General features: G+C 38.7%; 388 protein-coding genes, 8 tRNA genes, 3 pseudogenes and 1 riboswitch (1 of these 400 running past the window's edge). Of the genes and pseudogenes, 169 read left to right on the top strand and 230 right to left on the bottom strand.

The genetic code is table 11. From position 1 onward, the window contains the following. The 4 genes and pseudogenes from arsB to DHW03_RS02595 form a co-directional block, all read right to left on the bottom strand. Positions 1-224 carry the 5' portion of an ACR3 family arsenite efflux transporter gene (gene arsB, locus DHW03_RS02610; protein ID WP_109924181.1) on the bottom strand. It extends 835 nt beyond the left edge of the window, so only the first 224 of its 1,059 coding nucleotides appear in the window; its start codon is at positions 222-224; its stop codon lies off the left edge, out of view. Beyond that, positions 211-645: an arsenate reductase ArsC gene (locus DHW03_RS02605; RefSeq protein WP_109924180.1), complete on the bottom strand. Its 435-nt coding sequence runs from the start codon at positions 643-645 to the stop codon at positions 211-213. The genes arsB and DHW03_RS02605 overlap by 14 nt, the downstream gene beginning before the upstream one ends. A 16-nt stretch (positions 646-661) precedes the next feature. Next, positions 662-1,224, bottom strand: a pseudogene (locus tag DHW03_RS02600) (DUF6428 family protein). A 39-nt stretch (positions 1,225-1,263) separates the two neighbouring features. Next, positions 1,264-1,593, bottom strand: coding sequence for an ArsR/SmtB family transcription factor (locus tag DHW03_RS02595; RefSeq protein ID WP_109924179.1), 330 nt, complete (start codon positions 1,591-1,593; stop codon positions 1,264-1,266). A 186-nt stretch (positions 1,594-1,779) separates the two neighbouring features. Here DHW03_RS02595 and DHW03_RS02590 point away from each other — a divergent pair, with 186 nt between their 5' ends. Beyond that, positions 1,780-2,859, top strand: a complete 1,080-nt coding sequence (locus tag DHW03_RS02590) for an NAD(P)-dependent alcohol dehydrogenase (RefSeq protein WP_109924178.1) — start codon at positions 1,780-1,782, stop codon at positions 2,857-2,859. A gap of 141 nt (positions 2,860-3,000) precedes the next feature. Here DHW03_RS02590 and DHW03_RS02585 read toward each other — a convergent pair whose 3' ends face one another. Then, positions 3,001-3,846: a metallophosphoesterase family protein gene (locus DHW03_RS02585; RefSeq protein ID WP_109924177.1), complete on the bottom strand. Its 846-nt coding sequence runs from the start codon at positions 3,844-3,846 to the stop codon at positions 3,001-3,003. 161 nt (positions 3,847-4,007) lie between these two features. Further along, positions 4,008-6,293 carry a GH92 family glycosyl hydrolase gene (locus tag DHW03_RS02580; protein WP_109924176.1) on the bottom strand — a complete coding sequence of 762 codons (2,286 nt, stop codon included), beginning with the start codon at positions 6,291-6,293 and terminating at the stop codon, positions 4,008-4,010. 187 nt (positions 6,294-6,480) lie between these two features. Here DHW03_RS02580 and mnmA point away from each other — a divergent pair, with 187 nt between their 5' ends. Beyond that, entirely contained in the window at positions 6,481-7,572 is a 1,092-nt protein-coding gene (gene mnmA / locus DHW03_RS02575; protein WP_109924175.1) for a tRNA 2-thiouridine(34) synthase MnmA, read from the top strand. A 626-nt stretch (positions 7,573-8,198) separates the two neighbouring features. Here the strand turns inward: mnmA and DHW03_RS02570 are convergent. Continuing rightward, positions 8,199-8,714 carry a glutathione peroxidase gene (locus DHW03_RS02570; RefSeq protein ID WP_109924174.1) on the bottom strand — a complete coding sequence of 172 codons (516 nt, stop codon included), beginning with the start codon at positions 8,712-8,714 and terminating at the stop codon, positions 8,199-8,201. 154 nt (positions 8,715-8,868) lie between these two features. Between DHW03_RS02570 and DHW03_RS02565 the strand changes: the two genes are divergently transcribed. The 3 genes from DHW03_RS02565 to DHW03_RS02555 all read left to right on the top strand — a co-directional run bounded on the left by DHW03_RS02565 (position 8,869) and on the right by DHW03_RS02555 (position 13,280). Then, positions 8,869-9,942, top strand: coding sequence for a serine hydrolase domain-containing protein (locus tag DHW03_RS02565; RefSeq protein WP_109924173.1), 1,074 nt, complete (start codon positions 8,869-8,871; stop codon positions 9,940-9,942). Positions 9,943-10,072: 130 nt separating this feature from the next. Then, positions 10,073-12,646, top strand: a complete 2,574-nt coding sequence (topA, locus tag DHW03_RS02560) for a type I DNA topoisomerase (protein ID WP_109924172.1) — start codon at positions 10,073-10,075, stop codon at positions 12,644-12,646. Positions 12,647-12,875: 229 nt separating this feature from the next. After that, positions 12,876-13,280, top strand: a complete 405-nt coding sequence (locus DHW03_RS02555) for a hypothetical protein (protein ID WP_109924171.1) — start codon at positions 12,876-12,878, stop codon at positions 13,278-13,280. Between the two features lie 27 nt (positions 13,281-13,307). Here the strand turns inward: DHW03_RS02555 and DHW03_RS02550 are convergent, their stop codons facing one another. After that, positions 13,308-13,736, bottom strand: a complete 429-nt coding sequence (locus DHW03_RS02550) for a nuclear transport factor 2 family protein (protein WP_109924170.1) — start codon at positions 13,734-13,736, stop codon at positions 13,308-13,310. Positions 13,737-13,865: 129 nt separating this feature from the next. Here DHW03_RS02550 and DHW03_RS02545 point away from each other — a divergent pair, with 129 nt between their 5' ends. Further along, positions 13,866-19,457 (top strand): alpha-2-macroglobulin family protein, encoded by a 5,592-nt coding sequence (locus DHW03_RS02545; RefSeq protein ID WP_109924169.1) that lies wholly within the window; start codon positions 13,866-13,868, stop codon positions 19,455-19,457. A gap of 146 nt (positions 19,458-19,603) precedes the next feature. After that, entirely contained in the window at positions 19,604-21,982 is a 2,379-nt protein-coding gene (pbpC, locus tag DHW03_RS02540) for a penicillin-binding protein 1C (RefSeq protein ID WP_109924168.1), read from the top strand. Between the two features lie 25 nt (positions 21,983-22,007). Here pbpC and DHW03_RS02535 read toward each other — a convergent pair whose 3' ends face one another. Next, on the bottom strand, positions 22,008-22,700 hold the full coding sequence (locus tag DHW03_RS02535; protein ID WP_109924980.1) for a lysoplasmalogenase: 693 nt from the start codon (positions 22,698-22,700) through the stop codon (positions 22,008-22,010). 246 nt (positions 22,701-22,946) lie between these two features. Here DHW03_RS02535 and DHW03_RS02530 point away from each other — a divergent pair, with 246 nt between their 5' ends. Further along, positions 22,947-23,297 (top strand): single stranded DNA-binding domain-containing protein, encoded by a 351-nt coding sequence (locus DHW03_RS02530; RefSeq protein ID WP_109924167.1) that lies wholly within the window; start codon positions 22,947-22,949, stop codon positions 23,295-23,297. Between the two features lie 29 nt (positions 23,298-23,326). Here DHW03_RS02530 and DHW03_RS02525 read toward each other — a convergent pair whose 3' ends face one another. Beyond that, positions 23,327-23,827 (bottom strand): very short patch repair endonuclease, encoded by a 501-nt coding sequence (locus DHW03_RS02525; RefSeq protein WP_240618446.1) that lies wholly within the window; start codon positions 23,825-23,827, stop codon positions 23,327-23,329. Between the two features lie 359 nt (positions 23,828-24,186). Beyond that, positions 24,187-24,396, bottom strand: coding sequence for a cold-shock protein (locus DHW03_RS02520; RefSeq protein ID WP_109924166.1), 210 nt, complete (start codon positions 24,394-24,396; stop codon positions 24,187-24,189). Positions 24,397-24,611: 215 nt separating this feature from the next. On the opposite strand from DHW03_RS02520, the gene DHW03_RS02515 reads away from it, so the two are divergent. Beyond that, a complete protein-coding gene (locus tag DHW03_RS02515; protein WP_109924165.1) occupies positions 24,612-25,283 on the top strand; it encodes a phosphatase PAP2 family protein in 672 nt (223 codons plus the stop codon). Here the strand turns inward: DHW03_RS02515 and DHW03_RS02510 are convergent. Beyond that, on the bottom strand, positions 25,280-25,882 hold the full coding sequence (locus DHW03_RS02510) for a Crp/Fnr family transcriptional regulator (RefSeq protein ID WP_109924164.1): 603 nt from the start codon (positions 25,880-25,882) through the stop codon (positions 25,280-25,282). The two genes, DHW03_RS02515 and DHW03_RS02510, sit on opposite strands and share 4 nt — an antisense overlap. A 122-nt stretch (positions 25,883-26,004) precedes the next feature. Between DHW03_RS02510 and DHW03_RS02505 the strand changes: the two genes are divergently transcribed. Continuing rightward, positions 26,005-26,673: an HAD family hydrolase gene (locus DHW03_RS02505; RefSeq protein WP_109924163.1), complete on the top strand. Its 669-nt coding sequence runs from the start codon at positions 26,005-26,007 to the stop codon at positions 26,671-26,673. Between the two features lie 48 nt (positions 26,674-26,721). On the opposite strand, the gene DHW03_RS02500 is transcribed toward DHW03_RS02505, so the two are convergent. Continuing rightward, the gene (locus tag DHW03_RS02500; protein WP_109924162.1) at positions 26,722-27,894 is read right to left on the bottom strand and encodes an aldose epimerase family protein; all 1,173 of its coding nucleotides are present in this window, start codon (positions 27,892-27,894) and stop codon (positions 26,722-26,724) included. Positions 27,895-28,207: 313 nt separating this feature from the next. On the opposite strand from DHW03_RS02500, the gene mgrA reads away from it, so the two are divergent. Further along, positions 28,208-29,203, top strand: coding sequence for an L-glyceraldehyde 3-phosphate reductase (mgrA, locus tag DHW03_RS02495; protein WP_109924161.1), 996 nt, complete (start codon positions 28,208-28,210; stop codon positions 29,201-29,203). Between the two features lie 94 nt (positions 29,204-29,297). On the opposite strand, the gene DHW03_RS02490 is transcribed toward mgrA, so the two are convergent. Both DHW03_RS02490 and DHW03_RS02485 read right to left on the bottom strand, forming a co-directional pair. Next, on the bottom strand, positions 29,298-31,325 hold the full coding sequence (locus tag DHW03_RS02490) for a PAS domain-containing sensor histidine kinase (protein ID WP_109924160.1): 2,028 nt from the start codon (positions 31,323-31,325) through the stop codon (positions 29,298-29,300). Positions 31,326-31,414: 89 nt separating this feature from the next. Then, positions 31,415-32,581, bottom strand: coding sequence for a DUF3095 domain-containing protein (locus DHW03_RS02485; RefSeq protein WP_109924159.1), 1,167 nt, complete (start codon positions 32,579-32,581; stop codon positions 31,415-31,417). Between the two features lie 162 nt (positions 32,582-32,743). Here DHW03_RS02485 and DHW03_RS02480 point away from each other — a divergent pair, with 162 nt between their 5' ends. Beyond that, positions 32,744-35,242, top strand: a complete 2,499-nt coding sequence (locus tag DHW03_RS02480; RefSeq protein ID WP_109924158.1) for a TonB-dependent receptor — start codon at positions 32,744-32,746, stop codon at positions 35,240-35,242. A gap of 6 nt (positions 35,243-35,248) precedes the next feature. Here DHW03_RS02480 and DHW03_RS02475 read toward each other — a convergent pair whose 3' ends face one another. Genes DHW03_RS02475 through DHW03_RS02465 form a run of 3 tightly spaced genes read right to left on the bottom strand, consistent with a single transcriptional unit; the run spans position 35,249 to position 38,467 of the window. Beyond that, the gene (locus DHW03_RS02475) at positions 35,249-35,545 is read right to left on the bottom strand and encodes a Dabb family protein (RefSeq protein ID WP_109924157.1); all 297 of its coding nucleotides are present in this window, start codon (positions 35,543-35,545) and stop codon (positions 35,249-35,251) included. A 48-nt stretch (positions 35,546-35,593) separates the two neighbouring features. Next, positions 35,594-38,281: a DNA ligase D gene (ligD, locus tag DHW03_RS02470; protein WP_109924156.1), complete on the bottom strand. Its 2,688-nt coding sequence runs from the start codon at positions 38,279-38,281 to the stop codon at positions 35,594-35,596. A gap of 12 nt (positions 38,282-38,293) precedes the next feature. Next, positions 38,294-38,467, bottom strand: a complete 174-nt coding sequence (locus DHW03_RS02465) for a DUF3606 domain-containing protein (RefSeq protein WP_109924155.1) — start codon at positions 38,465-38,467, stop codon at positions 38,294-38,296. A 209-nt stretch (positions 38,468-38,676) separates the two neighbouring features. On the opposite strand from DHW03_RS02465, the gene DHW03_RS02460 reads away from it, so the two are divergent. Then, complete coding sequence (locus tag DHW03_RS02460; protein WP_109924154.1) at positions 38,677-38,874, top strand: DUF3606 domain-containing protein; 198 nt, start codon at positions 38,677-38,679, stop codon at positions 38,872-38,874. Between the two features lie 218 nt (positions 38,875-39,092). Here the strand turns inward: DHW03_RS02460 and DHW03_RS02455 are convergent, their stop codons facing one another. The 4 genes from DHW03_RS02455 to DHW03_RS02440 form a co-directional block, all read right to left on the bottom strand. Beyond that, positions 39,093-40,241, bottom strand: a complete 1,149-nt coding sequence (locus DHW03_RS02455) for a serine hydrolase domain-containing protein (RefSeq protein WP_109924153.1) — start codon at positions 40,239-40,241, stop codon at positions 39,093-39,095. 73 nt (positions 40,242-40,314) lie between these two features. Next, positions 40,315-40,773: a VOC family protein gene (locus DHW03_RS02450; protein WP_240618445.1), complete on the bottom strand. Its 459-nt coding sequence runs from the start codon at positions 40,771-40,773 to the stop codon at positions 40,315-40,317. 327 nt (positions 40,774-41,100) lie between these two features. Then, complete coding sequence (locus DHW03_RS02445; RefSeq protein ID WP_109924152.1) at positions 41,101-41,889, bottom strand: helix-turn-helix domain-containing protein; 789 nt, start codon at positions 41,887-41,889, stop codon at positions 41,101-41,103. Positions 41,890-42,080: 191 nt separating this feature from the next. Further along, positions 42,081-42,944, bottom strand: coding sequence for an OmpA family protein (locus DHW03_RS02440; RefSeq protein ID WP_109924151.1), 864 nt, complete (start codon positions 42,942-42,944; stop codon positions 42,081-42,083). Positions 42,945-43,264: 320 nt separating this feature from the next. Between DHW03_RS02440 and DHW03_RS02435 the strand changes: the two genes are divergently transcribed. Both DHW03_RS02435 and DHW03_RS02425 read left to right on the top strand, forming a co-directional pair. Next, the gene (locus tag DHW03_RS02435; RefSeq protein ID WP_109924150.1) at positions 43,265-43,651 is read left to right on the top strand and encodes a transmembrane 220 family protein; all 387 of its coding nucleotides are present in this window, start codon (positions 43,265-43,267) and stop codon (positions 43,649-43,651) included. A gap of 412 nt (positions 43,652-44,063) precedes the next feature. Continuing rightward, on the top strand, positions 44,064-44,312 hold the full coding sequence (locus DHW03_RS02425) for a hypothetical protein (protein ID WP_109924148.1): 249 nt from the start codon (positions 44,064-44,066) through the stop codon (positions 44,310-44,312). Between the two features lie 72 nt (positions 44,313-44,384). Here DHW03_RS02425 and DHW03_RS02420 read toward each other — a convergent pair whose 3' ends face one another. The 3 genes from DHW03_RS02420 to DHW03_RS02410 form a co-directional block, all read right to left on the bottom strand. After that, complete coding sequence (locus DHW03_RS02420) at positions 44,385-45,104, bottom strand: competence protein CoiA family protein (protein ID WP_240618444.1); 720 nt, start codon at positions 45,102-45,104, stop codon at positions 44,385-44,387. A 109-nt stretch (positions 45,105-45,213) separates the two neighbouring features. Further along, the gene (locus DHW03_RS02415) at positions 45,214-45,462 is read right to left on the bottom strand and encodes a hypothetical protein (RefSeq protein WP_109924147.1); all 249 of its coding nucleotides are present in this window, start codon (positions 45,460-45,462) and stop codon (positions 45,214-45,216) included. 193 nt (positions 45,463-45,655) lie between these two features. Beyond that, positions 45,656-46,243, bottom strand: a complete 588-nt coding sequence (locus tag DHW03_RS02410) for a DUF4142 domain-containing protein (protein ID WP_109924976.1) — start codon at positions 46,241-46,243, stop codon at positions 45,656-45,658. A 121-nt stretch (positions 46,244-46,364) separates the two neighbouring features. Between DHW03_RS02410 and DHW03_RS02405 the strand changes: the two genes are divergently transcribed. Together DHW03_RS02405 and DHW03_RS02400 are read left to right on the top strand one after the other, a co-directional pair. Then, positions 46,365-46,859 (top strand): DUF1810 domain-containing protein, encoded by a 495-nt coding sequence (locus tag DHW03_RS02405; protein ID WP_240618443.1) that lies wholly within the window; start codon positions 46,365-46,367, stop codon positions 46,857-46,859. A gap of 145 nt (positions 46,860-47,004) precedes the next feature. Continuing rightward, on the top strand, positions 47,005-48,102 hold the full coding sequence (locus DHW03_RS02400; protein ID WP_109924146.1) for an AI-2E family transporter: 1,098 nt from the start codon (positions 47,005-47,007) through the stop codon (positions 48,100-48,102). Between the two features lie 96 nt (positions 48,103-48,198). Here DHW03_RS02400 and cysM read toward each other — a convergent pair whose 3' ends face one another. Continuing rightward, on the bottom strand, positions 48,199-49,071 hold the full coding sequence (gene cysM, locus DHW03_RS02395; protein ID WP_109924145.1) for a cysteine synthase CysM: 873 nt from the start codon (positions 49,069-49,071) through the stop codon (positions 48,199-48,201). A gap of 10 nt (positions 49,072-49,081) precedes the next feature. After that, positions 49,082-49,894 (bottom strand): serine O-acetyltransferase EpsC, encoded by an 813-nt coding sequence (epsC, locus tag DHW03_RS02390; RefSeq protein ID WP_109924974.1) that lies wholly within the window; start codon positions 49,892-49,894, stop codon positions 49,082-49,084. Positions 49,895-50,349: 455 nt separating this feature from the next. On the opposite strand from epsC, the gene DHW03_RS02385 reads away from it, so the two are divergent. After that, positions 50,350-50,580: a hypothetical protein gene (locus DHW03_RS02385; protein ID WP_109924144.1), complete on the top strand. Its 231-nt coding sequence runs from the start codon at positions 50,350-50,352 to the stop codon at positions 50,578-50,580. A 63-nt stretch (positions 50,581-50,643) separates the two neighbouring features. On the opposite strand, the gene msrA is transcribed toward DHW03_RS02385, so the two are convergent. From msrA to DHW03_RS02355, 6 genes are all read right to left on the bottom strand, one after another. Next, positions 50,644-51,135, bottom strand: a complete 492-nt coding sequence (gene msrA / locus DHW03_RS02380; protein ID WP_109924143.1) for a peptide-methionine (S)-S-oxide reductase MsrA — start codon at positions 51,133-51,135, stop codon at positions 50,644-50,646. A 153-nt stretch (positions 51,136-51,288) separates the two neighbouring features. Continuing rightward, on the bottom strand, positions 51,289-51,750 hold the full coding sequence (locus DHW03_RS02375; RefSeq protein ID WP_109924142.1) for a PA2169 family four-helix-bundle protein: 462 nt from the start codon (positions 51,748-51,750) through the stop codon (positions 51,289-51,291). A 233-nt stretch (positions 51,751-51,983) separates the two neighbouring features. Then, complete coding sequence (locus DHW03_RS02370) at positions 51,984-52,163, bottom strand: hypothetical protein (RefSeq protein ID WP_109924141.1); 180 nt, start codon at positions 52,161-52,163, stop codon at positions 51,984-51,986. Between the two features lie 97 nt (positions 52,164-52,260). Beyond that, positions 52,261-53,133 carry a sugar phosphate isomerase/epimerase family protein gene (locus DHW03_RS02365; protein ID WP_109924140.1) on the bottom strand — a complete coding sequence of 291 codons (873 nt, stop codon included), beginning with the start codon at positions 53,131-53,133 and terminating at the stop codon, positions 52,261-52,263. A gap of 102 nt (positions 53,134-53,235) precedes the next feature. Continuing rightward, complete coding sequence (locus tag DHW03_RS02360) at positions 53,236-54,288, bottom strand: glycoside hydrolase family 2 TIM barrel-domain containing protein (protein WP_109924139.1); 1,053 nt, start codon at positions 54,286-54,288, stop codon at positions 53,236-53,238. Between the two features lie 293 nt (positions 54,289-54,581). Next, positions 54,582-55,649 (bottom strand): SDR family oxidoreductase, encoded by a 1,068-nt coding sequence (locus tag DHW03_RS02355; protein ID WP_109924138.1) that lies wholly within the window; start codon positions 55,647-55,649, stop codon positions 54,582-54,584. Between the two features lie 151 nt (positions 55,650-55,800). Here DHW03_RS02355 and DHW03_RS02350 point away from each other — a divergent pair, with 151 nt between their 5' ends. Next, positions 55,801-56,406, top strand: coding sequence for a Crp/Fnr family transcriptional regulator (locus tag DHW03_RS02350; RefSeq protein ID WP_240618442.1), 606 nt, complete (start codon positions 55,801-55,803; stop codon positions 56,404-56,406). Positions 56,407-56,436: 30 nt separating this feature from the next. On the opposite strand, the gene DHW03_RS02345 is transcribed toward DHW03_RS02350, so the two are convergent. The 3 genes from DHW03_RS02345 to DHW03_RS02335 form a co-directional block, all read right to left on the bottom strand. Then, positions 56,437-57,648: a DUF4932 domain-containing protein gene (locus tag DHW03_RS02345; RefSeq protein WP_109924136.1), complete on the bottom strand. Its 1,212-nt coding sequence runs from the start codon at positions 57,646-57,648 to the stop codon at positions 56,437-56,439. Between the two features lie 374 nt (positions 57,649-58,022). Beyond that, on the bottom strand, positions 58,023-58,574 hold the full coding sequence (locus DHW03_RS02340) for a hypothetical protein (protein ID WP_109924135.1): 552 nt from the start codon (positions 58,572-58,574) through the stop codon (positions 58,023-58,025). Continuing rightward, positions 58,571-58,777 (bottom strand): hypothetical protein, encoded by a 207-nt coding sequence (locus DHW03_RS02335; RefSeq protein ID WP_109924134.1) that lies wholly within the window; start codon positions 58,775-58,777, stop codon positions 58,571-58,573. Before DHW03_RS02335 ends, DHW03_RS02340 begins: the two co-directional genes overlap by 4 nt. An 847-nt stretch (positions 58,778-59,624) precedes the next feature. Here DHW03_RS02335 and DHW03_RS02330 point away from each other — a divergent pair. From DHW03_RS02330 to DHW03_RS02315, 4 genes are read left to right on the top strand one after another with little or no spacing between them, the layout of a single operon-like run. Then, entirely contained in the window at positions 59,625-60,689 is a 1,065-nt protein-coding gene (locus tag DHW03_RS02330) for a ComEC/Rec2 family competence protein (RefSeq protein ID WP_165825346.1), read from the top strand. 2 nt (positions 60,690-60,691) lie between these two features. After that, entirely contained in the window at positions 60,692-61,816 is a 1,125-nt protein-coding gene (locus DHW03_RS02325) for a hypothetical protein (protein ID WP_109924132.1), read from the top strand. 1 nt (position 61,817) lies between these two features. Beyond that, complete coding sequence (locus DHW03_RS02320; RefSeq protein WP_109924131.1) at positions 61,818-62,276, top strand: hypothetical protein; 459 nt, start codon at positions 61,818-61,820, stop codon at positions 62,274-62,276. A gap of 1 nt (position 62,277) precedes the next feature. Then, on the top strand, positions 62,278-64,416 hold the full coding sequence (locus tag DHW03_RS02315) for a hypothetical protein (protein ID WP_109924130.1): 2,139 nt from the start codon (positions 62,278-62,280) through the stop codon (positions 64,414-64,416). Positions 64,417-64,450: 34 nt separating this feature from the next. Here the strand turns inward: DHW03_RS02315 and DHW03_RS02310 are convergent, their stop codons facing one another. The 4 genes and pseudogenes from DHW03_RS02310 to DHW03_RS02290 form a co-directional block, all read right to left on the bottom strand. Next, entirely contained in the window at positions 64,451-65,170 is a 720-nt protein-coding gene (locus tag DHW03_RS02310) for a hypothetical protein (RefSeq protein WP_109924129.1), read from the bottom strand. A gap of 158 nt (positions 65,171-65,328) precedes the next feature. Beyond that, positions 65,329-66,359: pseudogene (locus DHW03_RS02305) on the bottom strand (DUF932 domain-containing protein). Positions 66,360-66,439: 80 nt separating this feature from the next. Continuing rightward, positions 66,440-66,670 carry a hypothetical protein gene (locus DHW03_RS02300; protein ID WP_109924128.1) on the bottom strand — a complete coding sequence of 77 codons (231 nt, stop codon included), beginning with the start codon at positions 66,668-66,670 and terminating at the stop codon, positions 66,440-66,442. Between the two features lie 482 nt (positions 66,671-67,152). After that, positions 67,153-67,226 (bottom strand) — tRNA-His (locus DHW03_RS02290). Positions 67,227-67,402: 176 nt separating this feature from the next. On the opposite strand from DHW03_RS02290, the gene rnhA reads away from it, so the two are divergent. Further along, positions 67,403-67,876, top strand: a complete 474-nt coding sequence (gene rnhA / locus DHW03_RS02285) for a ribonuclease HI (protein ID WP_109924126.1) — start codon at positions 67,403-67,405, stop codon at positions 67,874-67,876. 54 nt (positions 67,877-67,930) lie between these two features. Here the strand turns inward: rnhA and fbp are convergent, their stop codons facing one another. The 4 genes from fbp to gloA2 form a co-directional block, all read right to left on the bottom strand. Further along, positions 67,931-69,010, bottom strand: a complete 1,080-nt coding sequence (gene fbp / locus DHW03_RS02280) for a class 1 fructose-bisphosphatase (protein ID WP_109924125.1) — start codon at positions 69,008-69,010, stop codon at positions 67,931-67,933. 19 nt (positions 69,011-69,029) lie between these two features. After that, on the bottom strand, positions 69,030-69,521 hold the full coding sequence (locus DHW03_RS02275) for a metallophosphoesterase family protein (protein WP_109924124.1): 492 nt from the start codon (positions 69,519-69,521) through the stop codon (positions 69,030-69,032). Between the two features lie 103 nt (positions 69,522-69,624). After that, positions 69,625-70,326 carry a tRNA1(Val) (adenine(37)-N6)-methyltransferase gene (locus DHW03_RS02270; RefSeq protein ID WP_109924123.1) on the bottom strand — a complete coding sequence of 234 codons (702 nt, stop codon included), beginning with the start codon at positions 70,324-70,326 and terminating at the stop codon, positions 69,625-69,627. 50 nt (positions 70,327-70,376) lie between these two features. Then, positions 70,377-70,763, bottom strand: a complete 387-nt coding sequence (gene gloA2, locus DHW03_RS02265; protein WP_109924122.1) for an SMU1112c/YaeR family gloxylase I-like metalloprotein — start codon at positions 70,761-70,763, stop codon at positions 70,377-70,379. A gap of 276 nt (positions 70,764-71,039) precedes the next feature. On the opposite strand from gloA2, the gene purL reads away from it, so the two are divergent. Further along, entirely contained in the window at positions 71,040-74,777 is a 3,738-nt protein-coding gene (purL, locus tag DHW03_RS02260; RefSeq protein WP_109924121.1) for a phosphoribosylformylglycinamidine synthase, read from the top strand. A 221-nt stretch (positions 74,778-74,998) separates the two neighbouring features. Here purL and DHW03_RS02255 read toward each other — a convergent pair whose 3' ends face one another. Further along, on the bottom strand, positions 74,999-75,841 hold the full coding sequence (locus DHW03_RS02255) for an energy transducer TonB (protein WP_109924120.1): 843 nt from the start codon (positions 75,839-75,841) through the stop codon (positions 74,999-75,001). Between the two features lie 202 nt (positions 75,842-76,043). Here DHW03_RS02255 and DHW03_RS02250 point away from each other — a divergent pair, with 202 nt between their 5' ends. Both DHW03_RS02250 and DHW03_RS02245 read left to right on the top strand, forming a co-directional pair. Continuing rightward, on the top strand, positions 76,044-78,218 hold the full coding sequence (locus tag DHW03_RS02250) for a glutamine synthetase III family protein (RefSeq protein ID WP_109924119.1): 2,175 nt from the start codon (positions 76,044-76,046) through the stop codon (positions 78,216-78,218). Positions 78,219-78,455: 237 nt separating this feature from the next. Further along, positions 78,456-79,637, top strand: coding sequence for an AIR synthase related protein (locus DHW03_RS02245; protein WP_109924118.1), 1,182 nt, complete (start codon positions 78,456-78,458; stop codon positions 79,635-79,637). Positions 79,638-80,466: 829 nt separating this feature from the next. Here DHW03_RS02245 and DHW03_RS02240 read toward each other — a convergent pair. The 10 genes from DHW03_RS02240 to DHW03_RS02190 all read right to left on the bottom strand — a co-directional run bounded on the left by DHW03_RS02240 (position 80,467) and on the right by DHW03_RS02190 (position 106,189). Continuing rightward, on the bottom strand, positions 80,467-86,076 hold the full coding sequence (locus DHW03_RS02240) for a T9SS type A sorting domain-containing protein (protein WP_109924117.1): 5,610 nt from the start codon (positions 86,074-86,076) through the stop codon (positions 80,467-80,469). Between the two features lie 4 nt (positions 86,077-86,080). Continuing rightward, on the bottom strand, positions 86,081-88,228 hold the full coding sequence (locus DHW03_RS02235) for a fibronectin type III domain-containing protein (protein ID WP_109924116.1): 2,148 nt from the start codon (positions 88,226-88,228) through the stop codon (positions 86,081-86,083). Between the two features lies 1 nt (position 88,229). Continuing rightward, positions 88,230-92,654: a hypothetical protein gene (locus DHW03_RS02230; protein WP_133248488.1), complete on the bottom strand. Its 4,425-nt coding sequence runs from the start codon at positions 92,652-92,654 to the stop codon at positions 88,230-88,232. 311 nt (positions 92,655-92,965) lie between these two features. After that, entirely contained in the window at positions 92,966-93,343 is a 378-nt protein-coding gene (locus DHW03_RS02225) for a hypothetical protein (RefSeq protein ID WP_109924114.1), read from the bottom strand. A gap of 2 nt (positions 93,344-93,345) precedes the next feature. After that, positions 93,346-93,525, bottom strand: a complete 180-nt coding sequence (locus DHW03_RS02220; protein ID WP_133248487.1) for a hypothetical protein — start codon at positions 93,523-93,525, stop codon at positions 93,346-93,348. Positions 93,526-93,535: 10 nt separating this feature from the next. Beyond that, a complete protein-coding gene (locus DHW03_RS02215; RefSeq protein WP_109924112.1) occupies positions 93,536-93,751 on the bottom strand; it encodes a hypothetical protein in 216 nt (71 codons plus the stop codon). An 87-nt stretch (positions 93,752-93,838) separates the two neighbouring features. Continuing rightward, positions 93,839-94,327: a hypothetical protein gene (locus tag DHW03_RS02210; RefSeq protein ID WP_109924111.1), complete on the bottom strand. Its 489-nt coding sequence runs from the start codon at positions 94,325-94,327 to the stop codon at positions 93,839-93,841. Beyond that, positions 94,311-99,803, bottom strand: a complete 5,493-nt coding sequence (locus DHW03_RS02205; RefSeq protein ID WP_109924110.1) for a fibronectin type III domain-containing protein — start codon at positions 99,801-99,803, stop codon at positions 94,311-94,313. Before DHW03_RS02205 ends, DHW03_RS02210 begins: the two co-directional genes overlap by 17 nt. Continuing rightward, positions 99,804-101,549 carry a porin family protein gene (locus DHW03_RS02200; protein WP_133248486.1) on the bottom strand — a complete coding sequence of 582 codons (1,746 nt, stop codon included), beginning with the start codon at positions 101,547-101,549 and terminating at the stop codon, positions 99,804-99,806. It abuts the gene before it with no gap. Positions 101,550-102,259: 710 nt separating this feature from the next. Further along, positions 102,260-106,189 carry a fibronectin type III domain-containing protein gene (locus DHW03_RS02190; RefSeq protein WP_109924107.1) on the bottom strand — a complete coding sequence of 1,310 codons (3,930 nt, stop codon included), beginning with the start codon at positions 106,187-106,189 and terminating at the stop codon, positions 102,260-102,262. A gap of 487 nt (positions 106,190-106,676) precedes the next feature. Between DHW03_RS02190 and DHW03_RS02185 the strand changes: the two genes are divergently transcribed. Both DHW03_RS02185 and DHW03_RS02180 read left to right on the top strand, forming a co-directional pair. Next, entirely contained in the window at positions 106,677-106,910 is a 234-nt protein-coding gene (locus tag DHW03_RS02185) for a helix-turn-helix domain-containing protein (protein WP_165825345.1), read from the top strand. A 32-nt stretch (positions 106,911-106,942) separates the two neighbouring features. Beyond that, positions 106,943-108,019, top strand: coding sequence for an aminotransferase class V-fold PLP-dependent enzyme (locus DHW03_RS02180; protein WP_109924105.1), 1,077 nt, complete (start codon positions 106,943-106,945; stop codon positions 108,017-108,019). 86 nt (positions 108,020-108,105) lie between these two features. Here the strand turns inward: DHW03_RS02180 and DHW03_RS02175 are convergent, their stop codons facing one another. The 3 genes from DHW03_RS02175 to DHW03_RS02165 all read right to left on the bottom strand — a co-directional run bounded on the left by DHW03_RS02175 (position 108,106) and on the right by DHW03_RS02165 (position 112,570). Next, positions 108,106-108,420 carry a hypothetical protein gene (locus DHW03_RS02175; protein WP_109924104.1) on the bottom strand — a complete coding sequence of 105 codons (315 nt, stop codon included), beginning with the start codon at positions 108,418-108,420 and terminating at the stop codon, positions 108,106-108,108. 194 nt (positions 108,421-108,614) lie between these two features. Continuing rightward, positions 108,615-109,202, bottom strand: coding sequence for a hypothetical protein (locus tag DHW03_RS02170; RefSeq protein ID WP_109924103.1), 588 nt, complete (start codon positions 109,200-109,202; stop codon positions 108,615-108,617). A gap of 26 nt (positions 109,203-109,228) precedes the next feature. Next, positions 109,229-112,570, bottom strand: a complete 3,342-nt coding sequence (locus tag DHW03_RS02165) for a TonB-dependent receptor (protein WP_109924102.1) — start codon at positions 112,568-112,570, stop codon at positions 109,229-109,231. Positions 112,571-113,273: 703 nt separating this feature from the next. Here DHW03_RS02165 and lpdA point away from each other — a divergent pair. From lpdA to asnS, 7 genes are all read left to right on the top strand, one after another. After that, complete coding sequence (gene lpdA, locus DHW03_RS02160) at positions 113,274-114,662, top strand: dihydrolipoyl dehydrogenase (protein ID WP_109924101.1); 1,389 nt, start codon at positions 113,274-113,276, stop codon at positions 114,660-114,662. A 474-nt stretch (positions 114,663-115,136) separates the two neighbouring features. Beyond that, entirely contained in the window at positions 115,137-115,976 is an 840-nt protein-coding gene (locus tag DHW03_RS02155) for an MBL fold metallo-hydrolase (RefSeq protein WP_109924100.1), read from the top strand. Then, on the top strand, positions 115,976-116,533 hold the full coding sequence (locus DHW03_RS02150) for a GNAT family N-acetyltransferase (RefSeq protein ID WP_109924099.1): 558 nt from the start codon (positions 115,976-115,978) through the stop codon (positions 116,531-116,533). The genes DHW03_RS02155 and DHW03_RS02150 overlap by 1 nt, the downstream gene beginning before the upstream one ends. 76 nt (positions 116,534-116,609) lie before the next feature. Continuing rightward, positions 116,610-116,969: a hypothetical protein gene (locus DHW03_RS02145; protein ID WP_109924098.1), complete on the top strand. Its 360-nt coding sequence runs from the start codon at positions 116,610-116,612 to the stop codon at positions 116,967-116,969. A 162-nt stretch (positions 116,970-117,131) separates the two neighbouring features. Next, positions 117,132-117,659 carry a ferritin gene (locus DHW03_RS02140; protein ID WP_109924097.1) on the top strand — a complete coding sequence of 176 codons (528 nt, stop codon included), beginning with the start codon at positions 117,132-117,134 and terminating at the stop codon, positions 117,657-117,659. 731 nt (positions 117,660-118,390) lie between these two features. Further along, positions 118,391-120,037, top strand: coding sequence for a M28 family metallopeptidase (locus DHW03_RS02135; protein ID WP_109924096.1), 1,647 nt, complete (start codon positions 118,391-118,393; stop codon positions 120,035-120,037). Between the two features lie 162 nt (positions 120,038-120,199). Beyond that, positions 120,200-121,648: an asparagine--tRNA ligase gene (asnS, locus tag DHW03_RS02130; protein ID WP_109924095.1), complete on the top strand. Its 1,449-nt coding sequence runs from the start codon at positions 120,200-120,202 to the stop codon at positions 121,646-121,648. A gap of 215 nt (positions 121,649-121,863) precedes the next feature. Here the strand turns inward: asnS and DHW03_RS02125 are convergent, their stop codons facing one another. Beyond that, complete coding sequence (locus DHW03_RS02125; protein WP_109924094.1) at positions 121,864-123,525, bottom strand: FMN-binding glutamate synthase family protein; 1,662 nt, start codon at positions 123,523-123,525, stop codon at positions 121,864-121,866. Positions 123,526-123,786: 261 nt separating this feature from the next. Between DHW03_RS02125 and DHW03_RS02120 the strand changes: the two genes are divergently transcribed. The 3 genes from DHW03_RS02120 (at position 123,787) to DHW03_RS02110 (ending at position 130,917) form a co-directional block, all read left to right on the top strand. Continuing rightward, positions 123,787-124,407 carry an L-threonylcarbamoyladenylate synthase gene (locus tag DHW03_RS02120; RefSeq protein WP_109924093.1) on the top strand — a complete coding sequence of 207 codons (621 nt, stop codon included), beginning with the start codon at positions 123,787-123,789 and terminating at the stop codon, positions 124,405-124,407. Between the two features lie 652 nt (positions 124,408-125,059). Then, positions 125,060-129,988 (top strand): CehA/McbA family metallohydrolase, encoded by a 4,929-nt coding sequence (locus tag DHW03_RS02115; protein ID WP_109924092.1) that lies wholly within the window; start codon positions 125,060-125,062, stop codon positions 129,986-129,988. 8 nt (positions 129,989-129,996) lie between these two features. Further along, entirely contained in the window at positions 129,997-130,917 is a 921-nt protein-coding gene (locus DHW03_RS02110) for a PorP/SprF family type IX secretion system membrane protein (protein ID WP_109924091.1), read from the top strand. Between the two features lie 90 nt (positions 130,918-131,007). Here the strand turns inward: DHW03_RS02110 and DHW03_RS02105 are convergent, their stop codons facing one another. The 9 genes from DHW03_RS02105 to trpD all read right to left on the bottom strand — a co-directional run bounded on the left by DHW03_RS02105 (position 131,008) and on the right by trpD (position 141,652). Next, on the bottom strand, positions 131,008-132,414 hold the full coding sequence (locus DHW03_RS02105; protein ID WP_109924090.1) for a TolC family protein: 1,407 nt from the start codon (positions 132,412-132,414) through the stop codon (positions 131,008-131,010). After that, entirely contained in the window at positions 132,401-135,589 is a 3,189-nt protein-coding gene (locus DHW03_RS02100) for an efflux RND transporter permease subunit (RefSeq protein ID WP_109924089.1), read from the bottom strand. Before DHW03_RS02100 ends, DHW03_RS02105 begins: the two co-directional genes overlap by 14 nt. A 37-nt stretch (positions 135,590-135,626) precedes the next feature. Beyond that, positions 135,627-136,283: an efflux RND transporter periplasmic adaptor subunit gene (locus DHW03_RS19620; protein WP_317046787.1), complete on the bottom strand. Its 657-nt coding sequence runs from the start codon at positions 136,281-136,283 to the stop codon at positions 135,627-135,629. 1 nt (position 136,284) lies between these two features. Further along, the gene (locus DHW03_RS19615) at positions 136,285-136,830 is read right to left on the bottom strand and encodes an efflux RND transporter periplasmic adaptor subunit (protein ID WP_317046786.1); all 546 of its coding nucleotides are present in this window, start codon (positions 136,828-136,830) and stop codon (positions 136,285-136,287) included. A 72-nt stretch (positions 136,831-136,902) separates the two neighbouring features. Next, entirely contained in the window at positions 136,903-137,508 is a 606-nt protein-coding gene (locus tag DHW03_RS02090) for a TetR/AcrR family transcriptional regulator (RefSeq protein WP_109924973.1), read from the bottom strand. 301 nt (positions 137,509-137,809) lie between these two features. After that, positions 137,810-138,577, bottom strand: a complete 768-nt coding sequence (trpA, locus tag DHW03_RS02085) for a tryptophan synthase subunit alpha (RefSeq protein ID WP_109924088.1) — start codon at positions 138,575-138,577, stop codon at positions 137,810-137,812. Positions 138,578-138,708: 131 nt separating this feature from the next. Next, positions 138,709-139,890: a tryptophan synthase subunit beta gene (gene trpB, locus DHW03_RS02080; RefSeq protein ID WP_205940955.1), complete on the bottom strand. Its 1,182-nt coding sequence runs from the start codon at positions 139,888-139,890 to the stop codon at positions 138,709-138,711. A 131-nt stretch (positions 139,891-140,021) separates the two neighbouring features. Next, entirely contained in the window at positions 140,022-140,651 is a 630-nt protein-coding gene (locus tag DHW03_RS02075; RefSeq protein ID WP_109924972.1) for a phosphoribosylanthranilate isomerase, read from the bottom strand. Between the two features lie 14 nt (positions 140,652-140,665). Beyond that, positions 140,666-141,652: an anthranilate phosphoribosyltransferase gene (gene trpD, locus DHW03_RS02070; protein WP_109924086.1), complete on the bottom strand. Its 987-nt coding sequence runs from the start codon at positions 141,650-141,652 to the stop codon at positions 140,666-140,668. A gap of 285 nt (positions 141,653-141,937) precedes the next feature. Here trpD and DHW03_RS02060 point away from each other — a divergent pair, with 285 nt between their 5' ends. Beyond that, positions 141,938-142,909: an ion channel gene (locus DHW03_RS02060; RefSeq protein ID WP_109924084.1), complete on the top strand. Its 972-nt coding sequence runs from the start codon at positions 141,938-141,940 to the stop codon at positions 142,907-142,909. A 7-nt stretch (positions 142,910-142,916) separates the two neighbouring features. On the opposite strand, the gene DHW03_RS02055 is transcribed toward DHW03_RS02060, so the two are convergent. From DHW03_RS02055 to recR, 4 genes are all read right to left on the bottom strand, one after another. Continuing rightward, positions 142,917-143,759, bottom strand: a complete 843-nt coding sequence (locus DHW03_RS02055) for an alpha/beta hydrolase (protein ID WP_109924083.1) — start codon at positions 143,757-143,759, stop codon at positions 142,917-142,919. 109 nt (positions 143,760-143,868) lie between these two features. Beyond that, complete coding sequence (locus DHW03_RS02050) at positions 143,869-144,687, bottom strand: SDR family oxidoreductase (protein ID WP_109924971.1); 819 nt, start codon at positions 144,685-144,687, stop codon at positions 143,869-143,871. 47 nt (positions 144,688-144,734) lie between these two features. Continuing rightward, positions 144,735-145,439, bottom strand: a complete 705-nt coding sequence (locus DHW03_RS02045) for a PI-PLC domain-containing protein (RefSeq protein WP_109924082.1) — start codon at positions 145,437-145,439, stop codon at positions 144,735-144,737. A 33-nt stretch (positions 145,440-145,472) separates the two neighbouring features. Then, a complete protein-coding gene (gene recR / locus DHW03_RS02040) occupies positions 145,473-146,090 on the bottom strand; it encodes a recombination mediator RecR (RefSeq protein ID WP_109924081.1) in 618 nt (205 codons plus the stop codon). Between the two features lie 156 nt (positions 146,091-146,246). On the opposite strand from recR, the gene DHW03_RS02035 reads away from it, so the two are divergent. From DHW03_RS02035 to DHW03_RS02020, 4 genes are all read left to right on the top strand, one after another. Then, positions 146,247-147,755 carry a sodium:solute symporter gene (locus DHW03_RS02035; protein ID WP_109924080.1) on the top strand — a complete coding sequence of 503 codons (1,509 nt, stop codon included), beginning with the start codon at positions 146,247-146,249 and terminating at the stop codon, positions 147,753-147,755. Positions 147,756-147,772: 17 nt separating this feature from the next. Further along, positions 147,773-148,480 (top strand): LOG family protein, encoded by a 708-nt coding sequence (locus DHW03_RS02030; protein ID WP_109924079.1) that lies wholly within the window; start codon positions 147,773-147,775, stop codon positions 148,478-148,480. Positions 148,481-148,631: 151 nt separating this feature from the next. Next, positions 148,632-149,138: a hypothetical protein gene (locus DHW03_RS02025; RefSeq protein WP_109924078.1), complete on the top strand. Its 507-nt coding sequence runs from the start codon at positions 148,632-148,634 to the stop codon at positions 149,136-149,138. Between the two features lie 12 nt (positions 149,139-149,150). Further along, a complete protein-coding gene (locus DHW03_RS02020; RefSeq protein WP_133248485.1) occupies positions 149,151-149,645 on the top strand; it encodes a hypothetical protein in 495 nt (164 codons plus the stop codon). Positions 149,646-149,659: 14 nt separating this feature from the next. Here DHW03_RS02020 and DHW03_RS02015 read toward each other — a convergent pair whose 3' ends face one another. Both DHW03_RS02015 and DHW03_RS02005 read right to left on the bottom strand, forming a co-directional pair. Next, complete coding sequence (locus DHW03_RS02015) at positions 149,660-150,250, bottom strand: DUF502 domain-containing protein (protein WP_109924076.1); 591 nt, start codon at positions 150,248-150,250, stop codon at positions 149,660-149,662. A 1,730-nt stretch (positions 150,251-151,980) separates the two neighbouring features. After that, positions 151,981-154,437, bottom strand: a complete 2,457-nt coding sequence (locus DHW03_RS02005; RefSeq protein WP_109924074.1) for a bifunctional UDP-N-acetylmuramoyl-tripeptide:D-alanyl-D-alanine ligase/alanine racemase — start codon at positions 154,435-154,437, stop codon at positions 151,981-151,983. A 61-nt stretch (positions 154,438-154,498) separates the two neighbouring features. On the opposite strand from DHW03_RS02005, the gene DHW03_RS02000 reads away from it, so the two are divergent. From DHW03_RS02000 to DHW03_RS01990, 3 genes are all read left to right on the top strand, one after another. Next, positions 154,499-154,987: a regulatory protein RecX gene (locus DHW03_RS02000; RefSeq protein ID WP_109924073.1), complete on the top strand. Its 489-nt coding sequence runs from the start codon at positions 154,499-154,501 to the stop codon at positions 154,985-154,987. Positions 154,988-155,081: 94 nt separating this feature from the next. Next, positions 155,082-155,157: transfer RNA gene (locus DHW03_RS01995), tRNA-Gly, on the top strand. Positions 155,158-155,207: 50 nt separating this feature from the next. Further along, positions 155,208-155,292 (top strand) — tRNA-Leu (locus tag DHW03_RS01990). Between the two features lie 234 nt (positions 155,293-155,526). On the opposite strand, the gene DHW03_RS01985 is transcribed toward DHW03_RS01990, so the two are convergent. Together DHW03_RS01985 and DHW03_RS01980 are read right to left on the bottom strand one after the other, a co-directional pair. Beyond that, the gene (locus tag DHW03_RS01985; RefSeq protein ID WP_109924072.1) at positions 155,527-156,738 is read right to left on the bottom strand and encodes a hypothetical protein; all 1,212 of its coding nucleotides are present in this window, start codon (positions 156,736-156,738) and stop codon (positions 155,527-155,529) included. A 279-nt stretch (positions 156,739-157,017) separates the two neighbouring features. Continuing rightward, positions 157,018-158,460, bottom strand: a complete 1,443-nt coding sequence (locus DHW03_RS01980) for a ligand-binding sensor domain-containing protein (protein ID WP_109924071.1) — start codon at positions 158,458-158,460, stop codon at positions 157,018-157,020. Positions 158,461-158,979: 519 nt separating this feature from the next. Between DHW03_RS01980 and DHW03_RS01975 the strand changes: the two genes are divergently transcribed. The 3 genes from DHW03_RS01975 to DHW03_RS01965 all read left to right on the top strand — a co-directional run bounded on the left by DHW03_RS01975 (position 158,980) and on the right by DHW03_RS01965 (position 159,862). Beyond that, a tRNA-Gly gene (locus DHW03_RS01975) sits at positions 158,980-159,055 on the top strand. Positions 159,056-159,106: 51 nt separating this feature from the next. Further along, positions 159,107-159,191 (top strand) — tRNA-Leu (locus tag DHW03_RS01970). Positions 159,192-159,460: 269 nt separating this feature from the next. Next, positions 159,461-159,862 carry a c-type cytochrome gene (locus DHW03_RS01965; protein ID WP_109924070.1) on the top strand — a complete coding sequence of 134 codons (402 nt, stop codon included), beginning with the start codon at positions 159,461-159,463 and terminating at the stop codon, positions 159,860-159,862. A 29-nt stretch (positions 159,863-159,891) separates the two neighbouring features. Here the strand turns inward: DHW03_RS01965 and DHW03_RS01960 are convergent, their stop codons facing one another. Continuing rightward, complete coding sequence (locus DHW03_RS01960; RefSeq protein ID WP_109924069.1) at positions 159,892-160,083, bottom strand: Sec-independent protein translocase subunit TatA/TatB; 192 nt, start codon at positions 160,081-160,083, stop codon at positions 159,892-159,894. 98 nt (positions 160,084-160,181) lie between these two features. Next, positions 160,182-161,192, bottom strand: a complete 1,011-nt coding sequence (locus DHW03_RS01955) for an LLM class flavin-dependent oxidoreductase (RefSeq protein WP_109924068.1) — start codon at positions 161,190-161,192, stop codon at positions 160,182-160,184. A gap of 240 nt (positions 161,193-161,432) precedes the next feature. On the opposite strand from DHW03_RS01955, the gene DHW03_RS01950 reads away from it, so the two are divergent. The 3 genes from DHW03_RS01950 to DHW03_RS01945 all read left to right on the top strand — a co-directional run bounded on the left by DHW03_RS01950 (position 161,433) and on the right by DHW03_RS01945 (position 162,944). Further along, complete coding sequence (locus DHW03_RS01950) at positions 161,433-161,951, top strand: protease (RefSeq protein ID WP_109924970.1); 519 nt, start codon at positions 161,433-161,435, stop codon at positions 161,949-161,951. Positions 161,952-162,209: 258 nt separating this feature from the next. Then, positions 162,210-162,371: a hypothetical protein gene (locus tag DHW03_RS19225; protein ID WP_165825344.1), complete on the top strand. Its 162-nt coding sequence runs from the start codon at positions 162,210-162,212 to the stop codon at positions 162,369-162,371. Positions 162,372-162,524: 153 nt separating this feature from the next. Next, a complete protein-coding gene (locus DHW03_RS01945) occupies positions 162,525-162,944 on the top strand; it encodes an SRPBCC family protein (protein WP_109924067.1) in 420 nt (139 codons plus the stop codon). A 255-nt stretch (positions 162,945-163,199) separates the two neighbouring features. Here the strand turns inward: DHW03_RS01945 and DHW03_RS01940 are convergent, their stop codons facing one another. Continuing rightward, positions 163,200-163,793, bottom strand: a complete 594-nt coding sequence (locus DHW03_RS01940; protein WP_109924066.1) for a 2OG-Fe(II) oxygenase — start codon at positions 163,791-163,793, stop codon at positions 163,200-163,202. 203 nt (positions 163,794-163,996) lie between these two features. On the opposite strand from DHW03_RS01940, the gene DHW03_RS01935 reads away from it, so the two are divergent. Next, positions 163,997-164,860 carry a dienelactone hydrolase family protein gene (locus DHW03_RS01935; protein WP_109924065.1) on the top strand — a complete coding sequence of 288 codons (864 nt, stop codon included), beginning with the start codon at positions 163,997-163,999 and terminating at the stop codon, positions 164,858-164,860. Between the two features lie 54 nt (positions 164,861-164,914). On the opposite strand, the gene DHW03_RS01930 is transcribed toward DHW03_RS01935, so the two are convergent. Next, on the bottom strand, positions 164,915-165,730 hold the full coding sequence (locus tag DHW03_RS01930; protein ID WP_109924064.1) for a TerC family protein: 816 nt from the start codon (positions 165,728-165,730) through the stop codon (positions 164,915-164,917). 252 nt (positions 165,731-165,982) lie between these two features. Here DHW03_RS01930 and DHW03_RS01925 point away from each other — a divergent pair, with 252 nt between their 5' ends. After that, positions 165,983-167,530 (top strand): hypothetical protein, encoded by a 1,548-nt coding sequence (locus tag DHW03_RS01925; protein ID WP_240618440.1) that lies wholly within the window; start codon positions 165,983-165,985, stop codon positions 167,528-167,530. A gap of 136 nt (positions 167,531-167,666) precedes the next feature. On the opposite strand, the gene DHW03_RS01920 is transcribed toward DHW03_RS01925, so the two are convergent. The 5 genes from DHW03_RS01920 to DHW03_RS01900 form a co-directional block, all read right to left on the bottom strand. Next, positions 167,667-168,686 carry a WD40/YVTN/BNR-like repeat-containing protein gene (locus DHW03_RS01920; RefSeq protein WP_165825343.1) on the bottom strand — a complete coding sequence of 340 codons (1,020 nt, stop codon included), beginning with the start codon at positions 168,684-168,686 and terminating at the stop codon, positions 167,667-167,669. A gap of 8 nt (positions 168,687-168,694) precedes the next feature. Next, positions 168,695-169,126, bottom strand: coding sequence for a DUF2147 domain-containing protein (locus tag DHW03_RS01915; protein ID WP_109924062.1), 432 nt, complete (start codon positions 169,124-169,126; stop codon positions 168,695-168,697). Positions 169,127-169,221: 95 nt separating this feature from the next. Next, positions 169,222-169,602, bottom strand: coding sequence for a DoxX family membrane protein (locus DHW03_RS01910; protein WP_109924061.1), 381 nt, complete (start codon positions 169,600-169,602; stop codon positions 169,222-169,224). A 190-nt stretch (positions 169,603-169,792) separates the two neighbouring features. Continuing rightward, positions 169,793-170,173, bottom strand: a complete 381-nt coding sequence (locus tag DHW03_RS01905) for a DUF1801 domain-containing protein (protein WP_109924060.1) — start codon at positions 170,171-170,173, stop codon at positions 169,793-169,795. A gap of 10 nt (positions 170,174-170,183) precedes the next feature. Beyond that, positions 170,184-170,678: a DinB family protein gene (locus DHW03_RS01900; RefSeq protein ID WP_109924059.1), complete on the bottom strand. Its 495-nt coding sequence runs from the start codon at positions 170,676-170,678 to the stop codon at positions 170,184-170,186. A 128-nt stretch (positions 170,679-170,806) separates the two neighbouring features. Between DHW03_RS01900 and DHW03_RS01895 the strand changes: the two genes are divergently transcribed. Together DHW03_RS01895 and DHW03_RS01885 are read left to right on the top strand one after the other, a co-directional pair. Then, the gene (locus DHW03_RS01895; RefSeq protein ID WP_109924058.1) at positions 170,807-171,769 is read left to right on the top strand and encodes a GlxA family transcriptional regulator; all 963 of its coding nucleotides are present in this window, start codon (positions 170,807-170,809) and stop codon (positions 171,767-171,769) included. A gap of 665 nt (positions 171,770-172,434) precedes the next feature. Further along, positions 172,435-172,986 carry a DNA-3-methyladenine glycosylase I gene (locus DHW03_RS01885; RefSeq protein ID WP_109924056.1) on the top strand — a complete coding sequence of 184 codons (552 nt, stop codon included), beginning with the start codon at positions 172,435-172,437 and terminating at the stop codon, positions 172,984-172,986. Positions 172,987-173,046: 60 nt separating this feature from the next. On the opposite strand, the gene DHW03_RS01880 is transcribed toward DHW03_RS01885, so the two are convergent. From DHW03_RS01880 to DHW03_RS01810, 14 genes are all read right to left on the bottom strand, one after another. Next, positions 173,047-173,409, bottom strand: coding sequence for a response regulator (locus DHW03_RS01880; protein ID WP_165825342.1), 363 nt, complete (start codon positions 173,407-173,409; stop codon positions 173,047-173,049). A gap of 430 nt (positions 173,410-173,839) precedes the next feature. Further along, positions 173,840-177,034 (bottom strand): glycoside hydrolase family 2 TIM barrel-domain containing protein, encoded by a 3,195-nt coding sequence (locus DHW03_RS01875; protein ID WP_205940954.1) that lies wholly within the window; start codon positions 177,032-177,034, stop codon positions 173,840-173,842. 588 nt (positions 177,035-177,622) lie between these two features. After that, on the bottom strand, positions 177,623-178,747 hold the full coding sequence (locus tag DHW03_RS01865; protein WP_109924052.1) for a TlpA disulfide reductase family protein: 1,125 nt from the start codon (positions 178,745-178,747) through the stop codon (positions 177,623-177,625). Positions 178,748-178,751: 4 nt separating this feature from the next. Beyond that, on the bottom strand, positions 178,752-179,879 hold the full coding sequence (locus tag DHW03_RS01860; protein WP_109924051.1) for a TlpA disulfide reductase family protein: 1,128 nt from the start codon (positions 179,877-179,879) through the stop codon (positions 178,752-178,754). Positions 179,880-179,960: 81 nt separating this feature from the next. After that, the gene (locus DHW03_RS01855; RefSeq protein WP_109924050.1) at positions 179,961-181,376 is read right to left on the bottom strand and encodes a RagB/SusD family nutrient uptake outer membrane protein; all 1,416 of its coding nucleotides are present in this window, start codon (positions 181,374-181,376) and stop codon (positions 179,961-179,963) included. Positions 181,377-181,392: 16 nt separating this feature from the next. After that, the gene (locus DHW03_RS01850) at positions 181,393-184,968 is read right to left on the bottom strand and encodes a SusC/RagA family TonB-linked outer membrane protein (protein ID WP_165825341.1); all 3,576 of its coding nucleotides are present in this window, start codon (positions 184,966-184,968) and stop codon (positions 181,393-181,395) included. Positions 184,969-185,280: 312 nt separating this feature from the next. After that, positions 185,281-186,399 (bottom strand): FecR family protein, encoded by a 1,119-nt coding sequence (locus DHW03_RS01845; protein WP_165825340.1) that lies wholly within the window; start codon positions 186,397-186,399, stop codon positions 185,281-185,283. Between the two features lie 137 nt (positions 186,400-186,536). Next, positions 186,537-187,106: an RNA polymerase sigma factor gene (locus DHW03_RS01840; RefSeq protein ID WP_109924047.1), complete on the bottom strand. Its 570-nt coding sequence runs from the start codon at positions 187,104-187,106 to the stop codon at positions 186,537-186,539. A 179-nt stretch (positions 187,107-187,285) separates the two neighbouring features. Continuing rightward, on the bottom strand, positions 187,286-188,611 hold the full coding sequence (locus DHW03_RS01835; RefSeq protein ID WP_109924046.1) for a paraquat-inducible protein A: 1,326 nt from the start codon (positions 188,609-188,611) through the stop codon (positions 187,286-187,288). A 46-nt stretch (positions 188,612-188,657) separates the two neighbouring features. Beyond that, positions 188,658-189,983 (bottom strand): paraquat-inducible protein A, encoded by a 1,326-nt coding sequence (locus DHW03_RS01830; protein ID WP_109924045.1) that lies wholly within the window; start codon positions 189,981-189,983, stop codon positions 188,658-188,660. A 202-nt stretch (positions 189,984-190,185) separates the two neighbouring features. Next, entirely contained in the window at positions 190,186-190,686 is a 501-nt protein-coding gene (locus DHW03_RS01825; protein WP_109924044.1) for a DUF4385 domain-containing protein, read from the bottom strand. A gap of 62 nt (positions 190,687-190,748) precedes the next feature. Further along, on the bottom strand, positions 190,749-190,958 hold the full coding sequence (locus DHW03_RS01820) for a hypothetical protein (protein ID WP_109924043.1): 210 nt from the start codon (positions 190,956-190,958) through the stop codon (positions 190,749-190,751). A gap of 131 nt (positions 190,959-191,089) precedes the next feature. Then, positions 191,090-191,881, bottom strand: coding sequence for a phosphatase PAP2 family protein (locus DHW03_RS01815; RefSeq protein ID WP_240618439.1), 792 nt, complete (start codon positions 191,879-191,881; stop codon positions 191,090-191,092). 22 nt (positions 191,882-191,903) lie between these two features. After that, positions 191,904-192,509, bottom strand: a complete 606-nt coding sequence (locus DHW03_RS01810) for an HD domain-containing protein (protein WP_109924041.1) — start codon at positions 192,507-192,509, stop codon at positions 191,904-191,906. Positions 192,510-192,685: 176 nt separating this feature from the next. Here DHW03_RS01810 and map point away from each other — a divergent pair, with 176 nt between their 5' ends. From map to DHW03_RS01795, 3 genes are all read left to right on the top strand, one after another. Continuing rightward, a complete protein-coding gene (gene map / locus DHW03_RS01805; RefSeq protein WP_109924040.1) occupies positions 192,686-193,483 on the top strand; it encodes a type I methionyl aminopeptidase in 798 nt (265 codons plus the stop codon). Between the two features lie 323 nt (positions 193,484-193,806). Next, the gene (locus DHW03_RS01800) at positions 193,807-194,646 is read left to right on the top strand and encodes a hypothetical protein (RefSeq protein WP_109924039.1); all 840 of its coding nucleotides are present in this window, start codon (positions 193,807-193,809) and stop codon (positions 194,644-194,646) included. A gap of 15 nt (positions 194,647-194,661) precedes the next feature. After that, the gene (locus tag DHW03_RS01795; RefSeq protein WP_109924038.1) at positions 194,662-197,100 is read left to right on the top strand and encodes a bifunctional YncE family protein/alkaline phosphatase family protein; all 2,439 of its coding nucleotides are present in this window, start codon (positions 194,662-194,664) and stop codon (positions 197,098-197,100) included. Positions 197,101-197,194: 94 nt separating this feature from the next. Here the strand turns inward: DHW03_RS01795 and DHW03_RS01790 are convergent, their stop codons facing one another. From DHW03_RS01790 to DHW03_RS01780, 3 genes are all read right to left on the bottom strand, one after another. Next, a complete protein-coding gene (locus tag DHW03_RS01790; RefSeq protein WP_109924037.1) occupies positions 197,195-198,796 on the bottom strand; it encodes a GxGYxYP domain-containing protein in 1,602 nt (533 codons plus the stop codon). Between the two features lie 244 nt (positions 198,797-199,040). Continuing rightward, the gene (locus tag DHW03_RS01785; protein WP_109924036.1) at positions 199,041-199,862 is read right to left on the bottom strand and encodes an alpha/beta fold hydrolase; all 822 of its coding nucleotides are present in this window, start codon (positions 199,860-199,862) and stop codon (positions 199,041-199,043) included. A gap of 402 nt (positions 199,863-200,264) precedes the next feature. Next, the gene (locus DHW03_RS01780; RefSeq protein ID WP_109924035.1) at positions 200,265-200,912 is read right to left on the bottom strand and encodes a DUF1349 domain-containing protein; all 648 of its coding nucleotides are present in this window, start codon (positions 200,910-200,912) and stop codon (positions 200,265-200,267) included. 109 nt (positions 200,913-201,021) lie between these two features. On the opposite strand from DHW03_RS01780, the gene DHW03_RS01775 reads away from it, so the two are divergent. After that, positions 201,022-201,783 (top strand): response regulator transcription factor, encoded by a 762-nt coding sequence (locus DHW03_RS01775; RefSeq protein WP_109924034.1) that lies wholly within the window; start codon positions 201,022-201,024, stop codon positions 201,781-201,783. A 330-nt stretch (positions 201,784-202,113) separates the two neighbouring features. Here DHW03_RS01775 and DHW03_RS01770 read toward each other — a convergent pair whose 3' ends face one another. Genes DHW03_RS01770 through DHW03_RS01745 form a run of 6 tightly spaced genes read right to left on the bottom strand, consistent with a single transcriptional unit; the run spans position 202,114 to position 212,897 of the window. Beyond that, entirely contained in the window at positions 202,114-203,502 is a 1,389-nt protein-coding gene (locus DHW03_RS01770) for a Gfo/Idh/MocA family protein (RefSeq protein ID WP_109924033.1), read from the bottom strand. A 25-nt stretch (positions 203,503-203,527) separates the two neighbouring features. Beyond that, positions 203,528-205,768, bottom strand: coding sequence for an alpha-N-acetylglucosaminidase (locus tag DHW03_RS01765; RefSeq protein WP_109924032.1), 2,241 nt, complete (start codon positions 205,766-205,768; stop codon positions 203,528-203,530). A 9-nt stretch (positions 205,769-205,777) separates the two neighbouring features. After that, on the bottom strand, positions 205,778-206,593 hold the full coding sequence (locus tag DHW03_RS01760) for an endonuclease/exonuclease/phosphatase family protein (RefSeq protein WP_205940953.1): 816 nt from the start codon (positions 206,591-206,593) through the stop codon (positions 205,778-205,780). Between the two features lie 54 nt (positions 206,594-206,647). Then, complete coding sequence (locus DHW03_RS01755; RefSeq protein ID WP_109924031.1) at positions 206,648-208,357, bottom strand: RagB/SusD family nutrient uptake outer membrane protein; 1,710 nt, start codon at positions 208,355-208,357, stop codon at positions 206,648-206,650. Between the two features lie 6 nt (positions 208,358-208,363). After that, positions 208,364-211,732 (bottom strand): TonB-dependent receptor, encoded by a 3,369-nt coding sequence (locus tag DHW03_RS01750; protein WP_109924030.1) that lies wholly within the window; start codon positions 211,730-211,732, stop codon positions 208,364-208,366. 49 nt (positions 211,733-211,781) lie between these two features. Beyond that, positions 211,782-212,897 carry a FecR family protein gene (locus DHW03_RS01745; RefSeq protein ID WP_109924029.1) on the bottom strand — a complete coding sequence of 372 codons (1,116 nt, stop codon included), beginning with the start codon at positions 212,895-212,897 and terminating at the stop codon, positions 211,782-211,784. A 147-nt stretch (positions 212,898-213,044) separates the two neighbouring features. On the opposite strand from DHW03_RS01745, the gene DHW03_RS01740 reads away from it, so the two are divergent. Continuing rightward, on the top strand, positions 213,045-213,659 hold the full coding sequence (locus DHW03_RS01740; protein WP_109924028.1) for a sigma-70 family RNA polymerase sigma factor: 615 nt from the start codon (positions 213,045-213,047) through the stop codon (positions 213,657-213,659). Between the two features lie 168 nt (positions 213,660-213,827). Here the strand turns inward: DHW03_RS01740 and DHW03_RS01735 are convergent, their stop codons facing one another. Genes DHW03_RS01735 through DHW03_RS01715 form a run of 5 tightly spaced genes read right to left on the bottom strand, consistent with a single transcriptional unit; the run spans position 213,828 to position 222,137 of the window. Continuing rightward, on the bottom strand, positions 213,828-215,000 hold the full coding sequence (locus DHW03_RS01735) for a CehA/McbA family metallohydrolase (protein ID WP_109924027.1): 1,173 nt from the start codon (positions 214,998-215,000) through the stop codon (positions 213,828-213,830). A 60-nt stretch (positions 215,001-215,060) separates the two neighbouring features. Beyond that, positions 215,061-216,464, bottom strand: a complete 1,404-nt coding sequence (locus tag DHW03_RS01730; protein WP_109924026.1) for an alkaline phosphatase — start codon at positions 216,462-216,464, stop codon at positions 215,061-215,063. A gap of 8 nt (positions 216,465-216,472) precedes the next feature. After that, a complete protein-coding gene (locus DHW03_RS01725) occupies positions 216,473-217,540 on the bottom strand; it encodes a phosphatidylinositol-specific phospholipase C1-like protein (protein ID WP_109924025.1) in 1,068 nt (355 codons plus the stop codon). An 8-nt stretch (positions 217,541-217,548) separates the two neighbouring features. Next, a complete protein-coding gene (locus DHW03_RS01720) occupies positions 217,549-219,138 on the bottom strand; it encodes a RagB/SusD family nutrient uptake outer membrane protein (protein WP_109924024.1) in 1,590 nt (529 codons plus the stop codon). Between the two features lie 11 nt (positions 219,139-219,149). Next, positions 219,150-222,137, bottom strand: a complete 2,988-nt coding sequence (locus DHW03_RS01715) for a SusC/RagA family TonB-linked outer membrane protein (RefSeq protein ID WP_109924967.1) — start codon at positions 222,135-222,137, stop codon at positions 219,150-219,152. Positions 222,138-223,095: 958 nt separating this feature from the next. Here DHW03_RS01715 and DHW03_RS01710 point away from each other — a divergent pair. After that, positions 223,096-223,410, top strand: coding sequence for a hypothetical protein (locus DHW03_RS01710; protein WP_109924023.1), 315 nt, complete (start codon positions 223,096-223,098; stop codon positions 223,408-223,410). A gap of 428 nt (positions 223,411-223,838) precedes the next feature. Next, a complete protein-coding gene (locus DHW03_RS01705) occupies positions 223,839-224,021 on the top strand; it encodes a hypothetical protein (protein WP_109924022.1) in 183 nt (60 codons plus the stop codon). Here the strand turns inward: DHW03_RS01705 and DHW03_RS01700 are convergent, their stop codons facing one another. The 6 genes from DHW03_RS01700 to DHW03_RS01665 form a co-directional block, all read right to left on the bottom strand. Next, on the bottom strand, positions 224,022-224,441 hold the full coding sequence (locus DHW03_RS01700) for a hypothetical protein (protein WP_109924021.1): 420 nt from the start codon (positions 224,439-224,441) through the stop codon (positions 224,022-224,024). 543 nt (positions 224,442-224,984) lie between these two features. Next, positions 224,985-226,019 (bottom strand): transposase, encoded by a 1,035-nt coding sequence (locus DHW03_RS01690; protein ID WP_109924020.1) that lies wholly within the window; start codon positions 226,017-226,019, stop codon positions 224,985-224,987. A gap of 2,043 nt (positions 226,020-228,062) precedes the next feature. Beyond that, on the bottom strand, positions 228,063-229,418 hold the full coding sequence (locus DHW03_RS01680) for a hypothetical protein (RefSeq protein WP_109924019.1): 1,356 nt from the start codon (positions 229,416-229,418) through the stop codon (positions 228,063-228,065). A 2-nt stretch (positions 229,419-229,420) separates the two neighbouring features. After that, a complete protein-coding gene (locus DHW03_RS01675; RefSeq protein WP_109924018.1) occupies positions 229,421-230,848 on the bottom strand; it encodes a hypothetical protein in 1,428 nt (475 codons plus the stop codon). Between the two features lies 1 nt (position 230,849). Then, on the bottom strand, positions 230,850-231,785 hold the full coding sequence (locus tag DHW03_RS01670) for a hypothetical protein (RefSeq protein WP_109924017.1): 936 nt from the start codon (positions 231,783-231,785) through the stop codon (positions 230,850-230,852). Positions 231,786-232,136: 351 nt separating this feature from the next. Next, positions 232,137-232,385 carry a hypothetical protein gene (locus DHW03_RS01665; protein ID WP_133248483.1) on the bottom strand — a complete coding sequence of 83 codons (249 nt, stop codon included), beginning with the start codon at positions 232,383-232,385 and terminating at the stop codon, positions 232,137-232,139. Between the two features lie 888 nt (positions 232,386-233,273). On the opposite strand from DHW03_RS01665, the gene DHW03_RS01655 reads away from it, so the two are divergent. Continuing rightward, positions 233,274-234,002, top strand: coding sequence for a Cthe_2314 family HEPN domain-containing protein (locus DHW03_RS01655; protein ID WP_109924014.1), 729 nt, complete (start codon positions 233,274-233,276; stop codon positions 234,000-234,002). A 174-nt stretch (positions 234,003-234,176) separates the two neighbouring features. Beyond that, entirely contained in the window at positions 234,177-234,527 is a 351-nt protein-coding gene (locus DHW03_RS01650) for a hypothetical protein (RefSeq protein ID WP_109924013.1), read from the top strand. Positions 234,528-234,931: 404 nt separating this feature from the next. Here DHW03_RS01650 and DHW03_RS01640 read toward each other — a convergent pair whose 3' ends face one another. From DHW03_RS01640 to DHW03_RS19220, 13 genes are all read right to left on the bottom strand, one after another. Further along, complete coding sequence (locus DHW03_RS01640; RefSeq protein ID WP_109924011.1) at positions 234,932-236,437, bottom strand: DNA translocase FtsK; 1,506 nt, start codon at positions 236,435-236,437, stop codon at positions 234,932-234,934. Positions 236,438-236,439: 2 nt separating this feature from the next. Next, positions 236,440-237,309, bottom strand: coding sequence for an endonuclease/exonuclease/phosphatase family protein (locus tag DHW03_RS01635; protein ID WP_205940951.1), 870 nt, complete (start codon positions 237,307-237,309; stop codon positions 236,440-236,442). A 43-nt stretch (positions 237,310-237,352) separates the two neighbouring features. Continuing rightward, complete coding sequence (locus DHW03_RS01630; protein WP_133248481.1) at positions 237,353-237,979, bottom strand: hypothetical protein; 627 nt, start codon at positions 237,977-237,979, stop codon at positions 237,353-237,355. A 2-nt stretch (positions 237,980-237,981) separates the two neighbouring features. After that, complete coding sequence (locus DHW03_RS01625) at positions 237,982-239,466, bottom strand: hypothetical protein (RefSeq protein ID WP_109924009.1); 1,485 nt, start codon at positions 239,464-239,466, stop codon at positions 237,982-237,984. 11 nt (positions 239,467-239,477) lie between these two features. Next, positions 239,478-241,421: a hypothetical protein gene (locus DHW03_RS01620; RefSeq protein WP_133248480.1), complete on the bottom strand. Its 1,944-nt coding sequence runs from the start codon at positions 241,419-241,421 to the stop codon at positions 239,478-239,480. A 381-nt stretch (positions 241,422-241,802) separates the two neighbouring features. Continuing rightward, positions 241,803-243,047, bottom strand: a complete 1,245-nt coding sequence (locus tag DHW03_RS01615; RefSeq protein ID WP_109924007.1) for a hypothetical protein — start codon at positions 243,045-243,047, stop codon at positions 241,803-241,805. 1 nt (position 243,048) lies between these two features. Further along, on the bottom strand, positions 243,049-244,503 hold the full coding sequence (locus DHW03_RS01610) for an FtsZ/tubulin family protein (RefSeq protein ID WP_109924006.1): 1,455 nt from the start codon (positions 244,501-244,503) through the stop codon (positions 243,049-243,051). A gap of 12 nt (positions 244,504-244,515) precedes the next feature. Then, a complete protein-coding gene (locus DHW03_RS01605; protein ID WP_109924005.1) occupies positions 244,516-244,965 on the bottom strand; it encodes a hypothetical protein in 450 nt (149 codons plus the stop codon). Positions 244,966-244,969: 4 nt separating this feature from the next. Continuing rightward, positions 244,970-246,235: a hypothetical protein gene (locus tag DHW03_RS01600; protein WP_109924004.1), complete on the bottom strand. Its 1,266-nt coding sequence runs from the start codon at positions 246,233-246,235 to the stop codon at positions 244,970-244,972. Positions 246,236-246,429: 194 nt separating this feature from the next. Beyond that, on the bottom strand, positions 246,430-247,494 hold the full coding sequence (locus tag DHW03_RS01595) for a type I restriction endonuclease (RefSeq protein ID WP_109924003.1): 1,065 nt from the start codon (positions 247,492-247,494) through the stop codon (positions 246,430-246,432). A gap of 298 nt (positions 247,495-247,792) precedes the next feature. After that, the gene (locus DHW03_RS01590) at positions 247,793-248,458 is read right to left on the bottom strand and encodes a response regulator (protein WP_109924002.1); all 666 of its coding nucleotides are present in this window, start codon (positions 248,456-248,458) and stop codon (positions 247,793-247,795) included. A gap of 11 nt (positions 248,459-248,469) precedes the next feature. Next, the gene (locus DHW03_RS01585; protein ID WP_240618438.1) at positions 248,470-250,128 is read right to left on the bottom strand and encodes a tetratricopeptide repeat-containing sensor histidine kinase; all 1,659 of its coding nucleotides are present in this window, start codon (positions 250,126-250,128) and stop codon (positions 248,470-248,472) included. Between the two features lie 88 nt (positions 250,129-250,216). Next, positions 250,217-250,375, bottom strand: coding sequence for a hypothetical protein (locus DHW03_RS19220; protein WP_165825339.1), 159 nt, complete (start codon positions 250,373-250,375; stop codon positions 250,217-250,219). Between the two features lie 449 nt (positions 250,376-250,824). Between DHW03_RS19220 and DHW03_RS01575 the strand changes: the two genes are divergently transcribed. Next, on the top strand, positions 250,825-251,679 hold the full coding sequence (locus DHW03_RS01575) for a hypothetical protein (protein WP_109924000.1): 855 nt from the start codon (positions 250,825-250,827) through the stop codon (positions 251,677-251,679). 786 nt (positions 251,680-252,465) lie between these two features. Here the strand turns inward: DHW03_RS01575 and DHW03_RS01570 are convergent. From DHW03_RS01570 to DHW03_RS01550, 5 genes are all read right to left on the bottom strand, one after another. Further along, a complete protein-coding gene (locus DHW03_RS01570; protein WP_205940950.1) occupies positions 252,466-254,187 on the bottom strand; it encodes a DEAD/DEAH box helicase in 1,722 nt (573 codons plus the stop codon). Continuing rightward, on the bottom strand, positions 254,188-255,108 hold the full coding sequence (locus DHW03_RS01565; protein ID WP_109923999.1) for a HamA C-terminal domain-containing protein: 921 nt from the start codon (positions 255,106-255,108) through the stop codon (positions 254,188-254,190). 124 nt (positions 255,109-255,232) lie between these two features. Then, entirely contained in the window at positions 255,233-255,538 is a 306-nt protein-coding gene (locus DHW03_RS01560) for a hypothetical protein (protein ID WP_109923998.1), read from the bottom strand. A gap of 515 nt (positions 255,539-256,053) precedes the next feature. After that, positions 256,054-257,421, bottom strand: a complete 1,368-nt coding sequence (locus DHW03_RS19215) for a DUF4236 domain-containing protein (RefSeq protein ID WP_109923997.1) — start codon at positions 257,419-257,421, stop codon at positions 256,054-256,056. A gap of 1,802 nt (positions 257,422-259,223) precedes the next feature. Continuing rightward, a complete protein-coding gene (locus DHW03_RS01550) occupies positions 259,224-259,586 on the bottom strand; it encodes a response regulator (protein ID WP_109923996.1) in 363 nt (120 codons plus the stop codon). A 183-nt stretch (positions 259,587-259,769) separates the two neighbouring features. On the opposite strand from DHW03_RS01550, the gene DHW03_RS01545 reads away from it, so the two are divergent. From DHW03_RS01545 to DHW03_RS19660, 3 genes and pseudogenes are all read left to right on the top strand, one after another. Continuing rightward, a complete protein-coding gene (locus DHW03_RS01545; protein ID WP_109923995.1) occupies positions 259,770-260,030 on the top strand; it encodes a hypothetical protein in 261 nt (86 codons plus the stop codon). Positions 260,031-260,389: 359 nt separating this feature from the next. Then, positions 260,390-260,587, top strand: coding sequence for a hypothetical protein (locus DHW03_RS01540; protein ID WP_109923994.1), 198 nt, complete (start codon positions 260,390-260,392; stop codon positions 260,585-260,587). Then, a pseudogene (locus DHW03_RS19660) lies at positions 260,584-261,363 on the top strand (recombinase family protein); the annotation flags it as partial. The gene DHW03_RS01540 and the pseudogene DHW03_RS19660, both read left to right, overlap by 4 nt. 722 nt (positions 261,364-262,085) lie before the next feature. Here the strand turns inward: DHW03_RS19660 and DHW03_RS01530 are convergent. The 5 genes from DHW03_RS01530 to DHW03_RS01510 all read right to left on the bottom strand — a co-directional run bounded on the left by DHW03_RS01530 (position 262,086) and on the right by DHW03_RS01510 (position 266,824). Beyond that, positions 262,086-262,169: transfer RNA gene (locus DHW03_RS01530), tRNA-Leu, on the bottom strand. Positions 262,170-262,223: 54 nt separating this feature from the next. Further along, a complete protein-coding gene (locus tag DHW03_RS01525; RefSeq protein WP_109923993.1) occupies positions 262,224-262,988 on the bottom strand; it encodes an MBL fold metallo-hydrolase in 765 nt (254 codons plus the stop codon). 49 nt (positions 262,989-263,037) lie between these two features. Continuing rightward, on the bottom strand, positions 263,038-263,310 hold the full coding sequence (locus DHW03_RS01520; protein ID WP_109923992.1) for a hypothetical protein: 273 nt from the start codon (positions 263,308-263,310) through the stop codon (positions 263,038-263,040). A gap of 204 nt (positions 263,311-263,514) precedes the next feature. Beyond that, entirely contained in the window at positions 263,515-264,165 is a 651-nt protein-coding gene (locus DHW03_RS01515) for a LolA family protein (RefSeq protein ID WP_109924964.1), read from the bottom strand. A gap of 61 nt (positions 264,166-264,226) precedes the next feature. Next, positions 264,227-266,824 carry an FtsK/SpoIIIE family DNA translocase gene (locus DHW03_RS01510; RefSeq protein WP_109923991.1) on the bottom strand — a complete coding sequence of 866 codons (2,598 nt, stop codon included), beginning with the start codon at positions 266,822-266,824 and terminating at the stop codon, positions 264,227-264,229. Between the two features lie 400 nt (positions 266,825-267,224). On the opposite strand from DHW03_RS01510, the gene DHW03_RS01505 reads away from it, so the two are divergent. Next, complete coding sequence (locus tag DHW03_RS01505) at positions 267,225-267,878, top strand: ankyrin repeat domain-containing protein (protein WP_109923990.1); 654 nt, start codon at positions 267,225-267,227, stop codon at positions 267,876-267,878. Between the two features lie 28 nt (positions 267,879-267,906). On the opposite strand, the gene DHW03_RS01500 is transcribed toward DHW03_RS01505, so the two are convergent. From DHW03_RS01500 to pyrF, 5 genes are all read right to left on the bottom strand, one after another. Further along, positions 267,907-268,125 carry a PspC family transcriptional regulator gene (locus DHW03_RS01500; RefSeq protein ID WP_109923989.1) on the bottom strand — a complete coding sequence of 73 codons (219 nt, stop codon included), beginning with the start codon at positions 268,123-268,125 and terminating at the stop codon, positions 267,907-267,909. A gap of 112 nt (positions 268,126-268,237) precedes the next feature. Beyond that, positions 268,238-268,453: a hypothetical protein gene (locus tag DHW03_RS01495; RefSeq protein WP_109923988.1), complete on the bottom strand. Its 216-nt coding sequence runs from the start codon at positions 268,451-268,453 to the stop codon at positions 268,238-268,240. Positions 268,454-268,510: 57 nt separating this feature from the next. Further along, positions 268,511-269,788: a DUF2851 family protein gene (locus DHW03_RS01490; RefSeq protein ID WP_109923987.1), complete on the bottom strand. Its 1,278-nt coding sequence runs from the start codon at positions 269,786-269,788 to the stop codon at positions 268,511-268,513. A 62-nt stretch (positions 269,789-269,850) separates the two neighbouring features. Next, positions 269,851-270,753, bottom strand: coding sequence for a DMT family transporter (locus DHW03_RS01485; protein WP_109923986.1), 903 nt, complete (start codon positions 270,751-270,753; stop codon positions 269,851-269,853). Positions 270,754-271,138: 385 nt separating this feature from the next. Beyond that, a complete protein-coding gene (gene pyrF, locus DHW03_RS01480; protein WP_109923985.1) occupies positions 271,139-271,969 on the bottom strand; it encodes an orotidine-5'-phosphate decarboxylase in 831 nt (276 codons plus the stop codon). A gap of 423 nt (positions 271,970-272,392) precedes the next feature. On the opposite strand from pyrF, the gene rho reads away from it, so the two are divergent. Together rho and pssA are read left to right on the top strand one after the other, a co-directional pair. Then, positions 272,393-274,108: a transcription termination factor Rho gene (gene rho, locus DHW03_RS01475; protein WP_109923984.1), complete on the top strand. Its 1,716-nt coding sequence runs from the start codon at positions 272,393-272,395 to the stop codon at positions 274,106-274,108. Positions 274,109-274,233: 125 nt separating this feature from the next. Beyond that, positions 274,234-274,920 (top strand): CDP-diacylglycerol--serine O-phosphatidyltransferase, encoded by a 687-nt coding sequence (gene pssA, locus DHW03_RS01470; protein WP_109923983.1) that lies wholly within the window; start codon positions 274,234-274,236, stop codon positions 274,918-274,920. Positions 274,921-274,935: 15 nt separating this feature from the next. Here pssA and DHW03_RS01465 read toward each other — a convergent pair whose 3' ends face one another. Next, the gene (locus tag DHW03_RS01465; RefSeq protein ID WP_109923982.1) at positions 274,936-275,307 is read right to left on the bottom strand and encodes an Hpt domain-containing protein; all 372 of its coding nucleotides are present in this window, start codon (positions 275,305-275,307) and stop codon (positions 274,936-274,938) included. Positions 275,308-275,324: 17 nt separating this feature from the next. Further along, positions 275,325-275,819 carry a 2-amino-4-hydroxy-6-hydroxymethyldihydropteridine diphosphokinase gene (gene folK, locus DHW03_RS01460; protein ID WP_109923981.1) on the bottom strand — a complete coding sequence of 165 codons (495 nt, stop codon included), beginning with the start codon at positions 275,817-275,819 and terminating at the stop codon, positions 275,325-275,327. Between the two features lie 52 nt (positions 275,820-275,871). Between folK and sppA the strand changes: the two genes are divergently transcribed. Next, positions 275,872-277,638, top strand: coding sequence for a signal peptide peptidase SppA (gene sppA / locus DHW03_RS01455; protein ID WP_109923980.1), 1,767 nt, complete (start codon positions 275,872-275,874; stop codon positions 277,636-277,638). A gap of 47 nt (positions 277,639-277,685) precedes the next feature. On the opposite strand, the gene DHW03_RS01450 is transcribed toward sppA, so the two are convergent. Then, positions 277,686-278,318 (bottom strand): hypothetical protein, encoded by a 633-nt coding sequence (locus tag DHW03_RS01450; RefSeq protein ID WP_109923979.1) that lies wholly within the window; start codon positions 278,316-278,318, stop codon positions 277,686-277,688. Positions 278,319-278,406: 88 nt separating this feature from the next. Here DHW03_RS01450 and DHW03_RS01445 point away from each other — a divergent pair, with 88 nt between their 5' ends. From DHW03_RS01445 to murA, 6 genes are all read left to right on the top strand, one after another. Continuing rightward, complete coding sequence (locus DHW03_RS01445; protein ID WP_109923978.1) at positions 278,407-280,092, top strand: helix-hairpin-helix domain-containing protein; 1,686 nt, start codon at positions 278,407-278,409, stop codon at positions 280,090-280,092. Between the two features lie 114 nt (positions 280,093-280,206). Further along, positions 280,207-280,809: a DUF4254 domain-containing protein gene (locus tag DHW03_RS01440; protein ID WP_109923977.1), complete on the top strand. Its 603-nt coding sequence runs from the start codon at positions 280,207-280,209 to the stop codon at positions 280,807-280,809. Between the two features lie 14 nt (positions 280,810-280,823). Beyond that, complete coding sequence (locus tag DHW03_RS01435; RefSeq protein ID WP_109924963.1) at positions 280,824-281,855, top strand: glycosyltransferase family 9 protein; 1,032 nt, start codon at positions 280,824-280,826, stop codon at positions 281,853-281,855. Next, positions 281,848-282,336 (top strand): SixA phosphatase family protein, encoded by a 489-nt coding sequence (locus DHW03_RS01430; RefSeq protein WP_109923976.1) that lies wholly within the window; start codon positions 281,848-281,850, stop codon positions 282,334-282,336. The genes DHW03_RS01435 and DHW03_RS01430 overlap by 8 nt, the downstream gene beginning before the upstream one ends. A gap of 314 nt (positions 282,337-282,650) precedes the next feature. Beyond that, the gene (locus tag DHW03_RS01425) at positions 282,651-283,331 is read left to right on the top strand and encodes a DUF4290 domain-containing protein (protein ID WP_109923975.1); all 681 of its coding nucleotides are present in this window, start codon (positions 282,651-282,653) and stop codon (positions 283,329-283,331) included. 92 nt (positions 283,332-283,423) lie between these two features. Then, positions 283,424-284,749 carry a UDP-N-acetylglucosamine 1-carboxyvinyltransferase gene (gene murA / locus DHW03_RS01420; protein ID WP_109923974.1) on the top strand — a complete coding sequence of 442 codons (1,326 nt, stop codon included), beginning with the start codon at positions 283,424-283,426 and terminating at the stop codon, positions 284,747-284,749. Positions 284,750-284,857: 108 nt separating this feature from the next. Here the strand turns inward: murA and DHW03_RS01415 are convergent, their stop codons facing one another. The 7 genes from DHW03_RS01415 to DHW03_RS01385 form a co-directional block, all read right to left on the bottom strand. Further along, complete coding sequence (locus DHW03_RS01415) at positions 284,858-286,219, bottom strand: pyridoxal-phosphate dependent enzyme (RefSeq protein WP_109923973.1); 1,362 nt, start codon at positions 286,217-286,219, stop codon at positions 284,858-284,860. A gap of 267 nt (positions 286,220-286,486) precedes the next feature. Continuing rightward, the gene (dprA, locus tag DHW03_RS01410) at positions 286,487-287,581 is read right to left on the bottom strand and encodes a DNA-processing protein DprA (protein ID WP_109923972.1); all 1,095 of its coding nucleotides are present in this window, start codon (positions 287,579-287,581) and stop codon (positions 286,487-286,489) included. A gap of 60 nt (positions 287,582-287,641) precedes the next feature. After that, entirely contained in the window at positions 287,642-287,908 is a 267-nt protein-coding gene (locus DHW03_RS01405; protein WP_109923971.1) for a hypothetical protein, read from the bottom strand. Positions 287,909-288,048: 140 nt separating this feature from the next. Beyond that, the gene (locus DHW03_RS01400) at positions 288,049-289,554 is read right to left on the bottom strand and encodes a S41 family peptidase (protein ID WP_109923970.1); all 1,506 of its coding nucleotides are present in this window, start codon (positions 289,552-289,554) and stop codon (positions 288,049-288,051) included. An 8-nt stretch (positions 289,555-289,562) separates the two neighbouring features. Next, a complete protein-coding gene (locus tag DHW03_RS01395) occupies positions 289,563-290,171 on the bottom strand; it encodes an HAD hydrolase-like protein (protein WP_109923969.1) in 609 nt (202 codons plus the stop codon). Between the two features lie 2 nt (positions 290,172-290,173). Continuing rightward, a complete protein-coding gene (locus tag DHW03_RS01390) occupies positions 290,174-290,647 on the bottom strand; it encodes an ATP-grasp domain-containing protein (RefSeq protein WP_109923968.1) in 474 nt (157 codons plus the stop codon). Positions 290,648-290,763: 116 nt separating this feature from the next. After that, positions 290,764-291,414 (bottom strand): ABC transporter ATP-binding protein, encoded by a 651-nt coding sequence (locus DHW03_RS01385; RefSeq protein WP_109923967.1) that lies wholly within the window; start codon positions 291,412-291,414, stop codon positions 290,764-290,766. A gap of 562 nt (positions 291,415-291,976) precedes the next feature. Between DHW03_RS01385 and DHW03_RS01370 the strand changes: the two genes are divergently transcribed. From DHW03_RS01370 to sucC, 7 genes are all read left to right on the top strand, one after another. Then, on the top strand, positions 291,977-292,612 hold the full coding sequence (locus tag DHW03_RS01370) for a hypothetical protein (protein ID WP_109923965.1): 636 nt from the start codon (positions 291,977-291,979) through the stop codon (positions 292,610-292,612). Between the two features lie 2 nt (positions 292,613-292,614). After that, complete coding sequence (locus tag DHW03_RS01365; protein WP_109923964.1) at positions 292,615-292,911, top strand: winged helix-turn-helix domain-containing protein; 297 nt, start codon at positions 292,615-292,617, stop codon at positions 292,909-292,911. A 47-nt stretch (positions 292,912-292,958) separates the two neighbouring features. Then, positions 292,959-293,270: a hypothetical protein gene (locus DHW03_RS01360; protein ID WP_109923963.1), complete on the top strand. Its 312-nt coding sequence runs from the start codon at positions 292,959-292,961 to the stop codon at positions 293,268-293,270. 4 nt (positions 293,271-293,274) lie between these two features. After that, on the top strand, positions 293,275-294,840 hold the full coding sequence (locus DHW03_RS01355; protein ID WP_109923962.1) for a DUF4153 domain-containing protein: 1,566 nt from the start codon (positions 293,275-293,277) through the stop codon (positions 294,838-294,840). 10 nt (positions 294,841-294,850) lie between these two features. After that, positions 294,851-295,468: a hypothetical protein gene (locus DHW03_RS01350; protein ID WP_109923961.1), complete on the top strand. Its 618-nt coding sequence runs from the start codon at positions 294,851-294,853 to the stop codon at positions 295,466-295,468. 128 nt (positions 295,469-295,596) lie between these two features. Then, a complete protein-coding gene (locus DHW03_RS01345) occupies positions 295,597-295,884 on the top strand; it encodes a hypothetical protein (protein ID WP_109923960.1) in 288 nt (95 codons plus the stop codon). Positions 295,885-296,160: 276 nt separating this feature from the next. Continuing rightward, positions 296,161-297,360: an ADP-forming succinate--CoA ligase subunit beta gene (gene sucC, locus DHW03_RS01340; protein ID WP_109923959.1), complete on the top strand. Its 1,200-nt coding sequence runs from the start codon at positions 296,161-296,163 to the stop codon at positions 297,358-297,360. A 310-nt stretch (positions 297,361-297,670) separates the two neighbouring features. Here sucC and DHW03_RS01335 read toward each other — a convergent pair whose 3' ends face one another. Next, the gene (locus DHW03_RS01335) at positions 297,671-297,877 is read right to left on the bottom strand and encodes a helix-turn-helix domain-containing protein (protein WP_109923958.1); all 207 of its coding nucleotides are present in this window, start codon (positions 297,875-297,877) and stop codon (positions 297,671-297,673) included. 502 nt (positions 297,878-298,379) lie between these two features. Between DHW03_RS01335 and DHW03_RS01330 the strand changes: the two genes are divergently transcribed. Beyond that, positions 298,380-299,240 (top strand): sigma-70 family RNA polymerase sigma factor, encoded by an 861-nt coding sequence (locus DHW03_RS01330; protein WP_010601359.1) that lies wholly within the window; start codon positions 298,380-298,382, stop codon positions 299,238-299,240. Positions 299,241-299,342: 102 nt separating this feature from the next. On the opposite strand, the gene DHW03_RS01325 is transcribed toward DHW03_RS01330, so the two are convergent. The 7 genes from DHW03_RS01325 to DHW03_RS01295 all read right to left on the bottom strand — a co-directional run bounded on the left by DHW03_RS01325 (position 299,343) and on the right by DHW03_RS01295 (position 305,617). Continuing rightward, the gene (locus DHW03_RS01325) at positions 299,343-300,206 is read right to left on the bottom strand and encodes an AMP nucleosidase (RefSeq protein ID WP_205940949.1); all 864 of its coding nucleotides are present in this window, start codon (positions 300,204-300,206) and stop codon (positions 299,343-299,345) included. 136 nt (positions 300,207-300,342) lie between these two features. Further along, positions 300,343-301,581 carry an ATP-dependent Clp protease ATP-binding subunit ClpX gene (clpX, locus tag DHW03_RS01320; RefSeq protein ID WP_109923957.1) on the bottom strand — a complete coding sequence of 413 codons (1,239 nt, stop codon included), beginning with the start codon at positions 301,579-301,581 and terminating at the stop codon, positions 300,343-300,345. Beyond that, the gene (clpP, locus tag DHW03_RS01315) at positions 301,565-302,272 is read right to left on the bottom strand and encodes an ATP-dependent Clp endopeptidase proteolytic subunit ClpP (RefSeq protein WP_109923956.1); all 708 of its coding nucleotides are present in this window, start codon (positions 302,270-302,272) and stop codon (positions 301,565-301,567) included. Before clpP ends, clpX begins: the two co-directional genes overlap by 17 nt. Before the next feature lie 420 nt (positions 302,273-302,692). Continuing rightward, positions 302,693-304,042 carry a trigger factor gene (gene tig / locus DHW03_RS01310; protein ID WP_109923955.1) on the bottom strand — a complete coding sequence of 450 codons (1,350 nt, stop codon included), beginning with the start codon at positions 304,040-304,042 and terminating at the stop codon, positions 302,693-302,695. 176 nt (positions 304,043-304,218) lie between these two features. Further along, positions 304,219-304,300, bottom strand: a tRNA-Leu gene (locus DHW03_RS01305). A gap of 151 nt (positions 304,301-304,451) precedes the next feature. Continuing rightward, a complete protein-coding gene (locus DHW03_RS01300; RefSeq protein ID WP_133248478.1) occupies positions 304,452-304,760 on the bottom strand; it encodes a hypothetical protein in 309 nt (102 codons plus the stop codon). 59 nt (positions 304,761-304,819) lie between these two features. Beyond that, positions 304,820-305,617 carry a helical backbone metal receptor gene (locus tag DHW03_RS01295; RefSeq protein WP_109923953.1) on the bottom strand — a complete coding sequence of 266 codons (798 nt, stop codon included), beginning with the start codon at positions 305,615-305,617 and terminating at the stop codon, positions 304,820-304,822. A gap of 250 nt (positions 305,618-305,867) precedes the next feature. Here DHW03_RS01295 and DHW03_RS01290 point away from each other — a divergent pair, with 250 nt between their 5' ends. Next, positions 305,868-308,057, top strand: coding sequence for a bifunctional alpha,alpha-trehalose-phosphate synthase (UDP-forming)/trehalose-phosphatase (locus DHW03_RS01290; protein WP_109924961.1), 2,190 nt, complete (start codon positions 305,868-305,870; stop codon positions 308,055-308,057). A 218-nt stretch (positions 308,058-308,275) separates the two neighbouring features. Here the strand turns inward: DHW03_RS01290 and DHW03_RS01285 are convergent, their stop codons facing one another. The 11 genes from DHW03_RS01285 to DHW03_RS01225 all read right to left on the bottom strand — a co-directional run bounded on the left by DHW03_RS01285 (position 308,276) and on the right by DHW03_RS01225 (position 323,741). Continuing rightward, positions 308,276-310,060 carry a glycoside hydrolase family 15 protein gene (locus tag DHW03_RS01285; protein ID WP_109923952.1) on the bottom strand — a complete coding sequence of 595 codons (1,785 nt, stop codon included), beginning with the start codon at positions 310,058-310,060 and terminating at the stop codon, positions 308,276-308,278. Positions 310,061-310,580: 520 nt separating this feature from the next. Next, entirely contained in the window at positions 310,581-311,849 is a 1,269-nt protein-coding gene (locus tag DHW03_RS01280) for a glucose-1-phosphate adenylyltransferase (RefSeq protein ID WP_109923951.1), read from the bottom strand. 10 nt (positions 311,850-311,859) lie between these two features. Further along, complete coding sequence (locus DHW03_RS01275; RefSeq protein ID WP_109923950.1) at positions 311,860-313,272, bottom strand: glycogen synthase; 1,413 nt, start codon at positions 313,270-313,272, stop codon at positions 311,860-311,862. A gap of 879 nt (positions 313,273-314,151) precedes the next feature. After that, the gene (gene cobA / locus DHW03_RS01260) at positions 314,152-314,946 is read right to left on the bottom strand and encodes a uroporphyrinogen-III C-methyltransferase (protein ID WP_109923947.1); all 795 of its coding nucleotides are present in this window, start codon (positions 314,944-314,946) and stop codon (positions 314,152-314,154) included. A gap of 262 nt (positions 314,947-315,208) precedes the next feature. Further along, entirely contained in the window at positions 315,209-316,459 is a 1,251-nt protein-coding gene (locus DHW03_RS01255) for a sulfate adenylyltransferase subunit 1 (RefSeq protein WP_109923946.1), read from the bottom strand. Between the two features lie 154 nt (positions 316,460-316,613). Beyond that, complete coding sequence (gene cysD / locus DHW03_RS01250) at positions 316,614-317,519, bottom strand: sulfate adenylyltransferase subunit CysD (protein ID WP_109923945.1); 906 nt, start codon at positions 317,517-317,519, stop codon at positions 316,614-316,616. Positions 317,520-317,647: 128 nt separating this feature from the next. Further along, on the bottom strand, positions 317,648-318,364 hold the full coding sequence (locus DHW03_RS01245; protein ID WP_109923944.1) for a phosphoadenylyl-sulfate reductase: 717 nt from the start codon (positions 318,362-318,364) through the stop codon (positions 317,648-317,650). Positions 318,365-318,367: 3 nt separating this feature from the next. Then, on the bottom strand, positions 318,368-319,879 hold the full coding sequence (locus DHW03_RS01240) for a TSUP family transporter (RefSeq protein ID WP_109923943.1): 1,512 nt from the start codon (positions 319,877-319,879) through the stop codon (positions 318,368-318,370). Next, positions 319,863-320,633 carry a uroporphyrinogen-III C-methyltransferase gene (gene cobA, locus DHW03_RS01235; RefSeq protein WP_109923942.1) on the bottom strand — a complete coding sequence of 257 codons (771 nt, stop codon included), beginning with the start codon at positions 320,631-320,633 and terminating at the stop codon, positions 319,863-319,865. The genes DHW03_RS01240 and cobA (DHW03_RS01235) overlap by 17 nt, the downstream gene beginning before the upstream one ends. Positions 320,634-320,866: 233 nt before the next feature. Further along, a complete protein-coding gene (locus DHW03_RS01230; RefSeq protein ID WP_109923941.1) occupies positions 320,867-322,954 on the bottom strand; it encodes a nitrite reductase in 2,088 nt (695 codons plus the stop codon). 340 nt (positions 322,955-323,294) lie between these two features. Beyond that, on the bottom strand, positions 323,295-323,741 hold the full coding sequence (locus DHW03_RS01225; RefSeq protein ID WP_109923940.1) for an RrF2 family transcriptional regulator: 447 nt from the start codon (positions 323,739-323,741) through the stop codon (positions 323,295-323,297). A gap of 133 nt (positions 323,742-323,874) precedes the next feature. On the opposite strand from DHW03_RS01225, the gene DHW03_RS01220 reads away from it, so the two are divergent. Together DHW03_RS01220 and DHW03_RS01215 are read left to right on the top strand one after the other, a co-directional pair. Next, positions 323,875-325,653 carry an ATP-binding protein gene (locus DHW03_RS01220; protein WP_109923939.1) on the top strand — a complete coding sequence of 593 codons (1,779 nt, stop codon included), beginning with the start codon at positions 323,875-323,877 and terminating at the stop codon, positions 325,651-325,653. 93 nt (positions 325,654-325,746) lie between these two features. Beyond that, positions 325,747-326,970 carry a metallophosphoesterase gene (locus DHW03_RS01215; protein WP_109923938.1) on the top strand — a complete coding sequence of 408 codons (1,224 nt, stop codon included), beginning with the start codon at positions 325,747-325,749 and terminating at the stop codon, positions 326,968-326,970. 95 nt (positions 326,971-327,065) lie between these two features. Here the strand turns inward: DHW03_RS01215 and DHW03_RS01210 are convergent, their stop codons facing one another. Both DHW03_RS01210 and DHW03_RS01205 read right to left on the bottom strand, forming a co-directional pair. Further along, on the bottom strand, positions 327,066-327,446 hold the full coding sequence (locus DHW03_RS01210; RefSeq protein ID WP_165825338.1) for a hypothetical protein: 381 nt from the start codon (positions 327,444-327,446) through the stop codon (positions 327,066-327,068). Between the two features lie 126 nt (positions 327,447-327,572). Next, complete coding sequence (locus DHW03_RS01205; protein WP_109923936.1) at positions 327,573-327,977, bottom strand: hypothetical protein; 405 nt, start codon at positions 327,975-327,977, stop codon at positions 327,573-327,575. A gap of 435 nt (positions 327,978-328,412) precedes the next feature. On the opposite strand from DHW03_RS01205, the gene DHW03_RS01200 reads away from it, so the two are divergent. Continuing rightward, complete coding sequence (locus tag DHW03_RS01200) at positions 328,413-328,739, top strand: hypothetical protein (RefSeq protein WP_109923935.1); 327 nt, start codon at positions 328,413-328,415, stop codon at positions 328,737-328,739. Between the two features lie 97 nt (positions 328,740-328,836). After that, entirely contained in the window at positions 328,837-330,945 is a 2,109-nt protein-coding gene (locus tag DHW03_RS01195; RefSeq protein ID WP_109923934.1) for an AAA family ATPase, read from the top strand. Here the strand turns inward: DHW03_RS01195 and DHW03_RS01190 are convergent. Next, positions 330,942-331,307 (bottom strand): response regulator transcription factor, encoded by a 366-nt coding sequence (locus DHW03_RS01190; RefSeq protein WP_109923933.1) that lies wholly within the window; start codon positions 331,305-331,307, stop codon positions 330,942-330,944. The two genes, DHW03_RS01195 and DHW03_RS01190, sit on opposite strands and share 4 nt — an antisense overlap. Before the next feature lie 198 nt (positions 331,308-331,505). Between DHW03_RS01190 and DHW03_RS01185 the strand changes: the two genes are divergently transcribed. Beyond that, entirely contained in the window at positions 331,506-331,817 is a 312-nt protein-coding gene (locus DHW03_RS01185) for a DUF3817 domain-containing protein (RefSeq protein WP_109923932.1), read from the top strand. A 91-nt stretch (positions 331,818-331,908) separates the two neighbouring features. Next, a tRNA-Leu gene (locus tag DHW03_RS01180) sits at positions 331,909-331,991 on the top strand. On the opposite strand, the gene DHW03_RS19655 is transcribed toward DHW03_RS01180, so the two are convergent. After that, a complete protein-coding gene (locus DHW03_RS19655; RefSeq protein WP_109924960.1) occupies positions 331,942-333,615 on the bottom strand; it encodes a recombinase family protein in 1,674 nt (557 codons plus the stop codon). The two genes, DHW03_RS01180 and DHW03_RS19655, sit on opposite strands and share 50 nt — an antisense overlap. Before the next feature lie 253 nt (positions 333,616-333,868). Beyond that, the gene (locus DHW03_RS01165; protein WP_109923930.1) at positions 333,869-334,132 is read right to left on the bottom strand and encodes a hypothetical protein; all 264 of its coding nucleotides are present in this window, start codon (positions 334,130-334,132) and stop codon (positions 333,869-333,871) included. A gap of 97 nt (positions 334,133-334,229) precedes the next feature. Between DHW03_RS01165 and DHW03_RS01160 the strand changes: the two genes are divergently transcribed. From DHW03_RS01160 to DHW03_RS01120, 10 genes are all read left to right on the top strand, one after another. Next, entirely contained in the window at positions 334,230-335,069 is an 840-nt protein-coding gene (locus DHW03_RS01160) for an RES domain-containing protein (protein ID WP_109923929.1), read from the top strand. A 226-nt stretch (positions 335,070-335,295) separates the two neighbouring features. Next, complete coding sequence (locus tag DHW03_RS01155) at positions 335,296-335,703, top strand: plasmid mobilization protein (RefSeq protein ID WP_109923928.1); 408 nt, start codon at positions 335,296-335,298, stop codon at positions 335,701-335,703. Next, entirely contained in the window at positions 335,688-336,938 is a 1,251-nt protein-coding gene (locus tag DHW03_RS01150; protein WP_109923927.1) for a relaxase/mobilization nuclease domain-containing protein, read from the top strand. The genes DHW03_RS01155 and DHW03_RS01150 overlap by 16 nt, the downstream gene beginning before the upstream one ends. Before the next feature lie 9 nt (positions 336,939-336,947). After that, the gene (mobC, locus tag DHW03_RS01145) at positions 336,948-338,954 is read left to right on the top strand and encodes a conjugal transfer protein MobC (RefSeq protein WP_109923926.1); all 2,007 of its coding nucleotides are present in this window, start codon (positions 336,948-336,950) and stop codon (positions 338,952-338,954) included. A 70-nt stretch (positions 338,955-339,024) separates the two neighbouring features. Next, on the top strand, positions 339,025-339,342 hold the full coding sequence (locus tag DHW03_RS19650) for a DUF6660 family protein (protein ID WP_370634396.1): 318 nt from the start codon (positions 339,025-339,027) through the stop codon (positions 339,340-339,342). 67 nt (positions 339,343-339,409) lie between these two features. After that, entirely contained in the window at positions 339,410-343,783 is a 4,374-nt protein-coding gene (locus DHW03_RS01140; RefSeq protein WP_109923925.1) for a CusA/CzcA family heavy metal efflux RND transporter, read from the top strand. Position 343,784: 1 nt separating this feature from the next. Continuing rightward, positions 343,785-344,972: an efflux RND transporter periplasmic adaptor subunit gene (locus DHW03_RS01135; RefSeq protein ID WP_109923924.1), complete on the top strand. Its 1,188-nt coding sequence runs from the start codon at positions 343,785-343,787 to the stop codon at positions 344,970-344,972. Beyond that, positions 344,972-345,385, top strand: coding sequence for a Fur family transcriptional regulator (locus DHW03_RS01130; RefSeq protein WP_109923923.1), 414 nt, complete (start codon positions 344,972-344,974; stop codon positions 345,383-345,385). The genes DHW03_RS01135 and DHW03_RS01130 overlap by 1 nt, the downstream gene beginning before the upstream one ends. 55 nt (positions 345,386-345,440) lie before the next feature. Next, the gene (locus DHW03_RS19210; protein WP_165825337.1) at positions 345,441-345,617 is read left to right on the top strand and encodes a hypothetical protein; all 177 of its coding nucleotides are present in this window, start codon (positions 345,441-345,443) and stop codon (positions 345,615-345,617) included. 16 nt (positions 345,618-345,633) lie between these two features. Further along, positions 345,634-347,637, top strand: coding sequence for a heavy metal translocating P-type ATPase (locus DHW03_RS01120; RefSeq protein WP_109923921.1), 2,004 nt, complete (start codon positions 345,634-345,636; stop codon positions 347,635-347,637). Between the two features lie 493 nt (positions 347,638-348,130). Here DHW03_RS01120 and DHW03_RS01115 read toward each other — a convergent pair whose 3' ends face one another. Next, the gene (locus DHW03_RS01115) at positions 348,131-348,421 is read right to left on the bottom strand and encodes a hypothetical protein (protein WP_109923920.1); all 291 of its coding nucleotides are present in this window, start codon (positions 348,419-348,421) and stop codon (positions 348,131-348,133) included. A gap of 261 nt (positions 348,422-348,682) precedes the next feature. Here DHW03_RS01115 and DHW03_RS01110 point away from each other — a divergent pair, with 261 nt between their 5' ends. The 10 genes from DHW03_RS01110 to DHW03_RS01065 all read left to right on the top strand — a co-directional run bounded on the left by DHW03_RS01110 (position 348,683) and on the right by DHW03_RS01065 (position 359,490). Then, the gene (locus tag DHW03_RS01110; RefSeq protein ID WP_109923919.1) at positions 348,683-350,917 is read left to right on the top strand and encodes a heavy metal translocating P-type ATPase; all 2,235 of its coding nucleotides are present in this window, start codon (positions 348,683-348,685) and stop codon (positions 350,915-350,917) included. A 12-nt stretch (positions 350,918-350,929) separates the two neighbouring features. Further along, positions 350,930-351,142, top strand: a complete 213-nt coding sequence (locus tag DHW03_RS01105; protein ID WP_109923918.1) for a heavy-metal-associated domain-containing protein — start codon at positions 350,930-350,932, stop codon at positions 351,140-351,142. A 113-nt stretch (positions 351,143-351,255) separates the two neighbouring features. Continuing rightward, positions 351,256-351,819: a helix-turn-helix domain-containing protein gene (locus DHW03_RS01100; RefSeq protein WP_109923917.1), complete on the top strand. Its 564-nt coding sequence runs from the start codon at positions 351,256-351,258 to the stop codon at positions 351,817-351,819. A gap of 101 nt (positions 351,820-351,920) precedes the next feature. Then, positions 351,921-352,406 (top strand): hypothetical protein, encoded by a 486-nt coding sequence (locus DHW03_RS01095; RefSeq protein ID WP_109923916.1) that lies wholly within the window; start codon positions 351,921-351,923, stop codon positions 352,404-352,406. 78 nt (positions 352,407-352,484) lie between these two features. Further along, entirely contained in the window at positions 352,485-352,964 is a 480-nt protein-coding gene (locus DHW03_RS01090; protein WP_231465623.1) for a DUF3347 domain-containing protein, read from the top strand. 67 nt (positions 352,965-353,031) lie between these two features. Then, a complete protein-coding gene (locus DHW03_RS01085; RefSeq protein WP_109923915.1) occupies positions 353,032-353,598 on the top strand; it encodes a DUF3347 domain-containing protein in 567 nt (188 codons plus the stop codon). Position 353,599: 1 nt separating this feature from the next. After that, positions 353,600-354,070, top strand: coding sequence for a heme-binding domain-containing protein (locus DHW03_RS01080; RefSeq protein WP_109923914.1), 471 nt, complete (start codon positions 353,600-353,602; stop codon positions 354,068-354,070). Continuing rightward, positions 354,067-356,799, top strand: coding sequence for a multicopper oxidase domain-containing protein (locus DHW03_RS01075; protein ID WP_109923913.1), 2,733 nt, complete (start codon positions 354,067-354,069; stop codon positions 356,797-356,799). Before DHW03_RS01080 ends, DHW03_RS01075 begins: the two co-directional genes overlap by 4 nt. A gap of 133 nt (positions 356,800-356,932) precedes the next feature. Then, positions 356,933-357,382, top strand: coding sequence for a DUF3659 domain-containing protein (locus DHW03_RS01070; RefSeq protein ID WP_165825336.1), 450 nt, complete (start codon positions 356,933-356,935; stop codon positions 357,380-357,382). Between the two features lie 53 nt (positions 357,383-357,435). Further along, on the top strand, positions 357,436-359,490 hold the full coding sequence (locus DHW03_RS01065) for a copper-translocating P-type ATPase (RefSeq protein ID WP_109923911.1): 2,055 nt from the start codon (positions 357,436-357,438) through the stop codon (positions 359,488-359,490). 107 nt (positions 359,491-359,597) lie between these two features. On the opposite strand, the gene DHW03_RS01060 is transcribed toward DHW03_RS01065, so the two are convergent. From DHW03_RS01060 to DHW03_RS01045, 4 genes are all read right to left on the bottom strand, one after another. Beyond that, positions 359,598-360,359, bottom strand: coding sequence for a hypothetical protein (locus tag DHW03_RS01060; protein ID WP_109923910.1), 762 nt, complete (start codon positions 360,357-360,359; stop codon positions 359,598-359,600). A 64-nt stretch (positions 360,360-360,423) separates the two neighbouring features. Continuing rightward, entirely contained in the window at positions 360,424-360,771 is a 348-nt protein-coding gene (locus DHW03_RS01055; protein ID WP_109923909.1) for a hypothetical protein, read from the bottom strand. A 23-nt stretch (positions 360,772-360,794) separates the two neighbouring features. Then, entirely contained in the window at positions 360,795-362,201 is a 1,407-nt protein-coding gene (locus DHW03_RS01050) for a hypothetical protein (protein WP_109923908.1), read from the bottom strand. Positions 362,202-362,226: 25 nt separating this feature from the next. Continuing rightward, complete coding sequence (locus tag DHW03_RS01045) at positions 362,227-362,835, bottom strand: Crp/Fnr family transcriptional regulator (protein ID WP_109923907.1); 609 nt, start codon at positions 362,833-362,835, stop codon at positions 362,227-362,229. A gap of 448 nt (positions 362,836-363,283) precedes the next feature. Between DHW03_RS01045 and DHW03_RS01040 the strand changes: the two genes are divergently transcribed. The 16 genes from DHW03_RS01040 (at position 363,284) to DHW03_RS19610 (ending at position 376,018) form a co-directional block, all read left to right on the top strand. Then, positions 363,284-364,141, top strand: coding sequence for an RteC domain-containing protein (locus DHW03_RS01040; protein ID WP_109923906.1), 858 nt, complete (start codon positions 363,284-363,286; stop codon positions 364,139-364,141). Between the two features lie 131 nt (positions 364,142-364,272). Further along, complete coding sequence (locus tag DHW03_RS01035; protein WP_109923905.1) at positions 364,273-364,794, top strand: hypothetical protein; 522 nt, start codon at positions 364,273-364,275, stop codon at positions 364,792-364,794. A 27-nt stretch (positions 364,795-364,821) separates the two neighbouring features. After that, positions 364,822-365,136 carry a DUF4134 domain-containing protein gene (locus DHW03_RS01030; protein ID WP_109923904.1) on the top strand — a complete coding sequence of 105 codons (315 nt, stop codon included), beginning with the start codon at positions 364,822-364,824 and terminating at the stop codon, positions 365,134-365,136. Positions 365,137-365,138: 2 nt separating this feature from the next. Beyond that, positions 365,139-365,459 (top strand): DUF4133 domain-containing protein, encoded by a 321-nt coding sequence (locus DHW03_RS01025; protein WP_109923903.1) that lies wholly within the window; start codon positions 365,139-365,141, stop codon positions 365,457-365,459. 2 nt (positions 365,460-365,461) lie between these two features. After that, complete coding sequence (locus DHW03_RS01020) at positions 365,462-367,927, top strand: TraG family conjugative transposon ATPase (protein WP_109923902.1); 2,466 nt, start codon at positions 365,462-365,464, stop codon at positions 367,925-367,927. A gap of 4 nt (positions 367,928-367,931) precedes the next feature. Then, complete coding sequence (locus DHW03_RS01015) at positions 367,932-368,300, top strand: hypothetical protein (protein ID WP_133248477.1); 369 nt, start codon at positions 367,932-367,934, stop codon at positions 368,298-368,300. Positions 368,301-368,315: 15 nt separating this feature from the next. Then, a complete protein-coding gene (locus tag DHW03_RS01010; protein ID WP_109923900.1) occupies positions 368,316-369,014 on the top strand; it encodes a conjugal transfer protein TraI in 699 nt (232 codons plus the stop codon). Continuing rightward, entirely contained in the window at positions 369,001-369,648 is a 648-nt protein-coding gene (locus DHW03_RS01005; RefSeq protein WP_109923899.1) for a hypothetical protein, read from the top strand. The genes DHW03_RS01010 and DHW03_RS01005 overlap by 14 nt, the downstream gene beginning before the upstream one ends. Further along, positions 369,632-370,279 (top strand): hypothetical protein, encoded by a 648-nt coding sequence (locus DHW03_RS01000; RefSeq protein ID WP_109923898.1) that lies wholly within the window; start codon positions 369,632-369,634, stop codon positions 370,277-370,279. The genes DHW03_RS01005 and DHW03_RS01000 overlap by 17 nt, the downstream gene beginning before the upstream one ends. 5 nt (positions 370,280-370,284) lie before the next feature. Further along, positions 370,285-371,490: a conjugative transposon protein TraJ gene (gene traJ, locus DHW03_RS00995; protein ID WP_109923897.1), complete on the top strand. Its 1,206-nt coding sequence runs from the start codon at positions 370,285-370,287 to the stop codon at positions 371,488-371,490. A gap of 18 nt (positions 371,491-371,508) precedes the next feature. Continuing rightward, entirely contained in the window at positions 371,509-372,123 is a 615-nt protein-coding gene (traK, locus tag DHW03_RS00990) for a conjugative transposon protein TraK (protein ID WP_109923896.1), read from the top strand. A 248-nt stretch (positions 372,124-372,371) separates the two neighbouring features. Continuing rightward, on the top strand, positions 372,372-373,403 hold the full coding sequence (traM, locus tag DHW03_RS00985; RefSeq protein ID WP_240618437.1) for a conjugative transposon protein TraM: 1,032 nt from the start codon (positions 372,372-372,374) through the stop codon (positions 373,401-373,403). 5 nt (positions 373,404-373,408) lie between these two features. Next, positions 373,409-374,689, top strand: coding sequence for a hypothetical protein (locus tag DHW03_RS00980; protein WP_109923895.1), 1,281 nt, complete (start codon positions 373,409-373,411; stop codon positions 374,687-374,689). Positions 374,690-374,831: 142 nt separating this feature from the next. Beyond that, positions 374,832-375,197 carry an ArsR/SmtB family transcription factor gene (locus tag DHW03_RS00975; protein ID WP_109923894.1) on the top strand — a complete coding sequence of 122 codons (366 nt, stop codon included), beginning with the start codon at positions 374,832-374,834 and terminating at the stop codon, positions 375,195-375,197. Further along, on the top strand, positions 375,194-375,802 hold the full coding sequence (gene merTP, locus DHW03_RS00970) for a mercuric transport protein MerTP (protein ID WP_109923893.1): 609 nt from the start codon (positions 375,194-375,196) through the stop codon (positions 375,800-375,802). Before DHW03_RS00975 ends, merTP begins: the two co-directional genes overlap by 4 nt. After that, positions 375,803-376,018 carry a GDCCVxC domain-containing (seleno)protein gene (locus tag DHW03_RS19610; RefSeq protein ID WP_109923892.1) on the top strand — a complete coding sequence of 72 codons (216 nt, stop codon included), beginning with the start codon at positions 375,803-375,805 and terminating at the stop codon, positions 376,016-376,018. On the opposite strand, the gene DHW03_RS00960 is transcribed toward DHW03_RS19610, so the two are convergent. Beyond that, complete coding sequence (locus DHW03_RS00960) at positions 376,015-376,431, bottom strand: VOC family protein (protein ID WP_109923891.1); 417 nt, start codon at positions 376,429-376,431, stop codon at positions 376,015-376,017. The two genes, DHW03_RS19610 and DHW03_RS00960, sit on opposite strands and share 4 nt — an antisense overlap. Before the next feature lie 530 nt (positions 376,432-376,961). Here DHW03_RS00960 and DHW03_RS00955 point away from each other — a divergent pair. From DHW03_RS00955 to DHW03_RS00910, 9 genes are all read left to right on the top strand, one after another. Further along, on the top strand, positions 376,962-377,537 hold the full coding sequence (locus DHW03_RS00955; protein ID WP_109923890.1) for a hypothetical protein: 576 nt from the start codon (positions 376,962-376,964) through the stop codon (positions 377,535-377,537). Positions 377,538-377,911: 374 nt separating this feature from the next. Beyond that, positions 377,912-378,976 (top strand): DUF932 domain-containing protein, encoded by a 1,065-nt coding sequence (locus DHW03_RS00945; RefSeq protein ID WP_109923888.1) that lies wholly within the window; start codon positions 377,912-377,914, stop codon positions 378,974-378,976. Between the two features lie 286 nt (positions 378,977-379,262). Next, positions 379,263-380,654 (top strand): class I SAM-dependent DNA methyltransferase, encoded by a 1,392-nt coding sequence (locus DHW03_RS00940; RefSeq protein ID WP_109923887.1) that lies wholly within the window; start codon positions 379,263-379,265, stop codon positions 380,652-380,654. Continuing rightward, entirely contained in the window at positions 380,654-382,192 is a 1,539-nt protein-coding gene (locus DHW03_RS00935) for a restriction endonuclease subunit S (RefSeq protein ID WP_109923886.1), read from the top strand. The genes DHW03_RS00940 and DHW03_RS00935 overlap by 1 nt, the downstream gene beginning before the upstream one ends. After that, positions 382,192-383,781 (top strand): restriction system-associated AAA family ATPase, encoded by a 1,590-nt coding sequence (locus DHW03_RS00930; RefSeq protein WP_109923885.1) that lies wholly within the window; start codon positions 382,192-382,194, stop codon positions 383,779-383,781. The genes DHW03_RS00935 and DHW03_RS00930 overlap by 1 nt, the downstream gene beginning before the upstream one ends. Before the next feature lies 1 nt (position 383,782). Beyond that, complete coding sequence (locus tag DHW03_RS00925; RefSeq protein ID WP_109923884.1) at positions 383,783-384,949, top strand: hypothetical protein; 1,167 nt, start codon at positions 383,783-383,785, stop codon at positions 384,947-384,949. 670 nt (positions 384,950-385,619) lie between these two features. Beyond that, positions 385,620-386,816, top strand: coding sequence for a sulfite oxidase (locus tag DHW03_RS00920; protein WP_008245487.1), 1,197 nt, complete (start codon positions 385,620-385,622; stop codon positions 386,814-386,816). A 92-nt stretch (positions 386,817-386,908) separates the two neighbouring features. After that, positions 386,909-387,505 (top strand): DUF305 domain-containing protein, encoded by a 597-nt coding sequence (locus DHW03_RS00915; protein WP_082489588.1) that lies wholly within the window; start codon positions 386,909-386,911, stop codon positions 387,503-387,505. 3 nt (positions 387,506-387,508) lie between these two features. Further along, a complete protein-coding gene (locus DHW03_RS00910) occupies positions 387,509-388,900 on the top strand; it encodes a beta-propeller fold lactonase family protein (RefSeq protein WP_056095402.1) in 1,392 nt (463 codons plus the stop codon). Between the two features lie 6 nt (positions 388,901-388,906). Here the strand turns inward: DHW03_RS00910 and DHW03_RS00905 are convergent, their stop codons facing one another. The 5 genes from DHW03_RS00905 to DHW03_RS00885 all read right to left on the bottom strand — a co-directional run bounded on the left by DHW03_RS00905 (position 388,907) and on the right by DHW03_RS00885 (position 393,272). Continuing rightward, positions 388,907-389,893, bottom strand: a complete 987-nt coding sequence (locus DHW03_RS00905) for a YeiH family protein (protein WP_008245480.1) — start codon at positions 389,891-389,893, stop codon at positions 388,907-388,909. Between the two features lie 117 nt (positions 389,894-390,010). Beyond that, positions 390,011-390,760, bottom strand: a complete 750-nt coding sequence (locus tag DHW03_RS00900; RefSeq protein WP_008245473.1) for a substrate-binding domain-containing protein — start codon at positions 390,758-390,760, stop codon at positions 390,011-390,013. An 11-nt stretch (positions 390,761-390,771) separates the two neighbouring features. After that, positions 390,772-391,692, bottom strand: coding sequence for a molybdate ABC transporter substrate-binding protein (locus DHW03_RS00895; RefSeq protein WP_056870676.1), 921 nt, complete (start codon positions 391,690-391,692; stop codon positions 390,772-390,774). Between the two features lie 19 nt (positions 391,693-391,711). Further along, positions 391,712-392,167: a DsrE family protein gene (locus DHW03_RS00890; RefSeq protein WP_008245470.1), complete on the bottom strand. Its 456-nt coding sequence runs from the start codon at positions 392,165-392,167 to the stop codon at positions 391,712-391,714. Positions 392,168-392,186: 19 nt separating this feature from the next. Continuing rightward, positions 392,187-393,272, bottom strand: coding sequence for a c-type cytochrome (locus DHW03_RS00885; RefSeq protein ID WP_082491480.1), 1,086 nt, complete (start codon positions 393,270-393,272; stop codon positions 392,187-392,189). Positions 393,273-393,416: 144 nt separating this feature from the next. On the opposite strand from DHW03_RS00885, the gene DHW03_RS00880 reads away from it, so the two are divergent. Genes DHW03_RS00880 through DHW03_RS00870 form a run of 3 tightly spaced genes read left to right on the top strand, consistent with a single transcriptional unit; the run spans position 393,417 to position 395,245 of the window. Then, the gene (locus DHW03_RS00880) at positions 393,417-394,316 is read left to right on the top strand and encodes a LysR family transcriptional regulator (RefSeq protein WP_056095397.1); all 900 of its coding nucleotides are present in this window, start codon (positions 393,417-393,419) and stop codon (positions 394,314-394,316) included. Continuing rightward, entirely contained in the window at positions 394,309-394,815 is a 507-nt protein-coding gene (locus DHW03_RS00875; protein WP_056095394.1) for a hypothetical protein, read from the top strand. Before DHW03_RS00880 ends, DHW03_RS00875 begins: the two co-directional genes overlap by 8 nt. 40 nt (positions 394,816-394,855) lie before the next feature. Next, complete coding sequence (locus DHW03_RS00870; protein WP_008245456.1) at positions 394,856-395,245, top strand: YidH family protein; 390 nt, start codon at positions 394,856-394,858, stop codon at positions 395,243-395,245. Positions 395,246-395,405: 160 nt separating this feature from the next. On the opposite strand, the gene DHW03_RS00865 is transcribed toward DHW03_RS00870, so the two are convergent. The 4 genes from DHW03_RS00865 to DHW03_RS00850 form a co-directional block, all read right to left on the bottom strand. Beyond that, positions 395,406-396,698, bottom strand: coding sequence for a voltage-gated chloride channel family protein (locus DHW03_RS00865; RefSeq protein WP_008245455.1), 1,293 nt, complete (start codon positions 396,696-396,698; stop codon positions 395,406-395,408). Between the two features lie 18 nt (positions 396,699-396,716). Next, positions 396,717-397,997, bottom strand: a complete 1,281-nt coding sequence (gene eno / locus DHW03_RS00860) for a phosphopyruvate hydratase (RefSeq protein WP_008245454.1) — start codon at positions 397,995-397,997, stop codon at positions 396,717-396,719. A 58-nt stretch (positions 397,998-398,055) separates the two neighbouring features. Further along, positions 398,056-398,469 carry an EamA family transporter gene (locus DHW03_RS00855; RefSeq protein ID WP_008245453.1) on the bottom strand — a complete coding sequence of 138 codons (414 nt, stop codon included), beginning with the start codon at positions 398,467-398,469 and terminating at the stop codon, positions 398,056-398,058. A 142-nt stretch (positions 398,470-398,611) separates the two neighbouring features. Next, entirely contained in the window at positions 398,612-399,028 is a 417-nt protein-coding gene (locus tag DHW03_RS00850) for a phosphatase PAP2 family protein (protein WP_133248476.1), read from the bottom strand. A gap of 42 nt (positions 399,029-399,070) precedes the next feature. Then, positions 399,071-399,139, bottom strand: a riboswitch (Fluoride riboswitch). A 227-nt stretch (positions 399,140-399,366) separates the two neighbouring features. Here DHW03_RS00850 and DHW03_RS00845 point away from each other — a divergent pair. Beyond that, positions 399,367-399,705: a four-helix bundle copper-binding protein gene (locus DHW03_RS00845; RefSeq protein ID WP_008245450.1), complete on the top strand. Its 339-nt coding sequence runs from the start codon at positions 399,367-399,369 to the stop codon at positions 399,703-399,705. Between the two features lie 20 nt (positions 399,706-399,725). Here the strand turns inward: DHW03_RS00845 and DHW03_RS00840 are convergent, their stop codons facing one another. The 19 genes from DHW03_RS00840 to DHW03_RS00755 all read right to left on the bottom strand — a co-directional run bounded on the left by DHW03_RS00840 (position 399,726) and on the right by DHW03_RS00755 (position 419,933). Continuing rightward, positions 399,726-399,929, bottom strand: a complete 204-nt coding sequence (locus DHW03_RS00840; RefSeq protein ID WP_109923882.1) for a hypothetical protein — start codon at positions 399,927-399,929, stop codon at positions 399,726-399,728. A gap of 654 nt (positions 399,930-400,583) precedes the next feature. Then, positions 400,584-400,718: a hypothetical protein gene (locus DHW03_RS19560; protein ID WP_262503158.1), complete on the bottom strand. Its 135-nt coding sequence runs from the start codon at positions 400,716-400,718 to the stop codon at positions 400,584-400,586. Between the two features lie 518 nt (positions 400,719-401,236). Next, the gene (locus DHW03_RS00835) at positions 401,237-401,779 is read right to left on the bottom strand and encodes an iron-sulfur cluster co-chaperone HscB C-terminal domain-containing protein (RefSeq protein ID WP_317046784.1); all 543 of its coding nucleotides are present in this window, start codon (positions 401,777-401,779) and stop codon (positions 401,237-401,239) included. 83 nt (positions 401,780-401,862) lie between these two features. Next, complete coding sequence (rseP, locus tag DHW03_RS00830) at positions 401,863-403,263, bottom strand: RIP metalloprotease RseP (protein WP_109923881.1); 1,401 nt, start codon at positions 403,261-403,263, stop codon at positions 401,863-401,865. A 31-nt stretch (positions 403,264-403,294) separates the two neighbouring features. Further along, positions 403,295-404,455 (bottom strand): 1-deoxy-D-xylulose-5-phosphate reductoisomerase, encoded by a 1,161-nt coding sequence (locus DHW03_RS00825; RefSeq protein WP_109924956.1) that lies wholly within the window; start codon positions 404,453-404,455, stop codon positions 403,295-403,297. A 42-nt stretch (positions 404,456-404,497) separates the two neighbouring features. Further along, positions 404,498-405,994 (bottom strand): GH3 auxin-responsive promoter family protein, encoded by a 1,497-nt coding sequence (locus DHW03_RS00820; protein WP_109923880.1) that lies wholly within the window; start codon positions 405,992-405,994, stop codon positions 404,498-404,500. Between the two features lie 96 nt (positions 405,995-406,090). Then, positions 406,091-406,879, bottom strand: coding sequence for a hypothetical protein (locus DHW03_RS00815; protein ID WP_109923879.1), 789 nt, complete (start codon positions 406,877-406,879; stop codon positions 406,091-406,093). Continuing rightward, positions 406,876-407,844: a glycosyltransferase gene (locus tag DHW03_RS00810; protein WP_109923878.1), complete on the bottom strand. Its 969-nt coding sequence runs from the start codon at positions 407,842-407,844 to the stop codon at positions 406,876-406,878. The genes DHW03_RS00815 and DHW03_RS00810 overlap by 4 nt, the downstream gene beginning before the upstream one ends. Positions 407,845-407,879: 35 nt before the next feature. After that, a complete protein-coding gene (locus DHW03_RS00805; protein WP_109923877.1) occupies positions 407,880-408,830 on the bottom strand; it encodes a glycosyltransferase family 2 protein in 951 nt (316 codons plus the stop codon). Between the two features lie 140 nt (positions 408,831-408,970). Next, positions 408,971-409,504, bottom strand: a complete 534-nt coding sequence (locus DHW03_RS00800) for a DUF4199 domain-containing protein (RefSeq protein ID WP_109923876.1) — start codon at positions 409,502-409,504, stop codon at positions 408,971-408,973. 12 nt (positions 409,505-409,516) lie between these two features. Then, positions 409,517-410,185, bottom strand: a complete 669-nt coding sequence (locus DHW03_RS00795) for a hypothetical protein (protein ID WP_109923875.1) — start codon at positions 410,183-410,185, stop codon at positions 409,517-409,519. Positions 410,186-410,257: 72 nt separating this feature from the next. After that, complete coding sequence (locus DHW03_RS00790) at positions 410,258-411,514, bottom strand: dihydroorotase (RefSeq protein ID WP_109923874.1); 1,257 nt, start codon at positions 411,512-411,514, stop codon at positions 410,258-410,260. Next, the gene (locus DHW03_RS00785; RefSeq protein ID WP_109923873.1) at positions 411,511-413,550 is read right to left on the bottom strand and encodes a vWA domain-containing protein; all 2,040 of its coding nucleotides are present in this window, start codon (positions 413,548-413,550) and stop codon (positions 411,511-411,513) included. Before DHW03_RS00785 ends, DHW03_RS00790 begins: the two co-directional genes overlap by 4 nt. Before the next feature lie 399 nt (positions 413,551-413,949). Next, the gene (locus DHW03_RS00780; RefSeq protein ID WP_109923872.1) at positions 413,950-414,354 is read right to left on the bottom strand and encodes a hypothetical protein; all 405 of its coding nucleotides are present in this window, start codon (positions 414,352-414,354) and stop codon (positions 413,950-413,952) included. A gap of 82 nt (positions 414,355-414,436) precedes the next feature. Then, positions 414,437-415,894: a nicotinate phosphoribosyltransferase gene (locus DHW03_RS00775; protein WP_109923871.1), complete on the bottom strand. Its 1,458-nt coding sequence runs from the start codon at positions 415,892-415,894 to the stop codon at positions 414,437-414,439. 20 nt (positions 415,895-415,914) lie between these two features. Further along, a complete protein-coding gene (locus tag DHW03_RS00770) occupies positions 415,915-416,643 on the bottom strand; it encodes a metallophosphoesterase family protein (RefSeq protein WP_109924955.1) in 729 nt (242 codons plus the stop codon). 60 nt (positions 416,644-416,703) lie between these two features. Next, a complete protein-coding gene (gene prs / locus DHW03_RS00765) occupies positions 416,704-417,537 on the bottom strand; it encodes a ribose-phosphate diphosphokinase (protein ID WP_109923870.1) in 834 nt (277 codons plus the stop codon). Positions 417,538-417,604: 67 nt separating this feature from the next. After that, entirely contained in the window at positions 417,605-418,297 is a 693-nt protein-coding gene (locus tag DHW03_RS00760; RefSeq protein ID WP_109923869.1) for an NUDIX hydrolase, read from the bottom strand. A 73-nt stretch (positions 418,298-418,370) separates the two neighbouring features. Beyond that, positions 418,371-419,933: a L,D-transpeptidase family protein gene (locus tag DHW03_RS00755; RefSeq protein ID WP_109923868.1), complete on the bottom strand. Its 1,563-nt coding sequence runs from the start codon at positions 419,931-419,933 to the stop codon at positions 418,371-418,373. Positions 419,934-420,211: 278 nt separating this feature from the next. Between DHW03_RS00755 and hisG the strand changes: the two genes are divergently transcribed. The 9 genes from hisG (at position 420,212) to DHW03_RS00710 (ending at position 428,575) form a co-directional block, all read left to right on the top strand. Continuing rightward, positions 420,212-421,063, top strand: a complete 852-nt coding sequence (gene hisG, locus DHW03_RS00750; protein ID WP_109923867.1) for an ATP phosphoribosyltransferase — start codon at positions 420,212-420,214, stop codon at positions 421,061-421,063. A gap of 48 nt (positions 421,064-421,111) precedes the next feature. Next, positions 421,112-422,392: a histidinol dehydrogenase gene (gene hisD, locus DHW03_RS00745; RefSeq protein WP_109923866.1), complete on the top strand. Its 1,281-nt coding sequence runs from the start codon at positions 421,112-421,114 to the stop codon at positions 422,390-422,392. Position 422,393: 1 nt separating this feature from the next. Continuing rightward, positions 422,394-423,434: a histidinol-phosphate transaminase gene (gene hisC, locus DHW03_RS00740; RefSeq protein ID WP_109923865.1), complete on the top strand. Its 1,041-nt coding sequence runs from the start codon at positions 422,394-422,396 to the stop codon at positions 423,432-423,434. Between the two features lie 3 nt (positions 423,435-423,437). After that, positions 423,438-424,571: a bifunctional histidinol-phosphatase/imidazoleglycerol-phosphate dehydratase HisB gene (gene hisB, locus DHW03_RS00735; protein ID WP_109923864.1), complete on the top strand. Its 1,134-nt coding sequence runs from the start codon at positions 423,438-423,440 to the stop codon at positions 424,569-424,571. Between the two features lie 149 nt (positions 424,572-424,720). Further along, positions 424,721-425,314, top strand: a complete 594-nt coding sequence (gene hisH / locus DHW03_RS00730) for an imidazole glycerol phosphate synthase subunit HisH (protein WP_109923863.1) — start codon at positions 424,721-424,723, stop codon at positions 425,312-425,314. Position 425,315: 1 nt separating this feature from the next. Continuing rightward, the gene (gene hisA, locus DHW03_RS00725; RefSeq protein WP_109923862.1) at positions 425,316-426,065 is read left to right on the top strand and encodes a 1-(5-phosphoribosyl)-5-[(5-phosphoribosylamino)methylideneamino]imidazole-4-carboxamide isomerase; all 750 of its coding nucleotides are present in this window, start codon (positions 425,316-425,318) and stop codon (positions 426,063-426,065) included. A 118-nt stretch (positions 426,066-426,183) separates the two neighbouring features. Next, on the top strand, positions 426,184-426,939 hold the full coding sequence (hisF, locus tag DHW03_RS00720) for an imidazole glycerol phosphate synthase subunit HisF (protein ID WP_109923861.1): 756 nt from the start codon (positions 426,184-426,186) through the stop codon (positions 426,937-426,939). Positions 426,940-426,989: 50 nt separating this feature from the next. Beyond that, positions 426,990-427,592: a bifunctional phosphoribosyl-AMP cyclohydrolase/phosphoribosyl-ATP diphosphatase HisIE gene (gene hisIE / locus DHW03_RS00715; RefSeq protein WP_109923860.1), complete on the top strand. Its 603-nt coding sequence runs from the start codon at positions 426,990-426,992 to the stop codon at positions 427,590-427,592. A gap of 83 nt (positions 427,593-427,675) precedes the next feature. Then, positions 427,676-428,575: a WD40 repeat domain-containing protein gene (locus tag DHW03_RS00710; RefSeq protein ID WP_109923859.1), complete on the top strand. Its 900-nt coding sequence runs from the start codon at positions 427,676-427,678 to the stop codon at positions 428,573-428,575. Between the two features lie 897 nt (positions 428,576-429,472). Here the strand turns inward: DHW03_RS00710 and DHW03_RS00705 are convergent. Next, the gene (locus tag DHW03_RS00705) at positions 429,473-430,255 is read right to left on the bottom strand and encodes a C40 family peptidase (protein WP_109923858.1); all 783 of its coding nucleotides are present in this window, start codon (positions 430,253-430,255) and stop codon (positions 429,473-429,475) included. A 108-nt stretch (positions 430,256-430,363) separates the two neighbouring features. Here DHW03_RS00705 and DHW03_RS00700 point away from each other — a divergent pair, with 108 nt between their 5' ends. Continuing rightward, positions 430,364-430,816, top strand: coding sequence for a universal stress protein (locus DHW03_RS00700; RefSeq protein WP_109923857.1), 453 nt, complete (start codon positions 430,364-430,366; stop codon positions 430,814-430,816). A 194-nt stretch (positions 430,817-431,010) separates the two neighbouring features. Here the strand turns inward: DHW03_RS00700 and DHW03_RS00695 are convergent, their stop codons facing one another. Further along, the gene (locus DHW03_RS00695; RefSeq protein ID WP_109923856.1) at positions 431,011-431,361 is read right to left on the bottom strand and encodes a 4Fe-4S dicluster domain-containing protein; all 351 of its coding nucleotides are present in this window, start codon (positions 431,359-431,361) and stop codon (positions 431,011-431,013) included. A gap of 79 nt (positions 431,362-431,440) precedes the next feature. On the opposite strand from DHW03_RS00695, the gene DHW03_RS00690 reads away from it, so the two are divergent. The 9 genes from DHW03_RS00690 to DHW03_RS00650 all read left to right on the top strand — a co-directional run bounded on the left by DHW03_RS00690 (position 431,441) and on the right by DHW03_RS00650 (position 444,904). Further along, the gene (locus tag DHW03_RS00690; RefSeq protein ID WP_109923855.1) at positions 431,441-432,457 is read left to right on the top strand and encodes an acyl-CoA reductase; all 1,017 of its coding nucleotides are present in this window, start codon (positions 431,441-431,443) and stop codon (positions 432,455-432,457) included. Between the two features lie 61 nt (positions 432,458-432,518). Further along, positions 432,519-434,423 carry a T9SS type B sorting domain-containing protein gene (locus DHW03_RS00685; protein WP_109923854.1) on the top strand — a complete coding sequence of 635 codons (1,905 nt, stop codon included), beginning with the start codon at positions 432,519-432,521 and terminating at the stop codon, positions 434,421-434,423. Positions 434,424-434,586: 163 nt separating this feature from the next. Then, the gene (locus tag DHW03_RS00680) at positions 434,587-438,090 is read left to right on the top strand and encodes a gliding motility-associated C-terminal domain-containing protein (RefSeq protein ID WP_133248475.1); all 3,504 of its coding nucleotides are present in this window, start codon (positions 434,587-434,589) and stop codon (positions 438,088-438,090) included. A 202-nt stretch (positions 438,091-438,292) separates the two neighbouring features. Beyond that, positions 438,293-440,818, top strand: coding sequence for a gliding motility-associated C-terminal domain-containing protein (locus DHW03_RS00675; RefSeq protein ID WP_165825335.1), 2,526 nt, complete (start codon positions 438,293-438,295; stop codon positions 440,816-440,818). 52 nt (positions 440,819-440,870) lie between these two features. Beyond that, positions 440,871-441,074 (top strand): fructose-6-phosphate aldolase, encoded by a 204-nt coding sequence (locus DHW03_RS00670; RefSeq protein ID WP_109923851.1) that lies wholly within the window; start codon positions 440,871-440,873, stop codon positions 441,072-441,074. A gap of 1 nt (position 441,075) precedes the next feature. After that, positions 441,076-441,759 (top strand): cell division ATP-binding protein FtsE, encoded by a 684-nt coding sequence (locus DHW03_RS00665; protein WP_109923850.1) that lies wholly within the window; start codon positions 441,076-441,078, stop codon positions 441,757-441,759. Between the two features lie 192 nt (positions 441,760-441,951). Further along, positions 441,952-442,539 (top strand): nucleotide exchange factor GrpE, encoded by a 588-nt coding sequence (locus tag DHW03_RS00660; protein ID WP_109923849.1) that lies wholly within the window; start codon positions 441,952-441,954, stop codon positions 442,537-442,539. 89 nt (positions 442,540-442,628) lie between these two features. Next, on the top strand, positions 442,629-443,792 hold the full coding sequence (dnaJ, locus tag DHW03_RS00655; protein WP_109923848.1) for a molecular chaperone DnaJ: 1,164 nt from the start codon (positions 442,629-442,631) through the stop codon (positions 443,790-443,792). 191 nt (positions 443,793-443,983) lie between these two features. Next, on the top strand, positions 443,984-444,904 hold the full coding sequence (locus DHW03_RS00650) for a Ppx/GppA phosphatase family protein (protein ID WP_109923847.1): 921 nt from the start codon (positions 443,984-443,986) through the stop codon (positions 444,902-444,904). On the opposite strand, the gene DHW03_RS00645 is transcribed toward DHW03_RS00650, so the two are convergent. From DHW03_RS00645 to DHW03_RS00605, 9 genes are all read right to left on the bottom strand, one after another. Continuing rightward, positions 444,901-445,572: a peptidase associated/transthyretin-like domain-containing protein gene (locus DHW03_RS00645; RefSeq protein WP_109923846.1), complete on the bottom strand. Its 672-nt coding sequence runs from the start codon at positions 445,570-445,572 to the stop codon at positions 444,901-444,903. The genes DHW03_RS00650 and DHW03_RS00645 overlap by 4 nt on opposite strands. 57 nt (positions 445,573-445,629) lie before the next feature. Continuing rightward, on the bottom strand, positions 445,630-446,193 hold the full coding sequence (locus tag DHW03_RS00640) for a Maf family protein (protein ID WP_109924954.1): 564 nt from the start codon (positions 446,191-446,193) through the stop codon (positions 445,630-445,632). A 317-nt stretch (positions 446,194-446,510) separates the two neighbouring features. After that, a complete protein-coding gene (locus tag DHW03_RS00635; protein ID WP_109923845.1) occupies positions 446,511-446,912 on the bottom strand; it encodes a hypothetical protein in 402 nt (133 codons plus the stop codon). 118 nt (positions 446,913-447,030) lie between these two features. Beyond that, complete coding sequence (locus DHW03_RS00630) at positions 447,031-447,558, bottom strand: KdsC family phosphatase (protein WP_109923844.1); 528 nt, start codon at positions 447,556-447,558, stop codon at positions 447,031-447,033. Positions 447,559-447,642: 84 nt separating this feature from the next. After that, complete coding sequence (iscX, locus tag DHW03_RS00625; RefSeq protein ID WP_109923843.1) at positions 447,643-447,888, bottom strand: Fe-S cluster assembly protein IscX; 246 nt, start codon at positions 447,886-447,888, stop codon at positions 447,643-447,645. Positions 447,889-447,932: 44 nt separating this feature from the next. After that, positions 447,933-448,265: a 2Fe-2S iron-sulfur cluster-binding protein gene (locus DHW03_RS00620; protein ID WP_109923842.1), complete on the bottom strand. Its 333-nt coding sequence runs from the start codon at positions 448,263-448,265 to the stop codon at positions 447,933-447,935. A 40-nt stretch (positions 448,266-448,305) separates the two neighbouring features. Continuing rightward, on the bottom strand, positions 448,306-449,070 hold the full coding sequence (locus tag DHW03_RS00615; RefSeq protein ID WP_109923841.1) for a Rossmann-like and DUF2520 domain-containing protein: 765 nt from the start codon (positions 449,068-449,070) through the stop codon (positions 448,306-448,308). Positions 449,071-449,104: 34 nt separating this feature from the next. Then, positions 449,105-451,570: a heme lyase CcmF/NrfE family subunit gene (locus tag DHW03_RS00610; protein ID WP_109923840.1), complete on the bottom strand. Its 2,466-nt coding sequence runs from the start codon at positions 451,568-451,570 to the stop codon at positions 449,105-449,107. A gap of 7 nt (positions 451,571-451,577) precedes the next feature. Next, entirely contained in the window at positions 451,578-452,009 is a 432-nt protein-coding gene (locus DHW03_RS00605; RefSeq protein ID WP_109923839.1) for a cytochrome c maturation protein CcmE domain-containing protein, read from the bottom strand. Between the two features lie 248 nt (positions 452,010-452,257). Here DHW03_RS00605 and DHW03_RS00600 point away from each other — a divergent pair, with 248 nt between their 5' ends. From DHW03_RS00600 to DHW03_RS00585, 4 genes are all read left to right on the top strand, one after another. Next, entirely contained in the window at positions 452,258-452,938 is a 681-nt protein-coding gene (locus tag DHW03_RS00600) for a hypothetical protein (protein WP_109923838.1), read from the top strand. A gap of 51 nt (positions 452,939-452,989) precedes the next feature. After that, entirely contained in the window at positions 452,990-455,065 is a 2,076-nt protein-coding gene (locus DHW03_RS00595) for a hypothetical protein (RefSeq protein WP_133248474.1), read from the top strand. A 68-nt stretch (positions 455,066-455,133) separates the two neighbouring features. Next, positions 455,134-456,540 (top strand): hypothetical protein, encoded by a 1,407-nt coding sequence (locus DHW03_RS00590; protein WP_109923836.1) that lies wholly within the window; start codon positions 455,134-455,136, stop codon positions 456,538-456,540. A 151-nt stretch (positions 456,541-456,691) separates the two neighbouring features. Continuing rightward, positions 456,692-456,943, top strand: coding sequence for a hypothetical protein (locus tag DHW03_RS00585; RefSeq protein WP_109923835.1), 252 nt, complete (start codon positions 456,692-456,694; stop codon positions 456,941-456,943). 25 nt (positions 456,944-456,968) lie between these two features. On the opposite strand, the gene DHW03_RS00580 is transcribed toward DHW03_RS00585, so the two are convergent. From DHW03_RS00580 to DHW03_RS00565, 4 genes are all read right to left on the bottom strand, one after another. Then, entirely contained in the window at positions 456,969-458,390 is a 1,422-nt protein-coding gene (locus tag DHW03_RS00580) for a Glu/Leu/Phe/Val family dehydrogenase (RefSeq protein ID WP_109923834.1), read from the bottom strand. A gap of 133 nt (positions 458,391-458,523) precedes the next feature. Next, positions 458,524-458,742 carry a CcmD family protein gene (locus DHW03_RS00575; protein ID WP_109923833.1) on the bottom strand — a complete coding sequence of 73 codons (219 nt, stop codon included), beginning with the start codon at positions 458,740-458,742 and terminating at the stop codon, positions 458,524-458,526. Between the two features lie 80 nt (positions 458,743-458,822). Beyond that, positions 458,823-459,485, bottom strand: coding sequence for a cytochrome c biogenesis protein CcsA (gene ccsA / locus DHW03_RS00570; protein ID WP_109923832.1), 663 nt, complete (start codon positions 459,483-459,485; stop codon positions 458,823-458,825). A 140-nt stretch (positions 459,486-459,625) separates the two neighbouring features. Beyond that, on the bottom strand, positions 459,626-460,297 hold the full coding sequence (locus DHW03_RS00565; RefSeq protein WP_109923831.1) for a heme exporter protein CcmB: 672 nt from the start codon (positions 460,295-460,297) through the stop codon (positions 459,626-459,628). Positions 460,298-460,478: 181 nt separating this feature from the next. On the opposite strand from DHW03_RS00565, the gene DHW03_RS00560 reads away from it, so the two are divergent. Together DHW03_RS00560 and DHW03_RS00555 are read left to right on the top strand one after the other, a co-directional pair. Then, on the top strand, positions 460,479-460,958 hold the full coding sequence (locus DHW03_RS00560; RefSeq protein WP_109923830.1) for a methylated-DNA--[protein]-cysteine S-methyltransferase: 480 nt from the start codon (positions 460,479-460,481) through the stop codon (positions 460,956-460,958). A gap of 25 nt (positions 460,959-460,983) precedes the next feature. After that, the gene (locus DHW03_RS00555) at positions 460,984-461,367 is read left to right on the top strand and encodes a cupin domain-containing protein (RefSeq protein WP_109923829.1); all 384 of its coding nucleotides are present in this window, start codon (positions 460,984-460,986) and stop codon (positions 461,365-461,367) included. The last annotated feature ends 6 nt before the right edge of the window (positions 461,368-461,373 follow it).

Below are 461,373 nucleotides of genomic sequence, written 5' to 3'. Positions count from 1 at the left end.
TTTACTTTAGCCAGTGGTGGGTACATCATGATAACTAAACCAATCGCCAAGGAGAAATTCGTTGTCCCATCAGAAAACGAGTTAATTAGATTAGATGAAGATGGGAAAAGGAAGCCAATCCCTAGGCCTAAAAACATGGCTAAGAAAATCCATAAGGTTAAATATCGATTTACAAAGCCTAACTTTTTTCTTCCAACAATTGGTGCACAATTACTTACTGACATTTGGATTGTCTAGATGTTTATGAACAAAATCTGATGTATATTGCTTAATCATCTCTCTAACCAAATCAAACTGAGCCATAATTTCTTCTTCTGTGCCGGTTGCTTTTGCAGGGTCGGGAAAATTATAGTGGAATTTTATTGCTTGGGTAGCAAAATATGGACAGTTTTCCTGCGCATGATCGCAAACGGTAATCATAAAATCAAAATCTACATCCGAGTATTCGCTAATGTTGTTGGACGTATGTTTTGAAATGTCTATTCCATCCCCTTTCATAGTCAAAATTGCTTTTGGATTTACGCCATGTGTTTCTATACCTGCGCTATAAATTTTAGCTCGATCGCCTGCAAAATGCCTTAAATAGCCTTCTGCAATTTGGCTTCTGCAACTATTGCCCGTGCAAAGCACTAATATATTTTTCATACCTTTCGTTCACAAATTAACAACAGCCGCCACCTGGCGTGCAACACGCACTTTCTGATGCGAGATTGACCAATTCAATCTTCTTCTTTTGTACCGGTTCAGTAGAGCAACAAGTTTCGCCTTCCAAATCAGGGCCACAACTCTCTCCTCTTCCTATAGCCTTGCATTGTGTAAAATCGGCCATAAGCTTTACAGTTAGGTTTTCATCCTCCAAATTAAATGCACTTGGATACATTTGGCGGGTATCGAAATCAGAATTGCCAAATTCGATTTTTACGATGGCATTTTCATCCAGGTTGATTTTAGACTCCCCAAGTTCATGATCGATAAGGCCTTACTCACTTCCATAGCTCTAACTTGGTTATCTTTCATCGGCTCCCAGAGTTGCACAATAATTTCTGTCCAACGGTTAACCTTTCCTCCACAATCAACTGAAGTGATTACCGATTCCTTAATTTCCGTAATGTGATAATTGGCGTTAACCCACTGATTTTCGGCGTATTGAAAATTAAGAATGTAATTAGGATGCTCCTGTAATTGTGCCTTGAAGCTATTCCATTTTAATGATTCTGTATTCATCATAATATTGCGATTTAACGATTGATTTGAGTAAAAATTTTAACAACAGTTATTTATTGGTTTGTAGGCATTAAACAAACCGCCGAGTTTATCTTGTATGGTTTTCCACGTGGTTGGATTAATGCAATAGCATACACTTACACCCTCTATTGTACCCTGGATAATCCCTGCATTTTTTAACTCTTTTAAATGCTGAGAAATAGTGGCTTGGGCTAAACCCAACTCATCAACCAAATCGCCACAAATGCAAGTATTGGCCACTAAAATGCGTTGTAAAATGGCAAGCCTAGCCGGATGCGCCATTGCCTTTAACCAAGCGGAAAGTTGGTTTTGTTCCTCTGAAAAAATTTCACTTCTTGTAACACCCATAATTATATCGCAATATTACGATTAACATTTTTAAAACTTCCAATTTTTCTGAATAAAATTTGCATTTCAGTACCTTTTAACTTGCCAACAGTAACTGAAGGTTCTATTACTCCCTAAAGTTTTATTTCCAAAATTTTAAACCTTTAGCATTTCCGGCCTGTTTAAAACTAAATTACAAAATTACCTATGGAAAAAATTAAAACAAAAGGTTACGGAGCAAGCGGATCCTTAATCGGAGGCAAAACCCTCGAGTTAATGGAATTCGATCGTAATGAACCTAAAGCAGATGAAATATTAATTGACGTATTATACTGTGGTGTTTGCCATTCAGATCTTCATCAAGTAAACAACGATTGGAAAAATACAGTTTATCCTTGTGTACCAGGGCATGAAATTATTGGTAAAGTTGTATCAACAGGTGCTGGTGTAAGTAAATTTAAAACAGGCGATTTGGTGGGTGTGGGCTGTATGATTGATTCTTGCAAGCATTGCGAACCTTGTTTAGACGGCGAAGAGCAGTTTTGTGAAGGACCAGTTGGCCAAACCATGACCTATAATGGGTATTGGAAACCTGATGGCTCTGGCTTCAATACTTTTGGGGGATACTCTACCAACATTGTTGCACAAGAGAAATTTGTGATGCGCATTCCAGAATCATTATCGCCATCGGCAGCAGCACCAATACTTTGTGCAGGCGTAACCACCTATTCACCTTTAAAACACTTTGGCGTTAAAGCTGGTCATAAAGTTGGTATTGTTGGCATAGGTGGTTTGGGCCACATGGGGGTTAAGATTGCCAAGGCAATGGGCGCAACCGTAACGGCGATCACAAGCAAAGTTTCAAAAAGAGAATCGGCATTGGCACTAGGGGCGGATGAAGTTTTAATATCAGAAGATCAGGATGCAATGAAAGCACATGCAGCAACATTCGATTTTCTACTGATTACCATACCTTATGCTTTTGATGTAAACGATTATATTCCGTTAATCAGAAGACGTGGTGCAATTGTTACGGTTGGATTACTCGGACCCTACAAAGCCCCAACCAACAATATGGAGGTGGCTAAATTCTGCTCTACCGTGGGCGGATCATTAATTGGTGGTACAGTTGAAACACAGGAAGTATTGGATTTCTGTGCAGAACATAACATCTCCCCTGATGTACAAATGATTGATATTAAAGATATTAACAAAGCATTAGATAAAATTAAGGATGAGGAAGTGAGGTTTAGATACGTCATCGATATGGCAACCTTGAAAAATTAAGCAAAATTATTTCTTAATTAAAAAAAGAAGCCTCGACATCCATCGAGGCTTCTTTGTACAATAAGTAAACCGCATAAGGATATAACTAAATATCTCAGTCTAAAGCTAGTGCCGTAATGTGAATTAGCGATTAACTTTCAATTAAAATTTAGTTTCGTTAAGCGTTGGATTTTGGCTTGCGTTTATCTGAAAAGTGGAAATTTTATCGTCATCGCCCACTTCAACAATTCTATAGCCTTTATAGGCCGTACCCCAATTGCCGCCAATGTGTGCATCAAAAAAATGAGGCAATTTGTTGGTGTAAAACACGGCATCTAAACTATGGTCATGTCCGTGAAAAACCGCTTTAACATTAGCATAACTATGCAGTAGGCTAATGGTATCTGCGCACTCCACAAACGGACTTTCGGGAACCCAAAAATGTGGGGGAATGTGCAAAACAACGAATACGGTTTGTAAAGATTTGAATTTCTCTAATTCGGTTTTTAAAAAGGCATTATCCGGGCAGAGGTATTTCCCGGTGGTATCAGAAGTATTTGCCAAAACAAAACCAACGCCATTTTTTTCAAAGGAGAAATTGTCTTCATACCCAAATACCGATTTCCAGATTTTAGCATCTGCATGATCGTGATTACCCGGAATAGCATAGAAAGGTACGTTTAACCGATCGTAGTATTCCTTTTTAACTTCTGATAATAATTCTGGTCGATCGTGAACCAAATCGCCGTTAATGATGACGAAATCTAGCGGATTTTTACTGTGCGATTCGTTTAACCACTTCACGATGTTTTCATGGTCTTTTTTAAAATCAGTGCCGGGTTGCCCGTAGTGTCCATCTGATGCAATTGCAAAACGCAGTTTGGGTTTTTGAGCGGAAATTTTGGTTTCATTCTGGACAGTTGATGCCAGCGCAGAAACCATCGGATTCAAACCTGCCAGAACTACCCCAGCCACACTGCTTTTAAGAAAAAATCGTCTGTTTGACATGTTTTTGTTTTGGGATTTATAAAATCAATACTAGGGGAACAATGTTAGCAGGTAGTTAACTTTAAATAACTTATCTGCTACATTTAAAGATAACTAAAAATGAATGGCATAAAAAAACCGCTGGCGATTAACCAGCGGCGTACAAAAATTGGGATGTGTAATTATTTTTTTGGGCTGGATGACATGTAAAATGTCAACTTACCACCATTTGTTAAATCAGAATGTTTTATGAAAGGGGTGTTAAGCACCTTTCCATTTAATAACACCTTAGCCACGTAAATGTTTTTATCACTTTGTTTTATGGCTTCAACGGTAAAGGTTTTTCCATTTTCCAAATTCAGAACGGCATTGTTTACAGATGGGCTACCCAAAGCATACACATCAGAACCTGGGGAAACTGGATAAAAGCCCAATGATGAAAACATATACCAGGCGCTCATTTGGCCACAATCATCATTCCCACCCAAACCATCAGGGGTTGGTTTATATTGCATATTTAAAATATGACGGATTTGCGCTTGTGTTTTCCAAGGCTGATCAGTCCAGTTATACAAGTAAGCAATGTGGTGTGCCGGCTCATTGCCATGCACGTAGCCGCCAATAATTCCTTCACGCGTAATGTCTTCCGTATGTGCGAAAAATTCGTCAGGCAAGTGCATAGTGAATAAAGTATCCAATCGCTTTGCGAATTTGGCTTTACCACCCATCATTTCAATTAATGCAGCAGGATCATGCGGAACGAAGAAACTGTAATTCCAGCTATTTCCCTCTATAAACCCTTGTCCTTCAGTATCTTTTGAATCAAATGCTTTTTTAAACGTTCCGTCGGCCAATTTCGGGCGCATAAAGCCTATTGATTTATCGTAATTGTTTTTCCAGTTTCCTGAACGTTTAATAAATTCATCATAAACATCCTTTCTGTTTAATTTCTTAGCCAATTGCGCTATCGCCCAATCATCATATGAATATTCCAGCGTGTTGGAAACCGAAACGCCACTTCTTTCGGCAGGAATGTAGCCCAAGTCCATGTAATAGCCAATCCCTTCATAATCTCGGTGCTTAGCCGTTGCCACACAAGCATCCAAAGCCTTATTAGGATCGCCATTGTAGGTGCCTTTGATAATGGCATCAGCAATTACCGAAACGCTATGATAACCACTCATACACCAATTATCATTTGCGTAATGTGACCAAATTGGAAGCATGTGTAAACTGCTTTGATCGTAATGCGCCATCATCGATTTAACCATATCGTTACTTCTGCTGGGCTGCATAATGTTGAAAAATGGATGCAGGGCACGGTATGTATCCCAAAGGGAAAAGGTGGTATAATTTGTAAATCCATCTGCCTTATGCACACCTTGGTCTAAACCTTTATACTCGCCATTCACATCAGTATAAGTAGTTGGATTGATGAATGCGTGATAAAGTGCTGTATAGAAGTTAATCTTATTATTGTTTGATGAACTGATTTGAATTTTATTCAGCTCCTTATTCCAAGTATCTTGTGCCTGTGCCTTTACTTTTTCAAAATCCCATCCCGAAATTTCAGTACGCATGTTTTGCAAAGCATTGTCTTGACTTACAGGAGATAAGGCAAATTTGATTTTAATTTTTTCACCCTTTTCAGTATCGAAATCGAAAAACATTTTCAACTTTTTACCCGCAATTTCTGGGAAGTTTTGATCTTGGTTAAACTTACCCCAGAAACCTCTGTACGCTTGTTTGGCATCGTAACTTTTTCGGCCATAACTTTTAAACGGCTTAGAAAAACTCATCGCAAAATAAACCGTACGGGTTCTGCCCCAGCCATTGGTTTGGCGATAACCAGTAAGTAAAGTATCATTTACCACGCGAACATAAGTCCAAACGGTTTTCTCATCATAGTTATAAATTCCAGCCATCAAGTCTAAAATGATGTGCGATTGATCTGATTTTTGGAAAGTGTATTGATGCATTCCAACTCGGGTGGTAGAAGTCAGTTCTGCCGTAATGTTTTCATCATCGAGCTTTACTTTGTAATAACCAGCCTCGGCCACTTCGTTTGCGTGCGAAAATGCAGAACGATAGCCCCCTTTAGGATTAGATGCGGTTCCTGGGTTTAATTGAAGCTTGCCTTGGGTGGGCATAATTAAAAAATCACCTAAGTCGGAGTGCCCTGTCCCACTAAAATGGGTATGACTAAAACCGGTGATTGTTTTGTCTTCATACTTATAACCTGCACAATATTTATAAACGTCGCCATTGTACTTGCCACCAACTTCATAAGATAAAGTATCGGTTTCGGGACTTAATTGCACGGCACCAAATGGAACGGTTGCACCGGGATAGGTATGTCCCATTTTTTCGGTACCAATGATTGGCTTAACATATTGCACCAAATTCTGCTGTGCTGATGCTGTGAGCGCAGAAAGCAACAAACATGGCAGGATAATTTTTTTAATCATATCAATCTAAAATTTAGCTTATTTTGTTTGAAATTCTAAGGTATTAATTTTTGTTCAAATCTGCGTATAAAGCAAAACTAAATCGTTTAATCAACAAAAAAAATACAAACAGCTTTTTACAAGTAACTGACTTGCTTTAAAAAATTTCAAGTAAATAAACCTTATTTTTGCAGCCATAAGTTTTAAAATGAGTAAACACGGAAGAATTCTGGTAGCCATGAGTGGCGGGGTTGATAGTTCAGTTGCAGCAGTGATGTTGCATGAGCAAGGTTATGAGGTTATTGGCTTAACCATGAAAACTTGGGATTATGCAACTTCCGGCGGAAGCAGTAAGGAAACGGGTTGTTGTTCTTTAGACAGCATCAACGATGCACGTACCCTAGCGGTGAATTACGGTTTCCCACATTACATTTTGGATATTCGCGATGAATTTGGAGATTATGTGATCGATAACTTCGTGGATGAATATTTAGCCGGTAGAACGCCAAATCCTTGTGTTTTATGCAATACTCACATCAAGTGGGAAGCCTTATTAAAACGTGCTAATAAATTGGATTGCGAATTTATAGCTACTGGACATTACGCAAATATTCGCCAACAAGATAGTGGCCGTTACGTAATTTCTAAAGGTAAAGACGAAAATAAAGATCAATCGTATGTACTGTGGGGTGTCTCGCAAGAAAACCTCTCGCGTACTAAATTTCCCTTAGGCAGTTTTGCCAAAGCTGATATTAGACAAATGGCGCTAGACATGGGGCAGGAAGAGTTGGCTAAAAAATCTGAGAGTTACGAAATTTGTTTCGTTCCTGATAACGATTACAGAGCTTTTTTAAAACACAAAGTAGAAGATTTAGAAGATCGAGTTGCTGGTGGAAATTTCATTCTAAGCAACGGGATGGTTGTGGGGCAACATAAAGGCTATCCGTTTTATACTATTGGCCAACGTAAAGGCTTAGGCATTGCCTTTGGCGAGCCGATGTTTGTTACGCAAATTTTACCAGAAAGCAATACCGTTGTTTTGGGCAAGGCTGATGAGCTTGAACGTAAAGAAGCCATGGTTAGAAACATCAACCTCGTTAAATATGCAAGCATAGAAGAGCCTATGAATGACGTGATTACGAAAATCCGTTATAAAGATGCCGGTATGTTGAGTACCATTGTACAAGAAAAAGATAGAATGCGTGTGGTGTTCGATCACAACGTATCTGCCATTGCCCCAGGGCAGTCGGCCGTTTTCTACGAAGGGAATGATTTACTTGGCGGTGGTTTCTTAGTTTAACAATGCACATTGCACTACCGTTTAATGGGTTACACAGAATAAAAATAAAAAATACCTTTATACATCTTGCCCTTAGGTGCCTTAGGTTTCTAAGGTGGTGGTAGATCATTTCAAGGCTAACCTCCCCTAAACATTTGCCACGGAAAGATACCTTTTTACACCTTTCCCTTAGGTGCCTTAGGTCTCTAAGGTGGTAAATCATTTCAAAGCTAACTTCGCTTAAACATTTGCCACGGAAAGATACCTTTTTACATTCTACGCTTAGTTGCCTGAGGTTTCTAAGGTGGTAAATCATTTCAAAGCTAACCTCGCTTAAACATTTGCCAGGGAAAGATTCCTTTCTACACTTGCCCTTAGGTGCCTTAGGTTTCTAAGGTGGTAAATCATTTCAAAGCAACCTCACTTAAACATTTGCCACGGAAAGATACCTTTCTACACTTGCCCTTAGGTTTCTAAGGTGGTAAATCATTTCAAAGCTAACTTCGCTTAAACATTTGCCACGGAAAGATACCTTTCTACACTTGCCCTTAGGTTTCTAAGGTGGTAGATATTTACAGAATTCTCCCACCAAACAAAAAAAGGGCTCAAGACTTAACGCCTTAAACCCTTCTATCTAAATATTTTAGTTAAAGATTTTTTACAATCGCTTCATCCAAAGGTTTTGTTTTTGAACGGAAACGGTGTACCAACTCTCCTTTTTCGTTGATTAAAAATTTCTCAAAGTTCCATTTAATATCACCTTGCTCCTCAGTACCCGGTTGGGTAGTTAAGTATTTAAACAATGGCGTAATATCGTCGCCTTTTACACTACTTTTCTCCGCCAATAAGAAGGTTACTTTATATTTACCTGTACAAAATTCTTTAATTTCAGTATTGGTAGAAAATTCTTGCCCACCGAAATTACCTTCAGGGAAACCGATTAAAACCACTTTATTTCCATACTGTTTGTGTAATTTCTCTAAATCTTCATATTGTGGAGTGTAACCACATTTAGAAGCGGTATTCACAATCAGAATTTTTTTACCCTTAAACTTTGATAGCTTTATTTCTTTACCATCAATTGTTTTAAAACTGAAATCGTAAACATTTTTTGGCGGGTTGCTTACCAAAAAATTTAATAGGATGAGGATAGTGTTTATCATTGCTGTTTTATTTTTATATACGAATATAGGTACAAATAGTTTTTCAGAATGTGGTTTGCATGTAAATTAATTGATAAGGACTGTGTAAATACTTATTTATCAGGATTAAACCTTACCTGTCAATCCTTGTCATAACAAAACCAAACGATAAATTATGAAAAATGCTCAACTCCTGCTGCTCCTCATTTCAATGTTATTTGTGGCTTGCAAAAAAAACAATACTGATCCTACACCTACCAATTCAGACGCCTTGTACTTCCCACCAAACAATGCTACCGAATGGGAAACAAAACCGATGTCAGCGCTCGGTTGGAAACAGGCTGCTGTTGACGACTTAAAGAAATTCCTGATTGATAAGAACACCAAATCCTTCATCATCTTGGTAAATGGTAGAATAGTGATGGAAGAATATTTCAACGGTCATACACAAGCTGATACATGGGCATGGAACAGTGCAGGCAAAACTTTGGTTTCGGCCGCTACGGGAATTGCCCAGCAAGAAGGCCTGTTGAACATCAATAATCCCGCATCCCAATATTTAGGGGCAGGCTGGACAAGTGAGCCAAGCGCCAAAGAAAATCTAATTACCGTTAGAAACTTACTAACCATGACATCTGGACTTGATGAAAGCAGCGAATTGGTGATTAAATCCAACCTCACGTATGTGGCTGATGCAGGAACCCGTTGGGCATATGCCAATGTTTTTCAAAAATTGATGGATGTGGTTGCAGCAGCGAGTAAGCAGCCTTACGAAACCTACTTTAATAGCAAAATAAAAAATAAATTAGGCATGGATGGCTTTTGGGATAACGGACTGATCTTCAAAATTTACAACAGCAACACGCGAAGCATGGCCAGATTCGGTTTATTGGCACTAAATAGTGGAAAATGGAATCAAGAGCAAATAATTAATGAATCTTTTTTTTCAGAAAGTATCAAATCCTCACAAAGTATCAATCCTTCATATGGTTACTTATGGTGGTTAAATGGCAAAAACAGTTATATGATTCCTGGGAGTCAAACCGTTTTTCAAGGCGCGCTGGTTCCGAGTGCACCAAGTGATATGTATGCGGCCATGGGTGCATCAGATCAAAGAATTTACGTTATACCAAGCAAGAAAATGGTGATTGTTAGGATGGGCAATGCTTCGGATCCGGCTAATCCATCGTTTGCAGTTTCAGGCTTTGATAATAGTTTGTGGCTAAAAATTAATGCCGTGATTAATTGAGGATAATTTAGAGATATTTCTTTATTTCCATTCCGAACCTTAGTATTTTTTAGTAAATAAATGGATAAAATTGCGATGATGTTTTGATTTATGCTTTAATTATAGCTTTATTTGCACAAAATCGTATTTCATGGCCAAAAATTTATTAATCGTCGAATCACCAGCTAAAGCTAAAACCATAGAAGGCTATTTAGGAAAAGATTTCCTTGTGAAATCTAGCTATGGCCATATTCGGGATTTAGTTAAGGGCGATATGGCAATTGATATTAACAATAATTTCGCCCAAACGTACGAGGTACCTGCCGATAAGAAAAGCATGGTTGCCGAACTTAAAAAACTCGCTAAGGAAGCCGAAATGGTATGGCTAGCATCCGATGAAGACCGCGAGGGGGAAGCCATTTCCTGGCATCTATTCGAAACGCTAGGCTTAAAAGTAGAGAAAACCAAACGAATTGTTTTCCACGAAATTACAAAGCCAGCCATTTTAAAAGCAATTGAAAGTCCGAGAGGCATAAATTATAATTTAGTAAACGCACAGCAGGCCCGCCGTGTATTAGACAGATTGGTGGGTTTCGAACTTTCGCCTGTATTGTGGAAAAAGGTAAAACCATCACTTTCTGCGGGTCGGGTTCAATCGGTAGCCGTACGCTTAATTGTAGATCGGGAACGGGAAGTTCAAAACTTCAATGCCTCTGCTGCCTATAAAATTACCGCACAGTTTTCTACTGGTAAAGGCAGAGAAATGGTGAAGGCAGAATTGCCACAGCGTTTTGAAAGTGAAGCGGATGCAGAAAAGTTTTTACAAGATTGTGCAAACGCTAAGTTTGACATTACCAGTTTAGAAACAAAACCTGCAAAAAGAAATCCAGCCGCACCTTTTACCACCTCTACATTGCAACAAGAAGCTTCCAGAAAATTAGGTTTCCCCGTGGCAAGAACCATGCAAGTGGCACAACGGTTATACGAAGCTGGAAAAATTACTTACATGAGAACGGATTCTGTAAACTTATCAGAAACGGCTCTTAATGCGGCTGCCGCAGAAATTAAATCTGCTTACGGCAATCAATATCATCAACAACGAGTTTACAGAACAAAATCGGCAGGTGCGCAAGAGGCTCACGAAGCCATCCGACCTACCTATTTCGATCGCCACACGGTGGATGGAGACATTTCTGAAAAACGTTTATACGATTTGATTTGGAAACGTTCCATCGCATCACAAATGAGCGAAGCCCTCTTTGAAAAAACAACCGCGCAAATCACAGCTTCTACCCGAAAAGAACATTTGGTTGCTGAAGGTGAAGTGTTGAAATTCGATGGTTTCTTGAAGGTATATTTGGAATCTACCGATGACGACGAAGGGGAAGAAAAAGAAGGTGGCTCTATTTTACCTCCATTGGCAAAAGGCCAAGCGTTATTTTTAAAAGAAATGCAGGGAACAGAACGTTTTTCTCGTCCACCTGCAAGATATACAGAGGCCAGTTTAGTTAAGAAATTAGAAGAACTCGGCATTGGTCGGCCATCAACTTACGCCCCAACCATATCTACTGTACAAAACCGTGGTTATGTGGTTAAGGAAGACAGAGATGGTAAGGCACGAAAATTCACCGCTATTGTTTTATCTGATGGTAAAGTGAATAAAGAGGTAAAATCAGAAATTACCGGAGCCGAAAAACAAAAATTATTTCCTACAGACATCGGTGAAGTGGTTAACGACTTTTTAGTTGAGCATTTTAAAGGGATTGTTGATTTTAACTTTACCGCCAAGGTAGAGAAGGAATTTGATGAGATTGCGCAGGGCCTGCAAGAGTGGACTAAAATGCTGCACGCTTTCTACAACCCCTTTCATACCGAAGTAGAAACTACTTTAGAGAATGCTGAACGGGCAACAGGCGAACGTTTATTGGGCTTAGACCCAGCCAGCGGTAAAAATGTGTACACCAAGGTGGGTAAATTTGGCCCATTGGTTCAAATTGGAGAGCTTGACGAGGAAGAAAAACCCCGTTACGCAAGTTTAATGCGCAATCAATCCGTAGCTACCATCAGTTTAGAGGAAGCATTGGAGTTGTTTAAATTACCTTTCCACTTACCTCATTTTGAGGGCAAAGAAGTAATGATTGGTGTAGGTCGTTTTGGTCCCTACGTTAAATGGGGCGAAGCTTTTATATCGCTTCCTAAAAATGAAGATCCTTTAGCCGTAACCTTTGATCGAGCAGTTGAAATCATCAAACAAAAAATGGATGATGACGCACCGATTGCACATTATCAGGGTTTAGGGGTAACAAAAGGTAAAGGACGTTTCGGTCCTTTCATAAAATGGAACGACCTCTTTATCAATATCCCTGCAAAGGGTTACGATTTTGACAATCTATCTCAAGAAGATATTGAAACCCTGATTGGAAAAAAAGTAGAAAAAGAGGCCAACCGCTTTATCAAAACATGGGATGAAGAAAAAATCTCGATCGAAAACGGACGTTGGGGACCATTCATTCGCTTCGGTAAATTGATGTTGAAACTCCGCTACAACGAAGCCACAAAACAAAAATATACACCAGAAGAATTAGCAGACGTTGATTTAGAGGTGATTAAAAAAATGATTGTGGAACAAGTACCAAAAGCATTTGAAACAAAAAAGAAGGCACCAGCCAAGAAAAAAGCACCTGCAAAAAAGGCGGTAGCTAAAAAAACAGTAGCTAAAAAATAACATCAAAAAGATTGATGAATTGAGGGCTGAGGGACTAAGGCTTTACTAAATTTAGTATCCATTAAGATGCTGAAATACATTCAGCATGACGGATTGCTCAGTCAGCATGAAGGATGAGCGAGCTATCGGGTATCATCACCCTAAATTTATTTCAGGGTCTTAGCATTAGGAAAATTTCAGTTATCCTAAACTAACGTTATTAAATTATAGAATAAAACTACGAAATACCTTGAAAGCAGATTTACCAGAAAATATAGTTGAAGATATCGCAATGGCCGTGGTATTAATGAGCGAAACACCAGAAGTTAAAAATTGGACAGTGTATCTCGTTAATCTAAAAAATGATCCCATTACCAATGTATTAATCAGCTCTAAAGGTTATGGAGAGAAAGACGGTAAGCCCGTAAAGACATCTGTTTTGAGACATTTTTTAGGCAATATGGAAGCCAACGACTTTAAAGGCGTCGAAGCCATTGATCCTGAGGTGTTTGGACTTACAAATGAGTATTGGTTAAGTTATTATATCGGTACTACCATTTACGACAAAAAATTTATTTTCCTACCTGAGAGCATAATCGATTCCAACCTCATTAAAATTCCTTTGGTAAACCGACCTGGGGTAATGATTAAGTAAAATGATTTCTTATCAATTCTTAACTTCTTAAGGCACTTTAACAGCTTGCCTGCCCAACAATTTCCAGCCTGTTTTTTCCTTACTCCAAATCAACAAAATATACAACTTCACATTTCCAGGTATATTCTTATCATTTGTTTTGGCATTTAGCGTGTGCCGAACCAAAGCCGTTTTATTTTGCACGATAATGGTTTGATCAGTTAGATTAATCTCAACAAAATCAGATTCACCAGAAAGCAATGAATGCAAAAAATCAAGTTTGGTTTGTATTTTACCACTGGAGTGCCCGTAACTTAAATTACTCAGAATCATTTTGTCCAAAGCTAGGCTATCTGGGGCAACCATCAATTTCGTGAGTTTAGACACTGCTTCTTCTACTCCATTATTCTGTGCAAAACAAAAACTTGCTGAAGAGAACAATATAAAAGCAGTTAAAATCAATAATTTCTTAATCATATCTGGTTAAAGGGTTGATGAATGTAAACTTATCCAAATGATTGCGAAGTAGCAAGTCAATTCTTCAATGTTTCAATAAAATTTAATTTAACGGTAATTTTAGTTAATTTTCATCATATTTAGTCAGACATGGAAAAACCTTCTACATACCAATCGTCCAATAAGAAAAAAATTATTTTTATCGCTGTCCTTGCGGTTTCAATAGCAGCAATCGTATTTATTTACTTCAACAGGAAGAAACAAACCAACGAAGTTAACCAAGCCTATGCAAAATACATTGAAGCCTACACCTCAGGAACGATTTCTAAAAAAAGTTTCATACGCGTGCATTTGGCCAATCCTGCACAGGGCATGCAAGATCTTGGCAAAGCCGATTCGAGAGAGTTATTCGACTTCTCCCCTTCCATTTCTGGCAAAACGTATTGGATAGATCCTCAAACCGTAGAATTCCGTCCAAATGAAAGTTTAAAGCCTGGTGAAGAATATGAGGCAACTTTTAATCTTGCTCAGGTTTCGGCAACAGAAAAAGGGTTGGAAGATTTTGATTTTGAGTTTAAGGTCATCACGCCGGGCCTTCTGCTTAGTCAGAATGGCTTAGTATCTCAAAATAATACCTCATTGGATTACATGAAGTTAACGGGCGAAGTTTCAACTTCTGATGTAGAAGAAACACAAGCACTTGAAAAAACCATTACCTTAGTTTTCGATCAAAAGCTAAACATTAAATGGCAACACGATCCCGCTAAGAACACTTCAAAATTCACCATCGATAGCATCAAAAAGAAAACCAGCGATCAAACCTTAAAGCTCACTTGGGATGGAGATATTATTGATGCAGAACAAAAAGGAGAAGAAGAAATTCGTATTCCTGCCCTAAATAAGTTTGAGATTTTGGATATGAAGGCCATTCAGGGCGAAGAAGATTATGCCCTCCTACAACTTTCTGAACCTGTAGGGGTTGGTCAAGATTTAACTGGCATGATTACCCTCGGAAATCTAAGCGATTTGCGTTATACCATTGATGCAAGTCAGGTTAAAATATATGCTCCAGAAGAATTGAAGGGCGATTATACCTTAACGGTAAACGCTGGGGTCGAAAACATTAACCAAAAAACATTACAGGTTGGAAAAACCGCAAACTTGGTTTTTGAAGATAAAATCCCCTCGGTAACCATCGCTGGCGCTGGTTCTATACTGCCAAATTCAGGAAAATTGGTTCTACCATTTGAAGCCGTTAATTTAAAGGCGGTAGATGTAACGGTCATCAAAATTTACGAGAATAATATTCCGCAGTTTTTCCAAGCCAATAGTTATAAAGATGGCAATGAATTGAGACGCGTGGCAAAACCCATACTTCAGAAAACCATTCGCTTAGATGAAGATAAAGCATTAAATCTGCACAAAAAGAATCGCTTTACGCTAGATTTAGACAAGATGATTCGCACTGAACCTGGTGCGATGTATCGGGTTACCATTGCTTTCAGACAAGATTATAACGTTTTCAACTGCAAAGCGAAAGCAGAAAATTCGGATGAGGGCGAAGAAGATGGATATTACGGAGGTGATGAAAGTTATGGAGAAAAGATTGATGAAGATGACGAATTTTGGCAGCATTACAATAACTACTATCCGCAAAATTACCGTTGGAACGATAAAGACAATCCATGTACGCCATCGTTTTACACCACAGAGCGCTGGGCAAGTAGAAATCTAATCGCATCAAATATTGGTTTAGTGGCCAAAAGAGGCAATGACAATAGTATGCTCATTGTTGCTACAGATTTGTTAACCGCAAAACCATTAAGCGGCGTGAGTTTAGATTTGATGGATTATCAAAAACAGATTATTTATTCCGCAAAAACCGACGGTGATGGCTTGGCTTCTTTCGATTTGAAAAAACAACCTTTCTTGCTAATTGCCAAAAATGGTTCGGAAAGAGGCTATTTAAAGTTAGATGATGCAAGCTCCTTGCCATTGAGCCGTTTTGATGTTGGTGGCGATGTGGTACAAAGCGGTTTGAAAGGATTTATTTACGGAGAACGTGGTGTTTGGCGTCCTGGAGATAGTATTTTCGTATCCTTTGTACTTGAAGATAAATTGAAGAAACTGCCTGCAAATTACCCAGTTACGATGGAATTTTACAATCCAAAAGGGCAATTATACAAAAGACTAATTAACGGAAAGCCACTCAACGGATTTTACACCTTTAAAACCGCTACAGAAACTACCGCTCCAACTGGCGATTGGCTGGCAAAAGTTAAGGCGGGTGGCGCAAGTTTCACGAAAACCATAAAGGTAGAAACAGTGATGCCAAACCGTTTAAAAATCGACTTCAATATTGGCGGAAAACCATACCTACGTGCTGGAACATCTGCTTCTACCCTATCCGCGAAATGGCTCTTTGGTGCTGTTGCCCAAAACCTAAAGGCAAAGGTAGATGTAAATTTGAACACCACAGAAACGAAGTTTAAAGGCTTTGAAGGTTTCAGTTTTGATAATCCGACGGTTAATTTTGAATCTCAAGTGAAAACCATTTTTGAAGGTACTCTAAATCAAAATGGAACAGCACTTGTAAACACCAATTTAAACCAAAACAACACCGCACCGGGTGTATTAAGGGCAAATTTTACCACTAAAGTTTTTGAACCTGGAGGCAATTTCAGTATTGATAACTTCAGTATTCCTTACCATGTTTACACCAATTATTTAGGCATTAAGCCAGAGCAAGGTGATAAATTGAGTGGCATGTTGGTTACCGGAAAAAACCACAAAATCGAAATTGTTAACGTAAATACGGATGGTAAGTTATTAAGCGGTAGTAAAACCGTACAGGTGGAACTCTATAAAACGCAATGGAGATGGTGGTGGGAACAAGATAATCAATATACTTACGCAAACTTCACCCAAAATCAATATAATAAGCTCATTTCTAACAATATGGTTAGCCTAAATAATGGAAAGGGAAGCTGGAATTTAAGAATTGACGAACCAGAATGGGGGCGTTATTTAATCTTGGTAAGGGATTTGAACGGCGGACACGTAACCGGAAAATCTGTCTATGTAGATTGGCCTGGATGGGCACAACGAGAACAAAGCAACAACCCAACTGAAGCTTCTATGCTATCCTTCACAGCAAACAAAGAGAAATTTACCGTTGGCGAAGACATAACTTTAACCATCCCTACAGGTAAAAATGGACGAGCTTTAATATCTATTGAAAACGGAAGCCGTGTGTTAAAAACCTTCTGGATTGATACCAAAGCCGGACAAACGCGATACAAATTCAAGGCAGAGAAGAACATGGCACCGAATGTGTTTGCAAACATCACCCTATTGCAACCGCATGCACAAACCCTTAATGATTTGCCTATTAGGATGTATGGAGCCATACCAATTTCAGTAGAGGATCCACAAACTATTTTGAAACCAAGCATAAAAATGGCCGATAAAATTAAGCCAGAAACGGAAAATACCATAACGGTTTCAGAGCAAAACGGCAAGGCCATGACTTACACCATTGCTTTGGTAGATGAAGGTTTGCTGGACTTAACAAGATTTAAAACGCCAGATCCACACGGTGCTTTTTATGCCAGAGAAGGTTTAGGCGTTAAAACCTGGGATCTATTTGATTATGTTATCGGAGCTTGGGGCGGAAATTTAGAACGTATTTTAAGCATTGGTGGCGATGGAAGCATTAACAAAAATTTAAATCCAGCAAAAGCGAACAGATTCAAAGCGGTAGTTAAATTTATGGGGCCATTCGCCATTGGCAAGGGAGAAAGTAAAACACACAAATTTAAACTTCCACAATACATTGGCGCAGTGCGGGCAATGGTTATTGGCGGACAAGATGCCGCCTATGGTTTCGCTGAGAAATCCGTTCAAGTGAAAAAACCCTTAATGGTGTTGGCCACCCTACCCCGAGTAATTGGACCAGGCGAAAGCTTTACCCTACCTGTCACAGTTTTTGCTACAGAAAGTAATTTGAAAAATGTTTCAGTTCAGTTACAGGCAAGCAATTTAATTGTTCAGGGTAACAATAAACAACAACTTCACTACAAACAAACCGGTGAGCAAATGGCTTACTTTGAAGTAAAAGCCCCAAATAGTGTAGGCATAGCCAAAGTGAAGGTAATTGCACAAAGTGGTTCAGAGAAAACCGAATATGATGTGGAAATGGACATTAGAAACCCAAACCCATACGTTACAAATGTGGTTTCAGCAAGCGTACAGCCACACCAAAAATGGGCCATTAATTATTCGCCAATAGGCATGGCAGGAACCAATTCAGGTACGCTAGAAGTCTCTTCAATTCCGGCAATAAACCTAAGTAAAAGATTAGGTTATTTAATTCAATATCCGCATGGGTGTATTGAGCAAACCACCTCAGCAATTTTCCCTCAATTGTATTTGGATAGATTAAGCGCCTTAACTGAACAGCAAAAGACAAGCGCAGAGCGAAACATCAAAGCAGGAATCAATCGAATAAAAGGATTCCAAGCGCCAGATGGGGGCTTATCTTATTGGCCGGGAGAAGGCAGTTCGGATGAATGGGGAAGCAATTATGGGGGCCATTTTTTAGTGGAGGCCCAAAATTCGGGTTATACCCTACCCGTGGGATTAATGGATGAATTATTACGCTTTGAAAAAACAAAGGCAACAAACTGGGCGCCAAATAGCAATAATTTTTACGGAGGAGATTTATCTCAAGCCTACCGCCTGTATGTTTTAGCCCTTGCTAAAAAACCTGAAATGGCAGCAATGAACAGATTAAGGGCATTCCAATACTTATCCGTTTCTGCAAAATGGCGTTTGGCAGCAGCTTATAAACTTGCTGGTCAGAATGATCTTGCCCAAAGTATGGTTAAGGGTTTGGATATTAATATTCAACCATACAATCAACTTGGGGGCACTTATGGTTCGGATGTGAGAGATCAGGCTATGATTTTAGAAACCTTGACTTTATTGGGGCAGAAAGCAAGAGCAGCATCATTATTGCAGCCTCTTGCATCAAAATTAGGAGAAAATACTTGGTACAGCACCCAAACAACGGCCTATAGCTTGTTGGCAATTGCGAAGTTCTGCGGTACTAATCAAGCCTCAAATAAATTGCAGTATCAGTATGTATTGGATGGTAAATCGGCAACAGTTAGTTCTAATCAATATTTCAATAGCACAGCCATTAATTTTAAAGGCAATACCAGTGCGGTAACCAATAATGGCAACAATGTACTTTTTGTTCGTTTGGTATTGCAAGGCCAACCGGTTGCAGGTCAGAATAATTTCTTGCCGAACAAACCAGATGTTCTGGGCATGAGTGTGGCTTACAAAAGATTAAATGGAACACCTTTAAATCCAGCAACACTAAAGCAAGGAACAGATTTTTATGCGGAAGTAACGATTAAAAATCCGGGAAAAATGGGCTATTACGAACAAATGGCTTTAACACAAATTTTCCCTTCAGGATGGGAAATCATCAATACCCGTGTGAACGATAACCAGAGCATCTTGGCCGCATCCCCTTTTACTTATCAGGATATAAGGGATGATCGAGTATTCACTTATTTTAACATCAAAGAAAATGAAAGTGTTGTGTACAAGGTTTTACTAAATGCTTCATATTTAGGTAGATACTATCTATCGGCGGTACAATGCGAAGCGATGTACAACAATAATATTTCAGCTACTACTGGAGGAATGTGGGTACAGGTTGTAAAATAGATTTCAATTTTGATGATGCCATGGTTCGCAGAATTATGAACCATGGCAATTGGATTAAAATCTAATTATAAAAAATGATACCGCCTCGGTTCATACCTCAACGAGCTGAAAAGTATATACAATACTCAATACACCATAAAAACAAAATGTCAAAAAAGCTAAGCTTATTTCTCGTTACAGATTTGATTTTTATGCTATTGCTTTTGGCATTCTTTTTCGCATTACCGTCCAAACTTTTCAAATCGCCAACGTCATTTGTGATTGAGGCCAGCAACGGAAATTTACTCAGCGCTGCTATCGCAAGCGATGGACAATGGCGATTTCCCGTTGCAGACAGCGTACCCATTAAGTTTATTGATTGTATTATCGCATTTGAGGATAAGCGATTTTACAATCATATTGGAGTAGATTTTTTGGCATTGAGCCGTGCCATGAAACAAAATTTCAAAGCAAAAGGTGTTGTAAGTGGTGGCAGTACGCTCAGCATGCAAGTGATTCGCTTATCTCGCAATAAAGAAAGAACCGTATGGCAAAAATTGCTGGAAATAGCACTGGCTTTCCGACTAGAGTTAAGATATTCAAAAACAGAAATCATTAATCTATATGCCTCAAACGCACCTTTCGGAAGTAATGTTGTCGGTTTAAACGCAGCTAGTTGGCGATATTATGGTAGAGATGCCAAAACACTTTCATGGGGAGAAATGGCCACTTTAGCGGTATTGCCCAACAGTCCTTCCCTAATTCATCCAGGCAAAAATGCCGATCGCTTAATTAGAAAACGCAACGATTTACTTGATAAATTGGTCAAACTGAACTACATCGATCAAACAACAGCAAACCTAGCTAAGCTCGAACCCATTCCCGGCAAACCCTTGCCCCTACCTCAAAACGCACCGCATTTGCTCAATCGGTTTAAAGCAGAACGATCTGCCTTAAAAATAGAAACCACCAAAATTACATCTACACTAAACGAAAGTCTCCAAATTAAGGTCAACGTCATTCTAAAACGATACAACAACCGATATAGAGCCAACGACATCAACAATATATCTGCATTAGTTTTAGATGCCAAAACAGGTACTGTTGTAAGTTATGTTGGAAACATCTATCAACCCGATCAAGCGTTTTTAGAAAGTCATGTGGATATGATCAGAGCACCCAGGAGCCCAGGTAGCACATTGAAGCCGTTGCTCTATTCCAGCATGTTGAATGATGGTTTCATACTGCCACATACTTTGATAGCCGATATTCCAACACAAATTGCTGGGTACTCACCCCAAAATTACGACCTTGGATATGACGGTGCCATCGCGGCTGATAAAGCTTTGAGCAGATCCCTAAACATTCCAGCAGTAAAAATGTTGCAGCAATATAAGTATGAACGCTTTTACGATAAACTTAAAAAAATTGGGATTAGCACATTATCACAACCCGCAGATCATTATGGCTTATCTTTAATACTAGGTGGCAGCGAAGTAACCATGTGGGATTTAGCCAACACCTATCTCGGCATGGTAAGAACCCTAAATCACTTTAATACTTATAAAGGATTATACAATGTTAACGACTATAATGCAGCAAGTTATATCAAAGATGATATAAAAGAATCTTCAGATTACCAAAGAAATTCCCATCTCGATCATGGCTCCATTTGGGCAACTTTTAATGCCATGGAAGAAGTGATGCGACCTGGTGACGAAGGACTTTGGGAACAATTCTCCTCCTCCCAACGGATTGCATGGAAAACGGGCACCAGTTTCGGTTTCCGAGACGCATGGGCAGTTGGGCTAACCCCTAATTATGTGGTGTGTGTTTGGGTGGGTAATGCCGATGGCGAAGGCAGACCAGGTTTAGTCGGCATTGAAGCCGCCGCCCCAGTGCTTTTTGATATATTCAGGCAATTGCCCAACGGGAAATGGTTTGAAACACCAACTACGAAACTCAAAAAAATTAAAGTATGCAAGCAAAGTGGTTATAAAGCAGGAGAAAACTGTACGGATGTACTAGAAGAACTCGTGCCTGTTGCAGGCGAAAAAACGGCCGTGTGCCCTTATCATAAAATGATTCATTTAGATCGAAGCGGAAGTTTTCGCGTAACCGATCAATGCGAAAGTGTAACCAATATGCAACATCAAAGTTGGTTCATCCTACCCCCCGCAATGGAATATTATTATAAAATTAAAAATAGCGACTATAAAACACTACCTCCGTTTATGGCGGGTTGTAATCAATCTGGAGGAAACAATGTAATGGAACTTATCTATCCAAAGAATGGCGCAACGGTATATATTCCACTTGAATTAGATGGCTCAAGAGGAAAAATTGTTTTGAATGTTGCACACCGAAACGCATCGTCAAAAATTTATTGGCATATCGATAATGAATTTGTAACCACCACAAGCAATTACCACCAATTGGCTGTAAGTCCTCCCCCAGGTAAACATACACTTACGCTGGTGGATGAAAACGGCGAACGCTTAGTACAGGTTTTTACGGTCTTGGACAAAGAAAAACAGAGAAATTAATACCATCAACAACTTGGCAAAATAGCTATACTTCCGTTCTGGTAACCACCAACTTCCTTTCAATAGTTCCATAAACGATGAGGTATTGAGCAATCATATAGCTTGCCATAATTACGGCGCCACTTTGCGGTATTGGGGTAGAAAATTTATTTATCGCCAAAGCACTATCCGACAGCAAGAAAAATAATGCCCCATATAAAATCACCTTAAAGCTAAAAACATTCACTTTTCCATAACGATTCACCGCCATCATCGCCATAATGCTAATGATGATGGCATACATTAAAACAGGAAATTGCAATGCACCAAGCTTTGGCTGCATGTAGAAAAACAAGCCAGCACAGAAAATTCCTAAAGCGCCAACAGACCATAAAAAGTATGGATTTTTTTGATTTGGATTAGACTTGTGATCCAACACGAACGCTCGAATATAAAAAATGTGGCACAGCAAAAAAGAAATTAAGCCGTACATAAAAAAGCTATTCTGCCCAGATTGAAAAAGTAAGAGCACATCTCCAATCAAGCCGAAAATTAAGCCTATCAAAATTCGTTTATGAAATCTTCCTTTCAAATTGGTACTCACTACAAGCCAAACCAAAAGCGTAAGCAGGATTAACGGTTTCGAAAAAATTCTTAAACTCGGCACATCGGCGTACTCTGCATAAAGTTGAATGGAAAAAATGATAAAAAATATAAATGAAAATATTTTAGTTTTCATTGGTTTTGGATTCGCTTTTTGAAGATTAAAGAACCAAATTACAGATATTAGCTGAATGTCTGCAAAAAATAATTTCACAGCGTACTACTTTTAAATAAAGGTTCATGTTAAGCTAAAATATCCCCGCCGTAATATTTGTGTTCATTTGAGTTCAAAATTGGTTTTACAACAAATGGTTTTTACTTTTGTGCTATAAGTTCACTAGATTTTACATTTATTGAATTTAAAACCCATCATCCCAATTCTATGAAAAAGTTAACCCTTCTATTTGTTTTGCTTACGGCAGGTTATTTGCTTAAAGCGCAAACCTTAATACTTGCAAAGGATGCAAAAGACTACATTGGTAAAACGGTAACCATTTGCGATTCTGTGTACAGCACAAAAGCCCTCGATAAGATAACGCTCATTAATCTTGGAGGTGCTTACCCTAAAGAACTCCTAACTTTGGTTGTAAACAAAGAAGACGTCGCTAAATTTTCTTCAGAACCTGCAAGCATGTATTTAGGAAATAAAATTTGTGTAACAGGTATAATTACTGAGTTTAAAGGAAAAACACAAATTGTTGTAACGGAGCCGAAACAAATTGTGGTGAAATAAGCATTACCGGAATCACCAAAACCTTCGCACTACAAACTAGAAATGGGAACCTTACCCATTTTCGCGGCTTCTAAATAAAGTAAAACCTGATTCACGCAAGCGGATAAATTGTCTTTAATCTCGTGTTCCCAAAAGCGCATAACAGTATAGCCCATTAAAGAAAGCGACTGATTTACATATTGGTCTCTCTGAATATTCCTTTCAATTTTGGGAATCCAAAAATCTGTATTCTTTTTTAAAGCTTGCCTACGCGTTGCCCAATTGTAGCCATGCCAAAAGTCGCCATCAACAAAAATAGCAAGTTTGTATTTTTTGATGATGAGGTCTGGTTTCCCTGGAAAGTTTTTGGGATGTAAACGGAATCGGATATGCCGCGCCCATAAAGCTCGGCGGAGTTTTAACTCGGGTATGCTATTCTTTGCACGGATTTTAGCCATGGTCTTACTCCGCTGTTCTGTAGTGTAAAAACCAGCACTTTCTTCAAACCGTGGAACCTTAATAATTTCCTTTTCCTTTATATATGGTTTCAAACCCATACCAATAAAACTCCAAGATTTTGAATTTGTTTTGGTTAGAAAAAAGAGACTAAAAGACATCAATCAACCTATCTGCACCTCTTTCTATACAAAAGAGGGCAGTTTTGGTTGGAGCGTTAACATTGTGGGTATGTTTTCTTAAATGTCTTATACTAGAACAATCTTTTGAAGAATTTGCCTTTTCGGTTGGTAAACATTTAAGCCTACCAACCGACTAAGCATAGATATCCTTATTATCTACATCGAATATTGGAAAAGGATTTTAAATCTCATAGCAAGTTATACAGAAGGGACGAAATCCGTTACAGAAATCTATTTTACCGTGATGAAATTTCTTTTCACAGACCATTGCCTTAATTCCTATTTAGCATTTTAATTTCCACAGCTTGCTTGCCGTTTTTAAGATTCAAGACCTGATAATCTACTTCAATCCCTTCTTTAAGTTCCTTTTGATGGCCAACCACTTTTTCGCAATCCGCAAAAACAAACTCTGTTCCATCTTCAGGACAAATAAATCCAAAACCTCGGCTTGGATTGTACCATTTAACAGTTCCTCTTGGCATACCTATTTCATTAAGTTTTTATCTGATACATCAAATTAAGCCAATACTTCGAGGATAAAAAAGTTTAGGACATACAACGGGAAAACCTTGATAAAATCCATTCACACCGTGATTAAATTTTCAAAGTTTGCGCTTAAATTAAGCAGCTACTGCTGATAATTTTGATACAGTTATTGTGTAAAAGCAAAAAATCAATAGATTTGAAAACTCGATTAATGAATTACCCCTTACCAATTATGCCTTTTAAACGAAATACGCTCCTTCTCCTGCTTACCTTTTTGATTATATGCTTTATAGGCTTGAGCGTATTTATTAGCTTCCATCCGCTGTTACCTTTTGATATCAAAACCTCAAATTTTATACAACAATATCATTCTGACTTTATGGATCAGTGCATGCTTGCCATTAGTTTCTTTGGCGAACTACCTTATTCATTATTATCGGTTGTGGTGGTTGCTTTGGTATTTTATTACCTGAAATATAAAAGAGAGGCTTATTTCATTTCGACTACGCTGCTTTCAGGATTAGTCATTTTAGGGGTCAAAAACATCATCAATCGGCAAAGGCCAACATCATTTTATGTTAGATTGGTGGAAGTAAACAGATTTCAAAGTTACCCCAGCGGACACGTACTTTCTTACGTATTATTTTTCGGTTTTCTAATTATTTTAATGAATACGCTGAAAACCATACCAAAGGCAACCAGAATTGTTGTAACGTATGTTTCGGCCTTTTTGATGATAATGGTTTCTTTTTCAAGAATTTACCTTGGTGCACATTGGTTTACAGATACCGTTGGAGGCTGTTTATTGGGCTTAATATGCTTGTTTCCATTAACTTACTATTATTTTAAGTTTAAGAAAGGAACGCCAGAAGAAAAAAATTAAGATGCTGATTTGGGCTTATTTCTGATCCTGCTCAACGTTTCAATCCGCATACCTAAATAGGTAGCCAGGTATTTAAGCGGTATTCTAAATTTTATTTTTGGATGATTGTCTTTAAACTGCTTATATCTGGCCTCAGCAGAAGGGATACGAGAAAGGATTGATCGCTCTTGAGACATATTGAAGTGAATCGCTAATAGTTTCCTTCCGAGTATATTGGTTTCCGGAAATTTATCATAGAGCTTATCAATGAAATTATAAGGAACCACAAGCAAAGTAGAGTTTTCTATGGCCTGCAAGTGTTCGAAATACGTTGGGCTGATATTTCCAGGATCTCTGATAGAGCCAATTAAAGTATTTTCAAGGGCCAAACAGGTGGTAATATCCTTTCCCTCATCGATGATAAAGCCCCTTACCAAACCATTGATTACAAAAAAAACACATTCCTTGTAGTTTTTCTGAACAGAATCTATCAAAGCGTTTTTCTTTACCGTTATGCTAAAAGTTTGTTCCATAGCATAATCTACAACTTCCTTGCTGAGTGGTTGCAATCCGTTTAAGAACCTAAAAAGTAACTCACTCTCGCTTCTAATTTCACTCATAACCTAAAAAATAATCTGCTACAGCTGCAATGTATTATTAGATTATTGCATTTGCAAATCAACAGGTTTTAAAATAAGCATAAATTACACTTAGATAAATTATTTCTGATATTTTTGCGCCTATGATAAAAGCACAACCCAAAGCATTTCTTTTTGATTTAAACGGAACTATGGTGAATGATATGGTTTTTCATAACCATGCCTGGCATTCAATATTAACAAAAGATTTAGGGGCAAATATTAGTTTTGAGGAAGTTAAGAAACAAATGTATGGGAAAAACCAAGATTTGCTTGAACGGGTTTTTGGTGTTGGCCATTTCTCTCCAGAACAAATCGATCAAATTTCTATAGAAAAAGAACATCGATACCAAGCGGCCTACAAAAAGCATTTGGAACTTATAGCTGGTTTGGATCAATTTCTTGAACAGGCAAAAAATGCTGGAATTTCTTTAGCTATTGGCTCAGCAGCAATCCCTTTCAACATTAATTTTGTTTTGGATAATTTAAAGCTTAGAAGTTACTTTAAGGCAATAGTTAGCGCAGAGGATGTTGTAAACAGCAAGCCAGATCCAGAACCTTTTACAAAGGGGGCCGATATTTTAGGCGTACCATATAACCAATGTATTGTTTTTGAAGATGCTCCGAAAGGTGTAGAAGCTGCCGAAAACGCCGGTATGCAATGCGTTGTACTTACAACCATGCACACTGCCGAAGAATTTAGTGCCTACAATAACATTGTCGCCTTTATAGAAGATTATACCGACCCAGTTTTGCAAAATTTATTTAAATAAAAAACGGCTGTAATTTTACAACCGTTTTCACTTTCTATTCTAGCGCATTTACTTACTGAATTTGTAAATGGAACTGGTTTTATAAACCTGTCCTGGCTTTAAAATGGTACTTGGAAAGTTGGGTTGGTTAGGCGAATCTGGGAAATGTTGCGTTTCCATTGCAAAGGCTGTTCTAAAATCATCTTTAGCACCCGTTTTAAAAGTATTCTTGCTTTGCATAAAGTTTCCACTATAAAATTGCAAGCCAGGTTCTTGGGTATAAATATCCATTACAATACCCGATTGATCGCCTTTTACCGTTGCAGCGTGATACATATTCATCGCTTTTGTTTTGTTTAAAACATAATTATGGTCATAGCCTTTCCCAAAGGTTAGTTGCTCATTTTTGTCGTTAACACGAGCCCCAATGGTAGTAGCCTTGGTAAAATCAAAGGGAGTTCCAGCAACTTTGTCAATTTTGCCTAAAGGAATAAGCGTAGAATCAACAGGGATGTATTCATCGGCATAAATTTGCACCTCATGTTTTAAAATTTCACCGCTCCCATCTCCATTTAAATTAAAAAAAGCATGATTGGTTAAATTCACTGGGGTGGCTTTATCCGTTGTCGCCAGGTAATCCATTTTCAATTCATTATCGTCAGTTAAAGTATAAGTGACCTTAACATCCAAATTGCCAGGAAAATTCTCATCTCCATCTTTCGACAGGTAATGAAGTTCTAAAGTATTGTCGTTCAGCTGTTTTGCATCCCAAACCACATACTGGTAGCCTTTTTTACCTCCATGCAAGGTATTTTGACCATTGTTTTTAAATAGTGTGTAGGTTTTGCCATCTAAGGTAAATTTTCCTTTGGCAATTCGATTTCCATATCTTCCAATGGTTGCACCGAAATAAGGTTCTGTTGATTTTTCATAATCGCCTACACTTTTAAAACCTACCACAACATCCACCAATTTTCCTGCTTTATCTGGAATTAACAAACTAACTAATCGACCACCATAATTGGTGAAGATAGCGGCTGCATTGTTTTTATTTTTTAGTGTATAAAGCGCAGTTTGCTTGCCGTCGATACTTGTTTTGAAGGAATCTGCCACTAATTTTACTACCGCTATAGAATCGTTGTTAAGGCTATCGCCTGATGAAGGCTGTTTCGTGTCAGACTGGCAAGATGCAAAACCAATTACAGCTAATGCTGCTACACTTGTTAATGATTTTAAATTCATATAAATTGATATTTGGGTTAGATTTTCGAATTACGTTTTAAATATAATTATAAAGATTAACAAAGCAAATAAATCGATTTAGTGAATTAGAATGGTTGTTTGTTTGGCATGAAAAGCAAACAAATTTTACTTCCCCTCCGAAAACAAAATGATTAACGGAAATAAAAGGCATACATGCTGATATAACCTTTCAAATCAAAATCTGCTAGATTATCGTTCTCAGCTGTTCCATTTTTTGTTGTGTATAAATTTCCAATGAATACTATAAAATCAATCAAATGTTCCTAATATTGTCACCGATCAGAACTATACAATGAATAAACAAATCTCAGAAAACCGATACGATAGCATGTCTTATCGCCGTTGCGGAAAAAGCGGATTAAAACTTCCGGCCATTTCCTTAGGCTTGTGGCATAATTTTGGGCATGTCAACATTTTTGACAACAGTAAGAATTTAATCTACACCGCCTTTAATAATGGAATTACCCATTTTGATTTGGCCAACAACTATGGCCCGCCCCCAGGTTCGGCAGAAGAAGTTTTCGGTAAAATACTGAAAGAAGATTTTAGAAACTATCGTGATGAAATGATCATCTCTACCAAAGCTGGTTATACCATGTGGGACGGCCCTTATGGAGATTGGGGCTCAAAAAAATACCTGGTTTCGAGCTTGGATCAAAGCTTAAAGAGAATGGAGCTCGATTATGTGGACATTTTTTATCACCATCGCCCAGATCCCGAAACACCTTTGGAAGAAACCATGAATGCATTGAGCTTAATTGTACAGCAGGGCAAAGCACTGTACGTTGGCATTTCTAATTATCAGGCACCAGAAGCAGAAAAAGCAATCCAAATTTTAAAAGATAACGGAACGCCATGCCTTATTCATCAGCCTAAATATTCCATGTTCGAAAGATGGGTAGAAAATGGCTTGATGGACGTTTTAGACGAAAACGGAGTTGGCTGTATTCCATACTCCCCATTAGCCCAAGGATTACTAACAGACAAGTATTTGCATGGAATTCCAGCCGATTCTAGAGTTGCCACAAGTGGTGTATTTTTAAATGAACGCCAAATTACACCCGATAAAATTGCAACAATCGCTAAGCTTAACGACATTGCAAAAGAACGCGGACAAAAATTGGCACACATGGCCTTGTCTTGGATTTTGAAAGATGATAGAGTTACCTCTGTGCTGATTGGGGCGAGTAAACCAGAGCAAATAACGGATTCCATCAAGGCTTTAAATCAAATTGAATTCAGCGAGCGTGAAATTAAATTGATAGATGAGATATTGAAATCTGAATAGATTTTAAGATTACGAAGATTTTTTCAGGCTGCCTCATGAATCAAAAATAGTTCTATCAAAGAACTGAAGCTTTTGCAAGAATTAATGCTTTTTTTTATTGAGCCAGGGGAATTGTAAAATGAAATTTTGAACCGCCACCATAGCTACTTTCAGCCCAAATTTCGCCGTGGTGCCTTCTTACAATTTCTGCACTCAGGTACAATCCAATACCAAAACCAGAAATGGTTTTGGTTTGGTTATTGTTTATTCGATAATATCGATCAAAGAGTTTATCAAGATGCTGTTCTTCAATGCCAATGCCTTCATCTTCAACAGTCACATGGGCTAAATTACCCACCACTTCTGATTTTACATTAATCATTTTACCCTTTTCCGAGTATTTTATGGCGTTGCTCATTAGGTTTGATATGACTGCTCCAATTTTATCCCGATCAGCATGGATAATTTTGGCTTCACAGCAATCAAAATTAATATTGTAAACAGAATCGGTGAGCCTACTTTCATCAACAACATCTTTTAGTAATTCCTCTAAATCAAAATCGGATTTAATCAAGTGGATTTTCCCAGATTCTAGCCTCGAAACATTTAAAAAGCTATTAATCATCGTGCTCATTTTACGAATCTGCTTTTGTATTTTATCCAAGGTTGTGGCTGTAAACGCATCCGACTCATTTCTACTTTTAGCCTGCAAAAGTTGTGTATAGGCACTCATTGAGGTAATTGGTGTTTTCAACTCATGACTTACCATACTGATAAAATCATTTTTACGCTGCTCGTCTTCTTTCTGTTGGGTAATATCAATAACAACCCCAGAAAGCGTATTTAAAATACCATTCTCGTCCTTAATCATCTTACCAAAAGATCTAATCCAAATGATTTGACCATCGTTTGCCCTCTTTAAAGTATGCGAGATATCACAATGTCCTAAACTATTAATGGCATGTTGTATTTTATCAAATACTTTTTCACGTTGGTCTTCCGTTACCAAATTCCAGATACCCTCATAATCAGGATTTTCATCCACGTTGATACCGTAAATTTGTTTTAGGAGAGGAGAAAGCACCACCTCATTTGTAATGGTATTAATTTTCCAAGTGCCGATATTTCCTGCCTCTAAAGCCAGCTGAAGCATTTCTTCCGCACGTTCTACCTTTTTTCGGGCATTTACCTGTTCGGTTACAACATTGGCAGATAGCATGATGCTCGTGATACTACCGAATTGATCTTTTAAAGGTTGGTAAATAAAATTTGAATACACTTCTTCTGTCTTGCCATTTTTTTGGATAAGTGCTTTCGTTTCATTCCCATAATAGGATTTGCCCGAAGCATAAACCTCATTCAAAATTCTTACAAAATCTTGTTCAGCAAACTCTGGGACTGCATCAACCAGTTTTTTTCCAACAATAGCATCTGTTTTACCCCATACCTCTAAAATTTTCTTATTAGCAGATTCTATAAATAAATCTTTTCCAGAGAATACAGCTATTGCAACTGGAGCATCGGCAAGCATGTGCCTAACTCTGGCTTCACTATTTACAAGTTCAAGGGTTCTTTTCTGAACTCTAGATTCGAGTTCGGTATTTAGTTGACTGAGCGATTCTTGTGATAAATTTAACTCTTGATTAAGATTTTCGAGCTCAAAATTCGCCTCCTGTAATTCTTCATTCAAAACCTGCTCTCTTTCCAGCGCTTCTTTTTGAATCAACGCAACCTCTAAAGCTTTTTGCCCCAAAACGCGTTCTGTAACATCTGCAGCGGTGTGTAAAATGCAATAGGGTTTACCCAGTTCGTCTTTAATCGCCCGATACTCATAACTATAATAACAAACTTGTAGCTTACCGTTAATTAATGTTTCTGCGGGTAGAGCATCACCTGAATCTGTTACCCCAGTCGTGATTACGTTCCTAAGCATGTTGATAAAAGGTTGCCCTTTAAGCTCGGGAACAGCCTCTTCCAATGGCTTGCCAATTATACTTCGGTCTTTACCCCAAAAATCAATCATCGCGTCGTTAGCCATTTCGATTACAATATTATCCGAAGAATAAATCGCAGTCGCATCTCTTGAAAGGGCAAGAACCTCCAGAAGTTGATCGTTACTAAGCTTACGCACCTCGTTATTCATGTGAAGTATAGGTTAACACTAAATGCGTATTATTACGCTACTGTAAACTACATACAAACCAATAAAATGTTTTGAATAGTTAAAATGAATTAACCAGACAATTTATTCTTGAGTTTTTGCTTTAAAACGGCAGCAGCTTTCGTGTAGCCCCCCTCCGATCCATCAACAAAATGGATATGATCATCTACCAAATCGCGAACATAACAAGACATTACCGATTGCCCACTTACAAACAAGCCATAATGAAGTTTATGTTCGTTTTCCAAATCGTTTAAAACATGCTGTAAAATCAACCGCTGTTTTTCGGTACCCGTAATAACCGTATTTATCCGTCCATCAATAACCAGTGTATCAGACATTTCGACCAGCTTTTGGAGGTAATTTTTTCCACTGTCCGTACGGAAGTAGATATAACCATATAGATTTATAAACCAAGTTTTTACAAGCTCAAAAACATTAATCTTCCCAATCCGGCTTCTCATTTCTTTACCCAAGTTGTTAAAGCTTGTTCTAAAAATAAGCTTAGGGATAGAAATTGGCTGTCTTTTTTCGGGGAGTCCATAAATTCTGTCAATCTCTTTAATCACTTTACTATAAACCTTTGCCTGCTGGTCGCAATCTTGTGCAATGACAATTAAGGTTACCACTTCTTCACTATGCTCAGGAGGCTCAATCTTGTCCCACCTACATTGCATTCCACTTAAATCAAGTTCTTCATCGGTATCATTGTGCACCGTGGCCAAATAATCGTCACCTTTAATCACCTTTTCTGCGTAATTTAAACCGTTACCCAGCACAATCGGGATGGAAAAATTACCAGTGCTGTTAAATTTGCAGATTTTTAATTCGTGCTTATGCTCGTAAATTTCCACAACCGACAGAATCCCTGTACGCAATTCGAGATTGAAATTGGTTAAAGTATTTGTTCTGTAAAGCGAGAGTGCCTTCATGGAAGCATCGACTATGGAGGGTGGAATCAGGAATGTAGCGCCATCACCGCCGAAAAAAAATGGAATTGAAATTCCCGCCTTAAAAGCAATGTTTAAAACCGTAACGATGCTCCCCGTAGCAATCAAATTTACATTTTCGTGCAGTCCAGAAAGAACAGCATCAGTAGAGTTCTTGATATCCGTAATGATTACAAACCAGTCAGCAGGAACATTTTTAAACTGTTTATTCTTCAACAAAAGCTCGCTTAGCGAAATCTTATTAACAGGCAGGTTAGAATAAAAATTTGCGCCCTTGCTTAATGCCATATTTGGATCTCTATTTCCTAGTAATATACGCAATTGGTAAGAAAGTGTTTTTACAATTTTAAAAAAGGTTTAACTATTATTATTTAGAATAATTAAAAATAACTTGCACGTATAAATGATAATTTGTTTCTTTGCCGCTAATAAGAATCAATCTAAATAAATATGAATATAAGATTTACTCAATTTTTGACGGCATTGGCGTTGTTGGTATTCTTGTTTGTAAATGTTCAAGGGCAAACCAAACATGGCTCAATTTCGGGCTTGGTAAAAACCAGTGATGGCAATCCCGCCGCTTATGTTAGTGTTGGATTAAAAAACACAAACAAAACAACTTTAACGGATGAAAATGGAAATTTCACCATTAAAAACATTCTTCCAGCCACCTATACAATTAAAATTTCTGCCATCGGAGTTTCTTCACAAGAAAAATCGGTTACCGTATTATCCGATCAAAATGTGGCGGTAAAGTTTTCTATTGTAGAGTCTTCATCTCAATTGGATGAGGTTGCCGTTAATGGCTACAAAACACCAAATAAGAAACCGATCAATTTAAGCAAGATTGCCATTGCCCCAATGGATTTGCCGCAGTCGGTACAAATTATTGGTAATCAAGTCATCACAGACCAACAAGCCAACAGGCTGAGTGACGTATTGAAAAATATAAACGGCGTGGCCTTTGGAGAAAATCGTGGTTCGGTGTCTGGTGAAACTTTTTTTGCACGTGGCTATAGTTTAGGTGCCAATAACGTTTTTAAAAATGGTGCCCGTGCAACAAGTGGCGGCATGCCAGAAACCAGCACCTTAGAATCGGTAGAAGTTTTAAAAGGAAGCGCAGCCTTACTTTACGGTGGAGTTACCGGTGGAGCTGTGGTAAACTTGGTAACCAAAAAACCTAAATTCGAATACGGTGGTGAAGTTTCTATGCGTGGAGGAAGCTATGATATGTATAAACCTACTGGGGATATATATGGTCCGATAACTAAAAATTTAGCATTTAGATTGATAGGTACTTTTGAAGATGCCGCTAGTTTTAGAAATAATGTAAACTCCGACCGCGTGTATGTTAACCCCTCTTTACTCTATAAAATTAGCGACAAAACCGACATATTGCTTCAAGGTGATTATTTGAAGAGTAACATGACTCCAGATTTTGGGATTGGTACTGTAAACAATACAATTGTTGATATTGGTCGCGGGGCTTTTGTAAATGCGCCATGGGCTTACAACAAAACCAATACCGTTACTGCTCAATTAAATATTAATCACAAGTTTAACGAGCAATGGAAACTGAACATATTAGGAAACCTACAATCGTATAACCGCAACTATTTCAGTGCAGAACGCCCCTTTGCAGATACACAGGCGGCCAATCCACTTCCTTATGGCATCTCTGCACGTAATGTAACGCGATCGAAAACCAAAGAATTTACTTATAATCAGCAAATTAACTTAAATGGTAACTTCAAAACCGGTAGTGTAGCACATAGCCTATTAGTAGGTGCAGATGCCGACCAGTCAAGAACAACCAGTGGTGGTTTTACGTATAACAATAACCTAACTACATTTAATTACGGAAACTTTAATTTACTTGATCCCAGTACCTATTACGGATCGGGGATAGAGCCAAACGTGAATGTAATATCAGAAACATTTGCTCCATTATATCGCATGGGTGCTTTTGTACAAGATTTGGTATCCATCACAGAACAATTCAAGGTGCTTGCAGGCATTCGTTACACTTTCCAAAAAACACCTAGAACAGTTAACACCAACTTGGCAACGGGGGTCCAAACGCTAAGTGTTAATAGCTTGGATAAATCGAAAGTAGAAAGTGCTTTTACCCCAAAGTTTGGTCTGATTTATCAGCCCATTAAAACAACCTCTATCTATGTGAGTTATGCGAGTAACTTTATTCAAAATACGGGTACTGATGTAAACCTGGCTCCTCTTGATCCATCCACAGTTGATCAGTATGAAGCCGGTATTAAAAACGATTTATTTAATGGGAGGCTTTCTGTAAACTTAACCGCCTACAGAATTTCAAATGATAAGTTTGCGCAACAAGCTTTGCTGAATGCTCAAGGTGCACCAAACGGAGATGCAAACATTAAAGAGCTTAATGGAAAAACATTGAGCGATGGACTGGAACTTGATATTACGGGCACTATTGTTAAGGGCCTAAACTTTATTGCAGGCTACAGTTATAATTTTATTCGCTATACCGAAACTCGTGATAAAACTGTTTACACGGTTCCATCACCAACTAACGCCAATCCGAATGCTACAAGAACAGTGACTCTGGGCGGGATAATTGAAGGACAGCGTTTGGTTGGTTCTACTAAAAATACAGCTAACGCCACTTTATTTTATACTTTACAAGAAGGAAAATTTAAAGGCCTGAAACTTGGCGCATCAGCCTATTACACAGGCGACCGAAATGGCGGCTATAATGACAGTAAAACACAGGCTTACAGCCGATTAATTCCACTATCTGGCTTTACAACTTTCGATTTCTCGGCGGGTTACAATTGGAAAAAAATATCGTTATTGGCCAAAGTAGCTAACCTCACCAATGAACTAAACTATTTTGTACACGAAAATTACAGTGTTAACCCAATTCCGCCACGCCAGTTTATGACTACCCTATCCTATAAATTTTAAAGACTTTTAATTGGCATCGTAAATAATCACTTTTTCAAAATACACTTTAAATTCATCTAAAAAAGCTTTATGCAAAGGGTGAACTTGATAAACATCGTGTGCAGCCATATCTTCAAAAAACAAAATTAGGCTGAAAGTATAAGTGGTATCCACAACTGCTCGTTCAATTGCGGCTGGTGTGCCAACGTGGAAGGTTTTAACCACTTCTATATTTTGGAGGGTTTCTAAACTTTTACGAAATGCAACTTTTTGATCTTCAGTTGTATCGGCTTTAAGCCAAAATAAAACGTGGTGGGCTATCATTTTTAATTTTTTTCAAATATAATAATTGATCCTAAAAGGCGAAGTTTATTAACCAAAAATGGTTTTCGCCTTACTAATTGCCTTTTTTAAATCGATGCCTTTGCCTAAAACCCCTTTAAACAAATCCCCTTCTACTTTCAAACGTTCTATCGCATTAAAGATGTTATAATCTTTCATTTTCAAACCTGCTTTTACTTCATCCCAGTGCAATGGCATCGAAACAGTAGCGCCAACTTTGGGTCTCAAAGAATATGGGCCGGCGATGGTTGCCCCCGGCCTATTTTGCAAAAAATCGAGATACATTTTTCCTTTCCTTGCAGAAATCATTCTTTCTAATGAGGTGTAATCTGGGATTTGGTCATGCACTAAACTCACAATAATCTTCGCAAACATTTGGCTTTGATCGTAAGTGTATTTTGCGTTCAATGGGATATAGATGTGCATTCCGGTTGATCCGGATGTTTTACAGAAGCACGGTACATCGATGGCATCCAAAATCTTTTTGACTTCAAGAGCAGCTTCAACCACTTGATCAAAAGTATTTTTATCAGGATCTAAATCGATTACGCAATAATCTGGGTTATCGGGGTTTTGAATGCGACTGAACCACGGGTTGATTTCAATGCACCCCAAACTCGCCATCCACATTAAAGTGGCCTCATCCGTGCCTACCAAATACTCTTTTTTCTCACCATCGCTGGTTTCATACGGAAAAGTTTTTACCCAATCTGGCGCTTTACCTTTTACATCTTTCTGATAGAAACTTGGTCCATGTATCCCATTTGGGAAACGGTTTAAGGATTGCGGTCGATCTTTTAAATAAGGTAAAATATATTCAGCAACTTGATAGTAATAATTAAACATATCACGTTTAGACACCTGATCTTCAGGCCAATATATTTTACTCAGATGCGTAAACTTTAAATCGTGGCCTTTTATTTTCCTAACCTGCGTTTCATCTTTCGGATTGAGCAGCGTTTTTACTGTGCCTCCTTTGGGCGCTTTGATTGCTTCCTTATGGCTATCCTCCTTTTGATCCGTTGCCGAAACAATTTCATCAATGGGTTTCTCCTCTTCGCGAACCACATCTTTGGCCTTTTTATCTTCCCGCATACCTTTGAAAGATGGGTGCCTAAATACACCATCATCAGTAACTTCTGTAAAAGCCACTTCACACACCAATTCTGGTTTAAGCCAAGTGGCTTTCGCTTTTGGCGGATTAGGGCGAAACCGGGAAGGCTTATTTACATCTGGCATTTCATCAAACGGACTTTCCTTCACGATGAGCGGCGCAAATTGTTTCATCATGTCTTTTTGAAGCTGATCTGAAAAGCCTGTGCCAACTTTGCCAACATAACTTAACTTACCCTTTTCATAAACGCCAAGCAACAACGAACTGAATGATTTCGAGGTATCTTCATTTTTGGTGAAACCTGCAATCACAACTTCTTGGCGTTTATGCACTTTTATTTTAAGCCAATCTTTCGATCTTCGATCTGGGGCATAAGTACTGCTTGATTTCTTGGCAATGATCCCTTCCAAGCCCATTTTCTCTGCGGCAGCAAAAAAGTCAATTCCACTCGCTTTGAAAACCTTGCCCAACCTTATGCGATCATCATCAGTAGGCAAAACATCATTTAAAATTGCTTGTCGATCTTCTAAAGGCAATTCCATCAAGTTTTTACCTTCGTACCAAAGCAAGTCGAAAACATAAAAAATCAATTCGCCATCGGCCTCACTCCTCCAATTTTGAAGAGCGCCGAAGTTTGAAACGCCCTTCTTATTCAACACCAATATCTCTCCATCTAAAACCGCGTTTAATTTCGATTTTTTGAGAATATCATGAATAGGATAAAATTTTTCGTTGAATGATTTATTGTTTCTAGAAAACAGATCAACTGTGTTTTTATTGATGAAAGCCAAAGCTCTATAACCATCCCATTTCACTTCATATTGCCAATCTGCATCATCAAAAGGTTCATCAACCAAGGTGGCCAACATCGGCTTGATGGCTTGTGGCATAGCAGATTTAGGTGCATTTTTTAACAGCACTTTCGGCTCAGCTTGGTTTTGTACTTCCGCTACTTTTGCCTTTTTAGCTGGCTTTTTTTTTTCTGGCTTAAGCTTTTCCTCATGCCCCTCTTTCCAAACTTTCTCCGATGTGGTTTCCATCTTTTCGATTGTTTTCCCGGAAAGCACAGATTTATCCTCTTTTGTAATGTCTTTGGTTGAAGCGAAGTCGTCCTTATGTTTAATCAGCAACCATCCATTTTCGCCCATTCCATGGGTTTTCACTAGAGCAAATTCGCCCTTAAGTTTTTTACCCTTCAATTTTATTTTTAAAGAGCCTTCTTTGAGCTGGTTGATAAGATGCTTCTCTTGAGCCTTTTTTCCCTTAATTTCTTCAATAGGCTCATAAGTTCCTTCATCCCAAACAATTACAGTTCCACCACCGTATTCACCCTTTGGAATTATGCCTTCAAAATTTCGGTAATCAAATGGATGATCTTCTACCATCATCGCCAAACGTTTGTTCTTAGGATTTAAGGATGGTCCTTTCGGAACCGCCCAACTTTTTAAAACACCACGCATTTCGAGTCTAAAATCATAATGTAAACGAGAGGCATCATGTTTTTGAATCACAAACATCAATTTTTCGCTGTCTTTGCTTTTACCCGATTTGGGTTCTGCTGTTTTGGAGAAATCTCTCTTGGATACATATTTTTCTAGACTCATAATTTAAAGATTTTATTTCGTGAGGTATTTTTCTACCTCCTTTGATGAGGTTCCTACAATTTGAACAGTGGCTTTAAGCTTATCTTTGCTTACACCAAACTTATTCGACCAATAATCTACTTCATAACTCTCATTGATGTTGATGTTTTCACGGTCTTCAACACCTTTTTTTGATTTGTTGTCCATAACACATTGATTAGATGGCAATAGAACAGTACGAATTCAAAAAAGGTTTTAATTCTCAATTGCAATCCTCTTTTTTAGAAGCTTCCGCTAAACACACTTAACTTTCGATATATAAGCGCAAAAGGCCTGTAAAAGTTTAGAATATTAGGTTTTATTTAAAAACCAAGTGTAGAAATATATTGTTATCTCTCTAACCAATATATAAACCTATGATACATCAAGAAACTTGGATTCGCTCTAATACGGAGCTGATTGATATTGCAGATGAGAAAGACCGCAATTACTGGGCGGCCAGACTTGGCGTAAGCAGCGAAAGATTAAAATCTGCGGTTAGAGCGATAAGGAATTTAGAGCTCACGAAAATTAAGGAATACCTAAACACTCTTAATGCAAGTTCAATTTCCTAAGCCCAATTTTAACATGAATAACAAAATCGAAGACCATATCCCTTACATCACAGCATACGCAAAGTCTATTTCTGATCGATGTCTTTTAATAGATTTGCCCGCGAGCAATCACCAATTCTTCCTAAATAAAAGTCAGAATAATTGTTCGATAAAAACGGAAATCAGAATTTTAACTGCTTTTCGTCCGAAGAATGGGCTATCTAAGCTGTTATAAATGACTACTTTATGAGGTTATTGTACAAACTGTTTACAGATGCTTGGATGAGATCGCAATATCCATTTGTGTAAATTGGATTGCAGCCATTTGTAATGACAACAATGCCGTACTTCTCTTTGGGATTAAAAAACATGGCACTGTATAACCCATATGCCGAGCCGGTATGGCCTTTAAGCGTTAGGCCCGGGATTAAATCTTCTACACTTCTCATCGCCATTGCGTAATCTTCCTCTTCAGATATTTTGGTTTGCATGAGTTTTGCATGCTTTTTCGACATGATTTTAATGCCATTGTAGTTTCCGTAGTTCATATGCATCGTCATGTACTTGGCCAAATCAGTTGCCGAAATTTTCATACCCCCCGTAGGCGAAAAGATGGGAGTTGAATAGCCCATTACGTAGTTTTTAATTTCCTCCCTTCTCGGTGCATAAGCAGTTGGTGCGGCTGTGAAGGTTTTAGTGTCATTGTGGTATTCGTATAAGGTTACAAACCTGTTAGCATCCAGCGAATCCACACAATAGCCTGCGTACAAACCCATTGGTTTTAATAAATGATTCTTCACATAATTATCAAAACGTTCGCCTGAAATTTTTTCAATCACCGTACCAATCAAATTAAAATTTAGATTGCAATATTCATAGCCCTTTCCGGGCTCGTAGTTGTTGTAACATTTTGCCCACTCGGGATTTTTATCCGGGTTAATAACGTCTAGTTTCAAATACCCTTGACTGTCGTTGAGGCTTGAACGATGCGAAAGCATCATTTTCAAGGTAATAACGGTTTCCGGAAATTTTGGGTTTCTAACTTTAAAGCCCACCAAATCGCTGAAATCAGTATCAAGCGATAGTTTACCAGCCTCTACCAATTGCATGATGGATGTGGCAGAAAATGATTTTGAAATGGAAGCAATCCTGAATATATCCTGATCGGTTAAGGGGATGTTATTTTCCACATTTTTCAATCCGAATGAATGTGTGTAGATGATTTTGTTTTGTTTAACAACCGCCACGGAGACTCCTATAGCGCTGTATTTCTTCATAATATCCTGTATTTCATTTTCTACTTCTGCATTTTGGGCAAAGCCATAAAATGATTGAGCAACAAGAAGAAAGGCACACAGTAAATATCTAGGAAAGGTAATTCGATTCATAAATTAGGGATATTGGCTAAATATATGGATTGAGAACAACTTGCAGCATTTAGCTTTAACGTTGTTACAATATTTATTTTGCATCGTTTACTTCTAGCCAATGTCCATCGGGGTCGGTAAAATAAACTTGTTTGACACCATCAACCCGAAGGGTAATTCCTCCAGCATCGCCCGCCCAATTTTCAAATTTTATGTTTTCAGATTTCAATTTTTTAACAAATGCATCCACAGATGGGACACTAAAGCATAAGTGTTCGTTCTTATCAAAACGCCTACTCGCTACCGCTCCTTGTATAATATGCAATTGGCCAGCAGCACCTAAGCTAAACCAAGTGTGCTTTCCATCATGGAAGGGTTCGGGAATCTTTTCCAGCTCAAAAACTTTTTCGTAAAAAGAAGTTGCTGTATTTAAATCGGTAACATAAAGGGCAATGTGGTTAAGGACAGATTTTGGTTTGCTCATCTTTTCTTGGGCTGCAATTTTGGTTAATGGAAAGAAAAATGTTAATAGTATAACTGAAAGGTATTTCATAATTAGAAGATTAAGATGATTTTATTAGCAATTTAACATATTTAGATAAAAAAGAATACTTTTCCACATAAAAAAGCCCAAAATATGGGCTAGCAAGCCATATTTGAATGAAAAACTGAAAATGTTTACAACATCGAAGAATAGGTATTTTCAGTTTTGGTTGGGTTTTATTAATTTAGCCTTGTAAAATTGATGCGACTGATTAAGAGAGACAGTAAGCGAATCCTCATGTGATTGAAGCAAAAGCAACAATTGCGTTGGGCCTGGAATACCTGCTAATAAAGAAGTGATTTATCGAAAGGATACAACATTTTTTTTGTAGTCGCATCAATTTTCTATTTTCGCTCCCTGCATAAATTCGGCCACCGATATTCCTTTATACTTTTTATATGTTGCGTTAAAGGCTGCAACTCTACCGTATCCCAAATTTTCTGATATTTCAGCTATTGAATATTCGCTATTGATGAGCAATTCTTCTGCTTCCCTAACCAGTCTTTCTCTAATAATGGTGAGTAAATTTTTACCAAGAATATTTTCGAGAAAGGTGTTTAACCTTTTTGCAGACATGCCCATTCCCTCTGCGTAAAAGCCTGTAGTTCTTTCGGTCCGGAAATATTGTTCTAAAATTGCCCTAAAACGAAGCAGTTGCTGCATTTCATCGGGTGTAAGCACTTTCATCATAACATCCAAGCCCGAAGCATAGCCCAGAAAGAGATAAATGTATTGTGCAAGGAAGTTCATATCCTTTTTCAACTTCAAATCTTTATTGAGTTGTTCAACCACACTAATGGTTCTGGCCAGTTTGTTTTGATCTAAATCTTTATAGGATAATGTTAAGAAAAGATTTTTCGCCTGAGGATCTGGATGTTGCTGCAAAAATTCAAGGAAAAGATAGCTTGTAAAACTTAGCCAGTAGGCAGATTGTATATTGGCTTCTAATCTGATGATGCCTTCTTCTGGAATAAAGAAAACCCTTCCCGGCCTTAACTCGTAGTCGCCAGAATTCATACACAAAAAGCCTGAAGCTTCTTTAACGATTAGGACCCGCATTGGATAGTAGGCCTCAACGCCCCTCTCCCTTTTATACAGCCCACTCATATTCTCAAGCTGTATCATATTTAATTTTTTTTACACATTACCCTTTGAAAATAGCAAATTTGTTACAAGTTAGATGATTTATAATTAAAATGGTTACAAAATATTAAAATCAATAATTATTTATTAAATATATTAAAATAAAAATCTAATAAAAGTGAAAAAGGCAAAACCGCTTGGATTTTGCCTTTTTATACATTTTAATCTGTAATTTATTTTGGAGCTTGTTCTGGCGCTTTACCAATCAATTCCATAAATTGATCTAATTTAGGTGTGATGATAATTTGTGTACGTCTGTTTTTTGCTTTGCCCGCTGGCGTACTGTTATCGGCAATTGGGTTAAACTCACCTCTACCGCCTGCCGTTAATCTTTTAGGATCAACTGCATATTTATTTTGAAGTGTTTGAACTACTGATGAGGCCCTCAAAGCACTTAAATCCCAGTTGTTTCGGATGTTGGTTTGCGCAATTGGAATGTTATCGGTATTACCCTCAATCAGTACATCATAATTTTCGTAATCTTTAATGATTTTAGCGATTTTACTTAACGTTTCTCCCGATTTATCTGAAATTTCGTAGCTACCTGATTTGTATAGCATGTTATCAGACAAGGAGATGTACACCACGCCTTTAAGCACTTGAACGTCAACATCACCTAATTCTTCTCGGCTTAAAGAGCGCGTTAGGTTATTGGTTAACACCATGTTAAGCGAATCACTTTTGTTTTTTGCATTTACCAACTGTTTAATGTATTTGTTTGAAGAATTGATTTCATCAACCAGTTTAGAAATGTTTACATTACCTTGGTTGCTAGAGCTTAAGCATTTGTTCAAAGCATCTTGAAGGGCAGTTACATTCGCCCGTTCTGAAGTAATTTGTTCTTCCAAACTTTTTACCCTGCTGTTTGCACCAGTTAATTCGCGTTGGCTATCTTGGTATTTATTGCTTAACTCTTGGTTTCGCTCTCGAAGCTGGGCGTATGTGGTTTGTAATTCAGCATACTTTTTGTTGCTTACACACCCCGCTATCAAAATGATAGAAAAGAATACTAATGGGATCAATTTGTACATTTTCATAATCTTATTTATTTAAAGACTATAGCGTAACAAACTTAGTGCCTTTAAGTTTTAAAACTTACAACTATTGGGCATAAACAAGTTCAAATTAAGAATAGGAACATCCCAAAAAAAGACGTATTCAACAGTAGTTAAACAACATAAATGCCGCCCCAACTAAAAATTCCAAATGTAGAAGCTGAAAATGAGATGCGGGTATTCATTTATTGATGGAGGGATTGGGCAGCCATTTTCGCATTGGATAAGCGCCCTTGCAGATTATCAAAATACATTTCAGTATCACATAAAAAATTATTTCCTTTATGCTTTTTAATACATCCATGAAAATATTCAATATCATCTTCTGTATTCTATTTGTAGTCAGTGCTGCCCTCCAATATAATGACCCTGACCCATATATTTGGGTGCCAATTTACCTATATGGTGCTTGGCTTTGCTTCAAGGCGGCACAACATAAATTCTATCCAAAAGCGTACTTAATTGGTATAGCCGTTTATGCGCTGTATGCTATTTATTTATTATTTGATAAAACCGGCGTTTTAAATTGGTATGAAAATCACCATGCTGAGAATATTGTACAAAGCATGAAGGCTACAAAACCTTGGATAGAGGAAACCAGAGAATTCGGCGGACTTGTGATTCTTATTATTGTTTTATTGGCTGATTATATTTATGCCAGAAAAGTATTAAAAATTCCCTTTAGCTAGCTTATTGCTTAAACATCGCTATTTTGCTCTGAATTTCTAAGAGATATGGATTCTTTGTTTTGACGAAGCTGATCACAAATGCAAAAAAAACAAATGCGCATAATGCAATCAGGAAAGTTGCCATTATTTTATTATTGGAGTCGATTTGAGCTTTAGATCTACCCTGTTCCATTACAATTTTCAATAGGTATGTTTTTCATTTGGAACATCAAAAATTGGGAAATGTTTCCTTTAAAAGGCCTTTTATTTACTAAAATCGATGAATGCATTAAATTGGTAGATATACCTAAACAAATAGTAGGTTCGTGTTCTGGGATGAATTTAATTCAACTAGAAGTTGTAAAATTTAATTAACCTGTAGAAACTTATCTGCGTTTCTGATGGTTGTATTACCAAACAAAAATCTACAATCATGGAAAATCACGAAGAAGAAGAGATCAAAAATATCGAGCAGTTTCAAATCTCCCGCTCAGAACATTCAGATGACGATACAAGCGAAGCTGAAGAAAATGAATACACCGAAGAAGAAGTACAATTTGCAGATGGAGAAGGCACACAATTAGATGAAAAAGTTGATGAATTAGAGGAAGATGATGAATTGACCGATAATCCTTTGGAAGATGAGGACGAAAGTCAAGACAAACTTGACCACGAAGAATAAACTACCCATCTAGGTTGAATATCTTAAATCGTTATTAAGCAGGCGCCCGTTAAAAAGAGGCGCTTGTTTTATTTATGAGCCTGATGTGAGATCAAAGGATACAAATTGATCGATAAAAGATTTTCGGGTTAGCATTTGTAGATAGGTATAATCGGCTGATAATTGTTCTCGTTTTTTGAGCTGATAGAGAAAATGGCCACCTAGATCAACCAAGATTGGACATTTTGCAGAAAACCAAACGCTGTGGGGTTGTTTCCAACAAAACGAATAATAATGAGAAGTTAGGGGAATCCCCTTGATTTCGGGATGATAAAAATTTAAGATTTTGGGTTTGGCTACGCCCGCCGAAACTTCTGATTTTCTGACCATGGATAAATGATCTGAAATGCAAAACTCATAATTTGCCAATCGCGGATGATGGACATCAGGCAAATTTTTAAGTACTCTAAAGCCCTTAAATTTCTTTCCATTCAAAATCCAAATTAAATTAGGATAAAAAGACTCTCTGCTTTCTAATTCTGCTAAGGATATTGGTGAATTTTGAAATTCTAATGTTGTGCCGCAGGGCGTATGTACGTCGGCACGATGCATTTCCCCACAAGATTCATCGTAAAAACACACTTCACGATAGTTTTTAGGAAAGGCTTTTTTCCAGTTTTTATGCCATGGGGTTTCTCCTGGAAAAGTTCTGGGTATTTTTTGAAGGATTGAGGTTACTGGAACTTGCAGATCATCCTTACACGCATCAGTTTCATTTGCAATGTGATGGGTATGCTGAAATTCAAGTTCCATTTTTAAGACGATTTGGAAGCAAATTTATACCAAAAATTTTAGCAAAACAAGTTCAAACTGCTAAATAATAGAAATGAATTTGATTTTTCGATCTGTTCAATATGGTTTACTAAATGGAAGATTTTCTGCTTAGCATTTCCGCTTTTACTTCACTATGTGTATTCTGAAGCAATTGCTTAAACTCTTCTACCTTCTGTTGAAATGTTTCAATAGCTCTCTCACAGTCAAACTCTACTTTGGCCTCCAAATCGGATTTGGCAAAGCTGATGTAATTTCTAAGCGAAAACATTAATGCTTCATTTCTTTCGTAAAGTCTCTTTCTTGTTTCCTGTTCTATCGCTTGTGCAAGGTGCTCCATATTTTATCCGGTTTTCCTTATAACATCTTTTATTGCTTCAATGTTTTATTTCCAAAAAAGAAGCGATTGCCCACAATCTATTTTTTGAGGTTTGCATCTTAAAATTTATGCAATTGGCCGCTAATGCACTTGATCAAAAAAAAATCCCGACTTTAAAAGTCAGGATTTTTAAAATGCATTCACTTAATGCGTATTATTTCATTGAATCATGTATTTTGTTGATCATATCTAAATGTGCCTGAACGACTGGCGCTGTTTTCGAAGCAAAAGCTTTCAATTCTGCATCCACTCCATCTTTAGCTTCATCTTGCATCAATTTCAATGTCGATTTATGACCGTCAACCATTGCATCTACGTAAGCCTTATCGAAATCTTTACCTGTTTTTTTCTCTAAATCGGCTAGTTTTTTCTGATGTTCTTCATCTACCATATCTGGTAGGGTAATATTTTTGGCTTGTGCAATTCCAATCAATTCAGTATTTGCCTTACCATGGTCGTTAACCATCATGGTTGCGAATTCTTTAACCTGTGCATTGGTACTTTTTTCTAATGCAAGTTTACCTAAAGCTACCTCAGCCATTCCACCGCCTGCCGCCGTAGTTGCAAATTTGGCGTCTTTTTGATCAACTGCTATCCCTCCGGTTGCAGCCATGTTGCTGGTGGTGTCTTTCGCCTTGTTCATACTATCAGCAGTTTCCTTAGCATCTTTGTTTCCGCTGTTACATGCTTGGAATGCAAATGCTGCTCCTGTGAGTGCAATTGCGTAAATTAATTTTTTCATATTATTGGTTTTGATGTTTCCTAAATAACAGCCCATCATTTAAAATGTTTAAACAAATTTATTAATGTGAATTTTTCATTGATTGCTATCCGAATTATTCAACTAATTCATATCAAGGCAATTGAAATTTAGAAAACACTTTGGTCCGCACGCTGTTATCGATTTAGATTTGCATATGGTTATGATGGAAAGCAATGCCTTGAAAAGGTTTCTCGACGCACAAAAATTAGACTACGAAAGGGCATTTTCTGAGATTGAAAAAGGCAGAAAACAAAGTCATTGGATGTGGTACATTTTTCCGCAAATTAGTGGTTTGGGCAAGAGTGAAACCGCTAGGTTTTTTGAAATAAATAATTTAGCGGAGGCTAAAGCCTTTTTAGAACACGCCGTTTTAGGCAGTAGATTAATTGAAATCAGTCGAGAACTCTTAAAGCTGGAGGGCAAGAGCGCCAATCAAATCTTTGGTAGCCCAGATGACCAAAAGTTAAAATCATCGATGACTTTATTTGCGCTCGTTGCACACGATGAGAAGGTTTTCAATCAGGTATTGGCAAAATATTTCGATGGGGAAAAAGATCAACAGACGATAAGAATTGTTGACCTAAATCAAAAATAAATTTAAGGTATTCATAGATTCCAATTCGGCGAAGGTTAATTGAACTTTCGATTAGGTCTTGCAAATGCAATGATGGCGGTAATATATTTTTCAATGTACAGAACATTGTAAGTTTATTTTTGTTAGCTTCTGAAATACTTTGAGCATGATCAAAAAATATCCTTTCTACATTAAAGCTCCTGTAATCTTATTGGGACTTGTGATTTCAGTTTTTATGCTGAGCGTACTTAGAGACATCTTAGTGCCTTTGGCGTTTGCTGCATTGATTGCCATTTTGCTTAACCCACTGTCTAACCGATTGGAGAGAAAGCTCCCAAAAATTGTGAGTATTATATTAAGTATGCTCATTGCTATTTTGGTGGTAATGGGCTTGATGTATTTTCTCTCATCACAAATTGCCCACTTTTTTGATAATGTTGAAGCGATGAAACAAAAGTTCTCAGAGCTGTTACAGATCATTCAACAATGGCTTGAAAAAACTTTTGGTATTAGTTCGAAAAAGCAGGTGCAAATGTTAAATGATGCCGCGAATGGAAGTAAGGCGATGATTGGACAAACGCTTAATGGTGTTCTTGGAATTTTGAGCGTGATATTTCTAATTCCAGTTTATACCTTCTTGATTATGTTGTATAAAACGCTGATTTTAAATTTCTTATACGAGGTTTTCTCAGAAGAAAATCAGAAAAAAGTTGGAGAAATCCTTTCAGAAACGAAGGCCGCAATACAGAGTTATATTGTTGGTTTGCTTATAGAAACATCCATTGTTGCTGTACTTAACTCTGCTGCTCTGTTGATTCTCGGAGTTCAAAACGCCATATTGATTGGTGTAATTGGCGCCATTCTGAATCTTTTACCCTACATCGGTGGAATTATCGCCATTGCGTTGCCGGTCTTAATGGCTACTCTTACTGAAGATGGTTTCACTACTCAATTGCTAATTATAGGTGCTTACGCATTGATTCAGTTTGTAGATAACAATATTTTGGTACCTAGAATTGTATCGTCTAAAGTGCAGATTAACGCACTCATATCTATTGTGATTGTTTTATTAGGTGCTGCACTTTGGGGTGTACCCGGTATGTTCTTGTCCATTCCATTTATTGCGGTACTGAAAATAATTTTCGATCGAATTGATGGTTTAAAACCTTGGGGTAAACTTTTAGGCGATAACATTCCAACGGAGCATATGGGCCAGTTAAAGCGATTCAGACGAAGAACACCGAAGCCAATAACAGATACCTAGATTATAGCTCCTGTTTAAATTTATCGGAATTCAAAATGGTGTCTTTTAAGGTTTTTTAGCCCTAAAAAGACATCATTTTTTTTGAGTAGAAATAACCTATCCGAAAAGGTCGCTACTGAGGTAACGATCTCCCCTATCGCAAGCGATGAAAACGATTGTACCTTCTTCTAGTTCTTGTGCTAATTTAATCGCGGCAGTACAGGCGCCTCCCGTGCTCATGCCTCCAAATATCCCTTCTGATTTTGCAAGTTTCCGAGCCATTTCAACCGCTTCGGGTTCGGTTACATCCATCACCCGATCTACTCTTTCCGGTTCAAATATCTTGGGTAAATATTCTTTTGGCCAACGCCTAATTCCGGGGATGGATGAACCTTCAGTGGGCTGGCAACCAACAATTTGAATTTCTTTATTCTGTTCTTTTAAAAAACGGGAACAACCCATAATGGTGCCAGTTGTGCCCATAGAACTTACAAAATGCGTAAGTTGATGCTCCGTATCTCTCCAAATTTCTGGACCTGTGGTTTTGTAATGGGCTAAGTAATTATCGGGGTTGGAAAATTGATTGAGCAAGAAATAGCCACTTTTATTTCCTTTTTCTTCGGCATAATCCCTACAAATTTCGATGCTATCTAGTAAGGTTACTTTTGCACCAAAGGCTTCCATGGTAACTTTTCGTTCTCTTGTCGAATTTGCAGGCATAACCAGCTCAATTTCCAATCCAAACAAACTGGCAATCATGGCTAGGGCGATGCCTGTATTTCCACTTGTGGCCTCTACCAATTTTGTTCCTGCTTGTATTTCACCACGTTCAAGCGCACTTCTAATCATATTTAGAGAGGCTCGATCTTTAACACTGCCCCCAGGGTTATTACCCTCCAACTTAGCGAAAATTTTAACTTTCGGGTTTGGATTGAGCTTGGTTAATTCGGCCATGGGTGTGTTCCCAATTAAATCTATAATTCTTGCCATTGCAGGGTATTTAGCTGGTTTGTTTTGTGTTACGAATATTAATGATAGGCGAATGGTACGCGGTGGAATAGGGTTCGATACTTTCGGTGAGCCAAACATTTCCGCCAATAATGCTGTCGTGTCCAATTACCGTTTCTCCGCCCAAGATGGTTGCTCCAGAATAAATTACCACCCTATCTTCAACAGTTGGGTGTCTTTTAATTCCGGCCAAAACCTTGCGTACGCTGAGCGCACCAAGTGTTACGCCTTGATACAATTTAACATACTCACCAATAATCGCAGTTTCGCCGATTACAATTCCTGTTCCATGATCGATGTAAAAATAGGCTCCTATTGTTGCCGCTGGATGAATATCTACACCTGTTCTTGAATGGGCATGTTCGGTTAATATGCGTGGGATGATTGGCACACCTAAGCTGTAAAGTACGTGAGCAATTCTGTAGAAACAAATTGCATAGAAACCTGGATAAGAGCGTACTACTTCAAATTTGCTTACCGCAGCGGGGTCTCCTTCAAATATAGCGGTGATATCTGTGTTTAAGATTTGGTAGAGTTCTGGCAATTGGCTAAAGAAACGCCTAGAGGTTTCTTTGCAATCGGTATGTTGTAAAGGGCAACTCTTCGAGATAATTTCATATAATTCTTGCTCCAGTTTAGAGGCATACTCCTTTAACTCAAACTGACTCGAAAAGAGTTTACCAGAACTTTCTGGAAAGAGAAAGTGTACTACCTTTTTAGCCCATTCTGATATGATTTCATTTGAGGGGATGCTAATTTTCCCATTAGGCTTGTTAAAAAGATAATTATAGAATTGATCCTCCATAAAATTTGTTTTGTTGCGCAACATCTTTTGAAAAGAAAGCTTTTAAAGTTAGCTTTTGTTTTTTAAATCAATTGCGGTCAGGTGGAAATAGGAAGGAAAATTGCGTCTGATTAACAATTGAATTTACGCTCTGGTTGGAATGGGGGATCAAAAAAGCTACGCTTCAGGTAAGAGGTGACTAACTCAACAATCATCCTTTCGACTGTATTAAAGGATCGTCCTTTCGACCGTAGTGGAGAAATCTTTTAACAAGATCTTGTTATTGGCTTCAAGGATCTCTCCGTTCCGCTGCGCTCCAGTCGAGATGACGGTTACAAAAGCGGCGGCACAATCGAGAAGGGAGGATTAATTTTAAAAAAATTTTTTACTTTTTTTAAAGTAATTTGAAGTTTCAAACGTCTTTAACTAAAAAGCAAGTTTTAACAATGATCCCCCATTCCTAAACCAGACAAAAAATGATTTCTATTTTTAAAACCAACATCCAATCTGAAAATGAGTTGCAAAAAATTGCTACTTATTTAGATGCCCGTATCTCTGAAGTGATTTGGAATATCGACTTATTAGACACGGATAGGATTTTAAGAATTGATTCTGCCACGAACAAAAATGAGGAGATCATTTCAATCTTTAATGAAGTTGGCTATGTGTGCACGAACCTCGAGACTTTTTATGTTGAACCGTTTTAATAAATGGTTCAAAAAAATAAAGGCCTCAATATGAGGCCTTAGTTATTATTTGAAGTTGAAAAATTAACTCATTTTCCACTCTGGTCTTTCGAAGTGGCAGGTATATCCGTAAGGATTTTTCTGCAAGTAATCTTGATGATCTTCTTCGGCATTCCAAAAATCAGTAGCTGGAACGACCTCAGTTACAATTTTACCTGGCCAAATACCCGATGCATCCATTTCTTCAATCAGTTGCTTAGCCGTTTCTTGCTGAGTTTCATCAAGATAAAAAATTGCCGATCGATATGATGTACCAACATCATTACCTTGTCTGTTTCTTGTTGTCGGATCGTGGATTTGAAAAAAATATTCTAATAATTTACGGTAAGACAGCACGGAAGGATCGAATGTGATTTCTATCCCTTCTGCATGGGTACCATGGTTGCGATACGTTGCGTTAGGAACATCGCCTCCAGTATATCCCACTACGGTTGAAGTAACTCCGGGATAGTGACGAAAGAGTTCTTCGACCCCCCAAAAGCAACCTCCTGCTAATATGGCTTTTTCAGTATTCATATGTGTTTAATTGATTAATAAAGGTACATTCCTATTGTGTTATTGGCAAGCTTTGCAAATAATTGGAAAGTCAAAATCCTGACCTCAAAAATAGAGGGCAATAAAAAAACCGCTTATGATTGAACATAAGCGGCTAAATGGTTATTGCAATGCCTAGATTGCTGCATGCGCATCTCTTAATGCTTTTATCGCATCGTGACTTGCATTTATTCCTTTTTGTTGCTCCAATAGAACTTGTCTGATGTTTTCACCCAATTCGTTCTCTTGAAGAGCTTCTCTGTATGCTTTTTTAATTGCATCTTCTCCACGCTCACATTCTGCTAAAATGCTATGGCGATCATCACCACCGAAGCTAGCTTTAATATCGATCCATGCTCTGTGTAAACTACCTAAAATGGTGTTACCAGTATCTGGGTTTTCGCCATTTCTGCCCACTAAACCAGCAAGTTCGGTTACATTGGTTCTGCTATCAGATGATAGTTTTTCGAAAATTGCTTTAAGATCAATGTTTTCTTCTTTGATATCTTTAGCAGCTTTGTCAAATCCATCTGCTCTGTCATTATTGATCTCAATTAGATCATTTAAAACTTCTACTGTTTTCTCTGTATTTTCCATAATGTTATTGATGTTTAGATTATGAACAACGATGTACAATAAAAGTTTAGAAAATTTTAAAGTATTGGATTTTTTTATATGGAGTTTAAAAAGGGTTTAAAATGAGAAAGCCCCATATTACTATGAGGCTATATTGAATGTTTTATAAGTATCCACCGATAAAACTAAACCAAACAAACTATATCTTAAACGGATCTGCAATCCAATTGTTTTAAAAATTTTAATTATTTTTTTTATCGCCACATTCTCCACAAAGGCAAATCATTCGATTGCATTTCTTGATTGATTTCATCCCAAAATGAGGAGCTAATTTCATTTATTCCATGTTCTAACTGGCTAAAGTTGATGTTTACACTTTGAGCGTTAGAACTTGTTTCAAAATTATTATTGTTCTTATCGTTTTGGAATTCCATTTCGTTGTGCTTTTTAAAACAACACGCCCAAAAAGAAAATGTTTAGAGAAAAATATATTAGCAAAGAAAAACCATTTGAGAGGTATCTAACTGCCAATTATTTTTTCATTCCGTACACCTCAGCAATTTGTTGCGTGAGATATTTGAAAGACAATGGCATTTCTACCGCAGCGTTGGTTGTGCTGCCTTCAATAAAAATAAACCCTGTATAATGTATATCTTTAAGGGCTTGCAAGTAAGGTTTCAAATCGTCACCCATAACGCCTGGGAAAGTTCGTTTTTCTTTCTCGGCCACTTCGCAAAATGCAATAATATCTCCAACAGTCCTAATTTCATCTGGCGATTCCTGCTCTCTTAGCATGTGGAATATATCTACATTGAGTTTGAAATTTGGATGGTTAACCAATCTAACCACTTCTGCGGCAGATTTTAATGATGTGATGAAATTGGTTTCTGTAGTTTCTAAATTTTCGAGCACGATGGTAACCTGATGCTTTTTTGCTAAGTCGCCCAGCTTGGCGCCTAATTTTACAAAGTTAAGCTTGGCCTGCTGCACATCGTAATGATCTGGAATTCTACGCGAGCCAGAACTTCCTAAAACCATAAACTTTACTCCTGCCTTCCTTGCTCTTGAAAGTATGATATCAGTATATTTTAAAACTTTTTCCTCATCTACATCGGGTCCGGCAATTTTAAGGCTACTGGGGAAAAAGAGGTTGCAGGTGATGACCTTACATCGTGCAGATTGAATCTTTTTTAAATTGCGCTGAAATTCTTGATCAGTAAGGGATGGAGAAAGCATTTTTTGTGCCGACTCGGTTATCATTTCAAAACCCGAGACATAGGCTAAACTATCTTGATCCAAACTTGCTGCAATGCCCATTTTTATAGCGGATTGACCATTTACAGCCAAACTCCATAAAGAATAAGCCAACAGGGAAAACACGAAGGCTATACATCTGCTTTTCATATAAAATCCTTAAAATCCGAAAATTGACTGCCATTTACCATAAAAATTAGAGGAAGCATTATTTCACTTCCTCTAAAGGTATGATGGCGTGAAAACGAAAAACTATTTCTTTCCGTTTAGTGCTTTGATGGTATTCACCTCATTTTGGCTAAAAGGCGTTTTATCTTGCCTGTAAATATCATGGAACCACAATTCTGGTTCTTCCCCTCCTGCCATTGGGGTATCCCAAGCGTAAATGGTATTGGTTTTACCCGAAACAAAACCCCAATTAATGGCGCCAACTTGTTCTGCTTTTAACATCGGTAAAACGGTTTGAAATAGGCTCCCATTTCTCCTCGCCATGTATTCCGTACAAACAAGGGGTCTTTTGTATGCTTTCAGCTCCGCAATTTTTGCTTCATGGCGATCTACGTATCCATAATGGTGATAAGTGATAATGTCTGAATTTTCCAGTTGAAATTTGTTTAGGTTATCGAAGTTATTTCCATAATTCCACACTCCTGATGTTAAGGGTTGACTCGGATTTACTTCTTTAGCCCAAGCAAAAACCTGTTTTAAAAGATTTAAGCTCTTATCTACATAACCGCTATTGCCTGGCTCGTTGTACAAATCCCACATTACGATTCTTTTATCATCTTTATGTGCGGTCATAATGTCCTTTACATAACTTTCCAGCATTTTCAAACTGTCTGGATTGTTTCGGATATCTGTACCCGGATCGCGAACCCAGCCGCTGTTATGGGTTCCAGTTTTAGGTTGTGGTTGTTTACCTGCGGCATATTTGTCGTTCCAGCAATCGTCAAAAAAAACGAAGATGGTTTTTACATTGTGTTTAGCAGAAATATCAAGATAATTATTTAATCTTTTTTTGAATCCATCTTTATCTGATGTCCAGGCCACATGATGAAGAAACACTCGCATGGTATTAAAACCAAGTTCCTGCGCCCAGCCGAGTTCTTTATCAATTTGTGAAGGATCAAATGTTGCAGCTTGAAACATTTCCAACTGATTGATGGCTGTTGCGGGTTGATAATTACAGCCTGTCATCCAGGGTTGCTTTTTGTACCAAGCATTCGCCTGATCGGTTGTCCATCTGCTTTGCGCATAGGAAGTGCTTATGCTGAAGCACGTAAACAAAATAAATAGGTATCTCATAATTATTATCTAATGTGCTAATTTAACTAAAACGTTTTAATACAATGCGCTATTTTTTTAAAGTTTATTTTAACATCGTTGTTTTAGATGGGAAATAATCAGCATGGAGTTTCAACTATCATCGTTGTCACCTGCGGATTAGCAATAATCTGTAAGAAAAGACCTTATTTCATTAATGAAAAATATGCTATCCCGAACTCACCACAATTATATTCTTGCGAAAAAATATTGAGCAAGTTCGGATGCAAAATGAATTATAGTGCATACTTTTTTTTACATCAAAACCGCAATGATTAGGGGATTAGCTTGGCTTCACGGAGCTGATCAAAAAGAGCATAGAAAGTGTCCTCAGTATCTTGAAATAGGTTGAATCCCATTTTTCTACTTTTGTTCATGCTTGTCATCACTTCAATTGGTCTTCCTAAATCCAGGTCGGTATGCCAGGGCGTGCTCAGTCTGCTAAGGGCTTTTTCCTGCAAATTGTATTTTTGGGCAATTTCTTCCCAAACGCTGGCATCATTTTGCATTTCTAGCTCAAGTGGTTGGATTTTGGAATCAAAACCAATTGCCTGTACGCCGAAATAATCAGCAATGCGATACCAAAGCCGGCTCCATCTGAAAACATCTCCATTTACAACGTTATAGGCTTGATTGCGTGCCAAATCCGTAGTAGATGCCCAGATTAAATGTTCTGCCAGCACTTTCGAGTCCGTAACATCAGATAAACCGTTCCATTGAGCAGACGACCCTGGCCAGATGAATGGCCTATTCGTTTCTTTGCATATGGATGCATATACCGCTAACGTTGTACCCATATTCATGGCATTGCCAACAGCCTTACCAATAACTGTATGCGGCCTGTGTATGCTCCAGGTAAAGCCATCGCGTGCTGCAGCTGCATAAACTTCATCTTCCTGAGCATAGTAAAAATTCTCTAGATCAAGTCTTGGGTGCTCTTCTCTCAAAGGTGTTTCTGGCAGAAACCCTTCTTTGGCATAGGCTTCAAAGGGACCCAAATAATGTTTTAATCCTGTTACCAGAGCAACATGCTGTACTGATTGTTTCGGCGAAAGGGCTTGTAAGATGTTGCGAACCATTAATCCGTTAACCCTAATATTTTCTGCCTCGGTATCGTTCCGCATCCATGTGGTGATGAAAACATGGGTGGGCTTTAGGTTGGTGAGGGCGGCATGTAATGTCTCTATATCCAGTAAATCGGCTGCCAAAGGCTTCAAGCCAGCTAAATTATCGGTCGGATTGCGCGAAAGTCCATACGTTTCCCACCCTTTTTTGATGAGTGTTTCGGCAAGATTGCTACCTGCGATGCCACTTGCGCCAATTACCAATGCTATATTTTTCATAGGATCTTTAACTTATTTGCCGTTCAATTCGGCCTGGGCAAATTTAGCCTTTGGGCTGCACCAAAAACTTGATTTGGATCAAGGAATGTATTTTTTAGTGTGATTATACTTCAACTTGCCACTCGTGCTATCCTCCTTTAAAACCTTATATTTGAAGCCAAAGCATTCCATCATGATCGATGTACTATTTAGCCACATAGCGCAAAAAGTTTCCCTAACCGAACAGGATAAGGATTTGGTGCAAGGTTTTTTTACTGAGCAGAGATTAACAAAAAGGCAATATTTATTAAGAGCGGGTGAGGTTTGCAATCACTTGGCTTTTGTTGCAAGCGGATTGCTCCGCACCTACAATATCGACGAAAAAGGCGATGAACACATGAGTTTGTTTGGCTTTGAGGGTTGGTGGCTTTCAGACTTCAGCAGTTTTCTTTCCGGTTCACCTGCTTTTTTCAATATTGATGCTATTGAGGATTCGGAGCTGATGCTCCTCTCCAAACACAATTACGAAAAACTTACTTTAACTGTTCCTATAATGGATCGCTATTTTCGAATCCTCTATCAAAACAGTTTGGTTACGAAAGAACGCAGACTTATGAGTTCGATCACACATACGGCTGAGGAAAAATATCTCCAACTATTAGAGTCGAGTCCCGAAATAAACAAGCGAATTCCGCAGCATTTAATCGCATCCTATCTCGGCATTGCACCAGAAACATTAAGTAGAATCAGAAAAAACTTGCTGTTTAGGAAGGATTAAATTTTGGCTATTTCCTTCAAATAACTTGGCTTATTTGGAATTGGGTTTGTAGTGATTATATCTGCGAAATTGTTCATCTATCTTTTGTGGCGTTAGCTGATGCAAAAAATCAATAAGCTTAGGTAGATAGACCTCAAAATTGGGGTATTTCTTTCTATTTTGCTCGTATTCATTAACTTTTTCTTCCAACATCGGAATCAGTACGCACTTATAATCTCCAATGTGAAGCGCCCTTAATCGATTGGCTTCTTTAGCATTCCCCATTGAAACGGCAATACGAATTTCTCCTACCCTAACCAAGTGTTCGGTTACACAGGTGTTCCAATCTCGGATGCCTCGTGAAGCCAAGGTATCTCGAAGTGTTGGCGTAAATAATGCTGAATCGGCCTTAAGTTTTTTAGCGTAAGTCTCCAGCGGTGGATTTACAAATGAATGGGAAATTTCGTGTACTGTTAAAAACTGGGTAACCGATTGATTATCAAAACCATATTCTTTATAGCCTTTTAAGCTTTTTTGGGGCTTCAACATTTTGCTCGTACTTACAATCATAGCAGGAATCTGCCCTTTTGGCGACCATATTGCTGGTCCATAGCCTCTATAGCTGTCTTCTCCTGGCGTTATGGGCATTGCCGATGATATGTATAATTCATAGGCTGGAAAGCGCTTTCCATACCATTTCTCAATTGCGGGATAGGTTGTGTTGCTGATGTCTTTTGAAATTTCTTTTAGCGCACCCTCATAAAAGCTACGGTTATCGGCGATAAATTTCGAAACAGCGGCCTTAACGTAAAATCTTCTTAAACTGTCTGTAAGCTCTGGCAACAGAGTTCCTAACTTGCCTGCTGGTTGTTTTCTTCCAGACCTGCTACTGTTTGTGAAGCGAAATCCTTTATCTGGGAAATCTTTTTGATTGAGCAAGTAGTCTAAGATTGGTCCATTATCACCAAGCGTATCTCTCACCTGTTTTAAAATTTCGGCTATCCTTATGATGATTGGATCATTTTTGAAAGGCTTGAAATGTTCGAAAGCGAAATGCACAATGGGTTGATGTGTATAATCTACCCCTTTGATATCAAATACATAGTTGTCAATGGTTTCTACTGCTAATTTCTCGGCAAAAAAATAGGTTTCGATATTGGTACTCACGCCTATCGTTGCTTTATTGGTTAGCTGCACTTTATACTGTGCATTCGCTGAAAAACTATAAATAAAAATGATGAATAGAAAATAAACTTTGTTCATGGTAAATAGGTTTGATGAATTTAATTTTAAGTAAAGACGCAATCAGGAAAAAAATGGCTGCATGCCGAAATAGATTTTTTCATCTTTTTAGGATTGATTCTGATTTTAAATCGCGAATTACCAAAATGAAATTGGAGTTCTCAACGCAGAGATGGAGATATTGAATGCACAGAAAACAAAAAAATCAGCTCTTTTCAGAACTGCTTTCAAAACTTGGGATCGGTGTTAATGCGTAATTAGAATTATTTTGCGAACGAATTGGAATAGATGGTTTTTCGAAAATTTTAGAATAACAACAACCGCTCATCGTATGCACATTGTTATTCCACCCCCCAAATCATAAAAAGCTACTCATGAATTAATGGCATTTCTCATCAAACGTCTAATAGGTTATTGTAGGTTTCGGCAAACATAGTTAAGATCGCTGCTTCTTTAGCCTTTAGATTTACTGCAGCTCTATTGAGGAGAAGATAACCGCTAAGCGATTGATAGTCTACGTGCTCAAAAGTTAATGAGCCAATTTTCTCTTTGACCAATTCTTTATAAATTCTATAACGCTGTGTGTTCTGATGACCTTCGACACGTTGTGAAGCCTTGTCCACAGTTCTGGAACCAATAAATCCAAAAGATGCCTGGGGATGATTGGCCAATAGAATTGGGACCACACTTAAACAGCTAACCAGGATATTCGGCACATCACCTCTATTAGTAATGTTAGAATACTTTAGATCACTGTGTTTATGTGGTTGTGCATAGAATTTAATTGCAAACACATCTTCTTGATGATAATCTGCACGAAGAATATAATTATAACCGGTTAATGGTGAATAGAATTTATAGATATATGTAAATTGATGTGCCGAGGCATCTCTACTGGGTTCTTTTTGAATGAATTTTAATGGATACCCAGGTACATTGAACCTCAAGGAATCAGGTATTTTTTGTCTGATTGACCTTTTCCTGAATATTTAACACCACTGGAAGGTTTTACTGGACAGTTGCCCTCAGATAACTTCAAGACCCAAGTTCCTTGTACAGAATCGCGAGAAAAGCTAACACTTCTCGCTTCTTTAAGCGGAGCCCATTTTAGCCTTACACCCTTTGGGGTCTGTTTGTGATTTACTGCCATTTTAATGTTAACATACAAATATAAATGTATTTATCGATCATCACAAAAACCTTTCCAATTTTTTCGCATGATAAGCACTTACAAGTTAGGTCCTATTATGTACCATCCTGGCATCATCAACAAATTTAAAGGTGATATTAGGATACCCTTCCCAAAAATTGACATTAGATTTTAGTAACTAATTTACCACTATTTCTCTTATCTGGCATAACAAAAATATTCTAATCATTTTTTATCATCTGCTAATCCTTCTTAGAGTTCTTTATATTTATAAATCAATCAAATAGTTAAACCTATAGCAATGCCTGTCAGCAACAAAATAAAAAACAAAAAAGAATTCTTATAAAAATTCCGATAGACAGGTAAGGGTGGTCAATGAAATGAAAATTGTATCCGTGTTTGGTTAACAACAAAAAAAGCAGCTCTTTTCAGAACTGCTTTAAAACTTCGGGGTGGAGCTCCTTGCTTCTGTCGACGGATTTTATGTACGATTTAGCTCGTCTAGCAAACCTAAAGGGGAAAATGATGGAGATCGATCCGCAACTTACCAATGAAAAATTAGTCGGTTAGCGTATTTTAGTCGCATGCGCATATTTCCAATCAATTTTATACCTAGTAGAGAAGTTTTGAAAGTTCTCTACTAGGTATCTTTTAATTAAATTTTACTCTACTAGTCAATTGCATTGTGTCACGTAACAATATTTGGTAAAACAATAAAACTTTGAAGTGCTTAATCAATTATTGTGAATAATATTTATTCTATAAATATTATCAAAGCATTTCAAATATTATTAATTCGAACAATATTTTCATAGATTAGTCGAACACTATTAATATTATTTCAAATTTGCAAACCAAATTACACATCTTAAAGGCTTATCATGGCGATTGTCTCTTAATCAGAACTTTTAACCTCGACGAACAGCCCTTTACCATACTCATTGATGGTGGGCCTAGTACTACCTTTAATTTTGCGCTTCGAAATGCACTCAAAGATGATTGTGTAATCGACCTAATGATACTAACGCACATCGATTCTGATCATATTGGAGGGTTAATTAGCTTTGCTGAAAACTCCCGCTTCGCTGAGATGGACATCAAAAAGATATGGGTTAATTGTGCCAATCTTGTACCCATAGGCCCTAATGGAGAACTAATCACCTATGGGCAAGGAGTAGTATTAGAAAAATGGCTGATTGATCGTAATGTACCTAAGCATATATTTAGTGAACGGGTGACTACAAATATGAGGAATGAATGTAGTAATGGCATTTGCTTTGAAATACTTTCACCAACACCTGCGATTTTAAATGCAGTAACGGAGAATTGGCCAGAGCTTTCTCAAGAATACAAAGATAAAATGGCGGCTTTACCCATTACAAATGATGCTCCATCGCAAATAAAGAAAGGCACGATGACGGACCTTGCGAAAATAGCGTTCCGAGCGTCAAGTTCAGTTTCTAGCGACCTTTTCAATGCAATGTCTATCGCATTCGTGCTCCGTACTCCTGATCTCAGCATATTACTACTCGCAGATTCTCGCCCAGAAGTTATCAAAGAAAGCCTTGTTGCACTCGGCTATAATGAAACCCACAATCGCCTGAAAGTTGACTATGTAAAGGTATCACATCATGGCAGCAAGAATAATACTTCAATCGAAGTATTAGATATGGTAGAGTCTTATAATTTTATTTTTTCAACCAATGGTGGCAGTGGCCGATCAAAACATCCAGACAGGGAAACTATTGCCCGATTACTATATCATCCCAAGCGAGACCTAAACAAGCGAATTAAATTATATTTTAATTATCCTTTGTCAGAAATCACAGCGACGAGCGGTTTATTATTTACCGCCGAAGAACTGAAAATGGCGAATGCCGAATATTTTGATGATATTTGTTTAGTACCCTAAAGATGCCTCACAATTTACTACATAAATCCTGCGTTAGGACTAAAATCCTGTTTGACGGTGAGCTGGTAAACCAGGGCAGTGGTGTGATTGTTTGTCACGAAGGTAAACACTTTCTATTGACTGCCGAGCATTGTATCAACGGAGAAAATGGCGAATATTCCGACCTGGACTGTGAGCAAATCATCGCCGAATATCAACATGACTATACTTCGGAATTTTTACCCATTAAAATACTAAGTAAAGTTCAATATGATAAATGTGGTGACTGGGCATTGCTAGAGATCGAAAAGCCCAATATCGACTGCGATTATATGACGATATTTTGCGGAGATGACTTCTTATCACACGAACCAGTTCATTTCAGGGGTTATCAAGGGGTCAACAGTAATGAGCCACGTACATGGGAAGCAACGGTCATTGATATTTCGCCCAACGAGTTTAAGATTTCGCTGAAAGGCAAAAGTTTTGAGCAATTTGGCGAAGCTGGAGCAAAGAAGGCGAAAGGCTTATCGGGCAGCGGCGTTTATATTATCCGTGCCGACAAGGTCTATCTACTTGGCCATCTGAAGCAGGTTATAGGTGAAATTGCACTTAATGATGATATTAAATGCTGTAAGCTCAAAAACCTCCAATCCTGTTTAGCCAAAGAATTGGTCGATTTAAGTGATATAAGCCAAATCTCATTATGGGAAAAAGCATCCGAGAAAAAAATTACAGACGAAGATGTTCAAATTTGGATCAGCCAGCACGATGAACACTTCAACAATCTTATAAGAAAAAGTAGAATACTGTCTTCGAACGAAGCTAAAGCAGACTCAAATGCACACAATCGGATTATAAATTTTCTAAATCAAGATTATAAAAACACACAAATTAGTGACCGAAGCACATTAATAACAGACTACGAAGCGACCGCAGAAACTTTCGAAGAATCAGTTAAAGAAGCTTATACTAGAACTGTTGCCGACTCTGGTGCAGCAAAAGATCTTTTACTCAAATTAGAGGCTGACTTTGCAACACATATCAAGGATTTAGTGGGCGACAAAAGCAACAAAATCACGCTGGAACTTGCGCGTCATAAGGTTACTTGGTGGTTAATGAATTGTTCATTTAACTTTACAGAATGACATGATCGACGTTAAATTGGATATTAAAGCTATACCTGTTCCACTCAGGTACCAGCCGATCTATAAGATCGTAATGCTGTTGGCCGTGTTGCGTTTCGGATGTTCCAAGCCTTACGCAGCTACTTTCTTAAAGCTCCACTTATTTATGTGGGCATTACGATCGATTGAGAATCAGAAAATTCTTACTGATATCAAAAACAAAACGCGCCATTCTATTGTGCCCTGGGTATTTGAGCCTGCTTTAGACCAAGTAATCACATTGTCTGTGATCAATGGTTTTTGTAGCCGTACAGTTCGGGGCGCCGATCTACAAATTGAAATAAAAGAAAAGGGGCAAGATTTTTTGACTAAACTCGAAGCATTAGGGCTCTTTGCCGATGATATTAGCAGGGTTAAAGAAATCGGAATTGTACCGCAAAACGTGATAGCAGCGGTAAATAAAAAATGGGAGTTATATTGAGATGATCAAATTAAGAAGATTACGACTGGTTATACTGCCTGGAGGCTCAACCGATAATACGGAAAAGTACGGATTTGACATACCCTTTTACTCAGGATTGAATATAATTGCCGGACAAAACTCAAGAGGAAAATCCACTATAGGCTCAAGCATTTACTACGCCCTGGGCATGGAAGAGTTGTTGGAACTTGGTGCTATGAACGAAAAAGCACTTGGTAAGGCACTGAAAACAGAATTTGAGACAAGTGATCCCAAAACGGGTGATATTATTACACATCGAGTATCGAGGTCGCGTATATTATTGGAAATCGAAAACGATCGCGGTGAGATAACAACAATCGCTCGAATGATCAATTCAGGGGAGTTTGATAAACATGGAGACTTAAGGACCAAAAAAGCTAGTGTCTTCAAATCATCTATTGCAGACCTTTCAAATGAAACAAATGTCCGGGTGCTTTTTATCCGAAACCATAATAATAATACAGATGAATATGGTTTTTACCATTGGTTGGCCGAATTCATCGGACTCGATCTTCCAGAGGTAATCAACAGTAAAGGGCGGAGTCCTCTTTACCTGCAATCTATATTTTCAGCATTATTTATCGAGCAAACCAAAGGTTGGTCAGAATTTTTTGCTACGATGCCTTTTTACGGAATCAATCGTGCAAAGGAAAAAGTAGTAGAGTTTTTATTAAATCTAAAAGAACTGGCCATCTCGACCGAAAGAGACGACATTGAACGGGAAGAAACACGATTGATAAAAAAGTGGGACCACACTGTTACACATCTTGATGGCCTAGCAGCTGAGTGGAACGGACACATTCGTGAACTTCCGGAAAGCATAACCCCTGATCAAGATAGTCTGAAAATCGTTGCCTTGATGGTGAGAGATGAGGAAGATCAACAGGAAAAAACTCTCAAATCCCTCAGCGAAAAGCAACAAAATAAGTTGGACGCACTGATGCAATTACCGGTAAAGAAGGTTGGTGAAAACAAGGAACACATCCGAGAAAGATTAGAAGTGTTATACGGACAGCAAATCGAATTCATGAAGAATTATGAAGAATTTGACACGAATCTCAACCTCCAGAAATCACAGTATGAGAATATATCTAAGCATCTAGGCAATGTCAGTAAAGAACTGATTGCTCAAAAGGGCATTAAAAATGTGATTGAAGAATCGAGGTTAATAACCGATGTGTTTGATCAATGCCCCACGTGCCATCAAACCGTTTCAGACGACCTGATGAAAGCAGAAGGCGTAACTATTGAAAAATATACTTTGGATCAAAACATTTCCTACCTCAGCGGACAGCAAGGGATGATGAAAAGTTCAATAAGCAGTTTACGAACCATTATCGAAGAAAAGGAGCTCATGCGTAAATACTATCTAAATAAACAGCGCAAATTAGAAGAAGAAATAAAAGTAATCTTGCGTGAACTTATTGAAGATGATCGAGATTACTCAGATTTAGATAGCTTAAACCGTGTCCGCCTAGAGAAGGAAGTTAATGATTTGCGATATGCGGAGATGCGTTTCAATCGTTATTTATTAAATTTAGGTGAGGTAGCAGCTGAATATCAACTTTTACTGATCAAGAAAGGTAAATTGGAAAACAGCGTAGCTGAAGATCGAAAAATCCTAATTAATTTCGAAAGCATTTTTAAAACCCAGTACCTTTTTCCCATGGGTTATGACAGCAACCAAGCCTACAACATCTTCATTCAGCTGAATGAGCCTTTTAAGTACTTTCCAGTTTTCAAATTTAATTCAGAAAGTGACTTACCACAATCGATAAAAACAAATTCTTCAGCTTCTGATTTTGTTCGGACGATGTGGGCGTATTCGCTGACCCTACTTGTAGCTGGCAAAAACCATCCCGGTTTATTGTTGCTAGATGAACCTGGACAACATTCGATACGGAGTCAAAATTTGCAGACTTTATTTGAAAAAGCTGCGGCGATTAAGGATCGGCAGGTTATCATTTTAACATCTGTGCAAAAAGTACTGATTACTGAGAATGACAAACCTGTAGACAAACTTGACCTAGATGCTTTATTATCGAAATTAAAAGTGAATGAAGATTATCATATATTTCGGTTACCAGATAATGGTAAAAGTATTGTGAGACTATCTTAAATCCAACCGGGCAGTAAGCACCATTTTGGTTATACTAAACATGTTGTAAAAGGTGCTTCATGAATGTCGTAGTGAGATCCAAAATAACATTTATCTCTTTGGGATTAATTTTATCATTATGTTTGACATGCTCGTTTTGATATTTAGAATACTGGTCAATCAACGTCCAAAGCATATTCGCAATTTGAGGTGAGATATTTTTAACCTTAAAAAATTCGCCAATTGAAGCTCTCTGATTTTCTAGCGATTTGCTATTGTTCAAGACACCTTTTAACAGCAATTCAAGGCTCAATCGGAGATCATCCAATGCATTTCGCTCATAAATGCCCTTTGTTATTTTATCCAGTCCCGAATTATATTGTTTATCAGCATCAGGGAAATCTTTCAATAAACTTTGGGTTTCTGCTACAAGTTCGGCGCTAGCAGCTATTGCAGTATTTTGTTTAACCCCCCCATACATTGCATATAGCTTGCCTTTTAACTCTGTAACCTCGGCAACTTCATTATAAATATCACAAAGCTCTTCCAATATTTCAAATTGCTGTTCAGGAGTAAAATGAACCAAGTTCTCATAAAAACCAGTTCTTTTGTTTGCTAAGCCTGTAGAAGGGAAAGTCAAGCTTGTATGAGGAATGTCGACATTATAGTCAACACTTTTTGCATTAAAATATTTGACTAATTTGCCCCAAGATAACGTGGAGTTGGTTGAAGCCAAAATATCAGAAGCGTATTGTAGAAAAGATGCCTTAATCATTTAATTTATAATTCAATAAGGCAAGTTATGAAAAGTTAACCACTAAAAATAAAATGTGATTCCAATACCTAATCAGACACTTTACAAACACTTGTGCCCCGCAAGGGGCCGCCCGAGATTTCGGTGACCACTCACAGAGTAAAAAAATTGCCGAAAGCTTAGTTTAAAGCGCTTGTGCCCAGTTTCACAAAATTCGTACAGAGATTGAATGCGGTCTGTGTCCTTGCCAATCCTGTACCCGACAAAATGGATTTGAACTTGCTTTCCTCGTCCCTGTAACTGCGCACGTTCTGAAAATAACCAGTAATAGCATTGTAAGCACCGAAAACCGTTCCCTTCGTCGTGGCTTCCTGTTGCGTTGGGCTGGTATGCGCATATTCCAATACGTTTTCAATTATGTTGCTGAAATGACTGGATAAATTTTCATCCTGCCCCATGCGTAATTTTTCCAGTACATCACGGTTTGGCACCATTGCCATCTGTACCAGTCTTTTTAGTTCGGGGTCGGAAATCCGCACCCTAGACCAGCGGTTATAAATCATTTCCATTTCTTCGGCTAAACGACTGGAAATGCCCAGCATTTGGTGTGCCTGTTTCAATTTGTCTGATGCGCTGGCGGTGTGGCGTATTTTAATACAGTTCGTATTATTTTTCAAAGCGGCATTTAGCGTGTTGCAGCACACCACACGCACAGGCGTAAAAGCAATGGTAATGCTGCCCGTACCATCATGCGAAGAAGTCAGCATTAAATACTGTTCAATCAGATCATCACGCCTCACACGGATATATTCGGGCAGTTTGGCGGTTACAAACACGATTTGACCATCATACAAACAGCCAGCTGTTTCATACTTTATATCTGTGGCATTTCCTAAAATGTCGTCAAAAAGCCGAAAACCTCGGTATTCTGTACCACCTGGTAATCAATCCCCACCTTATCGCCCAAAACCTGCTCGGTGTCGGTGCGAAAGGTAAAAAGGCTGTTTTCTGAAATCATGTTTACACCGCTGGACAGTTGGTGTACGTTCGAGCGTTTGGCAACTTCAAAATCTAGTCCTGCATATTGGATGGCTTCGCTACTGGTCGGATAATCGGTGATGATCTGACCCAAGCCGTGCCACGCTTTGTGTTTGACCGACATAAAACTGTGTTTGCCTGTCTGCTCGTTATAATTAAGATTGCGTGCCATTGTCTTTAGTTTTTAAAGTTGGTAATTCGGATTTTAATAACTCTGTTTCCAGGACTTCCACAGTTGGCCTACTGCTGACGCTAATTTGCGTTTGGTCTTCTAATTCCCTGACGGCTTCGATTAGCGGCAGGTCGGTCTTGGCTTCTACGCGAACCGTTAGATACATATGATGTGTCATTGTGTTTATCGCTATACTGGTTTTCAAATTCTGCTAATTGGCTATAATAGGCATCGGGGTTGTTTTCCTTGAAATCTTCCGCATATCCTCGTTGGTACAGCTGGTCTAAAAAATCTATAAATGCGCTTTCCATTACTTTAAACTTTAGTGAATAAATAGCCTCCCGAAATCCTCGGGAGGCATAAAAATTTAAAGGTTCAATGAAATTTGCGCTTCCACCTCTGACAGTTTACCCCACAAAGTGCCTTGATACTCATTGCCACCTCGTTAATGATAAAAGGGTTTTTAGTGCTGAACGTATTACCGTTATCATCAGTAATTTTCAACTCGCAACGCTGGAAATGGTTCAGATTGGTTTCCTCCGCATCGTCCAATTGCTTTACCTCGAAGCCGTCCAAATCCTCGCTGGCGCACGCGTGTCGTGTGCGCGTTTGTAAAATTGACCAATAACTTCTATACCACAAAATGTTCAAGACATTACCTTTGTTACAGAAATCCAAATTAAGAATTTACAAATGGCAGGCTTAGCATATTGATTGCTAAATAGGTTAATGTAAATAAAAACCATTTAAAACGAAAAAAGCAGCTCTTTTCAGAACTGCTTTAAAACTTCGGGGTGGCTGATGGGGCTCGAACCCACGACCCTCGGCACCACAAACCAATACTCTAACCAACTGAGCTACAACCACCGTGTTTTTTGGTATCGCAAAAGTACAACTTTTAATAATTCTTACAAATATTTTTGTACTCCTAAATAAAAAAAACCATTAAAACTCTATTATTCAATTATTTGAATTTAATCCAGAACATTAAAAAAACATAAAATACCTAGTTTTGGAGCTAAAAACTTAGATTTGCTACGTTTATGATTGAGATTTATACAGACGGAGCAGCTAGCGGCAACCCAGGTCCAGGTGGTTATGGAACCATTTTGAGAGCAGGCCAACACTACAAAGAGTTGAGTGGTGGCTTTAGAATGACCACCAATAACCGTATGGAATTACTTGCCGTTATAAAAGGCTTAGAGGCACTGAAAAGCTTAAATCAGCAAGTTACCGTTTATTCAGATTCTAAATATGTGGTAGATGCAGTCGAAAAAAAGTGGGTGTTTGGCTGGGTAAGCAAAAATTTCAAAGATAAAAAGAATAAAGATTTGTGGCTGCGCTTTCTTGAATTGTACAAATTGCACAAAGTGAAATTCGTCTGGATTAAGGGTCACAACGATCACCCCGAAAACGAACGTTGCGACCGCCTTGCCGTTGCGGCATCACAAAATAAAGCCGAATTGGCTATCGATACGTTTTTCGAAGTGGAAAGAAACAAAGCCACGCTGTTGTAACTTCCTTTACTTCAAATTCAATGGACGAAAATTCGTTTATTGAGGCGGAATACTTTAATCAATCCCGCCAATGATGCCTAAATCTTCCAGAGTAGCTTCCGCCTTATCGCTCAGCGCGTTTAATTTTGGGGTGTAAAGGCGCATCATTTCTTCTGCTTTTTCTACCATTAATTTTGATCCGATAAAAACAGGTACTCTTTGGTGCAATTCTGTAGGTACAATATCCAATACACGATCGAAACCTGTACTTGCCTTTCCTCCTGCTTGCTCAATGATAAATGCCATTGGATTGCACTCGTAAAGTAGCCTCAATTTTCCGTTAGGAGAACGAGAGGTGGTCGGATAAATGTAAATTCCACCCTTAATTAAATTGCGGTGAATATCTCCAACCATCGAACCGATGTATCTGGATGTGTAGGGCCTTTTTGTAGCAGCATCTTCTACCTGGCAATATTTGATGTATTTTTTCACACCATCAGGAAAATGCACATAGTTTCCTTCATTTACCGAATAGATATATCCAGTTTCAGGAATGCGCATTTGCGGATGTGACAAACAAAATTCGCCGATGGATGGATCTAGCGTAAAGCCATTTACACCCACGCCAGTTGTGTAAACCAACATGGTTGAAGATCCGTAGATGATGTATCCGGCGGCAACTTGTTGGGTACCCTTTTGTAAAACGTCTTCAAGCGTGGCTCTACCATCAACCGATTTGCGTCGATAAATTGAAAAAATGGTACCTACAGCAACATTCACATCCGTATTGGATGAGCCGTCTAAGGGATCGATGCAGACGATGTATTTGGCATTTTGAGAGACTGGCGATTCGATGTGAATGATCTCATCTTCTTCTTCCGTAGCTACGATACAACACTCGCCCCCACTAGTTAAGGCAGCAATAAATTGTTCATTAGCATAAACATCTAACTTCTTTTGCTCCTCACCCTGAATGTTTGTGGTGCCCATATCGCCCAATATATCAACTAAACCTGCCTTGTTAACCTCTCGATTTACAATTTTAGCGGCTATCCCCATATCTCTGAGCAACCTAGAAAGTTCGCCTTTTGCGTAGGGAAAATCTGCCTGTTTTTCGATGATAAATTGTCCTAGTGTTTTAACGCCACAAACCATACTTAGTGTATTTTTTACATTATCTACCTGATAACTCTATAACCTCTAAGGTATGAATATTTTCTTCAGAAATGCAAAACCGAACCAAAGTTCTAACTTTATGCCAGCCATGTTTTCCTGCTGCACCGGGGTTTATATGCAAACATTTTATCTTTTCATCAAACATAACCTTCAAAATATGTGAATGACCTGTGATGAATAATTTAGGCGGGTTAGTGTACAATTCTTCTTTTACCGATTTGACATATTTACCCGGATAACCACCTATATGCGTCATAAAGACGTTTATTTCTTCGCAGCTAAATCGATTTTGCTCCGGAAACTCCGATCTGATCTCCCCGTCATCAATATTCCCAAACACCCCACGTAATGGTTTAAAATCGGCCAGTGGCTTGGCTACATTCGGGCCGAAATCTCCGGCGTGCCAAATTTCATTGCAGCTTTCAAAATGCTTAAATACCGCATCATCCAAAAAACCGTGGGTATCAGAAATTAAACCAATTTTTTTCATTGAAGTGAAGTATTTTTAAAAGATTTTAAGATATTTTAACAAATATACTGATACGGAGTTTAGCAAAAGCTGCATTATAGCCTTTCAATTTGTCGAGTGGCAATTAAAAAGCTAAGAAGAAATCTTTTAATAAGTCCTTATATGCTGATGTATGCTGTTGCAAGGATTCGTAAATGTAAAAATCCCTTTCCAAGCTAGAGCCAGCTGTTTTGCTCAAACAAATCATTTGCCTAAAGGTTGGCTTGCTGTTATCGGAGTGGATATGAATGATTTCTTGGAGAAAAAGGCCATAGGTTGAAGATATTTTAATAACATAATCTACCTGCTTAAGGGGCAGAATTAACCATATTGTACCCTGTTCGCTCAGCATTGAAGCTGATTTGTCAATCAACATTTCGAAAAAAGCATCAGTTGTGTGCCTGGCAACTCCTTTTTTAACTTCTGCATTCTTTAAATCGTTCACAAAGAATGGTGGATTGGAAACAATTAAATCAAACCTTTCAACTGAATCATATTCCTCAAAAGCAGTGCAAGTAACCGATAATCGGTTTGAAAAGTTAGAGTTGCTGAAGTTTTTCTTCGCCGTTTCAGATGCTTCTTTATCAATTTCTACTGCATGAACAATTGCTCTAGGAAAACGCTGAGCCAACATTAAGGCAATTACACCCGTTCCTGTTCCTATATCTAATATCCGTTTAGGTTCATGCTGATGAGCAGAAGCTGCCAATAACACCCCATCGGTATTAATTTTCATGGCACAACCCGATTGATCGACCTCAAATTGTTTGAATTTGAAAATGCTCATTAAAACTATCTTTCTAAATTTTAGCCATTTGAACTTGCAAGCAACACTTATTACGATTTTTCATAAAGCTCTAACGGCAATCCATCTGGATCTGTAAAAAACGTAAATCGCTTTTCGGTAAATTCATCAATTCTTATCGCCTCACTAACAATGCCATGTCCTGCTAATCTTTCAATTTCTTGTTCAATATCATCTACCTCAAAAGCTAAATGACGCAAGCCTTGTGCTTCTGGTCGCGAAGGTCGGGCGGGTGGATTCTCAAAGGAGAAAAGCTCAATCTGATACAAGCCATTTACAGCCAGATCAAGTTTGTAAGATTTTCGCTCCGCCCGGTAAACCTCTGCCATTATGGTAAATCCGAGTTTGTTCACATAAAAATCTTTCGACTTTTCATAATCCGAACAAATAATTGCAATATGATGAATACGATTGAACATGGGAGGAGTTTTATTGAATGAGTGCCGAATTATTGAATGAATGCCAAATTATTGAATGAATGAATGAATGAGTGAGTGAATGCCGAATTATTGGATGAGTGAATGATTGAGTGCCGAATGAATGAATGAGTGAATGTGGCAAAGTTGCGCAAAAAGGCGTAGTTTTTTAGCTTAACACTTTACTTTCCATCAAAATTTTAGCAAATTCATTAAAATTTCAAGCTTCAACAAGGCTGGGGTTCAAATCAATTTCCACAATCATATCATTATTTCCACATTGTCTATTTCGAGTATCCTTTCCTTCACGCTTTAAAATTAAAAAAGCTATTTTTGCATCTTCAAAAAAAAAGCATGATTCATTTCTTCTTAAGTCAATCACAGGCGGTTTTTGTTCTTCAAACAGATAAATCGCTTAGTCCCAATGATATTACTAAACTTGAATGGTTATTTGGCGATGCCAAAATCTCGCAAGAAACAGCACTAAAAGGTTTTTTTGTTGGTCCTAGAGCGGCAATGATTACGCCTTGGAGCACCAACGCGGTGGAAATTACCCAAAATATGGATTTGCAAGGAATCATCCGAATAGAAGAATTTAAAAAAGTTGCGGAAGATTTTTCAGACTACGATCCAATGCTTTCGCAAAAGTACGATCAGCTTCACCAAGAGGTTTTCACCATCAATATAAAGCCAGAACCAATTCTTGAAATCACCGATATTGCTGCTTATAATAAACAGGAAGGTTTATCTTTAAGCGATGAGGAGGTTGATTATCTAAATGCTCTGGCAACAAAATTAGAAAGACCCTTAACCGACTCTGAAGTTTTCGGTTTTTCACAAGTTAACTCTGAACATTGTCGCCACAAAATTTTTAACGGTAAGTTTGTAATTGATGGTGTTGAACAACCAACCTCGCTTTTCAAGTTAATTCGTAAAACTTCTGAAGAAAACCCCAACGATATTGTATCGGCTTACAAAGATAATGTTGCTTTTATTAAGGGGCCTGTTGTACAGCAATTTGCACCTAAAAGAGCAGATGTACCAGATTACTACGCCGTTAGCAACTTCGAATCGGTCATTTCTTTAAAAGCAGAAACCCACAATTTCCCAACCACGGTAGAGCCTTTTAACGGTGCGGCTACGGGTTCTGGTGGCGAAATTAGAGATCGTTTGGCTGGCGGACAAGGCTCTTTGCCTTTGGCTGGTACAGCAGTTTACATGACTGCCCTTTCTCGTTTAGAGGAAAACAGACCTTGGGAATCTGGCGTAGCGGAAAGAAAGTGGCTGTATCAAACGCCAATGGATATTTTGATCAAAGCATCAAACGGTGCTACTGATTTTGGAAATAAATTTGGTCAGCCTTTAATTACAGGCTCAGTTTTAACTTTCGAGCACGAAGAAGATGCTCGTAAATTGGGTTACGATAAAGTAATTATGCTTGCTGGTGGTGTTGGGTACGGAAAGGCAAGTCAGGCACAAAAACAAAAACCACAAGAGGGCGATAATATCGTAATTCTTGGTGGTGAAAATTATAGAATTGGCATGGGCGGTGCAGCGGTTTCTTCTGCTGATACCGGGCAACATGGTTCTGGTATCGAATTAAATGCCATCCAGAGGTCCAATCCAGAAATGCAGAAAAGAGCGGCCAATGCCGTTCGAGGGATGGTAGAAAGTGAAGAAAACTTTATCGTTTCCATCCACGATCATGGTGCAGGCGGGCATTTAAACTGCTTATCAGAATTGGTGGAAGAAACTGGTGGATTAATCAACTTAGACAAACTACCTGTAGGCGATCCTACCCTATCTGCCAAAGAAATTATCGGAAATGAGTCTCAAGAACGAATGGGATTGGTTATCGGTAACGATCACATCGAAACTTTACAAAAAATTGCCGATCGCGAGCGTTCTCCAATGTACACCGTTGGTAAGGTTACCGGCAATCATCGCTTTACTTTTAAATCCGAAACCTCCGGCCTTAAACCAATGGATTTCGATTTGAATGACATGTTTGGAAGCTCACCTAAAATTGTGATGGAAGACCAAACCATCCAACGTAAATATGAGCCAATTGCATATGACGAAGCTAAGCTAAACACCTATTTAGAACAGGTTTTACAATTAGAAGCCGTAGCCTCTAAAGATTGGTTAACCAATAAGGTAGATCGTTGCGTGGGTGGCAGAGTGGCTAAACAGCAGTGTGTTGGTCCGCTTCAATTGCCTTTAAACAATTGTGGCGTAATGGCGCTAGATTTTCAAGGTAAGGAAGGTATCGCTACATCGGTTGGTCATGCACCACTTTCAGCCTTGATTGATCCGGCTGCAGGCAGTAGAAATGCCATTGCAGAGGCGCTTTCAAATATCGTTTGGGCACCCTTAAAAGATGGTTTAAAAAGCGTTTCCCTTTCTGCCAATTGGATGTGGGCCTGCAAAAACGAAGGTGAAGATGCCAGATTGTATGCAGCAGTTAAGGCCTGTTCAGATTTTGCCATCGACCTAGGAATTAACATCCCAACGGGAAAAGATTCTTTATCGATGAAACAAAAATATCAAGATGGTGATGTAATTGCGCCTGGTACGGTAATTATTTCTGCTGGCGCAAATTGCGATGACATTACGCAGGTGGTAGAACCTGTGCTTCAGAAAGATGGAGGGGCAATTTACTACATCAATTTATCTAGCGACAGCCATAAACTGGGTGGATCATCTTTCGCCCAAATTTTAAATAAAATTGGCACTGAAACACCTGATATTTTGGATGCAGGAAAACTAAAAACAGCATTCAACACCATCCAGCAATTAATTAAGAAAAACAAAATACAAGCAGGACATGACATCGGCAGCGGTGGTTTAATTACTACGTTGTTAGAAATGTGTTTCGCCGATCGCGATTTAGGAGCAAGCATTGATTTATCACCTCTGGGAGAACAAGACAGTGTAAAATTGCTTTTTGCAGAAAATATTGCTTTGGTTTTTCAAGGAGATGCTTCGGTAGAAGAAATTTTGAGCAAGGCGGGCGTAAATTTCCATAAAATTGGAGAAGTGAATGCATCTGCTAGGTTAGAAGTTAAAAATCAATCTGCACAGTTTAGTTTTGATATTGATCACCTCCGTGATGTTTGGTTTAAAACCTCTTATCTGTTGGATGCAAAACAAAGCGGGGCAGTGAAGGCAAAAGAGCGCTTTGAAAACTACAAAAATCATGTCTTAAAATACAGTTTCCCAAATCAATTTGATGGGAAAAAACCTGTGATTGACTCCAACAAACCCCGCCCGAAAGCGGCAATTATCCGCGAAAAAGGCAGCAACTCTGAGCGTGAATTGGCGAATGCCATGTACCTTGCGGGCTTTGATGTGAAGGATGTACACATGACGGACTTAATAAGTGGACGCGAAACCTTAGAAGACATCAAATTTATTGGTGCTGTAGGTGGGTTCTCCAATTCAGATGTTTTGGGTTCTGCAAAGGGCTGGGCTGGTGCTTTTATGTATAATGAAAAGGCTAAAATCGCTTTAGAAAAATTCTTCAATCGCCCTGATACGCTTTCTGTTGGTATTTGTAATGGCTGCCAATTGTTTGTAGAGCTGGGGCTGATCAATAAAGATCACGAGGAGAAACCAAAAATGCTGCATAACGAAAGTGGAAAGCATGAGAGTATTTTTACGTCGTTAACGGTGGCAGAAAACGATTCTATAATGCTCTCTACATTGGCAGGTAGCACTTTGGGCGTATGGGTATCACATGGTGAAGGAAAATTCTCATTACCTTATGCCGAAGAGCAATATAAAATTGTTGCTAAATATGCATACGATACCTACCCTGCAAGTCCAAATGGTTCTGACTACAACACCGCAATGATGTGTGACGAATCTGGCAGACACCTGGTTATGATGCCACACATTGAGCGTTCATTGTTTCAATGGCACTGGGCAAATTATCTAAAAGGTAGAAATGACGAGGTTTCCCCTTGGATGGAAGCATTTGTAAACGCCCGCAAATGGGTTGAAGAACAAGTGTAAGACGGCTTGATATAAATAAATTTAAATCCATAAAATAACAAAGGCTTGAGCAAAAACTCAAGCCTTTTATTCAACCTCACTTTTCCTCTTTTGATTACGGAGCGTTATCAAATACGGTTTTTATTGATTTGTGAATAAATTATTAATAGGTGTAAAACCCTTTGATCTGCGGGGCGAATTGTTCGATATTCCAGCCGACATTCAAAAATCACTCCCCCTCTTTACATCAAATTAAAATTAATTGGCATATTATATCTTACCCGAACCGGCACACCTCTGTTTTTACCAGGTTTCCACAAGGGAGATTTTTTGATTACTTTCATAGCTTCTTCATCGCAACCATAGCCAATTCCTTTAATCACTTTCACATCGGTTATTGATCCATCACGTTCTACTACAAAACTTACAAACACTTTGCCTTTAACCCCTTCCTCCATCGCCTGAGAAGGATAATGTAAATTGCGTTCCATATATTTTGTAAAGGCTTTCATTCCTCCCATAAACTCTGGGTATTCGTCAACCAGAAATACATCTGTAACGCCTGCATCAGCCCCAGTTCCTTCCTGAGTACCAGCGCCGGTGCCATTTCCGGTCTCGGACTTTGTTGGGATAACCAAATTTGGTTTAATCTCCCCGTCTTGTGTTTTGTTGCTCACCACAGCACTTTCAATCTCTTTTATTGTAGGTGGTTCTTCGATGTCTTTGCGATCTACAACAACAATATTCGATACCATTTTTACCGTTTTAACTTTTACAGGTTCTGCTTTTGCTGGCTCCAGTTTCTTTTCCGGCTCCGGCTTTTTCATTTCGTGAATGACATCAGGTGTGGAGACTTCGATAACTTTCGAAGTGTTATCTGCAAGCGGTTCTTTAGGGAAAACCTTTGCATAAATAATTGGAGAAAAACACAATAAGAGAAAAAGACTTCCAGATACGAAAAGTGCTCTGGTCATAATTGTTGACGACTTAGACCTAAGTTCGTAAGCGCCATAATTTTTGTTGCGGTCTGCAAATACAAGATCGAGCCACTCGGTTTTGTACACGTTGATTGAAGAATTGAACATAGCTTTTGTTTTTTAAAGCATGATGTTCAGAAATCTTCAATTCCATAAAACTTTAAAAAATCTATATTATTTGCGAAAAATGAAATTTTCCATCTCAAAAACATTTTTTTATTTCATTTTCAATAAATTTCACATATTTAATGCGATTGTTTTATAAAAATTAATAAAATATCCTATTTTTGACAAAAAACATAACAAATTAATGAAAAGCTTAAGAACCATCGCATTAAAAGAGGCTCAAAACAGAATTTCACCAGAAGTTAAATCACCATCAGCAAAAATTTCTGACTTTTTTGGCTCTAATGTATTTGATAAGAGAAAAATGAGAGATTTCTTATCTAAAGACGTGTATGAAAAATTAATATCATCTATCAACCAAGGTGAATTAATTAACACTGATGACGCTAACCAAATTGCAACAGCTATGAAAGCTTGGGCAATGAGTGCTGGCGCAACACATTACACGCATTGGTTCCAGCCGTTGACTGGCACAACTGCAGAGAAACACGATTCATTCTTTGAGCCAAGCGGTGACGGGGCAATTGAAAAATTTGCGGGTAGTGCATTGGTACAACAAGAGCCTGATGCATCTAGTTTCCCTAACGGTGGTATTAGAAATACCTTCGAAGCTCGTGGTTATACCGCTTGGGATCCATCTTCTCCAGCTTTCATCATGGAAAGTAAAGCCGGTAAAACACTTTGTATCCCTACAGTTTTTGTATCTTATACAGGTGAAGCCCTAGATTATAAAGCACCATTATTAAAAGCATTAGCAGCGCTTGATAAAGCAGCGGTTGATGTTTGCCAATATTTCGATAAAAGCATTACTAAAGTAAATGCATCATTAGGTATTGAACAAGAATATTTCTTGGTTGATGAGTCCTTGTATAACGCACGTCCTGATTTATTATTAACCGGACGTACTTTATTCGGACACATGTCTGCTAAAGGCCAACAATTAGAGGATCATTATTTTGGATCTATTCCTGAGCGTGTATTTAGCTACATGGTAGATTTCGAAAACGAGGCTTTAAAATTAGGTATTCCATTAAAAACTCGTCACAACGAGGTTGCACCATCTCAATTTGAATGTGCACCTATTTATGAAGAAATCAACTTAGCTATCGATCACAATCAATTGTTGATGGATTTGATGGAAAAAGTTGCTCGTCGTCATCATTTCCGTGTTTTATTGCACGAAAAACCATACGCAGGCATCAATGGATCTGGTAAACACAACAACTGGTCGTTAATTACCGATACAGGCAAAAACTTATTGGCACCAGGCAAAACGCCAAAAAACAACTTAATGTTCTTGGCTTTCTTTGTAAACACCATCAAAGCAGTTAGCGAGCATGCAGATTTATTACGTGCAAGTATTGCTTCGGTAAGCAACGACCACCGTTTGGGTGCCAACGAAGCACCACCAGCAATCATTTCAATCTTCTTAGGTTCTCAATTAAATGATGTATTGGATGAAATTGAGCACTCACGCATCAGCAAAAAAATCAAAGAAGATAATGCATTGTGGTTGGGTATTCCTAAAATTCCACAAATTTTATTGGATAATACCGATCGTAACCGTACATCTCCTTTCGCATTTACAGGTAACAAGTTCGAATTAAGAGCAGTTGGTTCATCAGCGAACTCATCTGCCCCAATGACGATCTTGAACGCAATTATGGCCGAGCAATTGGTTAAATTTAAAGCTGAAGTTGATAAATTGATCAAAAAAGGCGATAAAAAAGACATTGCTTTATTAACGGTGATCAAAAAATACATCAAAGAATCTAAATCAATTCGTTTTGAAGGTAATGGTTACAGCCAAGAATGGGAAGATGAAGCATTAGCTCGTGGTTTATCCAACATCAAAACTACCCCTAAAGCTTTAGATGCTTACTTGACTGAGAAATCAGCAGAATTGTTTGAATCGACTGGTATTTACAGCAAACGTGAGATTCATGCCCGTCATGAAATCATGTTAGAAAACTTCTATAAAAAACTACAAATTGAGGCACGTGTAATGGGTGAAGTTGCAAATACTGCAATTATTCCAGCTGCTATTGCTTACCAAAATGCTTTAATCGCAAACGTAAAGGGATTAAAAGAAATTGGTGTAGATAGTAAGGTTTCTATTGATATCGTTAAGAAAGTAAATGAGCACTTAGAAATTGTGAAAAGCAATATCGATGCCATGCTAGAAGAACGTAAAGTAACCAACAAAATTGAAGATACGCGTGAGAAAGCAATTGCTTACGATGAAAAAGTTAAATCGTATTTCGAGATTATCCGTTACCATGCAGATAAATTAGAGCAAATTGTTGACGATAGCGTTTGGCCTCTACCAAAATTCAGAGAATTATTATTCATGAAATAAGATTTTAATCTTGAATAATTAAAATCAAAAGGGCGTTAGGTGTAAACTTAACGCCCTTTTTGTTGCTCTCCCCGTAAATTTCGGCAAATGGAATGGTTTATTTAGCTTTTTGTTTTGTAGCAAATTATGTTTTTTCACTTCCTTTTGTAGCGATGTGAAGCTCCCCCCCTTATACACCAAAAACCTTTTACCTTTTACCTTCCACCTTTTAGCGCTAATCCTTATCTTTGCGCCAACATGAGTGATAACAGGTACAATCAGCGTGGCGTTTCTGCCTCAAAAGAAGATGTGCATAATGCCATCAAAAATATTGACAAAGGAATTTTCCCGAAGGCGTTTTGCAAAATTATTCCCGATATTTTAGGTGGAGACGATGCCTACTGCAATATTATGCACGCTGATGGCGCCGGAACGAAGTCATCTTTAGCTTATGTGTATTGGAAAGAAACTGGCGATCTTTCTGTCTGGAAAGGAATTGCCCAGGATGCCATTATCATGAATTTGGATGATTTGATTTGCGTTGGTGCAACAGATCATATTTTATTATCTTCTACGATTGGCCGCAACAAAAACCTGATACCTGGTGAAGTAATTGCAGAAGTGATTAACGGAACCGAAGAAATTTTGGCTGATTTACGCGATCAAGGCATCTCTATTTACTCTACAGGTGGTGAAACGGCCGATGTGGGCGATTTGGTAAGAACGATCATTGTAGATTCTACCGTTACCTGCCGCCTAGAAAGAAAAGACGTAATCAGTAATGACAACATTAAACCCGGTGATGTAATTGTAGCTTTAGCCTCTTTTGGTCAAGCCACTTACGAAACCGAATACAATGGCGGGATGGGATCAAATGGATTAACTTCTGCACGTCATGATGTTTTCGACAAATCTGTTGCAAACAGCTACCCAGAAAGTTTTGACCCCGCTGTTCCTTTCGATTTGGTGTTTTCTGGCCAGAAGAAACTAACAGATGAAATTGAAATTGAGGGATTTGGCAAAATTACCGCCGGAAAATTGGTCTTATCTCCCACGCGTACCTATGCCCCTGTTATTAAAAAAATTCTAGAAAAACATCGCAACAAAATTAATGGAATTGTACACTGTAGCGGTGGTGCGCAGACGAAAGTGCTGCATTTCATTAATGATGATATCCATGTAATAAAAGATAATTTATTCCCAATTGCACCATTGTTTAAGCTGATACAGGAAGAATCTGGCACCGATTGGAAAGAAATGTATAAAGTTTTTAACATGGGTCACCGTATGGAATTATACGTTCCTGAAGAAATTGCTCAAGAAATTATCGAGATTTCTAATGGCTTCAACATAGATGCACGAATTATTGGTCGTGTAGAGCGGGCTGAGCAAAAGCAGGTTACCATCGAAAGCGAAAAGGGAACTTTTGTTTACCATTAGAGCTTAAATAGCCTTAAAAAACCAGCTAAGAACCTGAACTAAATTCAGGCTGACGACACCTTAAAACGATCTTCCCTGGTCCGTCCACCTTGCTGATTCATTTCAGCATTTTAATGGATGGTAATTCGCCTTGTTGTTTCACCGTATGGGTTAAGGTCATAAAAAAATTTGGAGCGCAATTGCAGTGCCAGTCGGTTTCGGTAGTCCCGCTTTACTTTCGCCATGAAAAATGGCTTCAATACAATCGGGGCTATTTTACTCAGGTTTGAAGCATATGGGTAAACACAAAACTTGAATAATTGCCGTAATTGCACAAACCCCGGTTCCTAAACCGTATTGAAGCGGTATCCCCCGATTTTTTCAATCGGGGATTTAGCGGAAAGACGGACTACAGTCCGCCAAGAATTCCGTCCGTTCCTTTCCAAATGTTAAAATTAAATAATGGTCTTTATCAATCTTTTGGTCATTCAAAAAAAATTGGAGCGCAGTTGCAGTGCCAGTCGGTTTCGGTAGTTTCGCTTTAACTTCGCCATGAAAAATGGCTTCAATACCACTGGGGCTATTTTACCCAGGTTTGAAGCCTATGGATAAGCGCAAAATTTGATCAAAATTGCTTTATTTGCACAATCCGATGTTCCTAAACCGTATTGAAGCGGTATCCCCCGATTTTTTCAATCGGGGATTTAGCGGAAAGACGGACTACAGTCCGCCAAGAATTTATACCGTTCCTTTCCAAATGTAAAAATTAAATCATGGTCTTTATCAATCTTTTGGTCATTCAAAAAAAGCCTTTTAGCGTTGTAATTCTAAAAGGCTTTTGAATTTGAACTTAAATTTTAATAATCTTCAATGTTTTGACTTGGTTTCCGGCTTCGAGCGTTAGCACATAAATTCCCGGCGGTATGCCCCTTTCGTTAAAGTTGATTTCAAAACTGTCATCGTTGGCATAGGTTTGTGGCGCTACGACCAGATTGCCCCCAAAGCCATACATAGATAGCCTGATATCCGATTTCTGCGAAAGCTTGATGGTTGCCTTGAACTCTCCATTGGTTGGGTTGGGATAGATCTTGAATGAGGTGAACAGGTCTTCCTTATAGCCAAGTGCATCTGTAACTTCCTTCTTGCTTTCCCTTGGCAAAACGGTGATGCTTTTCTGAACGGCATCCGCACATTGGCCGAGGTTTACCATCATCATCATGTTGTAAACTCCGGGTGCATCAAACCGCACTTGCCTAATGGTATTTGATGCATTTGAAGCAATCATAGTGGTACCTGTATCAAAAATCCATGAGGTTTTTGATGGTGTTGGTTTTGAAACATCAACAACGATAACGGTATCGCCAACGTTGGCATAGGTGGATACCAGAAAATTTGCCTTCAACAATGTGGTTGAAGTTTGCACCGTAAACGTTTTGGTTATCGAGCAACCTACCGGATTGGTCACTTTCAAAGCATATTTTCCGCCTTCGCTGATCTGAACTTTTTGGGTCGTTTTTGAAAAGCCGTTGTCTGCCGTCCACTGGTAAGCAAGCCCAGGGCTGCCTGCATCGTAGCTTACCACTTGCCCTACGCATAAAACGGTATCGGGAAGGTTGGCAACCTTGATCTCTGCTGGTGTGACCATATTGCTGGCATCTTCTATGACACAGCCATTCGCATCGGTAACGGTTACCTTGTAAAATCCTCCACATAAGCCACTTATTGAGGATGTATTACCATAATTGCCTGACGACCAGCTGTAGGTGTATGGTGCCGTTCCACCGGAAACCGTTAGTTTGATCTCTCCATCGCACACATCAAAACAGTGTTGTTGCGTCACAGTTTTCGCCACCATCAGGGCCGAAGGCTCCGTTATCGTTTTTGATAGGATTGTTGTACAGCCCTTTCCATCCATAACCGAAAGGTTATAAATGCCTGCTACCAGATTGCTAAAAACCCCAGAGCTTTGATAGGTGCCGTTGTTGATGGCATATTGATAAATGCCATTTCCACCAGTGGCTGTTAATGATATTTCCCCTGTTCCAGCGCCATTACAGCTTGGGTTCTTGAAACTGCTTACGGTTAGGGCTAAGGGCGGGTTTTCGTTTATCGTTATGGTTAAACTGGCGATGCAACCATTGGCATCGGTGAGGCTGAGCAGATGGCTCCCCCCTGCCAGATTATCAAACCGGTTGGAGGTTTGTGGTGCCCCACCGTTTATGGCGTATCTATAGGGTTGGGTGCCTCCAATGGCGTTTAAGGTCAAACTGCCATTGTTCGACCCTGCACAGGTTACGTCGCTTTTGCTCGACAGGCTGAGTGCCAGTACAGCAGGTTCTGTAAGCGCAACATTGATGCTTTCTGTACAGTTGTGCGCATCCCTTACCCATAGCGTATAATTATTTGCGCTCAGTGCGGTAAACATTCCTGATGGGACATAGCTTGTACCTCCGTTGATACTGTATTGGTATGGCGCCGTACCTCCATTGGCCATCACCTCAATCTTTCCATCATTCTGTGCCTTGCAGGAAATATCCGTCCTGGCCTTGAGCTGGATCGTTAGCTTAGCAGGCGCCGTGAGGGTTGCGTTAAGGGTATATTGACAACTGTAAGGGTTGTCCTTCACCACGATGCTATAGTTTCCGGCTGTTAGGCCCGCAAAGCTGTTCGATGTTTGGAACGCTCCATTGTTTATGGAGTACAGGTAGTTTCCGTTTCCGCCCAGGGCATTGTTGACCGTGATCTTGCCGTCATTGCCAGAAAAACAGGATACATCGGTTTGGGACAGTTGTGCGGAAATGCCCGTGGTTACGCTGATGGTCTTCAGATCCGTTGCAATACAGCCGTTCGCATCTTTTACGAAAACGGTATATTGGCCTGCAACGAGACTGCCGAAATCTTGGTTCGACGAATAGTTGTTCCCATCTATACTATATACGTATGGCGTTGCTCCGCCACTTACGCTGCTGATGGAGATACTGCCCGTTCCATCGCAGGTTGAAGGTGATATCGCCGTGGCCTGCAAGGCCAGTGCTGGTGCAAGATTGGTTATGGTGGCCTGAAATGCCACCTGACAGTTGTTTTTGTCCCGTACAACGATGTTGTAATTGCCGGCAATCAAATTCGAGAAGGTATTGCCGAGTTGGAAGCTGGCTCCATTCAGTGCATATTGATAGGGTGCAAGGCCACCTGAAACGCTTATAACGATGGATCCGCTCGCATCTCCAAAACATTTAACGTTTTGTACCGTGGCCGATGCGTTGATGGCTGCCGGTTCTGTTAGGCTAACATTCAAGGTCTTTACACATAGGTTTGCATCTTTTACCTGTACGCTGTGATTACCTAATAACAGACTTGTAAATGTTGGGCTATTTTGGAAGGTACCTCCATTCAAAGCGTATTGATAAGGGGCTTGTCCGCCACTGGCCGATACGGAAATTTCGCCGGTACCTGCGCCTGAACAATTTACATCCACCTTGTTTACCAGGCTTAAGGTGAGGAGGCTTGGCTCGGCAATGGTTTCTGTTGTTTCTTTGGAACAGCCGTTTGCATCTGTTGCCCGCACCAGGTAATTTCCTGGCGCTAAATTGCTGAAGCTATTGTTCGTGCCCTGATTCGCACCGTTCAACGTATAGGTATAGCTTCCGCTACCACCTGTAGCGCTTACCGTAAGGCCTCCGTTGTTCGCGCCATTGCAGGATACGTTCTGTCTGCCTGAAACAACCAGCGCTACGGCATTGGGCTGGGTTAAATCGACCGTGAAATCGGCCGTGCAGCCGATTTGATCTTTTATCGAGAAAACGTACTGACCTGCTGATAGTCCGCTGAAAACGTTGTTGGACGAATAGGTTCCCGAGCTTTTGATCCCATAGGTGTAGGTACCCGTGCCTCCTGTGGCGGATAGGGTGATTTTTCCGTCTGCAGAACCAGAGCAGCTTACCGCGTTCACCACGGCAGATCCTACAATCTGAGCAGGTTGGTTGATGATTACGTTCTGGGTTCTTGTACAGCCGTTGTCATCGGTGGCCGTTATGGCGTATGTTCCTGCCAACGCGCCGCTGAATACGCCATTGCCGAAGGTAAGGGCGGGCATGCTGCTGTACACGATATTGCCCTGCCCTCCCGTTGAGGATACATCAATCGTTCCTGTTCCCCCAAAACAGATAGCATCGGTCTTGCCATCGATATTCAGCACAAGTTCTGCTGGTTGGTTAACTACAGCGGATACGCCAATTGAGCAATTGGTCTGGTCCTTGATCCTGACCTCGTAGGTGCCTGCCGCCAATGCAGAAAAAACACCTGTCGTGTTGCTGCTTGCCCAATTATCGATGGAGTACTGGTTTGCACCAGATCCGCCTGTTGCGGTAATGGTTATTGTTCCTGTTGAGGAGCCAAAACAACCTGCATCCTGTACGGTGGCGGTGGCCTGCAGACTGGCGGCCGGTTGATTGATGGTTACTGTTGTGGCTGCCGATACACATTGGTTTGCATCCTTGATTTTGATGGTATAGGTGCCTTGTGGCAAACTGAAGGCATTGCTGCTCTGGTAGCTTGCGCCCCCATCGCTTGAGTAACTGTATCCCGTGCCGGAACCACCTGTTGGGTTATCGATGGTGATGGTTCCCTCTGCGCCAAAACAACCGGCATCTGTTTTATTGATATTGGCCACAATGTCTGCATTCTGGGTAACGGTGGATGTTCTAGTGGCTATATTCCCATCTACATCTTTTACGTACAGGGTATAGCTACCAGCACTCAGGTTACCGAACGAACTGCTGGTTTGGTAGGAAATGCCGTTGATGGAATAGGTATAAGGGGGCTTCCCTCCATTGGCGGCTACATTTATGCTCCCGTCGCTCCCGCCATAACAGTCGTTGTTGGTTTGTGCGCTTATGGCAAGGGCTAAAGGTGTAGGCTCTGTCAAGGTTATGCTCAAGGGTGCAGACACACAGCCCTTGCTGTCCTTTGTGGTGGCGCTGTAAGTGCCTGCGGGCAAGCCAGCAAAGGTATCTGAAGTGGTGTAGCTTATCCCATCCAACGAATAGGTATAGCCTGTACCGGTCCCCCCAGTGGCGGATAGAATAATTTGTCCGTTGCTCAGTCCAGATCCTGTGGGATTGATGGCATTGTTGAGTACCGTATTTACTGCTGTTGGAATGGTTAAACTTACTGAATTGCTTGTTGCGGAACTGCATCCATTGGCATCGGTAATGATAAGGGTATAGCTTCCGGCCGATAGGCCCGTAAAGACATTGCTACCTTGGTTTGCACCGCCGTTTAGGGCATATTGATAGGGCGGTGTTCCCCCGCCTGCACTTGCGGTTACCGTGCCCGTTCCGGTTGAGCAATCTGGGCTTTGGCCTGTTATACTTACGGTTAGGGCCGGCGGTGCGTCGGGTATGGTGAAGGTAAACTCACTGGTACAGTTGGCACTTGCGTTGGTAACCTGCCCCTTGTAATTGCCTGGTTTCAGGTCGGTAACGCTTATCGAGGTACCCGTGAAGACCATCGTCTGGTCTGGAATGCCACCCGCAATGTAATTCAGGGTTAGGCTCAGGTTCTCCCCCCCGTTATAGACCGTGCCATCGTCGTATTTGAAATCGCTTAGGCTTATGGAACCCTTGCCGTTTGCGCAAAGCGGGGCAATGGGGATTTTGGTTTGAGGGATTGGGAAGCTGGGGTAGAAGGTAACTTGATATAATGTTTCCGAGGGTCCAAAGGAAGCAGAGTAAGTATTCCCTAACAGAATATACGTATATGTCCCAAATCTATTTAACCTAAAGTATATTGGAACACCGTAAGTATTATCAGTTAAGGTTAAGTAGAATGATTTCGAAATAATATAATCGCTTCCATCTTCATTTGGTAATGGTTTAAAATATGAAGTTATTAGTCCATTAATGACTTCATCTGCTTTAGTACTATATTCCCAATGATTTTGAGTATCAGAATTTCCAAACATTTCATTTTTGAATGAACAAGGAACTTTCAATGTCTCCTGTTCAGATGAGTTACAGCGACTCTTTACACTTAGTCCTGATGTTTTTCGAATGTTATAATAAACATCATAGTCATCATAAGATATCACATCTCCATTTACTCCATTAATTGGTACATAATAATATGCGCTAAATTGCAGTCTCCTAACATTCCAATCACAAGAATCGGTGAGGGAAGGAATTGCTAGGTTAGCAAATGATTCGATTCCTGTATTATCAGTAGTTCCCGTAGAAATCTCTATTGCTGCTGGGTAATTTGGTAAATCTACATAATTAGATGTAGTTGCAAGATTTATAATTTGACCATCTGGCATGGTGATTTTGATTACTCCAGGTAATGCAGGTAGAACAGACAGGGTGCTATTGACCTGTTTATATTGTACAGCAAATCGATACTGTTGCCCCATCGCTCCTCCACAAAGCCCCAAAAACAATATCAATAATAAATAAATCTTCTTCATACGCTTAATAATTAATTAGAATTTCCTTGCTGAAAGGACTTTCGGTGCCATCTTCAAACACGGCTTTTATGCGGTAGATGTAGATGGTATTGATGAACAACTGTGTATCGATAAATTGATGTGACCTATCTTTCTGCTTCGTTGCTGAAGGACTCAAGGTTTGCCACAGGCGCAATGGCTTGCCCTGCTCGGCCTTGTAGATGAGGTAGGCATCAACATTTGGCACGTTGTAGGCCCATTTGATCTGCACGGATAGGTTTTCGCGGTCTGCCGTGCCCTTGGTGTTGACGATTGCCGGCCTTAAGCCCAAATCCAGCCGTTTGGCACTAAAGGGCTTCGAATCTGAGTTGAGATTGCTATCGTCGAATGCCCTGATCTTATAAACATAGGTTTGCTTTAGGTTGACCGTTGTATCCATAAAGACATGTAGTGTATCCTTGAAGGTGGCTATGGGCTTCCAGTTCTCTTCGCCCTGCACCGTTCTATAAACTTCGTGCGCAACCACATCATCGCTGGCACTGTTGTTCCAGGCGAGATAGATCCCCTCTGCTCTATTTTCCACTTCATATAGCGATGGTGGTGCGGGTGGCACAATGTCCGGACGCTTCAATTTCAAGGGTTGCGAGAATTCTGAGGGGTTGTACCGCTTATCAACCGCTACGAGCTTGTAGAAAACAGATTTTGTCAGCGTCTTCAGTTCTACGGTATCGGTAAAGGCATTAATCTTTACAGCCTTTCGGGTCACTTGGGAGAACTCTCCATCAATGGAGTTGCCGCGATAGACGCGATAACCGGCCAGATCCTTTTCGGTGTTGGCCTTCCAGGATAACTTTACCAATCCAGCCTTATCTACCACGCCCTTCAGCTCAATTGGCGGTTCTGGTGGGATGCTATCGATCAGCTGGGCAAATACCGGGTAAGACAGGGTGCTTTTATCCTCCTTGCCATAGGCTCTGATTCGATAATAGTTGGAGTTTACCGCCAAGGGATCGACAAAGGTTCTGGTATCTGCACTCAACATTTTGGCATTGATCTTTTTGAATCCCTTTTCTGGGTTGCTGGCCTTCTCGATGTCGAAACCGATGATATCCGCTGGCTGATCGGGCATTTCCCACGTTACCTTTACCGTTTTCCCTATTACCTCGGCACTGCTTATACTGGCCGATGTTTCCAGATGGTGTATTGCGGTTACGCTCAGGGTATCCGATGCGGGGCCAATCTCTCCGAAGGGAGAAATCCCCTTCACTCTGTAAACGAGCTTTTTGTTGATGGCCGATACGGTATCGAGCTTGAATGCCCGCCTGCGGGTTTTGTCTTCTCCCTGTTCGGGGTTTACGATGCCTGCATCGGTAATGGCCTGGAAGGTCTTGCCCTCATCGTCTGATCGTTCTACGATATAGGTGGTATAGATCTGTGCCTGGGCTTCCTGGTTCCAGCTCAGCATCACGCCCTTTTTCTCTGCATTGATCCTGAGGTCGTATGGTTTTGGCAGTGGGGCATAATCTGATGGGCCTGTATAAACGAATCCGGTATCGATCCTTACCTGTTTGTCCGCTCCTGCCGGATAGATCCTGTAGAGATACTTTTCATTGCCTTTTACCGCGTGATCCACATAGGCCATTCCCATGGCCTTGGCAACCTCATAATCCTGATCTGCACTGAACAGGGCAAAGGAGAACCTCGATTCTGTTTCCTTGGCCTGGTTCATCATCTTGCCTATGGCATTCTCATCTGATTGGGAGACTTCGAACGATTCTCCGTAGAGGGCTTGGGCGGCAATCGAGAAGTATTTGTCGTCTGCCTCTACCTTTTTCTGCCAGGCTTCCATCGGCCAGGGCTTTATGGGCATTGGGCTCAAAAGTGACTGTTCGGGTTTGGCGAGGACTTTTCCGTCTCTCACGATGGTGAAACGGCGGAGCTGATAGCCGGTCTTGTTCAATGAATGCCATGCCTGGGCATTTGCTGGCCCCCATCTGAGCAGGATCGAATCTTTTAGCGGGCGTGCCAACATGGCAATCTTGATGGGCTTCTGCTGTGCATTGGCCTGTTGGTTCATGGCAAGGAGCAGAACGATGATGATGGAACGGATGTGGCCGTTAAGGTTTGTCGCCGTCCTGTTCCTTGGTGGTTTATGTCTTGATAAGGTGTTCATCTTATTGTCCGATTTTGTTGTTGATGACCAATTGCTTAACGGTGGTGGTCTTGTTTATGCCGGGCAGCACATAGCTTACCTTGAATGCATAAGGGCCTTTTCTTACGGGTGTAAATGGTGTGGTCACGATCGTCCGCATCATTTCTGATATATTGAGCGTTCTGCCCATTGCGTACGCGTTTACGATGTTGCTCTGGGTTTGGTAGTAATCGCCTGATATGTACAGCGGTAGGTTGTAGATTAGCGCTACCTTGCCTGGCGTTGCGCTTTGCCCGGCAACGTATTTCAAGCCTGTTATCAAATTCTCATTGCGCAGATACATCGCTTTCAATGGCGGTAGGCCAAGCTTCTCTGGGTTTCTCCAGGTGATGTCCAGGCTGTTGTCGTATAGGAGCGGCCGTATATGGGTATCGTACCATGAGTTGCCTGTTAAATCGGCCTCCATTTTGATCAGGTTGTTGGGCTGTTCATCGTTCATCTCATAATCGTCGAACTGCTCCTTGGTATTGAACACATAGCCCATTTCGTGCACGCCGTTCGACAATGCCCAGGTGAACGAATATACATTGGTTCCCCTGTCGATCTTCTCGCTGAAGGTATCGTAGATACTGGTGCGGAAATTCATGCTGTAGATGTTTCGCTCTTCTGCATTGCTCAGGGTACCCTCAATCTTCTTGGTGCTTACCGTAAGATCGCTCTCTCCTTCTGAGACCACGGACTGATCGTCGCTCTTCACGTTCCGATCGACCGAATTGTCGGTGTTCTTCGGTACGGCTACTATGCCAAATTCGTAGCCCTTGTTGTTGCTGAGCTTCGGCAGGGCATAGTTGATCTGCTTGTTGGCATAGTTTACTTCAAAATCGGCGGTCTTGCCTTCTTCGGGTATCACCCGACCGGTCTGCTGATAATCACCCGTATTATCAAACAGATACGATTGTCCCCTCAGCAACTTGATATATCCTTCCTTTGCTTCATTTTGGTAATAATTGAGCTGGTTGATGAGCGGATAACTATATGCCACGTTGCTCAAGGGGATATTATCTGGTGCGGTTCCGGTGGTAAAGGTGTTGTTCCTCACTTCCACGTAGGGCACGCCATCATTCAGGAAAGGTACCCATGCACCACCCTTGTTTTCTTCGAACGAGACCCTAACGCTTACCGTAACCTCCTTTAATGGTGGTAAAACTTCATCGGTGGTATAGGCGATAACGGTTCTGTCGTCGTTCCAGCTTTCCTTTCCGGCCAGTTCCGCTCCGCCACTGGTTACGGTAAATTTCTCCATTCTTGCCCTGAACAGTCCATTCCCTTCTATGTTGAAGGATTTGCCGATGGCCATATTGAAAACGGCCTGTGGTACGGCGAACACATCAACGTCCTTATCTGTATTCTTTGGGCTTACATCGGCTATCACCTGTATGTTGGCATCTGCAAATGGGCTTGCGCCTACGATCTTGCATTCTTTACCAACGGTGAACTCGAACTTGCAACGGCCTTTGATGAGTCCTCCCAAAAGGCGGTAGTATCCGCCCACTGCGCCATGGATCCAGGTTGGGTTGGGCAGTTTGGCCTGTAGTGCGGCGGCTACGCCGATATCTATGATGTCGAAGGTTCGCATCCTGCGAAACAGCCTGATCCTGATGCCTATCTTGCCCTGAACAAAGGCATAAACCTGCCCGTTCGCATACCAGCCTCCAATTCCGATAGGGCCGCTTTCCCCTTCACAGTGTGCGGACCGGCCGTAGTCTTTCAGCATCACATCGAAGCCTGCGCCTGCTGCGAAACGGGCATAGAAGATGAGGAACTGAAGATTGCCGGTGTCAAATCCAAGACTCGAGCCAAATGCGATCCCCAGTCCAGATTTCAGTGCGTTCAGATCTCGCATGTAGTCCATGTCCTTCCCGCCCAGAATCTCTGATACGTTGGCTGGTGGTGGGGGGCTTCCGGGCAGGTCCTTGCCCACCATAAAATAGGATTTCGTTTTGGCCAGCCAGAGTATTTCCAGTCCGATGGGCTGACTTGGCGTGCCCAGGTGCACGTACCAGGTGTGGGGCGCAAAATACAATGCGGCCTCTCCGGCCAGCCCACCGGCATTTACGCCCTTTATTGCCCCAGCATATAGGTTTACATATACCTTGAAGCTGGCGAAAAGGGAACTGTTGTCCACATCGTAATCAATGAAGATGCTGGCTGACAACTGCCCTCTCTTGTTGATCGCATCAAAGGCGGAGGTTTTGTTGGCGAGTTCCAATGGTCCGCCTACCGTTCCTGTCTTCGAGAACTCCATGCTGCCCACTTTCAGTGTTGCGGTTACTTCCAACGACATGGGCTGAAGGAAGTTGGCATTGCCCATCAGCATCGCCCTGCTCAAACCTCCGCCCCTGTTGAAGGCGATCTCGAAGCCGACGTTTCCGTTGAAGACATCCTTCTTTTTTACCAGGCCGAACATTACCGCGGCCCTTACGCCCAGCCCTGCGTTCTCATCGGGAAGATAGGCCAGTCCGGTCTGTGAGTTTACGATGGCCAGCGGCCCACCATCTCCGGGCTTCTGTTTTACGCCATAGTAAAGCCCTCCTGCAAATCCATAGATCTCCATCGGTGCGGCTATGGTAATGCCCGGCTGGAACTCTGCCACCGCATCTGCATACCAGTATTTGGTTTTACCCGTATTCCCGAACAGCGTGGTTGCGCTGAGATCTATCTTGAAACTGCCAACGGTTAAACCTGCAGTGAGCGATCCTCTAAAGCCTGAACCGAAAACGGGCTGTTCTTTGAAATAGTTCAGTTCTCCTTCCAAGTGGAATGTTCCCTGATCTACCTTGATGTGTACGCGGTTGAATTCTGTCTTCAGGTATTTATAACGCTGACGCTCATCTTCGCCCACCTCTACCTTGCCCAGTATCATCAGGCTGGCATCGGCCGAGAATCCGTTCTTTGAATCTTTTTCGTTCAATAGGCCTATCATCAAATCGAAACCTAGTCCACGGTTATCATTTTTTTTGATGATTTTGAGCTTGCTTATTGATGCTTTGAAGGTGCCTATGTTTACGGTTACATCCAAGCTGAAAGTACCTGAATGGATAAAGGGGGCTTTGGTAGAGATCACCAATTGTTCGAAGCCTATCGAACCGGTGCTGAATTTGTTGCCGTCTTTTTTATCGTCCTTATCTCCGCTTAAATTGACCCCAATGCTTAACGATCCACTTAAATTGGCCAATGCCTCAAATTTCTTCTCTCTTAGGGCTACTTCGATGAATGAACCTTTGCTTATCTTTACATTTGCGGCTTTGAAGATGTCAAAGCTCATATCCTCTGCGGTGGCCACGTTGAACAGATATTCCTCTCCCGGCTTGAAGATGGCCTTGTAGGCGAGTTTTTTGGTATCGCCACTGATCGGAATGTTCAGCCCACCAGCAAGCCCCGCTCCTATTAATTGGTTGGCCCGAAAGTTTACATAAACACTATCAATTGAATAATTCCATCCTCCCAGATCGCCATTTTCCAGGCTGATCAGGTTCTTGGCAATCACCTCTCCGCTAAACCCGTGGCTGTCTATGAGTACGTTTTTTGCCTGGAATTCTCGTCGCCCGCTCTTGCTTCTGTCCTTTATCTCCTCTGGGAGTTTTACCGAAAAATTGCGGATATAGAATCCACGCCACAGGGCAGGATCTACGCCATTGAGATAATCTTTCTCATAATCTTTGGGGAAGGCCATGTTGGCGGCGTTGTTGGTGTCGCTGAGATCAATGATGGCATCGGTAACGGTTATGGTTATTCCCTTGCTACCTCGAACCTGAAATGGATCGATGCTGATGCTCGCTAGTATATCGTTAAGATCGCTAAACTCTACTGCAAAATAGCCTTTTACCCTTTGATCAGGGAGCTGATTGCCGTTCGCATCTTCTGGAACAAGCTTTTTGGGCATGTTTACCGAAACGCCCAATCCTGCCCGCTTGAAGCCTTTGCAATCAAATTCCAAGTAGGATTTCCCCTTCAGGACGGTGAGTTCTGCCTCCTTACCCATCATGTTGACCTTTGTATCGCTCACCAGGTCTATTCGGGCTGTTCCCAAAATACCACCGCTATAACTCAGTTGCACGGGCTTTACCGTGGCGAAATAAAGGGGTTCTTTTGCGCCTGGCAGGAGAACGGCTGCATAAGCCCGAAACTCTGCATAGTTGGGATAGAGCACCACGTCATCGATCAGGATCGGGGGTTTGCCCTGCCCGCCACCCTTGCCCAAAATGCCAACGGGCGTCAGGTGTACCGCCCCAGCAGTCATTTCTGAGATATTCAAACGGCGGTTTTGCACCGTTGCCTGCAATTTCTTGATGTGCGTAACCAGTGTATCTACTGATTGACCCCTTGCTTTCGTATAACCGCCTATTAAAATCCCCAACAGAAAAATTAAGCGCAAAAATCTAGTCATGTATGGTTTGGTTTACCTGTTTCGTGTTTTCTTGTTTAGGATGTACAAATTTGTTAGGGATTGATTTTGGGGGTGGTTAATTTATGCTTTTGTTCTTTTTATTTTTCTTATGCGGTTCGTAAAACTTATTTGTTTGAGATATGGGTCAGGGTTCGCTATCCCCTCGTCGTGCAACGGGCGACAAAGTGGGGGCAGAACTTACAAAGTATAAGCCCGATGTATTATTGAAGTTATATTTACTACTCATTTGTTTGTTTTATCTCGGTTTATTGCTTTCAAAGGCGACACACGTGCGCTAGCGAGGGATCCTCCTAAATCTTAGGCTCAATGATTTGAATTTCGGAATGACCTTTTAAACTTTGTTTGAGCAAATGATATAGGTACATGTCTAAATTTATTCCTTCATTCTCTATTTTATTTGTATGTAAATATCGCCCAAAGTCTCCATATGGTTGAACTCTCAGAGTGTAACCACTTTCTCCTCCATATCCTCCAAATATGACAAGCATACCAAAAATATTTCTCTCTATATACATAGAGGGTATTTCTTCCCAAATACTATGTTCCCCATATATAAAAGGAGCATTTCCAAACAGTTTTGCAGATATAATTTCAGCTAAATTTTCGATTTTCCAGTTAGATTTTATTTCACAATCCCCCCAAAAATCATAGACTATTTTTTTTTCCATATTTAAAATAATTTATGTGCTGTTGCTTTTACAATAGTTTCATATTCTGGCTGTGTCCATACTCTAAATGTAAATTCTTTTCCGACACCAGTTCTGTATCCACTAATTTTTTTTAAATTTTCTTCTATGTCTTTACAGATTTGTTCAGTTTCCTCTCTGGCGCACGAGTGCCGCGTGTGCATTTTAAAACCATCATAAATATTGAATTTCAATTAGACCCGTGCCTCCACTATAATCTATTGCGCTACTATATTTCCAATGCCAAGCCTCATTTACCAAACCGGAAGCAACGGGATTATTGTGTAGATAATCTGCTTTCTGATCGATAACACTCGCATTCCATAATTCTATAGGCTTGTTGTTGTGCTGGCAAAACTGTTTGTTATTGAATTTATATTTACTACTCATTGTTGTTTTTAATTTTGGTTTATGTTTTCACACGCGACACGCGTGCGCCAGCGAGGGGGAGGAAAATAGAGTAAAAAAGTTAATTATTCAAATAGCCTTTAGTGATAGACTTCCAACTAACGCAGGGTCTCTGCCAATAGATATTTCTATCTTAACAGTATTGCTTACTGGATAGCTTATTGATTCTCTGGGTTTAAACCTATTGAAATAACCTTTAGGATCAACAATTATACTTGGAAAATATTGCTCGATATCATCAGATTTAAAAGGTAATTCTAATTTTTTATCAAAAATGTATATATCACCTTTGAAATACGGGCTACTTTGAAACTGGTAGGGGTAAATGGTTATTCTATCTAGAATACCATCAAAAATACAGAGTTCCAAACTGTCAATCTTAGAAAAATAATTATACCGCCGTCTAATATCATATTCTGACGGTTTTAGAATAAGTTCCAAGTTGCTATAGTTTTCGTACCATTTATCTATATCTGTCCCGATCTCTACAGGGACGCCATCAAAGTATAATTTATCGTCGTTGAAAGTGACACTATTGATATTATCTAATTTTTTCATAAGTCTTGGTAATATCGTTAAATTTATAGTTATATCTGGACTTGAGAGGCTGAATGAAGGTACCGTCCGGTTTGGTCCACCCTACGTTAATAACCTCAATCTCCCTTTGATAAAAACCTATGGAACTAAATAAGGTTTGAGGCTCGGACAATAGCCTAATATCATCGCCTCTCGCAAACGCTTGCTCCAAGAAAGGAAGATTATATTCACTCCAAAATATTTCATTTGCTTCTGTTATTATTTGATTGTTACTTGGATTGACAATACCTTTATTTTTCAATAAATCAGAAGCCCGGTCTTTCAATTTCAGAAAAGTTTCGTCATCTACATCTAAAATATTAATTCCTCCTTTGTTTAATTGCCCCCTGCCGAAGCTTCCTTCAGGTAAATCATATTTTATCCATTTAGAACCAGGAGCGTCTAATAAATCATCAAATTTAGCAATACAAGTTGTTGTTCTGTCTGAGTTTGTAATAATGTCTTTTCCCCAGCCTTGGTATTTAAAACGGATACTTTTCTCCGAAACCTCAGCGACTAATTTATTCTCTTTTGAAAATAACTTTATGACATCCCCAACTCTTTCTTGTCTATATCCAGCATTTATGAATACAGCATAAATTTTTCCTATGTCACCTTTAAAAACTAAACTCCCAGCCGCAATCAGCCCTTTTCTAGCACTACTTACTGCCTCATTCCAATCTATCTCACCATATGCTGCTTTTCCCTCTTTTTCAACCAACTGCCTTACAGCAGCAAGTTGATCAAGCTCACGTGCTACTTGAGCATCAAGATTGGCTTGTTGTCGTAATGCATAAAGCTTGGCCTCATTATCTATAATTGCCGCTACAAATCTAGCTAAAATCTGCTTTTTTATCAGGTTTTTTCCGCTCTGCAAGGCTTGTTTTGAGGCGTTATAAACTGATGATAGACCAGTAGCTGTTCCCTTAACAATATCTTTTGCATTTATGGCTAAGAGGAGATAGTTACTGGCATCTACTATTTCCTTAAAGGAGGCATCTTGCAGTGCTGGGCTAGTAAGGTTGAGGCCTATGTTGCCTACAGCGTTTCCCATTTCCAACACCTTATAAGCGTACCTTAATGCGGCTAACTCTTTTCTTATTTCGCCTGCTAATGTGGCTGTTCGAATTGCTGAGAAAGCCGGAACGCCCTTTACGAAAGTAAGAACGTCTAATGCAATGAAAGTAGTGGTTAGGATTCTGTTTTGAACAGCCTCGTTCGTCAGTTTTTTATCGGCAAACTTCAAGAAGCAGGCAGGTGCATAAACTACCATTCCACCCTCAGTCGGTTCCCTACCCATTTCAATGGCGTTCAATATTTCACTGTTGTTGGTGAAGTTGACGATGGCCACTAATGCAAAGGGATCTAGCTCTATCGCAGCCAGCTTGTTGGTATAGTTGAATGGCTCTGTGGTGTAGTACCCCCCAGCCATGCTTCCCATGGAGACGTATACCTGTTTTTCCCCCTTTATGGTTTCCTCTCTAACTATACTTAGCTTATCACCATCAGTCCAGCTAACATCGGCCAGGGTTATCTGCCCAACAAAGTTTTGTTGACCACCAACTCCTAAAACAAACATTCTTTCTTGAAGATTTGTGGTTACCTCTTTCAGTTTCGCTTCCATATCGGAGCTTTTCAACAGTAGATTTCTTAGAGCAGCGGCCAAGAGCTTATAGTTGTAGCCATCGATATTTTTATCAAGTGTGTACAGCAATATCCTATCGCTGTATTGGGCTCGGAGCTGTTTGTCGTTGAGGCTTAGAGGTTTTAGTTTTAGAACCGAAATAAGTTCATCTACTTCTGTTTCCTCTGTATTTTCGATAAGTTTAAGTGCGTAATCTTCCTTGTTATTTAACGAGGTGAGGTTGCCACATGCCAAATAGGATAGCAACCATTGTTTCTCGCTTGCAGTAAACCCAAGATAATTATTGGACTTTAGCTGCGAAAACTTTTCGTTTATTAGTGCTTTGTCAATCTTTTCTGATTTTACCAGCGCTATTATTTCTGTGTTTAACTTGACTGTTCCATTTAGGAAACGTTTAAGCGATTCTATCAGTGGGCCCCAGCACTTGCTATAGTCAACCCCCGGAATATTTAAATCAAGGTATCCACATTTGTTTGAACCAGAACCACCTTGGGCTTCAAAAACCTTGAATTGTTCGGGGCTCATGGCTTCGAGTAGAAGCGCAATTTGCTCAGCTTGTTCCTTGGTTATGTCTGTTCGTTGAGCAAGGAGCTTGAAGAAATCTTTGGTATGTTCCTTCTGATATTGATATATTACACTGTAAAGCCCCTTATCGAGATAATTTGCCTGGACAAGCTTACCATATATTTTTACGCCATTACTTATAGTAGAATCGGATAGCTTATCAATCGGATAAAACCCTAAAAATTCATTGGTAATGGAATTTTTGAACGCCTTATAGACAATTTCAGTGCCCTGATATGTTATGACATAATTGTTTCCACTTGACTTCTTCCAAATTACTCCATCTTTAAAGATTACTTTAGCGCCCGACGACAATGTTATGGTATCTGTAGATGCATATGGTAAAAATAAATCCTGTACGGCCATTGCACTACTCGCCCCCGCCCCCTCATCGTCCCCTTCAAAAGGCCTAAAAATCAAATCTGGGTTGCGCATGTACTTCCACTGGCTGTACCAAAGTTCGGTGCCGCCATTGTAGTCCATCAGGTTCTGGGTTTGGTCTTGCTTAAAACCGGGATTGTCCCAGGTGTGCTGGAGCATGAAGGCTCCGTGCCCCAGCTCATGCGCTATCGTACGTTCCAGGTCGCCCTTGCTGGTGGCTACAAAGCCCACCTGTCCGCCACGTACCATATATCCTGCGCTGCCGTCGCTCAGTCTCTTCACCAAAAAGATGTAATAGGTGCCGTTTTCCAGCTTGTGGCTTTGCCGATAGGCTTTGATCAGGGCCTTCTGTCCATTGGTGTAGGCGCTCATCACACTGCTGTTGGCCGTTTCCAAGTCATCGAAGGCGGTATTCTGGGCATCGAAATTATCGGCTAATTCTACCTGCCATTCTACCACCGCCTGACTGTATATCTTGTTCAGGCGCTGTTGTATGGATGAGGCGCTTAGCGAGCTTTCGTTGCCGTTTACCGGTATCAGAACCACCTTCTTGCTGATCTTGCCAAACGCACTGATGTTCAGCTTGCCGATGTTTGCCCCTCCCTTGGCGGCATCGGGGTGGTAGGCGTAAATCTCCTTATCGTTGTTCGGCAGGGCGCCTATGATGTTGATGGTATAGATACCGTCTTTCTGCGTTGCACTCAGTTTCTCGCCACTAGCGGTCTTGAACTCCAGTCTATCGGCCGATAGGTTTTTGTCGGTAATCGTGATCTTGGCCTGTATCTCTTCTGCCTGCTGACTCTCTACCGATTTTTGGGATACGTAATATTTGGGCTTGCCCTTGCCCTCATCGCTCAGGGTCTGGTAGCTGGAGGCGTAACTCGCATTCCCGCCCAGTTCTGGCTGATAGGCATCCAAGCCATACTTTTGGTTGGGCGCAAGGAAATCTACCCTGGCCTTGTCGGTGTTCACGGCATAGCTGGTGCTGCTGCCCCCGGCCAAAAGTTCTTTGGGAGGGATCTTGCCCAGATGCTTAACCACGCCGTCCTTGTCTACATTGAAGGTTTCGTTATTCTTGTCCTGGAATACCAAGGGCGGTTGCCCTTCCTTCAGTTTGATGGTGATCTCCTTTGGGGTACCCCCATCAACCGAGGCACTGAACTTCACCGTCTTGGCCTTGGCATCGTAAACGGGCAGTGGCCCTGGCCATACCATGGCGGCATCTACTATGGTGGGCAACCCCTTTGCCGAAACGGCATCCACGTTCCCATCGGCATCTGGCTTTACCGTGATGCTCGCAATCACCTGGTCGATCGATTCTTCCAGCGTTTGACGCGCAAAGACCACTTTTCCATCGGTAAGCTTAAGCTTGATGTTCACCCTGATGTCCTTGAACTCGACCTTGAAGCTCAGGGCGTTCAGAAAGGGTACGCCAACGGTTCCCTTTCCGCTGAACTTGCCGTTAGAGCCGCTGGCCTCGGTAACCACTACGGGAAACTTGCCGGCGAAGAAGATCATGTTCCTAAACAATGCAGGAAGGGCCTCGCCCTTTTCCTCTGCAGAAAGCGTTTCCACCTTGCCGCAAACAAAGTCGCCCTTCGAGAGGGTCTCATCCGGTACATCGAAGGTCTGAAGCTCCGAATAGTCGCCATAACCATAGGTACATTGCGCCTTTACCTGAAACTCATATTTGGTAGAGGAGCGCAGTCCTTGGATCAGGTAGCTTGGGGTAAACACCTCCTGCTCGAACCATTGTGCACCGGGCTTGTTCGATTCGCGGTAGCGGATGCTAAAGGCCTGCTGTAGGGGGTCGGCATTCCAGCTCACCTTGATTGAGGTCATCCCCGATAGTTCGGCGAGGATATTGGTGGGGCTGGCGCACTTGTCGCCATAGGTAAACTTCACTACCTCGCTGTTGCCATTGTTGATAAAGAGGTCCCTGCCCTCGGCCTCTACCGCCTGCACCTGTACGGCATAACTGTTGCCGGGCGTGAGGGCGGGCTCGGTCAGTCCATAAACCAGTACGGTCTGGTCGGTATAGGTTTCGTAAAGGGGCTTGGAGGTTCTTATGGCATCGTTCGGGTCGCGGTTGGCGGGAACGATTTCTACTAGCCTGAACCTGTAGGCGATGTTGTAGGCGGAGTTGATGGAGCCGGTACTTCTTGGTGTCCATTGAAAGACGACATTTTGGGGGTCCAAGGGGTTAACCTTGCCCTGGTTTAGGGGCTGGTTGATGATGGGCGGATAGGCCAAAAAGATGGAGACCACCGAAAGTGCGGAATTGGAGACCAGACTCTTCCGGTAGTAATCGATCACCTCTACCGTAAAACGATAGATGCCCTCGGGCAGCTTGCCCCCGTTACGGGCAAATTCGCTCTGGCTCAGTCCTTGGAACACGAGGTTCTGTGGATTGAGGTAGGGCTCCAGGTCTGCTCCGCTGATCACGCTCAGCTCGCCACCGTTCAACAGGATGGCGGCTACACTGAAATCGTTCTTGCTCTGTATGGTGATGCCGAAGCCTTCGATCTTGATGCGGAGGCGGCAGGCATAATTGGTCTTGGTTAAATCTTTCAGGAACAGGTTCACCTGCAACTTGGTAGAACCCGATGCTGCATAGTCGCTCAGGTAGGAACTGTATGGCGGGTTCACCTGGGTATTGGCGAGCACGGGCGAAACCTGTTGGGCCGTAGTTCTGCTGGCAAAGCCAAAGCTTATGGCAATCAGGCTGAAAAAACATAGCCAAGATCTGAAAGAACGAAGCGAGCTTTTTGAAGATTTACAACCAATCGTGTGGGATTGTTCATCAAGCCCAAATTCTTCAAGCTTCCATTCATGTCTTTCCATCATAATCCTTGTCATCTGCTCCATTTAAAAATTATAATTATAGCCTAGCGTGGTGGTAAACTCCGAGAAGCTTTTCGAACTGGCGCTCTGCGATGTAGCTACCGATGCGCGATTCAAGGCTACCATGCTTAAGTTTAGATTGTGCTTTTTCTTGACCACATAGCTGTTTGTGAGCCTGAAATTGATGATGCTGCTGTTTACTGCGCCATTTGCATAACTCCTGTTTAGGGAGGCGCTGAATGATGACCTCAGTTTTTTATCGAAAAAGGCTTTGTTTATACCGATTGTTGGTCCAAAAGTGCTGGTGCGGATGGCGCCGACGCTGTTCTTGTTTGCGTTGATGCCTGCGGTAAAAGAGATGTTCTTTGGTACAAGGCCCAGGCTGTAACTTGCGTTGATGTTGTAGAACTGACCGCCGCTTTGCTGTACATTACCACCCTGCTTGTCGGCAGAGGTCATGAACGAAACGTTTGTTGTGATCACCTGGTTTTTCTCTTTGCTCTGGCTCAATGAGTAGGTGCTGCTCACATTGATGTTCTGGGTAATCTGTGTGTAGTTGAGGGTATCCAGATTATCATAGGGCGTTAAGGCATTTACCTGGTTGAAGTTGGAGCGTATGTTTACAAAGGACTGGAAGTTGGAGTAACTGCCATTGAAATTGAGTTTCTTGCTGGCCTGGTAGGTTGCGTTCAGGGCACCCACGAACCGTTTCATGCTGCTCTGCTTGGATTTTCGCAAATCATCATGCTGCACACCGGCATTCACGGCCAAGCTCAGTTTTTCTTTGAGCAAGCGCGTGGTGACGTTCGCCGTGATGTTCTCAAAATCGTTTGCGGCGTAATAGGCACCCAGGGTTTTATACTCTGGGGCAATGCGCTCGTAGCCCAATCCTACCGTGTATTTTTTCTCTGTATAGGCCAAACCGAGCTTATAGGCGGTGTAGAAGGCCGTAGAACTGTTTGATCTTAGGAGAAAGCCCAGATTGGGCACCTTGTTGCTCCCCGTACTGTCCCTTGCCGCGGTCTGGTTTCTGGTGAGTGCACTGGCGGCGAATTCTGCGTTCAGCAATATCTTTTTGAACAGGGCCTTGGTGGTGTTCAAGCCGACTACGAGGTTGTCCTGTGGCGTTACCGATCCATTGACAGGCATGCTTGGGTTCGAGCCGATGTTATCTTTGGCCTTGAATATGATCAGGTCGAAATTGTCCTTGTTCTTGGCGTAAGAGGCCTTGATCCCATAGCCCATCCGCCTGTATGCGGGCTCGATGCCGGAGGTTAGATCGCCATCCACGATAACCTCTTTCTGCAAACGCCCGTACATCAGGCTCACCTTGAAAGGACCTGAGGGAGCGAGATCGGCGCCAACCCCCAAGAACAGATGGCCGCTCATGGTATAATTTGAGAAGGACATGCTGCTGTACCCAACATGACCGGTAATCCATTTATAAGTTGGGGTAAGACCATATTGGTTGAATGGCTGTTGAAAGGCACCCTTGCTCTGGTTGGAATAGGTAAAACCCAAAGGCACGCTCCATCCGTACAGATCGATGTTCAAATTACCGGAAACGAAAAAATTGTAAGGCGACCTCCGATCGGTTATACCCGATGCAAAATAAGCGATCTGATTGGTTGAAACCCCACCCGAAATGGTCAATGGCTTCGATTTGCCGATGGCATCGAATTTCTGGGCATACAGGCATAATGGTGCCTGGATCAAAAGGGCACAGTAAAGAATCGAGAAAAAAATAGGTTTGAGCAGCGTTTTCTTCAATTGTATTACGAAAGGGATTTAGCCTAACGACTACAGGTTAAAATAACAGTGCCAAGTAAATATAAATTATTAAAACATTGAATATTAGAAACTTAATAAAAAGAACATATCAAATAATTGCTTTATCGAGTAATTATTTACCCAACATGAAGACAAAATTCCCCGATGAGGAATTTCAATATTGGTTCTTTAGCATGGAAGATCTTAAACTGGAACTAATACAATTTTGGTAGTATTTTTTTTATTAGAAAAACAGTCAAAACCACACTAAAAACAAAATAGCCAATAATTATAAATTTATCGGAGATAGATATTCCTTTACAAGAATAAAAATTTGCACCCCACATTAAAAGAAAGAATATACTTAGACAATTGAATATCGACAATTTTAACAACCAATTATGAAAGGAGTGTCTATTTTGCCTCAAACTTATAAAGCTAACCACAGTAAGATTTAAACAAATCTCGACCATTGAAAAAACAATTCCAAACAAATGACCACATCCTGTATATCTCGGATACAGGGATACCAGATATATAAAATGTATTGAAAACAAAATACTTAATATAATCATCACTCTTAGCGAGGTCAATAAAATCTTTCTCAATAAGGTTTCTTTCCTCACAAAAAAAGTCAACAGGTAAATCAGAGAAACAATACCTAAACCCTTAAGATTGTCCTCCCAACTTAAAAAATCAACCATTACGCATTATTTAAATGAAATTTTAAATCCATTAGTTTTGAAAGAATCTGACCGATTATTTTTCATTTTAATCGAAACTTCTAATGATCCTACCACATCTTTTCTTCCGTCCATTAATATGTATTTTTGAGTTAGCGCAAGGGCTTTTTTTGCTATAGCACTATAATCTGTTAGCCATTTGGCATCAGCCATTGCAATCAACATATATGACTTTGCATAAAAAATAGGAATATAAACTTCTTGAGCACCGAGTTTCTTTGCTATTTCATAATCAATTATTCCTTTTAGTGAGGCCCTCTCTGATTTTGCAAAATCAATCATTTTATTGAAAACATTTAAATCTAACTTTGATTCGTCTAGATTATATTTTTTAGCAATTATCCAGGATAGATTTTTAACATAACTTAAGTACCAATCAGGGCGCATATAAATCAAATCTGGGTATCCTCCATCGGAAATAAAATGATTAAATGTAAAAAAGTCTCTACCATACATCCTAAATTTATCTGTTGGTTTTATTAAATAAACATCACGCATTACCTGCTCTATTGTTTTATTGTGTAAGTGTCGTTTCTGTAAACTTTCATCTGTTAGAAATTGTAGACCGTATTTCTTTGTGTAGTAATTGAAGTACTGAATCCACGGCTCAACTCTTTTTGCTATACCTAATGCTCCCTTACCTTTCCAACTATCAATAGCTAAATTAACAACAGTGGAGTCTGCATCTTTTAATTCATAACTATCAATATCATTAGGTTTGATATTATCGAATTTAGTATGTGCATACGTATCGCCATACCTATGCAAAAGCTCTCCTATTTCTTTGACATTGCCGTTGGGGGTATATAGAATTTTTAACGCTGTTATGAATTCCTCGACCCCATGAAAACCGCCTGTTAAAGAATGTGTTTGTTGTTGTACAATGGGATAAATCCAAGTCTGATTCAAGTCGTAATCCAATGAACTATGAACTCTTGTATCAGGAGCTTCGGTAGCTGTAGCTAATTCTTTGGCTTTATCTTTACTCATTCCCAACATTAGTGAAACCAAGTACACCGTAGAATAGTGTCCATCGGTTTCATAAGCCCCCTCATCATCCCCTTCAAACGGTCTAAAAATCAAATCTGGGTTGCGCATGTACTTCCACTGGCTGTACCAAAGCTCGGTGCCGCCATTGTAGTCCATCAGGTTCTGGGTTTGGCCCTGCTTAAAACCGGGATTGTCCCAGGTGTGCTGTAGCATGAAGGCTCCGTGCCCCAGCTCATGCGCTACCGTACGTTCCAAGTCGCCCTTGCTGGTGGCTACAAAGCCCACCTGTCCGCCACGTACCATATATCCTGCGCTGCCGTCGCTCAGGCTATTCACCAGAAAGATGTAATAGGTGCCATTTTCCAGCTTGTGGCTTTGGCGATAGGCTTTGATCAGGGCCTTCTGTCCGTCGGTGTAGGCGCTCATCACATTGCTGTTGGCCGTTTCCAAGTCATTGAAGGCGGTATTCTGGGCATCGAAACTTTCGGCAACCTCTACCTGCCATTCCACCACCGCCTGACTGTATATCCTGTTCAGGCGCTGTTGTGTGGATGAGGCACTCAGCAATCTTCCATTGCCGTTTACCGGTACCAGGACCACCTTCTTGCTGATCTTGCCAAATGCACTGATGTTCAGCTTGCCGATGTTTGCTCCTCCCTTGGCGGCATCGGGGTGGTAGGCGTAAATCTCCTTATCGTTGTTCGGCAGGGCGCCTATGATGTTGATGGTATAGATACCGTCTTTCTGCGTTGCACTCAGTTTCTCGCCACTAGCGGTCTTGAACTCCAGTCTATCGGCCGATAGGTTTTTGTCGGTAATCGTGATCTTGGCCTGTATCTCTTCTGCCTGCTGACTCTCTACCGATTTTTGGGATACGTAATATTTGGGCTTGCCCTTGCCCTCATCGCTCAGGGTCTGGTAGCTGGAGGCGTAACTCGCATTCCCGCCCAGTTCTGGCTGATAGGCATCCAAGCCATACTTTTGGTTGGGCGCAAGGAAATCTACCCTGGCCTTGTCGGTGTTCACGGCATAGCTGGTGCTGCTGCCCCCGGCCAAAAGTTCTTTGGGCGGGATCTTGCCCAGATGCTTGACCGCGCCGTCCTTGTCCACACTGAAGGTCTCGTCGTTCTTGTCCTGGAATACCAAGGGCGGTTGCCCTTCCTTAAGCTTGATGGTGATCTCCTTTGGGGTACCCCCATCAACCGAGGCACTGAACTTCACCGTCTTGGCCTTGGCATCGTAAACCGGCAGTGGCCCCGGCCAAACCATGGCCGCATCTACTATGGTGGGCAGGCCCTTTGCCGAAACGGCATCCACGTTCCCATCGGCATCTGGCTTTACCGTGATGCTCGCAATCACCTGGTCGATCGATTCTTCCAGCGTTTGACGCGCAAAGACCACTTTTCCATCGGTCAGCTTAAGATTGATGTTCACCCTGATGTCCCTGAACTCCACCTTGAAGCTCAGGGCGTTCAGAAAGGGTACGCCAACGGTTCCCGTTCCGCTGAACTTGCCGTTAGAGCCGCTGGCCTCGGTAACCACTACGGGAAACTTGCCAGCGAAGAAGATCATGTTCCTAGACAATGCGGGAAGGGGCTCGCCCTTTTCCTCTGCAGAAAGCGTTTCCACCTTGCCGCATACAAAGTCGCCCTTCGAGAGGGTCTCATCCGGTACATCGAAGGTCTGCAGCTCCGAATAGTCGCCATAACCATAGCTGCATTGCGCCTTTACCTGAAACTCATATTTGGTAGAGGAGCGCAGTCCTTGGATCAGGTAGCTTGGGGTAAGCACCTCCTGCTCGAACCATTGTGCACCGGGCTTGTTCAATTCGCGGTAGCGGATGCTAAAGGCCTGCTGTAGGGGATCGGCATTCCAGCTCACCCTGATCGAGGTCATCCCCGATAGTTCGGCGAGGATATTGGTGGGGCTGGCGCACTTGTCGCCATAGGTAAACTTCACTACCTCGCTGTTGCCATTGTTGATAAAGAGGTCCCTGCCCTCGGCCTCTACGGCCTGCACCTGTACGGCATAACTGTTGCCGGGCGTGAGGGGGGGCTCGGTCAGTCCATAAACCAGTACGGTCTGGTCCGTATAGGTTTCGTAGAGTGGCTTGGAGGTTCTTATGGCATCGTTCGGGTCGCGGTTGGCGGGAACGATCTCCACCAGCCTGAACTTATAGGCAATGTTGTAGGCGGAGTTGATGGAGCCGGTGCTTCTCGGTGTCCATTGAAAGACGACATTTTGGGGGTCCAAGGGGTTAACCTTGCTCTGGTTTAGGGGCTGGTTGATGATGGGCGGATAGGCCAGAAATATGGAGACCACCGAAAGTGCGGAATTGGACACCAGGCTCTTGCGGTAATAATCGATCACCTCTACCGTAAAACGATAGATGCCCTCGGGCAGCTTGCCCCCGCTACGGGCAAATTCGCTCTGGCTCAGTCCTTGGAACACGAGGTTCTGTGGATTGAGGTAGGGCTCAAGGTCTGCTCCGCTGATCACGCTCAGCTCGCCCCCGTTCAACAGGATGGCGGGTACACTGAAATCGTTCTTGCTCTGTATGGTGATGCCGAAGCCTTCGATCTTGATGCGGAGCCGGCAGGCATAATTGGTCTTGGTTAAATCTTTTAGGAACAGGTTCACCTGCAACTTGGTAGATCCCGATGCTGCATAGTCGCTCAGGTAGGAGCTGTAAGGCGGGTTCACTTGGGTATTGGCGAGCACGGGCGAAACCTGTTGGGCCGTAGTTCTGCTGGCAAAGCCAAAGGTTAAGGCAATCAGCAACAAAATTGCTGAAATACAATTGCAGCCAAATCGAGATGTGGAAACTTGCGTATCTGATATCTTTTCTAGCAAAAAAACACCAAATCGACTCCAGAAAAAGAAATGTTTGAGTGGCGTTTTTTTCAAATGATTTAAGCTAGCGTTTCAACCCAGCCGCTTCATTAAAAAATAATGCCAAATAGTTAAAAAACCTACTATGTATTGAATATCAAGCGCTTACAAATTACGACAGATGATTTTAAAATGAAGCTTAAGAAACCAATTCCCCACTATGCAGATAAAGTTTCCCAATCTAAAAAAAATTTCGCCATCGGTTTTTAGGATTATTTAAAAATAACCTTTTTAACAAATAGCCCCACACGCTTCGTACTGCAAAACGGGAAAGCAAATTCTAAAATTAGAAGATACTGTATTCCCATCTCACCCAAACTTGCTACTGCTGATTGGCAAATGCTTTATATCAAAACATGTAACATAATCATTTAGCCGCCGATGACGAATTTTTTCAGTTAAATTGTTGGATGTAATCAGGATGAGCACAAATGTAATAAAAAAAAATAAAACTAAACAAATACGTTTAGATATTTGTTCTCAATTCTCTCGAGTTTGCAATATGGATGATATCGATCTTTTTAAAAAAAACCTTGGGAAACGCATCGCACAACTACGCGAAGAAAGAGGCTTAACGCAACCCAATTTAGGCGCATTGATTAACAAAGATTTTCAAAGCATTAGCAGAATAGAAAATGGTCATGTAAATGCATCTGGCTACATTTTAAAACAGATTGCTGATGCATTGAAAGTATCCATGAATGATCTATTTGATTTTGATTCTACAATTGATTAAACATTCCAATCACTTTTCTATTACCTTTATATATGAACCATTCTGATCAATTCCCTGTGTTGGATAAATGCACCTATCTTAACACAGCATATTCAGGCTTGTTATCCGTAAACATTGCTGAATGGAGACGCAAACACGACGAAGAATTTATAAATCTGGGTAGTGAGTTCCGTCTAAATCCATCCCTATTTTTGCGAAATGTAAGGGAAAACTTAGCCAGTTTATTTAATGGCAAACCTGAAAACACCTTTCTCGTTCCGAATTTTTCTTTCGGTTTAAACACTTTTTTAAACGGTTTGGAAGGTCATCATAAATTCTTGCTACTTAGCGGGGATTACCCTTCAATTAATTACCCAATATTAAGCAGAGGCTTTGATTGTGAGCAAGTAGAAATCGGAACAGATCTGGAAGAAAGAATTTTAGAAAAGATTAAAATTTGGAAACCTACGGTATTTGCCTTCAGTTTAGTTCAATACATCAGCGGGATAAAGCTAAATGAGTTATTTCTAACAAAACTTAAACAAGAATTTCCAGATTTATTATTGATAGCAGATTGTACCCAGTTTTGTGGAACAGCTACATTCGATTTTGAACATTCGGCAATAGATGTAGCGATTTCTAGCGGGTATAAATGGATGCTTGCCGGTTATGGCAATGGCTTTGTCTTTTTAAAAGACCAAGCAAAAAATCTCATTTACAAGGATAGAAAAACAAAAAGTTTACCAAGCGAACCATTTTTGAATGGAAAAGATCATTTACTCATGTGCTTCGAGCCGGGCCATTTAGACACACTCAATTTTGGCACCTTAAATCAGGCGATCAATCATTTAAAGACCATTGGATTAGCCGTTATTGAGCAAGAAACTCAAAACTTAACAGAAAAGGCAAAAGATGCCTTCGCCGAACGCGGATTGTTAGGTAAGGATGTGTTGGAGAGAAAAGATCATTCCACCATATTGAGTTTATCTTTAAGTCCGGAACAGGTAAAGAAAATTCAAGAGGCAAATATTATTTGTTCTGCCAGAGGGGCAGGAACCCGTTTTTCTTTCCATTATTACAACACAGAAAACGACTTAAATACACTTCTTGAAGTGTTAGATCATAAGTAAATAATAATTACCCTTTAACTACAACACAGGACATTAAATAGAAAATTGGCTAGTAAGTTGACATGAGCCAATTCCAGTGTCATATCTTATTCATTGCCCTTAAAAACGTTAATTACGCTGGTTTTCCATTGTATGTAACCCAAATTGCCACAAACTGTAGCAACTTGTTCCTCTATTGCCTTCGGAACATCATTAACCACTCTCCATCTTATTTTATATTTGGAATTATAGCTAAGGTAAATTACCACATCGTCATCCCTCCTACCTTCAGTTTCTAAAAACTTTAACGATTTATCTTTTAGGTCCTGTGCGGCCTGTTTCAATCTTTCGTTCATAATCTTGCCCAAAGAAGATTCAGGGCGGAAATCGGTATCAAATATTGCTAAAACTGTAACTGTCATAAAAAAACGCGCTTTCGTCTTCAAAAAAAAGAAGTAAAATACTTCTTTATAAAGCACAAATTTATACTAATTATTTTAGCAAACAAATCCAAGATATAATATTTAGGTAAAATATAGCATTCTCAAATCCTGTGAGAAAAAAAAAAGCCCCGACTGAATAGTCGAGGCTTTTGCTGTTATGGAATAACGATCTGCTAAAGCGCAGCGCGTAATCCAAATTCGGAAAGGGCAAAAGTATATTCTGCTAGGGTAACATTAGCAGCGTCTTGTGCAACAATGATAATGCTTGTCCCTCTTGATTGAGAAACAACACCATTACTTGCCGTAAAAAGACCTTTACCAATTTGGCTTAAACTAAATGTATAGGTAAGTCCCCAAATTGTATTAGAAGAGTTTCCGTAAGCACCAATAGCACTCACAACTGGAGCACCTGCAACTGGTGTTGGCGTTGCCGCCAATGAAACATTAGTTGCTGTAAAAAGTGGTGTTCTTACAGAAGAAGAAACTGCAGTAGGACTAGTTTGTGTATTACTTAAATAATAAACAGTCAGTTTTGGGATAACTTTCGAAGGAAAAAGTTTTTCACCCACGATATAATTAAGTGTTACTGTACTGGTTGCCACTGTACCAGTAGTAGAAATGGCATTGCCTTTTGCTAATTCAATTGTTGTAGCACCTGTCCCAGCAACTTCTACTTCAGCATTAGGGTCTTTCTTACAAGCGCTCATCGAAATAATGATGACACTAGCAATAACCGTAATTTTTGATATGATATTTTTCATTTTTTTCAATTTATTATGATAAAGGACTAGTTGAAATTGTAACGAATGCCAAACTGCATAAAGTAAGTTGAACTAATCGTTTGAGAAGTACCAAATGTTTCTCTCACAATATCTCCCTGTGCATTCGCCAATCTAAAGGTTGGTTTTGTGAATGAATTGATTGAAGAAACATTCTGAGGAACTAGGATTGCTGAGTTATTTACAAAATTCACATTACCCCATTTACGATTCAATAAGTTACCTACGTTAAAGATATCAACGGTAAATTGGAAAGAGTTTTTAGTTTTACCATAGTTTCTGAAAACTTCCTGAGTTAACCTCAAATCAAATTGATTTCTCCAAGGGGAAGTAGCCGCATTACGTTCAGCATACTGACCCTTATGCTCGCTTAAATATTTATCATTGTTGATGTAATTCATGAAAATATCACTCTGTTCTTGAGCGGTGTAAGCTCTAGCATAACCATTTGTTCCTGTTGGGATGTTAACGAAATTAATTTCCGATGCATCACGTGGAATATATATCAGGTCATTAGTCTGTCCATCACGGTTGAAGTCTGCACTATAACTATAAGAGAATCTTCCTTGCTGTGAACCTGAATAAAATAATGAGAATGATGTAGCTAAGTTTTGAAGATATTCTTTTTTATAAGAAATATTTGCCACAACACGATCAGGGTTTAAGTTACTTGAATAACTTAATGTTGGATTGTTTGCATTTGTTGAAGTAAAAGGAAGAGACCACAAGTTCAGCAATTGGTCACCACTTCCGTCACCATAGTTGCGTTGATCTGAACGTGTATAGGCAATCATAGCAGATAAGCCATTTGAAAAGTTTTTGGTTAACTGCGCAGTTGCTTGCCAGTTATAACCACCTTTAGCGTTACTCATTTCGATTACGTTAAGGGCAGAAGTTCCTGTAGCACTTGGTAAACCTGCACTCGTAATGTTAACTACTTGTCTTGATGTTACCGAACTACCATAAAATGGTCTGTTGTCCGGATAGCCAGCGATGTTTAAATTTGTTGGATTTTGTAAGTTAACGTTCTTTGCAACAGCAACATACAAATCTTTACCATAAATACCCTCTAATGTTCCAATGATACCACCTGGTAATTTTACATCAACAGCAAAACTCGATTTCCAAGTTTGTGGGAATTTTAAATCTGGTGATAAAGCACTAATTGTTCCTGGAATACTTGATCCAGCCGCTGGAGCAGCAGTAGTTAAGTTCGGAGCAATACTTGGATTGAATAGCGGTGTTGAAGCGCCAGAATAAACTTGAGTATATTGTAACAAACCAGCATCTCCTGATTGAGCAACAATCCATACAAATGGAACACGACCTGTAAAAATACCTGTACCACCGCGTACTTGTAATGAACGATCTCCCAATACATCCCAGTTAAATCCGAAACGTGGAGAATAGGTAATTTTGTTTCCTGGTAAAACACCTGTATCAATTTTTCTGCCATCGGCAAAAGTTTGAGCTGCAACCAAAGGATGTGTTCTGATCTCAGAAACATCTGGATAAGTTGCTTGTTCTACACGTAAACCTGCGGTCAGTTTCAAACGATCTGTTACAGTAAATTCATCCTGTAAATAAGCAGAATATTGAGCGAATTTAAAGCTTGGGTAAGCTTGAGAACCATCAGCAGTTAGCGGATAAGTAACTGAATACTGGAGCGGTCTTGCATTGTTGTAAAAATCAGCATAAGAAGCAAAAGTATAAAAACCTGTACCAAAACGCTGGAAACCATTCTTAGTAGTACTATATTCTGCCTGAACGCCTAAAGTAATGTTGTGTTTACCCAAAGCTAAACTTAAATCATCACTATAGGTATAACCTTTAACGTCTCTTAAGTTACCGTAAGTAAATGGCTCATAACCAAAAGTAGTTAAAACATTCCCTGCTGATGATGCAGACTGTGTATTGTTTAAGATATCTACCAATGGGAATGGAGAACTGTCCGAAGTTCTAGGATCGTTCTGGTGAGAATACGTTGCACGTAAAACGTTTGTAAGTTTACTTCCAAAATTCGAGTTTAACTCAGCAACTGCAGAATATAAATTGGCTGCCTGATAATAATTTGAGTTCGAAAAGTTCAAACCAGCGTTTGTATTCGTTCCCGATCTGTTGTTACCATAACCTAAGTTACCCGTAACACCCGAACCCGAAACTGATGTAGATGCAGAACTAGGACTGGTACTTTCTACTTGGTTGTATCGAACGCTTAGGCGATGACTTTTAGTGATATTCCAATCTAAACGTGCAAAGAACTTCTCATTGTCGCTGATGTTTGAATAACCTTGGTAAACACCAGGATCATAGCCGTATTTAGAAATTAAATAAGACTTTAACGCATCCAAATCCGAAGCAGTTGCAGGTGCTACAGTAGTCAAGCTACCGAAAGGCTGACCTGGAGTAGCGGCAATTCTATTATTTCCTGGCTCAATCGTATGTTTCTTTTCGTAATTAGCGAAGAAGAATAATTTATCCTTTATAATTGGACCGCCTAAACTGAAACCATAGTTTTTCTCATCTAACTTTTGTAAAGACGGAATTCTGTAACTTTCGCCGATTCTTTTTCCTTGGTTTTCTTCACCACGCATAGTGTAGAAAGCATTTCCTTGAAAATTATTTGATCCTGAACGCGTAACTGCAGTAACTGAACCACCAGTGAAACCCGATTGACGAACATCGTAAGGGGTAACATTAATCGAAATCTGCTCCAACGCGTCAATTGAAATTGGAGAACCACCAGCAGGAATGTTCTGTCCAATACCGAACTGATTGTTAAAGTTAGCACCATCCACCGTAAAGTTGTTAGAACGGAAGTTACCACCACCAATTGAAGTACCATTTGCTTGTGGCGTTAAACGAGTTAAATCGTTAACACTCCGAGATATTGAAGGTAAATTCTGGATTTCAGCTCTAGTAATAACAGTATTTGCACCTGTTTTATTAGCGTTCATAATCGAACCAGCTCTTTGCCCTACAACCTTTACTTCAGTTAAAGTAGCGCTGTTATCAACCAAAATCAAATTTAATGTATATGGCTCACCTAATTTTAAATAAACCTCAGTCAATTTTTCAGGTCTGTAACCCACAAAACTTACTTCAATCGTGTAAGGCCCACCAACACGCATACCACCAATGGTAAAACGTCCGTCGTTGTTTGTAGATACACTATAAACTGTTCCTGTTGGAGTGTGTGTAGCCTTAACACTTGCACCAGGTAAGGTGCCTTTGGCATCCTTAATAGTTCCAGTCATTGATGATGTAGTTACCTGCGCATTTGCACTTAAGGTAATGCCCACAAAAGCCACAATAACAAGCACTAATCTTAAAAGTAAAGATTTCTTCATACTTTGTTTTTTAATTGTTTTTTGTTGTTAAATAAAATACTAGGTGATTTTATGCCGCAAATGTAATTAATAATCTTTAACACATTTAACATTCAATGTTAAATTATCGTTAACTCCTACAAAACTTTTCAACAATTAACATGCTAAATAGCCCATCTAAGTTTCAGTTTATCAATGCATTGTCATTTCAAATAAATAATTACTAAGAAATACCCCAAATCGCTAAAATTAATATACAGATAGGAGCCTAAAAATAGAATTTTAGTAAAACCAAGTGATAACGAATAACGATTCTATCAAATAAATAAATAAAAGGATTAACCTGATTAAACTTAACATTAAATTCATCTTAACAATCAATAATGTTCGCCTATCCGAAAGAAATTTTGAAAAAACTCGCGTTATCAAACTTTTGTTTTTCGTTTTATGCCCTATTCACCGCAAGAAATCATCTAAATATTTAAAGCCTAACATTTATATATGATTGCTTTGTAAATTTATAACCTATAAATAGCGAATCGAATAAGAACAATGCACCGTTTAACATTTTTTTTTTAGTTTTGGGGATTATAAGAACTGAAGTTTTCAAATGTAATGCTTCTTTGATTTACAAGAGTGAGGGAAATCTTTTCGATGAACCTTTTCCCAGCTGGTAGATTACAATAGATACAAAACAATTAAAAGAAATCTCTTTAAAATAGATATGAACTACGACGTTATTGTTTTAGGCAGCGGCCCAGGAGGTTATGTAGCTGCGATCAGAGCTTCTCAATTAGGACTAAAAGTTGCAATTGTGGAGCGAGAATCATTAGGCGGAATTTGTTTAAACTGGGGATGTATCCCTACAAAAGCACTTTTAAAAAGCGCTCAAGTTTTCGAATACATCAATCACGCAGCTGATTACGGCATCACAACAGCGGGAGCCACAGCTGATTTTGCAGCGGTAGTAAAACGTAGCCGCGGTGTTGCAGATGGAATGAGTAAAGGCGTTCAGTTTTTAATGAAGAAAAATAAAATTGACGTAATTATGGGAACTGGTAAGGTTAAACCAGGGAACAAATTGGACGTTAAAGGTGCAGACGGTTCTCAACAAGAACTATCCGCTAAAAATATCATTATTGCAACAGGCGCAAGATCGAGAGAATTGCCTAACCTAAAACAAGATGGTAAAAAAATCATAGGCTACCGCCAGGCCATGGTGCTTCCAGAATTACCAAAAAGCATGGTTGTTGTGGGCTCTGGCGCTATTGGGGTTGAGTTTGCGTATTTCTATGCCACAATGGGAACGAAAGTAACCATTGTAGAATTTATGGATAATGTAGTACCTGTAGAGGATGAAGATGTTTCTAAACAATTGTTGCGCAGCCTTAAAAAAGTAGGCATCGATGTAATGACCTCAGCAAGTGTAGAATCAGTTGATACAAGTGGCACAGGCTGTAAGGTATCCGTAAAAACTGCTTCAGGTATGCAAACCATCGAAGCAGACATCGTTCTTTCTGCGGCTGGTATTGTAGCCAACATCGAAAATATTGGTTTAGAAGAAACCGGAATCAAAACCGAAAAAGGTAAAATCGTTACTGATGAATTCTACAACACCTCAGTAAAAGGCTATTACGCTATTGGTGATGTGGTAAGCGGACAAGCTTTGGCTCACGTGGCATCTGCCGAAGGTATTATTTGCGTAGAGAAAATTGCTGGTCAACATGCTGAACCATTGGATTATAACAACATACCAGGATGTACTTATTGCACACCAGAAATTGCATCTGTGGGTTACACAGAAAAAGCAGCTAAAGCGGCAGGATATGAATTAAAAATTGGTAAGTTCCCTTTTTCTGCATCCGGTAAAGCTAGTGCAGCTGGTGCAAAAGATGGCTTTGTTAAGCTAATCTTTGATGCGAAATATGGCGAGTTATTAGGTGCTCACATGATTGGCGCGAACGTAACGGAAATGATTGCAGAAATTGTGGTTGCTCGTAAATTAGAAACCACAGGACATGAAATGATTAAGTCCGTTCACCCTCACCCAACCATGAGCGAGGCCATTATGGAAGCAGCAGCTGATGCTTACGGAGAAGTAATCCACTTATAAAAGGCCAAAGGATTTTGGCTGAAAATCAATAACAGCTTAAACACCCGAGCAAAGCAAATTTTTGAAAACCCTTCAGCAAATGCTAAAGGGTTTTCTTATTTTTAATCAGTTTGCAATCCACTTTCAAAAATAACGGCACATGAACACCCAAAACTAAATACGAAATAGCATACACTTAAATCCATGCTCAAACTTGATACTTATTACTTAATACTTGATATGCCTTACCTGATATTCAATACGTGATACCAAATACTTAATACCCGATACTCAATACCCGATACTTGATACCTGATACTCAATACTTGATACCTGATACTCAATACTTGATACCTGATACTCGATACTTAATACTTGATACCTGATACTCAATACTTGATACCTGATACTCGATACTCGATACTTGATACCCGATACTCAATACTTAATACTCTTTACTCAATACCTAATCCCAACCAATCCCCACCCAGCAAAATGAAACTCCACACCATAAATACAGGCCTATTTAAATTAGACGGCGGTGCCATGTTCGGCGTTGTACCCAAAACCATTTGGCAAAAAACTAACCCAGCAGATTCTAATAACCTCTGTACATGGGCAATGCGCTGTCTTCTAATCGAAGAAGGAGATCAGCTTACTTTGATAGATACCGGTATCGGCAATAAACAAGATGAAAAATTTTTCAGTCATTATTATTTGCATGGCGATGATACTATCGACAAATCTTTAGCCCAATTGGGATTCAGCAGGGCCGACATAACCGACGTTTTTTTAACCCACTTACACTTTGATCATGTGGGCGGAGCAGTAATTCGTGATGCGGAAAAGCTACTGCCAGCTTTTAAAAACGCAACCTATTGGAGCAACGAGAAACACTGGCAGTGGGCAGTAGAACCAAATGCCAGAGAAAAAGCCTCCTTTTTAAAAGAAAACATATTACCCATCCAAGAAAGTGGACAACTTAAGTTTGTAGAAGAAAAAGAAAATATCGAATGGCGTAAAAACATCAACATTTGCTTTGCCTATGGCCATACAGACGCTATGATGCTTCCGAAGATTAAATATAAAAACCATACAATTGTTTACATGGCTGATCTCCTACCCTCTGTTGGTCATTTGCCACTTCCATATGTAATGGCTTACGACATGTTTCCTTTAACCACTCTGACTGAAAAGCAAGCCTTTTTGGAAGAAGCAGTAAACCAAAACTACGTGCTTTATCTAGAACACGATCCTGTACATGAGTGTTGCACTTTGCAAAGAACTGAAAAAGGAATTCGTGTGGCGGAAACTTTTAACTTAAGCGACCTCTAATGATTCGCAGAGCGGAACCCAAAGATTATAAAACTGTTGTGCCACTTATAATCCAGGCGATGGGCGAATTGGCAAACAAATTTAGTAATACCAGCAATAGTGTTCAAACGATAGCACTTTTCGAATACTTTTTTAAGCAAAAAGATAATCAATACAGTTTTGAAAACACCTTAGTATATGAAGAAAACGGAAAGGTGCTGGGCTCGCTGAATGCTTATGACGGTGCAAAACTATTGAAACTACGCCAAAATTTTTTCGATTACCTGTTCATTCATAATGGAGTTGAAAATTTAACACCAGAAGCCGAAACTGAAAGTGGAGAATTTTATTTAGATACGATCAGTGTTCACCACAAGGCACAAGGCAAAGGTATTGGAAAACAATTGATAGATGCCGGAATAGATTGGGCCATTCAGCTTGGCCATAAGAAAGTCGGATTATTGGTAGAGACAAATAATAATCGGGCTTTGAAACTATACCAAGATAAAAACTTTGAAATTCAGCATACAAAAAAATTCTTTGGAGGCTTATATTACCACATGGTTTACAACTTATAAGATGATTACATCGCCTGTAGCAATTTATTTTCGCTTTTATTTGTATTTAATCTAAATAATAGCAATTTTTGCATCGATGGAAAAAGCCTGTATAGACATTAACGAACTGATTAACGTTTTCTCAACAGATCGGGGCTCAGTTTATCAATCTGATAAACTGAATTGTTTCTATGTTGATTTTGGCGGAAAGTTCGCGCGCTACAACTGCTTATCCTTACAAAAGTTAAAAAACATTGTAGAGGGAATTGATGTAGAAGCCTTGCTTTTAAACACCAATAAAGCTGATTTCGAGTTGATTACCTTCAACGGTTGCGATCACATCTATCTATTAAGTGCCCTAGAAATTGTTTCGCTAAAAGAATTGCTTCAAGGGGCATTTACCATGTTTAAACTTAATCATTTAATTAGCGACTGTCTTTACAGGTTAACAGTTTAAGAGGGAATAAATTAAATCAATTATCCCTAACGCTTTGCAATCTTATTTAAACTCATTACAAATACTTACATCACAGCAATTTAGACTAATTTCATATTGCAAATAGTTCACACAATCGAGGCATTTAGCTGTTAGATTTGTACGGTTACTAATTACAGAAATATGAAAGATCTAATGCGCATAAAATGTTTAATATCACAAGATATTGAGGCACTTTTAAATCAGCAAATCAAAAAAGAGGCACACTCCTCTTCACTATACTTAGCCATGTCGTCATGGTGCGATCAAAATGGTTTCGATTATTCAGCAGATTATTTTGCAAAACAATCTGAAGAAGAAAGAGCTCATCAACTAAAATTATTTAAGTATGTGTTAGATATGGGTGGTAATGCCATCTCTCCTGAAGTAACAGGTATCAAAACTGATTTTGCGGGGTTTAGAGAAGTTTTCGAAGATGCCCTTGAAGCCGAAATTGCAATCACACAAAGTTTTAAAAACATTGCTTCGAGATGCCATAAAGAACAGGATTTTGTAACGATGGAATTTTTGAACTGGTTCTTGAAAGAGCAACGTGAAGAAGAGTACAAAGCTCGCAGAGCCTTAGAATTATTTGAGGTAATTGGAGAAGAGGGAACTGGAAGATGGGAAATTGATAAACATGTGAATAAAATCACCTATTCAGAACAATAAATAACAAAACATATCTTCAGAAGCTATCTTAAATAAAATTAAGGTAGCTTTTTTTTTGTTTTAGGATTAATAGTAACAAAAAAGCTCCCTAAGTTACCTTCGGAAGCTTGATTTAGTTTAGTTTGTTTGGTTTATGTTGATTATGAATATCCTTTTTTGAGTGTTTTTATAAAAAAAGCGCCGTTACCAGCGCTTTTTTTAAACCAAATATATAATAATAATTAACGAGCATTACAAAAGTACAAATTTCTTCCATATTTACAAGAATTTTTATAAAAAAAATTAAAATAATTAATATAAATCTACAGAATACAACTAAAATACAACATAAAAACAGAATAAAACATAAATAACAACCATAAAATTGATTTACTTTAAAGTATAACGACCAAAAACCGACAAATAAAGAATAAAATTCATTTTTTAAACGGTATTTGTTGATATTAACCCGTAAAACCCAAATAATTTGCTTTTTTAACTATTTATTCAGTAAAAATTATAAAATATTTATGGATTATTTAATTAGTAAGTATTATAATCGTAAACTTCCTTACATAACAATGAATTGTAAAAGCTTGAATATTCCCAACGAAATTCTTTATTCAAAAATTATTTTGCAATTTAAACCCCATATTCCTCCCTACTCGTCACATCAACACCGGCAGCTTAAGTAGCTAATTTAAATGCCGGTTGACTTCTAATTATTTTTAAAGTAGAACTAGACAAATAAAATGAAATACTCAAACAGCATCTTATCTGTAGCCTTCCTTTTTGCAGGCTTAACAGGTTGCAAACGACAAGAACAACACGCTCCTCTAGGGGCTGTACTCCCTGAAACTGTGAAATCTCATCTAGCAGTTTTAGCCAATGATAGTTTGCAGGGACGAAGACCATTTACAGTTGGCGAAACAAAAACAGTGGATTACCTCTCAACACAATTTAAAAAAATGGGTATTGCCCCTGGCAACGGAGATAGTTATGTGCAGAAAGTACCCATGGTTGAAATCACTTCCACCCCATCTGCAACAATGGAAATTAGCGACGGAAAGCAAACAACCAGCTTAAAAGCCGTGGAAGACTTTGTAGCCTTTACAAGAAGGGAACAAGACACTCTTCAACTCAAAAATTCGCCGTTAGTGTTTGGAGGTTATGGCGTGGTTGCACCAGAATACAAATGGAACGACTATAAAAATTTGGATGTTAAGGGGAAAACAGTAATTGTCTTGGTAAACGACCCAGGCTTTAAATCAAATGAAAAAGGATTTTTTAGAGGTGATACCATGACCTACTATGGCCGTTGGACATACAAATTTGAAGAAGCAGCGAGGCAAGGTGCAGCAGGAGTGATTATAGTTCATCAAACAGAGCCAGCAAGTTACGATTGGTCTGTAATTAAAAACAGCAACACTGGCGCCAAACTGTATTTGCAAGAGAAAGATAAACACATGTCTCGATGTAAGATTGAAGGCTGGATGACTGAACAAGCAGCCACCAAATTATTAAATCAGGCCGGAATCAAAGGAGATATTCGTGCTTACGCCAGAAAAAAAGACTTCAAAGCCGTTCCACTAAACAGAAATGTCTCGGTAAGCCTTACAAACAAGCTCAAATATGCGACTTCGCAAAACGTAATTGCAAAAATTAAAGGTACTGAAAGACCAGATGAGTATGTGATTTATACCGCACATTGGGATCATTTTGGCATAGGTCCGAAAATTAATGGCGATTCTATTTATAATGGTGCGGTTGACAATGCTAGCGGTGTGGCTGCTATGCTGGGTGTTGCCCAAGCCTTTCAAAATGCCAAAGAAAAACCAGAACGTTCTATCATTTTTCTAGCCGTAACCGGTGAAGAACAGGGTTTACTTGGCTCAGAATATTACGGCTCCAACCCAGTTTATCCATTGAACAAAACCGTAGCCAACTTAAACATGGACGCCTTGGGTTTTTACGGCAAAACAAAAGACGTTTCCATTAAAGGATTAGGACAAAATGAAGTTGAAGACTACGTAGTTAAAGAACTTGAACAAAACCAAATGACTGCCGTTGGCGATCAAAGACCAGGCGCTGGAAGCTATTATCGTTCAGATCATTTTAATTTTGCGAAGGTAGGTGTGCCTGCAATCGACATTGTAAACGGTGTTGAAAGCATTGAAAAAGGGGCCGATTATGGTAAGGCACAAAAGAAGGATTACAATGAAAAACATTATCATCAGCCATCAGACGAATATAGTGAGAAAATGAATGTGGATGGATTTGTTCAGATTGCGAATATCCTGTTCAATGTTGGTTTTAAAATCAGCAACGAAACCACATTCCCACAATGGAAAAAAGGATCAGAATTTAAAGGTGTAAGAGAACAATCTATGAAGAAATAAGTATTTGTTAGAACTTTCTTTATCGGCATCTACCCGATCAAAATCAGTTACCAAAACTATACAAGGACAATTAATCACCAAGCTTTTTCAGTAATTTAACCATGGATCCGTTCAAACAATCTAACAATTTTTCCTAAATTTGCGGCTTTTACAAATAACAATATGATTAAGAGACAGCAAATTAAAGATTTATTAAAATCGACCGCATTTGACACAGAAGTAACGGTTATGGGATGGGTTAGAACTTTCCGTAATAATCAGTTTATCGCATTAAATGATGGATCTTGCATGGGCAATATCCAAGTTGTAGTTGATTTTAATAATTTACCAGAAGAGCTGTTAAAAAGAATAACCACTGGTGCAGCCATTTCTGCAACGGGTAAATTAATAGAATCTTTAGGTAAAGGTCAAAGTGTAGAAATTAAAGCAAGCCGTGTAGAAATATTAGGTGATAGTGATCCTGAAAAATTTCCATTGCAGCCTAAAAAGCACAGTTTGGAGTTTTTGCGTGAGATTGCCCATTTACGATTCCGCACCAATACTTTCAACGCTGTTTTTAAAGTACGCCATGCCCTGGCTTTCGCCATTCATCAATTTTATAACGAGCGTGGCTTTGTTTATATGCACACGCCTGTAATTACGGCTAGTGATGCTGAAGGCGCAGGAGAAATGTTTAAAGTAACCACTCTAGATTTTGACAACACGCCAAGAACTGAGGATGGTAAAGTAGATTTTTCAGAAGATTTCTTCGCCAGAGCGACTAACTTAACCGTATCTGGACAATTAGAAGGCGAATTGGCAGCAATGGCATTCGGTCAGATTTATACTTTCGGGCCAACTTTTAGAGCAGAAAATTCAAATACAACACGTCACTTAGCCGAGTTTTGGATGATTGAACCAGAGGTTGCCTTTGCCGATTTAGAAGACAACATGCAACTCGCTGAAGACATGATGAAGTATGTGATTAAATATGCTTTAGAAAACTGCAAGGATGAGCTTGAATTTTTAAATACCCGTTTGGCTGAAGAAGACAAGCAAAAACCTCAAAACGAACGAAGTGAGTTTGGATTGTTAGAGAAATTGGATTTCTGTTTAGCCAAGGATTTTGAACGATTAACCTATACGGAAGCGATTAGAATTTTAAAATCATCAAAGCCAAATCAGAAAAAACAATTTAAATATTTAATTGACGAATGGGGAGCGGATTTACAAAGTGAGCACGAGCGTTACCTCGTAGAAAAGCACTTTAAAAAACCAGTAATCTTAACTGATTATCCAGCTGATATTAAATCTTTCTACATGCGCCAGAACGAACCAGATGCAGAAGGCAGACAAACCGTTGCCGCTATGGATATATTGTTTCCGGGTATTGGAGAAATGATTGGTGGATCGCAACGCGAAGAACGTTTAGATCGCTTAACGAAACGTATGGAGGATATGAACATCCCTCAAGATGAACTTTGGTGGTATTTAGATACTCGTAGGTTTGGTTCGGCACCACACGCTGGTTTTGGCTTAGGTTTCGAACGCTTGGTGCTATTTGTAACTGGAATGACCAATATCCGTGATGTGATTGCTTTTCCAAGATTCCCTAAAAACGCAGAATTTTAATTAAAGCGACAATATTTATAACAATGAGCCATTCAGTTTTGAATGGCTCTTTTTATTTGTACAATGGTACGTGAAGACACGTACCATGGCGTTTAAATTGGTATTGAAAAGAGTTTTATAAGGTGGCGTCACCCGAAAATTATCTCAGGGTCTTAGCTTCTTTTAAAAGATATGTGTGTTGCCCAGAACTCACTCAGGGTTAAGTTTAAGTATTTTTAGCGTCCATCATCAGGCATGGTATCGCTATATGAATTGGCATGGGCATAATCAACTGCCGATACCTTATAATCTGTTGGAGCAAAACTTTTAGAACTGCTTAAGGCCATACCAAGCTCAAAACGAGTTGGATATGGGGTTTGCAACAAACTTCCTGCTGGTATGTACGGGAAACTTTCCAAATAACTCTGAATTACGCTTGGGCTAACTCTTCTGTTGATATACGCCCTACTCAATTGACTTGTTTCTCTCAATCCTGCCGCGCCTAAAAGTTCTACCGCACTCGCCACAGTTAAATTATGGAAGTTTTTAACGCGGACAGTTTTATCTTCTACAACTAAACCCTTCATTAAACTTTGATCTTGAGTAGCCACACCTGTTGGGCAAGTGTTGTTATTGCATTCCAGCGCTTGAATACAACCCAAGGCGAACATCATACCACGTGCCGCGTTACACATATCTGCGCCCAATGCAATGTTTTTAACCAAATCAAAGCCTGTGGCGACTTTTCCTGAAGCAATAATTTTGATGTGCTTTTTAAGATCAAAACCATTCAAAACATCATAAACAAAGGCAACTCCTTCTCGCAAAGGCATTCCAACCGAGTTCGAAAATTCCTGTGGTGCAGCTCCTGTTCCACCCTCTCCACCATCTACAGTTATAAAATCTGGATAAATCTTAGTCTCCACCATCGCCTTGCAAATGGCGTAGAATTCGCTTTTGCGGCCAATACAAAGTTTAAAACCTACCGGTTTTCCGCCAGATAAATCTCTCAATTTTTGAACAAATTCCAATAAACCAATAGGCGAATTGAATGCAGAATGCGAAGGTGGCGACAAAACATCTTTACCTTCTGGCACCAAACGAATGCGTGCCACCTCTGGTGTTACCTTCTTAGCTGGCAGCATACCACCATGACCTGGCTTTGCGCCTTGAGAAAGTTTGATTTCGATCATCTTTACTTGATCTGTCTTCGCCCTTTCAGCGTAGGCATCATAATTAAATGTTCCATCTTCATTTCGGCAACCAAAATATCCAGTACCAATTTGCCAAATTAAATCGCCCCCGGGCTGACGGTGATAATCGCTGATACCACCCTCACCTGTATTGTGCGCAAAGTTGCCCATTTTTGCGCCACCGTTTAAAGCTAGAATTGCATTCTGACTTAACGAGCCAAAACTCATGGCAGAAATGTTATAGATGCTGGCCGAATACGGCTTTTTGCAATCTGGCCCTCCAACTAAAACTCTAGGATCCAAGCTTAACTCGTGGTGTGAAATTGCTGCAATACTGTGACTTAACCACTCATATCCATTTTCGTACACATTAAGTTGGGTTCCAAACGGAATGGTATCGTTATCTTTTTTAGCGCGCTGATAAATCAAGGAGCGATTTAATCGATTATATGGCGTACCGTTGGTGTCGCTTTCTACAAAATATTGGTAAACCTTTGGACGAAGTTCTTCCATAAAATACCTCAATCGTCCGAAAACAGGATAATTTCTAACAATGCTGTGTTTCGGTTGATACAAATCGTGAACACCAAGAATCACAAATGGACCGGTAAAGAGAAATGTCCACCATAAAAATGGATGATAAAGGCCCAGCATAATGGTTAGGGCAACTAAAAAGGCGGCAATCGCAACGAAAGCTTTTCTCATATTTTTTAAATTACGTAATTAACTGCTTTTCAGATTGATATACATAATGAGCATATTGATAGATCAATCTTTATTACAAGTTTATTCTTCTGAACCCATCTTTTAAAAATTAATATTTTTGAGGCTCAGGTTATTTCTATTTTTATAATCATTCAAATCTAACGATAATACAGAGGCTGTACAATTATTCAACATATTTATAAACTTTATTATCGGGCTTCCTTTTAAACAACAGACACAATAAATTGTTATTTTTGTGCCATGCTAATCAAAATCTACCCAGAAAATCCTAACGAAAGAGCCATTGAACAAGTTGTTGAGGTACTAAAAAAAGGTGGAATCATTATCTATCCAACCGATACCGTTTATGGCTTGGGTTGCGACATTACCAATCCGAAAGCCATTGAGAAAATATGCCGTATTAGAGGTATCAAACCAGAAAAAGCGAATTTTTCATTTATATGCCATGACCTGAAGCATATTTCTGATTTCATTAAACCCATTGACAATACGACATTTCGCGTGCTGAAGAAAGCGCTTCCTGGCCCTTTTACATTTATTTTTAATGCCAACAATAATGTACCAAAACTATTAAGCTCAAATAAAAAAACGGTTGGTATCCGTGTTCCTGATAACAACATTGCCCGCTGTATTGTGGAAGAATTGGGTAATCCGATTTTATCTACATCGATTAAAGATGATGATGAGCTGATTGAGTATTCTACTGATCCTGAATTGATACATGAGAAATATGAAAATCTTGTGGATTTAGTCATCGATGGTGGTTATGGAGACAACGAAGCTTCAACGGTAATTGATTGCACAAACGGAGATTTTGATGTCATCCGCGAAGGAAAAGGAAATATTGAAGATTTTCTATAGCGCTCGAACCCACAATAGCCTTATTCTTATCATCCCATAAATTAATGTACCGGCTAGCTATTGTTTTATAGTTTTAGGCTCTTTGCGTGTTGCTGATGTGCCTTCGGGTTAAATATTTTTTGGTGATTACTGAAAATAAAACAATTTAGAAGTTAAGAAAGCTAAAATCATACCTATCCATTTCTAAGGACCTGGAAAATGGTTAAAGAGCATTATATTTTTCAACATTCAATTTAAATAGAGAGGAAATATCTAGATTTATATCACTGAAATAGTTGTTACGTAATCCATCCCACCAAGCCAGCTCCCATTTAATGTTATTTTAATATTAAATTAACAATATTCCCATATTTTCGTATCCTAATCATTCCATATGACGACACATTTACTCCAATAAGGCTGTAATCCAGCTACAATCGTTTGCCATGCAAATTGATTCCCAAAATATTCCAGTTTAAATATCTTCTAGCCCATTGGGTATAGGTTTACTGTGATTATTCATCCGTTTAATATTCATCCTTATTATCCATTATGCTGAAATTCTACTACACTCCTTTCAAAATCTAATTTATTTAGCCCGCAATGGTTTTTGTGCGCTAGTTCCTAAATCATTGATGATTATAAAACATATTATTTCACTTGTAAAATTTATATGAAAAAAATTCTACTATTATCTCTATTCTTAACCCTGTACTTCTCTGAAAAAACATTAGCACAAATTGCTACTTGGGATTTTACTGGGCAATCTACAGTGCCGACATCTACGGCCACAACCTCAGATCCTGGCTTGGCTAGTGTTCCTATTTTAACCCGAGGTGCAGGTGCTGCAGCAAGTGCAGGAAACAACTCCTTTCGAACGGTTGGCTTTCAAAACAATGGAATTTCTGTCGCCAATACCGATTATTTCCAAGTCACCATTACCGCATCTGCAGGAAACAAGGTATCACTTTCATCATTAGATGCACTTTTTGCTGGAACGGCTTCTTATTATGCCAATACCGGTGTAAGTTCACAATATGCATACAGCTTAGATGGCACTAATTTTACATTGATTGGTGCACCAACGGCCATTACAAGTGCCTCAGTTGCACCTAATGCATCGCCAACAGTGAGCTTATCGGGTATTTCTGCTTTGCAAAATGTTGCTGCAGGAACCACAATTACCATCAGATATTATGCAACTGGCCAAACCGCTACTGGTGGATGGGGATTCAACTCTCCTGCTCTTGGTCGATCGGGCTTTAGCATTGGCGGTACTGTAACGCCCTCTGGAACATTTGATACCACTGCACCTACAAATGCAAGTGGCTATCCTAAAACCGCTTCCATAACCAGCTCAAGCGTTAATTTAACCAGCAACATTAATGAAGCTGGAAATACTTATTATGTCTTAATTCCGGCTACAGGGACTGCGCCCACAACTGCTGCTCAAATTAAGGCAGGTCGAGATGGCAATAACGTAGCCGCACTAAAATTTGGAACGATTGCTAATTTAGCCAACGCAGATGCCACGGCTACAATTACAGGGCTTACTTTCTCAACCGCTTATCGTATTTACACTGTATCTGAGGATGTTGCGACAACACCGAATTTACAGACTAGCTTTAGCACATTAAATTTCTCTACGCTTGGGTCGGCAGATGTTACCCCTCCAGTTACGGCAACAGGCTATCCTAAAACAAGCAATCCTAGCCTGAGCTCTGTAGATTTTACAACAAATATCAACGAAGCTGGTACATCTTATTATGTATTATTGGCTTCTGGCTCAACTGTGCCTAGTCCTGCGCAGGTAAAAGCAGGCTTAGACGGAACAGGTGCAGCCGCTCCAAAATCAGGTTCTGTAATCAATATTGCAAATGTAGATGCAACTTCAACCATTAGTGGCTTAACATCGGGCACAACTTATACATTATATATTGTAGCACAAGACAATGCATCAAATTTGCAAACGACCGTTGCCAACGTAGATGCGACGACAGCAAATCCCCCTTTGGTTAGTGCACCAATCATCATCAGTCAATATTATGAAGGCACTTCCATTAACAAATGGATTGAGCTAACCAACTTAAGTAATGCGCCAATCAACACGGCTTCGCCACAGTTAAAACTGGCTTTATATAACATTTCTGGAGATGCCGGAAACATTAACATCACCGGAGCACCTTCTCAAATTGTAAATTTAAACTTTACAATTCCTGCAAGGGGAAGCGTTTTGCTCGGCAATACGGGCAATAGCAATACGGAAGTTCCTTACCTAAGCACAGCAAGTGCAATATTAAATAGCAATACGGTTATCAACTTCAATGGAAATGATGGCGTAGCTTTACTCGATGCCAATAACAATATTATTGATGCTTTTGGCCAAGGCGTAAACGCGAAAGATGTTTCTTACGTTAGAAGCTTAAACGTTACAGCACCTAGCCCTACTTACAATGATCTTGATTGGACTAGAACCCCAATTGCAACTGTACAAAATGCAATTGATGACGATGATGCAAATAGATTGGGTGTACACTTTCCTCCAAACTTACCGGTTTGCGCGGCACCATCAAATCCAGCAACTGCATTAGTTTTCAGCAGCGTAACCACAAATAGTATCTCTGCAAGTTTCAATAAATCTACCGATGCAAATGAGTATCTAATCATTAGGAGTTTAAATACCAGCCTTACTGCATTACCTTCTGATGGTACAGCATATAGTGTAGGGTCGGCTTTTGGAGGTGGCATTGTAGCCAATAGGATTGTAACCAATACTTTTAGCGATAATGCGCTTAGTGATGCAACCAACTACACCTATTTCATCATTCCATTAAACAATATTTCTTGTACTGGTGGTCCGAAATATTTAAGTACCAATATCTTAACTGCACGTCAGGCCACAAAAGCCCTACTACCTTGTGCTACACCAACAGCACAAGCGACTAACTTTACCATAACTTCATCAAACTATAATTTTGTTCAAGGTGCTTTTACCGCATCAAGCAATGCTGATGAGTATTTGGTTGTGATGAGCACCTCAAATACACTAACTTCTGCACCAATTAATCAAACAACCTATACTGTTGGCGACCAACTGGGTGGTGGTATTGTTGTGAAGAGAGGCACCGGTAATACCTTCATCAGAAATGGCTTAAGCCAAAATACAAATTACTATTTCTTTGTTTATTCCATTAATAGTGCTTGCAGCGGTGGGCCTTTATATTTAACCACCCAACCACTTTTAGGCAATTTTAAAACAGGAATACTGGATGTAAATAAACTTAATTTCTACTACGGAAACCTTCATAGCCATAGCAGTTATTCTGATGGAAACAAAGACGATTTAACTAAGAAACCAGAGGATGACTATGCCTTTGCAAAAAATTCGATGAACTTAGATTTCTTAGGTATTTCAGAACACAATCACACGCAGGCAGGTATGTCCTTAGCCAGCTGGCAACCCGGTATAGATGCCGCTAAAAAAGCAACAACATCAAACTTTGTGGCTATGCATGGTATGGAATGGGGCGTAATTAGTGGCGGTGGACACGTAATTGTTTATGGAATTGATTCTTTAATTGGATGGGAATCAGGAGAAAATCAAATCTATGTTCCTAAAAGTGTTTATACAGGCAACACAGGTTTATTCAGAATTATTAACAGACATGGATTAAACGCTGTGGCAACGTTAGCGCACCCGAACACAACAGATTACAACAACATCTCTGCAACCTATGATTTAAGTGCCGATAGTGCAATTGTAGGAACGGCATTAGAAAGTGGTCCGGCGTTTTCGACGAATGTAACCTATTCGGATCCTGCAAGTTCTATGAGTTACTTGAGCTATTACAATCGGATGTTGGCAAGAGGTTATCACCTTGGCGCAAGTATAGACCATGATAACCATAACCTAACCTTTGGTAGGCATACCCGAGCCAGAATGGTGGTACTTGCTCCTGCCCTAACCGAAAATGATTTGTTGGATGCCATTAAAAAAATGCGCTTTTATGCCTCGCAAGATTCTGCGGCAAAAATTGTTTTCACAATTAATAAACAACCCGTGGGGAGTATCTTTAAAACTGCTGGCGCACCACAAATTGAAGTGAATTCTATTACAACCAGTCCTGTTACAAGCATTAAAATACTTTACGGAACACCTGGAAGCGGTACGAACCCAGTTGAGCTTACAACGGTAGCTTCTACAACCTTAACCTACACCGATAATGCCTTGGCTAATTTAGCTACAGGATATTATTATGCAGACATTGTTGAAGCCGATGGCAGCAGAATTATTACCTCGCCAATTTGGTACACGCGTGATGATGCAGTAGTTAAAAAGGCACAAAACATTACTTTTGCAGCCACCAGAACCGCCACTTATGGAGATGCTGATTTACCTGCAGGTGCAACAAGTGATAACACAAGCATTAACATTACCTACACCAGTAGTGATACCAATATTGCCACCATCACAAATACTGATATTCACATCTTAAAAGCTGGAACAGTTACCATCACAGCAAACCAGCCAGGTGATACTTTTTACAATCCCGCTGTTGCCAAACAACAGGTTTTAACCATCAACCCTAAAACCATTAATGTTACGGCTGATGCCAAAACAAAAATTGAAGGAACCGTTGATCCGCCGTTAACGTATACCTCTACCCCTGCATTGCTTGGAACAGATGCTTTTAGTGGTGCATTGGTTCGTGTGGCAGGAGAAGCAGGTGGCGACTATGCCATTAATCAAGGTACATTGGCCATTAATAGCAATTACACCATTAATTATAAAAGCGCCAATTTCCACATCACGCCTAAACCCCTTGCCAGTATTTCTGGTAATTCGGCTGTTTGTATTAATGGCTCATCGCCAACCATAACGTTTACAGGCACCCGAGGTACTGCACCATACACATTTACCTATAACATTAATGGTGGCGCAAACAGAACTATTTCAACAACTTCAAGCAGTTCAATCGCTACCGTTTCGGCATCAACAAATGCAGTAGGCAATTTTGTTTACAATTTAGTAAGTGTGGCAGATGCCAATACGAATCAAGTGCAAACAGGTACAGCTACCGTGGTTATTAATCCACTTCCAGTCGTTTCCATTAACAGCGATAAAGGGGTGTCTATCTCGAAAGGTGATGCCATAATTTTAACTTCAACGGGAGGCAATCAATACAGCTGGACAGGTTCTGAAATCATCAGCGGCCAATCTACTGCTGCCGTAACCATCAGACCAAAACAAACTGGGAATTACAGCGTTACCGTTACCAATGCAAGTGGATGCAGTATCAGTCAAACCATCAACATTACTGTAATTGATGATTATAAGCTTGAAGCCAGTACCGTTGTAACACCCAATGGAGATGGTATAAATGATAAATTCATCATCAAAAACATCGATTATTACCCTAACAATACCCTTAGAATTTTTGATAAAGCCGGACGGGTTCTATATACCAAACAAACTTATACCAACGATTGGGAAGGAACGATTAACGGAACGCCACTTTCTGAAGGCACTTATTATTACATTCTGGATTTGGGTAGTAACCTAGGCAATTTTAAAGGTTTTATTAACATCATTAGAGACTAATTACAAAAATGAAAGCAATTACTAAAAACATAAAGCAAATTAGTCGCTTAACCTTCTTATTTGCGAGCAGCATCTTATTTTTTGATACCGCAAAAGCACAAATTTTGCCTCTGAACGCCCAATATTTTCAAAACAAGTATTTGGTAAACCCATCAATGGCAGGCGTAAACGAAGGCTTTAACATCAACGGAAGTTTTAGAAAGCAATGGTCGAACATTCCAGGTGCACCCATTACCCAAAGCGTAACTTTAGATCAGCAAGTGAATAAAGTTGGCTGGGGCCTAAACATTTACAACGAAAAATCGGGCGGCATTCAGCGTACCAAAGCCGTAGGAACTTTTGCTTACCACCTGCCTTTAAATGGTGAAGATCAGAAACTGAATTTTGGTGTATCTTTCGGGGCAAGCCAAGACAAACTAGACTTGAGCAGCGTTAGAAACATCGATTTCAACGACCCATCCATCGCCCGTTTTAACGACCGAGGCTATTATTTAGATGGGGATTTTGGAATTTCTTATACGTCTAACGGATTAAACGTTGAGGGGGCGGTTCCAAATATGCGTTCTGTATTTAGAAACGATAATTTAAGCTTTGCAGATAAACCTACATTTTATTCCGCCATCAGCTATAAATTTAATTTCGGAACAGGGATAAATGGAATTACCCTAGAACCCAAAGGCGTTTTTAGAGGGATTAAAAATTATGATAATTTATGGGATGCAGGTATTAATGCCAATTTCGCAAACGATAGATTATATGTAATGGCGATGTACCACAACACAGAGAATGCAACTGTTGGTTTTGGTATGAACTATAAATCGACACTTTATTTTATGGCTTACTACAATACCGCTACTTCTGCCATTAGTGGTTATACCGATGGTGATTTTGAAATCAACATCAGAGTGAATATTGGTAAGAAACCATAATTAGGGATACATCCAATTAATGCCGCAAATTCATAGCATCAATCTATGAATCTGCGGCATTTTTATTTATTCATCAAAGGAAAAAGGTTATTAATTCCAACCTCCACCCAATGATCTATACAGGTTTACAACTGCAGTTAATTGTTCAGTTTTGATGCTGGTTAACTCCAATTCGCTTTGCAACAAATTGCCCTGAGCGGTGATGACTTCCAAATAATTCGCCATCCCGCTTTTGAAAAGCAAACTTGCATTCCTTGAGGCCAATTGTAAAGTTTGGGCTCTTTTTTCAGCTATGCTGTATTGCGTTTTGAGTTTCTCTACTTTTGTCAATTCATCAGAAACCTCTCCAACCGCATTTAAAACCGATTGACGAAATTGAATAACCGTTTTTTCTCGGTCTATTTTAGCCAATTCGTAATTCGCTTTGAGTTGCCCGCGCTGAAAAATAGGTTGCGTAATCCCACCAGAAACCATTCCGAATAAAGATGCAGGTACGTTAAACCAATTACTTGCTTTAAATGAATTTACCCCACCGCTAGCCGTGATAACTAAGGAGGGATATAAACTTGCTTTAGCCACTCCAACTCTAGCATTTGCCACATTTAGAGCCAGCTCCGCCGTTCTAATATCGGGTCTTCTGCTGAGTAAAGACGATGGAAAACCTGCACTCAAATTTTCTGGAATGCTGATGTTATCCAATCTACTCTGCCTGTTTATTGATTTGGGTAAAGTACCAATCAAAACACTTAAAGCATTCTCTTGCAGCACTACGTTTTGCTCCAAACGTGGAATAAGCTGAGCTGCATTTAATTGCTGAGCCTCTGCCTGTTGTATGGCTAAAGAACTCACCTGCCCTGCACCAAACTGTAAATTTATGATGCGCAATGTGCTGTCATTCAATTTCAGGTTTTTCTTTGCAATCTCCAATTGGGCATCCATCATGAGTAAATTGTAATAGCCCTCAGCCACGTTGGCAACTAAACGAGTTTGAATGGCCTTTCTGGCTTCTTCGGTTTGCAAAAAACTGGCTAAAGCGCCAGCTTTTTGATTGCGAATTTTGCCCCAAATATCGGCCTCCCAAAACACAGCCAAATTAGCATTATAATCTTCGATGTGCTTAGAACCTGTAAATTGACTGATACTCAACCCATTTAAACTATTATCTGATGGCCGACTTGTACTTGCGGCAATCTGTAGTTTTAATTCAGGCAAATAACCCAATTTCGATTGTTTGAATAAAACTTCAGCAGCATCGATATTTTTCAAGGCAATTTGCATATCATAGTTTTTCTCCAGTGCCGTATCAATTAAATTTTGAACAGTTAAGTCTGAAATAAAACTTCTTAAAGGCAAATCGCCTATGCTTGTAGAATCCTTTTGATCTGTATTTCTAAATAAACCAGGTGCCACATTAGGCAAGGATAGATCTTTAGAAATTGAACATCCGCTCCAAATTAAAGCAAGGAGCAAAATGGTGAAAATATTAAACCGTTTCATAAACAACGTTATTAATAGGCTCTTCGTGATGAACAACCTCTTGTGATTTTTTTGAAATTTTTTCTTGGATGGATTGGAAGATGATGAAGAGTACAGGGATAATGAACAATCCCAAAATTACCCCAGAAACCATTCCCCCTGCTGCACCAATACTGATAGAGTGATTACCTTGAGCCGATGGTCCAGTGGCACCCATCATCGGAATTAAACCAACAACAAAAGCAAGTGAAGTCATGATAATTGGCCGTAACCTAAGTTTTGCTGCCTCCAAAGCAGATGCAACCAAAGGTTGGCCAGCCCGCCGTCTCTGTACTGCAAACTCCACAATTAATATGGCGTTTTTAGCCAGTAAGCCAATGAGCATAATCAGCGCCACCTGCACATAAATGTTATTCTCGATACCTGTTAATCCAATGGCAACAAATACGCCGAATATGCCAGCAGGAATGGAAAGAATAACCGCTAATGGCAAGATATAGCTTTCATATTGTGCTGATAATAAGAAATAAATGAAAACCAAACACAATAAGAAAATAACTGTCGATTGTCCACCGGAAGAAATCTCCTCCCTTGTTTGACCAGAGAATTCATAACCATAGCCTGCTGGTAGTTGTGTTTCTGCAACTTCTTGAATGGCCTTGATGGCATCACCCGAACTAAAACCGGGCTTTGGTATGGCATTAATCGAAATCGAATTAAACAAATTATATCTTGATGCCGTTTCAGAACCGTAAATACGACTCAGCTTAACCAAGGTGTTGATTGGAACCATTTCACCTCGGTTGCTTTTCACAAAAACGCGATCAATTGAAGATGGATCTGCCCGATCCTGAACATCTGCCTGAACAACCACTCGATAATACTTACCAAAACGATTGAAATCTGAAGCCTGTGCACTACCAAAATAGGTTTGCATGGTTTGCAGGATGTCTTTCACGTTTACACCCAATTGGTCTGCTTTTTCATCATTGATATCCAATTGTAGTTGAGGATAATCGGCCTTAAAACTGGTAAAGGCTACTGCAATTTCTGGCCGCTTCATCAACTCGCCAATAAACTGCTGGGAAATTCCGCTGAATTTATCAAGCTTACCGCCCGTTTTATCTTGCAATACCATATCCAAAGCTTCAACATTACTGAAACCCGGTACAGTTGGGAAACTGAATACGAAGAAACTACCACCAGAAATAGCGCCCAATTTGCCACGCACCTGATTCATAATTTCTTCAATATTTTTCACCGCACCACGCTCTGCATTTGGCTTTAACAACACAAAAACTACGGCTGATGATGGGCTGGTAGAATTGGTTAGCAGATTAAATCCTGATACTGCCGTTACATCTCTTGATGCATCCAATTGGCTCAAAACGGTTTCCGCTTGTGTCATTACTTTTTGTGTTCCATCTAGCGATGTACCCGACGGTGTGTTCACGGCAATGGCAATAAAACCTTGATCTTCAGTTGGAATAAAGCCAGCTGGCGTAGTTTTAACCATAAATATTGTCGCCAAAGTAATTAAGGCCAAGCCACCTAAACTTAACCATTTGTTGCGAACCAAAAATTTAAGTCCGCCAACATAGCGATTGGTTAACGAGTTGAAACTGTGGTTAAAACCATTAAAAAATCTTTGTTTAAAGTTTGTCTTGACCGCAGGCTTGCCGTTTTGTTGTGCGTGATTATCTTTTAAAAACAGTGCTGCCAAAGCAGGACTTAAGGTTAAAGCGTTAACGGCAGAAATCACAATCGCGATGGCCATGGTAAAAGCAAACTGACGATAGAAAACGCCTGTTGAACCCTCCATAAAACCAACTGGCAAAAATACCGCAGCCATAACCAACGTAATGGAGATAATTGCTCCTGTAATTTCATGCATGGCCTCGTGCGTTGCGGCTTTCGGGCCCAAATGCTTATGTTCCATCTTAGCATGCACTGCCTCTACGACAACAATAGCATCATCTACCACAATACCGATTGCCAGAATTAAGGCAAATAAGGTTAGCAAATTGATGGAAAAGCCAAAGAGCTGCATGAAGAAAAACGTTCCCAAGATGGCAACAGGAACTGCAATTGCTGGAATTAAAGTCGATCTGAAATCTTGAAGAAATAGGAATACAACAATAAAAACCAAAATAAAGGCTTCAATTAAAGTATGTTCTACCTGCTCGATAGATTGATCTAAAGAAACTTTCGTGCTGTAAAAAATATTTTTCTTTATTCCTACGGGGAAGGTTTTTTCCGATTTAGCCATCAGCTTATTAATCGCCACTTGAATATCGTTGGAGTTTGATCCAGCCAACTGAATAATTCCGATTACGATTGCTTTTTTACCGTTTATCCTGGTGATGCTGTTGTAGGAATAGGCACCAAGCTCAATTCTGGCTACATCCTTCAAATGTAGTATCGAACCATCCGCATTAGAGCGTATGGCAATATTTTCATATTCTTCCGGTTTGGTTAATTTACCTTTGTATTTGATTACGTATTCAAAAACCTCTTTACTTCTTTCGCCAAATTTACCCGGTGCAGCCTCTAAACTTTTATCCTGAATGGCTTTCATAATTTCGTTGGGCGTAACCTGATAAGTTGCCATTTGTGTTGGATTTAACCAAACACGCATTGAATAATCTTTTACACCTCCAAAAATAGCAGCAGATCCAACTCCAGGAATTCGTTTAATCTCTGGTATGATGTTGATTTGCGCATAATTGGCAATAAATGTTTGGTCGTATTTAGCTTCATCATCTGTATATAAACCAATTGCCATGATGAAACTATTTTGTTGCTTGGCCGTGGTTACCCCTTGTTGTACCACTTCGGCAGGAAGTTGGCTAGTGGCTTGTGCTACCCGATTTTGAACATTCACCGCAGCTTGATCGGCATTAGTACCTAATTTGAAGAAAACGGTAATGGCCAAAGAACCATCGTTACTGGCGGTAGAACTCATGTAAGTCATGTTCTCTACTCCATTTATAGATTCTTCTAACGATGGCGCAACCGAGCGAAGAACCGTTTCGGCATTCGCTCCAGGATAAACCGCCGTAACCAAAACCGATGGCGGAGCAATATCTGGAAACTGTTGTAAGGGCAGTTTTGTAAGACCAAGTACCCCCAATATCACCAACAAAATGGAGATAACAGTTGCCAGTACGGGCCTTTGTATAAATATCTTGAACATTGTTTTTATTTTTTTTCTGTGTAATGTGTGCTGGTTGTTAGTTGTTTAGCTTCAGCCCTGCTGCTTTATCGCCAGCTTTTTCTGGGGTAATTACTTGCCCTTCCTGTAAGCGGTCTAAGCCGCTCAATACGATTTGATCTCCAGATTTAACACCATCTTTGATGAGGTAATTATTACCGCTCTTGCCAATAACGGTGATGGGCATTTTAGAAACTTTATTCCCTTTATTCACCGCAAAAACGAACACTTTATCTTGCATTTCAACGGTAGCCGATTGAGGGATTAAAATCGCATCATCATGTTTTAAACCCAAGCGAAGTTTGCCGGTATTTCCTGAGCGTAATGTTCCGCTTGCATTTGGAAAGCTGGCTCTTAAAGTAATGGCGCCAGTATTTTTATCAAACTGACCATCAATCATATCAATCTTACCCTTAATTGGGTAGATAGAATTATCGGCCAAAACCAGTTCAACTGGCGGAAGGTGTTTAATTCGATCTGCTGGACTATTACCCGGATAGTTTGAATTGAAACTGTTGAAATCGTTTTCAGCCAAAGCAAAATATACGTGAACCTCGTGGATATCAGATAATTGTGTTAAGGCAGTTTGATCTGTTGGTGAAACTAAGCTTCCTTGTTTCTTTGGAATCCGACCGATATAACCGCTAACGGTAGCTTTAACATTGGTATAACCCAAATTAATCTGGTGCCGATGCTACACTCGCTTTAGCTTGCTCTGCATTTGCCTGCGCAATTTTGTAGGCCGTTTTAGCCGTTTTTAATTGGAATTCTGAAACAACTTTATTTTGAACCAATGGGGTCAATTTATCAACCTCTAGCTGCGCATTTAAAATTGCCGCTTCCGCAGCGTGCAGGCTTGCCTTTGCATTGTTTAAAGCTTCGCGATATGGATTTTCATTGATTTTAAAAAGTGTTTGTCCGGCCGATACATAAGCACCTTCGTTAACTAAAACGCTTTGAAGGTAACCACTCACTTGCGGACGAACATCAATATCCACCGCACCTTGTATGGATGCAGGGTATTCTATAAATGTGGTTTCTGAGCTTTCACTAACAAAACTAACGGGCAATACCGGTGGCGGCGGTGCCGCAGCGGCCTGCTCTGGCGATGATTTACAACTAATAAGCGTTACGGAAAGTAAAAAAATAATTAACAATGACTTAACATTGTTAGACTGTTTAACACTGTTAAGTAGCATAAACAAGTAGTGGATAGCATTCATATGATTAAAAATTATAGTGGATTTAAAGTATATAAATAATCTAACAGCGTTAGATTATGGATTAAAAAAAAACTAATTGTTAATAGACAATGTGATGCCTTTAATGGCATCTTTCAAAATTTGTTGGTTGATCTCATCTGTTGTTCTTCCATTGGGGCGAACCAAATTAATCGAAATTAAACCATGTATGATAGACCAATAAGTATAATACTTCATACAGATATCATCTTCTGATACGGGTTTTTTCTTAAATAAAGACTCAATCACTTCACCCAGCATGGCGCCTACATTCTCGGCCTCTGGCATCGAACTTTTTACGTTGCAACATACCATGTCAACACCGTACATCAATTGATAAAATTCTTTATTGGCAAAAGAAAAGTTCCAATAGGCAATCCACATGGCCTCCATTTTATCTTCAGCCAATTCATGTTTGTCTCTAGCTTCACGAATATCTTTGGCAAGAATCAAATACCCTCTTCTCGTGAGTTCAAGTAAAATGCCTTCTTTGTTTGAAAAGTATTCGTAAATGATTGGTGCAGTGTATTCAATTTGATCGGCAATTTTACGCATGCTCAATGCCTGCCAGCCTTCAGTTTGAACAATGTTCAAGGCAGCATCCAGAATGTTTGTTCTGGTTTCATCTTTCAAACGTAGAATTCTTTCTTTACTTCCCATCTCTGGATTTATTAAGTGTAAATAATCTAACACCGTTAAGCAAATGTATAACCAATTCAGAAATTGAGCATCATTCAATTGTCAAATGAAATTTCATGCTATTAAAAACCAGTTTAAACCCATTTCAGACCGTTTTTTTTGTGGAAAAATCAATAATTCAATCTAGCTAGAAATGTTCTGCTTTTAAAAAATTTGGAAAAATTGAGACAAAAACAAAAAAATTGATCATTTAAGAGGATGAATGCACCACATCGTCTTATCTAATGATTGCGGTTCATGCTGCTTAAATGATCAAAAAATGCTATGACTTAAACGCTTGCATGAATTGGCTTACGTTTTCTTCTATGTTGCCGTTTGCGATTGCCTTTACGAATGCTGTTCCAATAATCGCCCCATTTGCATAGGTGCATGCCTTATCAAAAGTTTTTCGATCGCTAATCCCGAAACCAATCATGGTTGGGTTTTTAAGATTCATATCTTTTATTCTGCTGAAGTAAGTTTCTGTAGTATCGCCAACTTCGAGATTTTTACCCGTTGTTGCCGATGATGACAACAAATAAATAAAGCCATTGGTTAAGCCGTCAATTTTGTGGATGCGTTCATCGGCAGTTTGAGGGGTAATCAAAAATACATTGCTTAGGTTATGTTCTTCGAAGCATCCTTTATAAAACTCTTCGTATTCAACCATTGGTAAGTCTGGCACAATACAGCCATCTACGCCTACTTCTGCACATGCTTTGCAAAAGTTTTCTACGCCAAACTGTAAAACAGGATTTACGTAACCCATGAGTAAAACAGGAATGGTTACGTTTTTGCGCAGGTCTTTAAGTTGCTCAAAAAGCACTTTAAGCGTCATGCCTTGATCTAAAGATCGCTTACTACTGGCTTGGATAACGGGTCCATCAGCTACAGGATCGGAATATGGAAATCCAATTTCGAGCATATCCGCTCCAGATTTTTCTAATGCCTCCGCTATTTGAACCGTATCGCCAATATTCGGATAACCTGCTGTATAGTAAATTGATAATATATTTTTCTTCTCTTGAAAGAGTTGTTTGATTCTGTTCATGGTGTTGAAATATGAGAGTTGAGATATGAGACTGGAGATATGAGATTGGAGACATAAGATTTGAGTAATAGACAAGGTGGCTGTTATTACCTATTTATCCCATCCTCCAATTACCATCGCTACATGTTCATCTACAAATTAAAATATTTGATGTAAGTATCTAAATCCTTATCGCCGCGGCCAGATAAACAAACCACAACATTTTCGCCTTTCTTAAATTCCATTTTTTCTAAATATGCCAATGCATGTGCGCTTTCAATTGCGGGTATAATTCCTTCCAATTGGGTGAGCAACAATCCAGCATCTAAACTTTCTTCATCGGTAATCGATACATACTGTCCACGCCCGGTTTTAAACAAATGCGCATGTTGTGGGCCAATACCAGGGTAGTCTAATCCCGCTGAGACCGAATGCGGCTCAACTACCTGTCCATCTGCTGTTTGCATTAAAATACTTCTGCTTCCGTGTAAAACACCTTCTTTACCTAAATAGGTTGTTGCGGCAGAAAATCCGCTAGAAACACCCTTACCGGCTGCTTCAACAGCAATAAGTTTCACATTTTCATCATCCATAAAATGATAGAACATACCCATCGCATTGCTTCCTCCACCTACGCAGGCCAATACATAATCGGGTTGATCGCTACCGGTTTGGGCTAACAATTGTTTTTTGGTTTCTTCAGAAATGATCGACTGAAAAATGGCCACCATATCTGGGTAAGGATGCGGTCCTACCACCGAACCGATGATGTAATGTGTATCAACAGGGTTATTAATCCAGTCTCGCATGGCTTCATTGGTTGCATCTTTTAATGTTTTACTTCCAGAACTGGCGGATACTACTTTTGCGCCTAGCATTTTCATACGCGCAACATTGGGCGCTTGGCGCTCAATATCCACCTCACCCATGTAAATAACGCATTCTAAATTTCTTAAGGCACAAACGGTTGCCGTTGCAACACCATGTTGCCCTGCTCCTGTTTCGGCAATAATTCGCTTTTTACCCAACTTTTCTGCCAAAAGAATTTGGCCGATGGTATTGTTGATTTTATGTGCACCAGTGTGGTTCAAATCTTCACGCTTCAAGAATATATTAGCGCCGTACCGCTCTGATAGTCGTTTGGCTAAATACAAGGGCGAAGGTCGACCAACATAATCTTTCATTAACTGATGAAACTCTTTTTGAAAATCTACATCAGCAATAATTTGCAAATAATTCTGACGCAATTCTTCAACGTTTGGATAAAGCATTTCAGGAATGTATGCCCCACCAAAATCTCCGTAATATCCTTTTTCGTTTACTTTGTATTTCATAATGTCGTTTTATCAAATCGTTCGGTAAGAACCGACTTATTATTTTTAGAGATTCATTCTCTGGTAATTCTTTTCAATGGTTAATCTACCGAGCTACAATGTCCAATTATACCCGTTGATTCCCTTAGGGCTTAAACCAAACTTATTTTATTTATAAATTCCGCAATCCTATCGGCATTCTTAAGTCCGGGTTCTAGTTCAAACCGGCTGTTCACATCTAACGCATAGAGCCTAGCATCGTTAATTTTTGTGATGGGCTCTGCATGCTCCAAATCAATACCTCCGCTTAAAAAATAGGCTTTGTTCAACGTATATCCATCCAAAATACTCCAATCGAACGTTTTGCCAGAACCGCCGTGCGCTTTTGTTTTGGTGTCAAATAGGAAATAATCCACTACGTCGGTATAGGGAACTAAAATAGAAAAATCAAAATCTTCATCAAGCCCAAAAGCTTTTATAATTTCTAAACCTGGAATAGAAGATTTCAAGTTGCTACAGTCTTCTACAGATTCGCCGCCATGTAATTGAACCGCATTTAGCTGATGTTGGTTTACTTTTTCTTTAATTTTTTCTACTTCTTCATCTACAAAAACCCCAACCGTTTTAATCTCCTGTGGAATGTACTTAATCAGCTCTGCCGATACCTCATTTATAAACCGTGGCGATTGCTCATAAAAAATAAAACCTAAATAATCGGGTTTTAATGCCGCTACACTGGCTATGTTGGCCGCGAACTTCATTCCACATACTTTAATTTTCATTGTTCTGCTGGGCATTATGCAACTAATTTTTTAAAACTGTTTAATGCCTTTTTGCTCGTTAACGATTCTTCTGCTTCATAGAAGCAATCGGCGAAGGTTGCTGTCGGTTTTATGGTTTTTATGGCTAGGGCAGAATTACAAAGCACCACATTGGTTTGAACATCTGTGGCTTCACCATTCAAAACATCCATAAATATTTTGGCAGAAGATTCTACCGTATCACCGCCTTTAATATCTGTGGTAGAAACCTTTTCAAAGCCCATATCGCTTAAAGTTAAAATGCTTTCGCCTTTATTGTTAAAGGTCTTCACATCGCATGTTAATGAAATCTCGTCGTAACCTTCTAGCGCATGCACAATGGTGTAGCTTTTGGTGGTATCTTGGTATAGGTAATTGTAAAGCCTAGCCAATTCTAAACTAAAAACACCCACCATTTGATATTTAGGCTGAGATGGATTAACCATCGGGCCCAGCATGTTAAAGAATGTTTTAATGCCCAAATCTTTACGAATTGGCGCTACAATTTTCATTGCGGGGTTAAACAATGGCGCGTGTAAAAAGCATATTCCGGCGGTATCTAAATTCCTTTTCAGCACATCCTGATCGTTGGTAAAATTGTAGCCCAAATATTCCATTACATTGGATGAACCACATCCTGAAGAAACGCCATAATTACCATGTTTTGCCACTTGATAGCCTGCTCCTGCCACTACAAAAGAGGATAGTGTAGAAATGTTGAAGGTGTCTTTTCCATCTCCACCTGTACCACAAAGATCGATAAGTTCGTAATTGGAGAAATCTGTTTTTAAAGCCAAATCGAGCATGGCATCACGAAAACCCTGCAATTCATCAACCGTTATATTACGCATGGCATAGGCGGTAATAAAGGCTGCAATTTGCGATGCGTTAAATTCGCCCTGTGTGATGGAAATTAGGATATTCTTGGCCTCTTCTCTGCTAAAGCTCTTATTCTCAAATAAATGGTTTAATATCTTTTTCATGTTTGTATGCGCTCAATCTTTGTTTCGTGTGCCCACGAACCAATAATAATTTTAATCCAATTCGTTTCGTGAGGATACGAACCGAAGCGATTTTTAATAAAAAAAGGATTGCTTTTTGGGCAATCCTTTTAATTGTGTTTAAATATTTTAAAATATATAACAATAAAATTTGCCTAACGAATTTCGTTATGCCACCACCAATTGTTATTTAAGTTTTTAATTATCATGTTTGTATTGAACAAATATTGACATTATTTTTAATATTCCAAAATCTTTCTAAAATATATGGCTTTCTTTAAAAGAAAAGTACAATTTAATGATGATCTGGGTTTCGGCTCTGCCCCAGTAATCAAAAATCAACGGGTATTGAATACCGATGGTACTCCAAATATAGAAAGAACAGGCTTACCTTGGTTTAAGTTTGACGATACCTACACCCGATTGGTTACCATGAGCTGGCCACGTTTCTTCGTGGTAATTTTAACGGTTTACCTCATTGTAAACACGCTCTTCGCAATTGCATACAACATTGTTGGAATAGAAAATTTAGATGGTGCTAAAGGATTAACATTAAGAGACCAGTTTTTCGATGCTTTTTTCTTTTCTGCCCAAACCATTTCTACAGTGGGCTACGGACACATCTCCCCTCAAGGTTTCATCACCAGTATTTTGGCCGCCTTTGAAAGTATGCTTGGGTTACTGGCTTTTGCGTTGGCCACTGGTTTACTCTATGGTCGCTTTAGTAGGCCAACCTCTAAAGTCACTTTCAGTAAGAAGATGGTAATTGCCCCCTATCAAAACAGAACGGGTTTAATGTTTAGGTTGGTGAATCTTCGCCGTAACTCTTTGATTGATGTTGAAGTGCAAATGTTTATGACTTTTAATGAAACCATTGACGGGCAGTTGAAAAGAAGTTTCTATCCTCTCGATTTAGAACGCAATAAAATTAGCGTGCTTTCATTAAACTGGACCGTAGTTCATCCCATTACAGAAGATAGCCCGCTGTTTGAAAAAACTTTAGCGGAGTTAAAGGTTGCGGAGGTTGAAATCTTCGTCATTTTAAAGGCTTTTGATGATACTTTCGCCGAAACCATCCACACCAGAACAAGCTATCAAGATGAAGATATTGAGATGAACGCAAAATTTGAAATTATGCATCACCACAACGAAGATGGCAAAACTGTTTTGGATTACAGCAAATTAAACCATACCATAAGCACCCTAGAAAACGCTAAAAACCCAAATTCAGTTTCTTAGAAATCAGCTACTTAGCCGAAACCCGAAGCATAAAAGCAACCATATCTTTATACAAGTCGTTACCGCCAAATATCATCTGGCTAATCATCGGTACATGGCTTTTGCCTTTAATTTCTTTGATTTCCACAGGTACTTGATTGGCCTTAAGCTTTTCGTACAGTCGTGGAGTTTGCAATTTGATGGCGCCGTAAGTTTTACTTCCATAAAAAAGTAGATGAGGATTTTTGATGTTGCCTACGTAATTTAAAGGAGAAGCTACTTGCCAAACCGAAGGTTGATCGGTAAATGTTCTGATGAAATCGAAATAAAAATCGTCTTTTTCTGCAGTTGTTAGATATTCTTTCATGTCCAGCCCAAAGGGATCGTTGAGAATCATTCCCTTTATCGGATTTTTTATGCCAACGTGTTTAAAATATTTTGGATCAGCGTTGATTAACTCACCAAGATGAGCACCGGCTGAATGCCCCATTACAAAGATCTTTTCTGGACTTGCCGAGTAGTTTGAAATGTTGGCCTGAACCCATTTCACGGCTGCAGCACAATCATCGCCCATTTTTTCATACTGAACGTTTGGAGCCAATGGGTAATTGATAATTACGGTTACGATACCTTTTCTAGCGAAGTTTCTCCCTAGCCACCAGTAGGTCTCCTTTTTGCCGCTACTCCAAGAACCACCATGAATAAAAATTAAAACAGGCTTATCTTTTACATCATCATTTTTATAAAAAACATTCAGCGTATTTGCTTCATTTGTATTTGATGCATAATTGATATTTTTTGCTGTTTTTACCTGTGCAGAACTTAGGATTGTTTGAAACAAAAGCATGATGAGAACTAATTTTTTAAGCATACAAAAAGGGTTTTCTCTTTCAACAGTAGATTAACGTAATTGTTGGTTTAATAGATTCTTTTATGATTTTATTGTTGATAGATCATCATCCACTCACCTACAGACTAATTTATGATTTTATCAAAGGGTTCTTTTCTTTTGCAAATAAATCAAATACCTTTTTATCTACAAAGGCGGGGAAAAGTTTGTTCATCCAAACGGCTAATTTACCTTGCCCCGTCATCACCAAGGTACGTTTCCGTTTCTCTACACCATCGGCAATAATGGAAGCTACTTCTTCGGATGTCATCATTTTACCTTCTTCCATGCTCGTTTCGCCATGGGCAACACCATCTTTAGCAAGCGCTGCTACGCGGATATTTGATGTGGTAAAACCTGGGCAAGCCACCAAAACATTTACGCCTGTTTTTAAAAGCTCTGTGCGTAATGATTCCATAAAGCCATTCATTGCGAATTTAGATGCAGAATAACCTGTTCTACCTGGCAACCCGCGATAACCTGCTATGGATGAGATGCCTACTACCGTACCTTTGGTTTTTAAAATCTCTGGTAAGGCATATTTGGTGCAATAAACTGTGCCCCAAAAGTTTACATCCATTAAATTTTTAAGTACAGATAGATCTAAATCGTTAAATAAGGCCCGCATAGATAAACCTGCATTGTTAACTAGAATATCAATTTTATTAAAAGACACCAACGTTTGCTTAACAATTAATTCGCAATCGGCTTCTTTACTTACATCGGCCTGAACAGCAACGGCTCTAATTCCATATCGCTTTTCCAAATCAGCCGTGATTTCGCATAGGGTTACGTATTGTCTTGCCGCCAAAACCAGATTTGCACCGCGTTTGGCAAATTCTTCTGCACAAGATTTCCCGATCCCGCTTGACGCGCCCGTGATGATGATTACTTTATCTTTCAAATTCATTTTTGTTGTATCGTATTTATCCATCAAATATTAGGATTTGAGGGTTCCTATTTTATTTTGAAATAATTTGTTGCTTGGCTAACCTGATCGGTGTTGATAATATCGGCGCCTAAACTATTTAGTAACTTCCAACCAGCCGCGTGATCTGGTGCGTTCCAAAACCGAAAAGGCTTGCCAATTTTATGTGCGTTATCAATCAATTCTTTTAGTTTGGCTCGATCGGTTTCAGAAATTTCACCGATGCCTTTCCACCGAGAATAGGTTGCAAAGTTATCGCTAATCATTACCACCTTCTCCAAATCTTCTGGTGCATAATTGTGGTTGGGCAAGCCATCAAACATTATGGCTGTGTAATTATGAAAATCAGCATCTTTGGGGCGGTTTCCACTAATTACAACCGAAACCTTTAGCCCATTTCTTGCAAAGCTGCTCTGATATTTTTTTAAAGTCTTGAGTAATACTGGGTAGGTTAAATTGAAACTATCTTTAACATCAATCATCAATTGAAAGGCATAGAACTGATTGGTTTTAGCGAATTGTTTAATGGGTTCCAGGTACATTTTATCCAAGGTGTGCGCTGCATTTATTTCTTTTCTGCTATGCGATACCACTAGGGAATTCCCAACTAAAAAAATATCAGCCTCAATTGAGAAAGCTTTATTTTCAACAGCTTCGAAAAATGGATTTTGATGGGTGTAATCGTTGTGCGAGTGAATTTTAACCTGTGCGTGGAGCGCAAAAGTTAAACTCATACAAGCCAATAAAACGAGCAAATGCTTCATCACTTATTTCATCATGGCGTTTTCATAAGGCACCCGAGTAATGATCGAACGGCCCAATGTAATTTCATCTGTATATTCCAATTCGCCACCAAAGGCAATTCCTCTGGCAATGGTGGTAATTGGCACGTTAAATTCCTTCAACTTTTTATAGAGGTAAAAAAGTGTGGTATCGCCTTCCATATTCGGACTAAGGGCTAAAATTACTTCCTTAATATCGCCTGTTCCAACTCTCGAAACTAGGCCGTCTATAAATAAATCTGCCGGACCAATTCCATCCATTGGGGAAATTAATCCACCCAAAACGTGATACACACCAAAATATTGGGAGGTGTTTTCAATGGCCATTACATCTCGGGTGTCTTCAACTACGCAGATGGTTTCTTTATCTCTCTTATGTGATGTACAGATTTCGCAAACGGTATAATCGGAAATATTATTGCAGATGCTGCAATTTTTTATCTGCTGTTTAAGTTTAATCAAGGTATTTCCAAACTGGTTAACTTCCTCTTGTTCTTTATTTAAAAGATGCAAAACCAATCGCAACGCTGTCTTCTGCCCAACCCCTGGTAATTTAGAGAATTCGTTTACCGCATCTTCGAGCAGTTTGGATGAAAAATTCATGTTACAAAAATATATAAAATGTTTATTAATCGGTTAGAAAGTTGATTGGTATCCCTTGTAATTTGGTTTAATGCATCTGTTAACATTTGATTATTGAAGAAATGAACTATTTATTTAAATTGCAAATTCTTACATTTAGCAGCTTAAAACAAAACTATGTCGCCAACCATCCTATTATGTTTCTTAATCGGTTATTTTCTACTACTGATTATCATCTCCTTTGCAACTTCAAAAAACTCTTCCGATAATGCTACTTTTTTTACCGCCAATAAGAACTCTAAATGGTATTTGGTGGCCTTTGGTATGATTGGTACCGCACTATCTGGGGTTACCTTTATTTCTGTTCCTGGCGAAGTGGGTGCTCCGGCGGGAAATCAATTTCAATATTTTCAGTTCGTATTGGGCAATGCAGTTGGCTTCATCATTATTGCCACCGTTTTATTGCCGCTTTACTATAGAATGAATTTGACTTCCATTTACAGTTATATTGAAAAGCGACTTGGGCATTACAGCTACAAAACAGCCGCATCTATCTTTCTATTGAGCAGAACTTTAGGCTCTGCCACCCGTTTATACTTGGTTGTTATTGTTTTACAACGTTTTATATTTGATAATTATGGTGTTCCGTTTTGGTTAACCGTACTGATTTCTTTAGCACTAATTTGGTCGTACACGTTTAAAGGTGGCTTAAAAACCATTATCATAACCGATACTTTACAAACTTTCTTTCTGGTTTTATCGGTTTTTCTAACCATTTATTTCATTTGCAACTCGTTAAACTTCAACATTCCAGAAGCCTTTGAAACGGTTAAAAACAGCAGTTATTCTAAAATATTTTTCTTGAATGATTTCCTTACAAACAAGTTCTACTTCAGTAAACAATTCATCGGCGGTATTTTCGTAACCATTGCCATGACGGGTCTGGATCAAGATTTAATGCAGAAAAACCTAAGCATGAAAACCATCAAAGAAGCGCAAAAAAACATGTTTACGTTTACAGGCGTATTTGTGATTTTAAATGTTTTTTTCTTGAGCGTGGGTGCACTTTTATACATTTTCGCTGCAAAAAACGGCATCGATATTCCATTGGATCACATTACCTCAAAACCTAGAACCGATTTATTGTTCCCAGAAATTGCACTTAACAATTTAGGTGCTTTGCCGGCCATTATCTTTATGTTGGGTTTAACGGCTGCAACCTTTGCCACGACAGATTCTGCATTAACCGCCCTTACAACCTCATTCTGTGTCGATTTTCTGGGTATGGATAAAGCAGAGAAATTAAATGAAGCCACTGCGGTTAGAAAACGCCATACGGTGCATGTTGCCTTTTCCCTCTTGATGTTTTTGGTGATTATTGTGATTAATGCACTAAACAGTTCTTCGGTGGTTAGTTTAATTTTTACCATTGCCTCCTATACTTATGGTCCGCTTTTGGGTTTGTATAGTTTTGGTTTATTTGTAAAAAAACGAGGTTTACATGATAAATTAGTACCAATAGTTTGCATTTTATCGCCTTTTTTATGTTACTTGCTTGCAACGTTTTCGACCACATTATTAGGCGGATATGTTTTTAGTGTTGAACTGATTTTAATTAACGGTTTAATTACATTTTTAGGTTTATTGATGATTAGTAAAAAAACAGATCAACAAACCAGATTTTAATATTAGAATAACAATATATGACGAGTGAAGAAAAAATTAGAAGTGCCTTTGAAAACAAAGATTGGCAAGAAATAAAGGTTACAGACTCTTGGCAAATTTTTAAAATTATGGCCGAATTTGTAGATGGTTTTGAGAAACTAGCTAAAATTGGCCCTTGTGTTACCATTTACGGCTCGGCTCGTACCGCGCAAACAAATAGATATTACCAATTGGCCGAGCAATGTGGCAAGCTGTTAACCGATCGTGGTTATGGCGTTATTACAGGTGGTGGACCTGGTATTATGGAGGCTGGTAATAAAGGTGCGCATACCAATGGCGGTAAATCAGTTGGTTTAAATATAGAATTACCCTTCGAGCAGTTTCACAATAAATACATCGATCATAACAAATTATTGCAGTTTGATTATTTCTTCGTGCGCAAGGTTATGTTTATGAAATACAGTCAAGGTTTTGTTGTACTTCCCGGTGGCTTTGGTACAATGGATGAACTTTTTGAAGCCCTAACCCTAATTCAAACGGGTAAAATCGCCCGCTTCCCTATCGTATTGGTGGGTATCGATTATTGGGGCGGATTGATTGATTGGATTAAAGGCACGATGTTGCAAAAAGAGCATAATATCCATGAGGAAGATTTAAACCTGTTCCGACTTGTGGATACCGCAGAAGAAGCTGCCGAACATATTTTCCGTTTCTACGACAAATACGTATTGAAACCGAATTTCTAAATTGTATGGATTTTAATTCGATTTTAAGATAATAAACTAATAGTAAGTTAGTTACAAAAGGCATTTGATTACACGAATGCCTTTTTTTTATACCTAAAATTTAGTCTGTAACAACTCGATACAACTATGCTCTAAAAGCAAAGTATTTAAGATGGCAAAATTAATTAATTGGAAGCGAAATTGGTTAAACTCAAAATTCGAACTTTTTGTTGATGGCATGCAGAAAGGTGCAATTATCTTCAATAGCTGGAAAAATGAGGCTGAATCTAACTTTGAGCATCAAGATTATACCTTTAAATGTGTTGGTTTTTGGCGCCCTAAAACAAATGTTTTTGATAAAAAAACCAATGAGCTTGTTGCGGTAATTAGCTATGACAACTGGAAAACACGAGCTGTAATTCACCTAAATTCTGGCGAGCAGTTTGAATGGAAACCAACAAACTTCTGGAAATCACAATTTAGTGTATCTAACCATATCGACACCAACATTGTTTATAGTCCTTTATCAAACACAGGCTCCATATCAAGTGATACCGATAACAGCCTTATCATTATTGCTGGATTATTTATTAAACAGGTTTACAACAAAAGGGGCATGACGCTTGTTGCTTGTTTCGTACCCATTATGATTGCCGCAACCTCAAGGCATAATCATTAAAAATAAATGATCATGGAGCAGACTTTAAATTGGAGAAAAGGAACATTTGATAGCAATTATCACGTATTTAAGGATGGCTTGCTCAGATTTTCTCTAAACTTTAGCTCATGGAAAAATTCTGCTATCGCCACTACTCAAAATGGAATTTATCTGCTAAAAAGTACAGGCTTTTCAAATCCAGAAACAACGCTTTTCAATAACAAGAATGAGGTTTTGGCTAAAATCAGCTACGATTTATTAAGTTTTAAAGCGAAAATCATCTTCCCATCTGGCGAGCAGTTCGATTGGAGTTTCCAAAACAGCTGGCTAAGTAGATGGTCGTTAAACAACAAGAACGACAAACAAATCCTTTTTAATGCCTCTAGCGGCAGCGGAATCGTCCACTCCAATGTAGATGATGATTTGTTGGTGTTCTGCGGTTTATTTATCAGAGAATATTACGCTAGAATCTTATTCCTCTTCATCCTAATGGTGTTTTTCCTATCTTTCTTTAGAAGTGTTTTTTAGGATGATTGCTGTTTTTAAAGACCGCTAACACCGCCACTTACCACCAATTTCATGGCTTCAGCAGCGCTCATATTCAAATCCTTAACCTGATCTCTTTTTACAATACAAAGCTGTCCAGCAAAAGAATAAGACAAAGGAAAATAAACGGCTACATCATCAGGTAGCTCTAATTTCTTTAAGTCGTTTTGAGTTAAGAAACCAATCTTTTTTAAGCCCCCTTCTACCTCTACCAATACAGGGTGATTAAATTTCTTTTCATCGCCCACAAAGGCTTCAGTTAAATCTTTAATTGAAGAATATATGAAATTGAACAAGGGCAAGCGGTGCATAATGCGCTGAAACCAATTGTACATCGGTTCTGTAACCAAATTGGTTACAAAAATTCCTGCCAATAAAATGATGGTTAAAACGGTGAGCAAGCCCAAGCCAGGAATGTTTCTACTTTCGCCGGTTCGGGGATTTACGCCTAAAATATTATTTACATTTAGCCAGCTATCTACTGTGGTAACCGCCCATACTACAATAAAAATACTCACAGCAATGGGCACAACAATTAATAAACCTTTAATTAAATAGTTTAAAATGGCTTTCCCGATCTTGTTCATGGTGCAAACTTATTCAAAAATGTTCAATAGTTCTTGTTTTTAAACTGTTTTCCTTTAGCATCAGAGTTTTGAGTATGGGGTTTAAACCGAAGGCTTGCACATAATCTGGAACCGAAATTTTCTTTCAATTTTTAATTGGATGACTAAACGGTAGATAAAGACGTTCATTTAAATTTTAACATTTGGAAAGGAACGGAAGGAGTTCTTGGCGGGCAGTGGTCCGTCTTTCCGCTAAATCCCCGATTGAAAAAATCGGGGGATACCGCTTCAATACGGTTTAGGAACAAGGGTTGGTGCACCATTTTAATCATTTTTGCCCTTACCCATGCGTCCCAAGCCCAACTAAAATAACCCCGATTGTATTGAAGCCATTTTTCATGGCGAAAGTAAAGCGGGACTGCCGAAACCGACCAGCACTGCAACTACGCTTCAAATTTTTAATTGGATGACTAAACGGTAGATAAAGACGTTCATTTAAATTTTAACATTTGGAAAGGAACGGAGGGAATTCTTGGCGGGCAGTGGTCCGTCTTTCCGCTAAATCCCCGATTGAAAAAATCGGGGATACCGCTTCAATACGGTTTAGGAACAATGGTTGGTATAAATACATCAATTACTCAACATCTGTGTTTACCCATCTGCCCCAAGCCCAACTAAAATAGCCCCGATTGAATTGAAGCCATTTTTCATGGCGAAAGTAAAGCGGGACTGCCGAAACCGACCTGCACTGCAACTGCGCTTCAAATTTTTAATTGGATGATCAAACGGAAGATAAAGACGTTCATTTAAATTTTAACATTTGGAAAGGAACGGAAGGAATTCTTGGCGGGCAGTGGTCCGTCTTTCCGCTAAATCCCCGATTGAAAAAATCGGGGGATACCGCTTCAATACGGTTTAGGAACAATGGTTGGTATAAATACAGCAATTACTCAACTTCTGTGTTTACCCATGCGACCCAAGCCCAACTCAAATAGCCCCGATTGTATTGAAACCATTTTTCATGGCGAAAGTAAAGCGGGACTGCCAAAACCGACCAGCACTGCAACTGCGCTCCTAATTTTTAATTGGATGGCTAAACGGTAGATAAAGACGTTCATTTAACTTTAACATTTGGAAAGGAACGGAGGGAATTCTTGGCGGGCGATCGTCCGTCTTTCCGCTAAATCCCCGATTGAAAAAATCGGGGGATACCGCTTCAATACGGTTTAGGAACAATGGTTGGTACATACAGCAATTACTCAACTTCTGTGTTTACCCATGCGACCCAAGCCCAACTAAAATAGCCCCGATTGTATTGAAGCCATTTTTCATGGCGAAAGTAAAGCGGGACTGCCAAAACCGACCAGCACTGCAACTGCGCTTCAAATTTTTAGTTGGATGGCTAAACGGTAGATAAAGACGTTCATTTAAATTTTAACATTTGGAAAGGAACGGAGGGAATTCTTGGCGGGCAGTGGTCCGTCTTTCCGCTAAATCCCCGATTGAAAAAATCGGGGGATACCGCTTCAATACGGTTTAGGAACAATGGTTGGTATAAATACATCAATTACTCAACATCTGTGTTTACCCATCTGCCCCAAGCCCAACTAAAATAGCCCCGATTGAATTGAAGCCATTTTTCATGGCGAAAGTAAAGCGGGACTGCCGAAACCGACCTGCACTGCAACTGCGCTCCTAATTTTTTAGAGAAATAGCTGATGTAAGATTAAATCTTCCTTTTAATTGAATTTTTATTCGTAGAAATATACTCGCTTTACCCTTTGAGAGATGTTTGTTAGAATTTCGTACGGAATGGTATTAATTTCTGCAGCTAAGTCGACTATACTGTGTTCTTGGTTGAAAACGATGGCTTCATCGCCTGGCTGTACATCCAAATTTGAAACGTCTAACATCGTCATATCCATACAGATAGATCCAATTGTGGGCACCAATTGACCATTAATGAGCATTTTCCCTACGCCGTTTCCAAAAGCACGATTGTAGCCATCTGCATAGCCGATTTTTACTGTAGCTATTTTTCCGCCATTTGGCATCACCCCTTTTCGGCTATACCCTACAGTTTCGCCAGCATTTAGGGTTTTAACTTGTGTAACGGTAGTTTTGAGTACCATTGTAGTTTGTAAACTAGGATTGTTCGATATTGCTGCATCGAAGCCATATAAGCCAATTCCTAATCTAACCATATCCATTTGAGCATCGGGCCAACGGCTTATGCCAGATGTATTGGAGATGTGGAGTAAAGGCTTATAGCCTAAAATTTCGATTAATCGATTGGCGATGATTTTGAAAGTACTAATTTGCTGCTGACTATACTCATCGTGCTGAGATTCTCCACTCGCCACCAAATGCGAAAAAATACTTTCAACTTTTATATTATCGTTTCCTTTTAGCAAATCGATCAACTGATCCAACTCTGCCTCATCAAAACCTAAACGATGCATTCCGCTATCAATTTTAATGTGTATTGGGTAGTTGGTTTGATTGGACAAGGCATTTACGAAAGCATTTAATATTTCGATGCTGTAAATTTCGGGTTCTAAATGATGTTTAATGATGGCTTCAAAAGCAGATTCTTCTGGGCTCATTACCATAATCGGCAGCGTAATCCCAGCTTTACGCAAAGCAATGCCTTCATCGGCATAGGCTACGGCCAAATAATCAACCTTATGAAATTGTAATAAATTGGCGATTTCAAAACTTCCGCTCCCATAAGAGAATGCTTTAACCATGGCCATAATTTTTACGCCAGATTTAATTTTAGAGCGATAAAACTGAAGATTATTCACCATCGCATTCAAATCAATCTCTAAAACGGTATCGTGAATTTTTTGGGTAAGCAACTTACTAATCCTCGCGAACTCAAATCGCCTTGCTCCTTTTACCAGAATAGTTTCGTGGCTAAATTGTATGCTGGGAAAAGCGGTAACGAAAGCATTTGTATCATCAAAAAACTGGGTCTCCAAATTAAATAAACTAGCATATTTTGACAGGTGAGCTCCAATTCCAATCAATCGATTTACCTTTTTTTGTTTTAATAAATCTGCTATTTCAGTATATAAATCTTGATCTGAACGCCCAGTTTCAAACAGTTCGGATAAAATGACCGTCTTTTTTGGGTGTTGGTTCTGTTGATTTAGAAAATCGAGTGCAATGGCTAATGAGGAAATATCTGCACTATAAGAATCATCAATTATGGAACATTGATTTATCCCGTTTTTGAGTTCCAAACGCATGCTTACGTGACTTAGTTTTTCCAGTCGTAGGTTAGACTGCGCTGGCGTATATCCTATTGCTAAAAGCGTAGCCCAGCAAATGATGCCATTTTCTATTGATGCTTTATCTTTAAAAGGAAGCGTACATTCTATTTCAACATCTTGATAAATCGCCCTCAAACTGCATTTGTCTTCAAGGGGTTCCACAGCAATAATCCTCAAATCGGCTCCCTGTTTACTGCTCCAGCTAAATTTCCTTTTACCCGGTAACTCATTCACAACAAGCTCATTCGTATATTCTGGTGAATAGATGAGTAAATCTGCATTTTTAAATAGTTTCAGCTTTTCTATTAGTTTTTCTTTCTTGGATGGAAAGCCTTCGGCATGGGCCTCGTTAATGTTGGTTAAAATGCCTATTTCTGGCTCAATAATTTCGGCCAAAGTTTGCATTTCATTTACCGAAGAAATTCCGGCCTCGAAAATACCCAAGTTGTTTTCTGCATCAATTTGCCAAACAGAAAGGGGTACTCCAACTTGCGAATTATAGCTTTTCGGGCTTCTAACAATGTTAAAATCTGTGGCCAACAGCTGATATAGCCATTCTTTAACAATGGTTTTACCATTACTACCTGTTATGCCGATGGTTTTTAAGGTAAACTGTTTTCTGTGATGTGCGGCAAGTGTTTGTAATGCAGTTAAGGCGTTTTCAACCAGAATAAAATTGCAATCAGGATATTGTTCAACATAGTCCGGTTTAGTAATTACAAAATTCCTGATTTGTTTAGCATAGGCATCTGTTATAAAATCATGCCCATCCCGATGGGATGACAAAGCAAAAAACAATGAATGCTCTGGCACTAAAACCGAACGGCTATCAATTGCCAAATATTTTATAACTACTTGTCCATCAATTAGTTTTGTTTGGGAATTTAATATCTGGGCAAGCTCGGTAACGGTATAATTTTGATGCTGCATGCTTTTAGTTTCAGAAAAATGTGGTATTGGTTTTTATTTTTACGAATTTCAGTAATTAATTATGAAAAGCGGTAAAGAAGAGCCAGTATATTTAGATAAAAAACAAGCCTTAGCTAAGGCAGAAAGTTTTTGTGTTTACCAAGAGCGTTCTCAAAAAGAAGTTCGATATAAACTGGTTGAATGGGGAATTCGAGGCGATGAGCTTGAAGAAATTCTATCTGACCTGATTATGAATAATTTTTTGAATGAAGAACGCTTTGCAAAAAGCTACGCTTCGGGGAAATTTAACATTAAAAAGTGGGGAAGAGTAAAAATAAAACAGGGTTTAAAGCTGAAAGGTGTGCCCGATAGGATATTACAAAAAGCTTTATACAGCTTGGATGATGATGATTATTTAAAAACGTTAACTGCACTTGCCATTAAGAAGTCGGAATTTATTGCCGAATCTAACCCGATCAAAAGAAAAATGAAGCTGATGAACTACCTTCAAGGAAGAGGTTTTGAAACGGATTTAATTTTACTTGCACTGAAAGCCAGCAATTTAAACTAAATATTAAATTTTTAATAAAAAAAATCTTGACAGAAATATAAATCTGTCTATATTTGCATCACCAAAACGAAACAGAATATCAGTTAAGTTTTATGCGAAAGTAGCTCAGTTGGTAGAGCACGACCTTGCCAAGGTCGGGGTCGCGAGTTCGAATCTCGTCTTTCGCTCCATAAATGCCTTCCTACCAGGAGGCATTTATTTTAAGACCTTATTGCTCGATGCTCAGATGGTGGAACTGGTAGACACGCAGGACTTAAAATCCTGTGCCCTTAACAGGCGTGCGGGTTCGATTCCCGCTCTGAGTACTAAACAAAAAATGCAAGCATGTAATAGTTTCACTATCAACAGCTTGCATTTTTTTATTTCTGAGAATTTTACATATCTGATTCGGCCTTATTTCTGAGAAAGATCTATACTGTCATTACGATCCAAGAGGAGATTGACAGAACTATTAATAATGAGAGTTTCATATTGAGATTTGAACTAGGTGTAAATGAAAACATAAAGGTTGCCAATCAAAATTACAAAACTGAGAACTTTTAGAAAGATACTTGTACCCTAACGTACAGATCTTTATAATCCATAAAGTCTTCATAGGCCAATCCTAAAGTAATTCGATGTAAGAAAGATTTAGAATTTAGGTTAATCGATTTGAGTATTTCTCCTTTATAATTTAGTTGATTATAAAATATTGACGAGGTTAATGTAGTGCTAATGTTCAGTTTGGGAAACCATTTAAAAGCATATAAATACGACCCAATTTTCTCATTATCAATAAATAAAACATCAATTCCAGCTCCGATTCCAAAATTGCTTTTCAGATTTAAACCGTATTTAATTTGATGATTTTCAAGTCTATTCCCACCGTTAACATTGGCAAGTTTTCTGTTTTGATAGTTATAAGCAATAAAGTCAGAAAAATTATTTTTTCTATAGAATATTTTCCATTTCGAGGCTTGGAAATTCAAATGTTGAAAACCGTTGTTGTCAAAGTTGTATTGTAAACCGATGCCCGAATTTACTTGCGTTTTTCCTATGAATGAAGCGCTATAAGACGTGAAAAACCCTAATGGAAGTCTGGTTGACCCACTATAACCTATTTCTAAAGAATTTGAAATATAACAAAGAGTATTCAATCCTCCTGAATTATAGCAGCCGATTTTTGGTAAATCATTATTAAAAGTTGTATATGTTTTTTGTAGGTTTAATGAATTTGTTAGTTTTTCCACAAAGTTACGTACGATTAGTGCTTCAGGGATAGAATCTTGCGAGGATGGTGTCCAATACTTTTTTAGCCAATAGGTTTTTTTATCCGTATGTTCGATGATGTAAGTTATTCCGTCTAAACCCTTGTTCCAATTTTTTATTTTATCGTCTGATTGTAGCGTTAAGATGCTGGAGTTTTGAATAATGTTGTAGATGTTTTTGGCCTGTTCCGGTGATAAAATTATTTTATCAAATAACACTTCCGTATTATCCCTATTTGCTTTTCTAGTGTGATATATGTAATTCGTTATAGTACCATTAACCCCACAACTATCTTGTGTAAGTTCTACTACTTGTCCAAGATTCCGAAATCTGAAATTAAATTCATTAGTAGATTTTTCAAAGTCCCTTAAATTTAAAGTTTTTTGAAATTCCTTGCTACTCGTAACAAAATAAGTAGTGTCGCCTTCTAATTTTTTTGTTTGAGAAAAAGCAATTTCAAGTGATAATAAGAATAGGACTAAGATTATTTGCAGTTTCTTCATGCGCTCGCAGTATCGTAGTTAATTCGCTTTTTTGTTATGGGGATGATGTTGATAACGTGATTATTCCATAATAAATTCATAGCCATGTCTTCTATTTGAATTTGCAGGTATGCTATGAAAGGTTGCACTCAGAATTGCATATAGCGTTCTGGGGTTTCCCTAAGATTTAATGTTCTTAGAAAAACAGATGGTTAAGATGAATTGCCACCAATTTTTGCCAAGCACCCCTTTAGCAGTATTTTCTTTTACATCGTAAAGGCGAGAGATCTTTGGATAATGTTATTTAATGTTTGTCTTTATTACTCCTGCATAGGTAGCTGCCCAAATTGCGCCATTTTTATCTTTTGTTATTTTTTCAATGTTAACACTTGGAACATTTGAATTTTCTGTAGTATAAATCTCTAGATTTTTGTTTGATAAGTTATATTTTAGTATTCCTACATTATTTTGGGAAATCCAAAGTGTCTTTTTTTCTTCATCTAACAAGAAATAGTTAATACTATTTTCTGCAAACATCTTCGGATTATCCCCCAAAATTCTTTCCCACGCTCCGTTAGTTTTTAGAATATACATTCCTGCCCCCGTTCCCTTCCCGTTGTATAAGCTAAGCCACAAATTTCCCGCTTTATCCTCATATGCCATAGAAATATAAGCTTTAGAAAGAGGTGAATTTTTGTCGTTTAATTGGATTGTTTTCCCATTTTCAATTCTTACGTTTCCTTCAAATGTGCCTATCCAAACTCTACTTTTACGATCTACATAAACGCCTAAGGTTTTATTTGTCGGCAATTTTGAATTTTCTTTAGTTAGCGTAATCCACTTGTTTCCATCAAATTTTGCCACCCCTTCCCAGGAAGTAAACCACGCATTATTTGATTGATCTATAAAAATCTTTCTTGCCCAATTTATAGGTGAATTTAAGGAGTCGTATTTTGTCCAGTTTTTATCATTGTACTTATAAACATCATAACCAATTACAAACCACTTATTGTTCTTCTTGTCAATTTCCAAGTCCCTAACAGACTCTAATTCATTTTTATTATATTCTTTAGGCCTAATCATCGTATTCGTACTATTGAAATGTTCCCATCTACCATCCTTAATTTTTACGATGCCGTTATCAGTACCTATCCAAACATTATTATCAACATCTACTGAAACCGATCTAGTCATATCCCATGGAAGCTCTGAATTTTGCTGGGTATAAACGGTCCAAGTTTCACTCAATTTGCTTTTGTCACTACCTTTAAGTTCTGGCGTGCCAACCACCTTCATATTTGATTGATTAGTAAAATTAAATACTCTTCTCTTTGCATTTAGTCTCCCATTTTCAAATTGAAGAATAATAGCCACCGAGCTGATCTCTTTTTTGGCTCCTGAAATCGCTGGGGTCCAGTTTGATGTATTATTTATTGCGGATTGAAGCTTCAACGCTGTAGAGGAGATATTTGTTTTATTTTCTGCACTAAGTAGACAGGGCTTTCCATTTTCGTCAATCAATAGTTGAATCTCTATAATTCCTCGTAAAGTTGTTGCACTGTTCTTGTCAAGATTTGACATGATTTCCTGTAGGATGGAGCGGGGAGGCTGTGCTTGCGTGTCACCACAATCTAAGCAAAAAATTGACGCCTTGCAGTCCTGGAATTTTTCTGGATATAGATTTTGGGCGTGTAGCGCTATCGACAAGAGATTTAATATTAAGGGAAAAAATATTTTTTTCATTTAGAGCGTTGTTAATGTTTCGTAGAATTGTAAATAAACCTAAAGATAAAAAAAGGCACAAATTTTTATATATAATAATAGTTAGGCTAAATATCGCCAATGCGCCCAAAATTACATCTAGTTCTGCAATACGAAACCACAACCTGTTATTATGTTTTAACCGTTCAGGCATGGTGTTCTTTCTAACACTAAAAAATGTAATTAACACCTGTAATATTGAAGTGTTATAAAAATCTCCCATTCACCTAAAACTAAACAATTCAAAGGGGGAATTTTCAATTTTTATTCTGGGGTATAAGGACAATCAAATTGTCTTTCTATGTAAAACCTTCCTTCAACCCTTAAGAAAAATGAACATGTTCAATAAATCTCTCATTCCAAAAACTTAAAAAAATCGAATAAAACCTTTCAGAAATGAAAGGTTTTTTGTTTTAAAATTTTATTTAATTATTTTTGATTTAGAAAGTAATATTTCTATATTTGCAACCCCAAAGGAATACATCGAATGTCTTCTTTTCTGCGAAAGTAGCTCAGTTGGTAGAGCACGACCTTGCCAAGGTCGGGGTCGCGAGTTCGAATCTCGTCTTTCGCTCCATAAATGCCTTCCTACCAGGAGGCATTTATTTTAAGAGCCTTATTGCTCGATGCTCAGATGGTGGAACTGGTAGACACGCAGGACTTAAAATCCTGTGCCCTTAACAGGCGTGCGGGTTCGATTCCCGCTCTGAGTACTAGACTAAAAACCTTTCAGAAATGGAAGGTTTTCCTGTTTTGCCGAAATAACAGCGATGTAATTTCTCTCGTACGTTTTATTTCCCCGATTGCTTTTTTTGAAGAGTCAATATGGATTGAAGTGGAGATTTCCTTTTCTGAGCTTCCTCAACCTATCAGCACAAGAATTCCGAAGGTGGATTTATCAGTCTAAAATTATTGATACAATGATACTTACGAAAATAAAATAATGCAATTGCTTATATTCGTTCACAACAACTCACATCCGATGTACTATAAAAAAACGATTGCAATGGCGCTAATTTCTGGATTGGCATTCTCGCTGAGCGCTTTTATGCCTCCGCCAGATCAAAAAGCAAAAAACTTAAAAGTTCTTCCCAAAAACATCAGTCACGAAGAATTAGACAAAGTGATGGACAACTTCAAAATGGCGCTGGGTGTAAAATGCGGATTTTGCCATGCGCCTATGAAAGACAATCCGAGAAAAATGGATTTTGCGAGTGATGAAAAACCTGAAAAGGAAAGGGCAAGAGAAATGATGAGAATGACTGCAAAAATCAACAAGAAATACTTTCATAACGAAATGAAGGATGGAAAGCCCTTTATGGCAGTCGCTTGCATCACCTGTCACAATGGAAAATCAGAACCGCAACGAAAAGCCCCCAATTAAAATTGGAGGCTTTTGCTTAAATATTTGTGCTATACTTTGGCTTCTTTTTGTACTACTACCGGTTCATCAGTACCCTCTTGGCCATTCTTAAATTCCTTAATGCCTTTACCAAGTCCTTTCATCAGTTCAGGAATTTTCTTTCCACCAAATAATAAAAGAATCCCTACGCCTATGATAATTAATTCTGGTCCGCCAAGAATGGCTGCTGTTGTATTTAACATGTTTTTTAGTTTAGAAGGTTTTGAAAATTAGGTTTCTATATTGTTTATTAAAGATACGTGGAATAGCGCCCTTCGGTTCTTATTTTTAAAAATAAAGTTTAGGCCTCAGTAAATACACTTGCAAATAACTTATTTGAATGAAGTTTTGCCTCGAAATCAAAAATATGAGAAGTTGCCATAACCTCATCTACCCCATAATACGCAACAAAAGCACTCAATTTTTCTTTCACCGTGCCGCTATCTCCAATAAAAGAATAGGTTAGCATTTGTTCAACTGCTTCTTTCTCGTACACGCTCCAAACCAAATCCATATTTTCTACTGGTGCTTTAAGCAAATTTCTCTTCCCAGTAATCACACCTAGAAACATTTGCTTAACCGAATTGGATAAGCGTTCTGCTTCCGCATCCGTATCTGCCATCACAACATTCACGCATGCAATTACATAGGGTTTTTGTAAATATGCTGAAGGTTTGAAATTGGTTTTATAGATTTGAATGGCCTGTTCGAAATAGGTTGGTGCAAAATGACTGGCAAATGCGTACGGCAATCCCTTTTCCGCGGCTAACCTCGCGCTATCTGTACTGGAACCTAAAATCCAAATTGGAATGTTTAGCCCCTCCCCTGGAATAGCCCTTACGTTACTGCTGTTATTCTCTTTAGAGAACAATCTTTGCAATTGTTCCACATCTCTTGGGAAATTGTGCGCTGCATTAAAATTCTCTCCTCTTATGGCTAATGCGGTTACTTGATCGGTTCCGGGCGCTCTGCCTAAGCCTAAGTCTATTCGATTTGGATAAAGTGATGCTAGCGTACCGAACTGCTCTGCAACAATAAGTGGAGCATGATTTGGCAACATGATCCCACCCGACCCAACTCGAATGGTTTTGGTGCCGTTGGCAATATATCCAATTAAAACTGAGGGTGCAGAACTGGCAACACCTGCCATATTATGATGCTCAGCAAACCAATATCGGGTATAACCTAGTTTTTCAGATTGACGAGCGAGTTCTAAACTCTTTGGAAAGGTGTCGGCCGGGGTTTCTCCATCCAATACTGTGGCAAGATCAAGAATGGAATATGGTATATTTTTTAAAAGATTTTCGTCCATGTTATTATAGGGAATTACAAATAAGAAGTACAAAAATATTGCTTATTCTGTCAATCTATTCATTTCGGGATAGTTATGACCCTAACTAAACATTCGATACGAATTTTGAAAAACAAGGTTATATTTTTGATACAAAATCGAGTTATTTTGACAGAATGCCATTTTATCAAACAATACGACTTGTTCTTTGCTTATATAAAAGATAATCTATCAAGCACTCCAGTTAAAAAACAGCTCAAAATGAAAAATCTTAAATTAATTGTACCCGCCCTACTTTTATTATTTTCGGCATGCAGTCAAGCAACCAGAACCTCAGGCAACGACCTGAGTGAAGGCGTTCAAAAAGACGCTCTAAACGTTGCTGATTCTCTAGAAACCAAAATCTCCGTTAACGGCAAAGTTATCCAGGGAGAACCCTTAGTTATGAGGTTTGTCGTTTACAACAACACAGACTCTACTAAAAGCTTTTGCATTTGGCATACGCCATTTGAACCCCTGATGAGTAAATATTTAGATATTACCAATGAGAAAGGTGAAGAAGTAGCTTACAAAGGTGCCATGGCTAAACGAATGATGCCGCCACCCGCCGACAGCTATACCAACGTTAAACCTGGTGACAGTTTGGTTGCCAATGCAGATTTACTGAAAGGTTATGATTTAAAAACTGGGTCGAGTTATAAACTGACTTACAACGGTAGTAACATGAGTGGATTAGTTTCGAAAGATACGGTCACTTTTGTTTACGAAGACATTCATTAACCTTTACACACCATTTATATCAATATATTTTGATTGGGGAGCTTTGCTGGGTATAGTATTGAATGAACATTTATAATATGTTTTCATTACACCAATTGGAAACCGATTTATCTCCTAACTTGTACTATATCGTGTATGACTTACGTTATATAAATAAGTTTTTCTAGCCAAGCGCAATACGATGTTGAATTAATTCGCTGTGTTTAAAACATTTACGCTATTAATTCGTTTAATAATTATAATCAAATATATTTCATCATGGACGTAACCTATTATAAATCGCAACCAGCGCTCATAAAATTTGGTCAAGATCAAAAAGATTCTGATGAAAATTCCATCACCGTACAAAAATTGGTAGATAACGATAAATACTACGTGGTTTTAGTGAATGGGAGAAGCATATCCATCATCAAGAAATAATACATCAAAAAATAATCCACAGCCATTCATAGCATATATGAATGGCTTTTTTTTATCTAAATTGTAAATTTACACCCTTAAATTGTCGCATATGCCCTTTTCAGCTGGCTAAAGTTGTGTTATTTTTACATTCATAAATTAAATAGTAGAAACATGGAAAACAGCGCATCAATCACAGTTAAAGTCATTGTCAATGCTCCGATAGAAAAAGTCTGGGAATTTTGGACCAATCCAGAACACATTACGCAATGGGCTTTTGCATCGCCAGATTGGCATGCACCAAAGGCTGAAAACGATTTGCGTAGTGGCGGCAAATTTTCAACCACAATGGCTGCAAGAGATGGCAGTATGAGTTTTGATTTTGGCGGGACATATACCAACGTAATAGAAAATAAAGTCATTGAATATACCATAGAAGATGGTAGAAAAGTAAAAATTGTGTTTGAAGGAAATGGAGATCAAACAAATGTTATAGAAACTTTTGATCCTGAACAAATGAATCCTAGGGAGATGCAACAAGACGGGTGGCAAGCTATTTTAGATGATTTCAAGAAATATACGGAAGAAAATTAATCTAAAGTTTTGGTGTGCAGACGGAGGTCTTCAAAAAAAACAATCTGGAATTCAATATATTAAATAAATTAATTTGAATTTGGATAAACAAATATCTTTCAAAAACAAAGACAATGAAATAAGTTCGGTGTGACGATACCTTGAACCCATCCGTCCTGCTGAAAAAACAATCCGTCATGCTGAATTTATTTCAGCATCTTAATGGGTATCAATCGCCTTTGATCTTTCACGCTTATACCTTCAACCGAACTTAGCTTAATTAATTTTTAACCAGCCAGTTATGCTCATTCTGGGAACACTTGTCATTAAAACTTCGTGTTCCAGTTCATCGCTTTTAAAAAATACACCCTTGCGGTTTTCCGGTGAAATATGCTGTTGTGTATTTTCGTGGTGTATGCAGAGTTCTCCCCCATCTGTAGCCATCCAATTTTCGTTTAAATACATAACCATAGAAAATTTCCTGCTCCCGTTGCTTTGAAACTGATCGATGTGCTTTTTGTAGTAGGCACCCTTTTCATAAAGTGTGTAATGAAACTCATAACCTGTGATGCCAGTGTAGCAGGTACTGTTTAAATACACTACGAATCTATCCATCACATCCAAGAATTCATTTTCATATTGATTCTCATGCTTTCTATCCAACCAATAAATCACATCACTTCTAATCTGATTATCTTCATGGCTCGTTTCATTGTTCCCGATTTTTGCAGGAAGAAGTTCTTCCTGCCGAATTAAGTGAACTAGATTTTCTTTTAGGTGGGCCGCCAAAGAGACACTTAGAAAGTGATTGGCGATACCAACCTCATGCTCAACAAAACTGTCGATGAGCACATCAAATATTTTCTCCAAATGAGATGTCGATTACCTTTTTAAAGCAAATGCCGATAACCTTGGTAAGGTAGATTAATTATGTTGTTAATACATTAAACTATCTGTTAAATCGACTGAGGAAAACTTGTTAAAGGGATTGAAATCGTTTGTAAATTTTAGAATACGATTATAAAATATCCCAAAGCATGTTTATATTGGGTAAATAATTCAAAATCAACCCCATGGACCAGAAAATTATTACGCTTTACGATCAATACACGCATAGCCAACTCAATCGCAAAGATTTCATGAAAAAGCTTGCCATACTTGCAGGCAGCACGGCTTTAGCGATGACCATTTTGCCCATGCTCGAAAATAATTATGCCGCAGCAGCAGAATTTAATAGTGATGATATCGACGTTGAAAATATCACCTATGCGGGTGTAGATGGAGAAATTAAAGCCGTACTAGCTAAACCAAAGGGAAAAAAGAATTTGGGTTCGGTAGTGGTTATTCACGAAAACAGAGGTTTGAACCCTCATATCATCGATGTAACTAAAAGAGTAGCTTCAGAAGGCTTTATTGCGCTCGGGATTGATGCTTTATCGCCACTTGGCGGCACACCAACTGACGAGGATAAAGGCAGAGAATTGATTGGCAAGCTGGATCCAAACAAAAACTTACAAAATTATTTGAAGGGACTCGATTATTTACGCAACAGAAAAGATGGAAATGGAAAAGTGGGCTGCATTGGTTTTTGTTGGGGTGGTGGAATGGCAAATAAACTGGCGGTAAACGATCCGAAATTGAATGCAGCAGTTGCCTATTATGGTGCCCAACCTGCTACAGCGGAAGTTGGCAAAATTAAATCAAGCATCATGCTTCACTATGGGGGTTTAGATGAACGTATTAATGCGGGCATTCCTGCCTATGAGCAAGCCTTGAAGGACAATAAAATAGATTATAAACTCTATATCTACGAAGGTGTAAATCATGCTTTTAACAACAACACCTCACCTACCAGATATAATGAAGCCGCAGCGAAATTGGCTTGGCAAAGAACAATGGATCTTTTTAAAAATAAGTTGGCAACCTTATCAAGATAGGCATTGAATTTTCGGTTGACTGAAGAGTTAAAATGGGCAATGCTTGATGCTTCATCAAGATTGCTCTAAAACCCCTTCAGCCTTATCGGCTATTTGGATATCGCTTTTATTTTTTTTGGGATAGTTAAAGAATAGGGAAGTTAATACTGGGATTACAAATATAGCAACTGTAAAGATAGATACAAAGAGATCTGTTTTTTCGCCCTCTATTGCATGAGAGATTGGCGAGCTAGGTTGAAAATGGGTGTATAGCGAGGATGTTAGCTTTATGCCTAAAACACCAATTACAATAAAAGCTACGGTTTCTAGAAACGTAAACTTCTCCATTAACTTCACAAATGCCTGTGCCACGAAGCGCATAGCTAAAATACCGATAAACACCCCGATGTAAATGAGCCAAATGTGATCCGTAAAAGCTACCGCAGCAAAAACATTATCAATGGAGAAAGCCAAATCCATTACTTCTACCAATGCAACGGTAGCCCAAAAAGTTCCAATCAAACCTACTGTAGATTTATAGATCCAGCTTTTACTTTTATCAACTTCTTCATCGGCATCATCATTTTTTGCACTCTTCTTTCTAAAATAATCAAAAGCTAGGTACAGCAAATACAAACCACCCAAAGGTTTTAGCCACCATATTTTAACCAACCAAGCGGCTAAAAATAAACAAATACCTCTAAAAACATAAGCTCCAATTATTCCGTATTTTAGCGCTTTATCTCGTTGATCTTTTGGTAAATCCATTACCATAGTGGCTAAAACTGCTGCATTATCAACTGAAAGCAAACTTTCGATAACAATTAAGTTTAAAACTATCAGTAATCCGGCTTGAATGTCGTCGCCTAAAATCGTGTGTAAGAAATCCATTGATTAAATCGTAAAGTCGTCAAATTAAACTTTGTAAAGCAAAGAAACAAATTATTCCCATTGCTGAAAGTTTTGGTTTTGGTACATTTAACCATTTGCTGGCCAATTCAACAAATCAAAAGCTTGCCATTCAGTTAATTATCCTATATTCGATTATTGTTACGATTTACAATAAACGCCCAATCATTCCACCTACACATGAAATATCTCACCCTTGCCATAATCCTCTTTTTCGTACTCCTTGCATGTAAAATGAAAACCAGAGGAGAAAATGCTGATGATTTTGTTAATTCTACAGTTGTGAGCACTGATTTAAAAAATTCGCCTGCATCTACTTCTCCCTTTAAAAATTACTTGCACGTTAATGCTTTTGAATGGGATGTTACACAACAAGATCGGCCAGATCTAATTGATGAAAAAAAGCTTAATCTATTGAAATCATTTTCTGGTATCAGGCATTATCTCGATTGGATGAGAATTGAACATAAGCAGGGCCAATACACCTTTAATCCCAACAGAAATGGCGGATGGAATTACGATTTAATCTATCAAAAGTTAAAGGAGGCCAATATTGATGTTTTGGTTGATTTAAAAGACTGCCCAGATTGGCTAATGAATACCTATCCTGAAAAGCAGCGAGCGAATGACAATGTCCCGGCGCCTTATGGCTTAGATCGAAATAAACCCGAATCATATGCAATTCAGGCCAAAGCGGGTTTTCAGTTTGCAGCTAGATACGGTTCTAATAAAAACATCGACTCCAGTTTGGTTACCGTCGATCAATCTTTGCGCTGGAATGGCGACAAAGCCAACGTGATCAAAATTGGATTGGGATTTATTAAATACATGGAATGTGATAACGAGCGGGATAAATGGTGGAAAGGTAAACAGGCGCAGCTCAGTCCGGAAGAGTACGCGGCTAACATGTCGGCCTTTTACGATGGGAATAAAGGCAAAATGGGCAAAAATGTAGGCGTTAAAACAGCTGACCCCAATATCGTTGTGGTAATGGGTGGTTTAGCCACGGCTGATCCTGATTTCGTAATCAAAATGATTAACTGGTGTAAGAAAAATAGAGGACTTAAGAAAGATGGCACTGTAGATTTATGCTTCGATGTAATTAACTACCACTTATATGCTAATAATGGCTTTTTAAATAACGGTCGGGCTACTGTGGGCGTTGCGCCGGAATTATCAAATATTGGTGACGTGGCCGATCAATTTATGCAGATGGCCGAGAAAAATACGCCTAATGTGCCTGTTTGGATTACAGAAACAGGATATGATATTGGCGAACACACCCCTCAACGTGCCATTGCCATTGGCAAGAAAACAGCATCCATCACCCAAGCCGATTGGAATTTAAGAACAGCGCTCCTGTATGCAAGAAAGAGTTTGCAAAAGTGCATGTTTTATATGTTGGATGATGTGGATTCAACAAGCCACATTCAATATTCTTCTTCAGGATTTGTAAATGGAAACCTAAGCAGAAGACCATCAGCAGATTATATGCTTCAGACCAAAAACCTGTTAGGCAATTACTTCTATCAAGCTACTTTGAGTGCCGATCCGATTGTGGATTTGTACAAACTTAAACAGCACGAAATCTATGTGTTGACCATTCCAGATCAAAAAGGTAGGACTGCAACGTATAATCTCGATCTAGGCTCTTCTAAGCAGGCAATCATTCATACCCTGCAGCCTGGTAAAGATGTAATGATGAGTAGAACAGTAAACACCATTAAAGGCAAATTAAAAGTGCAAGTTTCTGAAACCCCTATTTTTGTTGAGAAGCGCTAACAAAACTTCATCGCTTGCCTTTTATCCGTGCTTTTACACGAATATTTAACTTTTCAATTCTGCTAAAGGAGCCTGCAACATGGCCGTTGAATTCGGGATTTTACTAATTAGTAAATATTTGTTTTTACGGTTATGCTTATTTTATTTTCAGCTGATAAATAGCGCCCTTCTCTCCTGCAAGAATAACCAAATTACCTTTTGATGCCTTTTGCACGGCGTTGAAACTTTGGTCAGATATGTGCTTCCAAGTGTTCCCTCCATCTGTAGAAACATCCGTTCCAGAAGTGCCTGTTGCAATTAATGTTTTACTATTGATGTAAGTTACCCCAGACCGATAGCCATACACAGGGCTTTGCGGTTTGCGCCAGGTTTTACCGCCATCATTGGTGAGTAGTATGTTATTACTATTCTCTTTGTCTTTTACATAATTTCCGCCCACTACAACACCAATTTTATCCGTATAAAAATCCATTGAAAATGGCCCTGTACTGTTCTCGCCTTGTAAAATCGGACATTTGAATGCCTGCCAACTTTCACCATAATCAGCTGAATAATAGATATTTGATACCATACCGCCAGTAGCAATCCAAACCTTACCCCCTGCTGAGGTTTTAATTGTTGTTCCACTGGCCGCAAAGCCAGCCTCCCCATTTGCGAGTGAGATTTTTAATTTACTTGAAATATCTGTCCAGGTTTTCCCGGCATCTGTGGTTTTTAAAAGCTGCATTTTGTTCTGAATCGGATCGCCAAAAATGATTCCTTTATTCTTATCCCAGAAACTCATTCCATCTAAAAAAATAGCGGAATCTAAATTTTTATAACTTTCTGTCCATGTTTCACCACCATCTACCGTTTTAAGGATATATGCCGGAGAGCCTGCGTTTACAATTATAGCTTGCTGATTGTCAAAAGCTTGTATATCTCTAAAATCCAATTTTTCGTAGCCTTTGGGTTTTATCCACTGCCAGTTTAAACCTCCATCGGTAGTTTTACCAACCGAGCCGTTGCTGCCACTCACCCAAACCACTTCGTTTGACACCACATTTAGCCCACGCAAACTGGTTTTGGTATTTTGGTTGAGCGGTTTTAAAGAATAGTTCTGCGCAGCGCAAAAAAAAGGTGCTATTAAAAAGCACCAGATTATTTTTTTTATCATTTGTATGTTTATTTGACTCTTTTGAAGGTTTCCGATCGCCCTAGAAGCGATATGCCAACATACCCACGCACATTTAGAAGATCGTTACCTTTTAAAGTCATGTTACAACTGTAGGTTTTTCCGCTTTTTGGATCATAAATTGTTCCGTCAGTCCATTTTCCGTCTTCAAAAACAAAATCTTTCAATATTTCTAAATTAAGCAATGGTCTTTTTTGAAGATTTTCAGCCGGGTTTTTAGCGTCCATTTTTGGTTTACCGTTTAGATTCGGTTCTTTCATCCAAGCCAATTTGCCAAAGTATTTATCCCCTTTTTTATAAATTTCGATTTGCCCTTCTCCCGAAGGATTTAACCATCTGCCTACAATGGCGTCTTTACTTTGGGCAATTGCGTTGTAAGATATCGCAACAAATAGCAGCATTAAAAAAGGAAGCTTTCTCATAATTAATTTTTAGTTAGTGTTTTTAAAGATAGTAATTTGACCTTTATAACAATAAAAAACCTTAAAAATTATGAGAAAGCAAAAAAATTTCCAAATTACTTTGCCGCAAGTAGAGCCGTGTAATTTTTACGATAAGCATAAGCCAAAAATAAATTGGCAATTAAAATAACGATGGCCATTGGTAATTCTGCCGGACCTAAATAGACGTGATAAAGTAAAATGTTCAAACTCACTGGAAAAATAACCACCACTGCCAGCGGAACGAAACGACCAATGAGCAGTGCTAAACCACAGATTAATTCGGTAATTTTTATCAATGGGAATAAATAGACTGATGCCATAGCACCCGCCATAAAGGTTTTCTGATCGGCAGATAATTCGGGTTGTTTCATTGGAAGGTGGAAAAAGAAAGCAACGGCTCCGAACACGAAGAGCGCGCCCAAAAGTACTCTCACAATAATAACTGCAATTTTCATAAAATTTAGTTTTGGTTAAATATTTGTTTTGGTTGAATTAAATTTACAAAAAATGAAGTGAAAATAGATCTCGTTTTAAATTAGATTGTTTTATAATCATAATAACCATCCTTTGGATTCCGATTAATTAATTGGCATTTCTGCTGCCTTCTTCTTTGTTTTTTTGTTCAAAAAGCAATTACTTTTTTATTTAATCTATTGTTTTCATCCACTCTTGTACGAAAGCCGTAAGTTGCATGGTTTTATTTTGAATATCCTCTAAACTGTAAAATCTAGCCTCCCGCCTATCCCTCCAATTGCCTAGCAACAGTCCTTCACTCTCGATCATGTTTCCATCATAGAAAACAAAAATGATTTGCACATAGCCTTTTGCCCGTAGATTGAATGCCCCTAAATCTTTATTAAAATAGAAACTAGGCGCATTCCACTTTATTCTTTGCTTTAGTCTATCATCGGCACTCAATATTATCGATCGCAATAACTCCACCTCAGCCTTAAATGGATGCTGTAAATTAGAAAGGTACAGGTTTACTTCTTCCTGACCTGAAAGGGTGGTTCTGTTCGATTTCATCAATTTATGATTACATGTAATTCATACCTGCATAACCCAATAATCTGCGCCATAGGGCAATTTGACCAATGCAGTTTGCTTCACGATAGGTGCTAAAAGAAATCATATCGAATAGGGTAATGTCCATTCCGGGCATCTCAAAAGCTTCGTCTAATTTTTCGTCAGTAGCTTGTATTAGAGCCTCTTTGAGAAGTGGAGTAATTTTCTGCCAATCTTCCTTAAGTTGGCTTAAACTTGGATAACGAGCATCATCAACAATTCCTTTGTTATTTGAGAAAAGTTGATCGGTAACAGAACTCAGCGCTATTCCAAATGATTGCGCCAAAAAATATCGTCCTTGCACCACACTTCCAGTAATCCAAGCGATGTGATTGGCTTTGGTATCTAATCTTTTTTGTGCATCTTCTTCTTGTATTCCATCTAATGCTCGTATTAAAAAATCTGAGTGCATGTCGAATAAAACTAATATACCGTACAGGCGACTACTTTTTGGTTTGGTTTCCATACTCGTGTTTCGTTGGGTTTAGTAAAATTAGCAGATAAATATGGTACATGCCCTTGCCGTAAAAGTCAATATTAGGGGGTATTTAAGACAAATTTTTATATATTTAACACCATCTAATTACTAGCCAGATGATTAAAGTAGGTGTTTTACTCACTCAGCATTATAAGTTGTTAAGCGTTGCAGCCATTTTAGATGTTTTTGAAACGGCAAATAAACTGCACCAAGAAAAGGGCTTGGAACTCCCCTATGAAATTTTTCTTTTAAACGGGGACGTACAACCCGAAATGTTTTTAAATACCTACAAATCAAAGTGGATTGGCCAAAACGAGGTATACAACTTAATCGTTATTCCTGCTTTTACAACTGAAAACATGCAGGCATCTATTGCATTAAACAGCTCATTTATCCCTTGGTTAATTCAACAATATCATAAAGAAGCAGAAATAGCTACGGTTTGTACGGGTGTGTTTTTATTAGGCGCTACGGGTTTGTTGGATGGTAAAGTAGCTACAACGCATGTTGATGCATGCGCTGCTTTTGCTAAAGCTTTTCCGGCAGTAAAATTAAAACCTGATAAAACGGTAACACAAGATGGGCGGCTTTTTACCAGCGGTGGTGCAACATCATCATTCCACTTGCTTTTGCACATACTCCAAAATCAATGCGGAAAAGAAATTGCCATAAAGGCGGCTAAAATTTTTGCCATCGATATGGACAGGCAAAACCAATCGTATTTTAGCTCTTTTCAACCTTTCAGGCACCATAATGATGAAATCGTGGCGTCTGCACAAGAACAAATCGAGCTTAATTATCAGGATGTTTCCACAATTGAAGAAATGATTAAAGACATTCCATCCAGCAGGAGAAATATTGTGAGGCGATTTAAGCAAGTAATTGGCATTACACCTATTGAATATTTACAGCAAACCAGAATTGAGGCCGCTAAAAAACTTTTAGAACAAACGGCGCAGCAAATGACGGAAGTAATCTATAACTCTGGATATAATGACCCAAAGGCATTTAGGAAGGTTTTTCGCAAAGCTGTTGGCATGACACCATCTGAATATCGGGATAAGTTTCAGGCAAAATAGCGCCATTGTAATCAAAGCACTTTTATCAAGGTAAACGTTTTACTAATATTAGGGATATAAATGAACTTCGGCCTTGTATGCATAGCCTTACATCTATTTTCAACATGTGCAGTCTTACTTAAACGCGGATGCATATCCTTGAAAAAGTTTTAAAATAATGTTAGTAACATTTTGAAAATAAATGCGTTATTGGTTAAAATTTATAATAACTTAACATTTAAATAATCCCTAACCAAATTATATTTCTTATGAGCACATTACTATTAGCCGTTCTAGTATTTTACGCATTCTCATTTTTTTTAATTTCGTATTGCTATTACACTGCTGAACAAATTCCAAGATATTACGATGAATTTTAAATGATGGCGCTCTCTTTAAAACCATCATTCTCCTAAATAATACGTTTAACTGAGGTTTTAAACACAGTTGAAATTTATTCTTTCCAATTCGGGTATTTTCGTAAATCTGAATGTAGTGTACATGTGCTACTTGTATTAAAAGGCCTAAAATAGGTCCTCGCCTAAATATGGCATTTTTGTCCCCATTTTTGTTTCTTTGTTCCATGGCTACTTGCAAAATCATTTTAATAATGATGGCATTAGAATTTGAATAAAATTTAGAACTTAGCCTTTATTCACCAAACAATCTATCAACAAATTTTAACTATGGCTTATTGCGAGTATATCGAAACCATGCAACCTGAGGAGCGGAAGGCATTACATAAAAATTACCACGATCATCATTATGGTTTTCCGATACATGATGATAATGAGTTGTTTGGGCGCTTGATTCTCGAAATTAATCAGGCCGGATTAAGTTGGGAAACGATTTTGAAAAAGGAAGCAGCATTCAGACAGGCCTATGATCACTTTGATATCCAAAAAGTTGCCCATTATACTGAAGAAGATCGAGTTAGATTGCTAAATGATGCTGGAATTATCCGCAATCGTTTAAAAGTAAATGCTGCGATTGAGAATGCAAAATCTATTATTACGTTGCAGAAAGAATTTGGATCGTTTGAGAAGTGGCTCGAACATCATCATCCTAAAACCAAGGAAGAATGGGTTAAGCTGTTCAAAAAAACCTTCAAATTTACTGGTGGAGAGATTGTTAATGAATTTTTGATGAGTATTGGTTACTTAGGCGGGGCACATTCGCCAACCTGCTTAATCAATAAAAAAATTGAAAAACTGAAACCAATGTGGCTAAAGAAATAATGCCTTGATTTATGTATTGGCATTTGTGTATTTAACTTTAGTGAGATGAACACCAATGCATCAAGTAGATTGGGTTAATTCATCTATAAGGCCAATAATTTCTGCTATTTCGAAAGGTTTTTGAATAATGGCTTCTGGCCTGCAGTTAACGTCATCAATATCTATGAGCACACCAGATATGAGAATAATTGGAATGTGAGCGGTGGACTGATGACTTTTCAAATAATTGCAAACAACACGCCCATCCACCCTATCAATCCAAATATCCAAAAGAATGATGTCGGGTTTAAAATCAGCGATGATTTCTTCAATGTTTTCGATATGGAGTGCCGCCTTTATTTGATAATTCTGTCCTTCAAACATCAACGGAAAAACTTCCTGAAGATCCGAGTCATCATCAATAATGAGAATTTTTTTTATCATCATTTAGCATAACACATAAATTTTAAAAATGTTTAAAGACGATTTAAAATGACGGTTTTTTCTGCTAATCATCTTAATATTTCTTCAGCTATACTTCACATTCTCCTGCTTCGGCAACTATAAAAACGGCGCCCGAGAATTTAATTTCGATTTTATGCAACTTTTTGGGGTTTCTACAGTCTTATATAAAGTTTAGTTTAGTTAATAATATAACTATAAGGAGCCTCAATGGATGTTGTGGCTCCTTTAAATTTTTACACTTTTCGCATCCGTTTCAAATACATCTGATTAGTGAGAAATTCCTTCCTGCACTTGGTTATTTAACAAGTAGTAATTTTTAGTAATTATCAAACAATTTTAACCCTTGAATCTAAAATAATCAGAGGTTTTTGATTTACAGTATGGAGCGTTAGAACGATTGTGGTTTTTGCTATTTTTTGTCGGTTAGTAAAATTTGGTAACTGAACGTGGTGGGTTTTGCGTAAACCATGTAAGGTTCAAGTGGTTTCGGACCGCAGCCCCAAGACCCCACCCCTAGTGTTTTATGGCTGATGGATAAAACCGTTCCTTTGCTTTTAGGCAAATCGATTTTGTATTCTATATTTTCCATTTCTTCATCGCTATAAGGCAATGCGGCAACCTGAAACAAGTCTTCTCCCTGCTTTATGCTAAGGCCTAATCCACTCGTTGTTTTAATATTTGCCCAACGTACATCTTCATGGTTTCCGCTTTCCATTGGCTTTTCGTAAGGTGTCATTTGTTCGTTTACCGAGCTGAAAAAGTGGCCGATATCAAATCCACTTTTTCGATCTGCGTAATTTTCCATCGGCCCACGACCTAGGTAATCAAAATGATCCAAGTCTTGCTTTAGAAACAAGCGCACACCAATTTTCGCTAAAATGAGCTTTGGATCACTAAAATCAACATCGTTTACAGCATTAATTAGCCCCATACTGTTCACTGTATAAACAATATTGTGGTGGACGGTAAATTTGTCCTTACCCGTTCCAGTTAAGTTCACCTTAATTTCTACCAGTTGATTACTGAGTTGAGTGGCCTTAACACTATTTGTGACCCAACTAATTGATTTTAAACCCTTTTTCATCCAATCATCGTAGGCCCACATATCATCTTTGCGGTGTGGAGCACGCCATAGGTGAAGCATTGGGCCACCATTATTTTGAAGCAGATTCTTTCCATTCTTTTCCATTTTAGAAAAAGTACCTTTACTCTTATCAAATTCAAGCTGGAAATTACTCCCCTCCACAACAATTAAATCTTTTGAATCAGTCATGGATAAGATTCCCGAAAGAGCAGCTGTCTGTTGCGGAACCGAAATTGGGAGCTCAAATTGTTGTGATGCAACTTCAAAACCTTTTTTTGCCCAGTTTTGATCCGTTGATAAGTGAAAAGATATTCTCAAGAAATATTCAGCACCCGCTTTAGGTGTACATTGGTATGGAATTTTTATATCTTTTTCTTTTCCTGGAAGAATTGATCCAGAATTAAACAGGCCTGAAGATAGCGTTTCTCCATTTTCAGTAAGTTCCCATTTACCTGCCAGTTCGGCTGTATTGGTGAATTGATAACGGTTTTTAATGGTTACTATTCCGCTTTTTAGATCCTTTGCCTTGATGCTAATCCATTGATAGGCATGTTTCAACTCAGGATAATGCGGCTTTAAAGATCGGTCGGAAAATACAACACCCTTATGAATAAAGTATTGGTCGTTTGGATATTCGCCAAAGCCTCCCCCAAATGCGGTAATTGGATGTTTTGGATCTCTGTTGTTGTAAATCCCTTGATCTTGCCATTCCCAAATTGCACCGCCCAATAAGGAAGGATATTGATCGAAAAGATCGTTGTAAATATCAACAGAGCCCATAGAATTGAACATGGCATGCGCATATTCGCACAGATAAAAAGGTTTACTTAATTTTTCATCCTTGGCATGTCTTTCTAAGCTTGCAACGTCAGTGTACATCTGACTATCTATGTCGGCGGGGTTATTTTTTCCAATTCCGAATCCTTCGTAATGCGTTGGTCTTGTTGGGTCAATTTCTTTGATCGCCTTCAAAGCTGCTCTAAAATTTACGCCTCCACTGCCATTTTCATTTCCTAAAGACCAAATCACCACAGATGCGTGATTTTTGAAATTTTCAGTATTGGCAACATTTCGGTCGATGATGGCCGCTTTAATTCTTGGGTCGTCATTAAATTCGTTCATTGCACCATGACATTCAACGTTTGCTTCGGCAACAAGATAAAGCCCGTACTCATCACACAGCTCATACCAACGGGGGTCATCTGAATAATGGCAGGTACGAACATGGTTACAGTTGGCTTGCTTAATTAATAGAATATCTTGAATCATCTGTGCTTCTGTTACCGCATGGCCAACATCTGGCCAATTTTCGTGGCGGTTTACCCCTTTTAGCTTAATTGGAACTCCATTAACCAAGAAAAGCCTTCCTTTAATTTCAATTTGGCGGAATCCTGTTTTGGCCGAAAGAATTTCAACATCTTTGCTTCCTTCTTTAAGTTTAACAACTGTGGTATAAAGTTTTGGTGTTTCTGCCGTCCATTTTTCAGGTTTGGCAACTTTAAACTTAAGATCTACAGACACTTCTTCCCCTGGTTTTAAAGCGGGTATTGTTTTCTTATTTGATGATCCTGAAACGATTACTGTTCCATTGTATAGAAGTGCTTCTACGGTTTTTGGTTTCGTATTGGTGTTTCCATAATTTTTTATTTTAGTGGTAACGGTTACTTCTGCATTCGTAAATTGTGAATCGAAATTGGTTTTTACAAAGAAATCTCGAATGTGTTCTTGCGGTGTACTCCATAAGGTAACATTTCTAAAAATCCCGCTTAAACGCCACATATCCTGATCTTCCAGATAACTGCCAGAAGTGAAGCGGTAAACCTCAACGGCCAAAGTATTTTTACCGGATTGCAAATATTTTGTGAGCTCGAACTCTGCAACGTTCCTGCTGTTCACGCTATAGCCAACTTTGCGTCCATTCACCCAGATAAAAAAGCCGGCATCCACACCATCGAAACTGATAAATACTTTGCGCCCTTTCCATGCTACAGGTACGGTAAAATCTCGGCGGTAACTACCCACTGGATTCCTTTCTTTATAAGCTGTGAATCTTTCGGGAGGGGTACTCATTACTTTTGGAAAATCTTTCTGAAAGATGTAATTGTAATTGCTGTAATAAGGTGTGCCATAGCCTTCTACCTGAAAATTGGAAGGCACCTTTATCTCTTTCCAACCTGAAACATTGTAGGCTGGTTTATAAAAATCGACTGGGCGCTTTTGTGGCCAATCTACCCAATTAAATTTCCACATGCCGTTTAAGCTTTTACTGTAAGTAGATGCTTGTCTATTAGCTGCCAGTGCTTGTTTTAGGTTAGCATAAGGCATGAGGGTTGCATGCGCTGGCTCTTTATTAATCCCAATATTTTCTGGATCCTCTATTTCGGTAGGTACGAAAGCGGTGTCTTGTTTTGACAAGAAATTACTCTCCTTACTTTGTGCGTTAGCTTGGCCAGCGCAGTAAGTAGATAATACGATAAATGCATGTACGAAAATGTGCCTGAAATTGACTTTGCTCATCATGTGTGTTTACGTTTGGTTTAGATTTTATTGTTTTTACTGGTTACTAGTGAGCATTCTAGGAGACTTCAATTTTCGGAATTGCGAATGTAATAAACTGCTCAAACTAAACTAGTAAATCGTTTTAATAGATGGACCAAAAATACATTTTTTCCTCATAAATTGTACATACTCATCTTATCACACTAAAAAATTTACATAGCGTGTTTAGTCTTGTTTTTAGGACTATAATAGCAATAAAAAATGAGTGCCAATTTTAATATCTTAATCTAATACTCTTTAAAGGGGTATGATGAGGATTGGCTTGACGTTTGCAATACACTGAAAGTTAATCGCTTACATGGCTATTAATTAAACAATAGGGAGGAAAAGATATGAATGAGGAAAAACGAATTTGGGCAAATTTGAAAACGGAAATTCAAAAGTATAAAACACAAACAAGCCTAGCGATGGATAAGAAAAAGTTGTTTTCCAATTTGATCAACTCCTTCATTAGCGGCTATAAACTTAAATCAAGAAGTTCAGAACAATCGGAAAATAGAAATTTGCGAATGGTCAATACTGATGATTGAGCATTCGCAAATGGTATTGTTATTTGATGTAGGAAGCAATTAGTTTATTAACATTTTCTCCCCTCAAATCTTTGGCAATTACCTTACCTTGAGGATCTAAAAGCACATTTTGCGGAATTGCAGTAATGCCAAAACGGACAGCAACTTCAGTTTGGAAGCCTTTTACATCACTAACTTGTGTCCACGGTAATTTATCTGTTTCTACGGCTTTCATCCAATTGGCTCGCTTATCATCTAAGGAAACGCCTACTATTTCAAAGTTCTTATCTTTAAGCTCAGCGTAAGCTTTAAGTAAAAAAGGATTTTCTGCGCGACAAGGCACACACCAGCTGGCCCAAAAATCTACCAACACATATTTTCCTTTTAGCGACGAGAGTCGAAATTCATTCCCTTTTGCATCAGGAAGCGTAAAATCAATTACTTTACCTACGGCAAATTGCCTTGCCTTATTGTATTTATCTGTAATCTTTCTACCACTGAAGCCTGAGAGCACTCTTTTGCTCATGGCTTTGTAGTAAGGTTCAAATTTTACGACGTCAATCACCATCATTTTGTTAGCTAAAATTAAATCGGCAGTAACGTATGAATCGGGATGACTGAAAATAAAAGCATCTAAAGCCGCCTCTATTTTGGCATGTACTGGTCTGGCTTCTGCCTGAATGGTCTTGATGGCTATTGTATCTTTAACTTTTGCGTAATATACTTTTGCAAATCGTGCGCTGATCTCTTTAAACTGATTTAAAAGATCGGCCGTTTGGGCATTGTAGTCCATGTAATCTTGTTGCACCTTTGTGCCTACAATTTTTGCTCGCACAAGGCTATCATTAGTGGTTATATTGTAGGTACCCTTTTCTAAATAGAAATCTATGTAATCAAAACTTCTGCTTTTAGGTTCTCTTTTTACTGGAAACAAGGTTAAATAAGCTTTATTACCATAGGCGGTAGTTCCACTTATGGTAAACTCACCATTTTTAACAATTACACTGTCTTTGGCATTTTTTCCTTCGCTGTTGATGTAGTTTAGTAAAATCATCTTCTCGTTTCCGACTTGAGGTATTTTGCCAATAATTTTAAATTGATCTTGAGCGCTAACCGCGGTAGTGGTTAATGCCAATATTGAATAGAGAATGATTTTGTTTTTCATCGTGTTATTTTATGTAGGCTTGTATTTTGTTGAGCAAATCATCCCCTCTTAAATTTTTGGCAATGATTACACCTTCAGGATTAATTAAAATATTTTGTGGAACGGAGGAAATGCCATACATTTCTGCGACTGCATTTTTCCAGTATTTGAGATCGCTTACATGGATCCACGGCATACCATCTGCTTTTATAGCTGCTAGCCAAGCGGCTTTGCCTTGATCTAAAGAAACGCTAACAATTTCGAAGTTTTTATCTTTTAATGCATTGTAAGCTTTCACTACATAAGGGTTTTCTGCACGACATGGCACACACCAGCTCGCCCAGAAATCAACAAGCACATATTTTCCTCTTAAAGAAGACAGGGTAAAGGGTTTTCCGTTCATATCCATCTGAGTAAAATCCGTAGCTTTCACACCTGCCTGCTTGCGTTTGCCAATCTCTATTTTCTCTGCTGTTCTTGTACCTAATGGCGATGATTGTAGGGAGGCTGAAAACTTCTTAAACAAGGGTTCTACCTGTGCAGGATCAAATTTACTATCCAGCACATATAAATTATAGGTGTAAAGCCCCATGAATGAATTCAGATGTGTTTCTGCGAACTTTACATGGATGGCTTTAATGGCCGATACAAAGTTTTGGATACTGTCTCCAGCTTTTTTGCGCTCTTCTGCCGATTTCAGATAAACGCCTTCAATTGTTTTTTTTCCGTAGCGGTTTTGAAGACTGATAATGTTATTGATAAGTGGCCTAACCATTTCCTCTTGTTCACGATTTTCTTGATTAGAAACTGAGCCCTTTATAATGGCGTCTTTAATAGAATCTTTTCCAACAATGGTAATATTTGAGTTTTCAATAAAAAACGATTGATAATCATTTTGCGAGCCAGAATATTTTGCTCCATTTCTCCTGATGGCAATAATTGCAGATTGTGGTTCTGCTACAGTGCCTCTAAATAGAAAATTGCCATTCTTAATTTCTGTTGAATCAACATCCTTAAATCCGGCGGCTGTGTACATGGCTAGATAGGCCTTGGCAGGTTCTTTAATTTCCAGAACGCTGCCTGAAATGGTATATGCATTTTGTGCTTTAACCAACCCTGGCAAAAGCGCAAGCAGAAAGAGTATTCTTTTCATGGATATTTATTTTGAGTGATCAGAAGATTGCAGGCTCAGCTAAACTCATTTTGCCAAACCTGCAATCTTCTATATTTTTATTTATGGATTATTAACCAGACCTGGGTTTTCGCCTAAAACTTTCGGCGAGAAGCGAAACACAAAACGCTCAGGCTTTAAAGTAAAAGTTTCTGATACCACACCTGTTGTATTGTAAACTTTATGCTGATAGGTTGGAGTGGTAAATAAAGGATCAACTGAAAGTCTCCGCATATCATACCATCGGTGGCCTTGCAGGGCAAATTCGCGGATGCGTTCTTCGAGAATGAATTGAATAAGGGGCATCTTCGCCCCAGCAATACCTGCAGGCACTGCTTGTTTACCAGCTGGCAAACGATTTTGACGTAAAAACACTACATCATTCACCGCCCCTGTTAAATCATTTAGGCGGGCTTTCACTTCTGCTCGCATTAAATACAAATCAGATAATCGAACACCCAAGTTGCTCACACTTGTACCTATTCTTTTAAGCAGCTTTACGCCATTTGGTAAAGTGGTTGAGGTGTAATTTGAAGCTACCAAACGTAAATCGGCCGGATCAAAAAGCGCTGAGGCCTCTGCTGTGAGCCAAAATGTTCTGTTTGATGTAACCACTAAAAGGTTTGTTGTGTTTTTAGTGTACAGGCTTTCAAAATCGTTAACGGCTGTAGGAAAGCCTGGGAAAGCTGTGTTGTAATTATAAAGACTTACCGTAACCGCAGCACCCGGCCCAGTAACACCACTTATGGACTCATCCAGTAATGGCAACGCTTCCGTATATCTTCCCATGGTCATATAAACCTTTGCTAACAGGCCTTTTGCGGTGGCTTTACATACCCGACCACGCCAAACCACACCTGTGTTAATCAAATTTGGAATGGCTGTATTTAAATCATTTAAAATTAAGTTGTAAATTTCTTGAACGCTTACACGCTCGAAATCTTTCCTGGTAACATCAGCCTCTGTAATTAACGGAAAACCCGGGTCAGTAGCTGCAGTGGCTGCATTGTATGGTTTGCCAAAATAATTAATCAACAGAAAATAAGTCCAGGCTCTTCCCACTCGCGCTTCTGCTTCGACATTTTTTTTGCTTATGTCCGTGCCCCCGGTTGATTCTGGAACTTCATTAATGATTTTGTTATAAATGTACAGGGCCTTTAGTGGTACGAGGGTTTCTTTTGCATCTTCATCAGCTGTATAAAGATCGCCTTCATATTTAAACAATTGTTTTTCTCTAAAACTAGCTCCTGTCCAATTCGGTTCAAGCGCCGCCACCTCATCACCCAAATACAACTGCCCATCATGGCTGGAGTTGATTAGGTCTAGATTATTAAGCATCAAGTCGTAGTCGGTTGTTTTGGATGCTATGATCCTTCCTTTTGGCAAAATTTCTAAAAAAGATTTCTTGCATGATCCCAATACGGTTACCAAAAGTGCAACCAGCATGAATTTTATAGTGTATTGATATAAATTTTTCATTCTTTTCTTTTGATGTTTAAAGTGAAATATTGGCGCCAATAGTGAATGTATTTTGGTTGTATGGTGCAACTGCCCCTAAAAATTCAGGATCTACACCGTATTTGTTTTTTGTCCACAACATAACGTTGGAAACCTGCGCTCTAAAGGTTACGCCTTGTGCTTTAATTTTACTTGCCAAGAATTTAGGCAAATCATAAAATAAAGTAATGTCGCGAAGCTTGACGAAAGAGGCACTTATTACGTTTACATCGCCCAAAGTAAAATAGTTGGTTTCTACTGCTGGTGTGCTGGTTGTTCTGAAGGCTGGTATATCTGTAAATGCTTCATCACCAGGCACCTTCCATCTGCTAAGGAAATCAACGGAAACGTTTCTTCTAAATTGACCTCCATAAGAAAGATTGCGTGGCCTTCTCATTACATGGCCCAAGTTATAGACCATATTTGCAGATAAGGTGAAGTTTTTGTACTGGAAATTATTGGTTAAGCCACCATTATAAACTGGTTGTTGTGTACCCATGTACAATAAATCATCGGCTTTGGTTATGGTTGGATTTTTACTGACGCTACCATCTGCTAAAATTACTTGTGGGGCACCAGTATTATCGAGCCCACCATATTGGTAGGCAAACAACGCATATGCCGGATAGCCCAGCTTGATAGAGGCATTTACTTGTGCGGCACCTGTTGTGGCTTGCGTGAAATTAGAAATTTCGACCATTGTACTTTTGTTGTAGGCAAATGTCCATCTGGTTTGCCAGTTGAAGTTTTGACTTCTGATGTTTTCAGAACTTAGGTTTACTTCGATGCCTTTATTGGTAATGGTACCTTGATTACCTGTAATTCCTAATGGGAAGCCTGTAAAACTATTTGGGAAAATGATTCCCAACAAGTTTGTTGATTTTTTATCGTACACATCTATACTTGCTGATAATCGATTTCTTAAAATTGAAAAATCAAGACCTAAATTGGTGGTTGCTGTACGCTCCCAAGATAAATCAGGATTGCCAGGCGTTACGATTGAGGTACCCGTATTGCCCTGAAAAAATGGGCTGCTTGATCCTCTAATAATATCCTGTGAAGCAGCAATCCCGACTTCTGGGGAGTTACCTGTTATGCCATAGGTAGCACGTAGGGCCAAGGATTGAATCCAGGCTACAGGTTTCATAAATTCTTCATTACTGATGGTCCATTTTCCACCGAAGGCATAAATGGGTTTATTTTGCGCAGCTTTATCTTTGCCAAATAAATTACTTTGATCATTCCTCCAGCTGGCATTAAAAGTATATTTGCTGTTATAGGTATAGCCTAAGTTTGCATAGTAAGACGTATAACGAGAAGTTGTTTCATTGGTGGAGAAAGAATCGTTTGCCATTGTACTGCCAACGCTACTAAAATTTGGTAAAACTGTGTTGGGTAGTAACGCGCCAATGGTTACAAAATCAACGGTTTGTGATGTTAGTAGTATATCGTCAAAGCCTCTTACCCTTGTTGTTGTACTGCTCGAAAATTGTTCTTGTGCTTCTTGCCCCGCCAACACGGTGAGGGCATGTTTTCCCATGTTTAAATCGTAAATTAATTGATGCCTAATGTCCCATTTGGTTTGCTCGCCATTCAAATTGGTTAATCTTCCGCCTGAGAGCGGAGATGTAGTATTGGGTAAGTAATATTTAGGTACAACAGTCGGATCGGCTGCTACCGTGAAAGTGGCAACTTCTTTACGTACCGTATAGCTTTGCGGACTTTCATAATCTCTTACTTTATTTTTTCCTTTAATGTACCCATAGGTTCCTTCTGCACGCAAGCCTTTGATAATATTTAGTTTAAAGCCACCGTTAATTCGAGCCAGTAAACCATCTCTAAGGGTATTGCCATATTCGAACTCATTTAAAGGGTTATAATCGAGGTTAATTCTGCTCCTGGCTTGTGCATTTGTTAAAACATCGTTTGAATAACCCGTCATAAAAGGGATGGATAGATTGTTTCCACTCGCATCTTGAAAGAGTTGATATGGGGTAAAAAAATAATCTATATCTGAACTTCCCGATTGAGGATTTCTTTTAGATGAACTTCTTAAGTTCGTAAAGTCTGTTAATAAATGCAGACTTAAAGCTTTGTTTATCTTAAAGTCTTGATTTACATTAATTTTATAGGTATTATTTTTCTCTCCTGGAACACTGCTCACCGTATTGGTATAGGTTGCAGAGCCATAAAATGCATATTTGTCACTTCCACCTGTGAGCGAGATAGAATGGTTGCTTAACATCGCATCGCGATATAGTAAGTCTTTAATTTGCTGACGGTTATCGGTATTGGCTAAAGCATCTAGTTGCGTTTGACTTGGCGCAAAGCCATTGTTGTAGTACAGATACTCTAGAGGATAGATGCCACCTCCTATCACTGTATTTACAGTTGCATATGGATATTGAGCAAAATAAGCTGGGGTAAAAATTTCTTTTGCTGTTTCTACAAACTGACGTGAGTTTAATAAATTTGCGTAGTCTAAATCTGGTTTCCCTTGAAAGTTAACGAAGCCATTATAGTTAATCCTCAACTTGCTTCCAAACTTTCCTTTTTTGGTGGTGATGACAATTACACCATTTGCCGCTCTAGCACCCCAAATGGACGCCGCTGTTGCATCCTTTAACACAGTTATGCTTTCAACATCTTGTGGATTGATACTTAGCACAATATCAGGGATATTATCATTAGCGGTGATAATGGGCACAGCTAAGCCATCTACAACATAAAGTGGCTGCGCAGTGGTTCCTGTACCTGTTGTACCGCCCGTAGTAGAAATTCCACGAATAAGCAATTGACTTCGATTCGGTGCGTTATTTACAACCAAGCCTGGTACTAAACCATCTAAACTTTGCAAAACGTTCATTGATGTACTGCGGTTGGAAACTACATTCATATCTACAGATGTGAATGAACCTGCAGAACGTTCTTTACTTATGGTTTGATAGCCGTTGGAAACAATGGCCACCTCGGCAAGTTTATTGGTATCAAAAGCCATAACCACGCGCAAGTTGTTTGCATTTTCTGCCGTAACCGTTACTTCTCTTGTTAAATAGCCGATATATGTTATTACGATAATCGAACCAGGATCTACCCCAGTCATTGTAAATTCTCCATTGCTGTTGGAATATACACTGGCCTTTCCATTTTTAAGGCGAATATTGGCGCCTGGAAGAGGCATTCCCGTAGAATCGACCACCCTACCACGTACATCGGCCCTATTAAAATAATTGGTAATTTTTTCTAAAAATCCCGTTTCTTTATCACGCAATACGATGGTTTTATCGCTTATGGTATATGCCAAAGGATTGGTGCCAATGATTTTATTCATCACTGTTTCTAGTGTAGCATTGTCAAAATCGGCATTAATGAGCGTTGATGTTTTGAGTTTAGTATTCTCAAAAAACACATCATAGCCTGTTTGTTTTCGAATCTCTAAAAACACTTTTTCTAAAGAGATACTATTCTTTTTTAGGTTCAGTCGCTGCGCAAATCCCGCAGCACTTACTTGCATCATGGAGACAATCAGAATGAATGTAGTGAGCTTCATAATTCGAGTAAAATTTCTATACATATTCATCATTTTATGACAACCAGCTAAGCAACCGATGAATAAAAGGTCGATATTGTATTAACACACAATATTGCTTAGTTTTGATTATCTGTATGGTGTTGTGACTGTTTTAGTCGGCAAACACAACACCAGGGTTAAGAAATAATTTGTTTGATCAATGTTTCTGCAATGCAGATTTAAAGGGCTTTGATTGCTTAAGCGAGATCCTACTCTTGCTTGCGATTAAAGTCCTTTTTTTTAAAAATAGCTAGGGAATTTTTTCGGAGATGTTCATTTTTGGTTTGGTTTGGTTTAAGTTTATGGTTGATTTAGTTAATTCTTACTAATAATGATTTGGTTGTCCCTAATCTCAAAATGGGCTTTTCCTGTTCGCTCCATTACTTTAAGCACCTTTGAAATGTTCTCAAACTTACTCATCGAACCAAAGAAAGACGTTTTCTTAAGTTCTGGATCGAGGTACACAGGTTTAATGTTGTACCAAGTAGCTAGCTTAGACATGATATCTTCCAAGCTCTCATTATTAAACATAAAATAACCCTTACGCCAGGCGATTACATATTCTGTTTCTACCGCTGAAACTGATACGCTTTTGTTGGTTAAACTGGCTTGCTCACCAGGTTGCAATGTTTTTGAAATGCCCGCAGCATTAGAAATTTTAACAATACCCTCAAGTAACGTCGTTTTAATTTCAGGGTGGTAGGCATAACTATTGATGTTGAATTGTGTGCCCAAAACTTCTACATCCTGTAAAGCTGTTTTAACGAGAAATGGATGGGCCTTATCTTTGGCTACGACAAAAAAACCTTCACCCGAAAATTCCACTCGTCGTTTATCAAACTTGGCAAATGAGGATGGATATTTTAAGTAAGAGGCCGCATTTAGGTAAACCAAACTTCCATCTGGTAATTTAACCTGAGCTTGTTCACCGATAGAGGTTTCTAAGGTATTCATTTGGCCAGATCTGCCATCCTGATTCGCTAAAATATGGTAGGTAATCATACCATCCGCAGTTTTAGATATTTCTACGCCCGACTCTATCGCAACCTGCCCTACTTTAATGTCGGCAAGTTTGATTATTCTTCCGTTTGCTAACGTCAGTGTGGCTCCAGTCTTACCCGGCTTAATATCTTTGGTGTATTGAACGCTTGAAGGCTTATCCTGATAAATCCACAATATTGCAGAAAAAACAATCGCCAAGAGGGCAGCAACGGCAAAAATACGTGGCCATATTTTTTTTGTTGTGCTTTTATATGCAAGTGGCAGGGTTGATTTTAGCTTATCTACCGCAATCGCTTCTTGTTCGGCAGATAGATGGGCTGTGCTTTCAGATGCAAACTTTAAGTACCAAATATCCAACGCGAGTCTTTCATCAGGCGTTAAAGTCCCATCATTATATTTTCTGATCAATTCAGCAACTTGCTGTTGGTTCATGGGTAGTTTGAATAAGGTTAAGCGATAGGAACAATTGTAGCAATACACAGAGGCCGTTTCCCTGTATCTGCAAATCATCCAAATATATCGGTAAGACCCCTATCTAGGCCTACCGTCATACACGAATTGAAAAAAAATTATAAAAAAGGAAAAAAGGCTAAAAAGCCGTCAATTTTTGGCTTTAAAATTTTCATGGCTTTATAAACTTGCTGCTTGGCTGTTTGATCGGTAATATTCAGTCTTTCAGCAATTTCCTTGTAGGTAAGATGCTCTTTTTTGTTGAGTATAAAAACCTCACGCATTTTTGAAGGTAGTGCGTCTATTTCTTTAGAGATTAAGGCAGAAAGCTCTTTTTCCATCAGGCTATCCTCCACAATGTTGTAGCCCTCAATCATAAAAGCGCTTATTGAAGCAGCATACCTAAGCACCACTTTCTGATGGGCAAACAATTTGAAAATCCTATTTTTGACAGCTGTAAACAGGTAGCCCGATAATGAAGAATTAAACTCAATTTCGTTCCGCTTTTGCCATAATTGTAGAAATACATCCTGAATAACATCATGCGCCTTATCGTCGTTAGATAGCAATCGATATGCGTGACGAAGTAATAGTCGATTATACCGCTCAAAAATCTCAGTGTAAGAATAGGCATCACCTTGTTTAAGTAAGGCTGTTAGTTCTTCATCTTTAAGTTTAGGGTAATTCATTTATATCCTCAGCGCCTGCAAGTTCGCAAAATATATTGCAAATTCGAACAGGAAGATATAAAACCTTTTTATTTTAGTCGAGGAATTAAAAAAACACGAATATTTGATCGTTTTTATGCTTTTATTTCATCAAATACTTGATGTTGCACAGGGTTATGAATAGAAATAAATAATAAAATCTAAATTATTGTATCGTTTGGCGTAATACGTTTCAAAATAACAGATAAAATTATGGCATAAACAACATATCCAACAAAAACAAAGTATCCTGGTTGCAAAGCAGTGTTATTTTCTGTCATCGTATTTAATACATCATTATGAATTTCTAAGTTAGAAAGCTGGCTTTTCAAAATTCCATTCAAACCAATGTAGGTCATTAAAATTCCAACAACCATTACATCGGCCATATCCCATTTACCCGATTCGAAAGCTAAATACCTCAAAACTCCATTTTTACGGATTCTATCGTTAGCCAAAATATGAATACCTTTTGCCGTTAACCTTAAAATGGGCAAAATAATTACAAACAGCAGTAAAAGCGCACCAATTACAACTGAATCTGGTTTTGGTTGCTTAATCAAAACTTCAATAATACCGATGATACTTTTGCTTTGGTAAAACAATACTTGATTTTCAAAGGCTATTTTTTCTCCAAGGATGCTAAAATTTAAGGCATGGATACGTGCATCTACCTCAATGATGGGTGCCGTTGTACCCACCACCAAAAGAACAAATGCAAACAATAACGACATCACAAACAAGGTGGTGTGCAACCGAACGTGCTTGCGCATAATGAGCCACAGCCCAAGTGCCACAACCACACAAGCCAGCATGGCAAGGGATGAGTTGTAAGTGGCTTTATTTATGAAAGCCAATCGCGTATTGATTCGATCGTTAAACTCCACCGGATCTGCAACATGGTACTTCTTTGAAATGTATTTGATTACCGCATCATTCGCAACTTCTGTACTGTCATAAGTTTCCTGTTCCAATTGATTCAATTTGCTGGTGGCAATACTTTTGAGTCGCTTCGTACTTGCCGGACTGTTGATCTTGGTAATAATGGTTTTAGCAAAAGAAGGTACTTGTGCCTGAATTTTCTTTGGATCAACAAACTGCTTAACGGCAAATTTAGTCAGCTTTCCTTTTAGTGATTTTTGTGGTTTATTAATTTGAGCGAAAGTTTTAGAAACCAAGCCGTGAAGCTGATTTTCCACTTCTTTCTGCAATTCCTTTTTTTGCTTGGCGGTCATTTTAAAATCGGTTACTTGCCGATTAACCACTTCAGATATTTTATCTCGCCATTGGTTTACAGAGAAGAGCCCAAAAGTGATGTTGTTCACCATGCTATAATCTTCTTTAATCTGTTCTTTTTCAATGGAATTTTGGCGCAGGCGATAACCATAATAAGCCTCACCGCAAAGCAGGATACTTAATCCAATAATAAGGATGATGTTAGATAAACCGCTTTTTTTTGCTTGCGTATCTGGTTGCTGAGTTGTCAATGTTATAGCAGATTAAATGATTATTTGGATGATTTGTAGAGAATTTTTAATGAGAATCGTGTGGTGTGATAAACTTTAAAATGGTTGAAAGGATAAGACCATAAAGCACAAAACTTATAAAAATAATGTAGCCTGGTTGAAGCGCCGTGTTATTTGTGGTGATAATGGTTAGGAAATCGCTTTTGATATTTAAGTTGGCCAATTGTCCTTCTAACAAGCCGTTTAAACCAATGTAAACCATAAGTATAGCAATTACAATAACGTCTGCCATACTCCACTTTCCAGACTGAAAAGCGAAATATTTAATCACCTTATTTTCTGCAATTTTCTTTTTACTCAAAAGATGGATGCCGGTTGAACTCAACTTCATAATTGGAAAAAGAATACTGAAAACCAAGATCAAAATACCAACGGCAATCGAATCAATTGCTGGTTGCTTTACCAATACTTCTACAACATCCAAAATGCTTTTGCTTTGAAAAAACAACACCTGATTTTTAAATACAACGTGTTCGCCAAGCAGCACAAAGTCGAGTGATTTGATTCGGGCATCTACTTCAATCATCGATGCGGTTAACCCGATTGCAAGAAGAATAAACGCAAACATTAACGACATAATAAACAATGTGGCATGTAAGTCAACCCTTTTTCTTAAAATCCACCAAAGGGTTAGTACCACCAATACACAAAGCATCATAACAAAAGAATAATAGTATGTTGCCGTTCTAATTTGAGCTAATGAGGTGGTGAGTTTTTGATTAAATTCCTCTGAAGAACGCACCTGATATTTCTTATACATGCCCTTAACCATTGTATTTTTAACGGTTAATGTGCTATCAATATCCTTGGTTTGCTGTAAGGCCCTAAATTCCCCTAAGGCCATCGTGCTCAACTGCTTTTTATTTTTAGGATTATCTACCTGGGCAATGATCGTTTTTGCAAATCCAGGCACTTGAGCCTTAATGTCGTCTGTATCAACAAAGTTTCTAACTGCAAATTTTGTTATTTTGCCACCAAACGACTTTTGAGGTTTGTTAACAATGGCTTCAGCTTTGTTAATTAGTGCAAGTACAATCTGCTCTACTTCAATTTGAAGTTCTTTTTTTTGCTTGGGCGTCATTTTGAAATCGCGAACCTGATGTTTCACAATACCCGCAACTTCATCTCGCCATTGATCTACAGAAAATAGTCCGAATAAAATGTTATTCATTTCTGAATAGTCTGATTTCAGCATTTCTTGCTGTTTAGAAAGGTTGTGTAGTTTATAACCGAAATATCCTTCAACGCCCAATAACAGCGTTAAACCTAATATTAAAAAGATTTTAGGAAGAAAGGACTGTTGTTTCTTTCCAATATTTTCTGTTGCTGTCAAGTTTTGATTAGATTACGAGGATAAAACTAATTGTTAATCAATTTCATTAAACCAACATTTGAGAAAATAGTTTTAATATCGATAACAATTTCTTTTTCACCTCTTTGAACGGTAACATACCGACAAACCATTCAACTCACTTATCCTATAAAGGTTTTGTGGCCCGCCAATTGAGGGTTAAATCTAAGCGGCCATTTCAAACTTATCCGTATTTTGCTTTCCACTCTGTTTTTCTAGAATGATAATCAGGATTTTGTTCTGCTTTTTTCCAATAGGTATAAAATACGGATGCGGCGGGTGCTTTCTCAGAATCGCCTGTTCCACGTTCCAAAGGTTGATAGTCATTTTCTTTATCATACTTCTTGCCACCCTTATAATTGGCATACCTCCGGGCACGCGTGTAACCCATTTGAAGATATTTTCTGGCTAGGTCGGCACCGACAAAATCGCCTGACTTCAAAAAATTATTAAAAAGTTTAAAAATCTCCTTGGCGCTTTTTTCTGCAATCTCTACTGTTTTGAATCGCCAATGAGGGCCAATAACAGATTTATAAGGCTCACAAATCAGTACGCCTTGTTCACCTTTGCCAACCCGATACTCATGCGGATGGGTTTGATAATTGATATCTGCCTTCCAAACATATTTAGCTTCATCAAAGTTGAGGTAAGAGGGCGCAGAATTTAGCTTCTTTTTATCTTGCATAAAACAGTTGAATAACAGCAAACATCAACAGATATTACAACCTAACAATCAATAAAATACAACTACTTTTTTGTTTCAGGTAATCTTGGCGTATTAGAAATACTGTCTTGATATTTGTCTTTCCCAACGGTATCTTGAGGCATGTGCTTAGCGGTATCTGTGTATTGGTATGAAGTATCTTTTTGACCATCTTTTCCGTCTGCACGATTGCCAGAACATGATGCCATTAGAGTTGCTGTAAGCGTAAGCGCTACGAAGAAGTACTTTTTCATAAAGGTATTTTTTTATTAGAATTGATACCTTATACAACAGGTAGCTAGAGAAAAGGTTTAGAATTTATAAATCCTAAAGTTTTTGGTTCGCTAGTTTCCGCTCCTAGTTAGGCAAATAATCCATAAATAAATTAAAACCGGCCAGAAAGCATTAAACCATTTGCACCAGGTTGATGAAAGGGCATTAAAGTAAAGTTTTCGCTTTGCTTTGTACTAAAAAGGCTTTTGATGTATGGATAAACCAAGTAAGCGATTTTTGTGGAGGCAATACCAAAACCAGCACCAGCAACTACGTCGCTAAACCAATGCTTGTTATTGTACATTCTCAATGTTCCGGTAGCGGTAGCGACAAAATACCCAGCATAACCAATCCAGGGATTTTTATCTTTATATTCTTGATGCAGAAATTCTGCAGCCATAAATGCAGAAGCGGTATGACCTGAAGGAAATGAATTATAGCCACTATGATTCGGGCGTTCTCTACCAACACCTTGCTTTACAAAATGGGTAGATACCCCCATAATTGTTGCTGATGTTAGATACAACATAGATGCATCAAACAAATTGTGCTGACCTTTTATACCAGAGAGATTAAGTGCATAAACAGCTGCCGCAGGGGCAAATTGCAGATAATCATCTACATGTGCTGCAAATAATGGATGATCTTCTTGAAGTTCATCTTTGGTGCTTAAATCTAGCTCTCGCAGGGCACCATGATCATAAACGGCGGCAAAACCATAACCTATTAAAACGGCGGGAGCAATAAAAACTGCTGGTCTAAATTTACTTTTCGGAATCGAAACACCAGAATACCATCTACTGGTTGAATCGGCAGAAATGGATTGAGTTGAGTCCATAACCTGAGCGGAGCTAATCGAAATATGCCCACAAAACAGTAACAGTGCTAAAATATATTTGTACATAGATTTCATTAAATAGAGGGCACTAAACCTTGCGGGTTCTTTTTAGCAATATAGCAATGTTGTCGGCTTTTTTTTCTTGAAGAATCGTTTTACCATAATTGGTAAAATATTCATGTTGCTGAAGCATATTTAAGTTGAGCTGATCCCATGCGGCTTGGCTGTAATCCAAACCCAGATTCAATTTCCATTCTTTCTTCAAGCGGTGAGCATATTCTTGATAATTTTGTAGGGAAAAGTGATAGAAATCTGCATCGCAAATTACCCTTTCGAGTAAGGTATTTGGATACTGGGGATAACTGGTAGCCAAAATGCAGCTTTTAACCACCTTGGTAGCTTCAGGAGCTAATCCTTGTTTAATCAAAAACGCTGTCGCCATGTTTGCGCTCATTTCCTCATGGCCCAAATATTTTTCGGTATACCCAACATCATGTAAAAATGCAGCTAGAATAACCAATACTTTTTCCTGATTTGAAAGCCCCACGGCTTCAGCAATAATCTGTACGCCCTCTACAACGAGTAAAGTGTGTTCCAGATTGTGAAAAAACATATTCTCAGAAAGTCTATTCTTAAATACATCTGCAACAAAATGTTCTACCTGATTTAATAAAGCCCCAACTGATTGATCCATTTAGATTGATTTAATCCGATACAATGATAAAGTTCAATTCTGGAGAGAATCTGTAGAAGCTATTTCCAGATGAAAATTTAAGTCACCCCCCTATCTGGAGAAATATTTAAACATTAAAGGCATGGGAATCATCAATAAAAAAAGCCATTTAAAAACTTATTAGTAATTTTGCGGCCATGATTTTGTACAAAACTGATGAACAAGTAGAACTGATGCGAATCAGCGCACTTTTAGTAAGCGAAACCCTTTCAGAAATCGCTAAAATTTTACGCCCAGGCTTACAAACTATAGAAATAGATAAACTTGCCAATCAATTTATATTGGATCATGGTGCGGTGCCATCTTTCTACAACTATCATGGTTTCCCGCATCACATCATTACTTCAGTTAACGATGTGGTGGTACATGGTTTTCCAAGTAAAGAAACTTTAAAAGATGGTGATATTATCTCCGTTGATGTGGGGGTAATTAAAAATGAATATCACGGCGACCATGCTTATACGTTCGTTATAGGTGATGCCAGCGAAGAAATTTTAGACTTAGTTCGCACCACAAAGGAATCGCTTTTTGTCGGAATTAAAGAAGCCATTGTTGGCAAACGCTTAGGAGACATCGGCTTCGCCATTCAAAATCATAACGAAAAGAAAGGTTACGGCGTGGTTAGAGATTTTGTTGGACATGGATTGGGTAAGAGCATGCACGAAGATCCACAAGTACCCAATTATGGTAAAAGAGGAAGTGGTTTACTGCTTAAGGAAAATTTGGTAGTGGCAATAGAACCGATGATTAATCTTGGTAAAAAGGATGTGTTTATCGAGAAAGACGGTTGGACTGTAAGAACGAAAGATGGCAAGCCTTCGGTACATTTTGAACATGATGTATGCATTAAAAAGGGTGAAGCACTTATCTTATCTGACTACACACCAATAGAACTGGCAGAAAAAAACAACCCAAATCTAAAGTTTAGCGCTTAGCGTGGTGATTTAGATTTGCCTTATAAATATTGATTTTTAACCTTCCAGCCTGTATCATATTCAATTTTTGTTTAAGGTAGCCAAATAATATTCTGCAACAGAAATCAACAATGATTTTCAAAAGTCAAATTATGCTTGCAAAATATTGCATCGCTACTTTTATGCCCTTTTGTTTCTTTTGTGGTTCAAATAAAATTTTGTTTGCTATCATTATTGTGGTTTATGATACGGCCTCTTTCTGTAATATTTGTGTGCGAAACACTTTGTTAATATTAAATTAATGCGCCAAAGCTATTTTTGGATAAGCGTAAATTTAAACCAACATGAAAAAAATAGTACTTTTTGTAAGCCTTATTTCGGGGGCCTTAACCTTAAAGGCCCAAGACAAGACGGCATTCGCATCATCAAGTTTTTCTACAGCCATAACCGAACAGCCTTTTTTATTTTCTGTTAACACGCTTACATCCGCCAACCAGCGATGGAATATCCATTACTCTGGAAGCTATGCAGAAAGGGCCTCTGGTCAATTCGGTTACAATGGCCTTGGCCAACAGCTTGGTGTGAAAGGGTATTTAGGAAGTAGGTTTACTCTTTATGCCACAGCAGCACTGGGTTTTGCAAATGGTGGCGGTGTAAATTCTGCCCAACAGGCCGAGGTAATTAGAGATTTAATTGGAGGAAAACAAGCTTTTGGATTTAGGTTAGGCGCAGGCCTCGGGCTTAGCCGAGATTGGTCGAGCACTGCATCAGCAATCAGTAGGATAACAGCTTCTTACGATCAGCAAAAGTGGCGCTTGCTGGGTAATCTGCGTTTCGAAAAGGCTTTCGATAAGACACGCGACAAACTAGATTTTATTTCCGCAATAGGTTTTCAGCACCGCATTGCAGATGGTTTGTTTTTAGGATTTGAAGCACTTGGACAAGATTTGGAAGGCTTTTGGGAAGAAGATGAAGCCGAGGGTGGCGCGAAAGTTATGATTGGCCCATCCATCAATTTGTCGCCAAATCAGTCCAAACTATCCTTTACCTTAGCAGGGGGGCCTGTATTTTATGCTACAAGAAGCTCAGTAATTCCATCAGAAGCCATTCGCGAAATCGGAAATGTTGCATCTGGCAATGGCTATACCATAAGAGCTTTGGTAAACTTTAATCTCCACAAATAAACCGCATCATTTAAAATGAAAAAATATACAGCCTTAACTATCTTTCTCCTTGCTTGTAACATCGTTTACGCACAGTGGCCAGGAAAAATTGAAAGCACCAAACAAATCTTGTTGCCAAATGGCTGGAAGTTAAGCCCATCAGGTCGTTCAATTGCTTTGGGCGATTTACCCTTAAACATGCAGGCCAGCTCCTCAGGAAAGTTCATCGCCGTAACCAATAACGGTCAAAGTACACAATCGCTCCAATTGGTAGATGCAAAAACAGAAAAAATTCTAGATGAAAAGAAATTAAGCAAATCGTGGTACGGCCTCGCCTTCAGCAAAGATGAAAAACACATTTATGTATCGGGCGGTAATGACAATACCATCTTAAATTTCAGCATCCGCGACCATAAACTTGCAGAAAGCGACACCATAAAATTGGGCGATGCTTGGCCAAAAAACAAAATCAGCCCAGCAGGTATTTCCGTAAATAAGGCCAATACCCTTCTGTTTACCGTAACCAAAGAAGACAGTTCGCTATACATTATAGATCCATCCCTAAAAAAAATCAAGAAAAAAATTCAATTGCCAGCAGTGGCCTACAGCTGCGTGTTGTCTCCTGATGAAAGTAAGTTGTATGTTTCCTTGTGGGGAGGCCGTGCAGTAGTAGTGGTTGATACGCAGGAAGAAAAAATGACCAATTCCATTCCAGTTGGCGATCATCCTAATGAGCTGTTGCTGAATAAAAAAGGAAGTTATCTTTTTGTAGCCAATGCCAATGACAACTCAGTTTCGGTGATAAACACGGCAAGCAATAAGGTTATCGAAACGATAGCCACAACCTTATACGCAACCCAACTTACAGGTTCAACAACAAATGGTTTGGCATTAAGCAGCAATGAAAAAACGTTGTACATCGCTAATGCAGATAATAATTGCTTAGCCGTTTTTGATGTTAGCAAGCCAGGAACAAGCCAGAGTCAGGGTTTTATTCCCGTTGGCTGGTACCCAACAAGTGTGAAGGTAATTGGTTCCAAAATTTTGGTTACGAATGGCAAGGGAAATACCTCTATGGCAAACCCAGAAGGACCACAGCCCATTTCTAAATCAGATAACAGTGGCTATCAAATGGGCAGTACGGCCAATAATAAACTTCAATATATTGCTGGTTTATTTAAAGGTTCATTGTCTTTTATTGATGCCCCCAAGCCCGAAGAATTGAAAAGCTATACCAAACAGGTATATGCCAACACTCCATTTACAGATGCCAAAACAATTACCGCTGAAGGGGAAACTGGCAATCCAATTCCACGTAAGCAGGGCGAAAAATCGCCCATTAAACATGTTTTCTACATCATAAAGGAGAACCGTACATACGATCAGGTTTTAGGCGATATGCCGAAAGGCAATGGGGATTCCTCACTCACGCTTTTTGGAAAAAGAATTACACCCAATCAACACGCTTTCGCAGAAAACTATGTGCTTTTAGATAATTTTTATGTTGATGCAGAAGTGAGTGCCGATGGGCATAATTGGAGTATGGCAGCCTATGCAACTGATGTGGTAGAAAAAACTTGGCCAACCAGTTATGGAGCACGTGGAGGATCTACTACATTTGAAGGTGGCCGACCTTTAACCTATCCTAAAGATGGTTTTATTTGGGATTATTGTAAACGTACGGGTGTTAGCTATCGCAGTTACGGCGAGTTTGGCGATTATGGTAAAGCCAATATAAAATCGCTTGAAGGACACATGTGTCCAAACTCACCCGGTTTTGATATGGACATTACCGATCAGGTACGTGCCGATGCATGGATTCATGATTTTGATTCGCTTTTGGTAGCCAATGCTGTTCCACAATTTAATACATTAAGAATCTCCAATGATCATACCAGCGGACAGAAAAAAGGCAAAGTTTCTCCTCAATCTGCGGTGGCCGACAATGATTTAGCCGTTGGCAGAATATTAGAACACCTTTCTCACAGTCCAGTTTGGAAAGAATCTGTTGTGTTTATTTTGGAAGATGATGCGCAAAACGGTCCCGATCATGTTGATGCACACCGCTCCCCTGCTTTTGTAATCGGGCCTTACGTAAAACGAAACACAGCAGTACACACCATGTATTCCACATCAGGCTTCCTAAGAACGATGGAACTCATTTTAGGCTTACCACCTATGAGTCAATACGATGCGGCAGCTATACCCCTATTTGAGTGTTTTACAAGCAAACCAGATTTCACCCCATACGTTGCCGTAAAACCTCTAATCAATTTAGATAATAGAAATGTAGCTGTAAATGAAAGCAGTAAGAGATCAGAGCTTTTCAACTTTGCTAAAGAAGATTCGGCACCAGATTTAGACCTGAACGAAGTGATCTGGAAATCTGTTAAAGGAGAAAATGCAATTATGCCTGCTCCAAAAAGAAGCGCATTTGTAATATTGGAAAAGAAAAAGAAAGATGATGATGATTAATTGCAGCATCGCCTTAATGGTTTGACACGACATAGGGAGAGAATGGTTGAAGCTTCACGGTCGAGCAAATAGGCAATCTAGGTGCTCAAAATAACTATCTAGGATCGATTTTTAATCCCTTTGCCTCACGAATGAGCTGAAAAAGATGATCTGGCCGAACCACAATGTAATCGCCATTGAGGGAATCGGCTACATTTTTAAAGCTTGTGGGCGAAACGTTCGTCCACGGTTGGGCCTGTATAATTATAAATCGAGGAGATGTTTTATCCCATCCAGCAGAAGCGGAAGCGATATGATTTTTCATGGCAGTAACATTTGTACAGTAATTGCAGCTTAGTGCCATCCCAGGCAGGCTATTGTTATAAACAGTTAGGCCACCACCAGTATTTTGCGCGGTTAGTCCAAGTAAAGATGTTGCCTCACTCGCGTAAATCTTACCGACGTTTGCATTAATGCCCCCAACAATGGTATTCCAAACTGTAATTACCCTTAAACCAGCTCTTTTGTTATAATCTTCCGTTTTCGAAACAAAATTTTTAAGTAATTTTTCATCTACCCAAGTGTTGGGGTAGGTATAACCATAACCCGATGGGCCAGAAATTAAATTATCATTTATGGTTGATGTTTTCCAATAATAATTTAGTGCGCCGGGCATAGCATCGAGCATTGCAGGAGAAATGGTCCAGCCAATCGGCACATCACCTCGGTCTGGATTGTTCCAAAGTTTCCGCATCAAATGTTCTGTAAATTGCAGATTGTCTCCATCGCTCAATATAAAAGCAACATAAATTTTGTTGGTAAGCTCGGGCTTCGGAGGTATTGGTTTTACATCAACCTTTCTTGGTGTTCCACTATGTACCGTTAGGTTCGAACACCAATCACTTGCAATGGTAGCGATACCATATTTTGAGGCACGCTCTACGCCAGGCGCTTCTTGTGGCCACCAGCCCATAAAACTTGAACCAGGCGACATAGAAGATAAAAATTTGTTTAGCAGCTCACTTTCGCCTTCCACTTTCGGATCCAGCCAAATTACGGCGACACCAAGTGCCGAAGCATATTCTCTTAAAGCGGCTTTATGTGCATTTGGGTTCAAGCCGATGATTAAGCGATGATCTAGATTTGGCCAATAGTCATCATAAAGGGATTGATACACATCAAGCTTGCTTCTGTATTTGCCCTGCAAATCAAGTAAAACTGGAAGATTATAAGGTGCGGATGTAAGCTTGGATAATAGTAAAGGAGAAACAATCAAAGCACCTTTAGTTTTTGCTAGCATGGTGGCTAAATTAATGGTATGCACTTGAGCGGGATCATAAACAATTAAACCCGAAATCTCCTTTCGATATTTCAGAATTAACGCCCATTTATCCTTAGGCTCGGTCCAATTCAATCCTAAAGATTGCAACCAGGTATAGGGTCCTTCAGCAAATGCATCACCCTCATAAGAGAAAATTCTTGGTTTCGTTCGATTTACGATTCCCTTTAATGAGGCAAACAAATACATCTCTGCAGCGGTGTAAGGCGAATTTTGGCGAAGTATAATCAAATCTTGTACCTGTGCTGGACTTGGAAAGGATGGCAACAACTGCGCTTTCGGCCATTTAACCTGAGCCGCAGATGGATATGAAAGCAAAACCCAGAAACACAAAGTACCTACCAGATTAACAATCAGAAGTTTACACACGTTAATCATTTCTCTATTTTAAAAGGATGATAGTAAAAAGTTTAGAAAAACAATTATAGTAAAACCTTTTAGTTAAAATGGAAACGTTACGATTAAATTGTTTAGACAGGATTTGGTTCTGAAAAAAGACAATCGAAAAAAACCGCCTGGGAATTACCCAAAAGCGGTTTTCTATAATCAACTCGATTAAAAAAGCAATCGCAATTTCATTGAGGATTGAACCTGTAAAACCTCAACGATTTAGGATTAGGCTTTATGACTCAATAAATTCTAAAATGTCTTTATTAATCGTTGCAGCTTCGGTAGTTGGCATGCCATGAGGGAAACCTGGATAAGTAATTAGTTTTCCATTCTTCAATAATTTGGCCGATTTTACCCCTGCATTTTGATATGGAACGATTTGGTCGTCTTCGCCGTGAAGAACCAAGACAGGTATTTCAACAGCTTTCAAATCTTCGTTGAAATCAGTTTCAGAAAAAGCTTTTATACCGTCATAGTGTGCTACAATTCCACCCATCATACCTTGTCTCCACCAATTTCTTTGTACGCCTTCCTTAACGTCTGCCCCTTCCCTATTGTATCCATAAAATGGGATTGTCAAATCAATATAGAACTGCTGCCTATTGTTTAGTGTTTGTTCTCTGATTCCATCAAATACCGACATGGGTACACCATCTGGATTTTGGTCGCTTTGAACCATTATTGGTGGAACGGCACTTATTAAAACCGCTTTTTTTGCTCTGCCCTTGGCATATTTGTTCACGTAGCGAATCACTTCACCCCCGCCTGTAGAATGCCCAATGTGAACAACATCTTTCAAATCTAAAAATTCGACCAATTCAGCGGCATCGGCTGCATAGGTTTCAATGTTGTGCCCGTAAATGTTTTGACTTGAGCGTCCGTGACCTCTTCTATCGTGCGTAACGACACGATAACCTTTTTGTAAGAAGAAGATAACTTGCGCATCCCAATCGTCTGATGATAAAGGCCAGCCGTGGTGAAACATTAAGGTTGGTCCCTCGCCCTGATCTTTGTAAAAAATCTCGGTTCCGTCTTTTAGTTTTAGCGTACTCATGGTTTTTAGTTTTTGTGTTTGTGATGATTTAGTTTTTAGGCGTATTCTGAAATACTCTGTATCAAATATAATATGATCAAATTAAATCAATCTTAACCTATGTTAAAATCTTCGGTATCAAATTCTAAATGAGTTCATCCGCTAATGAGAACGTTAAAGCCGATTTTGAACAAAGCGATTCGCCAACATTACGCACCAGACGTTTGATAAAACTATCTTAAATTAGTTGCTAAGGGCTTAGAATTAACCGAAATTGGTACCTACCAAGAGTTCTAAGGGCAATGTAGAACAAATCTGTTTTGCAAACGTGTGTCTTTCTGCTCATTATTATGCACGAGTTTTTTTGCCTAACAAAAAAAATTGAATAATCTGGTGTAATTTGTATTATATCAATTGATTAAGCTATTGATGCTCTTTTAGCCATTCCAATCTTCGTTGATCGGGAAGGTGCTTCACAGAAAAGTGTTCGAACTTTGCTTCGAAGCCATCACCATCTGGGCATGCGGCCATAAGTCCTACCTGTACAGGAGCATTATCCTTTAATGGTGCGTTCCGTACCATCAAATAAGTTTTATCATCCAGCGAATAAAAAATTTCTAAAGCATCTAGCCTTCTAACAACTTTGATCCAGATAAAAGCAGGAACTTCTTTTAGTGTTGTCACGCTCCAATCGCTTTTGGTATGTGTAACCACAGTACTTACATTAAATTTACCATCTACAAACTCTACTCCCGTTTTAATGTAGTTTTCGTGGTCAGTGCGTATCATGAGGCCCATTTGATCAAAACGGGCTTTGTATGCCCCAGTAAGCTTAACCTTTGCCTCAAACTCTCCACCATAATTACTGTAGTAAAATGGTGCGTCATCAACGGTGAAACCGTAGTGTGAAATTCTCCAGTAGTCACTCTTTGGTGTTACCTGCATAACTAAACTGTTATTTTTAATGGCCCATTGTTCCGGTTCATTAAACCATGTCATTTTCTCAAGGCTCTGCGCTTTCAGCTGATTGATACTGAAAATAAAAACTAACGTATAAAGTATTTTTCTCATTGTTATAAAATTAAGCTAAATGGATAATTAGCCATCCATCGTTTGTATATTTGTAAAGCTAGTGATCATTTATAGCATGTTCAATGGCTAAAAATAGCCATTCCTTTCTATGGATAACATCCGCAAAATACTCGACATAAAACTTCTAGCCCAATCATTTGACATCGCCTCAACAGCGGTTTATCCACTAGCCAATGCTCAGAAGATTGCCCAGTTGTATGCAAATCTGGAGAACGGGATAAGTGTTTTAAGCGATTTGAAAACAAAAAAAAGTTATCTTTATTATGGTTCCATGGCGGAAAGATTAGGCTTGGAGTGCAAACAGCAAGAGATAAACTCCATTTGGGAAGACGAATTACTTAACCTTATCCATCGTGAAGATCGCCTAAAAAAGTATAATCTAGAACTTCGCTTTTTTAAACATCTTAAATCAATCGGTTTAACCCAACGGACTGACTACCAAATGATCAGCAAGCTTAGGATCCGTACAATCGAAGGAAAAGACATGCTGTTGAAACACCGCTTGTTATACCTTAGTAGCTCAGCAGATGGCAACATACGATTAGCATTGTGCTTGTACAACATTGTGTACGAACATCTGGGCTTTGATGCGCCAGAGGGCATAATCATCAATACACGAACAGGAGATATCGTTGAGGATGGTGATGATCAAACACAAAGAAAGCTGTCCTCACGCGAAAAGGAAATTATTTTGTTGATCAAGCAGGGAAAGAGAACCAAGGAGATTGCCAACAAGTTGTTACTGAGTATCCACACCATAAACAGGCACCGTCAGAACATCTTCAAAAAGCTAGAAGTTAATAATGCCATAGAAGCTTGCCGAATCGCAGAAGTAGCTGGACTGATTTAGTTAAAAAGATATTGTGTAATGAGAACTGTCAAATCCATTACACACTAAGAAATTTGAAGGGTGGATTAATGATACTGGTTTTTTGCTTAGCCTGAAAAAAGAAAAATATATTATCTGAAAACTAACTTAAAGATAAGAGCTGTTGCAGTAAAGTAAACAATCACTTAAGCCTCTATAAGTGATAAAAGCATCGCCAAAAATTCAGAATTTAAATAAATCGGTCATGCAGATTGCTTTCAGTTTTATGTTGGGATTCTTATTCATCAAGTTTGCAAATGAAACGACAAATGCATCATTGTGGGTGAAGAATCCCAACTAACATCTAAAGAATTATACCTTTACATTCATAACCTTGCCAGTTTTGCGACTTTTTTCGGCCATAAAACCCATCAGGTGGCTTTCTATAGATTCATCAATTGTGGAGGTGAGTAAGGTGGCATCTTGTTTTGCTACTGCTTGAACAAAATCGCGCACAAGCATCCAATCTCCCCCGCCGTGGCCACTGTTTTTATAGCCTTCAACGTCTTCAGCTTTGGGGATGAACTTGGTTTCCTTTCTAGATTTGAAGTCGTGTAGCACAAGTTCGGTCATATCTCCCACCATATCGCCCATGGACCCCATAATTCTGGTTCTGCGGTCATGGTATGAGGTGAAAGCTTCCATAGAAAAATTGGCAGTTACCTGATCGCTAAACTGTATGCTGGTGATGTAATGATCTGGTTGATCGTTATCCATGCGATACACACACCTTCCATAATTGCTGGTTTTGAGTTTTTCTATAATGGCTTCTTTTTTATTTGCAACATCATCTGGAATATCCAGTACAGCAATGCGGCTGCCCCGTTCTGCATATTCTTTTATCGCCGAATACGGGCAGCTCCGTTCAACTTTACATCCAGATGTGCATCTATCGGTACTTCCTTCAGGTGCATTTGCAGATTTAAACCACTTTAAATCGCCCATGGCAACAATTTTTTCGGCCTTTTTGTTGATTACCCATTTCATAATATCCAAATCATGGCAGGATTTGGCTAATATTATTGGCGTGGTTTGCTTAGAGTTGTGCCAGTTTCCGCGAACATAGGAATGTGCCATGTGCGTATGCTCGATAGGTTCAAAGTGTTGGATGCTGATTACCTCTCCAATGGCTCCTTTCTCGATGAGCTCTTTCATTTTAACAAAATATGGCGCATAGCGCAATACATGGCACACCGCTACAATTCTGCCTGTTTTTTTTGCCAGCGCTAAAATATCTCTGCATTCCTTTTCTGTTGGGGCAATGGGTTTCTCTAAAAGTATATCGTAGCCTTTAGCCAAAGCAGCCATACATGGAGCATAATGCAAGTTATCGGGCATGGAAATGATAATGGCGTCGGCCATCTTGGGTTTGCTGAGTACGTCTTCCCAGGTATTGAAACGATTTGCGTCAATAATTTTGTGTTTTTTGGCGTATTTATCATTTCTAAATGGAATGGGTTCCGCTACCCCTACAATCTTCATCAATTCTGGGAAGGTTGCTGCGAAGTTTCCATATACCGTGCCGCGGTTTCCTGCACCGAGCGTAATGGCGGTAATGGGTTTATGAATTGGCGTGTGCTTAGGGTTTGCAGGGATATCGAACACATAGGCATCATCACCAATTTTGGCAAATATGTCGGTGTTAATTACCCCTGCGCCAATGGTTAGGCTAATGGTTTTTAAAAGGTTTCTGCGGTTCATGGTTGAGTTGGTTAGTTGATTGTACCTATTTTACTGATTTAATGTTTGGCATGTTGCGCTCAAACTGCGAATAATACTTTTTATATACCTGCTGTGATTGTGATACTGGATCTCCAGTTGGGCGATCGGAATAGCTTTCATGCTGGTTTACCCATTTCCATTCCCACTTCTTCATCGTTTCATCAAAAAGCTTTTCATCAAACTTTACTTTCTTAGTCATGCAATCTTCTACGGTTTTAAAAAAGCTTTCCCACCTTGGTTTATAGAAACCGCTTAATAAACCCGACCATTGCTTACAAGCATATTCCCGCAAAGTACTGTTTTCATCTCCCCAAAGGGTAATTAAGTTTCGGGCATTGCGCTCGTAAAGATTTTTTTCTTCTTGATTTGTGCCCCATGCTTTTGCCGTATTAAGCCACTGCCCAAGCAAAAAATCTTTTCTTGTTTTTAGGAGGGCATCCATATCATCAATAAGTTGGATAAATTCTGCACTGTACTTTTTAAATGCAATCAGATTGTTGTCTTGGTAGGCTTTTGCTGTTTCTTGTTGCAAGTAACTGGCATAATTGGCCAATACCTGCCTGCTTACATCAACAAGGTCGTATTGAAAACCCTCCGCAGTGCCGAGTTCTGGTGCAGCTTGAATGAGTAATTTCCACGCCTGTGCTAAATCCTGATGATCATAAGGGAACCGTGTGGTTACGCCACGTGTAGAGCGTGCAAAGGTTGGCCGAGCACAAACGATCGATTCGGGCCCACCATTGGTGAGGGTATCACTATAAACCGATTTCCTGAGGTAATCCCAAGCTTGCTCGGCTTGGGGATTTGGCTTTCCATATCTTCGTTGGGCATAACCTTTCAACCAGCTATCAAGCTGAATGGGTTGTTCTTCCCAAACATTTTCCATCATCAGTTCATACATTACTGGGTTTTGCTCTATACCTTCGGGTGTAAGTCCAATGCCAACCATTTTACCTGATTGTGCATCTGAACGCACCCTTGCTGGTCCTTCTGCCACGGTTTTCATAATACCCTGCATAGAGATGTTGCCACCAAAATTACTCAGCATGTTCCAAATCCATGGTTTTCCATAATATGCATCTGTTTTTTTCCATAAGGGGTGCCTTTCCGACCATAAATCCAAAATAATCATTTTATCGTTGGGTACGGCATTTAGCAAAGCTTTCATTTGAGGTTCTTTCCAAAAACTTGCGGAGAAATGGAATAACCAACCTTGCATAATCCATACCGCCTTTGGGTCTGCAGAAGCCATAGAAGCATAAACTTTTTTGGAGATATTGGCTAGGAAAACGGAATCATTTGAGGGTGGTTTATTTTCGTTAAATGTATCTGCCGAATACAGGTGATCGGTTCCGTAAACCTTTTTTTGCTCATTGATAAACAGGCTTCCAATTTTGGTAAACATGGGATCATCTGGATTTAAGAGATATACGTCTGGAAACTTACCGTTCCAGCTGGTTTTATTTAGCTTAGCATTGGGAAATCGTGTTCTAAAAGCTGGCGGCACATGACCCGTAAAAGCAGGCAAAATCGGTTTCATGCCTAATTCCCTTTCTCTTGTAAGAATCTGCTTCTGAAGCTGCTCATGGCTCAGCATCCAACTCTGTGGCAGCGGACCACCCCACCCATCCAGATTGCCCATCCAAAACCAACTGAAGTAGGCCGGGCCACTGAAAAAACCCTCTAAATCCTTAGCGGTAAAACCCAAACTTTTATAAACCCTTGCATGGATAATGTTTTGACCGGTTAAGGCGAGTGGTGTATTGATGCCATTCATGGCCATCCAATCGATTTCCCATTGCCAGCGTTTCCAATCCCACCAGCTTATGGAATAATTGAATGTACAATAATTGAGGTAGTATCTGAAATTATGTGGACTCACTTTGCGAATGCTTCCAGCTGGTTTCGGTAAGGGTAGTGAGAGTTTCTTATTCGAACCATTCCAGCTAATTTGACAATGTGCGATATGTTTTAAATAGTAGTTGAATGCACTTGCAACCGATACGCCATTGTTTCCCTTCAGCACAATTTTATCGCCTTGCGCAGAAATTTCAAAGATATCCTTGCCTGCCTCTGCTGGGATTTCTTCTACTTCAAAATGGTTGTAGAATTCAGGGAGCATCCTTTTGATTAGTCCCTTTGCCGCAACTTTATTTAAACCTGCCTGGGCCGAGTCGATAGATGTGGCCTTGCTAAATAAAGGCAAACAGAAAAGGAGAATAGAAATAGCTCTTATCACGCGCATAATATGGTTCTATTTAGGATTATATTGCAATACAGATAGTATTGGAAGGTGATCGGATGCATAGCGTTCTGGAACTGCTTGATGGGAAAGTACCTTGAAGGCCTTGGCAGGCTTATATCCAATATGATCGATGGTTTTGTTTGGATTAATTACCGGAATGGTAAAATCGCAAGTTTGACAAGTACGGGTAAAACTTGCATCAAAAATTTTGATTGATTCTGCATCGGGAGTTGCATTCAAATCTCCTCCTAACACCACCGGAAGCACGTCATCTTTAAGCAGTTGGTTAATTTCCTTTGCCTGCAAAATGCGATTCTCAGTTGTTTTCTGTGCATCGAGGTGCGTAGAAGCGAAACGGATAAATGTATTTTTAGCAATCTCGATCTTGGCCGTAGCAAGCACCCGTTGCTCCGCTTTTGGATCGCTATTTTTAGGCAGCATGTATGTTTTGCCTTCCGACATTGGGAAGCGGGAAAGGATTGCCACGCCATAATCGCCTCCATCATGCGCGATGGCCTTTGCAAAATAAAAATTCATTTTAAGTTTCTGCGCCAAAAGCACCGCCTCGTTTATGCCGCCAGATCTTTTGGTATTTACATCTACCTCTTGAAGGGCAACCAAATCTGGGGACTGCTGTTTTATCGCTGCAGCAATAGCCTCAAGATCAATCACTCCTTCTTTTGATGGAGGATTGCCATGATGGATGTTATAAGCCATCACCCGTAAGGTATTCTGGGTGGCATTGTTAGTGGACGGAATGGTTTTTGGTGAGCAACTAAAGATGATTAGTGCAGGAAACCATAAAATTAGGTGTAGTTTTTTCATATAAGTGTTTTAAAAATCAGTGTTTCCTACAAGCAGGAAACACTGAAATACATTTTACCATCCTGGGTTTTGCCCCAATGCAGGATTTTTTTGAAGCTGGGTAATTGGGATAGGCCACAAGTAGTTTTTGGGTGCAACAAACCTTCTGCCTGTATTCACCACAAAATAGCCACTTGCATCGGTTGCAATGGTTGCAACATATTGTTGATTAAATGTCTCTACAAGGCTTTTTTTCATTCCTCTAACATCTTGGGCCAATAATTCACCTGCTTTCCAACGCATAATGTCGTAATAGCGTTGGCCTTCCAGAGCAAGTTCAACTCTACGTTCTCTCCTGATTTCTGTTCTCAAATCAAGTCCAGCAGCAGCAAGTTCTGTAATAACCATTCGTTTCATGCCCACGCGATCGCGCAGCAAGTTGATGGTTTTATCTAAATCTGCCTGCGTTAAGGTTCCCTTTTCTAGTTTTGCCTCTGCATGAATAAGCAATACTTCGGCATAACGAATATGGTGAATGTCATTAGAATCCTGACTCACTACACCCACCGCAGGAATTTCCACGTATTTTGTGAAGTAATATCCTGTTCCAGTAATACAACCTTTTTTATCGGCATTCCACTTTGGTGTGTTGAAAATGGAATTTGAGGTTGCATCTGCATCACCATCATCTTGTCCACCCCAGGCAGATCCCGGGCTTAAAATGGTTTGCGCCATTCTCGGATCGCGGTTTTTAAAGATGTTAGCATAGGTAGTTTCGCTGTACAGCGGCGATTTATCTATCGGTAAACCATCGGTACATAAATAGCTATCTACCAAGGATTTTGTTGGTGAGTATCTGCTGGTTTGATCGGGCACCTGTATTTCTCTACTGGTATTATGCACACTTACCCCAGCTACGTATGGTCGGGCCAAAATGGTTTCTTTATTGGCACCCGCCGATAGTTTTCCTTTGTAGGTAAACAAATCATTATAGGCTTTGGCCGTGCCACCCGCGGTATAAAGAGCATACACATTAAGGTCCATAACGGCCTTAGAGGCTGTTTCGGCAATGTCCCATTGCTCAAAGAATAAGGCAACTCTGGCTTTCCATGCTAAAGCGGCGCCCTTAGTAATCCGTCCCAAATCTGTTGCTGAGGCATAAGTTGTTGGTAAGGCGGCTGCCGCTGCATCTAAATCTGCCAGTACAAAATCGAGCACTTCGGTACGTTTATTTCTGGGTCCATAAACTTCTTCATCACCAATATCAAGCGTCTTGGTGATTAAAGGCACATCTCCAAAAAGAAAAATGAGGTAGGAATACATGAAGGCTCTAAGGAATTGAACCTGTCCGGCATATCCAGCTAAAACTGTTGCACTAATACCAGTTGCTTTGGTATAGTTTTCCATAAAGTGATTACACCTTCTAATGGCGGCATATAAATTTACCCATTCAGAATTTATTGTTCCGGTTGTGAAATCGTAATTACCAGCAGATATGGCCTGGTACTCTGAATTTGGCGGATAAATGGTATTGTCGCCCATATTCTCCATCGCTATGGTATTGTTTCCGCGAAGGTTGTTATAACAAGCGTTTACAGCGAGCTTCAATTGTTCTTCGGTTTTCCAGAAACTGATATCGGTTACTGAATCGAGCGGTTGGCGATCGAGAAAATCTTTTTTACAGGCCGACAGGAAGAATGAAGGAATCATTGCCGCCGCACCAAGCATGCCTGTTGATCTTAAAAAAGACCTGCGGCTGTTCATATATTGATTTTGATTTTTCATGGATGTTTATTTTAACTTAAGGGAAATACCGAAAATGAAGGTTTTAACTTGGGGATATAATCCACCGCTTGAGGCCTGCGTTTCCGGATCATAAGCATAAAAGAAATTGGTATCGGTAAAAATGTTGTCTGCAGAAGCATATATTCTAAGCCTATCTACATGGATTTTTTTCAAGAAGTTTCCAGGGATGGTATATCCCAATTGTAAATTTTTAACCCTTAGGTATGCTGCATCTTGCAACCAGTAATCAGCCAATCTGGCGGTATTTCTGGTATCTTTATACACGAAACGTGGATATGAACCCCCTGTATTTTGGGGTGTCCATCTATCTAGATGTACTTCTTGTGGAAAAGCGGCATCGGCATTATAAGCATGAATACCCGAACCTGTAATATAACCATTCGCTTCGCCCACACCTTGTAAAAATACGCTGACATCGAAATTATGATAGGCTGCGTCGAGTCTAAACGAATAATTATATCGTGGATAGGCATCTCCGATTACTTCTCGATCTAAGTCTGCACTGATCACACCATCTCCATTCAAATCGCGATATTTCAAATCACCTGGGGCAACTTTACCTGCATCAGCTGAAAAAATTGGAAACTTGGGTATGTACTTTCCGTTTGCATCTTTCGTAAAATCTGATTCTTGGGCAAGTCCATCTGTACGGTATCCGTAATAAGCATCTAGGGGATCTCCAACCTGTCTAATTCGGTCGCCAAAGGTTGGCGGAACGCCGCCTAAATCGGTAACCTTATTTTTGATGTCGAAAAATTGACCCGTGATGCCGTATTTGAACCCGCCGATGTTGTCGTTCCAGCCTAAGCTAATCTCATAACCTTTGTTAGAAATCGCTCCCGCATTCTGATCTGGAACGGTAAGACCGATTACATCGGGCTGGGGTACTTTAAGTTGGATATCTACGGTTTTTTTATTGAACCAATCGCCGGTAAAGGTTAGCCTGTTGTTGAAAAAGCCAAGATCCAATCCGATATTAAGCATTGTAGCTTTTTCCCATTGCAATAGTGGATTGGAAAGAATGGTTTGCGCAAATCCGGTAGTCAGGATGTTGCCAATTGGCATTGTGCCCACACTATTTAATAATTTAACGTAAGGATACCATTCTGAATAAGCTGGCCCATCCGCTCCATATTGATTACCTAAGCTACCGTAGGATGCCCTGATTTTACCATCGGTAAACCATTTTTGATCTTGAGATTTAATGAAAGATTCTTCACTAAACCTCCAACCTGCCGAAACAGATGGGAACAAGCCCCATTTATGTCCAGGCGCATATCTTGATGAACCATCGTACCTCAAGTTAAATTCGAACAGGTATTTTCCGTTAAAATCATAGTTAATTCTAGAAAATAACGACTGAAGTGCATATTGATAGGCATCGCCTGTTGCGGTAGGATTGAGCGATCCAATGTTTAATACCGGAACATCATCACTTACCAAATTGGTTTTGGATGCTGAAAAGGCATCAAAAAGGTAGGTTTCTTGTTGATACCCGCCCAAGAACTTAAAGTGATGATTATTCAAATTAAGCGTGTAATCTGCCTGAATAGAGAAATTTTGCAAGGTGGTGGTGGTTGCAATATCTCTTAAAGAGTTGTTTGGTGTGGTAGTGTAGATAATGGCGTTGCTCACGGGATTGTAGTAATCTATCCTGCGGTTAAAAGTTCTACGTTTTTGCGAACTTGCAATTAATCCATACTGACTCTTTAAATCGAGCCCTTTTAGCAGATGCAAAGTTCCGGTAATGTTTGATGTAAATTCCTTTGAGAAGAAATTGTTAAATCCGCCATCGGTTGCAATAGCCAGTGGGTTGCTCGATCCACCGCCGTAGCCCCAGGTACCGGATGTAAACCGAACGGGTGTAAGTGGCGAGCTGGTAAAGGCAGTATAAATTGCCCCGCCCCCACCTTCCGTATCAGATGCTGGTTGGTTTTGATTGCGATCGAGGTAGCCGAGATTAACATCAACGTCCAAAATATTTAACAGCTTAATGGCCGATAATTTAACACGGGCGTTGTTTTTTGCAAAGCGATATTGATCTCCGGCAATTAAACCATCCTGATTTTCTCTGGCGTAAGAAAAGTAATAATTAAAATCGCTGCTTCCGCCATTTACACTGATGGCATGATTCTGCTGTGGAGCGTAATCTTTAATAAGTGCATCCGTCCAGTTGATGTTGGCAAAATAGTTGGGATCTGAACCATTTCTGGCCACTTCAATTTGCGCATCGGTGTATGATTTTGGAAGACCAGCATTTACCTGTGCTTCGCCTAAAAGGGTCATGTATTCTACAGAGCCTAACATTTTAGGCAGGCGAGTAGGTTTTTGAAAACCATAGTAGCCATTGTATGAAATGATGGGTTTCTGATTAAATTTACCTTTTTTAGTTGTCACTAAAATAACGCCATTGGCCGCTCTAGAACCGTAAATCGAAGAAGATGCTGCATCTTTCAATACCGTTACACTTTCAATATCATCGGGATTAATCCAATTCATATCTCCAGGAACACCATCAATCAGAATAAAGGGATTTGGGTTATTGGTTGTGCCCGTTCCTCTTATCCTTAATGCCGAGTTTGTTGCTCCGGGCTGACCGCTTCCACCAATGGTAGTTAAACCGGTAACTGTACCCTGGAGGCCTGTTGAAATGGCATTAATTGGGCGGTTGTCTAAAACTTTAGCATCTACCTGAGAAATTGCGCCTGTTACATTCGCTTTCTTTTGGGTACCGTAACCCACTACTACCACGTCGTTTAATCCTAACGACATTGGTTTTAGCGACAGTGGATAGTTTGTTCTTGCATCTACTTTGAAGGTATATTCCTCATAGCCCACTACCCTAATCTTAATTACATCACCCGGCGTGGCAGTAATGCTAAAGCGGCCTGAATCATCAGTAGCAACCGTTCTCTTGGTCGTTTCGTTGATTACACTTGCACCCGGAATACCTTTTCCAGTTTCATCGGTAACCATTCCAGAAACGTCAGCTTTTTGCAAAGCTTTTCGCTTGATTACAATCGTGTTATTTTCAATTGAATAGCTTAATGGGAGGTTTTGCAGGCTTTTATCCAAAGCTTGTTCTACCGTTACATTTTTTACTGAAATGCTTAATGGAGCAATTTGGTTGAGCATTTCGTTGTTAAACAGGAAATCGTAACCACTTTGTTTTTTGATTTCTACAAATACCTGTTTAAGTTGGGCATTTTTTAAATTGAGCGTAATGTTTTGAGCAAAAAGCGAAGCTTTTACCTGTACGCAGAAAAGGAACAAAAGTAAAGCGGTTAGCTTTATGGCCTTACCGGCTTGTAGCTTTGCTGTACGGCTATGTTTATTAAGGTCGAAAAATTTCATTTTTAGTTTGTTTATGGGTGGTTAATCCCTTTGGTAAAAGAAAGATTGGTTAGTTGCTTACGATTACCCTCCTTTCTTCAATCTTAAATTTCACTGTTCCAGTTAAACTGAGTACTTTCAGTACCTCATCAATGTTTTTAAATTTAGATACCGAGCCTGTATAAGTTAATTTGTTGTTGGTTAACATCTCTATATCTACATTATACCATCTAGAAATTTTATGCATTATGGTGGCCAAACTTTCTTCGTTAAATACAAAATATCCATTTTTCCAAGCTAGGTCTCCTTCTATATCAGCATTCGATACCCTTAAACCATTTTTACTAAATAATCCTTGTTGACCAGGAATTAAGTAAACAGACTGCCCAGCGGCTGTTAGCATTACACTGCCCTCTACCAGCGTAGTGCGCACTAAGGGTTCATCTTTGTAGGCCATTACATTAAAATGCGTACCCAGCACTTTTACGCTAACACCGTTGGCTTTTACGAAAAATGGTTTTTGCTTATTCTTGGCGATTTCAAAGTAGCCTTCTCCATCTAGTTCTACCTCTCTTTTATCGCCTACAAACCTATTCGGAAATCTTAGTTTGGTTTCTGCATTCAGCCATACTTTTGATCCATCTGGCAGGATTAGACTATACTGACCGCCGCGAGGAATGGAAACAGTGTTGTAAACCAGTGCTTCGCTGACCGTTTCACCCACTTGGTAGGATAGCAGTCCGTCGGCATCTTTTCTAACTTGGGTTCCGTTTTCTGTAGCAATCTCTCCAGTACCAGCATTGTTTAGGATAATGGTTCTTCCATCACCCAGCGTTAAAACTGCCTTGTTCGATCCCGGAACAATAGTTTTCACCGCTTTGGATAATGACGGAGCTGGCGCTTGTTTTGTATCATGAAAGGCGTACATCAACCCAACAAATAGAATGAGAATTAATGAGGCTGCAATGGAAAGCTTCCAATACAGTGGGCGTGTTTTGATTTGCTCCTGATCTTGAATTGCTAATCTTAATTTTGAATAGAGTTGCTCTGCCTTTTCTGGCGATATCTCTTCTGGCTCAGCCAAAGTAAAATCGTCAGTATAATTTTGAAGGGCTTCCAGTTCTTCTGCTGTGCAATTCCCATTTAAGTATTTTTCGTAAAGCGAGCGGTATTCAGTTTTAGTCATGCTTGGTTGTTTTATGTATAGAGCAAAAAAACCAAGGTCACACACACATCTTTGAAAAAATATTTTTTTTATTGTATTTCTTGCGATTATTAATAAATTCACAATGAGTTAACAAAGCCTTTACTTCGGTAAGTGAAATTTGCAAAAATGAAACTAATCATTCCCGATGCCAACGACGAAGTACTTTGGACCGCCATCAAAAATGGCAGTGAACTGGCATTTAAGGAGGTTTTTGACCGCTATTTGCCCATACTTTTGGCTACTGCAAGGCGATATTTCAAAGATGAGGCAACCTGTGAAAATCTGGTTCAAGATATTTTTTTAAACATTTGGCTGCGCCGAGCACATTTAGATATTCGAGATTTTAAAAGTTATTTCACGGCTTCCATGCGCTATCAGGTATATAAGGAGTTGCAAGGAAAAAATGCTAAAAATCAGATTTTCTATACCGATGAAAGCCTAGAGAATAATATCGCTCATCAGAGCAACGAAGGGGAAGAAAACTTTAATGTTTCGGATCTGAAAAAACAAATCGACATTTATGTTTACGCCTTACCAAAAAGATGTCGCGAAATCTTTTTGCTAAGCCGCCACGAGCATTTAAGCAATAGTGAAATTGCTTCAAAGCTCAGTATTTCCAAACGAAGCGTAGAAAATCAAATCACAAGTGCGCTGAAGTATCTCAGATCAAACATCGGCAACTATGTACCCGCAAATGCAACCATTATCATTTCAATCATACTGCATCTAAGCAAAGATTAGTTTAAGTTAACTTTCGCGTTTCGACGCATCTGCTTAGAAACATGTTTTGAACTGAAATGCGAATTCCACTGCATGTTGCCTAGTAACGCTTTACCTGCAAGCAGAATCACAAATTATGGCTTCCGTTCGATCGGATTTGGGAAGATCGGGTAAAGCATTAAAACAGCATCAAAAATTAGGATCGAAATTGAAGTAAATCGGGTTTGATAAGGCAACCATTTTTTCACTCAAGGCTGCAGATTTTGGCACTTCCGGGTATTCGGTATTTTTACCTTCTACTGTAACGCGGTAATAGGTGCGACCTTGTAAAGCGGGCGCATCGGTAAACTGCAGGGCGGGCATTTCACCAGTTACTTGAAACGCGTTAAGCTTTGATCCATTTTTAATTACCGTTATCGTATATTGCTCTTTAGGTAATAGTTTGCCGATTAGCTGAACTTGGAATTGAATAGGTTTGCCTGTTGATATAGCCGTGTTACCCATCATCATTTCGAATTTGCCGTTTCCTTTAAAATCTGCATAAAACTCTACTCTTGGGGCAAAGGGATTCGAACTTACAGAAACGTTTCCATTATTCAGCGCATCTACAACAGCCTTTAGGCTCCGTTCTTTTGCAAATACCCAAGTGGTTGGCGTACCAATATAGTTGTATTCGGCCTGATAGGTATTGCTACTGGGTTTTTCAGTTGAAGTTGGCACGCCGTGATGAGCATCGCTTCCGCCCCGACCTGTAATCATTCTACCCGATGATAGCATATCGTCCCAAATCATAATTGCGTTGGCATTCTTGGGCCATACGGCAGAGTTCCAAACCTCGATAGATTGCACCAAATCGTAAGAGAATCCAAAATTATCTTTACCGCTTGGGTGATTGGCAGACAAATGTACGCCCAATGAATTTTTAACTTTGGCAATGTTTACGTCACGGGCATCTCTGATGTCGTAGAGTTGCTGGTGGTTGTATGGCTTATCAGAAAACACATTTCCATGTCCTCGGGTTGTTGTCCATTCGGCGCCATATAACAAAAGCAATGAATCTGATTTAAACTCGGGATCTGTCCAAGTATGGTGGGCAACATCACCTTTTACATGATTATCGTGATCGGTTATGGCCATATAATCCATCCCAACCGACTTTGAAAAATTAATGATTTTAGCAACCGAATTGTTCGATGATTCTGTGCTGTGCCTTGAATGCACGTGCAAATCGCCCTTCAGCCAAATGCCAGATGAATTTACAATTGCTGGAGGGTTTGTTGGTACCTGTGCTTTTACCTCAAAAGCATTCCACAATAAACAAAGACTAAAAAAAAACTGCAAATACTTTGAATGGATATTCATAAAGATTGAAAAATTTAGGACGAACAAGCACCTGCGAGGGCAGGCACCCATTTTTTTTATTTAAGCCTTTACTAAAAATACTTCGGGCATTTCTGCCGCTTTAAGCATAAAGTTGTGGAGCTCGTAATTTTTTACAAAGGGTTTTAAGTTTTCTGAGCCGGGGCCAAACATGGTTAATTCTACATAGTCTCCCGAATGGTTCATCCCCGCCCATTGTACATCCGTATATTTGCTTAGAATTTTACCGTATTCGTAAAAGGGCAAATTTGATTCGTTATAAAGCTGACCTGGAACAATATCTTTAAAATGTCCCAATAACGATTTTACATCTTCTGATTTCATTTCAAAGCCTTGGTTTTCTTTTATCAAGGCAATTATTTTCTGTTCGCTAAACGATTGGTTTATTTGCCCTAATAGCCAGGTATTACTGTGCTTAAAGTTTTGGAGACTATCAAATTTTTTATTGCCATCATTTGCATTAAATAAGCCTGGGTTAGAATTGCCATGATCCGTAGTGATGATGACCAAGGTTTCTCCATCTTTTTCGGCAAAGTCTATCACTTTGCCTACAGCTTCGTCGAAGGCAAGCTGATCGAAAACTAAACCACTAATATCATTGGAATGCGCTGCCCAATCTACCTTACCACCCTCAACTTGTAATGCAAAACCATCCTTATTATCTTTCATCAGTTCGATGGCCTTCATGGTCATTTCAGCTAGCGTTGGTGTCGATTTTATGAGCGCTGGTGTGCTTAATCTGTCCACCTCGTACGGCATTCCGTCATCTGCAAATAAGCCCAACACGGGTTTCGATTTATCCAATGCCAACATCTCTGCTCGGCTTTCTGCAACGGCGTAGCCTTGGGTTAAATATTTCGGAATCAGGTTTCCGCCTGGTCTTTTCGCTCCGAAATATTTATGCCCACCGCCCATCATTACGTCAAACTTTAATCCGAGATAGAGCTCTGCAATAATATCTTGACCGCCCCGGTTATCGATATTGATACAAAAGCCGGCTGGTGTGGCATGTGTAATTGGAACAGACGTTACGCAACCTACCTTTTTTCCTTTTTCTTTAAATTTTTGAAGAATCGGCTGTGGCTTGTCGCCGTTCATGCCTACGTTTAGCGAACCGTTTCTCACGCGAATTCCTCCACCCCATGATGAGCTTGCCGCAGCCGAATCGGTGACTAAAGAACTTGCAGAAGCAGTATCCATTAATGATCTAACCGCCTTGTTGTCTCTATATAAGCCCAACCATTTACTGCTTCGGCCAAACATGCGGTTAGAATATATATCGGCTATGTTTAATGTTCCCGTACTCATACCATCACTTACCATCATGATGATATTTTTGGCTTTTTTACGTCCAGCCATAGGAAATGCCGCAACATCTTTTATACCTAAGAATGGCAAGCCCATGCCGGTTAATAAACCTCCTTTTAATAACGATCTTCTGTTCATGTATATTCTTACTTTTTAAATAAAGGGTTTTCTCTAAAGTATTTTCCATCGGCAAAGCTGATGGCGTAATCTGATTTAAAGTGCGTACTCTTTTTATAATAATCTGTTGTGATGATCTGAGCACCAGAAATACACGCTGCCTCAAAATCGCTCCGATCGTTTCTTCTGGCTTGCTTGGTATCGGCATCAGCTCTGGTTCTGATGATGTAGCCTTTTTTTACCAATTGCGGTATTTGTGGGTCATTTGGATTATTTCTAATCATTATACCAGCCTCTGGCGTTCCAGAGTCGGCATTGGCAAACATTACACGGCCTTTAAGTGATGGGTGGCCATCTATGTAAGTGGCTCGCTTTCTATCTTTCGCATCTAAAACAAAAAGAAATTTACCCTTTGCTTTGCTTAGTTTTGGCCAATTTTGCGCCAAAACAGCTCCTTCCAATGTTTTATATTTGCCTCGTACCAAATCAGGATTTAGAAGATGTTCCTTCCCTAAATTGGCAATAATTACGGCATCTAATTCATCGAAGGTTTTGCTTGTGAAGATTTCAGGCTGTGTAAATCCTCTGCGTTTAATCGAATCATCTTTAACTTCTAACGTAATGAAAATAGGGCTGTGTTCTGGATTAGCTTCCGACCATTTCCTTAATTGCTGCAATGCAGTTGTGAAACTAAGTGCCGATGATCGGAAATCGAAATCTGGTACGTGAAAAACCTTAAAACCCGGTTTGTTCATCTCTCCATTTGGATCAAATGGTGGCTGTCCTTTAACCTGTTCAAATCCCAGCGGATGAGCATATTTACCACCCTTCGCATCCGCATAAACATCAATTTCGAGATTTCTCAATCCCATATCCAACTGCTCCGGCATAGGAATATGCTCATAATCAAGGCTATTGGCAGCGGCTGTATCCTGCGATTTGATGACATTGAACAGCGCCGGGTTGATGGCCTGCTTATAACTATTATGCGAGCCGATAACCTGTATATGATTGATCGGTAAATCGTCTTTTTTGGTAACTAGGGCAATTGCGGGAAGTATTAGCAACAATCCAACACAGGTAATCAGTCTCATCATTTTTTTGTTTAGTAACCAGGGTTTTGCTTTAAATTTGCATTTAGCCTTAATTCGTTCGCTGGAATTGGATAAATCCTTCTGGTGAGGTCTTTGTTCATAAACAATACATCGTTTGGTAGCGGGTACTCTTTTTCAAATTGTCCGAAACGGATTAAATCGTTTCTTCTCCAAGCTTCCCAGCTAAACTCACGTGCCCTTTCATCTAGCAAGCTATTTAAATCAATCGTTGCTGCACTTGTGGCGCCAGCACGGCTTCTAATTTTATTCACCAAAATTAATGGGGTTTGTAATTCGCCATTTACTGTAGTTGCCGTTGCTCCTCTCAATATTGCCTCGGCTTTCATCAGCATAACATCTGCCAAACGTAAAACTGGCATATCGTTTCCGTTTAAACGGGTTGCTTGTATGGCATTTACATCTGGCCAGTATTTTACTGAACGTACCCCTTTGGCTTGGTCTGCCACGGTATTGCCCAAATCCATCGGTTTTCCCGGTTTTAAAATTAAATCGGGTGTAATTTCAATTTGTGTTGTGGTTCCGGCAACAAAAACTGGTTTCGTTAAATCTGGTTTGCGATTGGCATCTGGTGCATATTGTTTACCAATTAACCAGAAACTGTTGCGAATATCGTTTGCTAAATTAAAGCGATTGTAATAATCTGGCGTGGTACTCATGGCAATACTAAAACCAACATTTATTCCATAAGCTGGTGCCAATGCGGGGTAAAACCCGAACCTAGTCATCTGATTGCCCGGAATTTGCTGATCGTATGGTATCGCGAAAATAGTTTCATTAATTTGAGGGCCATTGTTTACGTCGAATATATCGCTGTACTTGGCATCCAAACTATAATTGCTATTTTTCAAAATATTATCGGCCATAGCAACTGCATCTGTGTACCTTGGTTTACCTGTATAAACTTCGGCGTTTAAATACATTTTCTCTAACAATGCATAAGCCATGGCTTGTGTTGGTCTGCCATAAACCAAAATCCTATTGTTGTTGTCTTTTACAGGCAACTGAGCAACCACCGATAAAAGCTCTTTCTCAATAAATTCGAATACCTTTTCGCGGGTTTGGTTTCCTGGCAGGCTACTTACTGGAAAAGTATCTATAATTGGCACGTTACCGTACAAATCCATCATAAAATAATAATACAATGCCCGCATGGCTTTTACTTCTGCCAGGCTGCTGGCTTTTGATGCATCGGAAACTGAAGATTCGTTGGTTAGGTTAATCAATCGGTTACAGTTGTTGATACCGCCAAATCCCCATTGCCAAATATCTCTTACGTTTGGATGATCTATTGTCCACGTATGGTAATGTAATTGGCGATATTGACCACCGTCATCAAAGTTGCCATCACGAGCCGGGATAATTGCTGCATCAGTAGAAAGCTCCTGCATTCTCCAATACGGAACGCCGTATTGTGAAGATAAATTAGAATACATGGTGCCGAAAAGCGCCGCGTAATCTGAACTGGTGTAAGGAAAGTTATCCTTAACATACTGAGATTCCACATCTACATCGAGCTTACTGCATGACTCCAGTACAAACAGAACAGCCAGAATATTAATTAAGATTATAAACTTTTTCATTTTCGTATTTTTTAGAATGATGCACTTACACCAAAGCTGAAGGTTCTAGTTTTTGGATAATAATTATTGTTATCGATACCCGGCGTTAAACCACCGATGTTAATTTCTGGGTCCAAGCCACTGTAATTTGTAATTACAAATAGATTGTTGGCCGTTAAATACAACCTGATTGCTTTTATTGATGGCGTTTTAGGTTTAATGGTATAGCCTAGCGTGGCATTATCTAATCGCAGATAAGAACCACTTTCCAGAAAACGATCTGAGATTAGATAGGCATTGATATCATTAAACGACTCGCCCAAAGTAAACCTCGGTATGTTCTGTAGCTTGGCATCGGCTGGATTGTTTAAGGATGCAGCGGTAGCATTTAAAATTTTATTGCCCAATACGCCTCTCACCAAGAAGTTTAAATCCCAGTTTTTATAGGTAAAACTATTTGCCCAGCCGTAAATTAATTTTGGTTGTGCATCGCCAGCTATTTTAGCATCGGTAGTTAATGGCTGTGTTGCAATGGTTTGTCCGGCGGCATTAATGTATGTACTTACACCCGCAGCATTTTTACCTGCATAATTCCATAAATTGAAGGTGCCCAAGGCGTAGCCTGGCTGAATGAGCTGGCTGTAATTTCCAGACTGACCTTTACCACCAAGTTGTGCGGTTTGGATGGCTGCTATTTTGTAAAAATCGTCTGACAGGGTTTCAACTACGTTTTTGTTGTGGGCTATGTTTGGCGACGTTGTCCACCTAAAACTGGCTGTTTTAACCGCTACGGCATTTAAAGCAAATTCAATACCTGTATTCTTGATTTTACCTACGTTTGCGGTAATGGTTGGTAAGAAAAACTGTGTGGTTGATACTTCGTAACGATCGTAAATTAAATCAGAAGTTTGCTTAACATAAAAATCGACCGACCCTGTTATCCTGTCTTTAAATAAACCGAAATCCAAACCAATGTTTGTGGTTGCGGTACTCTCCCACTTCAGATTTGGGTTTTCATTTCTAACCGGCCCAATGGCGTTGCTGATGTTTCCGTTATTTAAGAACTTATTACTTCCTGAAAGCGTACCGTAAATGAGTAACGATGAAAATGCATCAAAACCCAAACTATTTCCAGACACTCCATAACCTGCGCGAAGTTTCAAGTCGCTAATCACCGGAACAGCTTGCATAAAGTCTTCTCCAATAATTCTCCATCCGGCAGATACGGCTGGGAACAAACCCCAACGGTTATTTCTCCCGAAGGCAGATGAACCATCATCTCTTAATGATGCTTGCAATAAATATTTCTCGTTATAATTGTATTGCACCCTGCCATAATAAGATATTAGCCTAAGTGTAGATATTGGTGCATTGCTGAAGGCAATTTGCGACAGCAATGTTGGGTTAGAAAGAAATAGGTTATTGTAACCTAAATTATCGTTTGAGAAGTTTTGAGTAGTTACACCAAAACCATCGTTGGTTCTATCTTCTTGCCAAGAGTAACCCGCAAGTAATTTTAAGCTGTGTTTCCCAAATGCTTTATCGTAATTGAAATAACCTTCAAGCACCTGCGATTTATTGAGCACATCTACTTTCTGCGCCTGCCCGTTTACACCTCTGGCTAATCCGGATTGACTATTTAAGTAAGTGCTATAGTTGTTCTGATCTCTTTGCGAAGAAACACTTGCGGTAAACCTCAAACCATCAATGATATTAACCTGCGCCATTCCGTTAATCAAGGTTTTATTGTTTAGGTTATTGATTACGTTGTTATCTACAATAGATAAAGGGTTTCGCGTGCCACTTCCTGTACGGTTGTAATTTTCTTTATAGCTTCCATCTGTATTGAAAGGACTAACCGTTGGCAAATAGAAAAGCATATTAGGCAAAGCTTGAGATTGATAAACATCTGAACTTTTTGAATTGCTATTGGTAATGGTTAAGCCAAGCTTTAGCCTGTCGTTAAAGAACTTTTCATTTAGGTAGGCCCTAACAATTGTTCTTTTCAGTGAGGTATTTTTCAAAATCCCTTTGTTATCCAGATAATTTACACTTGCACCATAATCTGATGACTGGCCGGCACCTCCATAAGATAAATTATGATTTTGCGAATAGCCTGTTCGCTCCAACAAGGACTGCCAGTTGGTGTCTGAACCATCATCATCAACAGGATTAAGGGTTTGCTTATTATCGGCCAGATATTGTCTCAACTCTGGCGCCGAAAGCATGTCATATTTTTTCGAAACCTTCTCAACCGCAGCATAACCGCTGTAGGATAAACGGGATTGTCCGTTTTTTGACCTTTTCGTAGTTACAATAATCACCCCATTTGCTGCTCTCGAACCATATATGGCTGTAGATGATGCATCTTTAAGAATGTCGATATTTTCAATATCAGATGGAGCAAGTAAATCAATCGAAGCACCTGGCACACCATCAATAACGTAAAATGGCTCTTGCGCTGCACCTTCTCTCAAAGTAGATGGGCCACGGAGTATTGTAGAGGGCTTGGCATTGGGGTCGCCACTTTTCGTTACGTTTAAGCCAGCCACCTTACCTTGTAAAAGCTGCGCTGGATTAACCAAAACACCTTGGTTAAATTCTTCCGATTTTATAGAGGTAACCGCACCAGTTAAATCTTTCTTGTTTGCTGTACCGTAACCAATTACCACCACATCTTTCAGGGTTTGATTATCGGGCATGAGCGTAACCGTTAAATTGGTTTGATTGCCAATAGCAATTTCCTTAGTTTGGCTGCCGAGTAAGGAGAATACGAGGATGTCGGCACTTCTGGCCTGAATGGTGTAAATACCATCTGCATTGGTAGAGGTTCCGCCTGAACTCCCTTTAATGCGGACAGTAACACCCGGCAAAGCCTGATTGGTTTCATCAATAACCTTGCCCGTTATGGCTCTGCCGCCCTGTGAGAATGCGTTAATTGAAAAGAGCAGCAGAAATGCAACGAGACATTGCCATCTTCCAACTAAAGACAAATAATTGAATTTGTAATTTTGTTTCATGAATGAGTAGTTAAGTTTGTTTGGTGGATTGCTTTTTAGCACATCAAAAAGGAAATGCCTTATTACCGCACAAAGATGTGGCATAGGCGTTAGGGGTGTTGTCAGATAGAATTATGAAATTGTTAAAATATGCGGGTCAGTTTAAACGGAATATTAAGGAAATCACCTGCTTCGATACGACTAAAAGTGTTAACTTAACAATACTTTACAGTAGTGAAATAAACCGACCTTTACTGGTGATTATTATCAAGCAATCCTAGAATCCGAACTTAACTTAATCTAAGAGCAAAAAGTGACAATGGAATCCATAATCGAAAGCGTTCTACGATTTCTTCCTAATGTTGATGTCTATGAATAAGGTGATACCTTTCAAGGGCACGCAACTGCATGTTTTGAGAAAGAAAGTCTTGCCTACGGTAGGGTTCATTTAAAACTAATACATTCACCCAGCCTTATACGCTAACGCACTGGAAATGAATAAAAAAGGCCTGCTTCTTTACGAGCAAGCCTTTGGAAATTCAAAACATGAATCTTAATAGTGGTACCCTCTCGGAGGAATACTTTGAACACTTAAGTGCTTTCTTACAGGTTCTCGGGCCAATTGTTGATGACTTGAAGAGTAAGGGATTTATATAAAAATCTAGTTTTTCGGAAAAGCGGCAACCGTTGTACTAAAAATTTAGAACACAAAAACTTGGCAAATATGGATGGGAGTAGTTTCGCTTTTTTTCGATGACAAAGTTGAACCAATTAATTGACTATAGATTTCGCTAGGATTAATCAAGTCATTTTGGACTTAAGCTCTGAAAATATGTACATGACATTTGAATTTGTTGCCGACCTAAAATTAGAGAATTACTTCAAATGGATTACCAAGAACTGAAAGCTTACCTGGAGATAGGTGAGACAAAATCGAAATCTCGCTAGATCTAGAATTGTACTTTTAAATGGCCTGAATTTGGGAACTGCACACATTGCTCTTTCCCACGGCGTCCCGCAAGCCTTAGGTGATCTTTGTAATGGTGCGAATGGCTTTCCCTCTCCCCATATCCTGCAAATTCCGTACAATAAACATAACCAATCAATAAACGGTGAAGTTAAAGCTATTGATTTCGAACAAGACGGGCATTATATTATTTACATTCCATCATTAGGTTTAAGCGCTTATGGCAATGATGTTAATGAAGCAAGACAAATGATTAGTAAAGCCATCTTACCCGATTTCTGTCAAACACTACTCGAGCAGCCTTTATCTAAGTTATATATGATCTAAAAGACTTGGGTTGGGATGCTAGGCAGTTTTTAGAACCAAATTGAGCACTTCTGCTCACGTAGACAAGGAGGGTATTTTAAAAGATTTTGATTTGCCCGAAAACACAGTTATACACGAAAGCCTTGTAGCGTTTTGATGGGTGAGGATCGGCCGATTCAAGTTAAATGTTGGAAAAGATTTCTTGAATCAAACGGATGTAAATACAAGTCAACAGAAGCTTCTCACGATAAATGGAAATGTCCGGGCTGCACTAGGTCTATTATATTTAGAGATACTGACATGGACATTCCTTTTTTTCATGTAAGTACAAATTTGAAAAGCATGAATATAACTTAGGATTATTTTTGGAATTGGATAAAAGAGAATTGTTAAGCCCCCGCCAAAAACTAGGGCTTTAATTTTGTGCCAAATTTTTCTATTTTGCATCTATGAGATCAGCGCTATTCGTAATCCTTGTCTTTAGCATATTTCACAAACAAATTGGTTTTGGCAAAACAGGAAGGCATTACGATACTCAGGAAAAATGGCAAACTGCTACGCTGAGGAGTGCTATTTTAGCTGTAGTACTGCTAGCAATTATCGGAGCAATTCAGTGGTATTTTAACGAGTAACTAACCAAAATTATTTTTTGCCCTCAATAAAAAAACTCCCATCCCTGCGAACAATACAAAAGCGTATGGCAATAAATTGTCAATAGGGCAATATTGAATTGTGAAGTTTACCACCTTTCCATTTTGGTAATAATTGTTGGGAAACTGGGTTGGGCTACCATCATTTTTATAATCAACCCAACATCCTGTTGCTGGAGAAGCGTCCACTACATTTGCAGCATAACTATATGCGCCTGGGGCGCAAGTCAACATATATGAATTTGCGGTAGTATAAAATTTTCCAGCTGGCTCTCCAGGCTGAGGGTCAGTATAGATTTTATCTACAGAACTTCTTCCAGCACTGCCTGCAACAGGCACAAAACAGCCGCTTTGACTAGAACAGTTCAGTGCGGAGAAAGCCATTACACTAAGTGTGGCCATTAAATTACGCGAGATAGACATTCTGCAAATCTAACATTCTAGGTGAATGGAAGGGCGGCACAATGGCTATAATCACCTCTAGGTAATAGTTTTTTTACCTCTTTCGAACTTTAGATGTATAAAACTGAGCCTCAGAATTTGCAATATTTTGCTCCCGTGTTTTTGAGCTAATTAATTCTGCAGGCTTGGACAAAGGCTCTTTCACATAAATTACAACAGGATCATCATGCGAGCGTTTTTAAGATGTGCTTTTAATTTTTCATCCCATTTGTTTGCCGCTTCGATAACGCCAACACCTTGACCTTATACACTTTCGTGCTCATCAGCAGGAAGGAACTACACGAGACCACGCGATTCACGGAACACTTCCGCATCTAAGGATGCAGCTAAACCATCCGGCTTTATATCAACTTTTTTTCTTCGTGGCATGGTACTTAAATATAGAACATTAGCGATTCAAGAGAGGTTGGCGATGCTATAGAACTCTTTATGAATCCAAAATAATCAGATAGCGGTTGTAAACATTGAAATCAAACGATCTTTTCATTGGATAGGTTTCTTGCCGCCGTAATTTTTATCGAACAGTCTGTTCCCCCTTATACAAGCGAATACTCGGCATATAAGCTTAAATTTCACGGCATTCATCATAGACATCTTATTCTTTCCATCTACTTCAACCCTTCGCTTGTAATACGCCTTTATTTCAGGATCATTCGCGATACATGCTCTAACCCCATTGTGAAGTAAAGATTTGATTCGCTTATTTGATATTGCAGAAACCCTAGACTTCTTTTTTACGCTTATGCCAGAATCATGGTCAAATGGCGCCACCCCACAGTACGATGCAAAAGTTCTTGCCGTTTGAATCGATTTGAACTCATTTGTGTGGATCAGTATTTGTAATGCTGTCACATCTCCAATTCCACGGACTGAAAGCATAATTTCCATAAATCTTCTGCATCGTTCGTCCTCCATCCAACTTTGCTTGATTTTATTGTCTATATCCAGCACCAATTGTTCAAGAAGGATGAGTGATGGACTGCAAAGTTCAATGTTCGTTTTTGAAATTTCATGGTCCACAAAACCATCATCCTCATTCAACGGAGTATTCATGAGCGTCCTGACCTTAACCATTCTTTCTCTTAACGTTGACAAACTGCTAAGTTGGTTTATGATTGTTCGACGAGGTATCCAAAGCTTAAGTTCTGTCAGATTCTTGATCAAGAATCTAGAAATCCTCGCTGCATCTAATTTGTCATTTTTGCCACGGATTATCCCCAATGAGTTTTTGATCCTAAGCGCAGGCTCAACAACAACCTTTGCTTTGAGTTTTACCAAGGTATTCATAAGGACTAAACCGTAAACCCCAGTCATTTCCATACCGAATATCGCGTGGCCCAATTTGAAGCCGGGTATCTGTTTGAGCGTCAGTACAAATTCCTTAATCGATTCAACATTATTTGCTGCCTTCCCATTTACAACAGTTCCACCTCCATATCTTAGACAATAGTTGAAACTGGCCTTTCCAACGTCAATGCCGATAAAGTATTTGATCAGACCAATCTTTTGTTCTATCATGAAAATAGATTAAAAAATCACTCCAAAGTCCTTTATTTGCTTAGCAGATCTTATTATCTAAAAGGTTACATAGGTCGCTTCTTCTATATTTAAGTATTCATTTTTGGACTTAATTTTATCTATAGTTCGAACTAAATTCTTGCTTAAGTCTATCCCAAAAATAGTCATAAATATAGTTGAGTGATTTGTATTAACAATTTAGCAAATTGAAATTGAATTTGGAAATTCGAGGAGGTATGAATGTGATAATTCGATCTGAAATGAACAGATAAGCGATCAAAAATTTTCAAGTCAGATCTGAATATTTGCTCCGATTATATCTCGATTCGATATTTCGGTAAATAAAACGAATCACGTTATAACACATATATCAATCCTAGAGCTGTAATCTATATGTTTTTAATTCCTTTCATCTTGATTTAAATGGAAGCCACCTTTGGGCTTTCTATATTATATAGGTCCCTTCTAGTATGTTAATTAAGTCTTTTACCAAAAACCACAGAAATGGGTGGGGTTGATTTGTTTAGAAATCTAAAAAAAATTCAATAGGACCAGTTTAGATAAGGCACGAGTATGCCCTAACAGCTACTAAATGGTCCCTCAGAGGAATTCTTTGAACACTTAAGTGCTTTCTTACAGGTCATCGAGCCAATTGTCGATGACTTCAAGAGCAAAGGTTTTATATAAGAATCTAGTTTTTCGGAAAAGTGAGAACCGTTGTACGAAGAATTTAGAACACACTCAAAGTTCGAAGGCATTTACCTCCGTCCTACCAACGGCATATCCGATAACCAGATTAGAAGAAACCGATCTGTAAAATATTTTTCCTATTCGGATTTTAAGTTTAACCATTCCAGGAAAACCAATCCCTGAGAATTTGAGACCTACGAAGATATTGCGCCAAATAGATGGATTGAAATGAAGATTGTGGTCAAAGGTGAAACCGCAAAGCATTATATCAATGGGAGCAAAAACCCCAACTTTATTGTAAACAAAATGAAAATGGTGTAGGCCAAACAGGAGGCTTAGGGCTTTGGGCGGATATTGGCACGGAAGGATATTTCAGGAATCTGAGCGTTACAAAGGATCAGTAATCTGCTATTTTCTGTTGATTTTCTTTTTGATCTTGCTTAAAAACTCAGAGGTTATACCTGGGGATTTCGGCAATAGTAGACAGAGGATTCCGTTCCAAACTGTACACCCGTAGATTAGCCCGACTTTGAGCAGGACATCTTGAGAAGAGTCCCAAATATATCCATTCCTATCAGAACCACCGCAAAAGAAATTTTGTCAATGCTCTGCCTCCCATCCGCACAAAACTTCACCCCACGGCATCCCGGATATGATTATCCAGTCAATAAAGCTGTTCTGGGGAAAGATTACATCCTAAAACCGACAGACAAAAAACTCCAGCAACACTCTTTCTAAAAAAACCATTTTTAAACGCTTTAGCGCTCCGCTGAAGCTGCCTTGAGCACAAAAACAATCATTGAATCAAGCTGGCTTTAAATAAGCCTTAAAACCGCTTAAAATGAGCCGAGTGGCCACTTTTAAGCGAAAACACTTGTCATTTTGAACCGAAAAAAATGGCCACTTTGCAGAAAAACAAGTGGCCACTTTTGGAATAATCCCCAGATAGTGCACAAAACAGTTCATTTGACCCATTTCCGCCAATTTACTAAAATGCAGAAAAGCAAAACTTAACAACAAATTTATTTCCGGTGAGACGGGGGTCAACGTACTCTGGATTATTCAATTAACCCTATTTAATAATTATATGCATGAAATATTTGAAAATTTAAAACAGAAAGGCTTATCCAATAGCAAGCAAGCAGATTAATCAAATGCTTGAACTCCTTTCACTCTACCAAAAAAAGAGTATTGATAGGCTGGTAAGAAAGTGAATGAACAGGCCTACACAAAAAACTGAAGACCATTTGATTATACTAGGGATTGTGTGCTGGCAGGCGAGAAAACAAAAAGCCCTATTACAGACGCTAAGCTTGTAATAGGGCTAAAAATTTAATAGGGCAGACTATTTGGCTAAGGTTTTAAGAGTAACTTGAAAAGTTCCTGAGCAAATCCGGCAAGAATCGGGGATGCAGTAATTAGCAAGGTTTTTAAGGATTCAGCAAGTGAAGAGAAAACTGTTTTTACCGGACTCCCTGCTCCAGACTGAGGCTGGGTAATTTCCAGGCTATCAAATTTCAATTTAACGGGCAGATAGAATATGAGCAGCAGGCAGCTATGAAGAAGTCCCATAAGGTAAGTAAAGTCATTTGATATGCCTGGTTTAGCATTCATCAGGCTAAAGAAGGCCATTGATTCGGTTGAGTTTACTGCATTTATGGTAATGCCAACCCAGAGCACCATTAAACTCAGAATGATGGCGCTTGCCAAAAAGGCATTATCGAAAGCTTTTTTTAGTGCAAGGTAACCATCATTAATGTTTTGAACCAGTAAAGTCCCGGGACTAATAAAGTTTTGGTTTAAAAGGTCAATCTGACGGGAAAGAAAAATATATGTTGCAAAGCAGTATGCCGAAACCAGGTAACCTGTTGTAGCATAATATTCTAATCTGGAATTATAGTTCTGGAAAAAGTGATTATCGTTAATCACGTAATCATCTGCCAGACGAAGATAAAAGCAGTAAGCAAAAACAACAAAGGCCAAAACAGGTATTGTTAAGCTCTTCAATATCCCATTAATACCTATACCGTTAGCAGCAGGTAATTTATTTTGCAGGTTCAGGACATTTCCGGTTAGTAACGGAAGCATCAAAAACCATAAGGTCATCTGCGCAATGGATAATACAATCCATAAACCAAACTGGGGATAATCATCAATGAAACTCATTAGCAGTGCGCGCTTGTGTTGCTTTAGCAGTAGCTTTTGTCCCGTATATTTTGCAGGATAGTCTGTCAAAAGCTTACAATCATCTAAAATGATCAGGGGGACCGCAATCGAATATTTATCATCATTCTTCCAACTGGCATCGTTAAGCGCAGATAAATAAGCCTTTTTATCAGGATACAGGTATTTGCTATAGGTTTTCAAATCCTTGCCACTGTTGCCATAACTAAGTGTATTGATTTCTACGTAAGTATTTTTTATAGCCAGCCTGGCCTCTTCCACGTACTTTTTAGCTTCGGCATTTTTGCTGAGATCGGTTTTCTCATATTTGTTCAACTCGGCCTTTAATTTTGAGATGCGCTGGCAAAGAACCATTCTCACAAGCGAATCTTTATTGGAGAGATAAATCTCTCCATAAGGACTGTTGCGTTTTCCTCCGCTAATTTCTACGCCATTGTGTTTTGTTAAAAGCAATACTGAAAAGAAAAAACCGAGCAGGCCGAAAGCTATACAGATATTGATCTGATTTTTATAGATAAATTTCATCGCTAAAGTCCAAAAAGGTTTTTGAAAATCATGGCATCAATTTTCACCCCGATCGCGCCCTGATTCTTCCATGTGGTATTTTTATAATACTCAAACTGCTCAGGGCTAACCGCGGTCACTCCGGCTTGAAAACCTGGCATTTCAAAAGTATTTACTTTTCCGTAGTGCCATCCTGCGAAAAGATTCAGTCCTCTGGCGAGTTCAAAATTGAAACCGTAAAAGAAGTTTTCGAAAGTTTTATTTGAAATACCTACGCCCAGAGTCGGATATATGCGTTCATAAAATTTATGATCATCCAGGTAATTCCTGCTACCAAGTTTGTAAAAGGGCACATCACTTTTCTTTCCCATCAGCAAATGCCGAAGAATAATTACAGGAGAGGCATAATAGGAAGCCATAATGGTCACCACCCCCTTGGAAGAGGCATCGGTCTGTTTTACCACCATACCACTACCACTTGGTGATGCGATATTACTGAAGGTCGGATTGATCAAATCCGTTTTTAGTAGCCCCACGTCAAAAGAGCCATGGTAGACCGGCGACATTTTGATGGTATAGCTTTCCAGGGTCGCTTTTTTCACTGTTGTACCATCGTCCTTTGTTGCAATGATATCAAAACTCAAATCATCTGTAGCTGTACCGAGCAAAAATGTCTTTTCAGCAGCAGCATCATAGGTTTTCCCGCCCTGAAAGTTTAAGCCACCCTTGCGGATATTTTCATTCTCAAAATTTAATGATCCATTGAAGCTTCCTGATTTTTGTTTAATTGAGTATCGGATTGGTTTAGTATCAGCAGAAGAAAAGGCATAGATGATATGTATCACATACTTAGCATTTGCAATTCCTTGCGGTACCGTTGACCCTATACTATTACCATCTTGGTCGAAAAATAAATGAATCGTCTTTGACCCTTTTTGATAAAGTCCAAAAGGCGTTTGTTCAAGTCCTAAGGCGGCATAAATTTCCTGGTATTTACCGGCAATCAGGCAGCCCGCGCAACCATCTGTTCCATCACTATTAGTTTCAGTTATAACTTTGGATTCCTTAATGGGCAAGATTTTAAATTTAACAAGGTCTTCACTCACTTGCACCTCAGTCCCTGAAGAGCTATCCCAGTGTTCTATATTGATTTCTTTTTCTATGATGGTGTTCTTCGCCTCGTATTTTTTGATTTCTCCACTAGTCTTGTAATCAGCGAAGGTTTCTCCATTTATTTTAATCCGTAGAAAGTGGCCTGTTGTTAATGCTGAAGAAATCGTAAAAGCCTTCAAATCCTTAAAAGTTTTCATTTCCGAAATGACCATATCATTTTTCAGGCTTATCGCCAAGGTTTCCCCCGCGGCATTGAGATAGCCAAACTGCACATTAATAGCAGCTTTGGCATTGATAAAGAGCAGCATCACTAAGGCTGCCAGCAACATTTTTTTCATGTTATAAGAGGTTAAAAGATTTAAAGTTTTCTATTTTATAAAAAGGAATCGCGTAGGAAAATTCCTCATCCGCTCCAACAATAATACCCAATACAGCGTCACTTTTGGTGAGCACAACTGATCCGGAATCGCCGCCCTGGGTAATCTTTGGGGATAACTGAATGAGGTCAATGAAGGAAACTCCAGGATGTTTGGTATGAAGGACCGTAGACACATCATGGATGGTAGCATCTCCACCCTGTGGTGAAGAATAAGAATATACCGTAACGGTTTTGCCTTCGAAGTGTGCTGGAAGAGGTTGATCAGTTACCCTGGACTGAATGAGCAGACCCGATGGCAACTGATTCGGCATTTCAGGCCTGACGCTCATTTCCACAAAAGCAATATCCACGTTTTCAGAGATTAGTCCTTCTAAAAAACTTCCAGAGAACTGGTTCGCCGCTTTGGTTTTTAAACTCACATCCTGATTTACCTGTCCGGGATCCCTGCGGTAATAATAAATGTTATCATTTAAAAAATTTTCAGCTGAAACATGATAATTGGTTATCATAAGCGTATTCTGCCCGTCATCGGTTACAAATAACCCGGCACTACCATAGCTATTGCCGGGACTATTTTGACTTCTTACCATTCCGGTAAGTCCGTTCTGAAAATTAAAGGCACCTGTCTGCTGCACGTCGGTTCTCACTTTTAAGATTTCCCCTTCTGGCAGCGCTATTCGGATAATCTTTGGAATATGATTATCCTGATGAATGTCTGCTAAATCAATCTTCTTTTTAACCTGAAAGATGATCGCAAAATTGCGCTGAAAAATCCCATTGGTTTTTTTTTTCCCAACCCGATAGCCGACGATATTTTCCGGATCAATTTCACGAAGCCGTTTGTAATGCAGGCGAAGGTGTTTTCGAATGAAAACAAGTTTTTGGGTGCTGGTCATTTTTTGAGCGTTAAAGAAAACCGCAATTCGTATTAAACAGGCTATAAATACTTATAAACCTGAGTTATAAGTATAAAATTACAACTAATAGTTGTATCAGCAAATACCAAGTTTTAGGTATTTTTTTGCTGGCAGTTTCTTCAAATTAAAACCAGTACCTCAATGCCTGCTTGAGCCAGCACCCCATGAGATTATTAGTATGTTTCAATTAAAAACCTTTTTTATCCCTGAAAATGGTGTTTTCCGCTTCCTATCTCTTTTCGCTGTATCAATTTCCCGTTCGCATCCGGTAGCTCTACTACCGCACTTACACCAAGGGGCAATTCTACATCCATCAGCATTCGACCATTGTCAAAGCTGACTTTGCGGTGTCCTGTTAACCATTAGCGGGATTAAACGAATTACGTACTTATCCTTTAATTTATATTTACCATCGGTAATGTGTGTTAAAAAAAGCAAGTCTAAATCCTGAAGGATCTCACTGTCGTCAAAGTTATCAGCAGACTCAACTTCCAGGAAGAATTGATCCAAAAAAATATCAATTGCATATGTAACGCTCAAATCCTGGTCTATAATATTGCCCCGTTCAGATAACTCCATTATTACCAAAGGATAATTCCTGGATTGCAGAGACTGATATATAAATTCCTGACTTAGTATTCCCATAAAATTCTGAATAGTTTCGCTAGGCAAATTAATAATTAATTTAAAAGCCGCTGTTGTAAGTTAATATTATCTATACATTTAACCTAAAATAAGGTTGGTGTGCGTTATTTGCTGCCAGCAAATAACGAGTATCACCAATCGGTGAGAGATAAATAGGAAATCCAGGCCTATAATTTCTGCAGTAGCGATAAGTAATCAGTAATTGTTTAACCAGTATTCTTGCTGCAAAAAAATAAGACAATAACACCAGAGCGAATATTATATAACGAAGGAATGTAAAAACATCATCAGCAATAAAATTTAATTTAAAAGCTGCAAAAACATGCATTAGTACATCTGTGAATAGCAGCAAAATCATTGTTGTGATGATAAGGGAAGTTGTAAGTATTAAGGTTAACAGAAGTTGTTTCAAATCAGGACTATCAAAGCTTTAAATTTGATAATACTAATATTTATTTTCTAAAACATTCCAAAAGAAAAACAAAAAAAGAAAGTCAAAAAATGGAAACACAGGTATTGAAGCGCTATAAATCTAGTACGGGTGTGAGCCAGTTTTTCTGGCGTCATTATGCGAGCCGAAAAACCGGAGTATCCAAAATTCACGAGTTTTTTTAAAGTCTGGAATTAAAGGATAACCAGGCCTGTTGAGTGAATGATTATATATAACAACGTAATTTTGGAAGGCCGTTTCTTCAATACTCAGGACAAATAAATAAACAGATTTGCATCGCTATAACAGGATCATCCCTGCAGTCCAGCTGCATATTGGCAGTAGTGTTTTGTATAATTGTTATATTTTTTAATTCTTAAACCTAAAGAATAATGCTCCTCACTGACCATAAATTTAACCGAAAACTCATTCAGGATATAGTATTCTACAAGCAGCACGATCAAAATTCCCTGCAGAGACTTTACTGCCAGCAGGTGATGGGCGATTTTGCAAAAATTAAGAAAGTGTTAAAAGATTTGGTTATGGCCAGGCAGTTAATTGCTGCCCTTCATCACGACAGTGGCGTACCTCCTCACCCAAACATAAGCAGGGAGATGCAGCTCAAGTATCATATTGAGAATTTCTTTCTCAAGATTACCACATATAAAGACCTGGTCTTGAAACTAATCGATGCGGTCTACATTTGGAAGCTTCCAAGGGGCGCAAACGGCTTCGAGAACATGTTGTTAAAATGCGCCGACAAACAGGGTGTAGAGGGAATTAAAACAATAGTTGAAAACCTGAAAATATTATTCAGTACGGTCAAAGTTATCCGAAATAAGATTGCTCATGAAGGTTCTTTAAACAATGTCGATGTTGAACTACTTGAGATCCACAAAGGCATCAAAGAGATGCTCGATGAAAACCCTGTACTTAAGGCTAAAGGGCCGCAACTTTTACCCTCGGATGTTATAGATGAATATCTTGGAATAACAATTATTGGGAACCTAAGTGAAATTCAAAAGATAGAAGAGGATTTAGCAACAAATCTCTTATCAAATCTAGACTTTCTTTATGAAAAGTTCTGTGAAAATGCGGGTGAAGATCATCCGTTTTGCTAAGGCAGATGGAAATGGAGTCAGTATGACTAATTGTATCATCACTTTTTGGATTCATCTGTCAGGTAAAATCCTTTCATAGACAAAGGTATAGAATCATTATATAGCGTGGACAAACCGAAACCCGTTGACCCCATCTCACCAAAAACAATTAAAACATAACCTGTTGATTTAGAAATGATTCTCCTTTGTAAGAAAATTGGCAAGACGGATCAATTAAATGGGTTTGTTCACCTTGCTTACCTTCCTATCGGAACGGATTTGAATGGTGGCTGTGTGCTATTTTTTTATGAGGACAACAGAATTATAAACGTCGCCCTTCATCTTTTTCCTGCACTTTTTTTCATCACACTTGCTGCGAACTCTTATTTTTTGTTCACCAGAAGTGACGCTATAAAGATTACAGCTGAAAAAAATAAAAGAAACAGGATATATAGAATTTGTGGAATACTTATGATAATTTTTGCTGCCCTGATTCGGTTAAGCGCCTTACCGTTTGCCAAAATTGCCTTGCTGGGAACAAATTAAAAACGAACATACATAAACTCCTGCATTGATAAAAAAAGTCTCTTTTTTCTCCTATGGAAAGTGAGGGCTAAGGAGACAATCGGTGATGCATATCGCCTTTTAAAGCAAAAAACTCGACAGACATGATTAAAAAAATTAGAGTACAACATGATATGGATTATTATGCCAGCCGTTAAAGCGCTAAAAACATAACTTACACGCTCGATACTTGTATTTTTTAATTGCATCTTCGAGGGTTACCTTTTGAATCCGGTGGGTACAACTCCGGATGCCTTTACAAGCTGTTTTTGATTTGTGGTAAGCGATCGCTGTCGGGCTGACACAGATATAGACCTCTTGCTTTTTTTCCTGGCCGATTGTGGCTATCTGGATAAAAATTAAAACTGATATTAAAAATTTCATTGTTAGCTATTAAAATTGTCCGATATTCTCTCTCCATAAAAAAAATCTCTGATGATGTCCCACAATGATCGTTTCGACTTAATGCTTAAGTTTTTTGTGTTCCTGAAGGCGGAACCCTTTACAACGCGAAGCTCATCCTGAGTTGATGCTGTGCCCGAATGCCTTTCTTTTTTATCTATAATCCGCTCATCTCTTCGGGCATTGGAAAAAGATTCAGCAGGTGGGGCGGGTTGCAAAATGCCGTTTATAGGATGCATGGAGTCTTTTTCTCCTGCATTATATTTAGTATTACCAATGCCTGATAGAAATTGTTCAAGCGAATACTCATCCGGACAGCATACAATCCTGGGCTTAAGCCCATCAAACGGGCCGACAATCCCTGCATGTTCGAGCTGATCCATTATTCTACCCACCCGGTTGTAACCTAGCTTTAATTTACGCTGAAGAAGTGAAGTTGATGCCTGTTGGTGCATCACCACTATCCGTGCTGCCTCCTCAAAAAACCGATCTTTTTCCAGCGGATACTCGCTTTGCATTTCCGGTTGTTTATAAAGCGCATAGGGATGCTGAAAAGCTGCCTGAGCGGCAATTTCACTCACAAGTTTTTTTAATACATCAAATGGTATTTCAGGGAAGGACAATTTTTTATGCTGGCCATGCAGGTTGTAAAGCAGCTGACCGGGCTGAAGATGCTCTGCGCCGGTTTCGTCTAAAATTTTTCTCGAATCGGACTGCGACATCACCTTCATTGCTATGCGGAAAACAAAGTTGGCGCGCAGTTTTCTACTTACTGCAGATGAGTTTACCTGGCTGGTTGCTGCGAGTATATAAATCCCGGTATTGGAAGTTTTATGCATCACCTCAGAAAGTAAATCCGCATGTCCTGGAACGGAGACGAAGTTGTATAAATCATCAATTATCAGAACTAAATCGGGAAGGTAAGTACCGGGTTTCTCTGCCTGGCTTACCTGCTTTGAGTACAGCTTGTTGTATTGGGTGATGGATTTTACGCCGGCCATTGTAAAGCATTCCAGCCGGTGGTTAAGCTCTTGAGTCAATGAATTCATTAATTGCAGAAAATCACTATTTCCGTTAAACTGGATTTTATTGCAGTGAGCCGCCAGAAAATGGCAATTTAAGGGGTCTAGAAAATGGTAATCTATCGGTTTACTCCCACAGATCAAAATCTGAAGCTGTTCGGGTCGCCTGGTGGAAAGCCAGAATGCAAGCTGGTTATAAATAAATTGTGTCTTACCGCTTCCCGTGGCCCCGGCAATGAGTACATTGGGCTGGTTGGCAATATCATAAGCCTGGTAAGTCGTGTCCCGTCCTAGCACCAATGGGAACTGGTAATCAGCTGTAGCCTGGCTGAAGCCCATCAGGAACTCTTTTAAGTCGCTTGAGGGATTTTGCGCATCAGGCAAATGGTAAAAAGGGAGTTTAATCCATGCGGGAAACCTTTTTTTCGGATCTGGGTAAGCATTGTCAATGGTACTTAGATCATCCATCTTTATAGTTCAATAGTCATAAATATGGGAATATGGTCGGATAATTTTCTTGCTGCCTTCAAAGTCGAAAATTTCCTGTAAAAATGAATGACACCGGCACTTTTAAGCTTCATTGCAGATGCATCAAAAAAGAAATTATCAAATTCCGAAGCCAGACAGTCGCCATTAATGCATCGCTGGCGGAGGGATGTTTTTTGTTTGGTGAGGGCGGGGCGGAAACCCGTTTTCTTCAGGGGTTCAAAAACACTGTGCGATTGCGGCAGATTGTAATCTCCGCAAAAAATGATTGATCTTTCAGGATATAAGGCCGGAAGGAATTTAAAATATTTGATTTCGGTTTCCGGCTGCTTACTTTTGGTAATGGCATGGTAGTTTGCCAGCTGAAATTCTTTATTTCCCATTCGGAATCGAACATAAAATGGTTCCCTTTCGATGAGCTTTCCGTAGGTTTTCTCCAGCCATCCCTGTCCAAGCTTTTTTAACCGGGCTGTCTTCCAGAGCACGGCATAACGCTCCGATTTATGCACCGAGCCTCCTGAGGTAACCGCACTTATGGTGTAGTCCCATGAAAACCCGGTCCTGTTCAGCTCAAGGGCAAGTTCTGCAACCGCCTTTGGGCCGTTGGGTCCTGCAACTACCTCTTGTATGGCAACCAAATCGTATCCCTTCATCAGATTTGCCATAAAGGCAAATTCAGTCTGCGTTTTAGAAATACCCAGGTCTTTTAAATTCCAGGACAAGATAGAAACCTGGGTCTGGGCCAAACCGCAGAACGATGCGCAGGAAAAAATCAGGAAGACTATACCTATGCGCGCTTTTATAGAAAGCAGCTTACCAGTGACTTTCAGGTATTGTGTTTGACGCCTTTTCATTTCTCTACCCATTGGGGCTAATATGGAAAATATATCTTTGGAATCATTGTCCGATTTTAAATTTGGGGGTAATTTGGATGGTAAAGGTCCGGCTGTTCTTCTGGTGTGAGCGGCCGAAATATCCGCTACCGACAATCAGAATCTCACAGTTCTGAAAAACACTAAAATCAAATCCCTTCGACTGCCAGAATTTCTTCAGGGCCAGACTCCTTTTATAACTGGTCAGATAGCCTAGATCCGGATTAACCATCCAGTTGTTATTATAGCGTTCGGTATTCCCCTCTACAATGAGCAGATAGTTAATGTCTTTATCGGTGGATAGTTGCTTCATTTTTTTATAAAGAACGGCGCCCGCATTTTCCAGCTCCTGGAGGCTTTTTTTTCCAATGGTATTGATATCGGCGCTATGGGGCTTAAAAATCACTTCGACCAATAACTTGTAGCGGTTATTATCGGGATCGAGATAAAAATACTTTTTATCCAGCTGCCTCAACGCTTTATCAATCTGACGAATTCTATCCATTTCAATCTTACTTGCGGCCAGCTCCTGATTTTGTTTTCTGAAGCTGATATAGGAAATGATAAACATAACCAGCATGACCACAAATAAACTGGTCATTAAATCCACGTAACTGGGCCAAAAGAAGTCTCTTTTTGATTTCTCCGACATTTTTAAGCAGCTTTATTTTTGCCCCAGACACGCCACCACTTGCTTTCCTTTTTGGCCGTTTCCTCGATACGATCGTCTTCCTTATCTGTGCTCGGAATTATCGACCGAGGCGACGGCGACACCTCTTTTTCTTGCATGATTTCGACCAGCTGATCTAACTTTGAAATGATCTGTGCATCATTTTTTTGTTCGAGATTCAGATTGAGCTTAAGGATATTCCCGTCAATTTCTTTGAGGTAGTTTAAGTTCTGCATCAAGTTGCCTTCAGCATGGAAATCAAATGCTTTTTCGAAATCGATTTCAATTTTGTTTTTAAGTGTTTTTATTCGCTCCAGTCCAGAAGAGAGATAGGATTCCACCTCGCTGTTTGAACGGGCTGCATAGTCATTAACCAGATGTTCTTTTTGTTCAATGGCATGCAGGTGCTTTTTAACGATATTTATTAGGTTGCCTCCCAGTAAATCGGATTGCTGCAGTTCTCTTCCAAGGTTGTTGATGCCATCTTCAAAACTTGCCACCCTGTCCATTAACCCGGCCACACGTGATCCGAAGTTATTTGCCTGCTCGAGGTTTTCTGTTAATTTCTGTTGTTCCCTGATGAAGTTCACCAGTAGCGGACCGGATTCTTTAATCTTATCAAACACCCGGATATTTGCTTCAGCCATGCGGTTATAGCCTATTTTCCGCAGTTCCTGAAGAAATTCAAGCTGAACGCTCATATTTTCATTTACAGCTACAATCTGACCGGACATTCCCTCCACGGTCCCTTTCAAATTTTTAATATTTTCATTAAAAGAGCTGTCGAAGAAATCAAGGTTTTTACTAAACTTGACATTAAAGTCCGCAATGTTTAGTTTGAACTGATCGAGTGCCGCATACAGATTGTTGTCCAGGTTTGGCAGCAGCTTCGCCTGCAGAAAATTCAGATAGTGATTTCGGTTAACATCCCGCTGCGCAACTGCGTTTCTGAACAGAAAAGCATTGAGAACCGTTGTCAGGGCAAGTCCCAGAAAACTGACTACCATGGCCATTACCACCCCGGTGACCAGCTGGTTGATCAGGTGGTCTGTATCCTGCAGGTTAAATCCGTTTAGGGCTATGGAGCCCAATCCTAATATTACCCCGATAAAAGTGCCCATCAGTCCGAAATATAGGGGAAGAGAAAGTGTAGATGAAATTTTTTCCTCCTGCGAGCTAACGGTACGGTCAGCAATACTTTTAATGATATTAAAATCGGCCGAACCGACATTATTGTACAGATAGGCATTTGTTGCCAGAACAACGGATTTAAATTCAGAATGCTTGTGCTCAAAAACCAGCTGATCTATTTTCTGACCGTTGAGCTCGGCCGCGCCTATACACTCAAGACCAAGTTCCCCCGAAGGAAAAAAGTTACTGAGCTTGGCTACCTCAGTTATGGAGCGGCTGAAAAAATAAAACTGCAGCGAAGCAATTATTATCAGGGAAATTCCCTCTAAAAACATCATAATGGCGGGCGTTAAATAAATTCTATTTTTAATTTTTCAGTGACTATCCATTTGTTACCATCCTTACGCAATCGACCTGTGTTGTGCTGTTTGATGTTAATTTTAATTCCCTGAGGAAAATTAACCAGCTCACAAACCGGTTCGAGTACGAATTCCCGGGAAGTATAGGCACGTTTATAAAGCGCCTCATCGGCGATCAGTGAAAACGTGCCCTCATTTGGGTTGTTAACCGGAACGGAAATTTCAAAAATACTGTTGAATACAGGTTCATTACTCAGGGCCTGGATATCAAAGACATCGTTGCCCGAGGGCTCCAATGCATACTTTGTTGTTGTAGGAGTAAATTCAGACAGTTTTTCATTGGTCAATCTGCCCAGGTCGAATATCACACCAATCAGCGGATAGAAGAACAAACTGTCTGAAACGTTTTCATCATAAGAAATTTTCTCTTTACGGATACCATAGCCTTTATCAAAGTTACTGTCGAGCTGGTTTTCTATAAATTTTCTCACAGAGGCGATGTTGAAATCGATATTCAGCTGGGATTTAAAATTTACGACATCATTCAGTGACTGGAGGATGTCGAGCATATTTATAATATTCTGGCGGATGCTCGGCTTAATCTCTATGATGTTATTTTCTACATCATTGTAAGTGATGATTCGGTTTGCTTTTTCAAAGTCGGCGGTAGTACCCAGGTAAGACTTGGATTTGAAATCCAGTTCCTGTTTCTTAAAAATGCCACCATATGAGGTAGCCTCTTTGCGGTTTTCCAAGGGCAGAATAACTTGGGGCTGTTTGATTTCCTTTGTAAATACTTTGCTGAAAATGAAAGCTGTTATTTTCCCGAGGGTTTGCTCGTTGGCAATAAAGTCAATGTACTTACTTCCGTTGCCGCTAAAAATCAGGCAGGTTGGCTCCTGGTAATTATTTGTTTTCAGGAGCTGCGCCATGTGGTAAATAATGGAGCAGAAATGCACCAGATAAACGATCTTAAAATCGGGATCCTTCAGATAATCTGTGATTTTAGTTTTATCATTATTGGCCAACCAGAAATTCATGATTTCGTCTGTGGATTTATTCTGATAGTTTTTCATCGATTTGCCCAAAAACTGATCTCGTTCCACAACTTCTTTTAGCAGATCCTTTATTTTCTGGTAAAACCCATTATCCTTGGCATCATTTTCAAGCTGGTTGTAACCGTTTGACCAGAGGATATTACCGGCAAAGTTAAAGGAGGTACCCAGTCTGGGAATCTTATTGACAAAAAGCATCGCATCGGTCGAACCTCCGCCGATGTCTATCGACAATACGGCTTCGTTGTTTTCAATCCTGCCTGTTCGCTCCAGAAAATAATAAGGGGCTTCAGACTCGTAAACACGTTTGGGGACAGATTCTGCCTTTAAGAACTTCAGTACTTTTTCTTTCCAGATTTCTTCATAAAGTCCAATGGAGGCTTCCGAAAGACTTTGGGGTATAAACCAATTTAGCTTTGTGAGTTTTGGATTTCCATTATTGAGCAGCACCTTATATTTAAAAAGCATGCAAAGCTCTTCAATAAATTTCTCTACCCTGTACTTTGAACCCAGATCTTTCAAGCTCGATATATTCCATTTAAGATTGGCTACGATTTCCTGATAGTCATTTGTTGTCTCATCAATTTCTGTTTTCTGATAACCGAAATGTACATTCAGATCACCGAAAAGGTTAAAACTTGAAATGTTTTTCTTTTGGAATATGGCCGTTCTGAAGGGCATATTAAATATACTACCCGGTTCGCCGGGAAGAAAGATAGGGGGAATAAATTCGTTGGAGACGGTCATTTTTACAAGTTCACGGGTATTGGACTCTCTCCAGAAAGAGGAGGTAACCGCCTGTCCGCCTTCAACAGGTGGAATTTGCTGGAACATGACCATTTGGAGTTCATTGGTATCGATATCAAATGGTTTTGGCATACTATAATGATTGGGGTCATCGGTATAGGCTACAAAAGTATTTGTTGTCCCGAAATCCACAGAAAAATCAAACTGCCTATCTCCAATTCGCTTTTCTTTCCATTTGGGAATGATTATTCCCTTCAATGCGCCCGGTCCGCTGAGGTGCTGCAAATTAACCTGGATAAAATCAAAACAGGTTTTATTGACCTGGTAATAAATCGAGGCGAGTGGGTCGGGACTTTCAAAGGCCCGGCGAACCTCGCGTTTCGCATTGTAAATTTCCCCCTCTGCATTTATTTGTTCTACTTTCAGACCTTCTTTTTTATAAAATCCCAGGCCAAAAGCATCAGTTTTCAGTTGCGCATGGTTGCCACCACCGTCAATGGCGAGGCTAATTTTTTAAAAGTCATTATAATCATTATTCGAGGAGCCGTCTGCATTGATAACTTTTAGAAAAGGGAAAATGCCTAAGAGGAAACTCCCTCCGATATCGGTTGTAACGTTTACAATATTGCCTTCTGTTTTGGTCTTTTCGCCAAGAATAAAGTCTTTCACTCTCGGTACATCCAGCTCACCATTATCGTAGATAACCCTGACACGCTCACCCAGAATCTCATAGCGAAAGTGTTTGGGAATATCGCTGGGCTTGACCTTATTAAAGAATTCGGGTTTTATGGGTAGAAGAAAATCAAAATTTCGTCGTTCCGGTTCATGCACATAGGTTGGGGTATGAAAACAATTTTCATTAATACGGTATTCCACCCTAACGATATGGTCATTGAAGATCTCCGTTGAGAGCACGTTGGAGTTGCTGTTCAGTGCAATACCCGCAGTATGGAAGACTCCTCCGTTGAGGGCTACATTTGGCTTGGTTTGACTTGCTTTAAGCGTTAATGTTCCCACGCCTTCGGCAACCAGATAGTCCCAGAATACTTTCGAACTATTGCGTTTCATTACCGGGTTTCGCTCGAAGATGGAGAGCAGGTAATTTTTGAATTCTGCGGACCTTTTTGAAAACGGGATTATTTTGCTGAAATACAAACTACCACTGGAGGGATTCACCAAATCAAAATGAGCGTTATATCTTGCGCTTCTAAAGCGCTCATCAGGACGCTGCGAACGGGATTTATCCAGGTTGGAGGAAGTAAACATCAGCGTAAATGGTGAAGAGCCACCGATCACCAGTCCGCTGTATTTCACGATGGAAATGGTAAGCGGCTCCTGAATAAAATCTGCTTCGGCAAATGTAGTTAGCGTTTTGGCTAATACCTGCTGTCCGTAGGTTCCATTGAGTAGTGTGGTCAGATCTGCAGTTGACCAGTTTACAAAATCAATTTGATCGCCCTGGGAAATGTGATAATTGGCATTGAAGACCAGTTCGATCGCATCCAGGCAATCCGACACCAATTCCCGGTAAATTCCTGACGCCCGGTCCTGCTGGCCAACCAGGTCGCTGGTGACTAATTTGAATGCCGTGTCAAAGGTATGAATCCTTGAAAAAGGGGAAGGCACTGCATTAAGGGCATTTGTGGTCTTAGCGGATTTATCCCGTAGCTGACTAATGGAAGATTCATTTAATTTTTCGGTATGTCTCCATCCTGTTTCAGGGTCACCCGAAGCGTCAAAAATATTTAATACACTCATGTTAGTTGACTTTAATTTTATTGATATTGACAGAACGAATGGCATTTTCAGCCAACACCATATATTTTGTGGCTTTCAAAGCGGCAGGAATAGCGTTATATTGTTTTCTGATTGATTCCATCTGGTTGATAAAGTTGGAGGTATCATAGGTCACTTTGCTTATGCCCAGCATCCCCCCCCGTTCAGGTACTTCACTGCCAATGACCAGGTTGTGCAACCGGTCATCATCTATAGAAAGGTTAAAAGGATAGAATTTACGATCATTCTCGCCCAGGCCTTTCAACCATTCCTGAAAATATTTCACGTTGAATTCTTCAAGGTCTCGAATGAAGCTACCCCTAAAAAAGTCACGATCAAAACCTTCATTATCTTTCACTGCTGCTTTCTCCATCGCGCGGATGCTGGGGTGGATTTTATTGAAAGTATGATAATTGGTCAGTTCGGTTCTTATCAGGTCATTGAGTTCCTCCCCTATGTTTCTGAAATCAACATCTTTGGTACCCATTTTCAGGGCATATTGATACTGGTTTTCTTCCTGGTCCTGAAACTCTCTGCGTTGGAAATCAAGAATAGCAGAGGCACCTATCAGCTCAACGATGTGTGCCATGTTATTTTGCCTGGCCTCATCATTTACATAAGGCACGGATTGTTCATGGGGGTCAGCAAGATAGTACAGTGCATTCACACCCTTTAGATGGTTTTGGTAATAGGTTAAGGCAGCCTTTGTTTTTGTTATAAAATTATTGGAGTCAATGTCTTTGTGCACCGAGTCGGCGTCCGGTTCAGATAGTTTAAAGTAAGGCATTATAGGTAGTGCACCAATGGCCGCACTTTTTACCTCTTTATTTTTGCTTCTGCGAAGGTTTTTTATGAGCAGCGGCAGACCTGATGCACCCGTCCCACCGAAGATGGAACTGATTATGAAAATGCGGTCACCTTTATCGAATATTTTTTCAAAACTTTTGTACCACTCGGTATCTTCAAAGCTGTTCAGCACCACCGAACCAATATTGGGGTTACCTTTGAAGCCTACGGAAAGCTTCGTGTTCAGCGATTGCTCGTTATAAAGCAAATCAAGAAGATCTTTGTTCCTGTCTTCTTTAGCTAGCGAATTGTAGGACAGGAATTCCCCGAATGTTTCATCTATGCGTTCATCGAAGTCAAATCCTTCTTTCATTCCACCTTGCAGGGCTTCGGAAAGGGATAGCATATTTGTCCGAAAGAACGCATTCGGGGATTCAGGAATATGATTGCTATAAATTGTACGGCGGATTTTCGAGTACAGGCGCAGCATGTTTTTGCATTCCTTAAGTTCAGGCAAATCTTTATGCGGATCGATAATAATCGGGACCACATCATAGTCATGCATATCAACACCAGAAGCCAATAGCATGGTCAAGGATTTAAGCACACGGGTTCCTGTCCCGCCAATTCCGAAAATAAATATTCTTGGCATAGAAATAGATTTTTAAAAAGGTGTGGTATTGGCGACAGAAAATCTTTTAATTACTATTGAAACGATGAAGAAAAGCAGCGCTGCATAGATAAAATTTGTGGTTGCCAAAGACAAACAATATTTGAATGGATGTAGCGTATTGAAGGGCTTGCTCATTTTCATGCTGATGTAAAGCATGATAAAGGTCACCGTGAATGCATTCAGCAATAAGGCCGCAACCCAGTATTTAACCCGGAAAGCATAACCTGCACCGCCTTTTTTATTGATCAGAAAATAATAAGTGAGGCCTACAAGAATGGAAAACACAATAACCAGCATACCCGAGAGCGGATACAAATCATTTCGAAAAATATCCCTGAGCTTTGCGGCCCTGGTGATGTTATTGTTATTTTGAGCAAGAAAAGCAGACCACTTCAGCCCGGCGAATTGCTGCGTTAGATAATCATATAAAGATTTCCACATATTTTTATTTTTTAAGGATGTAAACTGATGCCGGCTTTTGAAACAGCGGCTTTGATTGACTGGTCAAGTAGGCGCTTTCCAGCCCATCTGCCATTTTTTTGAGGCCAAAAGTTTTCTGCCTCAGGTTATCTTCGGTTAACAGATTGAGCTCATCAATCCAATCCGGTCTGCTTTTACGAATATTAATATAAACCGACGTGCGCGAAGCAGGTTGGGTAATGCGTAGCTGCAGAAAATGCGTGAGCTGGTTGCGGGCGATGATTTGTTTATCTTCCGCATTTTGAATGGCGTCAGGTTCGCTTACGGCAAGCAATTTAACTGTTCCGCCATCGGTGGTGAGCTCGGTATTGTTTTTTAAATAAGAATCCGAACGCATGTATGCAGGCAAATCTTTGAGATTTAGTCCAACCCAAAAAGTTATTTCCTCTCCCTCATCCTCATCATACTCGATGTAGCTGTAATAATTTTTATCCTGATCGCATATCAGTGGAGAAGCATTGTTTACAGCACTATGGGAAGGAAGAATGGAATAGTTTGGCGTGGCTAAAGTAATGCCAAATCCGGCTTCATTAACGGAGCCTTCCAAAACGGATTTAATCAATTTCGATACCGCGTTTGCCGCATTATTATCCCCGATAATCCAGATGTAATACGGACTACCCTCCACTTTTGTTTTTTTATAAAATTCAGAACTAAGCTGAAGCAAAATCCCTGAAACGCCTTTGTTATAAAATCGCTTCTTAATGTCAGTGGTAATTTGTATGATTTGAGCGGCATTTCCATTATCCGGAGAGAATATTAAATCCGAAATAAGTACTGAAACCGTGTTTTTTCCTGCTTTGTTAAAAATGCTGTCTATCATTTCCGGGATATCTGTGGATTTAGCAGAAACGAAGCGACCGGTATTCAGATTATTTCTAAAAACATCCAGTTTCAAAGGGCTTATTTTTTCAGATTTTGACTGAATCTGATAGATACCCATTTGGTTGGAAAACCTACTATCGAGCGCTTCTGTCACCGCCCATACTTCTTTTTGAAAAGCTGTACCTCTATGATCCATAAAACCTGCCATACTGCCTGAAGTCTCTATGTAAAGGTTTAGGTTTGTCCCTTGAGCAATGGTTCCCGGCGTTTTATTTTCAACCGGGCACCCTTGCTCGCCATTATTTCCGGAGGTACTATCACCATCGGCATCACAGGCATAAAGAATCACCGCGGGGATTATTAAAACGAAAAATAAACTAACTAAGTAGTTCTTTGATAATCTCATAACTTTATTTTTTTTTAAAAACCTTTCATTGATTAGCCAGGAGTAAATCCACTTAACTAGAATGGGAGACTGTCCTTTCGGAATTCGAATCAGGGAACAGTCATCCACATTCATAGGGCGTTGAGCGCGCAATTTCAGATCAGTATTAATTTATGGTCTCCTTTATTCTTTACAGGACGCTAAGCCGGCACAGATCAGTAATTAGCTAAAGTCTGATGCAGTTCACTGCGGTAATGATAGATTTCATCAAGACTTGCTAATATCTTTTTTTCTCCTGCGTCCTTTCCGTTAGGAAACACCTCTAAGTATTTGTTTGCGGTGTTAAAGTGAAACCTGCAGATGGGCTTTCTGTTGTTATCATCCAGCAGCACACCAAAGTAGGACTGAGTATCTCTCGGTGATATGCGTGGAGAGGCTATTTTCTCTCTTAAAATTGCTTTTACGATCTGAAACGCTTCCAATTCTTCCTCGGTGGTTATAATTTTTGCAGCATCTGAATTATCGTCTACCAGAACCATTTTCACTTCCGGCTGTTTTTCAATTCCTTCATTTATGCTTAAAGCGGATTTTAAGCGGGAACTGATGGATTCATTAATAGATAAAGTCAACGCTTTTTTTGCGTACTCGCGAAAAGTCACCATACGGTTCGCGGTCAATGGTTTATCAAAAAAGCGGCCCACCAAAAGCTTTACCAGCTCATCTGATGGCTGAAGAATTTCATTTTCGAATTCTTTACGGATGGCTTTGATGTATTTCAGGCTCTCTGCAGAATCCAATATGCTCTCCAGGCTGAATTCATTTTTGGTAAAACTTTCCAGCATCTTTATGGCGCTATCTTTTAAATCCTCGATATCGATAGAGAAAAATGGCTTTTCGTCCATGATGTTGGGTTTTTCCAGGTCCATATAGAAGTTATAAACCGTGCCATTTGTCAGTACCCCAAACCTGGCTTTCGACACGTGGTAGTATCTGTGGAGCTGGGAATTATGGGCATCCGCATTTTCTTTCCAGTGCTTACATTCAAAAATCAGGATCGGATCCCCGTTTTTCTTAATCACATAATCTATCTTTTCGCCCTTTTTTGTACCGATATCGCAGATGTGTTCCGGTATAACTTCAGTAGGATTAAAAATATCGTAGCCTAATATTTGGATAAACGGCATCACGAATGCATTCTTTGTTGCCTCCTCGGTATTGATCTGATCTTTTAGACCATTCACCCGCTGATGCAGTTGTTCGAGCTTTAATTTTAGTTCCATGGTTAAGGAAGGATTTACTTGTTGGTTATTAGCCAAAAATAGAGAGGCTTACCGGCCTTTCCTTACGGTTTCCCGTAGAGCGGCAATATTTTTCAAAAAAAAAAGCTGATCCCTTATTTAGTTCGAAAGAATGGTCCCCGGGTTTGCTAGCTATACCCAATAAAATGCCCGTGAAACGTCTTAAGGACAATAGGGAAGCTAAAAGCTTGATCGGCAACGCCAAAATGCTCATTCAAGACACTTACCATGCCATTTAGTTTAGCAGCTAAAAAAAGAGTAGTTTGAAAGAATGCAGCATCTATATAATTCCGTAATCTTTACAGTAGGCTATAAGCTGTTCATTTTTGGAGAAGCCCATTACTTCTTTCATGATATTGAGCCGTTTTTCTACGCTGCTAAGGCCTGAGGGAGTTATCTTATTTGCCTGCAGGTAAGCAGGAATATCCTTTTGTTTGGTTCCTGCGGAAAGGAGTTTTAAAATCGTCAGGTCAATGGAGCTGAATTCAAAAGTATTTTTAACTTTCACCGACTGCTTTAAGTCTGCTGTCATATACTTTTTTCCCTGAGCAATGGCCTCGATCGCTGCCCGAAGATCCTTTGCATCATGCCTGGCTTTTCTCACGTAAGCATCGATAGAAAAATCCGTAAAAAGCTTATCTACCAGTGCGGATTTATTTTCCGCGGAAAAGACCAACACTTTCAAGTTTGGCTGAAATGATTTACTAAGGGCGATAAGCTCTTCACCGCCTGCTATTTTTTGCTTACGGTGATCTTCTTCGAATGATAAATCGGTGATGAGCAAATCAAAGGGCGCCCCTGCCTGCTGGGCTTTTTTGAGCAACATCATAGCATCATCGCAGTAATAGGTATATTGGGTATCGGCTATACCCAGCTCAGAGATGGTTTTAGTGACCGATATGCTGGTCATCTCGTGGTCTTCAGCAATTAAAACTTTTCTAAACATCAATTATCTTTTTAAGCAACCGGAAAAGACAACTCAATTTTGAGTCCTTTCTCCATTGTGGTATCAAAGTTAATTGCTCCGTTTATAGTTTCTATACGGTTTCCCGTATTCCGCAAACCATTATTGAAAGTAAGCTTGTTTTTTATCCCGATACCGTTATCCTGATAGTTAATAAGGATATGATTGTCGAGCCGCTCGAACCGAAGCACGACCTGGTCTGCCCGGCTGTGCTTTTTCATATTAATCATCAGCTCCTGCAAAATCTGGATGAGCTCATAGCGGGTTGCGGGACAGACCTTTTGCCAGAGCACATCTTCGTTTCCGGCAATCAGGATGCGGGTATTTTCACCAGCGAAGGAGCCGAGGAGTTCTGAGATAAGTTCATGAAAAGGTTTCTCCTCATCGATTGGCTTATCATAGGAAATATCACGTGATTTTTCATAGAGGTCTTCCATCTGGTCGAGCATTTCAACGCGGTTAACTTCGGCCTGGTTTTCAAATTCTGTCATCAGTCTATACAGCCCGTTTGCGACCACATCATGTACTTTTTTTGAGGTCCGGAGCTGACTTTCCTTTATGGCATTTTTTGCATCCAGGGCTAATTTCTGCTTACGTTTTCTATAGATCAGGATTGCAGAGACGGCAGTTAGAATAATTCCTGATATTAAAAGAACAACCTGGTAACTTTTTGCCTGATTATCTTTTTGGAGAATGAGGTTATCGGCCTTATTTTTTTCCGATTCATAGCGAATCAGGGCGAATTGATTTTTTGCTGCATTGCGTACACTCAGCAAACTGTCCTGTTTTTTAGTGAACATACTGAAATAGGCCCTTCCCTGTTCAGCGTCGCTTAATTCAATAATGTTTTGCAGGGCAAAAAGTTCATCATCCGGACTCGAAAGCTCCCGGGCGACTTCATACATCTTTTTTGCATAACTGAGCGCTGTTGCGGGTGAACTTCTTTCATAGTATTCGAGCAAAGTGGCGTAACTTGAATTCATTCCCCATAAATCCTTGTTCTCCTCGCGCATCAAACGCGCTTTATGTAAAAGTGGAATGGGATTATAAAGGCTATTATTTTGCCATTCGGCCATGGCCAGATTGGATAAGGCCCTTGCATATTCTTTGGGATTCTTACTCACCCCGGACAATACCTTTTTATAAATCGCAATTGCTTTTGTATATTCTTTTAATTCCTGATATACTTTGGCCTGGTTGTTTAAATATAGCCGGGTATCCGCAGAATCTTTGGAGTAACTTAAAGCCTGCGCATAAAATTTTAATGAATTACTATAGTCTTTTAGCTTGTAGCTAGCTATGCCCAGGTTGTTATAATTAGAGTGAATAAAGAAAAACTGAGCCGGATTTGCGGGATTAAAAAATCTAATTGCGTTTAGAGAAAGCTCCTGACCTCCAAAGTAATCTCCCTTGTCCGTGGAAATAATTGCCATATTTAAGAGGCATTTCCCCACACCCAAGCTATCACCGTTCTTTGTAAAAACGTCTTTTGCGCGATTAAAATAGTAGAATGCACGATCAGTATCGCCACTTTCCCGGAATGTAAAAGCATTATCATAGGCCGGGTTAGGCAGTTGTTTTTCGCCGTCGGCCTGCTTCTTGCAGGCAAAAAAACTGATTAAAATCAGTAGAAAGATAAGGAAGCGCTTCAAGGGATTTAGTTTTCCCGAAGTTATAAAATAATTATGTACTCCCGCCTTCCTGATGTTGATTAGAGGATACTTTAAAAATCGGCAGCGGTTAAAAAACGAAAAAATCCCGGCGCAGGTTAAAAACGCCGGCCGGGATGAAGAGATTAGTCAATTTTAGGTGGAGGGTTTTGTCCTGTGTCGCCGCCATGATCAATACCATCATCTCCGGTATCACCGCCGTCACCCGGATCACCGGAATTGCTTGCATCAGCGGTTGACACGGTTGTGTCGTGACAGTTTGTATTAGTAGATTGTGAGGGACTAACCAGACCCAGTAAAATTGCGATAAATAATGGTAAAAACATCTTTCTAAAAATTTAAAAGTGAAGTACAGGGCAGGTCTCCGCGACCTTTCGCGGAGCTTGCTGCAATAAGTAAATCAGAAGGCCTTCTGAATTTCTGGGAAGTGACGAATTGAATGCGGGGCGTTGCTGCTGCTTCCCATGCCGGCTACTGACCACCGCATTTTCTTCTACAATCCATCTGTTTTTTTCTTGGTAGCGAACCAGTTTCTGACGGATTGATGGAACAAAAGTATGTCGCAAAACTGCCCTAATCGAATGGATTTCCAATAATTCCAATCCTTCCGTTGGAATTCCGATAATGCTTTGGCAATTCCGGAAAATCCGGTACATTGCATTAATTATCGTCTCTAAAATGTTTGAAGATTACAAAAAACTTGTGGTTGCGCATTACCGGAAGCGGCTCGCTGATGCTGACCTGTCCAATGATTTGGCCGCACCAACAACAGGCAAAATAAAAAGGGAGTGCTTAAAGGCATATACCCAGCGCCTTAATTCAGGCGATAAACCGTTCATCAATGATTTTTTTGGTCTGGATGAAAACGGCACGGGTCATGCTAAAATTATTAACGGGACAGATGCCGATCGCTTTCGTCCTCTGCTTTATTTCCTGCGAGGAACCACAACTGATCCGGATGATATCCATATTGAGCTATTAGCCTGGCTAACCGATTATCAGCCAAGGCCGTTTCGATTTGATACCTTTCAGCCTCCGGCGGTTCCGACACAACCGGAACCGCCGGTAATTCCCGGGAGCTTACCGCCGCCGCTGCCTCCTATATCTACCCCCCCTACCAATACGCGAAAAGAACGCTGGCATAAAAACAGGTACGTTCGCTGGAGTGGAATTGCCTTTGCCGGAGCGTTGGCAACGATCGGGATAAGTTATTTATTAGGATTCAATGATGATGGACATTTTGCTTCAAAGCAGTGCATGGTGTGGAGCATCGACCATTATGAAGCAACAAGCTGCGATCAGAAGATTTTTGGAAAACAGATAATCGCGCTGGATACATTTCAGCTCGCACACTTTAGGTTGATTACCAAACCGGACACGCTTACCGCCTACTCGGTTGACAAGGTTTGGTATGTAAAGATTAATAGTTTACCGGAATATTTTACCGGCCCGGGAAAGCACCCGTTATATCCGTATAAAAATTTGAGGCCCTTATCCATTTTAATTCTTCGAAAGTATTCCGCAGTGAAATAGTCTGGTTGTTAGAAGACTAAATCCATTATTCGCAATTAGCGAGGGCAACAAAAAGAGTGCATCAATCAGGAAAGGTTAATCCAGCCCTAGTGGTCTTATCCCAAGACTTAAACATGGAGTAATCGAAACTGGCAGTGCGATCTCTTTTTATTCATGATGTAATTATTTTATAGGTATCCAGATCGGATTTTGGAAAGGTTAAATGAAACCAACTACATTAATAGTTCATACTGTTACCGATCAAACACTTTAGAGTGAAGGTCATTAATGGAGAGCATTCAAAAAGATAATTGGAATTTTAATGAGCCCTGTTATATGCGCTCCATGGCCTTAAATTTTTAAATGCCGTTGGGAATACACCCTTAGTTATTATGACAAGCAATCCGTCAGATGACCAGCTTGTCATTCTACGGTAATTCCGTTGTAGAAATACTCTAAAATGTATTTATCAAAACTATCAAGAAACGAATAGCTTATCATTTTTCGAAAAGATATCTTATGAAAAAGGTCTATTGCAGCATGTAAACTTAAGTCTTCCTGTTCAAAATTTATTATTTGATTAATATGAAGTTTTCTGGAAATCATTCTTGGTAAACCATATTCTTCGAGTTGATAAACAACAGAAGGCAAAAAGGCATGTGAGAGTCTGGAAACCAGGGGAGAAACATCATAACCAAAAGTTAAAATTTCCTTTTGAAGTACGTTTACATCATTGAGCAGTGAAGAGAATTTGAAAGAAACATTACGTTCTAATTTGAAAAAATCATCAATTCCTAAATCATCATTTTATAATTCTTCTAACAGTTGAGGTATGGATTTAGTCCAGTTGTTGGACAGAATCTTAATAAATGATACAAACTTACTGTATTCCACCTCCCAGTTTCCCGGAATTAGCCTTAACACCTTGTACAAGTAATGGTCCCAGTTGTTGGTATCCTCAGAATTCAGAAAGGAAAAACCTTTCCATTCATTAGGATTGTTTTTCATATCCCTCGCGATTTGCCTTATAAACTCATAGCTCGATTGCTGAAAAGCGCCGTCTTTTAAAAGCCTCTTAAAACAATCCTCACCAAGCAATGCAGCCATTTCCTTTTTGAAAGTAATGATTTTGTCTATTTGTTCTGTATTCAAACTATCCTGATATATTGTCTCATCAATATCACCCAAAATATCGTCTGGAAAATCTATACTCAATTGAGTTGTATCATCAGCAGGTGGCGCTTCAAGAAGGAATATTTTGCCGACAAAATGTTTAAACATCCGACCACCTCTACCAATAATATTTTTATATGTGAAATCATCAAGGTAAGCATTACCACGGCCACCTTTTCTGTTTCTCCAGATGATGACATTTTCAGCTGATGTATTCACCCCTTCAATAATAGAAGAGGTGGAAATCATATTAGTAATTCCACTAACCTCCTCGAATAACTTAACCTGGATTTGACTTAGGGAACGGTGCATTCGCCCGTTATGAATACCAACTCCCCTTATTATAAGATTTACCAGCTGCCAATTGGTATCATAGTTCTCAATTAACCATTGGCCAAATTCGTTTAGCAATTTTAAATCTAGGTGAGGTAGCCTTTCTATAAATAATAGTCCGACCTTTTCAATTTGAGTATACGAAGCGGCATAAATTAGGGACTTAGCTTCACTCCCGCGCACTATATCGAGAAGTTTTTCACTTTTTAAAATCTCATCACCATTGATTTCTTTATACAATTCATGTTTTTCAAGGTAGACCGTATGAAAATCCAACATGCTAAGGAACTCCATATCCTTGGTAAAAATATTATCTTTGATTGTGGTGATATTTGGGGCTAAAAAATATTTTTGTTTAGCAACTTTGCCCAATTTGATTATGGCTTTTATCAACGAGGGTGAACGTTCTTTATCATATTTTGAGCTTGCTTTATAAAATTCATCTATAACCAAAATATCTATTTCATTAATCTTACTGATATAACTAATCGCTCTTTCCTGAGGAAAAACGAAAATGCAGTAATCATCCTCATTAAATCCTACCTCTGTAGTTGTTATAATTTTATAGGAATTGGCAAATTTTTTATACAATCTTCTTCTAGTCTCATCTGTCAAAGCGATGGTCGGAACAAGAATCACCACTTTACGCGGTTTTTTAATTGAGATAAAGGAATCTATTACAAAACTTTTACCGAAGCTCGTCGGAGCACTAACGGCCAGGCTTTCTCCATCAACCAGCTTTTTCAATAGAAGCGATTGTTCCCTGTGAAGTGTTTTTTCCTCCGTTTCGCTAACTCTAACTTTAAATGCTTCATGGGCAAATCTATCCTGCCAGTTGCAACTTTGAAGTTGTAGATATGGAAATAACCCTGTTTGCCTAATTAAGCTGTTTACGAGCGGAGAATAGGGAATTTCATTGGATTTGTGATAGTCTAAAAGCTGAATAAGATTATTTCTTGCCTCTACTTCATTTTGCTGTTGAAGATTTTCATTAATTAAATGACACGTTTGAAAAATATCCATTTATTTTTTAGGCTGATAAAAATTAGCAGTGTTAAGAAATTCTTTTATAATGTCTTCTTTAGAGGGAACAGGGAAAAGAATGATATGGAACGATATTTCAGAATACATGTGGATAGATGTAGCTAATTTTGCTATTTGCTTCCTAAAAAAAGATTCTGCCCGTTGCTTGTGAAAATTCAGGGTTTCCGCCTTATATTCATCCGACATACTTTCGAACTTCGGAATAATACCGCATTCATGCAGGAGCAATATTGGCACGTGCAGTTTCGGTTTAAGCGTGTCAATCGATTCTTGTGTTGAAAGCGCAGATTTTATTTTAGCTAAAACAATTCTATTGCTTACAAGCGCATCCAGATCTGTTAAATCCGTAATTATACTATTTTCTTTTTTTAACTTATCTGTAGCGAGTGATGCTTGAACTGAAGCTATTATTGGGCCTAATCTTGCATCTTCTATATTGTTATAGAACTTCGCTTCTCCAAACCAAATTGTAAAATCGTCGCCCTCTACCACAATATGAACGCTATCGGCTCCTTTGGCATTATCCATTGGATTCTGCTTGTAATATATTTTTGGTACGACAGGCAGGGCGTTATAAAAATGTTTCATAACGCCGTAAAGAAGAACTTCTGCAAGCTCGCTTCCACTGCTGATGTCATCAATTTTATCAGTCAACCTGAGCTTCTTTGCAGATTCCCGCATAGAAGAATGTGGTTTTGTCAGCAATGCCTGTCGCTCACGGGAGGATAGCGCAGTTTCAGCAATGTTATCCCAGATGAAATTTTGGAATTTCTCAAACTGCCATTTACCATCTTCAAAGCTATTAGCCAAGGACAGCACGCGTTTTTTATCTATCGGAGTTAATGTCTGGTCAGTGCATATAACTGAAAAAGCATCATTTATTAGGACGTCGAAGGTCATGTTGATGTTTTTTTATTGAATTCTCACTTTATAAAAGATTTCCCTTAATAGTTGGCTGAATGTATTGGAACTACCATTGGATTTTTGACCGGTATAGCTTGATTCTTTTACATTAATTTTCTGATCAACTGCCTTGTTTTAAGTTGTCACTAATTTCTTTCAGGATTTCTTGCTGTGCTCTTGCGACTTTCAGCAACGCTTCCTGAGCATCATAGATCGCTTGAAGGGCTGTAATATTTTGTTCCTGATAGGCCACAATTTTATCAATTTTCCAATACCACAGCACCAGCTGTCTCAGTGCTAAAAACAGCAAAATCATAAAACCAGTTGCAAGCAGCACACCTATGAATGAGCCTGTTCGAAAACCCTCGGTATCTTGAGCCTGAGCAAATAGTGGTATCATTGCGATAAATGATAGTATTTTTTTCATAAATGGTAATCGTTCTAGTTAGAAATTGTGTAAACGCTCAAGCATTTCTATTGTATGGTCGTTAAACCCTGTTGAATATGCCGGCATGAACGCCCATAAATAGTTTGTTTCCTTTCAGATCATAATCCAGAAAGCTTTAGTGTACTTTCCGGATTATAGAATGAAATTAATTCTCAAATCAAAAGAGCTTAATCCTTAGGCCTGTGTTTATGAGGCTTAAGATCCGGATGTTTTGGTTTGACATCCGGATTAACTCTTCTCCTTCTATCGTCTTCCCCATTATCCTTTTTGGGTTTGGGCCCGGGTTTAATGTTTTGAATTTGTTCCATAAATACTAGTTGGGTTAATAAAATAATTAATTAATTTTTTAAAAATAGTCCTTAATCTGCAGCATTTATTACGGTTTCCCCCGATCGGTTAAGACCGTAATTTTAAAGCCTATAAACACTCAACTTGAACGCTCCAATTAAGCGGTATGGACAAAGCCGCAGTCATGATATCGAAATTTCCGCAGATCAGTCGATCTGATTAGCATCCATGATTGACTGAATGACACCAATTTTTTTAAGATAGTCGGCAAAACCATCGAATGCACCAATCCTGGAAGTGGACAGGGTTTCATATACTCCTGTTTTGGAGTGGAGCGTGTACAGGGAATATAAGCAGATAGGAATTTGCCGGTTGTTAGTGAAGCGCCTGTCAGGCCCACCGTTTTTATTTACATATTTCCATGTATGACCAACAATTTTCGCATCCGGCGACACGCTTTCCTCTTCAATAAAGCGGGTGCTGCTGCAATCGATAACCAAGTTCTTATAAAACAATGCGGCGAATTTATTTGCTCTGCGCACCAGCAGTCGCTCAGGCAAAAAGTACAGTTCAGTTCCGTTCAGTTTGATGTGTGGTATTTGCACGTTGGTCTTAAAAAACCTGATCGGGTTTTTGTGTTGCATAACAGATCCTATAGTAATCCGGTTGATAAGTTTCCCTGCCCCTGCATTGCGCTTCCAATCGACGTTACCCTCTGCATGGAGGTATTGCCATTTTCTTTGAGAAGATTTAAAGGTTGAAAAATGAGTTGCGAGTGTCTCATATAGAATCCCCATCTGTTCATCCATTTCATAATTGAGTTCCATTTCAAAGCGCTTTTTATCCTGCCTGGAAAGAAAATAAATTAATACCGCAAAAAAAAGCAAACCAGAACCAAGCAACCAAGGGTAGTTGGGATTGGTTATGAACAATTCTGTTTCAACTTCCCTAGGATCCTGCACCATGCTAATTCCAGCGAGTTTTTTGGATACATATCCTATTGAATCGTTAAATTTAACCTTAAGCCACTTTTGTCTGAACTCACCCAGAAAAGTAAACTCTTCACCATATTTTGCTGTGCGAAGTACCTTCGAATCTCCATCAGCAAGGGCGCGGACGTTTGAGCCAACAAAGGAATTTATTACGGCTACTTTTCGTTCCCCACCTTGTTGCTGTACGAGCTCGCGACTGCGAAGCGAGTTGAAGGATAACAGCACCACAAAGATTATCATCGGCCAGATCCCAAACCATTTCGTAAGAGATATTTTGGATGCTTTTTCACTAAGTTCATCTATAAAAACCTTAGAATCGACATCTGTCAGCTGATCGATAGGTGCAGAAGTAATGCTGTGCATCCCAGGTAGCGTTTGGTATACAGGGGAATTTGTATGTCCCGGGGATGAGCTGATTTTTTGTCTATAATAAATCCCGTTGGCACCAAGGGTTACGAAGGTTCCCCGTTGACCTGTACTTAGCCTTGCTCCTTTCACACCAACTGAATAACTAATCCCACTATTTGAAAAATTAATCCTCATCGGTCCCACTTTTACCGACTTACGCAATAGAAATCCCATACATGTTGATTTAGGCTGCTAACTTCGGAAATAATTTCTTCATTAAAATACGGTTTCCCTTAGCCTGTTGTATAGATTTTTATCCCCGAGGTGTATCTAAATTATGAATCTGTAGCGATATTATTCAGATACTGTAGCTAATATTGAAGTGCCTTTTAATGCGTTTAAAAAAGAGTGCCTGGCTCGGAACGCCTAAAATTAAAACCTAATTATCAACCAATTGGGAAAATGAAGGTGTAAGTTTAAGCATCAATTAAATTTAAAATAGTTCGTCAGCAAATTATCTGTTTCGGAAAAGAGACAGCGCCTTACATGAGGATCCCAGCCACCCATCTTGGGAATAGCAGACCGTAGAAAATACATCTACACTGCACTTTTATTAAATAGCAGATAAGATTTACTACCAATTGTTCTGCAGGTTTCCGGCGTGTTGGTTTTGCATGATAGATGAATGATCATTGCCTTTCTGACTGATTTTCCTGCATATATCCTGCTATTGTAAATCGACTTTCAGGCTTTCCGAGTTTCGAGGAAAAGCCCCGACCTCAAGGGCGGCAAGAAAAGAATTGTGGACAATTCTACATCTTGCGGGACACACGAGTGGCCAAAAAAAAGCAACCACATTATTGGCGGTTAATGTAAATTGTCTTGTGGGCAGTTAAAAAGCGCTTCAATTTTTCTGGTTTTCCTGATGCTGCTGGTTTGATGAAATGGTAGGAAAAGTTTTTAAAAGTGCGCGGATATTGTACCTCAAATTTTTAAAATACTGAAGGTCCCGCCTGCCACTCTTGATCTTTGGAGTCTTTTGCTTTTTCATCCTCATCGTTTTTGAAACTCAAATTTGACAAAACTGAAAATCAAAAAATGAAGCTCACGGTCGTGACACCTTAAGATTTTTTTAGACTACGAAAAATTGCCTGAACAGTGTCCTTGAAATTGCTTGAAAGATTAAACCGCAAAAATAAATATTCCTGATTTGTTTATTTATAATATTCATTTCTCCTTAATAGTCAATCACTTAATCTATCAATCATGACACCAAAAAAATCTTCGGATCAGCGGCAATCATCCCTGCTGACCAATTGGCTTTTCTTCATCCCTTTACTTTTTCTTGCCGTAGTAGCCGCAATTTACTACCCTACTCCCGATAAACCGACTAAACAAATTATCATTAGGGCGACAATCAGTTTTATTTTTTGGTTGGTATATATGCGGTTTTGGCATCAGCAGATTTCGATGAATGTGTTTAAATATAGATCTCGCATTTTGAGCATGCCCTTCATATACATTAATTAACATAAAAAATATTGTTATTTTACGTTAATTATAGTGATTTAACTAAGGCTAATTGACCTTGGAACCATGAGTTAAAGCAAAAATTTTTGTTTTTATATACTGAAAATCAGTATCTTAATTCGAAGAATAATGAGAAATGACTTGGAAAGCGCAACACCCATTCATGGAAATACATTGTTTGTTGCATTTTCCGCTTCTAAACCACGAATTAATCTAAGGAAAACATAATTATTTTGCATCTCAACCGATTAACGACCGACGCTATTGTTGATTTCTGCGAACGATTTGTTTGTTTTTTTTTAGCCGATGCCCAAATATACTAAATGGTAAAAATAATATACGGCTAATAAATGTCAGGAGCCATGAAAACAGAGCGATTTCTATGACAGAAAACAAATTCAACACACTGTATCCTATTGCATATTTTTATACAGGTTCCAGAAATTGTAAAAAAGATAACACTGATAAAATATCTAAAGGTCAGGGGTTCAACAATAGAAAAGCAGCTAGTTTGTCAAAAGATTTCCAACAGTTAAAAGTAAATTTGTTGTTTCAAGAGATTTTCCTATAATGGCATCAGCATCACAGTCCATTTTACTGATTTCCTCATGAGATAATGCAGTGAGCATAACAATGGGAACGTTATGGGTTAAAACAGCGAGCTTCAACTCATTACAAATTTTTCTGCCGTCAGCATTTCGCAGCCTTATATCCAAAATTATCAGGTCAGGCGCAAAGTCATCTACCTCTGAAGAGAGCAATTCGGGCGACTCAATACACCTCACATCATAACCTGCATCGGTCAGAACTGCTCCAAAACTATAAAGCGCCATTGGATCGTCATCCAGAAACAAAATTTTCTTATTCATGTAATATCATATAGAAGATAATGGCTACTGTAAAGGTTTATGTGCCGTTTTGGAATTAATTATATTTCTATTGTTCAATTTTTAAATATTTATTATCTCTGTAGATAAAACACTACCTTCAAATTAAAGCTATCGGACCAATCCGATGGCTAAATTAGTTAAACGCACTCAAATTTCAACGGTATGGAAAATACTGAACAAATTGCACAGATTAAAGTTCTGATTTTAACAAAAATAAACTTAAACAGCGTCAGAATTGATGATTGTAAATACATTTCTGAGCAAATATTTCTTAAAACTAAAAATCACTTATCCATTCAGACAATCCAAACTATTTTTATTGCTAATAGAAGTATATTAACACCATTTGTCTTAAACAGTCTTGCGCAGTTTTCTGAGTTTGAGGATTGGGAAGACTATATTAAAAAGACCTGGGAACATTAAACATCCATTTTTTATTAACGTCTTTTTTGTTATAGAACTCATCGAACTATGGGCCGATAAATGTCAAGTTCAAAGATTGGCGGAATAAGTTCAATGTGGTGAGATAAAAATCTTCAAGAGACAACGATTTTTCTGTGATTAATTATTAGCACCTTTCGAACCATGATATTAAGCAATTATGGCAATGGTTCTAGAAAATTTATTAAGCTTTTGAAAAAGAGCAGATAGCATAGATCTGATCTCAAACAAAATGCTTTTCATCACTAAGAGGGTCAATTGTATAAAGCTCACTTTCGTGATACCCATTATTAAAGCGATGAGTTTCCGTGTATTGTATGAATTAACATTAATCAGAAGTCATGGGAAAAACTCAGATAAAACGAAGGACTGAATTAAAAAAACACACAAAAGAAAAAATACGCCCCACTGATTTTTTACCAGCAGAAATGAAAGAAATTTTTGATAAAAGTGATCGCAAAATTGGGCAAAATGAACAGATTTTACTATCTTTATTAGTACAGATAATTGTTGAAATTGTTACAAAAGAGGAATTATGAAAGCTATAGGTTATATGCGTTTAAGCACTAAAGATCAGTCAAAATCTTTGGAATATCAAGAATCTACTATTCGTAATTATTGTGAGCGGAATAATGTGGAACTGATTGAACTGTTTAAGGATAATGGAGAAAGCAGTTACACGTTTGATCGTCCTGACTACCGTGCTTTGGAGCTTTTCCTTAAAAAATATAAGGGTAAATGTGACTATCTTGTAGTGCTTGATCACGATAGGTTCAGTCGTAATCTGCCTGAGGCACTGTTAAAAATAGCTGAACTGGAAAAAAACTTTGGTGTAAAGGTAGTTTCCACAAATGAGAGGATAGACCTAGATACTTCTGACCCCGATGTATTTATGAAACGCGCATTCGATTACATGATTGCTAACAAAGAACTATTTACGATCCGTAACAGAACTCGACAAGGTGTTAGAAATGCGAGGGAAAATGGTCGATATTTAGGCAGAGCTCCTATTGGCTACAAAAATATTTTGGACGGAACAAAACGAAACAAAATTGGAATCGACTATTTAAAATCACCGATTATTGAAAGAGTTTTTCGCGACTATTTACTTGGCGTGGCACCTTATATCATTCTGAAAAGCATTCGGGAAATGGGATTCAGATACACGAGTAACAATGCTGTCTACGATATTCTCCACAACTGCCTATATGCAGGGCTGGTTAAGGTACCGGCATATAAAGATCTACCGGAAAAATTTGTAAAAGGTAATCATGAGCCAATTATCACAGAAGCTGAATACTGGCTTGCACAGCGAATGTTGAGTAACAAACGCCCAATGAAAGTGAGAACAGATGAGGAGTTTCCGCTTAGAGGTGTTTTGAAATGCTGGTGTGGGAAAAGCATGACCGCGGGATGGTCTAAAGGCAAAAAACAATATTATTTGTATTATAGGTGTCTTGAACACACAAATATCAATATACCTGGCCAGCTGCTTCACGAGCAATTCGATACACTGTTGAGAGAGCTTAGTTTCGATGAAGCGCAAATTAAGATTTTAAATCTCGGTGCAGAAGCAATGCTCAAAAACCCGATTAAGGAAAAACGTCAATTGCTACAAAATATGATCACAGAGTTAAAAAACGTGAATATCAAAATCAGCGGCCTGGAAGAAAAGTTTATGAATAATGAAATTGAAAGTTCTACCTACAAAACATGGTTTAAAAAATTAAATGAGGAAAAGGCAACCTTGGAAAGTTCACTTAAGCCTAAATCATCGTCTAACATGTCAACTCAGGAAATCATCCAAAAGGTATTACCGAATCTAAGAAACCTCTTAGGTATATATGGAAAAGGAAATATCTTCCAGAAGCATTCAATTGTTAGAGCGGTGTTCAAAGATTCGTTGGCTTACAGCAATGGTGTGTTTAGAACACCCTACATCAATCCAACATTTCAACATAACTTACTAAAGGTCAATGAAAAAGGCCTGCTCATTTGCGAGCAGGCCTCTAGAAAATTAACGAAATCTTCGTTAAGTACTCAAGAGGAGATTCGAACTCCCACACCCGTACGGGCGCCAGCCCCTCAAGCTGGTGCGTCTACCAATTTCGCCACCTGAGTTTATATTGCAAATATAATTTAATTTTAGATTTTGAACGTACTATTTTAAATTTACTAGACGTCTATTTTCAGGCCGTCGTACGCAAGCTTAATATGGCTGGGCAGCTCGTCTTCAACAACAGCATGTAAGCCTAAATTGTGACTAATGTGAGTGAGATAAGTTACCTCGGCACCAACCTTATTGGCAAAATCTATCGCCTCGTCTAAGGTAAAATGAGAAATGTGAGGTGCTCTTTGCAATGCATTTATAACCAACACCTTGGTTCCCTTTATTTTATTAAAGGTTTCATCGGAAACGGTTTTGGCATCCGTAATGTAAGTAAAATCACCAAATCTATATCCTGTTATAGGCAATAGGTGATGCATAATCTCTATTGGTGATATTTGGAGCGATCCTATTGAGAAATCTTCACCGTTGTGTACCGTGTGCAAGTTAATTTGAGGTAATCCATGATACTTCGTTTCGGCAAAAATATAGTAAAACTCTCTTTTTAAAGCCGTTTGTACACGCTCTGTTGCATAAACATCTATCACCTTATGCAATAAATAGTTAAAAGGTCGGATATCATCCAAACCCGCAATATGATCTTTATGCTCATGGGTAAACAATACGGCATCTAAATCTTGTACCCCTTCCCGCAAAAGCTGATATCTAAAATCTGGTCCGCTATCCACAACAATTGTTTTATCCACTGTTTCAATCAGAATGGAAGTTCTTAGGCGATTGTCCCTTTTATCATTTGATCTGCAAACTTCACAATTACAAGCAATTACCGGAACACCTTGAGACGTTCCCGTTCCTAAAAAAGTAACCTTCATCGTTTAAAATTGTCCTTTCTATAACTGTTGGCGATAATGGGTTGCTTCATTAAAATAGTTCGGTTTGCTGTAAAGAATGAAAAAATTGTCTTTGCTTTTCATCTAACAGATTCTCATCTGCATTGGTTTGCTTAACCAGCGTAATTAAAGCCATAATTTTGCCTTCCAAATTCGAAAACTTATTCACAACAATAACCATATTGTGTTCGAGCAAGCATGAACCTGTTTTAAAATTCCCTTTCTCGTAACGAACCTTAAAACCCATTGCTAAAAGCAAAGCTTCTAATTTTTCTAAAGTGTGATTGGTGAGTGGCAACGACATTAAAACAAACTTAGAGAAATCTGCGCAGCATTCATAAAGAGGGAACAAAATAATTTGTCATATTGATTAAGTTTCTAATTCTGAAGCTGATCTGATGTCGCAAATGCCATAAGCTTTGAGTTATTAAAAGCTGAAAAAAGAAGGGCACAAAAAAAGGTTCAACTGTTTCCAATTGAACCTTTTAACTATTTTTTCAAGTATCGATTATCTTAAATCTACCACTTCAACACCAGGATATTTCTTAGCATCGAAAGCAAAAGTGGTTTCAGGTACATTTACATTAGGCGAAAAGGTTTTTACATTGTAGGTGTATTTGTTTCCGTTTTTATCAAACAATACCACATTTGCAATTTGTTTCGCCGCCTTATCAATACTCAGGCGAACCTTAAAGATCGATTTTTTTGCATCAACAGGAGTTAAATCAATCATTTGGTAGGTTTTAGCACCAACTTTCTGTTCACCCGTGTACATATATTTGAAGCCTTTTTCATAAACGGTAAAGATTTTAGCTGGATTGATTGCATCGCCACTATTATCTACATTGCTTACTTGCACCTCTTTATCCTTTTTTAAATATGTCCATTGACTTTTACCATCACTGAACAATTCCTGGTTGGTCATGGCAACTTTGTACTTGTTAGAGTTTGCTTTAACATATAAAGTACCTTGCTGCGTTTCCTTTACTTTAGCTTTTGGGTTATCCAATGTAAAAGTAAAATCAGTTTTAACAATATTGTACGATTTGTATTTCTTACTCACATCCGCTAAAATGGCTTTAGCTTTCGCATCAGTTTGAGCATAGGTTGATGTTGTAAAAGCAACTACAACCATTAATGCTGAAATTAATTTCTTCATCTTTTCTTTATTTAAATTTTCTTTTGAAACGTTAGAGTAGATTAATGTGTATTGGTTTAATCTAATCTTTGTCATTCATACTATTCAAGAACTGTTCCAAAGAATATTCATCTGGATATAAAACCTCTCTGGCTTTACTTCCTTCAAAAGGACCGACAATTCCGGCCGCTTCCAATTGGTCGATAATTCTTCCAGCTCGGTTATAACCAAGCTTCAATTTACGTTGAATGAGGGATGTAGAGCCTTGCTGATGCAACACGATCAATCTGGCCGCATCTTCGAAAAACTTATCCCGTTCGTTGGGGTCAAAATCTGCCTTCGAGCCCTCGCCTGCCTCATCAATATACTCCGGTAGCTGATATGCATCAGAATAACCACGCTGGTTGCCGATGTATTCTGAAATTCTATCCACCTCTGGTGTATCAACGAAAGCACACTGTAGCCTGATTAAGTCGCTACCAGTTGATAAAAGCATGTCGCCTCGCCCAATTAACTGGTCCGCACCGCCACTGTCTAAAATTGTTCTCGAATCGATTTTAGATAAAACCCTAAAAGCAAGCCTTGCAGGGAAATTGGCCTTAATCGTACCTGTGATGATGTTAACCGACGGACGTTGCGTAGCCAGCACCAAATGAATCCCAATGGCTCTAGCCAACTGTGCCAAACGTGCAATCGGTGCTTCAACCTCTTTCCCAGCCGTCATCATCAAATCGGCAAACTCATCTACCACCAATACAATAAAAGGTAAAAAACGGTGGCCATTGTTTGGATTGAGTTTACGTTTGATAAATTTATCGTTATACTCCTTTAAATTTCTAACCTGCGCATCCTTCAACAAATCATAACGCTGATCCATTTCAATACATAGCGAGTTAAGGGTATTCACAACCTTTTTGGTATCGGTGATAATGGCATCGGCTTCGCCAGGAAGTTTAGCCAAAAAGTGTCGTTCTATTCTATTAAACAACGTTAATTCTACTTTTTTTGGATCTACCAAAACAAACTTTAATTGCGCAGGATGTTTCTTAAACAGCAAGGATACGAGGATGGCGTTAATACCTACTGATTTACCTTGGCCTGTAGCACCAGCAACCAATAAGTGGGGCATTTTTGCCAAATCTGCGATAAACACTTCATTACTAATTGTTTTTCCCAAGGCAATTGGCAAATCCATCGTATTCTGCGTCCATTTTTCGGTATTGAGGATACTGCGCATAGGCACCATTTCTGGGTGTTGGTTCGGAACTTCGATACCAATAGTTCCTTTTCCGGGCATTGGTGCAATAATCCGAATCCCCAAAGCAGCTAAAGAGAGTGCAATATCATCCTCTAGGTTCTTAATTTTTGAAATCCTTACGCCCGGTGCAGGTATAATTTCATAAAGGGTAACCGTTGGACCAATCGTAGCTTTGATCTTATCAATTTCTATGTTGTAATGATTAAGCGTTTCGACAATTTTATTTTTATTGGCTTCTAACTCTTCTGCATTTACCGAAATTTTGTTGGTACCATAATTCTCAAGCAAATCAATGGTTGGGTATTTGTAACCCGCCAAATCCAGTTTTTCATCATAGTTACCAAATTGTTCAACTAAATCTTCCGATTTCTTTTCTTCTTCAGTTTTTTCGATGGTAAAAGCAGGTTCCTTCTCTTCATTGATGGTTGGCTCTACCACTAAAGGCATGCTTGAAGCCGCCGCAGCTAGTGGCAAATTGGTTGCCAAGGGCGATAAAACCACTGGAGGCAAAACTTCCTCCCTTTCGGTAGTTTCTTCAAATCGATTGGGTTGCAAAACCACATTTTGCGGTTTGCGTTCATTATTTGTTGAAGTTGTTCGCTCACGAACAGGTATTTCTATGGGTTCAAAAGGTTCATCAAAATTTTGGTTTTGTGCATTTTGTGCCCTAACCTCATTTACATAATCCGGAGTTTCGTTGTCCAGATAAACCTCTTTTTGTTTACGCTCAGGAAATTTAAAATCTATGTTGTACGCAATGATTAAAATGGTTAATCCTGCAAAGGCAATTAAACCTGCAACTCCTGCGGCACCTATTTGAGCATTTAGTAATTTATTGCTCCAGTAACCAAATTCTCCTTCTAAATAATGTGGCGATTCTGACCAAAAACCGTGTGCAAAACCTAATGTTAAAGAAATAAAAAGCAAAAAGAAAAAGCTATAACCTAATGTTTTTGAGATAGATAGAATTTTAACCTTAAATAACAATCTATATCCGATAATAAAGAAAGCCAACACGAATAGAAAAGAAGCGATTCCGAACCATTCGTAGATGAATTGATGAGAAAGTAAAGCCCCAAATTTACCCAACCAATTTTGTACAACAGGCGTAGTAACACCCGCTTCTTTTAATTCATCAGCTGTTTTAAAAAGATTTCCCCAACCACCATTTGCATCAATTACATAACTCTGATCATCTTGCCAAGTAAATAAATAAGATGTAAAAGCAATTAAAAAATATAAAGATAAAATCACAAAAAACAGGCCTACGATTTTTATAGCGCGCCCATCCTGCAAATCAAAATTCGGCAAATATTCTTTTTTCTCTCTCGGCTGACGCCCAGATGTGGCTCTGCCTGATGCATTTTCTGCACCCTTATCTCTGAATGTATTGGTTTTAAACTGGTTACCCCTTACCGACATTTTCTATCCTAGTATTATTAATATTGAACAAATATAAAAGATATAGTTATATCTGTTACGAGTTTTACAATCTGTTTTAATTAAAATATAATTGCCACACATTAAACCTAAAACATAATTTATAGTCTATTATTTTAACAACTCCGAAAGTTGTTGCGTTTTGTTCAAATGAAACGAATTTTGTTTTAGGTTTATCCCGTTTTGCCTGGAGAGGTGAAACGGGATTTTTTTGGTCAAGTGGAGAGACCCTATCCCCTCAGACTTAAAAGCGCTGATAACATATCACGGTATAACTATTGGCTAAGCTACATTACATGCTGTTAACATAATTAATCACTTAATTTTACACTCTATCAATTTTTTGCTAATTTGAATCGATTTTTGATATAAGATTCATCATATGGATATAACGCAGCTCGAGGAACAAATTGAGAATGGTAATGCACAGGGAGTTAAAGAAATATTAATTAACAACCCCAAACTGGCGAATACAGAAACCGCGCATGGGGTTTCGCCACTTTTGCTGGCTTGCTACTATAAAAAGCAAGATATTGCAAACCTGATTTTAGAATTTGTTGACGATTTAACGCTATTTGAAGCTTGTGCAGTTGGTAAATTTGATTCTGCAACCTTGTTGGTGTTCCAAAATCCAGATCGAATTAACGATTTCTCTAGTGATGGCTTTACGCCACTTGGTTTAGCGTGTTATTTTGGTCATGAAGAGTTGGCGAGGTTTCTAGTTCTTAAAGGTGCTGATGTTAATTTGGCCTCAAAAAATGGATTCAACGTTTTCCCTATTCACTCTGCCGTTGCTGCAAATAATTTCGACATTGCTAAAATGTTGCTAGATAATGGTGCTTACCCAAACGTTTGCCAAAAAGCAGGACTAGCCCCCCTACACACGGCGGCACAACTCGGTAACATAGAGCTGATTATCCTTTTATTGGAACATGGAGCAGAAGTATCTTTAAGAATGGAAGGTGGAAAACTCCCTGCTGATTTAGCGGCGGAAAAAGGATTCCATGAGATTGCAGAAATTTTGCGGGAAGATTAACAATTTAGTTGTTGGAATGCTACACTTCCTATTCCCAAATTCTCAAACGCATTTTCTTCATATAGGTTCTAATATCCAATACCACAGCCGCAAGAACGTAAAATAAAATTGGAAAACCTACAGCCAAAAATGAGGAATAAATAAAAAACAACCTCACTTTAGCTGTACTCATGTTCAGCTTATTGGCCAAGTATGTGGATACGCCAAAACTCTGTTGTTCAAAATAGGTAATGATTCGTTGGAACATTTTAAGCTGATTTAAATGTACAATGCTAGGACAATACACATTACTTATACCAATTTAGAAATAAAATTTGACTAAAACGATTATAAAATCTCGTTATGAAATTTAAACCCGGTTATTCCAAAACAAGTTTCTCAAAATCTTGCCTATCCTCGTGTTTAATGAACAGTATCTGCTGATCTTCCAAATTTGAATATTTTTTCTTCAACTCATTTTTAAACTTCTCTATATCAACATTCGCTTTTAAAATTACAGTCAAAGCGTCTGCGTTACCTCTAACCTCAATGATTTGGTTTGGATAGAGTTCTTTAAGTTCGTGTGGAAATTCCATATCATCAAAACTGTTTAAAGGGAAGAAAGTTTTCTGAAATTTTAAGAACAATAAAATTTATCTTAAAATTTTAATACCAATACCACAAGATAGACATTTTTTATAATCGCAATATTGTTTTTTTAATTGCAAAATACCCTGCGAAGCGAAAGCATGATCCATCTTTATCCCTGCTTCTAAAAATTTATCAGTAATGGCATTTTGCTCTGCGGGCAAGCTTTCTAATAATTGGATGGCCCTATTGATGTAAATCTGATTCGCCGTGTGCTTCCCATAAGCAAACAAAAACAAAGCGATTGTATTGAGCAAAATATTATCTACCGAAGCCTTTCCGATTTGCATACCCATTTCTGAAGCCTCTTTCTTGAAATGATAATGTGTTTTCCAGTATTCGTTAATCGGTAAATTTTCAAATAAATTTCTTAGAATGTGGATGTCTTTAACTTCTAAAATTTTAGAAAAAAGATGGTTTGATTTAATGATTAAGCCTGCAAATTGCGCCAAACGTAGGGTTGGAAAATTTTGCGGACGCATGCGCATAAACTTCCATATTGAAACATCAATTGGTTTAACGTTGTACTTTTTCTGAAGGAATTTAAACTCCTTAAGAAGTTTTTGAGGGTATTCTTCCTGTAGCTTATCGTTTAAAAATCCTGAGGCACCAAAAACTAATGCCTCGATTTGTAAGTCATCATTTTTATGCTTGGCTAATATTTTTTGCGGAATTGCCTTTGCCAGGAGTTCAAAAGGCAAGGCATTTACCTTAAATCCGAAATTCTTAGCCAAAAAGCGATAAAAAGTTTCATCCCAATTCCCATTTAGCGCGGCTAGGGTTTCAAATACTGTTGTTGTTTTCTGTTCAAATCGCTCAACCAATATTCTCGATAAAAAGGAGTCAATAAGCATTTTATCTACTGTTTTAATCTGCGCTTGGCAGGGAAAATCAGCTAGTGTAAGAAATAGCGTTTCGTATTTATCAATTAAATCATTCGGAATTCTATCTTTCAATTCCAAAACGGAAATGGTGGAACCATCTGCCCTGTTAATGTCTTTATCGTGCTGATATACAACATGAAGAATCACATTTTCAAAACTGGCATCGCTCTGGTGATTGTGCTTCAACCAATCTGAAGATTTAATATGGATCTCTACATTACCTGCCCAGAGCGTTTCGCCGATTTGAATTTTGGCGTTACCAAAATCAGGCCCCGCATTTTTATTAAGAATGCCTGAATTGATGACTTGAATGGGCATACCCTCATGGGTTTGCAAATCACTAAAATCAAAGCGCTTAAATTGCCAAACGTAATGGAGAAAATCTTCAGAAAAATTCATTTTTGAAGATAATAAATATTCCCAAAGGTTTTAAAATGTTATGATGAAATTTATATCAGAGTTTAAGAAAGTTCAGTTTTTTTCTTGTAATTGGTAATGAAAACACCAGCAACAATTAACACAGTGGCCAAAACTAGATCAATACTCACTTCTTCGCTTAAAATTAGCCAGCCCAAAAATATGGCAATTATGGTATTGAAATAGGTTAAAATGGAAACTTCAGAGGCAGATACTTTCTTTAATGCATAATGATAGCAAAAGTAACCCAGCACCGAACCAAAAATGGCTAAATAACAAGTGGCAAAAATACTTTCTGCTTTCCATGTAGCCACTTCGGCTTTGCCTGAAAATAGTAAAGCGAGGAACAATTGAATGATGGCAGAAAACACAAATTGATAAAACAAATTCAAGAAAATATATTGTGGCTTGCCGCTATGTTTTTTAGAATAAATGGTTCCGATGGTCCAACCAGAAACGGCAACAGCTAAAGACAAAATGCCGTTTCTGTAGCCAGGTTCTAGCAGATCGCTTATCCCATCTCTGAAAATAAAAACGATGCCTAAAAAACCTATGAAAACACCTATAAATCCTTTCAAACTAGGTTTTTGAATACCAAGAATAACACATCCTATAAAAACCAACAAAGGTGATGTGGCATTGATTAAGGAAGCTAAGCCACTTGGGATGGTTTTTTCGGCTACGGTAGTCATGCCGTTTGCAATTACAACCATTAAGATGGATAATAGGATTTGTCTTTTAAAGCTCGGCCAACCAATCCACTTAAGCTCACGCTGTTTAATTAAAATGATAAGAATAATGATCGAGGCGATGGTTTGGCGCATGGCCGTTACGTACCACGCTGGGATGCTTTCTACAGCAATCCTAATCCCTAAATAGGTTGTACCCCAAATTAAAGCTACACCAGTTAAGGCAAGAATGAGTTTTAAATCTATTTTAGGTTTCATAGTTTGCTTAAAGTTTTGTGCGGGAAACACGGAAAATATTATTGCAACGGAAATACGGAATTAAAAGCAACTTCCATATCCACCGTGCGTCTTTGGCTATTAATTTGTAAATCACATGTTTGCCACGGAAACACGGAATGAAAATCCAAGCTTCGTGTCTTCTGTGCTTCCGTGGCTATTAATTGGTAAATAATATTTTTTGCCACGGAATCAAGGAATTCACGGAATGAAAATCCAAGCTCCGTGTCTTCTGTGCTTCCGTGGCTATTAATTGGTAAATAATATTTTTTGCCACGGAATCAAGGAATTCACGCAATGAAAATCCAAGCTCCGTGTCTTCTGTGCTTACAGGACTTTTAAGAATGGGATAGCTCCAAATAGCTTTCTAAACTAAATTGGCCTCAACCAAAATTTGTTCCATTTCTTTTTGCAATTTCAACGCCTCCTCCCTGGCCCTTTCCGCAAAATCTTCACCCTTGCTTGCATAGATAATTCCCCTTGACGAGTTGATCAACAATCCACATTGGGCGTTTAAGCCATATTTACATACCTCTTGCAAATCGCCTCCTTGTGCGCCCACGCCGGGAACCAAAAGAAAATGCTCTGGAGCTAATCTGCGTACATCAGCAAATGCTGCCCCGCGAGTTGCACCAACCACATACATCATCTGCTCGCTGGTGGCCCAATTTTGAGAAGTTTTTAAAACTTTTTCAAAAAGACGTTCCGAACCAATTTCTAGCAATTGAAAATCTGCATGACCAGAATTGGAGGTTAAAGCCAATAGGATTACCCACTTATCTTTAAATGTAAGAAAAGGGGTAACAGAATCGCTTCCCATATAGGGTGCTACCGTTACAGCATCAAAACTCATGTCAGAGGATGCTCTATTAAAAAATGTTTCGGCATACATGGCAGATGTATTTCCTATATCTCCGCGTTTTGCATCGGCAATAGAGAAAATATCCTTTGGGATGTAGTTGGAAGTTTCTATTAATGTTTCCCACCCCTTTTTCCCATAACATTCGTAAAAAGCCGTGTTCGGTTTGTAAGCCACACACAAATCTTTTGTTGCATCGATAATCTGTTTATTGAATTCCAAAATAGGATTTTCGTATTTTAACAGGTGTTGTGGAATTTTATCCAGTGATGAATCCAATCCTACACATAAAAATGATCGCTTTTTTTGAATCTGTTCGAAAAGTTGTTTCTTGGTCATATAAGGGCTTATCAGCTGCAAATATGAAGATTTTTAAGTTTTTAAGACGACTAAAAGGGTTGTATATGAAGTTTTTTTATAAACAATTTAAACTTTTCCTTGCAGATTACGTTTCAAATACATACAATTGCACCATAATTTCTCAATCGTTTATCTGAATATCCCAGAAAAATTTATCAAAACTTGTTTTTTGTTACCATTTTCTAAAAGCGAATTTTCGTTTTTTATTCAGCTTGTAAACATTTTATGAAACCATTTTGAGTAACTCCAAAACCCACTCAAGCAAGTTTTGTAATCTTAGAATTTATACGCAATTAAACCGCAATGGCTTGTGCCAACACAAATACAAAGCCTGTGCACATTTATAGCAGAAAACGTCCGTTATAAAAAAAATGAAAATTTCTTGAAACATATATATTTAGAATGTTCAGTAAAACAGAATTAAATGATAAGCTCACATCAGAATTACGTGAGCTTGCAAAAACCTATGGCATTGAAGCTGCCGACTCCCTTAGAAAAATCGATCTTGTTGAAGTGCTCTTACACCAGCAGGAAATTATAAATGCTGTTAAATCAGGCGCAGATCCTTATAGCGAACCTGAAGTAGCACCTGTAGCAGCTCCTGTTGCTAAAACAAAAGCAACCAAAGCAGAAAAAGCACCTAAAGTTGCAGCTGAAAGCACCAGCTCAGAAAAACCCGTTAAAAAGAGAGCACGATTAAGTAAAGATGAACCTGTTGCTCCAGTTGAAAGACGCAGAGAATCAGTAACTTTATTTGATGAGCCACAACATCAACAACAACCAGAAAGACAGCCAGATCGGATAATCGAATCAGAAGAAGGTGGTAGCAAACCAATTTCTGAATTAATTGAAGAAAGTGCTGAGCCGGTAGCCGTTGTTACCAAACAAAGACCAGAACAAAAAGAAAAGCAAGATAAAGGTCAGCGCGACGAAAATCGCCAACCAAAGCAACCAGGTGGTGGCAATCACCATAAAAACGAAAACAGTTACTCAAATCTTGATTTCGATAATGTAATCACCAATGAAGGTGTTTTAGAAATTATGCCAGATGGTTATGGCTTCTTGCGTTCGGCAGACTATAACTATTTAACCTCTCCTGATGATATTTACGTTTCTCAGTCTCAAATTAAACTTTTCGGTTTAAAAACTGGCGATACGGTTAAAGGAAGTATTCGCCCGCCAAAAGAAGGTGAAAAATATTTCCCTTTAGTGCGTGTAGAAACCATTAATGGAAGAATCCCCGCAGAAGTGCGTGATCGAGTTCCTTTCGATTATTTAACTCCACTTTTCCCAACGGAAAAATTAAATTTATTTACGGATAACAACAATTACTCAACCCGTATAATGGATTTGTTTACACCAATTGGTAAAGGACAGCGTGGTTTAATTGTTGCACAACCCAAAACAGGTAAAACCAATTTACTTAAAGAAGTTGCAAATGCAATTGCCAAGAACCATCCAGAAGTTTATTTAATTATTCTTTTAATTGATGAGCGCCCGGAAGAGGTTACCGATATGGCTAGAAGTGTAAGGGCTGAAGTAATTGCATCTACTTTCGACGAACCAGCAGATCGCCATGTAAAAATTGCAAATATTGTTTTAGAAAAAGCAAAGCGTTTGGTAGAGAGCGGACACGATGTAGTTATTCTATTGGATTCAATTACTCGTTTAGCAAGAGCTTACAACACTACAGCACCTGCTTCTGGCAAAATATTATCTGGAGGTGTTGATGCAAATGCATTACACAAACCAAAACGTTTCTTTGGAGCTGCCCGTAACATTGAAAATGGTGGTTCGTTAACCATTTTAGCTACAGCTTTAACGGATACTGGTTCAAAAATGGATGAAGTAATTTTCGAAGAATTTAAAGGTACTGGTAATATGGAACTTCAGTTGGATCGTAAATTATCCAACAAACGAATATTCCCTGCTATTGACATTACGGCCTCGAGCACACGTCGTGATGATCTTTTATTGGATAGAGATACCTTGCAACGTGTTTGGATCTTAAGAAACCACCTTGCAGATATGAATAGCCAAGAAGCTATGGAATTTGTTCAGGCTCAAATAAAAGGCACAAAAAGCAACGAAGAATTCTTAATTTCGATGAACGGTTAATAAGATTATAAAAAAGCTGTAAGACTTTAAGTCTTGTTTAGGGGCTACAGTCTTGCAGCTTTACATTTTCGAGATTTATTACAAACTCAAAAACCCAATCTCAAAAGCATATACCTTAATTCCAAATGAAAAGGCACATCCCCAATGCAATTACCTGTGCAAACCTTTTTTCTGGCTGTATAGGAATTGTTTTCGCATTTAAAGGCAATTTAGAAGTGGCAGCATATTTCGTTATTCTTTCGGGCATATTCGATTTTTTTGATGGAATGGTTGCCCGATTATTAAACGTAAAATCTGCAATTGGAAAAGATTTAGATTCGCTGGCAGATATGGTAAGCTTCGGTTTCCTGCCAGGTGTTGTTATGTTCCAACTCCTCACATCAAGCGATTATGCCTCTATATATTTGCCTTACTTAGGATTTTTAATTACCGTTTTCTCTGCCTTGCGTTTGGCAAAGTTCAACAACGATGCTCGTCAAACTGATGATTTCATTGGTTTGAACACACCGATGAATACGTTATTCATCTGCTCACTACCTTTTATTGCCAAAGATTATCCAGATGTTATTCATTCCAGTATCTTACTCATTGGAATAATAGCCGTAACTAGTTATTTGTTGGTTAGTGAGATCAAAATATTTTCGCTGAAATTTAGCAACTTGAGCTGGGCAAAAAACAAGGTAAAATTTATTTTCCTGATTTTATCGGCATTGCTTATCGGTTTTTTGCAATTCGCGGCCATACCTTTTATTTTGGTATTGTACATCGCCCTTTCTTTTCTACACTTCAAAGGTGTAGCTAAAGAAATTTAATAAATTTGGCAGCAATTATCCAGAAACAATTTCCCTTTTAGCAACCTCAAGTTGCTTGTAAATTACGTTCACTAGAACTTTAAGCTGTTCTACATAAACTGGAATATCCTCTACTTCAATCTCATTTCGAGCATTATCTTCAATGGTTTGAACAAAGTCTCTAACATCTGTCCTACCCAGATAACTAAACGTTGGTTTAATTCTGTGGGCACAGTTAGCTACTTTAGCCCAATTTTCGATAGAAAGCGCTTGATCTAGCTCAGCTAAATAAATTGGGGTTTGTTTTAAAAACGTATCAAAAACTTCGACCAAAAACTCTGGATTATGGCCTACCATTTCCGTAAGATATGATAAATCCAAGGGATGATTATCATGTTTATCTTGCATAATGCTAATTTAATTATTTACAATTTCTTAACCGCTAAATTATCTATATTTTTTTTTGTTAAGTCTGATATGGTGAGATTTAGAACTGGGTGTACAATCTCAGCAGCAATTTCGTTCAATGGCTCCATTACAAATTTCCTAAATTGCATTTGCGGATGGGGAACTTGCAGTTTGTGTTCAATATTAATCACTTCATCACCAAATAAAATGATATCAATATCTATTAACCTTTCTCCCCACTTCTCTATGCGTATTCTACCCAATCTAAGTTCTATTTCAAGGGCCTTTTCCAAAACCTCAATGGCAGATAGGGGGGTTTCAACTGCAATTGCCTGATTAATGAACACAGGTTGATCTGTTTTTCCCCAGGCCTCTGTTTGGTAACGCGATGATTTTTTTGATATTACACCTATATTTTCGGCAATTAACCGCAACGATTCGTCTAGAATTTCTTCTCTATTTCCTAAATTACTACCCAGTAACAAATAAGCAGTTGTATGCTCTAATGCCATATTAAGCCTCGTGTATTTTTATATCTTTACAAATCAAAATTAAAACATTTAAATGAGAGAATTTTTTAAATATCTATTTGCCTCAATGTTAGGCTTTTTCCTATCCCTTGTGATTGTAATTGTTGTTTTTGTGGTTTTTATTATGGTTGCCATTTCATCAATAGATAGTGATAAAACTACTGTTGTTGGTAATAATTCAGTCCTATTTTTGGATCTAGACCAAGCCATTACCGAACGCACACCCAAAAACCCATTTGGTAATTTTCCAATTGTTGGTGGCGAGGAAAAAGATGGAATTGGTTTAAGTGATTTGTTAAGAGGAATTGCAAGGGCTAAAACAGACGATAATATTAAATGTATCTACCTCAATGTAAGCAGTCCGAATGCAGGATTTGCAACCATGCGTGAGGTTAGAAATGCTTTGATTGATTTTAAGAAATCGGGCAAACAAATTATTTCTTATAGTGAGGTTTACACTCAAGGTGCGTACTATTTAGCATCAGCATCAAACAAGGTTTATTTAAACCCAGAAGGTGCTTTAGAATTTAAGGGTTTCAGTTCAGAACTTACTTTCTTCAAAGGAACTTTAGAAAAGATTGGGGTAGAAATGCAGGTGATTCGGGTTGGAAACTATAAAAGTGCTGTAGAGCCATTCATTCTCGATAAAATGAGTGATTATAACCGCAAACAGGTTACCGCGTATGTTGGTGGTTTGTACAATACTTTTTTAACTGATATTTCAGATACCAGAAAGCTTCAGAAAGACAGTTTGTATAATGTTGCAAATGATTATAAAATTAGAGAACCTCAAGATGCCCTAAATTTTAAAATGATTGATGGATTGAAATATAAAGATCAAATTTTAGAGGAATTAAAGCGCTTATCTAGTCGATCAAAAAAAGAAAATATCATTTCAGTTTCTATTAACGATTATATCAAAAACAATACAACTACAGGTTCTGGAAAAGATAAGGTAGCCGTTATCTACGCTAATGGCGAAATAACAGGTGGAGAGGGTTCTGATAATACCATTGGTTCTGAAAGAATTTCAAGAGCCATTCGTAAAGCACGTTTAGATGATGACATTAAAGCGATTGTGTTACGTGTAAACTCTCCAGGTGGAAGCGCCCTAGCCTCTGACGTGATTTGGAGAGAGATTGTGCTCACCAAAAAAGTGAAGCCAGTAATGGCCTCATTTGGAGATGTTGCTGCATCTGGCGGCTACTATATTGGTTGTGCAGCAGATAGCATTTTTGTTCAGCCAAATACCATTACTGGCTCCATTGGTGTTTTCGGACTTATTCCAAATTTCCAAAACCTAATGACTAATAAATTGGGAATTACCTTTGATGGTGTTAAAACAGGTAAGTATGCCGATATTATGGCAACTAACCGACCAATGACCCAAGGAGAGCGATTCATCATCCAAAATGAGTTGAACAGAATTTACAGTGGTTTCGTTAGCCGAGTGGCCGATGGAAGAAAGAAAAGCAAAGCTTACATCGACAGTATTGGGGGTGGCCATGTATGGATTGGGACTGACGCAGTACAAATTGGACTGGCAGACCGAATTGGAAGTTTTAATGATGCAATTAAAGCCGCAGCAAAAAAAGCCAAACTGAAAGATTATAAAGTGGTAGAATATCCAGATGTGATTGACCCTTTAAAATCGTTGTTGGAAGAAAGCACAGATAAAATTAAAACTTATTACACCAAACAAGAACTTGGTGAAAATTATATGCTTTATCAGCAAATGAAAAAAGTTGTTGCCAGTTCAGGCATCCAAGCAAGAATGCCTTTTGAAGCTGTAATCAAGTAAGAAAAACTAATTATAAAGTGAGGAATGAGCGTGCGCTCATTCCTTTTTTATTGCTCAACCAATTTCCACTCTGGATGCAAGGTTAAATAGGTGCCATTAACAGCTGCATTTTTTTGATGAACGGTTAAAGAAATACTTTTCCCTTTAACAAACTCAAAACCAATACCTTCTGTTTTCGAATCATAAACGGTAACGCTATCTTTCGCCTCGTTAATATAGGTCGCAACTTTTATTAAATCAGGGTACTTAACTTGGGTATCACTCAGCGTTCTGTTTGTTCCAAAGCCATCCTGAGTTTTAAACTGATTAGAGGTAATTCTAATTTGCTTAACATCCTTACTGGTTAAGGTAGTATCTTTATAAGAGGAGTAGATGGCCAGCTCATTACTAAGGCCACCATTAGAATTTTTGTTGTACCAAATACCCCAAGCCTTGCCCATAGCGGCGTCACCAGCGTCGGGCCTACCCAATCTTTTACCAACAGTTTCCATATCTTCGCCAAGAGATATCTCTCCTACTGATCTACCCGGAACAACTAAATATCTTTCATCCACAATTTTTCCGGGACCAGACTCGATACTTTCGATTGAATCAGCCTTACTGGTATCATTTGTTTTTGAGAATTGACAGGAAGCAAAACTTAAGCTCAGGCCTACAAGGAAAATGTTGATAGATTTCATAATTGAAGAACAATAATTTAAGAAAATTGTGTGCAGAATCTCACCACTAAATGGTGTTTTAAAGCATTATTTTCTAATTTTACACCTTATGGAGAACAAAACCATTGCTCGCACCCTACGCTTACTGTCGCAGTTAATGGAACTGCACAATGAAAACCCTTTTAAAATAAAATCAATAGCAAATGCTTATTTTAAAGTGGATAAATTGCCCTTCGCATTACGAGATAAGCCTATTGAGGAGATTGATCAAATAGAAGGCATTGGGAAAGGCTTGGCTTCAAAAATTATCGAACTGCTTCAAACAGGAGAACTGAAAGAGCTAGAAGATATTATTCAGAAAACCCCAGCAGGTGTTGTTGAAATGCTAGCCATTAAGGGAATTGGACCTAAGAAAATCTCCATAATTTGGCATACACTCCACATCGAAAGTATTGGAGAGCTCTATTATGCCTGTAACGAAAACCGGTTAATAGAAGCAAAAGGCTTTGGTTTAAAAACGCAGGAAGAGATTAAGAATGCCATTGAATTTAAACTGGCTGCAAATGGTCGGTTTTTGTATGCACAAGTGGAGGGTTTCGCCAGTACCTTGTTCACACAGCTTTCGGCATGGCTGGTAAAAATAGATCACGATGCGTTAATGGGCTTCGCGGGGCAATATCGACGTGCTTGCGAAATCATAGATGAACTGGATATTGTGATAGGTGCAGAACATCTAGAGGCGGTTATCGAGAATATGACTTCATTTTCGCCTTTATCGCTTATCCAAGCAGAAGATTGTTTCATTGCCACTACTGAAGCTGGTTTTAGAATAAGGCTTTACGTAGTAGAAAAAACAGCCTTTTACCTAGAGTGGTTTAAGCTAACGGGAAATCCGGGGCATGTTAAAAAAGTGTTAAATTTAGCTGGGAACGGGCCATTTATGAACGAACGCGACATTTATAGCCAAGCTGGATTAGCCTTTATTGAGCCAGAACTCCGCGAGGATTTTGATGAAATTGAATTGGCAAAGCACAATAATCTGCCTACTTTAATTCAATACGAAGATTTAAAAGGCAGTTTACACAACCACTCCACGTGGTCAGATGGTGTGCACACTTTAGAACAAATGGCACTGTATTGCAAGGAGCAATTAAACCTGCAATATCTTGGAATTTGCGACCACTCTAAAACAGCTGTTTATGCAAAGGGATTAAATGAGCAAAGGGTGTTTGGGCAGCATCAAGAAATAGATGCCTTGAACCAAAAACTTGCACCATTTAAAATTTTTAAAGGCATAGAAAGCGATATTTTAAGCGATGGATCTTTAGATTATTCGGATGATATTTTGAAAACCTTTGATTTTGTTGTGGCTTCCGTGCACAGTAATTTGAGAATGGATGAAGCAAAGGCAACAGCCAGATTGTTAAAGGCTATCGAAAACCCATATACTACAATCCTTGGTCACCCAACCGGAAGATTATTACTCAGTCGTGCCGGCTATCCGATAGATTATAAAAAGATTATTGATGCCTGTGCAGCTAACCAAGTGGTGATAGAAATTAATGCAAATCCGTTGCGCTTAGATTTGGATTGGCGCTGGCACCGCTATGCTTTAGAAAAAGGCGTTTTACTATCTGTAAATCCTGATGCGCACAGAATGGAAGGATTTAACGACATGCAGTACGGCATATTGGTTGCACGTAAGGGTGGCCTAAGTGCTGATAAATGTTTAAATGCCTTTACTTTGGATCAAATAAACGAATATTTTGAAAGCAAGAAGGCTCGTAAACTTTGAGGAACCTTGAGCCAACTAGGCTTTACAATTTAAAACCAACACAACATTTTTTGGAAAGCCTATCCCCTGCTTTCGGAAAAATCATTCTATTTAATCTTTTAATATCTTTGTGCCATGATAAGTGAAATTGCAAACCGGATCTTTAATGAGGCCATTACAGACTACCATAAATTTAATGATATCGATCAACCCGTAGAAAATCCATACGATGCAGCAAGTTTAGAACATTTATTATACGTTAAAAACTGGATTGATACGGCACAATGGCACATGGAAGATGTGGTTAGAAATCCAAGTATCGATCCGGTAGAGGGTTTAAGCTGGAAAAGAAGAATCGATGCTCAAAATCAGGTACGTACAGATATGGTGGAGTTTATTGATGGATACTTTCTAAATCTTTACCAAGATATTTCGGCTTTGCCTGATGCTAAAATCAATACAGAAAGCCCAGCTTGGGCAATTGATCGCCTTTCTATTTTGGCCTTAAAAATATATCATATGAAAGAAGAGGCAGAACGTGCAACCGCATCTGCCGAGCATCGTGCGCAATGCCAAACCAAGCTTGATATACTTCTATCCCAACGGGATGATTTATCAAATAGCATTAACGAATTATTGGCCGACATTGAAGCTGGCAAAAAATACATGAAAGTATATAAGCAAATGAAGATGTACAACGATCCAAGCTTAAATCCGGTGTTGTACAATAAAGCATAAAAATGCCCACAGCAATGGCATCATCAGAAAAAATTATCGTTTTACGTTTTTCAGCCATGGGAGATGTGGCCATGGTTGCTTCAGTGTTACGGGAATTTTCTGTGCAAAACCCAACTGTTGAAATGATCATGGTGAGTAGGCCTGCCTTCGAACCATTTTTCGATGGCATAAAAAACCTAATGTTCTACCCCATCCAGCCAAAAACCATACACAAAGGTGTTTTAGGCCTCTTTAAACTTTATAAAGCGCTCAAACGTTACCAACCGAGTGCTATTGCTGATTTGCACGACAACATACGAAGTCGGGTGCTATCCTCTTTTTTCCGGTTATCTGGAATAAAAATAGAACGAATGGATAAGGGAAGGGCAGAAAAAAAAGCTTTAACCCGCACAAAGGATAAGATATTTAAACCCCTGCGCCAAACCGTAGAGCGCTATGCAGATGTTTTTAGGAATTTAGGTTTTCGCGTAAATTTAAGCCACAAACTTAGCAAGTCACCTAAAAAAATGTCAGACAGAGCGGAAACCCTATTTTCCAATCAGAATTCAAAGAAAATTGGCATCTCCCCTTTTGCCCAACATGTTTACAAAGTGTATCCTATCAAAAAAATGGAGCACGTAATTTCTGCATTAAGTAAAACGGGCTATGAACTTTTCATTTTTGGAGGGGGTATAGCCGAACAAGAGATAGCTGAAAATTGGCATAAACGCTATTCAAACACCCATAATTTGATTGGAAATTTTAGTTTAAGAGAAGAATTGGCAATCATCTCTAATCTGGATTTAATGTTGAGCATGGATTCGTCTGGTATGCATATGGCATCATTAGAAGGTATTCCGGTAGTTTCTATCTGGGGGCCAACGCATCCATACGCCGGTTTTTTGGGCTACGGACAATCAGAAGGTGATTGCATCCAAATCGATCACCCTATTCGCCCTAACTCTATTTACGGAAACAAACCTTGCCTATGTGGTGTTGATAATTGCATGGACTTAATTGAGCCCAAAACAATTGTAAATAAGATTAACGAAAAATTGAATGAGTAAAAAATTACTATTGGTTCGTCATGCTAAATCGGATTGGGGAAATATTGATTTAAAAGATTTTGACAGACCATTAAATAAACGAGGGAAAGACAATGCGCCAGAAATGGCCCAAAGATTACTAAAGAGAGGCTTTAACTTTGATTTGATGGTGAGCAGTCCGGCAAAGAGGGCGCTCACTACAGCCAGGTTTTTTGCAGAAGCCTATAATGTTGGGGAAATTAACTTAGAACCAAGAATTTATGAGGCCAACACAACCACGCTATTAAACATTGTTAATGATTTACCTGATGATGCAGAAACAGTTGTGTTATTTGGCCATAACGGTGGCTTAACGGATTTTGCTAATGAATTATGTGATGGTGATATCTACAACATCCCTACGGCGGGTATGGCATTAATCGCCTTCCCCTTTGATGCTTGGAAAATGGTAAGCAGAGGTACTGGCGAACTTGTTTTCTTTGATTTCCCCAAAAATGTATAAAGTTCTTAATGGCTTGGAAAGTTTTCACCCGAAGCGTATTTTACTGTGTTAATCAAACCTGATTGCAATGAAAAGCCCCAATTTTCAATTGGGCTTGTAATGTAAAGCAGGACTAAAACTTACCAAGAATTACTGAACGTTCATTTCCAAAATAAAATCTAAAATCATAAGGGTGAATTTGTAATTTTAACTATCTTTGAACTATAAATAACGAAAGTCCGGCAATAGACATTTCGGTGAATTCATAACCTCATCTCTTTTGGTTATTTCATAATTCGTATCGCCGGAAAATTTATCCATTAAATTATCTGTACATGAATTTTGATTATAATACTACGCGTAGCCATTTAATATTATCTGAATATGGCCGAAACGTACAAAATATGGTGAAGTATATTTGCGAATTGCCCACTATTGAAGAACGTAATAAATATGCCCAAGCGGTTATTGACTTGATGGGATTTTTGCAACCACATTTGCGTGATGTGGCCGATTTTAAGCATAAACTTTGGGATCACCTACACATTATTTCTGGCTATCAGATTGATGTGGATAGTCCCTACCCTAAGCCATTAATCGAAAATGCATACATAAAGCCTGAGCCTCTTTCTTACCCTCAACAGCGAATTACCTACAAGCACTATGGTAAAACGGTTGAAGTTTTGATTGAAAAAGCGATGCGCGAAGAAAATCCAGAGCAGAAAAAGGCTATGGTACAGGGCATTGCAAACTTCATGAAGATGGCCTATGTTACTTGGAATAAGGATAACGTGAGCGATGATACCATTATAAAAGATTTGAAATATTTGTCTGGCGGCTTACTTTCTCTTGATGAAGGTGTTAATTTGGCGAAGGTTGAGTTTAGAGCACAAAACCCCCGTCAAAATAATAGCAACAACAATCGCGGAAGAACCAACAACAATAACAACAACGGAAAAAACCGTCAGAACAACAATAACAGAAGACCGAATAACAACAATAAACCTAAATATTAAAAGTTAAGGTATAAAGCAAATGGTGGCGGGCAATTGAAAAATTTTGCGTTGAAACAATTTCTTAGATACTTAAGACTAAATACAAAAAATATATGAACGCATTTGAAATAACAGGCGGAATTAAGTTAAAGGGCGAAATAACTCCACAGGGCGCTAAAAACGAAGCATTACAGATTTTATCGGCAGTTTTGCTTACAGAACAAAAGATTACGATTAGCAATATTCCTGATATTAAAGATGTTAATAAACTGATTGAGTTATTAGGCGATTTGGGTGTAAAAGTTGAACGGATTAATAAAGATACGTACACTTTTGAGGCTAAAAATATTGATTTAAATTTCTTCGAATCAGATACGTTTAAAGCAAAAGGCGGAGGGCTTAGGGGTTCTATCATGATTGTTGGACCACTTTTGGCACGTTTTGGTAAAGCCGCAATCCCTAAACCAGGTGGCGATAAAATTGGACGTAGAAGATTAGACACCCACTTTATCGGTTTTGAAAAATTGGGTGCAAAGTTTATTTACGATAGCAAAAAAGCATTTTTTAATGTTGATGCTACGGACTTAAAGGGTGCCTACATTTTATTAGATGAAGCCTCTGTTACCGGAACAGCGAATATTGTAATGGCAGCCGTTTTAGCTAAAGGCACAACCACAATTTATAACGCCGCTTGCGAACCTTACTTACAGCAGCTTTGTAAAATGCTGAATCGCATGGGTGCGAAAATCTCTGGTATTGGTTCGAACTTGCTCACTATTGAAGGGGTTAAAGTTTTGGGCGGAACAGAACATAGAATGTTGCCCGATATGATTGAGATTGGATCTTTCATTGGTATGGCCGCTATGACTGAATCGGAAATTACCATCAAAAACGTTTCTTATGATGAGCTTGGCGTAATTCCTGAAGTTTTTAAAAAACTCGGCATAAAATTGGAGCGCAGAGGTGATGATATTTATGTTCCTTCTCAAAAACATTATGAAATTGATACCTTCATAGACGGTTCAATTTTAACCATTGCAGATTCTCCTTGGCCAGGATTCACTCCTGATTTACTGAGCATTGTGTTGGTTGTGGCTACACAGGCTAAAGGAAATGTTTTAATTCACCAAAAAATGTTTGAAAGCCGTTTGTTCTTTGTAGATAAATTGATTGACATGGGCGCTCAAATTATTCTTTGCGATCCGCACCGTGCTACCGTTAATGGTATCGATAAGAAATACAAACTGAGAGGGATTAGCATGACTTCTCCAGATATTAGAGCAGGTGTTTCCCTATTGATTGCTGCACTATCTGCCGAAGGCAAATCGACCATTTACAACATCGAACAAATAGAAAGAGGATATCAAGATATTGATACCCGACTACGTGCGCTGGGGGCTCAAATTAAGCGTGTAAATGCAGATGCGCCAAGTCATTAAAGTACAAAAGTTTACAGCTTAATCAACAGCCCAACTTGTTTAAATTAAAAATGCCCAAGTAAATAATTACTTGGGCATCTTTATTTTCCGGTTATAATTTTCTTTCAACTATCCCGAAATCGCATTGATAATATCGTATTGTGTGATGATTTCGATTTTACCTGATGCATCTTCAACCAGTACAGCAGAATTTTCCTTATTAATCAGGGAAGAAATTTTATCAATCGAAGTATTTAAATCCACAAATGGAAAAGTAGCCGTCATGATTTCTGAAATCGGAGCAGATTTCAACCCCGGGTTTTCCAACAAGGCCGTAAGAATATCACTTTCAGCAATTTTACCCACAATCATTCCCTGTTGAGTAACCGGTATTTGTGAGATGTTCATTGATTTAATGGTGTTGATTGCTTCCAAAACAGTTTTAGTTGCATCGAGTGTTACAATTTCTGTCGATTCTTTTTTGGCCAATATGGATTTGGCGGTTAACTTTTCATCCTGTAAAAAGCCGCGTTCGCGCAACCAATCCTCATTATACATTTTACCCATATATCGGCTTCCATGATCGTGAAAGATAACCACTACTACATCTTCTGGTTTTAATTTATCTTTTAATTGAATTAAACCACCAATTGCAGCACCAGCGGAATTGCCAACAAAAATACCTTCTTTGCGGGCAATGTCGCGCGTCATTAAAGCCGCATCTTTATCCGTTACTTTTTCAAATAAATCAATTACATCGAAGTTAACATTAGCTGGTAAAAAGTCTTCACCAATGCCTTCTGTTATGTATGGGTAAATTTCATCCTTATCAAAGATGCCCGTTTCTTTATATTTCTTGAAAACAGAACCATAGGTATCAATACCCCATACCTGAATGTTTGGATTTTTCTCTTTTAAGTATTTGCCTGTTCCAGAAATGGTTCCACCTGTACCAACGCCTACAACCAAATGGGTAATCTTACCCTCTGTTTGTGCCCAAATTTCTGGCCCAGTTTGCTCATAATGTGCTTGAGAGTTTGCCAAGTTATCGTATTGATTGGGTTTCCAAGAATTTGGAACTTCGCGTTCAAGGCGAGAAGAAACGGAGTAATAAGAACGTGGGTCTTCTGGCTCTACGTTTGTAGGACAAACGATTACTTCAGCTCCGAAAGCCCTTAGTGCATCAACCTTTTCTTTAGATTGTTTATCTGTGGTGGTGAAAATACATTTGTATCCTTTTATGATTGCAGCCATAGCAAGGCCCATTCCGGTATTGCCTGAAGTTCCTTCAATAATGGTTCCACCAGGTTTTAGCTTACCACTTCTCTCCGCATCTTCAATCATTTTAACCGCCATGCGGTCTTTAATGGAATTACCAGGGTTGGTTGTTTCTATTTTAGCTAGAATCGTTCCAGGAACTCCCTTTGTTATCGTGTTTAATTTAACCAGTGGCGTATTGCCGATGGTTTCTAAAATATTATTGTACCACATAGACGCAAAATTAAGCAAAGGCATTAAGTATTTTATAAACTATATTTTATTTGAAACATAATTTCGAAAATGTAAATTAAATAGAATTTTATTGCATTATCTATAAAAACAATAGGCATTATAGATTGATTATTTGTTGATTCCAATTTTTATGTAAGCTTCCAAATCTTATTACTAATAATTTTTGTTAAGATCTAGAAGGCGATGGATCATATATTAAAATTGTTATTGGATATCAGCATCCCGTTCGCCCTCAATTAAATTTCTTTAGGCAAGTTTATAAACCTTCCCTGGTAAAGAAACAACTATGCCCTGCATCTCTAACGTAAGAATTACGATTGCCAACTTGCTTTGTTGGATGTTTAGTGCAATTGACAGCTCATCTATAGCCAATTGACCATCTTTCAATGCATGAACTACATTTTGCTCATTGGTGGTAAGGCCAATATGCAAAGCCGTTTGAGCCTGCTTTTTCTGTTGTTTTACCTCATCATCCCAGCCCAAATAATAAATTAAATCTTTAGCATTATTAATTAAACCGGCTCTATTGGTCTTTATCAAAAAATTACAGCCTTCAGAATATAAATCATTGGTTCTACCCGGAAAAGCATATACGTCCTTATTGTAAGAATTAGCAATTTCTGCTGTAATTAAGGCACCCCCTTTTATCGAGGCTTCAACAACAATCGTTGCATCGGCGATGCCTGCAATAATTCGATTCCTTTGAGGAAAATTCTGTCGATCGGGATTTGTGCCTGTTGGAAATTCGGTTAACAAACCACCGTTTTGAACCATTTTTTGTGAAACCGATTTATGAAGCTGAGGATATAAACGATCTAAACCATGTCCCAAAACACCTACCGTAGCCACCTCATTTCCAATACATTCTTTGTGGGTAGCCACATCAATACCGTAAGCCAAACCACTTACCACCAAAACATCGTAAGGAGCTAATACCTCTATAAGTTGTTTACACAAATTTCGTCCATATTCTGTTGCGTTTCTTGTTCCAACAACGCTAAGAATGCGGGTTTGATTTAAATTTGCATTACCCTTATAGTATAAAAGGATCGGCGAATCGAAACAGTTTTTTAAACGTTTTGGATAATTATCATCAGAAAAGAACAAAACTTCAATGTTATGCTTTGTGATAAAATCGTATTCCTCTTGCGCCCTGCTTAATGCGTTTGTATTGAGTATGGTCTCAACAGTTTTCTCGCCAATCCCCGGAATTTGCAGGAGTTGCTTTTTACTCGCTGAAAAAACATTTTCGGCGCTACCACAATAAGCAAGTAAGTTTTTGGCCGTAATTGGTCCAATCGATTTTATAAAGGTTAATGCAATTTTGTGAAGCGTACTCATTCATATTTAAGCTAAGGTGAATAAATGCTTGGGATGATTTATTTCCTTTTTTACCAGCGCTTAAAAATCAATGTCGATCAAACTTTTCAATGGAATGTGAATGTTGCTTTTTAACTGGATGTATTTTTCTGTTACCGCCCAAACTGTAGTATCTACCTTTTTCGGGCCAATGGTGGTGTTAAAGGTGATGGTGGCTTTGGCCTTAAATTCATTTCCCAATCGCTGGGCTTCAGCTAGTTTAGTTTTTAATTCCTCACTATGATCTTCTTTAGCATTTATTATGTTTAGGTAGCTTATATGTTCTTTTTCTACAATTTCTATCGGCATGGTATCTTTTTAACGATTAATGTTAAACAAGCTTATTAATTTTTTATAAAAAAAACAACCTTTAAATGTGCTTTCTTTTTTTTAGACCATAAAAAAACCAGCATGCAAGCATGCTGGTTCTTAAATCAAAATCAATTCATTTACTTAAATTTCATTTTCCTACTTTCAACCATACCTTTAAACTCATGGTCTAACTGTCCATTTGCACGATCAATCACTGCCCTATTGGCGGCAGATGTACTGCTTATAGAATTATCTTTTAAATAGGATGTAAAACTACCATTTGCAGTGTAATATAATGCTTGGGCCAACAATGATTCAGATGGATCACCAAAATCCTTTGTAAGATCATCTACCAAATCTTTATCCACTGTCATACCATCAAAATAATCGCCAAAGTTTACGGAGTTTTTGGTTTGAAACTGAGGAATATATAAATCCGATTTGTTAATGCGGATAGCGAAAAACCCAACGGGCTTGCCATAAGTTTTACGACCAATCAACTTCACATCCATTACCGGCTTTAAGTTATTGATAACCAACTCACTTGCTGATGCTGTAGAACCTGTAACAATAAAATATACGCGAGATATGTTTAAAGCACCGCGTTTTTTAAATGATTCTTGGTTACCTGCGGCCATAGTGGGTTTAAACGAGTAATCGAAAAATGAATACAATCTCGTTACTCCATCCGTACCCTGAGCATAAAATTTCTGATTTTGCAAAATGGTCGCTTGGGCATCTTGCATGGTTTGATTGTAGTACGTAGTGTACATAACTTTACCCGTTTGTGCAGCAGGAGCGATTAAATTGGTCAATATTTCTGCTGTATTAACCGAGCCACCACCGTTATATCTTAAATCTACAACCAACTCCGTTATACCATCTGTGGTAAACTTAGTGAAGGCATTATCCAATAAGGTTGCGGCATTTGTAGTAAAGCTATTGAAAACAATATAGCCAACTTTTTTCGCTCCAACGGTGTAGGTATTGGTATAAAGAACTGGGTTAATGGCATAAACACCACGATTAACTGTCACCTCGAATACAGTTTTATCTGTTTTCTCCACGGTTAAGGTAATCGATGGGTTACTCCCAAATATAGCCGCATTCAAAAAATCTACATCGGCTTGAGTAGCTCTAGAAACCGGTGAGCCATTTATTCTCATTATGGTGTAACCTCTTTTTAAATTAGCCGTTGCTGATGGTGAATTTGCATACACATACTTGATGCGAAGCAAATTACTTGAATCGAAGTTTGCCGAAAAGCCATAATCTCCACCTACACCACCCAGCTGACCGGCGACTGATCCGTCATCAATAAAGGAATATTTATCTTTCCCCCCATTGCTGGCTAAGCCTCTGATAGCGCTTACCACTTGTTCACTCGATGAATATTTCCTCGGATTAAACGCATCATAGCTTGGCATGCCTACATTCCAAAAATAGGTTTGCTTTGCGTAAAGATAAATTGAATCACGAGTTAAGAAATCTCGATTGGTGGTTGATGTTTGCAAAGCGTTACTTTCCGTAACCGAAGGACTTGCATCAACGGCTTTCTCACTTTTTTTACAAGATGTTGTAATCCCCAACACAATTAACAAAACGCATAAATAGCGGTTTTGCGAAGTAATTTTTCCAAGCATATTTTATATTATCTGTAGATTTTAGGTGACACAATATACGGTATATTAATTAATTTAGATTGTGCCTCATCAAATTTATTTGCACCAACAACTAACGCATCTTTTGGAGATAAATTATTGTTAAAGAGCAAGTTTTGATAAATTTCTGATTTAGGCTTCTCCAATTCATCTACAAAGAAAACAGTGAGGTATTTTTCAAGTCCATTCCACTCGGTTTGCTTGATTTTGTTGAGCTGCTGGATGGGATTGCCAGCCGTTACAATAAATATCTTTTTTCGATCAACAACCAACTCCTGCATAAACGCCAACATATTTTTAAAAAGCAGGAGTTTTAATGGCAGTCGAGCATTTTGATGAAGTAAATCAAAGTTGTGTTTATAGGAATCGGCCAAATCAAATTGAATGGCTGTCTTTTCAAAAAGCTGCTCCGCCCCATTCGATTCATATTCCAAGCGCATGAAATCGAGAATAGCCTGCGCACTTTTTTGTTCTGAATATTCTATAAACTGCGCAAAAAGATAATACACCTGCAATAAATAATCCTTCTCCGGAAAAAGAACATCATCCAGTTCGAATATTACAACTTGCTTATCTTTAGCGAATTGATGTGCATCCATATTTATATCGTAAAAAGTTTAAAGCCCTCCTTGTTAAAGGCAAATACTCCGTTCAAGTTTTTATAGTCAACTTTAGGAAGATCTGTATTGCTGGTAAAAATACACTCGCCACTAATGAATACAGCAAAATCCGGGAAAGTTGGAGCTTTTTCACCCAGATATTGATCGATAACTTCAGCCTCTGGAAGCACTACCTGTATGCCATATTCTCCAAATAAAACGGATGATTTTGCGATTGCTAAAACCTCAAAGTTATGCAAGGGGATAATGCTATCAATCGCTTCGGTAATGCAGAAATTTAAAAGGATATGCGCAATGCTGTCTTCATTAAGCTTGCCCAAGCTGGCAAATGCATACTTTTCAGTATTGATTACAGGAATTTCTCCGTAATCTGCCAATAAAACAAAGTGATTTGGAAATGCCTTTAAAAGCTTTAGGGCTTTAGCATGATTTCCACCAGTAATAAGTATTTTCAAAATTTGAATATAATAGGTGTGTAATTGTGTTTTACAACGGTTTATCTAAATTGATTAAGCGAACTTTATTAGATGTATATCGTGGAACAAAAGTTATAAACGAAGTAAATCTACCCTTAAACAATCAATCCATCTTTCATTGTCACCACCCGATCGCTGGTTTTAGCCAAGTGTTCGTTGTGCGTAACAATTACAAAAGTTTGCTGAAAATTGTCTCTTAAACTCACAAAAAGTTGGTGTAAAGCTGCCGCATTTTCAGAATCCAAATTTCCTGAAGGTTCATCGGCTAAAATGATAGCAGGATTATTAACTAAAGCCCTGGCAATGGCCACGCGTTGCTGTTCGCCACCCGAAAGTTGGTTGGGTTTATGGTTAACGCGATCTTTTAGTCCAAAAAGATCCAACAACTCTAGCGCCCTTGTTTCAGCTTGTTTTTTAGGGGTTTTAGCGATAAATGCTGGAATACAAACGTTTTCTAAGGCGCTAAATTCAGGCAGTAAATGATGAAATTGAAACACAAAACCAATATTTTGATTTCTAAAATTACTCAACAAATTGCCACTTAATTCACTAATCATAGTCCCCTTCAATTTAACTGTACCTTCGTCTGGCTGATCTAGAGAACCCAAAATATGCAACAAGGTGCTCTTCCCAGCCCCCGATGGGCCAATTATGCTTACAATCTCTCCTTTTTGCACTTCAAAATTTACACCTTTTAAAATGGGCAAATTCCCGTACGACTTTCTTACATCAGTGGCTTTTAGCATGCTCAAATTTAGTAAAAAAATGGAAAGACCGAAGACCAAAGCTTAAAGCTGAAAGACTAAAGACCAAAGCTTAAAGCTGAAAGACCAAAGCTTAAAGCTGAAAGACCAAAGACTAAAGCCGAAAGACCGAAGACCGAAGCTTAATGCCGAAAGACCAAAGCTTAAAGCTGAAAGACCGAAGTTGAAAGACCGAAGACCGAAGCTTAATGCCGAAAGACCAAAGCTTAAAGCTGAAAGACCGAAGTTGAAAGACCGAAGACCGAAGCTTAAAGCCGAAAGACAAAAGCTTAGAGCCGAAAGCCCAAATACAAAGGAACAATACTAAAACCTAAAAGGAAAGCAAAAACAGCGAAAGAAAAACAGACTAAAAGCAGGCTTATCGTAGTAGAAAAAAACTTTAGGAATTTTGTACTTGGCTTTCCCCTTTGGTCTTTCAGCTTTGGTCTTTCCCCTTTAGCCTTTTCACCTTTTCCCTTTGGTCTTTCCCCTTTTAAGCCTTTTCTAAAATAAATTTGGTATTCCAAAAATCTTGTTTAACTTTGAAAAACAAAGCACTTTCAAAATGAGCACTCCAGAAGAACAATTAAATACCTTAAAAGACATTAGGCAAATGATGGATAGATCATCAAGATTTATTTCTCTGAGTGGTTTATCTGGGGTTTTCGCCGGTGTTATCGCCCTAATTGGGGCTTACTTCGCAAACGACGAAATTGATAAGTTTGTAAATAAGCGTGGTTATGGCTATGGTGTTGATGGCGAAATGGATTTGGAGTTTAACCTCATCAAACTTGGCATTTTTGTACTGATTATTGCCTTGGCTGGAGGCGTTTTGTTTACGTATAGAAAAAGTCAGCAAAATAACCTGCCCATTTGGGATAAAACATCCAAGTCATTGTTAATCAATCTATTTATCCCCCTTCTTGCAGGTGGCTTGTTCATCATTGCATTACTGATTAACCATCCAAATACTTATGCAATTATCGCCCCTAGTTGTTTGATTTTTTACGGTTTATCTTTAATCAATGCGAGTAAATACACCTATAGCGATATACGATATTTAGGTTTTTGTGAGGTTTTTTTAGGCCTGGTTTGCATGTTTTACGTTGGCTATGGCTTAATTTTCTGGGCAATTGGTTTTGGGGTACTGCACATTATATACGGTTTGGTAATGTATTTCAAATATGAAAGGGGCAATTAAAAATGAAGAACCCCATCGCAGATTTAAATAAATTATTCGATAGCCGAATCCGCTTGGGCGTAATGTCTATGCTCGTGGTAAACAACGAAATTGGCTTCAACGATTTAAAGCAAATGCTAGAACTTACAGATGGCAATTTAGCTTCGCACTTAAATACCTTGGAACAAGCAGAATTTATAAAAGTACATAAGGGTTTTATCGGAAGAAAAACCAGCACCACCTACTCCATTACCCCTTTAGGCAAGCAAGCATTTAAGGCGCATTTAGATGCACTTGAAAAAATGATCAAAAAACTTTAAACTCTTTTTTTTAACTATTTACTTTGAATTACAAAGCACTTTTAATTATGGAAACACAAAATGATTACCCGCTTTACATCACTAGCTTTGCTAAGAAGCTTTCTCTTTACTCGTTTATAATTGGCATTGTACTAACGCTTCTATTTCTATTAACTAAAGAAGGTTTCTTAATCGGTGTTGGCTTATTATACAGTGGATTGGCTTTTGTTTCTAATACACTCGTATTGTTGATGTTGCTATTAAGCCTCGTCCTACATCGAGATCAAAGGCAAGAGATTTTGCTCACGATATTAATTTCCCTAGCCAATATCCCAGCATTTTGCGCCTGTTTTTATCTGATAACCCTATCTCAATTTTAATAAAATGAAAAATAAATCTAATTTTTTACTCTTAGCTACCCTACTCGGCGGTCTGCTGTTTAACTTCCTCTTCTGGAAAGAAAGATTAGCACTTAACCTTATGATTTACAGCATCTTCTTAATGATGACAACCTTCATTAATCCAGAAGTAATTAATTCTGCGAAGCTAAAAATGTATGGATCTGCACATCTTTTGGCTGCTCTCTTGGTTGTGATCAACAATTCTGATTTAACGCTAGTAAGTTACTATATCAGTTTGCTAGCGTTTATCGGAATCGCACACAACCAGCAAATTAGAACCATTTTTGTTTCCATTTTAGCAGCCCTTTTACAATTGGTAACCGTTCCTTTTAACGCCATAAAAAACTTAACTACGGTTAGAATTGGCAATTTGAGCTTAAAACCCCTTTTTAAGTTGTTGAAATATATCCTCATACCAATCACCATCATCATTATATTTACTAGCTTATATTCGGCGGCAAGTCAGGTATTTGCTCATTACGTAAGCCTCATGCTCACACATGTCGGAAATGCTTTGGCTGAGGTGATCAATTTCTTTTTTAAAGATTTAGACTTCGCCCGCATCATCTATTTTTGCTTTGGCTTGCTCCTAACAAGTGGTTTGTTGATTCCATTTTTTGATAAAAGCCTTCAGAAAGCAGAGCTTAAATGCACCGAACAATTGGTTAGGTTGCGAAAAGGAAAAACAACAACAGCTTGGTTTGAATTTTTAGAAATTTTTACAGGAGGTTTGTTGCATCGAAAACTTGCCTTGAAAACCGAATACATTATCGGCCTAATTTCTTTCATTTCATTAAACCTACTGCTTCTGCTGTTAAACACGATTGACGTTACCACGCTCTGGTTTGGCTACAAACCATCAGGAAACTTTTCTAGCGAACTCCATCAAGGCACTAACAGTTTAATTTTCAGCATCTTGATGGCGATGTTGGTCATTATCTACTTTTTTAGAGGCAACCTAAATTTTTTTAGTAAAAGCAAAACGCTGCGCACATTGGCATTTGCTTGGATGGTCCAAAACTGCATTCTAATTATCTCTGTATTAATTCGCGATGGGTACTACATCGAATTTCACGGCTTAACCCACAAACGCATTGGAGTTTTAGTATTTGCCCTACTTTGCATCATCGGCTTATCTACCGTATATATCAAAGTTGCCAAGCAAAAAACCTTATTCTACCTCTTTCAAACGAATGGTAAAATCTGGTTCATCCTGTTGCTGATGTTCAGCACCGTTAATTGGGATGTTTTCATTGTAAAGTATAACCTAAGTCGAACAGATTCGATTGCTATCGATGCGGATTATCTCATCTCCCTATCCGATAAAACACTCCCGTTCTTAGATAAAAACAGGGCCAAAATCGGGCAATCGACAAACAACAAATCAGAAACCAGAACAGCTACTTATTCAAATCTACAACAAACCCTACTTCAAAAACTCGATGTAAGAATTGATTTTTTTGAAGAACGATATAAAGAAGCAAGCTGGGTATCGTGGAATGTGCAAGATTGGAATACAGCAGAATATTTTGGACTAAATCGCAAATAAAGAGCAGATTATGGAAATAAATAAAATTTTAAAATGGATGTTGATACCTATCGGCACTGGGTTAATGCTCTTTCTCGGTTATTATGTTTATTCAATAATAATCCTATTTGCGATATTTGAGCAAACCTATGATAAACAAGATCTGATTGAAAACTATAGATTAAGAAAAAAATCCATTTATGAAGTAAAGAGATTTGCCAAATCTATTATCCCTAAAGATAAGGTGATTACCATTGAATTCGAAAGTAACTCAGAATTGTTCATTTTTCACATTTCAGACAAGAGCGGAATTACACAAAATTGGAGCGTGGACCTTGATTCAAAAAAAACAAACTCACTTCTAGCCAAATTAGGTTGGACAAAACAAACTATTTACACACTTAAAGAAAAACTTGATGAAGCTGATTGTATATCTATTAAAAATACAGAACCATTTACAATTGGATATCAACGAAGTGGATTGGGCATTTATTTTTACAATATTTTTGATAAACCCATGAGTGAGGATCAAAAAAAGGAATACAACGATGGTTGCACACACATCCTTTACAATGACTTCGTAGCGTTAGAGTACGGGGGTGGTGCTGTTGGACCCCAATGTTTCGGAATCAATGATAAAATAGAGTAAGGATAATCTTTTTTACAAATGACCACTCTCCCCTTGTCCGAACCTTCTATCATTTAGCCAACCCCCAATGCCCTCCGTGTTGGGAATGAGGGGGCAAGCATTTTAACCATTTAATCATTTAAAATACCATGAAAGATAAAGGATTACTAAGCACCACAAAACAAAGAATTGCATTCATTTTGATAGCAACTGCCTTGGTTTTAAGCATACCCTTAATTGCTATGCAGTTTACCGAGGAAGTAAAATGGACACTGTCTGATTTCTGTACCGCTGGCATCTTGTTGTTGAGTACAGGATTTGCGATAGAGCTGATTATTAGAAATATGCAAATCGGTGTTTTGAGAACACTGATGCTGCTCGGAATTTTATTGGCACTATTTCTAATCTGGGCAGAATTGGCGGTTGGCATCTTCTAAAATCCGTTTGTTATGAATGGTTAAAACCATTACAAAGCCCAATTCGAGGATAAGAATCACAGAGAAAATAGTCTCACATGAGTAAAAAATTTTAAGGTGTTGATCAGTTTCTCTCGCAACTTACACCAGATTTTAAGCACCACAATTAAAAAACATTGTGCCTTAGCAAGGCCATATTTCCCGATTAACACAAAAGGTTCATTTTCTCGAAAAAATCGGCAGTAGCTATTTGTTTAAAGGGTTTGAAATTGTAGCTTTGGGCAAATTTTGTAGCAAATGAATATTCACGAATACCAGGGTAAACAAATATTAAAAAGTTTCGGTGTTAACATTCAAGAAGGAATTGTAGCCGATACTCCTGAGCAAGCTGTTGAGGCTGCTAAGCAACTTAAAACTGATTACAACTCTGATTGGGTTGTAATTAAAGCGCAAATTCACGCAGGTGGTCGCGGTAAAGGTGGTGGTGTTAAGTTAGCCAAAAACCTTGATGAAGTTAAACAACGTGCAACCGATATCATTGGCATGCAGTTGGTTACACCTCAAACCGGAGCAGAAGGCAAATTAGTGAGTAAGGTTTTAGTTGCTCAGGATGTTTATTATCCAGGTGCTTCAGAAACCAAAGAATTCTACATTTCAGTATTGTTAGATCGTGCAAAAGGTCGCAACATTATTATGTACAGTACCGAAGGTGGTATGGATATCGAAGAAGTTGCTGAACACACACCACATTTAATTTTCAAAGAAGAAATCGATCCTAAAGTTGGTTTACAAGGTTTTCAGGCCCGCAAAATCGCTTTCCAATTAGGTCTTAGCGGTGTAGCACATAAAGAAATGGTTAAATTTGTTAGCGCTTTATATAAAGCCTATGATGCTACCGATTCTTCAATGTTCGAAATTAACCCTGTGTTAAAAACAAGTGATGATAAAATTATCGCCGTTGATGCAAAAGTTGATTTAGATGAAAATGCTTTGTTCCGCCATGCCGATTACGCGGCCATGCGTGATACAATGGAAGAAGATCCGATGGAAGTTGAAGCAAGCGCAAGTAATTTAAACTTTGTTAACCTTGATGGTAACGTAGGCTGTATGGTTAATGGAGCTGGTTTGGCAATGGCCACAATGGATATCATTAAATTAGCCGGTGGCGAGCCTGCTAACTTCTTAGATGTTGGTGGAACTGCAAACGCTCAAACCGTTAAAGCCGCATTCAACATCATCTTGAAAGATAAAAATGTTAAAGCCATACTGATTAACATTTTTGGTGGTATTGTGCGTTGCGATCGTGTAGCACAAGGTGTTATCGATGCTTACCAGGAAATTGGCGACATTCCAGTTCCAATTATCTGCCGTTTACAAGGTACAAATGCTGTAGAAGCTAAAAAATTAATTGACGAATCTGGTCTTAAGGTTTATTCTGCTATCGCTTTAAAAGAAGCAGCAGATTTAGTAACCAAAGTTTTAGCCGAACAAGAATAATTTTAGGCAACAGCTTAAAAGCAAAATATAACATCAAAACCTTTCAGTGCGAACTGGAAGGTTTTTTTGTTTAAAAACGAATGCTATTACCATTAATTATTAGAAAAGCAGGGTTCAGTGTGCTTCGGTACCTACAGCCCTGCTTTCACTCCAATCTTTTTGTTTAGGCACTGCAAACCGAACCACGTGCGGTTAAACAAAAAGGATTTCCGTTTAATCAGGTTTAGCCAACAAGGGCAAGGTGCATCTTGGCAAGGCGCTAAAAAAGGGAAACTCTGTGTAGCAATTTCAGTTCCCTAGCGATAAGGGACTATTCCGATTTAAATTCGAAAAGATCACCAGGCTGACAATCCAATGCCTTACAAATCGAATCTAATGATTCCAATCGGATTGCCTTGGCCTTGCCCCTCTTCAGTATAGAAAGATTAGACATTGTAATCCCAACACGCTCACTAAGTTCGGTTAACGACATTTTTCTACGGGCAAGCATAACATCTAAGTTTGTAATAATGGGCATAATGCGAAAAGTTTTGATGAAATAATTAAAGCTGAAAAACGAAAAATGAAAAACCAAGTTGAAAATACAAAAGCAGAAAGGCTCGAGCCGAAATAGCATAGTGAGGCGTAAAATCCACACGTTTCAAGGTTAACGCCGTTATCATGCTCACCCTTTAGCTTGTCCGCTTTCAAATCTGGCCGTCTTCCACTCCTCCGCCTTTCCGGTTTCAATTAAAGTAAACGTCATATTACTTCAAGAATTTAAAGACTAAACATAAAAATTTATTTATTATAAATCAAGATATATTTATTGAATTTCAATAAATATATCTTGATAATCAATTAATCAGTCTCAAGCCCTAACAATAGTGACAAAAACTTTATTGGAATGATTTTTGTTGTAAGTAAAACTGTATAATACATGTGCAAACACCTACATTTTCAGTATTTTATCCTTTTAAATTGCTATACAATTTCGTAGCTTTGCACACTCAATAATTTTAAGAGCACAACACGTATAAATGAGACAACTCAAGATAACGCAATCCATTACCAACCGTGAAAGTCAATCGTTAGACAAGTACTTGCACGAAATTGGTAAAGTAGATTTAATAACAGCAGAAGAGGAAGTAATTTTAGCAAGGAAGATTCGTGAGGGTGATCAAGCTGCTTTAGAGCGACTTACCAAAACCAATTTACGTTTCGTTGTTTCAGTTGCAAAGCAATATCAAAATCAAGGTTTAACTTTAGGTGATTTAATTAACGAAGGAAACTTAGGTTTGATTAAGGCTGCAAAGCGTTTTGATGAGACTAAAGGTTTCAAATTTATTTCTTATGCTGTTTGGTGGATTCGTCAATCCATTTTGCAGGCCATCGCAGAACAAAGTCGTATTGTACGTTTACCTTTAAACCAGGTAGGCTCGCTAAGTAAAATTAGCAAGGCTTTCTCTAAATTAGAGCAAGAATATGAACGTGAGCCATCTCCAGAAGAATTAGCAGACATTTTAGAAACCACAGTTGATAAAATCTCTGACACTTTAAGTAACTCTGGCAGACACGTGTCAATGGATGCACCATTTGTTCAAGGTGAAGAAAATACATTGTTAGATGTATTGGAAAATCACGAGCCTAACACCGATAGCTCTTTAATCAACGAGTCATTATCAGAAGAAATTAAACGTTCTTTATCTACCCTTACTGAAAGAGAAAGAGAAATTATCGTTTTATTCTTTGGTTTAGGGTCTAACCACCCACTATCTTTAGAAGAAATTGGCGAGAAATTTAACCTAACCCGCGAGCGTGTTAGGCAGATTAAAGATAAAGCGCTACAACGCTTACGTCATACTTCCAGAAGCAAAATCTTAAAATCTTATTTAGGATAATAAATAAAAACATTTATTTAAAAATAGAAAAGACCAGCAATCGCTGGTCTTTTTTTTGTGGACGACTGACATTCAATCTCCTAATTTGATATTTAATAGATTTTAAAACAACAAGTGCTTTACGGTTAATCCATTATTAATTAATTGTTTAAGCGAATCGATACCTATTCTTAAATGGGTTTCCACATATTTCTCGGTTACGGTGCTATCACTTTCTGCCGTTTTAACGCCTTCAGGTATCATCGGTTGATCGGAAACCAAAAGCAATGCACCAGCTGGAATTTTATTAGCAAAAGCGGTGGTAAAAATGGTTGCCGTTTCCATATCAACTGCCATTGCCCTTAATGTTTTTAAGTACTTTTTAAATTCTTTGTCGTGCTCCCAAACCCTGCGGTTGGTGGTGTAACAGGTTCCAGTCCAGTAATCTCTGCCATGATCTCGTATGGTTGTAGAAATTGCTTTCTGCAAAGCAAATGCTGGCAATGCAGGCACTTCTGCCGGAAGGTAATCATTTGATGTTCCTTCTCCTCTAATGGCGGCAATAGGCAAAATCAAGTCGCCCAAAAGATTTTTCTTTTTCAACCCCCCGCACTTACCCAAGAATAATACAGCCTTCGGTTTAATGGCAGTAAGCAAATCCATCATAGTAGCGGCAAGCGGGCTTCCCATACCAAAGTTGATGATGGTTATACCATTTGCCGTAACGCTTTGCATGGGCTTATCTAAACCCATAATTGGGGCATTGTCATTCCATTCAGAAAACATGCTCACATACTTACTGAAATTGGTTAATAAGATATAATCGCCAAACTGATCTAGGGGCCTGCCAGTATATCGGGGCAACCAATTTTTTACTATATCCTCTTTCGATTTTAAGCCTGATTTGACAGGACTTTCTACTTCTTTTATTTTCTTTGATTTCTCTACAATGCTCTCGTCTTTTTTTACGTCTTTTTCTTCATTCATATTATAATAATTTAGCGCCCAGCAATAATGCACCAGGCGTATTTTACAAAAAAATGGCCTCATTAAAAAAATAACGACTGCCAATTTTACAATTTAAAAAAAATCCCCTCGATTTTCGCGAGGGGATTTGATTTTTTTATGCGGCCTGCAACTTTTTAAAGTCGGCCTTTTCAAATTTTTCCACTGCATAATCCAGATTGATGTGCAATTCCTTCACGTCGGTTTGTGTAGGGATGTCGAACATCGCATCCAACATAATGGCTTCACAAATCGATCTCAATCCCCTTGCGCCAAGTTTATATTCCATTGCTTTATCTACAATGAAATCCAATACATCATCTTCGAATATCAAGTTAACATCTTCGTAAGCAAAAAGCTTTTCGTATTGTTTAATCAACGAATTTTTAGGTGCCGTTAAAATATTCCTCAGCGTTTCTCTATCTAAAGGGTTTAGGTGAGAGAGTACTGGAATACGACCGATTAACTCTGGTATTAAACCGAATGACTTTAAATCCTGAGGTGTGATGTATTTGTACAGGTTTTTTAAATCTAAGATGGTATCGTCCTTTTTAACCTTATACCCAACGGCTTGCGTACGCAAACGATTGGCGATTTTTCGTTCTATTCCATCAAAAGCTCCACCACAAATAAACAAAATGTTGTTTGTGTTTACTGGAATCATTTTTTGATCTGGATGCTTACGTCCTCCCTGAGGTGGAACATTCACTACCGTACCTTCTAAAATTTTAAGTAATGCCTGTTGTACACCTTCTCCTGATACATCACGGGTAATGGATGGGTTGTCACTTTTACGCGCCACCTTATCTACCTCATCAATGTACACAATACCACGTTCTGCGGAAGCTACATCATAATCTGCCGCTTGCAATAAGCGGGTTAAAATGCTTTCTACATCTTCTCCAACGTAGCCAGCTTCTGTTAAAACAGTTGCATCACAAATACAAAACGGCACATGCAAAACTTTAGCAATGGTTTTAGCTAAAAGGGTTTTTCCGGTACCAGTTTCCCCAACCAACATGATGTTAGATTTTTCAATCTCCACCTCGTCTTTGTCGATCTTCTGATTTAAGCGTTTATAGTGATTATAAACGGCTACAGATAAAACTTTCTTTGCATCGTCTTGACCAATAACGTATTGATCCAAATGATTTTTAATTTCAAGAGGTTTCAACAGCGAAATTGCCGATTGAATATTTTTGGTACTTTTTGTTCCCAGTTCTTGCGCTAATAACTGATTGGCCTGTGTTACACATTTATCGCAGATAAATGCATCCATACCCTCAATGAGCATTAGCGTTTCATGCTTGCCAGAATGGCAGAATGAGCAACGGGATTCTTTATTTTGTTTCGCCATCTTTCTTAGAGTTTCTCGATAATACTTCATCAACCATACCAAATCCTTTTGCCTCATCGGCAGTCATCCAGTAATCGCGATCTGAAGCTTTCTCTACCCAGTCGTAAGTTTGACCAGAGTGTTCTGAAATAATATCGTACAATTCTTTTTTCAATTTTAACATCTCTCTTAAGTTGATTTCCATATCAGATGCTACACCTTGCGCACCTCCTGATGGTTGGTGAATCATTACTCTTGAGTGAGGTAACGCGGCACGTTTGCCTTTTGCACCTGCTACTAATAAAACTGCACCCATTGATGCCGCCATACCTGTACAGATGGTAGCCACATCTGGCTGGATGTACTGCATGGTATCATAAATACCTAAACCTGCATATACAGAACCACCTGGAGAGTTGATGTAGATTTGGATGTCTCTATCCGCATCTGTTGACTGTAAGAAAAGCAATTGTGCTTGGATAATATTTGCATTTTGATCGTAAATCGCATCACCCAAAAAGATGATACGATCCATCATTAATCTTGAAAAAACATCCATTTGAGCCACATTTAATTGACGTTCTTCAATAATGTAAGGTGTCATCGATTGTGGCGACAAATTCGCCTGTGCAATAAATTTATCTACATGTAAACCGCCAATACCCTGATGTTTAACGGCAAATTTTCTGAATTCTTGTGAATCTATGTTCATGGTTATGAGTTTGGTGTTTTGTAATGAGCATTTAAAGCCATACAAATACGCGAGTTATTTTAATAATTATTTCTTTAACTTGGTTAATTTCCGTGCCAATTTATCTAAATATTGAAGATAATCATTCAGGCCAATGTAAGAAATATATTTTTTTATTTCTAAAACTACTAAAATATTTGCAATCTCAAATGCTGATCGAATTGCAATATACAGATTATGAGGAGCTTCGTTCAAAAACAGCACAAAAATCGCCGGTACATTTGACTTAGATATGCAAAGAGCAGCCCCGTTGAGCTGCTCTGCAAATCTTTAATTTTACAAACTGACAATCGGTCAGCTATTCCAAATCATGCAAAATCTATGGCTTAAATAACTGCCAAAGTTTAAAAGTAATATATAGGTTAATTACCTGCTTAATCTTTAGTTTTTCGCCAAGTCGATAAACTTATCGTAAGTAATTTCTTTTTGATCTAAAGTAGCAACAGATTTAATTTGCTCGAAAGTTTTTAAAGCTTTAACTTCTTCGAAAACACGGTTTGCATTTTCTTTTTCTTGTAAAAACTGAACAGCATACTGCGCCAATTGATCTTCTGGAAGTGGGCTTGGGCTGTACATTCTAAACTGAGCATCTAATTTTGCTTTAGCAGCCTGAACCACATCTTCGTATTTAATTTCGATTTGATTGTCTTTAATGATTTTGTTTTCGATTAAAGTCCATTTAAGGTTTTTAGCAAAATCATCATATCCCTCTGACAACTCTTCATCTGTTAACTTTTCGTTAGTGGCTTTCAACCAACGACGTAGGAATTCATCTGGTAATTCGAAGTTATATTTAGTTAAAAGTTGCTCATAAATATCATTTGATAATTTACGGTCTGCATCTTGTTTAAACATATTTTCAACTTCTTCAGTAATTTTTGCTCTGAAACCAGCTTCGTCAGTTACAACACCTTCACCAAATAATTTATCAAAAAATTCTTGATTTAAGTCTGCTTCTTCTAAACGGTTAACATTTTTAACCACCAATTTAAAATTAGATTTCAATTCCGCAGCATCTTCTTCTGAAATGTTTAATGCTTTAGCGATAGCGGCATGATCTTCTAAAGCTTTTTGAAGATCGATTACCACTTCGTCGTTCTGTTTTAAACCGATTAAAGTTTTAAGTATTTTTTTATCTTTTACTTGGTCTAAACGAATGGTACCGGTGCTGGTGATGCCTCCTTCGAACACAGAACCATCTGGAGAAAGTTGAGTGAATTCGCCATATAAAACGTCATCTTCGGCAGAAACCTCTGGGTTGCTCATTTTGCCATAACTGCGACGGATATTTTTGATGCGACTTTCTAACGTATCTTCGTCTGCTTTAACCACGTACTCCGTGAACTTATCTTTGGAGGTGATTTCTACTTCGAAAGCGGGTGCCAGGCCTAATTCATAATCAAATTCAAACTCATCTGTGTTATCCCATTTAAATTCTCTTTCATCATCCATTTTAGGTAGTGGCTGACCTAAGATTTCTAATTTTTGTTCGGCAATGTAATTAGATAGCGTATCGTTTAACAAATTGTTAACTTCTTCTACCAAAATGCTTTTGCCATACATTTTTTTAATATGAGCTGCAGGAACCATTCCTTTACGGAAACCAGGCAATTGGGCTTTTTTAGCTTGGTCTTTAATGGCTTTATTTACTTTTTCAGTATAATCAGCAGGTGCGATTTTGATTTTTACAACAGCATTTAAGTTGCCGGTTTTTTCCTGTGTAATATTCATTTTTTTGAGATATGAGTATTGAGATGCGCAATTAAATTATAGAATCGAGACATGATTTAATAGAAAAAGACACATTTCGCTCCAAATTAAAACAGCACATCAATTTTTATATTTAACCAATGTTATTTAAAAAAATAAAACCGTTCCGATTTAAATCGGAACGGCTTCATTTGTAGTGCGGATGAAGGGACTCGAACCCCCACGCCGTGAAGCGCCAGATCCTAAGTCTGGTGCGGCTACCAATTACGCCACATCCGCAATTAGGATTTATTTTGGATTGCAAAGATAGAAATTAGAATCAATTATCAAAAAGTAAAGGAAACAATTTCTGAAATAATTTCGAGTAAAAAAGCTAAGTGGCTAATTTTAAACGAGAAAGATTTTATCTCTGCGATATGAAAATTCAGTTCTACTTCAAGATTACTTCCGAAACCTCGATCAGTTCTGGTCCACCATCTACCGGATAACCGGCAACTTTGGTACCTTTAAGCGTTACTTGCTTATCCAGATAGGTATCTAAAATAACCGAAGAACTTTTTAGCGCATAGGGTTTACCACTAGAACTTATGGTATGCGTTCCGTATTGATAGGTGGAAATGCTTAGCTTTTGAATGCTTCCAGAAAGTGTTATAACATCGCCACCGTCGGTACTGCTTCTCATCATAAAACAACTAGAGAGAACAACTACAAGAAGCATTAATATTGATATTTTTTTCATGTTTATTTGATGGGATGATGGCTTTAATTAACCAATTATACAGTATGAACAAGCAATGGCTAATAAAGTTCTTTCTGAAACTCAAAAAAGTACTGTACCGCTTTAACCAATCGGCTACCATACCAACTAAACATCTCACCATCTACCAACATTACCTTGATGTTTGGCAATGCTGCTCGAATTTCAGTCATGTGCTTCTCGGTAAAGGGATAGGGTTCTGAAGAAAGCAAAATCATTTCGCAATTGGTGTTTTGAAGCTCTTCTAGGTTAATTTCTGGATAACGACTTTGCTGAATTACATTGGTCATTCCATTCATTAATAGTATATCATCTATAAATGTATTTTTACCCGCTGCCATAAAAGGTTTCCGCCAGATTAAATAAGCCACTTTTTTATCGATATGGTGCTGCACTGCTAAGGTTTTTAAATCATTAAAACCCGCAGAAATGAGGTGATTCAAATAAGCGGCTTCGGGTTCGCGATTAACCAATGCGCCAATTTGTGTTATGGTTTGCATGGCATCATCTAAAGTGGCTATGTCACTCATCCATACCGGAAAATATTCAGCCAATTCCTCAATATCGCTTTGCGTGTTTTCCTCTTTATTGCCAATAATTAAATCGGGTTTTAAATCTTTAATTAAATCAATGTTCAGCCTTTTGGTGCCTCCTACTTTGGTGCGTGCGGCAAATTTCTCAATTGGGTGGATGCAAAATTTTGTCAATCCGATAATTTCTTGATCCAACCCTAAATCAAATAGAAGTTCGGTTTGAGACGGTACGATAGAAATAATGCGCTTGGGCGGAAAATCGAAATTGATTGTTCTTCCCATTTGATCGGTAAATGATTTTTGCATGGTACAAAGGTAATTTAACCATCCCTAAAAAGCATGTATGTGGTTACAAATTGTTTGGATTTCTCTTAAGGAACGTGAAACCGACAATCTAAAAAATCACCAAATCATCGCCCTATTTTTTAAGTAAAAGGGACAAAAAACTTGGAAGTTAGTTCAAGTTCCAAAAATCATTTGAATGTTTGTAAACACTTATTTTCAAACAAAAAAGGAGTTGAGCGCTTTTATTTATGTGGATACATCAAATACAAGCATGAAAACAGTTATCATATCGAACAGGCTACCCGTCAAAATCATTGAAGAAAATGATGAATATACGTTTATCCCAAGCGAAGGCGGACTGGCTACCGGATTGGGAGATGTTTATAAAACGGGCAACGCTATATGGGTTGGTTGGCCAGGAATTGAGGTACCTTTAGAGCGACAAGAGGAAGTGAAACAAAAACTAGCGCAACTTAACCTCTACCCAGTTTTTCTTACCCAGAACGAAATTAACTTATATTACGAGGGCTTTTCTAACGAGGTGCTGTGGCCTGTGTTTCATTATCTGGTTACCTACGCCCACTATGAACAAAGTTATTGGGATTGTTATAAATCGGTCAACGAGAAATTCGCAAAAAGTGCCATGCAGGTGCTCAACCACCGGGATAAGATTTGGATTCAAGATTATCAACTGCTGCTTTTACCCGGCATTTTACGGCAAAAATTAATTTCAGCAACGATTGGATTTTTTCAGCACATTCCATTTCCATCTTATGAAATATTTAGATTAATTCCTTGGCGGGAAGAAATTTTGAATGGACTAATTGGTGCCGATTTAATTGGTTTCCATACCTATGATGACGTTCGACATTTTCTGAGCACAGCAACACGTTTATTGCCAATTCATTCCTCATCCAATATATTGAGCAGCAACGAGCGACAAATTGTGGTAGAGGCTTTTCCAATGGGGATTGATTTCGAAAAATTTTCTAACCTTGCCCAAACCCATGAAGTTAAAAAGGAGATGGATTACTTCCGCTCTGGCAAAGATGAGGTTAAGATTATTCTCTCTATAGATCGTTTAGACTACAGCAAAGGCATTTTGGAACGTTTGAAGGCTTTAGAGTTGCTTTTGCAAATGCACCCTGAGTATATTGGCAAGGTGGCGCTGTTTATGATTGTGGTTCCCTCTCGCGATACCGTTCAGCAATACAGCGATTTAAGAGATCAAATCGATCAATTTGTGGGCAATTTAAACGCCCGGTATCGCTCGATGGATTGGATTCCGGTAAATTACTTTTACCGCTCTTTCCCGATTGAAATGCTCTCTGCACTCTATTCATCAGCCGATATTTGCCTGGTTACGCCAATGAGAGATGGAATGAATCTAGTGAGTAAGGAATATGTAGCGAGTCGGAATAATGAAGATGGGGTACTCATTCTAAGTGAAATGGCTGGTGCATCAAAAGAACTAACCGATGCTTTATTGGTAAACCCCAACAACTTAGGCGATATTATGGAGGCCATTGTGGTTGCTTTGCAAATGCCTTTAGAAGAGCAACAACGAAGAATGATTGCCATGCGGGCAATAGTAGAAAAATTTAATGTAAAGCATTGGGTAAATAATTTTATTTTAAGATTAAACGAAGTGAAAGATTCTCAAAAATCATTATTAACAAAACATGCAGTAAATTCAGTTAACGAAATTATTGCCAAAGCCTATTCTACAACGAAAAACAGAGTGTTTTTTCTGGATTACGATGGCACTCTGGTAGATTTTGCAGGAAACATTGATGAAGCCTCGCCAGATGAGGAATTGTATGACTTGATTGAAAATTTAACCATCGACAAGCGCAATAAAGTAATCATTATCAGCGGTAGGAGACATGAAACCCTTGAGGATTGGTTTGGACATTTAAAGGTTGATTTAATTGCAGAACATGGTGCTTGGCAAAAAGCACAGGGTGAAAATTGGAACAGTTTGCCCCTACTTACCGATCAATGGAAACAGGAAATTAAATCTCAATTGGAAACCTATACTGATAGAACTCCGGGTTCCTTTATTGAAGAAAAAAGTTATTCGCTGGTATGGCACTACCGCAAGGCAGAGGATGGATTGGGTGAATTAAGGGCTAACGAAATTGTGAGTCATATGAGGATTTTGGCTGCCGACAAAGGCTTGCAGCTAATGCCCGGTAATAAAGTTATTGAGTTTAAGAACATGGAAGTAAATAAAGGTAAAGCCGCCTTAAATTGGCTACACAACAAAAACCCCGACTTTATTTTAGCACTTGGCGATGACCATACCGATGAAGATATTTTTAAAGCGCTACCTAACGATGCTTTTACAATTAAAGTGGGTAATAATCTATCAGAAGCGAAGTATTATCTTAATGATTTTAAGGAGGTTAGGCAGTTACTTTGGTCTATCGTGAAAGAGGAGTTTATAGAACGGACTTAATTTATCAGTGCGGAAGGCAAGAATAGCATTAATGGAGCTCATAGGTTTTGCCAATCGTCTCATACTTAATGAGGAAACATTCCTCCCCCTTAGCTGGTAAACTCAACAAAAAAGTAAACGCGGTGCAACAAATGTGGAGACTATACCATTCAGTCTCCGGCCCACCGAATGTAACCATAAGGCATGGTTAGTGATGAGACACCAACCATGCCTCAAATTTATAAAAATATTGGCCTATCGAGTTTAATAGCAATGCGATAAGCGGCATTCATTAAACCAACATGACTGTAGGCTTGTGGGAAATTACCCCACTGACTGCCAGATTTTGCATCAACATCTTCGCTAAATAACAGTAAATGGTTACAATATTTTATAATGTTCTCAAATTCTGCAATGGCTTCATCATTTCGTCCAACGCATGCCAATGCCTCAACATACCAAAAAGCGCAGATTAGAAAGGTAGTTTTAGGTTTACCAAAATCATCCTCGTGTATGTATCTGTAAAATAAGCCATCTTCGGTTTTCAATTCTTTCTCTAAAGCTATTAAATGATCTTTAGCCCGATCTGATGCAGGATCTAGATAGTTCATCATAATCAACTGTAATGTGCTGGCATCCAAATGCGAGCTTCCAACGGCATTAGTATAAACCTTCCTTTCAGGATCATAACAAGCCTCGATGTGTGCCGCAGCCTTATCAATTAAAATTTGAGCACGCCTTTCAAAATCTGCATTTCCAATAGTTTTGGCCATTTTGAGGGCCGCATTTGCACCCGCCCATTGAAATAAATTACTGTAACAATGCACGTTGGCAATATTTCTGAATTCCCAGATACCAGCATCCTTTTCATCAATGGTTCTTTCTATTTTAGAAAGCACACCCTCAATCCATTTAACTGAATCACTTCTTTCCGAAAACACAAAACGATGATCGGTGTATAAAGGCAGCATGGAAATTAAAACCTGACCATAAATATCGTTCTGGATATGCTCATATGCTTGGTTTCCAATCCGAATTGGCTGTTCTCCCTCATAGCCCTCAAGATGATCTAGCGTAGTTTCCGTAATTTTCCTTTCGCCTGTTATGCTGTAAAGCGGTTGGTATCGATCATCTTCGGCATGAGAAATATCAGATAAATAACTGAAATATTTCTCCATCTCTTCAAAATGACCGATGTGGTTTAATGAGGTTAAAACATAATATGAATCGCGTAACCAACAGTACCGATAATCCCAATTGCGTGTACTTCCAGGAAATTCGGGTAAGCTTGTGGTGCTGGCCGCGATAATTGCGCCGGTATCTTCATACTGGTGAATTTTTAAAACAAGCGCCGAGCGAATGACAAGAGGCTGATAAAAACCTGCTATAGACGAGTGTTTAATCCAAAGGCGCCAATAAGAGATGGTTTCCCGTAAAAAATTTTCTGCGGTGCTTACAATTGGGGCTTCCAGATTGTAGCCATAAGTAAGTATCAGATATTTTGGTTCATTTAATACAAAAGCAGTTTCATCAATGATGTAACTTAAAGAAACATTGGTACTTAATCTGGTGTTTTCATCGCAACCCATATAATCGATGTGGTTGCTGCCTCGGGTGGCTTTCATTTTCCCTTGTCCGTAATCGCACACTGGGTCGCATTTAACCGTGATTCTTGGATTTCCTTCCAGCGGTTCAATTTTTCTAATGAGCATTAAAGGTTTGAAGTAACGCTCGTAAAGATGGAATCTTGGGGCGAAGTCGGTTATCCGATAGGTACCATCTCCAGCGGTAATTTCCGTCCTTAATACATTTGTATTTTCGATATAGTATTGCGTGGAAGTGTATTCACCTTGAGGTAAAATCGAAAACTCTCCGCCTTTCTTTTTATCCAACAGGCTTCCAAAAATAAAAGGACTATCAAATCGTGGCCAGCAAAGCCAAGATATGTCTGTATTTTTGTTTACATGCGCAATAAATGCACAGTTTCCTATAATTCCGGTTTGATAAAGGTGTTGATCTGCCATGAGCAATTTTTAAGTTTATTATTTTACGTGAGTTCGGGATAACAAAAATTTCTTTTAGAACTGGCTGATACCCTGAAATAAATTCAAGGCAACGAACCCTACAACCATCTTTCAAAATCTACTCATTACACTGGATTAATTTCAGCATCGTAATGGATATTGATCGCTTTGGTCTCGCTCCTTTTGGCATAAACCGAACTCAGGTTATTTAACAAACCGATGCTGAAAATGTTGGAAAAAATGCATATTAATATCTTGCCCCGAAAAACTTGCATTGCGTACGGTTTGAGTACCATACAAACCTTCAATTAAATAAGCCTGATTGAAATGGAAAGCCCGCAGCGTAGCGAGGACTTGTAATGAAAAGCAGGACTAAAGTTGCCAAGTATTACAAACGTTCACTTTCAAATTTAAAAATGAGGCGTTTAGAAAAGGCATGTATAGGTTTCGAAATATAATGATAATAAAAAGCCAGCTTAGAAAGATCTAAACTGGCTATGTTTTTAGTACTTAAAAGGATTTAAATCACTGTTCCGCTTGGCAAAACAGCACCTTTTTTAATAACTACAATACCGTCTTTTACGGCGTAAAGTTCGAAATCGCCATCTTCTAAATGCGGACCACCGTTAATTTTAACATCATTGCCGATGCTACAATTTTTATCGATAATGGCATTGTTGATGTAGCAACGATCTCCAATACCAATTAATGAATGGCCTGCATCGGTTTCCGTTTGAATTTCTTCTAACGTTTGGTATCGATCGCTACCCATGATGTAAGCGTTGGTGATTACGGTTTCTTTACCAATTCTAGAACGGATACCCAATACGGCATGTTCTACCCTACTGGCTTGGATGATACAGCCTTCGGCGATAATGGTTTTTTCTAACGTAGTTCCCGAAATCTTAGATGGAGGAAGCATCCGCGCTCTAGTAAATATCGTATGATTGCTATCAAACATATTGAATTTCGGCAACTCATCTGTTAAGCCTAAGTTGGCCTCAAAGAATGATGAAATGTTACCAATATCTGTCCAATAGCCTTCGTATTGATAGCTTAAAACTCTACTTTGAGTAATTGCTCTTGGTAGAATTTCCTTACCAAAATCTTTTTCCTCTTCGTTTTCGTTTAGGATGTTGATTAAATAATCTCTATTGAAAACATAGATACCCATTGAGGCTAGGAAATTACGACCTTCGCTTTGCATTTCTTCTCCCGTATCCGAAACCCATTCTTCTAAACCTGTTTTTGGTTTCTCTATGAATGAGGTAATCATATTTTCATCATCAGCCTTTAAAATTCCAAAATCGGTAGCATCTTTTGCGGTTACCGGAATGGTGGCGATGGTAATTTCGGCGTTGGCTTCAATATGTTTCTCAATCATGTCTTTAAAATCCATCTGGTAAAGTTGATCTCCAGAAAGAATTAGGATATAATCGAATTCGTGCGAAACGATGTGGTGCATACACTGCCTCACGGCATCTGCCGTTCCTTGAAACCAGCCAGAATTTTGCACCGTTTGTTCTGCGGCCAAAATATCTACAAAAGCGGTACTGAAGTGGCTAAAGTGGTAGGTATTTTTGATGTGCTTATTTAGAGATGCTGAGTTGAACTGCGTTAATACAAACATCCTATGTATGCCAGAATTTAGGCAATTGGAAATGGGAATATCTACGAGGCGATATTTACCTGCAATTGGTACAGCAGGTTTAGATCGTGTTTGCGTTAATGGCGATAATCTAGAGCCTTGGCCACCGCCGAGGATGACACCTAAAACTTTGTCGGTCATACGTTTAAGCTTATTTTAATATTTGGTATAATTCTGTATAATTTAGCGCTGCCCTATCCCAAGAGTGGTCTATTTTCATCATGGTTTTGCGCACCGCTTTAAATTTCTTTTTATCGTTGTATAGTTCTATCGATCTGTTTATGGCGTGGGTAACATCCCAAATACTGGTTTGATCGTGGCAAACGCCAAAACCTCCATCGCCGATATCCACTACGGTATCTTTTAAACCTCCAATTCTACGTACAATTGGCACGGTTCCGTACCTAAGTGCATATAGTTGGTTTAAGCCGCAAGGTTCCACCCTCGATGGCATTAAAAGAAAATCTGCACCAGCATACATTTCATGCGAAACCTGTTCATTGTACCCAATGTAAACATTATATTTTCCGCCGAAAATATCTTTAAGCTGATTTAACCTTCCTTCAACCCAATTATCGCCAGAACCTAAAACCAGTACATTTATATGATCGCCGTGTTGCTGTAATGCGGTGTAAAAAATATCAGGTAATAAATCTGCGCCCTTTTCATCAACCAATCTGCCAATAAAAGTAAACAGTGGTTTAGATGGATCTAATTGAAAAACATTACAGAGGGCTGTTTTGTTTGCTAATTTCCCAGCTTCTACTGTTTTAATATTGTAACTTTTTCCAAGCATGGGATCGGTTTCCGGATTCCAAACTTCGGTATCTATCCCGTTTAAAATGCCAACGCATTTGTGCCTTTCTTGTCGCAATAAGCTTTCTAAACCACGGGCATTATTCATCATCTCTTCCAAATAACTTGGCGAAACAGTGGTTACTCGCCAAGCACATTTTATAGCTGATGCTAAAGGATTTATATCCTTATCCCATTCTAGCAAGCCAGATTTCCACAAATCGAAGGCAGGTAAGTAGTATAATTTATCCCAGCCAAACTGGCCCTGGTATTGTGCATTATGAATGGTTAACACCGTAGGAACGCCACTTATAGCAGCGTATTTTACAGAATTGGTAACCATAAACGGAATTAATCCGGTGTGGTGGTCGTGGCAATGAATTACATCAGGGCGATGCTCCCACTGTACAATCCAATCCAATACTGCAATTTGAAAAGCGATAAATCGTTCCGTGTCGTCTCCATATCCATAAACATTAGGTCTGTCTGTTAAACCTTGGATATGAACCACATACAAGTCAAAACCGAGCTTATTTGTTTTTTCCTTTAAAACGCGAAATTGGTAATGATTGTTGCCATAATTTGCCCATGCATCGTAAGTTACCTCAAAATCGTTTTCGCGGATAAATTTGGTATCATAAGCAGGAACAACCACCTTGGCAATGTGGCCTAATTTATTTTGATATTTTGGTAAGGCCCCTACTACATCGGCTAAACCGCCAACTTTTGCAACAGGGTAACACTCGGCACTAACATGTATAATTTCCATCAAATATTTGGTGTAGATAACCCCGTCAAGTTACTAATTGTTTTGTTGTTTGCAAATAATGGAAAAATTATTTTTGAAGGGCTTTTGAGTGTATTGAATTGGATCGTTTTGTTTGGTGTAGAGGTAATCATGAAAACCGTTGAATTTGTGAAGGATCAAAATTTTTGAGGGAGTGAATGTTCAGCAATAATGGTTTATCTACCTTAAAACATAAATCTATGAACTTGTGTAGAATCAAATTTCTTTTGAGTTGGGAAGTGAACGTTCAGCATTTCTTGGCTTCTGCTGCCCTGCTTTTCATTACAAGCCTTGCTGCGCGGCGGGCTTTCCATTGCAATCAGGCTTAATAACAATGGTTTATGCTCGGGGTTTATCTACCCTAAAACAGAAATCGATGAATCTGTGAAGAATCAAATTGCTTTTGAGTTGGGAAGTGAACGTTCAGCATTTCTTGGCCTATACAGCCCTGCTTTTCATTACAAGCCTTGCTGCGCGGCGGGCTTTTCATTGCAATCAGGCTTAATAACAATGGCTTATGCTCGGGGTTTATCTACCCTAAAACAGAAATCGATTAATCTGTGAAGAATCAAATTTCCTTTGAGTTGGGAAGTGAATGTTCAGCAATAATGGCTTATCTACCCTAAATCATAAATCTATGAACTTGTGTAGAATCAAATTGCTTTTGACTTGGGAAGTGAACGTTCAGCATTTCTTGGCCTATGCAGCCCTGCTTTTCATTACAAGCCTTGCTGCGCGGCGGGCTTTTCATTGCAATCGGGCGGAGAAATATATGTCTGTCAAGAAAAAAACCGCCAACGTTAGTCAGCGGTTTTAACAACAAAACAAATATATGTGGTTTAGATTAGATAAATTTTAAGTTTAGTATTCGTTGGCAATAACTTCATAGAAATCTCTGATGGGTTGAAACTGTGGATGCAAGGATACCACATCTCCAAAAACCAATAAAGCTGGGGCAGTAATCTTTTTATCTGAAACAATTTCTGCAATCGTATCTACAATGCCTACAGCAATTTTCTCATCTGTTGATGAACCGTTTTGGATGACCGCCACAGGAAGTAAACCCTTGTTTTCTCCCTGAAAAATTGCAGCAATCTCTTTTACCTTGGCAATTCCGTTTAAAACTACTATTGTAGCCTTAGTTTTCGCCGCAATGTATAAATCTTCCGAAATTTCTCCTGTTGAATTTGTACCCGTTACCGCCCAAAAGCTTTCGCTTAAATCTTTGTAAATCATCGGGATTTTCTGCAAACTTGGTGCGCCTGTAGCACTTGAAATACCAGGAATAATTTCTGTTGGAATGCTGTATGATTCTGCCGCATCTATTTCTTCATAGCCTTTGGCAAAGAAAAAAGGATCGCCACTTTTTAATCTCACAACATGGCCATAGTTTAAAGCATAATCTACGATAAGCTTATTTACAGCTTCTTGCGAGAAATCTTCATCATCAGTTCGTTTACCGACATATACTTTCGGTATCCCATCTGGCGCATGACACAATAAAGCTTCGTTCACATTTGCATCATACAAAACAACATCAGCTGTTTTTAATGCCTTAACACCTTTTAAACTAAACAAATCAGGATCCCCAGGACCTGCTCCTATTAGTGTAATTCTTGGTTCAATGTTCGCTTTTTCTACTTTATTTAAAATCATGACAGAAAATATTGGCTCGTTATAATTTTTATTAATTATACAAATATATAAAGTCTATAGATATTGTAGTAATTTATTTTAAAATAATTTATTCAGAACTCTAAAGGGCAAAGCTCGTTTTATAACAATTGCTGAGTTTGGTGGTTATTTCGTTTCGTGAAAACACGAACCGAGGCAATAAAATAAATTTAATTGGTTTAAGATGCTGAAACAAGTTCAGCACGAGCCATGGTTAAATTAGATATGCAGGATAGACGATTGATTACTCCACTGCTGCTCTGAACATTAGTGCTCCTACCGTTAAATTTGTACGACTATCAATCAGAATAGCAGAACCATTTGCCCGATTATCATCATATAAATCAAAGGCGAGTGCATCAGCAGTTTTAATAATTACACGTCCAATATCGTTTAATCTGAATTCATCCGCCTGATGCTTTTCTAGTGTGTTGATATCAACTTTGTGCAAAATCTCGCTGATTTTACATTTCGTGGTTTTACTATTGTGCTGAATGACATACATAATCGATGTATCCAAAGCTCGAGCGTCCATCCAACATAGATCTGCTTCAATTAATTTTGATTCTTGCGGTAAAGCACTTGCATTTACAATGGTATCTCCCCTGCTAATATCTACATCATCTTTTAAATGGATAATTACAGATTGGCCCGCGTGTGCTGCCTCTGGCGCTTGCTCAAAAAATTCAATTTTTTCTATTGTTGAGCTGGCTCCAGATGGCAATATGGTTACTTTATCGTTTAGCTTAAATGTTCCACTTAAAACCCTACCTGCATAACCACGATAATCGTGCAAAGCTTCTGTTTGAGGACGAATTACCCACTGCACAGGCATACGGGCCAATTGAGATTGGTCTAAATTATCGGTATCTACTTTTTCTAAAAAGTGTAATAAGCTTTCCCCCTCGTACCAATTCATACGGGCTGATCTTTGTACAATGTTATCGCCTTTTAATGCACTAACAGGAATGTAGGTTACATCCTTAAGTTTAAGTTGCTGTGCCAGTGTTTTGTACCGATCAATAATGTTGGTATAAACCGACTCACTGTAATCAACCATATCCATCTTGTTGATACACACCACAACGTGCTTAATACCCAATAGCGAAACTAAATAAGAATGACGAATGGTTTGCTCAACCACGCCGTTTCTAGCGTCAACCAAAATGATTGCCAAATTTGCAGTTGAAGCGCCAGTTACCATATTCCTGGTGTATTGAATGTGCCCCGGAGTATCTGCAATAATGAATTTACGTTTTTCGGTTTGAAAATATTTATAAGCCACATCAATGGTGATGCCCTGTTCGCGTTCAGCTCTGAGTCCATCGGTTAAAATGGCTAAATCAATGGTACCATCATCATTTTTGCGATTTGAGCTTTGTAAAGCTTCCAATTGATCGGCCAAAATAGAATCCGTATCGTATAATAAGCGACCTATGAGGGTACTTTTACCATCATCTACACTGCCTGCTGTAAAAAATTTTAATATGTTCATGTTTTGTTGTGTTTGTTAGAAAGATGTGAGACGGGAGATGTGAGATGTGAGATAGGAGACATCAGACATGCGAAACAAAAGGCCTCAAATCTCAATGCTCAAGTCTATCGGCTGAAGCAAGGTTCTCAAATCTCAAATCTCAATACTCGAATCTCTAAAAATACCCTCCCTTTTTTCTATCCTCCATTGCAGCTTCTGAAACTTTATCGTCCATACGTGCGCCACGTTCTGAAATTTTCGAAGCACTAATCTCCGCAATAATGTCATCGATTAGGGTAGCCTCAGATTCTACCGCAGCTGTACAAGACATGTCGCCAACGGTACGGAACCGAACCTGTTTGTTAATTACAATGTCGTCATCATCCATATTTAAAAACGGAGAGGCGGCCATTAATTGCCCATTTCGCGTAATGCAATCTCTTTGGTGTGAGAAATAAATGCTTGGCAGTTCAATTTTTTCTCTGCGGATATAGTTCCAAACATCTAATTCTGTCCAGTTGCTGATTGGAAAAACCCGAACGTTTTCGCCTGTATGGATTTTACCGTTGTAAATGTTCCATAATTCTGGGCGTTGGCGTTTTGGGTCCCATTGTCCAAATTCATCACGAACCGAAAAAATACGCTCTTTAGCTCTCGCTTTCTCTTCATCCCGCCTCGCACCACCAATACAGGCATCAAATTCGTACTTTGTAATGGTATCTAAAAGGGTAACGGTTTGTAAGGCATTTCTGCTGGCATTTTTTCCGGTTTGTTCTACCACTTTTCCTTCATCAATCGATTGTTGAACAGAACCTACAATGAGCTTTTCGCCAATTCTTTCAATCATTTGGTCGCGATAATCGATTGTTTCCTGAAAATTATGACCTGTATCAATATGCACCAATGGGAATGGAAATTTACCCGGTCGGAATGCCTTCTCGGCCAATCGAACCAAGGTAATCGAATCTTTCCCTCCAGAAAATAATAGAGCTGGCTTCTCAAATTGCCCTGCAACCTCACGTAAAATGTGAATGGCTTCGGCCTCTAACTCATCTAGATAATCAAAATTATATGTACTCATGTATTCAGTTTTGATGAATTGAATGTTGACGGAATGTACACCTTCAAATGTTCAATTTTATTTTGTTGTTGTTGTATTTTGTCTTAAAAAGGCTTTTCATCTTATCAAAAGCACCTCTTTTGTTATGCTTAAGTATTGCTGCTTTGCTCTGTGGCATGCAAACCGCATTCTTTCTTACTCTGATCTTCCCACCACCATCTACCTGCTCTAAAATCTTCACCAGGCTGTACCGCTCTTGTACATGGTGCACAGCCAATACTAGGAAATCCTTTATCGTGTAAAGTATTGTAAACGATGTTGTTATCACTTATGTAGCTTTTTACATCGTCTAAAGTCCAATCGAAAATTGGATGGAATTTAATCAATTGATTGCCTTCATCCCATTCTAAATCATTCATATCCTCTCGGTTGGCACTTTGGTCGGCTCTGATTCCTGTAATCCAAATTGCATTTCCTTGTAGTGCTCGCTTCAAGGGTTCAATTTTGCGGATGTAGCAACATTCTTTTCTATTTTCTACCGATTCGTAAAAACTATTCGGACCTTTCGTATTCACCATATCCTGTAACAAATCGTTTTTTGGATAGTATGCGTAAACCGGTTGCTTATACACTTCTAAAGTGCGGTTCCATACATAATAGGTTTCTGGAAACAAGCGTCCGGTTTCTAAAGTAAAAACCTTGATTGGAATTTGATTGGAAAAAATTAAATGCGTTACCGCCTGATCTTCCCAACCAAAACTGGTTGAAAAAATGATTTTTCCTGCATATTCATTAGCCAAAAACTTCAACCGATCTACCGTTGATAAACCTGCCAATTGTTGCTTAATCTGCGATAAATCTTTCATTTCTTAAATCAGTTTTAAAATAAATACAATCACACTGCGTAAACTTACTGCAATTACAATAATTCCAACCGCTACCATGATACTTTTTGCCGAAATTTTATTGGATACCCGAGCGGCAATGGGCGCTGCCAATGCACTTCCAATAATTAAGCCAACAACGGCTTCCCAATGCTTGCCACCCAGCATGGTGAAAAAGGTAAGTGAGCTTAAGGTTGCAATAAAGAAGCGGCTGATTTTCACTGTTCCTAGTGAGAATAATGGATGTCGCCCCCCCGCTATTAAGCTAGATAAAACGATGGATCCCCATCCCCCACCAAAGGCGGCATCAATAAAACCACCAAAAAAACCGAGTAAACCAATTTTCTTAATTTTATCGCTCGCCTTTTTTCTTTTGATGTTGAAAGCCTTCATCAAAATTACGCCACCCAAAAACAAGGTATAAACCGCAACAACAGGCTTAACATACGAACTGTAATGCTCCAAAGAGGATAGAATATATGCACCCAATACAGCACCGATTATGGCCGGAAGGATCAAAATTTTAAACAGTTTCCAATTTACGTTGCCCATGCGGTAATGCATCCAACCCGCTATACCATTGCTCAGTACCTCCGAAATATGAATGGCCATACTCGCTGAAGCTGGGGGCAAACCCATTGCCAATGAAAAAGATGCGGTGGTTACTCCATATGACATGCCAATGGCGCCATCGATCAGGGCAAATGCAAATCCTGCACCTAAAAACCAATAAAATAACGGATCAATGTTGATTAAAAATGTCTGAAACGCGGGTTCAGTATTCCACAAAGAAAAACCAATTGCGCCGATAAGCAACACTGCGGCAATCCAAATTAACCACTTGATATTTTGTTCAGCAAAACTTTTCTTTGGGTTAATTAGGCTTTGAGTAACCTTATTTAGTTTTTTAACTTTTGAAGAAAAATCGCCATTAAGGGTTTGACGAAGGGCACTCATATTTTGGAGTGTTTCATCAAGTTCAGCTGGAATTCCTTCGTTCAAAATTTGCTTCAATCGCTTTGCGATGGTTGGCGATTTGCCATTGGTAGATATTGCGATTTTTAAATCTCCCTTTTGAACGATAGAGCCTAAATAAAAATCACATAGATCTGGCTTATCAGCAACGTTTATGAGCAATCCACGTTCATGCGTTACCGCCCTGATTTCCTCATTTAAAATTACATTATTGGTAGCCGCGAAAACAATGTCAATATCGTTCAGGTCGCTTACATCGAAGCTTTTTTGTTTGATGTTAATCAGTGGATGATTTGCTACGAGTGCGTAAACCTCTGGCGAGATGATTTCTGCTACAATGGTAATTTTGGCATGCTTGCTATTGTTTACAATCGCGGTGAGCTTTTCTAAGCCAATATTTCCTGCTCCAATTAATAATGTACGGAGCTTATTCAGTTTTATAAAAACCGGAAAAAGCTGATTACCATTCTCTTCATCAGAAAATGTATCCGCATTATTTGTTGGCTTAGGAGATAGATGCATACTGTTTTACTAAAGTTTTGAATGATGGGTGTAGGGAAACAACCTCCCCAAATATTAACAAAGCTGGTGCTTTAATATGCTCTTGTGCGGTTAAAATTTCAATGGTTTCTACAACCCCAATAACCATCTTCTCATCATCGGCAGAGCCATTTTGCACCACCGCCGTAGGCAAACTGCCCTTACCAGCTGCTTTAAAAATCTCTACAATTTTAGCTAGCTTTTTTAAGCCCATTAAAACAACAACTGTTGCGTTTGATTGTGCTGCTTGATAAATATCGTTTGATACATCGCCTGATGTGGTTGTACCTGTAATTACCCAAAAACTTTCACTCATTCCGCGGTGGGTTACTGGAATTTGTTGTAACCCCGGTACACCGATTGAACTGGAAATGCCCGGAATTACACTTACTGGAATGCTATAAGATGCCGCATAGTCCAACTCCTCATAACCTCTGCCAAATACAAACGGATCACCTCCTTTTAAGCGCACCACATGGCCATAGTTTAAGGCATAATCAATCATCAGTTTATTGATGGTATCTTGAGGATATGAGTGCTCTCCAGAACGTTTTCCTACATAAACCTTGATTGATGCGGTTGGTGCATGTTCTAACAAAGCTTCGTTTGTTAATGCATCATACAACACCACATCCGCAGTTTGTAACGCTTTCACCCCTTTCAAGGTGAGCAAATCTGGATCGCCCGGACCGGCACCTAAAAGGGTAATTTTTGGTTCTTTATTTTGGTTAATCATAATTTATGTTCAGGTAAGAAAGATGGGTTGAGTTACTGCGTGAATTTTTGAATGAGTGAATGAATGAATTTCGAATGATTGAATTTCGAATGATTGAATTTTGAATGATTGAATTTTGAATGATGGAATTTTGAATGATGGAATGTTTCTGTACCCATTCGGTTTTTTCATCTATGCTGCTCTATTTCAATTTTGTTTATCAATACCTTTATCTTTCTTTAATTTTCAATGCATTATTTTATAAGTGCTCTTTTCTCTTTAATCTGGTTCAAAAATGCTTCAGCCTCTTTATAATATTTCTGTGCAAATTCTTCTGTTGGCTCGTTTTTGTTGATTTGCATAACCAGATCAGAAAAATTGGTAGGCAAATGAAACTCCGCAGTTTCTACGTAGTGATTGTCAAATTCTCTAATTACGCCAACCTGTGTGCTACTGTTTACATTTTTATCCAAAAGCAAGGCTTTTGCCGCGCTTACAAAAGTGCTGTAGGTGTGGTAAATGGCATCAGCATAGGCTTTCTTTTCCAAGTTTTGTGTTGCCCATCCAAATTTCTCATCAGATTCTAATAACAGTGTTGCAACCAAATCAATCACCACGCCTGCACATTCTCCCACCCCAATGGCAGTGGCAAATTGCTCTACATGGCCCCAATCCACAAATTCTTCTTCCTGTAAATTGCTTAAATCGGCCAAGGGTTTTAGGAGTTGATAAAAATGATCTTTTCCCTTTCTATCATAATATTGATGGAAGGTTTCATCCTCTAAATTATTGGCTTTAAAATCGTTTAAAATGTAGTGCAAAACACTGGTCGCTCTTTTCGATGGAACTTTGATTACGCGTTCGGCAACTCTTCCAACCCCATTGCCAACTGTTCCGCCACCAAGCATAACTTGTACGGCGGGAACAACCTTCCCATCGGCTTTAACTGAACTGCCATGGAAACCAATTTCTGCCAAACCATGCTGTCCGCAGGAGTTCATGCAACCGCTAATTTTTATCTTAATGTTTTTCTCATAAATAAATTCAGGGAAATCGGTATAAACCACATCTTCAAGCACTTCCGCCAAAGTCATAGAGTTGGAGATCCCCAAATTACAGGTGTCGGTTCCAGGGCAAGTGGTAATGTCGGCTAAGCTATCAAATCCAGCAGTTGTAAAACCTATTTTATTAAGGGCCGAATAAAGTGATGGTAAAGCTTCTTTGCGAACAAATTTCAGCAACAAACCCTGATTTTGTGTGATTCTAATTTCATCTGCAACATAAAGCCTGATGGCATCAACAAAAGCACGAGCCTTATCGGTTTTAATATCGCCAACTTGAACTTTTACGTAAACGCCATAAAATCCTGCTTGTTTCTGTTCAACCACATTTGTAGCCAACCAATGTTTGTAATGAGTTTCGTTTAAAATTTCAACAGTTGGATAACTTTGTTCGAGCGGCAATATTGGTTGTGAAACAGCAGTCGTATCAATTTTGAAAGTTTTAACCTTATTGGCAATGCGCTCTTCGGCAACCAAGCGCAATACCTCCTCCAAACCGAGTTTTTGAACCAGATATTTTAAACGTGCTTTATTTCTATTGCTCCGCTCACCGTAGCGATCGAACACCCGAAGCACTGATTCGGTAAAGGGAATAAGTTGATCTTCTGGTAAAAACTCATGTACGGCATTGGCTAAAAATGGTTGTGCACCTAAGCCACCTGCAAATAAAACTTTAAAGCCTCTTTCGCCATTTTCGTTTATTTTTGGGATAAATCCTAAATCGTGAATGTAACTAAAGGCGGTATCCCGATCGCTCGAGGAAAAAGAGATTTTAATCTTCCTGCCCATTTCCTGGCAAATTGGGTTACGCAGAAAATATTTAAAAACGGCATGCGCATAAGGCGATACATCGAAAGGTTCTTCTGCATCAATACCCGCGTTTGGCGAGGCCGTTACGTTACGAACGGTATTTCCGCAAGCTTCGCGAAGGGTAATGTCATCTTGCTCCAGCTTTGCCCAAAGTTCTGGCGTTCTATCCAAACTCACATAATGCAATTGAATGTCTTGACGGGTGGTTAAGTGAAGGTTTCCACTTCCATACTCATCGGCAATATCCGCAATACGCAATAATTGTTTAAAGGTTACTTTTCCAAAGGGCAACTTAATGCGGATCATTTGCACGCCGGGCTGTCTTTGTCCGTAAACACCACGGGCCAAACGTAAACTTCTAAATTTCTCATCGTGGATGGTTCCATCACGAAAAGCTTTAATTTTATGCTCTAAATCAATAATGTCTTGCTCTACAATATTGTTTTCGAGTTCTGTTCTGAAACTTTGCATATATGTTGTTAGCTTATTCAAAAAATGCTTCTCTTGTACGGAGAAGCATCCAATATTCTATACTTATAAATTATTCAAATACTCCCTACTTATGTATTGCACAACAACACATCAAAGAATAGCGAAATCGAATCTGTATAAAATTGAAGTTCATCTGCCAAATATATAAAGTATATAGGAATAGTCGTAATTTTTAGAAAAAAAGTTTGATAAATGACTTTTATCGCTATTTTTATTTATACGAATCGACTAACGAAAGATAGTTACCTAGCCACTGAGGTTGGCTTTCAAGAGTTAAGATAGAAAAATGGATTTGAATCCTATGAAACGGAATAGTAGCTTACAAACTTTCGATTGCAACTTTTAAGGCATCTTCCCGACCAATAACATCAGCAATGCTGGTTTCGGTTAAAACTTTCAGCGTTGCATCTCTAACATCGATAAAAGCACTTCTGATGCCGCACGTTTTTTCATCAACGCATTCCTCACATTTATGGTAAAAATTTAAACTTGCACAAGGAACCATCGCTATTGGGCCATCCGTAACACGCATGACATGCACCAAGAAAATTTCTTCGGGTTTTTTGTTCAGACTATACCCACCGCCTGCGCCTTTCTTGCTGTAAAGAAAGCCGGCGTTACGTAAATCTAAAAGGATTTGTTCTAAGAATTTTTTAGGAATATGCTCCTCCTCTGCAATTTTTGAGATTTGCATGGGTGGTTTCTCTACATTTTTTCCAAGTGCAACAAGTGCTTTAATGGCGTATTTGGTTTTTTTGGATAGCATATTTTCCACAAATTTAGTAAAAGAATGTAAGATAAAAAATAGCATCGTCATCGCAGGTCATTTTACCCACCAAGTTCGCGATGACTTTACATTCATATCTATAATTTATATATTTAAGGATTAAAAACCTTTTATGTTTAGATCCGTTAAATTTTTAAATATTAGTGATCGTAGAATAAGTATAGAAGCTAAACTTTTCGCGGTATTATGCATTTCCTTAATATTTATTTCGATAATAAACATTATTGCAAATATAATATTGGGTATTACATGGATTCTAAACCTTTATATTTTCATAGGCATCTTCGCCCATGCTGGTTTTTATCATTACGCTTTACAGGATAAGGTATCAGGAATTGGTCGATTTTGGTATTTTACATTTAACATCTTGGCCATCGCACCTGTATGGTTTTTAAATGGCGGCATGATTGGTTCTACACCCATTTTCTTTATATTTTATGTTAGTATTGCCATGCTATCCTTATCCCGCAGGCAACGACGCATTTTCGCACGTTTCTTTTTAGCCGTTGCAGTAGCTTGTGTTTTGGTCGAACTCTATTATCCGCATTTGGTTGTACCCTATCCAAGCATAAACGCAAGAAATTTTGACATCCTGTTTTCTTTTGCAAATGTATCGTTTATGATGATTTTTATGCTCACCACGTACAGAAAGGTGAGTGATTATGACCAGTTTAAACTCATTAAAAGCAAAAAGAGATTAGAAGCATCGCAGAAGGAATTACTCATTGCAAAAGAGGCCGCCGAATCTGCAACGAAAGCAAAGTCGAGGTTCTTGGCCAATATGAGCCACGAGATCAGAACGCCATTAAATGGCATTACTGGAGCTTCTGAATTGTTAAAGCTTACCAAACTAACTACAGAACAATCGGAACTGTTAAACACTTTGCAGGCCAGCAACAGCATAATGATCGACATTGTAAACGATTTACTCGATATTGCTAGAATTGAGGCCAATAAAATGGATATTCATAATCATCCCTTTAATTTTAGAAATTGTATTAAAGACGCGGAAAATATTCTAAAACCGGCTTATGTAAAGAAAAATATTGCGTTAATGCTTGAAGTTGACCCCGATGTGCCCGAATTCGTAATTACCGATGAAATCAGGTACAAGCAAATCATCATAAACCTCTTAAGCAATGCGGTGAAGTTTACCGAATTTGGCTATGTTAAACTGACGGTGACCTTTTCCAATGAGGATGGAAAAATGCGCCTCAAATCGGTTATAGAAGATACGGGAATTGGCATTAGTGAAGACGATATTAAACAGCTCTTTATGCCTTTTTCTCAATTAAACCCAACCATTACCAGAAAATTTGGTGGTGCGGGGCTTGGTTTGGCCATTTGTAGAAAATTAGCCGAAATGATGGGTGGAGAAATATCAGCAGTGAGTGAGATTAAAGTAGGTTCTACATTTACCTTTACCATTCCAATTGAGCCATATTATGCCGGTATATTAACTAAGGACACCAATCTCATCGAAAACAATAAAAGTCTTCCAGTAGCGGGTATGCGCATACTGTTAGCGGAAGACAATGTTTTTAATCAGATTATTGGCTCAAAAATGCTTGAAAAATCGGGCTACAAATACGCCATAGCCAATAATGGGGTTGAAGCCGTTAAAATGGCCGAGGAAGAATATTTTAATATCATTTTGATGGATATGCAAATGCCTGAGATGGATGGAATCACTGCAACCATCGAAATTTTGAAGCAGTATAAAACCAAAAACGTTCAGCCACCTGTAATTATTGGCTGTAGCGCAAATGCAATGCAAACCGATAAAGCAGCTTGCTTAGATGCCGGTATGAAGGATTTCTTGGCTAAGCCTTTTACCATAGATGATCTGCGGACAGTGATGATTAAATGGACGAAAGCCAATTCGCATTAATCAAAAAATCGTCAAAATAACTTAGCCACCCAATACAATCATTTTAATAGGCGTTTAAAATTTACTTTTACTAAAATTTAACCGTACTTCTTAATGAAAAGAAAGCTAAGCTTCGCCCCTATACTCTTTGCAACCCTATTATTTTTTGCCTTAAACGCTTATGTTTTATCTGGTTTAAATACCCTCAACGGGTCGGCATACTTAAACCCTATTTTTTGGGTCTTCATTATTGGCCTAACATTTTCACTGTTTTATGCCATTAAACAAATGCGCCTTCAAGGGGTAAATCGTTTCTTTAAAATTGTGAGTCATGCCTTTTTAATTGTCTTTGTTGCCGAAATTGTATTCGCCTTGTTGTTGCTTTTGGGCGATTTTTACAGATTTATTTTGGCATTAACGTCTAATTTTCAAGCTGATGGTTATCACTGGTTACCAAGAAACAACTATTGGGTATATTTTGCCTTTTTTATGTTCTGCATAACCGTTGCACTTTTTGCCTATGGGATTACGCAAGGTAAATACGCCTATCGGGTAATTAAACATACTTTATATTTTGATGATTTACCCGCTAACTTCGAGGGGTTTACGTTGACGCAAATATCGGATGTACATGCCGGAAGTTTTACCAATCCAAAAGCGGTACAAAGAGGTATTGATATGATTAATGCGCAAAAAAGTGATTTATTTGTATTCACTGGCGATTTGGTGAATAATGCTGCAGAGGAAATAAAACCTTGGATTGGACACTTTGCCCAAATTAAGGCACCTTTTGGGCAATTTTCGGTTTTAGGCAATCACGATTATGGCGACTATGTAAAATGGCCTTCAGAATCGGCGAAAGTGAACAACCTCCAACAGTTGAAAGCGTACCATAAGGAGTTGGGATTTAGATTGTTGTTGGATGAGCATGTAGAACTTGTAAAAGGAGATCAAAAAATCATTCTGGCAGGAATAGAAAACTGGGGAATAGGTTTCGGTGAGCGTGGTGATTTAAAAAAAGCCTTACAGAATACTTCCATCCAGGATTTCAAAATTCTGCTATCCCACGATCCTTCACATTGGGATGCACAGGTTAAAAATAACCCATCAAAAATTCAACTTGCATTAGCTGGCCATACGCATGGTATGCAGTTTGGAATTGAAGCATTTGGGATTAAATGGAGCCCAGTAAAATATCGTTATAAACACTGGGCAGGCATAAAAACCGAAAATGGTAGGTATCTCAATGTAAATCGAGGCTTTGGCTTTCTAGGCTTTTCTGGTCGAATTGGGATATGGCCAGAAATCACAGTAATTGAGCTCAAGAGGAAAGTATAAAAACCTTTCTATCTACACTTTATAAACTTCAAGAAGCAACGAAATTCTTTTAACTTAAAAGATTTCGTTGCCTTTGTGTAAAAGATGGTCAGAAATTAATTTGAGCGACAATCTTGTTCCGACGCGCCATCAGCAGATAAAACTTTGACAGGCAAGGTAATGGCTGGGCATGGAATGGTTTCTTCCTCGCCTCCATTGAAGTGGTACTTCACGTAGAATACTTTTCCAGGAACTTTAAATTCAGCTGGAACGTTAAGGATGGCAGCCTGATAATCAATAACATCGCCGTTACTATCGGTAATCGGTGTAGCATCTTTATTTTTGGTAGTGAAGCTCACTAATGATGCATCGGCATTTGGACAATAGGCAGAAAGATACTTTACTTGATAACACATACTCGTTTGCAAATCTTTTTCACACGAAAATTGTAAGAACACAAAAAGTAGCAAAACGGAAAGAATTGAGCGCTTCTTCATAATAACTGGGTTTGTTTGATTGATTATGTAAAGATTAATAATTGTTTTTAGTCTGTAAAGGATACGATATGGAGAGGTTAAAAACCGTTATGGAAAGGTATTTACACGTGATGAAATTTTGAACAATTAATAAACAAGCTTTGGCTTTCCATTTTCGCAGATTACACTTTTCGGTGCCACAATAAGGGCGCAGGGCGATGTTGGATTGTATTTTGCATTGTAGCTGGCTTCCTTTTCTGTAAACAGCTTTATTTTCTCGAAAAGCATTTGCTCGTTTACTTTAGAGGAATAGGCGATGAAACCAGATGCACCTCCGCATGGCCTGGATCCTACCGCTATAAACTTCCATTCACCTGCGTTTTCGCAAGGGTACTGATAGGCAATCTTCTCTACATCGGCAAAAAGCGCTTTCAAGGATTGCTCATCACCTTCTTTTGTGCTCAAAACAGATTCCTTACATCCAAATATAACTACCGAAAGGAGTGCAATTAAAAAGAAGGAAACGATTGAATTGTTGGCTTTGGTTCTCATAAACTCGGTTTGGTACTAAAACGCAACCCAGTTCTAAAACGCTACATGTTTTAATAAGGCAAACGGCAATTAAAAATCGGTCGATTTAACATATCCTTACTTTCTTCGGTGTCTCAATTTTTAAATACCTGTTCTCAAATGGCTTACAAGTTTAAGAGCGGAAATTGATGTAGAAGAATTTATACGTGAACGCATGGTAAGGATTTTGGCAAAAAGTAATTTGGCAATTTCAAAGGCAAAATGAATTATAGCACCGACAGATACAGGACCGATTGAAAAGAAAGCGATAAGGCATCGTCGAGCATTTGTCACCATTCAATTTAATCTGCCTTCGATAGATACTATTTTGCAATAAAACTTATAAGAGTACAAAATTTCATTTTCTCAAAACCTCTTGTAATCTATCCTGTTCAAAGAATAAGAGTATTTAAGCCTATGAATAAAGCAATCGCAATTACCAATCACAAATCTTTAAAACGATACATGTCTGCCTTAAAATCAGATATGAATAAAAAGGAACACTCATTAAAGACAGGCGTAAAAGCTGTTGCCTTTGGCCTCCCATCCCGAATTTTCCATCATAAAACAAGTTTAGAAAGGATAATGAGCAGAAGTAATGTAGCGAGCAATCCAATTGGGAAACTTCTATCCTCTGTAGTAAAAAAAACGGTTCTGAAAAACTCTGGTTTTCTGTTTAAATTGGCTGGTGGTATATTTGCGAAACGTGCAGGAAGAAAAATAGAAAGAAAGTTACTTTCCTAAAAAACCAATTCATTTTTTTTGAGATTCTTGCGACCCTTGCGATTGTTTAAAATTTGATGCTTAAACTTCTAAGCAATTAGGCTATTTTTGGAAAAATATGAATAGCCCTAGTCCAGACAATCAAATTATTTTAGACTTTCTCACCTCTACAAACAGACCGATATTTTTAACAGGAAAGGCCGGTACAGGTAAAACCACGCTGCTAAGGCACATTAAAAATACAATTACAAAAAATTTCGCCGTTGTTGCGCCAACTGCTGTAGCGGCAATAAATGCGGGCGGGGTAACTTTACATTCCTTTTTTCAAATCCCCTTTGGCCCTCTCATCCCCATTAAAAATGAAAGCGGCGAGCACAACCAAGCCATAAAATATTCAGAAGAAAAAATCCGCCTACTAAAATGCCTCGAACTGTTAATCATTGATGAGATAAGTATGGTTCGGGCAGACCTCATTGATTTTATTGATTTAACCTTAAGAAAAGTAAAAGGTTCTAATCGCCCATTCGGAGGTATTCAAGTTTTAATGATTGGCGATTTATACCAGCTCTCTCCCATCTTTCACGATGCTTGGCACATTCTTAAAGATCATTACCAGAGCCCATATTTTTTTGATAGTCAGGCGTTTAAAAGCATTAACATCACTACATTCACTTTAGAGAAAGTTTATCGCCAATCAGACCCCGTTTTCCTCGAAATTTTAAATCAAATCAGAGAAAATACGATAGATGAAAGTCTTTTGGAAAAACTGAACGAGCGTTACGATGCAAGCCTAGACAGTGTTTGGAAAGACGAGTACATCACCTTAACCACCCACAACAACATGGTTACGGAAATCAACAGCAGTTGTTTAGATAAGCTGGAAGGTGAACACCATACTTTTAACGCGAAGATTACGGGCGATTTTCCAAAAGATGCCTACCCTGTTGACGAAACTTTAACCTTAAAAGCAGGTGCACAAGTAATGTTTATCAAGAACGACTCCTCTGGGAAAAAACAGTTTTATAATGGCAAGGCAGCAAAAATTGTAGGCATCAAAAACGACACCATAACCGTACAGTTTATGGATGGCGGTACTCAAATTGAGGTTGAGCGAGAAGTTTGGCAGAATGTAAAATACAATTTAAGCGAAAACGAAAATAAAATTAACGAGGTAAACACCGGATCGTTTGAACAATTTCCATTCAAATTGGCTTGGGCAATAACGGTGCATAAAAGTCAAGGTTTAACCTTCGACAAAGCAATTATAGATGTAAGTGCCGCCTTTGCACACGGGCATGCTTATGTGGCCTTAAGCCGATGTAGAAGCTTGGAGGGGTTGATATTGAAATTGCCAGTTAAGCTCGAAAACATCATCACCGATTCAAGAGTGGTAGACTTTACCCAAAAGTCTTCCCATGCAAATGCCGATCAATCTGCATTGCATCAATATGAAAATGAATATGCCTGGAGTTTAATCAGTGATTTGGTCGATTTCACACCACTTAAGCAGGACTGGCGAATACTGGAGAAAAGCAGATTTAAAGATCAAGACGAGCAGGCAGAATTTTCACAACTATTCTCCCCCTTAAATCAACAAATAGAAAAGGAAATTTTCAAAATTGCTGATGGGTTTAATAAGCAGGAACTTTCCAAAATTTCCACAACCCAGCCCTTGAAGACAGAAACTTTCTTCATTGACAGATTAAAAAAAGCAGCGGGCTATTTCATTCCGAAACTGGATTTGGTCTGTAATGAATTGGATAAAATTCTAAATCTTAACTTTTATAACGATAGCAATTCGGATAAAGTGATGAATCTTGCAAAAGCGTGTAAACAAGCACTTTTGGCTAAACTTTCTTTATTCAAAATGGACTGGGATCAATTTTCCGTGCAAAATTATATGGAGAGGCTACATTCAGCAAGCCAAAATGGTAAGGCTGAAACCACCCCATCAATGCCTAAAAAAATTAAGCTTCCTAGAGATATTGCCAACCTTCAATTGTACAAGAATTTGTTGAGTTGGCGAGCTGCCTATGGCGAACTGAAGAACGTTCCAGAGCATACGGTACTTTCCAACCAAACCTTGGCCCTCATCGCCTTAAAACTGCCTAGAAACACTGAGCAGTTAGCTGCCTTAAAGGGCGTGGGCATTGGAAACGCAGTGCAGTTGGGCAACGCGGTAACCAAATTGGTGAATGATTATTTAGGAACCAGCTCCCTGTTTTAGTTGCGCTGAATTTGAGCGTCAATGCGCTTTACAAAATCATAGATATCAAAAGGCTTGTGAATAAAGTCTTCAGCCGTGCATTGTTTACTCATCTGATTTGCCGAATAGTTAGCCGACATCATTAAAACGGGCACATTTCTGGTCTCACTCTCGGCCTTTAGGTTGCAACACACATCGAGTCCGTTTCCATCAGGCAACATTACGTCCAATAAAAATGCATGTGGATGCAATGCTCTGGCACCCTTTTCAAAATCTTTTATCGTGGCAAAAGTAAACACCTCGTATTTTTCATCTTCTAAAACAAATGAAATAATCTCTCTTATATCTTCATTATCCTCTAGTACACAAATTCGCTTTCCCATTTTTTTTTCATTTAGGCGTTAATAATTAAGCAGTTAACACAGATAGAAAACCCAGCTGAATAGGATTTGTTTTATTTTTTGTGATAAAACGCACACTTGCATGAATAGGGCTGTTTAAACAGTATAGTGTAAAATCCTTTTTTAGTTTTTGATTGCCAAAGTCTTTACTTTATTTTAGGCACTTGTCAAACAACAAGCATGAGTAGTTCGATTTCAATTTTTCGTAAAGTAGCTGTAGCAGAGGGCATTTCTTATCTGCTTTTATTATTTGTGGCCATGCCTATAAAATATTTGCTCCACTACGATAAGGTGGTGAAATATACAGGCTGGGCGCACGGTTTGCTATTTGTGCTGTATGCGGCAACCTTGGTTTTGGCTTGGCAAGAACAAAAATGGAAATTTGGCAAAGCTGTATTGATTTTTCTTGCTTCATTACTTCCATTTGCTCCATTTGTGGTAGATAAAAAACTTAAAGACGAAAGGCCTTTGGATGCCAACACAAACATATAGAGCGAATTATAAAAAAATCGAAATCTAAATGAAAATAATTTTGTGATTTAGCTTTTCGTTATCTACATTTGCATCCCGTCCAAATAAGAATGCCCAGTTGGCGGAATTGGTAGACGCGCTGGTCTCAAACACCTGTGGGAAACCGTGCCGGTTCGACTCCGGCACTGGGTACCAAGCCGGAGTTAGTTCTAATTTTAGTTCTAACTCCGGTTTTTTTATGCGATAACAAACTGTTAATCTGATAGATAAGATGCGCTGCAAGATTGACTTTACCGGTTCGACCTTTATTTTCTAAAATAGTCCATTTTTCTGGAAAGATCGAACCGATAATATAACGTTTTGCTTCAATATCGCCTTTAGAATATAATTCAGTGAGCTTTTTGAACCTTTTTAAAGCTTCATCAACGATATCACTTACATCTGTCTTTGCATTGGCTTGATCTTTTAACTCTTTTAGCTGTGCTTCAAGTCTTACAATCTTCTCTTCACACTTTGATTTCATAATTTTATAATCAGCTACATCAATATCATCAGACAACAGCAATGCTCTTATTTTGGTCAGCATATTATTTTGATCTGAAATCTCAGAAACTAACTGTTTTCTTTTTTCATCAAAATTCTTTTTATTATCACCAAAGGTGTCACAAACAACCTGCTTGTATAATTCTGCCATTCCAGGTTTCGGAACAAACTTTTGCAATTCACGAACAAAGTCCTTATTCAATTCTTCAGCTTTAAACCTAGCTTTACATGGAGGTTTACAGTGGTAGTAATAATAATAGCCAGGCCTGCCCTTAGAAGCACTTCCAGTTAACGTGTGGCCACAATCTGGACAATACAAAAATCCTCTGAGAGGTAAATTTTCTGGGGTTTGTATTTTCACTTGCTGAACCTTTTTTCGGCCATCTAAAACATCCTGAACCTCCCAAAATAACCTCTCACTTATGAGGGGAGTATGCTTTCCGTCGGAAAGAAACATTCCATTATTCTCATCTGGTGGAACAATGATCTTTCCGCAATAAACAGGATTTCGAATGTTTGCCCAAAAAGTATTCCTTCTACATTTCATTCCTCTATCACTAGCAAGTTTCCAAACATGGTCTGTCGGATAAAGGCCTGAAGCAATTGCCTCAAATGCCCATTTCATGTGGGAAGCTTCTGGCTCAATTAAATCGATGTACTTATATTTATCTTCACGGATCTTATTTATATAACCTGCTGGCGCTTTTCCCATCCATCTTCCTTCTAACTTACCCCTGCGCATACCAACAACCACATTCATTCCTCGCCTAATATTCTCAGCTTCAGCCATAGAAATATATACAGCTAGCATTATTCGGCTTTCAGGTACTCTTAAATCTAATAATTGATCGATCGCATTTGGTTCTATATTCAAACCTGTAAGCGTGTCGATCATATTGTAAGCGTTGGCTGTATTCCTACTAAATCGATCCCACTTGGTAAATAAAATCAAATTACAATTCCTACCCTTAGTCTTTTTCAACTCTAAAAGTAGTTTAGACCAAGCAGGGCGCTTTTTAAATGTCTTGGCAGAATAATCTTCATAGATTACCCTTCCCACTTTTATATTATTCCGTTGGCAATATTCATGCAAGCGCTGATCTTGGTCTCTTTGCGAAAAACCTCTGTCAGCCTGTTCGTCTGTACTTACTCTGATATATAAAAAGGCGGTTGTTTGCTGTATAGTCTTTAAGCTGTTTGCCTTATTTCTTTGCTCTGGTTTATGTGTTCTTCTATCACGATAAACAATCTGATCAACTATATTTTTTGCTCCCATCGCTATTCGAATATTTATTTTTAACTAATTGATTTACAGACAATATAGCAAAATTATACATAAAATCCAAAATTATTTTTGCTTCTTCAAACGTTACAGTTGTGCCGTGGTTATTAAGTATTTCTATAGCTTTTTGAGGAGTTATCGAACGCTTTTTATCCTGCATAATTTACCTTACCTTTCTTTAATCAAAAGCAATATGCAAGGCATTAAGTTACATTGTGCGCAATAGGTACGGAAGGTGCGAGAATATTTAACTATTTCCGATTGAGCCAGGTTCAATTATATATTCTGCAAAAACTTTAGTAGGATAAGCTTCAACCTCAATACCATCTAAATGCGCTTTTGGCCCGAACTTATATTTTATAGCATTTCCGTAATGAACTTCAAAAGTATATTCCTTTTCTTCCTTATCTTTCTCATCTTTAATAACAACCAACTTTCGTTCAATATCTGTTTCTGGGATTAAAGTTATGTGGCAATATCCCTCGCTTATACTTCTTACATCATATTTCATATTAAAATTTTAAATTTATTGTATCACTGAAAATTATTATACCTCTGCCATTTCGATTGTGTAATTTTAAATAAATGTAATTAAAAGGGAGGTAAATATGACTATACAGAATGTTCAGAAAGCAATAGACAAATTAGAAGCAATTGATCCAAATGATGAGTTTGCTTACGAGAAAGCTTTTATGGCATATAAGATCATTCAGCAACTTCCAATACTTATTTATGACATTCATGATAATATTGAGGTTTTCAGAGCCAGAACACATTTTGAAGATGTATTTTACACATCTAAGAATGACATTTCATTAGCACCTCACGAAGCTATTAAGTCTTTTGCAAGATGCAATAGACCATACCAATCCAAATTTTACTGTGCAGAAAATAGACCCACATCATATTTAGAATTGGTAGATTATTGGTCCAAGGAAAAAGAAATAGATGAAAATCTTTACGTAACCATTGGCCGATGGATTGTCAAACGTCCTTTTACAACATTAATTATCACATCTCCAGATGCAGAAAATAGAGCCTCAAAATTTGATCTACAGCACGGGCCAGTCTTGGATGATTTTATCAATCAATACGATGGGGAGTTCAAAGAGGCGAATATCTTATTTTATCGATTTTTGTTTGAAAGGTTTAGAAAATCTGGTAAGGAAGATCCGCTAACTTATCTTATAACATCAGCCTACTGTAACATAGCTCTTTTTGAATTACCAATGAATGTTGATGCTATCTATTATCCGAGCGTACCATTTGATGGACAGGGTGTTAATTTCGCATTTAACAACAGATTTATTAACGATAATAACATCGAACTTATCAGTGCACTTAGAGATGAATTTAAAGTTTATCGTGTAGAAAATGATAAAAAGGATTTTCGCCAGATAAATGAATTTGAATCAAGAAAAGTTGAAAACGGCATCATTACTTGGTAAATAAACTTTCCGCACCTACCACCATACTTGCGCTTTGGCAATTTTTAAGTACACAATCTTTACATCACAATTAACCGAAGTTCAATTCACTTTCGGGAGGTCAGCGTTGTAGTCCGCGTGGACTTAGCAAAGATGTATTTTTGCATGCAAAAATATCTTTGCTGTCCTTACGGCCAGGACTTCACTCGGAACTCGTGAAGTCTGAACTTTCTAAAAGGTGCTGTATATGCCAAGAAAGAGAGCGACAAATCAAGATGCATTATTAACTAAAAATGTTATCGTCCGGATAACTGAAACTACGTTCAACAAGTTAGAAAAAATGCGGGTTGAAAGTGGTAGCGCTTCCATGGCTGAAGTTATCCGTAGAATTCTTTCAAACCGTAAGATCAAACTATTACATCAAGATAATTCTTTGAATGCTCCAATGGAAGAAATGGCTTTGATTAGAAAAGAGCTGAAAGCAATCGGCATCAATATCAATCAGATTACCAGAACATTTAATCAAGACAAGGTAGAAACTCATCGAGCTTTTTATGTAATGAAGGTCGCTGAACTGTACAAGAATGTTGATGAGAGGGTTGAAAAATTACTGGTTATAATTTCACAATTAGCGGAAAAATGGTTGCAAAAATAAAGATCGGTAAAAGCATCAGGGGCATCTTACATTATAATGAGAACAAGGTTTCTGAAGGAAGTGCTAGCTTGATTTTGGCAAGCGGTTTTGCAGGCGATATCGAGAAAATGAACATCCAACATAAAATCACAAGGTTTAAGCACCTTACTGAATTAAGGTCTAGCGTAAAAACCAACGCACTACATATATCACTAAATTTTGAGGCAAGCGAGAAAATTGATAACGCTAAAATGCAACAGATTGCCATCCGATATATGGATCTGATTGGGTTCGATGAGCAACCATTTCTAGTTTACAGGCATAGTGATGTAGCGCATCAGCATATCCATATTGCCACCACAAGCATCCTGCGGGACGGCAAATCGATCAACCTACATAATATTGGCAGAGAATTATCAGAGCCAGCCAGAAAGCAGATTGAAAAAGATTTCAATTTAATTGTGGCAGAAAGTAAAAAGTTTAAGCCTATGCCTGCAATAAAGCCAGTAAATCCAGATATCATTAGCTATGGTCGTACTCCAACAAAGCGGGCAATCAGTAATGTTGTTAATGCGGTGGTGGACAGTTACAAATTTACTTCAGTTGCCGAATTTAATGCAGTTCTCAATCTATTCAATGTAATCGCAGACAGAGGAAAAGACGACACTGCAATGTTCCAAAAAAAAGGACTACAATATGCTGTTTTGAATCAAACTGGACATAAAATAGGTGTTCCTATTAAAGCCAGCTCGTTTTATAGCAAACCTACTCTTAGAAATCTTGAAAATAAATTCGTAGGAAACACAGAAAAAAGAAAGCCTTATAAACAGGATTTGATGGGCCGAATAGACAGAACTTTAAGGAAGTATGATTCTATCACTGAAAAAACTCTTTTAACTGAGTTGAGAAAGCAAGGCGTAGATATAGTTTTCAGAAAGAATGAACAGGGATATAACTATGGAGCAACATTTATTGACCATATCCACAAAACCGTCTTTAATGGAAGCTCACTAGGAAAGTCCTACAGTGCTAAAGTCATTAATGAATTAATCAAAGATAAGGATCAACCTAAAACTTATCTCAAACCTAATAAGCAATGCAAGACAAATTTTATAATAGGCATTGCTCAACCACAGGCATACTTAGAAGCAATTTCAAATACCAATTATCTAAATGATTTACTAGGTAAAACTGAAAATGATTCTAAACCAACAATCGGCAAGAAGAAGAAAAAAAGAAGAGGGATAACTCGATAAAGCAAAATTATGAATACAGGAGAAGACATACAGGGACTAAGAAAAATAATTGATTTTACACGTTTACTCAGTTTGTTTATATTAAGCATACATTTCTATTTGTGCTGTTATATAGCTTTTGAACAATGGGGATTTACAGCAGAAATTACAGATAACATCATAGCAAATATTTCAAAAACAGGGCTGTTTAATGGCTTTCTGATACCTAAACTAGCAGTACTTCTTTGCTTGTTTATCTCTCTTATTGGGGCAAAGGGCAAAAAAGATGAAAAAATAAACATCATATCAATATCTAGCTACGTAGCATTTGGTTTGGTTTGTTATTTCACTAGTGTTTTTTGTTTTTACATTAACAGCGCCCCTACAACAGTTGCGATTTTTTATATAACTATTACGTCCTTAGGTTACGTTTTAATTCTTACTGGTGGAGGTTTGTTATCAAGACTGATAAAAGAAAATCTAAGCAAGGACATATTTAACGATGAAAATGAAACCTTTCCACAGGAAGAACGATTATTGGAAAATGAGTATTCAATTAATCTTCCGGCTAAGTATCGGTTAAAAGACAAAGTTCGTGATAGCTGGATCAACTTTATCAATCCTTTTCGTGGAATGCTTGTAGCGGGAACTCCGGGAGCAGGTAAATCTTATTTCGTAATCAGACATATTATAGATCAGCACATTAAAAAAGGATTTTCAATGTTTCTCTATGATTTTAAATATGATGATCTAAGTAAAATTGCTTACAATAAATTATTGAAATATCAAAAGAGCTATAAAATTAAACCCTCATTTTATGTTATTAACTTTGATGATCTAAACAGAACGCATCGCTGCAATCCACTTGACCCAGCGGGAATGGAAGATATAACCGATGCGACTGAGGCAAGCCGTACCATAATGTTAGGCCTAAATAGGGATTGGATAAAGAAACAGGGAGATTTTTTTGTTGAGAGTCCGATTAACTTTCTAACGGCAATAATATGGTTTTTACGAAAATATGAGAATGGGAAATATTGTACGTTGCCACATGTTATTGAATTAATGCAGGCCGATTACGACCCTTTGTTTGCTGTCCTACAACGGGAAGAGGAAATAAAAGTGTTGATCAATCCTTTCGTATCTGCATTTCAAAATAAGGCAAAAGAACAATTAGAGGGGCAAATTGCGAGTGCCAAGATTGGATTGGCAAGACTATCATCGCCTCAACTCTATTATGTACTTAGCGGAAACGATTTCACACTTGATGTAAATAATCCGCTTGAACCTAAAATCGTATGCGTTGGTAATAATCCTCAAAAAATACAGACTTATGGCGCAGTGCTTTCGCTTTATATTTCAAGGATGATAAAATTGGTGAACAGAAAAGATCAATTAAAAAGCAGTTTGGTGTTCGATGAATTTCCAACGATTTATTTCAATAATATGGATAGCCTAATCGCAACGGCAAGAAGTAATAAGGTTGCCACAACTTTAGCCGTTCAAGATTTTAGCCAACTTAAAAAAGATTATGGTTCAGAGCAGGCAGACGTAATCAGCGGTATCGTTGGGAATATAATCAGCGGTCAAGTGACTGGAAGTACTGCTAAAAAGCTGTCGGAAACTTTTGGCAAGATTATGCAAGATCGAACAAGTTTGAGCATTAACAGTTCTGATACTTCAATTTCAAAGTCGTTGCAGTTAGAATTTGCCATACCTGCCTCTAAAATTTCATCATTATCATCTGGAGAGTTTGTAGGTATTGTTGCCGACAATCCTGATCAAAAAATCAAACTTAAGATTTTTCATAGTGAAATTCAGAACGACCACAACGCCATTAAATATGAAGAAGAAAACTATAAACCGATTCCTATTGTAAAACAAGTTAGCGAAACCGATATACACGAAAACTACCTACAGATAAAGTCAGATATTGATGAGATTTTTAAAGTTGAGTTAAAAAAGATAGGTAGTGTTACCCAACAGAAAAATGAAGATGAGGATAACTCATCCAATGGGGTGGCAATTTCTATGTGAGTTACAATAGCAAGATGCCTATTCAGTATCTTGCTATTTCGTTTCTCAAAATTTTGTATATTTGTAGCGGATGAAATACGTAATTATCATATTTAGTCTTTATATGACCATGCTTACCCTGCTGCCCTGTCAGGATAACGATGATTTTGGCAAAAGTTCCATCGAAGTTTCATCGATAAAAAAATCTCCGAAAGGCATTGAGCACTATAATCAAGAAACTTGCCCTCCCTTTTGTACATGCGCCTGCTGTTCTGTCTCAAGACATTTTCCTATAGTAAAGGATCAGGTAGCAATATTCTCTTTTACAAAAACATCCTATACCACATATCGCATTCCTTCAATCAGCGAACAGCCGCTTGAAATCTATCAGCCCCCAAAGGTAGTTTAATACGTTTTACAAAATAGTTTGTTCCGCAGCCTAACTGTGGACATTTTTCACGTATTAACAAATTTCCATGTTTGAAAAAATAATTTCGTTCTCCATAAAGAACAAGATAACCATAGGGCTTGCAACGCTTGCACTGGTTTTGGTTGGCATTTATTCAGCCTATCATCTGCCAATAGATGCGCAACCCGACATCACCAATAATCAAGTGCAGATTATTACACAAGCACCAAGTTTAGGTGCTCAGGAAGTAGAACAGTTCATTACTGCACCGATTGAGCTTTCAATGGCTAATATTTCTGGTATCATTGAAAAACGTTCTATATCCCGCTCGGGCATATCAGTTATTACCATCGTCTTTAAGGATGATGTAGATATCTATTGGGCAAGAACGCAGGTCAATGCACAACTTAAAGAAGCTGAGGCCTCTATTCCTTCAGGACTTGGTGAACCAATGCTAGCTCCAATTACCACAGGCCTTGGTGAAATATATCAATATGTAATCCATACCAAAAAAGGCTATCACGATAAATACACCGCTACCGACCTTCGTACCCTTCAAGATTGGCTTGTACGAACCCAGCTTGCCGGAACCGTTGGTGTTGCAGAAGTGAGCGGTTGGGGCGGCTATGTTAAGCAATATGAAATAGCATTGGATAATGACAAGTTGAATTCCCTAGGACTCACCATCCCAGAAATCTATGAAGCGCTGGAAAACAACAATGAGAATACCGGAGGCTCTTATATTGAGCAGCAAAAAAATGCCTATTTCATAAGAGGACTTGGGCAAGTCCAAAATCTAGATGATATACGCAAGATCGTTGTTAAAAATGTTAACGGGACACCCATCCTTATTCGTGATGTTGCAACAGTTCAATTTGGAAGTGCGACCAGATATGGTGCCGTTACCCGCAATGGTGAGGGCGAAGTGGTTGCAGGTGTAACGCTTATGCTAAAGGGTGAGAACTTTAGCGAGGTAATCAAAAACGTAAAAGAAAGAATGACGCAAGTACAAAAGTCACTTCCCGAAGGAGTTGTAATCGAGCCTTTCATAGACCGTACAGAACTCGTAGGCCGTGCCATCGGAACAGTAAAGCAAAATCTTTTAGAAGGTGCATTGATTGTTGTTTTTGTACTGGTACTTCTTTTGGGTAATTGGCGAGCAGGGCTTGTTGTTGCTTCTGTAATTCCACTTGCCATGCTTTTTGCATTCTCCATGATGCAGCTATTCGGTGTTTCGGGAAATCTTATGAGCCTTGGAGCAATAGATTTTGGACTTATCGTGGATGGGGCAGTAATTATTGTTGAGAGTGTAGTCCATCATATTACAACAGGAAAATATCGAAAGGAAGGGATTCTTAAATTAACCTCTGCACAAATGGATACCGAGGTAAAAGAAAGTGCCAGTAAGCTAATGAAGTCCGCCGCTTTTGGGCAGATCATTATACTTATTGTTTATCTACCCTTATTATCCCTTATTGGCATTGAGGGCAAAATGTTCAAACCTATGGCGCAGACTGTTGCATTCGCCATATTGGGAGCATTTATTCTTTCCTTGACCTATGTTCCAATGGCAAGCGCTCTTTTCTTGAGCAAGAATACTGCGCCAAAACGAAATATCTCTGACAGATTAATCGAATTTTTACAACGTATTTATCAACGTGCGCTTATCAACATACTTAAGATTAAAAAACTGGCAGTTGCTATTGTAGTTCTCGTATTTGCAGTTGCAATTTGGGCATTCACGAATATGGGCGGAGAATTTATTCCCACACTTGAAGAAGGCGACTTGACAGTAGAAATCTCAATGGCACAGGGCACTTCACTTTCCGAAGTGGTAAGCACTTTCGGAAAAGCTGAGAAACTACTTAAAAACAAATTCCCTGAAATCAAACAAGCGGTAACGCGAATTGGGAGTTCAGAAATCCCTACCGATCCAATGCCGATGGAACGTGGCGATATGATGCTTTCAATGTTGCCAAAAAAAGAATGGAAATCTGCTGGTAGCAGGGAAGAAATGATGGAGAAAATGGAAGAGGAACTTGCAATTATCCCAGGCATAAATGTGGAAATTTCCCAACCTATGCAGATGCGTTTTAATGAACTCATGACTGGCATACGACAAGACGTAGCTGTTAAAATCTATGGAAGTGATTTGGAAGTGTTAGCCGTTCAAGCCAATAAAATTGCAAAGATGATTTCACCAGTGGAAGGTGTAAACGAACCATTTATAGAAAAAGTAGATGGTTTACCACAGATACAGGTTGCGTATGACCGTGATAAAATGGCTCAATATGGGCTTAACATCCGAAATGTTAATATGATCTTGAAGACTGCATTTGCAGGAAGCGTTACCGGAGTTGTTTTTGAAGGAGAAAAACGTTTTGACATGGTCATCAGACTGAATAGGGATTTGCGTGAGAATATTTCGGGGGTTGAAAATCTATTAATACCGCTTCCATCTGGAAACAAAGTCCCGCTTAATCAAGTTGCTTCAATTCAGTTTAAGGATGCACCAGCTCAGATTTCTAGAGAAGGTGGTAATCGAAGAATCTATGTAGGTTTTAATGTAAAAGGTCGTGATATTGAAACAACGGTTAAAGAGATACAGGAAAAACTAAATAGGGAACTTAAACTGCCAAGTGGCTACTACATAACCTATGGCGGACAGTTCCAAAACCTTCAGGCGGCAAAAACAAGATTATCCATAGCTGTACCAGCTGCATTAATCCTTATATTATTACTGTTATATGTAACGTTCAGATCGGTAAAAGATAGCCTGCTGATTTTTACCGCAGTACCACTAGCTTCTATTGGAGGTATTGCAGCTCTTCTACTAAGGGGTATGCCATTCAGTATATCTGCGGGAGTTGGATTTATCGCACTCTTTGGTGTCGCTGTATTGAATGGGATTGTATTGATCGGATATTTCAACCAGCTTAGGGATGAAGGGATAGGAAATATTTATGAACGTGTACTTGAAGGCACAAGAACCAGATTGCGCCCTGTATTAATGACTGCTTGTGTGGCATCACTTGGCTTCCTTCCTATGGCATTATCATCCAGTGCAGGTGCCGAAGTACAAAAACCATTGGCAACAGTAGTTATTGGTGGGCTGATTACTGCAACCTTACTTACATTATTCATCCTGCCTTGCCTATACCTATTGTTCAATAAGAAAGAAAGCACAAAAGTATCCATACACAAAGGTGTCGCTACGCTTTTAATCATGTGCGGCCTTATGGTCAGCGGAACATTTATGGCAAATGCACAAAAATCCAAAGCAATAACATTAGATAGTGCAATTTCTCTAGCACTGAAGAACAACCTGCAATTGAGGTCTTCCAGATTGACCGTTGAACAATCACGAGTGCTGCAAAAATCTGGAACTGATATTGCAAAAACCGAGGTGCTATTAACCCAGGATCCGACCAGTGGCGGCAATATGGATAATTCGATTGGCATCAGCCAAAATATAGCATGGCCAGGCCTCTATAAAAATAACAGGAAACTGCTCAACCAACAGACGATTTTGGCAGAAAGGACAAATCGCTCTCTGGAATCGGAAATTATAAGAAACGTAAAAAATGCTTGGTATAGTTATTTGCTGAACAGAGAAACTTTACGGGTATTAAATTTTCAGGATAGTATCTATACTAATTTCGTGAAAAAGGCTGAAATTAGGTTAAAGACGGGCGAGACTTCGAAGTTGGAGCTTATTAGTGCTACTTCCAAATCTCAAGAAGTAAGAGCAATGCGTGCTAATGCAGAAGCAGAATTGAAAAACAGCGAGTCTACCCTAAAGCAACTGTTAAATTTAGGAGCAAAGCTCAATATTGCCGAAAGTGGCTTGATTGCCCCCTTTGAAGTTGCACCTAGTATCGATCCATCTTTGAATGCGCAATCTAAAATTGAGCTTCAGAATATCGAAGTTGCAGGTGCACGACTTGCAGTAGAAAGATCAAAATCTTTGCCCGAGTTTACGGTTGGCTATAGTCAACAGCTTCTGATTTCTGGCTTCAACCCAGCAAATATTTCAAGAACATATTCTCCAGGTACACGAATAGCAGGTGTCCAGCTAGGCATTGCTGTTCCGCTTTTTAATGGAGCAAATCGGTCAAGAATAAATGCAGAGAAAATAGCGGTTGAGGTTGCAAGATCAAATTATGAAAATGTCCAATCCCAAATTAGTCTGGCCTACAACCAAGAGTTAGAACACTACGCTACTTTTAGGAAGCTTGTGGATTACTATAATAGTTCGGGCTTAAAATTGGCCGATGAACAATCGAGAATCGCACAGGTGTCGTTCAACCTAGGCGAGATCGGCTACCTCGAATATATACAACATATATCAGGTGCGGTACAGACCAAACTTGCCTACATCGAGGCACTCAGCCAACTTAATCAATCTGCAATTCAATTACAATATTTAAAAGGAAACTAAAATGTATAAATCTAAAATAAAATATCTCTTTTTTGTCTTGATCACGCTATCTGTGGCATGTTCAAATGATCAAAAAGAAAATGCGAAAAGTGAAGCCCCTATTGAGGAGGCAAATGAAGAGGCAAGTGGTCTTGAACTTACAAGCGAACAAATGAAAACCGTTGGGATTACCATTGGTGAAATCGAACAGAAGAACTTAGACGCTGTTGTTAAGGCTAATGGCCAATTAGCAGTGCCGCCTCAGAATAAAGCCGATGTGAGCATTCTTTCGGGAGGAATTATCACCAGAATTAACGTGCTAGAGGGTCAACAAGTGAGAAAGGGACAGGTGCTAGCCACAATCAACAACCAAGATCTGATTAAAATTCAGCAGGATTATTTAGCTAGTAAGAACAGCTTCACCTATGTGCAGGCAGAGTATGAACGTCAAAAACAATTACAGGCCGCTGATGCTGGAACGGGCAAATCCTTTCAATCTGCACAAGCTACTTACAATGCTGAAAAGTCAAAATTGAATGCATACGAAAGTCAACTTCAACAACTTGGCGTATCTCCCGCTAGTATCGCAAAGGGCAAGATTGTTTCCCAATTCCCCGTCTTGTCTCCAATAAACGGTACAGTTGGTCAGATTACGGCAAATACAGGAGCGTTTGTTCAGCCCGGCACATCAATTATGGAAGTTGTAGATAACTCAAAGATACATTGCGACCTTACCGTTTTTGAGAAAGATCTGATGGCTGTGCGTGTTGGACAGAAAGTAAGTTTTCAATTGACTAATCAAGAAAACCAATTGATCAGTGGACGAATAAATGGCATCAATAAATCATTTGAGAACGAGAGCAAAGGTGTAGTTGTTCATGCGGTTATTGATAATGCGGGAAACAAAAACCTGATTCCTGGCATGTATGTTACCGCATTGATTAGTACGGGAAGCAAACTTACTGCTGCACTTCCAGTTGATGCGGTTGTCCGATCAGAGGGAAAACAGTATATTTTTATCGTAACCAGTGAAAAAGAAAGTAAGGCTGACACCTTCCACTTTGTAAAAACAGAGGTGAAAACTGGTGTTGTTGAGCAGGGATATGTACAGATTATCTTTCTGGAGGAGTTGCCAAAGAATGCTAAGGTTATAACTAAGGGCGCATTTTATCTCCAGTCAAAATCCGCTGGTGGAGCAGAGGAAGAATAATGAAACACTTAGAGTCTAGACTTACAGAAAAAAATATAAAGCCAACCGCTATGCGGTTGGTTGTTCTGGATTCTTTGATCAGACAATCATCTGCCCAGAGTCTTACAGATATGGAACTTAAGATGGAGCGTTTAGATAGGGTCACGCTGTATAGAACCATAAGGACTTTTGAGGAAAATGGTCTCGTGCATCGAATTGAAGATGGAAGCGGAATTACCAAATTTGCACTTTGTGCATCAGGATGTGACATAGAAGGCCACCATGATCTCCATCTGCATTTTTATTGTACAGAATGCAGGGAAACCCACTGCCTTCCAAAAACAATCATACCGGAGATTAAATTACCCAAAGGTTACCAGTCTTTAGAAACCCAACTGATTGTTAAGGGTGTCTGTAGAAGCTGTGGAAGTTAATGTTTGCAATACAATTGCAACAGATTGTAGTTTACTTTTGTTATTAATTAAAAACATGAACAATCAATTCGAAAATATCGACGTGGAATTAAAAGATCTAAGGCCTACGGTTAGGGTAAAAGCATTAGAAATTTTAGAGGCCATGCCAGAAGAAATGAAGACAGATCGAATGTCAGCTTTAAAAAATGCGATTGAGCAGGCAGAAAACTGGTTCATGGATTCTGAGGGATAAATATTAAAATACCGTTATGAAAGACTGTTGCGAAAACGACGATAAAAAAAACGTAAAGACCAAGCACCTTGTTAAGGATGCAAAGGCTTCACCAAAAATAAAGGAACCTGAAAATTCAGATGAAGAAGAAGAAGAGCATGACCACGGCCATGCTGATCCAAATCAGCCACAGTGGAAGCAACATCTTGGCCTGTTAACTGGACTTTTAATATTGGTCTGTGTACTGGTTATGGACTATGGCTTTGGCGTTAAGCTTTCCAAATGGGTTTCACTTGGCGTCAATAGTGTAGCCTTTTTGTTGGCTGGTTGGAGTGTACTAGGCTTGGCATTCCGCAAGGCAATTAGAGGCGATATTTTCAACGAGTTTGTGCTGATGAGCGTTGCCACCTTAGGTGCATTCTATATTGGAGAATACTCAGAGGGAGTAGCTGTAATGGTATTTTATTCCATTGGAGAGTGGTTTCAAGACTCTGCTGTTGATCGGGCTACTGCGAGTATCAAAGCACTGCTGGATATTAGGCCCGACGAAGTAACGGTGATAAGGGACGGAAAAACCCAGGTCATTCCGTCGGCGGAAGTTAAAATGGGAGAAATTATTCAGGTTAAGGCAGGTGAAAAAGTGGCACTTGATGGCAAACTTGTTTCCGATAAAGGCTCTTTCAATACTGCCGCACTCACAGGTGAAAGTCGCCCAGATAGTAAATATAAAGGCGAAGCAGTTCTTGCCGGAATGATCAACTTAAATACAGTTTCGGAAATTGAAATAACGGCTCTGTTTAAGGATAGCAAATTGAGCAAGATATTGGAGATGGTACAGGATGCTTCTGCGAGAAAATCACAGACCCAGCTTTTTATCTCAAAATTTGCAAAAATTTATACACCAATAGTTTTCTTTCTAGCGATAGCGCTTGCTCTAGTTCCCTATTTCGTAGTAGAGAATTATGTTTTCAACGATTGGTTGTACAGGGCGCTTGTTTTCCTTGTAATCAGTTGTCCTTGTGCACTAGTGGTCTCTATTCCGCTGGGCTACTTCGGTGGTATTGGGCTAGCTTCTAAAAATGGAATCCTATTTAAAGGTGGAAACTTTTTGGACGTGATGACCAAGATCAACACGATTGTGATGGACAAGACTGGTACGCTTACCAAGGGAGTCTTCAAGGTTCAGAAGGTAGTAACTGAGGGAATTACAGAAAAGGAATTGGTTAAGCTAGTGGCTATCCTCGAAAAAAACTCAACACATCCAGTTGGACAGGCCATTATTGAATATGCTGGGAAAGAAGCTGATAGTGGAAAGGCAACTGCTGTGGAAGAAATTTCTGGACATGGTCTAAAAGGAAAAGTGGATGGCAAGGACGTGTTGGCAGGAAATATAAAATTACTACAAAAGTATAAGATTGAGTTTCCGAAGGAGGTAGAAGAAATTGTAGACACTATAGTGGTAATTGCAATCGATAAAAAATACGCTGGCTATATTACCATTGCAGATGAAATTAAGGAAGATGCGGCCAAAGGGATTAAAATGATGCACGACCTTAATATTAGAACGGTAATGCTTTCAGGCGACAAACAATCAGTAGTAGATCAGGTAGCGAAAAAGCTCGGAATTGACGAGGCTTTTGGCGACCTATTGCCAGAGGGAAAGGTTGAAAAAGTCGAGGCACTGATAAAAGAAGGCAGGCATATCGCATTTGTTGGCGACGGAGTAAATGATGCACCTGTTATTGCGCTTGCTGATGCAGGAATTGCAATGGGCGGTCTTGGAAGTGATGCGGCAATCGAAACAGCTGATATTGTAATCCAGAACGATCAAATTGTGAAGATTGTTTCAGCATTGAAGATTGGAAAACTTACACGCAACATTGTTTGGCAGAATATCATCCTTGCGATGGCGGTAAAGGTTGCGGTGCTGTCGCTAGGTGCTTTTGGTGTCGCAAATCTTTGGGAAGCAGTAATTGCCGATGTTGGTGTAGCTTTTTTGGCAATACTTAATGCAATCAGGATCCAGCGTAAGCATATATAATTTTATTTGCCTATGAATAACAAAGGTCGAAAAAGGTCAAGAAAAAAGTTGACCACAGCTTATATTGTGAAAATGACTTTGTTTTGGACGATGTGGATTGTGTTAGGAATCGCTGTAATTATGAAATTTTTCCATGTATTTAAGCTTCACATTTTAAACTAATGCGATTTTTGTAAATGATATAGATTCTAAATGAATTTCAAATAAGTTAAGAAAGCCGGGTCTCCCCGGCTTTCTTGCTATTTACAGGTTTTTTTACACTCACCCGAAGCTTTACACGCTTTACTACAAGTATCCATGCAGTTTGGCTTACCACACGTTTTTGAACACTTTGTACAACTGTTCATTTTGCTGTTACAGCAAGGGGTATTAGCGTAAGAAATAGAAGATATAGATAATAGCATCACCATTGCGGTGAAAAAATACTTTTTCATGATTTTTGATTTTAAGATTAATAATATTTATAGTACAGGTAGACGTACAGAAATTATTATTAAACTTTTGGAGGATGCCAACCGATTTGTGTAAATCCAGAAACGATGTCCATGTCGAAGATATATTGGGACACGCTTTCGTTCAGTACATATTGGTTCGGTAATACCAACTGCTCTGCCACGACAAAGCCACAACGGGCGTAGGAAACCATACGATTACAAGCCTTGCTGTCACAACCTTTGTCCTTTTGCTCAGGTTTTCCATGCTTACAAGAAGCACCCGTGCAGCAATTGGTTATCGATTTAGATTGCGCAGTGCTTCCAACTCCCTGAACGGAAGATAGGAACATTAGGCAAGATAACAATATGTAGGCAAGCGGTTTCACAATACAAATAACGTAATTTCATTTCAATATGTTTCTTAATCAAGAAATTATTATTATCTATTGCAATTATGACAACATAAGGCATAATTTATAAAGAAAACTTTCGATAGCAATCTCTTACTCTCTACATTATCCCTTACAAAAGAAATTATGCAACTTTTTCACAAAATCATGTAAAAATCGAGAGAGGGTACCGTCGTAAATTTGTTTATCAATAATTAAGTAATGAAAGCTCAAAACGATATTCAAACTCTTTCGCTCCCAGTTCTTGGAATGACATGTGCTGCCTGTGCAAACAGTGTGGAAAGTATGATCGCCGCCCAACAAGGAGTTGAGAAAGCAGAGGTTAACTATGCTGCTCAGACAGTTAAGGTTTCCTATCATCCAGATCAGGTGCAGCCGACCGCGTTCCAAAAAGCAGTACAGTCAATAGGCTACGATCTGATCATGGATACCGAAAGCGGAAAGGAAAAACAGGAAGAGGTACAGCAAAAAAACTATAGTTCGCTAAAGAAGCGTATGATAGCATCTGGGATATTAACACTTCCAGTGGTAGCTATTGGGATGTTCTTTATGGATATCCAATATGCAAATTATTATATGTTGGCACTAACTACACCAGTACTTTTTATTTTTGGAAAAAACTTCTTTGTTAACGCCTTCAAACAGGCAAGGCATGGTAGAGCAAATATGGATACCCTTGTTGCCTTGAGTACTGGCATTGCATACCTTTTCAGTCTCTTCAATACACTATATCCAGAATTTTGGCACCAAAGAGGGCTTCATCCACATGTCTATTATGAAGCCGCCGCCGTGGTCATCGTATTTATCATGTTGGGGAAACTGCTCGAAGAACGTGCAAAATCCAATACTTCTTCCGCCATCCAAAAGCTGATCGGACTACAGCCAAAAACGGTGCTTGTTATCACCGAAAATGGAGAGAAAGAAATTCCGCTTTCTGATATTGCAATTGGCGATAAAATACTTGTGCGTTCTGGTGAAAAGATCCCAGTAGACGGCGAAATATATGAGGGCGAATCCTACGTGGATGAAAGCATGATTTCTGGAGAACCTGTAGCAGTTTCGAAAAAAGTAGGAGCTCAGGTCTTTGCAGGAACAATCAACCAAAAGGGAAGCTTTCGATTTGTAGCCCGAAAGGTCTGTGGGGAAACAATGCTTGCACAGATCATAAAAATGGTGCAAGATGCCCAAGGCTCTAAAGCTCCAGTACAAAGGCTCGTAGATAAAATTGCAGGGATATTTGTTCCGATAGTTATCGGTATCTCAGTGCTTACCCTTATAATATGGGTAGTGGTTGGTGGTGAAAATGCCCTGACCCAGGGAATGCTGGCGATGGTTACCGTACTGGTTATTGCCTGTCCTTGTGCGCTCGGCCTTGCAACTCCAACAGCTATTATGGTAGGTGTTGGCAAGGGCGCTGAAAACGGTATATTGATAAAAGATGCCGAAGCTCTGGAACTTGGCCATAAGGTTAATGCAGTTGTTCTCGATAAGACCGGAACTCTTACAAAAGGCAAACCTGAAGTAACGGAACTCCATTGGCAAAATGAGGTCGATACCGACAAGCAAAAGCTTATTGGTATCCTGTTTGCACTTGAACAGCAATCTGAACATCCGCTTGCTGAAGCTATTGTTCGCCATCTACAAACAGGAAATGTTAACCCGATAAGAGTTACGGGGTTTGAAAGCCTTACTGGAAAAGGCGTACGAGCTACATTTGAAGGACAAAAGTATTGGGCAGGCAGCCATAAAATATTGAAAGACGCTGGTATCGAAGTTGAAGAAAATTTACAGCAGTCAGTGAAAAAGTTACAGGAACAGGCAAAGACGGTAATTTATTTTACCAATGAAAATAAAGTATTAGCCACTATTGCCATTGCCGATCAGATCAAAGATGGTTCTGCCCTTGCTATCTCTGAACTTTTGAAGCGTAATATTGCAGTGTATATGCTCACTGGAGATAACGAACAAACTGCGGCCGCTGTAGCAAAACAGGTTGGGATTACAGATTTTAGGGCCGAAGTGCTACCTTCCGAAAAAGCAAAGTTCATTAAGGAACTACAATCGCAGGGAAAAATAGTTGCCATGATCGGTGACGGTATTAATGATAGCCATGCCCTGGCACAGGCCGATGTGTCGATTGCCATGGGGAAAGGCTCGGATATTGCAATTGATGTTGCCAAGATTACCTTGGTTTCCTCCGATCTTTTACAGGTTCCCAAGGCCTTGCGTCTGTCGAAGCTCACTGTTCGCACGATACGCCAAAACCTGTTCTGGGCATTCATTTATAACTTGATAGGAATTCCCCTTGCTGCTGGTATTTTATATCCAATCAATGGCTTTCTGCTAAATCCGATGATCGCGGGTGCAGCAATGGCGCTTAGTTCTGTATCGGTGGTAAGCAATAGTCTTCGCTTAAAATTTTCTAAACTTATTTAAACAATCACAATCATGGAAACATTAAAATTCAAAACAAATATCAAATGTGGTGGCTGTATAGCTGCCGTTACCCCCCACCTGAACAATCTTTTAGCTATTGAAAAATGGGAAGTTGACACGCAGAATCCAGACAAGATATTAACAGTGGAGGGAAAGCAGGGAATCGATACCTATCAGGTTATCGACACGCTTGAAAAGGCTGGTTACAAGGCAGAAAAAATTTAATTCGGTTTTCATTTTGGCAAGGACGTCATTTTGTTATCAATTGATGTTCTTCCCATTGATAATTATCTCGTTGAAACAAAGCGTATATTAGCATTTAATCTAACCTATAGGGTATGTTGTTATCAATAAAAAACATGGTGTGCGACCGTTGCATTTCGGTGGTGACACAACAGCTTCAGCACCACGATCTCCAGGTTGATGATATTTCACTTGGGCAGGCCGTTGTTTCTCCCGAGCCTTCGGAGGAATTGTTGAGCGAAATTTCCGCCTCGCTTAAAATTTTGGGCTTCGAACTGATTGACAGGGATAAGGATAAGATGGTTGAGCGGATCCGTAACACGATAATTGAACTCATACACCATTCACCACATCCCGAACTTCACATTGTTTTCAGTGAAGCGTTGAGTGATCGATTGCACCGGGAATATAGCTACTTGAGCAGGTTATTTTCCGAAAGTGAAGATACTACCATTGAAAAATTTATCATCCAGCAAAAAATAGAGAAGGTAAAAGAGCTTATCCAATATGGTGAACTTAACCTAAATGAAATAGCTTGGAAGATGGGTTATAGTAGTAGCGCCCACCTTTCCAACCAGTTCAAGTCAGTAACAGGTTTATCGCCTAGTCAATTCAAAACATTAAAAGTTAATGATCGAAGACCATTAGACCAGATATAGAGGACAAGGAATTATGTAAATTTTTCGCCTAATTGTGTAATAACCAAAACTCTTACTTCGCTATCTTTGTTCATATTAAAATAATAGCTTACTTTGTACTAATGAAAATCAGTCTGTCAATAAAGTTTAAGGCCGTGTTTCTGACAATTCTATTCCTTTCGAATACAGTTGTTGGCTTTGCCTGTACTATTGGTGCAGATATGGTAATTAACAAAGAGCACCACGACGAACATTCTACAATTCCCGTAACTAGGGTTCATAATCATCCAAAAGGCACGAAACCTCACAGCCATTCAAATAAAAACACCGAATCTTCTGCCGCTCACTCTCATAATAAAAAGCAAGAGGGTAAAAAAGATAATTGTTGCAAAGATGAAGTAGCCAAATTTGTAGCAGTTGACAAGCAATTAAGCAAAACTATATCCATAAAGTCACCGCAGATATTTGCAGATCTTCTTCATCCTGTTTCTATTTTGGTAGATGTTGAAATGGCTAACTTCCACACGCCAGACAACAGTTATTTTGTTAGGTGCCACCATCCCCCCATACCTGATATCCGCATTGCGGTACAGAGTTTTCAGATTTGATTTAATGACTGTTTTATTTTTTTGACGGTAGAGAAATGCCGTCAACGTAATAATCTATGTACATTAAATTAATACAAAATGAAAAAAATATTTTTATTGGTTGCCGTAATCGCAACAACTTTGGTGCAGGCTACTTTTGCACAGGAACATAATGGACATGATGCCAATACATCGGTGCTGGCATCATACTATTCACTTAAAAACGCTCTAGTTGCAGGCGATGCAACCCTTGCAAGTGCAAAGTCGCTCGAACTTGTCAAGTCCATCGAAAGTACCGATAACAAAATTATTGGAGATAAGGACAAAGCAGAACTGTTGAAGCATTCGACAATGGTATCCAAAACGACGGATATCAAGGCCCAAAGGGAGGATTTTGCACCGCTTTCAACGGCAATGATTACACTGGCAAAGTCTGGAAAGCTATCTGCCGACCCTATTTATGTACAGTACTGTCCGATGAAAAAGAGCAGCTGGCTCAGCAGTGAAAAACCTGTCAAGAACCCTTACTATGGTAGTGCCATGCTTACCTGTGGAAAAATTTCTGAGACCATCAACTAATTATTCCTGTACAGTCCACAGGCATATATGCTGGGGACTGTACTTACCTTTCTTAAAGTCCAAAAAAATGAAAAATATCTTCTTAGGCATGGCAATGTCGAGCTTGGTGCTCGCTGCATGCAATAGCAATAAACAGACTAATGGCGATGCAAAAGATACTATTGCCAAAGGTGCAGTAACAGCAGAAGCAAACAAAGTCTCCGCTATCGATGCGGTTACCAAAGATTACCTAAAACTTAAAAATGCCCTTGTGGAGGACAATGATAAACAAGCAGCAGAAGCAGGTAAAAGCCTTGTCACTTCGCTTGCAGCTGTGGACAAAACTTCACTCTCGGCCGAGCAGGCAAAAGTCTTCGAAGACATCAATGCCGATGCAAAGGAGCATGCGGAACACATTGGTTCAAATGTGGGAAACATCAAACATCAACGTGAACATTTCGAAACGTTAAGCGGTGAAATCTATGACCTCTTAAAAGCAGATAAAGCTACAGGACAAAAACTCTTTTACGACAACTGTCCAATGTACAATAAGGGAAAGGGAGGAAACTGGATCAGTGAAACCAAGGAAATCAAAAACCCCTACTATGGGAAATCGATGGTTGACTGCGGAAGCGTAAAAGAAGAACTGAACTAATATGACTGGCAAAAGGAAAGTTTTTTTTGGCATTGCGGCGGTTTTTCTACTGTTGCAATTCTTACAACCAACGAGAAACAATGGTGGAGACCCCCGCCATATTAAATTCTTGCATACTTTTCCGGTTCCAGAAAATGTTGGAAAGATACTAAGCAACTCGTGTTTCGATTGCCATAGCAATTATACCAAATACCCATGGTATACAATGATCCAACCTTTCGGTAGATGGATGGGGTCACACATTGCTGAGGGAAAATCCGAACTGAACTTTGATGAGTTTGACAGCTATAGCAATCGAAGAAAGATGAGCAAGCTCAAGTCTATTTCATCTAGTATTGAAGACAGAAGCATGCCGCTTCCTTCCTATACCATGATCCACCAGAGTACAAAGCTTTCTGCAAAGGAGCAGAAGATAATAACAGATTGGGCCAGTGCAGTACTGGACAGTCTGGAAAAAAAAGATAACAGATGAAAAAGATAATATTATTAATTTTGGCTGTCTTCACGTTGCAGATGGCCAATGCGCAACACGACCAGCATGGAACAGCGTCAACAGCCGTTAAAAATGCTGACATCTATACATGCCCCATGCATCCAGAAATACAACAGGGAAAACCTGGCAAATGCCCAAAATGCGGAATGGCATTGGTGATGAAGAAACCAGTAGCCGTTAAGAAGCAACCCGTGAAAAAAGCTTCGCCTGCTGTAAAGCAAACAGTGCCAGCAAAAAAGGAAGCTGAAAAGATGGAGATGGGAACCAGCAAAACTTCTGATAGCAAGCCGTCTGGTGAAAAAAGTGCATCGTACACTTGTCCGATGCATCCAGAAATTCATCAAGATGCGCCAGGAAAGTGCCCGAAATGCGGAATGAAGCTGGTTTCAGAAAAAACTAAGTCTGAGAACAAAAGCCACGATGGCATGGATATGCCTGGCAATACATCGAAAACAGCAATGGAAGACATGGATATGAACGACAATGATGCAACACTGACCAACATCAAGAAAGCAAAGGCTAACCTCGGCCCTATAAAAACCATAACTAACAGTGCCAAGCCCAGAACGGTACGTTACGATCTATATATTGCAGATACTACAGTTACGTATGGCAAAAAACCAAGACGTGCCATTGCCGTTAATGGACAGATCCCTATGCCAACCTTGATATTTACAGAAGGTGATACCGCAGAGATCTATGTACACAATAACTTGGATGAAGAAACATCGTTGCACTGGCATGGCCTTTTTCTTCCCAACAAGGAAGACGGTGTTCCATTTTTGACCCAAATGCCGATTAAACCGCATACGACCTATATTTACAGATTTCCAATTGTGCAGCACGGAACTCATTGGTACCATAGCCATAGCAAGTTACAGGAACAGATAGGGATGTATGGTTCGTTTATCATGAACAAACGTAATAAGGAATGGGATATTCCAACATTGCCAATTGTAATTAGCGAATGGACAGATATGAAGCCAGAGGAAGTCCATCGCAGTTTAAAAAATGCAACCGACTGGTTTGCCATTCAAAAAGGTGCTACACAAAGTTATGCGGAAGCCATTCGATCTGGAGAGTTTAAAACGAAAGTGAACAATGAATGGAAGCGGATGAACGCTATGGATGTAAGTGACGTATATTACGATGCTTTTTTGATTAATGGAAAGAACCAGAACGTACAGACCCAATTTAAGGCTGGCGATAAGGTAAGGCTACGCATAGCCAATGCTGGCGCATCTGATTATTTTTGGCTGACCTATTCTGGCGGAAAGATTACTGTTGTAGCCACTGATGGAAACGATGTAGAGCCAGTTGAAGTAGATCGACTGATTATTGCTGTATCTGAAACCTATGATGTAGTTGTTACCATTCCCGAAAATAAGAGCTATGAATTTTTGGTGACCCCAGAAGACAGGACAAAATCTGCATCCCTGTGGCTGGGCAAAGGCGAAAAAGTTCCCGCCAAGTCACTTCCGAAACTCAAATATTTCGCAGGGATGAAAATGATGAACGACATGATGGACATGCAGGGTAACATGATCGAGATGGACGGTATGAAGATGCAGAACCAAATTATGGACATGAATACGGTGATGTATCCTGAAATTACTGGTGAAGAGCCTGCTAAAAAAAGTCCAAAAGCTGAAGACAAAAGCATGGCGGGAATGGATATGGGGACTACTAGCTCGGATATTGTCACCCTTAACTATGATATGTTGAGAGACCCAAAAATAACCACGTTACCGAGAGGGCCATGGAAGGAAATTAAGTTTGAGCTCACGGGCAACATGAACAGGTATGTTTGGAGCCTTGATAATAAAACAGTTTCAGAAACCGATAAGATACTGATAAAGAAGGGCGAAAACGTTAGGATTATTCTCTACAATAATAGCATGATGCGCCATCCGATGCACTTGCATGGCCATGATTTTAGGGTAGTGAATGCGCAGGGAGATAATGCTGTTATGAAAAATGTTCTGGATATCATGCCAATGGAACGTGATACCATAGAATTTGCCGCAACTGAACCAGGCGGAGATTGGTTTTTCCATTGCCATATCCTTTACCACATGATGAGCGGCATGGGCAGGGTTTTCAGCTATGAGAACTCGCCAGCGAATCCAGAAATCCCCAATCCACGACTTGCCCAGCGCAAATTGTTCAGCGACGATAGGGAATTCCATCTGATGGGAAACATTGGACTGGAAAGCAACGGTAGCGATGGTGAAGTGATGTTGGCGAATACGCGATATCGTTTTTCTAGTGAATTTAGGTTGGGATTGAAGTCAGAACATGGGAATGAAGTAGAAACATATTTCGGCCGCTATATTGGAAAAATGCAATGGTTCATGCCCTTCATTGGATTTGATTATCACTATAATAGTATGGGCAATACGGCAGAGAAAAATATGTTTGGACAGCTCAGCAATCAGATGAACAGAAAGGCAGCTGTGATTGGTGCGCAATACATTCTTCCAATGTTGGTTACTGCCGAAGCTCGTCTGGACAGTAAAGGCAAGTTTCGTTTTCAATTGATGCGTGAGGATATGCCATTGAGCAAAAGATTAAGGCTAAATATTATGGGAAACACGGATAAGGAATATATGGCTGGACTTAGATACATTGTAACTAAATACTTTTCATTTTCTACCCATTATGATAGCGATATGGGTTATGGAGGAGGAATCACATTGACGTACTAATTTATTTTAGGGGAGTAAGAAATGGTCTTTTTCCAAGATATAATTTAGTGATACACATCATTTTAGTAGTTGATGAGGGTCAATAGATTAGATGGTGTCTAAGCGTACATTCGGTAAACAAATTATAGAAATCATGAAAAAAATCCATTTCTTATTCTCCTTAATGTTGATGGCATTAACAGTACTTACAGTCAATGTCTTCGGTCAGACAAAAGCAGAAAAAGTGAAAGTCGAAAAAATATCCATCAATAAAAAGGGTGAAATCCATGACCATGGCTGGAACAAACTTGGCTACATCACCAAGGACAATATTATAAAGGACAATCAAGGTAAGACAATCTATTTTATTGATGGCAATGGAAATGTCATAGACTCGAAGGGTAAAAACTTGGGCAAGGCACAAAAGAACGGCAACTATTACAACATCAAGGGAGAAAATATTATTACAGTAAGGGATATAGACGCAGAAAAATGTGAAATACTGGATCCAAAGGGCCATTCATTGGGGACTGTGCACAAGAACTACAAGCTCCATGCTTGTGCTGCCCATTGCTATTTCCTTGCGCAGAAAAAGACAAAATAGCACGAATTGAGAATCCAATCGTATTAGAAAGGTTCTCTACATCAAATTAAATTATGGAACACCATCAACACCAAAAAACGTCCGCTGATATTGCAAAAAGTGAACCTACAAAAATGGATCACAGCAAAATGTCTCACGGTTCTAATCCTGCAATGGGACATCAAGGGCATAATCATCAAGCGATGATTGATGATTTTAAGAAGCGCTTTTATGTGGTGCTGGTCTTAACCTTTCCTATTATGCTATTATCAGAAATGATTCAGCATTTTATTGGTGTAAACTGGCAATTTACTGGCTCCTCTTATATTCTGTTTGCACTTTCATCTATTGTGTTTTTTTACGGTGGCTGGCCATTTTTAAAAGGATGGGCTGATGAGGTAAAAGCAAAGAATCCTGGCATGATGTTCTTGATCGGTTTTGCCATCACGGTTGCCTATGGATATAGTGTGGCCATCGTTTTTGGACTTTCAGGCATGGATTTTTTCTGGGAATTGGCAACTCTGATCTTGATTATGCTTTTGGGTCATTGGATAGAAATGAAATCAATAGCAGGGGCATCAAAGGAACTGGAGCTTTTGGTGCAGTTGATGCCGTCCGAAGCACATATGGTTATGCCAGATATGGTTCACGACGTAAAAACGGATACAATAAAAGAGAACGATATAATTCTGGTAAAACCGGGTGAAAAGGTGGCTGCAGATGGAATAATTTTGGATGGTGAAAGCTATTTAAATGAATCTATGCTTACGGGAGAATCCAAGCCCGTACAAAAGGTAAAAGGTGATAAAGTAATCGCTGGTGCTATCAATGGAAACGGATCGATTAAGGTTACTGTGTCACATTCCGCAAAGGATTCATATCTCTCGCAAGTAATCAAATTGGTTGATGAGGCACAGAAATCGAAGTCGCAAACACAATTGTTAGCAGATAAAGCAGCAAAATGGTTAACTATTATTGCACTGGTTTCTGGTATTGGTACATTCCTATATTGGTATTTAACTGGACAAACACTGGCGTTTGCAATGGAACGCATGGTAACGGTAATTGTGATTTGCTGCCCACATGCATTGGGTCTGGCCGTACCTTTGGTAGTCGCCAAATCAACTGCATTGTCTGCGAAGAACGGACTATTAATCAAGAACAGGACTGCATTTGAAAATTCACGAAAAATAACAACTATTGTATTTGATAAGACAGGCACGCTAACAGTAGGTAAATTTGAGGTTTCGAAAATCGTATCGTTGCAAAAAGGCATAGATGAAAACGAGATCATCCGCCTTGCTTCTGCCTTAGAGCTAAAGTCTGAACACCCAATTGCTACAGGAATTCTTCAAAAAGTTAAAGAACTATCAATCAAAATCCCTAGTGCCGAGAAATTTAATGCAATTACGGGTAAAGGCGTTGAGGCGATAGTAGAGAATAAGAAAGTGTCAGTTGTAAGTCCTGGTTATCTTAAAGAAAATAAGATTGCAGTTCCTAATGATTTCAAAGCGGATGATACCGAGACTGTTGTTTTTTTATTGGTTGATGATGAATTGACGGGCTATATTGCCCTTTCCGATCAGATACGCCCCGAGTCTGCTGAAGCTATCAAAACATTGAAACAGAACAATATCAAGTCTATTCTTCTTACTGGCGATAATGGTAAAGTAGCTGCAAGCGTGAGTAAAGTCTTAGGCATGGATAGTTTTATGGCAGAGGTACTACCACACCAGAAATTGGAAAAAATAAAAGATTTGCAGAGCAAAGGCGAATTTGTAGCTATGACAGGTGATGGGGTAAATGATGCCCCTGCGCTTGCGATTGCAGATGTAGGTATTGCCGTCGGCTCAGGTAGCGACATTGCAGCGGAAACAGCAGGAATTGTGTTAGTGAACAGCAATCCAAAAGATGTTGTAAACCTGATCCTTTTTGGCAAGGCTACATACAGGAAGATGATACAAAATTTAATGTGGGCTACAGGTTACAATGTCGTTGCACTCCCTTTGGCCGCTGGTGTTTTGTATAGCCAAGGCATTTTACTTAGTCCAGCAGCGGGTGCCGTTTTAATGACAGTTAGTACCGTTGTAGTAGCTATAAACGCAAGCCTATTGAAGGTAAAAAGTTAATTTTGGCTAAAAATAGATGATTTAAATAAATTTATACATTGTAGCCAGTTCTTTAATATGCTCTTTAAAATATTGAACTATTATTTAAAATTGAGACTTTTATGATTTTACAGCATCCCTGTTTGGATGGCGGTATCTAATAATTCTTTACATTTTTGAATAGGGAATGCATAAATCATTTTTGTATTTGTTACAACTGCACATGCGACACCTACTAATCTTTGCTCCGAATCTAAAATTGGTGCACCACTACAGCCTTCATATTCATCAGCCGATTTAATAATCTTAGGAGCTAAAAAAATATGAAATTCAGAATTTGTTCTATGGAATTTTAATGAATGATTGAATTTAGGAGTTAGATGTAATTTCATGCCTTCGTAAACAGGTTTAATTTTCCCATAGAACCCGTATCGTTCTTCTTTATTAGGTAAATCTGTATATGTAAGATCAAGGTCTATTTTAGAACATTCGGGCACGCTAAATGCCCCAAAGTTCATTGCTAGTTGAAGCAAGGGTACATCATCCTTAATTTCAGCAAAACAAATATCTAGTCTTTTTCGTGGTCCATCATTTAAAAATTTAATAAAATCATCCGGTAAAATGCCTTCAGCTAATGTGAACATATCGAAATAACATAACCCACCAACTGGTTTTAAAATAGCTCCATTTGCACTAATAGGAAGATTGGTTTCTAAATAGGTTACCATTCCTTCATAATCAGTAACATGCCTTACCGTTATAAAAAAACGTCTATCTAAATATTTGACTATAAAGCCTGAGCCAAACCCATGTGGCTTTATATTTTCTTTGCCCCCCATATAAACTTGTATGGACGAGAGAACCATAACTTCTGCATCAGTTATTGACATTTTTTTAATTACGCTAAATTAATAATTACCAAGTTAGTAATACTGCGTAATTATTGCAATTTCATTAATTAGGAGCGCTCAAATAAGGCAAAGTAAATCTTTTTCCATGGGCTATAAACTGCCACCACTCCCAAAACTGCCAAGGTTTGATTCTAAAGGTTCTGTACAGCGTTTGATTTGGATCACTGCTGTTTTCAGTTTTAAATCTTTCCCATCTTCTTTCGCCAACTTTAAAATCTAATGCCTGTCCTGGTTCTTCCGTATATTTAAATGAACCGTCTGCATTTTGATAGTTATAATTTTCGAGTAGGAAAAACTGCATAGGTGGTGTATTGCTTATTATAATTACCACTGCAATAGCAATTAAGATTACTTTTCTATTTTTTGTTATTATTGATTTTTGATTTTCCATAATATCAATTTAAGATACTTTTATTATTTACATTCCCCTTTACTTGCAGGGGCAGTACCGCCACCTTCACCAATATTTGCTTTGGGATTAGCTGCTTTTTCTGAACGAAGTGCTGACCCCCATCCCGCAGGAGACATACCTGTGCCTACACCACCAGGCCCTCCAATTCCAAAAGTAGTAGTTGGATTTGGAACAGGGAGATTTCCAGCCCTAGCTGCATTGTAAACAAATGCGGCACAATTAAAATCTGTAAAATGATAGTTTGTTGGTGGGTTAGCCACGTAGTCTAAAATCTTTTGAAAGCTAGATGCATCAGTGAAATAATTGGCATTCATATTATATTCAATATCACCGTTATCTTTAATAGTGGATGGAGAAATTAATTTATCAAGTCCAGAACCTGAACCATAAAAACCTAATGTTTGAGTTACTGATCGATCTCCATTTACTTTTGTCAGTTGGATAGCTACGTGTCCAAAACTATTGGGGCCAACATTAAAAAATGTTCCCGGCATTGGTTCAACAACCAAAACTTTAACCTGAAATGCAGCACCTGCACTTGGCACGTTGCCAAAGCACTCAACCATTTTTTTAGGGTCAACATTGTTATTGTTTTCTCCCGGTATGTTTGAGGGTGGCGGAGGTGCTGGGGTGCTCGTACTTCCACCACCTCCTCCTCCGCCACTTGGAGTTTCGTAGTTTATTCCGCCATCATTGTAATTGCCACCGCCACCACCATCATCTAAATAAAAATATTCACAATATCTTTCTGCATGAACCGTAAAAACACCTTCGGCATCTACATAACTCGTTTGTAGCCATGCACAGGTTTCGATCATCCGTGCCATAGATATTTTGCCATTGGCTGATGTAGAATTTTGTTCGAACGTAGCTAATATTGGTAATTGAGGTTTATTTTGAGTAAATGCAAGCTTTTCACTTTTGGTTGAAGGGCGTGATTCTCCTATTTGTTTACCATTGTTATAAATTGAACCTTTTTCCAAATTATAATTTAGGTCATAAACTAAAATCCTTCCTGTGAAATCACTTTGATCTACTTTCTGCTTTGCCTGAAAATAAAGCGCATCTGGGATAATTTCAATGAATTTTCCTTCAATTTGGTTAGTCTTGGAATTTCGTTCTATAGATAGTTGCCTATAACCTTGTTTGATATTCTGATATATGGGTTGCCCAGAAATAGTAATTATTATTCGGTTTCCGTCGTTAGTTGCAACAGATTTAGCATTAGTTGACCTAATTGGGTATTTACTAACGAGCGAAGATGTATCTGCTTGTTTACTTAGCCAATTAAGTGCTTCATTAAGTGTAATGGTTTCTTTTACAGGTAATTCTTTATCAATTTTTGTTTCCTTTTTACAGGCGGAGAATGTTAAAATGAATAGGATATAAAATTGGATGCTCTTTTTCATATACTTCATTTAAGTGAAAATTAGGTTAACTAGCAAGACGCGTTTTTAACATCTTGCTTCTAATGCGACTTAGTGTTTCTCTTGTAATTCCTAGATATGATGCAATATTAGATTGAGTTGTTAACTGTTCAATTTGATTATGCTGTTGTAGTAGAATTTTATATCGTTCTTCTGGGGTTTTCGTACGCATGAAAATACTCCGTTCTTCACTTAGGATATAATACTTTTCAGTAAGAACACGTCCTATGTAGTTTCCCTCTTTAAAATCGGCATAATATGATTGCAGTTGGTTCCATGTGATTGATTGAAGAATACAGTCATCTAATACCTCTATGTATTCGTCAGCTGGCCGCTGTGTAAAAAAACTATAAACAGAAATCATCAAATCATTTGCACCCATTAACCAAGAGGTACATTCTTTACCATTTTCATCTATGATATAAGCCCTAAGAAATCCTTTTTTGATATAATATATTCTTCTGGCTACTTCTCCTGGTCGGAGCAGAATGTGTCCCTTTTTAAAGGTTTCTGTAAGCACTTGGTTTGTAATACGTTCTTGAAATGGGGCAGATAAAGGAGTTATCGAACCAAGAACTAAAACCAAATCAATTGAATCGGATACATCGCTTTCCATATATACAACATTTAGCAAAGAGCGTCTGTTAATTATATGTTTCTCTTATCGTGATATAAAAAAAACGACGAAATAGAAGATTTATTTTGACATTGGCGAGTAACTTCCAACATCCTCAATAAATTCTAAGTTTTTTTTTAACGAATTTCTCCGCACCAATTTCTTTTTAGAGATGCTCGATTGTGATTTTTATCACAAGTTATATTATATATTTTGTTTGAGGAAATCATAATTCAAGCTGAATGAGAAAGCATCAACATTTTTATAAAAAAACGATGCATACAGCTATTAGAGCTACATTTTTTACTACTTAACTATGTTTTTAAAATTCGGCCTAATAAAGGTTCGATTGTATTTTAAATCACCTTTCTAGTCTTAGCTTTCTCCTAATTTTGGTTATAATAAGCTTAGGCATCGCTCTCAAAAAGGTAATTAAATACATAAAGCTATGATGAGAGAAAAATGCGAGGAGTATTTGCAAAAGTTAAATGCAGATCTGCATGAAGTAGAAGGTTCTAAGTCTACTCCAATTAAGATTCTAAAATCTTACCACACCTTAGTAAGTAAATCGCTCGAAAAAGTTAAAAAATTAGTTCTTGAAGAACAATTTGATACTGAATGTGAAGAAATTGAATTTTTCAAAATTCTAAAACCACAGTTTACTGGATTAATAATTTTTGCATCTGAACGATATAGTTACCAAAGCAACAAACCTATCATTATAGATCAGGTTACTGAATACCGTGAAGAGCAACTAAAATTTATAAATCGATTTTTCCGACAACACGAATTTTTTTATCAGTATTACCGTTTAGGTGCAACAGAAATGGATAACATTCATTTTTTACGAGGAAGAAAACCTTTAGACCTGATTAATTTAGACTTTCTAGATGTTGACCCCACATTTGCTACAGCTGGCGATTACCTCTTCGCCAAATTTTTCGCTTACGAAAAATTGCAGGAACATATTTTATACGATACGATAAAAACAACAATCGTAAACGACAATCCAACATTAACCAATAATGAAAATCTCAATTTTAAATGGACAGGTGATAAAACTAATCTCGTTGAAGTTATCTATGGTCTTTTTTATACGGGTCAATTAAACAGTGGAAATGCCACTCTCTCTGATATCATCAAATGGATGGAGCACATCTTGCAAATCGATCTTAGCCGTTCGTATCGAAATTTTATAGATATACGTAACCGAAAACGTGATAGTCCAACTAAGTTTCTTGATAAAATGCGTGAATTCATCATCCAGAGAATTGAAGATGATAACGCATTTAAACCATCCAAATGAGCAATTTTTAGGTTTCAGACTATTAAAATCACGCACCTACCGTACCGGTTGCGAATTAAAAATTTGATGTCTTTGAACCTTTGCTTATGAAATCCTAATGCAATGGAGCATTGAGATAAAAGCAAAATAATATGTTACAACAATTTACATGGCAACAGTTTTTGGTTGCCTCAATGGTACTTAGTTTAATATGGTATGTAGGTGTAATCCTAATCTTCTATCGAGCTGAATTTTTAAGGTTTTTAAAAAGAGATGGTACTTCTACCACTTCCGAAAAATTGCCACACAGATGGGAAGACGATGTGGACGTACTTCAAGAAGAATTGCACGAAGATGAACTAATGGGAAAGGCAAAATTGCCTGATGGGCTTTCTTCAGTTACGGCAGGAAGTTTTGGGTTTACTCCGTCAGAAAAGGATAAGGCTGACCAAGTTGGGCTGATACCTGACGTACTCCAAGATATCAAAGAAGTCTTGGCCTTACTTGAAAAGGAAGACGGCACCAAAAAAGATTTTCTAAACTTAATGGAGGTGGTTAAGGAAAATTACCCAAAGATCGGTTCCCATCCGAATATTGGCAGAATTAACCAATTCATCAGTAATCACGCCCCATTTCATCTCTCTAGTGAGGAACTGGAAAACCTGTGGGATTAACATCAATCATTCTTAATCAAGATCAATATGAAATCCAATATAAAATCAAAAATCAACATTGTTCTCTTCTTCTGCCTGTTGGCCTTAACATTCGCCGCCAGCGCACAAGATGGAAATTCAGGTATACAAGAGGCAACTAATAAAGTTAAGGGGTATTTCGATACTGGTTGCGACCTAATGTATGCTATTGGCGCAGTAATCGGCATTATTGGTGCTGTTAAAGTCTATTCTAAATGGAATGGTGGCGAACCTGACACCAACAAGGTAGCCGCTGCTTGGTTTGGAAGCTGTATCTTTTTAGTGGTGGTAGCTACCGTTCTTAAATCGTTTTTCGGGATTTAGTTATGGCAAGCATCTATCAAATTAACAAGGGCGTATCTAAGCCGATTATGTTTAAGGGACTGAAGGCCCAATACATTGCCTATTTGGCAATTGGTCTTGTGCTACTGCTTATCGCATTTGCCATCCTTTACATTTCTAGGGTAAATCTGTTCATCATTCTCCCTCTAATTCTTGCAGCAGGTACAGCAATCTTTATGATTACTTTTCGATTAAGCCATCGCTTTGGTGAACATGGGCTAAGTAAGTTCATTGCAAAACGTAATCTGCCATCCTGTTTAAAATTTCGTTCCAGACAACTATTCCTCAAACTAAAATCAAAATAATTATGGTAGAAGCAAGAAAAATTTTGCCAATCTATAAGGTGGAGAACAATTGCATCCTTTCGGCACAAGGCGATATCACAATAGCTTACGAAGTTAAGTTACCAGAGATATTTACACTTTCTGATCGGGATTATGAAGCGTATCATCAAACATGGGTAAAGGCTATCAAAGTATTACCACAGCATTCTATATTCCACAAACAGGATTGGTTTATCGAAGGTAAACATGAGGCAGACTTTGAAAGTTCGGACAATAGTTTTCTTTCACGAAGCAGTGAAAATTTCTTCAATGAAAGAGAATGTTTGAACCACAGATGTTATATTTTTTTGACCAAAAAGCCGAAAGATAGAAAACTGTCAAGTTCAGTCTACAGCAATATTCTTCGCAAATCAATTGTCCCTGTACAAACAATCAACCCTGTTCTTTATAAGGATTTCTTAGACTGTGCTGGGCAATTTGAAAGGATTATGACGGACGGCAACTTTGTTTCACTTACACGAATTGGTGATGATGGACTTGCAGGCACCGCTAACCACTCTGGAATTATTGAACGATATTGCTTTTTACTTGAATCAAGTTCACAGCCTATTATTCGGGATATTCACATCAAGGACAATATAAGGATTGGTGATAAACATTTAGAACTTTATACTTTATCTGATACTGAGGATCTTCCCTCACTTTGCGGTAGTCGAATAAATTACGACAAATACAGTACAGACCGTACAAAGTTCAGTATCGGGTTTGCAAGTCCATTGGGAACGTTACTCAATTGCAACCACATTTTTAATCAGTACATTTTCATAGAAGATTCGCAGAAGACGATAAAAAGACTTGAAGCTAAAAAATTACGGTTGCAATCCCTATCAAGCTATTCAAGGGAAAATGCAATAAGCCGAGATTCGGTAAATGATTTTTTGAATGAAGCCATTGCGTCACAGCGATTACCGATCAAAGCACATTTTAATGTTCTGGCATGGTCTGATGATGTGGGCAAAGCCAAAGACCTCAAAAATATTGTTTCTTCTGCTATGGCGCAAATGGATGCTGTTGCTAAACAGGAAACAGATGGGCAGGCGCAAATATGGTTTGCAGGGTTGCCTGGCAATCAAGCTGATTTTCCGATGAACGATACCTTTGACACTTTCGTTGAGCAGGCTACATGTTTTTTTAACCTCGAAAGTAACTATCGTTCAAGTGTTAGCGCATTTGGCATCCGTATGGGTGACCGGTTATCGGGGAAACCTGTACATGTCGATATTTCAGATGAGCCTATCAAACTTGGCTTCACTACGAATAGGAACAAATTTATTCTTGGCCCAAGCGGAAGTGGCAAATCATTCTTTACCAATCACATGGTACGAAGTTATTATGAGCAGGGCACGCATGTAGTTCTGGTGGATGTGGGACATAGCTATAAAGGTCTTTGCGATCTGGTTGGAGGCTATTATTTCACCTATTCAGAAAAAGATCCTATAAAGTTTAATCCATTCTACCTTACTGAAGGAGATGTGCTCGATACAGAAAAAAAGGAAAGTATCAAAACCCTGCTGCTTGCACTATGGAAAAAGGACGATGAAACTTTTAAGCGTGCAGAATATGTTGCCCTATCCAATGCGTTAACGCTTTATTTTGAACATCTGGAACAGAATTCGGATATATTCCCATGTTTCAACACATTTTATGAGTTTCTTTTATCGGAGTATTTGCAGGTGCTGGAGGATGCCAAAGTAAAGGAAAAGGACTTTGATATAAGTAATTTTCTGTATGTACTCAATCCGTATTATAAAGGCGGAGAATTCGATTATCTACTAAATGCAACTGAAAATCTCGATCTTTTAAATGAGCCGTTTATTGTATTCGAACTTGACTCGATAAAAGACCATCCTATACTTTTCCCAGCCGTTACGCTCATTATTATGGAGGTATTTATTTCTAAAATGCGCAAGCTGAAAGGCATCCGTAAGATGATCCTTATTGAAGAGTGTTGGAAAGCAATTGCTAAAGAAGGAATGGCAGAGTACATCAAATATCTTTTCAAAACAGTTAGAAAATTCTTTGGCGAGGCAGTTGTTGTTACCCAAGAAGTAGAAGATATCATTTCTTCACCAATCGTTAAACAGGCAATTATTAATAATTCAGATTGTAAAATACTGCTCGATCAGAGCAAGTATCAAAACAAGTTCGATAGCATACAGGAACTGCTTGGGCTTACCGAAAAAGAAAAGGCCCAAATACTTTCCATGAATAAGGCTAATGACCCGAATAGAAAATACAAAGAGGTATTCATTTCCCTTGGGGGACAACATAGTAAAGTTTACCGAACAGAAGTCTCTATTGAGGAATATCTCGCTTACACCACTGAAGAAAGCGAGAAAATGAAAGTCCAGCAATACACTGAGAAGTATGGCAGCATTCAAAAAGGAATAGCAGTACTAGCAAATGAACTTAGAAACCAAAATCAATAATCTCATGAAAAACTTAATCATTTTATGTGCAATTGCAGCATTGTTGATAAATGCGTGCAAAACTGACAATATTCGTTCATTTATTCCCGGTACTTACATCAACAATGCGGGAAGCGAATTTAGTATCGCCAATGATACGTTAGTTATCGAACCTTCAGAAAACAGTAGTTTCTATATCCACAGAAAAACGGGTTTCAATTTGGTAACGGACGGAAAGATTGGGAAACGTGAGCATGAAACGGAAAATTGGAACGCAGTTTACGATGAAAGCAGCAGGAAGTTAACAGAAATCAAGAAAGGTAAGCTCATCACTTTCTATCCAGACTCAGCCAAAATAAAAGTTGGCAACAGAACTTATCAAAAAATAAATTAACAAAATTTATTCACCATGAAATTTATAAAATATATGAAAACGTACATGGTCATTCTCCCATTGAGCGCTATGACATTGTTTGTTGCTTTGCCCCAAGGGGCGAATGCACAGGTGGCAGTGCTTGAGGTTATAAAAGCAGGAGTAAAAAAAGTAATCAAAGCAGTCGATCTGAAAGTTCAGCGATTGCAGAACCAGACCATTTGGCTGCAGAATGCGCAAAAGGTACTTGAAAATCAATTGTCAAAACTGAAGCTTACAGAAATAACCGATTGGACTGAAAAGCAGAAGAACCTTTACAGCGAATACTATGAAGAGCTGTGGAAGTTCAAATCAACCATTGCCTATTATAAGCGTATCAAAGACCTCACCACAAAGCAAGTCGCAATTGTAGATGAATACAAATGGGCATGGGCGCTTTTCAATAAGGATAAGCATTTCAAACCAGAGGAACTCGAACAGATGGAAAAGGTCTATAAGGGAATTCTGGACGAAAGCATTAAAAATTTAGATATGATAATCCTGGTAATCAATTCTTTCAAAGCCCAGATGACGGATGCCAAAAGGCTTGAGCTAATTAATGATGCCGTAAATAAAATGGATGACAATTACAGTGATCTTAAGCGTTACAATCAGGAAAATATCCAATTGAGCATACAAAGATCGAGGTCATTGGACGAGACGGCTAAACTGAAGGAGATTTATGGAATCGACTAAATTAAAAACAATTGTGTTCTTCGTTGTTGCTGTGCTGTATTCCCTTACATCAAATGCCCAAACTTATGCCGAATTTTTTAGGCAAAAGAAAACGCAAAAGAAATACCTTATTGAGCAGCTTGTAGCCTTAAAGGTTTATGCAGGCTATTTAAAAAAAGGATATGATATCGCAAGTGATGGCTTAAATACAGTAAAAGATTTGTCAAAAGGGGAATTTAACTTACACAATTCCTTTATCAGTTCTTTAAAAGCTGTCAGCCCTGCAATTAAGAATAATGGAAAAGTTGTAGACATCATCATCCTTCAGCTTGAGATTAGCAAAGCATTGGGAAGCATTCGAAAAAGCAAATTATTGGATGCCAACACACTTACATACGTCGATCAAGTTCGAGAGAACGTGACAGAAGAGTGCGAAAAAGACTTAGATGAACTTTTACTGGTCATTACCTCAGGCAAGGTTGAAATGAAAGATGATGAGCGACTTAAACGCTTGGAAAACATTTATCAGAGAATGGTAGACAAATCTCAGTTTGTACAGCATTTCACCAATAAGATCAAAATGTTCGGTCGCCAAAAGCAGCATGAAGAACAGTCCATTCACGATTTAAAAAAGCTTTATGAAACAAATAATTAAATACAGGATTGCCTTTTTTGCATTTCTTATACTATTTATCTCAAAGGTTCAATTTGTAAATGCACAATCACAGGAGACCCAACAACTATTGCTAAACGTCGAAAAGTTGAGCCAATTAAAGAATATCCTATCAGATATGAAGCGCGGATATTCGGTAATTACTAATGGCTACAATTCGGTAAAAAATATTGCACAGGGAAATTTTTCACTTCACGAAGTCTTTTTAGATGGTCTGATGCTGGTCAATCCGGAAATCAAAAAATACAGAAGGGTTGCCGATATCATCAGCTACCAGAAAAAAATCATCACTGAGTATAAAGCGGCGTATAATAGGTTTAAGTCATCTTCAAACTTTAGTCCGCAGGAAATTGATTATTTGGGTAAAGTATATAAGCAACTGTTCGATCAGAGTTTGGATAACATCGAAGAACTGACCACGGTCATAACTTCGTCCAAGCTGAGGATGAGCGATGATGAACGATTACAGGCCATAGACAGAATCTTTACCGACACTGAAGATAAACTGGTGTTTCTTCGAAATTTTAATAAGGAGGCAAGTATTCTCAACCTCCAGAGGAAGAGGGAAAATACAGATCTGAAAACTACCCAAGGCTACTTTGGGATAAACTAAAGCTTATGAAAACTAGATTTTTTTTAGCCACATTCATTGTGGTATCAGCCATGCTTTTGCCCCAAATTTCCAATGCCCAAGGCATGGCGGAAACGCTAACTGGAATGCAACCCGTTCTTGACAGGGTGTACAACGATATGCTTCCACTTTGTAGTCGGCTAATCGGAGTTGCCCGTGGTATTGCTGGATTTGGTGCCCTATGGTACATCGCCAGTCGGGTATGGCGCCAAATGGCATCAACCGAACCCATAGATTTCTATCCGTTGTTGCGCCCCTTTGCATTGGGTATGGCCATACTGATGTTTCCTATCGTGATATCGGTAATGAATGGGATTCTGCAGCCAACCGTTACCGCTACTGGGTCAATGGTAAAGGATTCCAATAAAGCGATTGAACTGCTTTTGAAAAGAAAAGAACAGGCCGTTAAAAAAAGTAAATATTACGAAATGTATATTGGTGAAGACGGAAGGGGCGACAGTGATAAATGGTACAAATACACACATCCGAAAGACCCTGATCGTGAAGATGAGGGAATGTTCGAAGGTCTTGGGAACGACATCAAGTTCTTTATGGAAAAGCAGTCGTATAATTTTAGAAACTCGATAAAACAATGGATGTGCGAGGTCTTGGAAGTTCTTTATGCCGCGGCAAGCCTATGTATCAACACAATAAGAACATTCTTTCTTATCGTACTTGCCATTCTGGGGCCACTCGTATTTGGCTTTGCGGTCTTTGATGGCTTTCAGAATACTTTAACCGTTTGGCTAGCGAGATATATTAACATTTTCTTATGGCTTCCTATTGCTAACATCTTTGGGAGTATACTCGGGAAAATACAGGAAAATATGTTGAAGCTAGATATTTCACAAATCGATCAGCAGGGTGATACCTTCTTTAGTAGCACTGATACAGCATACCTTATTTTTCTTGTGATCGGAATTGTAGGCTATTTTTCGGTGCCCAATGTGGCAAATTACGTTGTGCATGCAGGAGGCGGAAATACTATCCTTCAAAAGGTAAATTCTATTATCAGCACAACAGGCCACACAGGAATGCGTGCAGGTTCAGCGGGTGCAGGAATGGCGGTCGATATGCTTGGAGACAGTAAACGAAACATGAGCCAAGGATATGCTGCGGCTAGTAACTCCGACTATTTCCCCGACCAGCAGAATAGTTCGAGCCATCAGCACGATAAACTTTCGGGCAAATAATCCTTAAAACACATCATTATGTTTACACAATTTAAAAACATCGATACGGCATTCAGCCACATTAAAAGATTTAGCCTTTTTTTAATAGTAGCATGTGTATTTATATCTGGCTTTTCGATTTATAAAAGCTTTGATATGGTGAAGACAGTTCAGGCAAAGATTTACATTTTGGCTAATGGAAAAGCTATTGAAGCGTTTAGTACAGAAAGAAAAGATAATCTTCCCGTAGAGCTTAGGGATCACATCAAAACATTTCATCACCTGTTTTTCACACTTGATCCAGACGACAAGGTAATTCAGAACAACATTTCAAATGCGTTGAACTTGGCAGATGAAAGCGCCAAAAAAGCCTACGATAATCTGCGAGAGCAAGGCTATTACAACAACCTCATTTCTGCTAATATTTCACAAGAAATTGTGGCTGACAGTATAAAAATTGATGTTGAACAATATCCATTTTATTTCAAATGCTATGCTACACAGAAGTTGATCAGATCAACCTCGGTAACATCTAGGAAACTCATCACGCAAGGTTATATACGGAACGTTACCAGAAGTGATAATAATCCGCACGGCTTTCTTATCCAGCGGTGGGAAACTTTAGAAAACAGCGATGAACCACTAATCCATTAATGCAATGAGGCTATTTAAAAAAGAAAGAAGAGCAATTGTATCTAATGATGCGATCGCAGAGAAAATTGCTAAAAAAATTATCGACAGGCAAAGTCATCTAGCAGATTACTTAAATGTCAAAACAAGTAGGTTATCACGTCTAACGATTTCCTATATCTTATTTGGCTTTTGTATCGCATTTGCTTGCTACTGCACAATGTTGCTATTTAATTCAATCAATTAATCACAATCAATTAAAAATTTTAAAGATGGAAAGAAAACAAAAAGACAAAAGAAAGGTGCTATTGGTAATTCCATTACTGATACTCCCGTTTTTGGCGCTAGCATTTTATGCGATGGGTGGAGGAACTGGAAATGAGCCTTCGACATCAGCCAGCAAAGGCATTAATACTTCACTGCCAAATGCCACATTTAAAAATGTAGACCCTTCCGATAAATTGAGCATCTACAATTTGAAAGGAAACGATACTGCCAAAAATGACATTGCAGGTGTTGCTGATCGGCTTGGATTTAATCCTACGGGAGAAGACTTTCAGACTGAACAAATTAACCAAAAATTGCAAGCATTAAACCGAGAACTATCAAGACCACCCACAAAAGCTACCAATACTTCAGGCACAGCTATTCAGCAATCAACTGGGATGAAAAATGATGTCGACCGATTGGAAATGCTGATGCGATCAATGCAATCGGGAAAAGGTTCAGACCCCGAGATGGATCAATTAAACACCGTGCTCCAGAACATTATGGACATACAGCACCCAGAGCGTGTAAGGGAAAAATACATCAATCAGGTTGCAGATAGTCCCGATAGTTTGTTCAAGGCCATACCCGCAATTGTTGTAGATAATCAAAGAGTAGTGCAGGGCTCAACGATCAAACTACGCCTCCTAGATAGCGTAAAACTGAATGGACAGATGATGCCAAAGGGGCAGCTTATCTATGGTATCTGTAATATCGCTAATCAGAGATTGTTGCTTGATGTGAAAACTATCCGCTTGGGCAATCGGATTGTTCCTGTTGACCTATCAGTTTATAGCCTAGATGGAATCCGTGGTATTGAAGCACCAGAAGCGTTATTAACAGATGCTATTAATGGTGGCTCTGATGATGCTGTTCGCAATCTACAGCTCATGACCCTAGACCAATCTATGGGAGCACAAATTGCAGGTGCGGGAATTGAAACTGCAAAAAACCTTTTTTCCAAAAAGGTAAAACGCATTAAGGTAAAGCTGAAAGCAAATCATCCAATCCTTTTGCGGAATAATAAACTAAAATAGTTGAAATGCGCTTGGAGATGACTTTGTTGCGATTGAATGCGACAATTATCAACCTAGATCGGGACTTGAAAGAAGGATATATCTGGACGGTAATCAATAACTACTATCCAGTAGAAGGCCCTTGGCATTTGCCAGGAATCAAAGAAAGAAAGGTTGCAGAAGAATATATGAATGACTACAGAGGTTACGATCGCGACTTTCAACTTTATCCTACTAGGCATGTTATCGAACATCTGAAAAAGGTGTTGAACAGCGCGAAAAATATAAATAAAGAAAAAGAACTAATTCACATTAATATGAACTTAAATAATCTGGAAGATCTCAAAGATGAGATGAAGAAATTAGGCTTCGATGAAGCGTTAATTACGAAAATGGAAGAGCACATGAAAAATGATGATCCGGCATTCAAGCTCTATGATGAAGTAAAAGCGAGCAGAGGCCAAGTAGATATTACCCTGCATTTTAAGCAATCTGGTCAATCAGACTATTACTACCTTAACAAACTGGAGGCAGTACATAATCAGGGCAAACCATTACAAGAAGGCCAAAAGTATATGGTGATCACTAAAACCGAAGAAGGAAAAAACATTGTTAAAAAATTGGAAAACGTCGCTGAAGCAATAGATTTTTTCAAAAAACAGAACGGCAATAGTGAGCTTGCGGTTGGTAAGGATGCCGCTAATAAAACCATGCTAGCTAACATGGAGGAAGGAAAGGTGAACTATGTCTCTAAAGATTTCAAACGGGATTATTATTCTCCATCAATTCCGCAAACCTTTTGGTTAGATCATGGAAAAGGCTTTTCTAAAGAACAGGCAGCAAATTTGGTTCAGGGAAGAGCTGTTTATCGTGATGATTTGTTGAGTAGAGAAGGTACGCCATACAAAGCCTGGATGCAGTTAGACACCGAAAAAGAAAGAGACCGTCAGAACAACCTAACATTTCGCCAATTTACAGATGCTTATGGGTTTGATGTAAAAGCCCTATTGGATGATTTTAAGATTAAAGAAATGGCTGACCCCAAAAAAGCAACGGCTTTGGAAACATCTTTGATAAACGGAAACAGACAACTTGTAACAGTAGAAAAAGAAGGACAAGAAGCAAAAATGTATTTGGAAACTGCTGTACGTTACGGAAAGCTTAACTTCTATAGAGAAGATGGTAAACCAGAAAAAAGAGAGCAGTTCCTAAAAGAAACCGGACTTGAGGTTGCCAATATCTTCTCGAAAAAACAAGAGCAAGGAAAGGACAAAGAAGTTGCTCAAAGCACAGGCTTAGGCAGGTAAAATATCTGGCTTTATCTCATTAAACCATAGTTAACCATAGATGATATATTAGAATGCGGCAACTCAACATTGCCGCATTTTTTTTAACACATTCTGTATTTAAGTAATTGCTTAAATACCTATCTTTGTCCTTTATTTGATTATGAACGTTTGCAAGAGAATATTCGCCGACAAGGGACAGATCAACAATTGCAGGGAAATCTTGGAGAACAATAGTTTGTTTTCGGAATTGTCAGGGCTGCTTTCGCTAACAGGAAATGAGGTTAGATTAAAGATACTTTTCCTTTTGGATACAGAGGGCAAGCTATGTCCGTGCGACCTTAGCGACATATTAGATATGACCATCCCTGCCATATCACAGCATCTTCGTAAGCTGAAGGATGGTGGTATGATCCATTCCGTAAAATCTGGCCAGACCATATTCTATTCAATTAAGGCTTCACAACTTGACCTGCTTCGTCCGTTCTTCAATCAACTACAAAAACATTTAACAACGATACAACCATGAGTACAGGATTAAAAAAAAGCTGGATAGCAGGCCTGTTTGCCGCCTTTACGGCATCACTTTGCTGCATTGCCCCTTTATTTGCCGTCATCGGGGGTGCAGGCAGCGCCTCAACCTATTTTGGTTGGATAGAGCCTTATCGGCCATATATTATCGGACTGACCATTTTGGTGTTCACACTGGCATGGTACAATCTACTGAAACCAAAGAACGTACAAAAAGATAACTGTGGATGTGAGGTGCAGAAAAAAAGTTTTATGGTGTCAAAAAAGTTTCTGATGGTCGTAACGGTAGTCTCTGCTCTGTTGATAACTTTTCCCTATTATTCAAGTTTGCTTTACGCCAACCCAAAAACAGTGCCCATAAACGGAACGGTAAATAAAAAACTTGCCAGCGTGAAATTCTCTATAGAGGGAATGAGCTGCGAAGGCTGTACTAGCCACATCGACGGGGGATTAACGGGGATTAGTGGTATTGCCAGTTCCACTACCTCATTTGAACAAAGAATGGCTTTGGTCAGTTACAATCCAGACAGTATAACTGCTGACAGCATCAGCAGAAAAATAAGGAAAATAGGCTACAGAAATAAAATAATAAGTAAAAAATAAATGGCTAAAGCAATCATATCCAGTTCGACTATCACCTGCCCAACCTGCGGCTTTGCAAAAAATGAAGAAATGCCCACCGATTCCTGCCAGTATTTTTATGGGTGCGAAAACTGTGGAACAATACTGAAGCCACTTGCTGGGGACTGCTGTGTATTTTGTAGCTATGGCACAGTCAAATGCCCACCCATCCAACAAGGAACTTCCTGCTGTGGCTAGCTTACCACTTCATAAAAAGTGATGAGGTTTCCATAAAGATCTAATGTTGCCAAATCACGGTGTCCCCAATATTGTTCTTCGACAACTGAATGCTCACCGTGCAGCACTCCCTGTGCTTTGTATTCTGAATATAACTCATCAATACCCTCGACCTCGACCCTACAACTGGCCGTTCCAGCAATAAACGTTTCGGCTCCACTCCAGATTGGTTTAAGAAAAAGTACTAGGCTCCTGAATTTCCAACTCTTGTCACATGCCTGCCAAAGATGTATTTCGACATTGCCACGCACCAGTATGGCAAAGGTCTCTTCTTGGTTACGGGCATTGAATCCCATTTTGGTTTGATAAAAATCGACAGCCTTTTTGATGCTGACTACTGGGAGTGCTGGAACGCTATTTTTAAAGCTAATCATTGGGCATAAAAAATTCAATAATGGAGTTTATCCATTAAAATTAATGAAAAAAATTAATACAATTCCAAGAAATATACAAGCAGATGGACAAGTATTGGCAAAACTCGATTTCTACTAACCCGACTCCATCTTTCTAAATTATTCCCATAGATATTCCCTCAATTTTCCGCTACTGATTACTGCTTTTTAACTGTAAGAAAATTACCCCCAACCTTTTTGTGCCAAAATTTCTGAACAATCCCTTAGGCTAGTCAAGACCAAGCCCTACGGGTTTGCTGAAAAAAAATCTCCACACCTCGCTTCGCTTCGGGTAGTATTTTTTTTCGCAAAGTCTTGCCCGCCTATTGGATTGTAATCAGGTGATTGGGTTTAACAAAAAGGCAGGAGGCTCCTGCCGACTGAATTTTTAAAGCGAAAACCCATGAACGAAACAAAAGGCAGAAGCCCACCCACAGCACAAAATAACAGAACCCATTTATTAGCGCAAATAATTCAAATCATTATCGAAAACAATTTAAAAAACAGAAGTTATGAAAACTACAGTAATCACAAGCGGAAAAGAAAACGGAGCAGTTAAAACCAATTCTACTGATAAATCGGCAATCCGTCCGGCGGTACCATTGAAAGACGCCAATCAGCAAAACGAAGAAAAACCAAAATTGGAATCAGAAACGGCAAATCCTACAGCTGTTAAAGTTGAGCAACCAAAGGAACAATCAAAAGTTATCGTTGTACCAGCCGAAGCACCAAAGGCAGAGCCGACCAAAATTGAAATCAAAGAGCAGTTGAAAGAAGAAAAACCTGCGATGAATTTAGAAGCCACTATAAAATTGGCGTTGGATTTAAACCGTCGCATCAATCAAAGGGGCAAACTTTTAGAAACAATTGGAACGCTTGAAACCTTTGAAGTGGCGCAAAAAGACGACGCGGAAGAAACAGACAGCACACATTTTCAGCGTTGCGAATTGACGATTGAAGATGATAAAGGCAGGGAATTTACAACCAAAAACCCATTTATTATTAATGCAGTTGCTAAGATGGTCAATACACTTTGCGTAGATAAATTGGCAGAAATCGAGGGCGAAATCTTTATCCCAACCAAGTAACCCAATAGAACGCCCTGCCATGCGGTGGGGCGTTTAATTATTCACTAAATCTTAATATCATGTTTGAGGCATTTATTGAATTCTTAGACCAGTTGTATTGGATTGGCTATGGATTAGAGTTTGAAGAGGAAAACCCCAAGGCATTTTATCAGCAGTTAGATAAATTCAAAAAACAACATTCACAAAAAAGATGAAATACGAAACCTTATTTATTATGGTCCGCGTGGCAGTCCATGCCGACCATACGCAGTTATCGGATATAGTTAACGAAATAGAAACGCAGTCAAAACTTACCTTAACCGATACTGCAAACGTCAACATATTGGAAACTGAAATTCTATTATCAAGAGTAAGAAACATAAAAAACATTCATCATGTCGCACAACCTAAATTATAACAGCAAGACAGAGAAGCACAGCATTTTTTCTGTCAAAGAAAAAGCTTGGCACGGATTGGGTACAATTATAGAAAATTACCCAACAAGCGCAGAAGCGATTAAATACGCAGGTTTAGATTATATCGTAGAGAAACGAAACCTGTTTACTTATGGAGATGATACCACGCCAGAAACAGAGGATAACGACATTGTAATGGAATGGCGTGTAGATGTACCAAATCATTATGCAACAGTAAGAACAGACACTGACGAGGTTTTGGGCGTAGTTGGCAGGGATTACCACGTTGTACAGAATATTGATGCATTTTCATTTTTTGATAGCATTGTAGGCGGAAAAGATGGGATTAACTACGAAACAGCGGGAGCATTGGGAAAAGGTGAACGCATTTTTATTACCGCTAAGTTGCCCGAATACATCAAAGTTGGCAAGAACGATTTAATTGAGCAGTTTTTATTTTTGACCACCTCGCACGATGGTTTTGGAAGTATTACCGCATCTTTTACGCCTATTCGCATTTGTTGCCAAAACACATTAAATGCGGCATTGAAAAATCAGAGCAACGCAGTTAAAATACGCCACACCGCAAGCGCACACGACAGGTTAAAAGAAGCGCATAAACTGTTAGGCATAACCAATCTATTAGCAAAAGAAATGGAGGACGTTTTTAATCAATGGGCTAAAGTTAAGATTACCGATAAACAGGTTAAAAAATTGGTGCAGATTGCAATGGCACCAAATAAAGAAACCTTGCAGAACCTCCAAATAGGAAAACAGGATGAATTTTCAAGTGTGTTCACCAATATGGTAGATAATGTTTTGGAATATACCTCCACAAGTCCGACCCAGCAAATGGAAACTACAAAAGGTACTTTGTTTGGTGCTTACAATGGTGTAACGGGATATTTTCAGAACGTAAAAAGCTACAAAGACACAGAAACAAAGTTTAAATCTATAATGACAGGCAACGCATTAGGAAAGGCGCAAACTACGTTTGATTTATGCAACGAGTTTGCAAAAGTTGGAGTGAATGCATTGAATTAACAACAATTCCTATAATGGCAAAGGCTACCTGATATTGTCTAAAATATCGGGCGGCCCTTGCGGGCAATAAATTCTGTTATCTTCTTTAAAGCAATTAGACAATTGATGGGGAGAGCATGTTGTCCGCTACTAAGTGTTCTTTACATTCATTGAAGCCCTTAGAAATGAAAATTATTCTCCAATCAATAGATTCAATTTGATTTATAGGACTTTACTCTCTGCTAGGTTTTTTTCAAAAAAAATGCGATAACATTTAATTACTTTTATAGTCTAAAAGTTTTTTTTAATGTCAGATATTGTCAATAAATTGTGGGGTTTTTGCCATACCCTGAGGCACGATGGTGTAGATTCTGGGGATTATATTGAACAATTAACCTATCTTTTATTTCTAAAAATGGCAGAAGAAAAGGGCGTTTCCGTTCCTAATAGCTGCAGATGGATTACATTAAAAGATCTCTCAGGAGAAGCTTTGATGGATCACTATGTCAGTATGCTCAAAGAACTGAAAGAACAAGACGGGATTCTCGGAGACATTTTTTCTCAACCCATCCCTCGAATCAATAACAGCAAAAATTTAAAAAAGCTTATTCAACTAATTGATGAGGAAAACTGGACTGATTTAGATATTGATGTTCAAGGAGCTGCATTCGAGGGTCTACTAGAAAAGGCAGCGAGCGAAGGTAAAAAGGGGGCAGGTCAATATTTTACTCCCAGAGAAGTTATTAAATCGATAGTTAATGTGATGAAACCCAACCCAATTGGGATAGATGATTTTAAAATAAGTGACCCAGCATGTGGAACAGGCGGTTTTTTGATTGTTGCTTATGAATGGTTGTTAGATAACTTTGCGATTGACAAACTTTCTTCAAAGGAGAAAATTAAATTAAGGACACAAACTTACACTGGACAAGAGCTGGTAAATCGTCCACAGCGTTTGGCTTTAATGAATCTTTTTTTACATGGCGTGGAACCTTTGATAACGCTTGGTGATACAATATACGGAACAGATAATATTATTCGAGATCAACTTTCATGTGTTTTGACAAATCCACCTTTTGGCACAAAGGGATCGAGTGAAGTACCCCAACGAACAGATTTTATAGTGAAGACTAGTAATAAACAGCTAAACTTTGTTCAATATGTACAACATTCACTGAAAAATGAGGGTAGAGCAGCAATGGTACTGCCAGACAATTGCTTATTTGATGATAAGGCCTCTGAGGTTCTCAAAGATTTAATGTGTTCGTGTAATCTCCATACAATTTTGAAATTGCCAGATGGGACATTTAGTCCTTATGCCCAAGGCGTAAAAGCAAATGTAATATTTTTCCAAAAAGGTGTTCCAACTGATGAGGTTTGGATATATGACGCTAGAACCAATGTTCCCTCAATAACAAAGAGAGGAAGACCTCTAAGTAAAGAGCAGTTTGTAGAATTTGAAAGATGTTTTGGTGAAGATGAAAATGGTAAGTCTAATAGGCAGGAAAATGCAAGATTTAAACGATTTCCCATTGAAGAAATAATTAGAGGTAATTATAAATTAAATTTTTCTTGGGATGTTGATGTAAAAAGTACTGTAAACAAGCCAAAAAATTCTGAGAAAATTATTTCTGAAGCAATCTCAGAACTAGAATCTATTGTCGAGGAGTTTAAAGAACTGTTTCAATTTGTTAAATAATGAAAAGTAACAAAAAGAATGGTTGGGGATTTGTTTCGCTCGAAGATATCGCAATCCACACACTTGGAGGCGATTGGGGAAGTGAGGTAAAAAGTAATATTAATCCTTCTTTTATACAAGTAAAAGTCATAAGAGGTACTGATTATAAATTTTGGTCTCGTGATAAAGCATTTAATGCAGCAAAGAGGGCAATAAAAAAAGATAGTTTAAAAAAGAGAGAGCTTTTAGCAAATGACATTGTGGTTGAAATATCTGGAGGCGGGCCTGACCAGCCGGTTGGTAGAGTAATACAGATCGATAATGAGACTATTCTAAGCGAACAATCACCACTCGTTTGTTCCAATTTTTTCAGGCAAATAAGACTTAGCGGAGCAGTTAACCCTAACTATATCTATCATTTTTTAAATTTTTCGTATTTGTCAGGTCATTTCAATAATATACAAACACAGACAACAAATCTCCGTAATCTAAATTTTAATGAATATTTAAAGACTCCAATTCCAATTCCTGATCTTTCAACCCAATCAATTTTTGCGGACAAAATTGGATCTCTAAAGCAAAGAATCGAGCAAATTAAAGCAAGAATTGAAAATCTCAGTCTTATTGGTGATAGGTTATTAAGTTATTTCACTGAACATAATATAAACGATTCCAATCTCTCACTTGGTGATTATTTAGAGCAAAGTAACGACCGGATTGGGAAAGGATTTGAAAAATTATTAAAAGTTGGTGTTGACAACTTTAAAGGAGTAATTCCCTTGCGCTCTACAAGAAAGTCGAATTTTTCAACTTATAAGGTTGTGTTACCTGGCGATTTTGTATATAATCCGATGCGAATAAACATCGGATCAATCGGTATATATAATGGTGAAAAATTGGCGATAACTAGCCCAGATTATGTCGTTTTTAGAATAAAGGACACAATTAGTCCTTTGCTACTCTTAAAATTTTTAAAATCAGACATCGGTTTAAAAGAGATCAACTCCCTTACCAGAGGTAGTGTAAGGTCAAGACTTTATTTCTCCAGTTTATTGCAATTAAGCTTTCCTTTAAATCGTGAATTGCAAGAGCAGGCTAATTTATCATTAGTGCTATTTAATAAGTTAATTGTAAAGGCAAATTTAATATCTACAAAATTGGACACATTTTTTCTAGACTACCAAGAAAAAATTTTTAAAGGAGAAATTTCAAATAAATCTACAGAAAAGGGAATTAAATTATTATTTGACGAGATTCAAGAGCATAAAGCTTTGTCTATTAGCATTGAGAAAATGAAGAAATCAATTAAGAAAGTACCGACTAAATTACCAGACATTGAGGTGATTAAAGAAATAATCCAATCTAATTTCAATAAGAATTCATTTACCTTTCAAGACCTTGAGAAACTTGTCTATGCTCGAATTGAGATTGACTATGATGATTTGAAAGACATACTCTTTAATTACTTACGAGAACCAATAGGTGATGACTCATCAGAAGTATTTTTAGAGATCGAAGATTCAAAAAAAGATGGTTTAATTTTTAAAATTGCAAAATAATGAAGCTAGTTAGACTTAAACTATTAGAGCGGTATAGAAGTTTAGAACCTTTTGAGCAATCTTTCCCAAAGCCAAAATTTATTGTGGATGAAATCGATCCAATTTGTCTTGTTGGATTGAACGGGTCAGGTAAATCTAATTTTCTTGAGCTTCTTGGCGATATATTCTATTTTCTTGATGTTTTTTTCTTGAGTTATCATGTAACCCCAAAGCCTTATACTCCATATGCTGATAACAAAAAAAGACTTCAAATATTTTTTGAGATAGAGTATAAGATTAATGTCGAGGGGCAAGATGAATATGTTAAAATTGAACGATTTAAAGAGTCTAGAACTATTAAAACTGTTTTTTCAAAATTCGAAAATGGAAATTTTAAAGTTGTGGATGATGATTTTTTCCAACAATTTCTACCGAGAGTCATTGCCTACACTTCGGGTTCTAATGAGTTGCTAAGTATGCCATTCATCGAATTGCAAGACTATTATGCAAGAGAGGTGACATATAGGGTTAATATGAAAAAAAAATCTCCATCTATTGATGAAGATGAGATATCACAGCCCAATTTGACTCTTATGGATTTTGACTCGAATGCTGCTATTCTAATCTCTAATTTTTTATTAAACGAAGAAAAGGCCAAGACAGTTTTTGAGGATACCACAAGGATCAAAGGACTTGACTCATTTAGAATTGTAATTCGATTGGATAAAGGTTATAGCACAAACAAAATTGATCTTCCTTCAGAATTTGAGACATATATCGACAAGTTAAAAAAGTGTGCAACTTGCTATAACCTGTTGACTCCAGATAAAAAAAGAGGAGATGTATATTACTTTGACTATCTTGTTAATAATGCTACTAGATTAAAATTTAAGAATGAATTCGAGAATAGTCAGAACTTATTTACTGCCCTTTATAAGCTGAATCTGCTAAATACTTTTTCAGTTCAGAAAGAATACAGAAATACACTCAGAAAGAAGCGGGAGAATGGAATTTTATTGAAATTCCCCACAATAGCGACTCTAGACAAAATATTCAGCATAGAACAAGTAGAGTTGGTTTTAAAAAAACCTACCGTTCGTACCGAGTATATGAAAATAAGTGATGGTGAACACCAGTTTATCCATGTAGTTGGGGCGATGTTATTATTTGATGTGCCTGGTAGTAAAGAAATTATCTATTTATTTGATGAACCAGACACACACTTTAATCCTCAATGGAGGAGTAAATTTTTCAGTCAACTAAATTCATTAATACAATGTAGAAATCATGAACTTTTGCTGACAACACACTCCCCCTTTATATTGTCAGATTGTCACGGGTACAATGTATTTAAATTTACAAGAGAAAAAAATGGTGAGAAAGTCTATTTTTCTAGAATTGAGGATGAAACTTATGGAGCATCTTTTTCAAATATACTGAAGAATGCTTTTGAGTTTGAAAATCTAGTATCGGAAAAGTCATTGACCGATCTAGAAAGCTTGGTAAACGCAACTGAGTCAGTTTATAAGCAAAAAATCAATCTATTTGGAGATTCAGTCGAGAAACTTTATGTAATAAAGGAAATAGAGGAACAAAAAAATAAAAAATAAGATGCTATTTCAATTACATTCATCCAAACATGAAATTGAAAAGATTCATGAGCTCCTCACACAATTTTTTACTAAAATTGCTGATGCTGAAACTGCTGAATTTTCGAATTCACTTTTTCCCACTTGGGTAAATGATGACATAATGAAAGGCAAGTTGAAAGAAAATTTTGAGGGATTTTTTCATAGATGTAAAACAAGCCTTTCACAAGATGAAGTCAGCCTTTTGAGCAAAACTTTCCTGGAAAATAATGACATAATTGAGCTTTGCTTAAATAAGGCCGCATCACTAACAGGTCTTGATGACCTACCACAAAATATTAGCGCAATAGTTGATTTTCAGGTTACAACTGGTAAAAATTTATTTCAGTGGTTATATTCTTATATTCTTACTTCTAAAGATTCACCAATTTTAAAAACCTTAAACACCAGTTTAAATGATCACTTCGAATCTTTTCAAAGCAAGAACCCATCGATTTGTACATTTTGTGGGTTAGAAACTTACACTTTAATTGATACCGAGGGCCGGCCAGATTATGATCATTATTTAAATAGCAGTCAATATCCTTTTTCGGCGGTTAATCTAAATAATTTGTTTCCTATGGGGCTGAGGTGTAATCAACGAGTCAAAGGTGCCGACCATATACTTTTTGATAATTTTTTAGAAAAACATCGAAGGACTTCCTTTTATCCATATAACTCCAAATATTCATATAAGGATTTTGAATATCAATTAGAATGTCTAGAAGAACCGAATATCTCTAATGGTCTAAAGGGACAGTTTAATGTTTCGATTGATGCTATAGACAAGGATGATGAAGTTCTAAAGGAAAATTTAAGAACTTGGGTTTCCGTTTTTGATGTAGAAAAAAGGTATGCGGAAGAAATAAGAAGATCAACCAAATCTTGGATTGACATTATAATATATGACAGTTTCCCTGAGGTAAAGGAAACCAATCCTGAAAACAATGTTGATCAGAACATTGACTTATCTATTTCTGAGAATGTTAAGATATGCAAGCTTACTGATGCTAGAATCACATCAATGGTTAATCTTGTGCCACAATTTATCTTCCACCAATACTTGTTAGAAAATAGTTCGATCATCAGAGCTCTAATAAAAATTGACGAAAATACTTCATCCAAGGTCAATATGAACTGGCTTAACTAATTCAGTTACGTTTTCACTATCTGTGATGAACGATATAATAATTTCTTCAACTTCAATATTTTGACACAAGTTTTATGTTAGTTCGCATCTCATCTTATAATAACACTTCAAAACAATTCTGCATGCGAAAATAAACAAAATTCATTAACTTATTGGTATTGAGCTTATTATGGTTAATTGTTCAATAAACTGGTTCGATTTTAGTACGTCTGGGGGTACAGCCCCTTTTTACGTAAGTAAAGAGGGGTTTTTCATTTTAAAAACCTGCTCTATTGTCCAGAAATAAGGATTTTTGATGGTTCGATCTCCGGTTAGGGTATATGATTCACCCCAGCCGTATTAAGGTCGAACCGTTGAATTTCAAGGAGATGTCTATCCATTGCTTGCGGACTTATACGCCTGTATAAAACAATATTTTACCAACTGCAAGATCCCATTTCATAAATACTTAGAATAATTTCAGAAAACTCTTCTCAGATAACGACCGTTTTTTGATAGAAATTGAGATGAGTATTTGATAAACAGTTATAGAACTATTGTGTCTTTTCTAGCAGGCCAGCGATGAAGTAAAGTCTACAGTTGTTTCCTTTCAACCATCAAGAAAAAGGAAGAATACAAGTTATCCTATGAGAGATTTTTGGCTATATTGTAATCACCTACATTTATTGAAATGAAAAACGACAAAACATCACAAAACTACACGTTAAACAGACGTAATTTTGTTACTGGAATTATCCCGGTGATAGCTGGCGCAACAATACCATCCTGGGCTTCGGCGAAGGAGATTCAACAAACCAGAGAAGACAATGACTTTCCAGGACTTATTACGCGAGAGAAAAAGCCATTAAATATGGAGTTTCCATTTCCTACGTTAAAAAACAGGATTACTCCAAATAACCAGTTCTTCATCAGGAGTCATTTTAATATTCCCAATATTGATGCTACAAATTGGGAATTAGAGATTGGCGGCAACACCAATCATGTCATAAAGATCAATCTGAGCGAACTTAAAAAGCTTCCTGCAAAAAAGGTAATGGCTACTATAGAATGTGCCGGAAACGGACGTGCTAACCTCGCCCCAAAAGTGAAGGGTTTAGGATGGGAACAAGGTGGGATCAGCAATGCTGAATGGACAGGAGTACCTTTATCCGTATTGTTAAAGAAGGCTGGCATAAAGGTGGGTACGGTAGACATTATTTTGGAAGGGAATGATGAGGGGATGATTACAGAAGAGCCGAAATCACCAGGAAAAATCAAATTCGCCCGAAGCATTCCGTTAAATATAGCAATGCAGGATCACATCATCATCGCCTATGAAATGAATGGAAAACCATTGAGTGCTGAACATGGTTTCCCGGCAAGGGCAATTATTCCAGGATGGTATGGTATGGCATCTGTGAAATGGCTGATGAAAATTACTGCATCTGAAAAGCCGTTTGATGGCTATTGGCAGACGATTGAATATGCTTACTGGAAGCGTGTTGAAGGACTACCTACCTTGACGCCCGTAACCACTACATTGGTTAAGTCTGAAATATCAAGGCCGGTATTGTTTGAAGCGGTGCCGGCTGGAAAACCTTATCAAGTAAGGGGTGCAGGATGGTCAGGTGATAGTAACCTATCGAAAGTAGAAATAAGCACGGATAAAGGAAATTCATGGCAACCAGCAAAATTAATTGGTCCTGCTATCCCTTTCGCCTGGCAGCTATTTGAATTTGAATGGGTGGTTCCTGCTAAGACTGGAAGATATAGTTTAATGGCTAGAGCGACAGATCAAAATGGCAAAACGCAACCCATGGAGCATGATTTAGACAGAAGAACTTACATGGTTAATTTTATCTCGCCAATTGATGTAGATGTAATATAGCTCAATAAGAACAAATTTCAGGATCTTGCGGTTATCGCATAAGGCTTGTTTGGCATAAACAGTTTATCACAATTAATATTCTACATCAAACCATGATCAGATTCACGTCTATACTTCTACTATTTGCTAGTTTCTCTGCACGAGCACAACATGAACACATGCAAATGGCAACTAAAAAAAATGTCTTCCTTGGGCAAATGGCTCATATGATGATGAAGATGGATGAAATATCAGCTACCACATCTGCAGACAGAGATTTCATACAAATGATGATCCCACATCACCAGGGTGCTATTGATATGGCAGAAGAAGAGATTAAGACCGGAAAAAATAAAGAAATGATTCAGCTAGCTAAAAGTATCAAAGCTGAGCAACAAACCCAGATTCAGCAAATGCGACTCCTGCTCAGCCATCCTGAAGGATTTATCGCTACAGGCAACCAACATCAAAACGCCAACCAGAAGATGATGAAAGTGATGATGGAACAAATGCCTGAAGAAAAACAATTGTCTGATACTGATCTGTCCTTTGCAAGGATAATGCTTCCTCACCATCAGGCTGCCATCGACATGGCTAAAGTTGAGTTGCGGTATGGAAAAAATAAAAATGTAAAAAGACTGGCCGAGAATATTATCTCAGATGAACAGATAGAAATCCAACAAATGAAGACATTTACAAACTCCCATTAACATATGAAAAAGATATCCTTGTTTACGCTATTAATATTCAGTTTTGCCCTACAATCAAAAGCACAATCAATCTATGCCCAAGACAGGGTTTATACAGGCAATCAGATATCTAATACGGTTTCTGTCTTAGATCCCTCAACACAAACGCTATTAGGAAATATTGTTCTTGGTAAACCCCAACCTGATATCTTAAGTCCTCTATATAAGGGACAGGCCCTGGTTCATGGCCTGGGTTATTCCCCTAAAAGGCAATTACTAGCAGCGGTTTCCATTGGATCAAATTCAGTAACCTTTATTTCAACAGCAAAAAATAAAGTTTTAAAAACTGTTTATATCGGACGTTCACCGCATGAGGCAACCTTTAACCCTTCAGGATCACAGGCATGGATATCGGTAAGAGGAGAATCGTATATCAGCGTAATTGATGCAAATAAACTGATTGAAATCAAGCAAATTCCAGTAGCCGACGGCCCGGGAATGGTTGCTTTTACTCCAGATGGAAAATGGGCTTATATTTGTTCCAGCTTTACTGCAGAAGTGGATGTAGTGAATGCAACTTCTTATGCTATTGTAAAGCGTATTCCAGTAGTTAGTCCATTTTCTCCAAATATATTCTGTAGTCCTGATGGGAAATGGATTGCATTGACACATAAGGATGTAGGGAAGATCACTGTCATCAGCACGGAGACAAATACGATACATACAGTACTAAATACAGGTCCAATTACCAACCATGTCACTTTTACTTTAGTTAATGATTCACCTGTGATGCTGGCAACCATTGGCGGAGAAAACAGCTTAAAAGTATTTAGTGTTTCACAAGATTTCAAGCTTACTGATAGCGTTGCGACAGGATCATTGCCACATGGCGTCTGGACTTCGGCAGATGGTAAATTTGCATATGTCGGATTAGAAAATGATGACCAGGTACAAGTGGTTGATCTGGTAAAAATGGCCGTTGTAAAAACCATTGCTATTGGACAATGTCCGCAAGCATTGTTGTACGCCGCTAATGCCAGCCCTGCAAATGCCTCAAAAGAAAATTTAACCCCGCTTAATCTTGCAGACAAAAGTCAGGTGATTAAATTGATGAATAAGGATAATTCAATGTCATCAGGCATGCTAAACGTAAGAAGCGTAGGCTTGACTGATCTTGTCCAACAGGACTTTAAAAAACTCGAGCCAAATACTTCGTATACTTTAGCGTTAACCAACTCCTCAAATGATACGTTTAACGCAGATTATGTCATCAATTCTTTTAAGACCGATGAAAAAGGAGCTTTTAGCGGTCAATCCTCGGGGATAATTAAGAGTGTAGGAACAGGTGGCGCCGATTATAAACATGTGGTTCTTATTGATGATCTTTCAAAAAAGCTGGTGATGATCAGTAACTAATGTATTTTAAACCAAAGATATAACTGCCCATAATGCAGCACTTGAAATTACTATCCATAAAATTACGCCTTGTAACAGTGGCATTATCCCCACTGCTTTCAAGATAGTAAATGAGAGTCCGCTTCCTATCAGGAACAAGGTTAAAGTTAAGCCTGCTTTTGCTAATGCTACAAAGTAGGGCGCAAAAGGCTTAATAAAAGGTAAGTAGGTGTTGGCGATCATTGCCAGGATAAATAGCCCTATAAAATAGGGTATACTAACTTTGCTATTGTTGCTTTTGAACAGGAAAGATGTACCAAACGCTACGGGAACAATCCATAGTGCTCTGGCTAACTTAACAGTTGTGGCTATCTGTAGTGCTTGTTCACCATATTTACTGGCTGCCCCAACAACAGAACTGGTATCGTGAATAGCAATGGCACACCACATACCAAATTGTGACTGTGACAAGTTAAGCGCATGTCCGATAGCGGGGAAAAGAAATAAGGCCACCGAGTTGAGTATAAAAACAGTACCCATTGCAACGGAGATCTGTTTTTCTTCTGCGTTCATTACAGGCGACAATGCAGCAATAGCACTTCCACCACAGATCGCCGTTCCAGCTGATATCAAAAAAGATGTTTTACGTTCTATTTTAAATACTTTTCCCAGGATAAAACCAATGATAAGCACTCCGAAAATAGAAACTACGGTAAACAGTACGCCTTCTTTTCCTGCTTTCATTGCACTGAATACATTCATTCCAAATCCTAGCCCGACAACAGAAATTTTTAGCAGCAGGTTTGTGGCCTTGTGATTTAAATGCAGATAGGGATGTTCCATTAGTTGCGCCAATACTAATCCTAGCAATAAGGCTAAAGGAGGCGACATAAATGGAAAGAGGCACAGCAAAACTGCCAGGATGAAGATAATTTTACGGGTGTTTAAATTTAAGTTTAGCAGGTTACCCGCCTTTATTTTAGAAGAATTTGAATTGTCTTTGATTTGTGTCATAATTTTGATTGTCTTTATTTTCTAATTCAAAGATCCATAACTAATAAACCCCGATCAAATCATTAAAACTTATCTTCCATAACTTCATGTTATAGAAGATAAGTTTTTAGACATTATTTATTCCCAACCCCATTTTTTGAAAATGAGATGTCCTTTATCGGATTGCATAAACTTGATAAAATCCTCAGTTTCCGACTTATGCGTACCAGTGCTACCCCTCACTACAGGTGTACCTCTATAGACTGTTTGTGTAACAGGAATCCTAACCATTGAGGTGAGGTCTGGTAAACGGTTATGCCAGGAGCCAAATGTTATCCAGGCATCATATTGAGGATCATTTTTCCATGCAGCAATACCCAATGCCGAATTTGCAAATGTACCTGCTATACGCTGCTGTATGTTTGCAATCAGATCTTGTCGACCTGCCAAATCTTCCCAAAGCCCCATTTGCCCAGCCCCATTCACATCAAGAATTTTCACACCTGGTTTACAGAGATCGCCCAGATTTTTGATGTTTTTAGGATTGCCGGGCCGTACCAGGATCGCTGCCGCACGTTTATATAACTCTGTCCGAGAGTTCGCCACTATCATGTTTGGGTGGTCAGACATGAATTTTGAAAGCATGTATTCTGCTCCTCCAAAGAACAGATCTGCATGTTTCATTGCATCCGGCATCCATTCATTATCTGGCCCGGCAGTGACTTTAATTACGATATCATGCTGCTTTCCAAAAACCTTCGCACATTCATTGATCGGTCCGAGCGGCCCACCGGGACCATAGACATATAAAGTATCGTTTGGGATTTGTGCATTCCCAATGGTCACTACAGCAACGACTGACAATATGGTTAAAAATATATTTTTCATTGTGTTTATGTTTAAGGTAAATCAAAACCAAACTTTTTGTAGATGGCAGCAGCCTGCGGACTGATCAAAAAATCCATAAAATCTTTTGCAGCGGCCGGATGTGGCGCATCTTTTAACTGTCCCGCTATATATTGCGCATGGATATTCTCTTTTTCAGGAATTTCAATGAGCTCAACAGGATGGCCAATCATTTTCTGATAGTAGGCCTCAGTATACCATACTGGAGCGGCGTCACTTTCGTTGTATAGGATCCTCATTGGTGATTGGCGATGATGGATCATGGTAAGATAAGTAGTCTTATCTTTAACTTTATCTTCCATGATGGTAGATTTTAATGTTTCCCCTCCAGCTTTCACATAGGCTTCTTCAATACGTTTACCGATCCCTTCATTCTCTGGATTGGGCATACTGATCCTCAGCTCTTTATTTGCTAAATCTTTGAGTGACTTCAATGCCTTCGGATTTCCCTTTTGGACCATGATTGCCAACCTGTTTCTAGCATATAAAGTCGTTTTGCTAAACCATTCAGGGGTCATGTCTATCCGGTTCTTACCAGCTGTATAAACATCCGGCTTTAAGGTAATTCTCATGTTGCCCACCACAATGCTACCGGTTTTTATTTGTTGGGCTAAAATGCCTGGGGGAAGCGTTTCGGCAAATACCCGCTGATAATGTGGATATGACTTTTTAAAGGCTGCAATTAATTCGTCAATGCACATAAACTGGTTACCGGCAAAGAAAACCACCAGTTGGGGATCATTAATGTCTCCAAAAAGATCAGGCACATTGTCTACTCCAGGTACTGTGAACTGAACTTTACTTTCAGGTGGAGTATTCCAGGGCGGATCAAAGCGATGATCCTGGGCCTTAACATTTCCACAAAGCAATAAAAATGCAACTGTGGCTAAAAAGGTGTGATTTATATATTTCATGATTTTCTAATTATTTGGTTTAAGGATGTACAACTGCCCATCCCTGATATTGACGGATGATGATTTCACCATTGCCGCTGGGTACATAACTGATAAAATCAAATAAGGTATTTTTTTCGATTTTCCTTTCTCTGACGGTATTTTCACATTGTGCAAGAATTACTCCTCTGGATTGCAGTTCTAACAATGTTTTTTCAAAAGATCCGTTCTTCTGGTAAACAGCTACGCCATCTCCAAAGGCAATAAGTTCTGCATTGATTTTCCCTTTTAACCTGGGATCGTCGAGTGCATTTTTTAGGTTTCGAAGTGTTCCTGCAATCTTTTTCTCATCACCGTTATTGATTACATACAGTGCCTTATAATTTTTCAGGGTGGCTTTTGCCCCTGTAAAATTAGCAGGTGTAGCTTGGGCAAAAGTGGCCGAGGTTGCTGCGATCAGCAAAAATAATGTACAGATTAAGGTTATTTTTTTCATGATTTTAGATTTTGATGATTTATTTAGTTGTTAGTTTTACTTGTTTTTCGGAGGTTACAATTGGTGCAAATGGACCATACTTATGTTGATTTTCAGAAAATTTGTCGGCATATGGTCCGTATGGCGCATCAAAAGGTTTTTTTAACAAATCAGGGTAATCTTTTCCCTGATCTTTATGTGGTCTTGGCTGTGAGTTCACAAAAGCAGCGAGATCCCAGGCCTCCTCATCACTTAACTGCGCATCTCCATATCTGGCACCATATGGCATATTGTTCTTTACGAACCCCGCAAAGTTACTGAGTCTATACATCCCTGCGCCATCATTGTAGCTGTGTTTGCCCCATAATGGCGGATAAACATAAGTTAGTTTGTCTTCATCAAGTATTCCCTCACCATTTGCACCATGACAACTTTGACATTTACTGGTATATAAAATCGCTCCATGTTTGACATTCGCTGCCCTATCCAGGAATTTTAATTTTTCGGTTCCCGTTCCAAACACTTTCTCCCCTTTTTTTACACCTGTTCCAAGCCATTTCATATAAGCCAGCATTGCCTGTATCTCTTTACTAGATTCGTCTGGTACTTTGCCTGCAAGACTTCGATTGAAGCACTCTGCAATACGTGCCGATGCAGGTTCAACCTTTCCTGATCTGCCACTCATTTTAGGAAAACTGGAAATAAAACCAGCATAATTATTTCCGAACAGTTTGGTTCCACCCTCGAGGTGACAATTCTGACAATTCATACCATTTGTAATACGGGCTATGGATCCATTTGGCCCAAAATATTTGCTCGTATGTGCTATTAATTCTTTGCCATACCTGATCATCTGGCCGTACTTGGTGTCCGCCGGAATCGTATTTTCATCAGGCGCTTTCCAGGCATCAGCAGGTACAACCTGGCTTTTGACGTTAACAGCAGCTATACCGGTTTCCACATCCTGTTTGGTTTTTGCTGTCACTACATCTGGCTGCCCATTAAAAAATAAAGTGCAGATGAAAATGGTTCCACAAGCAACAAATAGAAACGCAATGATAGCCGTTGTCCTGGCTGTATATATAAGTGCTTGTCTGATTTCTTTTTCTGTTGATTCCTTATTCATAACCAATATTTTTCTGTTACAAATGTGCATTTATTCTACTCATCAGAAAAAGCATAAAAAGTTATTGATGATAACGTAAGGTTATGATGTCAGTACCCGTTGAAACAAATTGTTTGTATCTTAGGTTATCTACTAAAACCGTGTATGATAGATTTCCGTTTGCAAGTATTTTATGCTGTCGCTAAAAGGCTGAATTTTACAAAGGCCTCGGCAGAGTTATTTATCAGTCAGCCTGCTGTAACCAAACACATTAAAGAATTAGAGCAGGAGTTCAAAATGTCATTATTTGAACGCAGTGGAAACAAAAAAATCAGCCTCACCCCAGCCGGCGAATTATTGTTGCATTACGCAGAACAGATTTTTGGAACTTACCGGGAACTGGAATATGATATGAATCTACTTACTAAACAGCATAAAGGAATATTGAGGATTGGTGCCAGCAGTACTGTGGCACAATATATCATTCCACCTGTATTGGCACAGTTTCACAATAAGTTTAAGGATATACAAATTCAACTGGTTACCGGAAACACAGAAGATGTAGAGCAGCGTTTGATTGCTAAGGAAATAGATTTTGGAATCATTGAAGGCATCTCCCGGAACCCACAGATTAAATACGAACAATATCTAAAAGACGAGCTGGTGCTGGTGTGTTCTGGTCACAATTATGCCATGAAAAAGGAAATGATCAAACCGAATGAGTTGAAGGATTATGATTTATTACTTCGTGAACCTGGTTCTGGTACACTAGATGTTATTGCATATGCTTTAAAAGCACACCAGATAAAGGTGGGGGACTTAAATATAGAAATGCAGTTAGGTAGTACCGAAAGCATTAAATCCTATTTGATTCACAGCAAATGCCTGGCTTTTTTATCTATCCACTCCATATTGAAAGAGCTCAAGAATAATGAATGCCGCATCATAGATATCAAGGATATGGTTATCGAAAGGCCGTTTCATTTCATTCAGCTTCATGGTCAGCAGGACGCTCTGGCGGAACTATTTATGCGCTTCGCTAAAAGCTACAACTATAATGTATAGTGTTACCGAAATTTCGAGGCAATATCAGCCAGCTAAAGTGCTGCTGCTCTTTGTTTCTGAAGCTCCTGGAGGTGACGATAAACATTTTTACCTGGGAAATACTAATCTGTTTCGAACAATTTATCTTGCATTTAGTGAGGTATTTGGCGATTTTAAATCTGTAGAAGATTTTTTGCAGTTCTTTAAAGGCACGGGATGCTTTTTGGAACATCTAACTTGTACACCTATTGATAAATCGTCAGTTAAAATCAGAAAAAACCAGAGGCAGGGGGGAATAGAGCAATTAGCTCATAAAATCAGAACATATCAACCCCGATTAATCATGATCCTAATGAAAAGCATTGAACAAGAGGTTAAAGAATCTATTGACCTATCAGGCTTATCGTTTATCGAAGAAATTGCAGTTACCTGCTATCCTGCCGGCACTGAATCAAACAGGCTTACTTGCATCCGGGATACCAGGGTTATCATCTCCAAACTGGCATCGATATTGACATAACATGCAAATATATTGCTGTAATATACCGATACAGAACAAGATGAAAATTCAAGATCAGGAAAACACCAAACAGCATGCAGGAGACCATTTGGCTAATGAAAGAACATTTTTGGCCTGGATCAGAACCAGTATTGGTATCATGGGATTTGGCTTCGTGGTGATGAAATTCTCGCTATTTATCAAGCAGATCAGTGCCGCACTGGGGAGTAAAGTGCCCCTGCACCAAACCGGAGATTCCCGCATTATCGGGATTTTTCTAGTTGCCCTGGGAGCAATTACTATCATTTGTTCTTACTTAAGATATAATTCAACGAAAGAACAATTGAATCAGGGGGTGTATTACCATTCAACACTTTTTGTTAAAGTTTTAACCGCTTTAGTTTTCATAGCTAGTATACTTTTACTGCTCTACCTTATTAAAACAACATAGGCAGTTAAATCATCTGTACTTGATGCTTTAGAAAAGAGAGGAAGGAAAGCGGTCGATATAGCGTTGTTTTTTGATATAAATTGCTGATTGCATTGGTCAAGGATCTTATAAAAATTTCACCTCTTTATGATAATCCACAGGAACAGGATAAGTCAATATTTTATGTTCCCGTAAATATTTTGGGTACCGCAATACGCTGTGAAGAATATATACCTGAATGGCCACTGAAAAAATAGGCTGTAAAACAGGCTACCGCAAAAAACATGGTGTATTCACTACCAAAAAGTTCTATACCCATAATCGTACAGGCAAGGGGTGTATTCGTTGCACCAGCAAAAACAGCAATAAATCCAAGGGCAGCAAACAAACTAACTGGAGCATTTAATAAGGTCGAAAGTGCATTGCCTAATGTTGCGCCAATATAAAACAAAGGCGTTACCTCACCACCTTTAAATCCAGTTCCTAATGTTAAAGTTGTGTAAATGGTCTTCCATAACCAGCTCCAAGTATCTGCTCCACCAGGCTGAAAAGCAGAGGGAATTGTAACGGCTCCTTGGTATTCGCTATCCACGCCCAAACTTAAGTAATCCGGTTTCCCGATGGCGTAAGTCAAGCCTATAATAATCAGACCACCGATAACAGGAATAAGCCACTGGATCTTACATACTTTAGAAAAAAAGGCCTTGATCTCATGCACCATTACAGCAAACAGGTAGCTGGCCAGACCAAACAATGTGGATGCTAGAATAACCTTACTAAGCAGGAGTAGGTTTACCGGCAGGTATTCAGATAGAAAGTAGGCACTTTTCTCTATGAGATCGATGTGATAAGCGGTATGATGGATGCCCCAGGCAGAGACAGTAAGATCACCAAGCACGCTGGCAATTAATGCGGGAAGTAAAGCCTTGTACTCTATTCTTCCAATGGCCAGAACTTCCATTGCAAATATGGCACCGGTGAGCGGTGTTCCGAACACCGCCCCAAACCCGGCTGCAATTCCCGCGGTAAGGAGCATCTTGGTGTCTACCTCATTTAGCTTAAACCAGCGGCTAAACATTCCTGCGATGCTTCCTCCGATTTGTACCGCGGTTCCCTCTCTTCCAGCCGATCCGCCAAACAAATGGGTAATCACTGTAGTTATTAAGATTACTGGCGCCATCTGCCTGGGCACTCCACCACCCGGCCTATGGATTTCATCCATGATCAGGTTATTTCCTTTTTCTGAGGACCTACCAACTGACTGATAAATCAGGTGGATCACAATACCTGCTAAAGGTAGCAGAAAAATGAGACAGGTATGCTGAAAGCGAAAGTGAATGGCCCAGCCTAGCAGCCAAAGGAACAAGGCAACCATACTTCCTATTGCAATGGCAACAGGAAGTATAAGCAGCGTCCATCGAACCGCATATTTAAAAACCGAAAGGTGTTCAAATAAAAATTTATTATGTTTCATTGTAGGTTAGCGGCTGATTTATAATTTTTTATAAAAAGTATTGATTCCTGCAAATGATGCCCTATCACCAAGTTCTTCTTCTATCCGAAGCAACTGGTTAAATTTAGATACCCTTTCAGAGCGGCAGCCACTTCCTGTTTTGATGTGCCCCGCACCGGTAGCGACAACCAGATCCGCAATTGTCGTGTCTTCAGTTTCACCACTGCGGTGAGAAATAAAGCAATTGTAACCGTTTTTTTGGGCTAGTTCTACGGCCTTTAGCGTTTCGGAAACTGTACCGATCTGGTTCAATTTAATCAGTACGCTGTTTGCAATGCCCTGGTCGATTCCCTGCTGGATAATACTCGGGTTGGTGCAGAATATATCATCTCCAACCAATTCCACTTTGTCTCCCAAAAGGCTGGTCAGCTTTTTCCATCCCTCCCAATCGTTTTCGCCCAACCCGTCTTCCAACAGGATAATTGGGTACTCTTTTAACCATCCTTCCCAAAAGCCAATCATTTCATCTGTTGTGATCCGTTCTTTAGAACTTTTATAAAATTCATATTTTCCATTATTCCACATTTCGCTGGTCGCTGGGTCAAGACAAAGGGAAATATCCTTGCCTGGAGCAAAACCGGCAATATGTATCGCTTCCATGATGATTTGGACGGCTTCCTCATTAGAACTCAGATTTGGCGCAAACCCACCTTCGTCACCAACTCCGGTATAATAGCCTTTCGCTTTTAGCAGACTTCTCAGGGAATGAAAAACAGCTTCGCCCATACGGATACTTTCCTTAAACGAGGGGGCGTTATGAGGGGCAATCATAAATTCCTGAAAATCGATGTTGTTATCAGAATGCCTTCCCCCATTAATGACATTCATGCACGGTACGGGCATTACGTAACCTTCCCTTTCCACTAGCTGCCTATACAAGGGAATCCCTTTTGCAACGGCCGAAGCCCGGGCGAAGGCGATTGAGGCCGCAAGCATCGCATTTGCGCCGAGCCTTGATTTATTCTCGGTTCCATCCAGACCAATTATATGATCATCGAAGGCCTGCTGACCCTCAAAGGATAAGCCGGTGACTGATTTGCCGACTTCGACGTTAATCCCTTTTACTGCTTTTTCCACGCCTTTACCATTATAGCGCTCTGGATCACCATCTCTAAGCTCTACGGCTTCTTTTTCACCCGTACTTGCCCCGGATGGAGAAATACCCCTTGCTGTTGTTCCGTTAAGAGTGACTTCTACTTCTACTGTCGGATTGCCCCTGGAATCCAAAATTTCACGGGCATGAATTTTAGTTAATTTCATAGTTTTTTGTTTTATATTGATTTTTAGTATTTCGGTTGCTTACAAATAATTGAGTTTCTCAAAAGATCAAAACCAGTGTTCCCCCAATGATCAGCAGGGCACCAAAGAATACTTTCAGGGTAAGAGCTTCTTTCAGGAACACCATTGCAAGTATAATAGTTAGGGCAACACTCAACTTATCAACAGGGGCGACCTGGGACACTTTCCCGATCTGCAAAGCCTTGTAGTAGAATATCCAGGACAAGCCGGTGGCAAGGCCAGATAAAAAAAGAAATAGCAGGTTATGCTTTGACAGTTCCGTAATTCCTTTAAGTTCGCCTCTGGCCATTACGATCCCCCAGGCTACAATCAGTATTACCACCGTTCGTATGGCAGTAGCCAAATCAGAATTGACATTGGTTACGCCGACTTTTGCAAAGATGGCCGTAAGGGAAGCAAAGAAAGCTGATAATAGCGCGTAGATCCACCACATAGTTTTATGTTAATTTTCCGTTATTGAATAATTCCAAAGTAAATGAGTACAAGAACCGTTGCTCCGGCAATGATCCGGTAAATGCCGAACCAGCGGAAAGAATGCTTTTGAAGATAGGTGATGAAAGAGCGGATGGCCATCCCTACATCCCACCCGCACCTGCTTTACTTAAATGAATGATCGTAGTTAGATTCGGTTCATGGGAAGGGCGTAGACGCTTAACGGTGTTTTTAATCAGTCCTGAAGCAATCTGATCTGCACTAGCAACTAGTAGCGCAATGGTAATAAGAACCTGCCAAATTTTTTTGCAGAAATTCTGGAAGAGGCAATAAATAATGAAGGCATAAAAAGGAAGCCAAAAACGCTTATCACTGGCCCAGTACATGATCGTATCCCAGAATGCATTATGGTGCTGATTTATCCACAAGAACCATTCAGTTTCAACCGGCAGGACCATTGCTAACACTGATCTCACTTTGGCAGACAGACAAAGTAAGACAAGCGCAATTAAGATAGCTGCCAGCAATAAGAGTTGAGAATTTATTTTTAATTTTTTCACCTACAATACTTTGACCGGCAGATTTTATTACCTGCTGGAATTTCTATTGTAGGCGCCATCAGCTTTTGAAAAAAGCGGTTGAATCGGAAGGACACCATTTCCGTATTGCAAATATAATACTAATAAAATGATGTGCAAAATCTTAAAGTAGGTGTTGAGAATTTAATTTATCACTATTCCTCCTTATTTGAATACGAGAACCAGTTTCTTATTCTTCTACCGTTTAAACAAGCATCATATCACGGGATTAAAGCTTTTCTTAAACAAAATGAAACCGCCTGGAAATAACCATGTTATCTATATAGGAATTTTTTTTATAACCCTAAAAAATTAAAGTTATGGGATACCATGAATGGAAAAACTGTATTGATGCATGCTTAAAGTGTGCTTCAATTTGCAATCATTGTGCAAGTTCATGCACTCAGGAAGAAGACGTGAAAATGATGGCGCGGTGTATTGAGCTTGATATGCAATGTGCAGCCATCTGCTACTCTGCCGCTCAATTGATGAGTATGGGTAGCTCTTTTGCTCAAGACATTTGCCGTATTTGCGCAGATATTTGCCAGCAATGCGGAGATGAGTGTAGTAATCATCATACCCAGCATTGTCAGGAATGTGCAGATGCTTGTAAGGCTTGTGCGGAAGAATGCAGAAGAATGACAGGAGTAGCTGCTTAAGATGCCAATCACCGTGAGCATTAATTGATTAAGGGCAGCATTCTAGTTGCCCTTTCATTTTTATAAATAGGCAAATTTATTCCATTCATTTTATTTTCATTATTCCCTCCTTTTTTGATAAGCGACTCTAAGCAAATGCTGATGCATTTAAGCAAAGTATAACGTTCCAGACAATCATTAAATATCTCTTTTTCTTTTTGCTGATTATCATAAACCCATTCCATTATTCAAATCAGAATTTTAGTTTTTGATGATGAGTTTTTGATAATTTGCGCTATATCAAAAACGAAGGATTAAATGTATCTAAAATTCTAATGATAATATTAGCAAAATCATTTGAGATAGCTTATGTTCATGGCCTGTATATCTTGTGTAGTGAAACCAAGCTATAATCATTTAAAGTTCAAGCTCTTCGGTTAGCAATCCAATTTTAAGTCCGATTTTCTGCGCAGCCAAGACAAGATTTCCGTTATGCTAGGCTCAAAGAAAACTTATTTGTAACCTGTAGCAATATTGAAGCATTTGTACTATCAGTTGTATGCATATTTATATTTTAGTGGGAGTTACAATTGTATTCCCAAGCAGATCAAATACAAATTACCAAAGAATTGTTGCAAAAAACAATTCCGCATGCAAAAATAACTCATCTTAATTATCACATTAGTATTGAAGCAATTATGTTCAAATCATCCATGAACTGGTTCGATTTCAGTACGCCCGGGGGTACAGAGAAATAAAAGCCTCAACATGCAAATGTTGAGGCTTTCTCTTTTAAAAATCTTTTTTAAGGCAATTAGCTGAAGATCAAAAATTTTCTACGGGGTTGGCGTAGTGGTATTTTTCATACTCAGCGTAATCATTTCGCTCCAAGATGAAAATTAAGCTTTATTTTTACACTTAGTTTCCAAATCTAGTACTTTGGATAAATGCTTATTTGCTTTCTGCAACTCTTTAATGGCCTGCATCTGCTCTCTGATAATGGCTTGCGCTTTCATTTTGTCTTTGAAACCCATGACACGTTTTAGCAATATAAAAGCCCTTGCTTTAGGTATCCTACGTTACGTGTAACGTTTGGGGCCTTTCCGCACACCACACCATGGCAAGGGCTTAAATTTAATTTCCTTTGTTCGTGTCTTCATGAAACAATAATTATAGCTCCCAATGATGGTACGTAGGGACACGTACCATGGCAGTTGTGGAAAGTTAAAATATCTCCTTGCCTTGGTTCGTGTCTTCACGAAACAATAATTATAGCTCCCAATGATCGTACGTGGGGAGGCGTACCATGGCAGTTGTGGAAAGCTAAAATATCTCCTTGCCTTGGTTCGTATCTTCACGAAACAATAATTATAGCTCCCAATGATGGTACTTGGGGGACACGTACCATGGCAGTTGGAACATCCTAAAAACCAACTAAGACCCTGAAATAAATTCAGGGTGACGACCTCAATGAAGATCCCTGAATAGCCATCCGTCATGCTGAATTTATTTCAGCATCTCCAAGGCTCGATATAAAACAATTAATTCACATTTAACCTTTTGGCAAACGTTCTCTGATTCTATTTATGTATTTCTGACGGTAATAAAGGTCTTTAATTGCCAAAAGCGTTTTTTCTTCATCATTGGAATTGGCATCAAATCGCTGAGTTAAGTGCTGCAATTCAAGCTCCAATTTCTGTTCAATCTCACCTACCTCCGCATTCACTTGATTCAGTTTTTCCGCATCTGGCTCAAATTCCAAATCCATTAAGGCTTCATTCACATCCATCATCTCCATTAAAAAAGATTGTGGTAATTGATAGCCTTCATCCGTTTCAACAATACCTTTTAATTCTAAAACGTATTTGAGTCGCTTTTGCGGGTTACTTAAAATCTGATAAGCCTTATTATTTAAGGTAGATAAATCTAAAACTTCCTCCTGTTTTTCGTCGCTTTCGTTGGCAAAAAAATCTGGATGATATTTTTTACTAAAAGCATAAAATTGGGTTTTAATAGCATTCAAGTCTGGATTAAACTGAATCGGTAACTCGTAGAACTCGAAATAGTTGGGAAGTTGTTTTGACGCACTCATCATTCTTAAATTAAAAAACCGCAGGCCTTAAACATTTTTGAATATTCAAAAATGCTTACACCTGCGGCAATTATATAAAATTCGTTTTACTTACCGAAAGATTTTAAAATATCATTACCGAAAGCAAACACCATCAAACAGATTAAAATTACGAAACCAACAATCTGTGCCTTTTCCAAAACTTTTTCGCTTACAGGCTTACGTTGCACCATTTCGATTAAAAGAAACACCACATGTCCACCATCTAATCCTGGAATGGGAAGTAAATTCATAAAAGCCAAGGCCATTGAAATTAGGCCGGTTAAAGTCCAAAATTTAACCCAATCGAAAGTACTGCCATAAACTTTGGCTATTCCGATTGGACTGCTGATATTCCTTGCGCTTAACTTACCTGTAACCATCTTTCCAATACCCTTAGCATTATCTACAAAAGTGCTGTAGGCCATACTTGCGCCTTCTGGTAGCGATTGGATTAAGTTAAAATCAACATGTGCCGACTCAGGCATTTTTACATTCGGAATTACGCCAATTGTTCCATCTTTACTGACTGCAGGATTGAAAGTTACTTTTTTACCATTCCGCAAAGCAGTAATACTAACTTGTTTATTCTTGTTGGCTGATACTTCATCTTTAAACTGATCTAAGAAAGTGATCGCTTTATCATTTACAGTTAAGATGCTATCTCCAGGCTTAATGCCTGCATTATAAGCTGGATAAACAGGTTTCTCGAATTTACGGTGAAATAGCTTATCCAATATTTTACCAATGAACGATTGTTCATCTACACTTGGATCTGGAACAGAAACCTTATCGATACGCTCCATCACATACCTTGGCGATATAAAGTTTTCCTTATCGTTTTTCGATAACTTATTTAAAATGGTATCAGGTACCGAAACATAAAGAGTTTGATTGCCCCTTAAAACGGTTAATCTGGCACCATCAAATAATACTTTGCTTGATATTGCATCTTCAAAACGAATCAACTTCTTTTCGTTGATGGCTAAAATTCTATCGCCATTCTTCAATCCAATTTCCTTACCCATAGTACCAGCGGCAATACCGTTGGTTAATTTTTCATTGATGGTATAACTCTTGCCGTAGCTAAACGTAAGCATCCAAAATATTAAAACACCCACGATAATGTTAACGATAATACCACCCAACATCACAATTAAGCGTTGCCAAGCTGGTTTAGAGCGAAACTCCCAGGGCTGAGCAGGCTGAGCCATTTGCTCAGTATCCATGCTTTCATCAATCATTCCCGCAATTTTAACATAGCCACCCAAAGGCAACCAGCCAATACCATATTCTACATCACCTTTTTTGAAACTGAAAAGTTTAAAACCCCATGCATCAAAAAATAAATAAAATTTTTCTACTTTAATACCAAATGCCCTTGCTGCCAAAAAATGCCCCAATTCGTGTAATATTACCAATAAAGACAATCCGAGCAACAACTGCCCCGCCATAATCAATCCATTCATATGTTCTTATAAAATTTTCTCTTGTTAGATTTTAAAATGTACTTTTTGTTACTAATTCGCCGGCTAAGATACGGCTATGTTTGTCAGTTTCTAAATAATCGTGCAATTCTGGCTTTTCAATAAACTTGATGTCGCTCATACACCGTTCAATAACATCACTCATTTGTAAGAAACCAATTTTATCTTTTAAAAAAGCTTCTACAACCACTTCATTAGCTGCATTTAAAATACAAGGCATATTACCACCCTTCTTTAATGAATCGAATGCCAACCCCAGATTTTTAAAGGTATCCACATCTGCCTTTTGAAAGGTGAAATTCGGATAATCTAAGAAGTTAAAACGCTTAAAACTGTTTTTTAGCCTATCAGGATAATTTAATGCGTATTGAATGGGCAATTTCATATCTGGAACCCCCATTTGAGCTTTCATTGATCCATCAGTAAACTGCACCAGCGAATGGATAATAGACTGTGGATGAACAATTACATCAATTTGATTAACATTTAAGTTGAATAGCCATTTTGCCTCAATCACTTCTAAACCCTTGTTCATCAACGATGCAGAATCGATTGTGATTTTTGCACCCATTACCCAATTGGGATGTTTCAAAGCCTGTTCCTTTCTAACCGAAGCTAAAAAATCACGGCTTTTACCAAGAAATGGGCCGCCTGATGCGGTAAGGTAAATTTTTTCAATTTCGTTTTGTTCCTCTCCTACCAAACATTGAAAAATTGCAGAGTGTTCAGAATCTACCGGAAGGATTTTGACCTGATGTTCTTCCGCTAGTTTTGTAACCAATTCTCCCGCAACCACCAACGTTTCTTTATTGGCAAGTGCAATATTCTTACCCGCTCGTATAGCGGCAATGGTCGGCTTTAGTCCAACTGATCCCATAAGGGCAGTTAGAACAACTTCGCTGGATGGATGAACTGCTGATTCTGTTAAGGCATCTTCGCCTGCTAAAACTTGAATATTTAAACCAGAAAGCGCAGTTTTTACTTCTGCGTATTTGCCCTCATCGCAAATTACAACTACTTCTGGCTTAAACTCTAAGGCTTGCTGTATGAGTAATGTTGAATTTTTTAGCGCAGATAAAACGGTAACCTTAAAAACCGTAGGATTCTCTCTGATTACCTCAAGCGCCTGTGTACCTATACTCCCCGTAGAACCTAAAATGGCTATATTTTTCAAATTCGTTTTTCTCTTTTTAATATCCCTGATCTCCAATCGCAATTAAGCAATATATTTTTGTAGGCCATCGGCCAATTTCCGATCGTTGCTCAATCTTGGCACCTTATTTTGTCCACCTAGTTTGCCTTCACTTTTCATATAATTTACAAAAGCATCTTTTTGCAAAGTACGTATAATTAAGGGCTGAAGGATGTTTCCTTCAATCAAATCGAAGTAATAAATATTTTTCTTTTGCAATTCTGCATCAACCTTTTTGCTAAAAGCGATAAGGTCTTGCGGTGCTTTTGAAAACTCTACAAACCATTCGTGGTAAGGCAATCCCATTTTTGGGGCAACCTGCGGTGCAACGGTAAATTCTGTAATTTCAACTTGTTCGGCATTAGCAACGCTTAACAGTGCATGTTCTACCTCTTCGCCAATTACATGCTCTCCAAATGCAGAAATAAAATGCTTAATTCTGCCTGTTACCACTATTTTGTAAGGATTTTTCGAAACAAATTTCACGGTATCGCCGATGCTATAAGCCCATAAACCTGCATTCGTATTTAAAATTAAAGCATAATTGGTATCCAATTCCACTTCTCCCAATGAAAGTCTGGTTGGGGTATCGTTGTAGTATTCGTCCGCAGGAATGAATTCATAAAAAATTCCAGCATCTGCAAGTAGCAATAATCCTTTGTCCTTTTGCGAATCTTGGTAGGCGATAAAACCTTCTGACGCTGGATAGGTTTCAATGGAATCGATTTTTTTACCAATGCTTTGTTCTATTTTCGCCCTGTAGGGTTCAAAATTTACCCCCCCGTAAATAAACAGACTAAAATTTTTAAAAATGTCGGCAATTTTCTTCCCTGCTGCTTTTTCTGATAACTTATCGAAATACATCTGCACCCATGGCGGTATGCCCGAAATCAAGGTCATATCTTCATGGATGGTTTCATCCACAATGGCATCTACCTTCTGTTCCCAATCTTCAATACAGTTAGTTTCGTATGATGGTAGGCGGTTTTTTTGTAAATATGCTGGCACGTGGTGCGCTACAATGCCTGAAAGACGACCAACATTGATACCGTTTTTAACACTTAATGTTGGGCTTCCTTGTAAAAAAATCATTTTTCCGTTTACGAAATCGGCTTTACCTGTTTCATGGATATAGCTTAAAATAGCATTCCGAGCAGCCTTAATGTGCTCTGGCATAGACTCCTTTGATAGCGGAATGTATTTTACACCCGATGTAGTGCCCGAAGTTTTCGCAAAATACAATGGCTTGCCCTTCCACAACACGTTGGCCTCGCCATTTACTACCCGATCTACAAAGGGCTTTAATCCTTCATAATCTCTAACCGGAACATGCGCTTTAAAATCAGAATGGGTTTTGATTTCGGCGAAATGATGATCCTTCCCAAAAGCCGTTTCTTTTGCTTCCTCTATCAGTTTCTTGAGGATTTTATTTTGAGCATTTACAGCATTATGCTTCCACTTGTTTATTTGCCAAACTGCAAAGGCTGCAAAGGGTTTACTTAATACTGATTTTATTGTCATAACCTCAAATCCTTAAAAGCGGTCTTTGTGATGTTAATTTTAGTTGATGATTTGGAGATCGGTTTATCAAAGGCTTTGCCGACCATGTACTGCAATTTAAACGATATTATGCAAAATATCTGGATGCTCATCACCTTGATATTCGCTAGAGATTTTGCGGTAGGCTACCGTTAATGCAACACTAGATAATGGCACAATGATAAATGAACTCAAAATATTCACAATGAAGGCAATGAGTGGCCACTGCAAGTAGTTTAATAAAAGGTAAATTAAATAACCACCTCCTAAAACCACTAATAGCAATAAAATTTTGGTAAAATTTCCTTTTGTTGTTGCTAAACTTAATTTGATTGAGGTGAAAGGACCTGCATTTTTATCAATAATGAAAAATGGAAAAAATGAAATCCGTAGCCACGTGATGAATATGGCAATAATACCTACTGATATGGCTACATTTTTTACGATGCTGATGTTAATGCCAGTATAAATAAATGGAAAAGCTATTAAAATTACCACCAAATACACACCCAAAATACAGCCTACGAAATATAGTGTAGCGATAAGAAATCTAATAATTTGCTGTCTTGTGGGTAAGGTATCTACAATTTTAACGTCGTTATCTTCATCATCCATCAAATGAAAGATGTATTTGAATAGCGAAAGATTGATGGTAAAATAAAGCATAATGAAGATGATGACCATCAATACACTTAATACCTTGCTCACATCTTTGATAAAAAATGCCATTAAGCTGGATGCACTAGCGGTAATAAACATTAAAAAGCACAGCGTGGCTATGGAAAAATAATGTTTTCTAGTAATGCCCCAAGCTTTTTGAATTACATCGTTAACGGCAAACGTACTCTCTTTTAGATAATTGATCATTGTTGTTTTAATACCACTCTTTTTATAAAATCTTGAATAAATCCTAAACCATAGGCGGTTAATTGGATAAACGAAGATATACTGCTCAAAAATGCAACTTTTAAACTTTTATTTACTGACCAAGAGTGAAAAAATATCAACATAAAATAAAGCAACAGGAAAAAGTTGCAAACAAAGCCCAAAGGCCAATATAGTATATTACAAACAATTGTAAATATAAATCCGATTGTAAATACCGCAGGGAAGAAATGAACGAGCTTTAACTCCGCAGGGAAATGTTTATAAATATTTATTCTTGCCCGACCAAAAAAGTGTAGCTGCTTGTAGAATTGACTGAAGCTGGTCCTTCTTTTATGATACACTATAGCATTGGGAATTAAGCCGATTTTAAACCCACTTTCGTGAATGCGGATGCTGTATTCGATATCTTCGCCCAAACGGGTTAATATGAAACCACCTACCTTTTCCCAAACGGTTCTGGATACGCCCATGTTGAAACTTCTTGGATGAAACTGCCCAATATGCTTTTTGTTTCCACGAATGCCACCGGTAGTAAATGGTGAGGTCATGGCATAACTAATGGCCTTTTGTACGGGGGTAAAACTTTCGTGCGCCGCATCGGGCCCACCGTAGGCATCCAAATGATGATCGTAAAGGTAGTTTTTAACTTCTTCTAAATAGTTGGACGGAATTAAGCAATCGGAATCGAAGATGATGAAATAATCGCCCTTCGCCCTTTCAAAACCATAATTTCTGGTAAAGCCCTGCCCTTCGTTTTCTTTAAAAAAATAATGAACATCCAACTGATTACGATAGCTTTCTACAATTGCTTTGGCATCATTTTTCGAGCCATCTTCAATCACCAAAACCTCAAACTGTAAATAAGTTTGCTTGGTTAGGCTATGAAGCAACTCATCTATTTCTTGCGGGCGATTGTAAAGTGGAATTATGATGGAAAAAAACATCAGATCATTAGCGTATTATTCAATTAGCTCATTAGCTAATCGAGTTTCTTTTCGATTAAATATTGATTTCTTTCTGGTGCGTTACGCGACAATAACTCAGCGATAAATCCGGCTAAGAACATTTGCGAACCCACTACAATGGCTACAAGCGATAAATAAAAAAGTGGTTGATCGGTTACATCGCGGTAAGCCAAACCTTGCCAAATCAAATATTTTTTTTCAAACAAGATGTACAGTGCCATTACGATGCCGATAAAAAAACTCAACACGCCCAAAGAGCCAAAAAAATGCATTGGTCTCTTGCCGAATTTACCCACAAAGAAAATGGAAAGTAAATCTAAAAAGCCGTTGATAAACCTGCTGAAACCGAATTTGGTCGTCCCATATTTGCGGGCTCGGTGCTCAACCACTTGTTCAGCAATTTTATTAAAACCTGCCCATTTGGCAATTACTGGAATGTAACGGTGCATTTCCCCATAAACTTCTATGGTTTTAATTACATCGCTTCTATAGGCTTTTAAGCCACAGTTAAAATCGTTCAATTCTATTCCACTCATTTTTCGGGTGGCGGCATTAAATAATTTTGTAGGGAGGGTTTTGGTTATTGGATCGTAACGTTTCTTCTTCCAACCGGAAATTAAATCGAGTTTTTCTTCTTTTATGCGGCGATACAATTCTGGAATTTCATCTGGACTATCTTGTAAATCGGCATCCATCGTAATGATTACATCGCCTTGTGTAGCCTCAAAACCAACATTTAATGCGGCAGATTTTCCGTAGTTTCTCCTAAATTTAATTCCTTTTATGGCATCGTTTTGTGCTCTTAGAGATTCAATTACCGCCCAAGATTGATCTGTGCTGCCATCATCAACCAACACAATTTCGTAACTGAAATTGTTCTCGTTCATTACTTTAGCAATCCATGCCGTTAACTCGGGCAAAGATTCATCTTCATTAAATAAGGGTATTACTACTGATATGTCCATTTATGAGTATCAAGAAATAAATATTTTGTTTCAGACTTGCCGCCCATCCACAAACTATTCTAAACTAAAACGTGCAAATTTCATCAATTTAAATGATAAAACCTGCACGTTCAAAAATTTTGATTGTTTTAGCAATGAAATTATATGCGTTCTTTTTTTACAACCGCAGCCGTAATCAAGCTAATTACCAATCCAAATAGTGTGTAAGTAATTGCCGAACCAAATGCAATCATGTAAATCATATATTTACTCATCATTTCGATGCCTTTAAGCGTTTGCTCGTTATCTCCTGCGGCTTTAATTTGCGCATCTAAAATATCTTGCATTGCGCCCGGATCAACTACGCCATAGTAAAGCATCATTAATAAACCGATGAATAAGCCTGAATAAGCAGCTACCTTGAAACCTGTAGAAAATGCTCGAGAATACGTGATAAACCCGCCTAAATCCTGTTTGTGTTTATTCTGAGCGTAATAAATGGCAATTATAAATGTTCCGTAAGATAATACCACAGAAATAACTTTCTGCCAGAGAGGCGTACCTTCTATTTGTGTACTCATGCCGAGCAGGTTCATCACAAATATGAGTGCCAAAGTGTAAAGGGCAAAGGTAATGGCCACCTGAAATGCCAATGCATTCGGTTTTTTTTCTTCTTGAGCGATTTGTTGTTCCATTTGATTTATAATTTAGTTATTAATTGTAGTAATTAATGTATAAGTAGCAGCATCGAATGATTTGTTACGACTAAATTGAATTATTTCTTTGCTTGTTTCTGCACTTCCTTCTGTGTCAAGGAAAAATACCATGAACGGAACAAACAACTCCTGCATTTCTTCACTCAAGTTTAGGCTTGGTGCAATTTTGCAAATTTCTTCTACACTGCTTTCAGCAAGTTGCTGGTTACTAATTAGTTCCTCATAAATCTCAAACTCATCTTGAAATTCATCATCTTCTACCAATAAAAATTCTTTAAGAAAATCGCCTAATTCTGGATCGAGTTCCTCGTCTTTGCATTCTTTAATATACAAAAGTAGATTTAAAAGCTCCGTTCCTCTATCAATGGTTTCTTCTTCAATATTGGCCCACTCCTCTCCTTCTAAATAATCATCTTCTAATTTCTGTACATCATTACTGAAGAAGTTCACCATCAGTAAATCGAAGAAAACCTCCCTAAGCGCCTCAAATGTCGGATGCGAATCAAAAACGGCATCAAAAGCAGTTGCTTTATCCAAAAAGTTAACTTCAAGCTCAAAAGCCGCTAATAATTCCGTTTCAAAACCTTCAACATTGATTGCCGAAACCTCAGCATATTTATTTATTGATGCGCTTAGCGCCTTTTTTACTCTATTATCCATAATTAATATTTAAGAAATTAAAAAACCAGTAGGCATTAAATGCTTCTCTGTTTTTTAATTATTTTTTTAATTCTAGTTTTGTTTGTATTGATGGTTATTGTAAACCAAAATTGCTTTTCCTGTCAATTCAGTATTCATAAGAGGGCTATTAGCCGATTTTGAGTAATTGCTTGCGGCATTGTACATCCACTTTTTATTTGTTGCCAAAACGGTGAAATTTGCTTCTGCCCCTTCTTCAATTAACGGAATATTTAAATTTAATAATTTTCGTGGGTTAATGGCTAATTTTTCTACAATCAGGTTCGGTTCCAATCCTGCTTTTAACAATAGTGGTAAAACGGTTTGCAGGGCAATGATGCCATAATGTGCAATTTCAAATTCTACGTTTTTAAATTCGATTTCTTCGGGGCGGTGTTGCGAGGTTATCGCATCAATCGTTCCGTCCTTTAAACCTGCAATTAATGCTTTTACATCTGCCTTTGCACGCAATGGGGGTTTCACTTTGTAATTGCTATCAAAATCGTTTAAAAGTTCTTCGGTAAAAACCAAGTGGTGGGCGGTAACATCGCAGGTAATTTGAACGCCCTCTTTTTTGGCTTTGCGAATCAGTGCTACTGAACCAGCCGTAGAAATATTGCTGATGTGAATTTTAGTTTCGTTGTAGGTGGCTAAGAAAATATCGCGAGCAATGTGCATTTCTTCTGCCAAAGCAGGTAAGCCCTTCATGCCAAGCAGCACAGAGTTTTTGCTCTCATTAATTTGTGATTTTCCGGCTATCGATTTGTTTTCAGGATAAACCATCAACAATGCATCGAAACCTTTTGCATATTGCAAGGCTCTGCTCATAAAGCCATCATCTTGCAATGCCCGATCTCCATCCGAAAAAGCCACCGCTCCTGCCCTTTGCATATCAAAAAGTTCAGCAAGCTCTTTAGCCTCTCGGTTTTGACTAATGGCACCTATTGGCTTTACATCAACCAAATTATTTTTTGCTTTGTTAACGATGTACTCGACCTGTGATTTTGACTGAACCACCGGATTTGCCTGTGGCAGTAGCGCTAAACCGGTAAATCCACCCGCCTGTGCGGCAGCGGTTAAGGTTTCAATATCTTCTTTCGTTTCGTAACCCGGATCGCCAGCAACACTGTTTAAATCGAAAAATCCTGGTGTTAAGAAGGCACCTTCAGCATCAAAAACCGTTTCGGTTTTTTCGGCCTCTAGTTTACCTATGTTTTTAATCTTACCATCTACCACCCGAACGTCGCATTGTTTGCTATTAAAACTACTTTGCGGATCTACGATGGTTACATTCTTAACAAGGAGATTCATATTGTTTTTTTAGGGTTGTTAAAAAATCTGATGAGCAAAATTTCGATTGCAATAAAAATCAGCGACAAAATTAGACAAAGTTTCCATAAAGTTTGCCCGATTTTGTTGTCGCCAACAATTAATTTCACGGGATCTTTATCTGCATCAAACACTTTAAAATTACTTTTGTCGGCCAAGTTATCCAGATCAGTTTTAGCGAGGTAGTGCATATCAGATTCTGACCTGCCAATATTAAAACTATAAACGGCCAGCAAGGAATCTGCCAGTTGCAAATTATAAAAACCTGCCGTTTTAATTTGATCTGCGGTATAAATCAGCGTTTTGCCTGCCATTTGGCGAACTTCGGGAATGGCTTCGAAATTTTTAGATAGGAGTTTTAGCGATTGGTTTTTACCCAAGGCAATTTGCTTGCTTGATAAAACATGATCGTTACCCAAGTTGGCGTATAGCGCTTGTTCTTGCCCCCCATTTAAGGTTATGCGATACATTAAGGGCACAAATACCGGGTGGCGTGCAAGGTTACCATCCTTTGGGTTTAAACCACTTGCCGATAGGTAAATTTGTCCATTACCAACACCATATTTGGCGAAAAATAGCTTTCCACCAGGCAATTGCATAATGTTTTCTTTATTGGATTGATTGTTCTCGACAAAAGAAAAGTACCTATTTACGGTAGGCAAATCTAAATTTTTAGGTACCTCTTCGAATACAGTTTTAAAAATCGGATTTTCTAAATCAATTTTTTCAACCTTGTTTGCCTCACTATTTAAGGATTGAATATTTGGTAAGGAAAGGCTGCTTAAAAATGAATTGTAGCTCGGACGATCGCCATCCAAATCTGGAAAAATAACAACATAACCACCACCATTTAAATAGGTTTTAAGCTGCTGAGCCAAACCACTTGAGGGATTTTTTAGGCCATTAAGCACAATTAAGCTATAGTTTGCAAAACGACTGTAGTTTACATTACTTTCTGCATTTTCGGTCAGTTTATAGTACGAATCTACCCCATAAAGCATTTTGATGTAATTGCCCGCAGCGTTTCCATTAATGCTTAATACAGCCAAACTTTCATCCACTTTAAAACTAAACGATAAGCTATCATCAAAGGTTACTGGATAATCTTTAATGGTTAAGATTCCTTTTTGCCATCGAGCGCTTAATCCTGAAAAATTAAGGGTATCTCTTTTAATTTTGCCTGCCGGAATGCTTATCGAACTCAGGCCTTTTTGCTGGTTGTTGATGTTCAGCTTCAAGGGCACATTTAGGGCTTCCTCATCCGAATAGTTTTTTAACTGTACCACTAACTTTTCGCTTGCACCCGGTTGGTGGTTTGGAGAAAGTGTCCAAACGCTATCAATTGCGATGTTGGGTAATGGCGTGGCATTGAGTTTAACAAATGAATACTGAATATCTGGCTTGGTATTGAGTTTTTGGACGGTGGAAATGTTTTTCTGGAAATCGGAAATAACAAAACTGTATTGATTTGCGGAACCCACCAAAACATTGGCCTGCCGATTGAGAATTTGTTGTAGGTTGCGGTTAGATGCCGAGATTTTAACGTCGTCTAAAGCTTTTAAAAATTCTTCTTGATTTAGTAAGCGCTGGTGCTTGCCTTCAAAATCATTCGTTAAGAGTTGGAAACGATCGTTTAAACCAAAACCCTTTACAAGTTCTTTAGCCCTACGTTTTGCCTCATCCAGCAAATTGCCATCTTTATTTATGGCTTCCATGCTATACGAATTATCGATATAGATGCTTACCGCATTATTTAAACGATTGTTTTTTTGGTTCTTTTGTGGAATATAGGGTTGCGAGAAAGCCAACACCAAAAAGATTAGCGCTAAAATGCGAGCAAATAAAATAAGTAGATTCTTTATTTTCTCTCTTGAAGAATTTTGATGTTCTACTTCTGTAAGTAGCTGAACGTTAGAAAAATATACTCTCTTAAACTTCCTAAAATTGAATAAATGAATGATGATCGGAATGGCGACCGCAATGAGTGCAAAAAGAAAGCCCGGATACAGGAAATTCATTAAAAAACAAAGATAGAAAAATTATGGAAAGTGGGTATAAACCCTTTATTTATCATTGAAAATATTTCTTTTAGCTTCAGATTTGATATTACACCAAATTTATAAAGAGATTCATTGTCGATTAACAGTTGTAGCAATCTTTCCGTAGGTTTTTTGAAAGCCATAGTTTAAGGTGCATTGCTTTTATTTCATCTGAGGTATCTTTCATCTCTTAAAAGGCTAAATATTGCTGATTTTAAAGTTTTAACCCGTTTATGTATCAACATCATCAATTTGAATGGCTAATTGTAATACTTGAATCTCCAATCAGCTTAGCTATGAATAAATCCTCAACCGTAACTCAAATATACAGATTTTCGGAAGTATTCCATTTTAATCCTTCTACTGGTTATTAAGTGCTTAATAAACAAAACCAGGGAATTCAATATTTACAATTTTCCATTCACCATTATGCAAGGCGAAGTATAACTTAAATGGACCGCTTACAATTTTGGATTGCTTTTGAACGACGTTTCGGTAACCTGCCACACCTTCTACAAAGCCCATTCCTTTACCATCGCTTAACAACTCAAAATTGACATCTATAATGTCGTAACGCCCGCCAACGTATTCATCTGATTTTCCAAAAATACCTTTTAACCGACTTACAATAACGTCTTTACCAATCATTTTGCTTCCAGGAAGCATAAAGAAATCATTCAATTCTTGGGTAATGGCTTTGGATTGTTTAAACCATGAATTGATGAACCGAATGGCACTATTTACTAAATCAGCTTGATGGTTAAAAGTTGGATTTTCTTTCATATAAAATTTCTCGACCTTTTATGGTCAAAAAAACAAGAACTGGCTATCGAATCAATCCATAGCCAGTTAGAATTCTGCAAAGTTACTTATTCTTTAATCTTTCCCTAATTTCGGATAAGGAATAATCGATCAGCAATTTTCCGTCTCTGAAAACCTCTTTCAGTTCTCCTTGTTGTTCTTCTTCCCAACTGCATTGATCTTTTAATTGATATTCGCCAGCGGCATTTTTAATAACCTGTAACAACCCTTTGGCCGATTTTTTTGTACCATCATCTGTAATTGGGTCTTTAAAAATTTCTCTTCCAATACCATTAACTTCTCCGTAGGTGGCTTTCATGGCGAAACCAAATGTATCTCTTGTATTGTATTGATAGGTAAAAGAGCCTATTCCGAATACCACATTTGTTGATGCAAAGCCTTTGGCCTTTAATTTTTCACATATTTTGGTTGCACGCTCGGTGGTAATACTATCGCCATAAATGGCGCCTATTTGAGGGATTAATTCTTTATAACCTTTCTGGTTAATGGTACCGCCAAAAACATCCCATAACAATTCAATCACCCCTTTTTTCTCATTTTCATTTTTTCCGTTCGGATTTCCACAGATGATATCGATTGGATCTCCAGAATCGGGGCGGATAACCACTTTACCTGCTCTACCAATTATATCTTGCTTTAATTGAGGCAAATACTCGGTTAAAACTTTCCATAAATCCCACGTATCCGAAACAATTGATACAATGCCTTTCGGATAGACTTCCAAGATCAACCGTTTAAATGTATCGAGCTCACCAGTATTTGTACCCATGCACATTACAGAATGTTCGGTTGCGGCTACAGATCCGCCGATAAATTCCTCATCAGAGTTGGCATTGTAATAGGTTTCTAAAAAATCTATTGCTGGGATGGTGTCGGTACCGGTAAAACTAAGTAAATGCCCGGCAGCAGATGTAACCGCAGCTTCTATACCACCCATTCCACGCATAGAAAAATCGTGTCCTTGCCAATCTACAAATTCAGGTACAGAAGAAGTTTCTGCCGCATATTGATCTAAAATTTTACGATACTGTTTGGCGATGGTTGCTGAGTTGCAGGGTAACCAAACCACGGCTGATAATAGCGTTTCGAAATAGTTGGTGAGCCAAAAAAACTCCGGCTTGGTGTTGTACATGGTAAACATAGGTACACGCAATGGCACTTCTGCACCTTCTGGCAAAGATTTAAATACCATCGGGATGTAGCCTAAATCGTGCAAATCTGCAATATGTTGCGTTCCAACCAAATTCTCACCTAAATAGTTGTTAATTCTTCGCGCATATTTTTTCAAAATTTCTGCTTTGGGTTGGGCAAAAAAGTTTTGATCAAAATCTTGAATGATGTATTTTTTGATGAAGTATTGCAATCCGAAAAGCACAACAGAATTCACATTTTCTAATCTACTTTTTCTTGGTGTCCAGTTCGAATAAACAAGCGTTGTATGATCTGGGTATTGTCTCCGATGATCTACTTTGTAACCATCTGTTAATAATAATGGATTCATGTTTTTATTTTTTTTTAATTTTAATTTCTTCCTGTTTCGTTTGGGTAATGATTTTGAAGTGTTTCACTTTGCCAAAATTGTTTTGTATCAACATCTAAGCAACTTAATTTTCCGGTAAAGGCTGCTCCCGTATCTATATTCCAAACATTGCAGGCATTCATTGGGACATCAATTTTATAATTAAGTGTTGGGGTATGACCAATGTAGATTTCATTAAAGCACAATAATCTTTTGGGATACAGGAGTGAATCTTTTGGAATTCGACTATCGGTAGCGATTGCCATCTCCCAAAGGGTTCTATCCCAACAGTAAGTTGATGGATTGGCTTCTTTTTCTGGCCCGTACATGGAGGAGAAACCGGCATGTATAAACAGGTTGTTTTGCGAATCGACATGGTAATTGATCAATCTTTCAAAAAAGTCGATGTGCTGCTCTTTAACGCTATCCTCAACATGCTTGTAGCTCTCGATAGTAGATTTGCCTCCACTTTTGTACCATACTTCGTGTACATCTTGTGTACGAAGCCAATCTAAGCACCACACATCATGATTTCCTTTGATAAATACACATTCAAAATGATTTTCTAATTCTATAAGGTAATTAATCGTTTGGGCAGAATCGCTCCAACCATCAACATAGTCGCCCAGAAAAATCAATTGATCTTCACTGGTAAATTGCACGCTCTTCTGAAGTTGCATTAAGCCTTTCAAACCGCCGTGAATATCGCCTATTACTAATGTTCTCTTCATAAATTTTTGATGCTGATTGGAAACCGTTACTTTATATTTTCGATCTTCCAATAACCAATACTATAATAAAGCTTGTAATTTGATTTGAGTTACAGCAGCATGTTCAATATCCTTAACCGAATCGGTGGTGAAAATTTTGTCGAAGTATTGACTCAATTCGTCAAACCCTTTACTAAATATACCATGACTAATGGCGAGATAAAGTTTTCCAGCATTTTTTCTTTTCAGTTCTTCGGCTAAGCCAATGAAAGTTCCGCCCCCATCGCAAATATCATCCACAATTAAACAATCCTGACCATTCAAATCTTCTGTATAAACTCTAAAGCCTGAAAGTTTCCCTGTTTTTACATCACGGCTTTTAGAACATTCTACCACTTCTTTACCACCTAAATACTCAGATACTTTATAAATTTTCTTTAGCGCACCACCGTCGGGAGAAATTAATTTAGGTTCACTCCCCATAATGGCAACCACTTGTTTGATAAATTCGTGATTTGGAATGACCTCGCAATTGTTTAGCAGTGCTGGTGTAACCTCACTATGTGGATCGAAAACGGTAACGCGATTTAGGCCGAGGTTATTGATGATATCTGCATACACTTTAACTGATAATGGTTCTCCCGGAATCATAACCCGATCTTGCCTGGCCGCCGGAAAATAAGGAATAAACAATTCTATTTCTTTAACGCCCATTCTTTTTAGGGCATCAACCGTTACACAAATTAATCCCAAATCATTAAATGCGTTTATTCTGTGGGTGATGGTTACGGAACTTGATGCATCAAAATGATTAGCGATTTTAATGTGTGGCTCACCACCTGCAAAAGTAAAAGATTTGTACTCGATTGAGTTTTTTTCGCCTAGCGGTGTAAAACTCGGATTTAAATTCAACATATATTTGCGTATTATTTACACAAATATAATAATGAAATTTAAAATTCAAAAATTATTTGCGTTTTTTTTACGCAAACTTAATTTCAAATTGAAAATTATCTTTGAGCAATTGATCGTATTTCTCTTTATCAAAACTAAAAAGTTCTCCCGGACGGCCGCTAGAGCCTTTTTTTACCACTTTACCTGTTTCTTCCAAGATACCGAAGCTGAGTATTTTTTTTCTGAAATTCCTTCTATCGATATCTTGCTCCAGAATAGAGCAATACAAATTTTCAAGATCTGAGAATAAAAACTCTTGATCCAATAAGTCAAAGCCAATTGGCTGATAGGTTAATTTATTTTTTAATCGGGCGTGTGCCAATTGTACCATTTCATTGTGCTCGTAACCCAATTTGGGTACATCTTTAATGGCGAACCACTTCGCATTCTTTGCATCTGTATCTGCTTTTAAAACAAAATTCTTCGGGTTTACCAAAGCAAAATAAGCAACAGAAATTACCCTAAATCTTTCGTCTCGCGCAACATCATCGCCAAAGGTTTTGAGTTGTTCCAAATAGCTAACCGTTACGCCTGTTTCTTCTTGGAGTTCACGCTCAACACCCTGAATCAGTGGTTCATCATCTCGGATAAATCCGCCTGGTAGTACCCAGTGGTTTGCTAATTTTCCAAATTTTTGTTGAACCGCCAGCACATATACAATGCCGTTATGGTAACCGAATACAATTGCATCGACTGCTATTTTAATATTTTGATTGATCATAGGGTGTTTGTGTAAAAACAACACAAAACTACTGATTCTTTAAAATAACAGCGAAGAAATCACAATTTAAAACTTATCTAAACTTTTTCATCGCTGCCCAAAGTTTCTCATCTAAGCCATAAATATCTGGTCTGTATTCGATTTTATCGTTTTGAGACCAAGCGGTAAGGTAGGTGATAATAAGTGGTACAGGTTTTTTCGGACCAAACCATGCTGGTTTCAATTGAAAAGATTTGGTGGTATCAGCTTTTGCAGCCATACGTTTTTTATACCATTTATTATGTGTACTGTCAACAGGAGGCAAATCTACTTCAGCCCTAAGTTTATCATACGTATATGGATCTTTAACCAATAGTTCTGCAAACTCTAGCGGTTTTTCAATTCTTACACAACCATGGCTTATCGCTCTATTGGCTAAATTAAAACCGTTTTTGTTATTCGTATCATGTAGATAGATACTCGAACCGTTATCGAAAATGAACTTGAACTTACCTAAGGCATTACCCCCACCAGATCCTTGTTTAAATTTAAAAGGTAATTTATCTCTCGAATATTTGTTCCAGTTGATTGTATCTGGCTCGCCAATAAGTTTATCTTTATAATACACCTTAATGTTACTATTAGATAAATAGTAAGGATCTTTTCTTGCCATCCAATAAATTTCGCTTTGAGCAATACTAACTGGGATGTTCCAAATTGGATTGGCTTGAATGGAATTGATTTTGCTGAATAAAAGTGGCGTTTCGTGATTTTTGGGTTTATCATCTAAATTGCCTGACTTGGCAAAGGCTTTAAGTTTATCTTCATAACCTGCCTCGCGCTTACCACCTACGCACACTTTCATACTGATCAAGGTATCTTGTTTATCAAACCAAGTTAGTTTGAAATCTGGTATGTTCACTTGCACATAATTCTCACCCGTTTCTGGCAATTTCCAACGATAGCGTTCCATGTTTAGGGAAAGAATTCTTTTTTCATCCTCTGAAGAAGCATTCAAATAAGCAGTTTGCAAAGCTCTGTATTGCGCCGATTTGGGTTGTACAGCTCTTAAAGTATCCAAGATATGTTCCGAATCGAGCAATTTAATCATGCCAACGCTATCTGGTCTTTTAACCTTAATGTAATACCTAGAAAATAGGTTACGCGGGTTAACAACGCCGAATTTTAAATAGTTGGTATAGTTTAGATAGGCATTGGCCGAAAGCAATTCTAACCTTGCGATAACGGGGTAGCTTTCTTCAACTTTTTTAAATGTATTGGCCGATAGTTGCTCCAGTAAGTTTCTAATTTCTTGCGTTTTGAAAACCTTTGGATTAAATCCGTGAATCGTACTGTTTTGTAAATACTGACTTAGGCTATCCAAACCTCCATCTACAAAAAATTTGGTGACCAATTTAGGTTGCGAATGATGACTTGCGTAAAATGCCTTAATCGTTTTCGGATTGACAAAAGCATTATTCAAACTGTCCAACGTTTTTACAAAAACACTGTCGTATGCTACGGTATCAAAGTCTTTATAGATTTTGTTTTTAAAATGCTCCGACAGCACCTTCCCAATTTCTGGAGGCTGTTTAAACCACCCACAAGCAGAAATAGTTAAAATAAAAGGGATGAGCAGAATGCGGAAGTTCTTCAAAATGTATTAATTAATGATCAAAAATAAAAGTAATGGAATTAAAAAACCCATAAAGGGCAAATTAAGTGCCATATTTTTTTGATTTCCCATTTCTATCTTTATCTTTGCCAGCGCTGATCAGCTAGAAGTATTGATACAAGCATAAATAAATTATGGAATTAACTTTGAACCATCACTTACATTTGCACCATCGCCAATAGGCGATATGATATGTTTGTTTTGTACTTCAAAACTTTTTTTCCGTAAAATTATTTCTTGTTCATTTTATATACAATACTTTGAAAACACTTAAAATCGCTATCCAAAAATCGGGTAGGTTAAACGAAAAATCGGTAGAAATATTAAAAAATTGTGGTCTTTCTTTCGAAAACTATAAAAGCTCGCTAATTTCAACCGTCCAAAATTTTCCATTAGAGATCCTTTTTCTTCGTGATGATGATATACCAGAATACGTTCAAGATGGCATAGCCGACTTGGGTATTGTTGGGGAAAACGTGATTACAGAAACTAAGGCTGGGGTAGAATATCTACAACGTTTGGGCTTTGGAAAATGTACCTTAAAAATTGCCGTTCAAACCGGTAGCGACATCCAAAAACTGGAAGACCTAAATGGTAAGGCAATCGCAACCTCTTACCCTGTTATACTTGAAAAATTCTTAGTTGAAAAAGGCATAAAGTCTGACATTAGAACCATTTCTGGTTCGGTAGAAATTGGGCCAGGACTTGGACTGAGTGATGCCATATTTGATATTGTTTCAACCGGCGGAACACTTAAGAGCAATGGCTTAAAACCATTTGCTGATGTAATGACTTCGGAGGCTGTTTTAATCGGAAACAAATCTATAGTGAATCATCCTGAAGTGGCCGAATTGCTTCAAAGGATTCGTTCTGTTTTAAGTGCGAAATCTAATAAATATGTGGTGTTAAACGTATCGAAAGATAACCTGCAAAAAGTTGTCGATTTGTTGCCGGGCGTTAAGAGTCCAACCATTGTTCCATTGTTCGAACCGAACTGGGTTGCCGTACATTCTGTTATTGCTGAAGAAGATTTCTGGGATAAAATTAACAGCCTGAAGGCAGCAGGTGCCGAAGGCATTTTGGTGATGCCTATCGAAAAAATCATCACATAAAATCAATAAATTCATGTTAACTATTAGTTAATTTTAAATTATAAAACATTGAAAATCTACAGTTATACAGATTTATCTAAATCAAAAATTGAAGAACTTTGTTCACGTCAGATTGAGGATGATAAAGTAGTTGAGGAACGGGTAGCACAGATTATTACCGCCGTAAAAAAGGATGGTGACCAAGCCCTAATCAATTACGCCAAAGCTTTTGATGGCGTTGAATTAGACAAGCTCTTTTTAGATGTTGAAGACTTAAAACAGATTGCCGCTGGCATTCCTGCTGATGCGAAAGAGGCCATTGAAACGGCCTATCATAACATCAAAACCTTCCACCAATCTCAATTGAAAATCGAGGATAAAATCGAAACAATGCCAGGCGTGGTTTGCTGGAGAGAATCGAGAGCGATTGAAAAAGTTGGTCTTTACATCCCCGGTGGAACGGCCGTTTTACCGAGCACGTTTTTGATGTTGGCAACCCCTGCAATCATCGCTGGTTGCAAAGAGATTGTAGTTTGCTCGCCTCCACAAATTGATGGTAAAACAAACTGCTACTTGGCTTATTGTGCTGTGCTTTTGGGTATCGAAAAAATTTATTTGGTTGGTGGTGCGCAAGCCGTAGCAGCGATGGCATTTGGCACCGAAACTGTACCTCAAGTTTATAAAATTTATGGCCCTGGAAATCGTTATGTAACCACTGCTAAAACCATGGTTCAAAACCGAGTGGCTATTGACATGCCCGCGGGCCCATCAGAGGTTTTGGTAATTGCCGACGAAACATCAAATCCAGCATTTGTTGCGGCAGATTTATTGGCCCAAGCAGAACATGGAGTTGATAGTCAGGCAATTTTGGTTGCTACCTCAAATCAGATTATAGAAGAAACTTTAAAACAGGTTGAAATTCAGCTGGCTGTATTGCCAAGAATGGAAATTGCTACGAAAGCCATCGCCAATTCTTATGCAATTTTGGTTGATAATTTGGATTCTGCGATGGATTTTTCTAATCAATATGCCCCAGAACACCTGATTTTAGCCACTGAGCACTTTGAAAATCTTATTCCGTTGATAATCAATGCAGGTTCTGTCTTTTTAGGAAACTTTACTCCAGAAAGTGTGGGCGATTATGCTTCGGGAACAAACCATACTTTACCTACAAGTGGCTTTGCTAAAGCTTATTCTGGTGTATCAACTGATGCATTTCTTAAAAAGATAACCTTCCAACACCTATCAACCAAGGGCTTAAACAACATTGGCAACACCGTTGAAACACTTGCTGCAGCAGAAGGACTGCAAGCACACAAGAATGCGATTACCATTAGATTGAAGAATTAACATGGATATTAACGAATTAGTAAGAGAAAATATAAGAAACCTAAAACCATACTCTACCGCAAGAGATGAGTTTAAGGGACAAGCATCTGTTTTTTTGGATGCCAATGAGAACAGTTACGGTTCTCCCCTACCCGCAAATTACAACCGCTATCCAGATCCTTTACAGTTGGATTTGAAAGATGCCATTAGTAAAATCAAAGGGGTGCCTATTGAAAATACCTTTCTAGGAAACGGAAGTGATGAAGCAATTGATTTGTTGTTTAGAGCTTTCTGCAACCCGGGAAAAGATAACGTTGTTATTTTACCGCCTACTTACGGAATGTATGAGGTTTCTGCCAACATCAACGATATCGAAATTCGCAAGGTTAACTTGCTTCCAAACTTCCAACTGGATTTGGAAAAAATTGCAGAAACGATCGATCAACATACAAAAATCATCTTCATTTGCTCGCCGAATAATCCAACCGGTAACTCGATAAACAGAACGGATATTGAAACCATTCTGGCGAATTTTAATGGTATAGTGGTGATAGATGAAGCCTACATCAATTACGCAAAGCAAAAAACCTTTATTCAAGAACTTACAGAGTATGCCAATTTGGTTGTACTTCAAACGTTTTCGAAAGCTTGGGGTTTAGCTGCATTACGTTTAGGGATGGCATTTTCCTCTACCAAGGTGATTGATGTTTTAAATAAAATTAAGCCTCCTTACAACATCAATCAGGCTACGCAAGATTTAGCTTTCGAGGCGCTAAAAAATATTGCACAGGTTAACAATTGGATCAAAGAATCTGTTGCTGAACGCGAACGCTTATCCAACGAGTTAAATAAATTGAGCATAGTTACTAAAGTTTATCCATCTGATGCAAATTTTATATTGACTGAAGTAACCAATCCGACTAAGATTTACGACACTTTAGTTGAAGAAGGGATAATTGTACGCGACCGCTCGAAAGTGATTCTGTGCGAAGGTTGTTTGCGGATTACCGTTGGTACCCAAGAAGAAAATGATAAATTGCTCACCATTCTGAAAAATTTCTAAACAATGAAAAAAGTATTATTTATAGATCGTGATGGAACGTTAAACATTGAACCTGATGATGAACAGGTAGATAGTTTTGCCAAGTTAAAATTCTATCCGCGATCGTTGTACTACCTTTCAAAAATTGCATCAGAAATGGATTATGAGTTGGTTATGGTAACCAATCAGGATGGTTTAGGCACCCCATCAAATCCAGAAGAGAATTTCTGGCCGATACATAATTTTATGCTCGACACCTTTGAAGGTGAAGGTGTGCATTTCAGTGAAATAGTAATTGACCGTACTTTTGCCAAAGACAATGCACCAACACGTAAACCAGGTACAGCACTGTTAACCAAGTATTTGGGTGGAGATTATGATTTACAGAACTCCTTTGTTATTGGTGATAGGTTAAATGATGTCGTATTAGCGAAGAACTTAGGTGCGAAAGCAATATTTCTCCGCCAGAATGATGCCTTGGGATCAACTGAAGCGTTGGATAAACATGAGACTTTGCTGGATGTAATTATTTTGGAAACCCAGAAATGGGAAGATATTTACAGTTTGCTTAAAGCAGGCAGTCGAAAAATTAACCATGTTCGTAAAACCAACGAAACCGATATTACCATCAATTTAGACTTAGATGGCACTGGAAAAGCTAAAATTGAAACGGGCTTAAATTTTTTCGACCACATGCTGGACCAAATTGCCAGACATGGGAGCGTTGATTTAGAGATTATCGCTAAGGGCGACTTACACATTGACGAACACCATACCATTGAAGATACCGGAATTGCGCTTGGCGAAGCTTTTGCCAAAGGTTTAGGCAATAAATTAGGCATTGAGCGTTATGGTTTTTGCTTACCAATGGACGATTGTTTAGCACAGGTGGCGATTGATTTCGGTGGCAGAAACTGGATTGTTTGGGATGCAGAATTTAAACGCGAAAAGGTGGGCGATATGCCTACAGAGATGTTTTATCATTTCTTCAAGTCGTTTAGCGATGCTGCAAAATGCAATTTGAACATTAAAGCCGAGGGCGATAACGAACATCATAAAATTGAGGCTATATTTAAAGCCTTTGCAAAAGCAATTAAAATGGCCATAAAGCGTGATGCCGAAAAAATGGTTTTACCAAGTACTAAGGGAATGCTTTAAAATTAAATCTAATTGATGATAAACTTTCCTAACTTAATATTCAACACTTGATACTTGATATTCAATACTCAATACCCAATACTTGATACTTGATACTCAATACTTAATACCCAATACTTGAAACTAGATACTCTTAACTTGATACTCACATGATTGGAATTGTAAACTATGGCGCTGGAAATATTTTCTCTTTAACGGCGGCTTTAGAGCGTTTGAATGTTAAATATGGCATGGTAGATACGGAAGCTGATCTAGAAAAATACAGCCACATTATCATTCCAGGGGTTGGCCATGCAGGCGCAGCAATGGAAAAACTGCAAGCAACAGGCTTGGTACAAGCAATCAAAGCATTAAAGAAACCAGTATTGGGCATTTGTGTGGGTATGCAATTGATTACAGAACACTCTGAAGAGGGTGATGCAGCCCTATTGGACATTGTTCCGGTAAAAACCAAGAAATTCGATAAGTCATTGAATATCAAGATTCCACACATGGGTTGGAATGCGGTTCAACACGAAAACAATTCTTTATTCAAATCTGTTGATGATAATGAGCAATTTTACTTTGTTCATTCTTATTTTATTGAATATAACCCTATTTTTAACGTTGCTTCTGCCAATTACGGATTAAAGTTTTCGGCAGCGGTACAAAAAGACAACTTTTATGGCGTTCAGTTTCACCCCGAAAAATCGGGTAAAGCTGGCGAACAGATATTAAAAAATTTTTCAAACTTAAGCTTATAAAATGTACATAATTCCTGCTATTGATATTTTGGATGGAAAGGTAGTTCGCCTACGTGAAGGTGATTACAACCAGAAAACTGAATATGATGTTTCTATTGCCGAAATGATAGAAAAATACCGCTCAAACGGAACAGACTTCATCCATATTATTGACTTAAACGGCGCCAAAGGTGATTTTAGCAATCAGAAATCGCTTTTCGAGATTATTAAAAAAACCGAAATGAAGGTGCAATACGGCGGTGGAATTAGAACAATTGAGCAAGTAACCAACCTACTTGATGCAGGCATCCATCGGGTTATTGTGGGTACTCAGGCCATCACAAATCCAAATTTTTTGCCAGAATTAAGTGAGGCCTTTGCAAAAAAACAAGACTATGCCAACCGCATTGTAATTGCAATTGATGTTTTAGACGAGGTAATTAAATATTCGGGTTGGATGGAAAGTTCGCCAATTAAATTAATGGATTACGTGGATAAGTGTTTGGCCTTAGGGTTTTTCCGCTTCTTATGTACTGATATTAGTAAGGATGGAAAGCTCGGTGGTGCTGCAGTTGATTTATATAAAAAACTGCTTGAGCATTCTCCAATGATTAAATTAATTGCCTCTGGAGGTGTAAGCTCAATGGACGATATTTATGAGTTGGCTAAATACCCAATCAGAAGCGTTGTGGTTGGAAAAGCCATTTATGAAGATAGAATTACGATTGAAGAAATTAAAGAGTGGAACTTAAAGATGCTTAGCTCTATTTAAGGTTGTAACCATTCTTGCTTTACGTTGTCTTCAACTTGATTTAAAGATTGATTACTGCTTATAAAATAGATTTTTTAAAATAATCATCATGGCTCGCCATTGATGAAAAGCCAAACAAATGTTATCAAAACGTATTATACCCTGCTTGGATGTAAAAGATGGGCGCACGGTAAAAGGTGTAAACTTTGTTGATTTACGCGACGCAGGCGACCCTGTAGAACTTGCTGCCCAATATGCACAACAAGGTGCTGACGAATTGGTTTTTTTAGATATTACGGCAACCCACGAACGCCGTAAAACAATGATTGAAATGGTTAAATCGGTTGCCCGCCAACTGAACATACCATTTACCATTGGCGGTGGAATTTCTGAAATTGCAGATGCTGAGGCATTATTAAATGCAGGTGCTGATAAAATTAGCATCAATTCTGCGGCGGTGAGAAATCCAAAATTGATAGAAGATTTAGCAAAAGCATTTGGCGTACAGTTTGTTGTGTTGGCGGTTGACACTAAATTTGTGAATGGTAAGAATATGGTTCATTTGAATGGCGGAAGATTGATCACAGAATTAGAAACCGAAGATTGGATTAAGCAGGCTGAAAACTTAGGTGCAGGAGAAATTTTGTTAACCTCTATGGATCACGATGGTACAAAAGCTGGCTTCGATTGCGGTTTGCTTAATCGGGTAAATCAGATGATCAACATTCCGATTATTGCTTCTGGTGGCGCAGGCAACATGAACCACTTCACAGATGTTTTTCAGAAAGCGAATGTAGATGCTGCACTTGCAGCTTCAGTTTTTCACTATGGCGAAATTTTGATACCGGATTTGAAGCAAGAATTAAAACGAAACCATATACCTGTTAGAATTTAAAAACATATCCGCAATTGCAGGTGCAAAACCATTGCGGTAATATCAAAACAATGAATATTGATACATCATCTCTTGATTGGGATAAAACGGCAGGATTACTGCCTGTAATCATTCAGGATTACAAAACTTTAGAAGTTTTAATGTTGGGCTACATGAACGCCGAAGCCCTGGAGAAAACCCAGGCCGAAGGTAAAGTTACCTTTTTCTCTCGCTCTAAAAATCGCCTTTGGACCAAGGGAGAAACCAGCAACAACTTTTTATATGTTAAGGAAATTTTTGTTGATTGTGATCAAGATACCATCTTAATCCAGGCAGAGGCCGTTGGTCCAACTTGCCATACAGGCAGCAGAAGTTGCTTTAAAACAGCGTTTAATCAGAATTTTATTTTTGAATTGGAAAATATCATCGCCGACAGGTATGAAAATCCAGTTGAGGGTTCTTACATCAATAAAATGCGCAGCAAAGGCTTAAACAAAATTGCGCAAAAAGTTGGTGAAGAGGGCGTGGAAACCGTAATCGCTGCCCTAGCAGAAAGCGAAGAAGAATTTATTGGAGAAGCATCGGATCTTGTATTTCACCTGTTATTTTTATTAAAAGAAAAAGGCTTATCCATTCAGGATATTGCTAAGAATTTGGAAAAAAGACATCAATAAAAGAGATCAAGAGGTTGTGTCGAATTAGAATCGCTTTAATATTCAAATTTAACCGTCAAGTTTCTTACTGTTCAAACAATTAAATGTTAAAACACCTTAAAACACTTTCTGGACATCAAAATCCTGTTTACGCACTTGCCAATTCGGATAAGGAGGGTATTTTCTTTAGTGCCGGAAATGATAAGGGCGTGGTAGAATGGTCATTGAAGACGCTGGCATTCGTTATGGTTAAGCTACCTGTACAAAGTTCAGTATATTGTCTTCATAACTATAACAAACAGCTGTTTATTGGCGAAAGAAGCGGTGCCTTTAGTGTTTACGATTTTATTGCGCAAAAGGTTGTTGCTAGAATAAACGCCCATACCAAGCCGATCTTCAACATTCAAACGGTAAGCAGCAAAAATGAATTTCTAACCACTGGTGAAGATGGTTCAGTAGCTGTATGGTCGCTTGATGATTTTTCTGAAATTTACCGTTTCCAAGTGGCTTATGATACCGTTAGAGCCATTGCCATATCTCCAGATCAAACTGAGGTTGCTTTTGGTTGTAAAGATCACCTCATTCGGATTTATAACCTGTCTGATTACAGCTTAAAACAAAGCTTAGAAAGCCATACCCTTCCCGTTACTTCGTTAGCTTATCATCCTGAACTCAATTATCTCATCTCTGGTAGTAGAGATGCGCAACTAAAGGTGTGGAATTTGCCAGATTATTCGCTTAGAGAAACCATTCCAGCGCACATGTTTACCATTTATAACATCGCTTTCCACCCTACCAACCCCTTTTTTGCTACTGCTAGTCAAGATAAAAGCATTAAACTATGGGATGCAGAAAATTTCAAACTCTACAAAATTTTAAGTTTGGAGAAAACAGGTATTGGCCACACGCATTCCATCAATAAAATCATCTGGAGTAATGATGGAAAGTATCTAATTTCAACTGGTGACGACCGACAAGTAATGGTGTGGGAAATGGAGGATTAGATTTCTTAACTGCTTGTCTTTCAGATAAATCTATTTCTTGGTTGGTGACTCAATGATTATTAATCTAATTTTATCAGTCAAGGCTCAATTAATTTAAAATTAATGCCATTTTTTTGGAAATTAACGCTCAGTAATCCTACCAATCAGGCTGTCCCTCTGTACGCTAAAGCCGAGCTGAAAAAGCTCGGGCTACCGCTGCCATAGGGTTTAGGCACAACGGTTCTGTTTAGCAGCAAACTTAAATCCTAAACCCGATTATTAATTTATTCTTATCAGTCGTAACTCAATTAATTAAAAATAATGCTATTTTTTTGGAAATTAGCGCTCAGTAATCCTACCATTCAGGAAGTCCCTCTGTAGGCTAAAGCCGAGCTGAAAAAGCTCGGGCTACCGCTGCCATAGGGTTTAGGCACAACGGAACTGCCTAGCAGCAACCTTAAATCGTAAACCCGATTGTAATGAAAAGCGCCCGATCCTTCATCGGGCCTTGTAATGAAAAGCGGGACAGCCGCTCCCGATGAAACACAGGACGTTCATTTCCAAAAAATTTAAACGCTTATCATTTGGATGATGGCTCATCCATCAAATCCTATACCTCAAATGAATCTATTTTTTTCGGAAACGAGCGTTCGGTAATCCTACCAATCAGGCAGTCCCTCTGTACGCTAAAGCCGAGCTGAAAAAGCTCGGGCTATCGCTTCCATAGGGTTTAGGTACAACGGTTCTGTTTAGCAGCAACCTTAAATGGTAAGCCCGATTGCAATGAAAAGCGCCCGATCCTTCATCGGGCCTTGTAATGTAAAGCGGGGCAGCCGTTCCCGATGAAACACAGAACGTTCATTTCCAAAAAATTTAAACGCTTATCATTTGTATGATGGCTCCAAAATCAATTTTTTATTAAACAAAACGCTTAATGATTCTCAGTTTATGGCTGTATTTGCCTAATTCCTTATTGAAAATCCCTTGATCGTCAATTGGATCTATTTTCACCTTGGCAGAGGAATGGATGATCTCATTTGGACTCAGCATAATGCCTACATGGGTAATTTTACCTTCTGCATTATCAAAAAAGGCAACATCACCAGCTTTGCATTCTGACAAAAAACCCACCAATTCGCCTTGCTCAGCTTGTTGTGAAGCATCGCGATTGAGCTTAACACCCAGTAATTTAAACACGGTTTGTACAAAGCCAGAGCAATCTAAACCAAATAGATGCCTACCACCCCATAAATAAGGTGTATTTAAAAAGAATTTCGCTGTTTCAGTTAATTCGGTTGTAAAATCGTGATCGCCAACATCATGAGCATCGAAATTTAACTTAAATTTTTCCGCTCCAGCATAACAATATCCATCTTTTATAAATGGAAGATTACTAGCGGGACTCAAGTGGTACAAGGATCCATCTTCTGCGGTTAAGGCATGGTTAAATCCTAATGGAGATAGCGATTTACATTGGTGCATTTCAGTAAACTCTGTTTCCGAAATTGGAGCCAACTGCCTAAAATCGATCCAACCTTGATAATCGTCGTAAGCATTTTGAACAAGCCACCAACGCTCCTCTCTTTGAATAATTTCTACATGTTCGCCAAACAATAGCTGCGAAACTATTTCTGCCCGATCTGATGCATCTGCACGTAAAGGCGCTACCGCAACCCTACAAATACCGTATTGATTTTCCATTTAAATATACCCGTAAAACGATTGTAAAACTAATAAATTACATCCATAGCCTAACATTTTGAGGTATAAATTGTTATTTTTATAGTGTAACATTTAAAGCTGCTCGTTATGAATTTTAAAAAAATATTAATTGCTGTTGATAATAGCACCTGTTCTGAGAAAGCTGCAAAAGCTGGCTATGAACTTGCAGAAAAATTTGATGCTGAGGTGGCTCTGGTAAATATTATAGAACCTGTTCCCGCGAATGTAAATTCTGATTTAACCCTCGCTCCGGTTTTTTTAGACACTTATGATAACAGTGAGGAAAACAGCCATGTTTTATTAAAAGAGATTGAAGGTAAATTCTCGAATGGCATAAAAACTTCTTACCTGAGTGTGGTAGATACCGCAGCACACGGCATTATTCAGCAATCTGATGAATGGGGTTCTGACTTAATCGTGATTGGAACTTATGGCAGAACTGGATTATACCACTTTTTAATGGGAAGTGTAGCTGAGCATGTCGCTCGTAAATCAGCCTGCCCTGTTTTAATTATTCCAAATAAAAGTGATATAGATTAGTGATGTATTACCAAACTATTAGTCCAGCCAAAGGAGAGATAGTAGTCCAGATTTACATTCAGCAACGACCATTTTCTCATGGCCAACATTACAATCAATTTAAATGGTGGCTTAATTAACTTGTAAATAAATATTTACCAAAAAAAAGTCCTGACTTGCATCAGGACTTTATATTTTATTTAAAGGGTATAACCTTAGTTCTCTTGGTGTAACCAAGCTTTTTTGGTTAGTAGTTCTTCTTCGGTTTCACGAATATCTTCGTCATCTACGCAACAATCTACCGGACAAACCGCAGCACACTGTGGCTCATCATGGAAGCCTTTACACTCTGTACATTTATCGGATACGATATAATAAACTTCATCCGAAACTGCTTCTTGCGCCGCATCTGCCTCAATTTGTTGGTTACCAAAATCGATAACACCATTTAAGTTGGTTCCGTCAGAAAAACGCCATGCAGTGCCGGCATCGTAAATTGCGTTGTTAGGGCATTCCGGTTCGCAAGCCCCACAATTTATACACTCATCTGTTATTTTAATTGCCATGTTTTCGTCTAATTCTTTTGCTTAGTTTACCTTTGCGATTGCAAATATAGCATATAATCACTTAATAATAATTCTAAATATGTCAGCCTTAACACACGATAAAGTAATTAATGCCCTTAAAAAACTAGGCAAATTACTTGCCAATCCTACTGATGTACTGGAAAATACGATTTATAGCGCTCAAAATAGTAATGCCTGGTTTACCATCGAAAATATAAAAAAATCAATTTGTTCTTTCGCAGAAATGCTGAATGAGACCGATGTTGATGACTGGTTTCAATCCATTAACTTCACTTCTTCGCCAAAAAAGATAGGCTTAATTTTGGCAGGGAACATTCCAATGGTGGGTTTTCACGACGTTTTATGCGTTTTAGCAACGGGAAATATTGCACTAATAAAATTATCTTCATCGGATGATAAATTGATTAAAGCTATTTTATCAGAACTTTTTAAAATAGAGCCCGCGCTTGAAAATCATGTAGAATATGTAGAAAGGTTAAAAGATTTTGATGCGGTTATAGCTACAGGAAGTAACAATTCATCACGTTATTTTGATTATTATTTCAGCAAAGTCCCAAATATTATACGTAAAAACCGAAATAGTGTAGCCATTTTAGATGGTACCGAATCTAAAGAAGATATTGAAAATTTAGGTGCAGACATTTTCGACTATTTTGGTTTAGGTTGCAGAAATGTTTCCAAAATCTATTTACCTGAAGGTTATGATATTGCCAATTTCTATGAAGGTATAGAAAGCCTTCAGCCCATTATTAATCATTTCAAATACAATAACAATTACGATTACAACAAATCGATTTATTTGGTAAATGCCGCTAAGCACTTTGATAATGGCTTTTTATTGCTAAAGGAGGATGAAAGCCTAACTTCGCCATTGGCTGTGTTGTTTTATGAGGAATATAAAAGCTTAGATGAGCTGGAAAACAAACTCTCGGCACAAGCTGAAAACATTCAATGTATCATCACAAAAACGCCCATCAAAGCTCCAAAATTCGATTTTGGCCAAAGCCAGCATCCAAAACTTTGGGATTACGCAGACGATGTAAACACCATTGCTTTTTTGAATGCTTTAAGCTAGTACCTGATAAAATATGTTATTTTAATTTTTATTCAGATATTCGCTAAATCCCAAAAAAAGAATGCGTTGTCTAAGTAAATTCCTTTTCTGCTGCCTTATCGTTTTAATCAGTCAACCTTTGTTTGCACAGGTTTGTACGGGTACTTTGGGCGATCCAGTAAGTGGCGCCGGAACAGATTTTGGTAATGGCTCTTCTAATTTTGGAACTCCAATCCCTTCAAATACAAATTATACCTACATAAACGGAACACCGAATGATGGCCAGTACACCATTGTTAAAAGTACGGCAGGCTTAAATCCGGGCTGGTTACAAGACATCAGGAACCATACCGGAGACCCGAATGGATATATGATGGTGGTGAATGCGGATTTTAACAAGGGTATATTTTATCAATCTACGGTTAATAATTTGTGCCCAAATACCACATACGAGTTTGCCTCTTACATCATTAATATACTGCGTGGTTCAGGGATAAAACCTAATGTTAAATTCACCATCGAAAATAATGGTGTCTCTATAAAAGAATTCTCTACAGGTGATATATTAGAAGGAAGCTCATCAAACTGGGTTAAATACGGTACTATTTTTACAACCCCCGCAAATGTGGGGATTATTACCATCAAAATGACCAATGAAAACCCAGGTGGAGGTGGAAATGATTTGGCGCTTGATGACATTACCTTCAGACCCTGCGGACCAACCATCATTCCATCTTTAAACAATGCACAAACCAACGCCAGCCTTTGCGAAACAGCTTCAGGGAGTTTTAATTTGTCTGCAACGGTTTCATCAGGCTATACTGACCCGGTTTACCAATGGCAAATAAATACAGGAAATGGCTGGAGCGATATATTGGGCGAAACCGCTCAACAAACAACGGTTAGTTTCGTCAATGCCGTACAAGGAACTTATCAATATCGTTTACTTGCCGCCGAGCGTTTAAACATTACATCTGCAAATTGCCGAATTGCATCTGCCCCACTCACCATTACGGTTACGGCCTTGCCAAATCCAATCGCAAGTAGCAATGGACCAGTTTGTGCGGGTTCGGATATTCAACTTAGCGCTACCGATGGAACAACGTTTTCCTGGGCAGGTCCAAATAATTTTACATCGAATCAAAAAAATCCTATCCTAACAAACGCCACCGTTAACATGAGTGGCGATTATACCGTAACGGCGTTTACAAATGGTTGCTCGAGGTCATCAACCGTTAACGTTCAAGTTTTAAATCCAATAGTGCCCAGCACCAGTTTTACTGCAACCAGCATTTGCCAGGGCGATAATGTAAATTTGGAAGCCTTCGGAGGAACAGCCTACAGTTGGTTTCCAACCACAGGTTTATCTAATCCAAGCGCTTCGAAAACGAATGCAACACCAACAGAAACAACCACATATACGGTTACCATCTCAAACGGCGCATGTTCTGCTAGTGCGCAGGTAACCATAAATGTAAACAAAAATGCAACCGCCAATGCAGGAGAAGACCAAAAACTGCTAAACGGACAAAAAACCACCCTAAATGGTAAAGTAACAGGCGACAATGTTTACTATTACTGGACGCCAGCAGATTATCTGGACGATCCCAATAAATTAAACCCAATTGCAAAGCCACCTGCTGACATTACCTATACGCTTCATGCCATTTCTAGTTTGGGTTGCTTAAACAGCGAGGACGATGTGTTTATTAAGGTATATCCAGAAATTGTGATTCCAAATTCATTTTCCCCAAATGGAGACTCCATAAACGATACCTGGAATATTGCTGCCGCTGAAGCATTTGCGAATCCTATAATCAAAGTCACAAATCGATATGGGCAGTTGGTTTACCAGAGCACAGGAAAGTTTAAGCCTTGGGATGGAAAATTCAATGGGAAAGATTTGCCTACTGCTACGTACTATTACAGCATTTATTTTAACGAAGATTTTGCGACTTACACCGGTTGGATTATGTTAATTAGATAAAAACAAATATCTTCGTTTTTTAAATGGTCTTATTCATAGGCCATTATCATCCCAAAATTTCAGATAAATAACCATTTCGAAGATGATGAGCCTTTTTTGCTCCGCGTCTTTTAGGGTCTATTATTAATTGTTTTTTTGCTTTTTATTAAATTTTTTGGGAGAAATGCGTTTACTCATTAAAATTCTATTACTTATATTTTTTACTTTTTTAAAACAATTGACGTTTGCCCAAGTGTGTACTGGAACACTTGGAAACCCCGTTATTGGCGCTGGAACAGATTTTGGAAGAGGTGAAGCTCCTATTGGAAATGCAATTCCTAATAATACGAATTATAAATACACAGACGGTTTACCCAATGACGGTGAATACACCATTGCAAAAACCAATGCAAATGTTTTTAGAGGTGCATGGTGGAAAGGCTTTGGGGATCATACCAATTATGAGGATGGATATGTAATGATTGTAAATGCAAATTATGAGAAGGGAATTTTTTATCAAACTGATGTAAATAATTTATGTCCAAATGTAACCTATGAATTCTCAGCCTATATCCTGAACCTTCTTACTTTTGATGGAATTGACCCAAATGTGAGATTCACCATTAAAAATAATGGAGTTATAATACAAGACGTTAAGACTGAAAATATCCCAGAAGAAAGTGCTGCCAAATGGGTAAAATACGGAACCAGTTTTATCACCCCTCCTGATGTAGGCACTATTACGCTAACAATGACAAATGAAAATCCGGGAGGATTGGGAAATGATTTAGCCCTCGATGACATTACATTTAGACCTTGCGGGCCAACATTAACACCATTAATTGCTAATACCACCCTGAATGCCAAGCTTTGCGAACATGAAACTGCTGAAATAGATTTGAATGTAAATGTGACAGCGGGTTATACTAATCCTGTATATCAATGGCAAATTAAAAACGGGAATGATTGGATTGACTTACCAGGCGAAACCAATACAAAAACCACAATAAAATTTGTAAATGCTGTAGAAGGAACCTATATGTATCATTTACTCGTTGCAGAACAGGGAAACATAGCTTCCGCCAATTGCCGTATAGTTTCTGACCCCTTAACCATTACCGTAATGACTTCTCCAAAGGCAATCGCCAGTAGTAATGGACCTGTATGCATTGGCACCGATATACAGTTGAATGTGAACGATGGAAATTCATTTACTTGGACAGGTCCTAATAATTTCACCTCAACAGAACAAAATCCGATTATTAGAAATACTACTGTGGATATGTCTGGCGATTACACCGTAACTGCCACTAACGCCAACGGGTGCGCATCGTCATCAACTGTAAATGTTCAAGTAAAAAAAATAGAACCAAAAATCAATGCTTCGCAAACAAACATTTGCAAAGGCAGTAGCGTAAATTTGGAAGCATCGGGCGGAACCACCTATTCATGGCTGCCAACCGATGGCTTATCTGACCCAAGCAGTGCAAAAACCACTGCTTCACCAGATCAAACCACTACTTACACCGTTACCATTTCAAACGGAATTTGCGCTGAAACTGCTCAGGTAACCGTTAACGTTGTGGACAAAGTGCAGCCAAGCACCAACATTTCATCCACAACCATTTGCAAAGGAAGTAGCGTAAGCCTAGAAGCATCAGGCGGAACCACCTATTCATGGCTTCCAACCGATGGCTTGTCTGACCCAAACAGTGCAAATACCACCGCTTCGCCCAACGAAACCACCACTTACACCGTTACCATTTCTAACGGAATTTGTTCTGAAACTGCTCAGGTAACCGTTAACGTTGTGGACAAAGTGCAGCCAAGCACCAACATTTCATCCACAACCATTTGCAAAGGCAGCGGCGTAAATTTAGAAGCGTCTGGGGGAACAACTTATGCATGGCTTCCAACCGATGGCTTGTCTGACCCAAACAGTGCAAAAACCACCGCTTCACCAGATAAAACCACCACCTACACCGTAACCATTTCTAACGGAAGCTGTTCTGAAACTGCTCAGGTAACCGTTAACGTTGTGGACAAAGTGCAGCCAAGCACCAACATTTCATCCACAACCATTTGCAAAGGAAGTAGCGTAAGCCTAGAAGCATCGGGCGGAACCACCTATTCATGGCTACCAAACGATGGCTTATCTGACCCGAACAGTGCAAATACCACCGCTTCTCCAGATCAAACCACCACTTACATCGTTACCATTTCTAACGGAATTTGTTCTGAAACTGCTCAGGTAACCGTTAACGTTGTGGACAAAGTGCAGCCAAGCACCAACATTTCATCCACAACCATTTGCAAAGGCAGCGGCGTAAATTTAGAAGCGTCTGGGGGAACAACTTATGCATGGCTTCCAACCGATGGCTTGTCTGACCCAAACAGTGCAAAAACCACCGCTTCACCAGATAAAACCACCACCTACACCGTAACCATTTCTAACGGAAGCTGTTCTGAAACTGCTCAGGTAACCGTTAACGTTGTGGACAAAGTGCAGCCAAGTACCAACATTTCATCCACAACCATTTGCAAAGGAAGTAGCGTAAGCCTAGAAGCATCGGGCGGAACCACCTATTCATGGCTACCAACCGATGGCTTGTCTGACCCGAGCAGTGCAAAAACCACTGCTTCGCCCAACGAAACCACCACTTACACCGTTACCATTTCTAACGGAATTTGTTCTGAAACCGCACAGGTAACCCTTAATGTAGATGATAAGGTAGTCCCGAGTACAAATATCTCAACGACAACCATTTGCAAAGGAAGTAGCGTAAGCCTAGAAGCATCAGGCGGAACTACCTATTCCTGGCTTCCAATCGATGGCTTGTCTGACCCGAGCAGTGCAAAAACCACCGCTTCGCCAGATAAAACCACCACTTACACCATTACCATTTCTAACGGAAGTTGCTTTGAAACTGCGCAAGTAACTGTTAACGTTGTGGACAAGGTGCAGCCAAGCACCAACATTTCATCCGTAACCGTTTGCCAAGGTAATAGCGTAATCCTAGAAGCATCGGGCGGAACCACCTATTCATGGATGCCAACCGATGGCTTGTCTGACCCAAGCAGTGCAAAAACCACCGCTTCGCCAGATGAAACCACAACTTACACCGTAACCATTTCTAACGGAATTTGCTCTGAAACGGCGCAGGTAACCGTTAACGTAAACAAAAATGCAACGGCTGATGCTGGAGAAGATCAAATCATACTAAATGGGCAAAGCACAACCCTTAAAGGCAAGGTAGCTGGCAATGATGTAGCCTATTACTGGACACCATCAGACTACCTGGATGACCCGAATAAGCTAAACCCAGAAGCAAACCCACCAAAAGATATAACCTATACGCTCCACGCACGCTCAAACAGCGGATGCATAAGCAGTGTAGATGATGTGTTCATCAAGGTATTTACTGAAATCAAAATCCCAAAATCGTTCTCTCCAAATGGAGATGCAATCAATGATACCTGGGATATACCTGTTTCAGACGCATTCACCAATCCCAAAGTGAAAATCATTAACCGTTACGGCCAGCTAGTTTATCAAAGCACAGGAAAATTTAAACCCTGGGATGGGAAATCCGATGGAAAAGACTTGCCAAGTGGCTTATACTTATATAGTGTCTATTTTAGTGCAGGTTCTAAGCCTTACACTGGTTGGATTATGTTAATCAGATAGAGAATTTTATCTTTGTCGCCCTATCAATCACAATTATCCCCAAAATTCTAGATTACCCACTTTTTAAAAGATGAAAGCTAGCTCATCTTTCGGGTAAGCTTATTTTTTATATTTTTTTTTTTACTTGGCTTTTTTTGGGAAAATGCGTTCTATAATTCGATTTACTCTTTTAATATTTTTCATTTCGTTTAAGCAGCTCACGTTGGCTCAAGTATGTAATGGAACGCTTGGCGATCCGATTGTTGGTGCTGGAACAGATTTTGGAAGCGACACTAAAGAGTTTGGTCCTGAAATTCCCAACACATCGTATAAGTATGTAACCAAAATAACTGATGACGGCCAGTATATGATCGCTAAAAATCCTCACAACCTTTTCAACAATTATTGGTGGCAAGATGTGACCGATCATGGTAAAGATAAAGATGGCTATATTATGATTGTTTGTCCTAGAGGAAAAGGCGATATATTTTATCAAGCCAATGTAGATAATTTATGTCCTAAAACAACCTATGAATTTTCTGCTTACGTACTAAATCTTCTTAAAGTCAATGGAACGAACCCTAAGTTAAGATTTACGATTGAAGATAAAGATGGCCAAATAATTAAGGAATCTGTTAGTGAGGAGATTACGAAAGCAACCGAACCGACTTGGGTTAAGTGCGGTATGCTTTTTACAATCCCTGCTAATATGAGCACCATAAAAATCAAGTTAACCAATGAAAACTTTGGTGGTGTTGGAAATGATATGGCACTAGATGATATTAGTTTCAGACCTTGCGGGCCAACGTTAACACCATTAACTAGTAATAACATGCAGAATATTAAGCTTTGCGAACATGCAACTGCCGAAATAGATTTGAATGTAAATGTAACAGCAGGCTATACCAATCCTGTATATCAATGGCAAATTAAAAATGGGAATGATTGGGCTGATTTACCAGGTGAAACAAATACCAAAACTATAGTAAAATTTGTAAATGCAGTAGAAGGAACCTATATGTATCATTTAGTTGCGGCAGAACAGGGGAACATGGCTTCCGCAAATTGCCGCATTGTTTCTGACCCCTTAACCATTACGGTTATGCCGTCTCCAAAACCAATAGCAAGCAGCAATAGCCCCGTGTGCCTTGACACTGAGATTAAACTTGATGTGAGCGAAGGAAATACATTTATCTGGACAGGGCCCAACAATTTTACTTCAATAGAAAAGAATCCAATCATAAGAAATGCTACTGTGGATATGTCTGGCGATTATACCGTTACTGCCACTGGCGCAAACGGATGTTCATCGTCATCAAGCGTAAATGTTCAGGTTATGAAGGTGGGCACAAATATTTCATCCACAACAATTTGCCAAGGCAGTAGCGTAAATTTAGAAGCATCGGGCGGAACATCCTATTCATGGGCACCTAGTAAAGGATTGTCTGATCCGAGCAGTGCAAAAACCACAGCATCACCAGACGAAACCACCACCTATACCGTAACCATTTCAAACGGAACCTGTTCCAAAACCGCGCAGGTGACAATTAAAGTGGTCGATAAGGTACAGCCAAGCACCAATATTTCATCTACAAGCATTTGCAAAGGCAGCAGTGTAAACTTAGAAGCATCGGGCGGAACAACTTATTTATGGTCACCCAGTACAGGATTGTCTGATCCAAGCAATGCAAATACCACAGCTTCACCAGACGAAACCACCACCTACACCGTTAACATTTCAAACGGAACATGTTCTGAAACCGCTCAGGTAACCGTTAACGTGGTTGATAAGATACAGCCAAGCACAAATATTTCATCTATAAGCATTTGCAAAGGAAGTAGCGTAAACTTAGAAGCATCCGGCGGAACAACATATTCATGGTTCCCAATAACAGGATTGTCTGATCCCAGCAGTGCGAAAACCACCGCTTCGCCAGACAAAACCACAACTTACACCGTTAGCATTTCCAACGGAACATGTTCTGAAACCGCTCAGTTAACCGTTAATGTAGATGAAAAAGTAGTGCCTAGCACAAATATTTCAACCACAAGCATCTGCCTAGGCAGTAGCATCAATTTAGAAGCATCAGGCGGAACAACGTATTCATGGGCACCTAGTAAAGGATTGTCTGACCCTAGCAGTCCAAAAACCACCGCATCACCAGACGAAACCACCACCTACACCGTTACCATTTCAAGTGCAACCTGTTCTGAAACCGCGCAGGTAACCGTTAACGTAATCAGAAATGCAACGGCTGATGCAGGAGAAGATCAAACCATACTAAACGAACAAAGTACAACCCTTAAAGGCAAGGTAACTGGCGATGATGTAAGCTATTTTTGGACACCTTCAGACTATCTGGATGACCCGAATAAGCTAAACCCAGTGGCAAACCCACCAAAAGACATAACCTATACGCTCCACGCACGCTCAAACAGAGGATGCATAAGCAGTGTAGATGATGTATTCATTAAGGTATTTACTGAAATCAAAATCCCAACATCGTTCTCTCCAAATGGCGATGCAATAAATGATAGTTGGAACATTCCTATAGCCGAAGCATTTAGCAGTCCAAAAATCAAGGTCATTAATCGTTACGGCCAATTGGTTTACCAAAGCACAGGAAAATTTAAACCTTGGGATGGAAAATCGAATGGGAAAGATTTACCAAGTGGTTCCTACTTTTATAGCATCTATTTCAATTCAGATTCTAAACCCTACACAGGCTGGATTATGTTAATCAGATAAAAAGGCTTTTCTTGCTTTCTCTTATCGTTTGTAAATGCTATTTTTGGAGTCAATGTATATCATCAAAGTAAAAGGCATAGCCAAAATTCCAGATTACGTTCAGCTTCGCGATGAAAAGTTTACGCTACTTGCTTATTTTAGGGTAGATAGGCCAGATAAATCTTTGGATAAACTAGGTCTTGGTGATCAACTCGAATACATTATGGAAATGGTGAAGAATTTGCCTTTCGGGCAGATTGCAAAATTAGAAATATAACATGGCAGGAAACGCAGTAATTCATTTAAACAATGTTGATGTTTTTCAACAAAAACACTTAGTGCTCTCAAATGTAAATTTGCATATAGAAAAAAATGAATTTGTTTTCTTAATTGGGCAAACAGGATCGGGCAAAAGTAGCTTGTTGAAAATATTATACGGCGATTTACATATTGGGAATGGTGAAGGTAACATTGCCGGTTTCGATTTGAAAAATTTAAAAGAAAGTCAAGTTCCGTTTTTAAGAAGAAAACTAGGGGTTGTATTTCAAGATTTTCAATTATTAACGGATAGAACTATTGAAAAAAACTTGGAGTTTGTTTTAAAGGCTACCGGTTGGAAAGACGAAAAACTGATTAACGAACGCATAAAAGATGTGTTGGATAAAGTAGGGTTGCGCTCAAAAATCAAAAAAATGCCACATGAAATTTCTGGCGGAGAGCAGCAACGCATTGTTATAGCTAGAGCCCTCCTAAACGATCCGGAGATTATTCTTGCAGATGAGCCAACTGGTAATTTAGACCCAGAAACTTCTGAAGAAATTGTAACGCTTTTAAAGCAAATTAGCCAAGCCGGAACCGCAGTTTTAATGGCTACCCACGATTATCAAATCATTCGAAAATTTCCTTCCCGCATCATTAAATGCGAAAGTGGAGTGGTTCATGAAGATGCACAAATTGTTTAACAAACATAAAAGATTCCTTTAAAAATCTACGATTCAAACATTGCCAAACACGAATCGTAAATGTATAATTTTCAAATCTTTGTCAGTCAATCAGCCAAACTGTTCAGATAAACCCAAATAAATCTGCCAGCTTGGCTGATTTGGCTTTATGGCAAAATAGTTGAGATTAAGACAAAAAATTCAGCCTAGTATATGTTTAATAAGAAGAAAAATCACGATAAAGAAGAAAATATAATGGACACTGAAAATACATCAGAAAACACTACTCCAGAAAACGTAGAAAATACTGATGCTTCTGCAAACAACGAAACCGAACAAGTTTCAGAACTGTCCGTAGAAGATAAATTGAAAGAAGAAGTTCAACAGCTAAATGATAAATATTTGCGTTTATATGCAGAGTTTGATAATTACAAACGTCGCACGCAAAAAGAACGTGTAGAATTGTTGCAAACTGCAGGTAAAGATGTTATTGTATCGTTATTAACGGTGCTAGATGATTTCGACCGTGCCCTTAAAGCCATGGAAACTGCAACCGATATTGCACCCGTAAAAGAAGGTATTCTATTGGTAAGCACCAAGTTAAAGAATACATTGGCTCAAAAAGGCTTAAAAGACGTAGAAAGCATCAGCAAAGAATTTAATACTGATTTTCATGAAGCCATCACCAATATCCCAGCCCCTACTGAGGATATGAAAGGCAAAGTGATTGACGAAGTTGAAAAAGGATATACATTAAATGATAATGTAATTCGTTTCGCTAAAGTGGTAGTTGGAGCATAAGAATTAATTATTGAATGAACGAATGCCCGAATGAGCGAATATAAAATTCAATCGTTCCATTATTCAAAATTCAATCATTTTAAATAAACATGAGTAAAAGAGATTATTACGACGTACTAGGCGTCACAAGGAGCACATCAGCCGATGAAATAAAAAAAGCTTATCGTAAGATGGCCATCAAATATCATCCTGATAAAAATCCAGGTGATAAAACCGCTGAAGATAATTTTAAGGAAGCGGCAGAAGCCTACGAGGTTTTGAGTAACCCAGAAAAAAAACAACGTTACGATCAATTTGGCCATGCTGGTGTCGGAAGCAGTGCATCCGGAGGCTATGGCGGTGGCAACATGAATATGGATGATATCTTCAGTAATTTTGGAGATATTTTTGGCGGACATAACCCATTCGAAAGCTTTTTTGGAGGAGGTGGCGGAGGCCAACAACGTGGCGGTCGCCGTGTCGCAAAAGGTTCTAACCTGCGCATTAAAGTTAAATTAACGCTCGAAGAGATTGCACATGGTGCAGAGAAAAAAATCAAAGTAAACAAACTTGTGGTTTGTAAAACTTGCGATGGCTCTGGCGCAAAAGATAAATCATCTGTAAGTACCTGTGGTACATGCGGTGGTAGCGGTCAGGTTCGTAGGGTAACCAATACCATATTGGGCCAAATGCAAACCGCTTCTACCTGCCCTACTTGTAACGGAAGCGGCCAACAAATTACCTCAAAATGTAATGTTTGTCATGGTGATGGTGTTGTACGTGGCGAAGAAACCATTACAATCAACATTCCAGCAGGTGTTAGCGAAGGCATGCAACTCAGCATGAGTGGAAAAGGAAATGCTGCACCAAATGGTGGCGTTCCGGGAGACTTGATTATCCTGATTGAAGAAACCCCACACGAAACGTTAAAACGCGAAGGCAATAATATTGTTTATGATTTACACCTAAGCTTTGTTGATGCAGCCTTAGGCATGAGCATCGAAGTACCAACAATTGATGGTAAAGCAAAAATCAAAATCGATCCAGGTACACAAAGCGGTAAATTATTGCGCCTTAAAGGAAAAGGTTTACCGGAAGTGAATTCTTATCACAGGGGTGATGAAATTATCCACATCAATATCTGGACACCAAAAGCATTGAGTAGCGATGAGCGAGATGCCTTAGAGAAACTACGTGAATCACCTAACTTTAAGCCCCAACCTGGTAAAAACGATAAAAGCTTCTTCGAAAGAATGAAAGAATATTTTGAGTAAAATTCATTAGATATATCAACCGATGCCCTAAAGCATCGGTTTTTTTTTGTTTTTTTTTAGAAGATACTTACAAACTTTCGTCACCTTGAGTTTCTTTCAGGGTCTTGATTCATTTCAAAAGATATTTTTTGCTAACCCAAACTCATGTTAACTTTATATGCTATTTTATGCTTACAAATAAATAACACATTATGCGCCTAGCCATTATTGATTTAGGGACAAATACTTTCCATCTTTTAATCGCAGAAATCTTTGGCAATCGATTTGAGCTACTCTACAAAACCAACGTTCCGGTTAAGTTGGGTGAAGGCCGAATTAACGATAACATCATCATCCCTGCTGCTTTTGAGAGAGGCATTAACACCCTTAAAGACTTCAGCACAACGATTTCGAGTTTTGATGTAGATAAAGTGAAGGCCACAGCAACATCTGCGGTGAGAAGTGCTGAAAATGGAAGCGACTTTGTGAAACAAGCTAAAAGCCAAGCTGGAATTGAAATCGACACCATAACTGGCGAAGAAGAAGCCGAATTGATTTACGAAGGCGTGAAACTTAGCGGAGCAATTCAAGGGAAATCTTTAATCATTGATATCGGTGGGGGAAGTGTGGAGTTTATCCTTTGCGACGTTGAAAAGCTGATTTGGAAGAAAAGTTATAATATCGGTGCAGCAAGGTTAATGCAACAACATTACAAATCCGATCCAATATCAGATGATGATAAAAATGCCATTCTGAATCATATTCAAAACCAACTGCAAGATCTATTTGAAATCTGCGAAATACATCAGCCCGATAAACTGATTGGCTCGGCAGGGGCATTCGAAACCTTTGCAGAATTAATCATCCAAAAGAGAAAATTGGATATCGACATCAGCACCATTAAAACCTTCGAATTTAATTTTGATGAATATATTTCTACCACAATCGAATTAATTGCAGCCTCGCACGCTACGCGACTGAACATGCCCGGAATGATTCCTTTAAGAGTTGATATGATCGTAATGGCAACCCTAATCACAAACTACGTACTCGGGCGCCTAAAAATCAATCAGTTAGCTTTATCCACTTACGATTTAAAAATGGGCATCCTAGCTACGGCCATGGAAGCCTAACCCCTAGGGGCCATTATAATTTTACCCATAATCATTTTTTCTTGAGCAGATAAAATCAGGTTATTTTGTTTCTCCATATTGTAGTTTACAAGCAAAGCTCCATCAAATCTTATGCTTTCTACCGTTAGGTTAATGTTTTTCGTATCAAAACCATTGGGTAGCTTAATTTCATAGCGACCATTTTTATCTGTTGATGCATAAAGCTTTGTGTTCTGCAGAACAAGCCTGATGCCCTCCATTGGTTTGTTATTGACGTCAACAACGTATCCATAAATCTTTTTTACAGACTTAGGTTTAGAATCTGAGGGTTTTGCCTCCATGTTTTTTTCTATGGCAATAGATGGCTTTAAAACAGTTGCATTTGCTTCTGACACAAAAATACTCGCGCCTATAGCCAATACGCCCAAATATTTAAGCCAGCTCTTACCCGCAGGTGCAACCATTAATTGATAATTTAAGCTGTTTAATTGAGAAACACTCAACCGACCACATATTTCACCTGTGGCGTTTGACAATAGCTGGATAATTTCTGCATCACTGTATTTTGAAAAATCGAATACCGATTTGCTACACAATGTACAGAACTTGCTTTGATCTCTTTTTTCCATTGAATGCCAATCGGCATGGCAAGGTTTTGGGATGGTAATTTCTAGGCTTGAACTTTTCATCTTAAATTATTTTATACCATGATGAAAAGCGAACAAGAATTCCATAAAGGAATTGCGCTAAACCATTTTTAATAATTCATTGTAGAGTTTCTCCGTTGGCAAACCCATTACATTGGTATAAGAGCCCTCAATTCTTTGCACCACCACAATGCCCCACCAATCTTGCACACCGTAGCTTCCCGCCTTATCAAATGGATGGTAATGATCAATATAAAAATCGATTTCTTCGTTAGTTACAGCTTTACAATACACTTCTGTGCGATCGTAAAAGGAATGAATCAAATCCCCTTTTGCAAGGGTGACACCGGTGTACACTTCGTGTTTGCTACCAGATAATTTCCTCAGCATTTCTTGAGCATGCGTCCGATTCTCGGGTTTACCTAGAATTTCCCCATTTAAAGCAACAATAGTATCTGCTGTAATCACAATCTCTCCGTTTGCATTAAATGCCTTGGCCTTTTTTTCCGAAATGTAAACAGCAATCTCCGCCGGGCTTAGTCCGTCAGGATAACTTTCGTCAACATCTTTAAGCTCGACCTTAAAATTTAAGCCCATTAGTGTTAAGAGTTCCTGCCTGCGAGGTGATTTAGAAGCGAGTATAATTGGTGTAGTGGCTAACATAAGTTTATTTTTACCGCAAAGAAAAGAAGAAAAATAATTTAAATCGGCATAAAATAGCAAAAGCAACCCTAAGGTTGCTTTTGTATTTCGTTTTTGGATCACAAACTAATGTGAGTTCGAGATAATCAAAATATCTTTTAAAAGTAGCAAGCCATTGAAATAAATTCAGGGTGGCGATACCTTAAACCCATCCGTGATGCTGGAAGAACAATCCGTCATGCGGAATAAACAATCCGTCATGCTAAATTTATTTCAGCATCTTAATTGCAATTTGCTTTGGGCGTTGTGCCTTAGGGCTCAAACCAAACTCCCTTTAATTAGTTATTTCCACCACCTTGACGTTCTTGCATACGTTTTTGCATTTCAGCACGTTGCTCATCTTGCCAAGTTTTATAGGCTTTTTTCTGATCTTCTGTTAAAACGGCAGTTACTTGAGTTTCATTATCTGTACGCATTTTTTGCATCTTTTCTCTCATCGCATCTCTGTCACCAGCTTGCATTTCATCACGCATTTTTTTCATCGATTCAGCCTGTTCAGTAAACACAACGGTTAATTTTGCTTTTTGATCAGCACTCAATTTTAATTTTTCATCTAACTGTTTTACCCGATCTTCTGGTTTCATCATCATTCCCCCTCTACCTGGGCCACCACCCTGCTGGGCGTTCGCATAAGTTATTACCGAGAACAACAATGCGCAAATCGTCATTAATTTTTTCATGTTTTTGTTGAATTTTTAGATTGGTTTGAATGCAAATCAACTCAAAAGTTTAATCGGCAGATGTAACTTCAATGCTACAATTCCAGGATGTATTTTTGAAAGGTAAAGTTCGGCGATTTTATTTACCAGAGTCGGATGCATTTGGCTGTGCATCTTGCCATTTCCCTTGCACTTTAAGTACGCTTTCAATAATATGGCGAACAGCTGTTTTACCGCCGGGGTATGGCGATACGAATTTAGAAATGGCTTTTATTTCTTCCACCGCATCAGCGGGGCAAGTTGGCAAGCCTACCAATTTCATTACATTTAAATCAGGAATATCATCGCCCATATACAACACTTCATCCGCTGTAATATTTTTATCGATGAGGTATTGTTTAAAAATATCAACTTTGTTTCCAGCGCCTAAATAAACATCGGTAATGCCAAGATTACTGAAACGTTTGGCCATTGCGATGCCATCTCCACCAGAGATTATGCAAACCTTATAACCCTTTTTTACAGCCAGTTGCATGGCATAACCATCTTTAATGTTGAAGGTACGTAAACCTTGGCCGCTATCCGTAATCTGGATACTGCCATCAGTTAATACACCATCAACATCAAAAATAAAAGTAGAAATGTCTTTTAACTTTTGTAGAAACATGCGGTTATAAATGCTTGTCGTTTTGTAGTAGACTAGCCTCCCGAATTAACAAATCACATCAAAGTTATTTGCTGGAAATGAAGCTTAATTTTGATTATCTCTCCACTCGTAACACCAAGCGGTTTGGATTTGCTCCAAGTGCCCTTCGCTACTTTCTGCGCGGGTGCCTTTAAAATTTGGCAACTCTAAAACCCATTCCAATAATTCGGTGAAACGAATTCTGTAAATTTTGGTTTCAGTAAAATCATCACCGAATTTCTCATATAAAGACATCGCAATATCTTCATAATCATTCCAGTATATGGGTAGGGCAAATTTATCGTTATTCATGTTTGATTAATGTGGTTTTGGAAATGGTTTAAAATGCAGGACTTTTAGTGTCCCATAAAATCTGACTGATCAGGTATCGTAACTTCAATATCGCCATCAATAACTACGCACTGGCAACCCAAACGCGATGTTATTTTCGGACGAACGGCTCTATCAATAAAATCTTCTTCTTTATCAGAAATCTCCTCAATATGATCCATACCCTTCGTTACGTACACATGGCAGGTACTGCAACCACAAACGCCACCACAATTGTGCTGAAGGTCAATTCCGTTATCCAGACAAACATCTAAAACAGACTCTCCTGCTGCTATAGGCAATTCTATAGATTCATGGTCTGCTTCTTCAAAATTTATTTTTAATTTATAAATGCTCATAATTATAATGCAAAAGTAACAAGCAAAAGCGTAATACGAACTATTTGTGCGATATTTTAATGCTATTGCTTAATTTTTGATAAATCTCCTGCAATTCAGGCAGGTCTGAAAGCATATCTAAATGCTTTTTTATAGTGATATTGTCTTCACGTATTGCTGGGCCAGTCTGCACATTTTCAGGTAGGTTAGCCATAACTTTATCAGCAGTTTCAGCAATTAGCGGTTTGATGATTTCAAAGTCCAAATTATTTTTAACCAACAACTCATTGGCAAGCGCATACATATGATTGGTAAAATTACAGGCAAAAACCGCTGCTAAATGTAACACTCTGCGCTTTTCAGCATCAAGATGATATACCTGATTGCTTAATTTATGCGCCAATTTATTTAACACATCAAAATTATGATCGGTATTGGCTTCTACACACAAGGGAATACGCTCAAATGATACTTCTTTGCTTTTTGAAAATGTTTGCAGTGGATATAAAACACCAGCATTTTCAAATTTTGAAGAAAGTATATTCGAATCGGTAGTGCCAGAGGTATGTACAACTATGCCATTAGCCCCCTTTAAACCTTCTGCTACAGCTGCAATAGCATCATCTTTAACAGAAATGATGTACAAATCAGCATCTTTAACAACTTCATTTAAATGATTTATTGCAGAAGCGCCTAAAGGCTCGGCCAAGATTTTTGCATGTTCTATATTCGGACTATAAACCTGCACCAAATCTTCGCCAATGGCTTGTAAAGCTTTGGATAAATGCGTGGCCACGTTTCCCGAACCTAAAATTGCAATCTTCATGAATTAAGTTTTATCAGAAATGCTATAAATTAACCTAGGCTACTTTAGCTTCTTTTCTTCTTCTAAAAATGGAAATCATAAAGCCAACAACCATTACAATGGTTCCAGCCCAATATAAATTAATGAAAGGGAATTCAATGGCTTTGAAAACCACCCAATCTTTCGCCTGTTGTGGTTTTTCAAAAATCTGCAATTCTACTTTTTTCTCATCAGGAAGAACTTTAGAAAAGCGGAATTTTAAATCTAAACCCTCTACTTTACGTGCAAAATCGAAAGTATTGTTTCCTTTAATCAGGAAAATAGGCTCAGTATTGTAAATTTTACCGCTAGAGTTAATTTCTAATGGCAAACCAACTGCATAATCACCTTGTGCTAAAACCAAATCTTTGGCGGTTGGGTTTCTATTTAATGCCTTAACGGTTACAATGCCGCTCGAAGTGTGAATGGTATCGCCAACAGCCACTTTTACAATTCTAGGGGCTTTATAATTTTCATCATCAGAATGACCTTCATGGTCTCCATGAGATTCTTGCTTAATGGCAGCACTCGTAATATGGGTATAAACATCGTAAGTTAGGTAGTGCTTCGTATCTGGCGAGGCAATTAAACCCATCTTATCATTATCCTGAACATGCGGATGCAAATTAAAATCTTCTTTTAGCTTACCCCCCTCATCATAAACTTTAAAGTTTAGTTGATAAATGGTATTTGGAGCTACCGTTGTATCGCTTACATAGGTTACCGTGTACTTACCCATTTTTTTAGGTTCGTTTTTGTATAACATAATGTTTTCGCCAGGTTTCTCTGTTTTTTCGAAGTCTTTTACCGGAATAAAGTTATTGCTATTGATGGAGATTGGCTTATTTGTAGCAGCAGAAATTAAAGCACCTAAAATTAAAAATGCAAAGCCTATGTGCGCCACTGCCGATCCAGCCAACTTTGCCTTACCGCCAAATGCTTGATAAAGAATACTTGCATTAGAAAGCACGGCGAACATACAGCTAAAAGTAATTAGGATATACATGGTATTGATGTATATACCCGTTATATAAACCAAACCTGCGGTTAAAACAATGGAAAAAAGAATGGCCGATACTAGACTGCTATAGAATTTCCTTGGATCTGTCCGTTTGTATTTTAAATATTGAGAGAAACCAGAAATTAGCGTAATCAAAACCGCAAAAGGGGCCTGCCACTGATTATAATATTTTACAGCATCAATTGGAGGGGTGAAGTTTGTACCAAAGGCCTTATTGAAAACAGGAACGGAAGTAGAAAAAATCACCTGAATACAAGCAACAGTTACAACCAAGGCACCAATAAACATCCAAAATTCGCGAGAATAGGTTTCTTCATCCTTAGTGGTGATTGGCAATTCTTTCCATCTGATTATGATGAGCGCTATGGCCAAAACCGCAAACACTACATTATAAAGAATCAAGTGACCAAACATACCCATATCTGTAAATGAATGTACGGAGGTATCGCCCAAAATTCCACTTCGTGTTAAAAAGGAAGCATAAAGCACAAGTAAGAAACTTAAAAATACTAGGGCAATGGCAGTAAAATAGGCATGTCCAGTATTTTTATAGGCAATCATTACGTGTACCGCACCAATTAGGGTTAACCATGGTATTAATGAGGCATTTTCTACAGGATCCCATGCCCAGAAACCACCGAAGTTTAAGGCCTCATAAGCCCAGAAAGAGCCCATGATGATACCCGTTCCTAAAACCATTACCGCAAAAAGCGTCCACGGCATAGCAGGTTTAATCCATTCTTTATATCTTTTTTGCCATAAACCAGCAATACCATAGGCAAAAGGAACCACCATACTCGCAAAACCTAAAAACAAGGTAGGTGGGTGAATAACCATCCAATAATTTTGCAAAAGTGGATTTAAGCCTTTACCATCGGTAATAAATTTGAGGTAATTTTTATAATTTTCTGGGTTTGCGAACACAACAGGTGCCTGTGCCTTCAAATCAATCGCATCTCTCAACAAGATAAAGGGAGAACTCCCGATGCGCTCGCCGAAGATTTCGACACCCAACATCATCGAGGTTAAAAACACTTGAGAAAATGCAACGACCGTCATTACCGGACGTTCCCACGTTTTGGCCTTCCAAATTAAAAGACCGCCTAAAAACGACTGCCAAAAAGCCCAAAGCCAGAAACTGCCCTCCTGCCCTTCCCAAAATGCAGAAATAATATAATAAACAGGAAGCTGTTTGGAGGAGTGCGACTGAACGTAATAATATTCGAAGTAATGACCTAAAATTAAATAAAATAAAATGGCGCCGATACCAATAATGCTGGCCCAATTGATTAGAAATCCAATTCTGCCTAGGTTTCGCCAAGATTTATCTTCTAAATTTTTATCGCGACTGGCATAAAAATACGCTACTGTTGAAAGTAACGATGCACAAAACGCCAACACAATAAAAAACTGCCCGATTTGACCCGGCAACAGGTTTTCGCCTACAAATTGAATATCCATTAAATTTTTATATTTTTTTCTCGCCTTCTTTGCCTACTTCTTCAACCGTGCCGTTTTTATTTACTTCAACCAGGTTATTATTATATTTTGAAGGGCATTTCATTAGAATTTTTGAGGCGTAAAATTTATCCTTATTCATTTTTCCAATAAGAACCAATTTTTCAGATTTTTCAAAATCTTGAGGTTTTGTACCACTATACACCACTTCACGAATCTCGCCTTTTTCATCTTTCATATGGAAAGAAAAATGATTGGCATCTTTTACCGCATCATAATAAGTACCCTTTGATTTTTCCCAATAACCCATAACATGCTCTTCCTTTTCAGATGCAGAAGCTTGTTTAAAATTTGAATAAGTATCCGTATTCGCATTTAAGCTGAATAAAATCCCTACAGAAATCGCGATTGTAATCAATCCAATGATGGCACTTTTTTTCATTTTGATATTGTTGTAAAAGCTGGTAACAAAGATAGAAAAATAGGCTTAGTGGCGGTTCTTTTACATTTATCTTGTCTTTATATTGACAATTAGCTGATAGTTTAATGCAAATTAAAAGCTGATTGGTAGCTATTTGTAATGGTTCTAAGAAAAACCATCGCTTCACATAAATATTAGTCATAATTTATTATTTTTGAAAATCAGATTTCCCTTTACAACAATACATTCCGGCACCTAATTTTACGACTATGAGGCTTAAACGTTTTTATGCCGCCTTTCTTCCTGTTTTTATTATTCTGCTGCTCAGCTCATGCTTTCAGGTTATTGAGGAAATTTCCCTTAAAAACGATGGCACTGGAGACGTAGCCTTAACCATAAACTTGAGCCAGAGTAGAACGAAGCTTGCATCGGTCATGCTGCTGGATAGCATTCAAGGTTACAAAGTGCCGAGTAAAGCAAAATTGCAACAAGAATTAAATGAAGCCGTTGCCTATCTTAAAAAATCAGAAGGCATTTCCAATGTAAAAAGCACCAGCGATTTTAATAACTATGTTGCAACGATAACATTCTCATTTAAAGACGTATCAAACATTAATAACATCACGAAAAACATTTTAGCTCGGCAAAAAATCAAGGGAACAAACAGCTCATCATACAGTTACAATAAAATAAGTAAAACGTTCAGCAGAAAATACCAAGCGGTGAGTACCGCAAAAACAGAGTTCAACAAGCTTAAAAATCAAGATAAAGCAGTTTTTAATAACGCAACCTACACCAGCATATATCGATTTGAATCGCCTGTAATTACAACTAGCAATCCTGCATCAAACCTATCTAAATCTAAAAAAGCAGTGATGCTTAAAAGTAGCATCATCGATTTAATCAATGGAAAAGTGAATGTTTCCAACCAAATACAACTCAGTAAATAATTAATGAAGACTGCCGTTGAGCAAAACTTCATCACCTTAAATTTATCAATAATGAAAAAAATTCTAATTGCGATCTCCCTAATTTTTATTTTCAATCTTGCTCATGCGCAAGATTTGGTGAAAAAAATTCCTGCTGATGCTTTCGCAGTAGCCACCATTAAAGGCGATAATGTTTTTAAATTAATGTTTGTTAAAGATTTTAATGAATCCTTTTTAGGCAAAAAGTTATTAACGCAAACTTCAAAATCTTTGGAAAAAGAATTCACCAGCATTGAAGACTTCGGGATTAACCTGAATAAAAACATGTACTATTTCAATCAGGTGAACGATAGCATTACCTACAATTGCTTTTTAATTCCGCTTCAAGATGCTTCAAAATTTGAAGGCTTGATTAACAACAAAAACGAGAAAATCAATACCGTTAACGGTATAAAAACAATGGTATTGCCAGACAGTACAGGTTTAATGAGATGGAATGATAATACACTCTATTTTGTTGCCGGAAGCATAAGGAGTTCATTTTTTGCCGATTCTGCAAAATCTGCACAGTATGGAATTAAAGATATCCGCTATCAAAATAGCTACAGCGAAGAGGCAGTTACAGATTCTGCTGTAGTCGATTCTACCTATTCTGCTGAGGATTACCCTGCAATACCCGATGTAGTGACCATAACAGAGCAACCTCTAAAAATACAGAAGAAAAACAGTACGCAAATCAAAAAGAAACACCATGCTGTTGCCGCAAAGCCATCTAAGAAGAAAAAAGCCAAGAAGAACACAGCAAAAAAAGCAACATACAAGAAAAAACCAGTACAGCCAAAAGAAGTAGAAATAGATAATTATGAAGCTGATACCGTTGCAAAACTGCCAATTGAGATGGAAACTTACACAACCGATTCAGTTGGCGAAAGCACTGGCAGCTACGATGAGTATCTTGATTATCAAAACAAACGAGCTGAACAGGAAGCAAAGAAAAAACGATTGGCCATAATTTGGATCAATGCCCAGGCTGATAAAATCTTTAACACCGAATACGAGTCCATTTCCAGTAATAAATCTTATGCATCAAGTTTAGATGACAAAGCCATCGCTGAGCTTTGGGTATCGAGTTTACAAAACGCATACAGTTCCATCGCCCCAGAATTTGGGACTTACGGTAAAGCCAATATCATGAAAGGTTATGGAAGCTTAACGGCTAAGCTTTTTATGGATCAAACCAGTTTCCGCATATCTACAGGCTTGGAATTGGCTCAAGAACAGGTAGATTCCTATAAAAAAATAATGAACAGAAAGTTAAATAAAGACTTTTTGAAATATGTAGATAGCGAAAAGGCAATTGGCTTTATGAGTTATTCAATTGATACCAAGGCATATTTAGAAGAATTTCCCAAACTTTTAAAGCAAGCTTACGGGCCTATTTTAGGCACCAAAATGGATGATGAAATGGATTTGGGAGCAGATTTATTGACATTGCTATTGGATGAAGAAGCGGTGAGCAAAGTAATTAAAGGCGATGCCTTATTTGTAGTAAATGGCTTAACTACAAAAGATGTAACCTATACCACTTACGATTACGATGAAGATTATAACCAAACAGAGGTAACCAAAACCAAAAAAGAAACGCTGCCAGACTTTATTTTCATGTTCTCTTCCGAGGATAACAGATTGATAAACAAGCTTATCAAATACGGAATTAATAAAAATCGTGTATCTGTGAATCAGAATATCTATAAAATTGAAGAGAAGAAAAGCCCAATTGATATTTACTTTATGGTTAAGGATGGCATTGTATTTTTCGGGAGTGCTTTTGACGAAATGCAGCGCATTAGCAACAATCAATTTCAAGGTGCCATTAGTAAACAACACAAAAGCTTATTAGCCAACAATAACTTTACCATGCTCTTCAATTCAAAAAACTTGGTCGGAAAAATTCCAGATGAAGAATTAGGTGGTGCCGAAAATGCACAGAAGCTGAACAGCACGCTAAGCAAAATGGGCAATCTTTACATTAAATCAAACCCAATAAAAGGAAATGTGGTTTCTGGAGAAATTAGTGCAGAAATTCCAAATGGACACGAAAATGCCTTAAAGTATTTGTTCTCCCTAATTGAAAACGCGTCTAAGTAAACATTAACCACGGAAATGCTGTTATCTAGCGGCTTTTCCGCGGTAAAATAGTTCTATAACAAAATCTAATGAAGAAATTCTTAATTGCATCAGCAACACTAATCATGTTGTTGCTGATTGCCTATTTTGCTTATTTTAAATACCGACAGATCCAGGCGAACCGCATTTTAATCCCATCCAATACCACTGCGGTAATCAAAATTAATGTTGATGAATTATTAAAAACGTTGGCAATAAGTTATCTGAAACATTCGAAAGAATATGATGCATCGAATGAAAAAAAACTTAAACAAAACATTACCGATTTAAAAACTGGGCTTGATATACCAGCAAGCATTTACCTCTATAGCCTTAACGGAAAAGATAAAACTACCTTCTTTACTACCTTCAAAATAAGCGACTCAGTTACATTTAAGCACTTTGTAGAAAAGGAAGTTTCTAAAAAACTAAGCAAAAAGTCGGCTAGTTATTTTCTATCAGGAGATTCTACACTGTCTATACGCTTCAATGGTGAAGCCGTTGCCTTAGCTTTTGCACCAAGAAAAGATGTCACAATAAATGACTTAACAGATGTTTTAAATTCTAAGAATGGGGTAAAAGTTGGAACAAGTGCTTTTGCTCAACTCACCAACCTTTCCGATCATGTTAGTTTTCAAAACAAGGAAAGTATAAGTAAAATGAACTTTGCAGATGGTAAGATTGAGTTTGGTAGTGAATTTACAAGTACAGCAATTGAGCCCGCATTAAAGCCCATGCACCGCATTTTGAGCCCAGAAAGTACCATGAGCCTTTGGGTAAATGCCAAATACAAAGCGGATTTAAAAGATGGCGCTCAAAAAGGAAGTGCGCCTACCCTTTCTCCCAGCCTATTAAAAAATTTTTATAAAGACTATATCGACGTGGAATGGCTAAACGCTATCAAACAGGTTGATACGGTAGTGGGTTACGAATACAATGATAATTTTGAGCGCGTAGAAAAAAAGATTCTGCAAGACAATATGGTACCCAATTTTGCCATTAATATGGATGCCGATGAGGTAGCAACTACCAATTATCTAGAAAAATATGGTTTTCTAAATTCAGCCACAGGCAAACTCCAGGCACCTTTAATACCTTTGTTTTCGTTTTACTTTAAAGCCAACCAGGGCCACATACAATTGAGCACCCTCAAAACAAAAAGCTTAACGGTTAAAAAGGAAGCATCAAATGATTTCTTTTATTTCAAACTAGATTTCACTAAACTAATTAACCAACAGCCATTTAATTTATTAAAAAGTAAGTTAAACATATTCAAAATAGTAGAAATTCGAGCGAGGGCTGAAGAAAAGGGTAAGATCAAGGTAAACTCGGAATTGACTTTCACAAACGAGAATGCAAATGCATTAATCCAAATCTTGAATTTAGCTGAAGGTGGATTAGGCAGTTTTTCGAACCCAAATTTGAATTTAAAAGTAATTCCTCCCAACCTTAAATAAGTAATTCGGAACGAATTGGTAGGTAGCCGCATTGACAAAAACAATTTATCTCTTATTCTCGAAACGAAGGGGCAGGAATGCTTGGCCGATGAAGCCCCGCCATACGCTGTAGCCCTCGTGAAAAAACGGGGCTGCCGCTTCTGTCGTGTTTATGGTTTACGGTCTGCCACCTCATTTATCTGTCCGCATCGGCCAAAATAAAAAACTATCTTTATTTCTTATTCTGGAAACGAACGGGCAGGAATACTTGGCCGATGAAGCCCCGCCATACGCTGTAGCCCTCGTGAAAAAATGGGGCCGTTACTTCTGTCGCGTTTATGGTTTATGGTCTGTAAATCAACCACGTGGACACGATGACATCGAACAAAAAATCCCTGCAAATGTACATCTGCAAGGATTTTAAGCCTAGTTTTTCAATTTTCAGCTTACTAAGGCCAAACGCCCAAATTCATATAAGAAACAGCAATTTTGTCGATAGAATTTACAAAAGCAGCAGTCCTTAGTGTTTGTGTGGCGGGTTTATTCATTCTGGTTTCACGAATTTCGTGGTAAGAATGAATCATGGTATCTTCTAAACCTGAGTTTACCAACTCCATTTCCGAAGCTCCTTTAACAATCATTAAGCGGTGTTCTGGAAGAATGGTTTTACCCGTTAGGTTTTCCAATGTTGCAATTAAATTCGCATTTGAATTGGCGGCGTAACGGTTTTCCATACGGCCAAATGCTACGTGAGAAAGGTTTTTCAACCATTCAAAATAAGAAACCGTAACACCACCTGCGTTACAGTACATATCTGGAATAATGATTCCACCCATTTCGGTAAAAATTGCTTCTGCCTCTGGCGTAGTTGGTCCGTTGGCCCCTTCAGCAATAATTTTTGCTTTAATGTTGCGAATGTTGTGTTCGGTAAATTGATTTTCAAGCGCTGCTGGAACAATGATATCACAATCCTGCTCCAAACCTTCCATCGAATTTTTAAAATCTTGAGCACCAGGAAAACCTAATATCGAACCTGTGTTTTTACGGTGCGCAAAAACCTCATCCACATTTAAGCCATTTGGGTTGTAAATTGCACCTTCATACTCACAAAGACCAACTATTGTTGCGCCAAACTCAGATAAGAATTTAGCAGAATGATAACCCACGTTACCTAAACCTTGTACAATAACTCTTTTATCGCCCAAACCAGCTTTCAAACCAATTTTAGCCATATCTTCAGCAACATCTACACACTCGCGTACGGCATAAGCAACACCACGCCCAGTAGCTTCCTTGCGTCCACGGATACCATGTAATGCAATTGGCTTGCCTGTTACACAACCTAAGGCATCTAACTGACCAGGGTTCATCGTCATGTAAGTATCTGCAATCCAACTCATTTCGCGCTCACCAGAACCATAATCTGGAGCAGGAACATCAATACCAGGACCGATAAAATTTTTCTTAATTAATTCTGTAGTATAACGGCGAGTGATGGTTTCTAACTCAGCAACGCTATATTGTTTGGTGTTAATTTTGATTCCACCTTTAGCACCACCAAAGGGAACATTTACGATGGCACATTTGTATGTCATTAAGGCTGCTAATGCCATAACTTCATCTTCATTTACCATTTCACTGTAACGAATACCGCCTTTTGTCGGACTCATGTGATGCGAGTGTTCTACACGCCAAGCATCTATTACTTCAAAACCGTTTCCACGGCGGATTGGAAATTGGAAACGATACACACTGTTACACGCTTTAATCTGGTTCAATAAACCTTCGGGGTGGTTGGTGAATTGAGCCGCACTGTCAAAGTTCTTGCATACATCTGCAAAAAACTTGTTCTCGTCTGCTAGATTAGCCATTATTTATTTTTTATGAATTAAGTATGCCACAAAATTGCCTAAAAAATCTGCATATATCCAAATGAAAAAACACTTAGTGTAAAGCCGACACCAATAGATTTTAGAGATTAAAATAGCTTTAAACGGTTTAAACTTAGGTTTTAGGTAAGTTTTCTTTTTCTATTTTTTTTAATCTTTTATCCAATGAGAACAGATAAGCGATTAAACCAAGCAGAATTATAACTATACAAACCACCACAACGTAAATTTTGCCATTACTTCGTAAAGCATCGGCCATTTCAACGCCATTATCTTGCGCAAATAGTTGCATCGCTACCATTGTGAATATTAAAGAGAGAAGTATTTTTTTCATCTGATGTTATGTATAAAGATAATGAAGCAGTTTGATTTGATATTTTAATCTTCGTAAAATCAATTTAGCTAAACTTAATTTTAGTTTTGTTGCTGTTTAACTTCTAGTGAACGTATTCTGAAACGGATGGTGTACACCCAATAGCCAATTAAAATCCAGCCCAGGCATGCAGGGTAGAAAACCATTCGCATACGGCTATCTAAATCGTAGCTGTTAAAGCCAGGATTTCCACCATTTCCTGGATGTAGAGAATCTTTCAATCGTGGCAATACAAAGAGTAAAACAACCATCATCGGGAAGGCGAAAATATTGTAAATGGCTGATATTTTGGCTCTTTTCTGTTCTTCATCTATCGCATTGCGAAGAATTAAATAAGCGAAGTACAGCAATATCGAAATGGCAGCAAAATTCTGTTTAGGATCGAAACTCCAAAACTGTCCCCAAGTATATTTGGCCCAAAAGGCGCCTGTAATTAAACCTAAAATCCCGAATATGATTCCAGCGTTTACACTTTCAACGGCTTTAATGTCATCTATTTCACTTTTTGTACTTAGCGATTTTACACTATAAAAAACAGAAATTGAAAACAATACAATCATGGCAAACCACATTGGAACATGGAAATATAAATTTCTGATTGTTTCATTTAAAATGGCGAGGTGTGGTACACCAAGAAGCAAACCCGCAATAGCAGTGTAAATAACCAATACCGAAGCCAAAATTTTCCACCAAGTTTTATTCATACATATATAGTTATTCAATTTAACAATTAGCTAATTAACTCATTAGCTGATTAGCTAATTAACCCATTAGCTCATTAACCCATTAGCTAATCAGCTAATTAACGCATTAGCTAATTGACTTAGCTCATTAACCCATCAAATCAATCTCTCCAAAGGTATGGAAATAACAATAAAGAGGTTGCAACGGTGATTACATTAACCACTAAAAGCATGGCAATCTCATCATAACTATTTTCCCAAGGTAAACCATCAACTGCATTTTTTGCTAACTTAATCAGTAATATCAATACAGGAATGATAATCGGGAAACTTAAAATCGCCATTAACATGCCACCATTTCCAGCCTTACTGGCTATTGCCGAAACCATCGTAAATACCGTTGAAAAACTAATGCTCCCAATAATTACCGCCACATAATACAATAGTAAATCGGGTGGAGAATAATCATTAAAAACCAAGGTATAAAACCCAAGTGCTACAGTAGTTAACACTAACATTAATAAGATGTTATAAACCGTTTTGGAAATTAAAACCGCAGCTGGGCTAGCTAAAATATAACTATACAATTGCTGACCCTTAGTTTCCTGTAAAAAACTTTTAGAAACGCCATTGATAGAAGCAAATAGCATGATGATCCAAAATAAAGCGTTCCAAACTAATTTATCATCCTTTCCAAGACTAACAAAAGACAAGTAACAGGTAAAAATTGTAGATACAACATAAAGCAAAACACCGTTTATGGTGTATTTTGAACGCCATTCTAAAACGACTTCTTTCTGGATTAAATATTTAACCTCTTTGGCCAGTTGCATAACCGCAAAGATACTTTTATTGATAAATAATGCGAGTGTAATTTGTTGGATTGTTGTAATTTTGCACAAAGTTCTCGGTATAGGTTAATCGTAATGCAGAAGAGCTTCTTTAATAAAATAGTTTCATGGGTAACTAAAATTTGTTTTTCTTGTAACCTCATTATACAATAGCTTTTACCGTATGACCTATGCTTCCGTTTTAGAAACACCCCTTGGCAAGTTAACCATCTTAGCTGATGATGATTTTGTAACTGAAGTTACTTTTACAGAGAAGAATATCGAAGATTTAACAGAAAGTGCCTTAACCAAAAATGTTGCAGACCAACTGAATGGCTACTTCGCAGGAACTTTACAAGAATTTAATTTCCCAATAAAACAAAAAGGAACTGATTTCCAGCAAGGGGTATGGCAAAACTTAACTAGAATTCCCTACGGAGAAACTACATCCTATGCGAAATTTTCTGAACATAATCCTCTAGCCATCAGAGCAATTGCTTCCGCAAACGGCAAAAACAGTATCGCTATTGTTATCCCCTGCCACCGCGTAATTGGCAGCAACGGAAAATTAGTTGGCTATGCCGGTGGCTTATGGCGCAAGCAATGGCTGTTACAACATGAACGTGATGTTGCCCAAAAAGGGCAAGCCGAATTAAAATTTTAAACCCGCCGATACCCGATTAAAAGTAATGAATAGCAATCAAGCCGAAGCCAAAAATTATTTAAGAGCCATCCGTTTAATTAATGTTGAAGCGGAAAAATGCGATTTTGAAATCGGACGACTACCCATTAAACAACACATCAACGCCAACTACTTTTTTGCGCAAACAGATGTTTCTCTACAAAATAGCCAACATCCTGCTCCCCGCAGGCAGTACGTAATTACTTTAAAAGGCAAACTGAAATTTACAGTAAGCAATGGCAATACCTTTATCATAGAACCTGGCATCATATTAATCGCCGATGATACAATGGGCCCTGGCCATAGTTGGGAGCTATTAGAAGGTGATGAATGGGAAAGATTGTACATTCCATTAGAAAGCGAGGATGACGATTACTTTGTAGCTGATTAACGATAA

The organism is Pedobacter yonginensis, assembly GCF_003173595.1.
Lineage (GTDB): Bacteria > Bacteroidota > Bacteroidia > Sphingobacteriales > Sphingobacteriaceae > Pedobacter > Pedobacter yonginense.
Note: the sequence above shows the minus strand (reverse complement) of the source record. Positions and strands in the feature narration are given on the sequence as shown.

Excerpts from the sequence above, each read along its gene's own strand:
- DHW03_RS00865 (WP_008245455.1), bottom strand. The coding sequence starts at position 396,698 with ATGAAACATAATAAATTTTTATTTGAACACCTTTCGGTTTTTAAATAT.
- hisF (WP_109923861.1), top strand. The coding sequence starts at position 426,184 with ATGTTATCAAAACGTATTATACCCTGCTTGGATGTAAAAGATGGGCGC.
- DHW03_RS01000 (WP_109923898.1), top strand. The coding sequence starts at position 369,632 with ATGAAACAAATAATTAAATACAGGATTGCCTTTTTTGCATTTCTTATA.
- murA (WP_109923974.1), top strand. The coding sequence starts at position 283,424 with ATGAACGCATTTGAAATAACAGGCGGAATTAAGTTAAAGGGCGAAATA.
- DHW03_RS01070 (WP_165825336.1), top strand. The coding sequence starts at position 356,933 with ATGAAAAAAATCCATTTCTTATTCTCCTTAATGTTGATGGCATTAACA.
- DHW03_RS01920 (WP_165825343.1), bottom strand. The coding sequence starts at position 168,686 with ATGATAAAAAAAATAATCTGGTGCTTTTTAATAGCACCTTTTTTTTGC.
- DHW03_RS02185 (WP_165825345.1), top strand. The coding sequence starts at position 106,677 with ATGGATGATATCGATCTTTTTAAAAAAAACCTTGGGAAACGCATCGCA.
- DHW03_RS02480 (WP_109924158.1), top strand. The coding sequence starts at position 32,744 with ATGAATATAAGATTTACTCAATTTTTGACGGCATTGGCGTTGTTGGTA.
- DHW03_RS01690 (WP_109924020.1), bottom strand. The coding sequence starts at position 226,019 with ATGATAGAACAAAAGATTGGTCTGATCAAATACTTTATCGGCATTGAC.
- DHW03_RS02320 (WP_109924131.1), top strand. The coding sequence starts at position 61,818 with ATGATCGACGTTAAATTGGATATTAAAGCTATACCTGTTCCACTCAGG.
- DHW03_RS02445 (WP_109924152.1), bottom strand. The coding sequence starts at position 41,889 with ATGATACAGCTTGAGAATATGAGTGGGCTGTATAAAAGGGAGAGGGGC.
- DHW03_RS02370 (WP_109924141.1), bottom strand. The coding sequence starts at position 52,163 with ATGGAATTCCAAAACGATAAGAACAATAATAATTTTGAAACAAGTTCT.
- DHW03_RS02590 (WP_109924178.1), top strand. The coding sequence starts at position 1,780 with ATGGAAAAAATTAAAACAAAAGGTTACGGAGCAAGCGGATCCTTAATC.
- DHW03_RS02515 (WP_109924165.1), top strand. The coding sequence starts at position 24,612 with ATGAATTACCCCTTACCAATTATGCCTTTTAAACGAAATACGCTCCTT.
- clpP (WP_109923956.1), bottom strand. The coding sequence starts at position 302,272 with ATGAACATAGATTCACAAGAATTCAGAAAATTTGCCGTTAAACATCAG.
- DHW03_RS01960 (WP_109924069.1), bottom strand. The coding sequence starts at position 160,083 with ATGTTAAATACAACAGCAGCCATTCTTGGCGGACCAGAATTAATTATC.
- DHW03_RS01230 (WP_109923941.1), bottom strand. The coding sequence starts at position 322,954 with ATGCAAAGTTTCAGAACAGAACTCGAAAACAATATTGTAGAGCAAGAC.
- DHW03_RS01910 (WP_109924061.1), bottom strand. The coding sequence starts at position 169,602 with ATGAAAATTGCAGTTATTATTGTGAGAGTACTTTTGGGCGCGCTCTTC.
- DHW03_RS01820 (WP_109924043.1), bottom strand. The coding sequence starts at position 190,958 with ATGAAAAAGTACTTCTTCGTAGCGCTTACGCTTACAGCAACTCTAATG.
- DHW03_RS01570 (WP_205940950.1), bottom strand. The coding sequence starts at position 254,187 with ATGGATATTTTTCAAACGTGTCATTTAATTAATGAAAATCTTCAACAG.
- trpD (WP_109924086.1), bottom strand. The coding sequence starts at position 141,652 with ATGAAAAAGATATTAAACCATTTATTTGAGAATAAGAGCTTTAGCAGA.
- DHW03_RS01220 (WP_109923939.1), top strand. The coding sequence starts at position 323,875 with ATGTTTAGATCCGTTAAATTTTTAAATATTAGTGATCGTAGAATAAGT.
- DHW03_RS00805 (WP_109923877.1), bottom strand. The coding sequence starts at position 408,830 with ATGGACATATCAGTAGTAATACCCTTATTTAATGAAGATGAATCTTTG.
- rho (WP_109923984.1), top strand. The coding sequence starts at position 272,393 with ATGTTCAGTAAAACAGAATTAAATGATAAGCTCACATCAGAATTACGT.
- DHW03_RS01280 (WP_109923951.1), bottom strand. The coding sequence starts at position 311,849 with ATGACCGACAAAGTTTTAGGTGTCATCCTCGGCGGTGGCCAAGGCTCT.
- DHW03_RS00710 (WP_109923859.1), top strand. The coding sequence starts at position 427,676 with ATGTTAAAACACCTTAAAACACTTTCTGGACATCAAAATCCTGTTTAC.
- DHW03_RS02255 (WP_109924120.1), bottom strand. The coding sequence starts at position 75,841 with ATGTTCAATTCTTCAATCAACGTGTACAAAACCGAGTGGCTCGATCTT.
- DHW03_RS01800 (WP_109924039.1), top strand. The coding sequence starts at position 193,807 with ATGAAAAAAATAGTACTTTTTGTAAGCCTTATTTCGGGGGCCTTAACC.
- DHW03_RS00925 (WP_109923884.1), top strand. The coding sequence starts at position 383,783 with ATGCTATTTCAATTACATTCATCCAAACATGAAATTGAAAAGATTCAT.
- DHW03_RS00845 (WP_008245450.1), top strand. The coding sequence starts at position 399,367 with ATGGGATACCATGAATGGAAAAACTGTATTGATGCATGCTTAAAGTGT.
- DHW03_RS01735 (WP_109924027.1), bottom strand. The coding sequence starts at position 215,000 with ATGAATATCCATTCAAAGTATTTGCAGTTTTTTTTTAGTCTTTGTTTA.
- hisIE (WP_109923860.1), top strand. The coding sequence starts at position 426,990 with ATGAATATTGATACATCATCTCTTGATTGGGATAAAACGGCAGGATTA.
- DHW03_RS01810 (WP_109924041.1), bottom strand. The coding sequence starts at position 192,509 with ATGGATCAATCAGTTGGGGCTTTATTAAATCAGGTAGAACATTTTGTT.
- folK (WP_109923981.1), bottom strand. The coding sequence starts at position 275,819 with ATGGCATTAGAGCATACAACTGCTTATTTGTTACTGGGTAGTAATTTA.
- DHW03_RS02270 (WP_109924123.1), bottom strand. The coding sequence starts at position 70,326 with ATGAGCATTTTCAAATTCAAACAATTTGAGGTCGATCAATCGGGTTGT.
- DHW03_RS02475 (WP_109924157.1), bottom strand. The coding sequence starts at position 35,545 with ATGATAGCCCACCACGTTTTATTTTGGCTTAAAGCCGATACAACTGAA.
- DHW03_RS00855 (WP_008245453.1), bottom strand. The coding sequence starts at position 398,469 with ATGTGGTGGATCTACGCGCTATTATCAGCTTTCTTTGCTTCCCTTACG.
- DHW03_RS00785 (WP_109923873.1), bottom strand. The coding sequence starts at position 413,550 with ATGAATTTCCTGTATCCGGGCTTTCTTTTTGCACTCATTGCGGTCGCC.
- DHW03_RS01115 (WP_109923920.1), bottom strand. The coding sequence starts at position 348,421 with ATGTTCCTATCTTCCGTTCAGGGAGTTGGAAGCACTGCGCAATCTAAA.
- DHW03_RS02385 (WP_109924144.1), top strand. The coding sequence starts at position 50,350 with ATGATTTCTATTTTTAAAACCAACATCCAATCTGAAAATGAGTTGCAA.
- DHW03_RS02075 (WP_109924972.1), bottom strand. The coding sequence starts at position 140,651 with ATGAAAATTAAAGTATGTGGAATGAAGTTCGCGGCCAACATAGCCAGT.
- DHW03_RS01355 (WP_109923962.1), top strand. The coding sequence starts at position 293,275 with ATGAAAAATAAATCTAATTTTTTACTCTTAGCTACCCTACTCGGCGGT.
- DHW03_RS02175 (WP_109924104.1), bottom strand. The coding sequence starts at position 108,420 with ATGACAGTTACAGTTTTAGCAATATTTGATACCGATTTCCGCCCTGAA.
- eno (WP_008245454.1), bottom strand. The coding sequence starts at position 397,997 with ATGAAATTAACTAAAATTCATGCCCGTGAAATTTTGGATTCCAGGGGC.
- DHW03_RS02275 (WP_109924124.1), bottom strand. The coding sequence starts at position 69,521 with ATGAAAAAAATTGGTTTAATTTCTGATACCCACGGTTTTTTGGATGAT.
- DHW03_RS01725 (WP_109924025.1), bottom strand. The coding sequence starts at position 217,540 with ATGATGAGACTGATTACCTGTGTTGGATTGTTGCTAATACTTCCCGCA.
- sppA (WP_109923980.1), top strand. The coding sequence starts at position 275,872 with ATGAGAGAATTTTTTAAATATCTATTTGCCTCAATGTTAGGCTTTTTC.
- tig (WP_109923955.1), bottom strand. The coding sequence starts at position 304,042 with ATGAATATTACACAGGAAAAAACCGGCAACTTAAATGCTGTTGTAAAA.
- DHW03_RS01595 (WP_109924003.1), bottom strand. The coding sequence starts at position 247,494 with ATGGAACTAAAATTAAAGCTCGAACAACTGCATCAGCGGGTGAATGGT.
- DHW03_RS02025 (WP_109924078.1), top strand. The coding sequence starts at position 148,632 with ATGGCAAAATTAATTAATTGGAAGCGAAATTGGTTAAACTCAAAATTC.
- DHW03_RS00670 (WP_109923851.1), top strand. The coding sequence starts at position 440,871 with ATGTATATCATCAAAGTAAAAGGCATAGCCAAAATTCCAGATTACGTT.
- DHW03_RS02505 (WP_109924163.1), top strand. The coding sequence starts at position 26,005 with ATGATAAAAGCACAACCCAAAGCATTTCTTTTTGATTTAAACGGAACT.
- DHW03_RS01715 (WP_109924967.1), bottom strand. The coding sequence starts at position 222,137 with ATGAAACAAAATTACAAATTCAATTATTTGTCTTTAGTTGGAAGATGG.
- DHW03_RS01850 (WP_165825341.1), bottom strand. The coding sequence starts at position 184,968 with ATGTATAGAAATTTTACTCGAATTATGAAGCTCACTACATTCATTCTG.
- DHW03_RS01130 (WP_109923923.1), top strand. The coding sequence starts at position 344,972 with ATGAAACACTTAGAGTCTAGACTTACAGAAAAAAATATAAAGCCAACC.
- DHW03_RS02090 (WP_109924973.1), bottom strand. The coding sequence starts at position 137,508 with ATGGGAAGTAAAGAAAGAATTCTACGTTTGAAAGATGAAACCAGAACA.
- DHW03_RS01290 (WP_109924961.1), top strand. The coding sequence starts at position 305,868 with ATGAAAACAGTTATCATATCGAACAGGCTACCCGTCAAAATCATTGAA.
- DHW03_RS01430 (WP_109923976.1), top strand. The coding sequence starts at position 281,848 with ATGAGTAAAAAATTACTATTGGTTCGTCATGCTAAATCGGATTGGGGA.
- DHW03_RS02550 (WP_109924170.1), bottom strand. The coding sequence starts at position 13,736 with ATGATTAAGAAATTATTGATTTTAACTGCTTTTATATTGTTCTCTTCA.
- DHW03_RS01930 (WP_109924064.1), bottom strand. The coding sequence starts at position 165,730 with ATGGATTTCTTACACACGATTTTAGGCGACGACATTCAAGCCGGATTA.
- DHW03_RS01085 (WP_109923915.1), top strand. The coding sequence starts at position 353,032 with ATGAAAAATATCTTCTTAGGCATGGCAATGTCGAGCTTGGTGCTCGCT.
- DHW03_RS01720 (WP_109924024.1), bottom strand. The coding sequence starts at position 219,138 with ATGAAAAAGTTTATAATCTTAATTAATATTCTGGCTGTTCTGTTTGTA.
- DHW03_RS02030 (WP_109924079.1), top strand. The coding sequence starts at position 147,773 with ATGACGAGTGAAGAAAAAATTAGAAGTGCCTTTGAAAACAAAGATTGG.
- DHW03_RS02210 (WP_109924111.1), bottom strand. The coding sequence starts at position 94,327 with ATGAAAAAATTAGATAATATCAATAGTGTCACTTTCAACGACGATAAA.
- DHW03_RS01780 (WP_109924035.1), bottom strand. The coding sequence starts at position 200,912 with ATGAGAAAAATACTTTATACGTTAGTTTTTATTTTCAGTATCAATCAG.
- DHW03_RS01440 (WP_109923977.1), top strand. The coding sequence starts at position 280,207 with ATGATAAGTGAAATTGCAAACCGGATCTTTAATGAGGCCATTACAGAC.
- DHW03_RS02355 (WP_109924138.1), bottom strand. The coding sequence starts at position 55,649 with ATGAAAAATATAGCATTGGTAATTGGCGCAAGTGGCATCGCAGGTAGC.
- DHW03_RS00890 (WP_008245470.1), bottom strand. The coding sequence starts at position 392,167 with ATGAAAAAAATAACCTTAATCTGTACATTATTTTTGCTGATCGCAGCA.
- msrA (WP_109924143.1), bottom strand. The coding sequence starts at position 51,135 with ATGAATACTGAAAAAGCCATATTAGCAGGAGGTTGCTTTTGGGGGGTC.
- DHW03_RS19615 (WP_317046786.1), bottom strand. The coding sequence starts at position 136,830 with ATGAATGCTATCCACTACTTGTTTATGCTACTTAACAGTGTTAAACAG.
- DHW03_RS02325 (WP_109924132.1), top strand. The coding sequence starts at position 60,692 with ATGCCTCACAATTTACTACATAAATCCTGCGTTAGGACTAAAATCCTG.
- DHW03_RS02455 (WP_109924153.1), bottom strand. The coding sequence starts at position 40,241 with ATGAATCGAATTACCTTTCCTAGATATTTACTGTGTGCCTTTCTTCTT.
- DHW03_RS02045 (WP_109924082.1), bottom strand. The coding sequence starts at position 145,439 with ATGAGTTTAACTTTTGCGCTCCACGCACAGGTTAAAATTCACTCGCAC.
- DHW03_RS02595 (WP_109924179.1), bottom strand. The coding sequence starts at position 1,593 with ATGGGTGTTACAAGAAGTGAAATTTTTTCAGAGGAACAAAACCAACTT.
- DHW03_RS00930 (WP_109923885.1), top strand. The coding sequence starts at position 382,192 with ATGAAGCTAGTTAGACTTAAACTATTAGAGCGGTATAGAAGTTTAGAA.
- cobA (WP_109923947.1), bottom strand. The coding sequence starts at position 314,946 with ATGATTTTAAATAAAGTAGAAAAAGCGAACATTGAACCAAGAATTACA.
- cobA (WP_109923942.1), bottom strand. The coding sequence starts at position 320,633 with ATGATTAACCAAAATAAAGAACCAAAAATTACCCTTTTAGGTGCCGGT.
- DHW03_RS00780 (WP_109923872.1), bottom strand. The coding sequence starts at position 414,354 with ATGAAAGAAAATCCAACTTTTAACCATCAAGCTGATTTAGTAAATAGT.
- DHW03_RS00760 (WP_109923869.1), bottom strand. The coding sequence starts at position 418,297 with ATGATCAATCAAAATATTAAAATAGCAGTCGATGCAATTGTATTCGGT.
- cysD (WP_109923945.1), bottom strand. The coding sequence starts at position 317,519 with ATGAGTACATATAATTTTGATTATCTAGATGAGTTAGAGGCCGAAGCC.
- DHW03_RS01395 (WP_109923969.1), bottom strand. The coding sequence starts at position 290,171 with ATGGATGCACATCAATTCGCTAAAGATAAGCAAGTTGTAATATTCGAA.
- DHW03_RS01565 (WP_109923999.1), bottom strand. The coding sequence starts at position 255,108 with ATGACCTTCGACGTCCTAATAAATGATGCTTTTTCAGTTATATGCACT.
- DHW03_RS02180 (WP_109924105.1), top strand. The coding sequence starts at position 106,943 with ATGAACCATTCTGATCAATTCCCTGTGTTGGATAAATGCACCTATCTT.
- DHW03_RS02535 (WP_109924980.1), bottom strand. The coding sequence starts at position 22,700 with ATGAAAACTAAAATATTTTCATTTATATTTTTTATCATTTTTTCCATT.
- DHW03_RS02500 (WP_109924162.1), bottom strand. The coding sequence starts at position 27,894 with ATGAATTTAAAATCATTAACAAGTGTAGCAGCATTAGCTGTAATTGGT.
- DHW03_RS00560 (WP_109923830.1), top strand. The coding sequence starts at position 460,479 with ATGACCTATGCTTCCGTTTTAGAAACACCCCTTGGCAAGTTAACCATC.
- DHW03_RS01190 (WP_109923933.1), bottom strand. The coding sequence starts at position 331,307 with ATGGGAAAGCGAATTTGTGTACTAGAGGATAATGAAGATATAAGAGAG.
- DHW03_RS01350 (WP_109923961.1), top strand. The coding sequence starts at position 294,851 with ATGGAAATAAATAAAATTTTAAAATGGATGTTGATACCTATCGGCACT.
- DHW03_RS01730 (WP_109924026.1), bottom strand. The coding sequence starts at position 216,464 with ATGAACAGAAGATCGTTATTAAAAGGAGGTTTATTAACCGGCATGGGC.
- DHW03_RS01025 (WP_109923903.1), top strand. The coding sequence starts at position 365,139 with ATGGCAAGCATCTATCAAATTAACAAGGGCGTATCTAAGCCGATTATG.
- DHW03_RS01325 (WP_205940949.1), bottom strand. The coding sequence starts at position 300,206 with ATGAATGAAGAAAAAGACGTAAAAAAAGACGAGAGCATTGTAGAGAAA.
- DHW03_RS01090 (WP_231465623.1), top strand. The coding sequence starts at position 352,485 with ATGAAAAAAATATTTTTATTGGTTGCCGTAATCGCAACAACTTTGGTG.
- DHW03_RS02435 (WP_109924150.1), top strand. The coding sequence starts at position 43,265 with ATGAAAATATTCAATATCATCTTCTGTATTCTATTTGTAGTCAGTGCT.
- DHW03_RS01840 (WP_109924047.1), bottom strand. The coding sequence starts at position 187,106 with ATGAATTACCCTAAACTTAAAGATGAAGAACTAACAGCCTTACTTAAA.
- DHW03_RS01445 (WP_109923978.1), top strand. The coding sequence starts at position 278,407 with ATGGAGAACAAAACCATTGCTCGCACCCTACGCTTACTGTCGCAGTTA.
- DHW03_RS01600 (WP_109924004.1), bottom strand. The coding sequence starts at position 246,235 with ATGAGATTATCAAAGAACTACTTAGTTAGTTTATTTTTCGTTTTAATA.
- DHW03_RS00945 (WP_109923888.1), top strand. The coding sequence starts at position 377,912 with ATGTCGCACAACCTAAATTATAACAGCAAGACAGAGAAGCACAGCATT.
- rnhA (WP_109924126.1), top strand. The coding sequence starts at position 67,403 with ATGATTGAGATTTATACAGACGGAGCAGCTAGCGGCAACCCAGGTCCA.
- DHW03_RS02580 (WP_109924176.1), bottom strand. The coding sequence starts at position 6,293 with ATGATTAAAAAAATTATCCTGCCATGTTTGTTGCTTTCTGCGCTCACA.
- DHW03_RS01110 (WP_109923919.1), top strand. The coding sequence starts at position 348,683 with ATGAAAGCTCAAAACGATATTCAAACTCTTTCGCTCCCAGTTCTTGGA.
- DHW03_RS02110 (WP_109924091.1), top strand. The coding sequence starts at position 129,997 with ATGAAAGCAATTACTAAAAACATAAAGCAAATTAGTCGCTTAACCTTC.
- DHW03_RS02440 (WP_109924151.1), bottom strand. The coding sequence starts at position 42,944 with ATGAAAATGTACAAATTGATCCCATTAGTATTCTTTTCTATCATTTTG.
- DHW03_RS01770 (WP_109924033.1), bottom strand. The coding sequence starts at position 203,502 with ATGAACCGCAGAAACCTTTTAAAAACCATTAGCCTAACCATTGGCGCA.
- DHW03_RS02220 (WP_133248487.1), bottom strand. The coding sequence starts at position 93,525 with ATGCACACGCGGCACTCGTGCGCCAGAGAGGAAACTGAACAAATCTGT.
- DHW03_RS01210 (WP_165825338.1), bottom strand. The coding sequence starts at position 327,446 with ATGAAGAAGCGCTCAATTCTTTCCGTTTTGCTACTTTTTGTGTTCTTA.
- DHW03_RS01075 (WP_109923913.1), top strand. The coding sequence starts at position 354,067 with ATGAAAAAGATAATATTATTAATTTTGGCTGTCTTCACGTTGCAGATG.
- DHW03_RS02050 (WP_109924971.1), bottom strand. The coding sequence starts at position 144,687 with ATGAATTTGAAAGATAAAGTAATCATCATCACGGGCGCGTCAAGCGGG.
- hisA (WP_109923862.1), top strand. The coding sequence starts at position 425,316 with ATGTACATAATTCCTGCTATTGATATTTTGGATGGAAAGGTAGTTCGC.
- DHW03_RS02165 (WP_109924102.1), bottom strand. The coding sequence starts at position 112,570 with ATGAAGAAATCTTTACTTTTAAGATTAGTGCTTGTTATTGTGGCTTTT.
- DHW03_RS01675 (WP_109924018.1), bottom strand. The coding sequence starts at position 230,848 with ATGAAAAAAATGTTGCTGGCAGCCTTAGTGATGCTGCTCTTTATCAAT.
- DHW03_RS01245 (WP_109923944.1), bottom strand. The coding sequence starts at position 318,364 with ATGAAAGATTTATCGCAGATTAAGCAACAATTGGCAGGTTTATCAACG.
- DHW03_RS02240 (WP_109924117.1), bottom strand. The coding sequence starts at position 86,076 with ATGAAGAAGATTTATTTATTATTGATATTGTTTTTGGGGCTTTGTGGA.
- lpdA (WP_109924101.1), top strand. The coding sequence starts at position 113,274 with ATGAACTACGACGTTATTGTTTTAGGCAGCGGCCCAGGAGGTTATGTA.
- mobC (WP_109923926.1), top strand. The coding sequence starts at position 336,948 with ATGAATACAGGAGAAGACATACAGGGACTAAGAAAAATAATTGATTTT.
- DHW03_RS02300 (WP_109924128.1), bottom strand. The coding sequence starts at position 66,670 with ATGGAAAGCGCATTTATAGATTTTTTAGACCAGCTGTACCAACGAGGA.
- DHW03_RS01650 (WP_109924013.1), top strand. The coding sequence starts at position 234,177 with ATGATTCTCCTTTGTAAGAAAATTGGCAAGACGGATCAATTAAATGGG.
- DHW03_RS01050 (WP_109923908.1), bottom strand. The coding sequence starts at position 362,201 with ATGAAAAAGAGCATCCAATTTTATATCCTATTCATTTTAACATTCTCC.
- DHW03_RS02225 (WP_109924114.1), bottom strand. The coding sequence starts at position 93,343 with ATGGAAAAAAAAATAGTCTATGATTTTTGGGGGGATTGTGAAATAAAA.
- DHW03_RS02125 (WP_109924094.1), bottom strand. The coding sequence starts at position 123,525 with ATGAGAAAAGCTTTCGTTGCGATTGCCGCCTTTTTAGTTGCCCTAACC.
- DHW03_RS02335 (WP_109924134.1), bottom strand. The coding sequence starts at position 58,777 with ATGGCAGTAAATCACAAACAGACCCCAAAGGGTGTAAGGCTAAAATGG.
- DHW03_RS01005 (WP_109923899.1), top strand. The coding sequence starts at position 369,001 with ATGGAATCGACTAAATTAAAAACAATTGTGTTCTTCGTTGTTGCTGTG.
- DHW03_RS01540 (WP_109923994.1), top strand. The coding sequence starts at position 260,390 with ATGGGAAAAACTCAGATAAAACGAAGGACTGAATTAAAAAAACACACA.
- DHW03_RS01760 (WP_205940953.1), bottom strand. The coding sequence starts at position 206,593 with ATGAAAAAACTACACCTAATTTTATGGTTTCCTGCACTAATCATCTTT.
- DHW03_RS00790 (WP_109923874.1), bottom strand. The coding sequence starts at position 411,514 with ATGAATCTCCTTGTTAAGAATGTAACCATCGTAGATCCGCAAAGTAGT.
- DHW03_RS19220 (WP_165825339.1), bottom strand. The coding sequence starts at position 250,375 with ATGCAAGCAATTCCGGTGATCCGGGTGACGGCGGTGATACCGGAGATG.
- DHW03_RS02120 (WP_109924093.1), top strand. The coding sequence starts at position 123,787 with ATGCTAATCAAAATCTACCCAGAAAATCCTAACGAAAGAGCCATTGAA.
- prs (WP_109923870.1), bottom strand. The coding sequence starts at position 417,537 with ATGTTGAATTTAAATCCGAGTTTTACACCGCTAGGCGAAAAAAACTCA.
- DHW03_RS01510 (WP_109923991.1), bottom strand. The coding sequence starts at position 266,824 with ATGTCGGTAAGGGGTAACCAGTTTAAAACCAATACATTCAGAGATAAG.
- DHW03_RS01755 (WP_109924031.1), bottom strand. The coding sequence starts at position 208,357 with ATGAAAAATCAAAATCAATATATGAACAGCCGCAGGTCTTTTTTAAGA.
- DHW03_RS02205 (WP_109924110.1), bottom strand. The coding sequence starts at position 99,803 with ATGGAGCAGATGACAAGGATTATGATGGAAAGACATGAATGGAAGCTT.
- DHW03_RS01635 (WP_205940951.1), bottom strand. The coding sequence starts at position 237,309 with ATGAAAAGGCGTCAAACACAATACCTGAAAGTCACTGGTAAGCTGCTT.
- DHW03_RS01160 (WP_109923929.1), top strand. The coding sequence starts at position 334,230 with ATGACTATACAGAATGTTCAGAAAGCAATAGACAAATTAGAAGCAATT.
- DHW03_RS02145 (WP_109924098.1), top strand. The coding sequence starts at position 116,610 with ATGGAAAAAGCCTGTATAGACATTAACGAACTGATTAACGTTTTCTCA.
- DHW03_RS00795 (WP_109923875.1), bottom strand. The coding sequence starts at position 410,185 with ATGGATAATAGAGTAAAAAAGGCGCTAAGCGCATCAATAAATAAATAT.
- DHW03_RS01055 (WP_109923909.1), bottom strand. The coding sequence starts at position 360,771 with ATGGAAAATCAAAAATCAATAATAACAAAAAATAGAAAAGTAATCTTA.
- DHW03_RS01785 (WP_109924036.1), bottom strand. The coding sequence starts at position 199,862 with ATGAGTACGCTAAAACTAAAAGACGGAACCGAGATTTTTTACAAAGAT.
- DHW03_RS00935 (WP_109923886.1), top strand. The coding sequence starts at position 380,654 with ATGAAAAGTAACAAAAAGAATGGTTGGGGATTTGTTTCGCTCGAAGAT.
- merTP (WP_109923893.1), top strand. The coding sequence starts at position 375,194 with ATGAGTACAGGATTAAAAAAAAGCTGGATAGCAGGCCTGTTTGCCGCC.
- DHW03_RS02250 (WP_109924119.1), top strand. The coding sequence starts at position 76,044 with ATGAAAAGCTTAAGAACCATCGCATTAAAAGAGGCTCAAAACAGAATT.
- DHW03_RS01950 (WP_109924970.1), top strand. The coding sequence starts at position 161,433 with ATGAAAAATCTTAAATTAATTGTACCCGCCCTACTTTTATTATTTTCG.
- DHW03_RS00685 (WP_109923854.1), top strand. The coding sequence starts at position 432,519 with ATGCGTTGTCTAAGTAAATTCCTTTTCTGCTGCCTTATCGTTTTAATC.
- DHW03_RS02060 (WP_109924084.1), top strand. The coding sequence starts at position 141,938 with ATGGCTTTCTTTAAAAGAAAAGTACAATTTAATGATGATCTGGGTTTC.
- DHW03_RS02245 (WP_109924118.1), top strand. The coding sequence starts at position 78,456 with ATGAGTGATAACAGGTACAATCAGCGTGGCGTTTCTGCCTCAAAAGAA.
- DHW03_RS01525 (WP_109923993.1), bottom strand. The coding sequence starts at position 262,988 with ATGAAGGTTACTTTTTTAGGAACGGGAACGTCTCAAGGTGTTCCGGTA.
- DHW03_RS02530 (WP_109924167.1), top strand. The coding sequence starts at position 22,947 with ATGAAAAAGTTAACCCTTCTATTTGTTTTGCTTACGGCAGGTTATTTG.
- DHW03_RS01205 (WP_109923936.1), bottom strand. The coding sequence starts at position 327,977 with ATGAGAACCAAAGCCAACAATTCAATCGTTTCCTTCTTTTTAATTGCA.
- DHW03_RS00835 (WP_317046784.1), bottom strand. The coding sequence starts at position 401,779 with ATGATGAGTGCGTCAAAACAACTTCCCAACTATTTCGAGTTCTACGAG.
- DHW03_RS02235 (WP_109924116.1), bottom strand. The coding sequence starts at position 88,228 with ATGAACACCTTATCAAGACATAAACCACCAAGGAACAGGACGGCGACA.
- DHW03_RS01500 (WP_109923989.1), bottom strand. The coding sequence starts at position 268,125 with ATGTTCCAACGAATCATTACCTATTTTGAACAACAGAGTTTTGGCGTA.
- DHW03_RS01105 (WP_109923918.1), top strand. The coding sequence starts at position 350,930 with ATGGAAACATTAAAATTCAAAACAAATATCAAATGTGGTGGCTGTATA.
- DHW03_RS01345 (WP_109923960.1), top strand. The coding sequence starts at position 295,597 with ATGAAAGATAAAGGATTACTAAGCACCACAAAACAAAGAATTGCATTC.
- DHW03_RS01140 (WP_109923925.1), top strand. The coding sequence starts at position 339,410 with ATGTTTGAAAAAATAATTTCGTTCTCCATAAAGAACAAGATAACCATA.
- DHW03_RS02360 (WP_109924139.1), bottom strand. The coding sequence starts at position 54,288 with ATGAGATACCTATTTATTTTGTTTACGTGCTTCAGCATAAGCACTTCC.
- DHW03_RS00980 (WP_109923895.1), top strand. The coding sequence starts at position 373,409 with ATGCGCTTGGAGATGACTTTGTTGCGATTGAATGCGACAATTATCAAC.
- DHW03_RS01255 (WP_109923946.1), bottom strand. The coding sequence starts at position 316,459 with ATGAACATATTAAAATTTTTTACAGCAGGCAGTGTAGATGATGGTAAA.
- DHW03_RS01765 (WP_109924032.1), bottom strand. The coding sequence starts at position 205,768 with ATGCGCGTGATAAGAGCTATTTCTATTCTCCTTTTCTGTTTGCCTTTA.
- DHW03_RS01795 (WP_109924038.1), top strand. The coding sequence starts at position 194,662 with ATGAAAAAATATACAGCCTTAACTATCTTTCTCCTTGCTTGTAACATC.
- DHW03_RS19610 (WP_109923892.1), top strand. The coding sequence starts at position 375,803 with ATGGCTAAAGCAATCATATCCAGTTCGACTATCACCTGCCCAACCTGC.
- DHW03_RS01895 (WP_109924058.1), top strand. The coding sequence starts at position 170,807 with ATGATTAAAGTAGGTGTTTTACTCACTCAGCATTATAAGTTGTTAAGC.
- trpB (WP_205940955.1), bottom strand. The coding sequence starts at position 139,890 with ATGAAATACAAAGTAAACGAAAAAGGATATTACGGAGATTTTGGTGGG.
- DHW03_RS02005 (WP_109924074.1), bottom strand. The coding sequence starts at position 154,437 with ATGCAGCATCAAAATTATACCGTTACCGAGCTTGCCCAGATATTAAAT.
- DHW03_RS00700 (WP_109923857.1), top strand. The coding sequence starts at position 430,364 with ATGAATTTTAAAAAAATATTAATTGCTGTTGATAATAGCACCTGTTCT.
- DHW03_RS01545 (WP_109923995.1), top strand. The coding sequence starts at position 259,770 with ATGGAAAATACTGAACAAATTGCACAGATTAAAGTTCTGATTTTAACA.
- DHW03_RS01080 (WP_109923914.1), top strand. The coding sequence starts at position 353,600 with ATGACTGGCAAAAGGAAAGTTTTTTTTGGCATTGCGGCGGTTTTTCTA.
- DHW03_RS01865 (WP_109924052.1), bottom strand. The coding sequence starts at position 178,747 with ATGAAAAACAAAATCATTCTCTATTCAATATTGGCATTAACCACTACC.
- DHW03_RS02490 (WP_109924160.1), bottom strand. The coding sequence starts at position 31,325 with ATGAATAACGAGGTGCGTAAGCTTAGTAACGATCAACTTCTGGAGGTT.
- DHW03_RS01120 (WP_109923921.1), top strand. The coding sequence starts at position 345,634 with ATGAAAGACTGTTGCGAAAACGACGATAAAAAAAACGTAAAGACCAAG.
- DHW03_RS00775 (WP_109923871.1), bottom strand. The coding sequence starts at position 415,894 with ATGAATCCATTATTATTAACAGATGGTTACAAAGTAGATCATCGGAGA.
- DHW03_RS01195 (WP_109923934.1), top strand. The coding sequence starts at position 328,837 with ATGAATAGCCCTAGTCCAGACAATCAAATTATTTTAGACTTTCTCACC.
- DHW03_RS00615 (WP_109923841.1), bottom strand. The coding sequence starts at position 449,070 with ATGAAGATTGCAATTTTAGGTTCGGGAAACGTGGCCACGCATTTATCC.
- epsC (WP_109924974.1), bottom strand. The coding sequence starts at position 49,894 with ATGGAGGATCAATTCTATAATTATCTTTTTAACAAGCCTAATGGGAAA.
- DHW03_RS00960 (WP_109923891.1), bottom strand. The coding sequence starts at position 376,431 with ATGATTAGCTTTAAAAATAGCGTTCCAGCACTCCCAGTAGTCAGCATC.
- DHW03_RS01985 (WP_109924072.1), bottom strand. The coding sequence starts at position 156,738 with ATGAAGAAACTGCAAATAATCTTAGTCCTATTCTTATTATCACTTGAA.
- DHW03_RS01450 (WP_109923979.1), bottom strand. The coding sequence starts at position 278,318 with ATGAAATCTATCAACATTTTCCTTGTAGGCCTGAGCTTAAGTTTTGCT.
- DHW03_RS02230 (WP_133248488.1), bottom strand. The coding sequence starts at position 92,654 with ATGACTAGATTTTTGCGCTTAATTTTTCTGTTGGGGATTTTAATAGGC.
- DHW03_RS00920 (WP_008245487.1), top strand. The coding sequence starts at position 385,620 with ATGAAAAACGACAAAACATCACAAAACTACACGTTAAACAGACGTAAT.
- DHW03_RS02425 (WP_109924148.1), top strand. The coding sequence starts at position 44,064 with ATGGAAAATCACGAAGAAGAAGAGATCAAAAATATCGAGCAGTTTCAA.
- DHW03_RS00910 (WP_056095402.1), top strand. The coding sequence starts at position 387,509 with ATGAAAAAGATATCCTTGTTTACGCTATTAATATTCAGTTTTGCCCTA.
- DHW03_RS01040 (WP_109923906.1), top strand. The coding sequence starts at position 363,284 with ATGATGAGAGAAAAATGCGAGGAGTATTTGCAAAAGTTAAATGCAGAT.
- DHW03_RS02170 (WP_109924103.1), bottom strand. The coding sequence starts at position 109,202 with ATGAAAAATATCATATCAAAAATTACGGTTATTGCTAGTGTCATCATT.
- DHW03_RS01385 (WP_109923967.1), bottom strand. The coding sequence starts at position 291,414 with ATGCTAAAAGCCACTGATGTAAGAAAGTCGTACGGGAATTTGCCCATT.
- iscX (WP_109923843.1), bottom strand. The coding sequence starts at position 447,888 with ATGAATAACGATAAATTTGCCCTACCCATATACTGGAATGATTATGAA.
- DHW03_RS00820 (WP_109923880.1), bottom strand. The coding sequence starts at position 405,994 with ATGACAATAAAATCAGTATTAAGTAAACCCTTTGCAGCCTTTGCAGTT.
- DHW03_RS01655 (WP_109924014.1), top strand. The coding sequence starts at position 233,274 with ATGCTCCTCACTGACCATAAATTTAACCGAAAACTCATTCAGGATATA.
- DHW03_RS01845 (WP_165825340.1), bottom strand. The coding sequence starts at position 186,399 with ATGAACCAACAGCAAGTTGCTGAATTGATCAGAAAATATAATGATGGG.
- DHW03_RS02420 (WP_240618444.1), bottom strand. The coding sequence starts at position 45,104 with ATGGAACTTGAATTTCAGCATACCCATCACATTGCAAATGAAACTGAT.
- DHW03_RS02570 (WP_109924174.1), bottom strand. The coding sequence starts at position 8,714 with ATGATAAACACTATCCTCATCCTATTAAATTTTTTGGTAAGCAACCCG.
- DHW03_RS19215 (WP_109923997.1), bottom strand. The coding sequence starts at position 257,421 with ATGGGATTTCTATTGCGTAAGTCGGTAAAAGTGGGACCGATGAGGATT.
- DHW03_RS01560 (WP_109923998.1), bottom strand. The coding sequence starts at position 255,538 with ATGAAAAAAATACTATCATTTATCGCAATGATACCACTATTTGCTCAG.
- traM (WP_240618437.1), top strand. The coding sequence starts at position 372,372 with ATGGAAAGAAAACAAAAAGACAAAAGAAAGGTGCTATTGGTAATTCCA.
- pssA (WP_109923983.1), top strand. The coding sequence starts at position 274,234 with ATGAAAAGGCACATCCCCAATGCAATTACCTGTGCAAACCTTTTTTCT.
- DHW03_RS02545 (WP_109924169.1), top strand. The coding sequence starts at position 13,866 with ATGGAAAAACCTTCTACATACCAATCGTCCAATAAGAAAAAAATTATT.
- DHW03_RS00880 (WP_056095397.1), top strand. The coding sequence starts at position 393,417 with ATGATAGATTTCCGTTTGCAAGTATTTTATGCTGTCGCTAAAAGGCTG.
- DHW03_RS02135 (WP_109924096.1), top strand. The coding sequence starts at position 118,391 with ATGAAATACTCAAACAGCATCTTATCTGTAGCCTTCCTTTTTGCAGGC.
- DHW03_RS00940 (WP_109923887.1), top strand. The coding sequence starts at position 379,263 with ATGTCAGATATTGTCAATAAATTGTGGGGTTTTTGCCATACCCTGAGG.
- DHW03_RS00590 (WP_109923836.1), top strand. The coding sequence starts at position 455,134 with ATGAAGAAATTCTTAATTGCATCAGCAACACTAATCATGTTGTTGCTG.
- traK (WP_109923896.1), top strand. The coding sequence starts at position 371,509 with ATGTTTACACAATTTAAAAACATCGATACGGCATTCAGCCACATTAAA.
- DHW03_RS00975 (WP_109923894.1), top strand. The coding sequence starts at position 374,832 with ATGAACGTTTGCAAGAGAATATTCGCCGACAAGGGACAGATCAACAAT.
- DHW03_RS02375 (WP_109924142.1), bottom strand. The coding sequence starts at position 51,750 with ATGGAAAATACAGAGAAAACAGTAGAAGTTTTAAATGATCTAATTGAG.
- DHW03_RS01010 (WP_109923900.1), top strand. The coding sequence starts at position 368,316 with ATGAAATTTATAAAATATATGAAAACGTACATGGTCATTCTCCCATTG.
- DHW03_RS00635 (WP_109923845.1), bottom strand. The coding sequence starts at position 446,912 with ATGAAAAAATTAATGACGATTTGCGCATTGTTGTTCTCGGTAATAACT.
- DHW03_RS02155 (WP_109924100.1), top strand. The coding sequence starts at position 115,137 with ATGAAACTCCACACCATAAATACAGGCCTATTTAAATTAGACGGCGGT.
- DHW03_RS00695 (WP_109923856.1), bottom strand. The coding sequence starts at position 431,361 with ATGGCAATTAAAATAACAGATGAGTGTATAAATTGTGGGGCTTGCGAA.
- DHW03_RS00770 (WP_109924955.1), bottom strand. The coding sequence starts at position 416,643 with ATGAAGAGAACATTAGTAATAGGCGATATTCACGGCGGTTTGAAAGGC.
- DHW03_RS00840 (WP_109923882.1), bottom strand. The coding sequence starts at position 399,929 with ATGGAATGGGTTTATGATAATCAGCAAAAAGAAAAAGAGATATTTAAT.
- DHW03_RS00895 (WP_056870676.1), bottom strand. The coding sequence starts at position 391,692 with ATGAAATATATAAATCACACCTTTTTAGCCACAGTTGCATTTTTATTG.
- DHW03_RS00900 (WP_008245473.1), bottom strand. The coding sequence starts at position 390,760 with ATGAAAAATATATTTTTAACCATATTGTCAGTCGTTGCTGTAGTGACC.
- DHW03_RS01550 (WP_109923996.1), bottom strand. The coding sequence starts at position 259,586 with ATGAATAAGAAAATTTTGTTTCTGGATGACGATCCAATGGCGCTTTAT.
- DHW03_RS00650 (WP_109923847.1), top strand. The coding sequence starts at position 443,984 with ATGCGCCTAGCCATTATTGATTTAGGGACAAATACTTTCCATCTTTTA.
- DHW03_RS01750 (WP_109924030.1), bottom strand. The coding sequence starts at position 211,732 with ATGAAATTTTTCGACCTTAATAAACATAGCCGTACAGCAAAGCTACAA.
- DHW03_RS00815 (WP_109923879.1), bottom strand. The coding sequence starts at position 406,879 with ATGATCAATTATCTAAAAGAGAGTACGTTTGCCGTTAACGATGTAATT.
- DHW03_RS02345 (WP_109924136.1), bottom strand. The coding sequence starts at position 57,648 with ATGAACAAAGTTTATTTTCTATTCATCATTTTTATTTATAGTTTTTCA.
- gloA2 (WP_109924122.1), bottom strand. The coding sequence starts at position 70,763 with ATGTTCAATCGTATTCATCATATTGCAATTATTTGTTCGGATTATGAA.
- dprA (WP_109923972.1), bottom strand. The coding sequence starts at position 287,581 with ATGAGTACGCTTCACAAAATTGCATTAACCTTTATAAAATCGATTGGA.
- DHW03_RS01155 (WP_109923928.1), top strand. The coding sequence starts at position 335,296 with ATGCCAAGAAAGAGAGCGACAAATCAAGATGCATTATTAACTAAAAAT.
- DHW03_RS01670 (WP_109924017.1), bottom strand. The coding sequence starts at position 231,785 with ATGACCAGCACCCAAAAACTTGTTTTCATTCGAAAACACCTTCGCCTG.
- DHW03_RS02400 (WP_109924146.1), top strand. The coding sequence starts at position 47,005 with ATGATCAAAAAATATCCTTTCTACATTAAAGCTCCTGTAATCTTATTG.
- DHW03_RS01605 (WP_109924005.1), bottom strand. The coding sequence starts at position 244,965 with ATGTGGAAATCTTTATATGATTATCTAACGCAGCAATTCGCCGGGCTG.
- dnaJ (WP_109923848.1), top strand. The coding sequence starts at position 442,629 with ATGAGTAAAAGAGATTATTACGACGTACTAGGCGTCACAAGGAGCACA.
- recR (WP_109924081.1), bottom strand. The coding sequence starts at position 146,090 with ATGAATTTTTCATCCAAACTGCTCGAAGATGCGGTAAACGAATTCTCT.
- DHW03_RS02465 (WP_109924155.1), bottom strand. The coding sequence starts at position 38,467 with ATGGACAACAAATCAAAAAAAGGTGTTGAAGACCGTGAAAACATCAAC.
- DHW03_RS01405 (WP_109923971.1), bottom strand. The coding sequence starts at position 287,908 with ATGCCGATAGAAATTGTAGAAAAAGAACATATAAGCTACCTAAACATA.
- hisC (WP_109923865.1), top strand. The coding sequence starts at position 422,394 with ATGGATATTAACGAATTAGTAAGAGAAAATATAAGAAACCTAAAACCA.
- DHW03_RS01625 (WP_109924009.1), bottom strand. The coding sequence starts at position 239,466 with ATGATGTTTTTAGAGGGAATTTCCCTGATAATAATTGCTTCGCTGCAG.
- DHW03_RS01790 (WP_109924037.1), bottom strand. The coding sequence starts at position 198,796 with ATGATTAACGTGTGTAAACTTCTGATTGTTAATCTGGTAGGTACTTTG.
- DHW03_RS02055 (WP_109924083.1), bottom strand. The coding sequence starts at position 143,759 with ATGCTTAAAAAATTAGTTCTCATCATGCTTTTGTTTCAAACAATCCTA.
- DHW03_RS01875 (WP_205940954.1), bottom strand. The coding sequence starts at position 177,034 with ATGATGAGCAAAGTCAATTTCAGGCACATTTTCGTACATGCATTTATC.
- DHW03_RS01590 (WP_109924002.1), bottom strand. The coding sequence starts at position 248,458 with ATGTTTAGAAAAGTTTTAATTGCTGAAGACCACGAGATGACCAGCATA.
- DHW03_RS00810 (WP_109923878.1), bottom strand. The coding sequence starts at position 407,844 with ATGTTTTTTTCCATCATAATTCCACTTTACAATCGCCCGCAAGAAATA.
- DHW03_RS01135 (WP_109923924.1), top strand. The coding sequence starts at position 343,785 with ATGTATAAATCTAAAATAAAATATCTCTTTTTTGTCTTGATCACGCTA.
- DHW03_RS00800 (WP_109923876.1), bottom strand. The coding sequence starts at position 409,504 with ATGGAACAACAAATCGCTCAAGAAGAAAAAAAACCGAATGCATTGGCA.
- DHW03_RS01505 (WP_109923990.1), top strand. The coding sequence starts at position 267,225 with ATGGATATAACGCAGCTCGAGGAACAAATTGAGAATGGTAATGCACAG.
- DHW03_RS01815 (WP_240618439.1), bottom strand. The coding sequence starts at position 191,881 with ATGTACAAATATATTTTAGCACTGTTACTGTTTTGTGGGCATATTTCG.
- DHW03_RS00565 (WP_109923831.1), bottom strand. The coding sequence starts at position 460,297 with ATGCAACTGGCCAAAGAGGTTAAATATTTAATCCAGAAAGAAGTCGTT.
- DHW03_RS01060 (WP_109923910.1), bottom strand. The coding sequence starts at position 360,359 with ATGTCAATAACTGATGCAGAAGTTATGGTTCTCTCGTCCATACAAGTT.
- DHW03_RS02450 (WP_240618445.1), bottom strand. The coding sequence starts at position 40,773 with ATGAAATACCTTTCAGTTATACTATTAACATTTTTCTTTCCATTAACC.
- topA (WP_109924172.1), top strand. The coding sequence starts at position 10,073 with ATGGCCAAAAATTTATTAATCGTCGAATCACCAGCTAAAGCTAAAACC.
- DHW03_RS01935 (WP_109924065.1), top strand. The coding sequence starts at position 163,997 with ATGGACCAGAAAATTATTACGCTTTACGATCAATACACGCATAGCCAA.
- DHW03_RS02605 (WP_109924180.1), bottom strand. The coding sequence starts at position 645 with ATGAAAAATATATTAGTGCTTTGCACGGGCAATAGTTGCAGAAGCCAA.
- DHW03_RS02460 (WP_109924154.1), top strand. The coding sequence starts at position 38,677 with ATGATACATCAAGAAACTTGGATTCGCTCTAATACGGAGCTGATTGAT.
- DHW03_RS19560 (WP_262503158.1), bottom strand. The coding sequence starts at position 400,718 with ATGGGTTTCAAAGACAAAATGAAAGCGCAAGCCATTATCAGAGAGCAG.
- DHW03_RS02310 (WP_109924129.1), bottom strand. The coding sequence starts at position 65,170 with ATGATTAAGGCATCTTTTCTACAATACGCTTCTGATATTTTGGCTTCA.
- DHW03_RS01225 (WP_109923940.1), bottom strand. The coding sequence starts at position 323,741 with ATGCTATCCAAAAAAACCAAATACGCCATTAAAGCACTTGTTGCACTT.
- mnmA (WP_109924175.1), top strand. The coding sequence starts at position 6,481 with ATGAGTAAACACGGAAGAATTCTGGTAGCCATGAGTGGCGGGGTTGAT.
- DHW03_RS01680 (WP_109924019.1), bottom strand. The coding sequence starts at position 229,418 with ATGAAATTTATCTATAAAAATCAGATCAATATCTGTATAGCTTTCGGC.
- DHW03_RS01630 (WP_133248481.1), bottom strand. The coding sequence starts at position 237,979 with ATGTCGGAGAAATCAAAAAGAGACTTCTTTTGGCCCAGTTACGTGGAT.
- DHW03_RS00585 (WP_109923835.1), top strand. The coding sequence starts at position 456,692 with ATGGTTTACGGTCTGCCACCTCATTTATCTGTCCGCATCGGCCAAAAT.
- DHW03_RS01020 (WP_109923902.1), top strand. The coding sequence starts at position 365,462 with ATGGTAGAAGCAAGAAAAATTTTGCCAATCTATAAGGTGGAGAACAAT.
- DHW03_RS02105 (WP_109924090.1), bottom strand. The coding sequence starts at position 132,414 with ATGAAACGGTTTAATATTTTCACCATTTTGCTCCTTGCTTTAATTTGG.
- DHW03_RS01885 (WP_109924056.1), top strand. The coding sequence starts at position 172,435 with ATGGCTTATTGCGAGTATATCGAAACCATGCAACCTGAGGAGCGGAAG.
- DHW03_RS00690 (WP_109923855.1), top strand. The coding sequence starts at position 431,441 with ATGTCAGCCTTAACACACGATAAAGTAATTAATGCCCTTAAAAAACTA.
- DHW03_RS01775 (WP_109924034.1), top strand. The coding sequence starts at position 201,022 with ATGGATAACATCCGCAAAATACTCGACATAAAACTTCTAGCCCAATCA.
- DHW03_RS02140 (WP_109924097.1), top strand. The coding sequence starts at position 117,132 with ATGAAAGATCTAATGCGCATAAAATGTTTAATATCACAAGATATTGAG.
- ligD (WP_109924156.1), bottom strand. The coding sequence starts at position 38,281 with ATGAGTCTAGAAAAATATGTATCCAAGAGAGATTTCTCCAAAACAGCA.
- fbp (WP_109924125.1), bottom strand. The coding sequence starts at position 69,010 with ATGGTTTGTGGCGTTAAAACACTAGGACAATTTATCATCGAAAAACAG.
- DHW03_RS01300 (WP_133248478.1), bottom strand. The coding sequence starts at position 304,760 with ATGAAAAAAATATCAATATTAATGCTTCTTGTAGTTGTTCTCTCTAGT.
- DHW03_RS02565 (WP_109924173.1), top strand. The coding sequence starts at position 8,869 with ATGAAAAATGCTCAACTCCTGCTGCTCCTCATTTCAATGTTATTTGTG.
- DHW03_RS00660 (WP_109923849.1), top strand. The coding sequence starts at position 441,952 with ATGTTTAATAAGAAGAAAAATCACGATAAAGAAGAAAATATAATGGAC.
- DHW03_RS00885 (WP_082491480.1), bottom strand. The coding sequence starts at position 393,272 with ATGAATAAGGAATCAACAGAAAAAGAAATCAGACAAGCACTTATATAT.
- DHW03_RS01965 (WP_109924070.1), top strand. The coding sequence starts at position 159,461 with ATGTACTATAAAAAAACGATTGCAATGGCGCTAATTTCTGGATTGGCA.
- DHW03_RS01295 (WP_109923953.1), bottom strand. The coding sequence starts at position 305,617 with ATGCAAAAATCATTTACCGATCAAATGGGAAGAACAATCAATTTCGAT.
- DHW03_RS01215 (WP_109923938.1), top strand. The coding sequence starts at position 325,747 with ATGAAAAGAAAGCTAAGCTTCGCCCCTATACTCTTTGCAACCCTATTA.
- DHW03_RS02015 (WP_109924076.1), bottom strand. The coding sequence starts at position 150,250 with ATGAACAAGATCGGGAAAGCCATTTTAAACTATTTAATTAAAGGTTTA.
- DHW03_RS01240 (WP_109923943.1), bottom strand. The coding sequence starts at position 319,879 with ATGCATCTATCTCCTAAGCCAACAAATAATGCGGATACATTTTCTGAT.
- DHW03_RS01435 (WP_109924963.1), top strand. The coding sequence starts at position 280,824 with ATGGCATCATCAGAAAAAATTATCGTTTTACGTTTTTCAGCCATGGGA.
- DHW03_RS01415 (WP_109923973.1), bottom strand. The coding sequence starts at position 286,219 with ATGTGGTACAATAATATTTTAGAAACCATCGGCAATACGCCACTGGTT.
- mgrA (WP_109924161.1), top strand. The coding sequence starts at position 28,208 with ATGAATAAACAAATCTCAGAAAACCGATACGATAGCATGTCTTATCGC.
- DHW03_RS00680 (WP_133248475.1), top strand. The coding sequence starts at position 434,587 with ATGCGTTTACTCATTAAAATTCTATTACTTATATTTTTTACTTTTTTA.
- DHW03_RS02485 (WP_109924159.1), bottom strand. The coding sequence starts at position 32,581 with ATGGCATTAAGCAAGGGCGCAAATTTTTATTCTAACCTGCCTGTTAAT.
- DHW03_RS01275 (WP_109923950.1), bottom strand. The coding sequence starts at position 313,272 with ATGGAAATTATACATGTTAGTGCCGAGTGTTACCCTGTTGCAAAAGTT.
- DHW03_RS01925 (WP_240618440.1), top strand. The coding sequence starts at position 165,983 with ATGAAAACCAGAGGAGAAAATGCTGATGATTTTGTTAATTCTACAGTT.
- DHW03_RS02115 (WP_109924092.1), top strand. The coding sequence starts at position 125,060 with ATGAAAAAAATTCTACTATTATCTCTATTCTTAACCCTGTACTTCTCT.
- DHW03_RS19650 (WP_370634396.1), top strand. The coding sequence starts at position 339,025 with ATGAAATACGTAATTATCATATTTAGTCTTTATATGACCATGCTTACC.
- DHW03_RS01575 (WP_109924000.1), top strand. The coding sequence starts at position 250,825 with ATGTTTGAAGATTACAAAAAACTTGTGGTTGCGCATTACCGGAAGCGG.
- DHW03_RS00610 (WP_109923840.1), bottom strand. The coding sequence starts at position 451,570 with ATGGATATTCAATTTGTAGGCGAAAACCTGTTGCCGGGTCAAATCGGG.
- DHW03_RS01640 (WP_109924011.1), bottom strand. The coding sequence starts at position 236,437 with ATGGATGATCTAAGTACCATTGACAATGCTTACCCAGATCCGAAAAAA.
- DHW03_RS01980 (WP_109924071.1), bottom strand. The coding sequence starts at position 158,460 with ATGAAAAAAATATTTTTTCCCTTAATATTAAATCTCTTGTCGATAGCG.
- DHW03_RS02315 (WP_109924130.1), top strand. The coding sequence starts at position 62,278 with ATGATCAAATTAAGAAGATTACGACTGGTTATACTGCCTGGAGGCTCA.
- cysM (WP_109924145.1), bottom strand. The coding sequence starts at position 49,071 with ATGGCAAGAATTATAGATTTAATTGGGAACACACCCATGGCCGAATTA.
- DHW03_RS01905 (WP_109924060.1), bottom strand. The coding sequence starts at position 170,173 with ATGAAATCGAACAGAACCACCCTTTCAGGTCAGGAAGAAGTAAACCTG.
- DHW03_RS01825 (WP_109924044.1), bottom strand. The coding sequence starts at position 190,686 with ATGCAAGATAAAAAGAAGCTAAATTCTGCGCCCTCTTACCTCAACTTT.
- DHW03_RS00605 (WP_109923839.1), bottom strand. The coding sequence starts at position 452,009 with ATGAAAAAAAGTGCCATCATTGGATTGATTACAATCGCGATTTCTGTA.
- DHW03_RS01520 (WP_109923992.1), bottom strand. The coding sequence starts at position 263,310 with ATGTCGTTGCCACTCACCAATCACACTTTAGAAAAATTAGAAGCTTTG.
- DHW03_RS01035 (WP_109923905.1), top strand. The coding sequence starts at position 364,273 with ATGTTACAACAATTTACATGGCAACAGTTTTTGGTTGCCTCAATGGTA.
- DHW03_RS00915 (WP_082489588.1), top strand. The coding sequence starts at position 386,909 with ATGATCAGATTCACGTCTATACTTCTACTATTTGCTAGTTTCTCTGCA.
- DHW03_RS00955 (WP_109923890.1), top strand. The coding sequence starts at position 376,962 with ATGAAAACTACAGTAATCACAAGCGGAAAAGAAAACGGAGCAGTTAAA.
- DHW03_RS02415 (WP_109924147.1), bottom strand. The coding sequence starts at position 45,462 with ATGGAGCACCTTGCACAAGCGATAGAACAGGAAACAAGAAAGAGACTT.
- DHW03_RS00645 (WP_109923846.1), bottom strand. The coding sequence starts at position 445,572 with ATGAAAAGTTCAAGCCTAGAAATTACCATCCCAAAACCTTGCCATGCC.
- pyrF (WP_109923985.1), bottom strand. The coding sequence starts at position 271,969 with ATGACCAAGAAACAACTTTTCGAACAGATTCAAAAAAAGCGATCATTT.
- DHW03_RS01915 (WP_109924062.1), bottom strand. The coding sequence starts at position 169,126 with ATGAGAAAGCTTCCTTTTTTAATGCTGCTATTTGTTGCGATATCTTAC.
- DHW03_RS01515 (WP_109924964.1), bottom strand. The coding sequence starts at position 264,165 with ATGAAGAAATTAATTTCAGCATTAATGGTTGTAGTTGCTTTTACAACA.
- DHW03_RS00875 (WP_056095394.1), top strand. The coding sequence starts at position 394,309 with ATGTATAGTGTTACCGAAATTTCGAGGCAATATCAGCCAGCTAAAGTG.
- DHW03_RS02510 (WP_109924164.1), bottom strand. The coding sequence starts at position 25,882 with ATGAGTGAAATTAGAAGCGAGAGTGAGTTACTTTTTAGGTTCTTAAAC.
- sucC (WP_109923959.1), top strand. The coding sequence starts at position 296,161 with ATGAATATTCACGAATACCAGGGTAAACAAATATTAAAAAGTTTCGGT.
- DHW03_RS00705 (WP_109923858.1), bottom strand. The coding sequence starts at position 430,255 with ATGGAAAATCAATACGGTATTTGTAGGGTTGCGGTAGCGCCTTTACGT.
- DHW03_RS01425 (WP_109923975.1), top strand. The coding sequence starts at position 282,651 with ATGAATTTTGATTATAATACTACGCGTAGCCATTTAATATTATCTGAA.
- DHW03_RS00630 (WP_109923844.1), bottom strand. The coding sequence starts at position 447,558 with ATGTTTCTACAAAAGTTAAAAGACATTTCTACTTTTATTTTTGATGTT.
- DHW03_RS01705 (WP_109924022.1), top strand. The coding sequence starts at position 223,839 with ATGAGATCAGCGCTATTCGTAATCCTTGTCTTTAGCATATTTCACAAA.
- DHW03_RS01370 (WP_109923965.1), top strand. The coding sequence starts at position 291,977 with ATGAGCACTCCAGAAGAACAATTAAATACCTTAAAAGACATTAGGCAA.
- DHW03_RS19210 (WP_165825337.1), top strand. The coding sequence starts at position 345,441 with ATGAACAATCAATTCGAAAATATCGACGTGGAATTAAAAGATCTAAGG.
- DHW03_RS19655 (WP_109924960.1), bottom strand. The coding sequence starts at position 333,615 with ATGGGAGCAAAAAATATAGTTGATCAGATTGTTTATCGTGATAGAAGA.
- DHW03_RS01045 (WP_109923907.1), bottom strand. The coding sequence starts at position 362,835 with ATGGAAAGCGATGTATCCGATTCAATTGATTTGGTTTTAGTTCTTGGT.
- DHW03_RS02410 (WP_109924976.1), bottom strand. The coding sequence starts at position 46,243 with ATGAAAAAATTAATTTACGCAATTGCACTCACAGGAGCAGCATTTGCA.
- DHW03_RS01095 (WP_109923916.1), top strand. The coding sequence starts at position 351,921 with ATGAAAATCAGTCTGTCAATAAAGTTTAAGGCCGTGTTTCTGACAATT.
- DHW03_RS01200 (WP_109923935.1), top strand. The coding sequence starts at position 328,413 with ATGAATAAAGCAATCGCAATTACCAATCACAAATCTTTAAAACGATAC.
- DHW03_RS02150 (WP_109924099.1), top strand. The coding sequence starts at position 115,976 with ATGATTCGCAGAGCGGAACCCAAAGATTATAAAACTGTTGTGCCACTT.
- DHW03_RS00580 (WP_109923834.1), bottom strand. The coding sequence starts at position 458,390 with ATGGCTAATCTAGCAGACGAGAACAAGTTTTTTGCAGATGTATGCAAG.
- DHW03_RS01285 (WP_109923952.1), bottom strand. The coding sequence starts at position 310,060 with ATGGCAGATCAACACCTTTATCAAACCGGAATTATAGGAAACTGTGCA.
- DHW03_RS02020 (WP_133248485.1), top strand. The coding sequence starts at position 149,151 with ATGGAGCAGACTTTAAATTGGAGAAAAGGAACATTTGATAGCAATTAT.
- DHW03_RS00575 (WP_109923833.1), bottom strand. The coding sequence starts at position 458,742 with ATGAAAAAAATACTTCTCTCTTTAATATTCACAATGGTAGCGATGCAA.
- DHW03_RS01185 (WP_109923932.1), top strand. The coding sequence starts at position 331,506 with ATGAGTAGTTCGATTTCAATTTTTCGTAAAGTAGCTGTAGCAGAGGGC.
- DHW03_RS01880 (WP_165825342.1), bottom strand. The coding sequence starts at position 173,409 with ATGATAAAAAAAATTCTCATTATTGATGATGACTCGGATCTTCAGGAA.
- trpA (WP_109924088.1), bottom strand. The coding sequence starts at position 138,577 with ATGAACAGAATCAAACAACTCTTTCAAGAGAAGAAAAATATATTATCA.
- hisH (WP_109923863.1), top strand. The coding sequence starts at position 424,721 with ATGATTGGAATTGTAAACTATGGCGCTGGAAATATTTTCTCTTTAACG.
- DHW03_RS00905 (WP_008245480.1), bottom strand. The coding sequence starts at position 389,893 with ATGACACAAATCAAAGACAATTCAAATTCTTCTAAAATAAAGGCGGGT.
- DHW03_RS01485 (WP_109923986.1), bottom strand. The coding sequence starts at position 270,753 with ATGAAACCTAAAATAGATTTAAAACTCATTCTTGCCTTAACTGGTGTA.
- DHW03_RS02035 (WP_109924080.1), top strand. The coding sequence starts at position 146,247 with ATGTCGCCAACCATCCTATTATGTTTCTTAATCGGTTATTTTCTACTA.
- DHW03_RS01490 (WP_109923987.1), bottom strand. The coding sequence starts at position 269,788 with ATGAATTTTTCTGAAGATTTTCTCCATTACGTTTGGCAATTTAAGCGC.
- DHW03_RS02000 (WP_109924073.1), top strand. The coding sequence starts at position 154,499 with ATGAAAAGCGGTAAAGAAGAGCCAGTATATTTAGATAAAAAACAAGCC.
- DHW03_RS02585 (WP_109924177.1), bottom strand. The coding sequence starts at position 3,846 with ATGTCAAACAGACGATTTTTTCTTAAAAGCAGTGTGGCTGGGGTAGTT.
- DHW03_RS00640 (WP_109924954.1), bottom strand. The coding sequence starts at position 446,193 with ATGTTAGCCACTACACCAATTATACTCGCTTCTAAATCACCTCGCAGG.
- DHW03_RS01615 (WP_109924007.1), bottom strand. The coding sequence starts at position 243,047 with ATGAGTGTATTAAATATTTTTGACGCTTCGGGTGACCCTGAAACAGGA.
- DHW03_RS01150 (WP_109923927.1), top strand. The coding sequence starts at position 335,688 with ATGGTTGCAAAAATAAAGATCGGTAAAAGCATCAGGGGCATCTTACAT.
- rseP (WP_109923881.1), bottom strand. The coding sequence starts at position 403,263 with ATGAATGGATTGATTATGGCGGGGCAGTTGTTGCTCGGATTGTCTTTA.
- DHW03_RS02100 (WP_109924089.1), bottom strand. The coding sequence starts at position 135,589 with ATGTTCAAGATATTTATACAAAGGCCCGTACTGGCAACTGTTATCTCC.
- DHW03_RS00870 (WP_008245456.1), top strand. The coding sequence starts at position 394,856 with ATGAAAATTCAAGATCAGGAAAACACCAAACAGCATGCAGGAGACCAT.
- hisB (WP_109923864.1), top strand. The coding sequence starts at position 423,438 with ATGAAAAAAGTATTATTTATAGATCGTGATGGAACGTTAAACATTGAA.
- DHW03_RS00620 (WP_109923842.1), bottom strand. The coding sequence starts at position 448,265 with ATGAGCATTTATAAATTAAAAATAAATTTTGAAGAAGCAGACCATGAA.
- DHW03_RS01100 (WP_109923917.1), top strand. The coding sequence starts at position 351,256 with ATGTTGTTATCAATAAAAAACATGGTGTGCGACCGTTGCATTTCGGTG.
- pbpC (WP_109924168.1), top strand. The coding sequence starts at position 19,604 with ATGTCAAAAAAGCTAAGCTTATTTCTCGTTACAGATTTGATTTTTATG.
- DHW03_RS01065 (WP_109923911.1), top strand. The coding sequence starts at position 357,436 with ATGGAACACCATCAACACCAAAAAACGTCCGCTGATATTGCAAAAAGT.
- DHW03_RS01330 (WP_010601359.1), top strand. The coding sequence starts at position 298,380 with ATGAGACAACTCAAGATAACGCAATCCATTACCAACCGTGAAAGTCAA.
- DHW03_RS01360 (WP_109923963.1), top strand. The coding sequence starts at position 292,959 with ATGGAAACACAAAATGATTACCCGCTTTACATCACTAGCTTTGCTAAG.
- DHW03_RS02365 (WP_109924140.1), bottom strand. The coding sequence starts at position 53,133 with ATGAAAAGCAGATGTATAGCCTTCGTGTTTTCCCTGTTGGCTTATTCT.
- DHW03_RS01665 (WP_133248483.1), bottom strand. The coding sequence starts at position 232,385 with ATGGAGTTATCTGAACGGGGCAATATTATAGACCAGGATTTGAGCGTT.
- ccsA (WP_109923832.1), bottom strand. The coding sequence starts at position 459,485 with ATGAATAAAACTTGGTGGAAAATTTTGGCTTCGGTATTGGTTATTTAC.
- DHW03_RS01610 (WP_109924006.1), bottom strand. The coding sequence starts at position 244,503 with ATGCCAAGAATATTTATTTTCGGAATTGGCGGGACAGGAACCCGTGTG.
- DHW03_RS00595 (WP_133248474.1), top strand. The coding sequence starts at position 452,990 with ATGAAAAAAATTCTAATTGCGATCTCCCTAATTTTTATTTTCAATCTT.
- traJ (WP_109923897.1), top strand. The coding sequence starts at position 370,285 with ATGAAAACTAGATTTTTTTTAGCCACATTCATTGTGGTATCAGCCATG.
- DHW03_RS01900 (WP_109924059.1), bottom strand. The coding sequence starts at position 170,678 with ATGGAAACCAAACCAAAAAGTAGTCGCCTGTACGGTATATTAGTTTTA.
- DHW03_RS01365 (WP_109923964.1), top strand. The coding sequence starts at position 292,615 with ATGAAGAACCCCATCGCAGATTTAAATAAATTATTCGATAGCCGAATC.
- map (WP_109924040.1), top strand. The coding sequence starts at position 192,686 with ATGATTTTGTACAAAACTGATGAACAAGTAGAACTGATGCGAATCAGC.
- DHW03_RS01165 (WP_109923930.1), bottom strand. The coding sequence starts at position 334,132 with ATGAAATATGATGTAAGAAGTATAAGCGAGGGATATTGCCACATAACT.
- DHW03_RS01745 (WP_109924029.1), bottom strand. The coding sequence starts at position 212,897 with ATGACTAAAACTGAATACCGCTCGCTTTACGAAAAATACTTAAATGGG.
- DHW03_RS00555 (WP_109923829.1), top strand. The coding sequence starts at position 460,984 with ATGAATAGCAATCAAGCCGAAGCCAAAAATTATTTAAGAGCCATCCGT.
- DHW03_RS01465 (WP_109923982.1), bottom strand. The coding sequence starts at position 275,307 with ATGCAAGATAAACATGATAATCATCCCTTGGATTTATCATATCTTACG.
- DHW03_RS00665 (WP_109923850.1), top strand. The coding sequence starts at position 441,076 with ATGGCAGGAAACGCAGTAATTCATTTAAACAATGTTGATGTTTTTCAA.
- DHW03_RS01495 (WP_109923988.1), bottom strand. The coding sequence starts at position 268,453 with ATGGAATTTCCACACGAACTTAAAGAACTCTATCCAAACCAAATCATT.
- DHW03_RS02520 (WP_109924166.1), bottom strand. The coding sequence starts at position 24,396 with ATGCCAAGAGGAACTGTTAAATGGTACAATCCAAGCCGAGGTTTTGGA.
- DHW03_RS01855 (WP_109924050.1), bottom strand. The coding sequence starts at position 181,376 with ATGAAAAATTTATATCAATACACTATAAAATTCATGCTGGTTGCACTT.
- DHW03_RS01945 (WP_109924067.1), top strand. The coding sequence starts at position 162,525 with ATGGAAAACAGCGCATCAATCACAGTTAAAGTCATTGTCAATGCTCCG.
- DHW03_RS01620 (WP_133248480.1), bottom strand. The coding sequence starts at position 241,421 with ATGCCAAAACCATTTGATATCGATACCAATGAACTCCAAATGGTCATG.
- DHW03_RS01740 (WP_109924028.1), top strand. The coding sequence starts at position 213,045 with ATGAAACTAATCATTCCCGATGCCAACGACGAAGTACTTTGGACCGCC.
- DHW03_RS01400 (WP_109923970.1), bottom strand. The coding sequence starts at position 289,554 with ATGCTTGGAAAAATTACTTCGCAAAACCGCTATTTATGCGTTTTGTTA.
- DHW03_RS01015 (WP_133248477.1), top strand. The coding sequence starts at position 367,932 with ATGAAAAACTTAATCATTTTATGTGCAATTGCAGCATTGTTGATAAAT.
- DHW03_RS00600 (WP_109923838.1), top strand. The coding sequence starts at position 452,258 with ATGAGGCTTAAACGTTTTTATGCCGCCTTTCTTCCTGTTTTTATTATT.
- asnS (WP_109924095.1), top strand. The coding sequence starts at position 120,200 with ATGATTAAGAGACAGCAAATTAAAGATTTATTAAAATCGACCGCATTT.
- DHW03_RS19225 (WP_165825344.1), top strand. The coding sequence starts at position 162,210 with ATGGACGTAACCTATTATAAATCGCAACCAGCGCTCATAAAATTTGGT.
- DHW03_RS02215 (WP_109924112.1), bottom strand. The coding sequence starts at position 93,751 with ATGAGTAGTAAATATAAATTCAATAACAAACAGTTTTGCCAGCACAAC.
- DHW03_RS01700 (WP_109924021.1), bottom strand. The coding sequence starts at position 224,441 with ATGGCCACACTTAGTGTAATGGCTTTCTCCGCACTGAACTGTTCTAGT.
- DHW03_RS01955 (WP_109924068.1), bottom strand. The coding sequence starts at position 161,192 with ATGGACGAAAATCTTTTAAAAAATATACCATATTCCATTCTTGATCTT.
- DHW03_RS01030 (WP_109923904.1), top strand. The coding sequence starts at position 364,822 with ATGAAATCCAATATAAAATCAAAAATCAACATTGTTCTCTTCTTCTGC.
- clpX (WP_109923957.1), bottom strand. The coding sequence starts at position 301,581 with ATGGCGAAACAAAATAAAGAATCCCGTTGCTCATTCTGCCATTCTGGC.
- DHW03_RS01335 (WP_109923958.1), bottom strand. The coding sequence starts at position 297,877 with ATGCCCATTATTACAAACTTAGATGTTATGCTTGCCCGTAGAAAAATG.
- DHW03_RS01860 (WP_109924051.1), bottom strand. The coding sequence starts at position 179,879 with ATGAAAAGAATACTCTTTCTGCTTGCGCTTTTGCCAGGGTTGGTTAAA.